This is a genomic window from Paenibacillus sp. ClWae2A (assembly GCF_032452295.1).
In the GTDB taxonomy this organism is placed as follows: Bacteria; Bacillota; Bacilli; order Paenibacillales; family Paenibacillaceae; genus Paenibacillus.
Genome location: NZ_JAULSQ010000001.1, coordinates 115,344 through 576,716, shown reverse-complemented (window position 1 = coordinate 576,716; position 461,373 = coordinate 115,344). Strand labels below are relative to the sequence as shown.

Annotated in this window: 381 protein-coding genes, 5 pseudogenes, 1 riboswitch and 1 other annotated feature (2 of these 388 running past the window's edge); of the genes and pseudogenes, 83 read left to right on the top strand and 303 right to left on the bottom strand. The window is 44.2% G+C overall.

The window, feature by feature from the left end; genetic code table 11:
• A protein-coding gene (gene pdxS / locus QVE09_RS02350; RefSeq protein ID WP_200869424.1) for a pyridoxal 5'-phosphate synthase lyase subunit PdxS crosses the window boundary here: on the bottom strand, window positions 1-584 show its 5' portion. Its footprint begins 301 nt before the window's first position; the window shows 584 of its 885 coding nt (coding positions 1-584); its start codon is at window positions 582-584; its stop codon lies beyond the left edge, outside the window.
• A gap of 147 nt (window positions 585-731) precedes the next feature.
• Between pdxS and pdxR (QVE09_RS02345) the strand changes: the two genes are divergently transcribed.
• The 3 genes from pdxR (QVE09_RS02345) (at window position 732) to QVE09_RS02335 (ending at window position 4,899) form a co-directional block, all read left to right on the top strand.
• A complete protein-coding gene (gene pdxR / locus QVE09_RS02345) occupies window positions 732-2,222 on the top strand; it encodes a MocR-like pyridoxine biosynthesis transcription factor PdxR (protein ID WP_315935503.1) in 1,491 nt (496 codons plus the stop codon).
• Between the two features lie 60 nt (window positions 2,223-2,282).
• A complete protein-coding gene (locus QVE09_RS02340; protein ID WP_315935502.1) occupies window positions 2,283-4,304 on the top strand; it encodes an ATP-dependent DNA helicase in 2,022 nt (673 codons plus the stop codon).
• 67 nt (window positions 4,305-4,371) lie between these two features.
• On the top strand, window positions 4,372-4,899 hold the full coding sequence (locus QVE09_RS02335; RefSeq protein WP_315935501.1) for a DinB family protein: 528 nt from the start codon (window positions 4,372-4,374) through the stop codon (window positions 4,897-4,899).
• A gap of 102 nt (window positions 4,900-5,001) precedes the next feature.
• On the opposite strand, the gene QVE09_RS02330 is transcribed toward QVE09_RS02335, so the two are convergent.
• The 5 genes from QVE09_RS02330 to QVE09_RS02310 all read right to left on the bottom strand — a co-directional run bounded on the left by QVE09_RS02330 (window position 5,002) and on the right by QVE09_RS02310 (window position 11,474).
• Window positions 5,002-5,943, bottom strand: coding sequence for a family 43 glycosylhydrolase (locus QVE09_RS02330; RefSeq protein ID WP_315935500.1), 942 nt, complete (start codon window positions 5,941-5,943; stop codon window positions 5,002-5,004).
• A 30-nt stretch (window positions 5,944-5,973) separates the two neighbouring features.
• Window positions 5,974-7,689, bottom strand: coding sequence for a discoidin domain-containing protein (locus tag QVE09_RS02325; RefSeq protein WP_315935499.1), 1,716 nt, complete (start codon window positions 7,687-7,689; stop codon window positions 5,974-5,976).
• Between the two features lie 71 nt (window positions 7,690-7,760).
• Window positions 7,761-9,446, bottom strand: coding sequence for a type 2 periplasmic-binding domain-containing protein (locus QVE09_RS02320; RefSeq protein ID WP_315935498.1), 1,686 nt, complete (start codon window positions 9,444-9,446; stop codon window positions 7,761-7,763).
• Window positions 9,447-9,701: 255 nt separating this feature from the next.
• The gene (locus tag QVE09_RS02315) at window positions 9,702-10,571 is read right to left on the bottom strand and encodes a carbohydrate ABC transporter permease (protein WP_315935497.1); all 870 of its coding nucleotides are present in this window, start codon (window positions 10,569-10,571) and stop codon (window positions 9,702-9,704) included.
• An 18-nt stretch (window positions 10,572-10,589) separates the two neighbouring features.
• Complete coding sequence (locus QVE09_RS02310; RefSeq protein WP_026081071.1) at window positions 10,590-11,474, bottom strand: ABC transporter permease; 885 nt, start codon at window positions 11,472-11,474, stop codon at window positions 10,590-10,592.
• Window positions 11,475-11,784: 310 nt separating this feature from the next.
• On the opposite strand from QVE09_RS02310, the gene QVE09_RS02305 reads away from it, so the two are divergent.
• Together QVE09_RS02305 and QVE09_RS02300 are read left to right on the top strand one after the other, a co-directional pair.
• Window positions 11,785-13,494 carry a sensor histidine kinase gene (locus QVE09_RS02305; RefSeq protein ID WP_315935496.1) on the top strand — a complete coding sequence of 570 codons (1,710 nt, stop codon included), beginning with the start codon at window positions 11,785-11,787 and terminating at the stop codon, window positions 13,492-13,494.
• Window positions 13,494-14,843 (top strand): response regulator transcription factor, encoded by a 1,350-nt coding sequence (locus QVE09_RS02300; protein WP_315935495.1) that lies wholly within the window; start codon window positions 13,494-13,496, stop codon window positions 14,841-14,843. The genes QVE09_RS02305 and QVE09_RS02300 overlap by 1 nt, the downstream gene beginning before the upstream one ends.
• A 103-nt stretch (window positions 14,844-14,946) precedes the next feature.
• Here the strand turns inward: QVE09_RS02300 and QVE09_RS02295 are convergent, their stop codons facing one another.
• From QVE09_RS02295 to QVE09_RS02270, 6 genes are all read right to left on the bottom strand, one after another.
• A complete protein-coding gene (locus QVE09_RS02295; protein ID WP_315935494.1) occupies window positions 14,947-15,393 on the bottom strand; it encodes a GNAT family N-acetyltransferase in 447 nt (148 codons plus the stop codon).
• A gap of 50 nt (window positions 15,394-15,443) precedes the next feature.
• Entirely contained in the window at window positions 15,444-15,872 is a 429-nt protein-coding gene (gene fabZ, locus QVE09_RS02290; RefSeq protein ID WP_315935493.1) for a 3-hydroxyacyl-ACP dehydratase FabZ, read from the bottom strand.
• A 334-nt stretch (window positions 15,873-16,206) separates the two neighbouring features.
• The gene (locus QVE09_RS02285; RefSeq protein ID WP_315935492.1) at window positions 16,207-17,061 is read right to left on the bottom strand and encodes an AraC family transcriptional regulator; all 855 of its coding nucleotides are present in this window, start codon (window positions 17,059-17,061) and stop codon (window positions 16,207-16,209) included.
• Between the two features lie 105 nt (window positions 17,062-17,166).
• Window positions 17,167-18,291 (bottom strand): DNA polymerase III subunit beta, encoded by a 1,125-nt coding sequence (dnaN, locus tag QVE09_RS02280; RefSeq protein WP_315935491.1) that lies wholly within the window; start codon window positions 18,289-18,291, stop codon window positions 17,167-17,169.
• A 26-nt stretch (window positions 18,292-18,317) separates the two neighbouring features.
• Window positions 18,318-18,554 (bottom strand): ribbon-helix-helix domain-containing protein, encoded by a 237-nt coding sequence (locus QVE09_RS02275; RefSeq protein ID WP_315935490.1) that lies wholly within the window; start codon window positions 18,552-18,554, stop codon window positions 18,318-18,320.
• 174 nt (window positions 18,555-18,728) lie between these two features.
• Window positions 18,729-19,952, bottom strand: a complete 1,224-nt coding sequence (locus QVE09_RS02270; protein ID WP_315935489.1) for an RNA polymerase sigma factor — start codon at window positions 19,950-19,952, stop codon at window positions 18,729-18,731.
• A gap of 247 nt (window positions 19,953-20,199) precedes the next feature.
• On the opposite strand from QVE09_RS02270, the gene QVE09_RS02265 reads away from it, so the two are divergent.
• Window positions 20,200-21,165 (top strand): LacI family DNA-binding transcriptional regulator, encoded by a 966-nt coding sequence (locus QVE09_RS02265; RefSeq protein WP_315935488.1) that lies wholly within the window; start codon window positions 20,200-20,202, stop codon window positions 21,163-21,165.
• 97 nt (window positions 21,166-21,262) lie between these two features.
• Here QVE09_RS02265 and QVE09_RS02260 read toward each other — a convergent pair whose 3' ends face one another.
• A complete protein-coding gene (locus QVE09_RS02260) occupies window positions 21,263-22,585 on the bottom strand; it encodes a 6-phospho-beta-glucosidase (protein WP_315935487.1) in 1,323 nt (440 codons plus the stop codon).
• Window positions 22,586-22,857: 272 nt separating this feature from the next.
• On the opposite strand from QVE09_RS02260, the gene licT (QVE09_RS02255) reads away from it, so the two are divergent.
• Entirely contained in the window at window positions 22,858-23,700 is an 843-nt protein-coding gene (licT, locus tag QVE09_RS02255; protein ID WP_315935486.1) for a BglG family transcription antiterminator LicT, read from the top strand.
• A gap of 227 nt (window positions 23,701-23,927) precedes the next feature.
• Window positions 23,928-25,811 (top strand): beta-glucoside-specific PTS transporter subunit IIABC, encoded by a 1,884-nt coding sequence (locus tag QVE09_RS02250; RefSeq protein ID WP_315935485.1) that lies wholly within the window; start codon window positions 23,928-23,930, stop codon window positions 25,809-25,811.
• A 136-nt stretch (window positions 25,812-25,947) separates the two neighbouring features.
• Here QVE09_RS02250 and QVE09_RS02245 read toward each other — a convergent pair whose 3' ends face one another.
• From QVE09_RS02245 to QVE09_RS02195, 11 genes are all read right to left on the bottom strand, one after another.
• On the bottom strand, window positions 25,948-26,709 hold the full coding sequence (locus QVE09_RS02245; protein WP_315935484.1) for a class I SAM-dependent methyltransferase: 762 nt from the start codon (window positions 26,707-26,709) through the stop codon (window positions 25,948-25,950).
• Window positions 26,710-26,806: 97 nt separating this feature from the next.
• Window positions 26,807-27,688 (bottom strand): phosphotransferase family protein, encoded by an 882-nt coding sequence (locus tag QVE09_RS02240; RefSeq protein WP_315935483.1) that lies wholly within the window; start codon window positions 27,686-27,688, stop codon window positions 26,807-26,809.
• An 81-nt stretch (window positions 27,689-27,769) separates the two neighbouring features.
• Window positions 27,770-28,141, bottom strand: coding sequence for a DUF7674 family protein (locus QVE09_RS02235; RefSeq protein ID WP_315935482.1), 372 nt, complete (start codon window positions 28,139-28,141; stop codon window positions 27,770-27,772).
• Window positions 28,142-28,770: 629 nt separating this feature from the next.
• Complete coding sequence (locus tag QVE09_RS02230; RefSeq protein ID WP_315935481.1) at window positions 28,771-30,009, bottom strand: DUF418 domain-containing protein; 1,239 nt, start codon at window positions 30,007-30,009, stop codon at window positions 28,771-28,773.
• 168 nt (window positions 30,010-30,177) lie between these two features.
• Entirely contained in the window at window positions 30,178-30,918 is a 741-nt protein-coding gene (gene map, locus QVE09_RS02225) for a type I methionyl aminopeptidase (RefSeq protein WP_315935480.1), read from the bottom strand.
• 227 nt (window positions 30,919-31,145) lie between these two features.
• The gene (locus QVE09_RS02220) at window positions 31,146-31,799 is read right to left on the bottom strand and encodes a hypothetical protein (protein WP_315935479.1); all 654 of its coding nucleotides are present in this window, start codon (window positions 31,797-31,799) and stop codon (window positions 31,146-31,148) included.
• Between the two features lie 13 nt (window positions 31,800-31,812).
• Window positions 31,813-32,778 (bottom strand): zinc-binding alcohol dehydrogenase family protein, encoded by a 966-nt coding sequence (locus QVE09_RS02215; RefSeq protein WP_315935478.1) that lies wholly within the window; start codon window positions 32,776-32,778, stop codon window positions 31,813-31,815.
• A gap of 6 nt (window positions 32,779-32,784) precedes the next feature.
• Complete coding sequence (locus tag QVE09_RS02210) at window positions 32,785-33,411, bottom strand: ABC transporter permease (RefSeq protein ID WP_315935477.1); 627 nt, start codon at window positions 33,409-33,411, stop codon at window positions 32,785-32,787.
• The gene (locus QVE09_RS02205; protein WP_315935476.1) at window positions 33,408-34,208 is read right to left on the bottom strand and encodes an ABC transporter ATP-binding protein; all 801 of its coding nucleotides are present in this window, start codon (window positions 34,206-34,208) and stop codon (window positions 33,408-33,410) included. The genes QVE09_RS02210 and QVE09_RS02205 overlap by 4 nt, the downstream gene beginning before the upstream one ends.
• Window positions 34,192-35,106, bottom strand: coding sequence for a glycine betaine ABC transporter substrate-binding protein (locus tag QVE09_RS02200; RefSeq protein ID WP_315935475.1), 915 nt, complete (start codon window positions 35,104-35,106; stop codon window positions 34,192-34,194). Before QVE09_RS02200 ends, QVE09_RS02205 begins: the two co-directional genes overlap by 17 nt.
• 9 nt (window positions 35,107-35,115) lie before the next feature.
• The gene (locus tag QVE09_RS02195) at window positions 35,116-35,772 is read right to left on the bottom strand and encodes an ABC transporter permease (RefSeq protein WP_315935474.1); all 657 of its coding nucleotides are present in this window, start codon (window positions 35,770-35,772) and stop codon (window positions 35,116-35,118) included.
• Window positions 35,773-35,903: 131 nt separating this feature from the next.
• Here QVE09_RS02195 and QVE09_RS02190 point away from each other — a divergent pair, with 131 nt between their 5' ends.
• A complete protein-coding gene (locus tag QVE09_RS02190) occupies window positions 35,904-36,254 on the top strand; it encodes a winged helix-turn-helix transcriptional regulator (RefSeq protein WP_063567488.1) in 351 nt (116 codons plus the stop codon).
• 51 nt (window positions 36,255-36,305) lie between these two features.
• On the opposite strand, the gene QVE09_RS02185 is transcribed toward QVE09_RS02190, so the two are convergent.
• Both QVE09_RS02185 and QVE09_RS02180 read right to left on the bottom strand, forming a co-directional pair.
• Window positions 36,306-36,836, bottom strand: coding sequence for a VOC family protein (locus tag QVE09_RS02185; protein WP_315935473.1), 531 nt, complete (start codon window positions 36,834-36,836; stop codon window positions 36,306-36,308).
• 85 nt (window positions 36,837-36,921) lie between these two features.
• Window positions 36,922-37,884, bottom strand: coding sequence for a helix-turn-helix transcriptional regulator (locus QVE09_RS02180; RefSeq protein ID WP_315935472.1), 963 nt, complete (start codon window positions 37,882-37,884; stop codon window positions 36,922-36,924).
• Between the two features lie 124 nt (window positions 37,885-38,008).
• Here QVE09_RS02180 and QVE09_RS02175 point away from each other — a divergent pair, with 124 nt between their 5' ends.
• The gene (locus QVE09_RS02175; protein WP_315935471.1) at window positions 38,009-39,133 is read left to right on the top strand and encodes a GerAB/ArcD/ProY family transporter; all 1,125 of its coding nucleotides are present in this window, start codon (window positions 38,009-38,011) and stop codon (window positions 39,131-39,133) included.
• A gap of 141 nt (window positions 39,134-39,274) precedes the next feature.
• On the opposite strand, the gene QVE09_RS02170 is transcribed toward QVE09_RS02175, so the two are convergent.
• The 5 genes from QVE09_RS02170 to QVE09_RS02150 form a co-directional block, all read right to left on the bottom strand.
• Window positions 39,275-40,543, bottom strand: coding sequence for a cytosine deaminase (locus tag QVE09_RS02170; protein WP_315935470.1), 1,269 nt, complete (start codon window positions 40,541-40,543; stop codon window positions 39,275-39,277).
• Window positions 40,512-41,789: a cytosine permease gene (gene codB / locus QVE09_RS02165; RefSeq protein ID WP_315935469.1), complete on the bottom strand. Its 1,278-nt coding sequence runs from the start codon at window positions 41,787-41,789 to the stop codon at window positions 40,512-40,514. Before codB ends, QVE09_RS02170 begins: the two co-directional genes overlap by 32 nt.
• A 361-nt stretch (window positions 41,790-42,150) precedes the next feature.
• On the bottom strand, window positions 42,151-42,801 hold the full coding sequence (locus tag QVE09_RS02160; protein ID WP_315935468.1) for a hypothetical protein: 651 nt from the start codon (window positions 42,799-42,801) through the stop codon (window positions 42,151-42,153).
• 191 nt (window positions 42,802-42,992) lie between these two features.
• Complete coding sequence (locus QVE09_RS02155) at window positions 42,993-44,027, bottom strand: ketopantoate reductase family protein (RefSeq protein ID WP_315935467.1); 1,035 nt, start codon at window positions 44,025-44,027, stop codon at window positions 42,993-42,995.
• Window positions 44,028-44,041: 14 nt separating this feature from the next.
• On the bottom strand, window positions 44,042-44,788 hold the full coding sequence (locus QVE09_RS02150) for an acetoacetate decarboxylase (RefSeq protein ID WP_315935466.1): 747 nt from the start codon (window positions 44,786-44,788) through the stop codon (window positions 44,042-44,044).
• Window positions 44,789-45,131: 343 nt separating this feature from the next.
• Here QVE09_RS02150 and QVE09_RS02145 point away from each other — a divergent pair, with 343 nt between their 5' ends.
• A complete protein-coding gene (locus QVE09_RS02145) occupies window positions 45,132-46,019 on the top strand; it encodes a LysR family transcriptional regulator (RefSeq protein WP_315935465.1) in 888 nt (295 codons plus the stop codon).
• A gap of 95 nt (window positions 46,020-46,114) precedes the next feature.
• Here QVE09_RS02145 and QVE09_RS02140 read toward each other — a convergent pair whose 3' ends face one another.
• Window positions 46,115-47,521: a family 4 glycosyl hydrolase gene (locus QVE09_RS02140; protein WP_315935464.1), complete on the bottom strand. Its 1,407-nt coding sequence runs from the start codon at window positions 47,519-47,521 to the stop codon at window positions 46,115-46,117.
• A 175-nt stretch (window positions 47,522-47,696) separates the two neighbouring features.
• Between QVE09_RS02140 and QVE09_RS02135 the strand changes: the two genes are divergently transcribed.
• Complete coding sequence (locus tag QVE09_RS02135; protein WP_315935463.1) at window positions 47,697-48,548, top strand: AraC family transcriptional regulator; 852 nt, start codon at window positions 47,697-47,699, stop codon at window positions 48,546-48,548.
• Window positions 48,549-48,644: 96 nt separating this feature from the next.
• Here QVE09_RS02135 and QVE09_RS02130 read toward each other — a convergent pair whose 3' ends face one another.
• The 5 genes from QVE09_RS02130 to QVE09_RS02110 all read right to left on the bottom strand — a co-directional run bounded on the left by QVE09_RS02130 (window position 48,645) and on the right by QVE09_RS02110 (window position 55,504).
• Complete coding sequence (locus QVE09_RS02130) at window positions 48,645-49,769, bottom strand: phosphotransferase enzyme family protein (RefSeq protein WP_315935462.1); 1,125 nt, start codon at window positions 49,767-49,769, stop codon at window positions 48,645-48,647.
• A 173-nt stretch (window positions 49,770-49,942) separates the two neighbouring features.
• A complete protein-coding gene (locus tag QVE09_RS02125) occupies window positions 49,943-51,409 on the bottom strand; it encodes a glycoside hydrolase family 1 protein (RefSeq protein WP_315935461.1) in 1,467 nt (488 codons plus the stop codon).
• 43 nt (window positions 51,410-51,452) lie between these two features.
• A complete protein-coding gene (locus QVE09_RS02120) occupies window positions 51,453-53,339 on the bottom strand; it encodes a beta-glucoside-specific PTS transporter subunit IIABC (protein WP_315935460.1) in 1,887 nt (628 codons plus the stop codon).
• Window positions 53,340-53,492: 153 nt separating this feature from the next.
• Complete coding sequence (licT, locus tag QVE09_RS02115) at window positions 53,493-54,341, bottom strand: BglG family transcription antiterminator LicT (RefSeq protein WP_315935459.1); 849 nt, start codon at window positions 54,339-54,341, stop codon at window positions 53,493-53,495.
• Between the two features lie 230 nt (window positions 54,342-54,571).
• Window positions 54,572-55,504, bottom strand: a complete 933-nt coding sequence (locus QVE09_RS02110; RefSeq protein WP_315935458.1) for an ArsR/SmtB family transcription factor — start codon at window positions 55,502-55,504, stop codon at window positions 54,572-54,574.
• A 225-nt stretch (window positions 55,505-55,729) separates the two neighbouring features.
• On the opposite strand from QVE09_RS02110, the gene arfA reads away from it, so the two are divergent.
• Entirely contained in the window at window positions 55,730-57,223 is a 1,494-nt protein-coding gene (arfA, locus tag QVE09_RS02105; RefSeq protein WP_315936074.1) for an arabinosylfuranosidase ArfA, read from the top strand.
• 600 nt (window positions 57,224-57,823) lie between these two features.
• On the opposite strand, the gene QVE09_RS02100 is transcribed toward arfA, so the two are convergent.
• Both QVE09_RS02100 and QVE09_RS02095 read right to left on the bottom strand, forming a co-directional pair.
• Window positions 57,824-58,387 (bottom strand): hypothetical protein, encoded by a 564-nt coding sequence (locus QVE09_RS02100; protein ID WP_315935457.1) that lies wholly within the window; start codon window positions 58,385-58,387, stop codon window positions 57,824-57,826.
• Between the two features lie 176 nt (window positions 58,388-58,563).
• Window positions 58,564-59,478 (bottom strand): DsbA family oxidoreductase, encoded by a 915-nt coding sequence (locus tag QVE09_RS02095; protein WP_315935456.1) that lies wholly within the window; start codon window positions 59,476-59,478, stop codon window positions 58,564-58,566.
• 134 nt (window positions 59,479-59,612) lie between these two features.
• On the opposite strand from QVE09_RS02095, the gene QVE09_RS02090 reads away from it, so the two are divergent.
• The gene (locus QVE09_RS02090; RefSeq protein WP_076253083.1) at window positions 59,613-59,960 is read left to right on the top strand and encodes a winged helix-turn-helix transcriptional regulator; all 348 of its coding nucleotides are present in this window, start codon (window positions 59,613-59,615) and stop codon (window positions 59,958-59,960) included.
• 162 nt (window positions 59,961-60,122) lie between these two features.
• Here the strand turns inward: QVE09_RS02090 and QVE09_RS02085 are convergent, their stop codons facing one another.
• Both QVE09_RS02085 and QVE09_RS02080 read right to left on the bottom strand, forming a co-directional pair.
• Entirely contained in the window at window positions 60,123-60,587 is a 465-nt protein-coding gene (locus tag QVE09_RS02085; RefSeq protein WP_315935455.1) for an NUDIX domain-containing protein, read from the bottom strand.
• A gap of 69 nt (window positions 60,588-60,656) precedes the next feature.
• The gene (locus tag QVE09_RS02080; RefSeq protein WP_315935454.1) at window positions 60,657-61,541 is read right to left on the bottom strand and encodes a LysR family transcriptional regulator; all 885 of its coding nucleotides are present in this window, start codon (window positions 61,539-61,541) and stop codon (window positions 60,657-60,659) included.
• 124 nt (window positions 61,542-61,665) lie between these two features.
• Between QVE09_RS02080 and QVE09_RS02075 the strand changes: the two genes are divergently transcribed.
• The 4 genes from QVE09_RS02075 to QVE09_RS02060 all read left to right on the top strand — a co-directional run bounded on the left by QVE09_RS02075 (window position 61,666) and on the right by QVE09_RS02060 (window position 66,357).
• The gene (locus QVE09_RS02075; RefSeq protein ID WP_315935453.1) at window positions 61,666-62,676 is read left to right on the top strand and encodes an alpha/beta fold hydrolase; all 1,011 of its coding nucleotides are present in this window, start codon (window positions 61,666-61,668) and stop codon (window positions 62,674-62,676) included.
• Between the two features lie 186 nt (window positions 62,677-62,862).
• Window positions 62,863-64,467 carry a type 2 periplasmic-binding domain-containing protein gene (locus tag QVE09_RS02070; RefSeq protein ID WP_315935452.1) on the top strand — a complete coding sequence of 535 codons (1,605 nt, stop codon included), beginning with the start codon at window positions 62,863-62,865 and terminating at the stop codon, window positions 64,465-64,467.
• Between the two features lie 90 nt (window positions 64,468-64,557).
• Complete coding sequence (locus tag QVE09_RS02065) at window positions 64,558-65,448, top strand: ABC transporter permease (protein WP_315935451.1); 891 nt, start codon at window positions 64,558-64,560, stop codon at window positions 65,446-65,448.
• 18 nt (window positions 65,449-65,466) lie between these two features.
• Window positions 65,467-66,357: a carbohydrate ABC transporter permease gene (locus tag QVE09_RS02060; RefSeq protein WP_091019051.1), complete on the top strand. Its 891-nt coding sequence runs from the start codon at window positions 65,467-65,469 to the stop codon at window positions 66,355-66,357.
• Window positions 66,358-66,462: 105 nt separating this feature from the next.
• Here the strand turns inward: QVE09_RS02060 and QVE09_RS02055 are convergent, their stop codons facing one another.
• Both QVE09_RS02055 and QVE09_RS02050 read right to left on the bottom strand, forming a co-directional pair.
• Window positions 66,463-68,208, bottom strand: coding sequence for a cache domain-containing sensor histidine kinase (locus QVE09_RS02055; RefSeq protein ID WP_315935450.1), 1,746 nt, complete (start codon window positions 68,206-68,208; stop codon window positions 66,463-66,465).
• 28 nt (window positions 68,209-68,236) lie between these two features.
• Complete coding sequence (locus QVE09_RS02050; RefSeq protein ID WP_315935449.1) at window positions 68,237-69,853, bottom strand: helix-turn-helix domain-containing protein; 1,617 nt, start codon at window positions 69,851-69,853, stop codon at window positions 68,237-68,239.
• Window positions 69,854-70,040: 187 nt separating this feature from the next.
• On the opposite strand from QVE09_RS02050, the gene QVE09_RS02045 reads away from it, so the two are divergent.
• A complete protein-coding gene (locus QVE09_RS02045; protein WP_315935448.1) occupies window positions 70,041-70,322 on the top strand; it encodes a hypothetical protein in 282 nt (93 codons plus the stop codon).
• A gap of 144 nt (window positions 70,323-70,466) precedes the next feature.
• Here QVE09_RS02045 and cydC read toward each other — a convergent pair whose 3' ends face one another.
• The 5 genes from cydC to QVE09_RS02020 form a co-directional block, all read right to left on the bottom strand.
• A complete protein-coding gene (gene cydC / locus QVE09_RS02040; RefSeq protein ID WP_315935447.1) occupies window positions 70,467-72,194 on the bottom strand; it encodes a thiol reductant ABC exporter subunit CydC in 1,728 nt (575 codons plus the stop codon).
• Window positions 72,191-74,014: a thiol reductant ABC exporter subunit CydD gene (gene cydD / locus QVE09_RS02035; RefSeq protein ID WP_315935446.1), complete on the bottom strand. Its 1,824-nt coding sequence runs from the start codon at window positions 74,012-74,014 to the stop codon at window positions 72,191-72,193. Before cydD ends, cydC begins: the two co-directional genes overlap by 4 nt.
• 14 nt (window positions 74,015-74,028) lie before the next feature.
• On the bottom strand, window positions 74,029-75,042 hold the full coding sequence (locus QVE09_RS02030; protein WP_315935445.1) for a cytochrome d ubiquinol oxidase subunit II: 1,014 nt from the start codon (window positions 75,040-75,042) through the stop codon (window positions 74,029-74,031).
• Window positions 75,042-76,406 (bottom strand): cytochrome ubiquinol oxidase subunit I, encoded by a 1,365-nt coding sequence (locus QVE09_RS02025; RefSeq protein ID WP_315935444.1) that lies wholly within the window; start codon window positions 76,404-76,406, stop codon window positions 75,042-75,044. Before QVE09_RS02025 ends, QVE09_RS02030 begins: the two co-directional genes overlap by 1 nt.
• A gap of 608 nt (window positions 76,407-77,014) precedes the next feature.
• Window positions 77,015-78,409, bottom strand: coding sequence for an MFS transporter (locus QVE09_RS02020; protein WP_315935443.1), 1,395 nt, complete (start codon window positions 78,407-78,409; stop codon window positions 77,015-77,017).
• A 110-nt stretch (window positions 78,410-78,519) separates the two neighbouring features.
• On the opposite strand from QVE09_RS02020, the gene QVE09_RS02015 reads away from it, so the two are divergent.
• Both QVE09_RS02015 and QVE09_RS02010 read left to right on the top strand, forming a co-directional pair.
• Entirely contained in the window at window positions 78,520-79,395 is an 876-nt protein-coding gene (locus tag QVE09_RS02015) for a LysR family transcriptional regulator (protein ID WP_315935442.1), read from the top strand.
• Window positions 79,392-79,592 (top strand): GNAT family N-acetyltransferase, encoded by a 201-nt coding sequence (locus QVE09_RS02010; protein WP_315935441.1) that lies wholly within the window; start codon window positions 79,392-79,394, stop codon window positions 79,590-79,592. Before QVE09_RS02015 ends, QVE09_RS02010 begins: the two co-directional genes overlap by 4 nt.
• Window positions 79,593-79,679: 87 nt before the next feature.
• Here QVE09_RS02010 and QVE09_RS02005 read toward each other — a convergent pair whose 3' ends face one another.
• The 3 genes from QVE09_RS02005 to QVE09_RS01995 all read right to left on the bottom strand — a co-directional run bounded on the left by QVE09_RS02005 (window position 79,680) and on the right by QVE09_RS01995 (window position 82,017).
• Entirely contained in the window at window positions 79,680-80,651 is a 972-nt protein-coding gene (locus tag QVE09_RS02005) for a hypothetical protein (RefSeq protein WP_315935440.1), read from the bottom strand.
• Window positions 80,651-81,142, bottom strand: a complete 492-nt coding sequence (locus QVE09_RS02000) for an RNA polymerase sigma factor (RefSeq protein ID WP_315935439.1) — start codon at window positions 81,140-81,142, stop codon at window positions 80,651-80,653. Before QVE09_RS02000 ends, QVE09_RS02005 begins: the two co-directional genes overlap by 1 nt.
• Before the next feature lie 455 nt (window positions 81,143-81,597).
• Entirely contained in the window at window positions 81,598-82,017 is a 420-nt protein-coding gene (locus QVE09_RS01995; protein ID WP_315935438.1) for a DUF3237 domain-containing protein, read from the bottom strand.
• A 137-nt stretch (window positions 82,018-82,154) separates the two neighbouring features.
• Between QVE09_RS01995 and QVE09_RS01990 the strand changes: the two genes are divergently transcribed.
• Window positions 82,155-83,357 carry an MFS transporter gene (locus QVE09_RS01990; RefSeq protein WP_315935437.1) on the top strand — a complete coding sequence of 401 codons (1,203 nt, stop codon included), beginning with the start codon at window positions 82,155-82,157 and terminating at the stop codon, window positions 83,355-83,357.
• Window positions 83,350-83,994, top strand: a complete 645-nt coding sequence (locus QVE09_RS01985; protein ID WP_315935436.1) for a TetR/AcrR family transcriptional regulator — start codon at window positions 83,350-83,352, stop codon at window positions 83,992-83,994. Before QVE09_RS01990 ends, QVE09_RS01985 begins: the two co-directional genes overlap by 8 nt.
• A gap of 91 nt (window positions 83,995-84,085) precedes the next feature.
• Here the strand turns inward: QVE09_RS01985 and QVE09_RS01980 are convergent, their stop codons facing one another.
• The 8 genes from QVE09_RS01980 to QVE09_RS01945 all read right to left on the bottom strand — a co-directional run bounded on the left by QVE09_RS01980 (window position 84,086) and on the right by QVE09_RS01945 (window position 97,384).
• Window positions 84,086-86,347: a glycoside hydrolase family 3 N-terminal domain-containing protein gene (locus QVE09_RS01980; protein WP_315935435.1), complete on the bottom strand. Its 2,262-nt coding sequence runs from the start codon at window positions 86,345-86,347 to the stop codon at window positions 84,086-84,088.
• A gap of 100 nt (window positions 86,348-86,447) precedes the next feature.
• Complete coding sequence (locus QVE09_RS01975) at window positions 86,448-87,368, bottom strand: carbohydrate ABC transporter permease (protein WP_315935434.1); 921 nt, start codon at window positions 87,366-87,368, stop codon at window positions 86,448-86,450.
• A gap of 15 nt (window positions 87,369-87,383) precedes the next feature.
• Window positions 87,384-88,325 (bottom strand): ABC transporter permease, encoded by a 942-nt coding sequence (locus QVE09_RS01970; RefSeq protein ID WP_047844314.1) that lies wholly within the window; start codon window positions 88,323-88,325, stop codon window positions 87,384-87,386.
• A gap of 177 nt (window positions 88,326-88,502) precedes the next feature.
• Window positions 88,503-90,179 carry an ABC transporter substrate-binding protein gene (locus QVE09_RS01965; RefSeq protein WP_315935433.1) on the bottom strand — a complete coding sequence of 559 codons (1,677 nt, stop codon included), beginning with the start codon at window positions 90,177-90,179 and terminating at the stop codon, window positions 88,503-88,505.
• Window positions 90,180-90,220: 41 nt separating this feature from the next.
• On the bottom strand, window positions 90,221-91,882 hold the full coding sequence (locus QVE09_RS01960; protein WP_315935432.1) for an ABC transporter substrate-binding protein: 1,662 nt from the start codon (window positions 91,880-91,882) through the stop codon (window positions 90,221-90,223).
• A gap of 121 nt (window positions 91,883-92,003) precedes the next feature.
• Complete coding sequence (locus QVE09_RS01955; RefSeq protein WP_315935431.1) at window positions 92,004-93,743, bottom strand: sensor histidine kinase; 1,740 nt, start codon at window positions 93,741-93,743, stop codon at window positions 92,004-92,006.
• Complete coding sequence (locus tag QVE09_RS01950; protein ID WP_315935430.1) at window positions 93,725-95,311, bottom strand: response regulator transcription factor; 1,587 nt, start codon at window positions 95,309-95,311, stop codon at window positions 93,725-93,727. The genes QVE09_RS01955 and QVE09_RS01950 overlap by 19 nt, the downstream gene beginning before the upstream one ends.
• A gap of 102 nt (window positions 95,312-95,413) precedes the next feature.
• Window positions 95,414-97,384 (bottom strand): hypothetical protein, encoded by a 1,971-nt coding sequence (locus tag QVE09_RS01945; protein ID WP_315935429.1) that lies wholly within the window; start codon window positions 97,382-97,384, stop codon window positions 95,414-95,416.
• 159 nt (window positions 97,385-97,543) lie between these two features.
• Between QVE09_RS01945 and QVE09_RS01940 the strand changes: the two genes are divergently transcribed.
• Entirely contained in the window at window positions 97,544-98,395 is an 852-nt protein-coding gene (locus QVE09_RS01940; protein ID WP_315935428.1) for a helix-turn-helix domain-containing protein, read from the top strand.
• Between the two features lie 118 nt (window positions 98,396-98,513).
• Here the strand turns inward: QVE09_RS01940 and QVE09_RS01935 are convergent, their stop codons facing one another.
• The 14 genes from QVE09_RS01935 to QVE09_RS01870 all read right to left on the bottom strand — a co-directional run bounded on the left by QVE09_RS01935 (window position 98,514) and on the right by QVE09_RS01870 (window position 116,101).
• Window positions 98,514-100,832 (bottom strand): glycoside hydrolase family 95 protein, encoded by a 2,319-nt coding sequence (locus tag QVE09_RS01935; RefSeq protein ID WP_315935427.1) that lies wholly within the window; start codon window positions 100,830-100,832, stop codon window positions 98,514-98,516.
• Window positions 100,833-101,493: 661 nt separating this feature from the next.
• Window positions 101,494-102,456 (bottom strand): GGDEF domain-containing protein, encoded by a 963-nt coding sequence (locus QVE09_RS01930; RefSeq protein ID WP_315935426.1) that lies wholly within the window; start codon window positions 102,454-102,456, stop codon window positions 101,494-101,496.
• Window positions 102,449-103,084: a chemotaxis protein CheC gene (locus tag QVE09_RS01925; protein WP_074095083.1), complete on the bottom strand. Its 636-nt coding sequence runs from the start codon at window positions 103,082-103,084 to the stop codon at window positions 102,449-102,451. Before QVE09_RS01925 ends, QVE09_RS01930 begins: the two co-directional genes overlap by 8 nt.
• Entirely contained in the window at window positions 103,074-103,448 is a 375-nt protein-coding gene (locus QVE09_RS01920; protein WP_315935425.1) for a response regulator transcription factor, read from the bottom strand. Before QVE09_RS01920 ends, QVE09_RS01925 begins: the two co-directional genes overlap by 11 nt.
• Before the next feature lie 283 nt (window positions 103,449-103,731).
• Entirely contained in the window at window positions 103,732-104,634 is a 903-nt protein-coding gene (locus tag QVE09_RS01915) for a carbohydrate ABC transporter permease (RefSeq protein WP_315935424.1), read from the bottom strand.
• A 12-nt stretch (window positions 104,635-104,646) separates the two neighbouring features.
• Window positions 104,647-105,612: an ABC transporter permease gene (locus tag QVE09_RS01910; protein ID WP_084174602.1), complete on the bottom strand. Its 966-nt coding sequence runs from the start codon at window positions 105,610-105,612 to the stop codon at window positions 104,647-104,649.
• A gap of 112 nt (window positions 105,613-105,724) precedes the next feature.
• Window positions 105,725-107,380, bottom strand: a complete 1,656-nt coding sequence (locus QVE09_RS01905; protein WP_315935423.1) for an ABC transporter substrate-binding protein — start codon at window positions 107,378-107,380, stop codon at window positions 105,725-105,727.
• A gap of 139 nt (window positions 107,381-107,519) precedes the next feature.
• Window positions 107,520-109,061, bottom strand: a complete 1,542-nt coding sequence (locus QVE09_RS01900) for a response regulator (protein WP_315935422.1) — start codon at window positions 109,059-109,061, stop codon at window positions 107,520-107,522.
• 13 nt (window positions 109,062-109,074) lie between these two features.
• Window positions 109,075-110,856, bottom strand: coding sequence for a sensor histidine kinase (locus QVE09_RS01895; protein WP_315935421.1), 1,782 nt, complete (start codon window positions 110,854-110,856; stop codon window positions 109,075-109,077).
• A 4-nt stretch (window positions 110,857-110,860) separates the two neighbouring features.
• Complete coding sequence (locus QVE09_RS01890; protein WP_315935420.1) at window positions 110,861-111,976, bottom strand: response regulator transcription factor; 1,116 nt, start codon at window positions 111,974-111,976, stop codon at window positions 110,861-110,863.
• 347 nt (window positions 111,977-112,323) lie between these two features.
• Window positions 112,324-113,163, bottom strand: a complete 840-nt coding sequence (locus QVE09_RS01885; protein WP_315935419.1) for a formylglycine-generating enzyme family protein — start codon at window positions 113,161-113,163, stop codon at window positions 112,324-112,326.
• Window positions 113,164-113,295: 132 nt separating this feature from the next.
• Window positions 113,296-113,931 (bottom strand): glycoside hydrolase family 11 protein, encoded by a 636-nt coding sequence (locus tag QVE09_RS01880; RefSeq protein WP_315935418.1) that lies wholly within the window; start codon window positions 113,929-113,931, stop codon window positions 113,296-113,298.
• A gap of 71 nt (window positions 113,932-114,002) precedes the next feature.
• Window positions 114,003-114,776 carry an alpha/beta hydrolase gene (locus tag QVE09_RS01875; protein ID WP_315935417.1) on the bottom strand — a complete coding sequence of 258 codons (774 nt, stop codon included), beginning with the start codon at window positions 114,774-114,776 and terminating at the stop codon, window positions 114,003-114,005.
• A 41-nt stretch (window positions 114,777-114,817) separates the two neighbouring features.
• A complete protein-coding gene (locus QVE09_RS01870) occupies window positions 114,818-116,101 on the bottom strand; it encodes an SGNH/GDSL hydrolase family protein (RefSeq protein ID WP_315935416.1) in 1,284 nt (427 codons plus the stop codon).
• Between the two features lie 289 nt (window positions 116,102-116,390).
• Here QVE09_RS01870 and QVE09_RS01865 point away from each other — a divergent pair, with 289 nt between their 5' ends.
• Window positions 116,391-117,533, top strand: coding sequence for a family 8 glycosyl hydrolase (locus tag QVE09_RS01865; protein WP_315935415.1), 1,143 nt, complete (start codon window positions 116,391-116,393; stop codon window positions 117,531-117,533).
• Between the two features lie 229 nt (window positions 117,534-117,762).
• Window positions 117,763-118,596 (top strand): AraC family transcriptional regulator, encoded by an 834-nt coding sequence (locus tag QVE09_RS01860; RefSeq protein WP_315935414.1) that lies wholly within the window; start codon window positions 117,763-117,765, stop codon window positions 118,594-118,596.
• A gap of 146 nt (window positions 118,597-118,742) precedes the next feature.
• On the opposite strand, the gene QVE09_RS01855 is transcribed toward QVE09_RS01860, so the two are convergent.
• The 19 genes from QVE09_RS01855 to QVE09_RS01765 form a co-directional block, all read right to left on the bottom strand.
• Window positions 118,743-120,335 (bottom strand): ABC transporter substrate-binding protein, encoded by a 1,593-nt coding sequence (locus QVE09_RS01855; RefSeq protein WP_397387006.1) that lies wholly within the window; start codon window positions 120,333-120,335, stop codon window positions 118,743-118,745.
• An 88-nt stretch (window positions 120,336-120,423) separates the two neighbouring features.
• Entirely contained in the window at window positions 120,424-121,320 is an 897-nt protein-coding gene (locus QVE09_RS01850) for a carbohydrate ABC transporter permease (RefSeq protein ID WP_397386990.1), read from the bottom strand.
• 11 nt (window positions 121,321-121,331) lie between these two features.
• Complete coding sequence (locus QVE09_RS01845) at window positions 121,332-122,300, bottom strand: ABC transporter permease (protein ID WP_397386989.1); 969 nt, start codon at window positions 122,298-122,300, stop codon at window positions 121,332-121,334.
• 218 nt (window positions 122,301-122,518) lie between these two features.
• On the bottom strand, window positions 122,519-124,756 hold the full coding sequence (locus QVE09_RS01840) for a helix-turn-helix domain-containing protein (RefSeq protein ID WP_315935411.1): 2,238 nt from the start codon (window positions 124,754-124,756) through the stop codon (window positions 122,519-122,521).
• 199 nt (window positions 124,757-124,955) lie between these two features.
• A complete protein-coding gene (locus QVE09_RS01835) occupies window positions 124,956-126,614 on the bottom strand; it encodes an ABC transporter substrate-binding protein (RefSeq protein WP_397386988.1) in 1,659 nt (552 codons plus the stop codon).
• A gap of 21 nt (window positions 126,615-126,635) precedes the next feature.
• Window positions 126,636-127,565, bottom strand: coding sequence for a carbohydrate ABC transporter permease (locus QVE09_RS01830; RefSeq protein ID WP_315935409.1), 930 nt, complete (start codon window positions 127,563-127,565; stop codon window positions 126,636-126,638).
• A 27-nt stretch (window positions 127,566-127,592) separates the two neighbouring features.
• Entirely contained in the window at window positions 127,593-128,447 is an 855-nt protein-coding gene (locus QVE09_RS01825) for an ABC transporter permease (RefSeq protein ID WP_036671100.1), read from the bottom strand.
• Window positions 128,448-128,722: 275 nt separating this feature from the next.
• Window positions 128,723-131,074: a helix-turn-helix domain-containing protein gene (locus QVE09_RS01820; RefSeq protein ID WP_315935408.1), complete on the bottom strand. Its 2,352-nt coding sequence runs from the start codon at window positions 131,072-131,074 to the stop codon at window positions 128,723-128,725.
• A 294-nt stretch (window positions 131,075-131,368) separates the two neighbouring features.
• A complete protein-coding gene (locus QVE09_RS01815) occupies window positions 131,369-133,072 on the bottom strand; it encodes an RICIN domain-containing protein (RefSeq protein WP_315935407.1) in 1,704 nt (567 codons plus the stop codon).
• Between the two features lie 29 nt (window positions 133,073-133,101).
• A complete protein-coding gene (locus tag QVE09_RS01810; RefSeq protein WP_315935406.1) occupies window positions 133,102-133,260 on the bottom strand; it encodes a hypothetical protein in 159 nt (52 codons plus the stop codon).
• A gap of 86 nt (window positions 133,261-133,346) precedes the next feature.
• A complete protein-coding gene (locus QVE09_RS01805) occupies window positions 133,347-134,294 on the bottom strand; it encodes a carbohydrate ABC transporter permease (protein WP_017688479.1) in 948 nt (315 codons plus the stop codon).
• Window positions 134,295-134,311: 17 nt separating this feature from the next.
• Window positions 134,312-135,157, bottom strand: coding sequence for a carbohydrate ABC transporter permease (locus QVE09_RS01800; protein WP_315935405.1), 846 nt, complete (start codon window positions 135,155-135,157; stop codon window positions 134,312-134,314).
• Between the two features lie 53 nt (window positions 135,158-135,210).
• Complete coding sequence (locus QVE09_RS01795) at window positions 135,211-137,787, bottom strand: DUF5696 domain-containing protein (RefSeq protein WP_315935404.1); 2,577 nt, start codon at window positions 137,785-137,787, stop codon at window positions 135,211-135,213.
• A gap of 17 nt (window positions 137,788-137,804) precedes the next feature.
• Entirely contained in the window at window positions 137,805-138,440 is a 636-nt protein-coding gene (locus QVE09_RS01790; RefSeq protein ID WP_315935403.1) for a YIP1 family protein, read from the bottom strand.
• Window positions 138,424-139,887 (bottom strand): hypothetical protein, encoded by a 1,464-nt coding sequence (locus QVE09_RS01785; protein ID WP_315935402.1) that lies wholly within the window; start codon window positions 139,885-139,887, stop codon window positions 138,424-138,426. Before QVE09_RS01785 ends, QVE09_RS01790 begins: the two co-directional genes overlap by 17 nt.
• A gap of 15 nt (window positions 139,888-139,902) precedes the next feature.
• Complete coding sequence (locus QVE09_RS01780) at window positions 139,903-140,778, bottom strand: carbohydrate ABC transporter permease (protein WP_026081082.1); 876 nt, start codon at window positions 140,776-140,778, stop codon at window positions 139,903-139,905.
• Window positions 140,779-140,780: 2 nt separating this feature from the next.
• The gene (locus QVE09_RS01775) at window positions 140,781-141,737 is read right to left on the bottom strand and encodes a carbohydrate ABC transporter permease (RefSeq protein ID WP_315935401.1); all 957 of its coding nucleotides are present in this window, start codon (window positions 141,735-141,737) and stop codon (window positions 140,781-140,783) included.
• Between the two features lie 19 nt (window positions 141,738-141,756).
• Entirely contained in the window at window positions 141,757-144,654 is a 2,898-nt protein-coding gene (locus QVE09_RS01770) for an extracellular solute-binding protein (protein WP_315935400.1), read from the bottom strand.
• A 105-nt stretch (window positions 144,655-144,759) separates the two neighbouring features.
• Window positions 144,760-146,115, bottom strand: a complete 1,356-nt coding sequence (locus QVE09_RS01765; RefSeq protein ID WP_315935399.1) for an extracellular solute-binding protein — start codon at window positions 146,113-146,115, stop codon at window positions 144,760-144,762.
• A gap of 274 nt (window positions 146,116-146,389) precedes the next feature.
• On the opposite strand from QVE09_RS01765, the gene QVE09_RS01760 reads away from it, so the two are divergent.
• Entirely contained in the window at window positions 146,390-147,157 is a 768-nt protein-coding gene (locus QVE09_RS01760; protein ID WP_315935398.1) for a helix-turn-helix domain-containing protein, read from the top strand.
• Window positions 147,158-147,280: 123 nt separating this feature from the next.
• Here the strand turns inward: QVE09_RS01760 and QVE09_RS01755 are convergent, their stop codons facing one another.
• The 5 genes from QVE09_RS01755 to QVE09_RS01735 form a co-directional block, all read right to left on the bottom strand.
• On the bottom strand, window positions 147,281-148,906 hold the full coding sequence (locus QVE09_RS01755; RefSeq protein WP_315935397.1) for a response regulator: 1,626 nt from the start codon (window positions 148,904-148,906) through the stop codon (window positions 147,281-147,283).
• On the bottom strand, window positions 148,891-150,657 hold the full coding sequence (locus tag QVE09_RS01750; RefSeq protein ID WP_397387005.1) for a sensor histidine kinase: 1,767 nt from the start codon (window positions 150,655-150,657) through the stop codon (window positions 148,891-148,893). The genes QVE09_RS01755 and QVE09_RS01750 overlap by 16 nt, the downstream gene beginning before the upstream one ends.
• A 48-nt stretch (window positions 150,658-150,705) precedes the next feature.
• The gene (locus tag QVE09_RS01745) at window positions 150,706-152,385 is read right to left on the bottom strand and encodes an extracellular solute-binding protein (protein ID WP_315935395.1); all 1,680 of its coding nucleotides are present in this window, start codon (window positions 152,383-152,385) and stop codon (window positions 150,706-150,708) included.
• 126 nt (window positions 152,386-152,511) lie between these two features.
• Window positions 152,512-154,062 carry a glycoside hydrolase family 43 protein gene (locus QVE09_RS01740; RefSeq protein ID WP_315935394.1) on the bottom strand — a complete coding sequence of 517 codons (1,551 nt, stop codon included), beginning with the start codon at window positions 154,060-154,062 and terminating at the stop codon, window positions 152,512-152,514.
• Between the two features lie 7 nt (window positions 154,063-154,069).
• Entirely contained in the window at window positions 154,070-155,587 is a 1,518-nt protein-coding gene (locus QVE09_RS01735) for a glycoside hydrolase family 43 protein (RefSeq protein ID WP_315935393.1), read from the bottom strand.
• 161 nt (window positions 155,588-155,748) lie between these two features.
• Here QVE09_RS01735 and QVE09_RS01730 point away from each other — a divergent pair, with 161 nt between their 5' ends.
• Entirely contained in the window at window positions 155,749-156,618 is an 870-nt protein-coding gene (locus QVE09_RS01730; protein ID WP_315935392.1) for an AraC family transcriptional regulator, read from the top strand.
• Window positions 156,619-156,737: 119 nt separating this feature from the next.
• Here the strand turns inward: QVE09_RS01730 and QVE09_RS01725 are convergent, their stop codons facing one another.
• The 4 genes from QVE09_RS01725 to QVE09_RS01710 all read right to left on the bottom strand — a co-directional run bounded on the left by QVE09_RS01725 (window position 156,738) and on the right by QVE09_RS01710 (window position 160,450).
• Complete coding sequence (locus tag QVE09_RS01725) at window positions 156,738-158,432, bottom strand: ABC transporter substrate-binding protein (protein ID WP_315935391.1); 1,695 nt, start codon at window positions 158,430-158,432, stop codon at window positions 156,738-156,740.
• A gap of 275 nt (window positions 158,433-158,707) precedes the next feature.
• Window positions 158,708-158,983 carry a barstar family protein gene (locus QVE09_RS01720; RefSeq protein ID WP_315935390.1) on the bottom strand — a complete coding sequence of 92 codons (276 nt, stop codon included), beginning with the start codon at window positions 158,981-158,983 and terminating at the stop codon, window positions 158,708-158,710.
• A gap of 14 nt (window positions 158,984-158,997) precedes the next feature.
• Window positions 158,998-159,432, bottom strand: a complete 435-nt coding sequence (locus tag QVE09_RS01715; RefSeq protein WP_315935389.1) for a ribonuclease domain-containing protein — start codon at window positions 159,430-159,432, stop codon at window positions 158,998-159,000.
• Window positions 159,433-159,688: 256 nt separating this feature from the next.
• On the bottom strand, window positions 159,689-160,450 hold the full coding sequence (locus tag QVE09_RS01710) for an alpha/beta fold hydrolase (RefSeq protein ID WP_315935388.1): 762 nt from the start codon (window positions 160,448-160,450) through the stop codon (window positions 159,689-159,691).
• A gap of 138 nt (window positions 160,451-160,588) precedes the next feature.
• On the opposite strand from QVE09_RS01710, the gene QVE09_RS01705 reads away from it, so the two are divergent.
• The 4 genes from QVE09_RS01705 to QVE09_RS01690 all read left to right on the top strand — a co-directional run bounded on the left by QVE09_RS01705 (window position 160,589) and on the right by QVE09_RS01690 (window position 164,430).
• Window positions 160,589-161,200, top strand: a complete 612-nt coding sequence (locus tag QVE09_RS01705) for a TetR/AcrR family transcriptional regulator (RefSeq protein WP_315935387.1) — start codon at window positions 160,589-160,591, stop codon at window positions 161,198-161,200.
• 125 nt (window positions 161,201-161,325) lie between these two features.
• Window positions 161,326-162,126 (top strand): GNAT family N-acetyltransferase, encoded by an 801-nt coding sequence (locus tag QVE09_RS01700; RefSeq protein ID WP_315935386.1) that lies wholly within the window; start codon window positions 161,326-161,328, stop codon window positions 162,124-162,126.
• Between the two features lie 34 nt (window positions 162,127-162,160).
• Window positions 162,161-163,042, top strand: a complete 882-nt coding sequence (locus tag QVE09_RS01695; protein ID WP_315935385.1) for an AraC family transcriptional regulator — start codon at window positions 162,161-162,163, stop codon at window positions 163,040-163,042.
• Window positions 163,043-163,149: 107 nt separating this feature from the next.
• Window positions 163,150-164,430, top strand: coding sequence for a glycoside hydrolase family 27 protein (locus tag QVE09_RS01690; protein WP_315935384.1), 1,281 nt, complete (start codon window positions 163,150-163,152; stop codon window positions 164,428-164,430).
• A 90-nt stretch (window positions 164,431-164,520) separates the two neighbouring features.
• On the opposite strand, the gene QVE09_RS01685 is transcribed toward QVE09_RS01690, so the two are convergent.
• The 4 genes from QVE09_RS01685 to QVE09_RS01670 all read right to left on the bottom strand — a co-directional run bounded on the left by QVE09_RS01685 (window position 164,521) and on the right by QVE09_RS01670 (window position 169,629).
• Window positions 164,521-164,877, bottom strand: a complete 357-nt coding sequence (locus tag QVE09_RS01685; protein WP_315935383.1) for a hypothetical protein — start codon at window positions 164,875-164,877, stop codon at window positions 164,521-164,523.
• Between the two features lie 135 nt (window positions 164,878-165,012).
• The gene (locus tag QVE09_RS01680) at window positions 165,013-165,741 is read right to left on the bottom strand and encodes an amino acid ABC transporter ATP-binding protein (protein ID WP_315935382.1); all 729 of its coding nucleotides are present in this window, start codon (window positions 165,739-165,741) and stop codon (window positions 165,013-165,015) included.
• Window positions 165,734-167,182: an amino acid ABC transporter substrate-binding protein/permease gene (locus tag QVE09_RS01675; protein ID WP_315935381.1), complete on the bottom strand. Its 1,449-nt coding sequence runs from the start codon at window positions 167,180-167,182 to the stop codon at window positions 165,734-165,736. Before QVE09_RS01675 ends, QVE09_RS01680 begins: the two co-directional genes overlap by 8 nt.
• Before the next feature lie 338 nt (window positions 167,183-167,520).
• Window positions 167,521-169,629, bottom strand: coding sequence for a serine hydrolase domain-containing protein (locus QVE09_RS01670; protein ID WP_315935380.1), 2,109 nt, complete (start codon window positions 169,627-169,629; stop codon window positions 167,521-167,523).
• 285 nt (window positions 169,630-169,914) lie between these two features.
• Here QVE09_RS01670 and pdxR (QVE09_RS01665) point away from each other — a divergent pair, with 285 nt between their 5' ends.
• Window positions 169,915-171,345, top strand: coding sequence for a MocR-like pyridoxine biosynthesis transcription factor PdxR (pdxR, locus tag QVE09_RS01665; RefSeq protein ID WP_315935379.1), 1,431 nt, complete (start codon window positions 169,915-169,917; stop codon window positions 171,343-171,345).
• A 44-nt stretch (window positions 171,346-171,389) separates the two neighbouring features.
• Entirely contained in the window at window positions 171,390-172,010 is a 621-nt protein-coding gene (locus QVE09_RS01660) for an NAD(P)-dependent oxidoreductase (RefSeq protein ID WP_315935378.1), read from the top strand.
• Between the two features lie 138 nt (window positions 172,011-172,148).
• Here QVE09_RS01660 and QVE09_RS01655 read toward each other — a convergent pair whose 3' ends face one another.
• From QVE09_RS01655 to QVE09_RS01610, 10 genes are all read right to left on the bottom strand, one after another.
• Window positions 172,149-173,393 (bottom strand): serine hydroxymethyltransferase, encoded by a 1,245-nt coding sequence (locus tag QVE09_RS01655; protein WP_315935377.1) that lies wholly within the window; start codon window positions 173,391-173,393, stop codon window positions 172,149-172,151.
• A 25-nt stretch (window positions 173,394-173,418) separates the two neighbouring features.
• The gene (locus tag QVE09_RS01650) at window positions 173,419-174,624 is read right to left on the bottom strand and encodes a benzoate/H(+) symporter BenE family transporter (RefSeq protein WP_315935376.1); all 1,206 of its coding nucleotides are present in this window, start codon (window positions 174,622-174,624) and stop codon (window positions 173,419-173,421) included.
• Window positions 174,625-174,643: 19 nt separating this feature from the next.
• Entirely contained in the window at window positions 174,644-175,387 is a 744-nt protein-coding gene (locus tag QVE09_RS01645) for a YggS family pyridoxal phosphate-dependent enzyme (protein WP_315935375.1), read from the bottom strand.
• Between the two features lie 326 nt (window positions 175,388-175,713).
• Window positions 175,714-176,646 carry a ribose ABC transporter substrate-binding protein RbsB gene (rbsB, locus tag QVE09_RS01640; RefSeq protein WP_036615972.1) on the bottom strand — a complete coding sequence of 311 codons (933 nt, stop codon included), beginning with the start codon at window positions 176,644-176,646 and terminating at the stop codon, window positions 175,714-175,716.
• A gap of 14 nt (window positions 176,647-176,660) precedes the next feature.
• Entirely contained in the window at window positions 176,661-177,623 is a 963-nt protein-coding gene (locus tag QVE09_RS01635) for an ABC transporter permease subunit (protein ID WP_397387004.1), read from the bottom strand.
• Window positions 177,624-177,633: 10 nt separating this feature from the next.
• A complete protein-coding gene (locus QVE09_RS01630) occupies window positions 177,634-179,115 on the bottom strand; it encodes a sugar ABC transporter ATP-binding protein (RefSeq protein WP_315935373.1) in 1,482 nt (493 codons plus the stop codon).
• Window positions 179,116-179,129: 14 nt separating this feature from the next.
• Window positions 179,130-179,531, bottom strand: a complete 402-nt coding sequence (gene rbsD, locus QVE09_RS01625) for a D-ribose pyranase (protein ID WP_315935372.1) — start codon at window positions 179,529-179,531, stop codon at window positions 179,130-179,132.
• Complete coding sequence (rbsK, locus tag QVE09_RS01620) at window positions 179,531-180,409, bottom strand: ribokinase (protein WP_315935371.1); 879 nt, start codon at window positions 180,407-180,409, stop codon at window positions 179,531-179,533. Before rbsK ends, rbsD begins: the two co-directional genes overlap by 1 nt.
• Entirely contained in the window at window positions 180,402-181,391 is a 990-nt protein-coding gene (locus tag QVE09_RS01615) for a LacI family DNA-binding transcriptional regulator (RefSeq protein WP_315935370.1), read from the bottom strand. The genes rbsK and QVE09_RS01615 overlap by 8 nt, the downstream gene beginning before the upstream one ends.
• A 311-nt stretch (window positions 181,392-181,702) precedes the next feature.
• Window positions 181,703-182,110, bottom strand: coding sequence for a cupin domain-containing protein (locus QVE09_RS01610; protein WP_315935369.1), 408 nt, complete (start codon window positions 182,108-182,110; stop codon window positions 181,703-181,705).
• Window positions 182,111-182,405: 295 nt separating this feature from the next.
• Here QVE09_RS01610 and QVE09_RS01605 point away from each other — a divergent pair, with 295 nt between their 5' ends.
• Together QVE09_RS01605 and QVE09_RS01600 are read left to right on the top strand one after the other, a co-directional pair.
• Window positions 182,406-182,783 (top strand): TetR-like C-terminal domain-containing protein, encoded by a 378-nt coding sequence (locus QVE09_RS01605; RefSeq protein ID WP_315935368.1) that lies wholly within the window; start codon window positions 182,406-182,408, stop codon window positions 182,781-182,783.
• Window positions 182,784-182,943: 160 nt separating this feature from the next.
• Window positions 182,944-183,912 (top strand): DMT family transporter, encoded by a 969-nt coding sequence (locus QVE09_RS01600; RefSeq protein WP_315935367.1) that lies wholly within the window; start codon window positions 182,944-182,946, stop codon window positions 183,910-183,912.
• A 102-nt stretch (window positions 183,913-184,014) separates the two neighbouring features.
• Here QVE09_RS01600 and QVE09_RS01595 read toward each other — a convergent pair whose 3' ends face one another.
• The 3 genes from QVE09_RS01595 to QVE09_RS01585 all read right to left on the bottom strand — a co-directional run bounded on the left by QVE09_RS01595 (window position 184,015) and on the right by QVE09_RS01585 (window position 186,999).
• Window positions 184,015-185,157, bottom strand: coding sequence for a DUF4309 domain-containing protein (locus QVE09_RS01595; protein ID WP_315935366.1), 1,143 nt, complete (start codon window positions 185,155-185,157; stop codon window positions 184,015-184,017).
• Between the two features lie 296 nt (window positions 185,158-185,453).
• Window positions 185,454-186,587 (bottom strand): serine hydrolase domain-containing protein, encoded by a 1,134-nt coding sequence (locus tag QVE09_RS01590; protein ID WP_315935365.1) that lies wholly within the window; start codon window positions 186,585-186,587, stop codon window positions 185,454-185,456.
• A 217-nt stretch (window positions 186,588-186,804) separates the two neighbouring features.
• Window positions 186,805-186,999 (bottom strand): hypothetical protein, encoded by a 195-nt coding sequence (locus tag QVE09_RS01585; protein WP_315935364.1) that lies wholly within the window; start codon window positions 186,997-186,999, stop codon window positions 186,805-186,807.
• 163 nt (window positions 187,000-187,162) lie between these two features.
• Here QVE09_RS01585 and QVE09_RS01580 point away from each other — a divergent pair, with 163 nt between their 5' ends.
• Window positions 187,163-187,834, top strand: coding sequence for a cyclase family protein (locus tag QVE09_RS01580; protein ID WP_315935363.1), 672 nt, complete (start codon window positions 187,163-187,165; stop codon window positions 187,832-187,834).
• 72 nt (window positions 187,835-187,906) lie between these two features.
• Here the strand turns inward: QVE09_RS01580 and QVE09_RS01575 are convergent, their stop codons facing one another.
• Window positions 187,907-188,779: a YitT family protein gene (locus QVE09_RS01575; protein WP_253435530.1), complete on the bottom strand. Its 873-nt coding sequence runs from the start codon at window positions 188,777-188,779 to the stop codon at window positions 187,907-187,909.
• Between the two features lie 90 nt (window positions 188,780-188,869).
• The gene (locus QVE09_RS01570) at window positions 188,870-189,226 is read right to left on the bottom strand and encodes a MerR family transcriptional regulator (protein ID WP_315935362.1); all 357 of its coding nucleotides are present in this window, start codon (window positions 189,224-189,226) and stop codon (window positions 188,870-188,872) included.
• Between the two features lie 111 nt (window positions 189,227-189,337).
• On the opposite strand from QVE09_RS01570, the gene QVE09_RS01565 reads away from it, so the two are divergent.
• Window positions 189,338-190,093: an SDR family NAD(P)-dependent oxidoreductase gene (locus tag QVE09_RS01565; RefSeq protein WP_315935361.1), complete on the top strand. Its 756-nt coding sequence runs from the start codon at window positions 189,338-189,340 to the stop codon at window positions 190,091-190,093.
• Between the two features lie 83 nt (window positions 190,094-190,176).
• On the opposite strand, the gene nspC is transcribed toward QVE09_RS01565, so the two are convergent.
• The 5 genes from nspC to QVE09_RS01540 form a co-directional block, all read right to left on the bottom strand.
• Entirely contained in the window at window positions 190,177-191,304 is a 1,128-nt protein-coding gene (gene nspC, locus QVE09_RS01560; RefSeq protein WP_315935360.1) for a carboxynorspermidine decarboxylase, read from the bottom strand.
• A 1-nt stretch (window position 191,305) separates the two neighbouring features.
• On the bottom strand, window positions 191,306-192,544 hold the full coding sequence (locus QVE09_RS01555) for a saccharopine dehydrogenase family protein (protein ID WP_017688530.1): 1,239 nt from the start codon (window positions 192,542-192,544) through the stop codon (window positions 191,306-191,308).
• Between the two features lie 538 nt (window positions 192,545-193,082).
• Window positions 193,083-193,547 carry a nucleoside deaminase gene (locus QVE09_RS01550; RefSeq protein ID WP_315935359.1) on the bottom strand — a complete coding sequence of 155 codons (465 nt, stop codon included), beginning with the start codon at window positions 193,545-193,547 and terminating at the stop codon, window positions 193,083-193,085.
• A 164-nt stretch (window positions 193,548-193,711) separates the two neighbouring features.
• A complete protein-coding gene (locus QVE09_RS01545; protein WP_315935358.1) occupies window positions 193,712-194,971 on the bottom strand; it encodes a cytochrome P450 family protein in 1,260 nt (419 codons plus the stop codon).
• 218 nt (window positions 194,972-195,189) lie between these two features.
• Window positions 195,190-196,083, bottom strand: a complete 894-nt coding sequence (locus QVE09_RS01540; protein ID WP_315935357.1) for a TetR/AcrR family transcriptional regulator — start codon at window positions 196,081-196,083, stop codon at window positions 195,190-195,192.
• Window positions 196,084-196,319: 236 nt separating this feature from the next.
• On the opposite strand from QVE09_RS01540, the gene QVE09_RS01535 reads away from it, so the two are divergent.
• Both QVE09_RS01535 and QVE09_RS01530 read left to right on the top strand, forming a co-directional pair.
• Window positions 196,320-196,967 carry a TetR/AcrR family transcriptional regulator gene (locus QVE09_RS01535; protein ID WP_315935356.1) on the top strand — a complete coding sequence of 216 codons (648 nt, stop codon included), beginning with the start codon at window positions 196,320-196,322 and terminating at the stop codon, window positions 196,965-196,967.
• Window positions 196,968-196,986: 19 nt separating this feature from the next.
• Window positions 196,987-199,311 carry an MMPL family transporter gene (locus QVE09_RS01530; RefSeq protein ID WP_315935355.1) on the top strand — a complete coding sequence of 775 codons (2,325 nt, stop codon included), beginning with the start codon at window positions 196,987-196,989 and terminating at the stop codon, window positions 199,309-199,311.
• Window positions 199,312-199,449: 138 nt separating this feature from the next.
• On the opposite strand, the pseudogene QVE09_RS01525 reads toward QVE09_RS01530, so the two are convergent.
• The 4 genes and pseudogenes from QVE09_RS01525 to QVE09_RS01510 all read right to left on the bottom strand — a co-directional run bounded on the left by QVE09_RS01525 (window position 199,450) and on the right by QVE09_RS01510 (window position 206,061).
• Window positions 199,450-200,163 (bottom strand): annotated as a pseudogene (locus QVE09_RS01525) (gamma-glutamyl-gamma-aminobutyrate hydrolase family protein).
• 199 nt (window positions 200,164-200,362) lie between these two features.
• The gene (locus QVE09_RS01520) at window positions 200,363-202,348 is read right to left on the bottom strand and encodes a methyl-accepting chemotaxis protein (protein ID WP_315935354.1); all 1,986 of its coding nucleotides are present in this window, start codon (window positions 202,346-202,348) and stop codon (window positions 200,363-200,365) included.
• A 243-nt stretch (window positions 202,349-202,591) separates the two neighbouring features.
• Entirely contained in the window at window positions 202,592-204,121 is a 1,530-nt protein-coding gene (locus QVE09_RS01515) for a response regulator (RefSeq protein ID WP_315935353.1), read from the bottom strand.
• 176 nt (window positions 204,122-204,297) lie between these two features.
• A complete protein-coding gene (locus tag QVE09_RS01510) occupies window positions 204,298-206,061 on the bottom strand; it encodes a sensor histidine kinase (RefSeq protein ID WP_315935352.1) in 1,764 nt (587 codons plus the stop codon).
• Window positions 206,062-206,265: 204 nt separating this feature from the next.
• Here QVE09_RS01510 and QVE09_RS01505 point away from each other — a divergent pair, with 204 nt between their 5' ends.
• The 3 genes from QVE09_RS01505 (at window position 206,266) to QVE09_RS01495 (ending at window position 209,352) form a co-directional block, all read left to right on the top strand.
• Entirely contained in the window at window positions 206,266-207,579 is a 1,314-nt protein-coding gene (locus QVE09_RS01505; protein ID WP_315935351.1) for an ABC transporter substrate-binding protein, read from the top strand.
• A gap of 68 nt (window positions 207,580-207,647) precedes the next feature.
• Window positions 207,648-208,520, top strand: a complete 873-nt coding sequence (locus QVE09_RS01500) for a carbohydrate ABC transporter permease (protein ID WP_036616033.1) — start codon at window positions 207,648-207,650, stop codon at window positions 208,518-208,520.
• A gap of 1 nt (window position 208,521) precedes the next feature.
• Window positions 208,522-209,352, top strand: coding sequence for a carbohydrate ABC transporter permease (locus tag QVE09_RS01495; RefSeq protein WP_315935350.1), 831 nt, complete (start codon window positions 208,522-208,524; stop codon window positions 209,350-209,352).
• 122 nt (window positions 209,353-209,474) lie between these two features.
• Here the strand turns inward: QVE09_RS01495 and QVE09_RS01490 are convergent, their stop codons facing one another.
• Window positions 209,475-210,179 (bottom strand): SDR family oxidoreductase, encoded by a 705-nt coding sequence (locus tag QVE09_RS01490; RefSeq protein WP_315935349.1) that lies wholly within the window; start codon window positions 210,177-210,179, stop codon window positions 209,475-209,477.
• A gap of 220 nt (window positions 210,180-210,399) precedes the next feature.
• Window positions 210,400-212,814 (bottom strand): RNA polymerase recycling motor HelD, encoded by a 2,415-nt coding sequence (gene helD / locus QVE09_RS01485; RefSeq protein ID WP_315935348.1) that lies wholly within the window; start codon window positions 212,812-212,814, stop codon window positions 210,400-210,402.
• 369 nt (window positions 212,815-213,183) lie between these two features.
• Between helD and QVE09_RS01480 the strand changes: the two genes are divergently transcribed.
• From QVE09_RS01480 to QVE09_RS01470, 3 genes are all read left to right on the top strand, one after another.
• The gene (locus QVE09_RS01480) at window positions 213,184-213,501 is read left to right on the top strand and encodes a winged helix-turn-helix transcriptional regulator (protein ID WP_017688544.1); all 318 of its coding nucleotides are present in this window, start codon (window positions 213,184-213,186) and stop codon (window positions 213,499-213,501) included.
• A 146-nt stretch (window positions 213,502-213,647) separates the two neighbouring features.
• Entirely contained in the window at window positions 213,648-214,526 is an 879-nt protein-coding gene (locus QVE09_RS01475; RefSeq protein ID WP_315935347.1) for an SDR family oxidoreductase, read from the top strand.
• A 261-nt stretch (window positions 214,527-214,787) separates the two neighbouring features.
• A complete protein-coding gene (locus QVE09_RS01470) occupies window positions 214,788-215,768 on the top strand; it encodes an aldo/keto reductase (RefSeq protein WP_315935346.1) in 981 nt (326 codons plus the stop codon).
• 75 nt (window positions 215,769-215,843) lie between these two features.
• Here QVE09_RS01470 and QVE09_RS01465 read toward each other — a convergent pair whose 3' ends face one another.
• From QVE09_RS01465 to QVE09_RS01450, 4 genes are all read right to left on the bottom strand, one after another.
• Window positions 215,844-216,215: an iron chaperone gene (locus QVE09_RS01465; RefSeq protein WP_062834357.1), complete on the bottom strand. Its 372-nt coding sequence runs from the start codon at window positions 216,213-216,215 to the stop codon at window positions 215,844-215,846.
• Between the two features lie 264 nt (window positions 216,216-216,479).
• Window positions 216,480-217,733 carry a hypothetical protein gene (locus QVE09_RS01460; protein ID WP_315935345.1) on the bottom strand — a complete coding sequence of 418 codons (1,254 nt, stop codon included), beginning with the start codon at window positions 217,731-217,733 and terminating at the stop codon, window positions 216,480-216,482.
• 313 nt (window positions 217,734-218,046) lie between these two features.
• The gene (locus QVE09_RS01455; RefSeq protein ID WP_315935344.1) at window positions 218,047-218,520 is read right to left on the bottom strand and encodes an HIT family protein; all 474 of its coding nucleotides are present in this window, start codon (window positions 218,518-218,520) and stop codon (window positions 218,047-218,049) included.
• 967 nt (window positions 218,521-219,487) lie between these two features.
• On the bottom strand, window positions 219,488-220,528 hold the full coding sequence (locus QVE09_RS01450; RefSeq protein WP_315935343.1) for an NAD(P)-dependent alcohol dehydrogenase: 1,041 nt from the start codon (window positions 220,526-220,528) through the stop codon (window positions 219,488-219,490).
• A 192-nt stretch (window positions 220,529-220,720) separates the two neighbouring features.
• On the opposite strand from QVE09_RS01450, the gene QVE09_RS01445 reads away from it, so the two are divergent.
• On the top strand, window positions 220,721-221,134 hold the full coding sequence (locus tag QVE09_RS01445) for a MerR family transcriptional regulator (RefSeq protein WP_315935342.1): 414 nt from the start codon (window positions 220,721-220,723) through the stop codon (window positions 221,132-221,134).
• Between the two features lie 96 nt (window positions 221,135-221,230).
• Here the strand turns inward: QVE09_RS01445 and QVE09_RS01440 are convergent, their stop codons facing one another.
• Entirely contained in the window at window positions 221,231-221,812 is a 582-nt protein-coding gene (locus QVE09_RS01440; RefSeq protein ID WP_315935341.1) for a TetR/AcrR family transcriptional regulator, read from the bottom strand.
• A 291-nt stretch (window positions 221,813-222,103) separates the two neighbouring features.
• On the opposite strand from QVE09_RS01440, the gene QVE09_RS01435 reads away from it, so the two are divergent.
• Entirely contained in the window at window positions 222,104-223,027 is a 924-nt protein-coding gene (locus QVE09_RS01435) for an AraC family transcriptional regulator (RefSeq protein WP_315935340.1), read from the top strand.
• 133 nt (window positions 223,028-223,160) lie between these two features.
• Here QVE09_RS01435 and QVE09_RS01430 read toward each other — a convergent pair whose 3' ends face one another.
• From QVE09_RS01430 to QVE09_RS01410, 5 genes are all read right to left on the bottom strand, one after another.
• The gene (locus tag QVE09_RS01430; RefSeq protein ID WP_315935339.1) at window positions 223,161-224,183 is read right to left on the bottom strand and encodes an NADH:flavin oxidoreductase/NADH oxidase; all 1,023 of its coding nucleotides are present in this window, start codon (window positions 224,181-224,183) and stop codon (window positions 223,161-223,163) included.
• 85 nt (window positions 224,184-224,268) lie between these two features.
• The gene (locus tag QVE09_RS01425) at window positions 224,269-224,634 is read right to left on the bottom strand and encodes a rhodanese-like domain-containing protein (protein ID WP_315935338.1); all 366 of its coding nucleotides are present in this window, start codon (window positions 224,632-224,634) and stop codon (window positions 224,269-224,271) included.
• 50 nt (window positions 224,635-224,684) lie between these two features.
• Window positions 224,685-225,329, bottom strand: coding sequence for an SDR family oxidoreductase (locus tag QVE09_RS01420; protein ID WP_315935337.1), 645 nt, complete (start codon window positions 225,327-225,329; stop codon window positions 224,685-224,687).
• A gap of 131 nt (window positions 225,330-225,460) precedes the next feature.
• Entirely contained in the window at window positions 225,461-225,898 is a 438-nt protein-coding gene (locus QVE09_RS01415; protein WP_315935336.1) for a MarR family winged helix-turn-helix transcriptional regulator, read from the bottom strand.
• A 192-nt stretch (window positions 225,899-226,090) separates the two neighbouring features.
• A complete protein-coding gene (locus QVE09_RS01410) occupies window positions 226,091-227,119 on the bottom strand; it encodes an ABC transporter substrate-binding protein (protein WP_315935335.1) in 1,029 nt (342 codons plus the stop codon).
• 211 nt (window positions 227,120-227,330) lie between these two features.
• Here QVE09_RS01410 and QVE09_RS01405 point away from each other — a divergent pair, with 211 nt between their 5' ends.
• Window positions 227,331-228,143, top strand: a complete 813-nt coding sequence (locus QVE09_RS01405; protein ID WP_036608062.1) for an undecaprenyl-diphosphate phosphatase — start codon at window positions 227,331-227,333, stop codon at window positions 228,141-228,143.
• 97 nt (window positions 228,144-228,240) lie between these two features.
• On the opposite strand, the pseudogene QVE09_RS01400 reads toward QVE09_RS01405, so the two are convergent.
• Window positions 228,241-228,351 (bottom strand): annotated as a pseudogene (locus QVE09_RS01400) (arginase family protein); the annotation flags it as partial.
• Between the two features lie 105 nt (window positions 228,352-228,456).
• On the opposite strand from QVE09_RS01400, the gene QVE09_RS01395 reads away from it, so the two are divergent.
• The gene (locus QVE09_RS01395) at window positions 228,457-228,822 is read left to right on the top strand and encodes a winged helix-turn-helix transcriptional regulator (RefSeq protein WP_315935334.1); all 366 of its coding nucleotides are present in this window, start codon (window positions 228,457-228,459) and stop codon (window positions 228,820-228,822) included.
• A 132-nt stretch (window positions 228,823-228,954) separates the two neighbouring features.
• Here QVE09_RS01395 and QVE09_RS01390 read toward each other — a convergent pair whose 3' ends face one another.
• Window positions 228,955-229,425 (bottom strand): GNAT family N-acetyltransferase, encoded by a 471-nt coding sequence (locus tag QVE09_RS01390; RefSeq protein ID WP_315935333.1) that lies wholly within the window; start codon window positions 229,423-229,425, stop codon window positions 228,955-228,957.
• A gap of 205 nt (window positions 229,426-229,630) precedes the next feature.
• Between QVE09_RS01390 and QVE09_RS01385 the strand changes: the two genes are divergently transcribed.
• Complete coding sequence (locus tag QVE09_RS01385; RefSeq protein ID WP_315935332.1) at window positions 229,631-230,296, top strand: MBL fold metallo-hydrolase; 666 nt, start codon at window positions 229,631-229,633, stop codon at window positions 230,294-230,296.
• Between the two features lie 70 nt (window positions 230,297-230,366).
• Here QVE09_RS01385 and QVE09_RS01380 read toward each other — a convergent pair whose 3' ends face one another.
• Window positions 230,367-230,990: a hypothetical protein gene (locus QVE09_RS01380; RefSeq protein ID WP_315935331.1), complete on the bottom strand. Its 624-nt coding sequence runs from the start codon at window positions 230,988-230,990 to the stop codon at window positions 230,367-230,369.
• Between the two features lie 16 nt (window positions 230,991-231,006).
• On the bottom strand, window positions 231,007-231,405 hold the full coding sequence (locus QVE09_RS01375; protein WP_315935330.1) for a DUF3888 domain-containing protein: 399 nt from the start codon (window positions 231,403-231,405) through the stop codon (window positions 231,007-231,009).
• Between the two features lie 267 nt (window positions 231,406-231,672).
• Between QVE09_RS01375 and metE the strand changes: the two genes are divergently transcribed.
• A complete protein-coding gene (metE, locus tag QVE09_RS01370) occupies window positions 231,673-233,967 on the top strand; it encodes a 5-methyltetrahydropteroyltriglutamate--homocysteine S-methyltransferase (RefSeq protein WP_315935329.1) in 2,295 nt (764 codons plus the stop codon).
• Window positions 233,968-234,132: 165 nt separating this feature from the next.
• Here metE and QVE09_RS01365 read toward each other — a convergent pair whose 3' ends face one another.
• The 7 genes from QVE09_RS01365 to QVE09_RS01335 form a co-directional block, all read right to left on the bottom strand.
• On the bottom strand, window positions 234,133-234,684 hold the full coding sequence (locus tag QVE09_RS01365; protein ID WP_315935328.1) for a TlpA family protein disulfide reductase: 552 nt from the start codon (window positions 234,682-234,684) through the stop codon (window positions 234,133-234,135).
• 2 nt (window positions 234,685-234,686) lie between these two features.
• Window positions 234,687-235,400 (bottom strand): ABC transporter ATP-binding protein, encoded by a 714-nt coding sequence (locus QVE09_RS01360; protein ID WP_315935327.1) that lies wholly within the window; start codon window positions 235,398-235,400, stop codon window positions 234,687-234,689.
• A complete protein-coding gene (locus tag QVE09_RS01355) occupies window positions 235,393-236,214 on the bottom strand; it encodes an ABC transporter permease (protein WP_315935326.1) in 822 nt (273 codons plus the stop codon). Before QVE09_RS01355 ends, QVE09_RS01360 begins: the two co-directional genes overlap by 8 nt.
• Before the next feature lie 28 nt (window positions 236,215-236,242).
• Window positions 236,243-236,821, bottom strand: a complete 579-nt coding sequence (locus QVE09_RS01350) for a nitrous oxide reductase accessory protein NosL (protein ID WP_315935325.1) — start codon at window positions 236,819-236,821, stop codon at window positions 236,243-236,245.
• Window positions 236,818-238,206 (bottom strand): right-handed parallel beta-helix repeat-containing protein, encoded by a 1,389-nt coding sequence (locus tag QVE09_RS01345; RefSeq protein WP_315935324.1) that lies wholly within the window; start codon window positions 238,204-238,206, stop codon window positions 236,818-236,820. The genes QVE09_RS01350 and QVE09_RS01345 overlap by 4 nt, the downstream gene beginning before the upstream one ends.
• 318 nt (window positions 238,207-238,524) lie before the next feature.
• A complete protein-coding gene (bshB2, locus tag QVE09_RS01340; protein WP_315935323.1) occupies window positions 238,525-239,199 on the bottom strand; it encodes a bacillithiol biosynthesis deacetylase BshB2 in 675 nt (224 codons plus the stop codon).
• 23 nt (window positions 239,200-239,222) lie between these two features.
• Window positions 239,223-239,567, bottom strand: coding sequence for a YojF family protein (locus QVE09_RS01335; RefSeq protein ID WP_017688572.1), 345 nt, complete (start codon window positions 239,565-239,567; stop codon window positions 239,223-239,225).
• A gap of 266 nt (window positions 239,568-239,833) precedes the next feature.
• On the opposite strand from QVE09_RS01335, the gene QVE09_RS01330 reads away from it, so the two are divergent.
• On the top strand, window positions 239,834-240,619 hold the full coding sequence (locus QVE09_RS01330) for a DUF817 domain-containing protein (RefSeq protein ID WP_315935322.1): 786 nt from the start codon (window positions 239,834-239,836) through the stop codon (window positions 240,617-240,619).
• A 93-nt stretch (window positions 240,620-240,712) separates the two neighbouring features.
• Here the strand turns inward: QVE09_RS01330 and QVE09_RS01325 are convergent, their stop codons facing one another.
• The 4 genes from QVE09_RS01325 to QVE09_RS01310 form a co-directional block, all read right to left on the bottom strand.
• Entirely contained in the window at window positions 240,713-241,321 is a 609-nt protein-coding gene (locus QVE09_RS01325; RefSeq protein ID WP_315935321.1) for a hypothetical protein, read from the bottom strand.
• Between the two features lie 228 nt (window positions 241,322-241,549).
• Window positions 241,550-242,458 (bottom strand): UDP-N-acetylmuramate dehydrogenase, encoded by a 909-nt coding sequence (gene murB / locus QVE09_RS01320; RefSeq protein ID WP_397387003.1) that lies wholly within the window; start codon window positions 242,456-242,458, stop codon window positions 241,550-241,552.
• A 115-nt stretch (window positions 242,459-242,573) separates the two neighbouring features.
• The gene (locus QVE09_RS01315) at window positions 242,574-244,604 is read right to left on the bottom strand and encodes a methyl-accepting chemotaxis protein (protein ID WP_315935319.1); all 2,031 of its coding nucleotides are present in this window, start codon (window positions 244,602-244,604) and stop codon (window positions 242,574-242,576) included.
• A 233-nt stretch (window positions 244,605-244,837) separates the two neighbouring features.
• The gene (locus tag QVE09_RS01310) at window positions 244,838-245,818 is read right to left on the bottom strand and encodes an SDR family NAD(P)-dependent oxidoreductase (RefSeq protein ID WP_315935318.1); all 981 of its coding nucleotides are present in this window, start codon (window positions 245,816-245,818) and stop codon (window positions 244,838-244,840) included.
• A gap of 196 nt (window positions 245,819-246,014) precedes the next feature.
• On the opposite strand from QVE09_RS01310, the gene QVE09_RS01305 reads away from it, so the two are divergent.
• Window positions 246,015-246,689, top strand: coding sequence for a class I SAM-dependent methyltransferase (locus QVE09_RS01305; RefSeq protein WP_315935317.1), 675 nt, complete (start codon window positions 246,015-246,017; stop codon window positions 246,687-246,689).
• 83 nt (window positions 246,690-246,772) lie between these two features.
• On the opposite strand, the gene QVE09_RS01300 is transcribed toward QVE09_RS01305, so the two are convergent.
• The 5 genes from QVE09_RS01300 to QVE09_RS01280 all read right to left on the bottom strand — a co-directional run bounded on the left by QVE09_RS01300 (window position 246,773) and on the right by QVE09_RS01280 (window position 253,554).
• Window positions 246,773-248,176, bottom strand: coding sequence for an outer membrane protein assembly factor BamB family protein (locus QVE09_RS01300; protein WP_315935316.1), 1,404 nt, complete (start codon window positions 248,174-248,176; stop codon window positions 246,773-246,775).
• Window positions 248,177-248,388: 212 nt separating this feature from the next.
• Window positions 248,389-250,440, bottom strand: coding sequence for a serine hydrolase domain-containing protein (locus tag QVE09_RS01295; protein ID WP_315935315.1), 2,052 nt, complete (start codon window positions 250,438-250,440; stop codon window positions 248,389-248,391).
• Window positions 250,441-250,550: 110 nt separating this feature from the next.
• Window positions 250,551-251,849, bottom strand: coding sequence for a GHKL domain-containing protein (locus tag QVE09_RS01290; protein WP_315935314.1), 1,299 nt, complete (start codon window positions 251,847-251,849; stop codon window positions 250,551-250,553).
• Between the two features lies 1 nt (window position 251,850).
• A complete protein-coding gene (locus tag QVE09_RS01285; RefSeq protein WP_315935313.1) occupies window positions 251,851-252,591 on the bottom strand; it encodes a LytR/AlgR family response regulator transcription factor in 741 nt (246 codons plus the stop codon).
• Window positions 252,592-252,789: 198 nt separating this feature from the next.
• Entirely contained in the window at window positions 252,790-253,554 is a 765-nt protein-coding gene (locus QVE09_RS01280) for a YheC/YheD family protein (RefSeq protein WP_315935312.1), read from the bottom strand.
• A gap of 202 nt (window positions 253,555-253,756) precedes the next feature.
• On the opposite strand from QVE09_RS01280, the gene QVE09_RS01275 reads away from it, so the two are divergent.
• Both QVE09_RS01275 and QVE09_RS01270 read left to right on the top strand, forming a co-directional pair.
• Window positions 253,757-254,566 (top strand): DUF6492 family protein, encoded by an 810-nt coding sequence (locus tag QVE09_RS01275; protein WP_315935311.1) that lies wholly within the window; start codon window positions 253,757-253,759, stop codon window positions 254,564-254,566.
• Window positions 254,567-254,583: 17 nt separating this feature from the next.
• Window positions 254,584-255,957, top strand: a complete 1,374-nt coding sequence (locus tag QVE09_RS01270; RefSeq protein WP_315935310.1) for a sugar phosphate nucleotidyltransferase — start codon at window positions 254,584-254,586, stop codon at window positions 255,955-255,957.
• A gap of 107 nt (window positions 255,958-256,064) precedes the next feature.
• Here the strand turns inward: QVE09_RS01270 and QVE09_RS01265 are convergent, their stop codons facing one another.
• From QVE09_RS01265 to QVE09_RS01235, 7 genes are all read right to left on the bottom strand, one after another.
• Window positions 256,065-258,875, bottom strand: a complete 2,811-nt coding sequence (locus QVE09_RS01265) for a glycoside hydrolase family 2 TIM barrel-domain containing protein (protein ID WP_315935309.1) — start codon at window positions 258,873-258,875, stop codon at window positions 256,065-256,067.
• Between the two features lie 184 nt (window positions 258,876-259,059).
• The gene (locus tag QVE09_RS01260) at window positions 259,060-259,854 is read right to left on the bottom strand and encodes an SDR family NAD(P)-dependent oxidoreductase (protein WP_315935308.1); all 795 of its coding nucleotides are present in this window, start codon (window positions 259,852-259,854) and stop codon (window positions 259,060-259,062) included.
• A 130-nt stretch (window positions 259,855-259,984) separates the two neighbouring features.
• Window positions 259,985-260,983, bottom strand: coding sequence for an AraC family transcriptional regulator (locus QVE09_RS01255; RefSeq protein ID WP_315935307.1), 999 nt, complete (start codon window positions 260,981-260,983; stop codon window positions 259,985-259,987).
• 167 nt (window positions 260,984-261,150) lie between these two features.
• Complete coding sequence (locus tag QVE09_RS01250) at window positions 261,151-262,686, bottom strand: S1C family serine protease (RefSeq protein WP_315935306.1); 1,536 nt, start codon at window positions 262,684-262,686, stop codon at window positions 261,151-261,153.
• On the bottom strand, window positions 262,619-263,323 hold the full coding sequence (locus QVE09_RS01245; RefSeq protein ID WP_315935305.1) for a copper amine oxidase N-terminal domain-containing protein: 705 nt from the start codon (window positions 263,321-263,323) through the stop codon (window positions 262,619-262,621). The genes QVE09_RS01250 and QVE09_RS01245 overlap by 68 nt, the downstream gene beginning before the upstream one ends.
• Before the next feature lie 258 nt (window positions 263,324-263,581).
• Window positions 263,582-264,154, bottom strand: a complete 573-nt coding sequence (locus QVE09_RS01240; RefSeq protein ID WP_315936072.1) for an esterase/lipase family protein — start codon at window positions 264,152-264,154, stop codon at window positions 263,582-263,584.
• Window positions 264,155-264,346: 192 nt separating this feature from the next.
• Window positions 264,347-264,655 carry a hypothetical protein gene (locus tag QVE09_RS01235; RefSeq protein ID WP_315935304.1) on the bottom strand — a complete coding sequence of 103 codons (309 nt, stop codon included), beginning with the start codon at window positions 264,653-264,655 and terminating at the stop codon, window positions 264,347-264,349.
• A 162-nt stretch (window positions 264,656-264,817) separates the two neighbouring features.
• On the opposite strand from QVE09_RS01235, the gene QVE09_RS01230 reads away from it, so the two are divergent.
• Together QVE09_RS01230 and QVE09_RS01225 are read left to right on the top strand one after the other, a co-directional pair.
• Window positions 264,818-266,050: a GAF domain-containing sensor histidine kinase gene (locus QVE09_RS01230; RefSeq protein WP_315935303.1), complete on the top strand. Its 1,233-nt coding sequence runs from the start codon at window positions 264,818-264,820 to the stop codon at window positions 266,048-266,050.
• A 46-nt stretch (window positions 266,051-266,096) separates the two neighbouring features.
• Window positions 266,097-266,522 (top strand): hypothetical protein, encoded by a 426-nt coding sequence (locus tag QVE09_RS01225; RefSeq protein ID WP_315935302.1) that lies wholly within the window; start codon window positions 266,097-266,099, stop codon window positions 266,520-266,522.
• 97 nt (window positions 266,523-266,619) lie between these two features.
• Here the strand turns inward: QVE09_RS01225 and QVE09_RS01220 are convergent, their stop codons facing one another.
• Window positions 266,620-267,042, bottom strand: a complete 423-nt coding sequence (locus QVE09_RS01220; RefSeq protein ID WP_315935301.1) for a hypothetical protein — start codon at window positions 267,040-267,042, stop codon at window positions 266,620-266,622.
• A 209-nt stretch (window positions 267,043-267,251) separates the two neighbouring features.
• Between QVE09_RS01220 and QVE09_RS01215 the strand changes: the two are divergent.
• Window positions 267,252-268,067: pseudogene (locus QVE09_RS01215) on the top strand (glycosyl hydrolase family 18 protein); the annotation flags it as partial.
• Between the two features lie 357 nt (window positions 268,068-268,424).
• Here the strand turns inward: QVE09_RS01215 and QVE09_RS01210 are convergent.
• The 8 genes from QVE09_RS01210 to QVE09_RS01175 all read right to left on the bottom strand — a co-directional run bounded on the left by QVE09_RS01210 (window position 268,425) and on the right by QVE09_RS01175 (window position 277,619).
• Window positions 268,425-269,576 carry a Ger(x)C family spore germination protein gene (locus QVE09_RS01210; RefSeq protein WP_315935300.1) on the bottom strand — a complete coding sequence of 384 codons (1,152 nt, stop codon included), beginning with the start codon at window positions 269,574-269,576 and terminating at the stop codon, window positions 268,425-268,427.
• A 54-nt stretch (window positions 269,577-269,630) separates the two neighbouring features.
• Window positions 269,631-270,734, bottom strand: coding sequence for a GerAB/ArcD/ProY family transporter (locus QVE09_RS01205; protein ID WP_315935299.1), 1,104 nt, complete (start codon window positions 270,732-270,734; stop codon window positions 269,631-269,633).
• A 40-nt stretch (window positions 270,735-270,774) separates the two neighbouring features.
• On the bottom strand, window positions 270,775-272,184 hold the full coding sequence (locus QVE09_RS01200) for a spore germination protein (protein WP_315935298.1): 1,410 nt from the start codon (window positions 272,182-272,184) through the stop codon (window positions 270,775-270,777).
• A 199-nt stretch (window positions 272,185-272,383) separates the two neighbouring features.
• Entirely contained in the window at window positions 272,384-273,265 is an 882-nt protein-coding gene (locus QVE09_RS01195; protein ID WP_315935297.1) for a carbohydrate ABC transporter permease, read from the bottom strand.
• A 15-nt stretch (window positions 273,266-273,280) separates the two neighbouring features.
• Window positions 273,281-274,171 carry a carbohydrate ABC transporter permease gene (locus tag QVE09_RS01190; RefSeq protein WP_074094979.1) on the bottom strand — a complete coding sequence of 297 codons (891 nt, stop codon included), beginning with the start codon at window positions 274,169-274,171 and terminating at the stop codon, window positions 273,281-273,283.
• A gap of 98 nt (window positions 274,172-274,269) precedes the next feature.
• Complete coding sequence (locus tag QVE09_RS01185; RefSeq protein ID WP_315935296.1) at window positions 274,270-275,535, bottom strand: ABC transporter substrate-binding protein; 1,266 nt, start codon at window positions 275,533-275,535, stop codon at window positions 274,270-274,272.
• Between the two features lie 85 nt (window positions 275,536-275,620).
• Window positions 275,621-276,505 carry an AraC family transcriptional regulator gene (locus tag QVE09_RS01180; protein WP_315935295.1) on the bottom strand — a complete coding sequence of 295 codons (885 nt, stop codon included), beginning with the start codon at window positions 276,503-276,505 and terminating at the stop codon, window positions 275,621-275,623.
• Window positions 276,506-276,623: 118 nt separating this feature from the next.
• Window positions 276,624-277,619, bottom strand: coding sequence for a LacI family DNA-binding transcriptional regulator (locus QVE09_RS01175; RefSeq protein ID WP_237175773.1), 996 nt, complete (start codon window positions 277,617-277,619; stop codon window positions 276,624-276,626).
• A gap of 164 nt (window positions 277,620-277,783) precedes the next feature.
• On the opposite strand from QVE09_RS01175, the gene QVE09_RS01170 reads away from it, so the two are divergent.
• Window positions 277,784-278,209 (top strand): MaoC family dehydratase, encoded by a 426-nt coding sequence (locus QVE09_RS01170; protein ID WP_315935294.1) that lies wholly within the window; start codon window positions 277,784-277,786, stop codon window positions 278,207-278,209.
• Between the two features lie 69 nt (window positions 278,210-278,278).
• Here the strand turns inward: QVE09_RS01170 and QVE09_RS01165 are convergent, their stop codons facing one another.
• The 28 genes from QVE09_RS01165 to QVE09_RS01030 form a co-directional block, all read right to left on the bottom strand.
• Window positions 278,279-279,469: an aminotransferase-like domain-containing protein gene (locus QVE09_RS01165; protein WP_315935293.1), complete on the bottom strand. Its 1,191-nt coding sequence runs from the start codon at window positions 279,467-279,469 to the stop codon at window positions 278,279-278,281.
• 179 nt (window positions 279,470-279,648) lie between these two features.
• The gene (locus QVE09_RS01160; RefSeq protein WP_315935292.1) at window positions 279,649-280,797 is read right to left on the bottom strand and encodes an NAD(P)/FAD-dependent oxidoreductase; all 1,149 of its coding nucleotides are present in this window, start codon (window positions 280,795-280,797) and stop codon (window positions 279,649-279,651) included.
• 6 nt (window positions 280,798-280,803) lie between these two features.
• Window positions 280,804-281,523 (bottom strand): methyltransferase domain-containing protein, encoded by a 720-nt coding sequence (locus QVE09_RS01155; protein WP_315935291.1) that lies wholly within the window; start codon window positions 281,521-281,523, stop codon window positions 280,804-280,806.
• The gene (locus QVE09_RS01150) at window positions 281,510-282,667 is read right to left on the bottom strand and encodes a type III polyketide synthase (protein WP_315935290.1); all 1,158 of its coding nucleotides are present in this window, start codon (window positions 282,665-282,667) and stop codon (window positions 281,510-281,512) included. The genes QVE09_RS01155 and QVE09_RS01150 overlap by 14 nt, the downstream gene beginning before the upstream one ends.
• Before the next feature lie 230 nt (window positions 282,668-282,897).
• The gene (locus QVE09_RS01145; RefSeq protein ID WP_397386986.1) at window positions 282,898-283,782 is read right to left on the bottom strand and encodes an alpha/beta hydrolase; all 885 of its coding nucleotides are present in this window, start codon (window positions 283,780-283,782) and stop codon (window positions 282,898-282,900) included.
• Window positions 283,783-283,936: 154 nt separating this feature from the next.
• Window positions 283,937-284,635, bottom strand: coding sequence for a hypothetical protein (locus QVE09_RS01140; RefSeq protein ID WP_315935288.1), 699 nt, complete (start codon window positions 284,633-284,635; stop codon window positions 283,937-283,939).
• A 105-nt stretch (window positions 284,636-284,740) separates the two neighbouring features.
• Window positions 284,741-285,094, bottom strand: coding sequence for an MmcQ/YjbR family DNA-binding protein (locus QVE09_RS01135; RefSeq protein WP_315935287.1), 354 nt, complete (start codon window positions 285,092-285,094; stop codon window positions 284,741-284,743).
• Window positions 285,095-285,236: 142 nt separating this feature from the next.
• Complete coding sequence (locus tag QVE09_RS01130) at window positions 285,237-286,643, bottom strand: DEAD/DEAH box helicase (protein WP_315935286.1); 1,407 nt, start codon at window positions 286,641-286,643, stop codon at window positions 285,237-285,239.
• Window positions 286,644-286,759: 116 nt separating this feature from the next.
• On the bottom strand, window positions 286,760-287,074 hold the full coding sequence (locus QVE09_RS01125) for a DMT family transporter (protein ID WP_315935285.1): 315 nt from the start codon (window positions 287,072-287,074) through the stop codon (window positions 286,760-286,762).
• On the bottom strand, window positions 287,074-287,412 hold the full coding sequence (locus tag QVE09_RS01120; protein ID WP_315935284.1) for a DMT family transporter: 339 nt from the start codon (window positions 287,410-287,412) through the stop codon (window positions 287,074-287,076). Before QVE09_RS01120 ends, QVE09_RS01125 begins: the two co-directional genes overlap by 1 nt.
• 97 nt (window positions 287,413-287,509) lie before the next feature.
• A riboswitch (guanidine-I (ykkC/yxkD leader) is annotated at window positions 287,510-287,610 on the bottom strand.
• Window positions 287,611-287,680: 70 nt separating this feature from the next.
• Complete coding sequence (locus QVE09_RS01115) at window positions 287,681-288,310, bottom strand: pentapeptide repeat-containing protein (RefSeq protein ID WP_315935283.1); 630 nt, start codon at window positions 288,308-288,310, stop codon at window positions 287,681-287,683.
• Between the two features lie 11 nt (window positions 288,311-288,321).
• Window positions 288,322-289,086, bottom strand: a complete 765-nt coding sequence (locus QVE09_RS01110; protein WP_315935282.1) for a methyltransferase domain-containing protein — start codon at window positions 289,084-289,086, stop codon at window positions 288,322-288,324.
• A 662-nt stretch (window positions 289,087-289,748) separates the two neighbouring features.
• Window positions 289,749-290,828 (bottom strand): threonine aldolase family protein, encoded by a 1,080-nt coding sequence (locus QVE09_RS01105; protein ID WP_315935281.1) that lies wholly within the window; start codon window positions 290,826-290,828, stop codon window positions 289,749-289,751.
• The gene (locus QVE09_RS01100; RefSeq protein WP_076327683.1) at window positions 290,825-291,247 is read right to left on the bottom strand and encodes a MarR family winged helix-turn-helix transcriptional regulator; all 423 of its coding nucleotides are present in this window, start codon (window positions 291,245-291,247) and stop codon (window positions 290,825-290,827) included. The genes QVE09_RS01105 and QVE09_RS01100 overlap by 4 nt, the downstream gene beginning before the upstream one ends.
• Window positions 291,248-291,706: 459 nt before the next feature.
• Window positions 291,707-293,425 (bottom strand): ABC transporter ATP-binding protein, encoded by a 1,719-nt coding sequence (locus tag QVE09_RS01095; RefSeq protein WP_315935280.1) that lies wholly within the window; start codon window positions 293,423-293,425, stop codon window positions 291,707-291,709.
• Window positions 293,426-293,427: 2 nt separating this feature from the next.
• Window positions 293,428-293,802, bottom strand: a complete 375-nt coding sequence (locus tag QVE09_RS01090) for a hypothetical protein (RefSeq protein ID WP_315935279.1) — start codon at window positions 293,800-293,802, stop codon at window positions 293,428-293,430.
• Window positions 293,803-293,977: 175 nt separating this feature from the next.
• Complete coding sequence (locus QVE09_RS01085; RefSeq protein WP_315935278.1) at window positions 293,978-294,919, bottom strand: alpha/beta hydrolase; 942 nt, start codon at window positions 294,917-294,919, stop codon at window positions 293,978-293,980.
• A gap of 57 nt (window positions 294,920-294,976) precedes the next feature.
• On the bottom strand, window positions 294,977-297,103 hold the full coding sequence (locus QVE09_RS01080) for a serine hydrolase domain-containing protein (RefSeq protein WP_315936071.1): 2,127 nt from the start codon (window positions 297,101-297,103) through the stop codon (window positions 294,977-294,979).
• A gap of 194 nt (window positions 297,104-297,297) precedes the next feature.
• Window positions 297,298-298,659, bottom strand: a complete 1,362-nt coding sequence (locus QVE09_RS01075; protein WP_315935277.1) for a sensor histidine kinase — start codon at window positions 298,657-298,659, stop codon at window positions 297,298-297,300.
• Window positions 298,656-299,330, bottom strand: coding sequence for a response regulator transcription factor (locus tag QVE09_RS01070; RefSeq protein ID WP_315935276.1), 675 nt, complete (start codon window positions 299,328-299,330; stop codon window positions 298,656-298,658). The genes QVE09_RS01075 and QVE09_RS01070 overlap by 4 nt, the downstream gene beginning before the upstream one ends.
• Window positions 299,331-299,557: 227 nt before the next feature.
• Complete coding sequence (locus QVE09_RS01065) at window positions 299,558-301,648, bottom strand: serine hydrolase domain-containing protein (RefSeq protein WP_315935275.1); 2,091 nt, start codon at window positions 301,646-301,648, stop codon at window positions 299,558-299,560.
• Between the two features lie 23 nt (window positions 301,649-301,671).
• Window positions 301,672-303,126, bottom strand: coding sequence for an alpha/beta hydrolase family protein (locus QVE09_RS01060; RefSeq protein WP_315935274.1), 1,455 nt, complete (start codon window positions 303,124-303,126; stop codon window positions 301,672-301,674).
• Window positions 303,127-303,259: 133 nt separating this feature from the next.
• Window positions 303,260-304,243 carry an alpha/beta hydrolase gene (locus tag QVE09_RS01055; protein WP_315935273.1) on the bottom strand — a complete coding sequence of 328 codons (984 nt, stop codon included), beginning with the start codon at window positions 304,241-304,243 and terminating at the stop codon, window positions 303,260-303,262.
• Between the two features lie 125 nt (window positions 304,244-304,368).
• On the bottom strand, window positions 304,369-305,355 hold the full coding sequence (locus tag QVE09_RS01050; protein WP_315935272.1) for an alpha/beta hydrolase: 987 nt from the start codon (window positions 305,353-305,355) through the stop codon (window positions 304,369-304,371).
• 215 nt (window positions 305,356-305,570) lie between these two features.
• Window positions 305,571-306,941: a sensor histidine kinase gene (locus QVE09_RS01045; RefSeq protein ID WP_315935271.1), complete on the bottom strand. Its 1,371-nt coding sequence runs from the start codon at window positions 306,939-306,941 to the stop codon at window positions 305,571-305,573.
• Window positions 306,938-307,612 (bottom strand): response regulator transcription factor, encoded by a 675-nt coding sequence (locus tag QVE09_RS01040; RefSeq protein WP_315935270.1) that lies wholly within the window; start codon window positions 307,610-307,612, stop codon window positions 306,938-306,940. The genes QVE09_RS01045 and QVE09_RS01040 overlap by 4 nt, the downstream gene beginning before the upstream one ends.
• A 43-nt stretch (window positions 307,613-307,655) precedes the next feature.
• Window positions 307,656-308,189, bottom strand: a complete 534-nt coding sequence (locus tag QVE09_RS01035; RefSeq protein ID WP_315935269.1) for a GNAT family N-acetyltransferase — start codon at window positions 308,187-308,189, stop codon at window positions 307,656-307,658.
• A gap of 96 nt (window positions 308,190-308,285) precedes the next feature.
• Window positions 308,286-308,891 (bottom strand): TetR/AcrR family transcriptional regulator, encoded by a 606-nt coding sequence (locus tag QVE09_RS01030; protein WP_315935268.1) that lies wholly within the window; start codon window positions 308,889-308,891, stop codon window positions 308,286-308,288.
• Window positions 308,892-309,172: 281 nt separating this feature from the next.
• On the opposite strand from QVE09_RS01030, the gene QVE09_RS01025 reads away from it, so the two are divergent.
• Window positions 309,173-310,612: a DHA2 family efflux MFS transporter permease subunit gene (locus tag QVE09_RS01025; protein WP_315936070.1), complete on the top strand. Its 1,440-nt coding sequence runs from the start codon at window positions 309,173-309,175 to the stop codon at window positions 310,610-310,612.
• 101 nt (window positions 310,613-310,713) lie between these two features.
• On the opposite strand, the gene QVE09_RS01020 is transcribed toward QVE09_RS01025, so the two are convergent.
• The 3 genes from QVE09_RS01020 to QVE09_RS01010 form a co-directional block, all read right to left on the bottom strand.
• Window positions 310,714-311,946, bottom strand: a complete 1,233-nt coding sequence (locus QVE09_RS01020; protein ID WP_315935267.1) for a cytochrome P450 — start codon at window positions 311,944-311,946, stop codon at window positions 310,714-310,716.
• Between the two features lie 215 nt (window positions 311,947-312,161).
• The gene (locus QVE09_RS01015) at window positions 312,162-312,449 is read right to left on the bottom strand and encodes a hypothetical protein (RefSeq protein WP_315935266.1); all 288 of its coding nucleotides are present in this window, start codon (window positions 312,447-312,449) and stop codon (window positions 312,162-312,164) included.
• Complete coding sequence (locus tag QVE09_RS01010; RefSeq protein ID WP_315935265.1) at window positions 312,446-313,588, bottom strand: NAD(P)/FAD-dependent oxidoreductase; 1,143 nt, start codon at window positions 313,586-313,588, stop codon at window positions 312,446-312,448. Before QVE09_RS01010 ends, QVE09_RS01015 begins: the two co-directional genes overlap by 4 nt.
• A 306-nt stretch (window positions 313,589-313,894) precedes the next feature.
• Here QVE09_RS01010 and QVE09_RS01005 point away from each other — a divergent pair, with 306 nt between their 5' ends.
• Window positions 313,895-314,710 carry an AraC family transcriptional regulator gene (locus QVE09_RS01005; protein ID WP_315935264.1) on the top strand — a complete coding sequence of 272 codons (816 nt, stop codon included), beginning with the start codon at window positions 313,895-313,897 and terminating at the stop codon, window positions 314,708-314,710.
• Here QVE09_RS01005 and QVE09_RS01000 read toward each other — a convergent pair.
• The 8 genes from QVE09_RS01000 to QVE09_RS00965 all read right to left on the bottom strand — a co-directional run bounded on the left by QVE09_RS01000 (window position 314,707) and on the right by QVE09_RS00965 (window position 323,471).
• Window positions 314,707-315,348 carry an HAD family hydrolase gene (locus QVE09_RS01000; RefSeq protein ID WP_315935263.1) on the bottom strand — a complete coding sequence of 214 codons (642 nt, stop codon included), beginning with the start codon at window positions 315,346-315,348 and terminating at the stop codon, window positions 314,707-314,709. The genes QVE09_RS01005 and QVE09_RS01000 overlap by 4 nt on opposite strands.
• Before the next feature lie 39 nt (window positions 315,349-315,387).
• Complete coding sequence (locus tag QVE09_RS00995) at window positions 315,388-315,981, bottom strand: DUF1349 domain-containing protein (protein WP_315935262.1); 594 nt, start codon at window positions 315,979-315,981, stop codon at window positions 315,388-315,390.
• A 93-nt stretch (window positions 315,982-316,074) separates the two neighbouring features.
• The gene (locus tag QVE09_RS00990) at window positions 316,075-317,319 is read right to left on the bottom strand and encodes an MFS transporter (protein WP_315935261.1); all 1,245 of its coding nucleotides are present in this window, start codon (window positions 317,317-317,319) and stop codon (window positions 316,075-316,077) included.
• Window positions 317,320-317,411: 92 nt separating this feature from the next.
• Window positions 317,412-318,443 carry a zinc-dependent alcohol dehydrogenase gene (locus QVE09_RS00985; protein ID WP_315935260.1) on the bottom strand — a complete coding sequence of 344 codons (1,032 nt, stop codon included), beginning with the start codon at window positions 318,441-318,443 and terminating at the stop codon, window positions 317,412-317,414.
• Between the two features lie 42 nt (window positions 318,444-318,485).
• Window positions 318,486-319,793 carry an aminotransferase class III-fold pyridoxal phosphate-dependent enzyme gene (locus QVE09_RS00980; protein ID WP_315935259.1) on the bottom strand — a complete coding sequence of 436 codons (1,308 nt, stop codon included), beginning with the start codon at window positions 319,791-319,793 and terminating at the stop codon, window positions 318,486-318,488.
• Between the two features lie 37 nt (window positions 319,794-319,830).
• The gene (locus QVE09_RS00975) at window positions 319,831-320,985 is read right to left on the bottom strand and encodes a glycosyltransferase family 2 protein (RefSeq protein WP_150367354.1); all 1,155 of its coding nucleotides are present in this window, start codon (window positions 320,983-320,985) and stop codon (window positions 319,831-319,833) included.
• Between the two features lie 370 nt (window positions 320,986-321,355).
• On the bottom strand, window positions 321,356-322,969 hold the full coding sequence (locus QVE09_RS00970) for a DUF4179 domain-containing protein (RefSeq protein ID WP_315935258.1): 1,614 nt from the start codon (window positions 322,967-322,969) through the stop codon (window positions 321,356-321,358).
• Window positions 322,953-323,471 carry an RNA polymerase sigma factor gene (locus QVE09_RS00965; RefSeq protein WP_315935257.1) on the bottom strand — a complete coding sequence of 173 codons (519 nt, stop codon included), beginning with the start codon at window positions 323,469-323,471 and terminating at the stop codon, window positions 322,953-322,955. Before QVE09_RS00965 ends, QVE09_RS00970 begins: the two co-directional genes overlap by 17 nt.
• Window positions 323,472-323,729: 258 nt before the next feature.
• Between QVE09_RS00965 and QVE09_RS31475 the strand changes: the two genes are divergently transcribed.
• From QVE09_RS31475 to QVE09_RS31465, 3 genes are read left to right on the top strand one after another with little or no spacing between them, the layout of a single operon-like run.
• Complete coding sequence (locus QVE09_RS31475) at window positions 323,730-324,023, top strand: transposase (RefSeq protein ID WP_397386985.1); 294 nt, start codon at window positions 323,730-323,732, stop codon at window positions 324,021-324,023.
• Window positions 324,024-324,081: 58 nt separating this feature from the next.
• A complete protein-coding gene (locus QVE09_RS31470) occupies window positions 324,082-324,573 on the top strand; it encodes a DDE-type integrase/transposase/recombinase (protein ID WP_397386984.1) in 492 nt (163 codons plus the stop codon).
• Window positions 324,561-324,725 carry an IS3 family transposase gene (locus QVE09_RS31465; protein ID WP_397386983.1) on the top strand — a complete coding sequence of 55 codons (165 nt, stop codon included), beginning with the start codon at window positions 324,561-324,563 and terminating at the stop codon, window positions 324,723-324,725. Before QVE09_RS31470 ends, QVE09_RS31465 begins: the two co-directional genes overlap by 13 nt.
• 1,425 nt (window positions 324,726-326,150) lie before the next feature.
• Here the strand turns inward: QVE09_RS31465 and QVE09_RS00955 are convergent.
• From QVE09_RS00955 to QVE09_RS00930, 6 genes are all read right to left on the bottom strand, one after another.
• Window positions 326,151-326,693, bottom strand: a complete 543-nt coding sequence (locus tag QVE09_RS00955) for a hypothetical protein (RefSeq protein WP_315935256.1) — start codon at window positions 326,691-326,693, stop codon at window positions 326,151-326,153.
• A 23-nt stretch (window positions 326,694-326,716) separates the two neighbouring features.
• Window positions 326,717-327,682: a caspase family protein gene (locus tag QVE09_RS00950; RefSeq protein WP_315935255.1), complete on the bottom strand. Its 966-nt coding sequence runs from the start codon at window positions 327,680-327,682 to the stop codon at window positions 326,717-326,719.
• A gap of 9 nt (window positions 327,683-327,691) precedes the next feature.
• Window positions 327,692-328,069: a TIR domain-containing protein gene (locus QVE09_RS00945; RefSeq protein WP_315935254.1), complete on the bottom strand. Its 378-nt coding sequence runs from the start codon at window positions 328,067-328,069 to the stop codon at window positions 327,692-327,694.
• 22 nt (window positions 328,070-328,091) lie between these two features.
• Window positions 328,092-328,868: a hypothetical protein gene (locus QVE09_RS00940; RefSeq protein WP_315935253.1), complete on the bottom strand. Its 777-nt coding sequence runs from the start codon at window positions 328,866-328,868 to the stop codon at window positions 328,092-328,094.
• A gap of 560 nt (window positions 328,869-329,428) precedes the next feature.
• Window positions 329,429-330,601, bottom strand: a complete 1,173-nt coding sequence (locus QVE09_RS00935; protein WP_315935252.1) for a toll/interleukin-1 receptor domain-containing protein — start codon at window positions 330,599-330,601, stop codon at window positions 329,429-329,431.
• A gap of 1,617 nt (window positions 330,602-332,218) precedes the next feature.
• Window positions 332,219-332,857 (bottom strand): DUF6338 family protein, encoded by a 639-nt coding sequence (locus QVE09_RS00930; protein ID WP_315935251.1) that lies wholly within the window; start codon window positions 332,855-332,857, stop codon window positions 332,219-332,221.
• Between the two features lie 459 nt (window positions 332,858-333,316).
• Here QVE09_RS00930 and QVE09_RS00925 point away from each other — a divergent pair.
• A pseudogene (locus tag QVE09_RS00925) lies at window positions 333,317-334,463 on the top strand (IS3 family transposase).
• A 115-nt stretch (window positions 334,464-334,578) separates the two neighbouring features.
• On the opposite strand, the gene QVE09_RS00915 reads toward QVE09_RS00925, so the two are convergent.
• From QVE09_RS00915 to QVE09_RS00780, 28 genes and pseudogenes are all read right to left on the bottom strand, one after another.
• Window positions 334,579-335,145, bottom strand: a complete 567-nt coding sequence (locus QVE09_RS00915) for a TetR/AcrR family transcriptional regulator (protein ID WP_315935250.1) — start codon at window positions 335,143-335,145, stop codon at window positions 334,579-334,581.
• Window positions 335,146-335,298: 153 nt separating this feature from the next.
• Window positions 335,299-336,777, bottom strand: coding sequence for an Lsa family ABC-F type ribosomal protection protein (locus tag QVE09_RS00910; RefSeq protein WP_315935249.1), 1,479 nt, complete (start codon window positions 336,775-336,777; stop codon window positions 335,299-335,301).
• Window positions 336,778-337,153: 376 nt separating this feature from the next.
• Window positions 337,154-337,666 (bottom strand): GNAT family N-acetyltransferase, encoded by a 513-nt coding sequence (locus QVE09_RS00905; RefSeq protein WP_315935248.1) that lies wholly within the window; start codon window positions 337,664-337,666, stop codon window positions 337,154-337,156.
• A 122-nt stretch (window positions 337,667-337,788) separates the two neighbouring features.
• Window positions 337,789-338,172 carry a hypothetical protein gene (locus tag QVE09_RS00900; protein ID WP_315935247.1) on the bottom strand — a complete coding sequence of 128 codons (384 nt, stop codon included), beginning with the start codon at window positions 338,170-338,172 and terminating at the stop codon, window positions 337,789-337,791.
• A gap of 138 nt (window positions 338,173-338,310) precedes the next feature.
• Complete coding sequence (locus QVE09_RS00895; protein WP_036670794.1) at window positions 338,311-338,916, bottom strand: pentapeptide repeat-containing protein; 606 nt, start codon at window positions 338,914-338,916, stop codon at window positions 338,311-338,313.
• 245 nt (window positions 338,917-339,161) lie between these two features.
• On the bottom strand, window positions 339,162-339,770 hold the full coding sequence (locus QVE09_RS00890) for a GNAT family N-acetyltransferase (RefSeq protein ID WP_315935246.1): 609 nt from the start codon (window positions 339,768-339,770) through the stop codon (window positions 339,162-339,164).
• 32 nt (window positions 339,771-339,802) lie between these two features.
• Window positions 339,803-340,165 carry an Asp23/Gls24 family envelope stress response protein gene (locus tag QVE09_RS00885; protein ID WP_315935245.1) on the bottom strand — a complete coding sequence of 121 codons (363 nt, stop codon included), beginning with the start codon at window positions 340,163-340,165 and terminating at the stop codon, window positions 339,803-339,805.
• 162 nt (window positions 340,166-340,327) lie between these two features.
• Window positions 340,328-340,804: a hypothetical protein gene (locus tag QVE09_RS00880; RefSeq protein WP_315935244.1), complete on the bottom strand. Its 477-nt coding sequence runs from the start codon at window positions 340,802-340,804 to the stop codon at window positions 340,328-340,330.
• Entirely contained in the window at window positions 340,801-342,825 is a 2,025-nt protein-coding gene (locus QVE09_RS00875) for a prolyl oligopeptidase family serine peptidase (protein WP_315935243.1), read from the bottom strand. Before QVE09_RS00875 ends, QVE09_RS00880 begins: the two co-directional genes overlap by 4 nt.
• Before the next feature lie 21 nt (window positions 342,826-342,846).
• The gene (locus QVE09_RS00870) at window positions 342,847-343,776 is read right to left on the bottom strand and encodes an ABC transporter permease (protein ID WP_315935242.1); all 930 of its coding nucleotides are present in this window, start codon (window positions 343,774-343,776) and stop codon (window positions 342,847-342,849) included.
• Between the two features lie 16 nt (window positions 343,777-343,792).
• Complete coding sequence (locus tag QVE09_RS00865) at window positions 343,793-344,710, bottom strand: ABC transporter permease (RefSeq protein WP_315935241.1); 918 nt, start codon at window positions 344,708-344,710, stop codon at window positions 343,793-343,795.
• A 219-nt stretch (window positions 344,711-344,929) separates the two neighbouring features.
• A complete protein-coding gene (locus tag QVE09_RS00860; protein ID WP_315935240.1) occupies window positions 344,930-346,495 on the bottom strand; it encodes an ABC transporter substrate-binding protein in 1,566 nt (521 codons plus the stop codon).
• Window positions 346,492-347,703 carry a M20 metallopeptidase family protein gene (locus tag QVE09_RS00855; RefSeq protein ID WP_315935239.1) on the bottom strand — a complete coding sequence of 404 codons (1,212 nt, stop codon included), beginning with the start codon at window positions 347,701-347,703 and terminating at the stop codon, window positions 346,492-346,494. Before QVE09_RS00855 ends, QVE09_RS00860 begins: the two co-directional genes overlap by 4 nt.
• Window positions 347,700-348,452, bottom strand: coding sequence for a FadR/GntR family transcriptional regulator (locus QVE09_RS00850; protein WP_036670784.1), 753 nt, complete (start codon window positions 348,450-348,452; stop codon window positions 347,700-347,702). The genes QVE09_RS00855 and QVE09_RS00850 overlap by 4 nt, the downstream gene beginning before the upstream one ends.
• Before the next feature lie 201 nt (window positions 348,453-348,653).
• Complete coding sequence (locus QVE09_RS00845) at window positions 348,654-349,043, bottom strand: rhodanese-like domain-containing protein (protein ID WP_315935238.1); 390 nt, start codon at window positions 349,041-349,043, stop codon at window positions 348,654-348,656.
• A gap of 4 nt (window positions 349,044-349,047) precedes the next feature.
• On the bottom strand, window positions 349,048-349,356 hold the full coding sequence (locus QVE09_RS00840) for a rhodanese-like domain-containing protein (RefSeq protein WP_315935237.1): 309 nt from the start codon (window positions 349,354-349,356) through the stop codon (window positions 349,048-349,050).
• Between the two features lie 347 nt (window positions 349,357-349,703).
• On the bottom strand, window positions 349,704-350,795 hold the full coding sequence (locus QVE09_RS00835) for a Gfo/Idh/MocA family protein (RefSeq protein WP_315935236.1): 1,092 nt from the start codon (window positions 350,793-350,795) through the stop codon (window positions 349,704-349,706).
• 12 nt (window positions 350,796-350,807) lie between these two features.
• Window positions 350,808-351,731 carry an AraC family transcriptional regulator gene (locus QVE09_RS00830; RefSeq protein ID WP_315935235.1) on the bottom strand — a complete coding sequence of 308 codons (924 nt, stop codon included), beginning with the start codon at window positions 351,729-351,731 and terminating at the stop codon, window positions 350,808-350,810.
• A 24-nt stretch (window positions 351,732-351,755) separates the two neighbouring features.
• Window positions 351,756-352,760, bottom strand: a complete 1,005-nt coding sequence (locus tag QVE09_RS00825) for a Gfo/Idh/MocA family protein (RefSeq protein ID WP_315935234.1) — start codon at window positions 352,758-352,760, stop codon at window positions 351,756-351,758.
• Window positions 352,761-353,005: 245 nt separating this feature from the next.
• On the bottom strand, window positions 353,006-355,798 hold the full coding sequence (locus QVE09_RS00820) for an alpha-mannosidase (protein ID WP_315935233.1): 2,793 nt from the start codon (window positions 355,796-355,798) through the stop codon (window positions 353,006-353,008).
• Between the two features lie 18 nt (window positions 355,799-355,816).
• Window positions 355,817-356,641, bottom strand: a complete 825-nt coding sequence (locus QVE09_RS00815) for a carbohydrate ABC transporter permease (protein WP_076211825.1) — start codon at window positions 356,639-356,641, stop codon at window positions 355,817-355,819.
• A 22-nt stretch (window positions 356,642-356,663) separates the two neighbouring features.
• Entirely contained in the window at window positions 356,664-357,530 is an 867-nt protein-coding gene (locus tag QVE09_RS00810) for a carbohydrate ABC transporter permease (protein ID WP_036608294.1), read from the bottom strand.
• A 67-nt stretch (window positions 357,531-357,597) separates the two neighbouring features.
• Entirely contained in the window at window positions 357,598-358,977 is a 1,380-nt protein-coding gene (locus QVE09_RS00805; RefSeq protein ID WP_315935232.1) for an extracellular solute-binding protein, read from the bottom strand.
• Between the two features lie 79 nt (window positions 358,978-359,056).
• Window positions 359,057-360,358: a glycoside hydrolase family 125 protein gene (locus QVE09_RS00800; RefSeq protein WP_315935231.1), complete on the bottom strand. Its 1,302-nt coding sequence runs from the start codon at window positions 360,356-360,358 to the stop codon at window positions 359,057-359,059.
• 223 nt (window positions 360,359-360,581) lie between these two features.
• Complete coding sequence (locus QVE09_RS00795; protein ID WP_315936068.1) at window positions 360,582-361,754, bottom strand: GntR family transcriptional regulator; 1,173 nt, start codon at window positions 361,752-361,754, stop codon at window positions 360,582-360,584.
• 110 nt (window positions 361,755-361,864) lie between these two features.
• Window positions 361,865-362,011: pseudogene (locus tag QVE09_RS00790) on the bottom strand (YheC/YheD family protein); the annotation flags it as partial.
• Window positions 362,012-362,090: 79 nt separating this feature from the next.
• Complete coding sequence (locus tag QVE09_RS00785; RefSeq protein WP_315935230.1) at window positions 362,091-367,337, bottom strand: S8 family serine peptidase; 5,247 nt, start codon at window positions 367,335-367,337, stop codon at window positions 362,091-362,093.
• Window positions 367,338-367,990: 653 nt separating this feature from the next.
• Window positions 367,991-369,355 (bottom strand): exosporium glycoprotein BclB-related protein, encoded by a 1,365-nt coding sequence (locus QVE09_RS00780; protein ID WP_315935229.1) that lies wholly within the window; start codon window positions 369,353-369,355, stop codon window positions 367,991-367,993.
• A 315-nt stretch (window positions 369,356-369,670) separates the two neighbouring features.
• Between QVE09_RS00780 and QVE09_RS00775 the strand changes: the two genes are divergently transcribed.
• Entirely contained in the window at window positions 369,671-370,600 is a 930-nt protein-coding gene (locus QVE09_RS00775) for a carbohydrate deacetylase (RefSeq protein WP_315935228.1), read from the top strand.
• Window positions 370,601-370,725: 125 nt separating this feature from the next.
• On the opposite strand, the gene QVE09_RS00770 is transcribed toward QVE09_RS00775, so the two are convergent.
• On the bottom strand, window positions 370,726-372,183 hold the full coding sequence (locus tag QVE09_RS00770; RefSeq protein WP_315935227.1) for an alpha-L-fucosidase: 1,458 nt from the start codon (window positions 372,181-372,183) through the stop codon (window positions 370,726-370,728).
• A 122-nt stretch (window positions 372,184-372,305) separates the two neighbouring features.
• Here QVE09_RS00770 and QVE09_RS00765 point away from each other — a divergent pair, with 122 nt between their 5' ends.
• On the top strand, window positions 372,306-373,139 hold the full coding sequence (locus QVE09_RS00765; protein ID WP_315935226.1) for an AraC family transcriptional regulator: 834 nt from the start codon (window positions 372,306-372,308) through the stop codon (window positions 373,137-373,139).
• 27 nt (window positions 373,140-373,166) lie between these two features.
• On the opposite strand, the gene QVE09_RS00760 is transcribed toward QVE09_RS00765, so the two are convergent.
• From QVE09_RS00760 to QVE09_RS00735, 6 genes are all read right to left on the bottom strand, one after another.
• Window positions 373,167-374,519 (bottom strand): glycoside hydrolase family 30 protein, encoded by a 1,353-nt coding sequence (locus tag QVE09_RS00760; protein WP_315935225.1) that lies wholly within the window; start codon window positions 374,517-374,519, stop codon window positions 373,167-373,169.
• A gap of 22 nt (window positions 374,520-374,541) precedes the next feature.
• Window positions 374,542-376,185, bottom strand: a complete 1,644-nt coding sequence (locus tag QVE09_RS00755) for a type 2 periplasmic-binding domain-containing protein (protein WP_315935224.1) — start codon at window positions 376,183-376,185, stop codon at window positions 374,542-374,544.
• Window positions 376,186-376,222: 37 nt separating this feature from the next.
• Window positions 376,223-377,110, bottom strand: coding sequence for a carbohydrate ABC transporter permease (locus QVE09_RS00750; RefSeq protein WP_017688674.1), 888 nt, complete (start codon window positions 377,108-377,110; stop codon window positions 376,223-376,225).
• Between the two features lie 15 nt (window positions 377,111-377,125).
• On the bottom strand, window positions 377,126-378,076 hold the full coding sequence (locus QVE09_RS00745; RefSeq protein WP_315936067.1) for an ABC transporter permease: 951 nt from the start codon (window positions 378,074-378,076) through the stop codon (window positions 377,126-377,128).
• A gap of 294 nt (window positions 378,077-378,370) precedes the next feature.
• Complete coding sequence (locus tag QVE09_RS00740) at window positions 378,371-379,405, bottom strand: LacI family DNA-binding transcriptional regulator (protein WP_315935223.1); 1,035 nt, start codon at window positions 379,403-379,405, stop codon at window positions 378,371-378,373.
• Window positions 379,406-379,585: 180 nt separating this feature from the next.
• Window positions 379,586-379,930, bottom strand: a complete 345-nt coding sequence (locus tag QVE09_RS00735; protein WP_315935222.1) for a thioredoxin family protein — start codon at window positions 379,928-379,930, stop codon at window positions 379,586-379,588.
• Between the two features lie 118 nt (window positions 379,931-380,048).
• On the opposite strand from QVE09_RS00735, the gene QVE09_RS00730 reads away from it, so the two are divergent.
• Window positions 380,049-380,186, top strand: a complete 138-nt coding sequence (locus tag QVE09_RS00730) for a hypothetical protein (RefSeq protein ID WP_315935221.1) — start codon at window positions 380,049-380,051, stop codon at window positions 380,184-380,186.
• Window positions 380,187-380,265: 79 nt separating this feature from the next.
• Here the strand turns inward: QVE09_RS00730 and QVE09_RS00725 are convergent, their stop codons facing one another.
• On the bottom strand, window positions 380,266-380,568 hold the full coding sequence (locus QVE09_RS00725) for a DUF3817 domain-containing protein (protein WP_306068467.1): 303 nt from the start codon (window positions 380,566-380,568) through the stop codon (window positions 380,266-380,268).
• A gap of 201 nt (window positions 380,569-380,769) precedes the next feature.
• Entirely contained in the window at window positions 380,770-381,738 is a 969-nt protein-coding gene (locus QVE09_RS00720) for a LacI family DNA-binding transcriptional regulator (protein ID WP_315935220.1), read from the bottom strand.
• A gap of 157 nt (window positions 381,739-381,895) precedes the next feature.
• On the opposite strand from QVE09_RS00720, the gene QVE09_RS00715 reads away from it, so the two are divergent.
• Window positions 381,896-383,320 carry a glycoside hydrolase family 1 protein gene (locus QVE09_RS00715; RefSeq protein ID WP_315935219.1) on the top strand — a complete coding sequence of 475 codons (1,425 nt, stop codon included), beginning with the start codon at window positions 381,896-381,898 and terminating at the stop codon, window positions 383,318-383,320.
• Between the two features lie 193 nt (window positions 383,321-383,513).
• On the opposite strand, the gene QVE09_RS00710 is transcribed toward QVE09_RS00715, so the two are convergent.
• The 4 genes from QVE09_RS00710 to QVE09_RS00695 all read right to left on the bottom strand — a co-directional run bounded on the left by QVE09_RS00710 (window position 383,514) and on the right by QVE09_RS00695 (window position 388,519).
• Window positions 383,514-384,116: a sugar O-acetyltransferase gene (locus QVE09_RS00710; protein ID WP_315936066.1), complete on the bottom strand. Its 603-nt coding sequence runs from the start codon at window positions 384,114-384,116 to the stop codon at window positions 383,514-383,516.
• A gap of 236 nt (window positions 384,117-384,352) precedes the next feature.
• Window positions 384,353-385,516 carry an MFS transporter gene (locus QVE09_RS00705; protein WP_315935218.1) on the bottom strand — a complete coding sequence of 388 codons (1,164 nt, stop codon included), beginning with the start codon at window positions 385,514-385,516 and terminating at the stop codon, window positions 384,353-384,355.
• Between the two features lie 126 nt (window positions 385,517-385,642).
• Window positions 385,643-386,395 carry a TrmB family transcriptional regulator gene (locus QVE09_RS00700; RefSeq protein WP_315935217.1) on the bottom strand — a complete coding sequence of 251 codons (753 nt, stop codon included), beginning with the start codon at window positions 386,393-386,395 and terminating at the stop codon, window positions 385,643-385,645.
• Window positions 386,396-386,482: 87 nt separating this feature from the next.
• On the bottom strand, window positions 386,483-388,519 hold the full coding sequence (locus QVE09_RS00695) for a catalase (protein WP_483874291.1): 2,037 nt from the start codon (window positions 388,517-388,519) through the stop codon (window positions 386,483-386,485).
• Window positions 388,520-388,725: 206 nt separating this feature from the next.
• Between QVE09_RS00695 and QVE09_RS00690 the strand changes: the two genes are divergently transcribed.
• Window positions 388,726-388,986 carry a hypothetical protein gene (locus tag QVE09_RS00690; RefSeq protein WP_315935216.1) on the top strand — a complete coding sequence of 87 codons (261 nt, stop codon included), beginning with the start codon at window positions 388,726-388,728 and terminating at the stop codon, window positions 388,984-388,986.
• A gap of 127 nt (window positions 388,987-389,113) precedes the next feature.
• Here QVE09_RS00690 and QVE09_RS00685 read toward each other — a convergent pair whose 3' ends face one another.
• Window positions 389,114-392,854 carry an alpha-L-arabinofuranosidase C-terminal domain-containing protein gene (locus tag QVE09_RS00685; RefSeq protein ID WP_315935215.1) on the bottom strand — a complete coding sequence of 1,247 codons (3,741 nt, stop codon included), beginning with the start codon at window positions 392,852-392,854 and terminating at the stop codon, window positions 389,114-389,116.
• A gap of 392 nt (window positions 392,855-393,246) precedes the next feature.
• Here QVE09_RS00685 and abnB point away from each other — a divergent pair, with 392 nt between their 5' ends.
• Entirely contained in the window at window positions 393,247-395,664 is a 2,418-nt protein-coding gene (gene abnB / locus QVE09_RS00680) for an arabinan endo-1,5-alpha-L-arabinosidase AbnB (RefSeq protein WP_315935214.1), read from the top strand.
• 133 nt (window positions 395,665-395,797) lie between these two features.
• On the opposite strand, the gene QVE09_RS00675 is transcribed toward abnB, so the two are convergent.
• Entirely contained in the window at window positions 395,798-396,352 is a 555-nt protein-coding gene (locus QVE09_RS00675; RefSeq protein ID WP_315935213.1) for a helix-turn-helix domain-containing protein, read from the bottom strand.
• Window positions 396,353-396,482: 130 nt separating this feature from the next.
• Between QVE09_RS00675 and QVE09_RS00670 the strand changes: the two genes are divergently transcribed.
• Window positions 396,483-397,064 carry a LysE family transporter gene (locus QVE09_RS00670; protein ID WP_315935212.1) on the top strand — a complete coding sequence of 194 codons (582 nt, stop codon included), beginning with the start codon at window positions 396,483-396,485 and terminating at the stop codon, window positions 397,062-397,064.
• Between the two features lie 53 nt (window positions 397,065-397,117).
• Here the strand turns inward: QVE09_RS00670 and QVE09_RS00665 are convergent, their stop codons facing one another.
• Window positions 397,118-398,095 carry an MBL fold metallo-hydrolase gene (locus tag QVE09_RS00665; RefSeq protein WP_315935211.1) on the bottom strand — a complete coding sequence of 326 codons (978 nt, stop codon included), beginning with the start codon at window positions 398,093-398,095 and terminating at the stop codon, window positions 397,118-397,120.
• Between the two features lie 201 nt (window positions 398,096-398,296).
• Between QVE09_RS00665 and QVE09_RS00660 the strand changes: the two genes are divergently transcribed.
• Window positions 398,297-399,274, top strand: a complete 978-nt coding sequence (locus QVE09_RS00660; protein WP_315935210.1) for an alpha/beta fold hydrolase — start codon at window positions 398,297-398,299, stop codon at window positions 399,272-399,274.
• 80 nt (window positions 399,275-399,354) lie between these two features.
• Here the strand turns inward: QVE09_RS00660 and QVE09_RS00655 are convergent, their stop codons facing one another.
• The 4 genes from QVE09_RS00655 to QVE09_RS00640 all read right to left on the bottom strand — a co-directional run bounded on the left by QVE09_RS00655 (window position 399,355) and on the right by QVE09_RS00640 (window position 403,413).
• Window positions 399,355-400,200, bottom strand: a complete 846-nt coding sequence (locus QVE09_RS00655; RefSeq protein ID WP_315935209.1) for a lipase family protein — start codon at window positions 400,198-400,200, stop codon at window positions 399,355-399,357.
• A gap of 37 nt (window positions 400,201-400,237) precedes the next feature.
• A complete protein-coding gene (locus QVE09_RS00650) occupies window positions 400,238-401,065 on the bottom strand; it encodes a lipase family protein (RefSeq protein WP_315935208.1) in 828 nt (275 codons plus the stop codon).
• Between the two features lie 210 nt (window positions 401,066-401,275).
• The gene (locus QVE09_RS00645; protein WP_315936064.1) at window positions 401,276-402,757 is read right to left on the bottom strand and encodes a DHA2 family efflux MFS transporter permease subunit; all 1,482 of its coding nucleotides are present in this window, start codon (window positions 402,755-402,757) and stop codon (window positions 401,276-401,278) included.
• A gap of 68 nt (window positions 402,758-402,825) precedes the next feature.
• A complete protein-coding gene (locus QVE09_RS00640) occupies window positions 402,826-403,413 on the bottom strand; it encodes a TetR/AcrR family transcriptional regulator (protein ID WP_315935207.1) in 588 nt (195 codons plus the stop codon).
• A gap of 261 nt (window positions 403,414-403,674) precedes the next feature.
• On the opposite strand from QVE09_RS00640, the gene QVE09_RS00635 reads away from it, so the two are divergent.
• On the top strand, window positions 403,675-405,504 hold the full coding sequence (locus QVE09_RS00635) for a collagen-like triple helix repeat-containing protein (RefSeq protein WP_315935206.1): 1,830 nt from the start codon (window positions 403,675-403,677) through the stop codon (window positions 405,502-405,504).
• Window positions 405,505-405,694: 190 nt separating this feature from the next.
• On the opposite strand, the gene QVE09_RS00630 is transcribed toward QVE09_RS00635, so the two are convergent.
• Both QVE09_RS00630 and QVE09_RS00625 read right to left on the bottom strand, forming a co-directional pair.
• Window positions 405,695-408,934, bottom strand: coding sequence for a bifunctional cytochrome P450/NADPH--P450 reductase (locus tag QVE09_RS00630; RefSeq protein WP_315935205.1), 3,240 nt, complete (start codon window positions 408,932-408,934; stop codon window positions 405,695-405,697).
• A gap of 300 nt (window positions 408,935-409,234) precedes the next feature.
• Window positions 409,235-410,155 (bottom strand): NAD(P)/FAD-dependent oxidoreductase, encoded by a 921-nt coding sequence (locus QVE09_RS00625; protein WP_315936063.1) that lies wholly within the window; start codon window positions 410,153-410,155, stop codon window positions 409,235-409,237.
• Between the two features lie 462 nt (window positions 410,156-410,617).
• On the opposite strand from QVE09_RS00625, the gene cyoE reads away from it, so the two are divergent.
• Entirely contained in the window at window positions 410,618-411,547 is a 930-nt protein-coding gene (gene cyoE, locus QVE09_RS00620) for a heme o synthase (RefSeq protein ID WP_315935204.1), read from the top strand.
• 116 nt (window positions 411,548-411,663) lie between these two features.
• On the opposite strand, the gene QVE09_RS00615 is transcribed toward cyoE, so the two are convergent.
• The 4 genes from QVE09_RS00615 to QVE09_RS00600 all read right to left on the bottom strand — a co-directional run bounded on the left by QVE09_RS00615 (window position 411,664) and on the right by QVE09_RS00600 (window position 417,724).
• A complete protein-coding gene (locus tag QVE09_RS00615) occupies window positions 411,664-413,433 on the bottom strand; it encodes an ABC transporter ATP-binding protein (protein ID WP_315935203.1) in 1,770 nt (589 codons plus the stop codon).
• Window positions 413,430-415,175 carry an ABC transporter ATP-binding protein gene (locus tag QVE09_RS00610; RefSeq protein ID WP_315935202.1) on the bottom strand — a complete coding sequence of 582 codons (1,746 nt, stop codon included), beginning with the start codon at window positions 415,173-415,175 and terminating at the stop codon, window positions 413,430-413,432. Before QVE09_RS00610 ends, QVE09_RS00615 begins: the two co-directional genes overlap by 4 nt.
• A 137-nt stretch (window positions 415,176-415,312) precedes the next feature.
• Complete coding sequence (locus tag QVE09_RS00605) at window positions 415,313-416,044, bottom strand: Stf0 family sulfotransferase (RefSeq protein WP_315935201.1); 732 nt, start codon at window positions 416,042-416,044, stop codon at window positions 415,313-415,315.
• 444 nt (window positions 416,045-416,488) lie between these two features.
• Entirely contained in the window at window positions 416,489-417,724 is a 1,236-nt protein-coding gene (locus tag QVE09_RS00600) for an MDR family MFS transporter (RefSeq protein ID WP_315935200.1), read from the bottom strand.
• 328 nt (window positions 417,725-418,052) lie between these two features.
• On the opposite strand from QVE09_RS00600, the gene QVE09_RS00595 reads away from it, so the two are divergent.
• Window positions 418,053-419,819: an ABC transporter substrate-binding protein gene (locus tag QVE09_RS00595; RefSeq protein ID WP_315935199.1), complete on the top strand. Its 1,767-nt coding sequence runs from the start codon at window positions 418,053-418,055 to the stop codon at window positions 419,817-419,819.
• Window positions 419,820-419,943: 124 nt separating this feature from the next.
• Here QVE09_RS00595 and QVE09_RS00590 read toward each other — a convergent pair whose 3' ends face one another.
• The 5 genes from QVE09_RS00590 to QVE09_RS00570 form a co-directional block, all read right to left on the bottom strand.
• Complete coding sequence (locus QVE09_RS00590; RefSeq protein ID WP_315935198.1) at window positions 419,944-422,571, bottom strand: PAS domain S-box protein; 2,628 nt, start codon at window positions 422,569-422,571, stop codon at window positions 419,944-419,946.
• 270 nt (window positions 422,572-422,841) lie between these two features.
• Complete coding sequence (locus QVE09_RS00585) at window positions 422,842-425,223, bottom strand: polyprenyl synthetase family protein (protein WP_315935197.1); 2,382 nt, start codon at window positions 425,221-425,223, stop codon at window positions 422,842-422,844.
• Between the two features lie 187 nt (window positions 425,224-425,410).
• Window positions 425,411-426,208: a sulfite exporter TauE/SafE family protein gene (locus QVE09_RS00580; RefSeq protein ID WP_315935196.1), complete on the bottom strand. Its 798-nt coding sequence runs from the start codon at window positions 426,206-426,208 to the stop codon at window positions 425,411-425,413.
• Window positions 426,209-426,695: 487 nt separating this feature from the next.
• Window positions 426,696-427,451, bottom strand: a complete 756-nt coding sequence (locus QVE09_RS00575; RefSeq protein WP_076249467.1) for an SDR family NAD(P)-dependent oxidoreductase — start codon at window positions 427,449-427,451, stop codon at window positions 426,696-426,698.
• 324 nt (window positions 427,452-427,775) lie between these two features.
• The gene (locus QVE09_RS00570; protein ID WP_315935195.1) at window positions 427,776-428,252 is read right to left on the bottom strand and encodes a DUF6376 family protein; all 477 of its coding nucleotides are present in this window, start codon (window positions 428,250-428,252) and stop codon (window positions 427,776-427,778) included.
• Window positions 428,253-428,387: 135 nt separating this feature from the next.
• On the opposite strand from QVE09_RS00570, the gene QVE09_RS00565 reads away from it, so the two are divergent.
• Entirely contained in the window at window positions 428,388-429,356 is a 969-nt protein-coding gene (locus QVE09_RS00565) for a bile acid:sodium symporter family protein (RefSeq protein ID WP_315935194.1), read from the top strand.
• Between the two features lie 103 nt (window positions 429,357-429,459).
• Here the strand turns inward: QVE09_RS00565 and QVE09_RS00560 are convergent, their stop codons facing one another.
• The 7 genes from QVE09_RS00560 to QVE09_RS00530 all read right to left on the bottom strand — a co-directional run bounded on the left by QVE09_RS00560 (window position 429,460) and on the right by QVE09_RS00530 (window position 437,250).
• The gene (locus tag QVE09_RS00560) at window positions 429,460-429,720 is read right to left on the bottom strand and encodes a hypothetical protein (protein ID WP_315935193.1); all 261 of its coding nucleotides are present in this window, start codon (window positions 429,718-429,720) and stop codon (window positions 429,460-429,462) included.
• A 287-nt stretch (window positions 429,721-430,007) separates the two neighbouring features.
• Window positions 430,008-431,093 (bottom strand): aspartate-semialdehyde dehydrogenase, encoded by a 1,086-nt coding sequence (gene asd, locus QVE09_RS00555; RefSeq protein ID WP_315935192.1) that lies wholly within the window; start codon window positions 431,091-431,093, stop codon window positions 430,008-430,010.
• Between the two features lie 169 nt (window positions 431,094-431,262).
• Window positions 431,263-431,539 (bottom strand) — a binding site (T-box leader).
• Window positions 431,540-431,730: 191 nt separating this feature from the next.
• Window positions 431,731-432,576, bottom strand: a complete 846-nt coding sequence (locus QVE09_RS00550; RefSeq protein ID WP_315935191.1) for a class I SAM-dependent methyltransferase — start codon at window positions 432,574-432,576, stop codon at window positions 431,731-431,733.
• Between the two features lie 149 nt (window positions 432,577-432,725).
• Entirely contained in the window at window positions 432,726-433,598 is an 873-nt protein-coding gene (galU, locus tag QVE09_RS00545; protein WP_315935190.1) for a UTP--glucose-1-phosphate uridylyltransferase GalU, read from the bottom strand.
• Between the two features lie 57 nt (window positions 433,599-433,655).
• Window positions 433,656-434,048: a GtrA family protein gene (locus QVE09_RS00540; RefSeq protein WP_315935189.1), complete on the bottom strand. Its 393-nt coding sequence runs from the start codon at window positions 434,046-434,048 to the stop codon at window positions 433,656-433,658.
• Window positions 434,041-435,027, bottom strand: a complete 987-nt coding sequence (locus QVE09_RS00535; RefSeq protein ID WP_315935188.1) for a glycosyltransferase family 2 protein — start codon at window positions 435,025-435,027, stop codon at window positions 434,041-434,043. Before QVE09_RS00535 ends, QVE09_RS00540 begins: the two co-directional genes overlap by 8 nt.
• A gap of 51 nt (window positions 435,028-435,078) precedes the next feature.
• Window positions 435,079-437,250: a glycosyltransferase family 39 protein gene (locus tag QVE09_RS00530; RefSeq protein WP_315936062.1), complete on the bottom strand. Its 2,172-nt coding sequence runs from the start codon at window positions 437,248-437,250 to the stop codon at window positions 435,079-435,081.
• Between the two features lie 227 nt (window positions 437,251-437,477).
• On the opposite strand from QVE09_RS00530, the gene QVE09_RS00525 reads away from it, so the two are divergent.
• Window positions 437,478-438,161: a response regulator transcription factor gene (locus QVE09_RS00525; RefSeq protein ID WP_036608910.1), complete on the top strand. Its 684-nt coding sequence runs from the start codon at window positions 437,478-437,480 to the stop codon at window positions 438,159-438,161.
• Window positions 438,161-439,678, top strand: coding sequence for a sensor histidine kinase (locus QVE09_RS00520; RefSeq protein ID WP_315935187.1), 1,518 nt, complete (start codon window positions 438,161-438,163; stop codon window positions 439,676-439,678). Before QVE09_RS00525 ends, QVE09_RS00520 begins: the two co-directional genes overlap by 1 nt.
• Window positions 439,679-439,979: 301 nt before the next feature.
• Here the strand turns inward: QVE09_RS00520 and QVE09_RS00515 are convergent, their stop codons facing one another.
• Window positions 439,980-440,450, bottom strand: a complete 471-nt coding sequence (locus QVE09_RS00515; RefSeq protein ID WP_315935186.1) for a GNAT family N-acetyltransferase — start codon at window positions 440,448-440,450, stop codon at window positions 439,980-439,982.
• A 261-nt stretch (window positions 440,451-440,711) separates the two neighbouring features.
• Window positions 440,712-441,422, bottom strand: a complete 711-nt coding sequence (locus QVE09_RS00510; RefSeq protein WP_315935185.1) for an SDR family NAD(P)-dependent oxidoreductase — start codon at window positions 441,420-441,422, stop codon at window positions 440,712-440,714.
• 102 nt (window positions 441,423-441,524) lie between these two features.
• Between QVE09_RS00510 and QVE09_RS00505 the strand changes: the two genes are divergently transcribed.
• Window positions 441,525-441,884, top strand: coding sequence for a MerR family transcriptional regulator (locus QVE09_RS00505; protein WP_076249478.1), 360 nt, complete (start codon window positions 441,525-441,527; stop codon window positions 441,882-441,884).
• Window positions 441,885-442,121: 237 nt separating this feature from the next.
• On the opposite strand, the gene QVE09_RS00500 is transcribed toward QVE09_RS00505, so the two are convergent.
• The 5 genes from QVE09_RS00500 to QVE09_RS00480 all read right to left on the bottom strand — a co-directional run bounded on the left by QVE09_RS00500 (window position 442,122) and on the right by QVE09_RS00480 (window position 446,482).
• Window positions 442,122-442,646 (bottom strand): GNAT family N-acetyltransferase, encoded by a 525-nt coding sequence (locus tag QVE09_RS00500; protein ID WP_315935184.1) that lies wholly within the window; start codon window positions 442,644-442,646, stop codon window positions 442,122-442,124.
• A gap of 45 nt (window positions 442,647-442,691) precedes the next feature.
• Window positions 442,692-443,267 (bottom strand): GNAT family N-acetyltransferase, encoded by a 576-nt coding sequence (locus tag QVE09_RS00495; protein ID WP_315935183.1) that lies wholly within the window; start codon window positions 443,265-443,267, stop codon window positions 442,692-442,694.
• Between the two features lie 166 nt (window positions 443,268-443,433).
• Window positions 443,434-443,733: a hypothetical protein gene (locus QVE09_RS00490; RefSeq protein ID WP_315935182.1), complete on the bottom strand. Its 300-nt coding sequence runs from the start codon at window positions 443,731-443,733 to the stop codon at window positions 443,434-443,436.
• Between the two features lie 146 nt (window positions 443,734-443,879).
• Window positions 443,880-445,643, bottom strand: coding sequence for an ATP-binding cassette domain-containing protein (locus QVE09_RS00485; RefSeq protein ID WP_315935181.1), 1,764 nt, complete (start codon window positions 445,641-445,643; stop codon window positions 443,880-443,882).
• On the bottom strand, window positions 445,628-446,482 hold the full coding sequence (locus QVE09_RS00480) for an energy-coupling factor ABC transporter ATP-binding protein (RefSeq protein WP_315935180.1): 855 nt from the start codon (window positions 446,480-446,482) through the stop codon (window positions 445,628-445,630). Before QVE09_RS00480 ends, QVE09_RS00485 begins: the two co-directional genes overlap by 16 nt.
• 112 nt (window positions 446,483-446,594) lie before the next feature.
• On the opposite strand from QVE09_RS00480, the gene QVE09_RS00475 reads away from it, so the two are divergent.
• Window positions 446,595-447,185, top strand: a complete 591-nt coding sequence (locus QVE09_RS00475) for a biotin transporter BioY (protein ID WP_315935179.1) — start codon at window positions 446,595-446,597, stop codon at window positions 447,183-447,185.
• Window positions 447,186-447,328: 143 nt separating this feature from the next.
• Here the strand turns inward: QVE09_RS00475 and QVE09_RS00470 are convergent, their stop codons facing one another.
• From QVE09_RS00470 to QVE09_RS00450, 5 genes are all read right to left on the bottom strand, one after another.
• A complete protein-coding gene (locus QVE09_RS00470) occupies window positions 447,329-448,798 on the bottom strand; it encodes an Msr family ABC-F type ribosomal protection protein (protein ID WP_315935178.1) in 1,470 nt (489 codons plus the stop codon).
• 479 nt (window positions 448,799-449,277) lie between these two features.
• Window positions 449,278-451,161, bottom strand: a complete 1,884-nt coding sequence (locus QVE09_RS00465) for a beta-glucoside-specific PTS transporter subunit IIABC (protein ID WP_315935177.1) — start codon at window positions 451,159-451,161, stop codon at window positions 449,278-449,280.
• Between the two features lie 211 nt (window positions 451,162-451,372).
• Window positions 451,373-452,203, bottom strand: a complete 831-nt coding sequence (licT, locus tag QVE09_RS00460; protein ID WP_315935176.1) for a BglG family transcription antiterminator LicT — start codon at window positions 452,201-452,203, stop codon at window positions 451,373-451,375.
• Window positions 452,204-452,495: 292 nt separating this feature from the next.
• The gene (locus tag QVE09_RS00455) at window positions 452,496-453,938 is read right to left on the bottom strand and encodes a 6-phospho-beta-glucosidase (RefSeq protein ID WP_315935175.1); all 1,443 of its coding nucleotides are present in this window, start codon (window positions 453,936-453,938) and stop codon (window positions 452,496-452,498) included.
• A gap of 465 nt (window positions 453,939-454,403) precedes the next feature.
• A complete protein-coding gene (locus QVE09_RS00450) occupies window positions 454,404-455,234 on the bottom strand; it encodes an amidohydrolase family protein (protein WP_315935174.1) in 831 nt (276 codons plus the stop codon).
• 320 nt (window positions 455,235-455,554) lie between these two features.
• On the opposite strand from QVE09_RS00450, the gene QVE09_RS00445 reads away from it, so the two are divergent.
• Window positions 455,555-457,282 carry a cellulase family glycosylhydrolase gene (locus QVE09_RS00445; RefSeq protein ID WP_315935173.1) on the top strand — a complete coding sequence of 576 codons (1,728 nt, stop codon included), beginning with the start codon at window positions 455,555-455,557 and terminating at the stop codon, window positions 457,280-457,282.
• 131 nt (window positions 457,283-457,413) lie between these two features.
• Here QVE09_RS00445 and QVE09_RS00440 read toward each other — a convergent pair whose 3' ends face one another.
• The 3 genes from QVE09_RS00440 to QVE09_RS00430 form a co-directional block, all read right to left on the bottom strand.
• Window positions 457,414-457,809 (bottom strand): hypothetical protein, encoded by a 396-nt coding sequence (locus tag QVE09_RS00440; RefSeq protein ID WP_074094872.1) that lies wholly within the window; start codon window positions 457,807-457,809, stop codon window positions 457,414-457,416.
• A 423-nt stretch (window positions 457,810-458,232) separates the two neighbouring features.
• A complete protein-coding gene (locus tag QVE09_RS00435; RefSeq protein ID WP_315935172.1) occupies window positions 458,233-460,215 on the bottom strand; it encodes a sucrose-specific PTS transporter subunit IIBC in 1,983 nt (660 codons plus the stop codon).
• Between the two features lie 26 nt (window positions 460,216-460,241).
• Window positions 460,242-461,373, bottom strand: the 3' portion of a protein-coding gene (locus QVE09_RS00430; protein WP_315935171.1) for a glycoside hydrolase family 32 protein. 344 nt of this gene lie beyond the right edge of the window; 1,132 of the gene's 1,476 nt are visible here — the last part of the coding sequence; the start codon falls outside the window, past its right edge; the stop codon is at window positions 460,242-460,244.

Sequence of the window (461,373 nt, the reverse complement as noted above, 5' to 3'; positions counted from 1 at the left end):
AACTCATAAGCTACACCCAGATTTTTTGCTTCAGCGTACAGCTCGTCCTTGGACATGTTTTGCACTTTGCGGAGCTGGCTGTTAATTAGACGCATATGACGTACTGCCTCAACAATGTTGCCCGTTCCAGGCTCGCCTTTTGTACGAATCATCGATGCACCCTCACCAATACGGCGAAGAGCCTCTCCCAAATCTTTGGCTCCACATACAAATGGTACAGTGAACTCATGTTTATCGATATGGAACACTTCGTCCGCAGGTGTAAGAACTTCACTTTCATCGAGATAGTCCACACCCAGCGATTCAAGCACTTTGGCTTCTATGTAATGACCGATACGTGCTTTTGCCATAACTGGGATAGATACAACCTTCATAACCTCTTCAACGATGGTTGGATCTGCCATACGAGCTACACCGCCGGCTGCGCGAATATCGGAAGGTACCCGTTCAAGAGCCATAACAGCTGTTGCCCCTGCCGCCTCAGCGATTTTAGCTTGCTCTGCATTCATAACGTCCATGATGACGCCACCTTTTTGCATCTCAGCCATTCCTCTTTTTACACGATCTGTACCTGTTTGCATGATTGTAGTCCTCCTAATTAACTTTTGGGTGATTTTCAATAAAGGCATCGCTCTAATCTATGATTTAGTATAGAATGAGAATGGTCATATAAAAAGATCCAATATTTTTGGTTTTTATTGTACCACTTCAATGATAACTCTGGAGGTCCTATGCAATTTCATGTAGCTTACAGTTCATATTTGAACCGAAAATATACCAAGATGAAGGCTCTCTATCATGCCATTCGTGATGCAATTCATGAAGGTAATCTTATACATGGCGAGAAGTTACCCTCTACTCGAGAGTTAGCTGCGACGTATCACATTTCCAGAGGAACCGTGAATCAGGTCTATGATACGTTGACTGCACAAGGTTACATTCATTCAGAGCATGGAAGAGGAACCTTTGTTGCTTACCAGTTGGATTTGAACAATAATGCGTCCACCGAGAAAGCTTGTACTCATCACTTATCCGCCTGGGGGAATCGTATTCAGCAGTTTGAACAGCAGTCGATTCAAAGAAATACACCAGCCAATGCTCATACACATGATTCCAGAATGGATAGCGACGAAGTGATCGACTTTAGCAAATATCAGCCTGATTTCTCCAAGTTTCCTTACGATGAATGGAATAATCGATTGTATGCAGAGATAAGGCAGCGTGAGCATCACCTGAAAACAACCTCTGCCATGGTTAGTTCAACCGGGGATCCAAAATTGAGAGAAGCCATTGCTGCCTATCTTCGGAGGATGCGGGGCATTCAAGTCGATCCGGATCATATTGCAGTAACTGCAGGCTCCATGCAAGCTATAGCTCTACTCACTCAATTACTTGCAGATCCTGGGGATTATGTCGTGACAGAAAGTCCATGTTATGTCGGGATTTCTAAAGCCATATTGGCTGCGGGTGCTAAGTTAATTGAAGCTAATCTCGATGGTCAGGGAGTTGTGCCCCAGGACTGGGAAGCACGTATGTTGTTTGTCACGCCGTCACGACAATTTCCTACCGGTGAAATGCTCAGTCTGGAACGCAGACAAACCTTGCTGGACTGGGCACAGCGAAATGATGCCATGATTGTTGAGGATGATTATGATAGTGAATTCCGATATCGAGGAATGCATGTTGAACCACTGAAAACACTCGATAAAGCAGGACGTGTAATCTACCTGGGCAGCTTTACCAAAACCTTGCCTTTAGAAGTACGACTTGGTTATGTGGTTCTTCCCCCTACCTTGGCAGATACCTTTAGAAAGGCACAGGCATTATACGAGCCAAGACCCGTCAACCTGATCGAACAACGGGCATTAGCTGCATTCATGACAAGCGGTCAATATGAGCGTCATCTGCGCAGAATGAATCGATTATACAGTCGGAAATTCCATCTGTTACTCAAACTTTTGAACCAGCAACTCTCTACATGGTTTGATTGGGTCGAGAATGAAGCTGGCCTACACGTGTTTGGTTGGTGGCGAGGTAATGTGTCCACTTATGAGTTCTTTCGGGCATCGGCTAGATCACAAGGTGTGGTATACTCAGAAGTCAGCAGTTCAACGTCTGTTGGTACGAAGTATGGTATCTATTTATCTTTTGCACATTTGTCAGATGAACAATTACAGGAAGGCGTATCCAGATTAAAAAATGCCGTGATAGCTCCATTGTGAGGTAAATCGTCTCCAAAATGTAGTACAAAAAGATCATCATTCGGAAGAGGGGCGATCGTTATGAATTGGTTAAATGAACTCTATAAAATAAATAAGCAGGAACCGGACAAGGAAATCGAACGTTCTTTGGTTAACGCCATCTTCCGAATATATGACCGGTTCCCCCGAATCGGCCTTAGAGAGCGGATCGGACAGCAAGAAATGTCTCTCGATATAGCCGATGCTTATATCCATGGGCATAACGCTATGATTGAAGCTGGTGTCGGAATCGGTAAGTCTTTTGGGTACCTGATCCCAAGTCTGCTCACGAATCAAATGTCTCAGAAACCAGTCATTATAGCTACCTCCTCCATTCAGCTATCGGAACAGATACATAAAGATTTAAGGATCATTGGTAGTCGGTTGGGATTCTCAACGGTTCGCTCCGTCGTGGGGAAAGGCATGGGGCAGTATGCCTGCCGAAGTAGAGCAGCGGAATTAATCAATCCTGATGATCGGAACTTCTCCGTGTCTACCCTTGCCCAGCGCATATTAGATTATGAAATTGATGAAAGAGCCGATATTAAAGCTGGGGTTAGTGATGCCCAATGGTCCCACGTTTCCGTGAATGATTGCAAATTTGAACGTTGTCATCACAAAAATGCATGTTTGTTTTACGATATGAGAGCGAAATTAAATGCAAAAGCTCACGAGATTGATTTTATTATCGTGAACCAGGACTTGCTCATACGGGATTTGATGAAGAAAAAAGAAGGAACCAAGAGCATCATCTCGGAGCAGCCTGCTCTGATCGTCATTGATGAAGCGCATAATCTGGAAACAAAAGTTCGGGATGCCAGAACACTCGAGTTCACTTATCGGGGAATCTGCCGCATTCTGGATACCACGGTGCAGCTTCTCACGAAGCAGTCCGGCGATAAAAGCCTCTTCTCACAATCCAAGTTCATCAAAAACTGCGCTGAGCGCATCTTTAAACAGGTAAACGTGGACCTGCTTCACCATGCCAAGCAGGATAACGACCGAATCAAAGTGTCGGAGATCAAAGGAATACCGTTGAACCAGGTATCGAATAATTTAAAAGATTTTAGTCTGCGCCTTTCCATTTTGACTTCCCGTCACGAGCGGGAGATCGATGACGCTTTTGAAGCCATAAATGGGCTCATTACCCTCTTCCATGTCTTATCTGAAACAGAGGACAACTATCTCTTATGGGCTAGCAACCCCATGGGAGTATCTACGATCAGCATCTGTCCCAAAGATATAAGCCAATTTCTGAAATACGCTTTATTTAATGGTAAGGTACCTATAATCCTAACATCAGCTACACTGTGCCAAGGTGGGGATACGCTGGAGGAACAATATTCTTATATGACGCACTCCCTCGGCTATAAGGGAGATTTTTTAGAGCGCCAACCCTCCCCTTTTGACTACACCAACCATGCCATGATGTACATCTCGAACAAAGTTCCGTATTACCACCATGAGCAGCGCGAAAACTATCTTGAAGCAGCTTACAAAGAAATGGTTCAACTCTGTAATCTAACTCAAGGAAGAACAATCGTCCTTTTTTCAGCAAAGGAAGACATGAAGTACATTCACAAGAAGTTGAGTTCAAGGGCTAATGAATACACATGGGCAGTCCATGTTCAAAAAGAGGGATCTTCACAGGACAGTGTCATCGCCGAATTCAGGAAAAGCAAAGGTGTACTCCTGGGTACCGGTGTATTCTGGGAAGGTGTGAATATCGAGGGTCCTGACCTGTCGCAGGTCATTATTTTCCGGCTGCCCTTCCCTGTTCCATCGGACCCTGTTTATGAATATAAGGCATCTATAACAGAGAATCCGTTCATGGAGGTGTTTGTACCGGACATGCTTCTTCGGTTACGGCAAGGAACGGGACGCTTGATCCGTAGTGAAACGGACCTTGGCGTACTCAGCATACTTGACTCCCGTCTCAGCGCAGCGGCTAAAAAGAGTTACCGGGAACAGGTGCTGGACACGTTGCCGTTCAAAAAAGTGACGGAGGATTTTGCGGTTTTGGAGAAATTTGTTCAAACTAAAGGGATACGACGAACGGATTAGAAATGCTGGAAGCAAGATATATGCTACAATATATTCCAGAGTTATGAATCCCAAAGGAGGCATTACCATGGTTGAAAGACCAACTACAGATGAATATGCAGTTTATTATGAAGGTTACATCCAGCTTGTTCCCGAAGGGAACATCATCGAACGGTTAGAGCTGCAAGCCAACATCGTACAAAATTTGCTGTCTTCATTAACAGAGGAGCAAGCAAATTATCGTTACGCCGAAGGTAAATGGAGCGTGAAGGAAGTCATCGGTCACCTTTTGGATAACGAACGCATCATGAGCAGTCGATTGCTTCGCATCGCGAGAGGTGACAAAACGAATCATCCTGGCTACGATCAGGACGTGCTTATGCAGACCCACCCTTTCAATGCGTATACTCTCGCCGATTTGAGCGAAGAATATGCCGTCACACGCCGCTCAACCATTCTTATGCTCCGTCGCCTCAAGCCTGAAGCTTGGCTCTGTAGAGGAATCGTCAATGAGAATCCTGCTTCAGCTCGATCGATCGCATTTGTTATGGCTGGACATGAGCTTCACCATTTATCAGTACTTCGCGATCACTATTCGCTGGATGTGAAATTATAAAATTCATCCAATTGCCTTTTTGAATTGTATTCTCGTTTTGCTAGCAAAAAGACTTTGAACCTGCATTCTCTGTAGGATCAAAGTCTTTTCTCATCAGTCGTTTTATCGTTCAAAATGAATCAGATGTGCGTCCTCTCGCAAAGATAACGTGGAATACTCATTCAGAATCGGAACGTCCCCATTGAATTCAATTGGCAGTACCACATAGCTGGACTCAAAGTAATCCGATCCGTTCCAGCGATCTGCAAAATACAGGTACTCCTTCGCTGATCGCTTCAGTACAAACGCTGGCTGCGTTCGAAACGTTGTTTCATCGCCAAAATCGCTGAGCATCCCCCATGGACCATCCATCGTATTAGCCATCGCGTACTTCCCTTGATTGGGTTCCCAACCCGTGCAAAATGAGGTCACCATATAATACTTCCCGTTCCGCTTGAAGACGGCTGGTGCCTCCCGATATTCCCCCTGCCACAACTTTCCGACAAGACGTTCCACATTAAGATAATCCTCCTGCAGTCGATAGATGTGCAGGTCCGCATTGTCTCTGGCAGCCGAAATAAAATATGCCGTCCCGTCATCGTCCTGAAAGAGCGTGCAGTCACGCGACATATACCCGTACGGATTGAAGCTGCCATGATACACGAAATGGCTATCCGGATAATCAGATGTGGCGATGGCGCATGCGGCATCGTTATAATTCTCACCATTCTCATAGTGAACCCAGAGCACAAACTTTTTTGTCACCGCGTTGAATAACACTTTAGGCCGTTCGAGATTCACCTTTCCACCTTTATCGTTCACTAATGCCAGATTTGTCCGAACTCGAATGGGTGCAACTGGCGTAGAGGTGTTCAAGATATGATTTCGAAACTCCCAGTTGAATAGATCCTTGGAACGGTAACAACTAACATAAATATCGTCTCTCCGATCTTCGCCATACCAGTAATAATAGTCGTTATGGAATAACATATGTCCACCATGGGCATGGATCGGCTGACCACTTGAATCATTCCAGATGTCACCATTGGTTAATTGATTATCCACATCGTTACCTCTCTTCTTTTAAGAACATCGTTAATTGGTGTCCGTTCCAAATACCTTCACTTCCCATAGCCTTGGCGTGTACCAGTTGTTAGGGTTGTTATGAAGTGCCGCATTTTGAATATTAATTCGTACATACCTGGCAGCAGTGCTCGATAGCGTATCTGAGGTGAAACCGTAAGATGTATTATTGGTTCGATCCAATGCCACGGTCCAGTTTACATTATCCGTACTGGTCTCGATTTTATATTTGTAATAACCTTCGGAGCCTTTTTGCATCCACCAGGAGATTTGCACATTATTCAACTGTTGAACAGAGCCGAGATCGACCTTCCACCAATGTGGCCAGGAACTGCCTGTGCCGATCCATTCGGTTTGATAGTTACCATCATTAGCATAACTTGCCGGGTTTGTTCCAGTTGCCGTTTGGGCTGTTGCAGGTTTGCCTTGTGACAGCAGTTTTCCATTCTGAACGGGAACGACAACATCATCGCTTGTGTTATACAGGACTTGATCAAAATAATCATAAAATGCGTAACCATCGGAGAACCAAACGGGAAGCAGTCGTTCCTCCGTTGTTCCATTTTGCGTGCCTGCCCAGCCGAACATCCAACGATATGCAACCATAACCACGTTGTTTCCCGTATCTGGCTTCACCCGCATGACGGAACCCGACTGCGCCGAGAAGGTTGACGTGTTGCCAATCGTCCGTAATTCAGACCAATCTCCGTCTATGCTTGTTGCTGATGAATACAAGGGAATACTCGGATACCAACCTGCGGCTTGGGAAGAGAACAAATAATAAATGCCCTCCTTTTTGATCATCTTGGGCAGTTCCCTATGTTGATTTTGATAAATAACAGAAACTTGATGATCCACATCCAGCCAATCGGAGGTCAACTTATACAAAATAGTGTCCGAATTATTATTCGCCGTAGAGATCAGATATGCTGAGTCATCATCATCTTTGAAAATGGAGATATCCCGGGATTGGTTCCCTTCCGGCCGAAAGCTTTTGTGAAATGTAAACTCTTCTCCAGGCGTGGCCGAAGCCACCGATACTCTGGCAAGTGTGTAGTCTGTACTGTTCTCATAGTGAGCCCAAAAAACAAATTTGTTCGTGGGTGCATGGTAGAGGATATTGATCCCCTCAAATTTAGAATTCGCCAGATCGGGATGATCCGTGTAGGAAAGGACCACTTTGTCGTTGCCGTAAGAGATATCATCCGTTGATGTCTGTTGAATCATTTCGCCAAAACCGCCTGATGACTTTTGTACGAAATTAAATCTGTAATAGGTATCCCCAACTTTGAGTTCATTCGGGAGCATAAGCGTTGATTGCGTTGTGTTATCAAAAGTTGTGAGGTCCTCTGGAAGGCTGTAAGGGGTATATTCTGGTGAGACAGCGGAGGTTAACAAGGAAGTTCCGTCATATGCCTTCACTTGATACTTGTAGGTGTTACCTATATTGAGTTCATAATCATCCGTCGTTGTACCTGTTAAGGTCTGTAATAACTGATAGGATTCATCGTTCTCGGATCTATACAACTCGTATGCAGTCGCTCCCTGGACAGGTGCCCAATGGATTTTGGCATTGGATACTTCGGATTCATTCTTCAGCACAAACAGTGTTGCAGCAATATGGGTCTCTTCACCAGCAGCGTGAACGGTTTGAGCTGAGGAGGTTAAATGAACTGTTAACAACATCAATGCAATGACGATAGCCATCCACGATTTACCTTTGATCATGTCTCATCATCTCCTTTTTTAGAAGACCAACCTTCCTGTTGCCGGAAGGCTGGTCCAGGTGAAACTAGACTTTATTTCAAGTTCATCAGTGTCATTACATCCGTCTCGCTGGCTTGGCTGTACCATTCGTTAACTTCTTCGATCACGGTGTCTCCGCCTTTTTCGTGCCACTGTTTCACAAAGGTATCAAAAGCCTCAAGCGGCTCATTGCCATATATGATTTTGGTGAATGTCTCTTGTTCCATGGTGGTCAACTGTTCCCACACATTTTGCATCGTTGGCGTTGGTGGACCGTTAAACTCATTTGGCAGTAAAACATCCCTGTTTTCATACGAAATCCGGTACCCGTCCTGGGTCGTTTGATCTTTTGAAGCGCTTTGAATGAGGACGCCCGTGTCGGCTTTGACTCCATTCGCCAGATCGTAGTACGATTGGCCGGGACCATCAACACTCGGTGTATTTTTGGTAAATGCCATTTTCCCAACGCCTTGTATAGCCTCTAATGGCTTATTAAATTTCGTTGGATCGAAAGTGACTTCATTATTGACGATATCGTAATCGTATCCCTGAGCGTAGCCGTATTTGAAATCCCCCGTGCTGAACGCCGCATCGTACATTTTATCGTAGTACAAGAAGAAGGCTTCCATGTTCTGAAAATCCTTGTTAAACATGAACACGCCATCGTTCAACTGGGCGGATTGATAGGTCTTATCACCGTTCACACCTTGAATGGTCGGATATGCACTAATTTTTGCACCCTCTACATTTTTCTCCACGTCCTTCACACTGTCGTACAGCCAAGGACGACCAATGATGATGCCAGCTTTCCCCTCCGTAAAATCGGACAGTGCATCCCAAGCCCCTTGGGTGGCCAATTCTTTGTTCAAGTACCCTTTTGCATACCAATCGCGTAACTTGGCAAGTGCCTCTTTGTTGCCATCAGCCACAGATCCATAGGTGAGTTTGCCGTTGTCGTTATGCCATTGCCTTGGAAGATGTTTGCCCGTGAATGCGCTGAAAATCATGACCGGATCGCTGACCCAGCCCGTATTGTAGGAATCTTTACCTGAAAAAGTAAAGCCGTATGTGTCTTTCTTGCCGTTCCCATCCGGGTCCTCATTGGTGAACGCCGTGATGACTTGCTCAAACTCATCAATCGTTGTTGGCGCTTTCATATTTAATTTGTCCAACCAGTCCTGGCGGATCAACATGACTTCGCCTTCCGTTAAATTCGGCGCGATCGCCATCCCGTAGACCTTACCCTCCCTAACCACTGGATTGAAGGTGGTCGGGTATTGTTTGTATATTTCTTTTATCCGGTCAGGCATGTAGGTTGAGATGTCTTCTGTAATCTCCTTGACCTGTCCCGACTCGATCAGATCATTGACCAGCATGGTGTCATAGACAGGCAGAACATCTGGCAGTTTTTCGGAACCGGTCAGTGCCAGCCGCAGTTTGGTATTATATTGTGAAGCATCACCTCCCAGCAGGGTGGTTTGGATTTTGATACCCAGGTTTTGTTCGCCCCAGCGGGTCAAGACATTGTCATTCAACGTCTCACCATTGATGTACTTTCCAGCATTTTCATCCTGTTGTTTGGCGATGGTGATTGTAAACGGTGGATCATATTTACCGTCCTTCAGCACCGATGCTGGTGCGGTCTCGGAAGCACTCTCCCCCTTGCTACAGCCAGCCACAAGAATAGCCGACAGCATAACCATACTTGCCATTTTCAATAAATCAGTTCTTTTCTTCATGGAAACATGCCCCCTTCACTCATACTCAATTTGTTTTCTATATAAGTTCAACTAATTGCATATTTACACTGACACTCCGATGACAGAACAACCTTCCGATCGCTGTTATCCCCAGAATTTTTGATTCACTTTTACAAAGGTGAAATTCCGGGGATAAATGCGCATGCTCTGCTTCTTCAGATCTCTTCTGTCCTCTCCGTTATCGTGTAAATTTTAGTTGAACTTATATTGCGATCCAATTTTTCGTCATCCTAATTATTCTTTGACAGCTCCTAGTACAATTCCCTTTACGAAATAACGTTGCAAAAATGGATAGACCAAAATGATCGGTAGCGTGCTGACAAAAATTTGAGCTGCCTTGATGCTTTGCTCTGACATGGCTGCGACTTCAGATTGGCTCATCGCCATATTCTGCATGTTGCTCTGCACAACAACGGTCTGTAGGAACGAAGCCAGCGGATACTTACTCGCATCCGACATGTACAAAATTCCGTCAAACCAGGAATTCCAGTGCCCCACCATAATGAATAAAGATACGGTCGCGATGCCAGGCAGAGATAATGGTAAATATATTTTGCTGAGGATTACGAAAAAGGACGCTCCGTCAATGAATGCCGCTTCTTCCAGGGCTTTGGGAATCGTTTTGAAGAAATTGACGAGAAGAATCAAATTATAAGCTCCGAAAGCTCCCGGCAGCACAAGGGCCCAAATCGTATCCTTTAATCCAAGGGCGGTGATCAATATGTAAGAAGGTATCAATCCCCCCGAGAAGAGCATGGTGAAGATAAAAAACCACATGAGCACGTTGCGTCCTCGAAATTCTTTGGACAGGGCATATCCTGCGCAGGTAAGGATAAACATGCTGATCGTCGTACCCAATACGGTCCGAGTGATAGATGTCAGCATGGCACCGTTAAAATTGGAGTTGTTGAACGTTTTTACATAGGCGTCTACGTTGAACCCAACCGGCCAAAATGACACCATATTACCGCTAATGGCCGCTTTGCTGCTGAGCGATTGCGCGAGCAGATGAAGCAGTGGAAGAAAACACGCCAGACCTGCCAGTATCATGAATACGTAATTAAAATAGGAGAATACTCTATAGCCCGTCGTCTTATGGTACATGATCCCTCTCCCTCCTTGTTAGAATATTTTGTAATTGGCATATTTATAGGCCAGCCTGTAGGAGACAACGATCAAGATCAAACTGATCCCCGATTTAAACAGTCCTACTGCTGTCCCGAAGCCGTATTGCCCGTTTAACAAGGATGAACGGTAGACATAGGTGTCAATGATATCTCCCGTACTGTAGACAAGCGGATTGTACAGATTGAAGACCTGATCAAAGCCCGCGTCCAGAATATTGCCCAGACTCAGCGTAGAAATGACGATAATCATGGGCAACATGCTAGGCAAGGTGACGTATCGAATTTGCTGCCGGCGTGTGGCCCCATCGATCTCAGCCGCTTCGTAATAGGAAGGATTAATTCCCGCGATGGTCGCCAGATAAACAATCATGCCAAAGCCAAAGCTCTTCCACACGTCGCTGATCACAACCGTGAATCGAAACAGATCAGGATCACCCAAGAAGTAAATGGGATCGTTCCCGAAAATCTGGGTCAAAATGTGATTGATTCCCCCGTCTAATCCGAGAATGTCAATCATCAACCCTGCCACCGTAACCCAGGACAAGAAATGCGGCAGATACACCAGTGTCTGGACACTTTTCTTAATGCCCATATTTCGGATTTCACTCAGCAGGATAGCCATGACAATCGGAACGATGATACCAACGATAATTTTGGAAACGGCGATAATCAGCGTATTGACGATCGCTTGTGTAGCCTCTTTGTACTGGAAAATTCGTTCGAAATTATCTAACCCGATCCACCGTGAACCTGTGATGCCCAGCCATGGTTTGTAGTCCTGAAATGCCATGAGTAAACCAACCATCGGGCCATAAGAAAAGATGCAGACAAACACAAATGCGGGAATACACAGTACGTACAAAGGCCAGCTTTTCTTGATTTCCTTTTTGAATGAAGTCCGCTGGGAAAGCTTTGTTTTTTTCGCGGATCTGGCGGGCACAATCTCGTTAATGTTGCATACCTCCTCTATGATGGTTCTTCGAAAGCGATCCTTGAAGATAAGCTTAACAAAAGCGCTTTCACTCCAAAATGCCAAAATTTCAAGATCATCACCCCACCCTGAAGCATTTTAAAACCGCTTTCATTTATCGCTGTTGCTGCCCTTCCGCTTTTTGAAGGTTTGGCTTATATTAAAGTTAATCCGATTTGGAGTTTAACTTCTACGTTTAGCGATATGAAAGGAAACACATATGATCAGAAAAATGTATATGAAACGATTCATCTATTTCTTTGTTTTTTTTCTGCTGCTGACGTTAAGTTTGTTTTTCGTGATGAACCGATTGAGCTCCAAAACACTTGAAGAAAATCTGATTGGGGCTTCCAAAAACCAGCTTGATTATGTGAAAGGCATTCTTGAAGGGATTATATACGAAGCTAATATGTACGGGGTTCAGTATGCGGCAGACAGTGATGTCCGATTTTATCAGAGGCATGTTATTGAGCTGAGCAATTACGATTCCCAAATGAAGAAAAACGAAATCGTTGATCGCTTGCGGCAAACGCTCCTATCCAGTCGATCCATTGAATCGATCGGCATTTACTGGAAGACTGAAGAAACGTTTCTGTCCACCAACAGTACGCCGGAGGCGAGACTTCCGTTCAAGGATGTTCAACAACGGGGATGGCAAATTGTCGGCAATAGCTTGTATTATTTTGCCCTCTACCCTTACATTCAAAAATCCGGACAAAATGAACCGACTCAGTACGTGGTTGGTGTTAAACTGAATACCGAATATTTGAAAAACCTGCTGAAAAAGGCTGTGAATAACGACAGCTCAAATGCTTTTTTTTGGTTTAACCCCCAGCAGTTATGGAGTGAGAAAGAAGTCGACAACGATTTATTGAAAGCGGTTACTGATATGATTTATCCACAGCCTGAGGTCACTTTGAAATATGATTATCATACCAATTCGGACGATTACTATGTTCTTTCCCGATATATTGAATCAATTGATGCCTACCTGATTACATATACACAGACGAATGATTTTCTGCAACCGATTGACCGCAACCGTAAAGTTTTTTTTGCCAGCATTTTAGCTGTTTTGACGCTTGGTTTGGTTGTGATCTTTACGTTTTACCGGAACTATTACCGTAATATTCGTTTGTTGGAGCGGAAGTTTTCACAGGTCGAACAAGGCAATCACAATACACGTATTACCGAAAATACGGATAGAGAGTTTTACAGCTTGTTCAGGAGTTTTAATCATATGGTTACCGAGATCCAGGATCTGTTTATATCCTTGAAAACCGAAACGGACCTAAGACGAAGTGCGGAACTTCAACAACTCCAAGCTCAGATTAATCCTCATTTTTTGTACAACAGTTTGTTTTTCATCATGTCGGTGGCTCAGTTTTCACCTGATTCTGTCATGCGCATGAGCAAACATCTGGCTGAATATTATCGTTATTTAACGAAGTTGGACCGGCATGAAGTCACGCTGGAAAGCGAGCTTCAGTTTGCGGAACATTTCCTGATCATTATGGCTCTTAGCAAAAAAATCGAGTACAGCATTGATCTGCCTCCGGAACTGGCGTCCCTTCCCCTCATGCCGTTGATCATCCAGCCAGTGGTTGAAAATGCGATTCAACATGGAATTGAAGGACAGCAAGGTGCCCATCGGGTGACGATTGATGTCAAACAGACGGAAGCTGCGATAACGATCAAGGTATCCGATGACGGTAAAGGTCTTTCGCTGGATGATATCCGCAGCCTGGAAGCTCGCCTTGATAGTGATACCCCGCCTGAAGGAATTAAAGGCGTAGGGCTCTGGAATGTAAATCAACGTCTGAAAAATACGTACGGCGAACTTAGCGGGTTACATTTTACTACCAATGATTGGGGCGGCTTGTCCGTCCTGCTGCTCATCAGCATTCCCAAGGTGAAAGGAGATAACTAATGCGATTATTAATTGTGGATGACGGACATTATGTCGTTGAATATATGAAGCACTTGCTCGATTGGAACACCTTTGGCATTGATCAGATCGAGACGATGACCAATTCGATTGAAGCCCGAGATATGTTGACCCAAAACCATATCGATATTCTGATCACTGACATCCGAATGCCTGAGGTTTCCGGTATTGATCTGCTTCAACATATCCACCAACATAACTTGCCAACCAAAGTGATCATCCTTTCCGGCTACTCCGAGTTCGAATATGCGCAACAAGGAATCCGTTTAGGTGCGCTCGACTACTTGCTCAAACCTGTCGACAAAGATGATGTGGAGAAAGCCATGTCCAAAGCCATCAACAATATTACAAAGACACGGCCCGCTCAATCTGTTGCATGGGAGAACTTCGATGGATTGGAGTATCTGCTTTCACTTCTTGGTCATAACGAGACATTAAGGAAGCAATATGATGTTTATATTGAATTTTTAGGGCGTCGTCGTATGTGCTGCTTCAAGCTGGAGGGTTTTACACAGGAACATGAGGATGTTATAAAACATGCTGTCGGAGACAAATTGGATCGTCTCGTGTGGGCTTCCGGAACACGACTGTTTGGTCTTGTTCCGGAAGAAGTTGCTGCAGAACTGACCATCAAACTGGAGCAATCGGTCGCGTCTCCTCCATTTTTGTTGGCTGATCGAAACGTGACCCGACAGATGTTCTACAGGTTCTTCCTTAATGAAGACGTGTACTCAGAAGACTTCAGCGGGATATTCAACCATTCTCCGTCATGCGGTGATTGGGAGTCGGCGGGAAATATCATTAAAAAATATGATCAAATCCGTCTCCAAAAGCAAAAAGTAATCTTTCTCATGGAAACCATTCTATATGTATATCTGACGGATAAGGATCGCAATTCCTCTGAAACCGTAGATTGGATATTCAACCAGTTACGGCATCCTGATGAACTATGGTTAGCCCTCATGGAACGGGTCAATCGAATCAGAAACAACAAACAGATGTCGATTCAAACCATCGTTGACAAGGTGCAATCGTATATCGAAGACCATCTGTCACATGGCCTTAGTCTGGATGAACTGGGGAAAGTTGCACATCTCCATCCTGTTTACTTTTCCAAACTATTTAAACAAGAAACGGGCGAAAATGTGTCAAACTACATTTCCAGGAAAAGGTTAGAGAAGGCTTCTCAACTGCTTCAAGATTCGGCACTCCGTGTAGCCGATATAGCGCAGATGGTCGGTTACCGAAAAAATCAATATTTTATACAGTTGTTCAAAGTAGAATACGGAGTTACACCCTACCAGTACCGCAGAAATATGATCCATCAATGACTTCGTTTGAATATTTTACATAAATGATATGTCGAATACATTACCGAAAAAGCCCAACCTCCACTCTTCAATTTACAGAGCGAGTTGGGTCTTTGTAGTGCAATTAATGGGTTAGGTCGATCATCTTATCAAAACAATATGAATCTCTGTCATAGCCGTTATGCTCATAAAAAGCATGGGCGTTGGTTCGCTTCATTCCGCTACATAAAATAATACTTGATATTCCCCGTTCTTTAGCATAATTTTCAGTCTGTCTTAGTAGTTTTGTACCTATCCCTCTATTTTGCAGCTCCCTTTTAACAGCAAGAGCTTGAATATGTAGATAACCAATTGGAACTCCTACAGATAATGCCTGTACAATAGTTACAAAACCGACCAGATCATTATCTATCAATGCGACAAATGTTTTGTAATTCCCGGCCTTGTTCATCTCTTCCATAGTCACTCGAAAGTTTGCATCATTAACATTACGAATTTCAAGTACATCATTCCATAAAGAAACAACTTCAGCATAATCATATGATATAATTTCTCGTATTCTAATATCCATACCTAACCCCCTCAAGATAAAAAATGCAGGTGTGACCGTGAACTTAAATCCTAAATTGAACTGAATGCAAACATGATTTCAGATTCACAAACCAGTTCATTGTTTACTGTAGCGAAACCTTTCCCTTTGACGATCTGTCCCTTGATGCGAGTCACCTCGAATGTAAGTAAAAGTTGGTCTCCAGGTTTTACTTGCCGTTTGAATCGACAATTATCAATACCAGTCAATAAACCTATTTCATGATTATTACTCCCTCTTTTAGACATAACGATACCACCGACCTGTGCCAGCGCTTCAACAATCGCGACTCCAGGCATTACCGGATGGTCGGGAAAATGACCCATGAAATAAGGCTCATTGATTGTCACATTTTTAATTCCGACAACTTTCTTGCCCTCATCAATTTCCAAGATTTTATCCACCAAAAGAAATGGATATCTATGAGGAATTACCTCTTTTATTCTTTCAATATCAAACATGGATTGCCTCCTCTTTAGCTCAAAGTGTCTCAAGCAAATTTTGGGTCATATTTAATATTCGTGACCTAGTAACTAGATCCCTTTCCCAGAGGGCCCTACATCTAGGTAAAGGCTCTCCACTATAGAGGCTCTGTTAATTCTTTGAATCACACGCTCACCGGCACTCTCCCACTTTACCAACAACGAATTTTCCGCCGTCACTTGTGATACGGTTCTCCGCGCTGTCTGCAACGGCAAGTTATAGGGCCATCCTTTGTGGGGATGACCCTATATTAATCTAGATTTGTTCAGTTTTCATCTTCGTTAACGCCTGCATTTCGCTCGCATAAGAGCGTTATTTTTTCTTCACTGGTATCCAGATTTCTCCTGAAACATTCCCATGCCGTGCCATTCCATAATACATTTCGAAAGTAGGGCCCTCAACCTGTTCGTATTCAGATGTCGGAAACCACTCAGAATAGATTCGTTCCCATAGTTTTTGCATATCACATTGCGGCTCTGGGAAAACCGCCCACGTTAATGTTGGGACAGCAAGTTTTGTGAATCTCTCGGGAATTTCAAGCCCCTTAGGTAAATGATAACAGATCAAGTATTTGAAAGATTCTTTAGTGTGATCGTAAAGGGCGGCGTGTAACATGGTGTCACCAAAACGTCCCAGTAAGTCGTTCATAATATCAACGCTGCCATCATCATCACATTTTATACGGAATTGAGGAACTTCAGAAAACGCTGTTTTCTGGTCTGCATTTATAATTCCATATACTCCAAACATCTCAAAAGAATCTCTTTGCTCAATACGGTAATTCATTTCGACATCCCCTTTTATTGAAATATGAAAGGACATTCGAGGATAGGCTTTTAGAGAAACGCCTGTATCACGTGCAGATATAGGCATAATACCATGAAGATTCTTAAAGGCTCGTGCAAACGCCTCCGGCGAATCATATCCATATTTCATAGCTACATCAATAACCTTTGAATCTGTTGTCTGCAGTTCGAATGCCGCCAATGTCAACCGTCGACGTCGAATGTACTCCGATAACGTTACGCCAGTAATAAATGGAAACATTCTTTGAAAATGATAGGTAGAGCAACAGGCTCTCTGTGCTATTTCATCATATGAAATAGTGTCCGCTAGATTTGTTTCGATATATTCCATGGCACTATTCATCCTGACCAACCAATCCATCGTATTCCCTCCCTTCAAGGTAATTTTATGGGAAACCAATAATGAATACCTTGCAATTTCTGCACCAAAAAGTCAGTAAAAACTTGATCGTATTTATGATACGGTTCACCGGGTCATCACTGGAGTAATCAAGAACAGAGTAGACATGAGCGAATCATCTGGAAGTACAACGATGGGACTGGTTTTTCCGGCGTATCTTATTCGGACGCTCGCGCAATCCATGTTGCGAAGTATATCGATAAAAAACTTTCCATTTAGTGATATCACGAATTCTTCCCCACACTTCTCTAATAATGGAATTTCATTCTGAATATCTCCAACATCGGCTGTTTTGGACAATAGTTTTAATGTGTCTGCATTAGCAACTAATCTAATCACTTGTTCACTAGCCATTACAGTTACACATTCAACTGCTCTCAACAGACATACTTTATCAACTGCAATTTCACACATATAAGATTGAGGGATTACATTCTTTATGGCTGGAAACGTTCCTTCAATAAGAACAGATTCCACTTTTAGTTCAGTTGTCATGAATTTAACTCGATTATTACTCACTTCAATTTCAATCGTGTCATCTGCTTTGTTTAACATTTTCGATAATTCATAGAGATCTTTCGCTGGAATAATAGCGTTCAAACTGTTGTGGGGAGCATCTTCTAAATACAAAGCGCGGTATGCAAGCCGCACTCCATCTGTAGCAATTAGGTTTAGAAGATCATTACTGCATTCCAAGGAAACTCCTGTTAATATGGGGCTGGTCTCGGACGTTGATGCTACGATCGCTAGCTGTTTAATAGTCGAACGAAATAAGGCAGTATTCATGCGTAGTTTAGTAGAAGGGAATGCCTCTCCATGATCAATGGAAGGGAATTCTGTAGGGTCCATTCCGCATAAACGTAATTGAAAATGACCTGATACAATCGAAAGAATCATTGGCTCTTTAATTTCAAGTATAACCTTGTCATCATTAAATTTACGAATAATATCGTGAAAATAACGCGATGGTATAACGATAGCCCCTGTTCTATTTACAGTCAGAGAAACACCATCTTGAGCAATCATAGACTGTATTGTCATACTTGTATTACTTGCCGTAAAAGTAACGCCATCTGCATTTGCTTGAATATGTATTCCTTGAAGAATAGGTATTGGACTATTCGCTGCTACTGCCTTGATCACACATTGTATGGCATTCATAAGAGAATCTTTTGTTATCTCTATCAGCAAAGACTTCACCTACCTCGAATAAAAAATTATTTTGAATAGAAGGACTCAATCATGTTACGTAAAGCCTCCGAACGAGAAAGTTTATGCTCTGTGCAATGGTTTTCGATTTTTCCCCACATGTCCTCTGTTAGAGTTAAAGATATTTTCTTGGTCACACCTATACTCTTTCTCCCGGAACCTTCTCGCAGACCACCTCTCGAAAAGACAAAACCTAACTGGCCTTCTTTATTAGAGACACCAACTTTAATCGTATTGTTGTTCAATATAATAACGCTCCTGTATTTTGATTTAGGTAACCTCATTCAAAACGTTCTTATACCTATCTTATCATGTCTATATATAGATTTACAATATTTTCAAAGCGATCGCTGAGAACAACGTATTGAATGTAAAAAAAGCCCGGTTCATGACCCGGGCAAAATACACTTAAGTATGGATTACTTTTCTATATAATCAACCATTTTCTTATGCAATTCCATCTCGGAGCAATGAAAGATTCGATTAAAATCCTGCGGATTACGGATCACGTTGTTTAGAATCTCTATTCCGTATTGTTCAATTACAAATTCCACGAACATGTACGAGAACTGGAACCCCTTCATTGTATCGAAATTCCAGGTGTCATCATCCAATTGTTCAAAAGTAGGAATGACCTTATTGCGAATAGCCTCTTCTGTGGATTCTTTAATATAGTCCTGAGTCATCAGCTTGGCTTCATATCCACCGATGCCTTGCCTGATCCATTTTGAAGCCTTCGGATTAATTTCACTAATCAGCCACATGGTGAACAAGTGAAGCGTGCCTTTAAGAATGGATTCATAGGTATGCTCAGGTCCTGGATTCAACGGAGATACAATTTTGAAAATATTACCTTCATAAGTGCCCATGAACCAATTGGGAGCATCTGCTTCTCCTAGGGCTTGATGAAACGTCGGCAGATCAGGATATAGTTCAATAACGACTTTTTGTGTTGGATGGTAATTGTACTTGGATGAGATTCGCTCAACATTATTGTTGAGTTCAACGAACAAATCATGATGTACCTTCTTCAGATGGTTGTTTGTCCCCGCATTGTCACCCTTATTTACAATGGAAATCAAATCTTGAATAGACATGATGGTAACGTCCCCCCATTCTTTAAGTTCCTTTTTAAGTTTTTCCAGAGATCTATATAATCTGTTCTTTACTGCACTCTCTCGCATCCCCACAATTTTGGAGATTTCAAACAACGTGCAGTCCACAAAAAAACGTAATGCAATAATTTCCTGGTCAATGTCATCAAGCTTTTTTAGTGCCACTCCAATATCGATTCGAAAATCAACATACTTCGTAAATTCAAGGGAGATCGACTGTGATTCATATTGAGTATAATCATATGGGGTTTCTTTTTTTCGCGATAACCTCCGATATTCGTTTTTCACTGTATTCTGCGCAATCTTAAATATCCACGTGAATAAATTCGATTTCCCTTTGAAGCTGTGAATATTTTCGACTGCTTTCAAAAACACCTGTTGAGTTAGATCATCTGCAACCATTGGGTTTAATTTGAGCGAGAAGTATTTGCAGATTCTTTGACGATGCAACTCATACGTGCTTTCAAAGCTTGTGATACGGTTCTGTTCATCCGGATAAACAGGGTTACTGTCATGAGCTCCTGACATGGTGAGTACCTCCTCTTGAATTACAATGAATTAGACACCAGACATAGTAAAAAAGCCACGCGATTTTAAAAAAATATTGTATGTACTCTTTTGGCCTGACTTTCTTCATAGAATAGTATCACGCCGTAAGGAATTAAGTTTCTTGTTCACAATATCCAAACTGCCATCACCTAGTGGCAAATCGAGATCATTCCCCAGCCTTGTAAACAATTAAAATCGTGCTATCCTTAATGATGAGGTGGATCAGATGGCAAATATTCAAGAGATTGCACGTCTTGCAGGCGTTTCTACAGCAACCGTTTCAAGGGTAATTAATCAACATCCCTATGTAAGCGATTTAACAAGAGAAAAAGTCTTGAACATCATGGAGCAATTAGATTATGTCCCTAATTCGAATGCAAAGTCTTTAAAAAATGGAGCGACAAAAGTCATCGGTGTTATGGGTGTTACTTACAATCCTCTTTTGATGTCACTTGTCCGTTCATTCCACATGATATCTCAAAAATACGGATTCAACATTATGCTTTTTATGACAGACGGAGATCGTGATAAGGAGCTTGTAGCGCTTGAAATGTTACGCAGTAAACAGGTGGATGCCCTTCTTTGTCTGGTTCGGACGATTGAGTGGGATATCATCGAATCCTACACGAAATATGGGCCAATTGTAACATGGCAGCGTCTTACCAGCGACACCATACCGTCCGTATTTATGGACCAATATCAAGGTTATACGCTTGGTCTCGAATATCTGTATGCCAGAGGTTATCGTAAAATTTTGAACGTGTATTCGTCCAAAGGACAGAATACCTTGGAGCGAATAAGAGCTTATGAGGATTTTGTGGAAAAGCATAGGTTGAAGGACACCGGCTTTCCTCAATTTCATAATAAAGTCACCATTCATGATGGCGAAGAAATAGCCCGATGGTGGATCGAACAAACGGACAAGCCGGATGCTATTTCCTGTTCGACCGATGAGGTAGCAGCAGGTATTTTAACGGAGATTCAACGCTCGGGATTTTCGGTTCCGGATGATGTGGGAATCATGGGATTTGATAATACAGACAGCGCTCACCTGCTTGATCTGACAACCATCCATTACCCTGTGGATAAACAAGCAGAGAATGCCTTTAATATCATTATGAGTATGCTGGAAAATTCAGCATCCAATCTTCATCCTCTTCAGTTTAGACTGATTGAACGAAAATCTACATAAAACATTCATCCATCCTCTTAAACTTCATGAACGAACAACATTCAGGCCTGTCCCTATATGAGGGACAGGCCTGAATGTTGTTCAATCTCTAAATAAATTATTTGTGAAATTGCGGAAGATGTTCTTTATGTGCCTCTAACATTTCGTCTAAAACTACCTTAGCAATGTCACCACTGGTAACGAGCGGATTAAGTGTGAATGCTTGTAGAGCGGTTGCGTAATCTCCTGTGACCGCTGCTTCGATCGTCAGTTCCTCCATTGCCTTCATCACCTGCAATAACCCTTTTTGTGCGGACGGGAATGCGCCAAAGTGAACAGGCTCTGCACCATGGGCTGTAATGATACTTGTAACTTCGATGGCACTGTTATATGGCAGATCGCTAATTGCTCCGCGGTTCTGTGTGTTGACTACCATATGCGTTCCCTTGTTGTTATATACGGAATTAATAACTTCACAAGCTGCGTCGCTGTAATAAGCCCCTCCGCGTTTTTCCAATTCCTTAGGCTTGTAATTCAGGTTAGGATCTTTATAAAGTTCAAACAAACTTTCCTCCAGGCGTTTCACAACCTGCCCACGAGTTCCTTCGCCATTGACCGCTTCTACTTCCTCTTCAAGCATGCTGTCGGTCATGTAATAGTACCGGTGATAAGGACAAGGCAGCATACCCAGTTGGAGAATTTGCTCATATAAGAAACGCATGCTTTTTATATTTTCCACCATTTTTTCTGGCTCGGCATCAGGACCGTAGAGCTTTTCGATGGCTTTTTTAGTAAGCTCTTTACCATCTCGGTCATAAATTTTGTGCCAGTGAAGGTGATTGATACCGGCAAATTTGAAGAACAGTTCCTCTTCATTTTTTTCCAGAACAGCAGCTTCATTCTTGGAGGAGATAATAGGAACATTACACAAACCAATAACCTTCTCCCATTTACCATATTGGAGCACAGCTTCCGTTACCATTCCCGCAGGGTTCGTGAAATTGATTAACCAAGCATCTGGGCAAAGCTCCTTCATGTCCTCAACAATTCCAAGAACGACCGGAATGGTACGGAATGCTTTGAACATCCCACCTGCACCGTTGGTTTCCTGACCAATCATCCCATGGCTAATCGGAATCGTTTCGTCCTTAATGCGAGCTTCCAAAAGACCTACCCGGAATTGGGTGGTGACAAAATCGGCATCGGCCAACGCTTCTCTTCGATTAAGCGTCAAGTGGATATCACAGTCGATTCCCGCCGCTTTTACCATCCGTTTAGCCATGGCTCCTACAATTTCAAGTTTCTCTCTTCCTGCTTCAATATCCACAAGCCACAATTCACGTATTGGAAGTTCATGATGCCGTTTGATAAAACCTTCAATCAATTCTGGGGTGTAACTCGATCCGCCGCCAATCGTCACAATTTTTAATCCTTTTTTCATTTTGAAGTCCTCCTTGTTCTATTGTGTTCTCAATTTGGACTCTATCTTGTGTAATGCATTACATGTCAAGAACTTTTTTAGTGGAATTAAATGGGGTTAATTTGTAACTTGAAACCGCTTTATCACTTGTGCTATAGTTACCTCAAATAAGGATTGTGACCGTTGATTCGGGCAATACCTAAGAAAGTTTGAATGCCGTTAACCAATTGGCGGCGTTTGAACTATCTTAGGTTTTTTTTATGCATATTGCAGAAAACAAGGAGCCGATGCACATGATTATTGAAAAAGTATTAAACAATAACCTTCTGCTGACCCGCAATACAAAGGGGAAGGAAGTCATCGTTATGGGTAAAGGCATCTCCTTCCAAAAAAGTGCAGGTGATGAGGTCGATGAACACAAGATCGATAAAATCTTCCATTTAGCCGAGCATGCATTTGCTGTAAAAATGGCTGAACTGATTCATGAATTACCCGCCGTTCATTTCGAAGTTGTGAACGAAATCGTAAAACACGCCAATCGCGTCCTTGGTACTGAACTCAGCGACAATATTTATCTGTCGTTAACCGACCATATTAGTTTTGCCATCCAACGTAAGAACAAAGGTATGGAGATTAAAAATGCCATGTTGTTCGAAATTAAACGTTTCTATAAAACGGAATTCAGTATCGGATTGGATGCTCTGCAGTTAATCAGCGACATGATTGGAGTTTCACTCGGGGAAGATGAGGCTGGGTTTATCGCCTTACATGTAGTCAATGCCCGACTTGACGGCACTGAAATGAAATTGACGATAAAGATGACTGAAATTGTCAACGAAATTTTGAAAATCGTCACGTACCATTACGGCACTGTTCTTGATGAATCGAGCTTAAACTATTCGCGTTTTTTAACACACCTTCAATATTTCGCCATGCGCTTATTACGCCACGAGATTCACCAAAGCGGCGAAGATTTTTTATATCAGCAGGTGAAAAGGACTTATGTCAAAGCCTTTTCCTGCACTTGCAAGATCAACGAGTACTTAGAAAAAACGTATGGACAGTCCTTAAACAAAGATGAATTCGTTTACCTAACCATTCATATCCAGCGGCTTACTGAACGAAGCACTTTATAGTCCTATTTCTTTCAAGCTAAAACTTCATATACAACACATTAGGATAAAGGATTGTGACTGGTAAAGCAGGCAAAACCTGGACTGATGGCAAAAAGATTTTTCTTTTTATTTTGCCACGAGTTCAGGTTTTGCTGCTTTTTGGAAGTGAAACGATGTAAGCCGGCACATCAGGAACGAACAGCTCACAACCTGAGATCAATTACCCATCATGAAGGAGGCAATATGCTATGAGTAATAAAGACAAAGAACTGTCCATACGTGTTATTGAACTTGTTGGCGGTGAATCTAATGTGAATGATGTATATCACTGTGCAACCAGGCTTAGATTCACCCTGAAAGATCATACAAAAGCGAATGAACAGGCCTTGAAAAATACACACGGAGTCATCACCGTTGTGAAAAGCGGCGGTCAATTTCAAGTCGTCATCGGCAATAACGTCTCCAAAGTTTATGAAGGAATCATGGAGCACACCAACCTTCAAGATGGCGGCAGTAAAACGGATACTAAAGAGAATGCAGAAAAAATAGGAATATTCGGAAAAACCGTAGATCTTATTTCCAGTGTGTTTTCCCCGCTGCTCAGTGCGCTAGCTGGAGCTGGATTGCTCAAAGGTCTGGTTGTGTTGTCTGTGGCGCTCGGCTGGCTAGATGACAACTCCGGAACTTACTTAATTTTAAACGCGGCATCAAGTAGTGTATTCACCTTTCTGCCCATATTTTTGGCAGTTACTGCCGCAAGGAAATTCAAAGCTAATATGAACGTATCCTTGGCTATTGCCGGAGCCCTGGTCTTTCCGACCATTTCTGCTGCGTTTAATAGCGGCCAAACCTATGATTTCCTAGGCATCCCCATTGTGCTTGTAATGTACACTTCCACCGTGTTTCCAATCCTTCTGGCAGTGTGGGTTCAATCTCATATAGAGAAATGGTTCAACTCGATTATTCACCAGTCTATCCGCAATATTCTTGTGCCGATGCTGTCGCTTCTGATTGTCGTCCCGCTTACCATTCTTGCTTTTGGGCCGATCGGCAACAGTGTTAGTCAGGGGTTGGCTAGCAGTTTTACCTCACTCATGCAATTCAGTCCAATGTTGGCAGGAGCAGTCACCGGTGGTTTCTGGCAGGTCATTGTTATCTTTGGACTCCACTGGGCTTTTCTCCCAATTACACTTAATAATCTGGCGGCGCTAGGATATGACCTAATGCGGCCGATGTTGACCGCAGCCGTGCTGGCTCAAGCCGGTGCTTTGCTCGCCGTTATGATGAAAACCCGCAATTCACAGCTTAAAACCCTTTCTGGCTCGGCTACGATTACTGCGATTTTCGGAATTACGGAACCAGGCATTTACGGGGTTACTTTGCGATTGAAAAAACCGTTCATTTACGCATGTATTTCCGCAGCCATCGGGGGTGCAATTATCGGAGTCGGTGGCGGTCGGGCAGTCGCTTACTCACTTCCCAGCCTGCTCGCTTTTCCTACTTACGTAACAACGGGGTTTGCCTCGGTTGTCATCGGTGTTTCGGTATCTTTTGTCTCGGCTTTTCTACTCACGTTGCTGCTTGGATTCAAAGATCTTGAGGCTACTGTTGAGGAGCCACAGACTGAAACTTCTGGACAGGAAAAACAAGCGATTGAGCCAAACGAATCGCGGTTGAACAAGGAAATCATTGTGAGTCCGCTGGAAGGCAGTGTCCAGCTACTTGAAAATTTGCCTGATCCCGCTTTCTCTTCAGGTGCCATGGGACAGGGGCTTGTTATTGAACCCACTGATGGAATTTTGGTATCGCCAATCAATGGTGTCGTAACAACCGTATTCCCTACCGGTCATGCACTCGGCCTGACCACGGACAGTGGCATAGAGCTCCTGATCCATATCGGAGTGAACACGGTAAAGCTAAAAGGACAATTTTTCGAGAAAAAAGTTAAAGAGGGTGATCGTGTTTCTTGTGGGCAACTGCTTGTAGAGTTTGACGCGGAGCAAATCCGGACAGCGGGTTACATCACTGCTACCTCAGTCATCGTTACCAACTCTGCCAACTACTTGGACGTGTTAAAAACTACCGAACAGGAAGTGAAGCAAGGCGATTATCTAATGTCGGCGGTAGTCTAACGATTTAAGATGAATTACCTGTCGGTAATCGAACCATTCTCGGGTTATATAATTGTCTACTAATTCACTTATTCCGTATGATCCAAAGAAGCCACTCCGGCAAAGGAGTGGTTCTTCTCTGGATAGCACTTTCAGTTTATTTATTAGCCACAATTGTAAATTCCCATGGAATGTTCTCATTTTCCCAACCACGATGCTCATCAAATTTCTTGATATTAAAGCCAGATGTAATAACGGAATTTATTATTTCGCTAAGGGTATACAGCCTAATCGAAACATCTGGAAAGTCTTGTTGTTCATCTTGAGAGAAATAATGTTTATATGCTACATCACCACTATGTAATTCTTCGTCAAAGTAGTTTTGTTGGATTGGGTATTCGACTTTAGAATTAGAGGAAATGATACATCTTCTTAAAGGATGAAAGTCACTCAAAACCATCACACCATCATCTTTAAGTAATGAGAACAGTAGAGACATGAATTTTTCAATGTCATTGAAATAATGTAAAATTCCGCCTTCCAAGTATAACATGTCAAAATGAGCACTATACTTTTCTAAGTCTATATCATAAATATCAGTAACAACATATTGTATAGACACATTGGCGGAATCTGCCAGTTCTAGAGCATATTTTTTATTTTCTTCAGATATATCAAATACGGTTACATCTGCGCCTAACAGCGCTATTGGGACTGCTTTTCTTCCATTTGAACCACAAAGGTTAGCAATCCTTTTTCCTGCAATTTGTTCAAAATACTGCTTATGTTTTTTTAGCTGTTCAAGGGGATTAGCTAATATTTGTTGTGCTTTTTCCTTAGGTGAACCATCTCGCCGATTCCAAAATTCATATGCCCGATGTTCCCAAGCCACCTTATTTTTAGCACTTTGTTCATTCATACTAAGTCAAATCTCCCTTCTATTACTTGTTCTGAAAGCGTATACAATTCTATAGTAGAATATGGACTGACGCCCTATCCTATATAAACAACTATACTCAACACTCCACCGAATTCCTTAAAATAAGAATATTCTCTTGAAGAAACGTATGATTTTTTTCAATGCCTCTATTTTTACACCAAACAACTGCGCTGAAAGCATCGTAAAAATCGTAAAATGGCAGCACTCTTTCCAGAGCCAGCATAGGTCGAATCGATTGATAACCTTTAATGAACGGTATCTTTGTTCTCGGATTAACTTTCCAAATATATCGATTAACTTTTGTGAAATCTATTTCCGAGGAACCACTACGAGCACTCTCGAAATCAATAATGCCAGCAACCTCGTTACCATTCACCAATATATTACCTGGCCTAAAATCCATATGAACAATGCATGGCCCGTCAGGATGCGGTAAAGCAGAGAAAACTCCATCAAAGTGATGAATACATCTCTCATACAATTCAGAGTCGAGAATTTCTTTACATGGCTCTTTCCACTTTTCAAAATTACTTTTGATATGTAATCTCCAATTATTTTGGTCAAGTAACTTAAAACCATCGGTTACATGGTAACCATACCCAGGAGTATTAACCTCATGGAGCATAGCATGATATACGCCAATCTGAAAAGAAAGTTTCTCATCAATCTCTCCTGTACAAGGCATACCTTGAATTGCTGAAAGGAGCAAAGCTCCAGCAGCACTTTCATCCCCGTACCATATGTCCAATACCTTAGGAACCGGTATTACACCCTTTAAATGTTCAAGCATCTGAAATTCACGGAATAGTTTATTCTTATTAAAAGGGATTTTCACAAACACGTTTTCTCCACTGACGAGAGTAAGTTTGTATACATCAGAGCTAAATGACTCTGGAACATCTTCGATATTTAAGACATTCAACTTTAGCTTTTCTATAACTTTTAAAATGGTATTCATATGTCGCCTCCTGTTTTGGAAGATTTCTTCCGATTTTATTACGAGGTCGCGAAAAGAATACATGGATCAAGGCAGATTATTCTATGAAAAATATTTTCCTGAGTGCAAATCTTCTATTTCTTGAGAGAGTCTTTTAGTATGTAACTTCATATAACATTGAGCTTTTTGCAAAATATCTGTATGCCCACCTAGATCATACAAGATTGTAGTAGATAACACTTGAACAATATAAAGGCTCGTTTGAGTTGCCATCCATTCAAAAAAATTGAAAAACTTCTCAATTTGTTCTGTATCATCATTTTCACGAAGCAATCCTTCAACATAAGTAGCCACTTTATCACCAAAAAACACATGTCCTAGAAACTCTTGATATAAATCCAAATGTTCTATATAACAATCGTGGAATTCAGGAAAAAGTTCTAAAAATTGATTGATTAAAATACCTTTGTCCATTCTCCAAGCTCCCTACCTTCCTGCCTGCAAATACTTACTGTTCTTTTCGTTTAAAAAACATCTTGCCAACCATAAGTCCCATAGCGGTTGAACAGATCAGATATCCAAAGAACAAGAAAAGTAAATAAACACCATGAAGATCTGCAGGAATCTGTTTCACACCTTCAAACCAAGCAAAACGAAAAGGATAAAAGATGACTACCCAAATGATCAGCAAGAAAAGAAGAAAATTAATAATTTTTAGCACAATAACGATCCTTTCAAGTCTGAGTGGAAAAAGTTGAATGTATATGCTTCATCTATCATTTCGCATTACCTTACCACTGCCCGCACTATAATAGTTAGCTTATGTATTAGGATTGATATGTTGAATCTATAAATAATTCTAAATTATAACAGGAAACATTAGGGGGATTTCTTATTCTTCAGTGAGTATAACAAATAAAGGTAATATAAGCACACAAAATTAATTATGAAAAACTCCATCCTAAAGGAAACAACCCGCTACTAACCAACGTTAAAGTTAAGTGGATAATTCGTGTCTTGCTTTAAGCATCGCTACGGCCGAAAGAAGCCCTTTCTTTTGGTAGAACGAGCTTCTTTTTGCGTTTCACGATAGCACTTTATGCTTATTGGACACCAGGCGCGTTTTCATTCGTAGTTAAATTCGATCTTTTCTTCTTTCTTGGCTGCCCTTTCCAGGACAGATATGTCCAAATCCGTAGGAGGTACTCGACAGGCCCATTGCTAAATTTCTTAAGATATAGCGGACTGAGCCACAATTGAATGCAGTAGACTGCAAGTGCAATAATCGCTCCGACAAACACGCCAGTACTTCCAAACAGCCCCAAGCCATATCCATAGAAAATTGTCGTACAGATTACGCTCTGCATCAGGTAATTCGTCAACGAGAGACGGCCAACCGCCTCGAACCTGCTCATCAGGCTGGTACGACGGTTTCCAGCATACAACAGCGCAAATGCGTATATGTACCCCAGTGCAAGCAACGTTCCACCAAGCGTCCCCCCGATTCCGATTCCGAGCCAACCTTCCGCACCCAATTGTGGCGCCAATACGCCGTATGCTTTGAGTATCAAACCAACTGGAATCAATAACGATGCCCGGCGAAGATACATTGTCCGCATCGTTTGGGGATCACTAAATGTGCCGATTCTGGCAGCATGCATGCCCAGCAGGAACATCGGTACTGTCATGAGTGGGGCTAACAGCAGGATCAATAAGGCGAATGACACCTCCAAATCCCCGCCGAATGGATCGCCGTTATTACTGAAATCCCTTATCTCCGCATAGCTGCCGTTGCCGTATACATCCTGACTTTGAATGATGTAGTTCTCCATATGAATGGACTCAATCGCCAGCGGGTTCATCGGATTAGATCCCGGGAGACCAAGTATCCCCGCTCCCATGAGTAGCAGTACCGCCCAAATGAACAGCGTTTTGGGCTTTCGATTAAGGAACATGAGCAGGAAGAAACCGAGTACGCCATAAAAAGCTAGGATATCCCCTTCCCACAGATAGATGATGTGCAGTAATCCGATTCCAAACAGCAGTAGAAAACGGCGTGCCAGATGACACTTTGGTCGTAAATCTCGTGATTTTAGGCTCTCCGAGAGCTTAACCATTCCGAAGCCAAACATAAATGCAAAAATCGGCATAAAACTTCCCACCACAGTGATCAGCAGGAACGAGAGGAAAGCCTGATCTGCTCCTCCGATCCCGAACAGTTGGGGTTTACTCTGGCCATACATTCCGTATTGGAAAGCCAACATATTCGCCAGAACAATGCCGGCCAGACTGAATCCGCGCAGTCCATCAATGAATTGAACGCGCTTTTTTGATGTGCTCAATCAATCACCTCTGTCTATAACATAAAGATCAGATCTAAATATACGTTAAATCCTTCCATAATTTCAACATAAATTAATAAGTGAACGTTTATATTATGATTTGCTTTGACGTACCAATAAAACAAAAATAAAAAAGTCGCTAATTTAGCGACTTTCAGTTTGATCACTTTAAAGAGTGACAATAATTGGACCATTCTTGGTAAGGATAATTGTATGCTCGATTTGAGCTACATAGCTGTTCTTAGTAACAAAGGTCCAGCCGTCTCCAGTTTGGACTACTTCTTCTTCTGAAGTTGAGATAAATGGCTCAAATGCGATAACCATGCCTTCTTTTAACAATTCATCATCCGATGGATCATTATAATTGTAGATGTGGTCAGGTGCTTCGTGTATTCCACGTCCAACACCATGTCCTGTAAGGTTTTTAATAACCGTTAATTCATGCTGTCTGGCAGTTTGGAATACGGCTTTTCCGATTCCGCTTTTTTTGGAGCCTGGTTTTGCTTTTTTAAGACCTGCTTCAAATGCTAGTTTAACAACGTCGCATATTTTCGTTAATACTTCTTCACCTTCGCCTACGACAAACGAGATTCCCGTATCTGCAAAATAACTGTTCTTGGAGCCAGACACATCAATATTGACGATGTCCCCTTCTTGAATAACCCGCTCTCCCGGAATACCATGTGCCACTTCTTCATTAACACTAATACAAGTAAATCCCGGGAAATTATATTCACTTTTTGGAGCAGAAACTGCGCCAGCTTTCTCAAAAAGCTCTCCTGCCAAATCATCAAGTTCTTTAGTTGTTATGCCTGGGATGGTTCTTTGAACCAATTCATCTCGAATAGAAGCTACAATTTTGCCAATTTCCTTCAAGCCATTAAAATCTTCTTCTGTTCTTGCGATCATTTTTTCTACCTCACTGTCTTTTATCATTAAATGATTACATAAGTATTTTTTGATTGAACATTAGATAATCATATCCAAAGCAGCAAAGCTTCGCAACTTTTTTATCAAGCTCACAGATCAAAATCCGATGGGTTCTAACTAGGCAATGTCAATTGAAACAGAAAAAACGAAGGCAATCGCCTTCGTTTTTTCTTTTATACTTGTTCGCGAAGAGAACATGACGTTGATCAATTGGAGATCGTAATCTTAAGGTCAGAAAAGAAAGCCTCTGTACCGATGTCTACGAATAGTCCGATATCTCCTGTAATTACAGTTCCTTTAGTCTTATCTAAAGAAATACATTCGGTCCCATCGACATATGCTGTCAGTTTAGTATCGTCAATGTCTAGCGTAAGATTAACCCACTCCGCAGGACCAATGTCTGCTCCTGCTTCGAAATGACCATCCGGGTAGTCCTGTCTCAGTCGGTCGAACTTCCAATCCGGATATGCGAAATATTGGAGGGCACGTTTGTCACGAGGCGCCTCAGGTCGTGTCTTCAAGCCATTAAGCGGACGAATATAAACGGCTTCAAAGGCATCCGTATGGTCACTTATACGATATGCCAATCCTGCAAATCCGCGTGCATAAGCCGGAGCATCATCTCTTAACTTGCTAAAGATATCCACCGATAAAGTTCCATTTTTGAATTCTACAGGAATTTTCAAGAATGTCGGCATGTCGATGAAATCAACGTTTGGTTCACCATGTGATACCTCATCCGTTAACGTAACTCGTAATGTCTGACGACCGCCCATCTGAACTGGGGTGGCAGTAACCGAGTGAGGTTGTGCTCCTTCTGGAATCGTCTCAAGATTGTAATCGATGATCCGATTGCTCATAACTTTCTCCTCCTCATTCATTCGTGATTACGATTTTACCATTCGCGGTATTGCTCTCCATGAACAGATGAGCCGCTGCTATTTCTTCGAGCTTGTACACTTTAGCAATAGGCGGGACAAGCGCATGATCCTTGATGTGGTTAAACAGATTGACTAACACCGTTTCTTTAATAACTTCACTTGTAAAAGCCGTAAACAAAACACCTGTCGGTATATCAATTAATGGTTCAAACGAATTAAGGATCCATTCATTGCCCAAGATGCCTGACATGCATAAGATGCCTCGCTCCGAAACCAATTGCAAAGACTCCTTCAAGGTAAGCGTTCCGATCAATTCCAGCACCTTATCTACGCCATTTGGAGCAATTTCAACTACTTTATTTGTAAAATGTTCATCATCCAGTATTGCGAAGTCCGCACCCGCCTGTTGAAGATACGCCAGCTTTCCGCTGTCACGAGTGGTCGATATGACGGTGGCTCCTACGCTTTTGGCAAACTGGAGGGCAGCCAGGCCAACGGAACTGGTCCCGCCTCGAATGAGAAGTACTTCTCCCGTAGTTAATTGAAGACTTTCAAATAACGATGCATATGCTGTGTAATACATTTCCGGAATGGCAGCGAGCGTAGTCCACTCCATTCCTTCAGGAATGAGATACACCTGCTCTGAAGGAATCAAAGCATACTCCGCATAGCTTCCATCAAATTCTCGCCCCAACCCTCCCATCAGAGAAGCAACATGCTGTCCTTTTTGGAATGTGCTATCCGATGCATCCTCGATCTCCCCCACGCACTCAATACCAATGATCCGCGGAAATTGTACGGAGGGTGAGTGCCCCTGCCTTGTATACATTTCTGAGCGGTTAATACCAAATGCTCTGATCTTGATTAACACCCAGCCTGGTTTAACTTCGGGAATGGGAACCTCCTGTACGTTTAGTTCTTCAGGTGCACAGGCACCTTCCAGTACAACTGCCTTCATCACAATTTATCTCCCCGCACCGATATAGATTCGTTTTTCCAACTGAATGAATACTGCATTTGTCGCTAGGGCAAGTCCTGCGGACAGGATGCTACCCCATAGAATTTTATCGATATTCATGGTGCGTAAACCATCATATAAGATCGTTCCTAACCCGCCTGCGTTGATAAATGCAGCAATGGTCGCCATGCCTATCGTAGATACGGAGGCAAGTCGCAGTCCTGTAAAAAGGGTTTGAATCGCCAAGGGTGCCCTGATCTGAATCAATATTTGCAAACGACTCATGCCCAACCCGGTAGCTGCCTCAATGATAGGTTGGTCCACATGATTCAAACCGGCGATAAAGTGGCGCAGAAGAATGTATTGATTATATAGAATCAGCACGATGATTGCCGTCGTTGTACCCAACCCCGTCACAGGAATCATGATAGTGAACAAAGCCAGGCTGGGGATGGAATACAGAATGGAAAAAACATAAATGAAAACGCGTGATACCCAGTCTGAAGTTAAGACTACGATGGTTAGAAGCACGGCAACAATAATGGAGATTAACATGGTTATGACCAGGATTTCCACATGCTCTAACAGTGCGTTTCCCCACTTATCTGGATGTTTGATTGCATAGTCGATCATTCTAAGTCCTCCCAGAAACGTTCTTGCTCCCTTGAAGATTGAATAAGTGACGCTACGAATTCATCTGCAGGATGATTAACGATTTCTTTTGGCGTATCAAACTGGCACACTTTCCCTTGATTCATAATAATGACCCGGGTCCCCAACTTGAACGCTTCATTAATGTCATGTGTGACGAACAGGAATGTTTTATTCGACCCTCCATGAATTTTCAATAATTCATCCTGTAAATGGAGACGGGTAATCGCGTCCAAAGCTCCAAAAGGCTCGTCCAGAAGCATGATCGCAGGATTGGTTGCTAAAGCTCGAGCGAGTCCAATTCGCTGTTGTTGTCCTCCCGATAATTGGGAAGGATAACGATGTTCATACGTCCGAGGGTCCAGTCCCACCAGATGCAGTAGTTCGGAGACCCTCTGCTCCGTTTTCTCTTTATTCCATTTCAACAGACGAGGTACGGTAGCAATATTTTTCGCGATGGTCATATGCGGGAACAATCCAACCTGCTGGATGACGTAACCAATCTTCCTTCTCAGCATCACGGGATCTATAGCCGCAATATCTTCTCCAAACATCTGAATGTTCCCCTGAGAAGGTTCGTATAAACGGTTTACCATTTTCAAAAGTGTTGTTTTTCCAGATCCAGAGGAGCCTAGTATCGTAATAAACTCCCCTTCTTCAATAGACAAATTCACATGATTCACTGCATATTCATTGGATTGTGCATAGGTTTTGCACACATGATGAAATTCGATGGCTGGTGGCCCCATATTACCATTACGTTTATTGGATGGATTCATAAAAGGCTTTTGCCACGTCTTCGTATTCTTCTTGTTCGACGTCCACTTTAGCGTTAAGTGCTGTGATCGTGTCTGTGTCCAGTGCCGAACTGATTTTGTTGATGACTTCAGCAATATCTGGATGTGCAGACAATACTTCATCACGGATGACAGGAGCCAAGTTGTAAGGGGGCCATACTTGTTTGTCATCTTCCAATAGAATGTACTGATCTTTATTTACGAGTTGTCCTTCTGTCGTATATGCAGGTGCAACATCTGCCTCATTATTTTTAAGTACTTCATATTTGAGACTATTGTCGTAGACTTTGGAGGACTTCCAGTTTAACTTGCCATATACTTTTTCCAATGCCGGAATACCGTCTGCACGCTGATCCACTTCTCCTTGGGAGGCAAATCGAAGCTCGGTTGCATGCTTTTGCAAATCAGTAATCGTCTTGATCCCCAATTTTTCCGAGGCTTCTGCACGAATGACGAGCCCTGCTCCATCATTGGCTGTAGAATAGTCGAGCCAGGTCAAGTTGAATTGTTTTTTGTATTCTTGCTTTACTGTGGCATATACTTCATCCGGATCAGTCAATAAGTCCAGCTTCAGGATGGCTAACAAACCGGTGCCTGTGTATTCTGGGTACATATCGATATCTTGATTTACAATGGAAGAATGGATCACAGAACCCGCAATATTAGGCACACGCTCTACTTGGTAGCCAGCATCCTCCAAGGCTAAAGCGTAAAGTTCTCCCACAATCAGATTTTCAGTGAAATCTTTGGTGCCGATTCGAATCGCTGTCTCTTTATTTTCCGAAGCCTGATTTTTTTGCTCACCACAGGCACATAAAAAGAGCGATAATACGATGATAAGTGAAGTTGTGATATAGATTTTTTTCTTTTTATTTTTCATGTCTTTTTCCTACCTTTGCAAAAATTGATATCGAAATAAAATTCGTTCGGATATATCAAGCAAAACTCCGATGAAGATGGCTAAGATTGCCACAGCTCCCCCGCCGATTAGAAGCAAATCCATTCGATTGAGTCCCAGACCGGTAAAAATGATTTCACCGAATCCCCCAGCTCCGATCTTGGCCGCCAAGGTGGCACTGGCGATAATTTCAATGGCAGCTGTTTTGATGCCTGTCAGAATGAGTGGTGCAGAAAGAGGGAACTTGATTTTCCACATCACTTGCCGATCTGACATGCCCGCCCCTTGAGCAGATTCAAGAACGGATAGAGGAATATGATTCAAACCGGAAATGGTATTCATTAATATGGGAGGTACTCCCAATAAGATTAACGCAATCAACGCTGGCTTCGTGCCAGTGCCCATCAACGGAATTAATAGAAGTAAAACAGCCAGGCTAGGTACAATCCGCAAAATCTGAATCAGCGATACAATCCACTTTTCCGATCGTTTGTGCGTGATAGTCAGATATCCCAGTGCAATTCCGATCCATGCAGATCCAAGCAATGCCAGTAAACTAACCTCTATATGCTCTCGCCCCAGAGCGAAGAAAGCGCGCCAATTTTCTGAGAAATAGGTTGCCAATTGCATCCACAAGTTTTCTTGCAACACGTTCCCTCCTTTCATTCAAGTTGCTTTTCCCTCGACAGCTTTATAATATAAGCATTATAATCGTTTTGAAAGTAGGCACCTTTTTATTAGATAGGAACCAAAAAGTAACTATTGGAGGATTAGCTTAAATGTTTACCAAAAAAGAGTTGCCTGAATGCCCTGTAGCAACAACGGTTGGTTTAATAGGTAACAAGTGGAAATTGCTTATCATGAGAGATCTTCTGAAAGGAACACAACGGTTCGGTGAGCTTCGCAAAAGTATTCCGGAAATCAGCCAAAAGGTATTAACCGAAAATTTGCGTTCCATGGAAGGAGACGGTATCGTTATTCGCACCGTATATGCGGAGGTACCGCCCAGAGTTGAATACAGCTTGAGCGATTTAGGCAATACGCTGAGACCCATCATTAGTGTGATGGAAACATGGGGAATGGATTATAAGAAGCTCAATGAGGATACTTCGACCGATACAGACGAATAGGATTACGGACAGTAGAAAACGAGCGCATCCATGTTTAGGATGCGCTCTGAACTAGCTGTTCATGGAAAAATCGCTTTTGGCCCACTCCGCAACCCTTCGACTACTTTCTTCTTCCGATAGATCTTCAATCCGAGTCAGAATAGACCACCGTACGCCAAAAGGGTCTAGTATACTTCCGAATCGATCACCAGACGCAAAGTTAATAGTTTCTTCTCTTACTTTCGCCCCTCTGGATACGGCGGTTGCAATGGTTTCATCCACATTAATGACATAAATCCCTAAAGAATAACATACATGATCTTGATCTGGCGGCAGAGCCAACTGATATGCCGGGTTCGCTGCCCCCAGCTGTAAAAACCCATTTCCAAAATCCAATTCGGCATGAACAATAATCGTATTACCATTTCCATCTGGATGCTCAGTGATATCCTTCACCCTTGCATTGAAAACAACTTTATAGAAATGGATTGCTTCAGAAGGGTCTTTCACTGTTATAAATGGAGTAATCGATGTAACGCCTTTTGGCGTACCGTTCTTTGTATATTTTCCTGATGCCGCCTTGTGTTTTGTCTGTTCACTCATGTGTCTATTCCGCCTTCCTTCTCTGTAATCCGAGATTGTCATCATTATAAAACAACTTCACTGACATCCACTGTCAGTGAAGTTGTTAAAGTTGATAGTATTCCATTAGCTCGGATACAACAGCAACAAGTCTGTCCTTCAAACACTGTGGTTCGATGACTTGAATGGATTTCCCGTAGGATAAGAGAAAATAGGGGACGTATGTATGAATCGATTTTTCATCAAATAAAAAGACGGCTTGATTGGGAGTCCGCTCTTTCAGATAATGTCCCATAAACCAATGCAGCCCCAGGTCATCCAATGCCTCTGATCGGCCTTCGATAACTAAGGAAATTAACCCCTCTTTTCCCCCTACATCAGGTAACAAATTTTGCATAAAAAATTCACGAGCAGAAAAAGCTTCCGAACGCTGAAAGCGGAGCGAAGTAGGCTTGATTCGCAGAATACGATCTGCCCGAAAGCTGCGGAATTCATTTCTCAAGTGACAAAACGCAATGGTATACCATTTATTATTCCAGTAAACCATTCCATACGGGTCTATTACTCTTTTTTTGGGTTGTTCATCACGGCTTCTGCGATAATCAATTTCGACAGAACAATCATTAGCCACTGCTTGCTCCAATTCCGCCAAGATCGGCTGAACGGATGGGTCTCCCATGCGATTGATAACGTTAAACCCGGCTAAATGACGACGAAGTGTGTTTTCCTGCTCCTGATTTGAATACATTTTCAACTTGGATGTCGCATTGTCCAAAGCCTCGCTCAAAGGGTATCCAGCCTCCTTTGCAAACACAGCAGCTTGGAGAAGTGCCTTTTTTTCTTCAATATCAAATAACAGAGGTGCTTTAATATGCTGATTCAGCAAGCTATACCCGCCATTGTGACCTGTATCGGAAATGATCGGTACTCCACTGGCACATAATGCATCAATATATCGATATACGGTTCTTATATTGATTTCTAACTTTTCGGACATTTGTTTTGCAGTTACCTTGGTGCCTGAATTCAGCATCCATAGAATGGCTAACATATTATCGTTCTTTGGCATAACCTACATCCTCATCTTAAATAATTATTCGATATCTCTACATTATATCAGTACAGCATATTTTACATAAAATAACTGCGTTCGGCGATACTACAAACAAATTCTCCGGTTTGGAGTGAAGCCAATGAAGCAAGCCACAACCAAGATCAATACCTCTGAGGTTATTATTGTGGTTATCAATTCAATACTCGGAGCTGGAATTCTAACACTCCCTCGCACAATTAGTAAAGCAGTAGGAACACCGGATGTATGGATTTCTGTCATTTTATCAGGATTAATTGTAACCACAATCAGCATTCTTCTTGTGACCTTGTGTCGTAGATTCCCCGGTAAAACGGTATTCGAATTTATACCTGAAATCACTGGTCATTGGATTTCTTATCTATTGGGACTTTTAATTATCGTATATTTTGTTGTTCTTTGTTCATTCGAAGTCAGAGTCATGGCCGAAATTACAAGTATGTACATCCTTGAGCGCACGCCTACTTGGGTCACCATTATGGTCAGTTTGTGGATTGGTATTTATATGTTAACGGGTGGTCTTAAGGTCATCATCCGGGTCTTTTCAATCGTGTTGCCCGTTACACTTGTGTTGTTAGCGCTGGTTTTCCTTTTAAGCAGCAAGATGTTTGAACTTAATAACCTCAGACCACTCCTTGGCGAAGGATTCATACCAGTGTTGAAGGGGCTTAAACCTTCGTGTCTCTCCTATTCCGGATATGAAGTATTGCTAATCATTACAGCGTACATGGCAGACGTAAAAGCCAGCAATAAAGCTGCTATATACAGCATACTTAGTTGTACGATCATATATTTGGTCACGATTGTCACAGTTGTAGGGAATTTATCTTTGCCAGGAATTCAAACGCGGATGTGGCCAACGTTCGACATGGTTCGGAGTTTTGAAATTGAGGGATTTCTTTTTGAGCGTTATGAATCGCTGTTCATCGTATTTTGGCTGATGCAGATCTTTGCAACCTATGCTTTTAAACACTATTTTGCGGCAATCGGAATCCGAGATTTGTTTCGTCTCAAAAATATTACGAGCATACAATTCGCGATGTTGCCTGTATTGTATTTGATTGCTTACTTGCCTAAAAACCTGGAGGAAACGTTAGCTTTGGGAGACTTTCTCGGAAATATGTCCATTTTTTTATTTGGCTTGTTACCACTGCTATTGCTGATCATTAGTTTCGTTCGTAAAAAAGGCGGGAAGCAGGCTACTAGTGAAGCCATAAAGGTAGGCTAAATAGTGAGTTTTTCTTATAGGTGCTCAGGAGAACCTTTCGTTCTCCTGGCTCTCCAGTAGCATAATGCATTCTGTAGACAGTACAAAAAAGCAAAAAAAGCCGCTAAAATAGCGACTTTTAATGGGAGTATATTTTCTCTATTATTTATTGAAAGTAACCTTCTCTGAACCGCCTTCAAAAATGATGGATGTGTCCCTTGGCTTCGATTCCGCAATTTTACGGCCACCTCTGTAGGAATAAAGTACACCGGCTTGTTTGCGAACAGCCTCATATTCATTCTCTGCTTCAAGCACGATGAAGTTAGCAGGTTTGCCTTCTTCAATACCGTATACATCCTCGATGTGTAACGTTCTTGCGCTGTTTTTCGTAATAAGGTCAACTGAATTCACGATCTGATCATAACCAAGTAACTGCGAAGCATGAATCCCCATATGCAGCACTTGCAGCATGTTGCCTGTACCGAGCGGATACCAAGGATCGAAGATGTCATCGTGTCCAAAGCATACATTCAGACCCGCTTCCTGCAACTCTTTAACCCGCGTCAGCCCTCTTCTTTTTGGATACGTATCGAAGCGTCCTTGCAGATGAATGTTAACCAGTGGATTGGAGACAAAGTTCAGATCAGCCATCTTCAGCAGACGGAACAACTTGTACGTATAAGCGTCATTGTATGACCCCATTGCTGTCGTGTGGCTTGCCGTTGTGCGTGAACCCAGTCCGCGTTCATAAGCTTCCTTGGCAACGACTTCAACAAAACGGGATTGCTCATCATCGATTTCATCGCAATGGATATCAATGAGCCGATCGTATTTTTCGGCCAGATCAAACGCAACTTTCATTGAATCAACACCGTATTCCCGTGTGAATTCGAAGTGCGGAATGCCGCCGACCACATCAACGCCCATTTTCAGTGACTCTTCCAGCAATTCTACACCGTTTGGATAAGAGTGAATGCCTTCCTGCGGGAAAGCAACAAGCTGGATGTCCATGTATGGAGCCATTTCTTCTTTTACTTCAAGCATCGCTTTAACTGCGATCAAGCTTGGATCGGTAACGTCCACATGAGTCCGTACATGTTGGATGCCCTGTGCCAATTGCCACTTGAGTGCCGTTTTGGAACGTGTTTTGACATCCTCATGTGTCAAGAAAGCCTTGCGCTCTGACCAGCGTTGAATGCCTTCGAACAGCGTTCCGCTTAGATTCCACTCCGGCTCGCCTGCTGTGAGCGTTGTATCGAGATGAATATGAGGCTCAATGAAAGGTGGCAGCACAAGCGATCCGTTAACATCCAGTATCTCCTCATTTTCAGTCACTTCCAGTGTTTGTGCGATTCGTTCAAACTTCCCGTCTCTCACAACGATATTCCATAGTCCTTCTTTACCCCGCAATTTTGCGTTCTGTATAATCATTTATTTTCCCCATTTCTTTGGATTCTTTCGCAGGAACAATCAGCATCAAGACGATATAGGCCACTGCTGTACCAAGCAGTGCGTTCAATGGTGTTACGCCAGGAGCCAGTTGGGCGAATGCCACGCCGATGGCCCAAGCCACCATCGCTACCCAGTTTACATTTTTGAATGACATGTCGGCAAATGGCTTATAGTTTCTACGTTTCACAATGAAGTAATCTGCGATAATAATAGCCCCGATGGATGGTACCGCCGCGCCCAGTACGTTCAGGAAACTGACGAAGTTGTTGTACATCCACATGGCGAATACGGTACCGACGATGCCGTTTACGATGACGAAGAATTTTTTCGAAATTTTGGTGATGTTGGCAAAACCAAGACCCGAAGCGTACAGTGCATTATCGTTGGTCGTCCAGATGTTCAGACCCAGAACGATGATTGCCGGGATGATCAATCCTTGCAGGAACATGACCTCCGAGATATCGGCCAGGTTATAGGCCATCGCACCAACTGCACCGAAGAGAAACATGAGTGAGTTACCCAAGAAAAATGCAATAACTGTTGCGGTAACCGCCTGTTTGGATGTCCGGGAAAACCGGGCAAAATCGGGTGTCAGTGTTCCTCCACTTATGAATGATCCGATACAGATCGTCAATGCCGCCGCCGCGGTAAGCGACTGAGTCGGCGTGTAATCAAACAACCCTTGCAGACCTCCCAGCGAACCTGCACCTTCGAACATGGAGTAACCACCGAGAATGGCAATCGCAGGAACTGCGATATAACCAAGAATGACGAGTGACTTCATACCAAAGATGGCTGATGCCGTCATGGCAAGTCCAAATACGATGATCAGCAGGTACACGTTCCAGTCCATGGCTTTGGCAACCGGGATTGCGAACATGGCTACCCCGACTCCGAACCATCCGACTTGTGTGAAGCCTAACAGGAACGAAGGCAGATACGACCCTTTTGCACCGAATGCATATTTAGCGAGCAAATGTGTGGACAAGCCTGTTTTGGCAGCGATATGCGCCAGTGCCCCTGTATAGATACCGAGCACCAGATTGCCTGCAAGTACGATGCCAATGAACTCCATGAACGTCAAGCTGACGCCCAACGTGCCTCCTGCCAACATGCTTGCAGAGAAGAAAGTGAAACCCAGCATGACGGATAATGTCTTCCAAAAGTGGTTTCTTTGCGTTTTCGGCACGGCTTGCCATGAAAACTCTTGATCTTGTTTGCTCATCAGAATACCCCCAACGTAAAGTGTATCTGATACCAAAAAAAAGCAGAAAAAAGAGGCTACTCGTCAAGTTATACACTGACAAGTAGCCTCTTTTTGCATCATAATGCGCGCGAGGACACAGAGCACCCCATGACGGAATATGCCCTTGATTCTCGCGTGATTATGAAATCCGCTGCCCTTGCCAGCCTCTCTGGACTGAATTAAAGGTACCAGTATTCAATTACATACTATTATTTTGGAAAAACCTACAGTTGTCAATGTAATTATTATCCAACAATTATTAATTCCTTATACAGCAAGATATTTTTTTGATCATTCCTCCTTAACCAGTGGCTGGAGCAAGCAAATAATAATGTCGAGTTTACGATATGTGTCCAACAACTTCTGGTAATACTCTTTCATATTCCTTATACAAGACATAACGATTAACACCTCTGGAAGAGTTAAGTGCTTCATGAGCGTGCTGGATGGCGGTATCACGGTTTTCTGCTTTGAGTTCAAGACCCGCGAGCAGTGTTGATCTCATCCACTGTTTTTTAATGGATTGAAGTCTTTCCCGCGCCTGATTACTCTTTCCGTCCTCCAAAAGTAGTATGGTTTCGTAATATGTACGGTAATCCGATAAGCCAATATGAGGTACAGCCTGCCGAACGGCAAACATATCCTTACGATAAAATCCGTAAGCCGCCTTGAACGAGGCCTGCGTCGCTTTTCGCTTATATTTTTGCATGATCTGCTCCATCACTAGTTCTGCCTCATCATCAAGTCTGTTCGCAAGAACATAATTAATGTAAATCCCAGGTGTGTTTTGCTGTTCGCGTAAGAAAATCTCCACACGGCCTATGCATTTTTCTAACGACAAAGGATAATAAAAGCGCAACATAAACATGATAAGAGCGGCTATAAGCACAGCACCTAATGTCAAAAATAGTGAGTAATCATTCCAGGACATAAACAAAACAAATACAAACACCGCCAAATAAAAGACGAATTCCCCCCAAGATTTCCTCATATGTATCTCCTTCGAATAGAAAAATAACGAGCAAGTCAATATTATATCAAATTTAATTCCCCTTTTTGTATAATGTTAGGAAATAAAAATCACAAAGAACAGTCTAATCGTCCTAAAATCAGGTCCGACTAGATTTGCCAATACAACAAAAAAAGCCGCTAAATTAGCGACTTTCAGTTGAATAGTTGAATTTATTGTTGTACACTTAATAGTTCTTCAAAAGCTTTTATATTCGTGTCAAAATGAGGAACGGCATGAGTTTCTTCAGCAGATTTGACCAGTTTTACAACTAAATCATTATAAGGCGTCGCAATTCCGGTACCTTCTGCCCTGTTTGAAACAACCCCGTTAATATAATCAATTTCCGTTTTGCGGTTTTTCTCCAGATCTTGAAGCATGCTTGCTTTGAGCAATCTGGAGGGCTCCATCACGTAACGTAGTGTTTTCACCCGTTCAGGGATATCTTCTTCGCTGTTCAGTTCGAGTGAAGCGATGTCGAATCCATTCATTTTAACCAAGGTGACCCCATTGGCGCGAGCAACTTTAATCGTTTCGTCCGCAATATGGGCTGCACTCACAATGCCGGCTTCGTGATCAATAATGTCCCCGTATTCCCCATTCAATGCAGCGGACAAACCGCTAAATGCATTGTTGATCAGCAATTTGGACCATTTGGTTCCAATCAGGTTATCGGAAATATGTGTTCCACCCACAAGCTCCAGCACCGATTTTACACGTTGAATTCTTTCGGTGATTTCACCATTTAATTCACCAATCTGAAAAGCATACTGCTTAAATTGAGTGTACTCGGTAGTCAGACTTGATACACCTGGTTCAATGAATGTAGCGCCAAACTCAACGGAGCCTGCAATGACACGTTTTTCACCCACGATGGACGCCACTTTTTCTTCCGGAATCCCGTTCTGCAAGGAACATACCATACTGTCTTCTTTCAAGAATGGAAGTAATTCCTGAAGAATGGAATCATTATAAAGTTGTTTGGTTAAAAGTAAAACGAGGTCATATTGTCCTGATTTTTGATCAGGAGTAATTGCTTTTACTTTGGCCTGAAACTCTGTGGTACCCGTCACTTTAGCACCCGTCTGATTTAAAGCATCTACATGTTCCTGATATGCATCAATTAACTCAACGTCCATTCCGCCATCTGCAAGGTATGCGCCTACGATGGTTCCCAAAGATCCTGCTCCTACAATTGCAATTCTCATTTTATTTTCCCTCCTTATTTCTCTTCCAGGTAGTTATATACAGGTTGTGCAGCGTTTAAGGTTAGGTTGGTAAGGATATGAGAAGCGGACACCACTTCCAGCACAGGCAGATCTGCGAGAGGTGCCAACGCATGTTCGAACAGTTGAAGCCGAGCAGGTCCTGTCCAGGCCTCCTTCACTTCGATATCCGTAATTTGAGTGCGGATCAGATCACATATTCTTAAATTCCCGGTATAGTCGGTAGCCATCTTAATCATAAAATTAGGTCGGCATATTTCACGTTTGGCGATATCCTTGTCAATCTCCACATGTTTATAGCCCATCGTTGCCGTGGCTACACGCAGCGTTCCATAATCAAGTGTGCCAACCAGTGTATCTGAATCGGTATACAACTTGGGCGCACCCAGCTTTTTCGGATAAGCGGTGAGCTCTCGACCACTCGTAATCGCGGGGAAATTGTCTACGTACATTGAATGTACATAATCGCCTTCCTCCCCATTGAATTGCACAGGGATAATTTGTCCAGCTTCGGTATAAGCACCCAGTCCAGAAACATCCGGCATCCACATCACTTCGAATTTAACCAAAGGTTCCGTAATTTCGAGAGGCTCTGGTACGGCTGCCCGCAAAGCTTTTTCATCAGTTCGGTAAATAATATTCAAGTATTCACGATTCACGAATTTGTACGGTGGCATTGGGTATGCCGGAGCCGTTAGGGGTGTATTCAGATTTTTAGCTATGTTATTCACATCGATTTTCATCAAAGACACCTACCTTATGTTTTGGTTCTATATAAGTTGAACTAAAGATTATTTACACTGACACTACGATGACAGAACAACCTTCCAATCGCTGTTATCCCCAGATTTTTCGATTCCCCTTCTAAAGGGGAAAATCCGGTGATAAAGGCGAACGCTTCGCTTTTTCAGGTTTTTTCTGTCCTCTCCGTTATTGTGTAATATTAGTTCAACTTATATAGCCAGGTTTTTGGTATTTAAAATTTGATCTGTATCTCATAAAAAATTCTACATCAATATTTAAATTTAATATAATACATAATAAGTACTATATATATTTATCAGAATAAATAAGGAGTGCATGTGAATGGAATTGCTTCAGCTCAAATATTTTCAGACCGTCGCCTATACTGAACATATCTCTAAGGCAGCTGCCCATTTGAATATTGCTCAACCTTCCCTAAGCTTGACGATTAAAAGACTTGAGGATGAACTGGGTACTCCCCTATTTCATAGGAGAGGAAGAAACATTCAATTGAATTCCTCAGGTGAGATTTTATTGAAGCATGTAAACCGGATTTTTATTGAAATTGAAAATGCAGAGATGGAAATTAAAGCCGAGGAACAGCAAATATCCAATACGATCAGGATCTCTATTACAAATACTCGATTCCTCACTGGCCTCATTAGTGACTACATCAACGCTTCCCCCGAAACCAAGCTTCATCAGGGTATTGGGACCCGCAGTGAAATTATTACAGGTTTGAAGAAAGGTGACATGCATCTGGGGATTACAGGGCATCCGATTCAAGATGAGGAGATTGAGAGTGTTGTCCTTGTTGAAGAGGATATTGTTCTGGTTGTGCCAACAAATCATCAATACGGCGGAGAGACAAGCATTTCATTAAATGTTGTTGCAAATGAGCCCTTTATTTCCCTTGCAGATAATAAGGAGTACAGCCGATTTACGACCATGCTCTGTGAAAAAGCAGGCTTCCTGCCCAACCTTGCATTTGAGGTCGATTCTCATACCCTGCTCGAAATTATCAGACTGGATCAAGGCGTTGCATTACTTCCTATCTCCGTATGTAGAACACTCGGTTTAAGTTATGTAAACATTGCTGATGATTCAGCGATATATCCAATTAGCCTTTCCTGGGTCAAACAAAAATGGTTATCTCCTGCTGTAAGAGAATTTCGTGATTTTATTACTTCGTACTATGAAGACCATGCTGGCTTGTTTAAAGTTGAGTAGGATTTCTTGATAAATGACAAATGACAATCGATAAAAACAAAGACCACGGTAGTCCCTTTGAAGGAAACGACGTGGTCTTTTATCGTTATCGGTTCTTAGCTAAACTGCAGTCTATCCTTGTACCAAACATCCGGAATCATCTGACGCTCCAGTTCCAACAATTCATGGATGATCTTGTCCGCGTCACTGATGGAATTCACGAGTGGGTCAGTGAGCATCGCCCTTCTCAGCTTCTCGTAGCTCTGTTCCAGAACAGCTTCAACCGTAAGCTCATGCGTATCCAGTACAAGTTCCTGCATACCTCTAATTCCGCGCGGCATCTCGCCTACATGGAGTGGCTTCACTCCATCCATATCTACATCACACAGTAGTTCCAGGAACGAATCCGCATTCATATTGGTTACCGCGCCTTGATTGAGCGTATTGATAAAGAACTTCTTGCCCAAGTTCCCCACCATATTTTCAATGATATCGGTCGCATGATCCGGGCCAAATGTGTTCATATAGTCTGCAATTGGTTTAGTACCTGCAAGAAAGTCATCCACCTGACGCCACATTTCGTCATGACGCTCATATCTGTCCTCTGTCTCCCAGATCGATAATGGCGGAATGGCGTCCGCAGTTTTGCCAAGACCCTGCCAATACCGAACGTATTCCTTCGTATGCGCTGTGCAAGTGGGAATGATTCCGAAAATATCATACAGTTCATAGGTGATCGCATCGTTGAAAAGAGCTTTTGCGCCGCGATCACCCCCGTTATTCTCATCACCTGCCAGCTTACGCATGGCTTCTGCGATTGTAGGCATTACATTTTCCCCTTCATATTCAGCTTTGAGCAACCAAGTGAAATGATTGACACCAGCGATACGGAAATCAAATTTCTGGTCAATTTCTGTGGTGAAATGGCTTGTATCATTGATGATCCCGGCTCGTACGGCGTAATAGGCTTTTTTATGTGGCATATGATGACTATCACACAGCGCAAACGATTTAAGCTTCGGAGCATAGCGATGTAATGCGATGCCATGAACGGTAGAAGGGTTAATATAATTGATCACCCAAGCATCCGGACACAACTCCTCAATGTCTTTGGCGCATTCCATAATAACCGGCAGTTCCCGCATCGCGCGAAAGATCCCGCCCGGGCCAATCGTATCCCCGGAACACATGCGAATCCCATACTTTAGAGAAACTTGGCAGTCAATGCCTCGATATTTCACGGATTGCTCTGCAAAGCTGAGCACAACGAAGTCGGCTCCCGGAAGGACCTGTCTTCGGTCCACTGAACCCTCAATCTTTAGGGATACGTTGTTCTCCTTGGCGACCAATTCCGCTAATTTCACCATTTTCGAGAGCCGTTCCTCGTCCGTATCCACCAAAGCCAGCGTTCCCTGATTCAAATATGGGGAGTGTACCATCTGCCAGATGGACTGACGACCAAAAAACAGACTGCCCGCCCCAATAACAACTACCTTTGGATGCTGTGTACTTGTAGCATTCATCAATAACCCCTCCTTGTAACGATATAAGTTCATTATAGGTGAGTGAGCTGGAATCGGAATGTGTGATAGTTTTCAATACATGTCATATGGTACGATAGTTAACAAGAGATAAATCCTTTGTTATGATAGTAAAATATAAAGGATGTCATAAAGTTGAGAGGATTAGTTGGATTAGATGCACACAGGAACTGTAAAGATGAGTATAATCGACGAACTTTCGGAGTATATCACACTTCGCATGAGCTCTTATTTGGAACAAACGCACGACAGCAATTGGACGGAGCACAAGTCTCATTCCGATTATGATCTGTGGTTCATTACAGCAGGCTCCGTGCAGATTACCATCGATGGAATCGAGCATATGGCGAACCCGGGTGACGTCGTGTTTTTTTATCCGGATATGCCCTACACGGCTTCCACGACCGGAGAGTTGTGCCAATTCGTATACATGCACTTTGATTTCAGCATCGCTGAGCAGAAGCGGATTCTCAGCGAGTTTCAACTCCCTGGCATTGTACCTGGCAATCTGATTCAAGAGGAATCAACGCTGTTCACTTCATCCTATCGAAGGTTAAAACAGAGTAGCCACGCTTCAGGAAGTCCACTCTACTTAAAAGCTTCTCTGCTTCTTGTCATCGCGAAAATTTTGGAATTACACGGGCAAGGCCTGTATCACGGTGAGTTTCTGAAAGACCGAAAACCGAGGAAAATCGAAGGAAGTCTGGAGGTTCTGCAGAACGTCTTCCCATACGTGGATGCAAATCTGTATCGCGCCATCCGAGTTAACGAGCTTGCAGACATTGCGGGCGTCTCTGAGAAGTACTTTATTTCGTTGTTCAAGAAAATTCTCGGTATTACACCTGGGCAGTACATCAATCAGATCAAAATGAATCGAGCCAGAGACTATCTGTACGAGAAAAAATATACGATTCAGCAAATTGCCGGATTTCTTGGTTATCCCGACCCCTTTACGTTCTCCAAAGCATTCAAAAAATTCTACAACGTGCCCCCTTCCAAATTTGAATAACATGCCGCAGACAAAGAAAGAGGCAACCGATTGATCCGGCTGCCTCCCCACTTGATGAATCCTTGTTATTCAGGGTTTAGTTTACGTACAGGCCCTTCAGCGTCCCTCATACTCAAAAGGAGCTTCAGTGGAATACATCTCATGGAAAAATCCTTTATACGGTATATCCTCTTCCAGACATTTAATGAGATACAACAGTTCTTCGTCAACTTCCGGTTCTTCGCCAGCACGCTGTATTTCCTCAAATTGACCTAGAATATTCTCCAAGAGAGTAACTTGAATAAATAAAGGCAGCTTCTCCAGCAGGGTATCAGAAATCGGGGTTTCTGATGTGTATCCAGCGAGAACGGTTTGGAAATAGTCATCCATGAACTGTTTGCGTTTATCCGCATCCGGCTCAAATTGAATCCAGCCGACGCCGTGTGTCCATAGATCTGCCAGATCATACATATACCAACCGAAGCGTGAATTATCAAAATCATACACGGTGATCTGACCGGTATCAAAATCAATCGAGTAATTCCCATCGTTATAATCAAAATGGATCATGCCGAATGTCTCTTGGTTTGTATCCAAACCTTGTAAGGTATTCAGAAGCTCAACCATCTTCTCTTTAAGCAGAGGAAATGATTCAGGTACCAGGTTATCGATATATTCACCGCTGTAATTGTCAATCAAATGATGCCGGCGATGGACGGGAGTGTACCCTTTCGATAGTTGATGCATTCTGCCCAGAACTTTTCCGCTATTATAATAGTATTCGCTAAGTGGAACGCCTTCCCGGTACTGATAATGGTTTTCTACCAGCAACTTCCCCTTGGCTTTCACAAACATACAGATAAAGAACGTATGCTCATCATAAGTGATCTCTTCCAGCAGATGACCCTTTTTCGAGTTGACTACATTGGAGACACTTGCACCGTGCTCAAATAAAAACCGGACATACTCCAGTTCGGCAATGTAATCTTCACGCTTTCTGTCAGGCAAAAAAGATACTCGGAGAATTAGCGATTCACGCCCCTCTTGCTCACAGGTGTAAACGACATTGCGTCCGCCCTCATGAGGCGGAATAAGCTGAATATCGTAACCCTCCAGCTGAAACAGCTCGGGTACCAGCGTCAGTACATGTGTATTGCTGATGTTAACAGCTTCGTTAAAATTAATAATAATCTCCTCCAGTAAACATTGTTTGGACGGTTTCCCGCACTGCAATGTCCACAAAAGGAATCACTGTAACGCAAATATCCTTCTGTGAACCTAAAGCACAATCACCTTGTTAGACATTGAATTCACTCCTCTTGTTTGAATATCACAAGTTTACATAATTATTCCTGATTTGACTAGTGCAAAATAAAGAACCGCCCATATGGGCGGCGTATAAGAATTTTTTATAATTACAGGGTTTCTCCGTTCGTTTCAATAACTTGTTTGTACCAGTAGAAGGAATCCTTGCGGGTTCTTTCCAATGAACCATTGCCGGCATTGTCTTGATCTACATAAATGAAACCATAACGTTTGCCCATTTCAGAAGTCGAGCAGCTAATGATATCGATAGGTCCCCAGCTAGTGAAACCCATCAATTCAACGCCGTCAGCGACAGCTTCTTTCATCTGTTCAATGTGGCTTCGCAAGTAATTGATGCGATATGGGTCATGCACTGCCCCGTCCTCTTCCGGTGTGTCGATAGCACCCAGCCCGTTCTCAACGATGAAGAGCGGCATCCGGTAACGATCATACAATCGGTTCAGCGCGACGCGAAGACCAATTGGATCGATAGGCCATCCCCATTCGGTAGCTTTCAGATGCGGGTTTTTGATCTGACTGACCAGCATACCAGAGTTGCTGTTGTCATTGGGATCATATTTTCCGATATACGTCATGTAATAACTGAAAGCAATAAAGTCCACGGTATTGTCCCGGATAATGGCATCGTCCTCAGGAGCTTTAACCAGTTCAATGCCGTTTTCCTCAAAATATCTTTGCATATAGGATGGGTATTCACCTCGTGCCTGCACCTCTGGATAGAACAGGTTCATCTGATCTTCCTTCAGCGTCTGCAGAACGTCCTCCGGCTTACTAGAAGCAGCATACGTTTCCAGACGACAGATCATACAGCCGATTTGTGCATTCGGCATTTTCTCTTTTCCGCTTTTGACAGCCAGCGCACTAGCTACAAACTGATGATGCGTTGCCTGATAAGCCACTTGCTCCGGGTTTCCCTTGATTTTATCTTCCAGAATGCCGCCGCCAGTATACAGACTTGTCAGCATCATGTTCATTTCATTGAAGGTGATCCAGTATTTCACTTTGTCTTTGTAACGGTCAAACAGCGTATTGGCAAATTTCAGATACAGATCGATCATCTCGCGGCTTTCCCAGCCGTTGTATTTGCGGGTTAACTCTACGGGCATCTCGTAGTGAGAGATCGTTACGAGCGGCTCAATGCCATATTTCAAGAGTTCGTCGAGCACATTATCATAGAAGGCAAGACCAGCTTCATTGGGAACTGCTTCTTCGCCTGTTGGGAAGATCCGTGTCCACGCGATCGAAAGACGAAACACTTTGAAACCCATCTCTGCAAACAAGGCAATGTCTTCTTTGTAGCGATGATAGAAATCCACGCCGTTCCGTTTCGGAAAATATACATTGGTGTTACCGCTCAGATATTCTTCCAATTGAACTGAATCCACGTCGAAAGTGAAATCCTTGCCATTGCGCTCCTCATGTGGAACGAATGGAGCCATGTCTGATGTAGAGAGTCCTTTGCCGTCTGCGTCATATGCACCTTCCAGCTGATTGGCAGCGGTAGCTCCGCCCCATAAAAATCCTTTAGGAAATGAGTGTTTAATTGTTTTTGTCATGTTGTTTCTCTCCTTTTTTTTGTATATGGTATTGATGAAGCTGTTAACGAACGGTGAGGAGAAGCAATTCATTCATTGGAATCACCCCCTTCACCTGAACCGGTACCACGTCAAGATAATCTGGCGTATTCGTTACGATCACCGGTGTGACCGGATTAACCCCAGCATCCCGAATTCCATCCATGTCGAACACCAATAGCAGATCACCCTTCTTCACTTCTTGTCCGGCAGTAACCTTCACGTCAAAAAATTTCCCTTTGAGCGATACACTGTTCAATCCAACGTGAATAAGAATTTCAATCCCGCTCGTCGACGTTAACATTACGGCATGTTTGCTTTTGGCAACCATAGTGACGATCCCGTCGAATGGGGCTGTTACGCGTCCTTCCTGCGGAAGAATGGCAATACCTTTCCCGGTCATCTCCTCAGCAAAGGTTTTGTCCGGTAGCGATGCGAGCGACACAACTTCGCCAGTGAGCGGGCTGAATACTTCGCCTTTCTTTTCCTCAATTGAATGCACGGTTACGGCTCTTACCTCTTCATCAGTCAAAACAGCTGTTGTGGCTTGTTTCGGCTCATCCCACTTGAGCAGTAAAGTCAGTATGAAGGAAACGGTAAAGCTGATGCCGATGCCGATCAGGGCATACCAGAAATTAGCCATGCCTCCCCCCGGGCCAATGTATAACGGGAGGGCCAGCAGTCCCGGCACGGCAAAGCCAAAACACTTCAGACCGACTGCAGTAATAAATCCGCCACCAGCCGCCCCGCCAATCAGTGAAGCATAAAATGGTTTTTTCAACTTCAAGGTGACACCGTATAATGCTGGCTCCGTGATGCCGAGCAAGGCAGAGATGCCGCTGGATAAGGCTATGGATTTCATAGACTTGTCTTTCGTTTTGAGAAACACGGCCGTAACTGCACCCGCCTGACTCATATTGGTCACAAGGTTAATCGGTAGTAAAAGCACGTCATATCCGAGTTTGCTCAAGTTCTGCAACGTACCCGGGAAGAACGCATAGTGCATGCCTGTCATGACAATCAATGGCATTAATCCACCAAGAACAATTCCGGTTAACGGACCTGAATGAGCAAAAAGCCAGGATGTACCCATTTCCAGATAGATGCCGATGTAATTCCCGAGTGGCCCGATGGCAATTAGCAAAATTGGAACCGTGATGACCAATACAATCATCGATGTGAATATCACCTTGACCGGGCCAGGAATGAATCGGTCCACCCAGCGATGAACGTAACTCAGAAGCCACACACCCAGAATGATTGGAATGACGGACTGGGTATAATTCACAATGGATACAGGCAGTGATAGAAAACGTATCGGCTCCAGCTGATTTGCCAGAAATGCATTCAAAATGGTTGGATACAATAACGTACCTGCGAGGGTCAAGGCAATGTATTCATTGACTTTGAACTTGCGAGCAGACGAGACAGCAAGCAGAAAAGGTAAAAAATAAAAGGCTGCATTCGCTACAGATGACAGAATCTGATACTCTCCACTTGTCTCCTGGATCACTCCGAGTGTAACCAGCAAAGCCAGAATACCCTTCAGCATACCCGTGCCTACAATGGCAGGAAGGATGGGAGTGAAGATACCCGAGATTGTATCCAGTACAGCATTAATACCTCTGGAACGCGGAGCACCTGCTTCGGGTTGCGGCTTGCCATCCTGTTTCAGCTGATCCTCAATCTCTTCATACACTGCCGCGACCTTATTTCCGATGACGACTTGAAACTGATCACCCTGAAACTGGGCGCCGAGCACACCGTCCAGCGCTCTGATCTGTTCGAGCTGGACCTTATTTTCATCACGAACATTAAAGCGCAGCCGTGTGATGCAATGCCAGGCTTGCGATATGTTCCCTTGCCCTCCTGTTAACTGGATAATTTCTTTGGACAACTCCCGATGATTCATGCTGCTTCCTCCTTTTTTGGGCGAAAAAAAACCAAATGCCAAACCGGCCCGCCGCAGGTAGCGGAGTCGGAAACATTTGGTGGTGCCTGATCGAATCAGTAACACTCCATATTCATAATCATGTGGTATAACTTCAATCTGGTTGTATTGAGATCAACCTGTGTCGGAACGGGATGTCACTCTCTCGATGTGAATCATGAGGTATACCATCTCATCGGGAGTAATCACGAATCCGCGCTGCTGCTCCATCGCTTCCTTTATCTTAAGTGCGCATTGGAAGCTGGTCGGGTAGCGCTCTGACAACACATCATACAGAAACTGCTGATCCTTGAAGGAGAGCACTTCCCTGTTCAATTGTCGAACGATGAAGTATCTGAGATGGGTAACGAATCGGGAAAAATCAGTTGTTTCCTGATCCATTGCCATTCCAAAATGATCCGTCATGATACCTAGAATGTCATTAATCATTTGGGTTATCTTGATCGTTTGATTCATGCTGCCGGAATCAAACTGCGAATTCACAAAATGAAGGGCGATGGAGCTTGCCTCTGCCGATGGTAAACATACCTCAAAAGCTTCATTAATTCGTTCGACGGCGTATTCTCCGATACGGTATTCCGCAGGATACAGGTGACGGATATCCCAGTGAAGCGGATTCTGCATGGCCACACCGCTCTTGTAACGATCCAGCGCAAAGTGGATGTGATCAGCCAGGGTGAGCAGGATGGAATCGTTCAACTTTTTACCGATTTGGGTCTGACCTTCCTCTATGATTTGATCAGTGACGTTTATGACTTGCAGCGGTATATCATTAAAAAATTGCTCCACTCGCTGGTATTTGTCATTTGAGCCGATTCGAAATGTTCTTTGAATTTGTTCCCGTGCAATCGGTTGTCCTTTTACTTTTTTAAAGCCAACTCCGGTCCCGATCACAATTACTTCGCAGCCTTCGGCATCCTCTGCCAGGGCGATGTTGTTGTTCAACGATTTTTTAAACCTCATGATGTTCTCACCCCCCCAATATGCAAAAAGCACCACCATGGTCCCGAACACAAGTCAAACAAACTTGTGAAATCCAGACTGTGGTGGTGCCTGATCGAATCAGTGACACTCCTTATTTAGCTGTATCTTATACCACCCATGTAATCGTTGTCAATACCAATAATATAGATTTCTCTTACATTTCGTCTAAGTGATTATTGTCTTATTAAAATGACATAAAAGACAGCATCTTATACATCAGGAGACGTAGATTCCCCTGCGTCATAATAGTACCGAATCAAAATGTCCTGATCGTAGTTGCCGAACCCTTTCCCAAACAACGTAAGTCCGCCTCGACCAGGCACCCCTTCTTCCGGCCTTAATCCAAACGTCCAGTAAGTGGAAGAATCCAACTGCAGGTCATGGATACGCACATCCGAGATGCGCTGGCTATCCATAAACGTCCCTTCTCTGTTAATGCGCAGCACCTTCAGTACACCATACTGGTTGACGTCCAATTTCCACCATAGCGGTGTATGTTTTCCTTTCCGATCCCCAAAGTCCCCGGGGCTTGTCCATGTTCCCAGGTGTTTGCCATTAAGGGAGAAACGGATGTCGGAAGGCCAGTTTTCATTGACTTGAGGTGCTTCCGAACTGAGTTCGAGTGAAATTTCAATTTCCTGGAGATGCTGTTCTGTATTCAGATAATTGGGAATCTTATATTCCAGAAAACCTCGTGCCAACCAGAGAATACCCGCATTAACCCGATCCGGGTCCATGAAGCAGGCCGGAGTATCATATTGCCCAATCATTTGCGTCGTTGTTGCAATGCCACAGGTGGGCCAGGCTTCGTAATCCGTATACTGACCAACCGGAATCGAGACTTCATGGTAAGGAGCATCAACTGGTTCAGGGGAGAGATTGATAGTCATAAATTCTTGCAGAATAAAGCAGTATTTATACGTTCCACCGTTCTCACGTTTCATGCGGCTGCCTACGATGCCTGCTTTCTGCAATTTACTCACATGTGTACTAACGATAGCTTTGCTCAGATACAGATCTTTGGCAAGCGCATTGATATGCATCTCCCTGTTTTTTATTAATAAGCGAACGATATTTAAACGGGCCTCGCTGGCGAGCGCCTCATAGATGATCAAGGACGAGGCATCCGTGCCAAGCATCATGAACTTCACTTCCCTATCTCTATTGAATTCAATATATTTTTGATTTAGAATTCGTTATTTAGCGAACCCTGCGAAATAAACTTGCTCAACATAATAGCATTATGATACACATTAGATAACAAATCAATGAGTTGATTTTGCTTTTATGCGAACTCATCGTGAAATAAAGTTTGTTACACACCTAAAATTAATTCTATGGAGGTTTTCCCATTGCTTACATCCAAAATGCTTATTGATAAAGACTTTCAGATTGCTGAAGTTGATCCACGTGTCTATGGTTCATTTATAGAACATCTGGGACGGGCCGTATACGGCGGTATTTATGATCCGGGTCATCCCACGGCAGATGCTCAAGGTTTCCGTCAGGATGCCATTGAAGCGATTAAAGCTTTAAATGTGCCCATCGTTCGTTATCCTGGCGGTAATTTCGTATCCGGTTACAATTGGGAAGACGGCGTTGGTCCGGTAGCCGAGCGCAAACGCAGACTTGAACTCGCTTGGTGGACGATTGAAACGAATGCAGTGGGAACGAACGAATTTGCAGATTGGGCCAAACTGGTTGGAACCGAAGTCATGATGGCGGTAAACCTGGGGACTCGGGGCATTGATGCGGCGAGAAACCTGGTCGAATACTGCAACCACCCATCTGGCACATACTGGAGTGATCTGCGTATCTCTCACGGTTACAAAGACCCACATAAATTCAAAACCTGGTGCCTAGGCAACGAAATGGACGGCCCTTGGCAGATTGGTGCGATGACCGCACATGAATATGGACGTATTGCCAATGAGACCGCTAAAGCGATGAAATGGGTAGACCCGGAAATTGAGCTTGTGGCTTGCGGCAGTTCCAGCCGTGACATGAGTACATTTGCAGATTGGGAAGCAACCGTGCTGGATCTCACCTATGAAAATGTGGACTACTTGTCCCTGCATCAGTATTACAACAATAACAAGGACAACACGTATGACTTCCTGGCGACATCGCTGGATCTAGATCAATTTATTGATAGTGTGGCTTCGATATGTGATTTTGTACAAGCCAAGAAACGCAGCAAAAAGAAATTAATGCTGTCTCTGGATGAATGGAATGTCTGGAAATCCATTGGTACAAGTCGTATGGAAGAACGTTGGCAGATTGCGCCTCCAGAGTTTGAAGATGTATACACGCATGAAGATGCACTAGCCGTGGGCTGTTACCTGATTACCATACTCAAGCACGCCGATCGTGTAAAAATGGCTTGCCTTGCTCAGTTGATTAACACCATTGCCCCAATCATGACGGAAAATAACGGAGCAATCTGGTTCCAGACGACGTATTTCCCGTTCCTGCACGCATCCAATTTCGGACGCGGTACGGTGTTGCGGTCCATCACCTCTTCACCTAAATATGATTCCAAAGATTTTACAGATGTGCCTTATCTCGAAGCGATCAGTGTACATGATGAAGAGAACGGCACAATCACAATCTTTGCGGTGAACAGACATCTGGATGAGCAAATGGAACTGAATGTGGATCTGCGCTCCTTCGGAGATACGACATTTGTGGAACATATCGTACTGGAGAACAACGATCTGAAAGCAACCAATACGAAAGAAAACCCGCGCAATGTTCTTCCGCACAACGGCGGGCACACAACCGTAGATCAAGGTAAAGTGCAAGCTGTCCTGAACAAAGCGTCGTGGAACGTCATTCGTCTTAAAACAAAACAGGCATAATCAGAGCGGAAAGCGTTTGCTCCTACTCTGCTGGATCAGCATTGTTTTTCGCACCGCGTGCAGCTCCCTGCGCGCGGTGTTTTTGCTGTATAACAGTGATCGGTCGAACTACATGGTAACAAAGTAAGATGTTAGAGGCGTATTTGAAACCTCATTTATTACTCGCAACGAAGGAATTTAAGAAAACACAGGGAGTCTTATTTAACCCGATTCGGGTGGATTTTAATTCTAACGAACACAGGAGAAGCTATGCTGCAGAATCATCCCCTTTTTCACACTATATCTTACATTTTGCAACAAATAGGGTTTGTCATGTTTGTTAGAATTTTAATGGCTCGATATTGACCCGAATAAGGTTTCTGAGGTTCGTTAGCGCTGAGCAAGCATGCGAAATCGAGCTGGTTCGAACCTCATATACAGTATAAGCAAATAAGCCACCCTCCGTTTGGGTACGGAGAGCAGCTTGCAGTTAAGCATCTAGCGGAGAAGATAAGGAACAGAACAGATCAGAAAGAGATCAAATCACCCAACACACTAGCAATACTTCATTTCCAAATGCAACAAAGGTTGTGTTCTAATTCACGATGCTCATTTCAAGTATTATCCTTGTTGTGCTTCCTCTTCACCTTCGGTTTCAGCCTGGCTTGCTGGAGTCATCAGCCCTTGAACTGCCCCCATAAATGGCTGAATCTGCTTAATCATGCCATACCCCATTTTGACCACAGGTGTAAACCGCTGGATCATGCCAAACAACCGCATCCCCCCGCCTAACATACCTCCAATCGAACCTGCTCCGCCAAAGCCACCTAACAATGAGCCTAGCATAGGCATGGAAGATGATACCTGGGCTTGCCTAGACGTTGAACGAGACATCGACCGGGATCGCACCTGCGACTTACGAGTGCTGTTCGCTCGTTTACGATTTCGAGAGGATGCTGTTTTTCTCGTAGCCCCTGCTTTAGGTTTTGTTTTGCGAGCACTGCCTTCAGATGAGGGTGCTGTGATTGCGGCCTGAGTAAGCTTTCCGCCCCCGGTAAGCACTACGCCTTCGCTGTTAACGCCAGAGATGTACCCGACGTACGTCTCGCCATTATGAAGAGTCACGCAGACTGGGCGATCCTTGAGCCGTTTTATCTGGACGTGTATTTCATTGGTCTTAGCCATGGAATTCACCTCACTTGACTTGATCTACTTCAGTCTACGCAATGGGTGGACGACTTGCCTGTGCGAATAACACATCTTAACCATTAGCAAAAAGCCAAAAATACCTCCAATCCAGGCTGAAGTACTATGTGCATTACCACATGGATAAATGTGCTAATTCAATTTCTTGTTTTTCTTCAGATATGCTCAATATACATCTCATTCAAGATATAACCCATACGATATGTGTGCTCTGCCAATTCAGATTTCACATATGATTCAATATCACTCTTTTCGATATTGTACATGACCTCTATTTCTCTAGAAAAAAGAAGGTGTCCCTCATTGATTTTCTGTTCCAACGAGGTTATCTGTTTTGGTTTCAGATCAACACCCAGCACCTGCTGAAGTGCTTGCTCATATGTTTCAAGAGAACGCGCTCCGACAATTTTCATACCCTGGTTCTCTTCATTCACAATGATAATTGATGGGAAACCTCTAACTCCCAAACTAGCGACACTCTCAAAGTCTTCCTCTAATAACTCTTGTGCAGATTGCTGTGCAGCCGCCTCAACCACTTCTTTTCCATTCAAGCCCAGTTGATTGACGATATCCGTCAGCACATCATCTTCTCCAATATTTCGATTAAATGCGAACACGGCTTCACGCGCACGTCTTAAAAAGTCATGTTCTTTCCCAGGGTGTGTACTCTGAATGACCTTAAATACGCGAGATGGCGGATAAGAAGAAAGTATTGGATTATCGTGCCATAAGGAACCGTCGATGGGCATGCGTGAATGCTCACCCACTTCCTTCCAATGCTCTGCAACGTCCGAAGGTTTCTGAATCCCATTAGCGCCATCCGAGAAACCATTCCAGTTAGCCAGTAGCCCACCCATTTTAATTTGCATCGTAAAATAATGGCCGTATTCCTCAACAAACCGATGAAGCACAGGCTCAAGCGCCCAGCAATGAGAACAGATCGGATCTGTTGCGTAATAAAGAGTTATCCTTTTCTCAACGTGATTCAGATTGATTTCTTGCATCGCCGCTTCCTCATTCACACCACATACGCCTGTTTCCAGATCACACATCATAGATTCGTTACTCACGTTTATCCCGCCTTTATATTATCTTATGAATTGATTTTCTTGTGTTAGTTTGATTATAATGTCTACAATCTTCTGAACAAGTACGATTCTTTTTCTGACTTAGTATCAAAAAGTATACTATTGGAGGGTATCAAGTGAAATACGAGTTTAATTTCGATCAGTTATGTCCAGCGACTTATGCATTTCAGGTCATTGGAGGCAAGTGGAATCTTCCGATCCTGGCAATCCTCAGTGAAAATGACTGTATACGTTACAATGAATTAAAAAGAAGACTGCCTGGCATTACCGGAACGATGCTAACGAACTGTTTGAAGGATTTGATTCATTCCGGCATCGTGCATCGGGAGCAATATAACGAGGTTCCACCGAGAGTGGAGTATTCGCTCACAGAATCAGGCAAGGAATTGGTTCCTTTAATTGAATCCATGGTAATATGGGGTCAGAAAAATATGACAGCAGGCGTGAAGCAACAAGATATATAACTCCTGGCCTAGTGTAACCCCTTAGCCTAGATGTTCATTTTCGAATCGCTCTGTACACTTTGTTCAACGGCAAAAAGGCTATTTCACTGGACCATCACGTCCTTTGAAATAGCCTTTCCTTTGTAATCACAAGACGGCCGCTTGTTTACGACGTGTGCACATCTAACCATTCAGGTCCTCATCTTCCTCATTTCCTAAATACATAACCGTTTTTTCTCCCTCAACCAATCTAATGATCTGCTTTCGTAACTTTGAAGGAAATAACGGTAGTTGGTTTAACTTATTAATTTCGAGCCACTCATATTCTATCTCGTTTTTGTCCATTGGCAGAATAGAATTGTCATGCTCTATTAAACCTATGTACTCGCACAAAAAAACAAAATCTACACGATGAAGAGCTTCACCGTATACACCTTCAATGACAAATTCCAGTGATAACGGTTCTACATCTATTCCGATTTCTTCCCCAACTTCACGCTTCACAGCATCGGTCAGCGTTTCACCTGCATTCTGGCTCCCACCAGGCAGGATGTAGATCACTTCATCATTATCATCCTGCTTCATTGCCAGCATTCTCCCGTCTTTAATGATCAATGCTTTTGCAGAATTTCTAATTTTTCTTTCCATTACTAATCCCCCATATATATATCTGTGAAAAACTATTTTAACACATACATCTAAACAAATTCTGAACAATCAAATCAACTCACTCTTGGCGACCTCCATGAAAGCAGCCATGGACGGAGAGATCCATTTTTCCCGATGCCAGAGCATTTGCGCAGAAAAGGATACATCTGATAAATCCCACGGCAGAGCAACCACTTCCCCATCGCTCAACTCTTTCTTCAAAGCCATTTCAGGTAATAAAGCGACCCCTAGACCAGCCACAACACATTGTTTAATGGCTTCTACACTATGAAACTCCAGTTCTGTCAGAGCATCTGCACCTTTCTTCGTTATGGATTGGTCAAAATAAGTGCGATACGAACAATTCTTTTCGGTCAGTAAAAAATGCTGTTTGTGGAAGTCATCAACAACTAACGCGGAACGCGATGCTAACATATGATCGGGGGAAACCACCATTTGAAAGGTCTCATCCTTTAAAAACTCTGAATGAAGGTCTTTGGAATTCATAGGCTCATCCAATACAAAAACGACATCGGCATGCCCTTCTCTCAGACTTGATTTAAGCTCTTGCCCAGACAAGGGGCGGAACAATAACCGCACACCAGGATAGTCCGCTCGGAAGCGTTTGAACAACGCTGGAAGAAGATATGCACACAGCACTTCGTCTGCTCCGATCACAACCGTTCCCGCCAATTCTCCGTGCTGACTGGATATGCACTTTGCTTCCTCTACATCGTTTAATATCTTAGTGGCGTACGGCAGAAACTGTTGGCCAGCATCCGTTAACACGACCTTTTTGCCTAATCGATCCAGCAATTTCACCCCAAGCTCTTCTTCCAGCGATTTGATTTGCATGGTTATGGTAGAGGGTACATAGCTCAATAATTCAGCAGTTTGACTAAAGCTGCAGGTCGATGCAAGTGTCCAAAAGGTTTTTAGCTGGCGTATTTCCATGAGTCAGGCACCTCCTAAGTTCAAAATAAATGAATGATATGTTCGATAACGTTTCGTTGAATTGATAATAGACGTAATGTAGAGTGAAATCAAGTTATTACTATTTTATAAGGAGAATCAATCTATGAACGATTATGAAACATATAACCTTGGAGATACATTACTTCAATCGGGACAACAGCTCCCTCAAGCCTTTATCGCTTACAAGACGTATGGAAACTTAAACGCGGCAAAGGACAACGTTATTGTTGTCCCAACATGGTTTGCTGGAATTCACACAGATAATGAATGGTTAATTGGAACAGACAAAGCACTGGACCACAGTCGTTATTTTATCGTTGTGCCCAATATGTTGGGTAACGGATTATCATCCTCTCCAAGCAATACCCCTGCCCCATATGATAAGGACAACTTCCCTCTCATCTCCATGTATGACAATGTGCGTGCCCAACATCAACTCATCACTCAAAAATTCGGTATTTCCAAAATCAAACTTGTTGTGGGCTGGTCTCTGGGAGCCATGCAGGTTTATCAATGGGGAACCAGTTATCCTGAGATGGTCGAGCGTATTGCCCCCTTTGGCGGAACGGCAAAGAGCAGACCCCATACTCAGTTGGTATTCGAAGCAATGATCGCGGCGTTACAGGCAGATTCAAATTATAAAAATGGTAGATATGAACGCCCTCCGGTCGCCGGTCTCGCAGCGATGGGAAGAGCTTATGCTCCATGGGGGTTCTCGCAGGCGTACTATTTGGAGAAATTGTATCAATCTGAGGGTTACGACTCCTTGAAATCTTATGTAGAAGATTACTGGGATCAGGTATTTCTTCCCTTCGATGCTAACAACTTGATTACCATGCTGCGTACAGGAATATATGGAGACATTAGCGATAATCCGGTAGATGACGGCAACTTCGAACAGGCGTTAAGCAAGATCACTGCTCCTGCACTCGTTATGCCAGGATCAAGCGACTTGTTTTTCACGCCAGAAGACAGTTCGTATGATGCTCAGCATATGCCAAACGTGGTGTATCAACCTGTAGAGTCCAAGTGGGGACACTGCTTTGGAATCGGAGCAAACGAAGAGGATTCACTCGTTATCGATCATCGTCTAAAACAATTTTTGGAGTCATGAGTAAAAAAAGAAGGAGCACAAAGTAAAAAAAGTACACAAAGCTCATTTATCTTTTCTCCGCTACAACTCAAAAGTAAAAAAAGATACGGGTTCTCGTCAATAACCTTTATATCCCGTTCCCCCTTTCTCGTTTAGAATATTTTCAAGTAAGCGTTATTGAAATATGACTGATAAGGGGGAAAAGAAATGAACAAGAAAACGAAAGCCTTAGTCTTGTCGGTGTGCATGTCAACCTTATTACTCGCAGCCTGTAGCAATGGAAGCGGTGCTGATAAAGGTTCAACGACGGACACGGATTCCAACGAGGCTGGAACAACAACCATTCACACCGTAACATCAGAATACACTTCTGCAAAATATCCAAAAGGCGACGATATCACCAACAATGTATGGATTAAGCGCTACAAAGAGAAGTTTAATATTGATGTCAAAACAGACTGGGTTAGCGATGAGTACGATACCAAACTCAATTTGGCTATCGCATCGAACGATCTTCCTGACGTATTCAGAGTTAATCCATCACAACTAAGACAGTTGGTCGAAGCAGATATGGTCATGGACCTTACCGAGGTCTTTGAACAACACGCTTCAGATCGTCTCAAAGGTTACATGGAAGCAGATGCGGACAGTTACGAATCTGGAAAGAAGGACGGTAAGCTGTACGGGATACCGCAGATGCACTGGGGATTAATTGATCAACCCGACTTCATCTGGATCCGGAACGACTGGAAAGAAGAATTGGGACTCCAGGATCCAAAATCGGTGGAAGACATCAAGAATATCGCACTGAAATTTATGGAAAAGCACGGCGGTTATGGTTTAGCGGTAGACCAATCATTGGATTACCTCAACCTGCTCGCTATTGCATGGAATGCACATCCGGATATGTGGATGGAAGATAACAGTGGACAGCTAGTATACGGCTCCGTGCAGCCTGAGATGAAGAATGCGTTGGCGGAGTGGTCAGAATGGTACAAGCGGGGCATTATTGATCCGGAATTTGCAATCAAAGACTTTAATGCGATGAACGCGGATATCGTAGCCGGCAAAGTGGGAATGCAGCCGTATTACCAATGGTGGGGTTATAATCCGGGTGTCGATACAGTATCCAATCTGGGTAAGGACGCTATCTTCTATCCTTATATCATTCCTACCGTTGATGGGAAAGAAGCCAAACAATCCATCTTTTTCGCCAACAACAATTATATCGTTATGAAAAAGGGATTTAAGAGCCCTGAAGAAGTGATCAAAATTTTGAACGACTATGCTTATATTGTGGATGAAGGCAATGGCAAGGAATCCACAGAAACGTTATCCGCCTTGCTGGACAACGATATTGGCCATGTTGTTGGAGCGTTCCGTGTACTTAATCCGAATTCCGATTACGAGCAATTTGAGGCGGTCTCCGCTGCCCTTCAATCCAAGGATACCAGTGGACTCACGACTTCGGGTATGTGGCAAAAATATAACAACAGTGTGGAATTCATGGAGAATGCAACCCCAGGAGCAGTTGGTGATTATTTGCAACAAGGGGCTCCAAAGAATGCGTATGGTCTTGCCAAGAAAGTACTGGACAGCGAGAACTATACAAAGACGGCCTTATGGGGTGTTACGCCAGAAATACTTTCAAGCTACGGCACAACCTTGGATGATATCCTGACCGAAGGCTTCACCAAGATCATTATGGGTAGCGAAAGTATCGATTATTTCGATGTTATTGTCCAGAATTGGCGTGCAGCCGGGGGCGATAATGCAACCCAGGCAGTTAATGAAGCCTACGGGAAGAAATAATCTCGTTTGTCACAAAGAGGGGACGAGGGTCATCTCTCCCCTTTATTTGATAGCGATTACATTTGGTGTACAAGGAACGGAGGAATATGTATGTTGAGAAAATGGAAGCAGCAGAGTCCTTACCATCTCATGTTGATTCCAAGCCTGGTCTTGGTCTTCATCTTTAGTTACATCCCTTTCTACGGACTTATTATTGCATTTCAGAAGTACAATCCGGGCCTTGGCTTCAACTCGCCATGGGTAGGATGGGATAATTTTACCCACATATTTAATCAGCCGAACTTCGTAAGAACGATCTGGAATACATTGTACATGTCTGTCTTTAAGATTATCGGTGGTATAATCGTGCCCGTAATTTTCGCATTACTGCTTAACGAGGTACTACACAGTGGAATTAAACGTACATTTCAAACCCTTGTCTACATTCCGAACTTCCTCTCTTGGGTCATTATGGCCGGTATCATGCTGGATATCCTTAGCTCCGATGGCATTGTCAATACGTTTTTAGGCGTATTTGCTATTGCACCGATCTCCTTTCTTGGCACACCCTCTATTTTTCCTTGGACGATGATTGTGAGTGACATATGGAAAGGCTTCGGCTTTGGCACGGTTGTTTATTTGGCAGCCCTGACCAGTATTGATCCGGGACTTTACGAAGCCGCGGTGATCGATGGAGCGAAACGGTGGAAGCAGACCATCTATATTACTTTGCCTCTTCTCATGCCAACCATTGTTTTAATGACTGTATTATCGCTTGGAAACGTACTTAATGCTGGCTTTGACCAGATCTATAATCTCTACTCCCCTGTTGTCTATCAGACCGGTGATATTATTGACACCTATGTATATCGGTTGGGAATCCAACAGGCACAGTATTCGATTGGTACCGCTGTCGGGTTATTCAAATCGATCATTTCCAGTGTTCTCGTTGCTGTCTCGTACATTCTGGCTTACAGAGTGGCTGGTTATCGTATCTTCTAAGAAGGGGGAACTTACATTATGATCTATGATAAAAGTATGAGCAGGCGTGTATTTCTTATCATAAACTACACCATATTGCTTCTAATCTCTCTCCTATGTATCCTGCCGTTTATCAACCTGCTGGCTGTTTCATTCAGCAGCAGCGCGGCTGTATCTGCGGGGAGTGTTACGTTCTGGCCTGTGGAATTTACGACAAAAGCCTATGAATTTGCATTAACTGGAGGATCATTTTTCTCCTCTCTCTGGGTAGCCATTCAACGAACCGTTATCGGAACGTTGGTGAATCTGGTTCTGATCGTACTCACCGCTTATCCCCTCTCCAAATCAAAACAAAAATTGATGGGGCGTAATATCTATATGGGATTTTTCATAGTAACCATGTTATTCAGTGGAGGATTAATTCCAACCTATCTCGTGGTCGTCAAAATGGGACTAATCGACTCCATATGGTCTCTGATCCTGCCTGGGGCCCTCCCCGTATTCAGTATGATTATCCTCATGAATTTCATTAGGGGGTTGCCTGAGGAAATTGAAGAATCAGCAATTATCGATGGTGCTGGGCCTGTACAGGTATTGCTTCGTATTCTACTCCCACTTCTCAAGCCCGCTCTCGCAACGGTTGGTTTGTTCAGTATCGTTGCCCACTGGAATTCGTGGTTCGATGGCATTATCTATATGAACAATCCAGCCAATTATCCATTACAAAGCTACTTGCAGACCCTCCTGCAAAGTTTTGAGCAAATCATGCTGAAATCCGGGTCAGATTATACGCAGCTGTTGTCCATGATGAACGCCAGAACGGGGCGCGCCGCTCAGATGTTCTTGGGAGCCATTCCGATTTTGCTCGTGTATCCGTTTTTACAGAAATATTTCACCAAAGGTTTGGTGCTAGGTAGCGTCAAAGGGTGAACAAAAGGGCTTGCAGTTCATACTGCGAGCCCTTTGTTTATATCTAAACTTATTTTTATGATCGCTGTACCGCATTATGAGATGCATAAATGAAAGCATGAATGACTATTTGGCTTCTATGATGGCAGGCAGCAGAATGGAGAACTTGGTACCTTCTCCTACCTTACTTTCCACCTGTATTCCATAAGGTTTCCCAAAATGAAGTTGAATCCGCCGCTGCACATTATGCAATCCAATCCCATTCGTTCCCGTACTTGCACCCGACTTTTCTTCCAATAGATTCTGCAACGTATGATGATCCATACCCACGCCATTATCGCAGATTTCGATTACAACTTTATCCACCCACAGTTGAATCCGAATGGTAATGATTCCGTCTTCCTCAAGTTCGGCCAGACCATGAAAAATCGCGTTCTCCACAATGGGCTGCAGGATCATTTTGGGCATTCGATAATCCAGTACTCTATCCTCTACCTCATATCTCATCTGAATACAATCATAGTACCTGACATTCTGGATCGTTACATAATTCGTTATATTATTGAGTTCCTCACGAATCGTTACGAGGGTTCCATCGGATTTTGTCGCATAGCGGAGCATCGAGATTAGGGCATCGGTCATTTCCACGATTTTGTCAGCCTGTTGCATTGAGGCGATCCATTTCACCGACCCAAGGGTGTTATACAGAAAGTGAGGCTTGATCTGGTCATGGAGCGCACGCATCTCGGCTTTGGCTTTTTCTATCTCTTCCTGCTGCATCCGTTCGACCAACCGCTTCAACTCGTGTGACATTCTGTTAAACCGAATGGATAAATGACCAATCTCGTCTCTGGAGCCAATTGGTTCGACTTGATCAAACCGACCTTTCTCGACTAGAGCGATATTCCGTAGCAGTTTTTTAATGGGAGTTGTGATCACGTGAGATAGAAAGATGGATATGACGGCAGCAAAAAGAACAATGACAATGGCAAGCGTCACCAGATTACGGCCCAATATTTTGCCATCAGCAGTCAGCTCATCCAAAGGCATATATAAGTAAGTTGTCCATTTTTGCTGACTAAGGGGACTGGTCACCACGACATTGAGTGATTCAGGCGGGCGAACGTTGTCCCGGAACAGTGTCCCGATTAATCGTTCGTTCACGTTATATACGATCTTGTCATCCTCATCAACGATCATGAATCTGGAGCGCAGCCCTTCCTGCAAGTTTCGATTAACAATTTCGATAAATTTGATATCAATGCTGACAACGATCACGCCAAGCAGTTCTCCACTAGACACATCATGAATTTTGCGAGCGTGTGACACTGCCAGTATTTTATTTTCCAATTGCTCGTCGATTCGTGTTGTGAGGGTAATGGTTCGATCGTTATCATGCATGAACTTTTTAAACCACAATTCGTTCTCTACTTTGAAGTTTGGATCAATGGGTTGATGTGGACTGACAAAAAGGTCTTGTCCCCCGTTCATATTGTAGAGGTAGATGGAGAAAACGCGATCTTTCATCATGATATAATTCATCAGAATATTGTATGCGGCAATCTCATGTTGTTCATCGCCCTCTCGCAGGAAATCCTGGATTGGAAAACTCCCTTCATGAGTCGCGGACAGATTGTCACTAAGGCCATTGCTGGCTAGCAGCGAAATTTTCTCAATCTCCTTGAGGAACTCGTCAATGCGAATATTCGTTTGTTTAGCCAGATCGTTTAGCAACGTTGTATAATTCTGTGCCAATAACCGCTCTGAGGAGTAATAAGAATTGATTGTCATCACCAATACGGGAAGGATAATGACCGTCATACAGATCACCATAATTTTGTACTTGATTCGGAAGGGCCTAACATGCTTCATATGTTGCACCTCTATTCACCGATTACATTCATCCCTGCTGTAATTCTCGATATTCCTCAGGAGTGACACCTACCGATTTTTTGAAAATCTTACTGAAGTACGTGTAATTATGGTAGCCCACCTTTTCTGCGATTTCATACACTCTCATTCCTCTGCTCAATAGATACGCCTTCGCATGTTCAATTCGTACTCGAGTCAAGTACGTAATAAAGTTCTCTCCTCGTTCCTGTTTGAACACGCGGCTGAGATACGACGGATTCACACTGATTTGGCTAGCGATACTTTGCAGTGAGATATCTTCCGCATAATACTTGTCGATCAATTCAGTGGCGAGGTCGGTGTAGGTGCTTTCCTGTTTGATTTGGGAATCGGTTTGGAAGTAATACGCAATATGAGCAAGCATATCTTGGTGGATATCCTCCCAATACTCCCCCTTTAGAACGATTTCATAGGGCGATTTCTCTGTTAAAGAAGGTGCACCTCTTTCCGTAGCTCGGGATAGATGGGAGTGAATGGTTTCCATCACCATGATATATTGCTTGCGAATGCTATTCTCATCGGCTCGTAGCTGTTCCAGATTGGATCGGATTCCTTCAAGGAACTCTTCCGCCTTTTGGTTGTCTTTGCTTACCCACAACTTCAACAAATCTCGTTCTTGTTGCGGGCTTAAAGCCCCCTTAACTTCATGTCGATCTGGGGATAGAACCATATCTTCGTAATACAACACCTGGTTGCTTCCTGTGAAGAAACCCTGTTGTAGAGCCGTTTCTGCCTCTTGGCAGGCCTTCCTGATGTGAAGGAAACCGGAAGTCATTCTACTTACCCCAGCCGTGAGAGATAGATTCATGAAATCCTTGATCGAAGACAGCAATTTATTACATAGTTTATTCAAGTCGGCGTGTACAGATTGGCTCTCAGGAAGTACATTGACAATCACCCAATATTCAGAGGAACTTTCAACAAAAATCTCTTTCTCCCACTTCGATGGAATGATCTCTTCCATAATATTAAGAATTGAAAATCGGAGCAGCTTTTCCCCCTTCTCAATATATTTCCGCTTTGCATCCTCGTAATAGTTCACGATGAACTTCATGACAACCAACTGGTCCGAACGTATACGAAAATGCAGTTCTTCCGCTTTGGTGACGATATCCTCCTCACTAATGAATCCGCTTACAATATCTTGGAAAAAACTATCCTTTAGATATCTTAGGCTCTTGGAATAGTCATGTGTTATAGAGGGTGTGTTGGTTGGGTGAACATGTTCACTTTGCAGTTTCTGTCCAACATTGCTCAGGAGGTCAATAAGGGAGGATTCGGTGATCTCACTTTTAATCAAGTAATCTGAAGCTCCAAGTTTTAGCGCCTCTTTCACATAATGAAATTCGTCAAAATTACTCAGGATGACATACTTACAGGTTTTCAGTACGCAGGAGGCCTCTTGTATAAGCTGCAGCCCATCCATAATCGGCATTTTAATATCTGTAATAATTAGATCAGGCATCACTTCAAGCGCAAGGCTTAATGCCTCTTTTCCATTTCCCGCCTCGCCCACAACATAGAAATTATACTCTTCCCAATTCAGCATGGAACGAATTCCAACCCGCATGAGCAATTCATCATCTACGATCATCAGTTTATACATGCGTATCCCCCAACATGAACCATTTTTATATATTTTACCATTAAACGGACTCTTGCAAAGATGTCTAGCGAACCTTATTGAATTGCGGGTATCATAAATAACACTTTTACAGAACATACGTTCCTGTTATAATCAGATTATCGTATTTGGTGTAGCATAAAATGACCGTATGGAAAGGATACATATCATGAATTTATACAAGTTTGAATTAACGGTGAATGGATATTTATTACGTGTTCATTTCAGTGCATCTGAAGAAAGTGGCCTGAAATGGTGTAAACGAATTGCTACTGAATTCCAGAATAACGTTGCCAATCTGGAGATCAAGGTTGATATACATAAAAAGCAGAAACAAAAGCATGCACGGGAATATCACGGAAAGCCATATCTGTATGATAGGACACTTAGGAAAAAGCCGCTTGCGAAGAAAAATAAAACGGCTGAATCATCTGCTGTTATGTTTATGTAAAGGGGAATTAACATTGCTGCTTAACGAGTCTTCTCAATAGAAAGACAAAAAGACTAAAGAACGGATTGCTGATGATAGCATCAGTGGCCGTTCTTTAGTCTTTTATGAAGTACTATCGACACCTTGAGTAGACTGAAATTCCTTTCACGCCCCGGCGTCTCCAATCATTTGTCGTTCAATTTGTTTCATTTCATAAAAATAGCCTTTTTGCTCCATTAGCTCTGAATAAGAACCCGATTCCACAATCTTGCCTTGGTCCATGACCAAAATCCGATCCATCTCTTCCAATCCCGTAAGCCGATGGCAGATCAGGAGAAGTGTATCTTCCGATGCCTGTGCCAGAAGATGCTGCAACACCCGTTGCTCTGTGACGTAATCCAGTGAGGACGTCGGTTCGTCCAGCAGCCATAACCGTCCCTTGCGCAGCATGGCCCTTGCCAGAGCCAGCCGCTGTTTCTCACCATCCGACAGGTTCTCCCCTTTTTCATATACCATATCAGTCAATGATTTATTTGGCAGTTGTACTTTATCCAGCACAGCGGACAGTTGTTCATCCGAATGTTCTTCTCCATTCAGTAGCAGATTATCACGAATGGTTCCCCGGAAGAAATGACTTTGCTGCAACACAACATTGGCGTTTTGCCAAATGCTCTCTTCATTTAATTCCTGCACCAGAACATCGTTTAACCGGATATCGCCAGACGTTGCTTCACGCAGCTTGAGTAGCAGATCGATAATCGTTGACTTGCCTGACCCACTTGGCCCGACTATTGCTGTTTTGGAGCCTGCTGCAAATTGTAGGGAGAGTTCCCTCAGCGCCGGTCTCCATTCCCCTTCATATTGAAAGCTAACACCGGAAAGTTCAATCGAAACCGCCTGATCGGCTGACACTTCACCGCTTGGCTGTACAGGTTGCACATCGGAGGTCGGCACCGTTTCCGACAGTCGCTGAGCAGCGTGTTCACTATCCTGCTTATATAGAGGTAATATAGCCATTGCGGCAGCTTCTTCGAACACGGTCTGCGTGGCCAGGATCAGCATGGCGAGGAATACACCTGCAAACGCTCCATTCACAATTAAGAAGGCACTGAGTGCTAGCACACCCCATGTAACAAGATACGTTACAAAAATGTGCATAGATTGCCCGCGCAGCAGGTGCAAAGCGGCTTGTTTCTGTTCTGTTGCCAATGCAGAGGAAGCCTGCTGAAGCTGTTGCTCACGCTGTTCCAATTGGCCGTATACTTTCAGATCACGGAAACCATATAACACTTCGGTCACTTCCGTGGACAGCAAGGCCCGTTGCTGGCGGACACGTCCGTGTATTTTTCGCTGACCAAGCAAGACAATGCCCGGTACAACAAATGCCGTGATCAGCATGCCTAGTACTAACAAGCACGCAATCCAGATTGAAAAGGCCGAAGTGAACAGCATGGTAGCCAAAAACACCATAACGACCATGATGGGTGGATACGCGACCCGCAAAAAGTAATTTTGCAAGCTTTCCACATCACCCACGATCCGCGCAAGCAGATCCCCGCTTCGGTTTTTGTTCAATATACCTGGCGTTACCGGAATCAGTTTGGCAAAAAAGGACGTCCGCAAACGACTCAGCATGGAGAATGTTGCCCTGTGCGAATACAAGCGTTCCCCGTAGCGACTTGCCGCTCGAAGGAAACCGAGCAGTTTGACCATGGAAGTGAGTACAATTAAGGTATACAGTGGTGGCGCAAATACCGTCTGAGATATCATATATCCACTCGCGGAAAAGAGAGCTACACCTGCTATGCCGGCGATAAATCCGCCCAATATCGAAAGCAGAATATCCTTGCGCTCCTGAATCATCGCTTTTGACAGAATCGTCAGCTCATTCATGCTAACCCTCCTTTCCGTTGTACATCTACCATCTCTGCATACTGCGGCAAACGCCCTAGAAGCTCGTTGTGATGTCCTGAATCCACCAATACCCCATTATCCATAAACAAAATGTTGTCCGCATGTTGAATTGTATATAAACGGTGTGCCACCGTAATCATCGTTGCCGTTTTGGCTAAAGACGCAATGGATTGTTGCAGTACCCGCTCGGTGTGTAGATCCAGACCAACGGTGGGTTCATCGAACAAAATAACAGCTGGTCGCTTCAGAAAAGCACGTGCCAAAGCAAGTCTTTGTTTTTCCCCACCAGACAGCCCCCGGCCACCTTCACCAACAAACGTATCCAATCCCTGCTCCAATTGTGCAACAACGCCAGCAAGTCCAGCTTCCTCTGCCGCCTGCTCAATTTCAGCTCTGGAGACGTTCCGACCCGCGCCAATCGCGATATTTTCGGCAAATGTACCTGCAAAAATATACGGATGCTGTGTAATGTAGCTAACACGTTCAAACCAAGCAGCCTCATCATGTTGTGAAATCTCGCTTCCGTTAACCAGAACCGCTCCCGAACCTGGTTTCAGCAAACCGGCAATGAGATGAAGCAGCGTGGTTTTACCTGAGCCACTTTTGCCTACAATAGCAATCTGTTCTCCCGGTCCAATCGAGATCTGTCCGGTCTCAAGTCCAAAGGAATCAGGTGTGTACTGGAACCGGACATCGTTCAGTTCAATGGTTGGTGGCAATGTAATCAACTCGGCACGAGCTGTACGGATCTCTTCCGTCTTTGCAATTGCATCGACATCGGTTAATTCGCTTTGATCGGACCCTTCTACACCCTTCGTTGGTGTGCTCTTGATATTTGTTTCCTCAAGCATCTGTTCCACCTTACGAATGGCACCCATACTGGTTCGCCCGCTGTGAAAAGCCGTTCCCGTATTCTTCAATAGACTGTAAAACTCAGGGACGAGCAACAACACAAGAAAGGCCGTATGGAAGCTCATCGATTTGAACACAAGTAACTGAATAGCCAGTTCAAGCGCAACAATACCGATGCTTAACATCACGATCGATTCCAGCATAAACGTATTTGTAAATGCAATCTTCAAAATGCCCATCGTGGCATCACGATACCCCAGACTGCTGCGTTCAATTTCCTGTTGCTGACGTTTAGCCCGTCCGAATATTTTCAATGTAACCAGCCCTTGAAGCGAATCCAGAAATGTACCGGAAAACTCAGCCAGTTGCGCGTATTTTTCTTCTGATTTGTTCTTTGTCTGAAGCCCCACCAAAATCATGAACAGCGGGATAAATGGTGCTGTAAACAGCATAATCCAGCCTGTGTTGGCGTGCTGCGTAAACGTAACGATCAGAATCAGAATCGGGATCATCGCAGCTTCCATCATACGTGGCATGTACTGACTGAAATAACTGTCAGCCTCATCCACAGCATCCAAAGCGACACTTACCTTTCCTCCCGTCTGTCCACTCAGGGTTGTAGGCATGGAAGCGCGGGTCAGGTTCTGCAACACCGATGCTCGCATATTCGTCTTGGCGTGTGCTGCCATATGCAAGCCCACTTTCCCATTACCATACGACAACAGTGAGCGTACAGCCATAACAACCAGTAATAGGCCGAGCAACAGCAACACTGATGAAAAGGAAGCTTTCTCTACAAAGATTCGCTGGACTGCTTCAGCCACCAAGGTGGCCTGGCTTATAATAGCTATACCAAGGGCCAGCGAAATGATCGCAAGGAGGAGTCTGTTTTTTCGTTGTAAAGACATTTGCTGCGAGATCAGATTGGATTTAGCTCTCCTCTTCATTCAACGCTCCTCCTTTATTTTTTCCCTTTCACATAATCCGCATCAAACAGGAACAGTTTGAAGACCAGAATTAGTGAAGGAATTAACAGGCACAGACCCCCGATAAACACAACGACTAGTGCAAAACCCATCGCTGGTGGTGTGGCGCTGCTCTGAATGGTGATGAATGGATCAAGAATATAAGGATATTGCCCAATACCGTAAGCGAAAAAGGCTGTAAGAAATTGCAGCATGATGCATATAAAAGCTAATCCGTAACGCCGTCCGTTATATAACAGCCACATGGCAATCATGAAAAATGCAACGGAAAGCGCCAGTAGCCACCATAAATCCATCATATTTTGAAAATGACGCTCATTGTGTTGACCCAAATATATAAATGCAGTCAGCGCGAGAATAATGGTCGGTGTGCTCCAGAACAAAGCATAGTTCCGCATCAGCTTCAATGCCGAATGATCTTCTGCCCGAGAAGCGTAAAATGTGAGAAATGAACCGCTAATGAACAATACGGACACGATGGCTAGACCAACAATGCTCCATGATAACGGATTGGTAAATAGAGCCCAGTAATCCAGGGAAACCGTCTCCCCCTTCTTCAAAATAAAGCCACCTTCAGACAATGTCAGTGCCACTGACAACGACGCTGGAATAAGCAACCCTGTAGCTCCGTATAAAAACAGATATACGATGTTATTCTTGGAACCATAATTTTCGAAAGCATAGAACGACCCACGAACGGCAAGCAAAATGACGGCAATACTTCCCGGAACAAGCAGCGCAGAGCCATAATAGTAAGCGGTATCCGGGAAAAATCCAACGATGCCAATATAGAAAAAGACAAAAAATACATTGGTGATCTCCCAGACCGGTGATAGATAACGGGAGATCAGACGATTAATCAGGTGATCCTGCTTTGTCAGACGTGCATAAAAGGCGAAGAAACCTGCTCCAAAATCAATGGAAGCTACAATAAGATAACCGTACAAGAACAGCCAGAGTACGGATATACCAATCAATTCATAACTCATCAGGCCTGATCCCCTTTCTTGGCTAATTGATCATGCTTCTGTTCCAACCATTTCTCCATCTCAAGCTCAGCAGGATTATTATTGAACAAACGTCTCAACACGAGAACACAGATGACGCCGAGCACGATGTACAGAAGCAAGAAGACAAAAAATAAAATTCTCACACTCGGGGAAGAAGTAGCGGCCTCTTCTACTCGCATATAACCTCGGATGATCCATGGCTGCCGCCCCACTTCTGCATAGAACCAGCCCATCTCAACGGCGAGAAATGCAAGCGGTGCACTTAGTGCAACCATACGAAGAATCCACTTGTTAAATTGATTACGTTTCTTCCAGAACACAAACAGGAAGTACAGACTTGATATAGCGAGTAGAGCGAAACCTATTCCAGCCATTAGATCAAACAAGTAATGCACAAGCAGTGGTGGCTGCTCATCTGGTGGAAATTCGTTTAGCCCGGTAACCTCGGCGTTAAAATCTCCAAAGGCAAGGAAACTGAGCAGTTTTGGCAAATGAAGAGCGCCTATAATTTCATGTTCAGCATTCAGCCATCCCAAAAAAATCAAATCCGCGCCGCTTTCCGTCTCGAAATGCCACTCAGCAGCTGCGAGCTTCTCCGGCTGATGCTCAGCCAAAAACTTGGCAGATACATCTCCAGCTAAGGAATTTAATAAACTGAATACCAGAACAACTGCCATCATGAGATTCAAGCCTTTTTTGTGGTAGGCCGACACTCCTTTTCTCAGCATCGCAAAGGCTGCTATTCCTGCCAACAGAGCAGCTCCTGTCAGATAAGCCGAGCTTAATACATGGAACACTTTGGAGAACGTCGCCGTATTCAGCATCGCTTGTACGGGGTTCACTGCCATGAATTGACCTGCTTCCATGACAAAACCTTCAGGCTGGTTCATGAATCCGTTCACTGTTGTAATAAAAACAGCAGACATGCCTGCCCCGGCAACAATCGGAATAGTCAGCAACCAGTGGATATACGGATTTTTGAACCGATCCCATGTGTATAGATAAATGCCCAGGAATATCGCTTCAAAAAAGAATGCGAATACTTCCATAAATAGTGGCAATGCAATGACATTCCCGGCCAGCTTCATAAAATTCGGCCATACGAGGGCCAACTGTAGCGATATTGCTGTACCTGTCACGACACCCACCGCCACAGAAATGACAAACCCTCGTGACCACCTCTTTGCCATAAGTATGTAATGGTGATCCTTCTTCCGAATGCCGATGAACTCTGCAATAGCAATCATCAAAGGTACACCGACACCAAGCGTTGCAAAAATCACGTGGAATCCCAGCGTCAAACCAGTCACCAGTCTGCTCCATAACACCGTATCAATAGCCATTCTTTGTGTTGCCTCCTTTCAAACTCTGTTCATTTTTAGTGATCATTTTTTGCTTATGACTAGGTCTGTTACTCACTATATAAGTTGAACTAGAGATTATTTACACTGACACTACGATGACAGAATAACCTTCCAATCGCTGTTATCCCCAGATTTTTTCGACTCCCTTTCCAAAAGGGAAAATCCGGTGATAAAGGCGAACGCTTCGCTTTTTCAGGTTTTTTCTGTCCTCTCCGTTATCGTGTAAATGATTAGCTCAACTTATATAGTTGCATTTAATATCAGATTTGGACCTCCTATAGTTTGTATCTGTAGAACAAGAGAAAACTTTCACAAAGTAAAAGACAACGATATGTTGCCACATGTTCTTTGCGATTACTCCTGTTGATTCCTGATATTAAATACATTGAAATTGTTAGACCAGACCTAATAATCAAAATTATTATATCTTTATTTTTACCTAATTCAATCAACGTCACGTCTTCTACCCTAAACGTTCAAGAAAGGATCAACTCTTATTGACAACTTGGTGAAAAACAAAAAAAACACCCAATGGAGCTATTGATTCATTGGGTGTAAACGTGCTATTGCACGGCAGATTCGCTATTTTACTTGCTTACTGGCTCCGGACTCACCGCACCTGCCTCACGACGTACGCTCATGATGATCAGTGATGCAGCTAATATCGTAAGGATTATTCCAAGCATCTGAAATCCTGTCACATTGAATGTATCTCCCATGACTATCCCAATTAATAACGACGATAAGATGGTTCCCAGGTAGCGTGATGTATTAAAAATCCCCGATGCGACACCGATCATTTCTTTGGGTGTGCTTTTGAACAGAGCTGCCTGCATGCCGACCGCGTTTAGGCCGTTACTTATTCCAAATAAAGCTAAGGCAACAATGACAATGAAGATTGGAGAAGTTTCATTCATAACAACGATCAATATAGAGCCAAATGTCATTAAAGAAGCTGATACGATTAGAGCTGGCCGTGATCCTGATTTGTCAATCCAGCGCCCTGCGATCGGAGCAATAATGACTGAACATAACCCCAAAGCTAGCATACTCATTCCTGTATGAACTTCGTTGAGATGACGTACCTGCTTTAAATACGTTGGAACTCCAAAGAAAAGTGCGTAAAACAGAATGTTCACCAGCATGTATTGCACATTCACCCAAGTCATCTCGGGATATGTGCCAAACGTTCGCAGAGGGATGAAAGGCGTGGCTGCTTTTAATTCATGTCGGATGAACATGACGAGTGCGATTAACCCGATCCCTCCTGTCAGCAGATGCCATGTTAAAATATCTCCTGTGGAATTTACTGAAAGTAAACCGATGAGTAGAGCTACCAAGGCTACCGTAAACATCAGGATACCTGGTGCGTCAATTAACGCAAACCATTGCCGAATGGACATTTGACCAGAGATAGACGGAGATTGCTCGTCCTTCGGGATTGTTTTCCAGGCGAACCAAAAGCTTGCCAAGACAAACGGAATATTAACGAAGAATATGCTGTGCCAGTCCCACCAATGAATCAATACTCCACCAATAAAAGGTCCAATTGCAGCCGCTCCAGAAAGGAATATAGCCAAGGTGGACAAGGCGGAGGCTTGTTTTTCAGTCACGTTAATTCTGACAATCGCCATTCCGACGGCCACCATCATGCTTGTGCCAATCGATTGAATGATACGGAATACGATGAGCCACGAAAAACTGGGAGACCACGGAGCTAGCATGGACGACACAAAAACAATAACAAGACCCATGAGGAAGATCTTCTTACGGCCAAACAAATCACTACACTTGCCCATGACGGGTTGAGCGACAGCACTGGCAATGTAAAATGATAAAATAATCCACGAAACGGCTGTAAAATCAAGTTGATACACTTGTTGAAGCCTGGAGATTGCCACCGAAATCATGGAGGAATTCAACGGATTCAACATAATTCCGAGTCCAACAGCCAACATCAATCCTTTATTTCGAACGTTCATCGGTGCATCACTCCTTCTTCTGCTGTTATCTTACTTGAACATATTCATTTATTCCAACGCATTATATGTTATGATTTGATGAACTAGAAGGAATGAAGGAATGGTGCAAAATGGAGCTTCTTCAACTAAAATATTTCCTGACGGTGGCCCGATGCGAACATGTTACGGAAGCTGCCGGAAAGCTGCATGTCACGCAATCCTCCCTGAGTAAAACGATACAACGATTAGAGGACGACTTGGGAGTCCCTTTATTTGATCGAATCGGGAGAAAGCTGCGACTAAACGACTTTGGAAGAACATTTCTTCAGCGAACTGAAAAAGCCTTATTTGAATTGGAACAAGGAAAGCGGGAAATCGCTGACCTCTCCAACCCGGATCAGGGTACACTGCAATTGGCAGTGACAACGGCGAGCACATTGCCCGGCATACTGCGGGAATTCCGGAAAAACAAGCCGGATATTCAGTTCCATGTGCAAATGGTTTCGTTAGAAAACATGTCCAGACTTCTGCATCGAGGCGAGGTGGACTTTTGTCTCTCCTCCCCTCCGATTGAAGGTGAAGATATCGAATGTCAGATACTATATGACGACCCGATTGTAGTCGCTGTTCCTATGGGTCATCGATATGCAGACCGAAGCAGCATTCAATTAACTGAGCTTAAGGACGAGCGGTTTGTTGGGGTGAAGCAAGGTTATGGTGTTCGTGATATGGTGGATTCCATATGTCAATCCGTTGGTTTCCTACCGAAATATGTATATGAGGGTGACGAACCTGCAAGATTAACAGCCCTTGTTGAAGCGGAGATCGGTCTCGCGTTTATACCTAGCACAGCCAGAAACCCGCATGAGCGCATTAGATATCTTCACGTAGAGGAACATCAACTCGTTCGGGAAATCGCTCTACTTTCGCACAAAAACAGGTATATTTCAAAAGCCGCTTTAGAGTTTCGTAGCGTAGTTATGGAGTATTTCAGTGCCATGCCATGAGCATAAATTCAATACAGAGGAGTGCATTCGAACATCTGAAGTTCCACCGCATAGAAGCTCATATTAATGTGGATAACACCCCTTCCATGAAACTAGCAGAGAGTGTTGGTATGGAATTTGAATGTCTACGTAAAGGGTTTATACACGAAAATGATGAGTGGACCGATCATTTGGTTTATTACAAAAATTTCAATTAATCTACTTCCACCGATAATCAAAAAAACGAACAAAGCACTTGCGTGCTCTGTTCGCTCTTCTTGTGAAGCCGTATCGCTGTCTTCGCCTTACTCCCCCAGGCTGTTCCAGAATGATTGGAACGCGCCTTTCTCCACTTCCAGGAATGCCGGAACATTACCATAACGAACCAGACCTTCACCAAACAGAACCAGTGGGACCTGCGTTTTGTCTTCCAGCGTGAGATAGATGATCTTGCGATCTTCCTTGCCGTAGAGGTTCTCTTCCAATTCCGGACTCGTTGCGATTGGTTTGGCAGCATTTAGCGATGAGATGAAGCTTTCCAACGATTCGTCCGCTGCTAACGGCTGAAGCTGCTGCAATCCGTTGTTCCAGCTGTCGAACGTCTCCCATTGCGCCGAGGCGATGTTGCCTTGGAGATGAAGTTTGCCGATCAGGTCAGCACCGCTACTGATGGTGATCCCGTTGTTCTTGTCGAATAGCTGAGCATATACCTGACCATCGATCTCGGTGTAAGACATGATGCGGAAGTCCTTATCGTAGCCATTGACCGCATAGATGTCTGCTTCGCCAATGTTGGAAGCAAGCTCCGTGTATTTATCCTGACCACTCAACTCATTGATACCGCCAGTTGTAGTACCAAGCTTCTCACCCCGCAGATTGAGTGCATTTGCGCCTTCAAGCAATGTTGGGGACTGTGTATAGACGTTACCTCCATACACAACCAGTTGCATCATATCAGCCATCGCGCCTTTACCCTGTGAATCCGGCAACTCCATCTTCGGAATCACAATCGGGTCAAACGACGCGCCTGGAGTCACCTCTGCCACCTGAGGAGTTGGTGCAGCTGGTCCATTGAATTGTTGCCATACACTTGGCGCAGCCAATCCAATGCTGGCAGCGATAACAACACTTGCTGCAATGTATAATGGTTTGCGTTGACGGTTTGGCCCCTGATGTTGCGTCTTCAAGGATTGCTCTACCCGTTTTTTCATTTGCTCGTTTGTTTTCATATGATCCACCGCTTTCTTGTAGTTTTGTTTGAATTGTTCTTCGTTCATTACAGTTCCTCTCCTTCCAGCTCCAGTTTTAACAGCTGTCTGCCACGTTTTAATCTCATTTTCACTGCTGATTCGCTAATCTCCAGGATCTCGCTGATTTCTCTAATCGAATAATCTTCGTAATAAAACAGATGAACCACCGATCTATACTTGACGGGCAGCGACAGCACAAGTTCGATCAGCGCGTGATCTTCAGGGTTGTCCGTTGTAAGAGGATCGACTCCCTCCAGCTTGACCTCCCGTTTGCGCCAGCCTCTGCCTAATAAGGATTTGCAATGATTGGTGATGACCCGAATCAACCATGCTTTTTGATGCTCCGCATCGTTGAATGTAGGGGCTTTTTCTATTAGTTTGATGAAGGTATCCTGAGTGGCTTCCTCCGCGTCTTCTCGTCTGCCGAGGTGCACCATGGCAATCCGGAACAGCGTATCCGCGTATGTCTCGTAGACTTTCATCACATGATCGCCCAGCTGGGGCACTGATCGCTGCATGGTTGTTATGCCCTCCTTTATACCTCTAACACTCTTAAGGACGGCATTTGGTCACATTTTGTTTTAGGATTTTTTTATTGGTCCATTTCATTCAAAATGCAAAAAAAGAAAGCAGCTCCATGGAGAGGAGTTGCTTTCTTCATCCAACCAACTAGAATTTCTTCTGTAAAAGCTCGATATTATCTTCCAGGCTGCTGTCCAAGCTTACGCCTACCTTCTGCAGTTTGTTTTGGTAATATGTTCTCACACCTTCCCATTTATAGTACGGATAGGTCTTTGTTTCAATCGAGAACGCGATTTCTTCTTCAATTCTAAGCATCAATACATATAAATATTGACGTAAAATCGCATAACGACAAAAAGAGCCGCTTATTTAGCAACTCTGACTCTGCATTATAGAAGGGTATCTTGCTCCGAGACACATGAACAAAATAGTTATCACATGTCTCGCGTTATCATAGCGCCCTGTATATTTTTATGTCTACTCCTGACTCCGTTGGATGACCTTCTCCAACAAACGTTTCACTGTTCAAAAAAGATAAAGCCTTGCTATCCGTAATCATTTTGGGAGAAGTGCGAAATAAAGCAGTTTTCAGCGTTTTATCGATGTTTCCGTTGTTTTCGATATAAATTTTGCAGGAATGACCTGAGTTGTCGGTTCCTTGGAGCATGTATCTTGCCGATAACGTATGCGGGTCACCATTCTTCCCGATGATCTGCGTATCCACTCCTCCACCCAGCACAATTCCCTCAAAGTACCTTCCGGTTACGCTGCCTGTAAAAGTAATCATGACAACCGAATCATCTTCGCCATTCTGCAAATCAAATGATTCTTCGATGTTCACATGTACCGTAAACAATTCCTCTAAATTCACGTGTTCCCACCTCCATATGAATTCAATTATAACTCTACTCCCTAAAAAAAAGATTTACATATTTCCTTTAAATCAATTAAAATGGTTTACACAATGTAAAGGTTAACAAGTTGTAAATGAAGGAGTTAATGACGTACATGAGTACATTACCAAAATCAGTTCGCTTTCCGCTGTTCATTCTGATGTTAAATCTGTTTATCGCTTTATTGGGGCAAGGGATGCTCATCCCCATATTGCCGGAGTATTTAAAGCTTTTTCATGCAGGAGGTACAGTAGCAGGATTTTTAGTTGCAGCCTTCGGTGCCGCTCAATTCTTCTTTTCACCTCTCGGGGGACAACTGTCTGATCGATTTGGACGTAAAAAGTTGATCATCGCAGGTATGTTTCTGTCTGTCATTTCAGATATCATATTTGCGTTGTCGACCTCGCTGCCCCTCCTGTATGTCGCACGATTTATCGGTGGAATCAGTCTTGGTTTAATGGTTCCTGCCAACCTCGCATATGTCGCCGATATTACAACGCCAGAGACACGTGCGAAAGGTATGGGCTATTTCGGCGCAGCTATGAATTTGGGGATGGTTCTCGGACCTGGTCTGGGCGGTCTCATCGCCGAGATGGGCATTCGCATGCCCTATTTCTTTGCAGCTGGTCTGGGACTGATTGCTGCCCTAATGACGCTGCTATTGCCTGAAACACTTCCCCCCGAGAAAAGAACCGTCTCCATCCGTCTTCAAAAAGGAGATCACTTGGGCAAGAAAATCTGGAGTTCTTTTAAAGTCCCCTATTTCAAATACTTGATTGTATTGCTTGTCATGACCTTTGGTCTCATGAGTTATGAGACGGTATTCGCTCTTTTTGCAGAGCAAAAATACGGATTCAACGCTGCAACGATCTCCATCATTATTACCTTGGGCGCGATTATCGGTATTGTTGTGCAAATCTGGCTTTTGGATTGGTTCGTGCAAAGAATCGGTGAAGTTAAGCTAATCCGTCTCTCCTTAATAATCACACCCATAGCTTTATTGTTAATGTTAATTAAGGTCAACCTTGTGTTTCTGTTGTTCGCTTCTGCGTTATTCTTTGCATTCAATTCGTTTTTGCGGCCTTCGGTCAGCACGTTAATATCCAAAAATGCAGGAGATCGGCAAGGTTATGCATCAGGTCTGAATACTACATTTTCCAGTCTCGGAACGGTGATTGGCCCTCTGATCGCAGGACTATTGTTTGACAAAAACATAAACTTCCCGTATATTTTTGGTGCAATTATGCTGCTCGCTTCTCTCGGACTTACCTTGAACGCATTTCGTTCGAAGAAAGGACAACGGTATACAAGTGAATGAAAACTGGCATCAACAATTGGGAAATAAACATCGGGATGATTTGATTGCAGCAGGTAAGGAGCTTTTTTTGAAATATGGATTGCTCCAGGTGAAGATTAAGGATGTATGCACGAAAGCTGAACTTAGTAGAGTGACCTTTTATAAACATTTTCAGTCTATGGATGAGCTTCTTTTAGCCATTCAGATGCAACTGATCGAACATTTAACGGATGAGGTTAGCCGTGCATCAAGGAAGGACATGAACGGGCGGGAACAACTTAGGGTCATGTTGAATGCATGGGTTGTTTATGCCGAGAATCATCCAGACTACATCCGGTTTATTCAATTGTTTGATATTAACTATGAGATGTATGATTTTAGCCCTGAATTAAGAGAAGAGTATGATAAGTTTAACCAGAACGGGAAAGAAAAACATTTCCTGATGGGCGCTTTATCCCAAGGCGTTGTTGACGGAAGTATTAAGAATCCGTCCCCTCCGCTCGATCTGGCTCAGTTTATCTTCACAACGATGATGGGCATGCTCCAGCGCATGGTAACTATTCGTGCTGCTCATGATCATTCAATGGATATGCGAATGACGGAGCAATTTGTGAAGATGCTGCTTCATTTTGTTTGTAGCGAGGAAATACCCGAGTGATGGCATGGTAGATGGATAGATAAAACAAAAGTTTGAAATAAAAAACGGATTCCGTATATTGGAATCCGTTTTTTTCTTCATTAAACAAGCGTTAATCCGTTAGCACTGGCAACTGTCCTCCAGCTTTTAGTTGACCAAGCAATACTTTGATCCCCGCAGACGTATTTGGCTCCTGCTTCCCATATACAGCAATCCCTGAGCGCACGTTCTGCAAATAGATCATCTCGTATGGGTTACCCAATGACAATAGCGTGTATCGCTGATTACTCTTGTTCATCGCATTAATCAAGGTTTGATAATCGCTCCATCCGAACTGGCTGGCCACGTTGCGGAATTGGTAAGAAGCAAGAATGACATAATTGGCTTTGCCAATCGCCTGGAGCGTTTCATTCATTTTGCCTTGACCAACAAGTGATATTTCAGTCTTTAACGACAGGTTATTAGCGGCTTGCAACAGTTGTTTCTCAAGCTGTTTCGCCTGTTCCAACTCGGCTGCGATAATAACAACCCGGTCGCCTTGCTTGATTGGATCAGGAAGCACACCTTCGCGACTGCTGAGTACAGTGACCGCTCGCTCTGCGATTGTCTGCTCCACTGCTCGGTGTGCCTTCGATCCGATGATACCGTTAAGCTGAGTTAGCTTTTGCGCAAGAGTTTGACTGCGTTCAAACAAACCATATTTCGCTTTCATCTCCAAGATTCGTTTCACGGATGCATGTATGGTTTCATCCTTGATCGTTCCATTATTCACCGCGTTCACCAGCGTTTGATGGGCCGCTGCTGAATCTTTTGGCATAAGGATGATATCAACACCTGCGGAAACGGCGCGTTCTACCGATCGATTCTCCCCAAAATGCTCCGCAATTGCATTCATGGTAAAGGCATCCGACACAATGAGACCTTCATATCCCAGCTCTCCGCGAAGAAGTCCTGTCAGTACCTTTTTCGATAAGGTGGCAGGAATCGGCACACGTTCACCGTCTTTGAGCGAAGTGACATGTTCGTTGTCTATGGCTGGGAAAGCAACATGCGCGGTCATAATCATCTCTACACCATTTTTGATTGCAGCCCTAAACGGTTTTAATTCTACCGCATCAAGCCGTTCGCGATTATGAGTTAGCACAGGCATACCAAGATGGGAATCTACCGTTGTATCTCCATGTCCCGGAAAATGCTTCACTGCCGCCATCACCCCTGATTGCTGTAGCCCTTTTATCGTTGCCAGACCAAGCCGTGTCACCAAATCCGCATCCGAGCCAAACGACCGTATACCAATGATGGGGTTATCTGGATTGCTGTTGATGTCCAGCACTGGCGCAAAATTGATCTGCAGTCCCAGTGCCTTTAGCTCCTCCCCTGTCAGCTGACCGGCTGCTTCGGCTAGTTTTGCATCTCCAGTTGCGCCAAGGGCCATTTGACCTGGCAGGTTCGTACCACCTGGTATCCGCTTAATAACGCCTCCTTCTTGGTCGATGCTAAGAAATAGAGGAATGTCACCTGCTTCTCTTTGTATATCATGTGTGAACGTTGTAAGCTGCGTCACGTCTACAATATTTTTGTCAAAAAGAATAAGTCCGCCCAAGTCCTGATCATGGATCGTGCGTTTCAGCCCCTCATTAACGGTCGTTGTCGCTTTACCATTCCATTGCCTAATGTCGGGCATAAGCATCTGACCAACTTGCTCGCTTACCGTCATATAGGATATCAGCTTATCCCAATCTTGTGTCCGAATGGCCGCTTCACGTTCGAAGCGAATGACTCTCGCCATAAATACGGCATATTCAGCTCTCGTGACAGCTTGATTCGGACGGAAGGTGGCATCTGAATAACCGCCGACCAAGCCGTTTGAACTCATAATAAGAATGGGTGCTGCTGCCCAATGCCTGTCCGTATCTGTCCATTCTGCGGGGTTCTTACCTTCCGCGAGTGCATATGCCCGTGTAAGGAAGGCCGCAGTCTCTGCGCGGCTAAGCGGTGCGTCCGGACGGAAGGTTCCGTTAGGGAAACCACTCGCAAGTCCATTTTTAGCAGCTATCATGATTTCTCGATGGAAGGGGTGTGTAGTTGGAACATCCGAATAGGTTGTACCTTCCACTGCTCTTTTAAGCTGATCTGGATAAAGCTCCCGCACCATAAAAGTGACGGCTTGTGCCCTTGTCACAAGTGCCTCTGGCTTGAAGATCCCATTGCCATATCCGGCTACTGTTCCCCGTTTCGCCATATACGTGATGCCATCCTCTGCCCACTTTGAATACTTTAGATCAACAAACGTTTCTTCCGCAGTTGCCGTTCCCACCCCTATAAGCATAGAGCCGACAACGGCACCAATAATCGTCATCCATTTTACATGCATTTGTTTCACTCCTGTTGCTATTCTATGGATGAATAGACGCTACTGCGGTATAGTTTGTTGCGTTTTCATAATTTCAATAAATTTTATATGCAAGTCATGACTATCCCTTCACGCCGCCAATCGTCATGCCCTGAACAAAGTATTTCTGTAAGAACGGATACACCATCAGAATAGGAACACTTGCAATAATGGTCATCGTCGCTCGAATCGAGGTTGGTGTGACCGCCGTTGCATTGCTCTCGGCAGACTGATAAGCATCACTTGCTGATGAGGTTGCTGAGGTCGTCGATGTTTGCAGAATCTTCATCAATTCGTATTGCAACGTGCTTAGTTCTTTATTGGAAGAGTTGTACAGGAATACATCGAACCAGGAATTCCATTGTCCCACAGCTACAAAGAGCGATACGGTTGCCATTGCGGGAATCGTTAGCGGCAGGACAACGCGGATAAATGTCGTGAACTCCCCTGCCCCGTCAATACGGGCTGACTCCAGAATGCCTTCAGGAAGACCTTCAATAAATGAACGGATGACAATCATATTGAAGACACCGATTACACCCGGAATAATATATACCCAGAAGGAACCGATCAAGCCAAGGTCTCGAATCAGCAGATAACCGGGGATCAACCCCCCGCTGAAATACATGGTGAATACAAAAAACATCGTAACAAACTTGCGAAGCACAAATTCCTGACGACTAACCGTATACGCAAGCATGGCTGTACAGAAGACGGACACCACGGTTCCAATGACCGTACGCAGGGCCGAGATCAGAGTTGCGTGATAGATATCGGATTCGCCAAAAATGTATTTGTAATTGTCCAGTGTCCATACACGAGGCCATAGATATATTCCACCCCGAATGGCATCATTTGCATTATTAAAGGATACGGCAATCATATTAACAAAGGGATAGATCGTCACAATCATCAGACATATCATGAAGATGATGTTAAAGGTATCAAACGCTCGATCCCCGGTGCTGCTATTCCGCAAGCGGGATGTGTTTCCTTTTCGCATGGCATAGGCCTCCTTTTAGAATAGTCTGCTCTCTCCCATTTTTTTCGCTATATAGTTCGCTGAGAAAAGGAAGATGAAGCTGACCACAGTTTTGAATATGCCGGCTGCTGTACCTAAGGAAAAGTTCCCCATCCCTAATCCATATTTCAGTACAAAGATGTCCAGATTCTCCGAATAGTCCATATTCATCCCGTTACCCAGTAGATATTGTGGTTCGAATCCGGATTCAAGAATACTTCCCATGTTCATGATCAACAAGATCACAATAACCGGTTTCAAGCCAGGCAGGGTGATATATAACATCCGTTTGAAGCGACTGGCTCCATCAATCTCGGCAGCCTCATATTGCGCCGGATCAATTGCCGTAATCGCTGCCAGATAGATAATGGTGTTCCAACCGACATCTTTCCAGACCTCAGTTGCCCCCAGAATACCCCAGAAGTATTCACCTTTCCCCATCCAAAGTACCGGACTATCAATCAGGTGAAGCTTCATCAGCAGCAGATTGATAATTCCGTCTGGTGACAGGACTGTTAAGACAATGCTAGAAGCAACAACCCACGAGATAAAGTGAGGCAGATAACTGACAGTTTGCACAAAACGTTTAAATATGACATTTTTCAGCTCATTCAACAAGAGGGCCAGTGTAATTGCTGTAACAAATCCCAATACCAGTTTAATGGAACTCATGACAAGCGTATTTCGCAGCACCCGGTAGAAGGTATTATCTTCAAATAACGTACTAAAATGTTGCCAGCCTACCCACTGCTGATCGGAGAAGGACCTCGCCGGTTTGAAATTCTGAAAAGCCATGGTCCATCCCCATAACGGCAGGTACTTGAAGATAAAAGCCCAGATGACAAAAGGAATACACATCCAGGCAAGTGTTCGTTGCTGCACAAGTCGCTTAAAGAACGAGTGTGCTCTGGTTCCCTTTGGACTCGAGGCTGGAGGCATCGAGTTAAGGGAGACATTAGGTTTCTCCAAGGTGAACCTGCTCCTTTCCTGTGCTGTTATTCATGCGAGGAGAAACCGGAGTTTATGCTCTGTCGTCTTCTCCTGTGCATGTAACAGTTTGTTTTAAAGAGGTTGTTGAAAACCGGTCTTATTGAACACGCACTTAAAATGTTCGTATTACCATTTTCCTGCTACACGATCCTTCACAACTTTGGTAATGGTCGCTTCATAACCAGCTTTGTCCAATTTGTTTAATTCAGCCATGTACGCATCCCACAGCTTATCAAAATTCGATGGTGCTCCCAAGATCATTTCCGGTAAGTATTTACGTTGCAGATCATCCGATTTGGTGGTGAAGATCTGTTCAGGTGATCCTTGCTCAAGGGCGATGGACCATGCGGGGAACCATGGCCGCTCTTCCGGTTTATTAAATAATTCACTAAAGGTTTGGATACCGTAGGCTTCAAGGAACTTCTTGTCTCCCTCGGTGTAAGATGCAGCGGCTACTTCTGGCTGGTTGCCAGGGCTATAAGCGTTACCATCGGTTAGTGTAGATTCACCGCCATATTTCGGCCAGTCTGTCCCAAAGTAGGTGAACCCGAATTTACGGCTGAGCTCCAGATCATCATGAGCCTTGCGTTGATCTTCATTTGCATAATAGAATCTGCCCTTTTCATCCACACTGTACGTCTCGTCCTTGATTCCCCATTGCACCAGAACCTGATTCTCTTCCTTCAGCAAATTATCGAAATATTTGATGATACGAACAGGGTCTTTGGCATTCACCGAGATGCCTGTTGCGTAGTTGTTGACGAAGCCCGGAGGATCAACATACTGATCCTTAATTCCTTCATCAAACACAATAGGAAGTGGAGCGTAGCGCTTCTCATCAATGCCTGCCGAGAGCAGGTTTTTCGACGCATCTCCAATTTGCCAGCCGTAATTGAAGTATCCTAACACACGACCCGAAGTCAGCTTGGCCAAATACTGGTCTTTGTTCATCGTAAAGGATTCCGGATCAAGCATGCCTTGAGCATTGATTTCATTTAACTTCTGAATCCATTTTTTCTGAGCATCTGTTCCGGCGACGACTTTTGCCTCATGGGTAGTCATGTCCACCATGACACTTCCATCGTTCGGATAACCGGCAAGATGCATCGCTGGATTTTGCAGCGTGAAGAAGTTATTGGCCACACCCGCAAGTGACACAAATCCGATCGTCTCTGCACCATCAACCGTTGGATATTTTTCCTTGTAATCCTGAATCAGATCAAAATATTCATCCAGTGTAGTGATCTTGGGATAATCAAACTCTTTGAGCACAGAGCGTTGAATCCAGAAAGCTCCCCCGCCAACATTTGGACTACCTGAATATTCACCCTGATTAGCCGTATAAGGCAGAGCATAGATTTTTCCGTCTTCGGCATTTTTCATTTTATCGAAGTATGGTCCGTATACCCTTTTGATATTAGGGCCGTATTCCTCAATCAGATCATCCAGCGGAATGTAGGCTCCGGCATCCAGTAACTTGGACATCTCACCACTGGAGCTAATGACATCAGGATAGTCTCCACTGGCAATCATGACACCGGCTTTGGTAGCACTATCACCTACGAGATATTCCAACTTCCAGTCCACGCCTGTTTGCTCTTGCAATGCTTTACCGATTGTTGTTTCGCTTGCAAGAGCATCCTTCTTGCCTGGAGAGAACATGTAATACGAGAACGTGACTGGACTGTTCTCATCATCACCTGTGGCTGAAGGTGATGAGGATGAATTGTTCTGACTGCACCCAGCCAGCAAAACTGTCAGCAATACAGCTAAACCCGCTGTTCTAAATTTCGGTTTTAACATGTGAATATTCCCCCGTTTCGTGTGTTCTCTTTGGATTACACTCACCATTTGCCAGCTACACGATCCTTAACTGCCTGTGTTATCGTAGCTTCGTATGTTTTCTTGTCGAGTTGATTCAATTGACTCATATATTCATTCCATGTGTTCTCGAAAGTGGAAGGCGAATCCATAATCATCTTGGGTAAATATTTCTTCTGGAGGTCTTCTGCCTTGGTGATGAAAATCTGTTCAGGAGAGCCCTGCTCCAGTGCAATGGACCAAGCAGGAGACCAAGGACGCTCATCCGGAGTGCTGAATAGTTCTGTGAATGTCTCCACACCATATTTCTCTAACAAAAGCTTGTCACCGTCCGTGTAGCTAAAGGTAGCCACTTCTGGTTGGTTGCCCGGTCCATAGGCGTTGCCATCCTCAAGCACGGAGTTATTCCCGTAACGAGGCCAGCTGTAATTAAAATAGTCAAAGCCGAATTTACGACTTAATTCTGGATCTTCATGTGCCTTGCGTTGGTCATCATTTTCAAAGTAAAAACGACCCTCATCATTCACACTATACGTCTCGTTCTCAACACCCCATTGAACCAGAATCTGGTTTTCTTCCTTGAGCAAATTATCAAAATATTTAATAATTCGCACGGGATCTTTGGCATTTACGGTAATTCCGACACCGTAGTTGTTCACAAAACCTGGCGGGTCCACATACTGGTCTTTGACACTGTCATCAAATACGATCGGTAGAGATACGTATCGTTTATCGTCAATACCAGCCTTCTTGAGGTTGTTCGTTGCGTCTCCAACCTGCCAGGAGTAACTGAAATATCCCAGCACCCGACCGGACGTCAACTTGGCGAGATACTGATCCTGGTTCATTGTGAAGGATTCTGGATCAAACATTCCCTGTGCGTTAACCTCGCTCAGCTTCTGAATCCATTGTTTCTGATAATCAGATCCGGCTACCAATTTGGCTTCATTGCTCTGCATATCCACCATCACACTGCCATCGTTTGGATAACCTGCCAGATGCATGGCCGGATTTAGCAGGGTGAAGAAGCTGCCTGATTCACCTGCAAGTGTGGCGAAACCGATGGTTTCTTTTCCATCGATCTGCGGATGCTTTTGCTTGTATTGCTCAATCAAGTCAAAATATTCGTCCAGCGTTTTGATCTTGGGGTAGTTAAACTCTTTTAACACAGCACGCTGAATATAAAAGCCGGTCTGGAAGTTAGGCTCTGACACGTAACCGATGTTGGCAGTGTATGGCAAGAAATAGATCTTTCCATCCTCCTGTCTGAATTTGTCCATATAAGGCCCGTATACTCGCTTGATGTTAGGCCCGTATTGATCGATCAGTTCATCCAGCGGGATAAAAGATCCTGCATCCATCAACTTGGCCATTTCACCACTGGAGTCGATGATGTCGGGGTAATCCCCACTCGCAATCATTACACCTGCCTTGGTTGCACCGTCGCCCACCAGATATTCCATCTTCCAGTCAACGCCTGTTTGTTCCTGTAGCTTCTTGCCAATGGTCGTGCTGCTTGCCAGAATGTCCTTCTTGCCACCGCCAAACGTGAAATATTTAAAGGTGACCGGGGTGTTGTCATTACTGTCAGGATAAGAGGCTTCCGGGCTGGCTTTATTACAACCTGCTAGTGTTACAGCTAGTAAAATTGCCAAACCTGTTATAATGTTTTTTTTTCTAAACATGTAGCAAATGCCCCCTTAAAGTATTGTTTGTGTCTTTAAGCCTTCTCAATATATCAAGATAGCGCTTTCAAAGTTACCCATGAAAGTGTACCTCCTACTTTGAAAAGTATATCCCTCGTATTTAGTTGTCTGGCATGGCTGATGAATCAAGTGGAAGCTCAATTTGGATACGCGTTCCTTCTCCTTCCCATGTCTGGATATCGAATGTAAAGTGATTCTTATAACAAAGTTTTAAGCGACTATACGCATTTTTCATGCCAACATGCTCTCCCATATCGGTGTTTTGATCCAGGTAACTTAACAACTCTTCCAATTTTGCTTGTGACATCCCTATACCGTTATCCGTTAGTCTGATATGGAGCTGGTCATTTTCCATTGAAACGAAGAGTTGAATGATGCCTACACCCGGAGATGACTCAATACCATGAATACTTGCATTCTCAACAAAGGGGAGGATAACCATCTTGGGGATTCGGTACATCAGTACCGCAGGATCTGCCTCAATGGTATATTGGAGTTTTTCTCCAAAGCGGTATTTCTGAATTTGCAAAAAACTCTCGATGAGTTCCAATTCTTCCTTTACTGTCACATCATTCTGATTCCAACTAATCGACTTGCGAAACATCTTGGCCATGTTATGCACGATTTTGGCAGTCTCTTTCTCGCCTTTGATGAGGCTCCGCATACGTACCGACTCCAGCGTATTAAACAAAAAATGTGGGTTGATCTGACTATGGAGCGCATGAAGCTGTGCTTGCTGCTGCTTTAACTCCAGGTCTTTCTTTTGGATGTCGGCGAGATATACCTCATGAATCAGGTTATGGATCGTTTCGGTCATTCGATTAAATTCCATCGTAAGTTGACCTATTTCATCTCTCGCATCTTCAGGCGGAATCGTCTGGAAATTCTGTGTTTTTACTTTTTTCATATGTTTCAGAATGCGCACCAGCCTGACATGGATGGTTCTGGACATAGCCGCGATGATAATAGAAGGCAGAACAAAATTAATGCAAGCCAGCCAAACGACGAAGGAACGGGACTTCCGCACCTCCTTCAACACAATTTCTTCATCCATCACCCCTTGCAGGGACCACCCTTCCAGATAGTTAATGCCTGTATACGTAAGTTCAAAGGGAATCATTTTGTTCGGAAACTGGATCTCGCTGTAACGTTTCCCTATCTGAGTTTCTTCTGCTGTGGGATCATTTGAAAATTGGATGTGTCCCCCCGGATCAAGAAGATACACTTTTCCATCAAATCCGCTGTTGTGAAAATACTGCTTGATCATATCCATGTTCAGGTCAATTTTAAGTAACTGCTCTCTCCCCCCAGTGTCCAGATTGTCGAGCCGTTGAACCAGACTTAACATCTGATCCGATGAGATCAGTGCCGGATAAGGGGCGGAGTATGCCTGAAATTGAACGTACCAGTTAGAGCTTCGGACCACGTCAGTTAAACGATCAATATAACCGGAAGATAAAATGGTAGAATTATCGGTATACACTTGATACCAGCGAATCCCCTGATTCAATTGCCCGGAGAATTGCCCTTTTAGATAGGAATTATAAGCGTCAATGTACTCAAAATGGCTTTGAAACGAACGGGAGAGGGTGTCATTGAATACAGGGTCAGTATATAACGAATAAGAGAGGCCGACGCCCTGATCAATGGTTACCCGCAGGTCGTTCTTCAGATTGTTCAAGGCCATGCCGGCATCACGAGTTTTCTGACTACGAATATTGGCGGATGTGACATTGTAGAACACCACATTGGTTACTACGATGGGAATAAACACAGATAAGACATACATGAGCAGTAACTTATCTCGAAGCTTCATGTAGTTCAGGTTCCATCTTGGCATTGTGCACCTCGCTGCTCATTTCCCATAAGGAGATTGCGATACTCTGTAGGCGATAGCTTAACAAGTTTCTCAAACTGTGTTACAAAATAGTCCGCATTCTGAAATCCTACGCGTGCAGCAACCTCGTACATTCTCATATCCGTCTGGCGCAATAACTTTTTCGCCTCATGAATCCGCAGGTTCAGCAGATAGTCATTGAAATATTGATTGTAGCTTTTGCGGAATAATCGCCCAAGATAAACGGGATTCATATAGAAGAGCGCAGCAATGCTTTTGAGATTGATGTTCTCGGTATAATTTGCATCAATATATCGTTTGATCTTGCTGATATCCCCTTTGGATCGCTCCATCCGCAGATGAGAGACATAATCCTCGGCTTCCTCCAGTGCGATGAGAAATGCATTCTTCAATAGTCGTAAATTCCAACCTTCATGACTTTGTTGTGCCAGCTCCTTCAGCAGCTGCAACCCTTCATCATTACCACCCATTTCGTGGACCACAGCGAGAATACCCGTTATATAACGCAAAAGAGAACCCGATACAGCCTGAGGAGAAAATCGATTCATATGAAACAATTTGAATTTCTCTTCTACAATCTTGTAGTAAGCAGGCCTATTACCCTCTTCCAGGCTCAAAATTAATTGATCCACCTCGTCCTGGTACACATTGAAAACAAACAGCGGTTTGTCCTTGATCTCCGTATAACGCACGACACCACTAGTTTCTGCATATTTATGCTTGGCTGCTTCTTCAGCCGCCATAAGGGATTGTCGGACATCGCCAATTTCTTTGACTAGCGTTCCTGCGTAAAGGCCGATGTCCAGGTTAAACCTTTTGCTCAATGTTATATGAATACTATGCAGTTTATCCTGTAACGCCGAGCTCCCTTGATGATGATCAGGCCACAACAGTAATAAAGCAAACGTACCGCGTTGTTGCTCACTGATGAACATTTTGCACAAATTACTCTCCAGAGAATGTACTGTTTCACGTAGCTGTTCAATGGTAATTTTAATTTCATCTAAACCTGTCTGAATTTCAATCAAGGTCATGAGCAGACTTGAGCTACGATTGATCCCGAGCATCTCAGCATATCGATCTTCATCCTCCTTCTGTACATGGCCTTTGATCACATCCTCCAGCATGATGTTACTGGCCTGTCCCTCAGCCAAGAGGATATGTTTTCTTTTATTGCAAATCAGATTAGCCGACTTCTGCAACGTCGCCGTCAGTTCTTCATCATCAATAGGCTTCAGGATATAGTCATGAACACCGTACCTGATTGCCTGCTGTGCATACTTGAAGTCATGATAACCACTGATGATAATGAACACAGGTTCCAGATGTGGCATTTTCTCTACGGCACGTATCAGTTCCAGTCCATCCAGGATTGGCATACGGATATCTGTTATAATCACGTCTGGTTGCAGGCTTTCGATCAGATTTAATGCCTCTACACCGTTCTCTGCCTCTCCGATAATCTCCATATTAAGATCAATCCAATTTATGAGTTCATACAGCCCCTTTCGTACATACATCTCGTCATCTACCAGTAATACTTTTAACATGCATGTGTCCCCTTTCCTCCAACAAAAATAAACCGCCGGTAGCATGTTCTCTCTATCGGCGGAATCTAACATGGTGACTGTTGTAGTTATTGCAACATAAATTCATTCATCCCAATAGTCGCCAACAAGGCCTTCGATGATCGAGCCACTGGCCCATGGCATCAGGCAAAACCAGGTGCTGGCTGGCGTACCATCCGCATATTTTTCAGTGACCAGTCCTTCCGAATGACAGAAGCGTTCTGACATCCATCCTTTTTTGCCATAGCCGAATTCTTGATCATAACGATTATAGGTCTGACAACCCCACCCGATGGTATCCATCATACGTTGGCGAATATAATTGTCTTCCCGTTGTCCAACATAATACAACAGCTCATCCACTAGATTGCTGGACATGGGGTGAATATGCGGATTAGCTACTGAAGTAACACTTCCCCCGGAACTGGACCAGCCTAATGTACTGAGCGGTGGAATCTTAATAGGTGAGTTGTAACAAAATTTGAAGCTGAATTCATAACTGATCGCATCTCTCATGTGATCAAGAAACAACTCGTCACCGGTCAACGCGTGCAGAAACCGAACAGCTTTGATGTAAGCTAAAATGCCTTCCGAATCAACAGCCTTGTCCGCATCTAACGGAGCGCCGTAACATTCCATGTGTTGCACATAGGTGTTGTAATAGTGAGCTTCACTGTGTCTGAGCTCATCCAAAGAAGATTCATCATGGGTTAACCAACTGTAATATGCCTTGGCAGCAAGACACCAGACTCCACTAAAGGCATCATATTCAAGCCCTGCCCCTGTCCGCTCTGACAAAATGGTGGGATATTCTCCATCCGTATTTTTCGTGCACTCCAAACGCTCAAGTACTTGCTTGACGTAAGCAAGCCAATCATCGTGTCTCACATTTCGAATGCGCTTCTCATAATCGTAGCTTTTCAGAATGTAGAACATCGCTTGAGCGACAAGGTACGAGGAATGTCCTGGGGTACGCATGCCGTCAAACCACCAGCCTTTAACACTCCAGATCCCATCCTGATAAGCGTCATACGGAAGTCCGGATTGAGGATTCATGGCATTCTCCATAATATTTGTAATACAGGATAACGCCTGCTGTCGCATGGGCTCATTATTCAGGCGCAGTGCAGCCATAAGCATTGGTGCGGCGATGGTCATACCGTTTGTCCAACTGATTGAGATAATTTTGTTGTAGCGGTAGCCATCGGTTTCAGCAGCATCTTCATATACAAATGTTGAATAATGACGATCCTCCGGAAGCCAGGCATATTCATAGATGGCATTGGACAAATCCGTTACCGTAGTCTGAATGTCACTTCCTTCTCTTGGTTTTTCGTGATACCGCCTATAGATTGTTTCCAGTGCAGGATTGATGCCCAGTTCTGATTCAGACTTGTAGTTATATAGTTCAAGAGTGAGCCCAACCGATTCACCTGCCGCAAGTTCAAAACAGTTTTCTCCAAGGGCAGCTCGCTCATGGACAAGTCTGGATTTGATAAACAGCAATGGAGCATTCTCATAACCCAACGTATATCCGACCGTACCCTTTTCAATAGAACATGTAAATCCCCCATATTGCACAAAGTTTCCTTCCATTCCTGGATACCATTGCTGCTTCTGGCTTCCTGTATTGATCCAGTAGGGACTTGCGCTTAGACCAGCAATCCGACCTTCATCATAGATAAGTGCAGCCGGATGAGACAGACGATCACTTCGGACCATCCACCAGGGTGATGAAGGGCGTGAGGGCCTGCCCTCCCTTAGTCTGGGGAACTCATTTGGGACATTCTGGGGTGCTTCGCCCCGGTTGCGGCCATACATAAATGCAGGCAAAAAAAACCTCGGATTCTGTTTGTCCAACGGCATTTCCACATGAATAACCCCTGCCCAGGAATTCTGACCCTCGTTGTAAATCTGAATGTCGGCTTGCCATGGGTCTTCTGCACTGCCGTTCCCGCTTATTACTTTTACGTCAGCTTTAAGTTCATGCTTGTTCAATGCCGTGTACTCTACGTTGTCCTGCACTCTGCTTCGTGCCGTGAAAATCAGATCCATCTTTTCCTCCAATCGCGTTGTACACACCTGAGTGGAAACGCTTGCAATTATGTATCCATCATGCTAGGATGGTTACATTTTATAGGTTCACGTCTGCAATTTCATTGCACTAACGGCTATATTTATTGCGCGAAACGACAAGGAGGTCATATATCTGATATGAATGAGACTTCAGAATACCTGTTTGATCCAATCCAGAATGAGCTGTTGTACCTTCATCGCACCACCACGTATAATATGGGAACGTTTTATCATCGACATAATGCATATGAACTCTACTTATTTCTTCGTGGCAATGTAAATTTCTATATTGAGAACCGTTGTTACCATTTGCAGCGTGGCGATCTGCTCGTTCTTAACCCGGAGGAGATGCACCGTTCCTTTGCCTTGGACAAAAACGAATATGAGAGAATTACCATAAATCTGAAAAAGTCATATCTGAACCGCTTGTCTACGTCAACCACCAACTTATCCGCATGTTTCGACTACCGTCCCAAGGGTAAGGGGAATATCGTACATCTTGAAGAGGAAGAGCTTCAACGAGTGCTGCAATTAGCTGGCGAGCTTGAACAGTGTCTCTCATCAAGTGTCTATGGAGCGGATATTCTGGGGAATATTTTGATTACACAGCTACTCCTTCTAACGAATCTAACTTTTCAAAATACGGATTTTGTTGCAACGGATATTATGCCTGAACTAGTTCGAAACACGATGGATTACATTGAATGTAATCTGACGAGGCAACTGACGCTCGAACAATTGTCAGAGGCTATGTTCACGAATAGCAGCTATATTAGTCGACAATTCAAAAAGCATACCGGACTCACGATTCGAGCATATATTCTTAGTCGCCGTATAGAGCTGTCGAAATCTTATTTAATCGAAGGTTTAAGTATTACAGAGGCCTGTTATCAATCCGGTTTTGGAGATTATGCCAATTTTATTCGCAGCTTCACCAAGCAGGTAGGCACTTCACCTGGTAAATTTGTTAAATATGGAAGTCTTCTTTAAACATTGTGTTGAGTAAAAACACACCAACTCTTGCCTATATCTTATCTCAGCAAAAAAAAAGAGCGAATTTTCCCGGCAATTTTGTCAGCCGGTATTCGCTCAGGTAATCGGTAACTTCTTATTGATTATTCCAGTCGTATCTTTTTAGTTCAATTATTGAATTGGGGCCAGGAAAGATTAATTCTATCTTTTGGTCCAGATAGGATACGGTTACTCTTGATTCTGCAATAGAGCGAATTCTGGTATTGAATAGACGACCATTTTCCCATTCCAGATCTATTTCAAATCCGCCACGAGCCCGAATACCACGAATATATCCTTTTGGCCACGCTGCTGGCAAAGCAGGTAACATTCTGATTACTTCGTTATGGCTCTGGAGAAGCATCTCTGCTATACCTGCAGTACCTCCAAAGTTCCCATCAATTTGAAATGGAGGATGGTCACAAAACAGATTGGGTAACGTGGAGGAACGTAGAAGTTCTACGATGTTATCGTGTGCAAGTTCCGACTCCTCTAATCGTGCCCACATGTTGAGAATCCACGCCCGGCTCCATCCTGTGTGTCCACCACCGTGTTCCAGTCTTCTGTCGAGTGTTACACGGGCTGCCTTGGCCAGGTCAGGTGTTGATTGCAACGTAATTTGCGTTCCAGGATGCAAAGCGAATAAATGGGAAATATGTCTGTGACCAGGTTCCAATTCATCATAATCGTTACTCCACTCTTGGATCTGGCCATGTTTGCCAATGGAGGTCTCCGGTATTTTGGTTAAAGCACTACGGAGTAATTCTCCAAATTCCTGATCCTCTTGCAATATTCGGGTACTTTCAATGCAACGCGTGAAGAGTTCTCTAATAATCTGATTGTCCATTGATGCACCAAAACATAAAGCCCCCGACTCTCCATTATCTAATATATAGCGATTTTCCGGTGAGGACGAAGGACATATCACCCAATTGCCGGAAGGATCCTCTATTAGATAATCCAGAATAAACATAGCCGCATCTTTCATCGTGGCGTAAACTTTTTTGAGAAACTGAACATCCTTATTGTATTCGTAGTGGTCCCATAGATGTAATGAAAGCCATGCTCCTCCCATAGTCCAAAACGTCGATGTCATGCATACATCCTGCGGAGCAGCGTCTGCCCAGATATCCGAATTGTGATGAGCAACGAACCCCTTGCATCCATACATGGTTCTAGCGGTTTCCTTTCCCCGGACTTGCAGTCGATCGATAAAATCAAACAATGGAATGTGACATTCAGACAGATTGCAGCTTTCTGCAGGCCAGTAGTTCATCTGTGTATTAATATTAATCGTATATTTGCTATCCCATACAGGAAGCATGTCTTTATTCCATATCCCTTGAAGGTTTGCCGGTAAAGAACCTGGACGACTGCTTGAGATAAGCAGATAGCGACCAAATTGAAAGTATAGACTCATCAGTTCCAGATCATGCTTACCAGCTCTAAGCCGCTCAAGGCGCTGATCGATTGGAAGTTCGGAACATATCACATCTTTATTATCATCTTCGAGATGTATATCCATCTTTTCAAATAAGGATTGATAGTCCGAGACATGATCGGCCAGCAGTTCGCTATATGACTTTGCTGAAGCAGCATCAATTCTTCGGAGGCACTCCGCTTCGAGTTGTTCTTTGGCTACTCGGAAATCCGTGCAAGCCGTGATTAGAATAGTCGCTGAATCACCATTCTTCAGAGAAAGCTGACCGCTAGAATAATGAACATGCCCCCCTTCAGATATAAGGCGAATCGCACAACAAAATCGGATTCCTTCTTCTCCCCCACTTCTTCCCCGGATGATCAAGTTATTCGTTCCACGCTTCTCGATCCGGTCCAGATAGGATTGGAAACCAACAGGATGCTTAAGAATATCTGAATAGGATGTTGATTCCAGAACAGCTCCCCTGCCAAAAATAGTGGAGAAAGATAACATTCCAGGTACGCTAGATTTGAGATGAACAACGAGCACTTGATCCGGGTAGCTAGCAAAATAATCTCGGCTGTAAATGGATTGATCTGCGGTATAATTCACGTTTACCTTGCCTTGTTCCAGATCGAGATGTCTTTGATATCCATTTGGTTCATGTTCACTGTGATCCATAGCGATATAGAAGTCCCCTAATGGCTCATAATGCCTTTGCCCGTCAGGAATACCTACCAGAGTATCTGCTGCAAGTTCTTCTGCTTCGCTAATCTTACCGTCAAAAATCAGGCTTCTGATCTGAGATAAAGATTCAAGTGCGTGAGGATTATTCCGCTGCATCGGTCCACCATACCACAGACTATCTTCATTAAGCTGAATTCTCTCGATCTGTGTTTTTCCAAAAATCATGCCTCCAAGAGTTCCATTTCCGATAGGCAATGCCTCTTCCCATGTTCCAGCAGGTTGATTAAACCAGATATTTTTTGTCTTCACGTTAAAACCTCCAACGAATTGATAATTCCTCACATTTTTCATGTTTAGTGTGTTCCGTTTGTATGTTCTTTCAGTGTACTGTAATCTCTTAAGCATCTAAATGAACAAAATTAACTTGAATTATCACAATCTTATCCCAGTATTAGAGGTGTTTAATCTGTGCGTCTTCTCTATGGCCGAATATCGCATGATATACGGGGTATGATATGTTTTTCTTCTTTTTCCTTCTGTTGCTTGGAATAATCGGTTTATTCTTTGGGGTTAGAGCACGGAGACGACCAATTCATGGCCTTTTCATCGTACGAAGGGTGAACTCCATGAATACGATTTAATGGGCATCAAAATTAGAGGCGTTTTTCTCCTTGCTTTTGGTACTGTTCTGACTATTGCCTCTTTCAGACTTCTCCTTATTTAATAAAATCCAAAAAAGCCGCTAATATAGCGGCTCTCCATTAACGACTCATCTATTACACTCAATCTGTGCACTCCTTTATAATTATCACTGGCTAATTTCTTACTACATTACTCAATAACTACTCTCTCATCTTCATATGTAAAAAAATATTATTCATAGGAGAAAACGTATTTTTTCTTATGTTAATTATATAGACAAATAAAGTTGCTATTGTAGCAACTTTATTAAAAGACATTTTTAGATTTCTTAAGCATTTTCAGGCTCATAAATTCCATAACCATTCTTGCCATTCTTTTTAATCTTGTACATGGCTCCATCCGCATGTCTCAGAAGTTCGGAAGGCTCCTGTCCATGCTTGGGAAATAGACTGATACCAATACTCATCGAAAGGTTGATATAGTTACCGGCAATTTTGAAATGGGTACTGAATGCAGCTTCCAATCTTTTGGCGATGACTTCAGCATCGTCATCATCTTTCAGGTGGCTTAAAATGATGAATTCGTCCCCGCCAAGCCGTGCTACAGTGTCCGCACTTGGAATCGTTTCGCTTAATCGCTTTGCCATTTCTAGCAACACTTGATCACCAACATGGTGTCCATACGTATCATTCACTTGTTTAAACCCATCAGCATCCACAAACATGACGGCAAGTTTGCTATGGGTTCTTTGGGCATTACTGATGGCCCAGGCAAGACGGTCATTATAAGCAAGACGATTAGGCAGACCTGTAAGTGGATCATGCAAAGACAAATGCTTGCTTATTTTCTCGGAGATTTTGATTTTGGCGTACTCCGTCTCCAGTTCTTTAATCAGATTTTTAAGTTTATATACCCGGGTGTTTGTGTTAGTCATGTCCGTAATCTGAATAAGGGCATAACTGCGATCCTCATGATAGAGCGGTTCAACATGCATATTTTGTCTGAATAATTGCCCATCCTCTCCTTCATTAGGAAGAATGAATGCCTTATGTAAAGCGCTTGAGCAGAATCTGCTCTGTCCATGATACAGCGCATTTTGCAAAATATTTAGATACATATTCGATTTAAACCGTGGGCAGACCTCAAGCAGATTCAAGCCTACTACCTCTTCTACACTCTTGCCAGTAAAACGTTCCAACCAAGCATTCCACACAACAACTTTCAAATGCCTGTCTACAATCATAATTCCCATATGGGCTTTGTTCAAAGCTTGTGAAATAAGATTATCCATTGTCCGCCTCCAACAAAGCGTCCATTTTGGCCAGCAGGCTTGATATGGAGTTCATACTCAATGCTATGACAATGATACCAGTCACATCCGTATCGGCAAGTAAAAACGAGGTATGTAAAACCAGGACATAGACTTCATTCTGAAGCAATATTTGTTGATCGGAATTGGTGACATAGATCAGTTCAATATCAGGCAGGACGTATTCCAGTTTCATCTCCAGGAAATTTCCGAATTCTCCAATAATGGCGTTAAGCAGAACATTGCTAACTTCCTTCAAAACGTCCAAATCTGTGTCCATCAGGTTCGGATCGTTCGGTATAACGCTCTCACCTAGTTCTCCAAGACAGATGTTTGCCAATACTTTAGCCTGCTCAACAGGAAACATCAGAAATGCTTTTCCCTGAAATTCGTAACCAAACTGTAAGGATGACCTAAACAGGTGACCTTCACTAAAGAAAATGTTGTATCTTCGATCTCCAGGATCAACATCGGATATGGAGATTAGTTCCACTTCTGGAATATTCAAAACGATACGCTTGTCTACAATCTCTGACAACATGTTAGCCGCTTGTCCCACGTAAACATTCACTAGTTCAGTAAGCAAATCCTTCTGTAAATCATTCAGCATGATAGGCCGCCTGAATCAGTTGAATCATGGTAGTTGCCTTCTCTGCGGTTAACGGTTTGTTCAGGAAGCCAGAAATGCCCAGCATTTCAACTTCATCTCTAGTTGTCTTCTGAATATCTGCAGATAAGATAATAATTTTGACATTGCTATCCGTTTCTCGAATCATTCGAAGCATTTCTTGTCCGTTCAAACCAGGCATCAGCAGGTCGGTGGTTATAAAATCAGGTTGGAATTCCTTGAATAGGTTGTATCCTTGCTCTCCATTGTTAGCAATCTGAATCTCGCATTCTGGAATATGATCAACAATCAGCTTTTTAAGCAATTTCTGTACGAAAATGGAGTCTTCCACGATTAATACTTTCATTTTCTCTTCAGTCTCCTTGATAAAATGGTAAGAGCTCGGGATGGTCAGGCGCAGTGGACAGTTCTTGATAAAGGGCTTTTGCGCGCAGTGGCACCCTGAAAAGAGACTGACAGGTGAATCAAGTAAATATAAATTATAGTAACTTTAATTTACTTGTCAACAACATTATTGAATAAGTTAGATTCGTGCGCAATAGACATACTGCGCCTCTCCGTTTAAAAAACATAAAAAAACGGTCACCCTAGTGACCGTTTTTGATCGGTTATCTGGAACTGCATTAATTTTACTCTTTTACCCCTCCAAGCTGCAAGCCATGAACGAAATACTTCTGCAAAAATGGATATACGACCAAGATGGGTAATGCAGCTACAATCGTGATGGCTGCTCGAATAGACATGGGAGTAACCATGTTACGCGCAGCGCCAAGATCTGCTCCATTGGCAACAGCTGCGCTGCTGTTAGAATTCATGGAAGAAGATAATAGTTTCATTAACTCATATTGTAGCGTACTTAAATTTTGTTTGGAAGATGCATACAGAAACGTATCAAACCAAGAATTCCATTGACCGACTGCAATGAACAGTGCAACAGTAGCCAGAACCGGTTGGCACAGCGGTAGAATAATGGATATGAATGTTCTGAAATCTCCAGCACCATCAATTTTGGCGGATTCGATCAATCCCTCGGGTAGTGTCTGGATATAAGTTCGAATAACAATCATATTAAAGGCACTGATCAGCCCAGGAATAATGTACACCAGGAAGTTGTTTAACAAATGCAAATCTTTCATTAGGAAGTAAGTTGGAATAAGACCTGCACTAAAATACATCGTAAGAACAACTGTAATGGTAATGGGCTTTCGTAATATATAATCTTTTCGGCTTAGTGTGTAAGCCAGCATGGAGGTTAAAAATAGACTTAACACTGTCCCCAAAACCGTTCTCGCCACAGATATACCAAAGGCACTGAAGATGGTCCCTCCTGCAAATACTGCTCTGTAGTTTTGATCTGTCCATACCCGAGGCCACAGATAAATCCCACCTCGGATGGTGTCATTACCGGCATTGAATGATACGGCGAGTGTATTCACAAACGGATACAGGGTAACAATCGCGATTGCGATCATCAGTATACCATTTAACGTATGGAAGACAATCGGTTCAAGCCGAGATTTATTGATTCCCATCTCTAGTCCCCCTTATATTAATCGGTCTTCCCCGAGCCGTTTGGAAATAGAATTCGCCGCAAAGATCAGCGTGATACTAACTACTGTCTTGAAGATACCTGCCGCAGTAGCCAAAGAATAATTCCCGATCTGTAGTCCGTATTTCAGGACAAATATATCTATCGTCTGTGACCAGTCGACAACCACACCATTACCTAACAGATACTGAACCTCGAATCCAGCTTCCAAAATCCAGCCCATATTCATGATCAGCAAAATGATAACAATGGATTTGATTCCGGGTAAGGTCACATACAGCATTTTCTTATATCGGTTCGCACCATCAATCTCTGCCGCTTCATAGAGGGAAGGATCGATAGACGTGATGGCCGCCAAATAAATAATGGCATTCCAGCCAACTTCTTTCCATACATGGGATGCGCCTACAATGCCCCAGAAGTATTCCGGAACGCTAAGCCACATGATAGGTTCTTGAATGATATTCAGCTTCATGAGTACCACATTCACAATCCCACCATCTACAGAAAGTGAACTTGCTACGATACCTGTCACAATAATCCATGAGAGAAAGTGAGGTAAATACGATATTGTCTGAATGGTTCGTTTATATAACTTATGTTTGATCTCATTAAGTAAAATGGCAAATATAATTGCTGTCGCAAATCCAAGTACCATATTGATGACGCTCATCGCAATGGTATTACGAAGCACGTTAAGAAATGCATCGTCTGTTAGCAAAAACTTAAAGTGTTTGAGCCCGACCCATTCCTGTTGAGTAAAACTCTTGGCAGGACTATAATTCTGAAAGGCCATAACCCAGCCCCAAATGGGATAATACGAGAATACGAGAATGTACGCCACGATGGGCAATGACATGAACATGAGTTGTCTTTGTCCGCGCAATCGTTTTAACAGTGGCGCTTTGGTAACGACTGTACGGGTAGTTTGCTCTGGTATGGCTCCAGGCGTGTTCGCCATCTTTCACTCCTCCTATTGGCTTGCAGCGACTTTAAGCATGATCTCCTCGGAAGGCACTCGCCTGAGTAATCCTTTGGTTGATACCTTCCGAGAGAATCATTGCCGCATTTTTTTATTTAACAGACCAGTTCTCGATTCTCCATTTCAATTGTTCATTAATCCGGTCTTCATAGGATTTGACATCGATTTTCTTGTAAGCGTCTACATATTCAGTCCAAATGTTATCGAACTCATCCGGTTTTGACATGATCGCCTTAGGCAAGAATTTCAACGAAGTGTCTGTCATTTGCTTGTTCGCTACCGCAGCATCAGAGCCTTCTTTCAGATCGACCTGCCATGCTGGATAGTACACAGGATTCTCTGGTGCAGGAGAGAAGAAATCACTCCACGTTTTGAAGCCATACGCATCCAGAAGTTCTTTGTCTTCCGGTTTAAGGTTGTCATAGAATTCCTCAGGTTGGTTGATCGCTCCAATCGCATTGCCATCTTCAAATGTTCCTTCGAGCTTCGGTGCAGCAGCGTAGAAACCTTCAGCTTTGTTGATCAGTCTCCATGCCGGATCATCCTGCTCTTTCCGTTGCTCTGGCGTACGATAGAATCTTCCCTCTTCATTCACCTGATAGTCTACACCCTCTTCACCCCATGACAAGAGCTTCTGGTACTTCTCATCCATAAGTTTATCGAGGAATTTGATAAGTGCGACAGGATCTTCAGCATCTTTACTGATACCAAAGCCATTGTTCAAGTTGATAACCGGACGATCCAGATAATGATCTGTGATACTTGTATCATAGACTAGCGGGAAGCCTACGTATGTCTGGCCAATCTTGCCCTGTGCTACGAGTGGGTCTTCGCCGGCTTGGAAATTCCAGTGCTGGTCGAACATACTAAGCACACGTCCCGAAGAAATTTTGGCCAGATATTGATCATAGTTCTGAACAAAGGCTTCTTTATCCAGCAATCCCTCATTATACAGATTGTTTAGTTCTTTATAATACCGTTTGGAGATATCTTTGTCGGCAAAAACGGTTGCGACTCCACTATCATCTACGACTACGCCCCCGTCATTGGGGTGACCCGTAAGATGTTCAGGTGGGTTAAGCAAAGGGAACGTCCGCCAGTCTGAAGCCAATGTAGTGAAACCAATCGTCGGTTGACCATCAATCGTTGGATTCTTGGCTGCATAATCACGGATCAACTTTGTGAAATCATCCAACGTTTTAGGAGTCGGGTACCCGGCATCCTTCAGTATGGACTTTTGAATCCAGAATGCTGGACCAGAATAATAGTTACTAATGAACTCCCCTGTATACACTCCATAGTTAGGCAACCAGTAAATATGTCCGTCACTGGAATCTTTCATCCGGTTCCAGTCTTTACCGAAATGTTTCTTCAGATTAGGTGCATGCTCTTCAATGAGATCTTCGAGCGGAATAACCGCACCGGCTGAGACCAATTTGGTGTCTGCTGTGATCAAATCCGGGAAATCGCCCCCGGCAATCATAACGCCCAATTTCTGTTGAAGATCACCTACTAGAAACTCCATCTCAAGATTGACGCCGAGTTCTTCCTGGATCTTCTTGTAGATTCGGTTATCTTTAGCTGGCGCCTGATTCGGCGTTCCGATAAAGGCCGAGATGTTCAGTACCTCTTTCCCATCCTTTGTAGTCGCTTTCTCATTGTCACCGCTGCATCCTGCCAGTGCCAAACTCAAAGCCAGAACGAGTGATACGGAACCCCAAAGCTTCTTTTTTTTCAGTCCCCCCATGTACTTGCCCTCCTTGGAAGTGGTATGTCTTACTGTTTTTAGTATGAAGAAATGTATGCGGTTACAAAATATATATATTTAAGGTCCATCCCCCTGTAATTGCAGGTCTTATTCAGGAGGGGTTCTTCTTTTTCAAAGATCAATTCGCATACTTTTGCCTGTATTCCAAAGGTTTCATGGCTGTACGTTTTTCGAAGTGTCTGAGAAAATGCTGATAGCTGCGGTACCCTACCTGCTCTGCGATCGCACTTGATGTTTGATTCGTCTGCTGGAGCAGACGCTTCGCTTCTTCCATTCGCAGATCATGTACTACCTCGATTACACCCTTGCCATACTTTCGCAAAAAAGATTGCCCTAAATGGACTGGATTCACGTAGAATCGTTCTGCAAGCTCCTGGATCGTAAATGTCTCCTTGTAATGCATCTGCACATATTCAGCAACCGTCGCCTGAATGCCTCCCATTTGCCTCTCCCGGAAAATAGTCAGTTCTGACTTGCATTGCAAACAAAAATGTTCCAGATTGTTAGCAACCTCTTCTATATTTCGATGGCCCTTCTCCAGAATTCCGCTCGCCAATTCGTTCATTAGAGCATTAGGTTCTCCTCCTAATTCTCTACACAGGGACAGTCCGCGGAATATAATGTGGGTAGAGAAAATATGTACAATCTCTGGCGCAGCCTTCATCTGTATAAACAGTTCAAAGGCACTACGAATGGAACTCAAAAGTTCCTCTTCAGAACCGTTTTCAAGCAAATCGTTAATATGGTCCACCTCTGACAGTGTTTCCGGATCAAACTGCCAATTCTCCAACTGAATATCTTCGGCAAACAAAAGACGCTCTTGATTAAAAAACAAATAACGCCCAACTTCCTGAGCGGAGCGGAAGGATTCAGATAAATGCTCCAGTTTGTTGACCGTTAATCCAACTGCGATATGAATATCTTCGCAGCCGTTATGTTGCATGTTGTTCATCAAACGCTGGGTAAAAGCTTTAATGGCTTCAAATGTCTCATTTCTATCATTCGCTTCCTCCCCCCATACAAGTCCCAATGAGTCTCTTGTTCTGTCTATCACATAACAGCAAGTTGTTACTTCAGCCGTTTGTTCGGCTACTAAACAGGCTTCCTGTATATCTCCCTGAAAAGCAATCCGCAGGTATGCCCAATGTGACTTATTTAAACGAGGAAGGACCTCTGACATCTCCTGCTCCGAAATATTCTGCTTATCCTTAATCAGTGCAGACAAAAACGCTTTGACCCTTTGCTCGTTTGCATGTTCCCGGATACGCTCCTGGTTTTCACGCTCCTGCAATTGCTTACGGAGACGGACCAACATATCCTCTGCTTCTGTACTGTCAACGGGTTTGGTTAAATAGTTGGACACACCTAATCGAATAGCTTGTCTGGCATAATTAAAGTCACTGTATCCACTCGTGATGACAAACAGTACAGATTCATGTTCCAATCGCCTCGCTTCTTCGACAAGTTCCAGCCCATTCATCACAGGCATACGAATGTCTGTCACCACGAGATCAGGTCGATCTTCTTGTATCATCCGAATGGCTTCCTCACCATTCGCGCACACGCCTTTGATTTCAAAACCATGCTTCTCCCAATTGATCAGAATCTGTAACCCTTCAATGGCATACGGTTCATCATCGACTAACAGTACTTTATACATGAGAGTTTACCTCCTATTTCCTCTGTTCCAGCCTGGAGATCGGTATACGGTATCCTGCAATGGTTTCTTTTCCAGGTACGCTGCTTAGATCAAATATCGCATTTCCTTCATAAAAGAGCTCCAACCTGCGGTAGACATTGCGGAGTCCTACATGCTCGCCATTCCTCGGTCTTTCAGAACGAATATCTCTCAGCAGCTCCGTTAGTCTCCCTGCATCCATACCGATTCCATTATCGATCACCTGAATAACCAGTTCAGAAGCGTTTCGTCTCGCCGTTATCTTGATCTGTCTTCCATCTTTTCGCGCCTGCAATCCATGTTTGCATGCATTTTCGACGAGCGGTTGAATGCTCATGCGGGGAATGCGCAACGAAGCTGCATCAGGATCAACCTCGAAGGTGTAATCAAACAGCTTTCCAAAGCGAAACTTCTCAATCTGGAGATAAAGATTCGTAAATTGCAGCTCTTCTTGCAAAGGAATCAGATTGTCAGAATGACTGAGTAACTGTCTCATCAGCTTGGACAGACTTTTAATAATCTCAATTACTTCCGTGTATCCATTCTTCGTACTAACGACCAGTAAGGCATTCAATGTGTTAAATAAGAAATGTGGATTCATCTGACTCTGGAGCATGGACAATTCAGTCCTCACTTGATCCAACTCCAAATCTTTTTGACGGATTTCCAGTTTATATACGTCATTAATCAGGGTATGAATTTTACCAATCATGATGTTAAATGTACGTATAAGACCGCCAATTTCGTCCCGGCCTTCGTGAATTTCAATCAGATCAAATCGTTCGTTACGAACCTTCTCCATATGTCTGGATAGCTTGCGAATCCGATAATGGTAGGAACGCAAAATAATGTAGATCAATACAGAGGGGACCACGATACTTAGTGCAAGTAACCCCAGAATTGATTTAAAGGCTTCTTGCAGCAGGTGGTCAAGGTGGCGCGTATCGGCAACTCCAATCAATTTCCAACCCTTTAGGTAGGCTAGATTACCCAACGACTTTTCGAGCGTGTAAGCAGAATTGCCAGATTCCTTGAGTATTGATTCCTTATCAGGGTGGGATAAGTCGGTTTCGCTGAATTCCCCACTTGAAACGACAGTTCGATTGTTGCTGTCCACCAGACGCAGCTGAAGACTGTCTGATTCACGGTTTAAGATGCTATACACCCGGCTAACTTCCAGATCAATCTTGGAATACTTCGCATAATTCGCATACGAGGTATACGTATCCATTTTGCCAATCACACTGATCCTTCTTCCGGCGTTAAATCCGGATGGTTCAATATAATCAACGACAAGAATGCCTCCACTGGTGGATTTCAGCTGTTTCAATCCAGGGAGTACATTCTTGTCTTTCATCACGATATAATGACTGCCCGTCTGAATGGTATCGTTATCCGTATAGATACGCACCTCCAGAATATTTGCTGACATATACCGTGTTAATTTATCTCGCAGGAATGCATGGTACACGTTGTAATAATCAACGGGGGAGCGATAGGTCCGATCCAATGCCTCATAGAGCGAATCGTCTGCTGCAATAATTCGACTCAGAGCAACGCTCTCATCAATCATGCCCAGCAGTTCCCCCGCGGCCCTGTCGATGGATTTACGCAGATTTTCCTGTTCTCTAATCTTGATATCCGCAGAGGTTCGTTGATAGAAGAAGATATTAATCGTTATTACAGGAAGGAGAATACTAAGTACATAAATAAGCAGAAATTTGGATCGGAGAGGAATATCATTAACCTTACGGAACATCCAGAATTTATGACGCATATGATCACCCTTGGTTTTTGTTTTTATAGACGGATGGAAGCTCCCCTGTATGCGCTCTGAATTTTTGGGTGAAATATTCAGCATCATGATACCCTAGCCTGAATGCAATGTCAGTGATCTTCATATTGGTACGTCGCAGGAGTTTACGAGCCTCCTCAACACGAAGCTGGTGCACATAGTCAATGAAACTGACCCCCATCTCCCGCTTGAATTGTTGACCCAGGTAGGCAGAATTCACGTGAATACGATTAGCTACATCTTGTAATTTAATTTTACTTCGATAGTGTTGCTTCAATTCATTCACTGCTTCTGCAACAAGCCCTCCTGTACCCGTCTTTTGCTTCAATTCAGACTGGGAAAGTTGCTCGGACAGTCGAACACACAGGTCTTGCAATGTGCCAGAAGACCAACTCGCAGCCTCGTGCCATTCTTTTGCACATAGTATTTCTCTGCAAACCTCTCTTTTTCCATATTTTCGTAGCAACTCCCCATGGATATATCGGATGACATGATGTATCCATTCCAACGAAACCTCTGCTTTCTCACTCTTCTCTAACAGTCCACTCACTGCAATATCAATGGAATACGTATTTCCTGTTTCAATCAACGCCAAGATCTCTTTGGAGATGTTCATCATATGCTCTAAATCATATTCTTCGCTTATTCGATATTCGTTAAGATGATTTTCATAGGCTCCATCTGTAACCATGACTCCATTTTGCTGTTTTTGCTCATTTCTGCGTTTGTCCAGAGGTTCAATCATTTCCATAAGGATTTGATGAATTTCCTCGGGAACAAGAGGTTTAAGCACATACTGATCGACCTGATACCGTATAGCTTGCTTCGCGTAATTAAAATCGGAGTATCCTGTAACGATAACAATTTTAGAGGTATAAGCAAGATCTTCTCGCAAGGTGTGAATCAAACCAAGACCATCCATAACAGGCATTTGAATATCCGTGACGACAAGATCCGGTTCAACCGAGTTGAATAAAGCAAGTGCTTCCTCCCCGTCCGTTGCCGTTCCGCAGAGTTCATATCCACAAGCTCGCCAGTCAATCATCGTTCTCCATCCTTCTAGCATAAACGGCTCATCATCTGCGACAATGACCTTGTACATTAGCTCACCTCTCTTTTGTCCGTGATCAGCTGCATGTATTTTATCTATATCTATGGGTAGATTCCAGTTGCTGTGAAAACGCTAAACAGCAGAACAACAGCAGGATTGTTGTCTGCTCGCACAACTTGGAGAACAAATTTTCCACCAGTCTCATCGTCATTGATCAATAACATAGGAAATGGTTTCATCAGACCGTACGATAAGAACGCTCCGATTGTAGCGAAGCGCCGGATAACAATTCAAGTGTAACGCTTACATTTTGGTACAACAACCCGATAAACTATAGGTTTTCACCCGACAAAGTATAGGTTTAGCTCAGAAGTAATCTACTGTCAGGAAAAAAAATTTCATTCTCCACGTACAATACGGAATCCTTGATCGGGGCCAAAACCATTTGCATCAAATTTGCCACGGAATGATATTTCATTGTTATTGACACCGCCGATCCAGCCTCCGCCTTTCACAACTCGCCAAGTTTGATTTGGACTCTCCGAATCACTGTACCAGTCCCAGCACCATTCTCTCACATTCCCAGACATATCATAGATTCCTAACTCATTCGCCTTCTGAGTTCCGACTTTTTTGGTTTGATTACGGTTGCTCTCAATAGCGGGCCAGCTCCAGTCACCCGTCAGAATGTTCTCGCCGGCATTTACCCAGTACCAAGCAACTTCATCAGGATTGTTACTTCCACTGTATGTGTAATTTAAGCTCTTTTGCCCTCCGCTTGCAGCGTATTCCCATTCTGCCTCTGTGGGTAAACGGTAACCGTTGGCTTCCTCGTTGATCGTTACACTCCATTTTATATTGTCGTTTTCATTCTGATTATTCGTGTCCTGGTTGTCCTTGTCTATATTGTAATAAGGTTTCAGGTTTTCTTTTATACTTTTTTGATTACAGTATTCCACTGCGTCATACCAGCTGACCATTTCAACAGGCAGGTCATCTCCCTTGAAGCCAGAAGGGTTTTCCCCCATAACCTCCATCCATTCTTTTTGAGTTACTTCGTATTTGCCAATATAGAAGGAATCCAGCGTTTCATTCCTATCAATCTGACTCGGCTTACTGCTCTTGAAGGCTCCTCCTTCGACGAATACCAAGTCATCGTTTAATTTGGTATTACTTGCTGAACAAGCACTTAGACTAACAACTATAGCGATTAAAGTTAACCATACCAGCTTCCTCATTCAATTATTCTCCTTTACTAAGCTTAAATCCGGCAACGTCGAGGTCGTTAGTCTGGAGAATAACGTTACTCAACGCTACCGGAAAATTGAATTCAAATGCAGGTGCAGACGTTGAACTGCATCACATCATTTTTACCAAACTGTCACGTTTGCGCTTCCGCTGCTTTGATAACCCTCTGTTGCCATCACCTGATAAGACCAACTACTACCAAGGTTCATCCCTTTGCTCGCCCATGCGTTCACATGATTGCTAAACGTAATGGTAGAATTGACTCCGATTGGTTTCTTGGACTGTCTAACACTCCAATACTGAGGGAAAGTCTGAGTACCATCAATGGAAGGTGCATTGTATCTCATCGTTGTATAGATGTCATATGTGCCGCCATCACTAGTCATCGAGCCCTTATACGTTCCGGTCGGACGATACGTTCCCCAGCTATCCACCACGTAATATTCAATTAGAGCGTTTCTGGTCCAACCATAGAAGGTGAGGTAGCCGTTACCTGAAGGAGAGAATACGCCGGCATTGTAATTGACCACTCGATTAGGCGTGCCATATGTCCACCCTTTCCCGACAACAAAGTTACCTACATTCTGCCAGTTTACACTATAGTTCCCTCCTGATCCGTTAACAGCGTTGACCGTTCCTCCACCATCTGTCCAATTTTGCCAATAATCTGTTGCAGCGCTGGATGTTGCTGCAAAGACACCAAAACTCATGGAAGCTGCGAGAACAACGGTCATTAATTTTTTGCCAAATTTGAACATGGATGATACCTCCTGATATTTTAATAGATTTGGTTGATGCTACAATCCGATATGGATGTTTTTCAGCAAATTCACTTGAAAAGACGTTGCGAAAACAGATAAAGATCGTTCTTCCACACGGGCCAATCATGTCCTCCACTTTCCTCATGCCAGATATGGGGTACTCCGTGTTGAGCCAAATATCGGTGAACCCCAAGACTAATCTCTATAAGATTGTCCTGTATACCGCAAGAGATCCATAACAGCGAGAGCAATGAAGGCGCTTTCGAAAGATCGGGGACAAGTAACTCCGGACTTCTGGTGTTTGGGGCTGCGGAGAAAGCGCCGATCCATGCGAAATGGTCTAGATTACTTAATCCGATATTTAAGGATTGACCTCCACCCATGGATAAACCAGCAATAGCCCTTTTATCCCGGCTTTTATGCAAAGGGTAGTTCGACTCCATGTATGGTATCAAATCGTTGAGCAGATCGGATTCAAACCGTTTAAATGCTTTGATTTTTTCAGGTTCAAACAGGTCTCCTTCGGCTCGGTCATTCGACATTGCGCGACCGTTGGGGAAAACAATAACCATCGGCTCAAGCAAGTTATCGTTGTACAGGTTATCGAGAATAATTTGCGGAGAACCATGAGTATGCCATTCGGTTTCGTCTCCACCAATACCATGCAATAGATAAAGTACAGGATACATCGTTGTCGAAGAAAATTCTGGTGGGGTGTACACCATCGCTTTACGGGAATTGCCAACCGCCCTGGAAGGGTACTCTACCGTCTCCATGACTCCGCGTGGTATATTCTCCCGATATTGGTCATATCCCGTTACTGCTGATGAGATCAATTCCATTCTCTTTTCCTCCGAACATATGAATGACTATCAGTCTTCAGTTAATCCACATAGCCAAAACCCAAAATGGTGAAGCATTTATGTTCATGACCTTCCGCCATTTCGATCTCGATAGAGTGCTCCCCAACATGCTCTTCGTTAAGCAGAAGTGTGGCATGGCAATGGGTCCAGTTGACCTTACGCGGATCGACTTTTTGGACGTATACCCCATTTACCTTGATATGTGCGATTCCGAATTCATCGTTACCAGAATCCTTGAAGATCAGAATGAGGCGTTTGCACTGCAAACTTATCCGAAAGCTGCTTTGCGCCTCTTTTCCCTCTCCTGTACACATCCAGTTGTTGGGGAACTGAGGTGTACCATAGTCATGAGCATCCATCTCAGCCATCTGCAGATCCGTGTCCGTTTTACAAAAGGAGCCTGCATCGATTCGGGCAATCTGATTGCCGTTTTTCCGATCCAACAGCTTCACATTAACAAATTCATTTCCAATTAGCGGAGCTTTTTCAATATCATGATCTTTCTCATCCCACTCAGAACGATTCGTCACGTCGAACAAATATTCCAAACAATCGGCCATAATTCGATGCCCTGTGTTAGTCGGATGATATATATCATGGAAAAATTGCTTTTTGGAAATAACGTTGCCTTCACCTTTTGTCTTGTTGAACTGATCTACGACAGCATCTTTCACACTTACCATTGGCAGATCATAATGCCAGCCTACCGGAGCGAGACGATCCTGTAGATTCCAGTCATTTTCGAATACACTGAATAGCAAGATCACTGCTGGCTTGTTATCGGCAGCAAGTGCTTTGAGCACCAGACTCTCGTAACATTTACCTTGGGTTTCATCATCTGCGTCATTGACTGCGAATTCGATTATGACAATATCCGGCTGAACAGCACCTCCCCTCAGCACATCACGATCATAACGTACTATCCCCAGTTCTGAAGGAGTTCCACCCACACCTGCTTTAATCAGATGAATCGGACTATCTTTTGAAAGCGCAAACATAAACTTGAACGACTCATACGACCGATAAGCGTAACTTTGGAGATGAATAGGTACTGCACCGGCACCTTGGGTAATGGAGCCTCCAATATAAGCAATAACGACAGGTTCGCCGTTTTTTGCCTTTTCAATGGCTCGTTTTAATCTGACATTATTCCCTTTGTTCAGAAGAGATCGGCCGATCATGTCGCGATATCCATGTGATTCAAAGTCAATTGCGGGCTTGACTGCCGACGCTGTCACTCCAACTGGATCGCGCGGTGCAGTGAATTCCGTGTTTTCACCTGCATCTCCTGAATCCCGGAGCATAAATCACCATCACATCCTTTCGGTAGATTATGATCATCCTCAAACAGCATTTAAAGGATCACAGCTTGTATTATTATTAGATCAGGTGTGATCCTTCTCCCAAAGTGTATCGCTTACATAATTTTACAACAACCTGACAAAGTATAGGATTTCAACCACTATATCATTTTAAGTTGAGTACAATGACATGCAGATCAGAACACCTATAATTATTCGTGTAAACGCTTTAATTTGTATACTATTTCCATGTTATAATTTTGAGAAACCGCATTGACGAAGGAGGATACGCATGAATATCACGGGTCAAGGCGCGTGGGATACGGGTACATATACAAATCTGTTTCTGAAGCTAGGCTACGATGAGAATGAGATTACAAACAGATTGGAAGAAACATGGAACGAGCTGTTTGATGGAGATGAAAATACTCGAATATATTACCCCATGGGTGAGGACAAGGGCTATTTGCTGGACACCGGTAATCTCGATGTTCGCTCCGAGGGCATGTCCTATGGCATGATGATGGCTGTTCAGATGGACAAAAAGGAAGAATTCGATCGACTCTGGAACTTCTCCCACACGTTTATGCAACATAAAGCGGGACGTTATAAAGATTATTTTGCCTGGCATTGCAAGCCTGACGGAACCCGACTCTCGCAAGGACCTGCTCCTGATGGTGAGGAGTTTTTTGCCATGGCGCTTTTTTTTGCCTCCAACCGCTGGGGCGATGGCGCTGAACCTTATGATTACAAGGCGCAAGCCCGCAAGATCCTTCGTGCATGTGTACATCAGGGCGAAGATGGCGAAGGTGACCCGATGTGGGACCCGGAAACGAAACTGATCAAATTCATACCAGAAACACCGTTTAGCGACCCGTCCTACCATCTGCCTCATTTTTATGAACTATTCGCGAAATATGCGGATGAAGAAGATCAGAGCTTCTGGAACGATGCGGCGGCCGCTAGTCGGGCTTACCTTCATACAGCCTGCCATCCCGTAACCGGACTATCACCTGAATATGCGAACTATGACGGCTCTCCGGCTCCAATACAGCCGCATGGTGATTTCAGACATTTTTACAGTGATGCTTACCGTGTTGCTGCGAATATAGCGCTGGACTGGGAATGGTTCCGCAAGGATCACTGGCAGATCGAACAATCCAATCGGATTCAGTCCTTCTTCAGTGACATCGAAGTTTCCGATTATCGTCGTTATGCCATAGATGGAGAACCTTTCGACGAACCTTCACTACATCCTGTAGGTTTGCTGGCTACCAATGCCATGGCTTCACTGGCTGCGGACGGTCCAGATGCTGACACATTCGTTCGCAAGTTCTGGAACACACCTCTGCGTCAGGGAGAAAGACGTTATTACGACAATTGCCTGTATTTTTTCAGCATGCTGGCCCTAAGCGGAAGATATCGCATGTACTAAGGGAATGTGCACGAGCCGTTGTACCTGTACTGTGAACGTTGGCTTAAAGGACAGGTACAATCCATGCATGGAGTAACGATCCCCCTTAAACATGGTATGATTAACCCCAAACTACTCAACGTATGTAATTTCATTGCAAGCACCTGTGACGAACAGATGTTGAACGATGGTTGAAGCCATATTCAGCGATTGAAGATGGGGTTACAGGTTAGGCAGGAAGGGGCTGTCCATGCGTTCATTTTATTTACCCGATTTATCGGAATTCCACTTTTTTTGTTTTCCTCATTCGGTTGGAAATTACACCAAACCTGATCAGCATCACATCAACAGAATGGAAGGTGTCCAGGATTTCAGCTTGCATTACATTGCCGAAGGCAGCGGATATGTCGAGTTACATCATAAGAAATACGAGTTAAGTAAAGGTAATGTGTTTCTTCATATTCCAAACGACCCTATGCGTTATTATCAGTCCGATGAAGATCCGTGGAATATTTACTGGATTCAGTTCTACGGAAATGCACTCTCTGCTTTTTTACTGGAGAACGGACATTATCAATCCTCTGTCTGGACACAAAACCATGCTTCTCTAATCGAGTCCTCGTTTGAACATTTGCTTGATGAGATTGAGCAATTTAATTTTTTGCGTCCATCTCGAATCTCTGCACTGAATTACAGCGTACTTATTGAATTCATAAGTCATGCCATTCCCCTATCTGCTTACCGGAATCTTAACAATTTCGAGAAGATTACGGCGTTGCTGCCCGAAATGCAAAAAAAAGCCCATCTTCCGTTTGAGCTTGCCATCTGGTCGGATAAGCTGGGATTGACTCCTCATTATTTCTGCAGTCTGTTCAAAAAAGCTACCAAAATGACTCCCGTATCATATATCACCAAATGTCGGATACAGAGCAGCAAACAGTTGTTATTAAGCCATCCTTCCATGCCGATTAAAGAAGTTGCCATGCAATGCGGGTACCCGGGGAACAGCTACTTTAACAAAAAATTCATGGAGTCTGAGGGCAAAACACCTGCGGAATTCCGTCGCCTTCATCTGAAAGCGTAGCACCCATCAAGCGCACAATGTAACCTATATTTCTGATTCTTAACGCCCTTCTGTTCCTTCTTTCTGCTCCATTAAACTCAACAGGAGTATAAAAGGAAGATCCTGAGGTCTCCTTTTCATACTCCCAATTAAGAGTTACTTCAAAGTCACTTTGACAACTTCCATTCATCGTATGCATCTTGATATACTTGTAAATACTTTTCAAGTTGCAATCCCTTGTACCCCGCAATATAACTGTCCCATTCCTTTGTTATATCCTTGTTACCTGTAATAAACTGTGCCATATTGGAATCCACGTAATCCATCAGCGTGCGTTCGATTTGAGAAATGGTCAACGCATCTTCCGGTTTGAAATTGACATTGCTTGGATATACCACATCCAGATTCGCAAATGGTTCGTATTCTTTGGCTGCCAGCCAGAATCTATACTCCCTTGGCCCATCGCCTTCTGCGAGTGGATCTTCAGGAGCTACAAAAGATTCACGGATGGAATTGAGCATTTGCATTGTGCCAAGCTGCCACCATGTATCGGCTAGGGGCACACTTCCGTCCGTCTTGGAAGCAGGTAACAAGACATCATATTTGGCCGGCTGACCATTGTAATCCATCTGGCCACTCTCTGCTTTTTTCCAGCCATCTCCTTCAAAACCATAGGTCGTCAGGATGGTCCCCTCTTCGCTGTACAGGTAATCGGCCAGTCGGATGGCGGCAATTTTTTCTTCCTCTGTCGCTTTGTTCGTAATGACGAAGTCGCTCTGCCCGATTCCCGCAGAATAACCGGAGAGCTGCACGCCATGGGGTCCTTTCAGAGGTGGCAGTACCGCATAATTCTTGTTGCGAGGATATTTGACCCCGCCGGTAACAATGGCATAACCTACAACGCCCACTGCGGCATCTTGTTTATTGGCAAGCTGCTTCACAGCATCTGCATTTTGTGTAAAGGCTCCCTTGTCAATAAGTCCTTCCTGATACAAACGACGAAGATATTCCAGACCTTCCCTCCACTCCGGCTGTGCTGCTGAATAGATGACCACGTCATCCTTCACGCTTAGATATTTACTGGCATCGTTATAGATAAATGCATTCATCAGAAAAGCGTCAACACCACCGCCCCACTCGTCCGGAGTCGTTGTAAATGGGACTTCATCAGCTTTTCCATTACCGTTTGGGTCTTTTTCCTTAAACGCTTTTAGCACTTCATAGAACTCGTCCGTTGTTGTGGGCATACTCATGCCTAGTTGGTCGAGCCAGACGGTATTGATCCACACTCTCTGATTGTAGGTGCAATGCAGGCATTCATTAATTTTGGGAATAGCGTAAATGTTGCCATCCGGCGCAGTAGCAGCTTCCTTAACACCTTCAACCTCTTCGATTGCTTTTTGAATGTTTGGTGCATATTGTTTGATAAGATCGTTGAGCGGAATAAAGGCGCCCATCTTTCCGTACTTGATCTGATCAGCCTTGCTCATTCCTGCATCCAGAATGACTGCCGGGTAGTCTCCGCTCGCGAGAACAAGCTGTTTTTTATCATTATATGCACCGCCGGGTGTCGTTTGCCAAGCAAACTGGATCTTGAGCTTTTCCTCGATATATTTAGAGAATCGATTGATTTGCAGCTTTTCAATGGCTTCGCCCTGTGGTGCCAATACACTCAGACGAACCGATCCATCCTTGGTTACCGCTTCTGCAGAAGAATCCTTGTCTTTATTACCACTGCATGCGGAGAGCACAATGGTCATAACCAGAGTCAAATACAATAATAGACGTCCTGAACTTTTCAACTACGATTCCCCCTTGTAATAAATCAAGCTCATATTTGGTTAGTCGCTACCCCTTCAGAGAGCCAATCATGACCCCTTTAACAAAATGTTTCTGTACAAAAGGATATATAACAAGCACGGGTACACTCGCGATCACAATAAGTGAATATTGCAGCAAATCCTTTAATCCCTGTTGAACAGCCTGAGCGCTGATATTAACGTACATATCCGAGTTATCTGCATTCAAGATAAGCAGGTTACGAAGGAAGATTTGTAATGGAAATTTTGTATAATCACTTAAATAAATCAGTGCGTTGAAATACGTATTCCAATGCCCAACCGCATACATAAGCGCCAGTACGGCAAGAACCGGCTTCGATAACGGCAATACCACCCGCCATATAAAAGCTAAATCGCTGCATCCGTCAATCTGTGCGGCCTCGGCCAGATCATCCGGGATGGTGGATTGAAAAAATGTCCGGGCGATAATGACCTGAAACACAGCGAATGCCCCCGGAAGAATCATGGCCCAGCGTGTGTCGAGCAGCCCAAGGGATTTCACAAGCAAATAATTGGGGATCAGTCCTCCGTCAAAAAACATCGTCACAACAAGCAAAAGCATGATGATGTCGCGCCCATAGAACGACCTTCTAGCCAATGGATATGCGATCATCACCGTAAACGACACATTTAGCACTGTCCCCGCCACGGTATAGAACAGGGAATTACCAAATCCGATCCAGATGTCTTTATTTTGGAATGCGGCCTGATATCCAATCCAGCTGAATTCGACTGGCCAAAGCCACACTTTTCCGGAAGAAACTGCTGACGGAGAGCTAAAGGAAGCGCTTAAAATATGAAGCAAGGGAAACAAAATGATAATCAAAATGAACGCTAAGAACAGATAAATGATGCTCATGAACAATCGGTCTGTAGCAGATTCTCGTATGGCGACGCTCTTCATCATTTTCCTCCCTACCATAAACTGTTGGATGAGACCTTTTTGGATATCAGGTTCACCAGCACTAACAGTACAAAGTTTACAACGGAATTAAACAGCCCGATGGCAGCGGAAAAGCTGAAATCGGAATTCAGTAATCCGACTTTGTATACATAAGTTGAGATGACTTCGGATGCATTTTGGTTCAGCGGGTTCTGCATCAGATATATTTTTTCGAAGCCTACACTCATAGTTGAGCCCACACTCAAGATCAAGAGAATGGACATCACCGGGACCAAGCTGGGAATATCAATGTTTATCATCCGTTGCAGTCGTGTTGCCCCGTCCACTCTGGCGGCCTCGTACAACTCGGGGTTTACACCGGACAAGGCTGCGATGTAGATGATGGCGTTGTACCCCATGAATTGCCACGCATCCGAAAATACATAGATTGTCTTGAACATACTGGCACTGCCCATGAAGTCAATCGGCTCCATGCCGAAGATTCTGAACAGATTGCTGACAAGTCCGACATTGGGCGACAGATTGACGATCAGGATGGACACGATGATTACTGTTGAAATGAAATAGGGTGCGTAAGTGACCATCTGTACTGTTTTTTTGAAAAGACCGTTCCGGATCTCGTTTAATGCCAGTGCCAGCAAAATGGGTAACGGGAAGTTGACGAGCAGACCATATAACGAAATTACTAACGTATTTCGAAAATACTGCCAGAAGAATGGTGCCTGAAACAGCTGTTCAAAATACTTGAGACCTGCCCATGGACTCCCCCATATTCCCTGCACGACATTATAATCCTTAAAAGCAATCAGCACGCCAAACATCGGAACGTACTTGAAAATGAGGATGTACAACATAGGCAGTAAAACTAGCAGATAAAACTGCCAGTGTCTGGCCATTTTGCGGGCAATGCCGCGCGATGACTTTCCGGATAACACAGGCTCTTGCCGTGGTGAAACGGTGAAGGATGATTTGCTGTCCATTGTCACGCTCCTTTGCATGTAATGGTGCCATCTTAAACAGACAATGCATCCTCGAACAATATACATCTTTCACGCATGCAACCTATTTCCTCAAGAGACCTGCTTAGCGGCAAGGAGGGGCAGCGCAGGCGAACCAATCTTTTTCTCCATACAAACATAATTCGTCTATGTCCTACTGCACGCTCTGCCAAGGTTTCCCCGGTCAGCAAAAACTCATCTCAATTCGGTTTAACCGCCCATTTGCGGTATTCACCGGGTGAAGTGCTTACATGTTTTTTGAATGCCCGGCCAAATGAGATCACATTGGCATATCCGACTTCCTCTGCAATCTCATTCAAAGACAACGTCGTTTGCTCCAGTAATTGTTGTGCCCGCTTGATTCGCACATCCATTAAATAATCAACAAATTTGTTGCCCGTCATCTCCTTAAACAATTTGCTGATGGATTTGGGCCTGAGTTGGAACTGCTCCGCCAGATAATCGAGGGACAGATGAGGATTGCCATATTCCCGTTCAATACATTTGCGAATTTCAAAAATCCGTTCCGAATGCGTTCGTTTCTCCTGAAGATGGCGAATCTGCTCTGCCAGGTTCGTCAGCGGGTAACGTACATTTGCCTCAAGCTGCTGGAACGTCTCGGAAGAGGACATCGCATCCTGCAAGGAGGGTTCGGCCTCGTCTGCCCACAGTTCTTGAAATTCTTTGGGAAGTCTGCTTATTTCCCGCTCTATGGAATAGATCATATATCCGACCAGACTTACAATATTATCCCGGTCCAGAATATCCTGCTCAATTTGCTGCATAATTGTATCGTATTCCTGTCTCCAGTCAGACTTCGCTGTACGCAGGGATTGCGCCATGGCATGAACCAGTTGGAAATAGTCAAACGCTCCTGCCTTTTTATCCTGATTTACGTGGGAAAACAGAATGACCTGGTTGCCGCCCAAAACCATCTTGTATTTCAACGCTTGCAGCGCTTGGCGATAAGAATCAGGAATATGCGTATACGCATTGGCGATGCTTCCCACACCAACACTGATTCTGAGATTCATGTTTTGCTCAATCCACGTCCGTGTATCCTCGAACATCTGAAGCAGATGTGGGTCAACTCCCTGTTCATCCTCCAATTGCAGCATGGCTCCCAGAATATCACCCGAAATCCATCCCGCCCATATCGTATAACCGTGTTGTTCAGCCGTTTCCTGAATGACGCTCAGAATGGCGAACTTCAGTAAATATTGATCCCGAGGCAAGTAATACTGTACAAAACGAGCATAATCATCCATTTCTACGACACAGATGACCTGTTTTTGGCTCAGATCATTCAATTGAAATCCGTTTTGCTGTGAGTCCCATTGGCTTGGATTCTCAGGATATTGACCATCCAGCAATTGCTGGAGCAGATATGTTTTCTTCAATTGTTCATCTTCACGATTTTGCTGCTGGTAACTGCGATTCTGTGCCAGAAAAAGATTCAGTGCTGATTCAATGAATGCTAATTCGTCTTTGGGCCTCTGATGATCCGTCGAGACAGGACTGTCCTTAAACTGAGGAACGCTGTTGATCCTGGAGATGATCTGTTCAATAGGCTTGTAGCTTTTTCGCGTAATGTAAAAAAACCAGGCAACCCCGGAGATAATCATGACGATGCCTATCACAAACCAGACGTTATACAGCGCATTGGTAGCGTTTACAAAAATACCGTTTAATGGTCCGCTCACATACGTCCACCCGGTTAATGATGAGGTTTTCTGCGTAACAACAGACAGATCGTCATGCTCCGCCCCGGCCAAGTCGAGAATATCCTGCCCTTCCCCATCCAGAATTCGGGTGTAGCTGATCTGCTGTTCATAAATTCCGTTGACAAGTTCGGTCATTTTGCCGGGGGACAGGTTAACAACTAGCAGCCCTTCCCCGTTAAGGAGAGCGGGACTTCTGAGCACAAGACTGACAACCTGGCGATAACCTACAATGGAAAAGGGTTCAAACTTCCTGAGTTCTGTCCAGTGATTCCCCGCCTTTGTTAACTGCGAGTGGATAAATGGAGCATCTGAAAAATCCTCCAACGTTGTGATGGTTGCATCACTAATGACAACCGGATGATGCGTCCGAACAACATAGATCGAATCTACCAGCGGATGATCCTGCTTGAACTGTCTCATGAACTCGGCTATCTGAATGTGCAGGTAGTCGTTGTCCGTTTGGCTGGCATTCCAAAATAAGAAAAGCTCATTATTGTGCAGCAATTCGGAAAGCAGCTCTTGCTCCATCGTTTTCAGTGAAGAATCAACCAGATTCATGGCCTGAACGAGCAAGCTTTCATTCGCCATGGTCGCTTCCTTACGACTCTGACTGCTCAGTAATTGGTAGTATAAGAAAAACATAAAGGTAACTACAATAAAAAAGACAGGAATGTAGGATAACAGCTGTCGATAATAAAAGATTTTCCTCTTCATGTACGTCTCCCCTCCAGACAATGAAATGATGTTCATATGATATCTGACCGGGAAAACAGGTTCAATCACAGAATTTTAAGAAGGATGCAATGATATTACGATTTAATCTATATCAATAAAAAACGTTCCCGGTTCGCATATGTTGACTGCGAACCGGAAACGTTTGATTGTGTAACCGGACATGATTCAGATACTTTAATTATTTGGAAACAGAAGAAGTATTATAGGAAGACTGCATAATCTCCAGATATCGATTCATGTTCAGTCCCTCCAGGCCTTTAACATATTCATCCCAATCCTTATCCAGACTTTTGGCGCCTGTAATAAACTGCAGGGCGTTCTGATCGATGTAATCCTTGAGATTGGTCTGCATCATGCTGGCTTCATCTGCAAGGGACGGATCAACCCACAATGCCCAATGAGGGAAAACCTCTTTCGGTTCCTTGCCCTCCATTAACAATGTCGCCTCATAGAGCCGTCGCTCATAACCATCATTGGCATAGATGTCCGTTCCCTGTACTTCTGCGTCCCGATATGCCCGGTGGTGATTGTACTGACTCAATGCAGCCCAGCTGTCGTTACGAGGTTCTTCTCCGGAAGGAAGCGGAATGGCTTTATAGAGCGGCTCAATCTGATCATTAAGCGCCACTTCGCCTTCCTGTGGTTTGCGCCAGCTTGTGCCCTCTTCTCCCAGATAAGAAGCCATGGTCCCTTCCTGGGTGTAGAAATAATCCAGCAGCTTTATAGCTGCGATCTGCGTTTCCTCGCTGGCCTTGTTCGTCAGCACAAAGGACGCTCCGGGATCAATCGGATAGTTATACGTAGCATAAGTGGCATTTGGTCCCTTCAGTGGAGGGATGGGATTGTAATCATTCCCGTAAGGTGAACCTTCGGCAGTGGTTACAAATAACGATGGATGCATCGCTGCTCCTGCACCGAGAAGCTGTGCATCGGCGTTATCACCAATTTTTTTGAAGGCCCCGACGTTTTGGGTAAATGCCCCTGGATCAATTAATCCTTCATCGTACAGGGATTTAATATAGGCAAGCCCTTCTTTCCACTCCGGTTTGTTCACTACGGTCTCCACTTTCCCCTGATTGACAATGAGATAATTCCGATCGTCGTCATAGATAAAACCGTTCATCAAGTATGGGATAATGTGCACGCCGAAATTTTCAGTCGAACCGCTTAGCGGTACTTCGTCGGCTTTACCGTTCCCGCTAGGGTCTTTCGTTTTAAATGCCCGAAGCATTTCCTTAAACTCATCTGTCGTCGTGGGTTCGGGCAAACCGAGTTGTTCCAACCATTTGGTGTTGACCCACATCTTGTTCGGGTATGAACAGTGAAAACATTCATTCAGACCCGTCAGACCGTAGATATTTCCGTCTGGAGCGGTGTTCATGGCCCGATAATAGTCATTGCTTTCAAGCACTTTTTTAATATTGGGGGCATACTCCTCAATCAGATCATTCAGCGGCAAAATAACCCCTTGCTGACCAAACTTCAACAAGTCTGTCTGGGAGAAACGATCTACCCAAGGGATAAGCAGATACAAGTCCGGATAATCACCGGAAGCCAGTGAAATCTGTCTTTTCTCCGCTGCACCGTCGAATGGAACCGTGGTCCAGTTGAACTGAATATCAAACTTCTCTTCCATTTTCTTCGTGAATTTGTTCGTGGACAGGTTGGTATCCGAACCCTGGTGAGCAAACACATTAATGGCTGTCTTGCCTGACGGATCGCTGCCTTCCCCATTCCCCTTATCAGAACTTGAACATCCGGCAAGTACCAACGAGGTAAACAGCATACAGGCAAGAATGATGAATCCCGCTTTTTTCAATACAATCCTCTCCCTCATGAATAATAGAAAAAAATGAACTTATCCTTTGACTGAGCCAATCAACATGCCTTGCACGAAATACCGTTGAACAAAAGGATAGATGATTAGCACCGGCAAGCTGGCCATCACAATTAACGAGTACTTCATGAGTTCAGCCATTTGCTGCTGTTTGATCATTTCCGATGCATCCATGTTCCCCGTACTGCTGTTCAGAATAAGAATACTCCGCAATATCAGCTGTAGCGGATAGAGCGACTGTGATTTCAGGTAAATGAGGGCGTCAAAGTATGCATTCCACTGACCGACAGCGTACATAAGTGACAACACGGCGATAATCGGTTTGGCGAGTGGCAGGATAATACTGAAGATAAACCGGATGTCACTGCAGCCATCGATGTCTGCTGCTTCGGACAATTCTTCCGGTATCGAATTCTGAAAAAAGGTACGGGCAATGATGACTTGCCATACCCAGACGGCATTGGGAATCAGCAACGCCCAGCGGGTATCAATCAGTCCCATGGTTTTGACCACCAGATAGGTAGGGATCAAACCGCCCGAGAACAGCATGGTGAAGGTAATAAACATCATTAACGAGCTGCGACCAACAAACGTTTTTTTGGATAATGGATAAGCAATCATAATGGTCAATGCCACGCTGATGAAGGTGCCGCAGGCTGTATAGAAAAGGGAATTGGCATAACCGGTAAGGACTTGATCATTCCGCAATACAGACTTGTAACCGTCAAACGTCAGGTCAATAGGCAACAACCAAACTTTTCCCGAGGAGACGGCAACAGGGCTGCTGAGCGAAGAACTCACAATATATATCAATGGATACAGCACGGCAATCAGCACCACCGTCAGCATGAAGTAAACAACCGTTATAAATACGCGGTCTCCCCATGATTCACGAATCGTACTGCTGCTCTTGATCCGCGAACGTCCTGCATTTGTCTGTGTGTTAGGCATGGGTTGGTTCTCCTCCTTTCGCTCCCGTTACCATAAGCTTGTATTGGACAGTCGCTTGGCGACCGCGTTTACGATTAATAGCAGAATCAGGTTAATCACCGAGTTGAACAGGCCAACCGCAGTAGCGAAGCTGTAATTGGCATTCAGCAATCCTATTTTATAGACATACGTGGAGATGATCTCCGAAGCAGACAGGTTGAGCGGATTTTGCAGCAAATATATTTTTTCGAACCCAACAGCCATGATATTCCCTACACTCAGGATCAGAATAATAACGGCTGCGGGAAGTAGTCCAGGCAGATCAACATTGATGATTTTCTGTATTCGGTTGGCTCCGTCCACTTTGGCGGCTTCATACAGGGATGGATCAACACCTGCGAGAGCAGCCAGATAGATCACAGCGGAGTACCCCATTCCCTGCCACACATCGGAGAATACGTAGATGGATCGAAACAGTCCGGGTTCACCGAGAAAATTCACCGCTTCGAAACCAAGGGCGCCTGCAATCGTGTTGACAATCCCCAGCCGAGGAGACAGAAAGAGCATAATAATGGAGACCATAACAACGGTAGAGATGAAATATGGAGCATACGTCACCATTTGTACTGTTTTTTTGAATCGTATGTTTTTGATTTCGTTCAGCGCCAGCGCCAGTAATATAGGAATTGGGAAACCAACGATCAGGCTGTAAAACGAAATGTAGAGCGTGTTCTTGATCAGCATAACAAACGCCGGATTTTTAAAAAGTAATTCGAAATACTTGGTTCCGGCCCACGGACTGCCCCAGATCCCCTTGATGACGTTGTAATCTTTAAATGCCAGGACCGCATTCACCATGGGTACATACTTAAAAATAATAAAGTAAGCAATCGGTGGCAGGATCAGCAGATATAGCTGCCAATGTCGCCTCCAGCTTCTGGATAATGCTTGCTTCAAGGCAAACGCTTTACTTGGTTTCTCCACGGACTTTGATTCACTGGTCATTGTGGTTCTCAGAATCATCCCCCCATTCTTGGCTCCCAATCGTGCTGAACTTCAACTCAACTTGGTAGCGCTTACTTTTTGAGTAATCATAAGATTGCGCTGGGGATGCGTAAAGGTACAGTTACGCTGAGAAAGTACAAATAGCGAATATAGTTCCCGAGAAACAGCCTACATTAACCGCTATGAACGTCCATTTTCCGAAATACACTCGGAGAAATGCCGCGTACCCGCTTGAAAGCTCGGCGGAATGAATGTGCACTATTATACCCGGTGGCCTCCGCTATCTCGTCAATGGTCTGAACGGTGGAGTGCAACAAGTTCGAGGCAGCATCGATGCGTACCCGTTCTACATAATCGGAAAGATTCTCTCCCGTATGTTCTTTGAATAGTTGGGATATAAACTTCTCGGACTTGCTCATGTGCTCCGCAATCCGATAGATCGTCAAGTTTGCATCCCCATAATTATGTTGGATAAAACAAATCATTTCGCTTACAGTATCCGCATGTGCTCCTGCTCTTCTTCTCTGGAAATCACCGCAGATGTCTTCCGTTAACCGTTTGAATTTTGCCCGCAGCGAAGTGATCGTTTCTGTCATCTGAATGGATGTCACCCGAGTTTTATATTCCTCCAGCAGGGAGGCATCCAGCTTGAATTTGGGTTCGTCCAGCTTCAGAAAAGTCCCCTTCAGCTCCATGATGAACTGCTGTGTCATCTCGTAGGACAGTTCCCGCTCTTCTAAATTACGAAGAAACAATTGCTCCAGAATGCGTATCGCCTCTTCAGGCTCCCCGACTTTGATCGTGTTCAGCAGGCGCTGTTCAGACTCAATCGGATAATAGAACATTTCATTTTCCTTCATCGTATCTTCAAATCTCACCAGATGATCTGTTCCCATATGAATGGCATAATCCAGAGCTTGTTTGGCTTCGTCAAAGGAACGCCCTGCATCATTCCAAACCTCGTAAGCTGCACCTGTGCCAATTGTTGTAGATATCCGATGCTCCCGGTAGATCACTTCCATCAAGGTGTTCAGCTCTTTTTCACATCTCCCTATAGCTTCATACAGTTGGTTCTCATCCAATGGACAGGCAAAAGCGATCTGGTCTGTTCCCCAATCCGTGATTAGCAGCTGCGCATTCCACTCTGTAAGTACCTGTTTGATGAGCAGCCTTGCGACACCCAGTTCATGGATAGTTTCTTCACTGTCCGGATTGGCATATCCGTTTACCTTCACTAAGCCTGCCAAGCCCTTGCTGCTATGAAGAGAAATGTGCGCCTGGGATGAGATAACCTCCAACTCAAGTGAGGTATAGACTTCTCCCGTTAACAAACGTTTGATAAAACCGTCTCTCAATAACGGAATCTGCTCATTCATGGCGTTTTTAAGTGAGTCATTATTAGCAATGAGATTGTTAATATGGCTTGCCAAAAAATCATATTCATTGCCCCGTCTGCCTGGGGAATCGGTGATTTGTTCCCGAAAAGAGGCCAACAATCTGTAAACGGGTGCACTATTCCGATAGGCCAGAACCAGCCCGAATAACAGTCCCAAGGCAATGGTTGCCAAAGTAAAGACCAGTGTGACTTGTTTGATTTGGTCCGCTTTTGTCATGAGTGCTTTCTCCGGAATCCCTGCCATGTAATTCCATCCATTTTGACTGGACTGCATCGATATCAGCAGCCGACCATCACTTCCAGGCTGTACATTCTGCACGTTCAGCTCCGTTTCCACAGCGTTATCTTCTCTCTGGCGACTCTGTGCCAGTTGCTCGGCTTCGGCTTGTTCAATGCCATGGGAGAAAATGATCTGTCCTTCCGCATCAGTGACGAGAGTCCAGCCGCCATATTGATCCACAATATTTTGAGTAAGGCTGGCCATCTGATCCTGATCAATCATGACACCAATCGTCGCTTGCGGTTTGTTGAAGCTGTTCAAAGGCAGAGATTGCAGAAACGTAATGGCGGGAACATCTGCAAGCACAGTGCCGAGTATTTCACGTTTATAGTTTCGAAGCGGTATGATTTCATTAAAGTGTGGTTGTTTGAGAATTTGGTCATGCCATTGATCAAACGACATACCGTCCAGCTGATTGGCAGCATAATAATGCTCTGGACGATAATACACAGTTCTTGGTGTGATGATGGCATTGTAGTTCGGAATGTGAATGAAGAAATGGGACAAGTAATCATTGGTACTGCTGTACATGGAGAGGCTCCGTTGCATACGGTTCATACCGTAGACATTGTAGAGATCATGCGGCTTTGGCCCAGCAATTAAATTTTGCAAATCGGGATTGACGGCAAGCTGCCTGGTAAAGGCTTCAACTTGAAGAAGGTTACGCTCAATGATCTCTTTCCCGAGACTCAGCGACTTCAAGCTGTTCTCAATGGAACTGGAACGGGCCGCTTCAATAGAAGCTCGGTAAGAGGCATATCCCGCAATTTGAGGAATCATCAGAATGACAAGATACGAAATGAGGAATCGGCGGAACACGGGTGAAAATTTGGACCATAGGAGCTGCATATGTACCCTCCCTTTTTTTATCGAGCGCTTACATTTCTCTGTGTTAAGGTAGCTGTTCAATGATACACTGGGCATTTCTTCCTGGTGAAGGTACAACTTCTTCCTTATGGTACATTTACATACTGTAGCGTACAATGCTTGCATGAAAATAATTGTTGGTCTGCGGGTTAGCGCACAAATATAGTTGTATTTTACCTTCGCATGACATCCATCACAAAGTATCAAAAATAAACGCAAAAAACCTCCCCAAGACATGGAATGACTTGGGGAGGTTTTTGTTTAATGTTGTGCTTATTAATTGCTAACGGCAACAAATTTCCATTGTTGGTTTGTAGCACCTGTGTAGGTGTTCTGTTGCAGCAAGGCTCCATCCGAAGTGGAAGCGTTTGCCACTTCAATCGCTTTATTGCTGTTCACGTTGATGATACTCCAGTACCCGTTACCAAGATCGTTGACCTTAAAATGCTGAGCGGTTGTGTTCAGATTGCTCATGAGTTGAACCGCTTCCCCATTGGTGAGGGTACCGTTGCGAATATCGATGACTTTGTCCGGTGAGTTCACACTTGTCAGTGTATAGTTGCCGTTTCCGATCGAAGTCAGAACCCACTTCTGAGGGTTACCGCCCAGATCGCTCCACTGCTGGAGCTGAAGATTGTTTTCGTTTTGACCACCAGGGACATCAACAACTTTGTTGGAATGCCGGGCTACAATTTTATAAGTTGCACCGGATACTAGACCTGTTGTTGGTCCACCTGTTCCACTGCCCGGGTAAGTCTGAGCACGTTCATGGTACCAGTTAAACAGGAATCGTCCCATGGCACTCCGTGAAGCATCTCCATCCCATTTCAGTCCAGCCGTTGGGTCGGCAAAGGAGCTTCGTGGTCCTTCACTTAGAATGAATCCGTTCATATGAGCTGCAATGCTGACATTGCCTGCTGCGTTAAAGATCGTTTTGGTATTCGTGCCGAAACCTTCATTGCTGCCATTAAACAAGTTCCAATAGGCCGAATCGCCAGGTTTGTTTTTGAACCAGGTTACCTCGGTAATGTTAATCGGATATTTGTCAGCGGCTGCCTTCACGTTGGTATTCCACTGGTCTTGCAGGATGGAGAAGTTGTCATATGCGCCATAACCAGGGTACCAGTGAACCGCATATCCATAGTTATTGAGTGGGTCAGTCAATGGATGGCTTGCCGTCAAACTGTAAAATTGGTTGTAGCCCAGACCTGCAGCCCAGATCACGTTGTCCGCACCTTTGCTACGAATTGTTGAAATCATGGAATTTTGGAAATTACGCAGGTCATTCCAGTGATCCACAAAGTCATTTTCCCCGTTGTATCCGCCCCAATGTCCATTAGCATAGGATTTCACCGGTTCGTTGACCAGTTCGAAGTGAACGTTATCAGCACTTTTGATCTCCGGGCGTGAAGCGAGATAACCCCAGATTTCGTTGAATTTTTGCAGGTTGGCAGGTGTTGTTGCCTGATCATCCTTCAATGTGAAGTCCAGTCCCAGGACAACATAGACACCTTTTGTTTTGGCATATTGAATGTAAGGAATAATTACATTTTGCGTAACGGTCTGCACACCGGCAAAGTTATATGTACCAGCCGCTACATCTCCCATGTCCTGACGATCGATGAACAGACGTACCTGATTCATATTCCAACCATGATTGCTTCCGTACTTCGCGCTGGTGTCCGCAAATGTATCGGTAATGTCTTTCAGATAAGCCAGTGTAGCTGCATGACGGTTATTGCCGTGCAGATTGAGATAATAATTGCTGTCCTGATAAGTCCAGTAGGCGCCTGAAGGTTGATGCCAACCGTTCAGAAGCACAGGCTGGTTGTTGCTGTTCACCAGGTTTTTGCCGTTTACGTGAAGCTTGCCCATCGGCATGCCCACCCATGCTTCGGCGCGGCTGCCTCCCCATGGAGCAATTGTGATCAATAAAGCTAGAATAAGTACAAGTTTACAAGATGTCATGAACTTCTTCACTATAATTCCTCCTGATCTGATATATTGTCTTACACTATTGCGAGGTAAGCTCCGTCAGAGTATCTCTGATCAAGCATATCGCTCAGGTCGGCGCCCGCTCCCGCAGCCCGTTCCACACCAGCAGGGGGATTCTGCGCAGGGAAGGATCCCGGTTCTGCTGTGAGCAGACGTTCATGAGAACGTTGCATGCCCCCTTTTCACAGATGGAATGTTGCATGAAGTTCCTCCTTCCTTTTCCACTTTGAACCACTTCGAATGTACAGGAGAACTTAACTTAACCGACGATTCCCGTACGCTCTACACTTTCTACGAAATATCGTTGCACAAACAGATAGATGACGATCAAAGGCAGAATGGCAAGAAGAATTCCTGTATCCTGGATCATACTCAGATAGAACGGATCGGCCTGGGAAGCGGCACCGTCAGTAACCTGTTGGGCCAGATTATACGGAAGGGACGATAACTGGGTCGACATGACTTTACTTGAAGTCAGATAAGTCGTCGTATAGAAACTGTCGTTCCACTGCCATACGAAGGAAAACAGCATGACTGTTACCATGGACGGAATGGCATTGGGCAGCATGATTCTTGAAAATGTTCGCCCGATGCCCGCGCCGTCCACATAGGCCGCCTCCTCCACCTCCTTCGGAATACCTCTGAAGAATTGCCGGAAAATAAAGATGTACAAGCCGGCCTTAAGCGAATTGGCCGTAATAGCCGTCAGAATAAACGGCCAATAGGTGTTTAGCAAATTAACAGGTTTGCCGGCTATAAGCGTCATAAGCCCCATCAGGTCAAAGCTTTTCAGATTCAAGTATACCGGAATGAGAATGGTCGTTGGCGGTACTAGAATCGTCAGAATTACACCGGCAAACAACCAGTTGCTTCCCCTGAATTTCAGTCTGGCGAATCCGTACCCTGCAAGTGCACAGGATGCTGTAGTCAGCAGTGTAGTCGTTGCAGACAGGGCAAACGTATTAAACAGCGTTGCCCAGTAATCCATTACGCGTATCGCCTGCTTGAAATTGTCGATGGAGAAGTTCTGTGGAATCCACACCACCACTGCCGAATACAGATCACCTTTAGCTTTGACGGATGTTGAAACCTTCTGAAATATGGGAAACAGGATAACGAAGGAAAGCCCGGTAATCAGAACGAATCGGATCATGGCCCACAGCCAGCCTTTCCAATGCTCCAGCGATAATAATCGTGATGTTGTCACGTCGGACACCCTCCTTTCTAATCTTGATAGAAGACTCGCTTCGAGAAAATGATGTTTACGATAACCAGAATGATGGCAATGGCCAGAAAGTAGACCCATGCCATGGCAGAACTTAATCCAAAGTCAAACTTGACGAAGCCGGTATCCCGGATCAGTTCCGTCATGGCGTTATTGGCAAACGAATCAATGATTGTATAGATCGCATTGACAAAAATAAGCGGGCTGACCATCGGGAACGTAATTTTCCAGAAGGCTTCATATCCCGTCGCCCCTTCCATCTTCGAAGCCTCATACAGTTGAGGGGAAATCGTCTGGATCCCTGCCAAAAAGATCAAAATCTGTACACCGGACTGACTGACGATCTGATAGATCCGATCTACGGCGCTGCTCAGATACGTAACGATCCAATCGCTCACTCCGGCATTAACCATTATGTTTTCGAGTTCAAATGTCCCGAGTGAGCTTCCACCTGTGCTGCTCTGATTAACCGCTTCAATCAGGCTGGTGCTTTCCAGTGTCATAATCACTCCCGATGCCAGAATAACGGGCAGGAAAAAGATCGACCGCGCTACAGCCCGGCCCCTGAACTTCTGATTCAGGATGACGGCAAGGAACAGACTGAATATAACGATAAGTGGTACGTTGATGAGTACATCTGTGATCGCCTCAATTAACGCACGGTTAAAGCTTGTATTGACGGTGAGCGCCTGAATGTAATTGGCGACACCGGTGAACTGAATCGCTATGCCTTCCGCGCTAGCTTGAATTGTACTCATGCTGTATCGCAGAGAGGCTAACAGCGGAATGAAGAAAAACAACACAAAACCAATGAGCCAGGGAAGCACATAGATTACGCCCCACATGGCTTTCTGCTGAGCATACGTACGACTTCCCCATTTCCATTTCAGGAGCGTCTTCAGAGCTGCTCACCACCAGTCACATAGCTTTGGGCTTCCACTGTATCGTTGTCAACTTCTACAGGGAAGTCGTTATAATTGACGATTACGAACCCGCCACCTTCATATGTTGTCCGGAAGACGCCCTCCTCCAGGGATTCATGGGACATCATGGAACGTCCGGCAAACGGCTGGTTCGCCTGGTTCACCTCATTGTAAATTTCGGCAGCCAGATCGATCCATTGTTCATAATTCGCCGCGTAGAGATCATCATAATCCGTTTCTTTCACCACATGGTTTGGCGCATTGAACCATGCAAAGTAAGGACTGGCTCCATATTCAATCAGCTTCAGCACATATTGCCTTGCATTGGTATATGTGGAGAGATTGTATGGCGTCCCCGTATAGCCGATGCTGCCGTGTACAACGAGCTGATAGAACGGAATCTCTTCATCCTCCAGCTTGAAGCGGCTGCTGGTCATCGGCGCATCTGTCAGACCTGTTACATACGGCAGGGCATAAGCGTTCCCGCCTTCAGCAACAAGCGAGCCAGACTGCTGGCGGATCTGTTCAAGTGCCTTTTTAACGGAGCCGAGCGCTTGTGTTCGGTCCACCAGCTTTTTCGGATTCATATCGCTGTTTAGCTGTGCTGCCAGGTCATTCAAGCTCAGCGACAGTCCATCCTTTTGAAGGGATCTGAGCTCATCTAACATGTCTGCCGTTACGTCCTCCAGCAAGTTGGGCGAAAGCACATAGGAAGGTGAACGATCCCGGTCCCGCCGCTGGATGGCCTGATTCATCGGATACATGACCGCCGGTTCCTGAGTTAATGTGCGTGAAGCTTCTTTGGACGGTTTAAACCCTTTTTTTGATTGCACATTCAGCAGAGCGATATCGGGATAGAAGCCGATGCCCGCTTCTTGTGTGTATGCGCTGAATTCCCGCAATCCCTTTTTTCCGCCTACCGCGCCGTCTACCTGGATGGAATCCGGCAGTCGATGATGAAGTCCGCCGTTAAGCCAACCCGCATAGCGTACCTGAATATTGGATACCTTCTTCTCCGTCAAGGCGGAGAGAATGCTTTTGGCTTCATCAAACGTGGTCAAAGCCTCCGTTGAGTCATACGGTATGCCCAGCATATGCTGCCTTGTTGTCATGCCGCCGAACAGTTGCAGGTAAAAGGGAACGTTACTCTGCTCCTTGCTTGCATTCAGCTCGGGAAGTCCGCCGTTTTGCATCAGATAATCCCGATAGAGAGATGCAAGCCCCGAGTACGAGGCCTTATCCGCCCCCACAAAAGCATATCGAACGACGAAGTCAGACATAGTCGGTTTCTTCTGGAATTTCGGAAGTGTACGAACCATATCACTTGCCTGAAGTGTCACATCGCTCTTGTTCACCACATAGAAGCTTGGATATACGTTGTTGTAGCTGTTCAGCTTGCCGCTGATATCGGCATTCACAACTGCAACGGCATCCCCTTCCTCAATAATGCCGAGGAAAGCTCCCTCTTTCCGAATCAGTCCAAATACCGGTAACCTGGCTCTGGCTTCATTCGAACTTGCTTCCCGCAGTTTCATGGTCATATCCGGTCCGTATATGTCTTGTTGATAGGCAGGATACTGCAGCTTACCATTGTTAAAATGAATCAGAGCTCCCGAACCGTCTGGCACCAGGATGGAGCCCTCTTCATCTGAACCACCGGCTCCGAAATAATCCAGCACGGATATGCTGTTGATCGGATATTCCTCCGGAAAATGAATACCTGAGGACGGAACACGCACGAGCAGATCCTCTCCATCCAGCTCATATTCCATCGTAAGCATAAACAGCCGTGGTCCACTTCGTTCCTCTTCAATGCCAAACTCGGCATGATCCTGAGCCAGATCCTCCGGTGTATAACCTGCTGTGTCAAAAGCCTTCAAGGCCCGGGACAGCTGCAATCCTTGCATCGCCTTATCAATCCGGACGTAAGCGCCTTCATCCTTGTCTTCCGCATAGCCGACCTTCAAGGCCCGCTGCCCGGCCTTGTCTAGCTGTGCAAGCAGCTTTTGTTCAAATCGCTCCTTGCTGATCTTCATCGGCAAGTCTTCGATGGATCGCTCAGTGCTTCCAAACTGGTAGTGGACCCGCACGCCACCTGGCAGCACCTCGTAGCTTATCTGCTTGTGTGCAACACTATCCGTGAAAGAATTCACGGTGCTGCTCTGTCCCAGGCTGTTGAAGAAGCTGAGCTTTGTTTGTGATGACAACAGGTCTTTGTTTATCCCGGCTGCAACCCCATCCTGCTCACGATCTGCAGGATTGCTGCGCCAGATCTGGCCACTCTGCGTGTGAATCACTGCAATCTCGGCAGTCTCTTCGTGAATGAACAACTGCAGCGCAGCATTCTGCGCAATGCCTACCATGCCGGGAAGGCGGACATCGCTGAACGATGATTTCAGTTTCTCTCCGGGAGGCAGGGAGGGAAAGTCCGTCGGATCTGCGGCAGTCACTGTCTCGTGAGCAAGCGGTGTTGGCGAGAATTGACAACCGCCAAGAAGCAGACTGCTCGCGAGCAGCATTCCTGTTATTTTTTTGGCTACGGCATATTTCATAACAAATTCCTCCTCCCTTAGCCCCGAAGCACTAATTCCTGATAGATGGTTACGACAAACGATACAATCTGCTGTACAAGACTGAAGAATAACAGGCACAGAAATGCCATAAACGCCATCGCTACAAGTGTCAGCAGCATCGTGAGCACCGTTTTGGCAGGTGTATACTGATGAACCGTCATATTTCCCACAAATAACAGATATACCGTCCACACAACGGCGAGTGCATTGGAGAAATAATAAAAGGCAGTTTCCTGCTGTGAGATCACAAGACTCAGCCAGATCCATGGGAAATGAATGAGGAACAACGGTACCAGTGCAAAACACGTTGACATGAAAATTTCGGAAAACTTTCCTTCACCGTCCATCAATGTGGTTAACGACCAGTTGGCCACACACCAAAACAGCACCGGAATAATGACATACACCATTTCAAGCAGACTGTTCAGGTACTTTGGATTACTGAGGTTAATGAGAAAACCGCTGTACTGGGCATGCAAAATTTTGGTGATGACCAGAAGCACCAGGATCATGAAAGCAATCAGCAGTGAGTTTCTCTGGTTCCGTTCATATTTCAATTCCCAGTATCCGTCAAACGGATGAAAAATCAGATGCAGCGGGTACTGGTATAATTGCTTACTTGATGCCTGCATTCGTAGTCCTCCTTTTCTGCCTGCGAACGATGATGACGGTGACAAACGCAGCGACAGCCAGGAATAAACCGGACATCATCCATGAAAAATGCTCACGCATCAGCTCTTTGCGGTACAAAAGAAAAGCTTTGGAATACCCTTTGGGCTCCATGCTGCGCTTGAAATATTTCGCAGACTCGGCGTAGTCCTTCTGACGAAGCAGTGCTTTGCCAATTCCCGCATACGCATATTCCAGATTAGCGTTCATCTCGGCAGCTTGGGCAAACAGCACTGAAGATTGATCTTCATCACCGTTATAGTAGCTGCGCACCGCTTCGTGGAGCGTACGTCCGTATTCAGTTGTTTGAAAGACGGTGATTTCGCCCAGCGCTTTATCCAGAATTAACATCCGGTCTCCCGCACGTTCCAGGGCAACAGGTGTATTAAACTGGCCCAGGCGGTTCCCGATGCCGCCAAAAATATGGAGCAGATATCCGTCTCCATTGTAAGTGAAGATTCGGCCCTTGCTGGAATCCAGTACGGAATACATGTCACTGTCCCCCACATCCACATCAATCAGGCGGGATGGACCCGATTCTTGGGTATATACCATATCACCTTGTGGAGTTTGATAGCCTTCTCTGCGCAAAATGTCTGTCCCCTGGGCATTCAGCTTCTTGACCGGTTCTTTGCCGCGATCCCCGCTAGTGGCATAGATGAAGCCCTCTTCATCCATATCCAGATTGGTAAATTCCGTCGGAGTGAACATCACCATCTGGCTGCGCTGCTCCCGTGTTGCAAACCGTTTCCACAGATATTCCACCGGGTCCACCTGAACTCTGTTCGCTCCAATGAAGGAAGAGAACGTGCCATCGGCGCTAAACTCCATGAATCCATCAAATACGCCTTCGGCCATGACGTAGATGCGTTCCCCTTTGTCCATAACAATCCGCATCGGTTTAAACTGGAAGTCTGCTTTTAGCAGATCCGATTTCGGTTCAGACACAATCTTGACCAGCTTCCCCTGTTCATCCAGATGCACCACCCGGTGATTATCCGAATCAGCAACCAGCAGATGGCCTTTTTCCGTGACGTACAATCCCTGTGGATTTTTAAAATGTTCTTCCTTGCCTTCCTGCTCAAATGAATCAATCGTCCGTACCAGCTTGAAATTGCGATCCATCTCAATGATCCGGCCATTGCCCGAATCGAGCACAAAGACGTGCTGATTGGCGGTAACATGCATGTCGCTTGGCTCTTTCATAGGAGTTGTGTTCAGCTTCTTGCCGGTGATAATGGTTGTTGCCTCATATGCCGCCGGTGCCGGAACTGCGTCACCCCAGAAGGAATAAAGATACGCATCCGTTTTACCGTCTGCACTCACGTAGGGCGCCTCTTGAACGAACAACAGGAGGCAGATCATGCCCATGATGATCGATTTACGTTTTTTCCATGTGCTTCTCCGCACCTCGCTGCCTCCTTTCTACTCTTTCATGCCCGAAGTGGCCATCGTCTGCATAACACTGCTCTGAGAGATGATAAACAGGGTGATTGGTACGATCATCAGCAGCAAGGCAACAGCCGCACCTACACCCGCTCTTGCAATCCCTCCCTGTACAATCTGACTGAGCGCATAATGCAACGTTTTGAGATTTTCACTGTAAATGAAACTCCCGCCATCCGTTCCCCATAGCGCTGGAAACTGCAGGATCATGAGCGTGAGCCATGCCGGCTTCACATTGGGCATCACGATGCTCCAAAATATCCGGTATTCATTGGCTCCGTCGATTTTGGCTGCCTCCAGCAAAGCATCGGGAATCTGCTCCATGAACTGTTTCATCAGGAAAAGTCCCAGCGAGAACGCAAGTGATGGCACAATAATCGATGCATGAGTGTTAATCCAGCCAAGCCAGGACATGACCATGTAGTTCGGAATCGCCGTGACATGTGGCGAGAACATCAGGGACAGAATGACAATCGTGAACAACACTTTGGAACCCGGAAAACGATATTTCGCCAGCGGATAAGCCGCTGCAGATGCAAGAAGGATATGCCCCGCTGTGCCAAGTATCGTAATGAGCAATGTGTTGGCAATATAGCGGGATAACGGCACCCACGAATTGCCCATGAGGTTGATCAGATCGGCAAAATTCTCCGTTGTCGGATTGTTCACCCAGAAGCGCGGCGGGAAAATAAACAGTTCATCCAGCGGCTTGAATGCATTGTTGACAGCATAGATGAGCGGAAGCACCATAAAGGAGCCGAACACGCCCAGCAATGCAAATAACATCAGGCTGACGGTAAATGACCGATTAAGCCTTTTTGGCATGCCAAACACGGCACGTACTTTGCTGGTCATCGTCATTCACCTATCTTTCTAAGCATTTTTTGCGTGAGAACGTTTGTACCCAGCATCAGGGCAAACAGGACCGTTGCAATGGCCGAGGCGTACCCCATCTCGAAACGAATTGTTCCGAAGTCCATCAGATGTGTGACAACCGTGTGTGCCGCATAGTTTACGCTCGGGAAACCTGCCAGTGCGATGGATATCTCGGCTACGGCGAAGGAGGCGGTAATCTGCATTACCGCACCAAACATCAGCTGCGGTCTCATCGAGGGCAAGGTGATGTACCAGAGCTCCTGCCAGCGGTTTTTGATCCCGTCTACGGTTCCTGCTTCAACCAGAGAACGATCAATGGTTTGCAGTCCTGCAATAAAGGCCAGGAAGCTGGTTCCCAGGCTCAGCCACAGCTGTACAATAATGACGATTGCCAGTACATACTTCTCGTCTGCGAGCCATTGGATCGGTTCCAATATGACGCCAAGGCGCATCAAGAAGCCGTTCATATATCCGTAGCTGTCACCCGAGAAGATGATCAGCCAGATGAAAAAGACGTTGCCCGATATGGATGGGGCATAGAAAACCAGCGTCATGACCGCCCGAATTTTAGGAGACAGCTCATTGATGATCCACGCAAACAAAAAGCAGGCAATATAGCTGACAGGGCCTGTAATTACGGCAAAAAGCAGCGTGTTTTTGAGCGCGATCAGAAATACGTCATCGTTCAGGAAAAGCCGGGAATAGTTCTGCCAGCCGACAAATCGCGGCAGCTCCAACATATTGAAGTGAAAAAAGCTGAGCCCGAGTGAAATGCCGACCGGAATGACAGTAAACATGAAAAAAATCAGCATAAACGGTGCCATCAATACATAATAATGCCTGCTGAGATACAGATCCCGCTTCAATAGGGACCACCAGCCGACCTGGCGGGTATGGACGGCAGGAGCGGCGGCTGTCTTGGTAGTTTTAGCTTGCAACCGTTACCCTCCCTTTCCTCTATTTCAGATTAAATTCCTTGCGTTTCAACTCAATTTCATCATCGATGTACAACACATAGTCCGATAAAGCTTCACGCGGATTTTCATTAGCATTGACCACCTTGCGGAAGGCGTTGTCCAGATGTCGTCCCGTGAAATAACCTCCAGGAAGCTGCGGGATTCCCTGTACCCATTCCCATTGTTTCTCGAGATTTTGATAATCCTTCACAGGCCAAGGCAATTGCTTCAAGGCTTCGATATTGGCCGTCGGGTAACGGGCAGCCGCTCCCATAAGACCTTCCATTTCTCTCCCGTATTCAATCTGGGTCTGCTCATCAGTCCACCACTTCATGAACTTCCACGCCGCTTCCTTGTTGTCGGCATTTTCGAGCATCATCACCGCGCTCGTAGCGCTGGCCACTTCGTGCCGAATGGACCCATCCGGAAGCTGTGTACCCGGTACAATCGTAAAGTCCCAGAGATTGCGGATTTCGGGAGCCATAACCGTCAGCATGTTATACGTGGTGTAATCAGCAATCCCGATCGGCATTTCCCCGGTACGGAAGCGGTTCGGAAAGTCAGCTTTGAGCGGAAACTTGTAATTGGTATAAAATTGCGTCCAGCGTTTGAACGCGTCCATAGAAATCTCCGAATCCAGTGCACTTTTCTTCTGATCTTCGGTGTAGAACGTCCCGTCATTCTGATATAACAACATGGCAAAGGTTGAATTCGGAACCAGGTTGGCATTGTTCAGCGTATCCTCAATCGGCAGATAAAACTGCATATTATGCTTCTGCAGCACGGCGATGGCGTTATATACGTCCTGCCACGTTTTTGGTGGTTCGAGGCCCAGTTCATTCAGAATATCTTTGCGGTAAAAGAGCATTGGAAAATGCTGCTGCTCCGGAAGGGCATATACCCCGTCGTTGTAGCGATAAGGCGTCAATCCGCTTTCACGAAACCTGCCCGAAATTTCCTCGAAATCAGGGAACTGGCTCAGATCCGCTGTTGCATTCCTCATCGCATAATTCACCGGAATGTCTTCGCCCATCTGCATGGCTACATCCGGTCCTTCCCCCGAGAGTGTAGCGGGCAGCAAAATATTAGGCGGAACGAGACGTAACTGCACGGACACATCCGTATCCGGGGTAAACGAATCGTCGATCATACCTTTCAGCACTTGGGCCTGATCCCGTCCGGTTGTGATCCATACGGTGATGGCATCCTTCTTTTGTTCCACGTTACCAATGCTGTCGTAATCTTCGGTATAAGAGGCAACATACGCGCCCAGTTCGTGTTTTACCTGCTGGATGGTGCTCGCTTCCGCTTTTGGCAGGGACTCACCCGGCGGAGATACGATAAGGTAGTCCAGCGTAATCGGCTGTTCACGCACCGATAGAATCCACGTACCGAGACCACCTACGTTAATTTTGAACGTATCCAGCCGTTTGGGAATCGTCTCTGGTCTGGCCGCCATATCTTCAAGCTGCAATACCATGGCGTGCAGTACGGCCACTTTGTCACTTTGCTCACCCGTGGCCTTTTCCAGGTAATCTGCAACCGAGCGCAAGGTATCAGCCTGTCGCTCAAAAACCTCCGTCATCTCCGGAATACGACGTTCCAGCTGGTAATCCCGCAGTGGGTCCGGACTGTTGGAGGTGATCATTAATATTTTGCGATACATCTCATTCAGTTCCAGTACGCTGGATTCCACGGTCCGCAGCAGCGGAGCGATGTCGCCAAGTGTAACCGTCATTCGGATTCGATGTTTCCCTTTTTCCAGATGAAACTGATATGGCTGATCTTCTCCCGATCCCAACACCTGAGTTTGCCAGGCAGGGCTGTAGTTAAATCGAATGCGTTTCATTTCCTTAAACGGAACTTCGCCGTTAATCGTCAGACTGCGGGTGGCATAAATGCCACGCAATTGATCCTGTTTCACCTTAAGCGCAATTTGATATAATCCGTCTTCAGGCACGTCAATTTCCCACTCAATCCATTCCCCAGGCAGCTTCCAGTTAATGCCCCCGATGGCGTTCATGCGAATTTTCGAGACATTATAAGGCTCCAGTGAAGGGCTTGATCGGTCCGAGATCGGTGCCAGTGTAGGGGATGATTTGCTGACAGCTTCCTCCCCCTGCACTTTCAGCATGACAGGAGCAGCTTGTTTCAAGCCGAGTGAGGCATAGGTCTTCTCCAGCTCTGTATAGGACGGGACTTCACCTTCCTGGTACAGCTCGATATAATCGATCGCCATGCTTTCTCTTAATGAAGTGAGCGAAAACTGCTGATTGCCTTTTTCAAAATAAAACTGAAACGGTTCCTCGAAGTACCCTGCGCTGTCCTTGAAGGAAGTCAGTTGCCATTCGGGCTGCTCCACTTGTCTTGGTCTAAGCTCGTTGCCACGATCGTCCTGCCGGACGTTATCCTCGCGATTCCCCCATACCCTGTCAAACAGAAGAATATCGGCCCCTCTGAACGGGACCTTACCATTAAGCTCAAGCCTGCGTTCGATCCCGGAGCTTTTGCCTTCTACGGGATAATAGTGAATGCGAATGTTGTACAAACCGCTCACTTGAACGGGAACATCCCAGCGAATGGTTCCGGTTTCCGGCGTAATTACGGCATTTCCGTCTAATCCGGCGTACCCTTGCACAACCTCAAATTCCCCATCCTCTGCCTGAACATAAGATTCGCCTTCGATGCGTACAATATCATCCGGTTTGGCCGTATTGTCATGAGCAGTCAGATAATGCTCATAACTGAATGAATCCTCGGTTCCCGATACCGCCTCAAAGTCCTCAAGCGCATGTACCGTTCCCGGATTACGATCCCGCGATGGATATAGTGTCCATATGGAGAGCACCAAGGCCAGGACAAGCACCAGGATTAGTCCCTTTTTCTTACGTGACCGCATGTTTGAATGTATCCCCTTTCCTGTAAGCGTTGAGAGAACTGAACGATTGACTAACCCGGACAGACCGCACCTTCACTGGTGCGTTCTGCCCGTGTAACGTGATACTTATTTGTATACCTCATCAATCGCAGCCTGGAAAGGAGCCTTGTATTTCTCAATCAGCGTGGATACGGATCCCCCTTCTTTGAGCTCCCCATCAAAGTCCCAGAACGGCAAGGACGGGAATGTGTTATGGTCGAGAACCAACATACCTTCCGCAACCTCTCTGGCGTTGTTGATATCTGCTTCATCGGTCAGATGTGTCTCCAGTGTGGATTGTCCCGGGTATTCATAGATCGACTCGATCTCATTAATTTTCTCCCAGATGTACATCAGTTGTTCCGGATTCTCTACCGCTTTTGGAATCGTTATAGCTTGGTAACGTGACTCACCAGAGTGATACGCTGTTGCACTTGGACCTTTTGGAAACGGTACAAAACCAATATCGTAGTCCTGCATATCCGTCATAATACCTTCGACTTCGTACATGGCACCTGAATACATCAAGGTGTTGCCTTGACGGAAGAACGTGGATGGCTCTGTCCAATCGCCGCCCTCAGAAGCTCTCCCGACCTTCTCGGTAGCCAGTTTGGACAGGAAGTTCAACGCTTCTTTCGTTTTTGGATCTTCCAGGTTCTGCTTATCCTCTTTGGTCAGAGAAGCCTCGTTGGAATACAGAATCGGTTCCAGCAAGCCCGTTTGAGCGAGTCCCCAAGTGTCCAGCTTGCCATCATTGTTTCGATCCTTGTTCGCTTGCTTGGCAACACTGATGAACGTATCCCAGTTCCATTCATCGGCATCCACATACTCCTGAAGTGGCTTCAAGCCGAGCTCTTGCATGAGTGTGCGATTATAGAAAATTCCGTTGATAAACGAGGACTGGTCCTCGGTAAAGCCGTAACCTTTGCCTTCATACTGCATGTATTCCTTGGTTGTTTTCTGGTTGAATACCTTGTCGTTTTTAATATAATCATCCACCGGCCATAACAGATCCTGTTTGGTCAATGCCGGAATGGCATAGTTTTTGCCCAGTCTCACCAGATCGCCAAGCGGTTCACCGGCCATCAGGGAAGCAACCACCTTTTCCTGATATTCACCGAAATCGATGGAAACGTATTCAATATTAAAGTTGTGTTTTTTCTTCAGCGCTTCGAGATTCTCAAGGCGTTGAATGTTGTCCGGGTTGTTCCCCTGTATTTCCATGTCCCACCAAGCAACAACCTTGATGGTTCTGCCACCCATGTCAAAGTCCATTTCTGGCGTGGAGTTTTCATTCTTTGGCTCGGTTTCCGCGGGTTTTTGTTCCTCCTGTGGTGTTGTCTTTTCCGGCTCGGGTTGAGCGGTAGGTGCAGAACTGCATGCAGCAATTACCAACAAGACCGCAAATACCAGGCTCAGTAGCATGAACTTGTTTTTTCTCATCGTCTTCCCCCCTGATTGTCGTTTGCTATCACAGTGTATCGTTCAAATGAAAGCGCAAACAACCTGCCGAAATACAGATGTTTACCCGGGCTGAATATAGATTCGCGTAATTTTGCACGAGCAAAGTGCATTATAGGTTTTAATTGGTAAAGAAATGCACTGTCTACAAAAATATGCACATTGTATGCGCTTTCTTTTATTACCATAATGAAATTAAGTCAAATTTCAGTTAATCTAGCGCATTACAATTCAGCAGAAGGTGAGGTATTGCTTCATGTATGATATTTTACTTGTGGATTTCAGCCGTCGTTTGTGCGGAGAGTTGCAACAGATGTTGCTACGGAGCAAAGCTCAATATACTATCGCAAATTGTGTGTTCTCATCGGCCGAGGCTTTGACCGCATTGTCAGAACGAGACTTTTCCCTTGTTATGGTACATACAGAGAGGTTTGATACCGCGGGGCTCTGGTTATGCAATGACATTCGAAAAAAAAGTCAGATACCTATTCTCCTTATGGGTGGAAGAGATCACTTCAGGTTCGTACGCAAAGCCTTGACGTATCAGGTAAATGATTATCTCCCGTATCCTGTTAGTCCTTCTTCCTTACTTAACAGTCTGCATGGACTTAGATCCCACCTTGAAACCGACCCGGCACACAAAACGTCGTCGTTCTTCAAAACACCCGTTCAAATGAATGGTAAACCCATGCACTCCAGTCATGTTATTCGTATCGTCAAGGCCTATGTACGGGATCATCTGAGTGATGAAATCACGCTGAAGAAGATCTCTGACATGCTTCACTTTAACTGTGCGTACCTTGGACAGAAGTTCAAGCTGGAAGAGAAGATATCTTTCAATGATTATATGCTCCAGCAACGTATGGAAAAGGCACAGCAGTTGTTGTCTTCCACGAATTTGCGAATATATGAGATTGCTATTGAGGTAGGCTATAAGGATATTGATTGGTTCTATAAAAAGTTCAAAGCGTATGCCGGATCGAGCCCCAATGCTTATAGACGACAAAAAATCCACACGGCCTAAGGTGGATCGCCGAATCGGTTTGTTTATCAATGAGATAATAACCACAAAAAAACGCAGGATGTATTCTTCTTCCTGCGTTTTTTTGTGGTTGTTTGGGTTTGGTCAATTCCAGAGTATTCACCATTAACGTACCAAAAGGGATTCTCGGTACTCTTGGGGAGTCATTCCCGTTATTTTTTTAAAAAGTCGGGTAAACGAATGTGCAGCCTCGTACCCCACTTGAAGTGCGACCTCACGTACCATAAGATTTGTGTTCTGAAGCAATTCTTTGGCTTTCCGTATTCGGCAGTCGTCAATGAACTCTGATACGTTGATTCCCATTTCCTGCTTAAAGAATCGCGACAGATAGGATGGATTAAAATGATGAAGTTCTGCCAGTCTCACCAGAGAAAGATCTTTCTCCAGGTTCTCCTTGACGTAACTGCATAAGGAATGAATTACAACGTTAGCGCGTTCCTGTTCATTTGATCTTTTGTAGCGGACTAATTCATCGGCAGCACGATATAAAAATTGTACTGCATCCTTCATGCATGTATACTCCCCTAAGTGCAGCAAGCTTCGTTGATCCGGGATCTTCTGTTGAAGACCCCAACGATTGATCGTTGAATGCAATAATAAGGCCAGATTGTAGTATGTCTCCATGGCACGTTCCATCGTAATATCCTGTTGCAGCAGTTCGCCTGCAAGCTCCTCAAATATATCGTAAAAAGGCTGAATTCGTCCCGTTTCCAAATATCCTGACATAATCTCGATCCGGTTTGAGATCCGCATGGATTCTTTGGGTACATCAGATGAGAGATCATTGCGATGATCCGTGAGTACCATGGATACGCCATCCCCAATTTTCATCCATTGGAGTAAGCGGAGACGTTCATATTGTTTGGTTAACTCGGACCAATTACAGCTTCGACTACTTAATGAAAAAGCAATGGATACGTCGAGTGATGCCATGCATGCTTCCTGTACCAGTTCCAGTGTACCTTCTAGAAATCGCACAAGTTTATCATTAGTCATCTCTTCCTCCTGCTTCGGCTGAAGCAGCCAGATCGTATCCCCATAATGGTCCGTTACACTTGCGCAAACTGTACGCTCATTCATCAAAGAGGAGCCGATAATGCGAACAGATTCCTGAACTTGTGTGAGGTCCGAACCTTTTTCTGGCGGATTATTGAACCGACCCAGTATGAGATAAACAGGCGCGTTGATCTGTAATCTTATATCTCGTTTGGATAATTCGTCCTGCATATCCATAGTAGAAGCTATAACCGCTGTACAATCTTGAAGCAGCTTCCGCAAATACTCTTTTTGCTGAATCAGTGCAAGCTGCGAGTTGACTTTATGAGAATGTTCCAACAACTCAAGCATGCTGTGACTTCGCCGAATCTCTTCCATCACATCTTCGACAACCGACATCACCTTGTCATAACCTTCCGTTTTGAGCAAGTAACGCACATTGGCCATCTGAAAAGCTTGATAAGCATAATCAAAATCGCTATGTCCTGTCAGAAAAATGACGCGACAATTCGGCCAACTGGCTTGAATCCGCTCCGTCAGTTCCAAGCCACTCATGCCCGGCATGCGGATGTCCGTTAGAACAATGTCAATTCTCGAACGTTGCATCCATGACAATGCTTCTGTTGCAGAGTAGGCCTTACATACGTCAAGCTCGTCGGGTATATGTCTGGCGAACGTTTCATAGAGACTATCCGTAATAATCTCCTCGTCATCTACAATCAAAAGTCGATACATTCGTTTTCTCCCTCTTTCCACTGGATTCGAATTGTGACTTTTAATCCTTGCAGTTCACTTCTGGATAGGAAAAGGCCACTTCCTTCTCCATACGTCAGGACCAGACGACGATGAATATTGATTAACGCGGTCATTTCGTCTGTACCTCCGTCCTTATGCAAGCGTTGTTGAAGAGCTTGAATGTGTTGCTCTTCCAACTCATTTCCATTATCCTCTACGGTGATCTCGGCATATGAACCTTCCATATTAAACCCAATAATTAGAAGACCGGAGTCCGTATTCTTTTCAAGGCTGTGTTCATATGCATTCTCAATAATAGGTTGAATAATGAGTCTGGGAACTTTAATATGTTCCATCTCAACAGGTAGTGACCCAAAATCAACTTTGATTCGTCTGGAGAATCGTAATTGTTGAATCTCTGTATAGATTCGTGAATGCTCAACTTCCACTTTCAACTTCACATGATCTGTTTCATTCCGGGTAATGAACCTGAAATACTCTCCGAGCATGTTCGTGAATTGCTCAATACGTTCGGTTTCCCCTGTCCTTGCTAGTGAATTCAGAATAAAGAAGCTATTGTACAGAAAATGAGGATTAATCTGGGATTGGAGTTGTTTCAACTCGGCCCGCTGCATCATCAGTGTTTTCTTGAAATCTCGGTCGATCAGGGATTGAAGATTTTCAATCATTAGATTGAAACGGGTGTAGAGGAAGCCAAATTCATCCTTACGATTATGTGCGATGGGGACATCAAGCATGCCTCCCTCCATTTTTTTGAATCTTTTCACCAACAACAGTAACGGGATGTGAATCAACTTGTAACTTGAATAGAGATACGCCGTGATGGCAACAAATGATGTAATTGCAAACAGCCAGGCCCAATGATAGAACTTGCTAAGTGGCTTGGTAACAATTGCCTCGGGTAGATATGTAGCTACGGATAAGCCCAGGGAGTCCACATGCAGCTGACTAACGTGATACATGGTGTCCCCCACTTTCATTCGAAAACCATCAAGTGTACCTTTTACACTGTGCTCACGATAATTCGCGAGAACAACACTAGCTTGTTGCTTATCTGTGATGGCATGCCCCGTTTTGTCCTCAATCAGAAAAGTTGAACTCTCCGGGTACAAATTAAGCCGTGTGAGTTCATTCTGAAAATGGTCTGTATCCAGCTCCACTTGAATGACAAAAAGCGGGGGTTCTCCTCTCGTACCCGTCAGCCTGACGGCACTCAAGTTCAAGGCGTCTTCTTTCACAGTGAAGCGGGTACCTTTTCCTTGCATGCCTGAACTGAAGTATAGATATGAACTTTTATCGAAATCATCGATGCCTTGAATCGCGGATATACTCTTGCCGACAGAAGGGATATGTACATGAACGTTTTTGATATAAGCAGTGCTATTCTTGAATGAAGCGAGTCGTTCAGTCAGGTAATTTAATGTATCACGCCGCTCAACCTGATCCATCATGTCCCACAGAATGGCGAGACGATTGAGTTTTCGATCCTCAACGATATCAAACTGCTGTAATTCCATCCATTCCATCTCTCTGTTCAATTCCAACACATATTGGTTCAACCGTCTCTCCGTTGACAACGATATTTCCTGGCTTGCATTGTCATAACTCCAATGATACAGATACACGCCAAGAAGAATAAGGGGGAGCACAAATACCAGATAGGTGATTATTAATCGCGCAAATATACTGTTAAGCCATGATTTAGCAGGGATCTTGATCAATGCATTCACCTCCAATGCCAAAGGCTGAGTGGGTTCCTTGTATGAGTAAAGTGAACATTAGCGCTTCTTTGGCTTGCTGGTGCGAAACCACGCGTTAACTTCCGATGTGATCTGATCTCCCCCCAGCTTGCGCCAGTTCTCGACGAATTGATCAAACTCATCTATCGACCTGCCTAGAATAAAGTTCATATAGGCTTCAAGCTGAAGATCCCGAAGAATAATTTGTCGATCAACCATCGTGTCCGTAATTCCGCCTGTGAACTGATCGTAGAGAAGTTGGCCGTTCTTCTCGTAAGAATCTGCAATGCTAAAAGCACCCGAAGGCCCATAGGTTTGTTTCCAGCCCCAGCCGCTCTCAACAGCTTCCAATTCATAGGCCACAATTCGTTTGTGAATGGCGAGAGCTTCATTCTGCAGAGCCGAGAAGTCTCCTGTACTTCTGGCATCACGAATTTGTTTGTATGCATCTATATTTTTATTACCGGGAAAAGGAGTCACCGGTGAAAGCATCCACACAGCTCGGGAGTCGTCATTGTAGTATGTTTCATACTCTGCCTGATCCCCCCAGTTGATGTCCAGATGCAGATTCATGAGCTTCACAACGACCTCCGGATTAGAGAAGCCCTTTTTTACAGCAAAGTATTGCCCAGTGTTGGAACGTAGCGGTACGAACAAACTCCGGTCCGACTTTGCAACAATAGGATATGCCTGCCATTCTACATCTATATCTGTATCACGGGTAGTCTGAAGCATAAAGGAGGTCCACTGTTCGCCGTAGAGCATCCCTATTTTTCCATCCTGAACCAGACGAAACGCCTTGCTTCCACTCTTATAACCGAAATCCGGATCAAGTTGGCCTTCACGATACAACGTTTGCAGTGCTTTCAGAGCCTCCCGAACTTCAGGCTGTATGCCTCCAAAAGTGAGGTTTCCTTCTGCATCTTTAACCCATATATTCGGGTAGGCTCCGTAGCCTGACATCAATCCTGCAGCTCCCATAACTGGATCCCATAGATGGTTCGTTAGCGCAAGTCCGTAAGTATCCTGCTCTCCGTTCCCGTCGGGATCTCCCTCTGTAAACGCTTTCGAAACCTGGAGAAGTTCTTCCATCGTTTCTGGCGGCCGTAGCCCCAGATGCTCCAACCAATCGGTTCTAATCCACAGGTACTGCGCAGTCTCAATGGAGGAAGATGATTCGGGAATAGCCATGAGTTTGCCATCAATGGTTGCCGCATCAAATGCGCCTCTTCCCTCCGCCTCCAATATACTCTTTGTAAGTGGGGACGCATACTCTTGGTACACATGGGTTAAATCCTCGATCATTCCAGCGTTGCTCAGTTGTCTAAGTTGATATGGATTTACTTTTACCACATCTGGGAAACGTCCTGCAGCAAGGGATACACCCAACTTCTGATTGTATACATCTCCATTAGCAATCCAGTCATAGTGAATTTGAATACCTAGCTCTTTCTCGTACAAACGAGTCCAGCGATTATCCAGCATCGTCTCACCAGGTAACTGACTAATCATGCGCTCAAGGTCATCTCCGGTTTCCCTGACAAAAGAGACCGATACGGGAGGAGAATACCTCTCAAACGTAGCGGGAAGTTGAATCTGCTGCCCATCTGGCTGTGGATGATATTGTTTGGAATTTCCTTCGGTATGACCTGCTGGTATCGACACAGCAAGGAACAGAATGAAGGTCCATCTTGTTATGTCCAGACATCTCTTATACATGACGACATGCCCCCAGTTTGGTTTGAACAATTCTCTTCTCTCTGTCAACTTTGAATCCATATCATTGTACAACAACTTGTACTCATTGAATACGAAAAGCCGCCGTTGGGCGGCTTTTACATATTTTCATTGTTTCTCATCAGGTTTAATCACGCGATATTGGAAATTCGAAAAGTCAGCTGTTCCTCCAGCTATTTCCGTTGAATATACAAATAACCCTATTCGGCAACCCATAAAATGATCCAATTTATATATCATTTTATGGACAATCCCTATATCTATCCATTCAACCCCATCAAAATAGGCAAAAGAGCACTCATCCAGATTGTTCTTAAAATCCCCGAATGCTTTTAGTTTAACTACTGGATCTGATACCGGGATACGTTCATGTTCAGTGGCTGGCTTCTGGTCGATCAGATTGCCAAATATGGTTGAATCCTCACTATCTCTGGCATGCATGACAAAGTAAAACTTGCTATCCTGCTTCGTGAGAGCGATCATACCGTACGAACCGATCAGAAAGCACAACCCGGCATAATCCCCATCATTCAGACGACTGCTGTCAAGCGTAACTATTGCTTCGCAAGCGGGCCCCATTGAACGCTGGGTTAGTGTGTTTACCGCAAACGTCAGATTTGGGCTGATCTGTCCCGTTCGAACACGATACACCCCCGATTTCTCTGTAACGGACCAGAGTTCATGATTAGGTGTATGATTCCATTGCCAAAAATCACGGAGGCGGATGCTTCCATCTTTCTCGAGTTCATAATTGAAACTGTCGCTACCCACTAACGGGTTATAACGGTGCTCTGGTCTCGTGCTCGGAATATCAATCTGCTTCGGCGCTTTGCTTGCAAACACCGGTTTACCTTGATCAAAGTGTAGCGGAACCAAAACAGGAACCCGGCCAACAGCCCCATGATCCTGAAACAGCATTGCATACCAGTCTCCATCCGGCGTATCCACGATACCGCCCTGAGCAACACCTGAATTGAAATAATCCATATCGTCATTGAATACTTCTCCACCAGTGAAGGCATCTTCCAGAGAGTCTGCCATATAAAACGCCTGTGTTCTACGTCCGGAAGCTTTCGTTATATGAATCAGGAACACAATATATTTACCATTGATCTTGTAAAAATGTGCTCCTTCATAACCAAGGTGATGAGGCTGCTCGTCTTTTACGATCAAGCGATGCATTCCACCAGGTTTGGGCCCGGACAGGTCAGAGCTTAATTCGGTCAGATAGATCTCGGTATTACCATACACGAGATATGCTCGCTCATCATCGTCAAAGAATAAGGAGCAATCATGGTAAAACCCTTCCACGATCTGCTTCTTCCACACTCCCGAGATGGTGGGGGACGTATAAAAGTATGTTTTCCGGGTATCATTCGCAACAAAGATCACATAGAACATCCCTTGATGATAGCGGAGCGATGCAGCCCACATGCCTTTACTATAAACGTGATGACCATCCACCAGCCGTTGGGCAGGTGTATTGTCCAATGTGTCGTATACATATGTGGCTACTTCCCAATGGATCAGGTCATATGAACGCAGGATGACACATCCCGGCATCATATGCATGGTTGTACTGACCATATAATATGTGTCCTCTACGCGAATAACGTCAAGATCAGGGTAATCGGCCCAAATAATCGGATTCGGATACATGCTTTAATTACACCTCATTTTTTCTGTTAAACTTCCATTCTCTTAAAAGGATGGTTGAGCTGTCTGTTGAACTTTTAAGCTTAATATATAAGTTTTGCACACCTGTTGCACCCGTAACTTTGGTTGTTAGTTCCATCCATTGAAGAGATCCGGTCGCAGGCGGAACAATGATTTCTCCAATTAACGGTCCGTCCGCACGATCAAGTCGAAGTTCCAACGTACCTTCGGTTCCTTGATTCGCAATCGTGGCTGTGAAGGTTGTGGGTCCTGCACTTTCAAAGTCGACCTTAGATATTGCTATCCAGCTGTCATTTTGCAGTTTAGCGGAAATTATATTCGAATCTGATGCAGACATCTCACCAGAATCAAGGTATTGCTCTGTTGATACTCTGCTACTCCATCCAATCGTTGAACCGCTTACCCGCCCATAGGGATCGAAGCACTTGATCTGATCTACGCCCTGATAATCTGCATGTACCTTCTTGATCTTACCCGTGGCCGAATCATGTTCGACTCGATTCAGATGCGTTGAACGGTAACCTTCGGGAATATCCATGGCTTGGCATAATGTCTGGGCATGATAGGCAATGTACCATTGATCAGATAGTTGAAATATAGCATGGTGGTTGTTGCCGCCAATATCAAAAAAGTGTCCTGGATTCTGGAGTAGCGTACCCTGATATGTCCATGGCCCCATTGGCTGAACACTGGTCATATATGCAATTTCACCAGGTGGTGGGCTGCCCTCTGGCCGTTCACCTACAACAAAATTGGAACAATACGTAAAGTAGTAACTATTATTATATTTATGTATCCCTGAATCTTCAAACATATAAGGCGCCTGAATAACCTTCGCTTTGCCAACAACGCTGATCATGTCATCTCCCAATCGCATAACTCTTGCCGTATCCGGTCTTTCTGCTTTCCCCTGTGGAATACCACCACCGAAGTATATGTAGGCCTGATGATCATCATCTACAATGACAGCCGGATCGAATAGCCAGGTTACTTCCTCCACTCCCGGAGTCTCCCTTGTAATAAGTGCTTTTCCTATAGGGTCTATCCATGGACCAACAGGTGTTGGTGCAGACAATACACCAATTCCACTGGCATTGTTGGCGAAATAAAGAAAGAAACAGTCCTTGCCATCCAAGATTCGATGAGCAGCTGCCGGGGCCCAGGATTGCGAAGCCCATGTTGCTGCGCCTTGAGGTCCAGCAACTTTGATCTCCCCATGATCGGTCCAGTTGATTAAGTCATCCGAAGAAATGACCGTAATCCGGTTGATTGAACTGTAGCTGTTTTTCTGAGGAAGACCGTCCTTATCATATTCCAACTTATCACTAGTCATATATAAGTAGACTCGATTGTTAAATACCAAAGCATAGGGATCGGCTCCGAATTTGTGGGCCACCAGAGGGTTACCGTTGGGACGAAGCTTTCCAATTCCCCCTGGAATACTCTCCAGATTGGCGGCTTGGTCTTGCTTTTGCTCACCAGCATGTGGTGTAGAGTGATGATTCATCAAAAGAATCCCCCTATAATCGTTTTAGTTGTACTTTTTCAGAGAAAGCGTTTGCAATACAAAAGGTATCATGATAGGATGATTACATTTTAAGGTAAGCAGAGTACAATTTCATTGCGTTAACCGCTCTATTTATTGCGTGAAATGACGGGAGGTACTTCATGAGTGGATCCTCTGAGTGTTTTTATGATCCTATCCAGCCTGAGCTCTTATATCTGCACAGCGTAACGACGTATAAGCTGGAAACGATCTATCATCGCCATAATGCATACGAGATCTACCTGTTTCTTCGTGGCAACGTTCACTTTTATATAGAAAATCGATGCTACCATGTACAGCCTGGTGATTTGCTTGTGATGTCACCCGAGGAGATGCACCGAGCCTTTATTCTGGATGAATCTGAGTATGAGCGAATTACAATCAATCTCAAAAAAACATATCTATTTCAGCTTTCCACACCATCAACCAATCTATCGGCATGTTTTGATCATCGCCCCAAAGGAACAGGCAACATTGTACATTTAGACGACTATAACTTGAAGCAGATGCTGCAATGTACGAACGAACTGGAAGGATTGCTTGCTTCCGATGCTTATGGCACCGATATCAAAATAAATGCAGTCGTCGCCCAATTGTTGGTCATGATTAACGTCTGGTTTCATAACAATTCCTTTGTTCCCAATGACATTATGCCTGAACTGGTTCGTGAAACCATGGATTATATTGAAACACATCTAAATCAAGATATTACGCTTCGTAAACTTGCTGAAGTGTTCTACATGAACAGTACTTATATCAGCCGCCAGTTCAAAAAGCACACTGGATTGACGATCCGTTCCTACATTTTGGGTCGTCGTATTGAACGGGCCAAATTCCACCTGTCTGAAGGATTGAGTATTACGGATGCATGCTTTCAATCGGGCTTTAGTGACTATGCCAATTTTATTCGCAGTTTTACCAAAATGGTCGGCATCTCCCCCGGTAAATATATCAAACAAAGACGTGATGCAATTGAAGCATTACCACAATAATGACAAGTTCATTCAATGTAAACTGAAAACATCGAACCATCCTGCATGGCTCGATGTTTTTTAGTTCTTGATATACTTTGGATCTGCAAACAATTCATTATTGTGATCGTATCCGCTAGTTAATTGATCTCTTTACCCGTCCACAATCTAACGCGATCTTTAATCCACTCCGTATACTGCTCTTCCATGGCTACTGCATCTGCATTATCAAGTTCGGTAATCATATTGTCATATATGCCTTCAAAGGCACTTGGAGAGGATGTAATCGCTTCGGCGATCCGTTTCTGAATAATATCCTGCGTTTTCTGATACACAACGTTATAATCCCCGCTATCCGAAGGAATCGGCATATTGTAAGCAGCACCCCACTCTTTCACCGGAAACTCCTTTTCGGAAGGGAACAAGTCCTTCCATGTAGTGATGCCATAACCTTTCAAAGCTTCTTTTTCCTCATCAGAATAACTTTGCTGAATCTGTTCAGGATAATTGGTTGTATAGTAGTTATCCGTTGAATCTTTGACGCCATCCCCGTAGTGAGCACCAAAAATGTAATACAAGCCTACTCCGGTTTCTTTGGTGAATGTGTTATTGTCTTTGTTTTTACGTTCCTGTACATCGGCCGGGATGGTGCGAACGCCGTCTTCCACATTATATTGCTCGCCTTCAACGCCCCAGTTTCTCAATACTTGCCCTTCTTCAGAAGACATCCAATCCAAAAATTTGATGGCACGGACAGGATCTTCACAATCGACTGTTATGCCAATGCCATAACCATCAAAGCCGATATTCTGGAAATCTTTACGCTGAAAACTGTCATCTAGCGTTACCGGATAGAATCCGTAGGTCATATCATCTTTTCCTGCACTTTTCAAAGCATTTTCCGCATCACTGAATCCCCAGCTTGGATCAAGCAAGGATAACACGCGACCACTGGCGATTTTGGACTTATACTGGTCATCCTTCTGAACAAAACTGTCCTTGTCCAGCAAGCCTTCATTGTACATCTTGTTCAACCACCGGAAATATTCCTTCTCCTCGGGACGTTTGTAATGCAGAACGGCTTCGTAGGTATCCGGATTGATGAAATACTCACCATCTCCAGGTCCTCCAGTAGACATGACAGCGGGATCAGTAACAGTGATCATTCGCCGCCATCCATCTGCACTAAGCGTCAGCGGAATTGTGGGTTGGCCATCATCTGTGGTCGGATGTTTCTCGTAATATTCACGCAGCACTTTTTCGAAATCGTTTAAGGTTTTGATCTCAGGATACCCGAGTTCCTTAACTACACGATGTTGAATGGCAGTACCATTCGTCGCATCAAAGCTGACCTGATCGATTGCACCATTCGTTGGAATCCAATAGATTGAAGGATCGTCATTGCTGTATTTCAACCGATTGAAGTGCTCACCGTAGATCTTTTTCAAATTGGGGGCGTGTTCTTCGATCAGATCCGTCAAATCAATCATTGCCCCCGCATCAACGAGTCTGGTCAAGTTACCTTTGGGGAAAATCAAATCCGGATAATCGCCGCTGGCAGCCATCAGGGAAATGCGGTCGTTTCCGCCTCCGCTCGAAATATCGAATTCAGCATCAATGCTTACACCGGTTTCTTCCGTAATTTTCTTGCCTACCACATCCTGCATTTTGTTCCAGTTCGGACTTGCATCTGCGCCGAAGAAGGTAAAGGTGATCGGGCTGTTGGGATCACTCGTATTTGATTCTGAATTCTCTCCAGCGTTTCCGCAACCGGCGGAAATTAACACAACACTTGTTACGAGACATGCTCCTAGCAATTTTGAAATGGCTCTCATTATTTTTCTGCCCCCTAAATGGTGTTAGTCATAATAACCAATCCAGACATTACGATGGTTCGCTTTGAAATAGTATACGCTTACATATTCAACCGTTAGTAAACGATTGCAATCCTGCCTACCCTATTCCATGCTTAAAGTATAAGGAAGTCTAATAACCCCAACCTTGATTATTAAGCCATGAAAATAGCATGATCTAGACATGAGTCTCAGTAAAAATGTGAAGACCAAAAAAGCGATGGTTGCCCATCGCCTCATAAAGCCAAACCTACTTTTCAATAATATAATTCCAACGTAAATCCTTGGATCTCCCCTTCAACTTCCCGCAACAATTCCATGAGTTGGTCAGCGTAATCTCCAAGAATCTCTTTGCTTTTCTCGAAACCAATCCATTGAACAGTAAGCGGCATGCTTACAGCCCCAGTCAAGACATCCCATAGAGCGTCCAAATTGCCTCCATAGCTCTCGTCTAAATCAAGCTGGTTCTGCAAAATTTGATGAAGCTCTTCCTTGCTATGAAAGTCGTTTCCGTTAATCTGAATGATGCTCATATCATTTCCTCCGTTTATTTTATCTGTTCAAATGACTTGTAATGATCTGTCGTCTGGAAGATTAGACCATCATTTGAGTATAGAATTCGGTCGCTTCCGCGCCGTCCTCCTGAGTAATTTATATCGGCTTCATACCATATGCGGCCTTTTTTCTTGGGAAGTAGTCCTTCCCGGTTTCCGAACACGTCGCCGCCGATGCTTTTGCCTGGAGCAACTTCTCGCAGGTTACCTTCGCTTGGTTCCCATCCCAGATCTCTTGCTTCTTTCTTGGTAATGTAATTTGGTGGGAGTTCATTGTGCTCCGAGATATAATTGGCAACCTCATCAAATCCCATATCCTCCGAAACTTGAGGTGAACCGAGATCACGTAAAGACTCTGACGTACAACCTGAGAACAATAATGCAGCGAGGATGATCAATAATGTGTAAGCAAATTTTCTGAAAAACATAATCTTTTCTCCTTTTGATGTTCTTGCTCTTGCTGCCCTTCGTTTTGCTGTTACTTCGATGACAATGCTTCTAATGTTAACGATTTGTGGTAATTAAAGCAATTATATAAGCCGATCATTGAGTTAAATTCAATCGATAACAGCCGTTACCCTGTTCCATTGAAGCATTATTCTTATACTACAACAAAAAAAGCCGCTAAAATAGCGACTTTAATCGTACCACGATCATTACCATTCAACACATTCATTTAGTACATTATTTTAATTTGCCCATCCAGTTCTCTAGGGCTATAACTACCTCTTCCAACTGCTTTTCTTCCGTAATTGCAGGTTGATTATCTCCTTTTTGCATGCCATATGAGCCAAATTGACCGTGATTTCCACCCTCAATACTCACATATGTCGTGTCTTCCGGAAGATTTGCTTTGGAGTTCTCCCAGTCTTCCCAGTTAAGCACTCCGTCATCCGAACCTGTAATCTGTAAAATAGACCAATCCGTATTCTTCACGCTCCCTCCTTCATCTGCATAAGAAGCCAAGAAAAAGACGCCTTTCAACTTCTCCGTATGCTCGGCAGCATACCGTGATGCGAATGACCCTCCCAATGAATGGCCGCCAATAACAAAGGCTTCGTTAGGATGTTCCTCGATAAAGGAATCAGCCTTGTTCTGACCGAAAATCGCCAAGTTTATTGGCATGTTTGCGATGTAAACTCGATGACCCTGTTCTGCCATTTCTCTGGCAAGTGGAGAATAACTTTCAGGTTCAACCAGACCGCCTGGATAAAAAATAATATTCGGTTCGGTTATCTCTGTACCCACGGGTTCAAATCTGTAACCGTCCTTCATCTTGGTGACATTAACCTGAGCATCACTTGTCATCGCGACTTCAGCTCGCTCAGAGGGACTATACGTAACCGAATTGAGATATACGAAAACTCCAGCTACGATGATAACGATGGACAACATCGTCCACAAGATTATCTTTTTCCATTTGTTAGTATGTTGTGCTGTTTTCAACCTTAAAACCACCTTATTATGAGGATAATGATATGTCTTTTTAACTCTCCATAAATTATACTTACCGGTAAGTATAATTACAAGCTGATTTTGCTAACTATCGTTATTTGTCATAAAATATTCATGGAGGGAAGTCCAATGACAGAAAAATCACCCAAACGTTTGCCTGGAAGACCCAAACACGGCGACGACGATATCTCAATTCAGCAAACGATTATTCACACAGCTTCAAAGCTATTCATGGAGTATGGCTACGAAACAGTCACACTTCATCAAATTGGCAAAACATGTAACGTGTCAAAACCAACCATTTATTATCATTTCACAAGCAAACCAGAGCTGTTTAAGGTTGCCTTTACAACGATGCTACAGAATGTGAGCCGGTTAACCTCGCATATGCTAGATCAGGCCGAAAATCTGGAGTCGGGGCTTGTGCATTTGGCAGAGGCTAGACTGGGCAATCCACATGCTGAGATTGAAACCATGCTCAGAGAAGCTGAGCCTTTTCTTGACCCAGCTCAAATTCAGGATATACGCAACGCCGAGCATCAGATTCACGAAGTATTAGCCTCCCATTTCCAACGGGCAATGGATGAAAACAGACTGCGGACGGACGATCCGTTTTTCCTGGCAGAGACCTTCTCGACATTGATGTTAATGGGTAATCGGGAAGATAACCTGCATAAATATGGTTCCAATTTTTCACTAGGCCAAAGACTAGTAGATATTTTCATTCGCGGAGCGCAGTAAAACTGAACTGATTATGTATTAGTGGTTAGTTTACATCTTTAATTGATCAATCGCTTTATCCATTCTGCTCGAGACGAGAAATTCTACCCTATATAAGCATGATAAGCGCAAAGGAAGGTGTAGTTTTGGAAATTCTAACATGGCAAGAGGTTCACTTGATACTTCCTCTTCTCATAGAGATCAAGAATAAAGCTGTATTTGTGTATTCCGTACTTGAGCAAAAACAACAAGGAACTGTATACGTAAACAACAAGCACAACATAACTTCAGCCCTGATCACAAGCTGTGGTGGTTTTTACTGTCTACTGGGGACGGCGAGCAATCCAAAATTTAATGATGACGTCATTCGATTTTTAATAAACAAACAGAATCATAAAATAGATTTTTATGCACTGGCACTATTTTCGGAAGATTGGATCGATTTACTTGATAACTATGAATTACCGAACGCAAAGAAAATCAAACGCACATATTTTTCGTTCAATAAGATGAAGTTTACCAAGAGATACCAAGGAGATACTCTCACTTTAGGTAAACACTTTAAACTCGTAGGATTAAATCCATCCATCGCAACGAAGTACATTAAGGATTTTTACTCCTACTATTCAATTGTATGGGACTCTGTACCGCACTTTATTGCTAATGGTATTGCGCATTTTATTACTCGAGATAGTGAAATTGTTAGCGTCTGCTCCTCCCCATATGTAGGTGGTGGTTATGCGGAGATCGATATCATCACACTTGAGGAACATAAGATGCAGGGATTGGCTACAGCTGTCGGCGTTCGGTTTATTCAAGAATGTATACACAAAGGATTAGTACCGAACTGGTGCTGTCACGCCGATAACATTGAATCATTACATATGGCAAACAAGCTTTGTTTTGATAAAATCGAGGAGCAACCAATGTATTGGTATAATGCATAAATGCGCAAAATTTAGGGCAACAAGGAGAGCTGACATGAATATCCCTAGAGGAACCTATGGGTTTCGATTCGTCGAAGACAAGGAGCTCCAACTGTGTGTACTGTATGCGGCTGGATGTGATTCAATAACCGATCCTTCTTATCATTGGGATGGACTCGAACGTTCGGACGGGCCTCTCCTGTTATTCCAATATACAATTTCGGGTGAAGGTATATTTGAGTCGAATAATCGCGTTCATCATGTTACCGCAGGACAAGCTTTTTTGGCAGAAATTCCAGGGACACATCGCTATTACTACCATTCAGCATCAAAAGAACCTTGGGAGTTTCTGTTCCTGCTGTTCAGGCCCACACTTATTCTGCCCCATTGGCGAAAATTCCTTCGTGAAGCGGGAGAAGTTCCCTATCTTCCCGCTGATTGTACACCCATCCGACTATTGCGGATGATCGTGACTGATGCGGCGGCAGGCAGAATCACTGATCCTCTGATCGCATCATCCAGCGTATATCAATTCATGACAGAATTAACCCGATTACAGAAAACAACATTGCGCAAGAGGGAGAATTGGTCTGAGAACATTCAAATAGCCGTTGAATACATAGAAAACAACTACTCCAAGATGATCAGTATCGATCACCTTGCGGAGCATGTTTCCCTTTCCAAATATCATTTTATACGTCGCTTTTCCTCCAGTACAGGCTTGACGCCTGGTGCTTATCTGACCCGTGTACGTACCGAGAAAGCAATGGAACTGCTGCGCGGAACTACGCTTAGCATTGAAGTCATCGCCGAGCAAGTCGGTTATTCCAGTGGAAGTTATTTTATCAAAGCTTTTCGCAGCATAACCGGGGTTACACCAGGCGAATTTCGTAGCGGCGGAGAAAGTCTTGTGTACCGAAAACTGTTCTTCGACTAACCGCAATATTTTGCTATTCTACACTCAACATTACTGTAGATATTAATAAAATCCTTTATTATGATGAATTGAGCGAGAGCAATAATTAATCCATAAAGGAGCATCCCATGAATCATACGCTTGCAGCATCAACTCCACCGCTTGGCTGGAACAGCTGGGATTGTTACGGCGCGGCCGTTACGGAAGACGAAATTCGTGGCAACGCCGAGTACATGGCAGAACATCTGAAAGACTTTGGCTGGAGCTATATTACGGTCGACATTCAATGGTACGAGCCTTTGGCCAATTCTTCGCAATATCGTCCGTTCGTTCCACTAATCATGGATGAATATTCGCGGCTTATGCCTGCCGAGAATCGGTTTCCCTCCGCTGCAGGCGGACAGGGATTTAAGCCGTTAGCCGACCACATCCATAGTCTTGGGCTGCAATTTGGCATTCACATCATGCGCGGTATTCCACGTCAAGCTGCACATGCGGCTACTCCGATCCTGGGTACAACTGCCACTGCGCGTGATATTGCTCATCCGAACTCCATCTGTCCGTGGAATACAGATATGTATGGTGTCGATAGCTCCAAAGAAGGAGCACAAGCCTACTACGATTCCCTTTTTGAACTGTATGCACAATGGGGCATTGACTTGGTGAAGGTAGACGATATTGCTGCTTCAAGGCTCTATGACACCCATCAGCCGGAGATCGAAATGATATCCAAAGCGATTGAGCGCTCCGGTCGGCCCATGGTACTAAGTCTCTCTCCTGGCCCTGCTCCGGTGGAATACTCAGAATTCTTGGCTGAACATGCCAACATGTGGCGTGTCACGGACGATTTCTGGGACCTTTGGCCGCTGTTATTGGATATGTTCGACCGCTGCCGGACCTGGCAGGGCGTTCCCCAACCAGGCTGCTGGCCAGACTGTGATATGTTGCCTTTGGGTCATATCGGTATCCGTTCTGTAGACGGTGGTGGAGCAGATCGCTGGACTCGGTTCACGCCTGACGAGCAGTTGACGATGATGTCGCTGTGGAGCATCTTCCGTTCCCCGCTCATCTTTGGTGGTGAACTACGAGATAACGATGACTGGACACTATCCCTGTTGACCAATCGTGAGGTTCTGCGAATGCATCGCGAGAGTTACGGAGCCAGAGAAGCCTTACGCAAAGAAGATCTTATTGTGTGGACTGCCCAGCATGCGGATGGCTCCTCTTACGTCGCTGTATTCAACTTAGGTGAGCATGCTCTACCTGTGCATCTGTCCATGGATGAGGTTGGACTGTCCGGCATTACCGAAGGTACCGAATTGTGGAGCCGAGAAGCAGTTGAACTTACAGAGAACTCCTTAGTTACGACTGTACCTGCGCACGGTGTGCGTCTCTATCGGTTTTCCTAAGCGTACAAAAGAAAAAGAGAGGTCTGTCGTTCACTAGACAGACCTCTCTCTCATTTCATGTTCATCGTTAAGATGCATTGTACAAGCATTTCAGTATGTATCCATGGCTTGAACGGCCAGATGAAATGCTTTAATCCTTCTTTCCAGAAGAGTCTTTTGCGGGCTACCTTCTTTGGACTTGGCATACATGTTCTCAAGGGATGGAAACAATCCAATCAAGACAAGGCGGGCTTCTGCTATATCTTCCTTGTTGTATGAATGAGCTTTTTGATTCCAGTGTTTATCCAACAGTGCTAGACCGATGTAAAAAGCTCGGAGACGTTTTTGTAACAATGCCGTGTTATTCCTTTTCTGAGTCATATTCACTAAGGCATTTTCCGATTTGAGGATGGTTGATTGAAAAGCATGAATGGATTCCAGTTGTTCTTCATCTGACACGTTCTCCATAGAGTACTGACCTCTCTCTTCGCTTATTTGCTTGGTATTTCTAGATGGAGCGCGCTGCCTATTAAATCACCTCATAAATATAACAAAAAAAGCCGCTTAAAATAGCGACTTTTAATGTGTTAATGCTATTCAGTGCTAGAGTACCTTTTCCAAAAAGCTGATCGTCCGTTCATTCTTCGGATTTCCAAATATCTCTGCAGGAGTACCCTGCTCGACAATATAACCACCGTCCATAAAGATAACCCGATCAGCTACTTCTCGGGCAAAACCCATCTCATGAGTAACAATGATCATCGTCATACCCTCACTCGCGAGATCTTTCATTACACCGAGAACTTCGCCTACCATCTCTGGGTCAAGCGCCGAGGTCGGTTCATCAAATAACATCACATCCGGGTTCATGGCAAGCGCACGAGCGATAGCAACCCGCTGTTTTTGTCCACCTGAGAGTTGACTAGGGAAACTCTCTGCTTTATCAGACAATCCAACACGATCCAGAAGGCTAAGGCCTGTTTTTCGAGCCTGTTCTGCGTTTAAAACCCCTAATTCTCTTGGCGCAAACATTATATTTTTCAAGACGCTAAAATGAGGGAATAGGTTAAAATGTTGAAATACCATGCCTATATTTTCCCGCGCTTTATTAATGTTGGTTTTAGGGTCTTTCAGATCCTGATCATCCACGATAACTCGACCAGCTGTGATATCTTCCAATTGGTTGATGCAGCGCAAGAACGTACTTTTTCCTGAACCGGAAGGTCCGATGACACAGACAACTTCTCCTTCGTTGACCGCCACATCAATTCCCTTGAGGACCTGATTCGAGCCGAAACTTTTCTTCAAACCTTCAACTTTTATTTTAGCCACGACGAACCTTCACCTCCAGATAATCAGCAATTTTGGTCAATGTGATGATGACAATCAGATACATAACAGCAACCGTTAACCAAATGTCAAAAGAGGAGAACGTTCTTGCAATAACAATTTTACCCGATTGAGTCAACTCTACGAGACCAATAACGGACAAGATTGACGTATCCTTCAACGTGATAACCATCTGGTTAATGAAGGACGGAATCATAACCCGCACTGCCTGCGGAATAACGATCTTTATCATCGCTTTGCGATAAGGAAGGCCCAATGAACGAGCAGCTTCCATCTGACCACGATCAATCGATTGAATCCCGCCTCGGATAATCTCGGTTACGTACGCCCCTGCATTCAGACTAAGTGTCAGAATAGCCGCCAAGAACAATGGCATCGTGAAGCCCATCGCCTGTGGAATCCCGAAATAGATAAAGAATGCCAGGACAATCAGCGGAATACCGCGGAAGATATCCACATATACGGTGGCAACACCACGAAGGAATTTGTTCTGTCCCACCTTCATAAATCCGAAAATCAGACCGATGATAAACGCGAAGAACAGGGACACAATCGTGTATAAGAGTGTTTTTCCCAGACCTTTCAAAAGTGCGGGAAGGGATTTCTGGATTAGCTCCCAGCGACCTTGATTAGCAACAGTCGGAGCGTTCTCGCCCAGATATGTCTCGGTAATGCGTTTATACTCACCGTTTGCTTTGATGTTCGCAAGACCTGTATTAAACATCTCCAGAAGTTCCTGATTTTTACCCTTACTTACCGCAAATCCGTAAGGAGCGCCATCTTCTTTTTTGGTAACAATTTTCAAACCGTTGTTCTGATTAACCCCATAGGCCAGTACAGGATAATCTTCAAAACAGGCTATGGAATTACCGGTTTTTACATCTTCATACATTTGGTATGACTCATCAAACGGAACGATCGTAAATCCATACTCTGAAGCGATGGACTCTGCAAAACTAAACCCTTCTGTTCCGGTTTTCACGGCTACCTTCTGTCCACGAAGATCTTCATAACTCTTAATTGTGTCATTGTTGGCACTAACACCCATAACGACACCTGATTCAAAATAAGTATCAGAAAAATCAAATTTTGCTTTTCGCTCATCCGTAATACTCATCCCTGCGATCACACCATCGACTTGATTCGCCTCAAGTGCCTGTACAGCTGCGTTAAATCCCAGAGCTTTAATTTGATACTTAAAATTTTGATCTTTGGCGATGGCATCCAGCAAATCCATGTCGATACCAACAAAATCACCATTCTCATCTTCATATTCGAATGGAGCAAATGTGACATCAGTCCCGATAACATAGGTTTTACCGGAATCGGACGCTGCTGCAGCGTTCCCTACCCATCCTGATAGACCGCTCACCAGGAGCAGCATCAGTGAAAGTATAAAAAATGAGATCTTCGTTGTTTTCATGTGTCCTCCCCGTCTCGGTGTTGTCCGAATAATCATTATTTTCTTTGGAATCGGTATTACTGTTATGCTTTTTGTCGATCTTCTGCCCATTTGATTGTTATTATTTACTGTATATTAACAATCAATGCTTTGCCTTTCCACTTGCAACATTTTCCTCCGTCATTTTTTCCAACCAGTAAAAGCCTTTTTAATACTTACCCTCTAGGTAAGCTTTGCGAAACCCAATATTACATTGTGAATCCGAAAAATGGTACATTTACTTCAAAACGTATTATTTAAAATTTAAAACTCAAAAAAGCCGCGATTTCCGCGACTTTTGTTGTACAGTTTTTTATCATCTAGTAATTTTCTCTGGTTGTCAATACAATCTCAAATTTCGAACCAGCTTCACCCGCGAACACAATGGTTCCGTTCTCAGGCAATACAATTTCGTTTTGTCCACTGACCACTGTATGATTAATGCCTACGCCCGTTTGGTCGTATACAGCAAATGCGCTGTTTGACGACATATTGACCTTCATTTGTTTACCTGCAACGGATGCCGGAATTGAAAACCATGTGGCATGGCCATTCGCTTGAATCGTTGTCTTCGATTGTTTTCCTGTATAGATCGGTTTTATAATTTCTTGAGCAGCATAGACGTTGCCTCCAGCTGTAACGTATTCCACGCCATTTTCCTCATAGAAATTGAACTCCATCGTGTCACGACCCGCTAATCCAGGAATTTGCAATTGGTTCACGGCTTGGTCAGCTCCAATAATTTTATTGGTGTAGATATAACCAGGCAGCTCATTAAAAGTATGAATGGGAATCATCGGCATCGCTGTGTTGTACAATGTTGATGTGTATTTTTCATTGACCAACACGTAGGCTTTCCCTTCCCGTTTCTGCCATGCGGCCTTTACTTCTGCAGACAATTCGTTGGTTTCAAGCTTTTCTGCCTTATATTCCGAGGAAGCAACTTGCCCAAGCCCAGGCACAGACTGATACGAGCGAGACCACAAGTATGTGTTCCCATTGACTTCCTGAACGAACTTCAGCTTTTCCGTAGCCGCATCATTAACAAAAGAGCCATCAGCGGTGTACGTATAGGTCTGATCAGGACTGTTAGGCGACGACAGATTAGATAACGTTAATTGCCCATCATCTTTTACGTCCATCTTCATTAACATGTTTGCCCCACCCGCGTACATGCCTGTGTGCTGTGTAAGTTCCTTCGGCATGGTTGTTTTCACCGGTGCATCATGTGATTTCTCCGGCTTACGCTCTGGAATGATATTTTTCTCCTCAAGCGCGCCAAGCAACAGCTCAGTTGCCAGCAATTGATCCGTTGAGCTATGACCACCGGAAGAGGTTACGGCAGCAGCCATATTATACTCCGGTAACACAATCAAGGAGGAATGATAGGTGATTGTATTGCCGCCTTTGCTTACTGCTTGGATGCCGTAATCATTAAAAGGAAACAGGTTCACGCTGTCCCAGCCCAGGCCATAACCAATAGAAGAATCGCCTTCTTCTGGCCACATGCCTCTCTTGTATTCTTCTTGTTCCATGGCCTCTACGGATTCCTCCGAAAGAACACCTTCAACCTCACCTGTAAAGATTTTCGAGAACTGAACCAGATCTTCAGCGGTGGAATAGATGCCTCCCGAGGCAATCATATTTGTAGTCTCTAATGGAAGTTGCTCCTCATGCGAAGGGGCATATGTTGCTGCCATCTGGCTAAAGTCCACGATATCCTGCGGTGTTTTGGTATGCTCCATACCAAGGGGTTCAGTGATGTACCGGTGCATGAAAGTGGTAAAGCTCATGCCGCTGACCCGCTCAACCAGAATTTCAGCTAATGTAAAACCGTCATTACTATACACCGAGTATGCGCCAGGATCGGCCTTCAGATGTTGCGTCGCCAATTGTTCCAGTAACGTATCATGTGCATAGGTATCATTATCTCCAAACAGTATTGCACTGTTACTTGACGTTCCGAGAAGTCCAGATGAATGATTCAGTAACATGCGTGGTGTAATCTGTTGGTAACGCTTGTCTTTCATTTTAAAGTCTGGAATATACTTCACGACAGGCTCATCAAGATCGATCTTGCCCTGGTCCACTAGCTTCATTACGGCAGTGGTGAGCACCATTTTGCTGGTTGAACCAATGCCATACATGGTATCTGAAGAAAGCGGGATGTTGTTTTTCAGATCATTGTTGCCTGCCTGACCGGAGATCACAATCTCACCCTCATCCATCAGTGCGTACTGCACACTTGTCGTAGCGTATGATTCAGTGAGTACCTTGGCCTTTGCACTTACTGCCTTTTTAGTTAGATCATACGTAGGGTTATTACCGTTACTGATAGCGGGTGTGGCCATGGCCGACATTGGGGACATCATTGCAAACACCAAAGTTATGGCGGCGATAGAAGTTCGTTTCTTTCGTGTCAATCTCATCTTCTCCTGTCTAGTCTATGGATTAGGAATCTCTGTGGTAGTACTCCCGTAGTGTAACCGAAGAAGATGAACTGTCTGTGGCTTGAATATGAATCGAGTATGAACCAAGCAGGACCAACCCAAATTGGTTGGACACACGGTAAAAATCGCTTTAGTCCAGCTTTGTTTTGTTTGCAAATTAAACTTTTGCTATAATGGTATATCAATCAATGGAGTGCCAATAACATGGCTAAGTACATAAATAAATGCAGTCCATAATTCAGCATGAGTAATGGAGTTGAAGCAATGCTAAAAGTTAATCGGAATGACCAACGCCCGATCTGGCAGCAACTTTTGGATCAAGCGATTCATAATATCACAACCGGGAAATGGCAACCAGGAGAATTGCTACTCCCCTCACGTGAACTTGCTCAATTAATTGGTGTTTCACGCTCAACCATACAGATTGTGTACGAGGAATTATTCAGTCGAGGGTATACGGTAACCTCCCGACGAGCCGGGACAAGAGTTAGTGATTGGACATATGCACCTCGTTCATCAGAAGACGTCACGATGCAAGGGCCTATACCGCCCGAATTGCCTACACTAAACGAATCGATTGGTCATCTGCATAGTTGGTTTGGCAATAGAGACAATCGCAAAATAGAAATTGATTTTAATCCCCACGAGCCTTATCTGGATGAAAGTTTCACAAAAGCCTGGAGGCAATCCTTTTTACAAGCTTCCACTGAACCCAATCTGGATATATGGGCTTATGGTGATGCCAGAGGGTTACTGGCGTTAAGAGAGCAGATTCAACGTTATTTGTCACTTGAACGAGGCATTCATATCGATGTTGATCAAATCTTGTTAACATCAGGTGCACAACATAGCATTGATTTAATTGCCCAGGCTCTCTTAAGTGAGGGAGACAGAGTTTCGGTTGAAGATCCCGGCTTCCCTGCCGCTTGGATGGCAATGAAATACCGCCGGATGCAAGTCGATCCCGTTCCGGTTGATGAGTATGGATTATGTGTAGATCATATTCACCCACAGACGAAACTCGTATTTGTCACACCTTCTCATCAATGCGCCGTTGGTGTTATTATGTCGGAGCCACGCAGGCAACAATTGATGCACTTGGCAGCTCATCATCGATATTGGATTGTTGAGGATGACTACGATAGCGAATTTAGGTACCGTGGAGATCCACTTCCAACTATATTTAGTCAGCAACCTCAGAATACGCTTTATATGATGAGTTTTTCCAAAATGGTTGCACCTGGTATTCGACTATCCGCTATCATCGGCCCCAAAATAGCCATCGATCGCCTTACTCAAGTTCATGAATTAACCTATCGTCATCTGCCGATTATGGAACAATTAACGCTAACTCATTTTATTGAGCGTGGTCATTTTATGCGCCATATGAGAAGAGTTCGGAACATATATCGACGCAGACACGAAGTCATGACCAAAGCCATTGTTGCTTCTGGGCTAGGCTCACGATTTACATTAAGTGGTGTGGAGACGGGATTACATATGCTGCTAGAATCTGAAACGTCATTTGACGAAGAAGCGCTGACGAATGCTGCCCTTGATCAAGGTGTGCGCGTGTATCCGCTTAGTAGATATTGCTTGGAGAGTCATCGAAAAGGATGGATATTAGGTTTTGCGAAAGTGGATGATGAGCAGATTGAGGAAGGCATACATCGGCTTGCAAAGATTGTATTATGATGGAGAACATGCTCTCCACTCGGATTCGAAAGGATGTTTTTGTGATGAAAATTTTAGTATTGGGAGCCACCGGACGGGTTGGAAGTCATTTCGTCTCTAATGCCCTACGTTCCAATCATCATGTAACTGTACTGGTTAGAAGCCCGGAAAAGTTGCAAATCAAGGATGACAATTTCGTTCTGCATCAAGGAAACGCTTTAGTCAAAGAGGATATTCATTACGCCATACAGGGTGTGGATCTCGTTGTTAGCGCCTTAAGTACCGATGGAACGACTACATTATCACAATCCACGGGATTGATTATTGAGGCTATGGCTCAGGAACGTATCAAAAGAATCATTACTATTGGTACCGCAGGCATATTGGAAAGTCGAACGGATCCTGGCTTACTTCGTTTTCAATCCCCTGAGTCCAAACGTAAGTCCACGCGAGCAGCTGAAGAGCATCTGGAGATGTACAACATTCTCAAAGCTTCAAATTTAGAATGGACCATCGTGTGTCCTACCTACTTATTTGATGGAGACTCTCTTGGTAAGTACCGGGTTGAGCGCGACTACTTGCCTGCCGGTGGAACTTCTATATCTGTAATCGATACTGCGGAGTTTACATATCAGCAATTAATGTCTGATGAGTATATAAAGTCTCGTGTAGGTATAGCCTACTAGGGCGTGTCTTAAATCTCATTTACGGTATATCTCTTCTGTTCAAAAAAGAGTGAGTTTCAATATAAGCAAACAAATTAAGAGCCTGCAATTGTTATCCATTAGGAACAATTGCAGGCTCTATTTGTGTCTGCTGTTGAGCTATTTGAGCCCTTCATATAGAGGAAATTGCGAAGTGATTTCACGGACAGTACCTAATATTTGATTTTTTACATCCGAGTTCTTTGGATTTTTAAAAACAAGCCCTATCAGCTGAGCAATTTCTTTCATTTCCCTGGCTCCAAGCCCTCTTGAAGTCATAGCCGGAGTTCCAAAACGAATACCGCTTGTAACCAAAGGACTTGCCGTATCGTGAGGGATTGCATTTTTATTCGCCGTAATCCCTACTTCATCCAGTAAAGCTTCGGCTTCTTTGCCTGTAAGGCCCATCGTTCGTAAGTCAACCAACACGATATGATTATCTGTTCCTCCTGATACAAGGGTGAGTCCTTCATTCATTAAAGTTTCTGCCAATACGTTGGCGTTATTCAGAACACCTTCAATATATGTTGTGAAATCGGATTGCAATGCCTCACCTAATGCCACCGCCTTTCCTGCAATGACATGCATGAATGGCCCGCCCTGAGTCCCCGGGAATACAGCTTTGTCGATCGCCTTTGCCCACGACTCCCGGCACAAAATGGCTCCCCCTCGTGGTCCTCGTAAGGTCTTGTGTGTGGTAGTTGAAACAAAATGGGCATGTGGTACCGGGTTAGGATGCAAACCTGCCGCAACTATTCCGGCTATATGCGCCATATCTACAAAGAAAAGAGCTCCCACTTCGGCGGCAATCTGGGCAAATAATTCAAACTCAATGGTCCGCGGGTATGCACTTCCACCTGCAACAATCATGCGTGGACGATACTTATAAGCAAGTTTACGTACTTCGTCAAAGTCAATGCGGCCCGTCTGTGCATCGACACCATATGGAACAAAATTGTAAAACCTACCTGAAAAATTAACAGTACTTCCGTGTGTTAGATGACCACCCTGGGATAGATTCATGCCAAGTATTGTGTCACCAATCTCAACCGAGGCAAAATATACCGCCATGTTGGCCTGAGAACCGGAGTGAGGCTGCACATTCGCATGTTCAGCGCCAAAAAGTGCTTTAAGGCGGCTGTTTGCTATCTCTTCGACTGTATCGACATGCTCACACCCGCCATAATATCTTCTGCCCGGATACCCCTCCGCATATTTATTGGTCAATACCGAACCTGTTGCCTCCATCACAGCTTGACTTACAAAATTTTCTGATGCTATCAGTTCTATCTTATCCCGCTGCCTTCCAAGCTCTTGCTGGACAGCCATTCCTATTACTTTATCTTGCTTCTCCAAATGTTTCATGAACATCTTCCTCTCAATATTACGGTTATTTATTCGTTCCAAGTTGTTTTTTGGGAAATTTACTATTCATCAGTAGATGTGCCATCATTCCTGCAAACAGTCCCCAAAATGCACCACCCACACCAAGCAAAGTCACATTCGCTGCTGTCGCCAAAAACGTAATCAATGCAGTTTCACGTCCCTTAGGGTCCGTTAATGCATTGGCAAGACTGCCACCGATCGTTCCAAGTAAGGCCAATCCCGCTAATGTTGCAATAAAGGTAGCAGGAAGAATCAAAAACAGAGCAGCCAATGTTACGCCAAAAATGCCGACAAAAATATAAAAAACACCACAAGCAATACCTGCAATATAACGTTTGGTTGAATCCTCATGTGCATCCTTTCCTGTACAAATCGCTGCTGTAATAGCTGCCACATTAAAAGCGTGTGATCCGAATGGGGCTGCAAGAAGCGAACCCACACCTGTTACGGCCAAAATGGGATTGGCACTTGTCTTGAATCCATCATTACGCAGAACAAGCATTCCGGGCATATACTGCCCTGTCAAGGTAATAATGAACAGCGGTAGCGCAACGCCAAGTAAAGCATTTAACGAAAACGCTGGAACAACAAATACAGGCGAAGCTACAGCCAATTGGATCGTACTGAAGTCTGTTTTCCCCATGCATATCAAATAAATCAAACCGATTGCCAATATGCCAACAATGGCGTAACGGGAAGTAAATCTTCTTAGCACGATGTAAGCTGCAAACAACACAGTAACAAGCAAAGGATCAAGCTTTGCCCCTCCAAAGGCCGATATTCCAAACTGTAGCAAAATACCTGCTAACAATCCGGAGGCGATGCCTGGGGGAATAAGTCGAACGAAACGTTCAAACATGCCTGACCAACCCAAAATAATAAATCCAACTGCTGAAATCATGTAAGCGCCAATAGCTTCTGGATAAGGGGTTACCGCTAATGCTGAAACGAGAAACGCCACACCCGGTGTAGACCAGGCTGTAATAATCGGTTCCTTGTATCGATAACTGAGCCAAATTCCTGTTACTCCTACCCCAATCGAGATGGACCAAATCCAGGAAGTGGTCATTTCCGGGCTTAAACCAGCCACTTTTGCAGCTTGAAACACAAGAATAAATGTACCCCCGTAATTAACAATTACGGATATTAAAGCGGCGATCACCGGCGATATCAAATCACGGCCACGTAACGAAGGGGATGCTGTCTTCATATTTAACACTACCTCTCACTTAATCATCGATGCGTGTGTTTTCATTCCAGTAATATTCGTCTGGTAAATACCGTGGGCCAAATACACTTGTTCCTACACGAATCATTGTAGCTCCTTCTTCAATAGCGACCTGGAAGTCACCGGACATGCCCATCGATAGAATATCCATCTCTACACGCGGAATGTTTTTCTCTTTAATTTGAGTGCGAATACGGTTTAACAAACGAAAGCAATGACGTGTTTCTTCGTTCGTTGCATTCAGTTTTCCAATGGTCATTAAGCCTTTCACGTTCAACGTTTCGAATCGAGTTAACTGTTCTACAAGCTCGACAGCTGTTTCTGGAGAGGCACCAAATTTACTTTCTTCATAGGACGTGTTAATTTGCACAAGAATGTCTAGAGTCTTATTCTCTTTGAGAAGCTGATTATGTAACGCCTGACCCAGTTTCAGACGATCTACGGAATGGATGAGCGTAACATATTTAACAACGTCCTTTACTTTATTGGTTTGCAGATGTCCGATAAAATGCCATTCCACCTGCTTGCTTTGTTCCATGAGTGGGAATTTGTCCCGAAGTTCTTGAGCTTTGTTTTCTCCAAACAGGACCTCACCTGCTTGAATAGCTATTTGTAATTTCTCTAGCGGTACCGTTTTGGTCGCGAGCAACAATTGGATGTCCTCTATGTTGCGACCTGAAGCCTGGCAGGCCAATGCCATTTGCTGTCTTACAGCTTGAAGATTTTCTTCTACTAGATGTTTCATGTCAGCCACCTTCTTTCTATTCCGAACAGGAATGAATCAATGAGATTAGCTCCTCCTTATGTTGTGAAGACTGTGTAGAACGTCATGCTAGTATAGCAACGGATGGATTGGATATACATATCCAAAAATGCTCTTTTGGAGCAGTCCAAAAAGACAATGTGGACATTAATTCAATTGGGGCACCTTTAATATGCTTTTAAAAAGTCAATAATCTGATTAATGTGATGTCCGCACGCTTCTTCTGAAATGAAAAAAAGCCGCTAATTTAGCGGCTTGGTTTAGTCCTATGTTCATGTCCAAAACGAAGATACATGTTTTATGATGATTTACTCATTCACATTTTCCTTGGTTACCAGCTTCAATTCAGCGGGAATGGATGACTCCACCTGCTTGCCACTGAGCACATCCAGAGCTGCTTGCAGCGCCAGTTGGCCAATCAGTATAGGCTGCTGAGCGACTGTTGCCGTTAATTTCCCATCCTGAATGGATTTGATTGCATCATCATTGCCGTCGAATCCGATGACCGGAATGTCTTTACCCGAACTTTGAATCGCTTCAATCGCACCAAGTGCCATCTCGTCATTATGGGCAAATACTGCCTGCACGTCAGGATTACCCTGAAGCAAATTCTCCATGACATTTAACCCTTTGGACCGATCAAAATCAGCAGATTGTTTGGAAACCACATCAAGTTGCTTGTCAGCCACTTCATGGAAACCTTTACCCCGTTCTCTTGTTGCGGAAGCGCCAGGGACACCCTCAAGTTCAATAACTTTTGCTCCCTCACCCAGTTGTTCCACAAAATATTCAGCTGCCATACGTCCACCTTTAACGTTATCCGATGCCACTAGTGCCGCCACTTCGCCTTTATCTGCGGAGCGATCCAGCGTGATTACAGGAATGCCCACACTATTAGCGGATTGAACCGCTGTGGAGATCGCTGCAGAGTCCGCAGGGTTAATCAGAAGTGCACTAACGCCTTGCTGAATGAGATCATCCACATCATTGGTTTGTTTGGCCGAATCGTTCTGCGCATCCACCACGATGACCTGTATTCCCTGTTTTTTTGCTTCAGCCATTACCCCGTCCTTCAGTGATACAAAGAATGGATTGTTTAGTGTAGATATCGACAAACCTATTTTCTTCTGTCCGTTACTTTTGTTTGGGTTAGGTTTCGCCCATTCCGGTGGCTCCAGAGAGCACCCGGCCAGAACGATGATCATCAGCATACTTATGAGTGTTACAGTCCACTTTTTCATATTCGCTTCTCTCCTTATGCTGTTTTCTTGCGGTCCAGCAGGACGGCAATGGCAATGACGATACCTTTTACAACCATTTGATAAAATGAGTTTACTTCAAGCAAGTTCAATCCATTATTCAACACGCCGATAATCAGAACACCGATCAGTGTACCCACGATGCGTCCGCGTCCTCCAGCAAGACTTGTACCACCCAATACAACTGCTGCGATCGCATCCAGCTCGTAGGATGTACCTGCCGTTGGTTGCGCTGAATTCAAACGCGATGTCAGAATTGCACCAGCCAGAGCAGCGAGCATACCTGTCAGGGAGTAGATCATAATTTTCACGCGATTCACTTTGATACCCGAGATAATGGAAGCTTTCTCATTACCGCCGATGGCGTACGTTTTGCGGCCAAAAGCCGTTTTATGCAAAACAATCCACAGAATCATGAAGGTAATCAGCATCGTAATTGCAGGTACCGGAATGCCCAGCAGGTAACCGCGGCCAAACAGTTGGAACAACAAGTTATCTCCGAGTCCTGTAATTGGATTACCATTCGTGTACACCAACGTCAGTCCTCTGAATATCGTCATGGTTGCCAATGTAGCGATAAACGGAGCCATTTTACCTTTGGTAATCATCAGTCCGTTCACCATACCCATGACACCACCGAGTGCTACACCGATAATGATGGACAAGATCGGGTCCAGACCGGACAACATCATATTTGCTACAAAAGCACTGGATAAAGCCAGGATCGAGCCGACCGACAGATCAATTCCACCCGTCAGAATAACAAACGTCATACCAAAGGCAATCAGCGCATTAATCGAGACTTGACGCAATAAATTCAAGATATTAAGCGGTTCCAAGAAACTTGGATTCAACACCGATACGATGAGAATAAGAATGATTAAGCCGAGCAGCGGTCCCAATTTTTGTATCACACTTGAGAAACGGAAGCCGCTTTTAGCCGTTTTGTTTTCCTGCATTGTTGTCATATCACTGTCCCCCTGTGGCCAATGTCATAATGTGTTCTTGTGTTGCTACTTCCCTTGCAACCTCGCCACTGATGTGTCCTTCATGCACAACCGCGATCCGGTCGCTCATGCCGAGCACTTCAGGTAGCTCCGACGATACCATGATGATTGCAACACCGCGGTCTGTCAGTTCATTCATCAATTCATAGATTTCCCGCTTCGCTCCGACATCCACTCCGCGTGTAGGTTCATCCAGGATAAGTACGCTTGGTCCGATACCAACCCATTTCGCGATAACCACCTTCTGCTGGTTCCCCCCGGATAGATTCCTTGCCGCCGTCTCAGAGGATTGCGTTTTGATCTGTAGACGTTTGATCAGTGTATCTACGAAGTCTTGTTCTTTTGAAGCTGAGATGAAACCTTTGTTTGAGAAACTGAACAGATTTGGCAACGCCATATTCTCGCGAATAGAGAAGTCTAATACCAGCCCTTCATCCTTGCGGTCTTCTGTAATAAACCCGATTCCATGTTTCACTGCATCTGCCGGTTTACGAATGTTCGCTTTTTTGCCGCGGATGAAGATTTCACCGCTATCCAACGTATCCAAACCAAAGATGGTTCTCATGATCTCTGTTCGTCCAGAACCCATGAGTCCTGAGAAACCGAGTATTTCCCCCGCTCTCACGGTGAAGTTAATATTCTCGAATAGACCTTTGCTGCTTGCATTCCTTACTTCGAGGACAACTTCACCATAAGAAGGATTCCGGACAGGATAACGCTCGGTAAGTTCACGACCTACCATTTTCCGTACCACTTCATCAAAGCTTGTCTGCGGAATAGCTTGTGTGTCTACCGTTCTTCCGTCACGCATGATGGTAATCCGGTCACAGATCGTGAATATCTCTTCCATTCGGTGAGAAATATAGACGATGGACACGCCTTCCTTCTTCAGCGAGCTGATTACACCAAACAGCTTCTGGATCTCACGCTCCGTAAGTGCTGCTGTTGGCTCATCCATAATGATGACCTTGGCATCTGTCATTAGCGCTTTGGCAATCTCGATCATCTGTTGCTGCCCGACAGAGCACTCTCCCGCAGGACGTTCCAGTGGTATGTCTACGGAAAGCTTGGCGAACTGTTCTTTGGCAAGCGCTTTCATTTGTCTTGTGTTGAGCAATCCGAATGATGATGTCATTTCCTTACCAATAAAGAGGTTATCCAGCACCGTCATTTCAGGCCATACATTCAGTTCCTGATGTATGAATGTGATACCCAGTTTCTCGGCTTCCTTCGGACTTGCAAAATAGTTTTCTTCTCCGTCTATGCTGATGGTCCCTTGGTCTCTCTGATGGAGACCAATCAGAATATTCATCAGTGTGGATTTGCCGGCTCCATTCTCCCCCATCAGGGCATGAACTTCACCATCTTTTAGTTCAAAATCCACTCCGCTCAGCACCTGATTCGTTCCAAACGCTTTATGAATGTCTTGCATCTGAATGTGCATTACACAACCTCCTTTTAACCGAAATGGACTCCCGATTGTAAAATGCAATTGGCATAGGGTGTGGCTTCACCTGTGCGGATAACAGCTTTCACCTGCCGTGTTAATTCTTTGAATTGTTCGTGGCTGACGGAAGCATCGATTGCTTCTACCCCAAATTTCTCTGTGATGAATTGCATGGCTACGGGATTGCCTTCGCAAATCTCTTCAGCCACAATGACTTTCTCAATGACCATATCTTCAGCGATCGCTTCCACCACTTCGCGAAAACTTGGTGTTCCCAGTTTGAGGGCCAGATCGATTTTGAGTACCCCGTCCGGTACCGGCAGACCTGCATCCGCAATCGCAATCATGTCCGTATGGCCCAGATCAGACAGAATCTTGGAAATGTGACTATTCAACATGCCATTTCTTTTCATTACAAGCTCTCCTCTACTTCATCACGCGTTGGCATGCCGCCCTGCGCACCGAACTTGGTAACGGACAACGATGCAGCCCGATTGGCGAAACGTATACTCTCTTGCAACGCTTTTCCTTCAGCCAAAGCAACTGCAAATGCGGCATTGAACGTATCCCCTGCCCCAGTAGTATCGACAGCCTCAACTTTATAAGTTGGGACTAGAATTTCTTCAGTGCCATCAAAGTAACGTACACCTTTACTGCCCTCCGTGATGAACAACTTGTTTGGATACTGACGTAATGCCTGTGCCGGACTCATGCCCTGAAACAAAATCTCAGCTTCATGCTCGTTCGGCGTGATATATGCGGCATTGTCGATCACTTCTTGCGGCAATGTTCTCGCCGGAGCGGGATTAAGCAGTAGCGGTGTTCCGAATTCTGCACACAATGCACTCACATGCACAACCGTTTCCTCCGGAATTTCCTGCTGAATTAATACGATATCTGCATCGCGGATCACTTCAGCTGCTTCATCGACATATGCAGGAGTGACTTCCCGATTCGCCGCTTCAACCACTACGATACTATTATCACCTTCTGCCAGAATGATATGAGCCGTTCCACTTTCTAAATGTGTAACCGGTTTCACATTTTGCGTATTTACAGCATTTGCTCTAAAGTTCTCTAAAATATCTTTGCCAAAAGCATCGTCGCCTACCCGGCCGATCATAGCAACCTCGGCACCCAATCGTGCAGCAGCAACAGCCTGATTGGCTCCCTTACCGCCAGGGACCGTTTTGAAACTGTCGCCAAGAACGGTTTCACCCGCTCCCGGCCGTCTTGACGAAGTAACAACCAGATCCATTGAACTGCTTCCTATTACACATATTTTAGCCATTTGATCTCACCTTTCTCGTAGTGCCCCGTTCGATGAAACTCACGGGCAACTGTATGTTTTTATTCTCTATTGCAGCTTGTTCCACAAGCTGGATAAGTAATCTCGCCGCTTCTCTTCCCATCTCGTATGCTGGCTGACGGATGGTGGACAATGCCGGCGATAACAGGCTGCTCATCGGAATATCATCGAAACCAATCACTTGTACGTCATCAGGAACCTTTCTTCCGATTCGTGATGCCTCATGCAGTACTGCCATGGCTGCGATGTCATTGCTGGCAATGACCCCGTCTGTGTCCGCATATTTCCTGAATAATTCTTCAGCCCATACACTTGCCTCATTAATTGAAAATGAGGTCGTCTGGATTACCCGGTAGTCTAACCCAGCATCACGGATGATTTCAATCGCCCCTTCAAAACGATCCTGAGCGGGTCTGATCTGTGACGGTCCCTGCATAACTGTGATCCGGCGACTGCCGCGTTTGATAATCTCCCTTGCAGCTAGTCTTCCACCTTCCCTGCCATCCGCATACACGGATGGACGATCCAGTGAAGTTCTGTCCAGAAACACCACGGGAATCTTCAGTTTTTCATATATTGAAGAATGAGGGTAGTTCGTTGAAGAGATCACACCAACCACGTTGTTCTGGATAAACGTCTGGATGTAATCCTGCTCCTTCCGTTCATCCTCATCACTATTTCCAAATATCAGTCTGTAATCCTGCTCCTGCATCCGGTCCTCTACGCCGCGGGCCAACTGCGGGAAGTAAGGGTTCGTAATATCCGGCAACAACAGGCCAATCAGTTTGGATTTACGCTTATATAATGAGCGAGCCACTTCATTTGGCGAAAAGTTAAGCGCCTTCACAGCATCTTCCACTTTCTTGCGTGTGTCCGCATGAACATAACCTCTATCATTAATGACTCTGGATACGGTGGCAACAGATACGCCAGCCAGTTGAGCTACGTCTTTAATTGTTGTCATAAGTTGCTCTCCTCTATGTGTAACCGGTTACAGACATTAAATTATCATATTATTTTCAATTTGACAAGCGTTTTCATTCTGGAAATTTCTCCAAGTATAAATGAAAGTGCACTTGAAATCATCTGTATCATGGTTTTCTCCTGTCAGGGAGATTGATACTTCATAGACGCAAAGAGGCCATCACTCGATTAAAACTCAGAGTGATGGCACCCAGATCAACATAAGAATCAGCAATCTCGCTGACCTTAAATAGCCTTTAATTTAACAAATTAGGAGTACATTTTCGAATAAATCAATTCATAGCGTTTATTTTACAACTTCCCGTAAACTTCATCTGTCACTGGTTCCAACCATTCCGGTGTACCCGCAGTGATCGCAATGTGTTCAAACCAACTATCTTTAGCGGCCCCATGCCAGTGTTTTACACCATCATGAGTCACAATCACATCGCCGGCTTTGAGGAATTGAGCAGGTTTCCCTTCTTCCTGATACCAACCTTCCCCACCAGTCACTAACAACAACTGAAATCCACCGCGATGGATATGCCAGTTATTTCTGCATCCCGGTTCAAACGTTACATTCCCAACACCCACATTCACTTTGGGATCAGCAACCAAGGATTGGAGATAACTTTGCCCTATGAAATATTGCGAAAATGCTTCGTTTTTTTCTCCTACCGGGAATATCACTCCATCTTTAACTTCTTCATGTTTAGCCATTTTATTAACCTCCAATATGAGCTTATTGATTAATGCTTCCTGTTCCTATGTTGACCTAAATATGATTACACACATAAGTGCGATATCGCACATTCGTGTATAATATAAAATAATTGAACTACCTCTGCAAGGATCAAATGAACCCGATCTGTGCCTTATGGCGCAAAGGAACAACATTTGTGCAATTACTCTCTGGAAAGAATGGTGATTACTATCGTTTCTATTACAGATCGAAGAATACTTAAGACTCAGGAAGCGATCAAATCCGCTTTTATCAAACTCATGAACGATTGACTTGCTGGATAAATTAATCGAAGAACATATCGATGAACTAAGAAGATTGTGCAAGGAAGCATCCGATCTGGATTTTATAGAAAGCAATGTACTTTGGTTCGATTATTTTGAAATTCACTATTCATTCTTCTCGGCTATGTTACTGAGTAAAGGAGCCCCTTTTTTCCGCAATCGCTTCCTGGCTCTCGTCATTGAAGAATTGGAAGATGAGGTGAATGTAACGGAGGGAAAAAATGAAGGACTAACGAAAGAAGTTGTTCTTACGTTCTTTGGTACAGCAATCGTTGGTATCGTGGAATCCTATTTCACGAATGGATTACCCCGGCAACCTCACATTGTCGCAGAACAAGTTGGGATTTTATTAGAAAGAAATCTATAACCAATGCTCCTCATAAACCGTTCCTTCTTGATATTCCTACCAGCTAAGGAGCGGTTTATTAATTATCATTACAAAGATTAGCGATATGTGATATGGTCAGTGAGGATATTAATAGATTCATACATACATATGTGCATGAAATGTGAGGAGAAGATCGAAAGTGATAGAGAGAAATACCCTTGAGAAACCGAGTAAGTTTAGTGATCCCATTTTTGTTATGCTCGTGGCAAGCCTATGTTGCTTGTTATGGGGAAGTGCGTACCCATCCATCAAACTTGGATATATCGCATTTAACATTCTGCCGGAAGATATTGCTTCCAAGTATGTATTTGCAGGATACCGATTTACACTGGCGGGCTTGCTGCTCTTGCTCCTGTCTCGTATTGTTAGAAAAGAGAAGCTCCAATTGTCCAGGCCGCAGTGGACAAGCCTTATCATGCTAGGTATATTGCAAACCGGTTTGCAATATATGTTTTTCTACGTTGGCGTAGCCAATACGACGGGTGTCAAAGGCTCTATTATGAACGCAACTACGACCTTTTTCAGTGTTGTTCTGGCCCATTTCATCTATAAAAACGACAAATTAAGCAGAAATAAAATTGTTGGCTGCTTGCTCGGATTTGTTGGTGTAATCATTGTAAACTTCCATACGGATCTGCTTGCTTTTTCCTTTTCATTCACAGGCGAAGGGTTTGTTATCATAGCAGCACTTGTTTTTTCCGTTACGGCCCTTTACGCAAAACGTCTCACCGCTACGATCGATGTTCTGATCATAACAGGGGTCAGCTTATTCGTCGGGGGACTGGTGCTTACGCTGTTAGGTCTATCACTTGGCGGTCGGGTCACCCATTTCACCTTGGAATCCACCAGTAACTTAATCTACCTGGCTTTGCTGTCATCCGTCGCATTTTGTCTATGGAATATGCTTCTCAAGTACAACAAGGTCGGAAGAGTGTCTGTGTACAACTTCCTAATCCCTGTGTTTGGAGCTTTATTATCTGCGTTATTCTTGGGGGAAACGATTTTGGAACTGAAAAACCTGGCCGCATTACTGTTTGTGTCGGTTGGCATATATTTAGTCAATCGTGTAGGTTCTGTGCAAAGCTCTAATGACACCCCAATAAAATAGACTCCCCGTCCACTTCCATGGATAACCAAAAAAGCCGCTGATCAGCGGCTTTTCATGTAAATACGATTAAGATATACTTTCATTTCTTTACGATGCTATACCTTAATATATACTCGTAAAGTCAATCAAGTCCTCTTCCTCCTCATAGTTGAATACCATGGCGTGATTACCTAAATGGTATACCATCTCATAACCACCCACGACTTCATTATAATATTCTGAGGAAGGTTTCCCCATCCATATTTTCACATTCCATGGTGAAAGATTCTGCTTTTCATTGTACAAATCAAAAACGGCAATACGTGATTTGTTGGTAAGCTCGTGCATGTATGAATCAAACCCGACGCCGAATTTAGAATAATAATAGAACGCTCCCCATTCCTCGTTTGAACGAGAATTGGGTTTCCCCAGCTTTTTCTGCGCATTTTGAAGCGTCATGCCAATCTTAACGTCCGTCCGGCCTGGCAATACACCTTTCAAAGCGGCTTCCTTCAGGCTTTTCAGGTAAGCGCGATCGCCAACACCCGAGTTCGGCCAAGCTTTTGAACGGAGGTTGCGCGTATCTTCCAACCGCAATTCCAATTTGTTCACATTCAGCTTAAACGTATCAACCCCATAGACAAATTGAAGGTTGTTGTAATTTTTGAACTGTACTCGGGCACCTGAAAGAGTACGGATTCCATCATCTCTGCTTGCAGAGTAGGAATCGTCGATTTTTTTCCCCTTATTATCGACATATGTTACACGGCGCAATTCCCCGGAACGAACAATATACGTTTTCACCTCATTAAAATTAGAAGTTCCCCAATCGGTGATCATCAGCATGTCTGGTGTACTGGCCTCTTTGCTCTTCACAACGAAGTTCCAGGTTTGAGGCAAAATAATCGTATTCAGATCCAGTTTTGCTGCTTGGACTGTTCCATATGCTGCACCTTTCTTCAGCAAGGCTGCGCGATACGTGCCTGAATAACTCTTGTCGCCTTTTTTATTGTTGGTCCAACCATTTTCTTCGGTCAGCGTGCTCTTCTGTTCATCATAAGCGAAAATATAAACGGTGTAAGCCGTTTGTTTGGCATCACGAAGCGTAAATGAAAGCCGGCTCATACTTTCGAGCTGTTTGGAGGAGATTTGCTCTCCTTTGGCAGCGGCATTGGGTGGAAGCAGAAGCAATGCGCTCAGAACATAGCCGATTAAAGTTAGTAGGGCCAGAGAAGCCCATTTTGATTGGTGCTTAGGGTGTATCATTGTTGACTCTCCTTTGAGTAAAAAAATAAAAATCTAGTAGCTCTTTTCTAATTTTGAATCGTGCACAATCTCAACATTCAAACAGGTACTTGCTAGCGTGTAATCTTGATCAAACTATGTAATTAAGATAGGTTAGTATTCAATAAGCACATCCTCCTACTAGTACTATTTTCCTAAGAATGATAACATACCCTTTCTAATAAAGAAATAACAATCTAATTAATAGTTTTCCTTCCATATAACATAAAAAAGCCGCTATATAGCGGCTCTTCAAGTAATATCGAATACGATATGATTTATAGACAGGAGTAAACCACATTACGTAAGCGTCGTTGAACGTATGGTTCCTGACTATTCAGCAGGTGCTGTGCATACATAACTGTAAGCTCTGAATCCGGATCAATAATAGCCATACAACCAGCAGCGCCGCTCCATCCAAATTCGCCTATTGGACTCAGCGAGCCGCTTCCTGCTTTGGAGATATGTGTGCGAACACCCAGTCCATAGCCGTACCCATACATATGATCCCACGAATAATCACCCCGAGTCATCTCGTTCAGGTGATCGGTTCGCATCAGTTCCACTGAAGCTTGTGACAAAATTCGTACGCCTTCAGGACTTGTACCCCGACCAGTAAGCGCGTTCAGAAAACATGCATAATCGCTAACCGTTGATAGCAACCCTGCCCCGCCGCTCTCCAGCTCTTTACCTACACGGAATCCATTACCATCCATACGTACAGCCTTTTCAAGCTCATCATTGTAAGCATACTGCGGAATCAGTCGCTTCTGCTGCTCATCGTTCAGATTAAACGCTGTATCGTTCATGCCAAGTGGTCCGGTGATTTCGTCCCGCAGATACGTACCAAAGCTTTTGCCACTTACCACTTCCACCAAGGCTCCCAGCACATCATGACACATACTGTAATTCCAGTGTGTTCCTGGTTCAAACAACAACGGTTCCTTGGCAAGCGCTTTCGCGAAATCACGAGTCGGCAATGCTCCGTCGGTGCTTTTTACAGCTTCTTGAATGCTTGGACAACCAACGTCATACGAGAACCCGGCGGTCATGGTGAACAAATCGCGCACTGTAATGGCTTTTGTCGCCTTTTCCAGCCGAATCTCTCCGCTCGCCATCGTTTTTTTCACCGTCATATCAGCATATTCTGGCAGATAATCGGACAGTGGGTCGCTTAGCAGCATTTCACCTCTCTCTACCAGTTGTAATCCTGCCACGCAGGTCATGATTTTGGTCATGGAGTATAGATTGAAGATCGCTCCATCGCCGATGGGCGTTTTCTCTTCCAGATTGGCGTAACCATTACGGTAATGGAAAACGGTATCATTTCGATGCATAACCAGCACCTCTGCCCACGGAATACGCCAGGATGTCATGCGGTCAATAAATGAAGCAAGCGGTTTAAAGTCCATTTTTTCCCGTCCTTCTATGTAAAATCGTTTATCATTTTGCGATGTGGTACCTATTCAATCCCACAATCGACATAGTAATAATATACGACCTTTTGCAACGATTGACCACCACCTAAATACTCTGCTGCCTGCAACTACAACATATATCTTCCTATTCGATAAAATGCTACGTACGAATAAGCCGATCCATGAAAGGATCGGCTTATGTTGTAACGTTTTAGACTTCGCCGCGTCTGTTCTCAACCGATTTCATACGGTTTTGATCATCTGGTACCCGGTCAACACTGAACTCTTGACCAGCCTCAACCTCACCATGACCTGATATTTTTCGGGAAAAATTAGTGAACTGTCTTTTTTGCTCATCCAGCTCGTGTTTTTGCTTCAAAAGCTCTTGCGGGTCCTGTTTTGTCACTACGCTAACCTCCCATAGGAATCATGCTATTTAATCACACTACAGAAGTTTTCCATAAGAGAGCTGTGCTTATGCATGAAGTACCGATTCCTTACATAATATGAATCCGTACATTCTCCAAATATTATAAAGAATCTGTGTGACATAAAGGAGAGAACAACAGATGAAGCGGATCCTCTTGTCCTATCCTCTTAGTGTAAATACTCCCGTTTATAAAGATAACCCTCCTGTTGAGATTAAGCAGCAGTCCAGCATAGATCAAGGAGATCTGTATAACCAATTTATCATCACATCCCTCAACCATAATGGAACTCATATTGACGGGCCTTGGCATTTCAATCCGCAAGGTCTAAAAATAAGCGAGATTCCAATAGACTATTTTATCTTTACTCATCCAACAATCCTCGATATTCCCAAAGGTGATGATGAACTTATTACCAAAGCTGACCTGGAGCCATATGAACACCAGATCGCTGGCTCTGATCTACTGCTCATACGTACAGGTTTTGGAAAGTTTCGGTCATCTGACCCTGTTCGTTATAGTGATCATAACCCAGGGTTTGCAGCGGATGCTGCAAGTTATCTGATGGTTTTTGATTCATTGCGAGCAGTTGGGATGGATATGATCTCTTCAGGCTCTGTGATTCATGTGGATGAAGCTATCGCTTTTCATCAGATTATGCTCGGGAAAGGTTGGGTTGATGGCAAGTTCATTCTACTTATAGAGGATATGAATTTAAACCATGATTTATCTGGAATTGAAAAGGTCTATGCTGTGCCATTGTATATTGAAGGTGTTGACAGTAGCTTCAGTACAGTTTTTACGGAAGCTTGATTTATTTATATACACATGGTATACAAAAACGCGCTAGCAAGAGTATTCCTCCTGTCAGCGCGTTTTTGTATGTTAGTGAATATCTTTCTTTTTGAAATTGCCACCTCTTACTTCAGCTACATCATATACGACTACAAAAGCAGATGGGTCAATTTCATGAATGATATCTTTAATTTTGCTCTCTTCCATCCGGTTAATGACACAAGTGATTTCCTTGAATTGTTCATTAGAATAGCCACCGTACGCCTCGGTGTACGTTGCACCACGACCTAGTCGGTCACGAATGGTTTCAACCATGATTTCAGGTTGATTCGTAATAATTTTAAACGTTTTGGAGCCGCTCAAACCCTCTTCAACAATATGTATTACTTTAGAAGCAATAAAATACGCAAGTCCTGACAAAATCGCTCCTTGAAGACCAAATACGGTAGAAACGACAATAAAGACAAACATGTTGAGGAACAGAATGAGATCACTGGTTCCAAAAGGTACTTTGCGCGAAAGGAGTACAGCCAACATATCTATACCATCCAATGCGCCGCCATTACGTAATGCAAGTCCCATACCAAAACCGATGATAATCCCGCCGACAACCGTAACGAGCAAGGTATCACCTTCAATGATGGTTGGTACATGATGCATCAGACTAGTGCTAATCGCCAGTGAAGCAATACCGATGATCGAATATAACGCAAAGCTTTTACCGATTTGTTTGTACCCTAGCCACACAAATGGAATGTTAATAATCCCGATAAGCATCCCGAGTGGTAATCCAAACAGCTGTGATCCTACGATACTCAGACCTGTGACACCACCATCTGAGACATTATTCGGAATTAATATGGCTTCCAGGCCATATGCCGTTATAAATCCCCCAATGATAATCAATAATACTTTGGAGAGGATCTTTAACTTGTTTGACTTTTGTTTTCTGATTTGATGCATTGCATTTCCCCCTTGATGAACAACCGATAAAAAACAGTCTATAATAAAAATCACTGTTTTGGCAATAGAACGTCATTAGTGTGTTTTACATCATTGTCCGATGAACGTCCGATACGACGAAATTTTATGCTTGAGCATCTCATCAGCTGTGTTAAGTATGTGCATCTGTTTCTGAATCGACTCTTTGTGCTCCTCCAGCAACTTCAACCGATCTGCCGCCGTATGCTCCCCTTCCTGAAATAAGGATGCATACTTCTTAATGGTAGCAATAGGCATCTGGGTCTCTTTTAGTTTGATCACAAATTGTAGCCATTTCACATGGGACTCGTTGTATCGCCTGTCTCCACTGGCATCTCGGAGAGGAGTTACAATCTGTTCTTTCTCATAATAACGCAACGTATGTGGACTGATATGGAGTAAATCTGCCACTTCACCAATGGTATGCATGGTCAACCTCCCCTCTATATTCACGCTTGACTTAGAGTAAGCTCTAATCAGTATAATCAACTCGTGGTCACATCACAATAAAAAATGAAATCAGATCCAGGAGGAATTCCCATGAAATACACAGTGATTACTGGTGCCAGTTCAGGCATTGGATATGAAGCGGCTTTAGCTTTTGCAGTTCGTGGCAAAAATATGATCCTGGCAGCACGCCGAACCGATGAATTGGACAAGTTAAAAGCAAAAGTAGCTGAAATCAATCCTGCTCTGGATGTTGTCATTCGTACAGTGGATCTGTCCATTGCCGCTAATGTGCATGAATTCTATGAAGGTCTTCAGGCTTATTCCATTGAGACGTGGATTAACAACGCCGGATTCGGGAATTTTGCTTCCGTGGGCGAACAACACCTGCCCAAGATTGAGCAGATGCTTCATCTAAATATAGAAGCTCTTACGATTCTTTCTTCCCTTTATGTACGTGATTATGCAGATGTCGATGGTACACAAATCATTAATATCTCCTCTGGTGGAGGATATACGATTGTAGCCGATGCAGTAACCTACTGTGCAACCAAGTTCTATGTAAGTGCCTTTACGGAAGGACTTGCGCAAGAGTTAAAAGGTAAGAACGCAGCGATGCAAGCCAAAGTTCTCGCACCGGCTGCAACCGAGACCGAGTTTGCGAAACATTCCTTTAATGTAGACGAGTTTGAATATGAAGGCAGAGTTCCCAAATTCCATACGGCGGAACAAATGGCTGGATTTTTGCTGGAGTTGTATGACAGTGAAAGTGTAGTCGGCATTGTGGATGGGTTGACGTATGACTTTGAACTAAGAGAACCGATCTTTCCATACGCTGCAAGACGTTAAACATCAGTTAACGTTAAAAAGGGAACCTGTCTCCAGGTTCCCTTCTTTGTATTTATATTCAATGCTTACTATATAATGAAGTATTATGCCAGCCTCATTTTGAAATCCTGATATCCGAATTCGCGGACAACTTCACAATCGCCGTCTTTTCTTTTAACAGCAATCGCTGGAAGCGGCATACCGTTGAACGTATTGGTTTTCACCATGGAGTAAATCGCCATGTCCTCGAATACCAGACGGTCGCCTTCTTGCAAAGGCTGATCGAATGAATAATCCCCAATTACGTCACCAGACAGACATGTTTGTCCACCAAGACGATACAGATGGGCTTTCTCGCCTACTTCTCCCGAACCGATCAGCGGTGGGCGATATGGCATTTCCAGCACATCCGGCATATGACACGTAGCGGAAGTGTCCAGAATGGCGATGTCCATACCGTTTTTATGAAAGTCCAGCACAGAGGTCACCAGATAACCCGCGTTCAGCGCAACAGCTTCTCCCGGCTCCAGATATACTTCCAAGCCATAATCGTTCTGCATACGTTTGATGCAAGCTTCCAACCTTGGAATATCATAATCTTCACGTGTGATATGGTGTCCACCACCGAAGTTGATCCATTCCATTTGTGGCAGCCATTGTCCGAACTTCTCAACAACTGCGTTCAGCGTAGTCTCCAGATCATCGGAATTTTGCTGACACAGCGTGTGGAAGTGTAATCCGGAGACACCTTCCAACATATCTGCATTGAAATCCTCAAGTTTCGCGCCAAAACGCGAACCCGGAGAACACGGATCATAGATCTCGTGCCCTTCTTGGGTAGAGCATTCAGGGTTGACGCGCAAGCCAACCTTACGGCCAGCCTGAAGCGCCTTATCCTTGAATTTTGCAAGCTGTGAAAAAGAATTAAAAATAATGTGGTCGCAGATGGAGAGAATCTCGTCGATCTCTTCTGCGCGGTATGCCGGAGCAAAGACATGATTCTCTTTACCCATTTCCTCGTGGCCCAGGCGTGCTTCATACAAACCGCTCGCCGTAGCACCGCTCAGGTATTCTCCAATCAGCGGATACATCGCAGTCATGGAGAATGCTTTTTGAGCGAGCACGATTTTGGCACCTGTACGCTGCATAACACCGTTCAGGATTTTCAGGTTTCTCTCGATAAGCGCCTCGTCAACAACAAAACATGGTGTCGGTAATTGCTCGAACCGCATTTTAACGAACAAGCTCCGATTCTTTAACTTCTTCTGGCAGTTCATCAACGAGTACCGGGTTGAAGTCTTCTACCCATGGGAGCCCCCATTTGTTCAACTCTTCCATGAATGGATCTGGGTTGAACTCTTCTACATTGTATACGCCTGGTTTGTTCCATTTGCCTGTCATGACCATTGCCGCACCGATCATAGCTGGAACACCTGTTGTGTAAGAGATCGCTTGGGAACCCACTTCTTTGTAACACTCTTGGTGATCACAGATATTGTAAACATAATATGTTTTGTCTTGACCATCTTTTTTACCTTTGAAAATACAACCAATGTTTGTTTTACCTACAGTACGTGGTCCAAGGGATGCTGGATCAGGCAGTACTGCTTTCAAGAATTGCAGTGGAATAATTTGTTTACCTTCATATTCAATAGGCTCGATTGAAGTCATGCCTACATTTTCAAGAGCTTTCAAGTGAGTCAGGTAGCTTTGACCAAATGTCATGAAGAAACGAATACGTTTCAGACCTGGCATGTTTTTTGCCAAAGATTCCAGTTCCTCATGGTACAACAGGTACATGTCTTTTTCGCCAACTTCTTTGAAGTCGTAGACACGTTTGATTTCCATCGGTTTTGTTTCGATCCATTCACCATTCTCCCAGTATCTTCCGTTCGCAGATACTTCGCGAATGTTGATCTCAGGGTTGAAGTTGGTTGCGAACGGATAACCGTGGTCGCCGCCATTGCAGTCCAGAATGTCGATGTACTCAATTTCGTCAAAGTAGTGCTTCAGGGCATAAGCAGAGAATACGCCAGTCACGCCTGGGTCAAATCCACTACCGAGCAATGCAGTAATGCCTGCTTGTTCAAAACGCTCTTTGTAATCCCATTGCCAGCTGTATTCAAACTTCGCTGTATCATGTGGCTCATAGTTCGCTGTGTCCATGTAATTTGTTTTAGTTGCAAGGCAAGCATCCATGATTGTCAGATCTTGATACGGCAAAGCGAGGTTCATAACGATATCCGGTTTAACTTCGTTGATCAGAGCGATCAGTTCGTCAACATTGTCAGCATCAACTTGTGCTGTTGTAATTTTTGTTTTTCCGCCGTCCAGCTTGGCTTTGAGTTCATCACATTTGGATTTTGTACGACTCGCGATGCAGATTTCCTCAAAAACTTCGCTGTTTTGAACGCATTTGTGTACTGCCACGGAAGCAACGCCGCCGGCGCCGATGATTAGTGCTTTTCCCATTTTACATTCTCCTATCCCAATATGTATTTTTTTTAATTGGTTTAATACGGTGACAACAACAAGACAACAAAAAAAGCAAGGTGAAAAATGCTCGCAATCGCGCATCATCACACTTGCTTATCGATATACATCATAAAAAAGACGTGAAGTCTCCATTACCAAAAAAGTTCACAAGAACTCCTTTGGCGGAAAGCTCCTTCATGTATATCAATATTGGATCAGAGTCTATATAGCAAATAATTCGCCTTTACCACTCTTATTGACCGTTTCACAAGTTGATGTGCAATTGCACTGGTTGTAAAGTAACCAACTTATAAAATTTGAGCTTTGAACTCAATCAATAAAGCAACGTAAGTTGCCAATCGGCGTTTGACCCGGCTGTCCGTATGGCCTTAACTTCCTGGTGAAGTGGTCAAAATTATCTGCTGGAAAGCTCTAATTCATATTGATAAATCAACTTCCCAAAATCACAGGTCTTACACTATCAGACGTTGAAAAAAAAATCAAGCAATAATTAAAAATTAATTTTCTGACCTGATTACGACTTGGAATGAAATTGATATCCTTCGAAGACTTTTAAGCCTTCTGTGTTAAGTAATCTCCCTGTTACTTCAGGCTTTTGAGGACTTTTTTCGAATACTTCATCACACGCGATCATGATGTTGCCACCAGCAATTTCAGCTAATTGATCATGGGGTACACTGTATACCAGCCTCCCCAGATTCGACCAAACCATAGCACCGGAACACATCACACACGGTTCACAACTTGTATACAGGGTGTATTCGCTTAGGTCAAATACATGATATTCAGAACAATATTTTCGGATTAGCCCAATTTCTGCATGATGCGTAGGGTCACAAAAAGTGTTGATTTTATTTTCCCCAATCATGACCACTTCTCCATTTTTCACCAGAATGGCTCCGAATGGTTCGTTTCCTTCTTTGCGAGCTTGCAGAGCAATCTCAATGGCTTTATGCATAAAAAATTCATCTTTATTCATAAGGTTTACCTCCACAACAAAAATTATGTACTCAACTTTATCTTTTGCATTAAGCATGTTCACTCCATTGAAATGCTTCTTATTCCTACCATTCTATCATCATTACAAATAAAGAGTATGACGAAAATTCGTCATACTCCAGTGAGTCATACTAAATATATCTGTTAAAATTTCACTGGCAATGCTGCCAAGCCCTGTGATGACAAAGCGGAGTGCCAATGAATCTCTTCCTGAGGAACGCTGAGTTGAAGATTAGGTAGCCGACGTAATAACGTAGTAAACGCCACGTCCCCTTCCACACGAGCAAGTGGAGCACCGAGACACATATGGATGCCGTGTCCAAAGGCCAAATGCCGTTTTATTTTGCGTTCAATATCCAATTCTTCCGGATCACTGAATTGCTGTTCGTCCCGATTCGCTGATTTCAAAAGAGGAATCACAACATCTCCTTTTTGAATCAATTGTCCATCCAGTTCCGTGTCCTGCGTTGCATAACGAGGACCTGAAGAAGTGGCGGGTCCGTTATATCGTAGCAGCTCCTCCACCGCAGAAGGAACCAGATTTAGATCTTGTTTCAGTTGTTCCAGTTGTTCGGGATGTGTCAGAAGAAGATAAGAGCCGGTTGCAATCAGATTGGAAGTTGTCTCATGTCCAGCAAATATTAATAAGGTGATCATGGATATTAATTCATCTTCATTCAATCGATCACCCTCCTCCTCAATCGCAATTAATTGACTGATGAGGTCATCTGAAGGTTCTACTCGTTTGTTCGCCACAAGCTGAGCGGTGTACTCTGCGAATGATCGCAAATGTTGCGCTACGGCAGGGTCCTGTTTACCAAAACCAAGACCTTTTGCAATGGCTTCAGACCATACATGGATCTGAGGTCGATCTTCCTGTGGTATACCCAGCATCTCGGAAATAACGTTGATTGGAAATGGATAGGCATAGTCTTTTACAAGATCCATCTCTCCTTTCCCTTCAAATTGATCAATTAATTCATCGGCAATTTCCTGGACACGCGGACGCAGGCTTTCCATATATCTTGGAGTGAATGCTTTGGACACTAAGCTTCTCAGTCTTCGATGATCCGGTTCATCAACAAAGAGCATCGACTTTCCGGTAAAAAAGGTCTGGGGTTCAGATGACCCAAGCTCGCCTGAGAGATTCTTTCGAATATCATTGCCACTTTCAATAGAGTTCATATCTACGGTAAATCGAGAGTGGTCTTTCAACACTTCCATGGCAACGTCCATCCGAGTTACAATCCAGGTTCGCCCTGCTCCACCCATCGGATTAGGAATAGGGACAACGGAGCCTTTGGCACGCATCTGTGCAAACATCGCAAATGAATTTTTACTATTTTCTTCGCTAAATAAACTAAACTCTACTTTTTCTGATGTCTGGTTATTCGAGTTATTCATATAAATCTTCCTTTCGAAGTGAAGTTATTCAAATCTATGGAAATATATGTTCATTCCGATTATATACTACTCGTATATTTAATTTCAAACTACATAGTCTAACCAGCACAAAACAACTGTTTTAACAACAATAAATAAATATACTAATAGTATATTTATAATAACTACCATCATAAAAAAGCATAAAAAAAGAGGTTGGCTTTGAGCCAACCCCCATATTAATTACGTTGCTTCACCAGTTCCAAGTACCACCAACAGGCTTCGGTCATTCTATTGGCTTCAGATTGAAACGCACTGGACTTGTACTCCTTGTGAAACGCTTGAAGCACCACTTCGATTACAGTAATATTTATATCCTCTTTATCTTGTAATAGCGCCAAAAGCCCCTTCGAAAGTTGCTTCAATGATGCCGATTCCTTGGATTTTTGGACACGGTTATTAAACTCGTCAAATTCAATCAATAGATTTTCAATGTCCAGACCCATATCATGGTTACGCTCATCGGCATTCAGGAAATAGAGAGACTGAAAGTCGAAAATATGTTCATTTCTCTGGTGCATTGTTCTTAGGATCACTTCAATGTACGTCAGTACTTTTGGAACCACTTCGCTCCATACCGGTTTTGGTGTGTTTAGACTTCTTGATGTGTTGGCAATCTGATGTAATATGCCGTAGCACAATATTGCCCCTTCGTTGGCATATAAGCTAATGTCGTTCCCATACACCTGAATCAAACGTGTAGACAGCCATTTTAGGTGAACTGTAGCCAGTTTGGCTGAGTTAATCTCACCGGAATAAAATCCTGTCCAATATAATTCCCATACTCGCTCTTTATTAGGTACGGACATAGGAATCGCGATCTGATCTACGAGCAGGTCATAATCCGATGTATAGTGATTTTGTTCAAGTTCTTTGCGAATGAAAACATCCTCTTGCATGCGCTGATCAATAATCGAATATAAACAGTCTTCTTTTGAACTGAAGAATTTGTAGAATGTGCCTTTGGATACACCTGATTGATCCAGGATCATCTGGATTGTTGTATTTGCATAGCTATGCTCTAAAAATAGTGCAAGTGCTGTCTCCAATAAACTTTGTTTACGACTACTCATATCTCGTTATCGCCCCAAGTTTTTCTATTGATTTTAACATTCATTCCTCAGGAGTTGAAGCATTGATTCGCAGTATAGCCGTCACATAAAATAATTGCACAATGAGTAAATTTGCACAATGAGCAACTTGTTGTTATGATAATCCTCACAAAGTGCATATTCAGTAAGTGTGCTCTTCTTAAAAAGTATTAAACCATAGTCATTGGTGTTGGAGGTGAACGCATAAGCGGAGAATAATGATCAAACGAAACTTGCGACATTTGAAAAAAGAAGCGACTGAAAAAGCACTTGCTGGTGCTGCATTTGAACTTACCCTTGAACATGGGCTTGATGGCTTTACGGTCGAAGATATCGTGCAACAGGTGGGTTGCTCACGTAGAACATTTGCAAACTACTTCACATGTAAAGAAGAAGCCGTAGCAAGAGGCGCAATATCCGTTCAGAATACAACGGAACTCGAAGAGTTACTTACCGAAATGCCCGATAACGTCTCCTTGCTTGACGTACTGTATAACCTGATCAAGATGCAACTTACAACAGAACTAATTGGAAGGCTTCATCAGCTACTCTCGCTATCCCAGACCTATCCCGTGCTTGAACCACATTACCTTGGAGCCATGCACCGGATGCAGACGCAGGCACAAGATACCTTATTAGACTTATCCAACGGGAAATATGACGAGATCTATACTTATCTTTTGATCAACGCACTATATGGAACAATACTGCCATTAATTGATGGAAGACTCAATGTGTTACTGCCGGGACAAGTCATTACTGAAGATACCAAGCCCGGTGCTTTAACATTCGATCAATTTTTGGAAACCACGTTTAATCATTTGCGGGCAGGATTTGAACATGCCAACCATCCACATTCATCATAGAGGAGTGTAAAATAGAGAAATGTCTACATTATTATACAGAGTGGGGAAAACCGCTTTTAGCAAACCTGCAACCTTCATCATTGGCTGGGTTTTAATTCTGGGAATTGTCATCTCCATGATCAGCATCAATGGTATTCACATCAGTTCCGAAATGAAGATTGAAGGCACAGAGTCACAGAAGGTTCTGGATCAATTGGCAAAAGAACTGCCAGCCGCCTCCGGCGGTCAAGGAAGTGTTGTCTTCAAAGCACCAGACAACGAGCGTTTGGATACGCCTGAACGTTTGGCTGCCATGATGAAAGGTGTTAATGAAGTTTACGGACTAGACAAAGTCATTAACCCTGCGGACTATGCAGCTGAAGCGGGTAATTCGGGTGCTCAGGCGGAAATGGCTCAGAATGCTCAGGCTACTGATATGGCGCAATCCGCAACAACCACGCCTCCTCCCTATGGACCTTTGATGGTGGATGGTGTTCCTGTACCTGGAATGCTGATCTCTTCGGACGGGAGCATTGCACTGTTCCAGTTCCAATTTACAATTGAACAGTCTGCCATAACACAGGATGTATTTGATTCCGTTATTCAATCTGTTATGACGGTAGAGCAAGGAACCAACATTACGGTCTTGCCAGGCGAAACGCTCAAAACGGTATCGATTGGAGTCGGCTCGGCAGAGATTGTCGGATTGGTCATTGCTGTCATTGTATTGCTGATCACCCTTGGCTCCGTCGTTGCAGCAGGTCTGCCTCTGATCACTGCACTCCTCGGAGTTGCCATTGGAGTTGGTGGTGCATTCTCCATCTCCAAATTCATCGAAATGCCTAGTGTCACATCCGTTCTGGCTCTCATGGTTGGATTGGCTGTTGGAATCGATTATGCACTCTTCATTGTTAATCGCCAGCGTCGAATGATTATTGATCAAGGCTTGAGCGCAAAAGAAGCAACGGCCAGAGCCATTGGTACATCGGGCAGCGCAGTATTTTTTGCCGGATTAACGGTCATTATTGCACTGTGCGGTATGCTCGTCATTGGTCTCACATTCTTGTCTACGATGGCTTTGGTCGCAGCTGCCACCGTGCTCATCAACGTATTCGTTGCTTTAACCCTGTTGCCAGCTTTACTGGGATTGGTAGGAGAACGCATCTGTTCCGCCAAGTCTCGTGAGAAAAGCGCGAAGCATCCTAAAGCCACTAGCCACGGAGTAGCGGATAGATGGGTGAAATTCGTTATCAAAAATCGTTGGGCTACTATTATCACCATCATCGTCATTCTCGTTTTTGCCGCGACACCTATCACCAAAATGGAAATGGGTATCCCTGGCGCTTCCTCAGCGAATCTGGATACAACTGCAAGACAAAGCTATGATGCCATCTCCGAAGGCTTCGGAGAAGGATTCAACGGACCCCTTATTCTGGTCGCAGAGCCTAATCAGTCTTCCACAAAAGTTACACCTGAGCTCTTGGGCGGTCTGATGATGGAACTTCAAGGTCAGAATAACGTTGCACAAGTCACACCCCTTGGGATGACAGAAGATTTGGCTATTTTCAGTCTCATTCCAAAAACGGGTCCTAACGATAATCTCACTAAAACACTGGTCACTGATCTACGCGCGGCTGATTCCAGCATCGCACAGACCTATGATGTGAAACTCGGAGTTACTGGACTCACAGCTGTTAACATCGATATGTCAGCCAAACTGGCGCAGGTGTTCCCTATTTATGTAGGCATCATAATCCTGCTCTCGCTGATCATCCTGTTACTTGTATTCCGTTCGATCATCGTTCCCATCAAAGCAACAATTGGCTTCCTGCTTAGTATCCTGGCTACATTCGGGATCACCACTGCTGTATTCCAATGGGGCTGGCTGCATTCGCTCTTTGGTTTCGATACAGGCGGTCCGCTGCTGAGCTTTATGCCAATCATCGTGACAGGTATCCTGTACGGCCTCGCGATGGACTATCAAGTCTTCCTTGTGAGCTCCATGCGGGAATCCTATGTTCATGGTCATCGCGGGACCGAATCCGTTGTTCATGGGTACAATCAGGTAAGTCGCGTGGTTGTTGCCGCAGCAGTGATTATGGTTTCTGTATTTGCAGGTTTTATCTTCACCGATGATGTCATGATCAAGCAGATTGGTTTCACTTTGGCCGTAGGCATTCTGATTGATGCTTTCATCATCCGTATGGGCTTGGTCCCTGCCATCATGGCTATTTTCGGAGACAAAGCATGGGCACTTCCAAAATGGCTGGATCGCATTCTGCCAAACCTGGATGTTGAAGGCGAGAAGCTGATTGCTTCCCTGAATGCTGAAGAACACGCCAACACGAAGTCTGGATCAAAATAATCCTGCCAAATAGAATGGTAATAGCATGATTACTATCATGACTAGATTCACCAATACAAAGACCTCCTCTATTTTTATAAATAAGAGGTCTTTTTTCTTTTTCACATTTTATGCGGTGATGTCTTCAATAGGGGTACTCTAGCGCAGGGATTTAGAAGCATTAACAAACGCTGCAAATAACGTTTGACTATAGTCATCTACTTTATAACTGTACTCTGGATGCCACTGCACAGCCAAAACAAATGAACGGTTCGGCATGACCACGGATTCGACAAGTCCATCTTCAGCGACTGCCACGGCAGTTAACTTATCCTATAACATCTTGATCCCCTGATGGTGGTAGCTGTTCACTTTTATCGTATCGGTTTGCAAGATATCACGAAGCAAATTATTTTCCTCAATATGTACATCATGTACAAGATTCGTATACGGCGGACTTTGCTTATGATTAACGATCTTGTTCCCATGAAGTTGAAGGCTGGTCGGAATGTCTTGATATAACGTTCCACCCAACATAACGTTAAATAGCTGCAGTCCACGGCATATGCCAAACGCAGGCTTATCAAGCTCAATTACCTTTTGTAATAATATCGACTCCATCATATCGCGTTCAATACATAACTCTCCACAGGTAACCTCTGCACGCTCATGATACAGCTCAGGATTGAGATCATGTCCCCCGGTGAACAGGAACCCATCGAACTCATTAGCCAACGTTCCAATGATCTCGATATCCGTTGTCAAAGGCAGCATAATTGGAATCCCACCTGCTCCCTCTATGGCGTTCATATAGTCTGGAAGCATCCAGTAACTTTTTTTGTCTGTATCGTACAAAGGCAGAACACCGATCATGGGCTTTTTCATGGGTCCCCTCCTATCTTTTTATTCATTTTATCAGATCTCTTCATATACAAATCCACTGAATTATTGCATTTTCCTACCTTTATAATCTGATCTGCGAACCCGTTTCGTTCGGAATACAGGAAAACTAAAATACAAACAAGCCGCTAATATAGCGACTTGTTTTTGTGCTTTAATTTCTTTAATTGGACTAGAGCTTAAACCGGCGAACCAACTCTTGCATATTCTCAGCTGTTTTGGAGAGCTGTGCAGATGATGCAGATATCTCCTCCATTGCCGCCATTTGCTCTTGGGCTGCTGCTGAAGTTGTCTGAGCGCTATCTGCCGATACTTTAGAGATATGACTCATCGCGGCAACGGTAGCCGAGACTTCTTCCGTACTGGCTGACAACTGTTCTGAGACAGCGGAAATATCCTGAATTTGATCCACGATATGCGTTGTATATTGTTCGATGTTCGATATGGTTGCTGAAGCTTCTTGGCTGATCCGCATCCCCTCACCAACTTGATTACGAACTTTATCATTCATAAGAGATGTGGATTTGGCAATCAGATCAAGCATTTTGCCAATGGTAGCGCCAATGTCGTCCGCACTTTGTTTCGATTGCATGGATAACGTGCGCACCTCACCAGCAACGACAGCAAAACCTTTTCCGTGTTCTCCTGCTCTTGATGCTTCAATAGAAGCATTCAGTGATAGAAGATTGGTTTGCCGAGAGATATCCGCAATGGCTTCATTCATTCGATTGGCTTCAGCGGATAGACTGGACAGCTCATTAATCAATGCAGAGGTTTCTTCAACAGCTCCGAGAATATGTTCCATTTGTTCTCCGACCTGGTTTATGGTTTTCCCGCCATTAGCAACAGCTCGCTCCGTCTCTTCAGCCGAATCCACAATCGCACTCGCAGATTCTGCAATTGTACTGATGCCTCTCGCCATCTCTTCCACAGCATTCGCGGTTTGTTCCGAATTCTCCGCCCCAACAATAGCTGATTCAGCAGTCTGGTGCATGGTTTCCGCCACATGTTGAACCGATTGGGTGGTTTGTTCTGTACTTTCCTGAATCATTTGGGAAGAGTGGCTTAACAACGATGATGTCTGATGAAGTTCAGCAACCACCGATTGAAGGGAGATGGTCATTTGGTCAAAATCATTTGCCAACATACCAAATTCGTTTTCGGTTTTCAGATTAACCCGTTCGGACAGATTTCCTTCGCTTACACTGCGGGTGGCCTTTCGCAGTTTTTGCATAGGTACAATAAAAGATCTCAGAATGAAGAAAATAATTACACCGGCAATCAATACAGATATAGCAATGACGGTTAGACTCGATACCATAATAGGCTTCGCAGCGGCGATAAAGTCTTCATGGCCCATCAAAGCAATGACATTCCAACCCGTCAAAGCATTAACACCGTTATAAACCTCTAGATCATACGCCAGATCCGTTCTAACAAATTGAGAAAATGCCATCGGCTCATCGGAACTTGAAGCCGTATTCGGATGAACTGGAATTCCCTCGATGAGGGCTCCGCCGAGCTCTCCTCCCCCACCTTTTACAATGGCACCAGACCAAGCTGCAATGGTTCGATTGGAGTCAACCACAATCAGGCTCCCATTACCTCCGACATCCACATAAGATATTTCATTAGCTAATCGCTCAAGATCAAGTTTAATACTTGCTACACCTTGTTGATTTGAAAGAGCCTTTGAAATTTCTACATAAATCTTCCCGGATACCGGATCTGTCATAATACTCGAAAAAAAGAGTGCTCCATTGTTACTCATACCATTGGTGTACCATGTTGTGCTGCGTGGATCATATGTTACATCTTCTATTGCTGGAGATGATATAACACCACCTTGGTCGCTGCCCACAGTGATGGCAAGAAGATCAGGATATGTATCAGCTAATTGGTCGATTCCTACTTGTACTGTTTCGTTGTTCGCCTGACTGGGGGTGGTGCCATACATACTGTCTATGTAACTCAATAATGCTGCTTTTTCCCCTATCAGATTGTTAATATGCTGTCCTGTCATCGTTAATATTGTATTGAGGGGATCTGTCATTTTTTGTTGTACCTGATCTTTGGCACTATCATATGAGAAATAACCGATAAGTGCAGTGGGGATAATAAGTACCGCAAGGAAAGCTGCAATGAGTCTGGTACTCATTAATCGTAAACCGGCTCCTCCTTTCTTATAAAATGACCTTTTTTTCTTTTCCTTTTTCAAGTTCATTCTTCCTCTCTTTATTCATTTTTGATAGAATCAATCGGCAAGTAAACGCAAAAAAACCCATATATATGCACACCCAAAGAAACGTTGAGCGTGTATATACATAGGTATTGCCTGAATGAATTCAGTAACAAGCCGTATTTGTTTAGTATTATAACATAAATAAAAAGGGTTTGTTAACTATGATTGGGTCTTTATACCAGACATCTGTTGTTTATAGTCCGTAGGACTTAGCCCCGTATACTCTTTGAACACCTTCGAGAAATAGTGCTGATCGCTAAACGACAGCAAATCGGATACTTCCTTAAACTTCATGTCCGGTTGACTTTCCATCAGTCTACAGGCCTCCTGAATGCGAAGCCGGGTGTAATACTGAACAAACGTAATTTGTGTTGCATTTTTGATCACTCTGCTGACGTACGATGGGCTAACGTGAAACTTCATGGCAATGTCGTTGATAGACAATTGAGAATATTTATTCAGTTTTACGTAATCGTCAATCTGTTCGAACAGGATCGCCTTGCTTTTTCGAACGTGGGATTGCAGCATATCGAAGCACTGTCCCGTCCATTCCGTCAGTTCCCGGCAAAAATCGGCATAGGACTGTGCCTGGGCGAATTGTTTTGCCCTAAGCTCCAGCCCCAATCTCATGCCCGACCCCTGTTCCTCGTACAGATGAGCAAACGTGTCTACAATCACTCCAATAAACCGCTCCACCTCGGTCATATGTACATTTTCCTCTGCCCATCGATTCAGCAATTCAGATAACTTAAGAGCAAACCGCTCTTTCTGACGAGCCTGTATCATCTGTACAAAAACAGATTCCTGCACCGAATCCAGACAGCCTGTCTCGGATCTGGCCATCGACACCGGATTCCCGGTATCCAGCGCTATTCCTTGTTTCAACCGTTGCTGCTCAGACACAATGGACGACATGCGGTGGTAGAGCTCTGGCAGATTACCAGACTCAGCGAATAGAAGTTGTCCCCCAATGATCGCATCGATGTCATTCGCAACCAAATGACGTCGCAACGATTCAAGGCATTCATGTACGGAAGAGTACACCCCAAGTGCACTCTTGTTGACAAAAGCAATAAATTGATATGGAGTTTGACTGGTGTACACACGACAAGCATGGAATGTAAAAAAATCCTTCACTATAGCCTCAAGCTCCACCTGCCCCCATCGTTCATGCCCTGTGGTGAAGGGTTGTTTGCTCATAACGATCATCATCTGGCTGAATAAAGGCGGAAACTCATCCCCTTGTTTCGGCGTAGTCTCACATTGGGGATGAATGATTTCCTGCAAATCCAGCAGTTCCTTGGACATCTGTTGATCAAGTTGGTCAATTACCCGACCCATGACTTCTTCAAGCGCCTCTCGCTCGACAGGTTTTAACAAATAATCAAACACTTGCAGGTTCAATGCTTTTCTTGTGTATTCAAAATCGCTGTAACCGCTAATTAGAATGACCTTCAAATCCGGGTTGGCAAGCTTGGCTTGCTCAATCAGGGACAGTCCATCCATTTTAGGCATTCGAATATCTGTCAACAGCAGATCAATCGGTGACTGCTTTATCGCTGCCAAAGCTTCCTCTCCATTTGTTGCCGTAGCCGCTACACGAATCGGGAAGCTCAGCGTCTCCAAGAGCATTTTAATATTACGTAATATCGGTTTGCTATCCTCAACGATCATAACGTTATACATCATCTATGCCTCCTTGTTAGGTCGTGTCTCAAAACTCGCTGAAGTGCATCTTTTACCGCCTTTTCGCCCCCTCCTGCGTCACTTTCCCTTGACGTGCCCCGGCACGCCTGCGGAAAACTTCCTTGTTTGGAATGAAAAATTCGGCAAAATCTGCGTCCTTCGGAGTTTTCAGACACGCCCTAGTAAAAATCCTTCGTCAGTGAACCGATGATTTGAATCGTTGCTCCATGTTGCTCCTCCGCATGATTGTTAAATATATTAATAAAGAGCCGGTTGTTATACATTAGTTTGAGTCGATTGACACTATTGATAATCCCCATGTTACCAAGGGCTGTTCCACGATCGGCAGTCTGGTTCATTCCGGAACCCGAGGCCTGAATATTGGCTAAAATCTCCTGGATCTTATCCGTTGGAAAACCCTCTCCGTTATCTTTGATCTCCAAAGCCCATAATCCGTTATATTGCTTAACGGTAATCTGGATACGCCAAGGCGGCGCGGTGTTGGCAAAGGCATGTTCAATGCAGTTTTCCACAAACGGCTGAATGACCAACCGTGGCAACCGGATTTCGTTCGCCAGCTCGTCTGCACGGATGTCCCACTCCAGATCCTCCTCGTACTTTTGTTGTACAAGGGACAAATAATGTCTCGTATGTTGAAGCTCCTCAGCCAAAGTCACATGCGCGTATGGTGAAGAGACAATATAACGCAGACTGTCCGAGAGATGCTTGCACATATCCGATACAACTTTGGTCTTCCCCTCTTGGGCGGCAATACTGATCAGGTATAGAACATTATGAATAAAATGAGGTGCAATCTGCGCTTGCAGCGCCGAATTACGCGCCTTTACTTCTTCATGAAGCGCCGATTTTTCCCTGTCAATGGATTGTTGTAGTCGCTCCATCAGATCCTGAAAGGCTTCATTCAGCAATAAGAGATCGTTATTCTTCGGCGTTTCATCCACTTTCAGATTCATATTGCTGTAGTTCATGCGCCAGATCTGACCGCGGAGCTTGCGGATGGGTAACAGTAGGTTACGTGTCGACAGGAAGATATACACAAACGAAACCAGCATCAGTGCTGTAATCAGCAGAATGGACATCGTCTGAACCGAATGGATCGAACCCAGAACAGATTTTTTGGGCGTTATGATATACGTGATCCAACCTGTACTGGGTGAAGTAGAATGCGTGATATAATTGTCGTCTTTGTCCACATCCAGTCCCTCATCTGTTGAAGGCTTTGTCCAATTGGCAAATGTCACACCCGCTTCCGAACCCGTCATCTGCTCCCCTTCTTCATTCAGAATATAGACATCGCCAGCGGTAATGCCCTCCGTTAGGTTCTGTATATAGGCCTGTTCCATCTGGATGCTAAGATAACCGTACACCTTGCCGTTCTGATCATTAATCGTGCGCACAAAGGAGATCGTATCGTCTTGACGAAGCAGAACAAAACCACTTTCTGTCCAATCTCGTCCGATCTGACTACTCTCCATCATGGTGTTCAGGATTGCGGGCGGATTGCCCGAACCCAGATATGACGTCAGGAGAACACCGTGATTGTCGTAGATGGACATGTCCTTGATATTCATACTTGGCCCGATGGCCTGAAACATAATGTCTTTGATGATCCGTATCTGCTTCAGCCTTTCATAATTACTATGCGCAGAGGAGCTCTTGTCCATGGCTGCAAAAATATTTTTGCTCGATAATATTCGCTGCGACATCTGGTTCTGTTGTTCGACGTAGAGATCAACTTGCTCTCTTACTTTCGTAGCGGTCACGAGCGTATCCTGCTCCGTTTTCAGTTTGAGCGGGCGGACAACGATTACATTTACATACACGATAAAACAGCCCAGCACAAACAAAAGCAGAACCAGAAACGTCAAAAACACCTTTGTCTGCAAACTGAATTGAGTTGCTTTATGTATGAGCTTTGCCATTCTCAGAGATGCCCTCCTGTTCTGACATGATGTGAAATCCCTTATCCATGTCTACTCTATCACGGTATTTTATGAAATGATAGCGATTTCAAGTTCAGAATTTTACACATCAACGTTCAAGCACAGACATGTACCGGGGAGAGAAAAGAATCTATAATCGGACTTGTAAACGGATTCACTACACGTTTTAGAGGGGGATTTGCATTGAAAACAATAAAAAGAAAAAAGGCGATTTCCATTATTCTGGCCAGTTTATTATCGGTCTCGTTAACCGCATGTGGATCAGGAGGTACGGATTCCGGCACAGCTGCTGGCGGGGACAGCAAGAGTGGCAAAGTCACATTGGAGCTGGCAATCTCCAAAAGTTCTCAGGACTCTGCCTTCATCCAGCAGGACATTCTCGATGCATTCGAAAAACAAACGAACATTCGCGTCAATTTACAGCTGATTCCAGCGGAACAAACAACGACCGTATTGCAAACCAAACTGGCTGTAGATGAAACGCCTGACATTATTCAGTACAATCTGGCGAGTGCAGTCACGGACCTGAACCTTGAACGTAACTTCGAGATTCTGGATAACGAGCCTTGGGCGAGCAGAATTGTGAACAAAGACGTCCTCTCTTCTGGTGGCCATCTCTACAGCTTCCATGTCAGCCAAGATACCGGGATGCAAGGGGTCGTTTATAACAAACAAATCTTTGAAGAACTCGGGTTGTCGATTCCAACCAACTACGAAGAATTCCTGGCAATCTGTGAAAAAATCAAAGCAAGTGGCATTACGCCTGTATTCATGCCTTACAAAGATGCCTGGGCTGCCAACATCTGGCCTGCTGCAGCTTTTGCCGAATTTATAGCCAAAAATGAACCGACTTTTTTTGATGAGTTGAACAGCAACAAGAAAAAATGGTCTGATATCCCGGAATTCAAAACATTCCTGGAACAACAATATGAGATTTACACCAAAGGGTACACCAACACGGATGTACTCAGCGACAGCTATGACATGGCAGTAGGTAAATTCCTGAACAAGGAAGTAGCCATGATGTTTATGGGCGATTGGTTAATCGAAGGCGTGGCCGAGCAAGATCCAAATATGGAACTGGGGGTATTCCCGATTCCATCGTCGGATCATGCCAGTCTGGGTGCAAGTCCACTGGGCGGACAACTGTTCATTCCGAAGAAATCCAAACATTTGGATGAAGCCAAACAGTTCCTGGACTATATCGCTTCCAAGGATGTCGCACAACAGATCGTCGATTCCAAAGGATACGTATCCAATTTCAGTGACGTTACTACACCGGAACTGCCAGCCTACAAACAGGATATTGTAGACAACTATATTACGCCGAAGAAAACCGTGCTGACAACGGATGCATACATGCTGGTCGACCGCAGCGAACTGTATCGGTTGTTACAGGATCAATTTGCAGGTGGATTGTCACCGGAAGAAGTACTGAAATCCTGGGATGAGAAGTTCAGTCAGCTGATGCAGGATAAAGGTGTAGAAGGTTTCTAAAGAGTGAAATATAAGGCAGCATAACAGGATCGATCGTTATGCTGCCTAGTTATAACGGAGTGTGAGACATGAAAAGGACTAAAAATCTGTACTCGTATTACATGATATTTCCCGCACTGATTATCTACTCCATCTTTTTCGTTGTGCCTGCTCTCGCCGCTTTCTATTACTCATTCACGGATTGGCGGCTGGATCGGTTGGAACTGAAGTTCATCGGGTGGGATAATTTCAAGAAAATTTTCTCGGACAAAACGCTTATTCTGGCGCTGAAAAACACGGCGATATTTGCAATCGTCACCGTCGTTGGCAAGAATGTCATCGGCCTATTGCTGGCCGTAGGACTTAACATGCGATTAAGAACAAAGAACCTGCTGCGTGCGATCTTTTACTCCCCTTCCATTCTCAGCATCCTTGTGATCAGCATTTTGTTCACTCCCATGTTGCGTACCGAAGGTACAATCAACAATTTGTTGGAATCTGTAGGATTACATTCGTTAAGCCAAGCTTGGCTGACCAACCCATCGATTGTGATCTGGACGATTGCCATCGTCTCGATCTGGCAGAGTGCCGGGTTCCAGATGGCTATCTATCTGGCGGGCCTGCAGTCCATTTCTCAAGAGTATTACGAGGCAGCCAAGATTGATGGCGCAAGTTCGTGGAGAAGTTTTTTCAAAATCACACTACCACTCTTGCTGCCCGCGATTAACATTAACTTGATGTTGACATTGATCGGTGGACTCAAAGTATTCTCCGAAGTATATGTCATGACCGGTGGTGGCCCGGGTAACGCTTCCCAGGTCGTAGGTACGATCATTCTGCGATCTTTCGGCGAAGGCAACTGGGGACTTGGTACGGCGGTCAACACCCTTCTGTTCGTGGTCGTTACCATTATCGCTATACCGCTATTGATCTTCATGCGGCGTAAGGAGGTTACGGAATAACATGGGCTATACACGCAAACTCGCCATCCGCAACTATATCGTGGAAGGTTTCCTGATTCTGGCCTCTCTTATCGTGCTGTTGCCGCTTGTCATTCTGATCTTTGGTTCATTCAAAACCAGCGCCGAAGTGCTTAGCTTCTCCCTGAGTTTTCCGGAAACATGGCAGTTCTCAAACTATGTTCGTGTCTTCCAGGAAGGCGGTCTGTCGCGAGCGTTCTTCAACAGCATTTTGATTACTGGCGTATCTTCCATCATTAATATCGTTGCCTCTTCGGCAGCGGCTTTCATTCTGGCACGTCGGGAAACCAAACTATCCGGCACCATCTACATGTATTTCTTCATGGGACTGATTGCGCCAATTTCGATTATTACGACCATACGGGTTGTACAGGGATTGGGATTCTACGGCAGCATCACCAGCGTTATTTTGATCTACGCCGCGTTAAATACGGCCTTCAGTGTATTCTTGTATAGCGGATTCATCAAAACCATTCCACGAGCGCTGGACGAAGTCGCATTTTTGGAAGGAGCAAGTGTGTTCGGGGTGTTCTTCCGCATCGTCACACCACTCATCCTGCCCGTTAACGCAACGGTAGCCATCATGGTGTTCATGTCTGTATGGAATGACATTACAATTCCGGTGTACTTCCTGACAGACAGTTCCACATGGACGATGCCACTGTCGATCTACAATTTCTACGGCAAATATAGCCGGGACTGGAACCTGATCTTTGCCAATCTCGTGCTTACTTCGTTGCCTGTATTCATCCTGTATCTATTTGGGCAAAAATACATTGTCAGCGGCCTTACTGCAGGTGCAGTTAAAGGCTAAGGCTTATATTCTCACGGTTCTCAAGGAATAGAATTGGAGTATTCATGACGTACTCAACCCCCACCATATCTGGTGAGGGTTGTTTTATTTATAGCGAGAAAATGCATCTACACTTCTCTTCTCTATTTCTGAAACAATTGAGGGTAAAGGGCAGCAACACCACCAGCAAGACCCTGTTGTACATTCCGACTGGTATCATCAGCAATAATCTCGTAGAGATCTGCTTCGATGGAATCTATTGCAATTTTGGCAATATCCGTTGGGTTCGTTTTTGGCGCGTCGATACCTGCCGTCATATCCGTATCCATAAACGCTACGTGCAATCCGGCAACACTAACGTTCTTAGGTGCTAATTCCAGACGTAATGCATTCGTAATCCCCCACTGAGCTGATTTTGCAGCTGAATATGCACCTGAATTACCAAGGCTGAGCCAAGATAGAGCGGACAGGATATTCAGTATCGAACCGCCCCCATTCTTCTCTATCACCGGTGCAAACGCACGAATCATTGAAAGCGTACCGAATACATGTGTATTGAACTCCAAGTGAATATCGTTCAGCTCACCTGTGAGCAGAGAAGCACCCGTAGCGGAACCAGCATTATTGATTAGAAGGGTTACATCACTAGCTACCTCAGCTGCAGCCATGACAGATTGTGGATCAGTAATATCGAGTTGCAGTGGAATAGCCCCCGGCAGATCAATGGATTCAGGGTTTCGCGCGCCAGCATACACTTTGGTTCCTCTCGCCAGCAGTTCAAGAGCAAGTTCCTTGCCCAACCCTCGATTAGCCCCACTTACTATAGCAACTTGTTTGGAAATATTCATTTATTATTACTCCCTCTCATTGAGAATTTATTCATTTTCGAGCTATATGGGAATGATCATTCTCATAACTCCCAATAACAATCTATCACATCGGGAACGATCAGTAAAGAATAACTTTTATGATTCATGTCTTTATAAAAAGAAGATGCCCGATAACCTTTGAAAAAAGGCTCCGAGCATCTTTCTTTGGTCCTTCATTTAAAATGGATTTACTTATGGATTACGATCTTATGTCATACAGATTCGCAGGTAACACCTGCACAAATGGTGACCAGTCGCTAGTGCTATATAGATGAAGTCGGTGCATGGCCCGTGTGCAGGCCGTATACAGAAGCTTGCGGTCATATTCCTGGCTGTAAGCTTCTGGTGAAGCATCATAGACGAGGACAGCATCGAACTCGACGCCTTTCGCGAGGTACACAGGAATAACCATGATTCCTTTTTCGAAAATCTGTGTGTCCTTTGTTATGAGCTGTAACCCTTCGCCTCCTTGACTTTGTAACCTTTCATAGGCGTCACGGCTTTCAGCCGCAGTCTTCGTAATCACGGCGATGGAACCAAACCCCTCCGCCTTAAGCGCGGCGATGTCTGCGAGAATCTGCGCACCACGCAGCTTTTCGTCCTTCAATTTTGTTAAAAGAGGCTTCTGATCTCCCCTTTCAAAAGGTCTGATTTCTTCTCCCCCTGGTAACATGTGCCTCGTGAATTCAACAATCTCTTTGGTAGAACGATAACTGCGTACCAGGCGTATCAATGTAGTTTCGGCTTCTCCATATAGGTGAACCAATGGCGAGTTAGACGCTGCTAACTCCGTAGCTTGCATAAAGATCGCCTGCCCGAAATCACCCAGTACGGTCATGCGAGCACGAGGAAACAGTTTCTTAAGATATTCGTATTGAAACGCCGAATAATCCTGACCTTCATCGACAAAGACATAACGAATCTCTGTGTTCGTCCGGACGCCCTCGATCATTTCTTTTACATATAAATACGGAGTAGCATCCTCATGGAACAGCTTGTTTTGAAGGATCATGGCCTTGGTCTGTTTACAAATCTCAGGCCAGTGCTTCGGGGGGATTGCTCCATTCGTTTGTTCCCGATATGCGGTTTCATTTACAAAAACTTGTTCATATATACCTTTGACATCCACGAACTGAAATTTCCGCACACTCTTTCTTAACGGTTTAAACATGTCTTTCACCAGTTTCTGACGCAGTAGCTCCTCTTCCCGCACTGCAAAGTTAAAGGCACCCTCATCTTGCACTACCTTGTTATTTCCATCCTCCCGTGCTGCGTATTTTTCCGCCACATCGAACACAGGCTTTTCTTTGTGCAACATGCGGAAAGCTTCCACGTACTCATCCGTGTCCAGATAATTCAACTCCTCCAGAACCCAGTCTGCTTCCCGTTCCAGACGTTCCAGCGAAACAAGTTCTCTCAGTAGCCATTCCTGCACAAGAAGAATACGGTTGGACAATGTAAGATTTTGATCTAAACTGTAAAATTGGGTCTTGATTCGATCTGAAGTGATGAATTCACGTCCCCGAAATTGAATGTCGTTGAACCGCATGCCCTCCCGCCCCAGCCACTTACCGTAGTTTTGGAGCACTTGCAGGAATGTCTCGGAAGCTTTGTACTTGATCGCCTCCAGACGAGCCTCATAACCTGGATCTTCTTGGGCTGTCAGCACATATTCAATCTGATCAAAGGCATCCTCTGGTCGTAAGGAGGAATCCAGCCAATAATTCAGATATTCCTGGAAAGTGGTCTGCTGCATGTTCTCTTCGCCAAGTTCCGGGAGTACGGTTGAAGTATAACTGGTAAACATCGGATTCGGTGAGAAAAGTACAATCTGATCTGCTTTGACAGTCTGGCGGTGTTTGTATAATAAGTAGGCCACTCGCTGTAACGCAGCGGACGTCTTGCCACTGCCAGCTGCCCCTTGAACGATAAGCATTCGGCTTCGGTCATCACGAATAATGGCGTTTTGTTCCTTCTGGATCGTTGCTACAATGCTCTTCATTTGTGAGTCTGCACCCTTGGCGAGCACTTGCTGCAACAATTCGTCACCAATCGTCTCAGTTGAATCAAACATGCTATGAAGCTGCCCATGTTGAATCTGAAATTGACGCTTGAGCTCCATCTTTCCTTCGATTCGTCCTGAAGGTGTGTCATAACTTGCTGGCCCGGGAGAGTGATCATAGTACAGACTCGCAATTGGCGTACGCCAGTCATAGATTAGAAAGTTCAATCCATCTTCATCCATGAAGGATGATACGCCGATGTAGATCTGTTCAGTCAATGTCATGTCTTTTTCCTTATAGTCGAAACGGCCAAAATACGGCGTTGGAAGCAGTCTCTTTGTATTTTTCCATTGTTGTGTTAACAGCTTGTGCCCGCGCTCCCTCTCGGCCAACACTCTGGACTGCTGATTAATGGTATAAAATGCATCTTCAAAATCCGTGTACGAACCCGTATTAATCGTCACTTCTTCCCAGAATCGTTTACGAATTTCGGCAGCCTGTTCATGCAGTCCTGCAACCTTCGGCTCCAGCTCGTCGAGTCGTGCCTGAAGCTTGTTCCTCACCTTCACTAGTCTTTCCTCTTCCAACTTCCATTCATTTGTTTTATCCATGAATAAGTCCACTCCCTTTTCCATTTATTAGGACCAAAAAAAGAGCATTGACAAATCGGAATGTCGGATGTAAAATTAAATTAGGAGAAATAATGATTCATCCTTTACATTAAAAACGAAATATCAATTGCGCTATAGATTATATCATGGCTTTTTTTCGCGTTCAATCCTTTTTTTATTCTGTTTGAGTTAAACAATAATTTATATGATATAAGGTGTCCCTCGAGCTACACTGAGGGCATCTTTTTTTTGTGTCCTGGGCCTGGTTCATACCCTGAATGCGCTGTAAGCTATACACCCCTTTATAAGTTCGATAAAATGAACGAAACATGAAACATGAGTTGATGCTTTTGGGAGGGATACATAAACATGAATATAGAACCTGTGGAGGACCGTTGTCCTGTTGAGTTTGCAGTCAATATGATTGGTGGGAAATGGAAGCTATTAATTATAAATCGGCTCATCCGCCATTCAACAATTCGATTCAATGAATTACAGAAAATGCTGGACCCCATTACGCATCGCACATTAACCAGGCAATTACGAGAACTTGAAGAAGCTGGTTTGATAAACCGTGTTACCCACCCTGTAGTTCCGCCTAAAGTCGAATATTCCCTTACAGAAAAAGGACAAAGCCTGACTTCGATCTTGTTTCAGCTAGGTGATTGGGGATCGAAACATATGTAAAACGCTTTCCCACAGTATCCCAAGGGATACTTTATATCATTAATGTGCGTACTTACGCTCCTATTCTAAATCCGTTATGCTGAGGTCAATGCTGAGTGTTAACTCATTCATTCCAATCACATATTGAAAGGAAGTTATTGACCACTATGACACAGAATGATCGATTTTTAGTATATGGGGCATCGGGCTCCCAAGGCGGCGCTGTCGCTCAATTACTCGTTCAACACGGTTGTGAGGTTCGCACGATTACTCGAAATGAGGCAACAGCCAAAACACTAAAAGAACAAAACATTGAAGCTTTCATCGGGGATCTATCAGATGTGGAACAGCTCCATGCGGCGCATCAAGGTATAAGTAAAGTATTCCTGAACCTGCCGGTGGAGTTCAATCCGGATAAAATCAGACAATATACCAAAAATGCAATTGATGCTGCTATACAGGCAAACGTTAAATTGTTTGTAGTTAACACGGGCACCTATGTTCCTGACCCTATCACCCATTCCAAAGGAATTGAATTGAAACGTGAAGTTATCGATGAATTGCAGCAAAGTGGTCTTCCATATATCATTGTGGAACCCATTGTATACTTGGAAAACTTCCTGATTCCCGGAATACTGAACAATGGCGTTTTGGCCTACCCGGTACCAGCAGACAAGCCAATCTCCTGGATTAGCTTAAACGATGCAGCTCAATTCCACTATTATGCCCTGACTCATTCGGAATTGGCAGGAAGCATTATCCCAGCACCCGGATTAGAAGCCCTGACAGGTGCACAATTAGCGGAACCATTCAGTGCTGTATTAGGTGAAAAGATCAGCTTCATGTCTCTACCTTTTGATCATTTTGAAGCAGCGATTCAGCCTTTGTTGGGAAGTGAGACAGCAACAGGTCTTAAAGGATTGTACCAATGGATTGATGGGCATACAGATCTTCTTCCACGGTATCAAGAGTTGGATGATAACATCAAAGCCAATCTTAAATTAACCAAAATAAGCGATTGGATTCATCAAACAATGATTAAATAATATTTTTTATTTGAAATCCCCTCTCGCCTGCTATTTATGAACAAGCCCTTTGAATCTCCAACGGAGAAACGAATGGCTTGTTCTTTTTATATGAAAACTTCAATAGACTCAACTGATTCAGATCCAGAGATTGTGATAGGATTAGGCAAAAGTTTGATAGTAATGTGGTACAGGTTGTTCCATTCGTTATGACATAATAATGTGTATATAGATCACCATACAGGTGGCAATAATAAACATTAGAAAGGATTTGAACATGATATGGAGTATACAAAACTTGGTAACACAGGCTTGGACGTATCTCGATTTTGCCTGGGATGTATGGGATTTGGGGACGCCAGTAAATGGGTTCATGAATGGGTACTGAATGAAGAAAATTCTCGCCCCGTGATCAAAAAAGCACTGGATCTAGGCATTAATTTCTTCGATACAGCTAATGTATACTCTCTGGGTACAAGCGAGGAATACCTTGGTCGGGCATTAAAGGATTATGCCAATCGGGATGAGGTTGTTATTGCTACCAAAGTACACGGACAAATGCATAAAGGACCCAACGGTTCCGGGCTTTCCAGAAAAGCCATCCTGAGTGAGATTGATAAAAGCCTGAAACGATTGGAAACGGATTATGTAGATCTGTATATCATTCATCGTTGGGACTACAATACGCCTATTGAAGAAACCATGGAAGCCTTACATGATGTGGTGAAGTCCGGTAAAGTGAGATATATTGGCGCTTCGGCCATGTTTGCATGGCAGTTCCAAAAAGCATTACATGTAGCAGAGAAAAATGGTTGGACCAAGTTTGTCTCCATGCAGAACCACTTGAATCTCATCTACCGTGAAGAAGAAAGAGAAATGCTGCCTTTATGCAAGGAAGAAAAGATTGGTGTGACTCCCTACAGTCCTCTTGCTTCAGGCAGGTTAACCCGTGACTGGTCCGTATCGACACTCCGATCCGAGACAGACAAAATTCAGAAATCCAAGTACAATGCGACCAGCGATGCGGATCAGCTTGTTGTTGAACGAGTTGCATCCATTGCAGAAAAATACGGTGTCCCTCGCACACACATTGCACTTGCGTGGTTGCTACAAAAAGACACTGTAGCGGCTCCAATTATTGGTGCCACCAAAATATCGCATCTGGAAGATGCGGTAGGTGCTCTTTCCGTTAAGTTGACCTCAGAAGACGTAACTTTCCTTGAAGAGCCTTATGTACCTCACCCCGTAGTAGGTGCTCAATAATCGCTTTAGCTTAAAGTACAGAAGACCTCCTCTTTCCGCATCCGGAAGTTGGGGGTCTTCTTTTTATATCGCGATTTATTTGCGCCAAAATGTTGAACATTCTGCCTTATCCGCTATATTGAACTCAATCATTCTCTCAAGTAACGAAAAATCAATCTCCTGTTTCCACTTCATCCGCACCAACTCTTTGGTGTGATCATAACCCGCCTGTGTGATCTCTTCCGAAAAACGATTAATTCCTGCCTTCTCGGGAGCAACAGCCAAGTGTTGTTTGGATACACTAAAACCAATAATAAATGTCTCATGGTCGGTAAACATCGGTTGATTCCAGGCTATTTTTTGCTTTAAATTCGGGAATTTTTCAGTAATCCAGTTCAAAACTTCTTCCGTTCGTGCCTGGTGTTCCGGGTTATCGATGCGTGCTATAAATTCTGCAAAGGTCTCCATTGGTTTCCCCCTATATCATGAAATATACTATTAATTTGCCCCATTCAAACTCATTCTATCATGAATATCCAATTCAAAAACCCTTATCGGTTGTTTCAATGCAAAAAAATTTGTAACAACAAAGTTCTCTTTAATAGGCGCTTTTTTACGATTTCTAAAACAGTAAAAAACTTAAGATTGGATTTCAAACCTGCTTCCAAATATATTGAACCTTCATAGAATATAAAAAGCCGTTGATTGTTGTTATCAACGGCACTCCAACTCTTATTTAGTTACCTTGTATTTAATCAGATTATATCGGTGGTCGCTAATCACGGTGCGATAGACCACATTTTCGGACGAGTCATATGCAAAGTTACTCTTATGCACATCATCTAAAACAAAGTATTTACTAAGTATAATGTCTCCATTATCTTTCATTAAAGTATACCTCTCACCCCATTTGCCATCAATGGTTCCAAAGCTAGTATACTCAATATAGCTATCGTTTCGATAGGAGTTCATTAAACCATTAAAATTAAGCTCTCCTTCATACGCATGAGAAAACAGCTTTTTGAAGTTATGATCATATAAAGTGATACTGTGTTCAGATTGGTTATCAATTAATAGTTTACTTCCGGTTGAATGCAAAGAAATATTCATGTTTCTATTAAGCACAGTTTCCCATTTGAGTTTTCCATTCACTCCATAAGCCATTAATTTCTGTCCGCCATATGAATTGGATCTTGCATATTCTACAATTAATGTACCTCCACTTAATTGATGATAACCCGCAACGTAGAATCCACCAATCTTCTTGGAGTTAATCGTAAATAACGGCTTTTTCAAAGAGGTTACATCTTTAAAAACCTCGATTTTATTCTCACCTACAAAATGGAGTACATAACCAGAAGTCATTACTTCAGTTTTATAACCTAACACAGTTTCGCTTGTCGTTATTCCTTTGGAATTTAATGTGATAAAACGGGACTGATTTTTAAGACTATCCGTTTGTTGTAGAACAATTCCGTTTTTATACGGATAGATATTTGAGAAACTTAAATCCTTCTTCTCGAATAAACGCTTTCCTTTCGCATCCAAACTAAGAACGTTAAACGTTTTCCCGTGATTGGTAGAATACTGATAAAATATATTACCGCTCTCGTTATAAAACCATGTATGATTCAACGGATAAAAGTTTTTCACTTTATTTTTAATGTCATACGTCCAGGCAAGTTTCCCTGTCTTAATATTTATCGTATACAGGCTGAAGTTATTACCAGACACAGTGGCGGGGTTTAACATAACAAGCTGAGCAGCACGATTAATATGGTCTTGTGGAGTGTAACCTAGTTCAAAGCTCAGATAATCAATTTCTTTAGGAAAAGTATGTACCCACTCCTGCTGTAGCCCTCCGTGCTCCTCTAAGCTTAATTCGTTAAATTCTGCATACATCTGATTTGTACTAGCTAAATATAATGTAAAAACTACGAAAATTGCTATCAACCTTTTAAATATCTTACCTTTCAATGCTGACACAACCCTTCTCTTATCTTATGATTTTTTCGTTACAAAGAATATCATTAATGCAGCTTACTTCTGATGAACTACCGTCCTTGTGAGTGCATGAGAGGTTAATAATAATATGCATTTACTTAGAAGGACGTATAATTGATCCGAAATTAAATAATGAAGTAATTCCGCCTAGTTTTAGGTCGTAATCACCCGCGGTAGTCACAAGTGGTATATCAGCCTAACCCTCGTATCGTGTTCCTTTTTAAAGTGGATTGGATGATCACCCATAAAGGGATCAAATATAACATAGGGTCTCAAATCCATCTCCTTCTAGACCTTAAATGTTTTCCTTTATCCAAAAACGCAACTTATCTGCATAGAGCGCGCGTTCATCTGGATCGGACTGAGAACCATTTGTATAATAAAGTTGATCATTCACGTATCTAGGGTATATATGGAGATGATAATGCCACACATCTTGATTACCAGCCGGTTCATTATGTTGCCGCGTCGAAATCCCATCACATCCATATGTACTTTTCATTGCAAATGCTGTAAGCTGAGCCGCGCGGTGAATTTCAACAGCGTAATCCGCAGGGAGTTCAAAGATGTTCTCGAAATGTTGATTCGGAACAATAAGTACATGTCCTTTATTGTTTGGCCACCATTTGCCCGCTATAAATGCCGTTACCTTTTCATTCTGATAGATAATATCCCTTTGTTTTGTTCCCTGATCAGGTCGCTCGATACCCCAAATACGACAAAATGGACATTCGTATCCTTCCGGCTGATGTGAAAATGATGCTGTCATCTTTCTCATTCCACTCCTTTCATATGTTTCCAACTAGTTATTAGACGCAGGTATCTTCTGTTCGTTGCGTTATTCTGCCCGTTAGTTTAACGTCCTGTTTTAAAACTTGTATAATTCACACGTTAAATTGAACGCTCTGTTTTCGGACGTCTTTATAAGTATATATCGAGCTTCGCACTATGTTGATAACAGAATCATGACAGAATATTGTTATGAAAAACACAGATAATTGATAAATTGTACAGATGGATCTATTCGCTTTTTTTATGATAATATTTCTAATGTTGTTTACATAACAAATCATTATGGGGGTTTATTTAATTGCAGAAAAAGAACGTTTTAATTTCATTGAGAGGACTATTAGTTCTCGTAACTGCAGAATTTCATTTCACTGTTGCAAAAGAAAATCAAACCAACGTTGCATGATGAAGAAAAAATATTCTAGCATCAATTGATTATTGCTTCAACTTTTATTCTAATGGAAAACTCAATCAGCAAGAAAGAAATTGAGGTTAATTCAAATTATTATACTGGTTTTGTTTCGAGAGTACAGAAATTGTATGATACACTTTCTCAAACAAGTATGGTTATCTTCTAAAAGATCAAATAAAAGGTAATCGTGCAGATTCTGAAGTACGTATAAAAGTAGTCAAACAGATCAAATTATTCCTGAAAAACTTACCAAAAGAGTACGAGAACTCTAAGGAATTTTCTGATCGGTTTAGTGCCGCTGCTGATCATATAAAGCCTTTATTACATCTTAATTTCTAGTCTATTTGAGCCGCCGTTGCGGCTCTTTTTCTGTTTGTACATATAATGTAGAAAGAATTGTTAATGATTAATTATGAATTTCACCAAGAAAAGCTATAGAATGCCCGTTCAATTAAAAAACAGAAGAGCAGCTGACCTTGGCGGCAGCTGCTTTCTTCTATCTTTAACTATCACTATCAACAATCACACTTCACAATTACATAGTGCTGATATCAATAACAAAGCGGTATTTCACGTCGGAAGCCAGTACGCGTTTGTATGCTTCGTCAATCTGGTCTGCGGAGATGACCTCAATGTTAGGCGCAATATCATGTTCTGCACAAAAATCAAGCATTTCCTGCGTCTCACGGATACCACCGATCATGGAACCTGCGAATGAACGGCGATGACCGATAAGAGAAAATACGTTAACAGCTAAAGGCTCTGCAGGAGCACCCACATTCACGAGTGTACCATCCAGCGTGAGTAGTGAGAAATAAGCGTTAATATCAATATTCGCACTTACTGTGTTAATCATCAGATCAAAGGTGCCTGCAAGTTTCTCGAATGTTTCCGGTTCGCTTGTGGCAAAGTAGTGATCTGCACCAAATTGCAGTCCATCTTCTTTTTTGCTCAAGGATTGGGAGAGAACCGTTACTTCGGCACCCATCGCATGTGCAATTTTGACAGCCATATGACCAAGGCCACCCATACCTACAACAGCAACCTTCTTACCTGGGCCAGCGCCCCAGTGATGCAGTGGTGAATACGTCGTAATACCGGCACACAGCAAAGGTGCAGCAGCATCAAGTGCAATGTTATCAGGGATGCGAACGATGAAATCCTCTACGACAACAATGTGAGTTGAATATCCACCTTGCGTAGGCTCACCGTATTTGTCTACCCCAGCATAAGTAGGAATATTTCCTTTGAGACAGTATTGCTCTTCACCTTTGCGGCAGTTCTCACATTCGCCACAAGAGTCTACCATACATCCGACCCCTACTCGGTCACCGACCTTGTATTTGGAGACTCCTGTTCCTACATCGGTTACAATTCCGGCAATCTCGTGTCCAGGAACGAGTGGATAATTCACTGGGCCCCATTCACCGTGGGCAGTGTGGATATCAGAATGGCAGATACCTGCATATTTAATTTCGATTAATACATCATTGGTATCCAGATCACGTCGTTTAATTTCAGCACTTCTGAATTGTTGGTCTGGTCCGTCAACGGCTCTGGCTTTAGCTATAATCAATGGTATAACCTCCTCGTAATTTAAAGTTCAAAATAATCTTACCCCCTCTAGTTAACTCTAGGTCAAATGTTTATCTTATTTTTTTATCTCCAACGTACTTTGACATCCAGTAATCCAACATGGTAAAATTCACTCGGATCAATCCTAGAGTTAACTCGAAGTCTAGCCTTAGTAGAAAGGAATTCATTCTAAATGACCTATTCGATCGGTGAAGTTGCCAAAAAATTAGACCTTACGGTATATACATTGCGTTACTACGATAAGGAAGGACTCATGCCTTTTGTAGAACGTACCACGAGTGGAACACGGATGTTCAAAGACTCCGACATTGACTTTTTAAAGATCATTCAATGTCTGAAACTGACCGGGATGCCTATTAAAGACATTAAGGACTTCATTGAATGGTGCTCTGAAGGGGACTCCACGCTGAAGCAAAGATATGACATGTTTACGGAGCGAAAAGCTATTGTGGAAGCACAAATGGAGGAACTAAGAAAGACTATGGAAGTCATTGAGCACAAGTGCGCATACTACGAAACTGCTTTGGAAGCGGGAACCGAAGAGATTCATAAAATTAAACCGATGGAAAATGCCATCACCAATTGATGGTTTAAGCTTTCTATTTTCTAAAAATTAGCGCATAAAAAAGTAGTTTGAAATCCGTTAGAGGACTTCAAACTACTTTTTTTGCTACGTCTCTGCTCATCTTTTCTCCAAAAGTTGCATTGATACATTGATAATCCGGTTTAATTTTTCCTTACCCGTCGAGGTTCTTGCCATGGCTCTGATCCCGACAGAAATATTGTGCAGGTACTCTGCCATTTCCTTCGCATCATGATCAGAGGAGAATTCTCCCTCCCGCTGCCCCCATTGAATAATCTGCTCGAACATTCGCTCAGCTTCGTTAAACGATTCAAGAGATCGGGTGTCCACGTCCGGATCACGTGCGCCTAGCTCCACCGCCGAGTTCACGATCAAACAACCCGATGGTGTGTCCTCTGCTTCACTGATCATGACATCGAAAATTTTGTGCAGTGCTTCTACTGCCGTCGTGGATGCCTTGATTTCTGCAAGTAATGTGGCGCTGATCTTACCGCTGTAACGATCCATTGCCTGCAAGAACAGCGAATGTTTGTCGTCAAATGTATCATATATACTTCTGCGATGAATTCCCATATGCTCAACCAGGTCACTCATCGACGTCTTCTCGTAACCTTGTTCCCAGAAGATCTTCATTGCTTTATCCAATACTTCGTTTACTTCAAACTCTTTACTTCTAGCCATTCGACTTCCCTCCCAAAATCAATCTACCACATCGGGAACGATCAGTAAATAAAAGATGCAGATACCTCTTTTCATTCTCATCTGATCATGTATTAGCTGATCCGTAAGTGTATATCTTCAGAACTTCTTGTATATCATGACCTGTGTACTTGTGAATATGCGGCCAGCAATCAGAATGGTCTTATCTATTTACATCAAATGTTTGCCTATTCCTATCCGTTTTCTACCCCCTTCGGTCAATATACGATAGAATGTGATTATTATATTGTGAGGAATAAAGGAGAACTTTGCATGTCTGATCAAATACACGAACAACAAAACGAATTAGCCACACTCATTGAACGTTTTTCTGACAAGGACGGGGTGCATCCTACCGCCATTCCCTCATTATTTTTAATCCGCGAATCCGTTGTCACTGAACCTATATTTAGAGTGAGTGAACCATCCTTCTGCATTATCGTTCAGGGTGAGAAAGAGGTCCTGCTGGGACAGGATCGTTTCCGGTATGGTCCAGGAAGTTATATCGTGGCAACCGTTGACTTGCCGGTTAGTGGACAAGTGATTCAAGCATCGTCTGAGGCTCCCTATCTGGCCCTGAAACTTGAATTCACATCCAGTGAGATTCTGGAGGTATTGAACCATTCCGATTTCCCAGCAAGACCGCAGAAAACAACGAGACGTGCGATGTTTGTCAGCCAAGCTGAGCCGTCTCTGCTGGATGCAGTCGTCAGGTTAGCCCGTTTGTTGGAAGATCATTCGGAAGATATCCCACTACTCGCTCCTTTGTTCAAAAAGGAAATCCTCTATAAAGTTCTGAAAGGCCCACATGGGATTGCCCTGGAACAAGCTACCATGGAGGGCAGCCATACCTATCGAATCAGAGATGTTATTCAATATATTATGAATCACTCTGATCAAAATTTTCGGGTTGAGGATCTGGCGGATTTGGCGAATATGAGTACTGCTTCGCTGCACAGACACTTTAAAGAAGTGACTGCCATGAGTCCGATTCAGTTTCAAAAACAACTGAGGCTGCAAGAAGCTCGGCGCTTGTTATTATCCAAGTCCACCGATGCAGCAGATGTAGCATTTCAGGTCGGTTACGAGAGCCCTTCCCAATTCAGTCGTGAATATTCTCGTATGTTCGGATTTCCGCCCAGAGAAGATATTAAACGCTTGAGAGGCAGAAGCGATGAAACGACTACCATCTCTTGATGAAGACTGGCTATTATGTTTCTTTACCTTGTCTAGTTTAACCCAAAAAAGGACTCCTTCTGTTTTGTCAGTCGGAGTCCTTTCTTATCCATGAATTAATGAAGATCATTTAAATCGTTAAATCATTAATACATTAAAAACCAGTTGTATATTGTTTTGGAACGTCCGTTGTCTTACGCAAAGCAGACGCTGCTTCCAATGCCCAGTAAGGATTTCTTAACAGACCTCTGCCGACTGCAACGAGATCAGCTTCTTCATTTCCGATGACTGCATTCGCCAACGTAGGATCATCGAGTCTTCCAACAGCAATCACGGGCACATCAAGAGCTTCTTTGATTGCTTTAGCGAGAGGCACTTGATACGCCGCGTGAGTTCCTGGTCTGCCCCATGCAGCGATAGGTCCCTCGCCACCAGATGAGATGTCAAATACGTCAACGCCTGCCTCTTTATAAGCCTTGGCAAACTCGGAACTTTCGTTAATGCCATAGCCACCTTCTACATATTCTTTGGCTGAAATACGCATCATCAAGGGCATATCCTCGGGCATCTCTGCCCTAGCAACCTGAATAATCTCCCGGCCAAATAACGTTAAATCTTGACCGTATTCATCTTCACGCTTGTTCGTTAGTGGAGAATGGAATTGGTGAATTAAGTAACCATGTGCACCATGAATCTCAATTGTATCAAAGCCCGCTTTTACAGCACGAGCTACAGCACTCCGGAATTTCTCAACCATTCCTTTAACTTCATCCGTTGTGAGCGCTCTAGGTTGCTTTGAATTCTCATCAAAGGCGATCGCGGATGGAGCAACTGGTACTTCGGCATCTTCTGCTTTGCGGCCCGCATGAGCAATCTGAATACCGACCTTGGCACCATAACTGTGACACGCATCGACGATCCGCTTCAGAGCTGGGATCTGTTCATCTGACCACAGTCCAAGATCAAAGTCTGAAATGCGACCATCCGGCTCCACATCTGTCATTTCAATGATAATGAGACCTGTTCCTCCCACAGCACGACTAACGTAGTGCATGTAATGCCAATCGGTTGCTATACCATCTTTTTGATCCACTGAATATTGGCACATTGGAGCCATTACAACACGGTTTTTAAGCTCTAAACCTTTAAAAGAATATGGACTAAACAAATCTGTCATCAAAATAAACTCCCCTTTTCATAAACCAAACTATTATAATGCATGCGCAAGCATTGAAATTCCGATAATTAATATCTCTTATATTCTATGAAATCACATCAACCTTGTACTTCATCACAGAAAGACATTTAAACCCACGCTTTCGCAGTATACGTGCAGCCTTTTTGGATTGGAGTATACCAGGAGACATAATAATAACGTTATCTTCGCGAGTAAGGTATTTTTCCCATGTAAAAGCAAGGCGTCCCAGTGAGATGTTAATGGTATCCGGAGTAGGATTAGCCATATAATCCGTCGCATCCCGAATATCGATCACTTTATACTGCCGATAAGCACTCTCTTGTCTGAGAAATTCTTCATAATCTATTTGTTGAAGATTAGGCAGCGGCCAAAATGGACGAACAGCGATGAAAAAAACTAATATGAAGGACAAAAGCATGAATCCCATCATTTAAAGTCCTCACTTATCTCTACTGATATCGTAGAATCTTTCATTCTGGATCAAAGACTACTCAGTGCCTCAGGTATTGCAATCTCACCAGTGATTAGATCGAATGAACGATTATAGGTATTCTTCTCACTCAAACTAGCCAAAATCACTTGAGCCACGTCTTCACGAGCAATGTCACCGGATGTAATATTCTCAGCAGCAGATATTTTCCCAGTTCCTGGTTCATTCTTTAAAATACCTGGACGTATGATCGTATAGGTTAATCCGCTAAGTTCCAACACTCTATCAGCATAGTGCTTCGCTGCATAGTATGGCCGGATGTTATCATGCCAGTTTGCGCGATTATTGGCCTGGATTGCACTGACCATGATAAATCGATCAATACCCGCTTTTTGAGCCGCTTCAATGGCTTTGCCGGCACCATCCAGATCAATCAGGAGTGTTTTGTCATGCCCCGTGGTACCGCCAGAGCCAGCTGCAAATACGATTGCATCACAACCTGTTGCAGCATTTGCAATCGAATCAACCGTACCTTCCAAGTCGGCAAGAACCGCATCCACACCTTGTACTGCATATTTGTCTGCCTGTTCTTGTTTTCGTACCATGGCAAGCACAGTGTGTTCATCACTTTTTTGCAAAAGCTGGATAAGCTGTTGACCAATTTGTCCATTAGATCCCACGACTAACACCTTCATATTCAATGCCTCCTTATAAATGAATCACCGCATCTACAATAAAAGCATGCGCATGCATCTAATTTAACGGATATATTAAAGAGTGTCAAGTCCTCTTATAGGGTAAAATGGTGCATTACCCTATAGTCAGTTCACTTTAAGCTTTGGAACAATTTTCTTGTGAGGTTCTCTAATTGAGTCTCGAATCCGTCTTTTTCTAGTTCAGTTTGCAGTACTTGATTAAACGTTTCAAGTGCTCTCTTATATTTATTCTCGCCAAGCTCCGTAATCCGAGTGTAGATGCCACGCCGATCATCTTCGCATGTATGTCTTTCCAATGCTCCACAGTCTCTGGCTTCCATCCTTACTACAAGTCTGGAAGTAGCACTTTGGCTCAATCCAACCAGTTCTTGAAGTTGCAGTAGGCGTAATTTCTTATCCTCCGCATTGAAAATAAAGTTTAAAACATAAAATTCCTTCAAAGACAAGCCATATTCTTGAAGTAGGGCTTGTTCCAACTTCTCATTCAGATGGGTATGAATGTTAGACAAAGACAACCATACATTCAAACGTTCACTTTTTTGTTGCAATTCTAGATCACCCCACTTGATATTAAATGTTCGTCAACAGTTCTCTTATTGTATCAAGCTTAATTAAATTGGTCAAAATCCATACATGATCGACCTATATAAAATAATGTGCTCATAAAAAGAGCATCTCCCCGTCTTGTAACGACGAATGGAAATGCTCCTGAACTACTCTACTATTTAGGCAGTCCAATCTTACTTTGCTGAAAGCAGGCTATCGGAAATAAACTGTAGCTGACCTTCCAACGTTAACGGATCGTTGTACGAATCCGAAGTTGGATCAAGTTGGTACACATGATTAGCCTTCACCGCAGGCAAGTTCTTCCATATTGTATTGTCATATACGATCTTGGGATCGGTTTTGTCTCCCGACCACGGGCTGGTAAAGATGATATCCCCCGCATACTCCGGTAATAGTTCCATGGAGATTGAAGCCCATCCAGTTCCGCTGTCAATTGCTTCAGCTTGAGCCTTGGCTGGTGCCTTGAGACCAAACTCCCCGTAAATAATTTCACCGCCTCGACCATAGTTATGACCAAAAACAAATAATCCTTTGGCATACGGATTCAGTATGGAAACGGTGCGATCGCCTACAGCTTCCAGAACCTTAGGCTTCAGTTCGTTGATCTTCGCTTCCCATTTAGCATTCCAAGCTTTCGCTGCGTCTTCTCTATTGGTGAGCTTACCCATTTCAAGCATCAGATCCTTAAAATTGCGCTTACCATATGCAATCTGTACGACAGGCGCAATCTGCTCCAGCTTGTCGATGCCCTCTGTGCCCGTGTACACGATAAATAGGTCAGGTTTTAAACTGATTAGCTTCTCGGGGGTAGGTGTTTCACCCAGATCAATGGTACCCGCTGCTGCAAGTTGATCCTTAATGTATTTGTTGTTCATCGCTCCTGACAAAGCGCCGACTACCGGTGCATCCAGGGCAACAAAGTACCCTGTCGAAAATGATGTCAAATCAATAATGCGCTTAGGATTCTTGGGTACCTGTACTTCGCCTGCATCCGATTGATATGTAACGAGTTCTTCTTCGGCAGTTGCCGCTTTATCAGCGGAAGAAGCTGAATCCAAGTTCGTCTTGGTTTCTGTCTCCGCAGCTGAATTTGTGCTGTCCCCGGTTGTACTATTGGTCGTGGCAGACTGACCACATGCACTAAGTACAATCAGCAAGATAAGCGCCATCATGATCCATATAGATTTTATCTGTTTACGCAAAATAAACCCACCTTTTCGTTGATATTGATAATCGTTATCAACGATATCATGCTATGCAGGATTTGACAAGCTATGTTTATTCCCCGCCCCTCTATGAACTCTAACTTGCAAGTCACCAAGTTAAACAGCTATCATCAATAGAGTAAACCATTCACTTTTTTTAAAAAAGAGAGTGTTGAAAAGCCAATGAAACGTATTCAAGGAGGACAACATGGAAGAGATTATATTGTGGTTAAAGTATTTGTTTTTAGGTATTGTTCAAGGTGCAACGGAGCCGATTCCCGTCTCCTCAAGCGGTCATCTGATCATCGCCCAGAAACTCATGGGCATCAAGCAGAATGGATTGTCATTTGAGATTTTAACAAACACAGCATCACTTATCGCTATTATTTTTATTTTTCGCGAAGATATCAAAAAGTTGATTATTGGTGCATTAGGTTACCTGCGTACTCGTAAAGAAGAATATCGAGCAGACTTCATGTTTTGCTTATACATAATTATTGGTACGATCCCTGCTGCTGTTGTTGCGGTCCTGTTCAAGGACCGGATTGAAGAAATTTTCTCGTCCGTATATACCGTTTCCATCGCCCTATTAATCACCGGGGTTGCCTTATGGCTGATTCGTAATCTTCGTGGTCGTAAGCAAGACGGTGATCTGTCTACGAAAGATGCACTGTTGGTGGGTCTGGCTCAGGCGGTCGCTCTTATTCCGGGCATTAGCCGCTCTGGAGCGACGGTAATTGCCTCTATCGCTGTCGGCATGAAACAGGAAACGGCTTTGAAGTTCTCCTTTATGCTGTACATTCCCATAAGCATTGGTGGACTCATCATGGGGGTATCCGACATCGCCAATGATCCGAATCGATCACAGCTGGCTATCCCTTATCTGATCGCATTCATCACGACGCTCTTCGTCACGTATTTCTCCATGAGATGGTTTATGGGCATTATGGCCAAAGGCAACCTGAAATACTTTTCCTATTACTGTTTTGCCGCAGGAACATTGTTACTGATCTTTTTATAAAAATAGTCCACACACCAAAAGGAACAACCAGCGATGGTTGTTCCTTTGTTGTATAGTGGCAGTGCCATATGAGTTACCTCCTCAGTTCCGGCGGAGTTTGATCATTGTCAGGTGCAAGCCAAGCAAGCATCTCCGCTCCAAAAGAGTAGTTTGGATTATCTCCACCTTGCCATTGTGGCATAAGTAGGCGTATTGTTTTTTGAGTCATCGTAAATCCCCTTTACTTCAAAGTAAGGTTAGTATAAACTGAGCCCAAACAAATAAATAGTACGGTCATTTATGATAGGTACTACCCGGAAGGATAGTGTAAATGATGAGTATGGCTGAATACCACGGTAAAGTTAAAAACATTCAAGATACCCCTTTTGGATATACGTTGTCTGTCATTGGTGGCAAATGGAAAATGGTCATCATGTACCTTCTTGCAGAAAACCCACCTGTCCGCTTCAATGAACTAAAAAGACAGATCGGCGCGATCACGTATAAAACATTGAGTTCACAGCTCAAAGAATTGGAAGCGGATGGTATGGTCGAACGGAAAGAGTATCCCCAAGTTCCTCCTAAAGTCGAGTACCGCCTGACAGCGAAAGCCGAATCGTTATTGCCCGTTTTGGAAGGACTATGCGAATGGGGGGTCCAACATCAAGACCCTTCGATACTTCATTCCGCAAAGGATTAAAATCCCTGGTCTATCCTTTTAGAGAAATTGGATAAGTTAAAACGTAAAAAAAGTCGCCCATGGGCGACTTTTTCTTGTATCTTATGCTCCTCTACTCATTCAGTGAAGAGAAGTTATGATTCGTTCGTAGAATTATACTTTTTCGTGTATCAGATCTTTCTGGTAGGCCAACACTCTGTCCCAATTGCCACTGAAAACAGGAATGCGATAATACCCTACACGCTCATACAACGCTGCAGCTTCTGGCTGTAAGGGACCTGTTTGCAGTTTCAGATTGGTATAACCTAGTTCGTTCGCAAGACGCTCTGCCTCGGCCAGTATAGCCTGGGCAATCCCCTTACGGCGGTAACCACTGCGTGTATACATGCGTTTAACCTCTACAGATGTTTCATCTAGGGGTCTAAGTGCTCCGCAACCAACCGGATACCCGTCGATCCTGGCAACGATAAAAGCCGCACGCGGCACTTCAACGTCTGACAATTGAAATCCCGCCGTTCCATCACCACCATATAACAAACCGAGTTCTTCACTCAGTTCCTTGATCAATTGTAGTGAATCCTCGCTTCGAATATCTTCAGCTGCTGCATGCACGATATGTGTCATCCCACATACCCCCTTTATCTTATTGGACTTATTGGTTTTAATGATATATCTAAATTATCATTCCCAACAGCAAGCGTCAATTCCCCCATTCATTGAATATTTCTATAAGTACCCGAACGTATCTTTTTGCTGTCTTTATTCGTTTACATAAGAAATGTAATGAGCAACGTTGTATATGAATTTTAACTCTCGGAGGTCTGATATTATGGAAATTTCAAAAGGAATAGAAATGCTTCAGCTCGATTTTAAGGGGAATTTGATTCACCCTGTTCTGATATGGGATGAAGAAATGGTTGTGTTAATAGATACCGGTTTCCCTGGACAATATGATGATTTGCGTATCGCACTCGAAAAGATTGGTGTGCCGATCAGCCAACTTAAAGCAGTGATTTTGACGCATCAGGATGTGGACCATATCGGCTGTCTTCCCGAGATTTTGAAAGAGTGTGGTGATCATGTCAGGGTATTCGCACATGAACTGGATAAACCGTATATTGAGGGACAGCTTCCTCTTCTGAAAGACGGCCACCTTGAGCATCCTCCAAGGGGCAAAGTAGATGAAACGGTGACTGATGGTCAGGAACTGCCGTTTTGCGGTGGAATTCGCATTATTCATACGCCTGGTCATACTCCAGGTCATATCAGTCTATATTTGATGGAGAGCAAGACGCTGATCGCCGGAGATTCAATGTACAGTGTGGACGGCATGCTTGGAGGCATTCATGAACCAACTACACTGAATACAGAGACAGCTCAGTTCTCTTTGAAAAAGTATACCGAACTCGACATCACATCTGTGGTTTGTTATCACGGAGGACTAAATCATAAGAATGTAAATGAACAGATCTCAGAACTTACTCAAGGGTTATAAATATTAAAATTGCTGTTCCACGAATGGTTACTGTCTAAACCCAGTAACCATTCTTAGTTTTAGCATAGTCCTATTGTTTGGCATACTGCAAAATGGCAGTAGCCGCGCGAATTCGAAGCTCTTCTTCTTCACTGTGTAACGCTTCTCTCAGCACCTGGAGAGCTGTTTGAATTGTGGCTTCATCTACCCCTGTTGAGAGAGAGTTGGTTGCTTTGGCTGCTATGTTGACTGCAAGACCACGATCCAGCTGTGCTTGTGATATGGGATAATCAAACTTCGCAAGGATGGTTGAATCATTTTGCAGTGCCTGCACTTTGTCATTCAGCTCAACGAGAGGAATACGACCCAACCATGTAACTCCGCGACGGTGACAGATCAAGTCGTTTTCTGTGCCAGCGGAATCGTCGTAATAATAATCCCCGATATCCCCAACATACGTCCATTCATCATCGCTAATTAATACATAATCTCCATCCTGCATGAGATTAACAAACATATGTAGTGTCGCAAGTGTGCTCGCCACTTCAGCTTCATCCAAGCTATAGTGTAGAACCAACTGTTCCTTCCATAGCTCCGGGGGCGTATTCTCCAGATCCCCTGTACCTGACCAAGCAATACCAATATAATTGCCTTCCAGAAATGATGCTACTCTGTTGACTCCGTGCACGGTGGACTGGATGTGATACAAATTCATGCGTACCGCCTTCCTTTCAATCATTCGTATGAACATAGTTAATCATTGTAACATTAGTGGGGTCTATTTCAAACGTAATGATCTCTTTCCCATATGGCGGGTTATGTGGACCGTAGAAAGTTCTGACTTCCAGAACGGTTCGAAAGTTATAACCACCTTGTGTACGCCTTTTAAGTTCCAATACATGAATATCATATAGACCGTAGTTAGGGACCGGTTTATGATTTTCCTGATAATAGCTGGTAATCTCACGAGCAATGTATGGGTTGAGCATCGTAAGTGCTAACGCCTTATAGTCATCTTCCTGTACGCTCTCAGGATCTGCATATGTAACATCTGTGTATAGGGAAACACTATTTATCATTAATCTTATAGCTGAAAGTATTAAGAGAACAACTCGTTTTTGAATTACCATACTCATCCACCTTTTTTTTACTTTCTATTATCCCGAGTGAATGTAAAAGCATACAAAATATTATTATCTATTATTTATCCTTAGCTGAGTTGGAAGGTTATTCTGTCATCGGAGTGGCAAGTGTAAATACTCGTTAGTTCAACTTATATAGTGTGCACCTTTTGATATAGCCTCAGGCTATAACTAGGTATAATTTAATGGAATTACATTATAACTCCGGATCTGTGATAAATTTTGTGTAACATAAAAGCAGAGGGGTTTTAAACGATGACAAAAAGTAGTGTATTGGGATATCCGCGTATTGGTGCTGATCGGGAATGGAAGAAAGCGTTGGAAGCGTTCTGGGCAGGTAAGCTGGAGGAATCAGAATTTCACGCACGTTTGCAGGAGATCCGTATCGATCATTTGCGCAAGCAACAAGCAAAAGGCATAGACATCATTCCGGTTAATGACTTTAGCTATTATGATCATATCCTGGATACGGCCGTGATGTTTGGCATCATTCCCAAACGATTTGCTTATGATGGTGGCTCGGTTCCGTTGTCCGTATATTATGGCATTGCCCGTGGAACGAAAGATGCCGCAGCGAGCGAAATGACAAAATGGTTTAACACCAACTATCACTACATAGTACCTGAACTGGACGGGGCTTCCCCAACTCTGACGGAGAACAAACCACTTCTCGCTTATCGTGAAGCAAAAGAAAAACTCGGCATTGAAGGAAAACCGGTTATCGTTGGACCGTTAACCTTCCTGAAGCTCTCCAAAGGATATGATAAATCCGAGACAGACGCTTGGTTGGATCGTTTGCTTCCACTCTATACTCAATTGCTTCAGGAACTTGCGAGCGAAGGCGTTCAGTGGGTGCAGATCGACGAGCCTATTCTGGTAACCAAATTAAGCGGTGAAGACGTACAGCGTCTGAATAAAATATATGAAACATTTGCCACAGCCGTTCCAGGCCTGAATATCATGCTGCAAACGTACTTTGAATCTGTCGAAAACTACAACGATATTGTTGCACTGCCAGTTCAAGGTGTAGGACTTGATTTTGTACACGGACTCTCTGGTAACACACAATCTATTCGGACATCCGGTTTTCCGGCAGACAAGGTGCTCGGTGCAGGTATTATTGATGGACGTGGGATCTGGAAAGCTTCCCTTCAAGCAAAACTGAAGTTGCTGAATGAATTGACTGAGTTCGTGACGCCTGAACGTATCATCGTGCAATCATCTTGCAGCCTGCTGCATGTGCCAGTTACGACAGACCGTGAGGAAAAACTTACATCTGAACTGAAAAATGCTCTTGCATTTGCAGATGAAAAGCTGGATGAGATTGTTCTTTTGACTAAAGGTTTATCTTCACCAAGTGCAGAGATTACCGCTAAAATTAACGAAGCAGAGCTTCCTCTTCAGGCGCTTCAGCAATCCGAAGATCGGAACCGTACCGCTGTACAGAAAGCCGTTGCTTCCATCAGTGTTCAACAGCCAGAGCGCTCCCGTCCTTTTGCAGAGCGTCATGAAGCCCAACAGACCAAATGGCAATTGCCACTCTTCCCAACAACAACGATTGGTAGTTTCCCACAATCTGCTGAAGTCAGAAAAGCACGTCAGTTGTGGCGCAAAGGTGAGTTGAACAACGAACAGTATGCTGCCTTCATCCGGGAGCAGATTGATATCTGGATTAAGCTTCAGGAAGAGATCGGAATTGACGTGCTGGTGCATGGTGAGTTTGAGCGTACCGACATGGTTGAATTCTTTGGCGAGAAACTTGCCGGTTTTGCCTTTACACAGTTTGGCTGGGTACAATCGTATGGTTCACGTTGCGTGAAGCCACCTATTATCTTCGGTGATGTTGCATTTACGGGTGAAATGACAGTGGAAGAAACAAAATACGCCCAATCCCAGACAGATCGCCCTGTCAAAGGCATGCTGACTGGCCCGATTACCATCATGAACTGGTCATTCGTACGTGAAGACATTGCTCGTGAGCAGATTGCCTATCAATTGGCGTATGCTCTGAGACAGGAAGTCGAAGCACTTGAACAGGCAGGCATTGGTATGATCCAGGTCGACGAGCCGGCTGTTCGTGAAGGGCTTCCGCTGAAAGAAAATGAACAAGCCGATTACCTGGCTTGGGCAGTCAAAGCGTTCCGTATCTCTACATGCACGGTGCATGAAACGACTCAAATTCATACACATATGTGTTATTGCGAATTCCATGACATGATTGATTCCATTGAAGCTATGGATGCAGATGTCATTTCCATTGAGACATCCCGTAGTCACGGTGAACTGATTCACAGCTTTGAAGAAAATACGTATGAGCTCGGTATCGGTCTTGGCGTATATGATATCCATAGTCCACGGGTTCCGAGTGTGGATGAAATGAGCAGCATGATTGAACGCGCCCTGCGTGTTCTTGATCCGAAGTTATTCTGGATTAACCCGGACTGCGGATTGAAAACCCGTGGACAGGAAGAAACGGTTGCTTCTCTGCGCAATATGGTTGACGCAACTAGAATCGCTCGTACCAATCACGCTTCAGCTGCTGTATTGTAATTGGCTGCGAAGCAGCATATTTTCAAAAACAAAGCCGGACACCACTAAGTTAAATGGGTGTCCGGCTTTTTATCTGGTTACTCTTTTAATATACATTCATCTACTCTAATTTGGGCGATCTCTGGCGTTCCTGCCCCTTTTCTCACCACCATCCAACGCTTACGACTAGATACTCTCTTCCAGCCATTGCTGCAACGGTGTATCTTCGGTCAGTTCACCGAGCAGTATGTGACGGAACTCCCCATCCCTATCAATGACCATTGTTGCGGGCAAACCCGTTATACGATACATACCTGATATGTTGCCCGTCACATCAATGATCACCGGAAAATCAAACGCCTGCTTATCCATAAACTCACGGATCGTGCCCTTCGATTCTCCCACGTTAACAAACAGGGTTTCTACGTCATTCTGATAGTCCTGAGCAATCTGGTGAACGAGCGGCATCTCCCTTACACATGGTGTGCACCATGAAGCCCAAAAGTTAATCATGACGGCTTTGCCACGATAATCCGACAGCTTGACTTGTTCGCCTGCTGAATTAACTGCTGTAAACTCAGGAGCCACGGCACCAGCTTCAATGGCGTTACCTCGCTGAGATTCGGGTGTCGACACATTATCGAAAATGGCCCATGCACCTGCTAACAATGCGATCACACCAATCAAAATTGTAAGTGTACGTCTGCTTTTAAAACTCTTCTTCTGCAATAAACTCACCTTCACTTTAAACCAAGACTTTGATGAAATGCTGCATGGAGCGAACCGAATTGATCTCGAAAGTCATGGGTGGAACCCTCTCCAACATTCCGTCCATGGTTCATGAATATCACCTGATCCGCAATGTCGTCTGCGATCTCCAGCTGATGGGTCGAGAACACGACCATGTGACCATCCTGTTTGATTCCCTTGAGCAGCTGAGTTAATTCCTGCATCCAGAATGGGTCCAATCCATTCGTTGGCTCATCCATGATGAGCAGTGGAGGTTTGGACAGCACAGCCTGAGCGAATAAAACACGCTGGCGCATGCCTTTGGAGAAGGTCGTAACACGGTTTTTCTTTTGATCCTCCAAACCTACCATGGTCAGTACTTCCTGTACTCTCTCCTTGGGAACTTTCCTCAGAGAAGCCCAGAACAGAAGCATTTCCTCCGCACTCAGTCCTTGATTAAATTGATAATCGTCCGGCATATATCCAATCTGCTCTGAATAACGCTTGCGCTCCTTCAACCATCGCACATTGTTCACCGCAACCTCACCGGAGGTAGGCCGAAGAATTCCTGCGATCATACGGAGCACCGTGCTCTTCCCTGCCCCATTCCCTCCACAGAGGGCAAGCACTTGGCCAGAACTCATGTGAAAGGAGATATCCTCAACAATTGGTTGCTTTTTAATGGATTTGCACAGTCCCATCACTTCGAGTCCCACTTTATCCATGAGAACGCCCCCTCTCCCAGATCGCGTATACAGCCACGACAGAGCAGGTGATCCAGAACAGGCATATTCCGATGAAGATCCAGCTGCCACTTGGTTGCTGCACCCACTCCACCCATCGATAATATTCCGGTCCCAGAATGGAGCCGCCTCCCAGTTTGATCACGACAAACAATCGCACCAGCTCGGCCGGATTGATGAGTGTTAGTATAATCAACAGCGGTTTGACCCACAGATAAGGCATTAATCCCAGCACAGAGAGCAATAACGTCGGCCATCCAATGACAGCGAAGAACCATACTGTCACGGATATGGTTAACGCCTGCCACCGATTGCGCGACAACGAACCGATAAATAGAGCCAGCGTCAGGAATAACAACACCAGTCCACAGGAAAATGCCAGAAAGAGAAGATATGTCACGGCATCCAGTGGATTCCCGATTACTCCGCTAATGACCCCCATCAGGCCGTATCCAAACGCAACAATGGTGATTAAAACAATCGACAGCCCAAGATATTTCCCAACAATAAAGGACATCGTGCCAATGGGATACGTGGACAGCAGTTGCCAGCTGCCGTCTTCTTTTTCGGATGTTAATGAAAAGGAACCTAGGAACAGCGTCATTAATGGCAAAAGATAGAGAATGAGATTCAACATGGAACCTGTTGTGCCCGAGTACCCTTCAACCAGATTCTGTGAATTCAGGAGTAACAAGCTTAAGCTAAAGGTGCAAAAAAGGATCAGAAACGAATACGCCCAAGGATTGCGAAATCCCATCTTCACTTCTCTTCTTGCAATCTGTATTAAATCTAACATCATTGATCACCATTTTCTATTGTCATTCCTAGTGGCCTGACTCTTCTTTCATCTCACCTTCCTGATGCATCTTATTACCGTCTCCTTCTTCACCATGCCCGGCTTCATCATGCCCATGTTCACCCATCATGTCCATATTCTCTGTATTCTGTTTCCAGTCATGAGAGGCAAGATCCTCAGCGGTCATAATGATTCCGACACCTTGCTCTGTAACGAATGCTTCAGCCGAAGCCTTGTCCTTAAAGTTAAGAATTCCATACGCCATAGGCGTGCGCAATGAAGCGTCGTACACATACGTGGCTTTGCTGTATTCAATCCATTCCTTGTCATTATAATCACGAACATAGTCCATGCCGATGTTATCCGTGCCATTTTCTGTTTTCCACTGATTCATGCAACCGATATCATCGAACTTGTAATTTTGGCCGTCTTTCGTAGTGAGTTGTGTTGCATATGCATCGTCCTTCACCTGCATTTTACAGATCGCACAGATATCCACGTCTTCATTGATCGGCAATGCCGCGTATTTTGTTCCGCAAGCGGTTAACAATACCATGCCAAACATAAGTACCATGACCGTTGTCCATCTTCTCAAGTTTTTGTTCATTTTCGTAATACCCCCATATAGATGATTATAAAAGTCGCCATACCCAACAGAACTAACCCGAGCATCCACACCAGATTGGAACCTGCTTCCCTTTCCACCGACATGTTCAGATTAGATCCCGTATCCATGCTCATTCGTGGCGACTTGTCGGTAGTCCATTGTTCTCTGCCTTCTGTAAACAAGTCACTCAGAAAGACCATGCCCGGTGATTGAAAAAAGAGCTGATACGCAGAATTTCGACTGACCAGTTGCTCATAAAAAGGATTGATGGCATAGGAAATTTCACTGATCCTGTCCTGATTCAGATCGAGCCCCTGAAAGGAGTCCCAGTAATTCTCCATCAGGACATTATTCGGGCTATCCAGCGCTGAAGCTTCAATGACATTGGATACAAATTGGTTACGTGTAAACTCGTTAGCTTCTGCCAGAACCAGCTGGATGCCAATAAAATTCCGAAGCACCGCATTGCCACGGATCTCATTGTTCGAGGATTCAGCAATATTCATGCCGACACGATTACCTTCCACTACATTATTGAGAACGGAGGATTGCTGAACGTCATACAACAGAATGCCTTGGGAATGAACATTGGTACTCTGTTTGCGAAATGAATTCCCCGATATAACCGTATTCCTGACACCCATGATCATGGCGCCTGTCATGTTCTCTTCTCCGGTATTATCCATGACAGAAGAGTCGTCAATGTACATGCAATGGATGCCATACCTTGTATATAACAGCCTGTTATTTTGTACGGTAGACTTGCGACTGTTCTCCAGGTAAATTCCATCCCTCATGCCAGTGATCTCATTGGCTTCAATATAGCTATCATGAGCGTTGTACAGATCAATGCCATTGCCCTTCTGGCTGCTGGTTGCAGAATCAGATCCGGCCCAAGTAATGTTGTTCCGCTGAATCCTTGCCTGACTTGAATTCCGGATGATCATCCCATAACCCTGGGTCTGAATATGCAGATCCGTGATCTCACTATTTTTCCCTTCAACCTGAATCGCTGCAGTCTGTTCATTTGTATCATGTTCAATTGTAAAACCGCTCAACTTCACCCCATCCGAGCGAATCATTATCGTAGATGTGGCTTCCGCATTAACAACTATGACCGTAGGATCACCCTGAATGGTGATGTTTTTGTCAATCGTCACCGGTCCAGAATAACGACCTGATGCAAGTTCAATGACTTCTCCAGGTGTAGAAAGGTCTATTATAGGTTGAAGGGGAATGAGATCACGATGTCCGGAGGAGGCCATGATTGCACCGTGCGGAAGAAATAGTAGGAGCATCATCATTCCGATTAGAATAATTAATCCCCGAACCCTGCTCTTCTTACAACTGTCGAATGCACCCAATCCTGCCCTAGGATTACTCATCATTCAAACCACGTATTTCTGGCTTTTTGTTACAGTTACTTATTGTTGTGGCATTGTGTTCAACAGGTCTTACGTTAGCCCTGAATTTACGTTGGTTGTACACACCATCCCTCCATTCGACTTAAAATCAACTATTCTTGACCCTAATCCATTAAAACGAAGCAAAAAATGAAGCGTTATCACAATCCTGATCACAGTGTACTTAAAATGATATTTTTTCCATATAGCTCAATTAGGCTATAAATACTACATTTTTGTGTCGATATTGTGATGTAAATCAAAAAAAGCCGCCATATTGGCGACTTCTAAGTGTTCCTGTTATTCAAATGGATAGGTCCAAAATGTTTCTCTACCAAAACGTTTCTTGATTTCTTCATTATTCAGCTCACGATTTCCTACAAGCTCTGGTGCCTGGAATTGTGAACGATGGGCGCGGATGGACGCCATTTTCCGATCCAAAAACTCGGTTACATCAACGAATACATCCGCTTTGCCGATATACTGTTCCTGATTATTTGCGAACGCAACGCAGTGAACAATCGGACGTTCATCCACAGGAAGTTTAGCGATTGTACGTATAACAGCGGCTCCCGTTGCATCATGATCGGGATGAACACTGTACCCCGGATAGAACGTAATGACCAGCGTGGGGTTTAATTCTTTAAGTAGCGACATGATGGTATCTTCCAGTAACTGTGGGTCTTCGAACTCCAGCATTTTATCGTGGAAACCCAGCATTCTCAGGTCCTGAATACCAATCGCTTCAGAAGCTTCGATGAGTTCCTGTTTACGGATGGCAGGCAACGTCACTCGGTTGGCAAATGGAGGAATCCCCATGTTGCGCCCCATCTCGCCAAGTGTCAGACAAGCATAGGTTACATGGGCACCGCCATCTATGTATTTGGCTAACGTTCCCGATACAGAGAAAGCTTCATCATCTGGATGTGGATACACCACCAAGATTCGCTCATGCTCATTGTGTGTAGTATTCATGGTTTTTCCATCCTCCACTTTCATCAGAACATCTCCCGACTCAGTTGTAACGCCACAACTAGTTTACCTTGGCTGTCGTGACCGGCGAGAATCAGTCTTTCTTGTTCCTGCTCATCAATATGTGTAAGACCTTCGGCGTAAAGCCATCCCTGCGTCGTTTTCAGACCAACACGGTATGGACCTGTACCTGAAATGGACCCCTGCGTATATCGTATGGCCGCATTGGTAATGAATGCCGATGCTGGATGTTTTGTACTGTCCATGTGTTGTGCGTAAGCACCTGACGTAAGTTCTAGATGTACGTATAAGTCCTGATCAGCAAGATTATTGATCCGGAGCTGAATATCTTGAGGTTTAATCGGTTGCATAGCGGCCTCCTTGTCTAATGTAATTGTACGAATTTCATTTTAACATAACCAGAAGAGAATATACATGGAGTGACCCTGTCGCCTATTATAGAGCGTTCTCATGATGATTCAAGTTTGAAAACAAGAACAGATTTGCGCGTTTTTTTCTCTTTTTATTCATGGATCATATCTATATTATGGAGTGTAGGCAAAAAACGCCCGTATGAACACTCTTAAATCTTAAATGAATCTTGCTCAAACGTTTTTGGAAAGGAGTTAAACTTGAATTGAAACCTCTAATACAACTACTTCATTTTGGCTATCATCAGGCAATGAGCTGCATATTTCCCGTAGCGATCTTTGGAACACTGGCCCTGTCCAGCGTAATTCCTATTCCTTTCCTTCATCGATATGATGCCATTCTGCTTGTATTGCTTGCTGTGCAGTACCTGATGTATCGAAGCGGCTTGGAAACCAGAGATGAAATCAAGGTCATCTGTGTATTTCACATTATTGGCCTGGTGCTGGAGATTTATAAAGTATGGATGGGATCTTGGTCTTACCCTGAGCCAGCTTACACCAAAATCCTGGGTGTCCCTCTTTATAGTGGATTCATGTATGCAAGTGTAGCCAGTTTTATGTGTCAGGTGTGGAGAAGACTGCGAATGGACATGACCGGATGGCCTGGTTTTGCACCTTCCATGCTGCTCGGAGCAGCCATCTATATTAACTTTTTCACTCATCATTTTATTCCCGATTTTCGCTGGTGGCTGACGGCGCTTGTATTTATTGTCTTCTGGAAAACGTGGATTATCTACCGGGTACGAGCAACGACCTATCGAATGCCGTTATCGCTTGCTTTTATCATTGTTGGTTTCTTCATTTGGACTGCAGAGAACATCGCTACATTCTTCAATGCCTGGAAATATCCTGATCAGCATGATGCCTGGCAACTGGTTAGCTTTAGCAAAATTAGTTCGTGGTTCCTGCTGGTCATCATCAGTGTCATCATCGTTGCGCAGCTCAAGTATGTGAAGGCCAATCGAACCGCAGGTGATTCAAAGCCCATCTAACCATTACTTCCCTAATCATAAAAACAGCAGCACGCTTAGACTGGAAAATAAGTCTTCGAATGCCGCTGTTTATTTGCGTGGTTCTATTTGAGATTATTCAACAAATAACGAGCCAAAGCCATCTGCCTCTTCAATGTCTTTGTTGATTAAGAGGTTCTCCTTTTCATCGTATGCTTTGATCGTATAAGGAAGAGTAGTTGATGAAGGCAGGAATACGTACCAGATTTGTTGGTTCTCACCTGCCTCAACCAGCTTTGCATCGAATGTGTCGGACTTACCAGTTTCTTTGATTTCAACAGTTACACGTTTGATAGTGGAGTCTATGATGTCACCAAACAGCATAGGAAACGGGGCCGAGACTTTTTCCAGTTTCGGTATGGTCATATAATGCAACGCAAACTTGGATTCAACTGATTCATTAATGGAATATCCTCCACCCCATACCCATTTCCATCCGAAAATATTCTTGCGGGTATACTCCATCTGAAGATTACTGTTGTTTTCCCGACCCTTTTTTTGTGTGAACAAAATCATGCCTCCGTCTACAGCCTCCTGATGAATGAGTTGGGAGGTATAAAACTCACCTCTAAATTCCTGAACTGCCCTCTCAGGACTGTTCGCTATAGGAATATGTATAGGTTCACTTAATCCCCAAACCTCGGATATCCGTTGATCGGCTAGCCCGCCAGCTCGTTCATTCATATACATATATGCCAAGATTGACAGGGGCGATAGTAAAATTACCATTGTGGTGATTAGCAGAATTCTCCTGTTACGTTTGAACATCTCCATGTGCACTCCTTATGATAAGGTTGAAATATTAAATAAAATCATTCTAATATTACCATAATTAGCATACATACACTTAATTTCGTGCAACCCACATAAAAAAAGGCCGCCAACGGCGACCTTTCAATTCATTCATCGAAGCTATTCTCCCAGAAAGATTACTTCGGTTTCCAATTCAACTTGGAACGTATCATAGACTTTCTTCTGAATAAATTGGATCAGATCCATATAATCCTGGGCAGTAGCGTGATCCACATTTACGATAAAACCAGCATGCTTCATGGAGATTTCTGCACCTCCGATGCGAGTGCCCTGCAAGTTACAATCCTGAATCAGTTTTCCTGCAAAATGTCCTTCGGGTCGTTTAAATACACTTCCACAAGAGGGGAATTCGAGCGGCTGCTTGGATTCTCTCAGGAACGTTAATTCCTTCATTTTGCTTGCAATATCTTCCTTGTTTCCTTTTTGAAGCCCGAATTCGGCCTCCAGTATGATATAGTGATCCATCTTGAAAAGACTATTTCGATAACCAAATTTCATCTCTTCTCTCGGGATCTCCAACACTGCGCCGTCTTTGGTGATCACAGTCGCACGTTCAACAACATCTGCGATCTGACCGCCATAAGCACCAGCATTCATGTAAAGTGCGCCCCCCGTGCTTCCGGGAATGCCGCAAGCAAACTCCAAACCGGTTAAGCTATGCTCCAAAGCAAGTCTGGATACATCAATGATATCAACGCCACTTTGCGCAATCATGCTGTCCTCACTCACTTTAATTTGATCGAAGTGGCTAAGAGAAATCGTTACTCCCCGGATGCCCCCGTCTTTAATGATGACGTTTGAGCCTTTTCCAATGACCGTCAGAGGTAACTGATGTAAGTTGGCAATTTCCACGATTTTAGTGATTTCGTCTATCGTTGTTGGATGGATGAGAATATCTGCGTTACCACCTATTTTAATAAACGTGTGATTTTTTAGCGGTTCATTGAATTTCACTTTTTCCAAAGGTATCTGATGCTCAAAAATATTCATGATTTTCTCTCCCTGAATTCATAAAGAAATGATTGCACCATCGCAAAAATGAGATGCTCCTTCTTTATTATATGCTAAATAGGAGATTTTGTTTGAAATTATGTTGTTTTCATTATAATTAATCGCATTCTCTTTAGATTTTGAACTTTTCCGTGAGTTCCTGAAGACGTGATGCCATGCGAGCCAGGTAAGAAGAAGATGAGCTGATCTCCTGCATGGAAGCAAGCTGTTGCTCTGTTGCCGCAGATACCGTTTGTGCTCCTTCCGCCGTTTCCCGCGAGACATGAGAAATGTCCTCGATTTTCGCCACCACATGGGAGGTTTCTTGAACGATATTATCGGCCATGGTGGACACTTCACTGGCTTTGCTGTTCACCGTATCCACGGACAAGGTGATTTCGTCAAAGAGCTGGCCCGCCGTATTCATTACGTTCATCCCTTTGGAGACTTCACCAATTGCCTCAACCATGGATTGATCTGCATGCTGGATTCCTTCGTTAATGCTGCCAATTAGTGTGGTGACTTGCTTCGCTGAATCAGCAGCTTGCTCCGCGAGTGTACCTACTTCTCTGGCTACAACAGCAAAGCCTTTACCATGCTCACCTGCCCGTGCAGCTTCAATCGACGCATTCAAAGCCAGTAAATTGGTCTGACGGGAGATGTCCGAGATCACCTTGATAATTTGCCCGATCTCCAACGAAGTCTGAACCAGATGGTTAATGCCATCCGACACACGGTTGACAGAATGGTGGATGGTTCCCATTTGCGCCACAGCGCCATTGATAGCCTGCCCACCCTCCTTTGATTTCTCTGCAACATGTTCTGTAGCTAAAGCTGTTGCTGAGGCGTTATTTGCGATACGACCAATTTGTTCCGCCACATGATGAATAGTACGCAGACTTGCTTCAACCAGCGCGACCTGTCTGGCAGCGCCTTCCGCCATCTGTTCAATCGTTTCAGCGATATGCCCGGTTGCCGTAGCACTTTGTTCCGCATTAGCAGATAACTGTTCCGAAGCAGTGACCAGTTGATTAGACGAATTCTTCACCTCGGATACAATCGAATTCAGGGAACCGACCATAAGGTTGAAGGCATCCCCCAACTGGCCGAGTTCATCATTTGAATGAATGGCTGCGCTTTGGCTCAAATCTCCCCGACTGACTTCCCCGGATACATCATTCAATGTTTTGAGCGGTTTGGTAATGGAACGCACGATCAAGATTGTCATCCCTATCCCTAGCAGGGCAAATACAGAGATGACTATTAATGTATTGTTCCAAATGGGTTTGGCTGCTTGCACGATCTCGATCGGCGAGCGATCCCCTGCGATTTTCCAGCCCGTAAGTTGATTGGTAATATAGACAAGCTGACGTGTCTCTCCTTCAGGAGAGCTTTGCTCAATTTGCCCGGAGTCACCCTCAAACATCGTTGTCCCGGGTCCTCCGTCACCTTGAGCGGTGTCTTGTTCTGCATCGGAAGAAGAGTTGAGCGGTGTTGCACTACCATTTACCGCATCCTCACCCTGAGAACCTTCAGTACCCCACGGCGGATTTACAATCATGGAGCCATTCGCGCCAAAAATGACGACAAAGCCATTATCTCCAATTTTGATCTGGCTTACAGTCTCTTGCAGAGAACTTAAATCAAGGGTTATGGCGACGACTGACTTGCTGTCACTGGACGCTTTCGCTAAGGTCAATACTGTGTTACCCGAATGTTCCGAAGTGAACGGCTCCGTTAGAACGACCTGTCCTCGCGCGGCCATTGCCTTTGTATAGAATTCGCTCTCCATAGGTTTATCGTTGTCCGGCTGGATCTGACTGGAAGAAGCATACACATGCTGTCCGTCGCTGTTAACGAAAATAGCTGATTCGACCTCCGAATGGTTATTGGTATAGGCTTTTAATGCGGCTTCAGGAGTTGTAGATGTAATGGATTCGGCTAAGAGACCTACATCTGATTGTTTAGCTTGTATGTACTGGTTGACCATGCTGCTAACGAGCGATATGTCCGTGTTGGCCATGTTGGCTAGTTGTGTATCTACTTGCTGTTTGGCGGTAAGATAGGCGAATCCTCCGATAACCAGACTGGGAAGCAACAATACGACTAAAAATGATGCTACCAGACGGTTCCTGACCGTACCGATTTTTTTCTTAAATTTCATAGGCGTTTCTCCTTATGTATGATGTATCGTAGCTTATCCTCTATTAAGCATGAAATAGATGAGGGTACGATTAATTCCAACTTAAAGATATATGAAAGTTTTTCATGAAACTAAATGTTCTCTTTCGAAAATAAATAAAAAAACGCCTTGCGGAACCAGCATCTAGGCCGGATGAACACCGCAAGGCGTTTCTCATGCAATATCGTTATCTAGTAGTCGAGAAAATTACATGTTCAGGAGACTTCTATATCCGTATCTGTCAGCTTGGCCGATAGCTCCCATAAACGAATAGCTTGCTCGGGGTCGATAGCATATTTCTTGACCCCATAGAAACCTCCATCCTCGGGAGCCAATTCACTGATGTCACAATCCTCACAATAGACACCGCCTTTTCCCTCAAGCTGAGGTGAAGTTGCTGCCCAGACCTGCGTCGCTGCCCCCTGCTCAGGTGTTTTGAATGCAGGATTGGCCACTTGTCCAGATTCATCAATCCAGCCCAGAGCAATCATTTCCTCTTTTGGCATATGACGCTGTAGTGGTGTCATAATTCCGCCTGGATGAACGGAGAAAGCCCGTACTCCGTGCTCTGCACCTCGACGATCCAGCTCAACGCTGAATAAAATCGTTGCTGTTTTGGACTGTCCATAGGCAGGGAATTTCTCATAGCCATGTTCAAATTGGATGTCATCCCAACGAATCGGTGAGAAATGATGTCCCGCTGATGCCAAGGAAACAACACGTGCTCCCCCCTGACTTGCGAGTGCTGGCCATAACAGATTAGTCAGGGCAAAGTGGCCCAGATGATTGGTTGCAAATTGAGCTTCCCAGCCAGGACCAACCCGCGTCTCCGGACAAGCCATGATGCCCGCATTAAGAATCAGCATGTCAATGTTCCGATCACTCGCCAGAAACTGCTCGGCAAAAGCACGAACGCTGGATAAATCAGCGAGGTCCAATGCATCTATTTCAACACCTTCCAGACCAGAAAGTGCTTCCTGAGCAACCGCTGGACGACGCGCAGTCACCACTACACGGGCCCCCGCATTAACAAGCGCCCGTGTCGTCTCCAACCCGAGGCCGGAATATCCACCCGTTACAATAGCAAGCTTTCCTGACAAGTCCAGATCTCTCAATACATCCTGCGCTGTACTGTTATGGTTGAAGCCAGAGTCCATTTTATGTTGTAAAGTTCTAACATTATTTTCCTGTGTCATTCTGTTCATCTCCTTGGCGATATTTCTTCTTCTGCAAAGTCTACACCTTAGAGTGTACTCTAAGTCAAATGGGTTATTTCCCTTGGAGAGAATCGGAACCCATAGTTCCAGCCTATGAACTTATCCATAATCGATATTTCCCTTGATGCCTTTCAGTTTGTAAACTATGGAGAAAACCTCAAGGAGTGATGAGCACATGGAATTCTCAGTAAAGCAGCTGTTTGATAAGGTAGCCCAAGATTATGATGTGCAGCGAAAGCAACTTATTCCTTGTCTTGATGATTTTTATGGAATGGCTCTCGATCTAATGGAAAGTCCGCTTGATTCTCCACGTATTCTTGATCTGGGTGCAGGAACAGGACTGCTCTCCGGATTAGTCCTGCAAAAGTATCCCAACGCGCGATTAACCCTGATCGACATTAGTGATCAAATGCTCGAAGGGGCACGTCGAAGGTTTGCTGATGCTACACAAGTGCAGTATGTGGTTGGGGATTACTCAAAGTATGACTTCACCAGTTCTTACGATATGATTATTTCCTCCCTGTCTATTCACCATCTGACCCACGCTGATAAGAAAAAGGTGTTTGACTCTGTATATCAGCTGTTAGAACCAGGTGGATGCTTCATCAATGCAGATCAGGTTCAGGGAAGAACCCCCGATACGGACATCTATTACCGCCAGCGCTGGTTAGACGCGATTCATCAAAGTAGTTTGTCTGAGGAAGCCATCTCGGCTTCGATCGAAAGACGCAAGGTGGATATCAATGCCACGCTGGAGGATCAATTGGTGTGGTTGGAGGAAGCAGGGTTTCGCGTCGCAGATTGCATGTATAAATACTTGGACTTTGTGGTGTTTTATGCGCAAAAATAAAAAAAGACCGGATTATGGGCAGCTATGCCATGATCCGGTCTTCTCACATGATTTTCGTTCAGCGGCAGATGCAGGTAAATCACTTATTTCAGCGATGCTGGCAGCTTAACGCCGAGAAGTTTGCCTTCGGCTTGGATGATGATCATTCCGTTTGTCTTTAACGTCGTGTTATGCAGGTCTCCCCCGGTGGAGACTCGGAAAGCAGGCTGACCCGTCATCATGTTGAGGGCAAGCAGGGTGCCGTTACGTTGGGCTCGATACATTCCTTTGCCATAAACATCAATCTGAGAAACCGGGGCATCACCATGCCACTGCACCTCCTGACCATTAGCCAGCTTAACGCCTGTGAGTTCTCCCGTATTGGCATTTTTGAAGATCAACCTTTCCTGTGTAATGCCAAGCCACACCATATTTTCTCCGTAAGGGCGCTGAAAAGTTCGAAGTGGCACGGGGCCCGACTTGGTTGAGGTCAACGAATACTCCGCTATCTTATCCCCTTGTAGAATGTATAGTTTATCTTTACTCGCAAAGATTCCTCCATACCCTTTCACATAGGGTGGATCACCCGGAATTTTCCAGGTGTACTCCTGACTTCCTTTCAACACACCGGTCTTCAGGTTGTACGCATTAACTTTCCATTTGCGTTCAGGTGAAGACTCGTCATTTTCCAACATCGGAGAATAGTAGTCCGCTGAGTATGCAAGACCGTCTTTGATCTGAAGAGCCTCCCCCTGACCAAAATGACCCCATAACTTCTTGCCCGTTTTCTTGTCATACGCATTAAGCTGAGTGGACGTAAGTGCCCCTTGAACAAAAAAAGTTCTCAGCACCACACCATCAGACTCTTCGAGATATTCGGTGCCGTGACCTTCACCCAACGGTTCATCTGCCGTCCAACGCAGTTTGCCTGACTTGATATCCAGTGCAAACGTTGTACTTCCTTTAATCACGTAGAGCGTATCCACCGTTGGAATCAAAACTTCTGTACGCTGATACGTATCAATCCAGGTGGATGTGACAGATTGCCATTTTGCTTTGCCTGTTTTTGCATTCAAGGCATAAGGCTTATGATCACTGGTCAGTCCGTAGAGGACGCCGCCTTGATAGGTAATATAAGGAGTCAGGTCTTTGCCGTAAGTCCATAGACGTTTACCTGTTGTCGCATCAAGTGCAATCAACTTCGATCCAGCAAACGTGAATACTTTGCCTTCTTCTGCAATGGCATTAGCTCCGATGTACGTCTCGTTTATATTCAAATAGTTATCTACTTTCACTGTCCAAGAAGGTTTCAGTTCAGGTACAGTGATGCGCTGATACGAATACCAGTTACGGATGGATACATCCGATGCTTCCGCATGTGCCTGAGATGGCAACACGCCGATGACTCCGTGAACCATCAACATTCCGGCAGTAAGGCCTGCAACGATGGGTCTGCCTGCTCTTCTTTTCCAATGCTTAGTCGTTTGACGTTTATGTCGATTGATCATAGATAGTGATTCCTCCTGTTAAAAATGAGCCTGATATATAACTACATAAATATAACGAGTAGTGAAGCCGAATTGTTACCCGATTGTTAAATTATTCTAAAAATAAAATCAAAAAAGCCGCCATAAGGCGACCTCCTGAATACGACATTATTTATGTGACAAGTTGCGAATGCGACTTTGTAAAAGCAGTCCCTGCCCTGCTTTACTTTACTTTACTTTAATTCAATCTGGAATACATCACCGGCGTCCCCACCAAAAACGATAAAACCACTTTTTGGGAGCTTCGTCGATTCCTGATTGGTTGCTACAGAGAAATCAACCATTTCCCCTTTATCATTATACACTGCGTAACCTCCGGTCTTCGGAGAATCCACCGAGATGGATTTGTTCGCTGATCGGGCATCAATCGCATACCACCGGGCTTGACCGTTTGCCGGAATAGTTGTAATTCCTTTTTTCCCACCAAAGATTGGAGTAATCGCATCCTCTGCAATGTATTCCTGCGCATCCTGGATCAAGATCTCGGCGCCATTCTTCGTGTAAAATTGCAGATCAAACGCGTCTCTTCCATTCATCACAGGAATCTGGGCGATATTCTCTGCGTTGTTCGCATCCATGATTTGCGTGCCATTGGCATAACCATTTTCTGCATCAACAGATAGGTTCTTGATCAGCATCGATGGAAGCAGATAGAAGATCGATGTTATTTTTTCATCCAACGCGTAATATTTTGAGCCGTCACGAGCTGTCCATTTCTCTTTTGTTGCTGCGTCAAGCGCATTATGATCCAGTTTTTGATAATCATACGTGTTCATTATCGTTTGGCCTATGCCGGGTAACGTAATCATGCCCTGAACTTTAACATACACCTTGTCATTACGTTCCTTCACAAAGCTAGCTTTCACACTGCCATCCGTACTTGTAAAATGTTCGTCGCCTGTGTACACATATTTCTGCTCTGGAATAATGCCACCCAGCAAGGCAGGCAGTTGCATCTCACCATCGTTGATCTTTATGTCCAATGTCTCTCCTACCGTACCATAGAGACCGGAGTATGCACTTAATTCTGTTGGCATCTTCACTTTGTCGGGTGACGAGAAGGTCTGATCGGGTTTAACGTTGTCGATGATGCCTTGATCCGCCAGAACTTCCAGCAGCACTTTGCTGGCAAACATCTGATTGTAGATGGAAGATCCGCCAGATGATAGAACCGCCATTGAAATATCATGTTCAGGTATAGTGATTAACACGGCATGGTACAACATGGTATCCCCACCTTTGGCAAGCGCGGTAACCCCATAATCGCTGAAAGGTGCAAGGTCAACCGAATCCCATCCCAAGCCATAATTGATTGTATTTTGCTCATCAGATACCCATATGCCCTTACGATATTCATGAGATTGCATGGCCTTCACAGCAGATTCGGACAGAATATCCGGTCTGTTCCCCATTAATACCTCTCCAAATTGACTCAATTCTTCTGCGGTAGAGTACACTCCGCCTGTGCCGATAATGTTTGCATTTTCGGTAGGCATCTTCATCTCAAGTGTAGGCCAATAGGTTTCGGATAACTGCGCTCTGTCAAAGGAATCTAGTGGTGTCTTCGTTGATTCCAACTTCAACGGCTCGCTGATATACTTGGCGATATATTCGCTGTAACTTAATCCGCTCACCCGTTCAACCAGGATTTCAAGCAATTGAAAACCGTCATTGGCGTAGACGGAGTATGCGCCAGGTTTGGATTTCAGTTTTTCGGACTGAAGTTTGAGCAATAATTCATCATGATTGCGGGTGTCATTATCTTCAAACAACATGCTGTTTCCATAATGTGTACCGTAAAGACCAGATGAATGATTCATCAACATGCGCGGTGTGATTTGAGTATAGCGCGCATCTGCCATCTTAAAGTCTTGGATATACGAAGTAAGCGGCGCATCCAGATCTATTTTACCGGAATCAACCAGCTTCATGGCGGCTGCCGTAACAACCATTTTGCTAACCGAACCTATGCCATACATGCTATCCTTGTCTATTGGCTTCTGTGATGCCTTATCGTGCAGTCCGACACTATCTGATAAAATATATTCCCCTTCATCCATGATCGCATATTGCACACTGGTGACACCGTAGTTTTGCACCATCTCCTTGGCGATCTGCTCCGCCCGTGCCTCAATCGTACCGCTGTTATTCGCCTCTGCTCTGACATCTGTAAGCGGCGTAATTACAAGCACCGCTGTACATAAAAGACTAATTAATTTCTTCATCCCATGTCCTCCCTCAAATGTTCTTATGAATGAATTCATCATATCCGGGAAGAGACTGTTCGAACGCAAACGGACCCTGAATGGAAAAAAACAACCCCTGAACGGCAGGTTCAGGGATTGTCGGTGTGGAACGGAAGCACGACCATGTTGTTAAACTTCCGATGCTGATGCTCAATACTCATATGTCCACCATATTTCTCACACATTCTCGATATATTGGTTAGCCCGATCCCATGGTACTCCGGATTGGGCTTCTCACTTTTCAAATCAACTATCGGTTGCTCTACATGATTCATAATCTGGATGACAAGTGTAGATGTTGTGGAGTGAATGGCAATGAGGATGTATCGATCCTCCGCCTGTCTGACCTTCTTGGAAGCTTCAATTGCGTTATCGAGCATGTTACCCAGCACCACACACAGATCGTACCGATCGATCTGGATATGTTGCGAGTGGAGCTGGATTTTGGTGTCGATTTTGATCCCGTTTGCCTGCCCCATAGCCAAGGTATTTGTAACGAGTGCATCAATGACCAGATTGCCGGAGTTCACCCGCTGGTATGCACCTTCAATCGTATTTAACGTAGACTTGATATGGTCACCTGCTGCCGTCAGTTCGTTACGTTGGATACATTCATCAATATACAGAAATTGCTGATTGATATCATGGATGATGGATTTAATGTTTTTGAAACTGTGAACGGTCTTCTCATAGTTGGCATCCTGGTAGTCCATCTGACGTTGTAACTGGGTATTTTCATGCGCAAGCTGTACCTTTTCCACCATATTATCAAATACATATACAATGAACACGTTGAGAAATAGCGAGCCCAGTACAGAAAAGACGTAGAATATGTTTTTTTCACTATAAATGGAGGCCACATTGATCTGATAGATCGTAATAATGGGTACGATGAGAAACAGCAAATAATAACGATAATGAACGGCAAAACTTCTACCTTTGGCGACTAGACGGACAACTTGAATAACAATGAACATGATGCTGCAACCAAGCAGCATCACCTTGGAGAGAATCCAGTGGTCATCTCCGTTGAACTGTTCCCATGAGATGAAATCTGTGGATTCCAACACTCCGAGAATATATACAGCTATCGTATTTGCCATAGTAATCAGAACCGCATACAGGATGGTAAAAACAAGCTTGATTTTGAACTCCACTTCATAGGACTGTGCCAGACTGAAGATTAATAGCAGAGCAACAGCAGTCGAAACAAGATCGGAGAAGGACGATGCCAAATAAAAGTAACCCAGCATAACAAATACTACGAAATAGAGCGCTCTCTGTGGCTTCCGCTTGGACTTGCCCAGCACAGAATCAAAATAAAAATTCGCCTGAAATGCCATAAGTAAGGTCACAAAGATAATGGAAAAGATCATATAGGCATCCATATCATTGAATCCTCATGATCATATATTTGGTGTAGGCATCCTTGACTTCTTTGACCTTGGATCGACCTATGGGCAGTTCCGTTCCATTCAACATAACGACCTGGGTACCGGAAAACTTCTGAACATGCATCAGGTTGATGATAATCGAGCGATGAATCTGCAAGAAACCATGGTCTTTCAAACCGGTAGCATAACTGGATAAAATGCCTTTGGTCTCATGTACATTTTCCTGTGTCACAAAATTCAACTTGTTCTTGATCGTTAAACTTTTGACGACCTCAATCCAGAGAATATCATCATATTTCAGCAGCAATTCATCATAGTCTGATTTGATTAGTACATACTTTTTGTCCAATGCCTGAAAATATTGACACAGCTTAATCATCTTTTCCTCGAAAACTTGCGGCTGGATTGGCTTGATCAGATATTGAAAGGTGATGACATCAAAGCTCTCCACCATATATTCCGGGTAACTGGTCAAGAACATAATCTGTACATCCAGAAACTTCATGTCCCTGATCTCTTTAGCGGTCTGAATCCCGTTCATTCCGCCCATCTCCACATCCAAGATGAGAATATGAAATGTATCCCCGATATCTCTGTAATGTGAGAGCAGTTGTTCACCAGATGTGAAAAGGCTAATTTGAAAATCAAAATTGGTTTTTAGAGATAAGGAAACCAGCATCGATTTCACACGTTCTCGCTGCTGCTCCTCATCATCACAGATTGCAATATTGAACATGGGGGAACATCCGCCTTTCATCGACATCGACTCTGAATTTCACTCTCGAATATACTATTTTAGCATAGGTTTCGGAGTCGAATTGGGATGAAATGCATTATTCAGACCCTAAAACGCAGTTCAAGCTCAAAAGTCACCACATTGGCGACTCTTGAGCTTGAAACCTTCTCCATCCATTCCTATGAAAAAACCGGTCTGTTATTTTGTTTTTTTGGGGAAAGCATGGCGGTAATATCGTATAACCTTGCGATACATCGTCTTGTCCTTTAATTGATTGAATATAAATGGGTCAGGTTTGACATTAACCTCAATAATCCAGGGTTTCAGACTGTGGTCAAGGCCGATATCCACACCGATTTGCATTAGATACGGGTACTTTTTTTTCATATGACGAGCTATGCGCAGGCTAAGCTCATTCATCTCCTGAACCAGTTCATTCCTGCGTTTTGTGGATGCATGCGATTGTAACAGCTTGTGAATATCCATCGGTGTACCACCACTATGATAATTGGTTACGATTTTCTTAGGATGACCCAGTCGGCCGATGATTCCGGTAGCTTCCCAATGTTTGGTCGGGCTTAGCTGTATCATGACTCGGATGTCAAAGCGTCTGTTATTGTGCTTAAGCAGATGGATTCCTCTCTGAATCAGATAACTTCTTTTATTCACCAAACGAGTCAGACTGCTATAAAACGATTCAAAGCTGTCAAACGTCAGGCGTTTTTGCTCGATCTGATAGACAAAATGTTGATGACTGTCCATCTCGGCCTTAATAACACCCATCCCGAAAGTACCTCTCTCAGGTTTGACATAGACCATTCCATATTTGCTGATCATGGATTTCAGATTCGTTTTGTTATATTTCTGTGTGTCGGGGATAAACGGTTTAATTGATTCATTATTAATGATCAATTTTGTTTTTAACCACTTGCTTCTTAACGGCTGCAATTTATCAACTCCCATGTCGTAAACTCTCCCTTCAGCAACCGCATTAAAGCCCGCTGTTTAATCTACATCCTGCAAGCATTATATGTAATACCGATAAAGGAACCCTCAACAAAAGCCCCTATTCGTAAAAATGTATATTTGCACATGCCCTGACCAAAACACTTTTGCACACATACCATATAATGAGTCATCACGATTTGTGCAAGGAGATGAGTAAATGTCCGTCCAGCGTGGAATCCGGTTGAATAATGCGCCTAAGATTGATGTTCTGATACCAGCGATCGAGAAAGATTTGGCTACCCTTCCCCTCGTCATCGATAACATTCGTCGTTATGTAAAACATCCCATTGGAAGCATATATATTGTTTCTCCGGTCAGCACCAAAATCAGAAAACTTTGTTCCCGTAAAAACTGCATTTTTGTTAATGAGCGCTCCGTCCTGCCTATAACCAAAAACGAGATACACTACCAGTCCTCCCGATGGAATCGGTCAGGCTGGTTATATCAGCAGCTGCTCAAAATGAACGGAGATTCCATTGTGAAGGCAAAATACTTTCTAGTCATGGATGCGGATACCGTACTGATTAAACCTCATTCATTTCTTGTAGAAGGTAAAACAGTATTTTACTGCCGTGACTGGAGCCAGCCGGAATATTTCAATACCTACCGCAAGTTATTAGGCATGAAAGCTCCGCGTCCCCGCTCTTTTGTCACCCATTATATGCTGTTCGACAAATCGAAACTCTCTGCCTTAAAACAGAAAATCGAAGCGCTTCATAAGCTGCCATGGTACAAAGCGATCATCTCCAATATCAATAAGAAGAAGCAGTTTGGTTTCTCCGAGTATGAAACGTATGCCAATTTTATGTATACGAAGAACCCAGGCAGCATGGTCCTTAGAAGTTCCATGAATAAAGGTCTGAATGTGAACGCTTCTTCGTTAAAAGAGCAACAAATCCGTAATCTGGCTCTTAAATACCGTTCTCTTTCCTTTCATAAACGGAAAATCTATAGTAAAGCTCCCTGAGCTTAAGGAGGAAGCCCATGCATATCGTACTGCTGTGCGGCGGCTCTGGCAAAAGGCTCTGGCCGTTATCCAATGAGCTTCGCTCCAAGCTGTTCGTAGATATACTTCCATCACCCGCTGGAGGTAGGGAATCCATGATCAGCAGAGTATGCCGCCAGCTTGACAGTTCATCCCTGACGGATTCAACGCTCATTATTTCACATCAGGATCAGGCTAATATTACGGCTCGACATACTCAAGGCAAAATACCAGTCATCGGGGAACCTTATAAACGAGGCACTTTCACTGCGGCAGCCTTAGCGACGTTATATCTGCAATCCTTCCGAATGGCCAAAGATGACGATGTGATCTGTATCGCGCCAGCTGATGTGTTCGCAGGTGAAGATTTTTTCGGAAACTTCCAATTACTGCCGGACATCTTGAAACATTCTCAAGCCGATATCGCTTTAATTGGGACAAGGCCTACACATGCTTCAGAACAGTATGGATACATCCTGCCGGGTGGGGAAGAACGTCATGCTTATGCGCCCATAACACAATTTATAGAAAAACCCGAAGCCACCATTGCTGAAACGCTGCTACAACGTGGGGCACTATGGAACTGCGGTGTGTACGCATTCACCGTTGCGTTTATGATATCTCATATTAAAAAAATGGGGCTTCCGGTTCATTATGATCAATTGTCGTCCCTGTATGAAGCGTTGCCTGAACGCAGTTTTGACAAGCATGTTGCAGAAAAGGCGGAGCGGGCCGTAGTCCTGCCTTATAAGGGAGTATGGCAGGATATCGGAAGCTGGGATACGCTGTGTGCACAATTAGATTCCCATGTAATCGGACACGGCGGAATCTCGGGTTCTTCCTCCGATTCCTATATTATTAACGAGCTTCCCTACCCCATCCAAGTCATTGGCGTGCCAGGTATTATCGCTGCCGCAAGTCCGGACGGCATTCTCATTGCCAACAAAAATAATTCAAATGAAATTAAATCGCAATTGGGCAGCTTGCCATTAAAACCGATGTATGGTGAAGCAACCTGGGGCAATTATCGTGTCATTGAGAGTTCGGTAGAAGATGAAAATACAACTGTAACCACATTAAACATAACAGTTCTACCGGGCAAACATATCGGGTTGAACTGGCATAGAACTGGGTGTAGAGCATGGACCGTGCTTGCAGGCAGTGGGCAAGTGCTTGTCAACGGAAAGGTCATGCAAGTGAGTATGGGCAATCAGTTCGCGATTACCAAGGAGAGTCTCTTTTCTATTCTGGCTGAAACCAGGATGGTGATCCTTGAGGTCCGGATCGGAGTAACAGAGGATAAAGACAACATACTTTTTGAAGAAGAAGATTGGAATGTAATCCTAAAAAGTGCAGGTTCATCTAACGCTTAATGGGAAAATGAACCGATTCAATCTGCGTGTCTTATAGCCCCTTCCATTCGCGGAAGGGGCTCATTGGCATAATTAAGGGGAAACCTGACACTTCTTCTCCCTATATCTTAGTTAAGCAACTTGCGAAGTTCCTCTACTTCCAGACGTGCAACTGGCTGGTAAGCGGAACTTTGTACATAACGCTGGAAGCTGTATAACAACTGTCTGCCCTCCAATGTAGTCATCAGACGCTCCAGATTCAGCGCTCCCATCAGCACTCTCCCCTTCCCGACCCGACACTCCATCAACAGGCCGAGCTTGTGGTTTCGCTCAAAATTGTCAATGGTCTGCACGATCGGCGTAATTCCTGGGCCAAGTTCATCCAAAATCATCGAGGACGAGTTGGATACGATATTCCACCACGGATAGGTCGAGTAATCTTCCGTGACAAAATGTTCGAATGCTGGATGATCCCTCTGAATCAACAAGCCCATCGTGCCCACGGGAACCTCTCTTTTCATATTCTCTGATATGGAACGAAACATAGGATAAGACCAGAAATCGGTGCTATAGAAACCTTGAATCGCATGTTGAATCTGGTCGGGATTTGGGAAAAGCATGATATCCTCTCCCTGCTCTAGCAACACCAGCGCTGCTTCGGAGAGTTCGGTAAAGAGATTTAATCCGGTCAATTCCACGTCCAGTTGGCTTGGGTAGACCCAAAGGTCATAGGACTTACGGATATCCGTACCTGGAATGGACAGTAACAGTTCCATCTTGGTCATCTTGGAGACTATTGGGATATGAATACAGAGATTTGTGATACTCACATAATGTTCTCCATGGAATGATGGAAGGTCTGCTTTTCCTTCTATAAGGGTGGAATCCTCACCATGTAGCTCCCACTTCAGATGAAGTCGGTCCAATGCCTGTCTGCGGAAGTAACTTAATTCAATCCGCGCTTCAAATAATTCTCCTGCTTCATAACTATACTTGGGAAACCGCGCCAACAACACAGCGTCGGAACAGAATGTTCTCCACTCCTCCGGTGTAATCATGCCCTTGGAATCCATGAATGCATCCAGTACACCCACCAGCGCTGTCCCCTGACCACTGAAATCCTGGAGATCCAGCAGTTGGAACCCGGCTAGTTGTTTCGAACGAAAAGCAGCCTCCAGTTCTTCCTTGTAACATGCGACCGCGAGCTTGCCAGAGGCTCTGAAGTAGGCTTCCGCAAGATGTCCCAGCCCTTTAGCTTCCAGACGCGCTTGGAACACTTCAAAGTTCTTCGCTTTGAGAGAGCCCGTATACTTGCTGATCTCCTCGAAATTAGGAAACGTGGCGTACTGTCCAATTTCATGCGAGATGATGGGTACGTGTGAGACAAGTTGGTCACTTCCAGCTTCGGCCTGCACTGTTTTGGAACCTGTCCCATACTGAATCTGAATCTCTTTGTCCCCAGTCTGACCAGAAGGCTCAGCATCGCTGCCTTGCTCAGGTACAATGTTTGAATCGTAATCTTTCAATGTATTTGGAAGGTCGGTCTGCACATGACCGAGCGGAGCATCACACATCGCATATGAACCTCTGAACAGGCGCTCTTTGGAGAAACGAACCCCGCAGAAGAATTCACTTTCCTCCAGAATGTCCGGCACAAACTGAAAGTTATTCGAACCTTCGGTGTATAGATGACGATGATCATATGCTTTGTATGCCTTCAGGATCGAATTCAATCTGTCCTTGCTTCCCCATAGTTCATTCCCCATGGACATCATGACAAACGAAGGATGATTACCAAAAGCACGCAGCATCGCAAATCCTTCGCTAATCAAGTAATCCTGCTCGGCTTGATTATGCCCATCCGAAGATTCATCCGTAATGGTTCCCCAGAACGGAAGTTCAGGCTCCATGTAGATGCCGAGCAGATCCGCTGCAATAAAAGCAGCCTCGGGAGGACAACAGGTATGGAAACGATAGTGATTGATACCGTAGGACTTGGAGATAGCGAGAGTACGAACCCATTCATCCACATCTGTTGGCGCGTATCCCGTGAGCGGAAAGATCAGCCCGTCATGTTTGCCTCGAAGAAACGTTTTGCGACCATTAATGGTGAATTTGTCTCCAGCAGCCCGGAATTCCCGTAATCCCGTCCACACTTCGGTGGAATCCAGCACTTCGCCGTCCTGATCTTGCAGATGAATATGAAGTTGGTACAGGTTAGGTTCATCATCACTCCATAACATCGCAACTTCGCCAATCTTGTACGTCAGCTGGATCTCCTGCGAAACCGGGGCGAAAATCTGTTCCTCAGTCGTATACACCGGATCTGCACTGACTGCAACAGCCGAAACCACGATTCGTACGTCTTGCATGTCGCCAACACGTACTGCCTTGATCTCGAAAGACCGAGTCGCAAGATCGGGATAGACCTGAACATTATCCAGGAAAACACGCTCGAAAAATTGAAGTTCCAATTTCCCGGTGATGCCGTTCCAATTCGTCTGCGTATCTTCGGATGTAAGGTGCCCACCTTTGGTTGGATAATTGGTATTGTCCACTCGAATGGTAATTGTATGAATCCCAGCGGTTAGCCCTGCCTCAATCTCGTAACGGTGAGGTGTGTTCAGACTGTTTTGTGTTCCGCATTCCACCCCATCGATCCAAACTGTGGTTACTCGTGTTCGTTCCAGATGCAAGAAGCAACATTTTCCAGCCAAGTGTTCGGGAATTTCAATCTCTCGTGAAAACCAGGCATAACCCTCAAATAAGTACTCATCCGTCAGCGCACCGATTAACACATTCTCGTTTTTCTTGCCCTTGGCCGCATGAGATGTAGTATTTGGCAATGTAATAACGTCTGAGAAATTCAGACCACGTTCCACCTTATGTCCATCGAGTTGGAGTTTCCATATGCCTTCCAGATTTATTGCAGCTATCATGATAGTGTCCCCTTTTAGATTCATATAATCGATACAAGTAATCGCTTCCAATTCACAGAAATCGTTTTCGAAAATCATACCTGTATTATAAACTCGCTTGATGCCCTCGCATAGATCATATAAATAAAAAAGTCGCCAATGCTGGCGACATCTTATGGATACATATCCTGTATCCTGAACAATTTTAAAATATGGTAGGAACCATGCCCCCGTCCATTCGGATGGGAGAGCCTCTAAAGGCTGAAGCATATGGGCTGCATACAAATGCAGCGAGTCTGCCTATTTCACTTGGCTTGATGAATCGCTGTAATTCGGACTGTGGCAGATTACTCTTCATAAAGTCTTTCTCTTTTTCCTCGAAAGTCAACGTCTCATCAGGGTATATGCCCTCAATGATTTTTTGTACGTTTTCGGACAGTGTCGGACCTGGCAGGATCGTATTGATCGTAACCTCGGTCCCTGCTGTCAGTTTGGACAAACTTTTGGATAATGACAGCAGCATTGACTTGGTCATGCAATACTGGGGCATCTGGCCTGAAGGCATAAGAGCTTCTTCACTTGCGATGAAAATAATACGCCCGTCATTGTTCTTCATCATTTTAGGCAAATAGTATTGAGACAAGCCATTGGCAGCCAACACATTAGTACGGAAATATTTTTCCCACACTTCATCATTTACATCTTCATAACTCATGATTTCATATATACCCATGCTATTAATTAAAATATCAACCTCAGGAAATTTCTCGAATAAAGCTTGGCGTTGCGCCATATCCACAAGATCAGCCGTAGCCTTTTGCGGAGAGGTCTCCGGAAAAGTGGACTTGATTTCACGAACTGTTTGTTCCACCTCTTCATCATTGCGTCCATTAATCAGCACATGAACTCCTTCTCGTACAAGTTCCATGGCAATGGCTTTACCGATCCCTTTTGTTGATCCTGTAACTAAGGCTGTTTTCTCTTTTAGTCCCATATCCATCCTGCATTTCTCCTTCTTAATTACAACTATCCGGCAGCCGTTTCTTGAACATTGCCAACAGCTTCATACACCGGATAGATATAATATTACGCGGTCTGAAGGGCCTAGTAACTAGCACATTGCGCCAGAATTATTGCCTGACACGCCAATTCGAAGGAGTATCCCCTTCCCAGGTCTTGAAAGCACGATAGAATGAATTCTGATCTTCATATCCAACCAGGAATGCCACTTCTTTGATATCGAGCGAAGAATCTGCCAGGTACTCCCGGGCCTGCTCACGTCTGGCTTCGGTTAATAATTGCTTGAAGTTTGTGTTCTCATCCATCAGTCGCCGCTGCAAGGTACGATCGCTCATGCGAAGCTCTTTGGCCACCGTCTGGATGTCAGGGCGCTTTCCTGTGAGACTGCGTTTCATGATCCATTTGACCACTTCAGTAACGGAACGATTGCTCTCTTGTTCGTCCAGCGACTGATCCAGAGCCGGGGTCAGAATCTCCAATAACTCCTCGTTATACGATAGAAATGGAAGACTCAGATCTTTCCGTTCTAACGTCAGGCGATTATAGTTCGAATTCGTATCGACTCGGCACCCGAAGTAAGACTCAAGGGTGGCTAGGTCACCCATCGCTTGGGAGAACTCAACCCTTTTGGCAGTCAAAGGCTGTCCTGTGCCCCTCCGTCCAAGTTCGATTAGAAATGCCAGCGTAATACCGACCAGTAATGGCGGACCTTGTTGTTCCTTATGTAACCATTCGAGTTCAATGATACATTGCTCCCCTGCTTCGGTAATCTGCAAACTCTCGGGAGGACACATTTGCTTGTAACGCACCATGCGATTCAACGCATCACGATAATCACGAGCATGGTACATCGCCAGAACAGGCGGAGGGTACTTCGATATTTCATATCCGGTTGCAAGTTTGATGAGGCCCTCGGCGGTGTCCCCAATGAGATCAGAGTAGGCCTGCCAGATTGCGAAGTACTGAGATTGGGTCACTACAGGTTTTTCTATTGTCTCAAGAGACAGTTGTGCTGTGCGAGCGATGTCGTCAACACCAACCCCTAATTGATGTAATCCAGCCCAAAAACCTGGATGAACCTTAATTCGATCATTCAGTTGAGATTGCATGTATACAGGCTCCTTTAACTTTGTTCCATTTTTCATTCTGATTTCTAATTATAGAATGGATGTACCTATTTTTGAATCTTACCTCAGCGAGCCATTTCCCGTCACAATAAAATAAAATTGAAGAGGCCCTTGCTGTTTCAGCATGGACCTCTTCTACTCTTGCTCTCCTAGAAATCTTTAACCGTCTCAACCGCATATTGCGGCAGAGGATTGCCAGGTAACGTTATTTTGGTTATTGCAATCAGTTGTTTATCTGACATGAACAGCTTTAGGATGGTTCCTTTGGTCGTTAGTGTACCCGTCACTTTAAGTGTTTCCGTATCATACTGTTTAATCATGCGATCTTTTCCTGTGAAAAAGATTTCCTTATGCGCTGAATGTACAGCTACATAGTCAAACGGATCGATTGCAGTCGCATATTGCATATTACTTGCAGAGTTATTGGTAGCGGACAAAACCGTTCCTGCTCCGTTTAATACATACTTGCCATCAGGTGTAATGCCAATAACCGTTGAGAACTTGTATTCACCGTGATAAGGAGAATCTTGCTTGCTACTAAACTTGCCATCCATTAACCGAAACATCTCAATATCTCTTGGCGAAGCGTCGGAGTCAACAGCATAGATCCGATCTTCCGAAGGATGCAGGACCATGTGACTTCCTTGTCGTATGGTTGCACTGGAGATCTCCTTCTTTGTCGCCCGGTCATAACTAATGATAGAGGTCCATTGCCCGGAGCCCGAATTAACGTAGACATGACCGGAATGATCTACCTCAATTTCATATGGATCGATACGAGTATCCCACTGATCTTTGATTTTAAGCGTGTCTGCTTCAAGTACAACGATCTGTCCTCCCTGCTGCTCTTCAAAGCGGTATGAACTGTAATCAGCATTGCTGAAGATGACATAGATCTCACCATTTGCATACATAAGCTTTCTTGGAGGAGTACTGAACGCAGTGGACTCTACCAGATTCTTGTTGTCAGCGTACCGATAAGCAAAAATAGTGGATTGATTTTCATCAATTGCAAAGATAACGGATTGAGCCGGATCTAAAGTGGCTTCACGAACCGTTCGCCCCATAAGATGAACATTCTGGCTAACAGTCGATGGCTGTTCTACAGGTGGATCTTGTTCCGTCACTGCTGTTTCCCTGAATTGATCTTGGTTAAGCACAGGGATGGATGAAAAGGATAATGCCGTGTATTTCTTGATCCAACGGGATGCATAATCAATTGGAATAGCAAAGTTCAAATCGCCTTTCTCTATACCCATTGTATTTACTCCAATGACTTCACCTTTCATATTAAGCAATGGTCCCCCGGAACTGCCGTTTGTGATCGGAGCCGTAGTCTGTATTAGCCTATCACCGCCGTAGTTTCGAATACCGCTAACGATCCCTGTCGAAATCGTGTTTTGAAGTCCTTCAGGATTACCTATGGCTACTACAGGCTGCCCCGTAGTAATTTTAGTCGTTAGTCCTACATGAAGTGGAGGAATATTCGTTCGCATTGATGTTTTGACTATGGCCAAATCGAGATTCTCATCCGCTACAACGACCCCTTGTACTTCATAATATTGGTCCTGACTCGTCTGGATCATATAACTGCTGGAATCAGCAATGACGTGATAATTAGTTAAAAATAAGCCATCCGATCGAAATGGCACTACCGAATCCGAGATAATTATCATCTTTGTCATACGACTCCAGCATGACTACACTTTGTTCCAGACGGGCAACTTGTTCTGTGGACAATGTTTTACCTGTGAATGGATCTTTCGAATAAGGAGCAAGTACAAACTTTAAGTAATCAACGATCTCCTTATCCTGTTTTGCATTAAGAATAGTGTTATTACTTACGACAATAATGCCTCGGTCAAAAAACACCTTTTTACCGAATGCTTCGCTTACCGCCCTTAACGGGAGGAACACTCTGCCTTCTTTGTATTGTGCCGGAGCGTCCAATGCAAAAGATTTGCCGTTAATGAACACCTTGCTGCTGCCTAATGTCAATTTAATGGATTTACCTGTGGCTTTAATGGTAGCTGTGGACGTTTTCGAGTCCCATGCCACTTGTGCTCCCAGACTCTCGCTTATGAAACGAAGAGGCAGCAGTGTCCGGTTATTTTTAACCAGAGGAACGATATTAAAATTGGTTTGGTCAATCAACGTGTCCGTATTATCAACGACTGCGTTTGGGCTGCCAAGCGAGAGAATGATAGCCCCTTGGAATGCGGCGTTAAAATCAAACGAATCTTCTTCAGCGTACCCTGTAACAGGTGTACAGGATAAACCTAATATAATGGTTACCAGTAAAATAATTGTACGTTTCATCATTTTCTTGCTGTCTCCTCATGATGTCAGATGATGGGTTGTTGCCTTTGACAGTTTACAGCAATTCTACCTATACTTCCTCTGGTATTATTTTGTTTTTATTTACATATATCGGATGATCATGGAGTTCGAGTGGAACGCTGGGAACAAGACTTCATTAAAGTTCCGGGTAATACGAAAACACGACTGCCATGAGTGGTCAGTCGTGTTCAAGTCAATCATTTAATATAGTATGAAAGAATGCACATTTTGTATGTTAAGCTACTCATTCAACGCAGTTTTGATCAGGGCGTTCACCCGTGAGTTAAACAGCAGACCGATATGGGATACGAGGGAAACGGAAATGTTGTTCGCCCCGTTCAACCGAGAAAGTGTCGGGGACACAATTGTATCACTGGTGGAATAGATTGAAGTCACCTTTATTCCACTCGGAGCTGTTGTTGTGGTCAATCGATTAGCCCCGCCAAGGGTAATCAATTTATCCACTTTGGAAGCGCCTCCACGGTTAAGTATGTAATAGAGACTATTCGCTCCACCCATGCTATGAGCTATAATATTGACTTTTGTATGACCCGTTTGGTTTAGAACATCATCTACGAATCGACTAATTGCTGCGGAGTTCAACAGTTGATTTCCTTGTTTGCTAGGAAGGTCAATCGCGAATAATTCGTCTCTTGTCCACCCTTGGCTACGCAAATAACTCTCAATTGCTGTAAAATTGCTATCTGAACCGGTCAATCCATGTACCAATACAATGGGTGTACGTGCCGTAGCTGCAGAAGCCTTTGAACTCGATCCTATCCCAGGTACCGATAAGGCAAGGATCATACTCATAAATACAACAAGTATTAATTTAGTCTTTTTCACTTCATTCACTCTCCTGTAAAATAATTTATATTCCATATATTACAAGCTAACATATGGAATATAAATTATAAATGAACCTTTAGTCCTATTTTACAGAGTTATCCAAATTATACTTCGAATAACATGATTACCTTTTATCAAACTCTAGTTCTCTACTTCTTATCCTTCAACGATATCTGCACGTAGATCCGTTGCAATCTCAATCATTTTGGGTACAATTGCTTCGTTAGAAATAGCTACATACAGATCCCCCATGTACAAACGAAAAGCAATCTGTGCACCCTCAAGGTCCCACATAAAAAAGTCCCCCTCGATGGTCATGGTGCTCTCAGCTCCTACAATGTTAAGAACCGGTGAATAGGTAAAATCGGGTTGGGATTCGAAGTAGAGTTTGCACTCTTCCAGCGAGATGGATTGTTCCACATTGCTTTCTTGCATGGATCGGGTAATTCGAAAACGCTGATTCATTGATTTGCCTCCAAAACTTGATTAATATATACATGTTCCACAGCATTATATTTTCTCATTTCCGTCTTCCACTGTCAAAACCATACATGCCCTATTCTTCGAATTCATATATACTGAATACAGTGCACAACGAATTTTACAATCAGGAGGAGTCAAATCAATATGTTGAAAACAGAATTCATTGATGTACTATCCATAGTCTCACATAAATTATATGATTCGGCTGCTAATGTCATGGACACAGCAAGCAGGTTAATTCCTGCAAATACGTTTTGTATCGCTCAGTTGGATCATCTGTCCACCAAAGTTCTGAACGTATATAATCGCGACAAACTAATCCTTGGTGAGGGGCTGGTCGTTGAGAACGCCGAGTCATACTGTGCACTCGTGACTGAACATTCCCAAGGCCCATTAGTAATCAATAATAATCTAACACATCCATTAACCAGACATATGGACGCAACCGAATTCGTAGGTGGATGCTCATTTGTCGGTGTACCCATACATAATGAGAACGGAGAAATTTACGGCTCCCTTTGCTCGTTTGATCAGGATTTCTATTCCTATCAACAAAAGGACGTGGATCTGCTTCTCTCCTTATCTTCATTTTTCACGAGTCTGCTTGAGATGGAAACGACGCTGCAACAGTTAAAACATGCGGAAGAGACCGCTGCAAAAGTGCTTGAAGAAAAGAAAAATTTGCTGGCCGTTCTCAGTCACGAAATCCGGACGCCAATGAATGGTGTTCTTGCCATGGCCAATCTGTTGCAATCGACCAGGCTGAATGAGGATCAATCGTTATATGTTAATGTCATTGAGTCAAGCGGCACCAGCCTTCTGTCGATGATGGATCAAATTCTGGACTATTCCAAAGCAGAAGCCGGTGCGATCTCTCTGGAGATCAAGCCCTATAGTGTCACTGAGACAGTTGAACATGTATTACAACTATTCTCTTCTGAAGCACAGAAAAAAGGAATTAGGTTGTACGCAGAATATAATATTAATGATCATCTGATGCTTATGGGCGATCAGCACAAAGTTCGTCAGATTCTAATCAATCTCGTTGGGAATGCGCTTAAATTTACGGAGAAAGGGGAAGTTTGTATCTCCACTCAGGTATCTGCTGATACAGTTGGTACTCTCCATGCATCCTACGAAATAAAGGATACGGGCATCGGCATCCCGCAGGATCGTCAGGATCTCTTGTTCAAATCCTATTCCCAGATTCATGGTAATTCAGGAAAGTATGGCGGAGCAGGGCTTGGCCTGTCCATCTGTAAACAACTCGCTGAATTAATGGGTGGCATTGTATGGCTTAAAGATTCCAGTGATTTGGGTAGTCAGTTTGTCTTTAATATTTCCAGCACTGCACCCACCGTCCATGCGAATATCTGAATAATGAATATATTATTCTATCTTAGAAAGATAGGAGGTATATACATTGACGCAATTTCTAGATGCACGGACATCCCAGAATGCCGCCTTGTTTAATTCCATCTCCATACCGATTCCAGTGATTTTAACGCCCCAATTATTCGGCCAGATTGGTCTCATAACCGCTGGAGCCGGAACCAATCTAAGAGTTTCATTAAAAGGAACCATCACGGTGCAATTGCCGCGTGCACTTTTTATAGTGAGAATTACTGTTGTAAGAGGAACAATCGCAACCGATCCAATAGTTTACTCCGTAAACCACACATATGGTCTGAATGGTCTGCTTAACCCTGAAGTGATTGTCTTCTCTGCCACTGACTATAACCCACCGCTCATGCCCCAATTAACCTACACCGCATTTATCAGCACAAACCTGCTCGGTACTACTCGGGTGGGACCCGAAAACTTCGACGGATATGTCGTTTCAGATTAAAAAAACACGTATAACCCCAAACCTCTAATCGGTTTCCCGTAGATTAGAGGTTTGGGGTTATTTATACAATTAACTTAACTACTTCTAAAAAGACCTATTAATCGATTACAACAAATCCATCAAAATTCTCGGGACCAACACGGATTGTACCCAACAAGTTGGAGCTTACAAAAGCAGTGTAGGTTAATTGTGGTAAAATCGGTGGATTGAAATCATCGCCTGAGAATGTGATTACTTGTGGTGCCAGTACACTTAAATCAAATGTGGATGTAGCAGAATAAATAACCGGGTCTGTTGACAAGGTACCTCTTACAACGGTAATCGTTATTCCCACAAGAGCTAAAGGTAATTGTACAGAAACCGTCCCTTTAAATTGAACTCTGGGATTCGCTCCCGCTCCTGCAGTTTGCAGACCAATCTGACCAAAGAGTTGCGGGGTATTTATGACTGTTATTGGAATAGCTATTGAGTTGGCCAAACTGGCATTCTGTGATGTTCTCGCATCCAGAAATGTGCTCATAAATCTACCTCCTAATGTTGGGATAGGATAGTATATTCGTAACGTAATATTGTGTTTGGACTTCTAACTCGGAAGAATCTATTAAACAGCGATATGGTATATATGACTATATTTCGGATCTTATTTGGAACTATATGAAAATTTTGTTATGCTACATATGCTAGATTACTAGATTTTGTTAGAAAAAATGATTCTATTATTATGTAACAAGTTGGAGGAGACAGAGAGCCTTTTATGCGTTGCACTCCTTTCAGGAAAAGGATCTTATCACTTCCATGAATTCCGTAGCCTTTGGCTGGAGCCGAATTGATCGTGAAGGTCAGTTCACGCTCCAAGGGGATGAATACCGTCTCCCTGCTGCTGCGGGTGACATTACACCCCAGTCCATCGTTGCTGACGCAGCAGATCAACAGATCCAACCGCAGCTCATGGTGTATGCATTGGACGGAAACGGCGAACTGACCAAAGTTCTGAGCGACAGCAGCCTGCGGCAGAAATCGATTGAAGGTATAACTACTGCTATCGAAGAGCATGGTTTTGGCGGAGTTGTTCTGGATTTTGAAGGACTTGGTTTTAAACTGGATGCGGTAGAACAACAGAAGTTACTCAATTCGTATGTAAAGCAACTAAAGAGTTCCTTGCCCCAGGACACAGCATTATCTCTAGCGGTACCACCGCTAAATAGTGCTTATCAAGGTTATGATTACAAGACACTTGCCTCTATCGCAGATGATCTTATTATTATGGCCTATCAGTATAATCCGGTTGGCACCAAATCTCAGGTACCTGAGCCCAATAGTCTTGTAGATCAGGCGATTCAATTAGCCATACAGGCCGGTGCCCCGAAGAACAAGCTTTTTCTTGGTATCAGTCTAAGCAGTGAAACGCCCTCCTCTGTAGATGACAAGCTTGGTCTTGCCAAACGTTATGACCTCAAAGGAGCCGCGTTCTGGCGTCTGGGTCTGTTCCGTTCCTACAATACCAAGATGGAAGATGCCGTGAACGCTTCTGTGATCAAAGAATAGACATCTTTGAGTGGATGCAGCTCACTACTCACTTAAATAAAAGAAGGACCACACCTCTGGTAGGCAGAGACTTGGTCCTTCTTTTCCTATCATCTCACTTCATAAATTTATCCACACTTCCAAATATAAGCTTCACAAACTGGGTAGGACCAGGCAAACGGGGCTGAAAGAGAAGAATGATCCCAATTACTGCCACCACTGCAGTAATTCCCGCGCTCACTATTCTGGCTCGCTTCTCTTTGCTACTCTTCCACTCTACATACACTATCGCAGTCGCCAGCATCAAAATCCCAAGGATTGAGCCTAGTTTCAAGCAATCACCTCTATTCTCAGGCTTGTAACAGGAGCCGATTGTGTTCAACTTTCGTCCTCATCAGGTATCCCCTGTGGTCCTGTTGATTTTCCAGTACGTTCTACGTGAGCATCTACTTTGACTTCCACGTCCAATTCAGGATAGATGGTTTCCCAGTTCTTCTCCTGCGCCTTCCATTGATGCGGATAATATCTGCGGAATTCAACTGCGAATTTGAAAAAATCGGAGCGCAGTTCCTTCTGCGACATGTTTAGAGCATCATGAGCCAAAGATGTGAGCTTAGCCGACCATTCCTGTTCCAGTTTAGTTAACACGGCGGGATCCGTCAGATTGGCATCTGTCGTATTTAACACCACTTCTCCCCTGGTTTGGATGTCGACCTTCATGCTCCACTGTTGGTTCACAATTCGCGGCTTCAACGAGGTTTTATTTTCAATGAGTCTTATCGAGAAAGAACCTTTTAACGGCTTAGACTCAACAGGCATGATAATGTTGTTCAGTTCTTTTCCGAGTAGTAATACACCTACGCTTAGTGGTTCTTTGACCGTCTTGACATAGCGATCCTTCTTATACAAGCTCAGACCTTTCACATATGGTGTCGTTGTCAGTTTATCCTGATCGGGCTCCGGGGGTAAGATTAACATGCGAGACAAAATGGCGGAACTGCTCGGACCTTCAATAGATTTAGCCAGTTCAAGCGCAGTAACACGTGTACCTAGCTTCAGATTGGCCATCTCACGCAACGATTCAGCAGAACTTCGCTCCAGTGGATCAAGTAACGCAAGGATATCTTTCGCAGCCTTTTCGCTTGAAAAGACATATGCATGCTCCCTGAACTGAGGGTAACGCAGGAAAAAATCGATGTACTCGCGAATACCGCGTTTGCCGGCTTGCTCACTAATGATGATGACTTCGCAGTGGCCCCAGAACATATTCCGAGGAACTTTACGTTGCAATCGATTCAATGCCTCGGCAATTGTACTTCCTTCCGCTGTTCGAATCATGGTAACCCCGCTTGGACTGCCTCCACTCCCACTGCTATCCCCTGCACTCGCCTTTCGCGGAATGAAAATCTGTGAAGTCAGTTGTACTTTTCCATCTTCGTAATCTATACCAGTAGCCAGCACAATAGCCAGGTCGTTAATCTCGATGCGATCCCAGCATCCACTTAAAAGAACACAACACAATATTGGCATTAGTAGTACCCTATATATTCTCAAGTGTTTCTCCCCCATCAATCAGGTGTTCGCTCAATTCTTTCTGAAATGTGCCCACCCTTTCTTCAGCCATGCGATGCCGTAGATCATAGCCGGAAGGATTAATAAAATGCTGATGGTATACAAGTTAGCTGAAGCGCTAACCAGACTGGCAATACCGGAGCCGCCGGACACAACCCAATAAGCAAATACCATACACAGGAACGAAAGTGGACCAACTACAGGTTTGTAGTCCCGCAAACCAAACCATTCCGCTGTTGAAGTAGCAAAGATATAAAGAAAAACGGAAATTTTAACGAAAATACCAAATATCCAGACTGCAATAATAAGAGACTCGATATGTTGCAGGAAGTCCGCAATGGTTATATATCTTGCTGCGATCATGACCGGAAATACAAATGTATCCGTCAAATCACCAATTAAAAACAGGCAAAACAGATTGGTAACCGTCATTGCGGTTGTTGTGAATACAAGGGAACCCAGCATGACCCGGGTTGTTCGTTTTTTTTCATTCACATACGGTAGCAGAAAAGCCAGCACGATATATTCACTAAACCATGCAGCAGGTGCAGCGGCTCCCGTAAAAATGGGAATTGGACCTTTCTCCATGAAAGGAAACAGCTCGGCAGGATTCAGTTCTCCAATCAACAATATGAAGATCAAAGCCAGCAGCACGATCAACAGGGTAACAAACACCTGAGAGGTTCGTCCGACAACTTCGATCCCGAGTCTGACATTAATCGCACATACAACAACCATCGTACCCATCACAATAAACAAAGGTGTGCGCGGAAGTGCATTATTGACAATGAATTCACCGTATTCCCGGATAATCAAGCCCGTCAGGTGGGGCAAGAAAGCGATATATATCAGGCCGAATAACTTGCCCGGAATCCGACCGAGGATCATTACACTGGATTGTATGAGCGTTTTTCCAGGGTATAGACGATCAAGTCCAACGGAAATACCAATGGCAGCCAATCCAACGATAGAACCTATAATTGGAGTCATCCACATGTCATGGCCCGCATAATGCATGGTAATACCCGGCACAGACAATATGGCAGTCGCTAGAATGGCAGGAAAGATCAAGAATGCCAATTGCGTCTCCGATATTTTCCCTTTGTCAGTTAACATGTGTAATCCCGCTCCCTTGATTGCTTGAGTATGGGTTGTTCTAGTCTGGTTTGTTTCTTGGTGCCGGTCGCCACCATACATCCTTGAGTTCCTTGCTCATCGTAGGGGCTATAGGTGACAGATAAGGTGTTCCGAATGAACGAAGACTGCTCAGATGAATAACAACCAGGATGACTCCCAGCATGACACCTGTAAGTCCCAGCGTTCCCGCCAGAAACATCATAGGAAAACGCAGTAATCGGGTCGCGATGCTGGCAGCATAGCGGGGTATCATGAAAGAAGCGATACCGGTAATCGCAACAATGATAATCATGGGGGCTGACACAATTCCGGCACTCGTCGCCGCTTGCCCAATAATTAGGGCTCCCACGATACTGACCGCCGATCCGACCTGCTTCGGCAATCGGACGCCAGCCTCACGTAGTGCTTCAAAGGCGATTTCCATAATGAGCGCTTCCACCAGTGCAGGAAAAGGGATCTCTTCTCTCGCCCGAGCAATACTGAGAAGTAATACAGTAGGAATCATCTCCTGATGAAACGTAGTAATCGCTACATAAGCCGATGGAAGCAGCATGGATAAAACAAAAAAAACGTATCGCAGCCAGCGTACAAAAACACTCATAAACACATTTTGATAATAATCTTCGGGGGATTGTAACATGGAAAAAATGGTCACTGGCGCGATAAGGGTAAACGGCGTTCCGTCAACGAGAATAGCAAACCGACCTTCCAGCAAGTTGGAAGCAACGACATCCGGGCGCTCTGTCGCAATCATCTGTGGAAATGGGGAGTATCGCTGGTCGACAATGCCTTCTTCAATGTACTGACTCTCCAGTACGTCTCGAAGCTTTAAATCAGCAAGTCGTGTCTGCACTTCCTTGACCAGTTTGGGGTCAATAATCCCCTCCATGTATACAAGTGAAATACTGGTGTTAGTTCGATCTCCCATGTTACGTGTATGGAGCTTCAACGCAGGTGTCTTGAGACGTTTGCGCAGAAGAGACATATTCATGGTCAACGATTCTGTGAATCCATCCCTGGCACCGCGCACGGTTGATTCAGCTAAAGGTTCTTCGGTTGAACGATTTGCGGCTTGGTATAGAGGGTATGTAGTTCCGCCTATTGAACCCTCCAGCAGTAACAGAGCTTCCCCCTCAAATATGGCCTGTACTGCCTGAGTGGTCGTTTCAACATTCTTAACAGAGGCTAGGGGAACTTGTGCAGCTTCGATCCCCATTTCCTGAATGGGCGTTAGTACCTGTCGTTCCAGGCGCTCCGTATCGCATACACCAACACAATATACGCATAACGCTGAAGTAAGACACGCCGTTTGGAATGTATGAAATACAACGTCCGAGCAACCCGCAAAAACGGAGCGTAACATTTCTTGATCAACAGCAAGATGTCCGGTTAATGGCAGGTCCTGTTGTGTTATCGCTGATGTGTCCATGACGCCTCCCCTTTCCGTGAATGCTCCGTCCAGATATTCTCAGTTAAAGGTATCCTTTACTTATCAGATGGGATATATACGCAAAATATAGAATGCCAAAAAAGCCGCCCTCATGAGCGACTCTGATGATATAGAACGCTATTCATTCCTATGAATCCGTTGATCTTGCTCTTTGCAATTCCCTATTTTCTATTGATCACTATCCTTTCACAGCACCCAAAGCAACACTTCCAATAATCTGTTTGGAAAATACAGAGAATACAACAATAATAGGCAGGATTGAGATCGCTACACCCAAATACAAGAGCCCATAATCCATCCCATAGTAACCCTGCACTAGCGCAACCAATACCGGAAGCGGATATTTATCCAGGGAGAAAAACAGCACAAGCGGTGTTAGGAAATTATTCCATGATCCGATAAATGTGAATATGCCAAGGGCAGCAATCGCTGGCCCCAGAATAGGCAGTACAATCTGATTAAACGTCCGGAACTCACCGGCACTGTCCACCCGTGCAGATTCAATAATCTCATCCGGGATGCTGCTCTCCATGAACTGTTTGATAAAGAATACATTAAACGCGTTAGCCGCAGCAGGCAAAATAATGGCGGCATAGCTATCCAGAAGGCCCATCATGCTGAATAGTCGATATACACCAATCAGAGCCAGTTGACCCGGCACCATCATGGTTGCTAACAGAAACAAGAACAACCAGTTCCGCCCTTTGAATTTAAATTTGGCAAAGCCATACGCAGTTAAAGCCCCAATATACAGAGATAACACGGTTGATGTTCCGGCAATGAATATACTGTTGGCAAACCCGCGCCATATGTTGATTTTGGATACCATGTTCATATAGTTATCAACCAAGAATGAGCCCGGGAGAAATGTAAACGTCGAAGCAATCGTTGCATTATTATGTGTGGAATAGATAAGCATCAGATAAAATGGAATAATACAGAGCACGGCTAGACCCACCAACAGCAGATAGATGATGATCTTGCCAACCGTCAGTCGCCTTGTGCTGGCATAATGCTGAATCGCTGCATTTGGTTGTTCCATTGATTTCGCAGTTTGCATAAAGAACTCCCCTCCCTATGAACGGCTCTTGCGCTTGGTCATGATGAAGGATGCAACAGACAACAATATGATAATGATGAACAGGCAAAATGCTATGGCAGCGCCGTAACCAAAACGCGTGCTCTGAAATGCTACATTATAGAGATACATAATACTGGTCATGGCTGCCCGGTCAGGACCGCCAGTTCCATTGGTCAGTGTAAATGGCTGATCGAAAATCTGGATGCCCCCAATAATAGATGTAATCATCTGAAACAGAATAATTGGACGGAGCATCGGCACGATAATATGAATGAAAATATGTTTCTTTTTCGCGCCATCCATCTGGGCAGCCTCCAGCAGAGAAGGGTCAATGCCCTGAAGACCAGCTAGGTAGATGACCATGGAATAGCCAAAGTATTGAAAAAACAAAATGGATGATACAATCAGACGCATAAACCAGGGATCATTTTTCCAGTTAATTGGATCTTGTATTATGCCGGTTTGCACCAAAAAATGATTCAGTCCGCCAGACTGCCAGTCAAAAATCAAGCTGACAAGCAATCCAAGTGATGCAGCCGTAACGATGTTGGGAAAAAAGTATACGGCTCTGAAAAAGTCCCGTCCTTTGAGCAGCTTATCATTCAGGATAAAAGCCAACACAAGTGAGATTGTGAGTTGTGGAACTACAGAAACGCCCCAGATAAATAACGTATTAAACAAGGTTTTGTAAAACAACGGGTCTTGTAATACGGCGACGTAGTTACCGATCCCTACAAAGTCAGGTGTCGTGATGCCATCAAAGTTGGTGAAACTGATGTAGAGCGAATATAAAATGGGATACAGCCCAAAAGTGGTGAAAATAATAAAAAACGGAGCAATGAAGTAGTAGCCGTAATGGTCCTTCCGAATCGTTTTGGCAAACATGTTCTATCCCCCCAGTTATCATCGGATGTGTATAATCATTCGCTTACTTCTAGGGCGTGTCTGAAAACTGCGAAGAAAGTTTTCAGACGCGTCCTAAGCTATTCCACTTCCAGCTCTGGAAATCTCAAGGTAACATCACGTTTGATTCGCTTTACGACTTCTTCCTTGGTCTGAATGTCCTTATTGAGATATAACTGGAGTACAATCTTGTAGATATCATTGTTAATCGTGGCATCATATTTGGTGCGTTCGTATACAGGAACCCGTTTTGCAGCCTCCGAGAAAAACTCGAAATGCTTCTGTCCTCCCAAATAGGACGATGAGAGCGACGAGGCAAGTTCATCATTCACAACCATGTTGCTGGTAAAATAATCCTGCTCTTTTGCGAGCTCCGACAGAAAGTCGTGGTCAAAGTTATAGAACTCGATAAACTTCCAGGCGAGATCTTTTTTGTCACTTTTACTATACATCGCTATATAAGTTCCTCCTGCACTAAACGCTGACGGTCCCTGAGCCAAGCCCCACATGCCTTCGGTATCCGGGGCGTTTGCCTTGAACGTATATTGCAGTGCCCAAGTTGCCCCGGGATAGAACATGACCTCTCCTTTTTGCATGGATGCGGCGTAACCGGCACTTCCATCTTCATACTCGGCAAGTACATTCCGCTCACGTGCTTCACGTACAAGATCGAGCACTTCCAAGTAGGTTGGATCGATGACAAGCTTGCCATCCTTCACCCAAGGTATACCATCATATGAATTCGATATAGCGTTCCAATTCGCTAATGCATGTACTTTATTTCCGCTAAGTTGCTGTACCTTCTCTCCAATCTCGAAGATCTTCTCCCATGTATCAATCTGTGAACCCACCTGCTCAGGATCATCGGTACCCAGATATTTCTTCGCCAAATCCCGACGATAGTAGATGCCCCCTGGTGTTCCCTGATAACCTATTGCCCTGACATTTCCTTCACTATCCTTTTCATTGGCCTGTACAAAAGCATATTGTTCCTGAATAAGTTCATTGGCGTTATACGGCGAAGCGGATAGATTCTCCAGATATGGAACGTCAATCAGTTCTCGAATATTCGCATTTTCAATCATAAATACATCTGGAGCCTTCGAGGTTGTCTGTAGGGCAGATTTCAGCTTGGTGATATAGAAATTACCGGGGATGTTGACAAAGTTCACTTTGATGTCAGGATATTTCTGTTCGAATTTCTCGATGGCGTACCCTGCTTCATCCGTAAAACTCCACACGGTAATCTCCTGTTTCTTGGTTTGATTTGATGGACTGAACTGACAACCAGCTAACAACATCGCTGCACATACAAATACAATAGTTGGCTTAAACCACTTCTTCATAGGCCCCCTCCTTCAAAAAGGAAACGCTTACAATTTATTAGAGTATATTGATTTTGGAGAGGGCTTTCTCCACAAATATTGTGCATTACCCTTCATATTTTGTGATATTCGTACGATGTTTCTTACGAAATTCGGAGGGCGTGCAGTCATTATATTTTTTAAAAAGACGATTATAGGAGTTAACATTGTTGAATCCATGTCCGATCGCAATCTCCAGAATCGTATCCTGACGGAACAATAAGGCCCACTCTGATTTGATAATTCGAAAATGATTCAAGTATTCCATCAGTGTTACTCCCTTGATCTCTTTGAACAGCTTGCAGACATGGAACTTGCTGAATTTAATATGTTCCGCAACCTGTTCTAGCTTGATCGGTTCAGCATAGTGCTCCTCCAGGTATTCACAAACCGATTCAAGGAATTCAAATTTTTTGGAGGAAGTACAGGGCCATCCTGAAGATGATGATTCATCGGTGGTATCCGGTACTCTTGTACGCAATAAAAGTATGATGAGATCATACAATCTGGATACCATTAACCATCGGTATCCCGGCTTTTGATTTTTCTTCTCGGTAATGATGACATCTATATATTGAGCCAGATTGCTCTGACTTCCCGTATTCGAGGGAATAACTGTTGTTTTGTTGAAAAGTTGCCCGAGATCGTGAATTTCAGCTTCGGTCGTGAAACTCCCCGTTAACAATTCGAGTCGGAACAAGATAATGGTCAAATGTTCGGTCCCCGGCAAAAAGCAGTGCACATCCCCTGGTTTGATCAGCAGCACATCCCCTTTTTCCAACTCACACACGTGGTCGTTCACGCCAATTCTGGCGATCTTACCATTGACGAGAACCAGTTCAACCTCATCATGCCAGTGTGCAGCATAATTGAACTGATTTCCTGTATGAATTACCCGAATTGGGAAACCTTCTTGCATATGGCCTGTCTCCAAAAAAGTGGGTACGCCCATCGTATCAACCTCCATTTATTTCCAACACAGAAAAACTCCTCGTCTTTATATTATGCATAAATGGCTACTCTCCTTTCTTTTTAAATATTTAAAATTTTATAGAATGAAAAAAAACTCCTCAACTCAGGTTGAGGAGCCGAACAGAATCACGTTCCACGCATTGGATGTCCAGTGTATATAACGTCTCTACGATCTCTCCGTTCAGCAGTTGGAAGAGAACATGACCTGCAAGCTGGCCTGCATCCCTCTTTGGCTGACGAAATGTGGTTAAAGGTGGATTCATGTACTGAGATGCAGGTATATTGTCAAAGCCAATTACGGATAACTGCTCAGGTATTGAGATATCATGCTCCCTGAAGGCTTCCAAGCCGCCGATCGCCATTTCATCATTTGCAAAAAATACAGCGGATGGCAGCTCTCCTTCAAGCAGTTTCTTGGCTGCATTGTAACCATCTTGCTTCATGTATTGTCCACCAATTTTCCATTCGGGGTTCTCTTCGATGCCTGCCTCCTTCAAGGCTTTCAAATAACCTTGATAACGATGGAGATTACATTCCGATTGTGACGGGCCACTAATATAAGCTATTGTCCGATGCCCTTTATCGATCAGATAACGGGTAGCCAAGTACCCGCCTTGCGTATCACTCATCAAAACCTTTACAATATGTTGAGCATCCAGATCCCGATCCATGACAACAATAGGAAACCCTGCTTCAGATGCTTCAATCAGCAACTGATCTTGAATATTCTGAGCGATAACAATAGCTCCGTCAATTCTTCTTTCTCGAATATAACGATGAGCTGTTGATTTCTCTCCACCCAACGAACTACATACAATCATATCGTATCCATGACTCATAACGACGGTTTCTATTCCATTCACCAAATCCGAGAAATACGGGCTGGACATGTCATGGACAATAATACCAATGGTTTGTGTACTATTTCGTTTTAATTCCGATGCAGGACCATGCCTAACGTAATTGAGCTGACTTGCTGCCTCAAGTACTCGAAGTCTTGTCGGCTCACTTACATTCCCTTTATCGTTGAGTACGCAAGATACGGTCGAACTGGCTACACCAGCCATCTTGGCTACATCTTTAATCGTTGTCATCATATATACTCCTCAAAGACAGTTTCATCTGTTTAGTTCATTATGGCAGTAACACAGCAATACACACGGGATAGTTCACTAGCATTTTAACACGTCAGTCCAGTCATGTCTCTTAGCAAAACATCAACTACGAAAAAACATATTTAAGAAACCGAGGTGCCTTCATGAGATTTAGTGAATATGTAATAGGTCAGCGTTACGAAACCACATCCTTGGCATTATCCAAGAGCGATATTATGGAGTTTGCCACAATCTATGATCCACAGTACATGCATTTGGATGAGGAAAAGGCCAAGCAAGGCCGCTTTGGCAGTTTAATTGCTTCTGGCATGCAAACGATGAATATCTCCTTTAAATTATGGATTGAGGTCGGCATCTATGGAGAGCATGTCGTTGCGGGCACCGGTATGAATAACATTCAATTCCTGAAACCTGTCTTTCCGGATGATGAACTTCATGTCATTGCAGAAGTCATTGGATTGACTCCCAGACGAAAAGGGAATGGGATAGTTACCGTGCTGCTGAGTACTTTTAATCAGAAGAATCAAAAGGTATTTCAGGCAGAATTAAGTGCATTGATTGATAATTAAGGCTGAGAAAGGCGAAAAAGAAGCCGCCAATTGGCGACTTCTCATGGATATATTGCGTTTTTTATAATATTAAGCGTTATAACCTTTCAATACCTGCCCCAAAATCTCTACACCCTTGACAATCTGTTCGTCTGACGGGGTTGAGAAATTAAGTCTGATGGCATTACAAGGGTCTTTCTCGTTCACCAGGAATGCATTTCCCGGTACAACCGCAACCCCTTGAGCTGCCGCTGTCTTGGCATAATCAAGCATGGGCACATGTGCTGGCAGGTCACACCAGAGGAACAGTCCACCATCCGGTTGGGTATAGGTAATGGACTCACCCATATGTTCTTGCAGCTTGTCCATCATCAATGTTGCTTTTCTCCGATATACCTCACGAATACTGTTAATGTGCCCTGCGTAGTCATACTCTGTCATGAACTTGTATGCCAGGATCTGTGGAAGCATGGCCGTATGTACATCTTCTCCCTGTTTGGCAACAACCATCTTCTCCACCACTTCATGTGGCGCTTGTACAAAACCAACGCGCAGTCCTGCTGACAAAATTTTAGAGAATGATCCAACATAGATGACCAGACCCTCATCATCCATAGATTTGATGGTTGGTACATCATCTCCATTGAATCGAAGCTCTCCGTACGGGTTATCTTCCAAAATCATAACGCCATACTTCTTAGCCAGCTCGTATATGGCCTTACGTTTTGCAAGACTCGTCGTTACACCAGTCGGATTCTGAAAACTCGGGATCACGTAGATCAGTTTCACATTGGGCTCCGTTTGCAGCGCCTGTTCCAGCTTCTCGATATCCATACCGTCCATCTCCATCGGAACACCGGCAAGCTTTGCACCGGATGCCCGGAAGGAGTTCAGGGAACCGATAAAGCTCGGACTCTCACAGATGATTGTATCCCCTTCATTACAGAACACTTTACAGGCAAGTTCAATCCCCTGCTGTGCTCCAGATACGATGAACAATTGATCGGATGGTTTACCGGTATCAAAACCGGTCTTCAAATGTTGAGTCAATGCTTCCCTGAGGGGAACATATCCTTCCGTAATCCCATATTGCAGAGCCGTGACCGGGTCATGCTCCAGAATAGATTGAGTGAATGTGCGAATCGCCTCAATAGGAAAAGTTTCCGGAGCGGGGTTTCCCGCAGAGAATGGAATTACATTTTGCCCCGAAGAAGCCTTCAGAATCTCACGAATAATGGATGGTTGCAGTGCTGCGATACGATTGGAAAATGAATAGTTCATCTTAAATAGTGCCTCCCGACATTTCATCTGAATTAACTCTCTATCATTACATTAGATTCTATTATACGAGCATTTCCCGAATTTCCAAACTGTCTTCACAAAATTAATGATTGTACGCCAAAAAAGAGGCCGCCGTCAGCAACCTCTTTCGCAAAAGTATTGAGCACAATTTCAGCCTATCAGCGCGCTGCGTTCATCTCGGATAACCGTGTGGCCTTAACGACATAAGCGGCTAGACCGGGGATCATCCGGGCCAGACCAGGATAGAATTTATTGGATTTGGCAAAAGCCAGCTTTTGAATTCTTCTTGCGCGTCTGAGCAATTGGGTGAATTCCCGGCTTGCTTCCAGCGTGTAATTACTCTGCCAATCGGCATGTTCAATGTCGCCTTGAAGGTACTTGTCAGTCCACCTTGCACACAGGAGTGAGGAGCGAAGGGCAATGGACATTCCGTCTCCACATAAGGGAGGTATCATTAGCATAGCATCCCCAATATGCGGATATTGGGACCACGGTTCAGGAACATTGGACAGATGTAGCGGCGCAATCGACACTTGCGTTCCATCTACAGGCTTTCCTTCGGCTAAACGGGCTGCCAAACTCACGTTCGTCAGGGATGCCGCCTGTAAAATATCGTTTACAGACTTGCCACTTCCCTGGACGGTATCTAGTGTCAACAATGCGGCGACATTCACAATGCCATCCTCAATCGGGGAAATGCCCACGTAGCCACCCTCGCAAAAATATAACTCTACCCGTGCGGGAATCTCAATTCCGCTGAAGTGGGACTTAACGCCAACATATACGGTTTGGTCCCGCAGATCAGGTGCGGAAGCCATCCCGCGCGGCTTTTTGGTCCCATGTGCTCCGATAACGGCTTTGGCTCTGTAACTGATTCGCTCATCTCCCTGTTTCACCTGGACCTCATAACTGGCATCCTTATGCTGCTCGATGCTCGTTATGGTCGCTTTGGTCACAATCTGGGCTCCGGCGTCCAGAGCCTTCTGATGCAAAATCTGGTCCAGCTCATATCGACTTATGCCATATGCGAATCCCGGAAGCGGTGCTTCGATCACTCCGCCTTGTGGCATAACGATTTTGGCATGATCCATGGTGCTGGGTTTCTTCGACTGGTCCAGAAGGTGAATGTCCAGAACTTCTAACATCTCCTTGGTTTCGGGTGACATGAACTCACCGCAGGTTTTGTGCCGCGGGAACTCCTGACGATCCAGCAAAAGGGTCCGATGACCTTTCCCTGCCAGTTGCATTGCACACGTACTACCGGCAATCCCGGCTCCGATGACAATCACATCTATCGATTTCGACACGTAAGTTCACCTGCCTTTCGTGGGAATAACAACAGAGTAACGGAATAATGGCTTCCATTCATAGGTCATCGTATCATGATTGAGACGTTGTTTAAGTTCCTTCCAATCTCTCCCTGTGAAGCCTTTGGCTACAGATAGTGGCCCATCATGACGAATATACCGATTGCGCGAGATCATTCGTGTTGTAATCCAGACCGCTTTATAGGATACCGGATGGCGGTGAATATCATTAATGACGACACCATATCTCGATGCTCGCAGCATATGAGAAACCATATCAACCAACTGATCTCCGTCAAAATGATGCACAAACTGGGAACCTGTCACGATATCTGCGGAAGCATCCGGCAGTTGTGTAAGATCGGCACGTTGTACCCTGACTCGGGGTTCGTCACGGAATAGTTGTCTTGCTTCCTCACACGCCTCTTCCGTCAGATCGACCAGCGTAATCTCCAAATGAATGCCCTGACGATCCGCCCATTGCAGTAGTTTCTGGTTCACATCCCCTGAACCTGCCCCCACATCCAGAAGAGTCAGCTTATCCGGCCTTCCGACAGAGTTCCATAACTTCTCTACACCAGCCAGAGTTGGGCCAGGTGCTGCAAATATTTTGTTAAGACGTCTCAGATGTCTAAGCGCTTCACGCAACTCCTCCCCTCCCAGAGAGAAGTCATCCATCAGTTCATCTTCCTTGGCTCGGATGGACAATGTTCTAAAAAAGGACATGATCGTGCTCCTCCATCACTGAAGATAATGAGGGTACATAAGTGAATTTCATCAGCTCTGCGGTGAGTCCCGGTCCAAATGCCATGGCTACACCATCTGTGGAGGATTGAACCTGTGCCTTCATGTCCTCACGCATCGCGTTCAGTACAAACAGAATGGTATTAGAGGATAAGTTACCATACGTTCTGAGGACATCCCTGCTATACTTCGTTTGCTCGTCTCTCAGCTTCATTACATTCTGTACAGAGTCAACAATCCCGCGTCCTCCCGGATGAATGGCCCACAGTTCTGGAAGCTGTTCACTTTGCAATAACAGACGCAACTCCTTTTCCAGATGAACACCTAACAGCTTCGGAATACGAGGGGATAGATACAGGTCATACCCCAGATTCCCCACCTCCCACGTCATATCTTCAGTCGAATCCGGAAGAAGTACAGAATAACCCGTTCCCAGACTCAGAACATTCTTGTGCTGAGGTTCTGGTGTGCCCACCACACAAGAAGAAGCAGCGTCTCCAAAGAATGAAGCTGCAAACAGCGATTCCCTATCTTGTACGGGCTGAAAATGAATGGTGCACAACTCTACACAGACAACAAGCACCTGTGATGCCGGAGCACCCTGCACGACATCTCGTGCCATCTGAATGGCTTTCAACCCTGCAGCACACCCCTGAAAGATCAGCGGCAGTCGATTAACACGGGCAGACAAACCCAAATGACGGATGAGCATAACATCCAGACCCGGCAGATATTGACCGGTACAGCTGACCGTGATGATATGTGTGATGCTCTTTGGAGATACGCCTGAATCCTCCAGGGCTTTCTCTGCCGCCTCAATCCCGAGCGGAAGCGCCTCTCGCTTGTATGTATTCATACGTTCTTCAGTTGTCGGGACGTCTGATCGCTCACCAGAGGGCAGATAACGGCATTCTTCCAGTGAACCTAGATAGCTCGGTTCCACGGTATATCGAGTTTCAACACCACAGGACTTGAATATTCGCCTGGCAAACCGGGCCAAATCTGGCCGATCCTGAAGAGAAGAAGTGATCAGCTCTGCAATATCTGACTGCGCAACGGGGTGAACAGGTAGAGCCGTTCCCATGCCAAGAATCGCGATATCGGATGGACTGTTATATTGGTTCATAATAAACCTCCTGGTATTGGTCATTATTTCCTCTAATTTAACAACTCTTACCCTTAACGATATCGTTATAATCTCAAGAAGGCTCCTGATCTAGTTTATTAACACATCTGCAAGCTCAGAAGCCTGGTTTCAACAAGCCATCGAAGCAAACACACTAATGAACCAAAAAAAGCCGCCATTAGGCGACTTTAAGGTAAACATATTCCTTCTAAGCGTCATTGTGATGCACGTTATTTGGAAAATACTTCTCTGATCTTGTCACTCATCAGGTACCAGGCATCCTCAGCCATCTCGAGATCGCCAAAATGCGTAAATCCATGAGCGGCTCCCTCGTACTCCTTAAGTGTCACCTTCACACCGCTTGCTTCCAGGCTTGCTGCATATGTTCTTGCTTCTTGGGCAAGTGAATCTTTCTCCGCGGTAATAATCAATGCTTCTGGAAGACCCTCTAATGATGTTGCGAGCACAGGTGAAGCCAACGGGTCTTGCGCATCTTCTAGCGTTTCAAGGTACATGGCATTGAACGTTCTTGCGATATCGGCTGGAATGGCTTCTTCAAAACTCGGTTTCTCGGCAGGATCTGTAGCCACATCCAACACGGCATAATCCATAACTTGTAGAACAATCGGCAGCTCGCTACCACGTTGCTGGTTCAGCAAACACACTGCTGCAGCAAGATTACCACCAGCACTATGCCCCCCAATAGCGAATAGAGACGGGTTAACCGATAAGGATTGCGGATTGGTGTGGACCCACTGTACAACGTCGTAACATTCATGGACCGCCGTTGGGAACTTGTGCTCTGGTGCAAGACTGTAATCGATATTAACGACCACACAATCAGATCGATCAGCGATCAGGCGACACCATGGATCATCCATCTCTGCTTGTCCTAAGATGAAGCCACCCCCATGCATATTGAAGAAGGCCGGCAGAGGAGCGGAATGATCCCTATCGGGTGTATACACGAGTACACGCGTATCACCTTTCGTCGTAGGAATCATGACTTCTTTTAATGTGACAGCATATGTGGAACTGGGTTGAAGAGCTGCACCTGTACCGACGACATTTTGACGCATACGTTGTACCATTGCCAGTTGTTGTTGTTGATCCAAAGATATCACTCCTTTAATTGATCGCCAATACTCCTTACGTTGTCACTTAAGTATAGATGACACTCGTCTATTCCGTCATGTGCAATTCATTCGATATGTATTGATCAACATGCTCAAACGTGGACCAAACTTACCTTCCCCTGCCATTGATGCTTCAAAGTTCGCATTCAGTACCAAGAGATCGGTTTGGATCCGCGCTTGTTTCCTTCTTTTTGTGGAACATCATCCAGACCCCCAATAAACAAAATAAAACGCTGCACCCCATGCCAAACAAGCTACTGGTTTTTAAGGCAAGAGGTGAGCCTTGCATGGTAAGTAATGTCGCTTGGGTCACCACGATGGATACCATCGCATCGGTGAAGTTAATCATTTTCAATGTAGATGTAATCGGGTTATGGAGATGACGGTTAGCCCAGGTGCCATACACGGCAAAAGCCAGCTTGGTAAAAGCAACTGTAGATACGATATACACGATGATACCCTCATATATGAAGGCATCGCCGATTAGATACATTCGAAGGCAGACCATCGAATAGGATGCGCCCAGTAGACACAGAAACAGACCTCCGCGCTTATATACCGTAAGCTCCAATCTATATCTTTCTTCGGGAGACTCCATCCTCTTGGTAACTGTATATTTATGGAGCACTTGGCCTTTCGCCACACAGAGGATCAGATAATATACGGCATTCGTAATGAACCATCCCGAAAGCAGATATATGCCCAGGATTAACTTGCCTATCCCTGTTACAGCATTGATAACAAGGGATGCCACATTAAACAAGGCCGTTCGATCTTGTTTATTTCCAAGGTAATGGAACCAAATAGATTTCAAATATGTCTTCATTTTCATAGGATATTCATTCTGTTAGAGAAGCAGACCATTAGCCTTTTCACCTACCTCTTAAGTCTCAATAACATGATGAATGAGGTGTAGAGAAAGTGGTATACGTTCTCCTCATTCGACAAGAGATTCCCGAACGCTTTTTGGAAGGGATTTGATAACCATATCATAAGAATGATCGATCATGACGTAAACATCCTCATCGGACAAGGAACCATCCAGCGTAATGGTATTCCAGTGTTTTTTGTTCATATGATATCCTGGTTGAACTGCTTCATGTTGCTCTCTCAGGTTCTCTGCAATAATGGGATCACATTTTAAGTTTAAGCGACAGTTTTTTTCTTTGTTTTCAAAAATAAGCGCGAACATCTTACCCGCAACCTTAATCGCGACTGGATCAGGCCCAAATGGATAATCCTTGGTCGCACCTTTTTTCTCCAAACTGTATTTAATCATCATATCCTTCAAGTCATTACCTCCCTTTCACCAATGGACGATATAATGATACCGAATGTAAGTTCGTATGTAAATAAGCTTGTTGCACATAAAAGCACATAATAAAACCTCCTCCAAATGAATGGAGAAGGTTTTAGCTGAATTTATTTAGGTCTTAATTGGCTCTATCATTCCTAGTTTTGTTGCTGCGGCTGAATGAGCCATGGTTCGATTTACTGCTACTGCTGTTTGATCTACTGCTATTGGGTCTACCGTCGTTTGAACGACTACTGTTTGATTTACCACTCTTGGCAAACCATTCGGATTTGGGCTTGCGTGCCGGGTTAGCTTTGGACTTCGCCGGTTTGCCTGCAGCCGATTTGTTGAACGAAGGTTTACTACCTGATGCTTTGCTGGTTTTATCAAACACAGGTACACCTGTCATTGGATACGGATGACCTTTTACTTCAGGGATCGTCTTTTTGATAACTTTCTCGATATCCTTCAGGAATGGAAGTTCATCTTTCTCACAGAACGAGATCGCCATCCCGCTTTTCCCAGCTCGACCTGTACGTCCAATACGGTGAACATACGTTTCCGGAATGTTAGGCAGGTTAAAGTTAATGACATGTGACAGTTCCTCCACATCAATTCCTCTTGCTGCGATATCCGTCGCAACTAATACACGTGTTGCCCCACTCTTGAAGTTGTTCAGTGCCCGTTGTCGCTCGTTCTGAGACTTGTTGCCGTGAATAGCCTGCGCTGTAACATTCACTTTGGCCAAATCACGTGTAACCCGGTCAGCGCCGCGCTTCGTGCGTGTGAACACCAATGCCGTGACGATGGATTTATCCTCTAAAATCTGGTTCAACATATGCTGCTTCTTGCCGTTCTCCAGCAAATATATAGACTGCTCGATGCGGTCTACTGTTGAAGATACCGGTGTGATTTCTACTTTGACTGGATCAACCAGCAACGTTTTAACCATTTTGGTGATTTCAGGAGGCATCGTAGCTGAGAAGAACAGCGTTTGTTTTTTGTTCGGCATCTTGGCTATGATTCTTTTCACATCATGAATGAAGCCCATGTCCAACATCCGGTCTGCTTCATCCAGAACGAGAATCTCAACCATCTTCAGATCAATACGTTTCTGGTTAATCAGATCATTCAATCTGCCAGGTGTTGCGATAATAATATCTGCACCTTGATTCAGCGCACGCTCTTGCACTTTTTGCGAAACACCGCCAACGATTGCCGTACAACGAATGTCCGTATACCGGCTATATACCTTGATGTTATCCGCGATCTGAATAGCCAGTTCTCGTGTTGGTGTCAAAATTAATGAGCGAATATGTCGTGCGGACTTTGATCCTTGACCTTTGGATCTTTCGCTTAATAATTGAATGATCGGCACCGAAAATGCTGCCGTCTTGCCTGTTCCTGTCTGTGCACATCCCAGCAGATCTCTACCAGCTAATACAGCTGGAATGGCCTGTTCCTGTATAGGGGTAGGATTAGTATAGTTTGCTTTGCTTAACCCTTCCATAATAGAGGGGATAATATTCAAGTCCTTAAATGTCATGTTGTCTCCTTCATTTACGCACATCTATCAATAAGACGCATCTTTTATTTCACACGTAACGTATAAGGATACCATTAAAAACGTAATTTGTACATTATCTTTTTAATTCCACTTATTTAACTAACCAATTTGAGTCCGACTGCCGATCCGAGCACCATAGCGATAAACAGAATTCTTAGTGCATTCCGAGGTTCTCCATAAAACACCATGCCCAGAATTGCACCACCGGAGGCTCCGATTCCCGTCCATACGGCATATGCTGTCCCCATCGGAAGAGTTTCCATTGCAATGGACAGAAACATGAAACTTAAACCAAACCCGGCTACCAATAGAACCAGTGAAATGAGATTACGGTCTTTGTGCAACTTGTTTATCATCAGCACACCAATCATCTCAAATACACCTGCCAAGATAAGAAATACCCAGTTCATTATAGCTGCACCTCCTTATTGTTCTCTTTACTTAGCATTTTAAGACCAATTACGCCGAGTAAAAGGACACCAATGAGTATCATTTTTCCGGTCTGGACAGGTGCATTAAACAATACAATCTCTGCAAGCACTGTACCTGCGGTACCAAGGCCAACGAATACTGCGTACACAGTTCCCACGGGCAGTGTCCGCGAAGCTGCAATCATTAAGCTGAAACTGATCATAATCGCAACCAGTGTAAGCCCCCATTCCAGCAGACCACTGGCATGTTTTAATCCAATGACCCAACCCACTTCAAACACCGCAGCAATCACAACCGACATCCACGTTTTATTCATACCTGAAACACTCCTTCTCTTCTACATTTTTTGTACAACCCATAGGGTTAGCGAAAAAACAAAAAAAGCCCGGGAAACAAACTGCATGTAGCAGTTCATCTCCCAGGCTTTTATCCCTCCGTGGCACAACCAACAGGTTGCGGGTTTTCTCTCGGACCAGACCGACACATACATCGCGGAACCCTAGAAAACCTGTTTTTATTCTAATGTGTCTCCAATTATACACACTTCCACTATCTTGGCAACCCTGATATTATGATCATTCTGTTTATTTAATAATTAAACCCATTAATCCTACAAATGTGGCGGCTTGATGTGGTGAAATCACACAACCGTTGAGATCTTCCATGGTCAGCACCAAGGAGTCAAATTGGCAATCGCTAAGATCCAAATCCTTCATTTTAGTCCCCGTTAAGGAAGCTTGGTCGATGTTACATTGACTGAACTCCATTTTTTGCAGTGCCAGATAGGCAAAGTCTGCACCAATCAGGGTACATTCCGAGAAGGAGAGCTGTTTCAGGTGGGCAAAACGGAAATTGCTATAGTCGCCTAGACCATGAAGGAAACTGACATTTTGCAATCGACTATTAGAAAAATCAGTTCCGACAAACTTGCAGTTATGCCACTCGATTCGGTGCATGAAGGCACCAGAGAGATTGACATTGGAGAAGTCGCAGTGTTCGAACCGGACATCGGTGAATTCAAATTGTTCCAAGGCAGACTCCGAGATCGTCACATGTCTAAATACAACATTTTCAAAGGAAACCTTGCTCGCTTCCTGATGATCCAATGTAATGTTCTCGATCAGTTTGTGTTTGTACTCAACTTTGGATTCGAGGAATGCAATCGTTTCCTGTTCGAGCAACTGCTCCTGAATCTTGGGTTTGTCCATTTTCATACCGTATTCCCCTATTCCTTAATAGCTACGACTCGCAGTCGGCTTCTGTCCAGATACCACTGTCCATCCCGCATCAGTTGTGGCTGTACTTTTTTCTCAACTGCTTCCATAATAACATCCTGTTCCGCAGGTGTGATACCACTGAATAAATACTCCGCGAAGCTGGTCAACCACGTTCTGGCACCCGGCTTGAACAGGGGAAATTGGTCAACGTGCTGGGCCAGACTAACTCGAAATCCGTGTTGCTCCAGTAGATTAGCATATTCGCCAATGGTAGGGTGATACCATGGATTCCGACCTTCCCATTTGTATCCACGGGCATCCAGTTCTTGCCGTACCGCTGTTATTAATATAGCCGTGTTGCCACTTCCAGCAAACTCAGCTACGAATCGTCCGCCCGTCTTGAGCGCTAACTGTATGGATTGTACTACAGCTGGAGCATCCTTTATCCAATGCAGAACGGCATGAGAGAAGACCGCATCAAACGGTTCTTCTGTCCGATAATGACAGGCATTTCCGACTTGAATATTCATATCAGGGTATTTCTGTTTAGCTTGCCTAATCGTCTCCTCTGAAAAATCAATGCCTGTTGTCAGCGCTCCTGCGGCGGCAATTTTGGCTGTCAGATCCCCATTGCCACAACCCACATCAAGAATACGTTCACCTTGGGATGGCTGGAGCAAGGATAAGATAGGTGTTTCCTGTAACGCTGCAAAAGGGGCAGAATGACCACTCCACGATTCGTTCGTTTGACCGAATGACTGTCCGTTATTCATAGAATATAATCTCCTTCTCAATTAAGGATCTAATATATCTATAATAACTTTAATATAAGAGAAGTGTCAATTCACTCCAATCATTCAAAGCAGTTCACATTCTCTTTGAATTTGTTCTGTAAAAGGATGTTGTCTCCACCTCTTCGGAAACGAGCTCTAACCAGCATGTGAAGTATATATCTCGATGTACGGAATTTTCTTCGAACTTGATCTGTGATTCCAGCCTGTCAATCAAAATTTGCCTCACATGGTCTGATAACCACTTCATCACCTTACTCACCAACTTTTCGAATAAACTTTAATAACTTGGCTCTGTTAACATACTCTTAGTATGCCGAGTTATGGGCTACGAACGGTATATCAAAAGTCTTAATTGATTGCCTGATCCTCTCAGGCCCCCTTTTGGTTCTGTACGATAATATGACCGAAGAATTATTTCAACCAAAACAGGAATTGAGTGACCTGATTAAACGCCATTCCCACCATAACGGTGCAATGGAAACAGCGATCCCTTCCCTGGTTGTCTATCACCATTCCAAGATTAGCGAATACAAAAAAGGACAACCACGACGGATTGTCCCTTTTTCAGTATCAGCATTTACATAATTCGATTCAAACAAGCAGTAAGTCGAAACTGTTCACTTTTGTTTTTAAAATTAAAGTTAGACCAATGCTTCGATGCGTTGTAACATCTGGATCTCTTCGTGCAATAATTGAGTGATATCACGAGTGAGTGCATCCACATTTTCCTGCTGAGTTGCCCAACTGGTACAAAACCGCACCGCACTGTGTGTATCGTCAACCTTTTCCCAGAAGGAGAAGGTATAACCGCTGCGTAATTTCTCAAGCAAACGATCAGGCAGAATCGGAAACTGCTGGTTGGTTGGTGAATCGTACAGGAAACGTACTCCCTGCTGTTCGAGTGAATCATGAATTCTCAAGGCCATATCCACGGCATGACGGGAAATATCGAGATACAGACCATCTTCGAACAACGTTTCAAATTGGATACCCAGTAATCTGCCCTTTGCGAGCAGGCCACCTTTTTGTTTGATCATATAACGAAAATCCCGTTTGAGCGAATCATTCAGGATAACGACCGCTTCTCCCATCAATGCGCCAATCTTAGTTCCGCCGATGTAAAATACATCACACAAGCGTGCAAGATCAGCAAGTGTCATATCGCAATCACGGGAGGCGAGTGCATATCCAAGACGTGCTCCATCCACGAAAAATGGAAGACCACATGCTCTGCTCACTGTATGCAATGCTTGCAGTTCTGCCTTGCTGTACATCGTTCCGTTCTCCGTTGGTTGGGATATGTAGACCATACCTGGTTGCACACAATGTTCCGGTGACGACTCATTCATGTGTGCATCATATACTGCCCTAACCTGCTCAGGCGTGATCTTTCCATCCTCGCTGGGAACTGTGAGCACCTTATGGCCCGTTGCTTCAATAGCCCCTGTCTCATGAACTGCAATATGTCCGGAGCTGGCAGCAATCACACCTTGATGCGGTCGCAAAATAGACGCAATCACTGTTGTATTCGTCTGTGTACCGCCAACCAAGAAATGAACATCAGCTTGCTCATTGTCACAGGCCTGACGAATAAGCATACTCGCACGTTCGCAGTGTCCATCCGTGCCATAACCGCTCGTTTGTTCCATATTGGTTTCCATCAGTCTTTGTAAAATGCGTTCATGAGCACCTTCGTTATAATCACATTCAAATCGTATCATCGTGTTGTCTCTCCTGCCTTCTTGTTCAACTTCTCTTGTATGTTCATCATGGAGGTGTATACCTCTTGAATCTCTTCTTCATTGAGGTCTTGCATTAATTTCAGGATCTGTTGATCGGATCGATCATTCAATTGGGCATATAGTTCCTCACCCTTGGCTGTCAGACGAATCAAACTGACCCGGCTATCGGCAGCAGAATCCACTTTCACCAGCAGACCTTCCTTAGACAGCTTGTTCACGATTCGACTCATGTAACTGCGATCAATGGTCAGTGTATCCACCAGATTGTTCGCAATGCTCTCTCCCCGAATTCCAATCTCAATAATGACCCGTACTTCTGCAAACGAATACCCTGTTCCAAGAATATGCTTGTCGAGTACACCAAGTATGTTGGTATAAAAACGGTTAAAACGTCGCATGTCAGCCAGGATATCTGGATTTATGTACTGAGAGTCGATGTCAAACCCTCCTTTTTAGTGGACATTGTCAACATTATAATAATCACGTTAGTGGACGTTGTCAACATTATCTTTTCATTGGCATTTGGTAACTTCATTTTTAAGTCAAACCAAAAAGCCGCGCATATGCGCGGCAAGGTTTATTTCATTTAGATACTTTATCCAGATACTTAGTCACCTACTTGAGTTTCTATATAAATTGAACTAAACATTTACACAAAACGGAGAGGACAGAAAGAACCTGAAGAAGCGGAGCGTTCGCCTAAAAGCTTTCTGCAAGAAAGCTACATCGGAAGCATACGCTATCCCCGGATTCCCCCTTTCTAGAAGGAATCAAAAAATCTGGGGATAACAGCGATCGGAAGGTTGTTCTGTCATCGGAGTGACGAGTGTAAATATTTTTTGATCAACTTATATGGATTAAGAGTGACTATATTGCACCTGATGAAGACGGCTGTATATCCCTCCAGCGGCGACCAATTCCTCATGGTTACCCTGTTCAGCGATGCCATCTGTGTTCACTACAATGATTCGATCTGCATTCTTGATGGTCGTCAGTCTATGCGCAATCACAAGTGTTGTTCTACCCACCGACAATTCAGCGAGTGATTGCTGGATCAGTGCTTCTGTTTCCGTATCCAGAGCAGAGGTTGCCTCATCCAGAATAAGAATAGGCGGATTTTTCAAAAACATACGTGCGATAGACAAACGCTGTTTTTGTCCTCCCGACAGTTTAACACCACGTTCACCAATAATGGTATCCATGCCATCAGGTAACGTGAGAATCAGTTCCTCCAATGAGGCACGGCGGGCTGCATCCCAGATTTGTTCATCCGTTGCACTCAGATCACCATAAGCAATATTCTCCTTAATGGTTCCCGAGAACAAGAATACATCCTGCTGAACGATTCCGATATGCTTGCGCAAGGATTGTAGCTTAACGTTACGAATATCGACGCCATCTACAGTGATGCGTCCCTCTTCTACCTCATAGAATCGGGGCAGCAGGCTGCAGATCGTCGTCTTGCCTGCACCAGAAGGTCCCACAAAAGCAACCGTTTCGCCTGGTCGAACAGACAGACTGATATCACTCAGAATACGCCGACTGGATTCATATCCGAACGAGACGTTCTCAAAGCGAATATCACCCTTCACACTTTCGAATTCAACGGCGTTTTTGCTATCCGCAATTTCAGGTTCCGTATCAATGATCTCCAGATAACGCTTGAAACCAGCAATGCCCTTTGGATAACTTTCTATGACGGCATTGATTTTCTCAATCGGGCGGAAGAAGATATTTGATAGAAGCAAGAAGGCCATAAAGTCACCCATATTGATTCTGCCATCGATATAAAACCAGGCCCCACTGATCATGACAAACACCGTAACCAGTCGCATCATCATATAACTGACCGAGATACTTTTTGCCATCGTTTTGTAGGCAAGCAGTTTGGTTTTACGGAAATTCTGATTGTCCACCGCGAAAAGTTCTTTCTCATGTTCTTCGTTGGCGAACGATTGCACAACACGCATGCCACCGACGTTATCTTCAATGCGTGCATTGAAATTGCCGACGTCTCCAAAAAGTCGCCGATAGGTCTTTGTCATCCGCCCACCAAATACGATAATGACCCAAGCCATGATTGGGATAATGATAAAGGTAAGCAACGCAAGCTCAAGATTAATATTAGCCATCAGCCAGAAAGATCCGATTAATGTCATTACTGCGATGAATACATCTTCAGGTCCATGGTGAGCAACCTCGCCGATGTCGTTCAGATCATTCGTAAGATGACCAATTAAGTGGCCTGTTTTACGATTATCAAAGAACCGAAAGGACAGCTTCTGCAAGTGAGCGAACATCTTCTCACGCATGTTGGTCTCAATGTTAATGCCCAGCATATGTCCCCAGTATGTAACTACATAGTTCAATACAGTATTAAGTGCATAGATGGATAACAACACAACACAGGCAAGCAAAATAAGAGGCCAATCCTGACCTGGCAACAATTCATTAATGAATTTGCTGACGGCAAGGGGGAAAGCCAGCTCCAGAAGACCTGCAAGTACAGCACATCCAAAATCAATCAAAAACAGTTTTTTATAGGGACGATAATACGAAAAAAAACGACGAATCATACTTATTCACTCTCACTCTCCAGATCCTTATTGGGGCTTACATCTTCATTTTGCAGCTCGAAAAGATGGATATACTCGTCGATGACCTGATCAATAGCTTTTAACTCCCCACTGATTATTGGGCGAATATGTTCGTACTCCTCCTGTCCAAGTTGTCGGACAAGCGTTGTTCTCCGATTCTGCATTTGTTCCAAAAACACAAGAATTCGGCCGCGACGGAATGTCTGCGCACCACGGCCCCGTTTTCCCTCATGTTCACCATGACCTCTGCCACGTCTGGAACGTTCACCACGTTGCTCATTGTCACTCATATCACGTCTCGGATGCTCACCTTGACGTACACTTCCATCTATCTCTTCGATAGGAAGATCTCTCATTTGTGCCACCTCCATAACGTGTATACATATGTATACAACACATTCATGTATACGATTGTATACGCGACAAAAAGAAGTGTCAACCTAAATTTTCCAATAGATAACAAAGTATGTATGTTCACCATCTCCTCAACAGAAAAAAGCCGCGATTTCGCGGCTTCTTTTGTTGGCGACACTATTTTATCTCACTCATAAACTTTCTATATTCTTGAACCATTTCTTTGGATCGGGTGTGATGCAAATAATGTTCTCCCTCGAATGTCATCACTTTTCCATGCACAGAATCTTTGACCTGCTCTTCATGCAATGGAATCCAGCCTTCCGTTTCGGTATCATTCGCCTGTAAGAAGAAAATCACAGGAAGATCTTTGGGGAAGGACAAGTTCTCGGCAGCTTTGAAATTAGGACCAAAGTTTTCGCCTTCATTCAGGTTGTTCGGATTAAACATATTTTTGAGTGAAAGTATTCTAATTTGTTCTCTGGTTTCATCATCAACGTCGGGTGCAACCAGTTGATCAGGGGCCAGTTTCATTAACAATCGGTAGAATCCTGATTTTTTAAGCAGTTTGTACGTTTCGGTTGGAAATGGATCATTGTTACCTCCCTGCGTTGGAACGCTGCTATCAATCCCGACAAAGGCAGTTACTTCGTTTGGATATTTGTTCACATAGTCCAGTCCGTAAATTCCTGAAATGGAGTGACCCATGAGCGTGTAACGATGAATATTAAGCTGCTGTAACGCTTCATGAATTTCACTAACCATATTTTCAGTGGTACGCTCTTTTTCAGTTACATCACTTAAGCCATAACCGAAAGGCTCAATGACAACGACTTTGTAAAATGGTGATAGCTCATCAATTAGCGGTTTAAAATCAAGGGCTGGGGCTGGTGTTCCATATCCGGGAAGTAATACGACCGTTTCTTCGCCTTTTCCTTGAATCAACACATTCATGTTTTTCCCGTCAACCGCTACAAACTGGCCATAGGGTTTTATTTTCCCTTCCTCTGATTTGTTGCTAAATACATTAACAATATAAACAGTGGCAATAAATAATGCAAAAGCGATAACTATAGCTCCGAATATTTTGAGCAAAATGATTAATATTTTTTTCATCATGATGGTTCTCTCCTGTTGAGTTCGTTTGGTGTTCAGCCGTTTGGAAATCCATTCAATTTATTTTTTTAATGAAATTTCGAATTTGGAGCCAACATCACCTGCAAATACAATACGGCCGTTTTCTGGTAAAACAACATCATTCCTACCGCTGACTACGCTGTGACTAATACAAATTCCGGTCTGATCATAGACAGCAAAGGCTCCCTTTGCAGGCATCTTCACTGTCATGACTTTCCCTTTCGCAGTCGCTGGTACCGAAAACCATTTGGCATATCCATCTGCTTGAATGGTTGTTGCGGATTTTTTACCCGAATAGATAGGTTTTACCTGTTCCTCACTGGCGTATACATAACCTAAGGCTGTAAGATACTCTCCACCGTTCTTTTTAGAAAATTGAATGTCCATCGTATCACGTCCGGCAGTACCCGGAATCTGCAAAAGATTGGCTGCTTCGTTTGCTCCAATAATCTTATGATTGGACATATACCCTGGATTCTCTTTATTCATATGGATAGGCAGGATCGATGAAGCATTGAGATAGACCATGGATGTGTATTTCTCATTCACCAGATAATATTTTTTACCATCGCGCTTTGCCCATGCGGCGTTAATCTCCTTGGATAATTTATTAGTTGCAAGCTTCTCCCCATTATATTCTGAGAAAGCCAGCTGTCCGAGTCCTGGAACGGATATATAAGATCGTGACCACAAGTAGGTTTTCCCATTTTTCTCCACAACGAATTTCAACTTGTCTGTACCTTCGTTATTAACAAAAGTACCATCTGCTGTATATGTGTATTCTTGAGCCGGATTACTCGGAGCAGTAAGTGAAGATACAGTCATTTGTCCAGCCTTATTTATTTTGATCTTCATAACCGAATTATTGCCGCCATATATACCTGCATACTTGGATATTCCTTTAGGCATATTTGCCTTCACAGGTACGCCAAATGATTTTTCTGGCTTCCGTTCTGTAATGATATCCTTTTCCTCAAGTGCGCTGAGTAATAATTCATTCGCAATGAAATTATTGGTTAAGCTTGACCCGCCTGAAGAGATAACGGCTGCAGCCATGTTATATTCCGGGAGTACCACTAATGAGGACTGATAAGATAAAGTATCTCCACCTTTCATAACGGCCTTAATGCCGTATTCGTTGAATGGAAACAAGTTCACACTATCCCACCCCAACCCGTAAGACATCAGCGTATCGCTATCCTCTGGCCACATGCCTCTTTTATACTCTTCTTGTGCCATAGCTTCTACAGACTTACTGGAAAGAATACCATTAACCTCTCCCGTGAAGATTCTTGAAAATTTGACCAGATCTTCAGCGGTGGAATACAGACCTCCAGTACCGATGATATTGTAATTCTCTTTTGGAAGTGGTCCCTCATAAAAAGGGGAAAAGATTCCCGCCATGTCTGCCGGATCAACCACATCCTGTGGTGTTTTGGTATGGTTCATATCCAAAGGCTCCGTAAAATACTTGTGTATAAATGCGGTATAATCGAGGCCGCTCACTCTTTCAACCATAATCTCGGCTAACGAAAAGCCATCGTTGCTGTAGACGGAGTATGCGCCGGGATCTGCTTTCAGGTTTTGATTCGCCAATTGATCGAGCAACGTATCATGTGAATACGTGTCATTATCTCCGTACAATGTGGCATTGCTGGTTGAGGTGCCTAGAAGACCAGAGGAATGATTCAGCAACATACGGGGTGTAATCTGTTTGTATCGATTATCTTTCATTGTAAAATCAGGCATATAGTTCACAACAGGCACATCCAGATCGATCTTGCCTTCGTCAACCAGCTTCATCACTGAAGCTGTAAGCATCATTTTACTGGTTGAACCAATGCCATAGATCGTGTTCGAAGTAAGAGGTACCTTGTCGTTTATATCGTTCTTGCCCGTCTGACCGGACACCACAATCTCTCCACCATCGATGAGCGCATATTGCAGACTCGTCGTACCATATGTCTCGGTCAGTAATTTGGCTTTTTCGATCACGGCTTTCTTTGTTGTCTCATACGTAAGGTTGCTGTTGTTCATGGGAGCCGGTGCGGCCATTGCAGACATTGGGGCAAGTATCGTCAGCATGAGAGTCACAGCAGCTATAGTATTTCTCTTTCTTGCTCTCCTCACACTCATCTTCAGTTTTGTTACCTCTCTTGGTTTCATTCTTGCATCTACTCCTGTCTTCATCATTGTGTTAAGCCCCCTTAACGTGGGCGCTAAAGACAATATAACAAACCAAGATGTCCCCCTAATGACTACAGCATGAACGGAGGATGAACAGGCAAAAAAAGTTTGCATCATCATACGCAAGGAGGTTTATACAGGGTGTCATAACCTAGTGAAGGCATGAAATCCAATCACTCTGTGGGTGTTGTGATTGGCAAGATGACTATGAATGTCGTTCCTCGTCCATATTCGCTCTCCACCCGGATGTCCCCTTGATGAAGCGAGACGATCTGCTTTACAATAGCTAGTCCCATACCGCTTCCTTCATATTTCTGACTGTGGGAACGATCAGCTTTAAAGAAGCGGTCAAATATACGCTTTTGGTCTTCCGGGAGAATCCCAATACCCGAATCCGATATGCGGATCGTCACGTTCTTGATATTCTGTTTGATCCTGATGCTAATTCGGGCACCATCTTCGGAAAATTTGATGGCATTGCCGAAGATATTGATCCACACCTGATTTAACTGGTCATGATCGGCCGTGATTTTGGTGGGCTGCAAATCAAGATCGAACTGAATTTTACGGGCCGACCATTGGGGTTGAATAGCGACGATTACTTGTCTGATCTGTTCATCCAGACTGAGCGTGGCGATCCGCATTTGCAATGATTGAGATTCAAGCAAACTCAGCTTTAGCAGACTATCACTTATTTTGGACATTCGTGCAGTTTCAGTGATGATAATATCGAGATAATCGCTTCTTTCGTCATCCGGGAGGTCTACCTGCTTGAGCGCTATAGCAAAACCGGAAATGGAAGTGAGCGGAGACTGAACTTCATGGGACACGTTTGCTACGAATTCCCTGCGCATCTGCTCAAGCTGCTTTAGATCGTGCATCATTTCTTCGAAACTACGAGCCAGAGTACCTATCTCACCCTTTTGTTTAATATTAAGCTTGACATTGAAATCTCCGGCAGCTATGAGCCGGGTCGCTTCTGTCAATTTTTTGATCGGTCTTACCAGAAAAATAGCCGCAATTAGTATCAATAGGCTTCCTGCTAACAACGAACAAATCAAAAAGGTTACAACAAACTTGATAAGAAATGAGGTGGAAGAGGAAGTGAGGGGCTCTACAAACATTGCCATGCTTCCCATTTCAGTTTTTATCGGCAATCCCAAGAAGAACGTATCGATCCCATTAACTTGGACCCTTTCCCCATCCAGCACTTTCTTCACTTGTTCTGTAGTCACTAGGAAAGGATGTTGTCCTTTAAGTTCTCCATAGGATTGAAACTGACCCGTTGCTTTATAGATTCGAATGTGGTAAGAGTTGAGTTGTTTCATTTCACTTATAAACATTTCTGCTTCGCGTAGAGGCAATGTCTCGTAGATGCGTACGATATCCTGGCCAAAGTCAAGCAAGGAGCCTTGTAAGTTTTCGTTTAATTTATCTTGAAATATCCAGGTTGTAGCAAGAAAAGAAAGGATTGTGCCCCCGATCACGGAGACCAGAAAGGTCAGGACTACACGTGTATAGAGGGAGCCGGTCACTCCTGCACCTCTAGCCGGTAGCCAAGTCCCCGCACCGTTTCGATACGAAAATCGGAGATATCAGCAAAACGTTCGCGTAGACGTTTAATATGCACGTCTATCGTTCGATCATCGCCAGTATAATTAATCCCCCAAACTTGCTGGATTAATTGTTCCCGCGTATAGACTTGTCCCGGTAATCCAGCAAGCTTATACAATAATTCGAACTCCTTAAGCGGCAAGGTGAACGACTCTGTACCCCTCATGACCTTATAAGTCTGCCGGTTCAGGATGACGTTGCCTAACTGGATGGTCTGCATTAAACCTATACGGTATCGTTTCAACAGTGCCTTGACGCGAGCCATCAACTCAAGCGGATCGAATGGCTTCGTCATATAGTCATCTGTCCCCAGCTGAAATGCTTGTACTTTCTCCCAGGTCTCGTTTCTTGCCGTCAACATTAGTAACGGAAGACCCGGATTGGCTCTTCGAAGTTCCTCGCATAATGCCCAACCGTCCATGACTGGCATCATAATATCAAGAATAACCAAATCGACTGGCGTGGAGGTATAGATACCCAGGGCTTCCTTTCCGTCTACGGCGTTGATGGTTGTAAATCCGTCGTTGCGCAAAAATAAACAGACAAGTTTGCGAATGTTCGCATCGTCGTCAGCAACTAATATCGTAGGCATCGTTTCCACTCTCCTAAAAAAGAATAATTCTTCAGTTGAGCAAGAGCGAAGAATTCTAAATCATGCTACCTCATTGGTTGAAATCACTCTGTTCTACTATAAATATATCTTCTTCTTTGCATAATTCCATAAACAAGTCCCGCTGCTCCCATATAACAAAGGCAGCCGATTACTTTGATCGGCTGCCTTCTTAGTTTCGTTAAACATGCTACCTTACTAGAATTCGTCTATTTCAACGAAATTTCGAACTTGGAACCAACCTCACCTGCAAAGACAATGCTGCCGTTCTCTGGTAAAACAACCTCATTCTTACCGCTGACCACAGTGTGATTAATACAAACACCATTCTGATCATATACAGCAAAGGCGCCATTTGCAGGCATTTCCACCGTCATGACTTTTCCCTTCACCGTTGCGGGTACCGAAAACCATTTGGCATAACCGTCTGCCTGGATCGTTGTTACAGATTGTTTGCCCGAATAGAGTGGATGTACAAATTCCTCACTGGCGTATACGCTACCTGCCGCTGTAATGTACTCTACTCCGTTCTTTTTGGAGAAATAAATTCCCATTGTATCTCGTCCAGCCATACCAGGGATCTGTAGCTCAGTGACTGCTTCGTTTGCTCCAATAATCTTAATATTGGACACATACCCTGGAATCAATTTATCCGTATGAATCGGGAGAATTGGTGACGAATGGAGATAAACTGTTGATGTATATTTCTCATTCACCAGGTAATATTTTTTACCTTCACGCTGCTCCCATGAGGCCGTAATATCCTGGGATAATTCATTGGCTTCCAGCTTCTCCATTTTATATTCGGAGAAAGCCAATTGTCCAAGTCCTGGCAAGGATATATAAGATCGATACCACAGATAAGTCCTTCCATTCTTCTCCTTAACGAATTTCAACTTTTCCGTGCCTTCATCGTTAACAAAAGTATCATCTGCTGTATAGGTGTATTTTTGAGCCGGATCACTTGGAGCTGAGGGTGTGGATACAGTCATTTGCCCAGCAGTATTCATTTCGATCTTCTTAACCGAATTATTGCCGCCATATATACCTGCATTCGTGGCTATTTCTTTAGGGATATCTGCCTTCACAGGCACACCAAACGATTTTTCCGGCTTCCGTTCTGTAATGATGCCCTTTTCCTCAAGTGCGCTGAGTAATAATTCACTCGCAATGAACTGATCTTTGGCACTTGTCCCACCTGATGAGGTAACGGCTGCAGCCAGATTATATTCCGGCAGTACGACTAATGATGAGTGATACGATATGGTATCTCCACCTTTTGTTACTGCCTTGATACCGTATTCACTGAATGGGTACAGATTTACACTATCCCACCCTAAACCGTAAGATATAGACGTATCGCCATCCTCTGGCCACATGCCTTTTTTGTACTCTTCTTGCGCCATGGCTTCTACAGACTTATCGGTAAGAATGCCTTGGACCTCTCCCGTGAAGATTTGTGAAAACTTCGCAAGATCTTCAGCGGTGGAATAAATGCCTCCAGTAGCGATAACATTATAATTCTCTTGTGGAAGCTGACCCTCAACCAAAGGAGAATAGATTCCCGCCATGTCTGCCGGATCAACCACATCCTGTGGTGTTTTGGTATGTTTCATGTCTAAAGGTTCCGTAAAATATTGGTGTATAAAAGCTGTAAAACTCATGCCGCTAACTCGTTCAACCATAATTTCGGCTAACGTAAAACCGTCATTACTATACACCGAGTATGCGCCGGGATCTGCCTTCAGGTTTTGGTTCGCCATTTGCTCCAGAAACGTATCATGTGAATACGTATCATTATCTCCGTACAATGTAGCATTGCTGCCAGTACTGCCCAGCAGGCCGGAAGAATGATTCAACAGCATGCGCGGTGTGATTTGTGTGTAGCGATGATCTTTCATCTTAAAATCAGGTAAATAGTTAACAACAGGCAGATCCAAATCCATCTTTCCCTCGTCAACAAGCTTCATCACAGCCGCTGTAAGCACCATTTTGCTAGTTGATCCTATGCCATAGATGGTATTTGAAGTAAGCGGGACCTTGTCCTTTAGATCATTCTTGCCTGTCTGACCGGACACCACAATCTCTCCACCATCAATTAGGGCATATTGCAGGCTAGTTAATCCATGCTTCTCGGTCAGTAATTTGGCTTTCTCCGCTACTATTTTCTTGGTTGGTTCATACGTCAGATCGCTGTTGTTACTCGTAGCTGGTGCGGCCAGTACTGACATTGGAGATAACATCATTAACGCCAGAGTTAAGGCGGTGATTGAAGTTCGTTTTCCCTTTTGTCGTCCCATTCACATCATCTCCTGAGTTTAAATTAGAGTTCTTTCGGATCTACAAATTTCACCTCTGGGTAGATGTCGCTCGGACCCTGTATCAGGTTTCCACCCGTTCCTTTCAATTGTTTGTTAAAGAAATCGAGTACATATTGATTTACGATGCTTGATCCTCTTTTACCATTGATCTCTCCTGTGATCCCGGACAGTTTAACCAGCTCCGAATAGAATTGAAGATCCGTGAAATTAAAGTGCTGGGTTCCTTCTATATAAATCACATTTCCCCCATGTTCGATAACATTTTTCATAATGTGCAGCTCATCTGAAAGAAATTTATTTATTTCGTCATCCGAATTTCTATCATTTTCAAAATTGACTAACCATTCTTTAAAACTTCCTGATCTGATGAACATAAACGGCTTGTTTATATCATCTCTATTATCTACTTCATTCAGTGACCCGTCCATATTAACCCCGGCCTTGATTCGAGGATCCAAATACGTTGCATTAAACGCCGTTGCACCCCCAAAAGAATGCCCCATCGAGCCTATGTTATTTAGATCAATTTTCCCTTTGAATTGACTTTCAATTGCACCTGAATTCAGCTTTTCGATTTCATCGATTACAAACTCCACGTCTTTTGTCCATATATCCCCAACTTCTCTGCGGTCATCTATGGTTGTCATCTTTGTTGTATAACCCGTTACACGGCCATCAGGAAAAAGGGTAGCAAACGTGCTGTACGTATGATCGATTGTCACTACGATAAACCCATGACTGGCCAGACTCTCCGCCTGTGATGCTTGTAGAACTCTACTGGTTCCCATACCATGAGATAGCAGCACCACAGGATAAGGACTTGCAGAAGGTAATATTTCTACATTTTCATAAGAGTTGGTTTGACTATACTTCAAGTAGTCGAGCAAAAATTCGGGCAGTTTTAAAGAAGCAGAGAAGCTCTTAATATACGTTTTGAACATTTCTTTATCATTTGGAAACAGCGTGTCACGCTTGTTGTTATTAATATTTTCAGTTGGGTACCATACTTGAACCATTAATTCCCTCTTATCACTTTGATCTTCAGTCAAGACTTCATCTCTGTTCTGATCTGTAAAATGAAAGGTTTGAGTACCCACTTTCTCTGGACCATCCGGCTTCGGCAAATTAAAGACAGGTAAGTATACGGACAAGAGGGTAGAAGCAACAAGCAGAATGACGATTAAGGAAGATAAACTATATTTCAACACCTTTCCTATTTTTAGATTCACCATTTTTTCGGAATGTCTGAGTAAAACAATAAGTATGAATAGGGCCGTCATAATATATACCACAAGCAACTGCCATCTGTATCCCTCAACCAATAAATGAGCTACGAGTATGACACTGCTTCCTATACCTATACCTAGGCCTGTTTTCTTTGCACTTCTTTTAATAAATAGTAGGTCTACGAGTAAAGCGAAGCAGGATAGAACTAAAAGTATCTCAAATAATCTCATTTTGAATGCCTCTCTCTTTCATCACGGACATCGTCCGAATTAGATATATTATGGAAAAGCCACCCCGCAGGACGGTTTCTCATATTCGTTCATCCACACCTGTTAAGTTAAAGAGTGTACGTCTACACCATATTTACTTCGCTTCGTTTATAAAAGCTCTAAAGTCTTCAGCAATTTTTTTGAATTGAGTATGATGTAAATAATGTGAACCATCCATTGTGATTACTTTCCCATGTACGGAATCTTTAATCTGACCTTCATGCAGCGGTATCCATCCTTCTACCCCTTCATTATTCGCTTGTACAAAGAGAAGAAGTGGAAGTTCTTTAGGGAAGCTTAAACCTTGAGCACCTTTAAAATTGGAATAAATATGATCCATCTCGTTTAATGACGTGGGATTGTACATGTTTTTGTTCGAGATCATTTTCATCTGCTCAACCGTCTGTTCATCGAACGCAAGTCCCTCATAGGGGTCTGCACCCACTTTCATCATTAATCTTAAGAGACCTGTATTTCTGAGGAAAGCGAATGTTTTTAATGGGAACTTTGCATCTGTAATACTTGGTTGGGTGGATACACTGCTATCAATACCGACAAAGGCAGTTACCTCATCCGGATATTTATTCACATAATCAATGCCGTAAATGCCCGCAATGGAGTGACCCATGAGCATGTACTGATGAATATCAAGTTGTTGCAGAGCTTCATGAACTTCACTTACGATATTTTCTGTGGTTCTTTCTTTTTCAGTTTCATCACTTAATCCGTAACCGAATGGCTCAACAGCAACCACTTTGTAGTATGGAGATAATTCATCAATAAGCAACTTGAAATCAAGCACTGGTGTTGCTGTTCCGTAACCAGGCAGAAGCACGATCGTTTCCTTGCCTTCACCTTGAATGAGCACATTCATATTTTTTCCGTCTACAGATACATGCTGACCGTAAGACTCAATCTTTTTCGCCTCAGAATTACTGCTGATTACATTTGTGATATAAACAATACCTAGAAATAGAACAATAGCGATTACGATTGCTCCTAATACTTTAAGTATAATATTTCGTGCTTTTTTGACCCTGGTCCTGTTCTTGCCTTTCTTGCCTTCTGGTTGTGTCACGCTGATCTTCTCCTGTCCTGAACTGGTAGTTGGGTATTCTTATCGGCTGCTAATGAAATCTTATCCAATGAAAATGTACTCTCCGTGACGTCAATATGAACTGAATATGAACAAACTAAATAATATTACTTTTGCGCCATAAAGCTCATGAATTTTTCAGCGATTTCTTTGGCATGGGAACGGTATAGATAATGATTTGCTTCCAGCAGCACCATTTCACCACGCGCAGAGTTCTCTATTAACTTCTCGTGTTCGGGAACCCAATTGTCCACTGCCGGATGATTCTTTTGAACAAAGAAAAGAACCGGGAGATCGACTGGGAACGTTAACTGTTCAGCTGCTTTAAAATTGGAATACATGCTTACAATCTCGTTTAACTGAGTTGAATTAAACATGTTCTTTTGTATCAAAATGTTCAATTGTTCCTTGGTTTGTTCATCATACGGTAGACCAGCATATGGATCATCACTCATTTTCAATTGCAAACGCGGGAAACCCAAGTTACGATACCATGTAATCGGTACGATTTCTGATGCTTCAACCTTCTTTTCACTAATCGCTGGAACACTGGTGTCCAGCCCAACGTATGCACTTACTTCATCAGCATATTTGTTCACATAATCCAGACTATAGATCCCCGATATGGAATGACCCATGAGAATATACCGGTCAATATGTAGACTCTGTAAAGCTTCATGGATTTCACTGACGATATTTGCCGTACTGCGTTCCCTTTCGGTCTGATCACTTAATCCATAACCAAAAGGTTCCAACGTGACGACTCTATAATATGGAGTTAACTCCGAGATAAGTGGCTTAAAATCTAGTGCAGGTGAAGCTGTTCCAAAACCCGGCAGAAGTACAATCGTTTCTTCGCCATCGCCTTGAATGAACACATTCATATTTTTCCCATCTACGGATACCTGTTGACCATACGGCTCCATTCTTTTTTGCTCCGAATAACTACTGATTTTATTAACGGTATATATGGTAGCTACAAAAAGTAAAATTGCTAAAATGATTGCGGCAAGCACTTTTAACAAAATGCTTAACACTTTTTTTGTTTTGCTTTTACTCTGTACTTCTTTCTCTGCTTGTTGATTCACATTCATCTGCTCCTATCCTCATCTGTATATTGGCCTAGCAGGCTGCTAATGCAATCCTAATCAACAAAGATGTACTCCCCATGACCATAATATGAACAGAATATGAACAAGCAAAAAAATGCCATGTGTAACATACAAGGAAGCTTGCATGTTACACATAGCATGATAATTCGGTTTAGATACTCCGATGGATATTCTATTCATTGGCCTATCCTGTGAGCCTAACTATCTGTTGGTGGGTGGATAGGCAACGTGATAATAAAGGTTGTGCCTTGACCAGGTTCACTTTCCACTCGGATGTCACCCTGATGAAGGGACACGATCTGTTTAACGATAGCAAGTCCCATACCACTCCCGTCATATTTACGACTGTGGGAACGATCTGCCTTGAAAAAACGCTCGAATATACGCTTCTGATCTTCCAAGGGAATTCCAATGCCCGTGTCGAATATGCGGACACTCACATTGTTGATATCCTCTTCGATACTGACTTTAATCATACCGCCATCCTTGGAAAACTTGATGCTATTTCCGATGATGTTCGTCCATACCTGATTTAACTGATCGTGATCAGCCGTTACCTTCACGTTCTCCAAATCAAGCTCGAAATGAATATTGCGCGCAGACCATTGTGGTTGGAGCGCCACAATAACCCGCCGGATCTGTTCATCAAGACCTAAGGTATTGAGTCGAAGTTGCTGTGACTGCGATTCAAGCAAACTTAGCTTCAGCAGGCTATCGCTCATTTTGGACATTCGCTTTGCTTCAGCAATAATAATATCCAGATAACGGTTCCGCTCTTGTTCTGAGAGGTTTACCTGCTTCAGTGCCGAAGCGTAACCGGATATCGAGGTGAGCGGAGATTGAACCTCGTGCGAAACATTAGTAACGAATTCCCTGCGCATCTGCTCCAACTGCTGCAAATCGTGCATCATTTCTTCAAAGCTGCGAGCCAACGCACCTATTTCAGTCGTTTGCTTGATGTTCAGCTTGACATTGAAATCTCCAGCTGCAATCCGTTTGGTCGCTTTGGTCAATTTCTTGATCGGTCTCACCAGGTATACAGAAGCAACCAGAATCATCAAACTTCCTGCCATCAACGAACAGGTTGCAAAGATCAAGCCAAACTGGACTACAAAAGAGGCGGAGGGCGGTGCGAGTGTTTCCAAAAACATCGCTTTTGTGCCCATTTCCGTCTTAATTGGTAGCCCCAAAAGAACGGTAGCGATCCCGTTGGGAGTGTCTTGAACAACCCCTCCATTTAAAACTTTTTTGAGTTGCTCCATCGATACAGCTGCTGATTTATGTTCATTAAGCTTCCCATAAGTCTGGAGTTTGCCCGTTGCATCATAAATTCGAATATGATATGAATCAAGCTGTTTCATACTGCTAACGAATAATTCTGCTTGATCCAAAGGCATCGCCTTATATATCTGCACTACGTCCTGGCCAAAGTTACGTATGTTAATTTGGGCATTTTCGTTCAATTTATCTTCGAATATCCAGGTTGACATAAAAAAAGAAATAACTGTACCCGCGATGACTGAGATCAGAAAGGTGAGCACCACACGAATGTATAATGATCTGATCATTCATGGACCTCAAGTCGGTACCCTAGCCCACGCACCGTTTCAATTCGAAAATCAGGTGTAGTCGCGAATCGTTCGCGCAGGCGCTTAATATGTACGTCTATCGTTCGATCATCTCCGGCGTAATCAATACCCCATATCTGATCGATCAACTGCTCACGTGTATAGACTTGTCCCGGTGTTCCAGCAAGCTTATACAGCAATTCGAACTCCTTAAGTGGTAACGTAAGCGACTCTGTACCTCTCATCACCTTATACGTCTGTCGGTCCAGGATGACGTTGCCAAACTGGATTGTGTGTGTGGAGCCAATTTTGTATCGTTTCAGCAATGCTCGGACACGAGCGGTAAGTTCTAATGGATCAAACGGTTTGGTCAAATAATCATCCGTGCCCAGTTCGAATCCTTTCACCTTCTCCCAAGTCTCTCCTCTCGCGGTCAACATGAGTAACGGGAGGTCGGGATCGGCTCTTCGGAGTTCTTTGCACAGTGCCCAGCCATCCATAACAGGCATCATGATATCAAGCACAACCAGATCCACTGGAGTTTCGCCATACACATTGAGAGCTTCCTTACCATCCGCAGCTTCCACAGTGGTGAATCCATCGTTTTTGAGAAATAGACAAACAAGTTCGCGAATGTTCGCATCGTCGTCTGCAACGAGTATAGTAGCCATAGGTTTCTCCTTTTCCTGTTTACGATCTAGTAAAAAATCCTGTTTATAGTATATCCACAGCAAACATCGTATGTTCTTTCAATGTTCCCTGGATTGGGACAGGCTGTGACCCATTCTCCTTGAATCCTGCTTTTTGAAGGACACGGATTGAGCCTGTATTATCGGGCACAGCGCCAGCTTCGATTCGAGTAATTTCAGTTTCGTGTTTGGCAAATTCCAGTACACATTGCAGGGCTTCGCTCATATACCCTTTTCCTTGATGCAGGGTATCCGTCACATAACCAACGATCCATTTTGGGGTAGAATCCAGTATGATCTCGAACAAAGAAATTTCACCGACGAGTTCATCCGTAGTATGTAGAAAAATACCAAAAGAATAGCGATTTCCTTCTGCTCTCTTCTTGTTCCAGCTCTCAATGAGTGACCTTTGCCCTTCCAAACTATAGAAAGACTCCTCCCGATCACTTGCTGATATGTTCTCAATTTCCGCACGATTTCGAACCTGTTGATCCAGAAGCAATGGGGCATCATCCACATTCCAATATCTCACATAGATACGTTCTGCACTATATTTCATTACATTATTCCTCCTCTACTTACGTTAGGTGAAATGGACTGCAATTTCCCTGTCATATCCCCCCGTTTGCCGTCAGATCAGTGGATTGTAGTTTGATTATATCAGGTCATTATAAGAGTACGAGCGAATCAACGAGAATTGTTTCGCCAGAAAATGCGGGGAATAAGGCATATCGTTGCGCAACCAGGAGACAATGGTACCAATCAGGGCGGAAGAACCGTACCAGATTGCAATCTCCTTGTGAATACCGGATTCTTCGAGTTCATCTTCCATCTCTACCCGATCAATTTTGGCTTTGACCAGCGTACTCAACAATTTGAGCAGTCGTTCGGTAAAAATCGGTGTGCGCTTGGTAGCAAGTACCACTTGATAGAACGAGGCGTTCTCTGCAAAATGCTCCAGTAACTTGACCAAAACAGGCCAAGCCTCTTCCGTCCTATGCTTCTCAAAATGAGGAGCATATTCATCCACAATCCGTTCAATATGCTCGATCATCTCGTCGGCCATCTTCTCCATCATATCCGTAATATCTCGATAGTGCAGGTAGAAGGTTACCCGATTAATCGTTGCTCGTTCGGCAATTTTGTTGACTGACAACTTCTCAATATCCATTTCCTGCAGCAATTCAACAAATGCATCTCGAATTAACTGACGTGTTCGCAATATTCTTGGGTCCACGGCTGATTTCTTCTCGTCTTTCACGTGTATCCCTCCTTCAAATTTTGAACATTACAATTTTAAACGATCAGTCGTTTATTTTTGATTTACACAACAAATTCATTTATTTTGTAAAATAAACGACGAAAACACGCCATAACGTAAATTGTAATCTATCCGAATATGTATATAATTCAATAAATACAATGTAAACTATACAACACGTTGTAAATTTAGTCACGCGTGGATTGAAAGGATGAAAAGGATTGAGTCAGGTTAGAGTACAAGAAGAATTATCCGTAAAGAAAGGCCCCATCCTGTTTATCATGATTTTGGGAGCCTTCCTTGCAACGTTGAATCAAACGATCATGAGTGTCGCTACACCGGAACTGATGGGTGATTTTAACATCTCCGCCGCAACAGCACAATGGTTAACGACAGGTTATATGCTGGTGAACGGGGTACTTATCCCCATTACGGCTTACTTCATGCAACGCTTTTCAACCAAGCAATTATTCCAAGCTTCAATGTTTATTTTCCTGATTGGTACCATCGTATCCGCGCTTGCAACCAACTTCGGCACATTGCTGACAGGACGCATGATTCAGGCGGCGGGCGCCGGCATTATCATGCCGCTCTTGATGAACGTTATTTTGACCTTGTTTGCTCCTGAAAAACGTGGATCTGCGATGGGTATGGTTGGCTTTGCCATCATTTTCGCCCCTGCAATCGGGCCTACCCTTGCCGGTTATATTCTGGAGAATTACTCTTGGCAAACGATGTTCTACGGCATGATTCCATTAACCCTTATTGTCATTGCCTTTGCGTTTGTATACCTGAAAAATGTATCCGAACGGGTTAGTACAAAGTTCGACACGATCAGTGTGGTAATGTCAACTATCGGATTTGGTGCATTGCTCTATGGTTTCAGCAGAGCAGGAAGTCTGGGATGGTCAAGTGCAGAAGTTCTTATCTGCATTGCGGCTGGAATTGTTGCTCTTGCGCTGTTCACATGGCGCCAGCTCGTATCTGAAACTCCCCTGCTTGATCTGCGGGCTTTCAAGTACAACATGTTCTCCCTGACCACGGTTATTAGTATCGCAATTACAATGATCATGTATGCTGACATGATGTTGCTTCCCTTGTATCTCCAGAACGCACGTGGTTACACTGCACTGGAGTCCGGATTATTACTCCTTCCGGGTGCGCTTGTCATGGGCTTCCTGATGCCTGTAGCCGGAAAATTGTTTGACCGATTTGGAGCAAAATGGCTAGCTGTTATCGGGATGGTGATCACCATAGTGACGACAATTGGTTTCATCGACTTAACGGATTCAACCAGTTATGGATACCTGGTATTAATGTCAACCGGCCGCCGAATTGGTATGGCTTTGCTCATGATGCCGATACAGACTGCGGGGCTTAACCAACTGCCACCAAGACTTGGTGCACACGGTACAGCTATCTCCAACACCGTCAGACAAGTGGCTGGCGCTGTAGGTACTTCATTGCTCGTGAGTGTCATGACCTCCCGTACAACGGCACACGTACAGGATATGATGGCGACTGGTGCAGCCAATGGCCTCAGTCAACAACAGCTTGCCACAGAATCCATGATCCAGGGTATCAATGATGCTTATGTTGTTATCATCGGTATCGCTGTCGTGGGATTGGTTCTTTCCTTCTTTATTAAACGTACCAAACAAGCGAAAGAGGAAGAAATCAAACAGGTTGTAAGACAAAAAGTTTCTATGAATTCAAATTAAGTTGTCCAGCCTCATAATTGTTTGCATCACAAAGCGGCAGATCAAGACGTTTACGTCTGATCTGCCGCTTTTTAGGTTGTATCCTGTATGAACCTTTCCCTCTACCCAACGATATTCACTGGCAGATGGGTCAACGACTGTCCCGGAGCTGAAGTGGCCAGATTATTCTCCAGATCAAAAGAATCCACTGGTTCGATCCGAGCAATCTTCTCCACAAATGCAGTCAAGGCAATGCTTAGTTCCATTCTTGCCAGCGGGGCACCCAGACAAAAGTGTGGGCCATTACCAAAGGTAAGATGTTTTTTGTTATTCCGACGATGAATGTTTAGCTCAAACGGGTCTTCAAACATCTGCTCATCCATATTGGCTGCACTCATCCAAGAGATGACGACATCTCCTTTTTTCAAATCCACTCCGAGCAGTTGGTTATCCTGCTTCACTGTCCGATGCCGTTTGGCATTATGGAACCGATAACGAAGCATTTCTTCCACTGCGAGCGGAACCCATTCAGGATTCTGTCTTAGTTGATCATACAGACTCGGGTCATCGTAGAGGAAGGAATAGAACGTATTGGAAACCATATGACTCGTTGTCTCTATCCCGGCTCCAAGCAGAAGCATGGTCGTGCGAACAACCTCATCCTCCGTGAACTTCTCCCCCTCAACATCAACGTTCAACAGATCCGTAATGATATCCTGACCAGGATGGGACCGTTTATGAAGCACAATAGGGTACAGGAATTGATAGTACTCTTGCGCTGCAGTTTGCTTTTTCAGTTCACTCTCCTCAGCCGTCTTTGGATTGATGGGTTGAAACAGAATATCTACCCAGTTCTTGAAGCGATGGCTGTCTGTAAGAGGGATGCCGAGCAGATCGGCCATAACCATCGAAGGCAGAGGAGCGGCCAACGCTTGAACAATATCAATGGTCGTATTTGGCTCAATATCTGCTACCAGTTGCTGTGCAATGTTGCGAATTCGTGGCTCCCAGTTGTTCAGACTACGCGGTGTAAAAGCAGCAGATAACAACGAACGACTTTTTTGATGACGGGGAGGATCGATACTTGATATGTTTAATTTGTCTGGAGGTGTGCCTTCATTATTCTTCGCTCCAACAGCAATGGTCGTCCGGGTTCCTTCGGCGGAAAAATATTCATGATTACTCAGAACCTGTTTCACATCATCGTATCTGAACACATTCCAGGTGTCTGTATCTTCGTGATAGTACACAGGATGCTCGGACAGCATTTTTCGAAACCAGTGAAGTGGGAAAAACTCTTCAGATCTGGACTGAAACCCCGTAATGTCCTCAACGCGTATCACTTCTTTATACATTTGGAATCCACCTCTCAGCATAGTTTCGTGATTGGTTACATGGGTACCTGAATTGACAGTTCAGCACCCGATTCCATTTTATACCACTCGTTCATTTATTGATATGAACCATTTGAACTAAATCAGAAAAACCCCTTATTATAAGGGGTTTTCGTTTTATACGTATCGTATATTATTTCTGTCGGTGTTTCACAGAGATAAGCAATACGAACCGATCAATCACCTAGTTTCCCCATTGCTTCCTGTAGCTGTTCGAGTTGTTCAGACAGGGTTCTAATCTGAGTCTTAGTATCGTTTACCTTCTCCATTAAGGCTTTCTCTTCAGAACCGTCTTCCGATGCATTCCTGATTGGTGATGACTTGAGATGAGCCAGTTCGCGTTCCCATGTTTCTTGTTTTTCCAAAGCTATGCGTAGTTCTTCTTTCGTCGTACCGATTTGATACTCCAGATATATGATATCGGACGAGTTCGCTCCATCGGATAAACGTTGTGAATAGGTCATGACTCACCTCTTTCAATTTCATCCATTGCTTTGCCAACAGTATAGGGCTCAATATCGATATCAAGCTCCATGCCAAGAGCTAGTTTCGCCAGTTGACTCCCGATAAAAGGACCCATGGTCAACCCAGAGGCTCCAAGTCCATTCGCGGTAATCAGACCTTGCCAGCCTGGGACAGCCCCCATTACTGGTAGAAAGCCCGGTGTAAACGGACGGAACCCAACTCGTACTTCCTGGAATGTGCTATTTGTTAGCCCCGGCGCCAGTTCCAGACCTTTATTCAAAACTTCCTGCATGCCCCCTGCGGTTACTCTTGTATCATAACCTTCCACATCATTTTCATGAGTGGCACCAATCACAATCTTCTGTTGATCAAAGGCCAAGAGATATTGGTCAGACGGCGGCATGATCACAGGCCAGTTGCCCGTATCCTCCCCATCCGTGACATGTAGATGCATAATTTGTGCCTTCTGATAATGCACTTTAAAGTGTATGCCGAGTGGCTTCAGCAGTTCGTTGGCCCATGCACCTGCACAGACAATGACTTCATCTGCCAGGAGACTCTGATCATTAACACTCACACCAATGACCCGATCCGCTTGGGATTGAAGCGTGGCGTCTCCATGGATCACTTCCGCTCCATTTCGCTGTGCAGACCTGATCAATGCATCGCGCAGCGCTCTTCCATCTATACGTGCAGCACCGCTGATATGTACCGATTGATAACGTTCCTCCAGCAGTGGAAAACGTTCATGGGTTTCTTTTGCATCCAGAGGTGTAATGTCGCCAATCTCCGGTGCATCTGCTTTGCGAAGATGGGCCCGCTGTTCCATCTTGCTGATTTTATCCTCATCCGTATGAATGCTAAGCGCACCCACTTGAGCATATCCGGTTTCCGTTTCTCCTTCGCCTTCAAGCTCCGCTATGATGCCAGGATAGAACCGCGCACCAGCCTTGGCGAGCTGATACCAGTCCTGATTACGTCGCTGTGACAGCCATGGACAGATGATACCCGCAGCTGCATCCGTTGCCTGTCCTATATCTTTTCGGTCTATGATGATTACCTCTGCGCCCCGTTTGGCTAATTGATAGGCTGTTGACGCCCCCAGGATACCCGATCCAACTACGATGACTTTCTTCATGTTTGCATCCCTTTCCTTAATCACTCATCCGTTATAGCGTATACTGTTTCGCATTCTGTTGGCAAGGCAGGCGTACTTATAGGTCCATAAATAGAGACTAATTAGACCACAGTTCATACCGCAGTTCATACTCATTCATCCAATAAAGAATTGTTGAAGCATTTATATGAAAACGTTTCATTATCGCTTGCCATTCAATTAAAATAATTCCATTTATGTAATATAATTCTTTTTAGGTTTCTTTTAACTCTGTAACTACGCCACTTACGCACATGATCCTTTAACGAAAAGAGGAATAACACGACGATGCCGAAACCTAGCATGGGGAATCCGCCGGATACCGATATGCCGCTCATGATTACAGGGCAAAACCAGTTGACCGTTGATGAATTGATGAATTGGAGCGACCATTCACGGGATTACAGCATTGTACAGTGCATCGGAGGAACAGGGCGAATCGCAGCAAAGAATCATGAATTTTCGATCAAAAAAGGGACCGCTCTCATTTTGTTCCCGGAGGTAACCTACCGTTACCACAATCTGAGTGATTCATTACGATTTGATTGTCTGTCTTTCAATGGCTATTTATTGCCACGGTTCTTGCATACCTTGCAGATCGGGGAGCTGCGCGCCTTCAAGCCGGATGGAATGCTTCATATCCTGTTGCGTGAAATTACGTTGGCGCTGCAGTCCCGGCACAAGGATCAGATCTGGCACGTATCCGCATTACTGTACATGCTTTTGGTCAGATTAACCATTGAAGGTGAACGCTATAGTGCTTATGAACGTTCTGATGCCCGATTAAGATTGGATGAACTCATTACGTTTATCAAACAAAATTATCATCAGGATATCTCTCTCCCCATGTTGGCTGAGCAGATGGACGTTACCGAGCAGCACCTCAATCGGATATTCAAAAAAGAATTTCAAATGACTCCATTGGAGTATCTGATGCGATATCGGTTGTTGAAAGCCAAGGAAATGCTCATCGAAAATGACGCAACTACCGCTCATGAAATAGCCAAAGCCGTTGGTTTCAACAGTGCCAGTTACTTTGGATCGGTATTCAAAAAATACGAAGGGATCTCCCCTATCGAGCTACGCAAGCAATATCTGGATTAAAGCGCCTCCATATCAATCTCGGCCAGCGAGGATAACCGAAGTTCATGCATGGCGAATTCCAGACCACGTGTTACCTCGTTAGGCACGATGATACAACGAATACCTGCGGCATTGGCTGCCTTCAAGCCATTAGGTGAGTCTTCGAACACAATCGCTTCGGAAGCCTCGATCCCAAGACTCTGGAGAGCAAGAAGGTACAATTCAGGGTCCGGTTTCACTCGCTTCACATCCTCAGATGTATGAACGACTGTGAAATAATCAAAAATGCCTAATTTCTGCAAGTAACCATGCACCCAGTCCCGTGTGGAGCTGGAAGCAACTGCAAGCTGAATCCCCTTCTCCCTCGCAGACTGAAGCAATTCATACACCCCTGGAAGAATAGCAGCCTGTCCCAAATAAACTTCGTATTTCTGTTCAGAGAGAAGTTTGATATGATCATGATCTATCTTTTGTTGGAGCGCCTGCTCCAGATACAGAAATGGATGAAATTCCTCAAAGGATGTCCCCACATTTTTCGACCATAGCTCCAGACCAAGTTCAACTCCGTGCTCTTCATAAATATCGCGAAACGCATAGTACCAAGGTGTCTCTGTATCGACAATGAGTCCATCAAAATCAAATATGAATGCTTTTACCATGAACCTGTTCTCCCTCCAATGAACGGCCGGGGGAGCGGATTAGAAGCGTGCGGTCAAGTCCGGATGAGTAACGTTCACGGATAAAAAGTGACACGTACAGCCCGTTCCAGTCGGCGATTGTGCAACTAATCCAGCTCGAAGTTCCCCTTGTATCGGCATGCCGAAATAACGAATTAGTTTCCACTCATCCCCATCGGGTGAATAAAAGAATGATATGCAGCCCTCTACTTTGCGTATACGCAGATAGGGATTAGATACGGAGACTTCAACCGAATTACAATCATCGGATGAACCATCACGTGTCACCACCGACACGATGGTAGGTACTTTTCCATCATACTCAAAACAAATTTTGCACCAGTTAAGATCATCCGCCATCACCATCAGACATCCGGAATCATATTGATTTTTCATATCAACGGTTAATTGGGTTGTGATTTCAAAATCGCCAGGCACAGGCATGGACAAGAAAGGAGCAGTTGCACGAATGTGCTTCCCCGCTGGATCCTGGAAAAAGTCGGTGTCCGCCTTCGCTTCCACCAGCACACCTCCCTGATCCGTATAGGACCAGCTTTCGGGCTCGTTCATCCAGCTCCATTGCTTCCGTGCTTCTGTTGTCATTACGTTAGTCATTTGTTAGCAGCCTCCCAAGTTAAGTTGTTTTCTAGTTATATTCAGTTTTTTTCTGTACTACATATTCGCTCCATATACAGAAAACCCCTTCTTCTACATATTTTTGTAAGGTTTCAGCACTTGGGAGTGCTTTTGCGGATCTGGCAGGAAGAACATGATGACCATGAGTACGATATATAGACCAAGAATGACACTGAACAACAGTGTTGGATTGTGATGGTAGAGCAGGCCTGTCAGGTAACCGGATGGAATGGCTGTAAGCGTCATGACGGTCTGCACGGCAGAGAACATATCGGCTTTCTCATGCGTACCCAATCGGTTCATCAGCAGAGAATCCCGGTACGTCTGCAAAATGAAGTTACCCGCAGCGAGCACGATTAGCGTGAGAAACAACATTCCTATATTCCCCACAGGGATCAATAGAAACAGAATGGCTCCGGCCGTGCTAAGCACGATGGAAAAACCAACATACTTTTCTTCCGAACGCCGCTTCAGTCGCGGAATGATGACCAGATAGAGCAGCATGACGGTCACCGCAGTCACTACTGGGATAAACGAAATGACACGGTCATCAAACTTCAACTGTTCCTTGAAGAAAATGACCTGAAAGAAATTCAGCTGCAGGATCAGATTGGACAACACCGTAATCAGAATAATCGGAAAAAGTCTCCGTTTGTAGAACGATTTTCCGAACAGGCGCAGACTGGAACCCAAGCTCTGAAGCACGCGGGTTTTACTATGCAATCCCATAAGCTCCTTGCCAACCTCGGTCTCATCCGTGTATCGGTTACGAATGAAGAACATGGCGGTCATGAGGATACCCCCGACAAAGTAAATGCTGGCGAGTGTAGGCACAATACCATAATCAGCAATGACTACCCCGGCAATTGGCGTGAGTACCCCAGCCCCTGTAATAATCATGTTGAGAATGGCAAATACCTTCGAGCGTTTGTGTTCCTCCACATCCTCTATGATTAGACAGTTAAAGGCGACCGTTACAAACTTGGATGTTGCATTCAGTAAATAAGCGATCAGGAACAGCCAGAAGTTCTGGGAGAAGGCCCAGATGAACATGGGAACACTCCAGGCAAGCAGATCAAAGATCAGTGTTGTTCGTTTCCGCCCCAGCTTATTGGTAATGGAACCCGCAAACAATTGAAAGATAAAGGCAAAATAAAGATTTACCGAATTGATTAAACCGATTTCAATGTCCGAAAGTCCGGCTTCCTTCATATATAAAGGAGCGTAGAAGAGAACGATCGTGCCCGGAATGGCCCATACCGGTTCGAGTAAAATGGAGTAGCGTGGATTCTTCGGCAAATCTTGAAGCAATTTCAATCGATATCCCTTCCTTCTGCGGTTTTCACCGCTGCGAATTCCAACTTCTCGCAGCGGCAAACCCGCTAATGTCTACATGCTTATAGTACCTCTTATAGGATAAGAGCTGTTTTGACCGAATTCATCGGCAGCTTCTCTCCAGTACGCAGATCATAACCAATCGTTCCATTAAAGGCCTGTTCATAATCACTCAGCAGTTCCTTGGCTGTCACCATCTGTTCCAGCTCCGGGATGCTTTGGGCAAATTTCAGTGCCGTACTGATCATCGAGTGATTAGCAACTGCACCGATGATACTAATGCCATCATTAATCACGGCGGTTGATTTGAACGTCACCTCATAGCTGTCGTCATATCCCATAGGAATAATTTTTCCGCCTTTGGCAATCAACTCAAACCCTACATGAAGCTGGTTACCAACCGCGTCCACTACAATATCAAACTTTTTGTTATTATTGATCTCGTATACTTTATCCAGTGTCAGATCCTGAGGATAGAACACATGATCCGCGATCCCTGAAGCGAACTCTTTGCGGTATGGATCAACTTCCGTGCCTACAGTAAGCCTTGCCAATCGTTTGCTAACAAGCTGACACAGGGAACCGATTGCACCAGAACCGAGGACCAGTACAGAGTCACTTGGCTTAGTCCCTGCTTTCATGAACGTCTGAAGTACACATCCCAGTGGTTCGATCATCATGGCTGTTTCCCAACTCATGGAATCCGGGATGGCATAGATATACTTTTCGTCCCCAACAAAATATTCAGCAAAGGTTCCGTGTGTCGTCATCCCTACTTGATAGTCATCAAAATTCTCACAGTAGATGAACAGACCTTCGCGGCAATAGGAGCAGGTACCGCAAGATTGCGTTGGATCAACCAATACCCGATCACCGATCTTGAAACCACGAACGTCGTCGCCCACCTCAACCACTGTGCCTACGCCTTCATGACCAATGATCGTCCCTTTATTTGCAGGCACTTTGCCTTTGACAATATTCAGATCTGTACCGCAGATACCTGAACCATAGATTTTAATTTTTACCTGGTTTGGCTTTTGAATGGTTGGCTCCTCAATCTCCTGGTAAGTCACCTGTTTGAGATCCTGATATACGAGTGCTTTCATTGAATAATTCCTCCTAGTCGAATGTCGATTATGATCTATGGATTAAGCTTCAAACGTTTTCGAGAGTTGCATCGAATGAAGATGTTCCTGCTTCTGAATCTCTTTCCAGTCTGACAGGGTCTGCAACAGCGCTTCCTCGACCCACAGCAATTCTTCCCGTGTATGGGCATCGGAGAAAATAAAGTATCCTTTGGTGAAAATGCCGAAGTGTGCCATTCTCTTCACCATGAACTCGCGGAAAGGATCTGTTTGGAAGTTATCTTCAGCCAAGGATTGAATGCAGAAGCTTGCATACGTGCCTCTCACTTCCAATTGATCCGTCAATCCGAGTAACACAAGTTCAGATTCCAGACGATCCATGATCCGGGTTGCCGGATCACGCCAAGTCGGCCATACTTTCGCATTTTTCATTAATCGTTCACAGGCAATGGCTGCCGCGAGCGCTGTCGTTTCGCTGGAATGGGCATTACTGAATCTGACCTGTCCTGACAAAGACATCAAGTGCTCCGGCCCTATTACCGCTGCGAGCGGTAAACCGTTTGCCATTCCTTTCGAGATACAGAGCAGATCAGGCCAGATGTCATATTCTCCTGCTGTAGCCTGCTTGCCCATTCGAATACCGGACGTTACCTCATCGAATATGATAATGATGTCCAGAGACCGGCATAGATTCACGGCTTCCTCCAGCGCGTCCCTTTTCCACTCGTTGGGGCATAGAACAATACATGCGATATCCTCGGGAGATGAGGTAATCTGAGCCTCAATTCGCTCCATAGTAGGTTTGTTGATCCAGATTGTTGAACGCTCGATATCCACTGGAATGCCACGTTCTTTCGTCTGGCCACCATAATAGCCGTAGGCAGACCAATCGTGCCACCCATGATACGCTGTTGCAATAACCTTGCTTTTTCCACTAGCGGCACGAGCCAGACGTACGGCCCCACTCACTGCATCGGCACCACTCTTGGTGAAGCGCAGCGATGGATAACGACCCTCGAACCGCTCCAGAATCAACTCCGCACATTCAAGCTCAATGTCGGCAGGTAAAGAAAAGCTTGTCCCTTTTTTCAACTGGTGAATGACGGTTAATTGGACTTCATGTCTGGCATGGCCCCATGGCGCCGTACCCATGGCCATTTCACAATCCAGCCATTCATTACCGTCGATATCTGTAAATCTGGAATTATAAGCCTCTGCACAACATACGGGGGTATGCCCCGGAAATAAACGTTCAGGTGCTTTGGCTAAAGTGCTGCATCCGCTCGGAATTACCTTTTCGACCTGCTCCAACCACTCCAAATTCCGGGTAAATCTTACGGCACGATCGAGCGTGCTCTCTTTTTCTTTCACTTTAAGTACCTCCCTGTTTATTTTCGTTGTGAGTGAATTACCGAACTTTGGTTCCAGGCCAGCATCCATCGTAGATGCGATCCATCGTAATTACATTGCCATACAGATCAATGATCAGATCCTTGGCTCGATGAGCATGTCTCATCTCAATCCAGTAGCGGTTCTCCAGCAAACGGGCGAAATTGTCCACCAAGAACAGTAAGCGGTTCTCACTATGAATCAGTTCCTTGCCCAGTACCTGTGGCAGCCAGATGGCCCCATTGGAATTGAAGCGATTGGAATAGTCACGTACTTCGGCTACATTTGCAAATTCGGCTTCCTCCAGCTTGGTCCAGAATGTATCGGCATCACTTCGAACCTCGGCAAGGTCAATCCCGACAATCGGCAGATGTTGGTATTCCCCTTGGCTTTCCAGCTGTGCTTTCAGATGACTGAAAACGAATGGCCACACATCAGCCTCGATTTGACCGCCCCACTTTTTCCAGAAGCGTGCCAGATTGTTCTTGCGGTTGAAGTTGCGGTGAATGCCGCTGCTGCGTTCCCAGTGATACGCCTGAATATTCGGGTTAATGACCGTATCGTATCCGGCAGCTCGTGCCCGCATCTGATAATCAAAGTCCTCGTACCCATTAAAGAACTTCTCATCGAGGTTGCCGATGGTCTCATACACCTCCCGCTTCATGCCAAACATGGCGAACACCACCAGTTGAACAGAGAAGGTTTCTTTCGGGATATCATCAGGAGATGCGTTCAGGAACAGGTGTCGGCCGATGGTGTCCGCAAAAGCAATACCGCAATGCTGCACGCCTCCGGTTTGCGGATACAACAGAACGCCTCCAATCATGCCGATTGTAATATCGCTATCCAGTGTCTCTTTCATCATCGGTTGCCAGTTTGGTTGAAGAATGGTGTCAGAATCCAGGAAGAAAATGTACTCTCCCTTGGCTAGACTCAGTGCGCTATTAATCGACACGGCGCAACCGAGTGGAAAATCATGCTGAAGAATCTCGATGGTCACACCTTCTCTTACTTCTTGCTTCAGTTTATCCAGATGTTGAAAGACTGCTGAGCCGGAACCATCGTTGATGAAAATAATCTGAGTGGATGGGCTTACCGTCCGGAGCAACGAATCTGTGAACAGGTTCAAAATGTTATAGTCCTGGTTGACTGGCACAATAATGGTGTAAAGCATGGAATCCCTCCTGATTTGGGTTGATGGAATGAGTACATAAGCTGATTTTGAACTGCACAATTGCTGGTCGTTCTGTCCGGCCCCCCTTGCCTGAATATTTTGTCTTTATTTGGCAATGATTTGAATCTACTAGAAATTTATATCATTTTTTGTAAACTGAAAATCTTAAATTCTGAACTCTGTTAATATTTGAATATGTAAGAAAATCAAGTCTTTGCAGCTTGCGCACGGAGAAACGCTGTTGTGAACGCAAAAAAACACCCTCAAAGAGTCTGTGTATCTAACGATACAGTCGACTTTTTTGGGGGTGTTCGCAATTATATCCGTATTCAATTGAACGTTCTAGCCTGACTTGTTACATAAATTTACCTTATAGTTTAACTTCTACGTTCCGGTGTGGATCGCTATATTTATATATACCAGGATTTAGTTCAATCCTTCCGTCAAGTGAAATACCTTTGTAGGTATCAATATAAATTCCTGAAGATACCATGCCCTTAGGTGTAACTTCAGGTACCACTTCTTTGCCGTTAATACGTAACGTAGTTTGGTTAACCCCTCTGAAACTAGGCGTTTTGGAATATGACTCTACAATTAATTTCTCCCCATCCCGATAGTAAGAGAATTGTATTTCAAGTCCATCGACAGTGAGTTTGGTGTACTGCTTTTGTTTCTTGGGTTCATTTAAATGAATCCAGTTTTTAGTGGTATCTCGTTTCTCAACAACGGCATCTTTTAAGATGAGTTTCATTGGAACATCAGACCAGTTTTGATACCACTCAGGGGATTCAAATTGGAATAAATGCTGATAACTGCCGCGATCGTCTCCTATCAAAGTTTTTCCTCCAGTTACTGTAATATCGCCTATAACTAACTGGGCTGTATTGTAATGAATAATACCTTTTTTAAGCGAACCCTCTTCATCGATTAGAATCTGGAGATCCAAGGGAGTTATTTTGAGTTGATCTAAAGTGACACCTGTTTTCTCTTGGAATTCAGGATTGGTATACAATTTTTTAGTGTAAATAGACTCACTTGCTTTTTTTCCATCTGCTACAAAATCAAACTTCCAAGTCGCCAATATCCGCTTTGCTTCTTCAATATAACCGAGATGAAGATTCGCATTTGTCCATTCTTTTTCGGTTATATCGAATACCTGTTCAATCAACAAATCTGTACCTTCGCTGGACAACAAGGTTGGAATTGCCTCTAACCCTTGAGAGCCTTCATGTACTACCAAGTGAGGATTACCTCGTCCCATATCAGATGGGGATGCAGCAACTTTATAACGAATAACGGTTTGATTTGCCGAATGGTTAACTGCTTCAATATGGATCGTTGGGTATTGCGTAACTCCAGTGACTATCGTATCTCCAACTGTAAGAGATGACTTTAAGGAAACATCCCTATCCCGGTAAAAAATAAGATTTTGGGCTTCGAATGTAAATTCTTTCGTACCATCCTTTAAAGTATCAGGTGTTTCATAAACCCCAATGAGTTTTTGACTCACAGGATCGTATCCTAAGTAACCAAACACTTTCGCATTCGAATCGGACTCATCTTTTAAGATATTTTTTTCCGTAGCAAACCCCGTATACTTTGAAAGATCGATTGATGTGTCAAGAGATATCAGCATCTTCATTTTTTCTCCATCTGTTACAACACCGCTTAGATCCATTGTCACACCCGAACTAGCGGACTGAAGATCATATTGCTGACCGATACCATTATTTATTGCGCTTGCGACGCCCCGGCCTCCGATTCGATCCCAATCAATCGTCATACTGGCGAATACAGGAATAGCAACAAGTAAGAAAAAAGTAAAAATGATGCTTATAGGAATTGCTTTAGCTCGATATCCAGTAGGCTTTTGTGAAGATTTCAGATTGACTCGGCGTTTATGGGCTTCTTTTTCAATGGTTGTCCACATCAAGTCATAATCCGGATGAGATATTTTTTTTTCCTTATTAGAATACTGATTCATTATTACTCAGCTCCTTTAGTTGAGGTTCAACCATTGTATTAAGAAGTTTCAACCCTTTGTTTAATCTGGATTTTGCAGTCCCTTCAGGTATGTTCATAACTTTAGAGATCTCAGGTACAGTCAAATCATTGATAAATCGAAGGACAACAACCGTCCTAATCTTGTCAGGAAGCCCACTATATAATCCTCGTAGCTCTTCTTTTGTTTCCCGATGGTATACACCCTCTTCCACAGGGTTATAACTCTGGGATTTGGACAACAAATAATGCCGCATTTCTTTCAACCATCCAGATTTCCGTCTTCTCATAACGCTATGACACTCATTTGAAGCAATTCGCAATATCCATGATTTCATGTTCCTTACCTTAGTTCTGTCAGCCAAAATAACTTTGACAAATACTTCTTGGCAAATGTCCTCGGCATCTGCTTGATTCTTCATCAGATAATAACAAAAGTAATAAACTTGCTCTTTGTACAATTCAAAAATTTCTCTGTCAGTCATTCTATCCCCCCCTTGCCGTGTTTTCATTAATAAGACAAATAATGCTATGTAATCGTTCATTTTGTTTATAGTTGGTTTTGCTAAATTCTCGGATACCTAGAATAGATTAGTTCAATGTCTCTGCTTGAACAGGTATTTATACATGTAAACAAGCAAAAAAAAGCCGCTAAGTTGGTATTATCCCCTTTTAGTAGACAAGAGAAAAAAGACATCTGTTAAGATGGACTTAATCCTGTCAAACAAAGGGGATTTTTTTTCATGGATAAAAAAGGACAAACTTTCCGGCGATACTCCTTGGAATTGAAATTGGAGGCGGCCCGGCTGGTCAACGAGGAACATATAAGCATACGTGAAGTAGCGACACGTTTAAATATTCAAAATAAATCTCAGGTACAAGTGTGGGCAGCAAAAGCGAAACGGGGAATGAGTCTTGAACCTGCTGCATCCAAACGGGGACGCCTTAGAACCAAGTTTTCTAGTATGGAAAAAGAGATGGCATACTTGCGGGCGGAGATAAGCAGTATCCAAATCTACACAAGGAGTGACGAGTAAAGATGCCAGATTTCAAATCATAGAGGACCTACGAGCACGCCATCGCCTGGTTTGGCTCTTGAAGTTAGCTGCGGTTTCCCGTTCGGGCTATTATAAGTGGAGAAAAAGCAGACAGGCGACAAGCGAACGTAGGCAAAAGGAGCATGAATTAGAATCGCATCTGCTTGCCATCCATCGCGTTCATCCCTATTTTGGTTACCTTCGAATTACGATAGCTTTACGGACAGAAGGCCTTCGGGTCACACAAAAAGGTGTACCAATTAGTGAAACAATTAGGCATCTGCTCTGTCATTCGAAAGAAACGTCGATTCTTTGGAAAACAAGTTTCTGTGGTGAACCCGAATCGGCTAGAGCGCCAGTTTCAGGCGGATACGCACGAACGAAGCTGGTTACCGACATTACCTATATTCGTGCTGGAGAACATTTTGTGTACCTCTCTGTCGTTCAGGATTTATACAATAACGAAATTGTAGCGTGGCATCTTTCTGAACGAAATGACCTCGCTTTGGTTCATGACACGTTGGATATACGTCGTTCTTGTCTCATTTGAAGAATGAGAAAATTTATTTGAATAAAGCGTCAAACAAAGCAGAGGTTAAACAGCAAGTAAGCGAATACATATTGTTTTACAACCAAAACCGATTTCAGAAAAAACTAAATGACCGTTTCCCGGTTGAATACCGGGAAACGGCCGCAGCTTAAATCTTGTCTTTTTTTGTATTTGTCTACTTGACAGGGTTATGACCATTTTAGCGGCTTTTTTTATTGGTACAAATTCTTGTCCCTAATTAAGGTTAAGAACTTATTTGTTCTGATTGCTGGAATGGACAGCCACATATGTTTTTATCCGAACTTACATTCATCATTTCGAGGTTAATCCCCCTAAATTTACACCGTAATTTCAATGTCTATCAAGAATCACACCTAACTCTTCAAAAAAGGTAGTTCTTTATAACTATATATTTAACAACTAAATATATAGATCTAGTACATTCAGATTGATATAATTGTGGAAAATACTAGATTAGAAGGGATTCGTACTATGAGACAAAAACTAGTAGTTGAATCTGCATTCGTATGTGGTGCTGTATTCTTCTCAGGTGTTTCTTATGCAGCCATTAGCTATTTAAAAGCTTTCCCTGTGAAAAACGATTAACGGTTCCGAAGCAACACTTGAAAGCCCTGTAGTTACTATTAATGATAGTTTATACATACCTTTAAAGGAGTTAGGCCAAAAAGCTTGGTATGCTGTTTCTTCTGGAAGTATTATTCAGATGGACACTTTCGAAAAACTTCCAATCTCTTATACACGGAACAATGTAAAAATCACTTTAATTCCTTGAACAAAGTTGATGGGAAAGTATTATTAAATGTTACAGTCAAAAATGACACTGATAAGAATGTTGATATAAATCTTTCATTTATTAGAGCTGATGATAATGTTAAGGGTAGAATGATATATACTACTAGTGCATTAAGTTTCTATACACCAGTTAATGATAATTGGAGTCTTACTACAAAAAGGTTCTTAGATGATTCAGTAGCTAGTAAAAGTGAAGTAACAGGAAATATCCAGATCGCCTCAGTTACGACTGGAACAAAAAATATACGTTTTTTCTTTGAATCGCACAGTCTATCTACCTCATTTCCATTCTGTAGACACTGATGAGTTATTTAACTTAGTTTCTCCAAAATGTCTACTAATGAACAGAGCTTACATTGAATATTACCGTTTAAGTAAAATGAAATAATACTTCAATGCGAATGTTTTATCAACATGAAAGTGCTAAAGGAGAAGTTCAATCAATAATATCTTACACATCACAAAAACAACACAAAAAGTTGCGACTGTAATCATTAACTATCCCATTTAATTGGCATAAGATGCTACAAAAAACAGTCAAGAGATATGTAAAAAATTCAATTTCTGAATCCGTAAATCTGAAAAGATCAACGTTTTTTGTTTCATAAAGGAAAGTAAGATAAATTGAAAATGGAAAAAAACAGGAGTTTGATATATGTTCTTGTCACTGGAAACTTCTCCTATTATTATTTCTCCTGCTGAACACTACAGAAAGCTCAAGCCTGGTGAGCACTTGAGCTTCTTAAACTACAAAAATAAAACGTTTAATATAATTGTCGTGGGAATCCTTTAGCTCTATTTACTGTCACCACATTCGCTTCCCATTGAGCCATAGTCTGTTTCCAATCACTTAATGAAAGGTAATGTTGAACAGGATTTGATGAGTCAAATTCTGGCAAGTATAACCCGACAACTCCTTTTTGAAGAACACCTTCAGCTGTGACACCTTTTTCTAGTAAGGATATGATTGGCAAGCCTAACTGATAGGCCATAGCCGTTTCAATTTGACAATATGGACTTGTGAACCATTTTTCCGATACTTCTTTTTCTTCAGTTGACTCAATATCTGCCTTAAACTTAGAAACACCTTTATTTACATATAGTCTCCTGAAAGCAACAGTAATAAAACCATCTGACTCCAGCATTAATCTTCTAATTGCCGCCAGGGGATTATTACTGTCATAGTCAGTGACACCTAGAGTGCGTGGGGTTATATCCTTGTTTTTAAGGTATTCAATAAAACCTCCAATAAATTCTTGTTGTTCCTGTTTATGCGGTTGGGGGTAGCTAAGAAATATTGAAATCAATATACTTTTCACCTCATAGAAAATTAAATTCTTTTATCCTTCACTAATCGCCAGTAATGATATCCTAAAGCAGTCAATTTGCATGATTTAGAATTCATCGCAGCAAAATACATATGATCCGCACCGTTAGGCACTACCAAACCAACACTTTGTAATTTCTGTAGATTCCTAAATTTTATAACATTTTCCTCTTTAGCGTAGGGTTCAATTACCTCATGCTCCACCTCTGTAGTATTTGTTACTTCAAACGACGGATCTAACAGGAATTCCTGTTGTGCCGATGGAAAGTATGTAACCAAACTTCTTAAGATTTCAATCGGAACTTGAGGAACAACAGTTCTTAGCGAAGTGAACCGAGTAATATTAGTTTTAAACACAGGGCGCTGGTCCCAAGGTCCTAATGCTTGATCAATATAAGCATAGACACTCCCTGGAGTAATATGACCTCTTAAGTCTGATGCTCCTCCTTGTAAGGCATTCAAAAGTAAGCTGGTAAAAACCCCATGACCGTTGATTTCAAGAGAAGATTCATCATCCTTACTTGCCGTAAGGATAGAGACACCTTCTACTATTTGGGTAGCACTCCCTGCACTTTTGGGTGAACCAAAAGCTCCTGAATGGCAACAATCTAAAATAATAATTCTATTTTTTGCTTTGGACTTATTGGCTATACTAAGTATTTCGTCCATTGAAACTCCAACATCGTATTCACTATAATCTGGTGTCACTAAATAACCACCAACTTCATCAACGTGACCATGCCCAGAAAAATAGAATAATGCAGTCTCACTTTCTCCTTTGAATAACTCAATTATTAATCTCTTAAGATCAGACTTTGTGCGCACATCCGTAACAAGTCTTGTATCAAAGTTAGGAGAACCGTTTCCATTTACCTCGATTACACTTTTAAAAGCAGATGCATCATTAATACATCCATAAAGTGGTGAAGTAGGGTAGTTATTGATTCCAACTATCAGTGCCTTTCTCATTTTTCCCTCCTACAATAATGAAATCCAATTTGAAATATTGCTCCAAGTCCAATTTACAACCCTCACACCACTAAGTTCAGATGGTAACGTTGCAGAATAATTTTGATACCCCCAAATTCCCATGATCGGAATTCCTTCCTCTTTTGCACACTTGACTTCCCAAAGTTGCCCATTGGCATTCTTAGTATTTTCCGTAACAATCACAAGCACACCGTCGCATCCCTTGATTTTTGTTCTACAATGAGTTTTCCAAGCAGAATCCCAGGGCTGTTTGACAGACATATCTACAAACTCAAATGGTGAATTCTCATTTTTGGCTTGACCAATCAATAAGTCTCGTAGAGTTTTATCCTCCATTGCAAAACTAGTAAATACTCTTTTGGACATAACATTTCCCTCTTTTCCATAGTTATCTTGTGATTTCAAATGGTTTAACCGCTTCAGTCAATATGTACAAGGTATCCATTGGATGTTGTGTAGAATTTACCAATAGATGTCTTTTATCCCAATTTTCAAGATCATATTTTGTAAGTTCAAGTAGATGTTTCATATCTAAATCATACTTAATGCTTAAATCATAAGAGCTCTCAAATAAACCTTTTTTTATAATGCTTGGTTGCCTAAAAGGTTTCTTTTTTTCTAACAATTTTGTAAGACCAATCTCATAGTAAATCCAAGGAGATTTCGTCCTGTTTATAACTTCAAATGATTGAATTGCGTTTGGTGTGTTTAGGATAAACACACACTCTGTCATATCCATTAATTTTGATATAGCGCTTGAAAGCATCATATGAACATGGCTTGTTGATTGATTTCTTTTTTCATAATTGTAAGTTGAAGATTCTGGTTGCCAGCAGAACTCTTTATCAATTTTCTTTAATAACTCATCTGCATATCCCCAAACACAAGAATCAATAAATGTGTCTAAATTAAATGTTTCCTTTATCCAGCCAGCAAGAGAAATTGCATTTTTTTCATCCGCATGCGAATGCGAGAGAAAGATGTCAGCATTTATTTGCGGGAACCATGTCTCTTGCATCTTTGAGCCATCTAGACTACCATCCTCTAGTACAAACTTATCTAACTCATCTTGGATTATTTTTTTGTTTCTACTTAAAATTTGACTCCCCTTATCATAATAATCTAAGAATTTGGAGTCCATTTTAAGATTATAACCAATATACAATTTTACTCGCCTCCGCCCTTATCTGATGTCTCATGCAAATAGTTCTGTAGTAGCACTTATAGTAAGAATAGACTAACATCCATCATTTGTAAATGAACTGAAAGCAACTCCAATTCTATATCTCTTATCCTTTATATTGATTGATCTTCTACGATAGGAGCCAATACGCATTTACTAGCCAATCTTGTCCCCCCATCCACCTTATGCCATAGAAAAACAATGGTAATTAGATTAAATGTTAGTTGCCTCCAACCCGAGTCGCAAAATCCAAGTTAAGGAAGACAAACCGTCCATATTAACGGAGAGATAGGAGGCAGCTGCGTGGAATTACCGAGCATCCTACGTCATGTTTGCCAGAGCGGATGAATAGTTTAGCTTTCTTGTTCAGGCTTTAAAAGACAAGGGTTACGAAGTTATAGTCATTTTATTTTTCTCAGATCAAGGCAATATCATGGGAGATTATTAACTGGCGAAAAAATGTAAAACTTGTTCGAGGATTGCCTGACAAGCATCTAGGGATTATTGATACAGAAAGAGAAAAGTTACAGAAGATATTTATGCTAAAACAAATCCATCTGCTCCAAAGTTGTAAATTTCTCACTTCCTCTTCTATCTTTTTTTATTTTATTGAAGTCTTCTTTTATTTTATTGAAGTCTTCGAAAATAATATTATTATGTACAAAAATTGTGTCCATTTTTTCTCGAAGTAAATATAAACTGTATTTCAATTCAATAAAATTCTTCTCTCCGTCAACTATATGATAATCATCATATTTAATGTCTTTTAATGTTACACAGAATACTTCCTCACTTTTATATCTTTGTTTCTTAATATAAGACTCATATTCACTTTTCGAGCTAAAACCAAAGTCCACTTTGCCCTGAGCTTCTTCCATGTAAATCTCAGAAATCAATTTGCGTGAAGCGCATTTCTCTACAACTCCATGTAGCTTAGCGACAAGACTGTTTGTATCATCGTAAACCCCCACAAAAAATACATCGCCTTGTGTTGGCATCGTATCAAAAGTAATTGGATAGTTTGTCATGAAATTAAGTTTGTTTGGCTTCTTTCTTAGTGCCCCGTTTAACCAGTCAAACCCTTTACCCCTATTTAACACCTGTAAGAAAGTGTTGGGACTCTTGCTAACTTCCGAGTAGTCTTCTAAGCTTAAATTACTCTCAGACATTTCTTCTAATTCAATACTATTTTGTTTTAACATTGCAGTAGAAATTATATTCATAGTAATATCTTGAATAAATTTTGCTTTTTTTCGATTCCATACTTCTAGATTTATTGGTAAGTTTAGTTCTTGAAAAAGTTGAGAGATAAAGCCATCCAAGTTACTTGAGTTATTTATAGTTAATGATTGAGTTTGAGGAGTGATAACTCCTTTCATATCTTGACTTGTGAATGGAGGAATTAATATTGGAAAGTTTTTAGAAGATTTTATCCAAGCAGCTCCCATTTCACACATACAAAAGCTACTTTGATAAAAATTCTCTGAAAGTATAAATAGCACTATTGTTTCTTCAGTAAATGTCCTTTTAATATCATTTAAAAAGTCCACTCCATAAGGGACACTATATCCAACTATAGAAGAGCAGAATATCATTGAGCTATTTAAGCCCATTCCTTCCAATAAGTCAATAAGTACACTGACAAATATCTGGTCTTCACTCGAGTGACTTATAAATACCTTTCTGTTGTTGTAAATTGAATTTTGATAATTCATTTCTGCACCTTCCTTTGTCTGTACTGAATCTATTTAGTTTATTATATCGAGGTCAAGCATGAAAACTAATAATATACACCTCTTGATGGGGTCTAACCAACTGACAGGTTAGTTGTATTGCCTTTCTCTCTTTACTAAGAGCTTACGACATTTTGAAGTTCTATAATCCGAATTATAACAAATAGTGCTATAGTCATAAAGACAGTTGTACAATTTGTTTAAAGAATAAAGAGCATTCTTTTGATGTGAAAGATCTACTGCAAGAAGTAAAACTCTAAGTTTGGTTCGTATCCTCGGCCATACCTCACTTAACTTAAATCAGAAATACGCGAAATTTACCGAAACGGATCTACAAAAGCTTCATGATAAGGCCATTTCTATTTAGGATCTGATAGAGAAAGGTAAGGAGAAGAAGCGGGGTAAGTATACATTTATGCAGATAAAAAAAACGAGCGTATTTAGCTACGTTTGTTTTTCGTTCTTATACACCCAGCATGGACGTCATCTTTATTAGGGTCAAATCCCGAACGGGGGCTGGCGAGCACCTACCGTAGCCAAGAAGGGCAAGGGTGTCGGCTGCGAGTCCCAACATAGGTAAACGCCGGGCCAAGGTGCACAAACCTAATTTGAGGCAGTACCCGTCATACAAGTCGAGATCCGAATCCGCAAGGACTGTCAGCTGTTAACTTAGGTGATCGCGGGAAGACAAATAAGGCAATATCCCGCAAGGTAGCTAAAAGCAAAGATAAACGTTGAATCCACCAACGGCACAAACAGCCCCTTCCTCTCGTGAAGTCCAGAACTGATTGTTGGAGCGAATGCTCAAGGGAGGCAACCTTAGGTCGCCTACAAGCCGGTGGTGCAGAAAGGAGGAGCACACGGTGTGGAAAGTTTAACGGCAGCAGAGCTCCAAGCTTACCTAAAAATCTTAAATGGCAGCTACAGATCGGCGCCTGTCAAACGGGTGAGAATCCCTACTTTCATATATATTTTTTATTCAACAATCACTTTTACAAGTAATAATCAATCTGATCTTAGATGCCAGCCTTTGACAAGTGGATTCGGAGAAAACTGTGCATGCGCCTATGAAAACAGTGGAGTCGGCTGAGGACACGCATTCGTGAACTACGCACGTTTAGCGTTCCGAATTCGGTTGTTTTGAAGATGCCCAATTCCTCATAAGGCCCGTAGGAAATGTCTCCCAATATGAAAAATGCCCTTCCAACTTCCTACGGGGAAGCGAAAGAGCAAAAGAAATTACTTTCTCATTATCTGGAATTTTGTTAACCTTTCGAAACCGTCATATGCGGACCCGTATGTACAGTGATGTCAGAGGACGGAGGCTAGTAGCCTACTTCTACTCAATTCTTTTCCACACTTGAACCACCACTAGGTGGTTTAGGCATTTGTTCTTGTGATTTATTTGGTTGATGCCCATTTCCTATATTTTTCAAAGGAGATGGCTGCTTGTTTGGTTTCATTCAAACTCCTCCTCTCTAAGGTTTTTTCACACTACTCCCACCTTTTGGAGGGCTTAATGACTTTCCAGATGCCTTTGGCTTCAAGCCTCTTTCCTCTAATCCCGCCCTTGGCTGATACCCACTTGTTTCTACAACTCTATTCTCTTCGTTCTGGTTCTTCATCTTTCTCCTCCTTATTTTCTGAAATTAGAAATTCAATATGTAAAATCTCAGGACCACTAATCCATATTCCCTTTGCTTTAGGTAGCCATTCTTCGTTCTCGTCCAACTCAAATATTTCTTCTAAATAAAGATCCTTCTCTGTCGGTACAGTAGAAGCAAGAGATTTTGAGGCAAAAAGTCCGTATATCACAAACCCGTTTTTCAAAGTAACAATAACATAACTTGAATCATTAGACATTATGTAGTCCCATGCAGTTGGGGATGGATGAACTGGGTTGATCCCTGTCTTTAATAAGAGTTTCCGTATCCAGTCCCTTTCAGCAGCTATTCCTGTAAATATTCCAATGACATACGGAAGTAATAACACGATTAGTCCAAGTATGATAGACCATCTAAAAGGATGTTGCTCCCAGTACCGGGATTGAATTAGTTTATTTATCATCGGCCACGCGAAAGCAAAGTTAACACAGCTGAAAACTATAAATCTAACAAGGTAGATTGGAGCTTGTCCTTCTCTTGTAGGAAGAATATAATTATACCCCATGTTCATAATAAAACCGGGTACCATCATGAGCACGGTATAATAAACAGCTTCAAAATTATTAAAGATCAAAATGACTATCCTCCTTATCTTGCAAACTTTAATATAATACTAGTTTTTGGATAAATCAAGCATGAAAGCGTAGGCTGGTCTCGAAAACGAAGATAAGGCCCAGCCTTCAACGGAACTCAATCTGCGCTTTTTGAAAATAACTTATGCTCATCAGTTGGATTGTTTATCATCATCGGTGTAAACGATATCATCGATTGAACTCGGAAACGACAGTCTTCCATATATTCATTTAAACAAAGAAAGTATATAATGAACACTTACTTATGGTTTGAACTACATGTATTTTCTTTTTAGATATACATCTACTTGTAAATCGGTATCTTATCCTTATCTCGGGACACGAACTCTCCTTAAAACATAAAAATCCGCTAAGTTGGTATTATCCCCTTCTAGTAGACAAGAGAAAAAAGACATCTGTTAAGATGGACTTAATCTTGTCATACGAAGGGGATTTTTTTCATGGATAAAAAAGGACAAACTTTCCGGCGATACTCCTTGGAATTGAAATTGGAGGCGGCCCGGCTGGTCAACGAGGAACATATAAGCATACGTGAAGTAGCGACACGTTTAAATATTCAAAATAAATCTCAGGTACAAGTGTGGGCAGCAAAAGCGAAACAGGGAATGAGTCTTGAACCTGCTGCATCCAAACGGGGACGCCTTAGAACCAAGTTTTCTAGTATGGAAAAAGAGATGGCATACTTGCGGGCGGAGATAAGCAGTATCCAAATCTACACAAGGAGTGACGAGTAAAGATGCCAGATTTCAAATCATAGAGGACCTACGAGCACACCATCGCCTGGTTTGGCTCTTGAAGTTAGCTGCTGTTTCCCGTTCGGGCTATTATAAGTGGAGAAAAAGCAGACAGGCGACAAGCGAACGTAGGCAAAAGGAGCATGAATTAGAATCGCATCTGCTTGCCATCCATCGCGTTCATCCCTATTTTGGTTACCTTCGAATTACGATAGCTTTACGGACAGAAGGCCTTCGGGTCACACAAAAAGGTGTACCAATTAATGAAACAATTAGGCATCTGCTCTGTCATTCGAAAGAAACGTCGATTCTTTGGAAAACAAGTTTCTGTGGTGAACCCGAATCGGCTAGAGCGCCAGTTTCAGGCGGATACGCACGAACGAAGCTGGTTACCAACATTACCTATATTCGTGCTGGAGAACATTTTGTGTACCTCTCTGTCGTTCAGGATTTATACAATAACGAAATTGTAGCGTGACATCTTTCTGAACGAAATGACCTCGCTTTGGTTCATGACACGTTGGATAGACTCTGTCAGTATGTGGATCTGAGTGGCGTAATTCTGCACTCGGACCAAGGATTTCAATATAGCTCGAAGCCATTTAACCGTAAACTGAAACAACTCGGCATGCTAGGCAGTCACTCCAGGCGTGGGAATTGTTTAGATAATGCCTGTATCGAGTCGTTCTTTTCTCATTTGAAGACTGAGAAAATTTATTTTAATAAAGCGTCAAACAAAGCAGAGGTTGAACAGCAAGTAAGCAAATACATATTATTTTACAACCAAAACCGATTTCAGAAAAAACTAAATGACCGTTTCCCGGTAGAATACCGGGAAACGGCCGCAGCTTAAATCTTGTCTTTTTTTGTATTGTCTACTTGAAAGGTTATGACCAAATTAGACTTTATGAAGTCATTTGGTCATCGAGTAACGATCTGATGCTGTTCAGTTAGTCTCACTCCTATTTTCACCTCTGCTTAAATCCATGATAAAACGTATCCACCACAAGCGCAGGGGCTGCTTTTCTCGCGATATGACCACTTACAACCTGCTGCCACGTCAGGAACATGATGGAATACAGCACATCGACAATCCAGGTTTTATCGAGATCGGAGCGGAAATAACCTTTCTTTTGTAACAGACCGACCGCGTGTAATACAGGTTCTCTCAGTTTCAGATCTGCTCCCTCAATCTCTGGATTATAGTTAATGGTGGTGTCATGAGCCAGAAAATAAATTTTGTCGCCTAATGGAATCAGCGCCTCGATCAGCTCAGGTATGTACTTTTCACAGTGCTCCTCATCCAGTTGGATTTCTTTCATGGTCTCACTGACCACCTCGATTGCGCGTAATCCGAGATATACCATAAGCTGTTCACGGCTTTCCACATATCGATGTAACGTAGCGATCCCGATTTTTGCTGATTCTGCAATCTCATTCATGGAAGCATTCGGTTTTTCAATCAGCAACTTGGTGGCCTCGTCCAAAATGGAATGAAGCCTGGTTTGTTTGATTGTAGTCATTTCTTTTTTCATTGTATTACACCTCTTGGCGAGTATAGTTCAACAATTGATCTGATCATCCATCATATGATTGAATTAGACTATAAAATTATAGCATACTTCCTCTCGAGTAAAACTAAAAGCCGCCATTCGGCGGCTCTTAGCATGGTTATCTTTCTCCGTTGATTACAGTTCGATGATTCTCGTTGCAATATTTGTACAAAATTCACGATCATGCTCTACAAAAAGCAGGGTTGGCGAGTATTCCAGCAGTAAGTCTTCGATCTGCATACGTGAAATGACATCTACAAAGTTAAGTGGTTCATCCCAAATGTGCAAATGAGCTTTTTCACTAAGACTTTTAGCAATGAGCACTTTCTTTTTTTGACCTGCGCTAAACGTCGAGATATCTTTCTCCATTTGCAGTCTGGAAAAATCCAACTTTCGAAGTATCGATTTAAACAGGCTCTCATCAATCCCCTGTGTGGCCGCATACTCAGATAAATGCCCTCCGAGATCGGACGTGTCCTGCGACACATACGAGATTTTAAGCTGATGATCCTTACGGAAAAGACCTGTATAAGGGATATCTTCACCACAGATCAGTTTAAGAATGCTTGATTTGCCAGATCCATTTTTACCGTACAGGGCAATACGATCCCCTTTTTCAACCGTGATACTGACATCCTTACACACCGTATTGGAGCCGTATGAGATCGACACATGCTCCAATTCGACAAGTTCATGCTTGTGAAAATCCAGCTGATGAATCTGCAGACGTTCTGCACTCTCGATATTTTTGAGAAGTTTGGATTTCTCTTGAATCGCAGTTTGCTGCCTTTGTTCGATATTTTTGGAACGTTTCATCATTTTGGCGGCCTTGTGCCCAATATATCCTTTATCCACCTTGGAACCGGAATTTCTCGTACCATTTTTGGTCTTTTCCACTTCATGCGACCATCCACCGGTCCGTTTGGCTGAATCGGATAAACGCTTGATATCCTTCATTAATTTCTCATTACTCGCAAGTTCAAACTGATCTTGCCTTCTTTTATTTTCCCACCAAGCGGAAAAATTGCCTTTCTGAATCTCGATGTTACTCTTATTGATGGAAAGAATATGGTCCACGCTGTGATCCAGAAAGGATCGATCATGAGACACCAAAATAAATCCACTCTTGCTGCGGAGATAATCACCTACAATTTGTCTCGCATGAAGATCAAGATGATTGGTAGGTTCATCAATGAGCAGAAACCGATTATCCTTCAGGAACAAAGCAGCCAGCATCACCTTTGTTTGTTCTCCGTTGGATAACGTATCAAAAGGCCGATACAACACATCTTCTGACACTTTTAACAGGTTAAGCTCGCGCACAACTTGCCAGTGCAGATATTCAGGATGAATCTCACCGATGACATCGACGGTCATGGCTCCCTTATTCTCTACCTGGAAAGGAAAGTATTCAAAGCTAACATTCGCAGAGATATGTCCGCTGTATTCATATTTGCCGAGCAACAAATTGAGGAATGTCGTTTTGCCTCTGCCGTTCCTTCCGGTAAAACCCAATTTCCAATCGGAGTCCAACTGAAAACTAACATTTTCAAATATATTATCGTAACTGCCTTCATAGGCAAAGGTCAGGTTGGTAACGTTGATTAAAGACATGCAAATCATCCTTTTTATGTGAAATATAAAAGTAAACTGACGGGATTTCACCATCGAACATGGCATGGATTCCCTCACTTTAATATTTGAACATAATCAGAATTTAGATTCGCTTATACAATAAAGAAACCTGGCGATAAATCATTTAGCGCCGAGTAGATCTATGCATAGGAGGACAAAGTGCCGGATTCTGATTAGTAATATTGTGAACCATGCCAATGTTCATGTTCGTTGACAGGTTCACATAAACATCTACAACCTCTAATTCAGTCATCACTTTACCACCCCTTTACAAGCTCACAATTTGAATACAGAAAACTTAACATGGAATACGACATGGGTCAAGGCACCCTTCTCCCATATTGGCGCGTAGGGATTAATATAAATATCCTAAAAAGTCGAGTTCCCCTTCACCCCATGGCATGCTTCCCACTTCTTTAATCATTAACCCCTCCACCTTCTGAGTCCCAACTTTAACTGTGGTTAAGGTTTCATGATCAATTTTCAACCACTTACATGTGTTACTTACCGTTTTGAATCCATTTTTGTTATACAATTCCTCATGATCCGCAAATAAAAGGACAAAATCAACACGCCCTTTGGCCATCCTTTCCACTTCGGATATTAACAAAGAAGCGATCCCTTGAGAGCGATTAGCAGGAGAAACACACAAATCGATTATCCCCAACACTCTTATGGGTGTTCCATTTAAATTCATCATCCTGTAATCTAGTCCTACATGCCCAACTAATTGGTTATCAGGGTTAAATGCCAGCACTCTGCCATGTGGTATTTGCTTAAAGAACAATCTGTCTTTTGGATAAACCTCTGGAAAACTGGCAACAAGTAATTCTTGAAGAAGAGTTGACCATTCTTCACTTAGATCCACATCATATGTTTTAATTAATTTCAGAAAAAATCCTCCTAAACCAAGTTATTCTGTCCTTTGCTTGCGTTATCAGCCTTACACTCCTCTACATAAATTTTGATGATGTACCCGTCATGATTGCCTTACGGAACATAGGCATCCTCAACCTCAACTTTTCGTTCATTCCCCATCGCAATGTATCTTACGTTAATGACATTTCCTTTCTGAAAGTGGGGAATATGTGTGATTGGAATATAAGTCTCTACAATTGTTGGGAAGGTGCGGCCGTCAACTTGGGTTACAGTCAGATCCAGTCGCACGCCAGGCCTTCCATCCCTACTGGATGATGTCTGTACAATATCATGAATTATTGCTTCTGTTGGAATTCCGTCCATCAGAATGCTCTTGCGAAGGTGATGTTTCTCTTTATTGTTACGTAACAGTTTAAATGCCATAATCGTAGTGATCGTGCCTGTTATAAGCCCAAAGACAATAACAGCAACAAAAATAATTAATGTGACGGTCATGATAACCTCCTTTTAGTTGAAACTTATGTTAACTACTTCTTGTTTAGATCTCTTTTTCCTGCCTATTCTCTCTGAATCGGAAAACCTCAAAGTCAAAAAAGCCGCCTCAAGGGCGGCTTCATGCTGTGTATGTTCAGCTCAATCTACTTTCGCACCATACGAGCGAACAAACAGAACAGCTTGTTCGCGATCCAAACGTACACCTTTGATATCCAGTGATTTCAGATCGATGCCTTCCAGGTTGGCCCCTCTAAGATCGGCCCCTTGAAGCTTGGCTCTACTTAATACAACTCGGGTAAGATCACAGTCTCTCAAATCCGCTTTGGTGAAATCCGTGTCCGTAAAGTCAGCCTCAAAGAAACGAATTCCTCGCAGATCCTGTTTCCCCAAACGTGTATGTCTCAGATTTGTGTAGGACCAATCGCCCTGACTTAGTGTAATCCCATCCATTTGCGCACCTGAGAAGTCTGAGCCTGTCATCTTGCAGGAGCTGAATTTGGAAGCAAAGAGATTCGCGCCACCGAAGGTGCAGTTTTCAAAAGCCGATTCCGTATGAATCGAACCATTCATGGAAGCTCCTTTGAAGTCACACTCAATAAAACGGCAGTTACTCGTTTCGATTTCTTCCATAGAAGCGTTCATAAATGTACACTGCTTGAAAACACAACTTATGAGTTCTCCATAGCGCAGATCACGTCCCTCAAAATGTACTGCTTCATATTCCTGATCCTTATATTGATACACTGGTTACACCCCACATTGTATATTTCTCCGTCTTTCTTCATTAAAAGAACTTTTTATACTATACCACACCCCTGTCAACTACCTGCTTAAACACCCGCAAAAGTCAAGTTACTTTTTTTATGAGAAAAATCTGAAAACTAAAAAAGAGACGCATAAAGCGCCCCCAGCCCACACCTTTAACTGTTCCAATGTGGACTTATGTATGTGAACCTTCCAGATGCTTATTCTAATCTTCTTAGAAAGCACTACACCAGTATTTTGGACATTCGGTACAAGGATAGCGAAGGTTTATTGATTTCCCCTACTCTCTGGTATCCCAAACACTCGTAGAGTTTAATAGCTAGTAGATTTTCCTTTTTAACCGTAAGTGAAGATTTGGACAGACCTTGTGTTAGAGCTTGCTCCTCAGCAAAATGAATGAGCTGTGTCCCTAAACCAAGTCCTCTGCTTTCAGGCAAGGTAGCCAATGTTCCGATGTGGTACTCGTCATTCTCCGCTTCTTTTAAAGTCACCATGGAGTAGAACTCTTTCCAATGTTGGAGATTATACTTAATCAGGCTCCATTTACGAAGTTCAAACAGTTTGGAGAACGTTGGTAAAGCAAGTTTGTTCATTATAGTGGTCGGATAACACATGATCATGCCCAGCGTTTGGTTACCCATTTTAGCTTCATAAGCGTACTGGTGACTGAATCGGTTCTGTTTCGAGCGCCATAACTTGTTGAATGTTTTCTCTATAATGCCTTTATCCTTGGTACCTGCAAGCGAATAGGCCATATATTCAAGTGCCATCTGATTTAGCTGCCCGCCGACTAATGATTGTGGACTGGCTTTTATTATGGAAATCTTATTCATCGCTGTCACTCCTCTAGGTAGCTGAAATCGGACTAAAACCTCACATCAGGTTGGTTAAAAGATACCCCTTCAACGATTACATTCACCGTTTCAATGGTTAACCCGGTCAATTGTTCCACATGCGCTCTCACATTGTTTTGCAATTCCCTGCAGACTTCATGCACTTTCGTTCCATAACAAACGACAACCTTTAAGTTGATCTCCAGTCTGGATTCTACCTTGCGGATATCTATGCCATTTTGCAGACTTTTCCCGCTCCACTTTTTGGTGATCCCTTCTACAAGTCCTGTCGACATGGAGGAAATCTCACTGGTGGTATTCGCAATCTTGCCGACAATTTTGGAGATCACATCATCCGATATTTGAACTTTTCCCAAAACAAGCTGAATGGACATCCTAGGTCCCCCTTTTCATTCCCTTTTTTAATAGATAATTATATCATTTGATATAATTATAAATCATAAAATAATTAAATTTCAACTTTTGAATTCAGTCATCCTCATTTCTACCTGTACATAGCAAAAAAACCGCGATCATCGCGGCTTCTTCTGGTCATCCTATGGGAACTTCAATTGAATATGGACAGGAATGCAGGAAGATAACTCACTATCTGTTCTGCCTTCTTCTGCTGCCTCTGTTTCTTCTGCCTGCACGAGCCATTGCCTGCCAATTAACGATTGCAGCAGTTCAATCTCTTGTGTGGTCAGACGAATATGCTTCATTGACAGTTCATCTTGAACGTAATCCCGATCCACCTTACGGTCAAAGCGGAAATCGAGCAATCGCTTCAACCCGTTGATATGCAAAAACTTGAACTCATAACCGTGACGTATCGCCTTTTCCCAATCGTCTCCGATATCATCTGCTGTCTGTAGTCTGTCATCAAAATCCATCGCGGATTCCTTAACCAGAGGCAGCAACCGGGAATAGTCTCGACGTTGTAAACATTCAATAATCACTTCTTTTGGTTCCCCACTTGTCAGAACATTCTCTACAAGAAGACCCACTGGAATGGATAGTTGAGTTCGACTCATTGCTCGCCCTCCTCATTCCCGAGGTACTGATTGAACCAGGCATTCACCTGATCGAAGCTATCGATACGTAATGAAGGTTTACCGCTTTTCAGCAAACTGTGGTTGGAAACCGGATAACGAATCAGTTTGGTCTTTTTGCCGTATCGTTTTAGCGTAGTATATAATTCCTCCGCTTGTGCAATCGGTGTCCGATAGTCCTGCTCTCCGTGCATGATCAGAAGTGGCGTCTCAATGTGATGTGCATGAGCAAGAGGTGAGCGGGACCACAGGTATTCAGCGTTTTCCGCCGGATTACCACCAATGACTCCCTCAACATAGGAAATTCCGATATCACTCGTTCCATACATCGACAACCAGTTGGAGATGCAACGCTGGGTTACAGCCGCCTTAAAACGGTGCGTATGCGCCACGATCCAGTTGGTCATCACCCCACCATAACTGCCACCTGCTACACCCAAACGTGATGCATCAAGGAAATCATATGTAGCCAAGGCATAATCAACAGCTTCCATCAGATCCCGGTAATCACCTCCGGCAAAGTCACCACGGCATGCTCTGGCAAACTCCTGACCGTATCCCATACTTCCGCGGGGATTGATCCATAACACAGCGTACCCTTGCGCAACGAGTGTCTGCATCTCATGACTATATGTTCCCGTATACATTGCGTGGGGGCCACCATGAATCTGCAAAATCAGTGGCAACTTCCCATTGGAGTCACGTATTGCCGGTGTGGCTAACCAACCTTGAAGCGGCCATCCATCGGAGGACTTAAACTCTACACGGACTGGCACATTTACAGCCAATTCAGCCATGAATTCATCATTTCGCCGGGTGAGTCTGAACATTTCACCACTTTCAACATGCACGCGATATAACTCTCCAGGATGTCCATCTGTCAATGCAGCGATAACCAGCGAGGTACCATCTGGCGTTAAGGTATACTGATACACATCCTTTTCACCAGCGCCCGTCACCAATTGACACGCCCCATTATCTTGAATACGGTACACATCCACATTCCCGTTCTGCGTCCCAAGTACATACACACCACGTTCCGGATGCTTATTATCCGTGAGTGGAGAAGGAGAAGCACCTGCTGACTTCATATCTCCAAGCGCCGCGTTACCAATCTGCATATCTAATTGAGGTGCAATTATCCTGGGTACACCCCGCTGAACGGGGACAGCGTACAAGCTGTTGTGGCTCCCGCTTCCATACTCACGATCACTGGCGATCAGGATTAGCTGCTGCCCATCAGATGAATAGGAGAACTGGCTTATCGCCAGACTGGAATCTGTCACTTTGAAGAGATCACTTTCTCCCAATTGAATGCTGTATATATCCGTAAAGTACAGCAGATCTGCATCAAGCTCCTCGTCCTCTACTTGCTTCGAAATGAAAGAGAGCTGCTTGCTATCTGGCGACCATACCGGAGCACTGATATTCCATAGCCCGGAAGTCACCTGCGTGATTTCCCTACTTTTGATCTCATATACAAACAAATGGCTGTATTGACCATCCCACCAGCCAGCCCCTTCCGCCTTCGGCGTTGTACGCTCAAAGACCTTGCCTCGCAGCACAGGTGCAGGTGGCTCCTGTTGGTCGTCAGCTTTCTTCATCTGTTGGTCCTCCGGTTGCACCTTGCTGGTAAACGCAATGTACTGCCCGTTCGGCGACCAGATATAACTCAATATTTTACGTGCGGGAGATATCAGCATGACAGGCTCTTTTTGATCTGAATGGAGCGTCCATAGTCCTTTCCCCCCATCCACTGAGCGAATGAATGTAAGCTGTGTGCCATCCGGCGACCAAGCAGGTGAGGAATCTTTTGTTCCATCCGAAAGTGCAATATCTTCATCACCATCGAGGGAAATCCCTCGAATTTGCGTGTTATATTCGTTTTTATCCTGATCTATGGTCTGTTCCACATAAGCCACTTGTCCGTTCAGACTGATTACTGGCTGACTGATCCAACGATAGTGACGCAGATCCTCCGGCATAATTGGTCTTTGGTTCATATTGATGGCTCCCTTCTCCGTTTATTTATGGGTTGTCTCCGTACGTGGATCAAGCACATCACGCAGCCAATCTCCAAGGAAAATAACACCGAGTACGGTAAATGTAATGGCTAGTCCCGGGAATGTAGCGACCCACCAGCTTGTAGCAACGTATTGTCTGCCATCACTGAGCATCCCTCCCCAGGATACATCGGGTGGTTTGATACCCAGACCCAGGAAACTGAGTGAAGCTTCCATAATAATCGTCGTGCCGACATTCATACCGCAAATCACGATAAAGGATGAAAGGATATTCGGCAGAATGTGTTTCAGAATCAGTCTTCCATTCTTGGCACCAATTGATCTGGCCGCATGAACAAAATCCCGCTCTTTGATACTAAGAACCTCACTCCTTACCACACGGGTGAATGGAACCCAGTTGGTTATACCGATGACAAAGATCAACGTTGTAATACCCGGGCCAACAATCGCCATCACAACAAGCATGAACAGAATGGTTGGAATCGCCATGAATGCATCACCTACACGCATGATGACAGCATCCAGCCATTTCCCGTAGAATCCGGATACCAACCCCAGAATCGCGCCAATGATTCCTGACACAATCACGGCACCCATCCCCACGATTAAGGAAACTCGGGCACCATATACAATTCGACTCCACATGTCTCTGCCCAGATTATCGGTACCCAGCCAGTATTCGGCCGTTCCGCCCTCAAGCCATGCTGGTGGTTTAAGTCGGCCCAGCGGATTAACCGCCGCCGGATCATGACTCGTCAATAGAGGTGCACCTATGGCAATTAACACAACCAACAATACAAGCACAGCACCAAACATTCCGGTCTTGCTGATGATCAGTTGTTGCCAGATATAACGAAATCCCGTTGGTGCACGCCCATTGTCATGTTCCTGTTCTGTACCCGGAATTGGCATTTCATTGCTGCCTGTCATATGATTGCACCTCCTTCTAGTCGTATTTGATGCGCGGATCAAGTAACCTGTAGGCTACATCCGTCAAGATATTGGTTACTACAACGATAAAGGCAATGACAAACACCGCTGCCTGTACAATAGCCATATCATGTGTGTTGACTGCAACGACCAGCAATTGACCCAGGCCAGGCCAGGAGAATACCGTTTCCGTAATCAGAGTTCCCCCGATCAGACTTGTAAACTGCAAACTCATGATCGTCACAACCGGAATTAGTCCATTCCGAAACGCATGTTTCACAATAACAACCATTCGGCCAAGCCCCTTGCTGCGGGCTGTTCGAATATAGTCCTGATTCAGAATCTCCAGCATGCTGGAGCGAATCAGTCGAGTCATCTGCGCAGCCAGTCCAACGCCGAGTGTAAATGCCGGCAAGATCAGATGTGATAATCCTCCGCGACCAGATACCGGCAATACGCCCAGCATGACGGAGAACAAGAGGATAAGCATAATTCCCATCCAGAAGTTTGGCATCGCCTTACCAATGACGGATATTCCTGAAATAATGAGATCGGTAAACGTATTACGTTTAACAGCTGAAATGACACCAAGTGGCACAGCCATAAGTACAGCAAAAAACATCGCAGCTACCGCCAGTTCAAAGCTGGCAGGCAATCTCTCCAGCACAAGCTCTAGCGCAGGCTGATTGTAGCGAAAAGATTGACCAAAGTCTCCCTGTATCGCACTGCCCAGAAACTTCACGTATTGTGTATATAAAGGCTGGTCCAAACCAAGTGCCTGCGTCAAGACAGCACGATCTTCAGCGGTAGCCGTTTCAGGCAACATTAGCGCAACCGGATCACCGGTGACTCGAACCAAAATGAACACAATTAATGAAACAATGAACAGCACCGGAATGATCTGCAGTAGTGACTTAAGTACGTATTTGCCCATTCCTTGTTCACCTCCCTTGTAAAGAAAAACACTTATCGACGTACTTTCACAGAAGACAGACCGCAGTTAGTTGAAGTTTTTCTTGCGATGATCGAATCCTTCAGCTCCGCTGAAAACGTATAAATTCTATCATCTTAAAAAAGAACGGCAGGAACATGGTTATCCAGTCCCTGCCGTTCACGGCCTTATCTTTTCAATGACCGGTTGTTATACCCGATGTTACTGTGCAACAGGTGTAATCTCGTCAGCATAGAACATCTCGTCACTGCGCGGCGCGAAGTTCACTTTAGCATTTGTTCCGTAGACACCTTCCATTTGGTACAGATATACGGCTGGGCGTTCTTCAGAGAAGATCTGTTGTACTTGCTGATACTCTTTCTCACGAGCTGCAGGGTCCATGTTCACCAATGCAGATTGAAGCAGTTTTTCTACTTCAGGATTGTTGTAATCCGACTCGCCTTTGGCTTCTTCCAGCATATAACGATTATAGTTATTCGAAGCATCGAACAAGGAATTACCAATACCGATCATGAAAATTTCTTTGAATGATTTGGAGCTGTAACGTTCACTGAATGCACTTGCTTCCAGAACATCCAGGTTGATTTTGAATCCGGCTTGTTCCAGCATCGCTGCAACAACTTCGGCCTGTTCTTTGTACTGTGCGGAAACGGAGATGGTCATCTCGGCTTCACCTTCCGCATAGCCAGCTTCTTGCAGCAACTGTTTTGCTTTTTCTTGATCATAGAGTGACGTTTTGTACAATGAAGGATCAGCACCGAAGTTGCCTGGTGTTACGGATGTGCGGGTTACGATACCTGCTCCGCCGGCAATGCTGTCCACGATTCCTTGTTTGTCGATAGCCAGGTCAATCGCTTCACGTACTTTCGGATCAGCCGTGATGCTGCCTTCTGTCTGACGGAAGATCAACTGAAGCACACGTTGGATTGGCGCTTTGACAATCTTTTTATCTGCTTCGCCTTCGATCCGGGCAATGTCAGTGGACGGAATGGAAGACGCAACATCCACACCACCAGCAAGCAATTCGGATACACGCGTGGAGGCTTCAGGAATAACGCGGAATACCACTTCATTCCATTTTGGTTCACCGTCGAAGTAGTTCTCGTTTTTCACCAGTTCCACACGATCATCTTTGGTCCATTTACTGAACTTATAAGGGCCTGTGCCTACCGGTTGTTTCAGGAAAACATCGAATCCTTTATCCGCAATATATTTTGCTGGCAGAATGCCAGCTCCCATTTTGGACAAACGATTCAGGAGCAACGGATCTGGACCATCCGTGATAATATCTACGGTATAGTCATCCACCGCTTTAACTTCTACGATATTTTTGAAATAACTGTTTTGTTTCAGTGTCTCGTCCTTGGCTACGCGCTCCAGCGTGTATTTTACATCTGCTGAAGTGAATGGATCGCCATTGTGGAAGGTAACACCTTCACGCAGCTTAAATCTCCACGTTGTATCATCGACTTGATCCCATGATGTCGCAAGTCCCGCAACTTTCTTCTGTTCACTGTCATTTTTGATCAGATAATCAAAAACGTTGACCAGAACCGCCTCACTGGAGGTGTTGTTGTTGTTGTGCGGATCGAAACTCTCAATATCAGTTGCTGCAGCAACGGTCAGTGTTGTACTTGCGCTTCCACTGTCCGTTCCTTCGGTTGCGGAACTATCATTCGTGCTTGTCGATTTTCCTCCGCAAGCGCTGAGTACCATTACAACTGCCAGTAACGTGATCCACAAGCCTGTCCATTGTCTTTTTTTCATTGTGATTGCTCCCCCTCAGAAGTTGTATTTCTTGCCAAAAATTCAAGTGCTACTGCAGACAACATGCCCACACCATATGGCATCGCTGTCTCATCGAGATCAAACATGGGATGGTGGAGCGGATAACGAGTACGTTCCTCATCATTACCAGATCCTAGTCTGAAAAACACCCCCGGAACCTGTTCACAATAAAAAGCGAAATCCTCGCCCCCTGTGGAAGGTTTGATATAGTTCCATCCCTTCTCCGCATTAACCTGATTGCAGGTCTCTGTTAGCAGGTCAACCATGCCGAGATCATTCACGACAACAGGGTATCCATCACCGTAAACGACTTCGCATCCTGCTCCGAAAGAATCACAGACCCCTTTGACAACCTGCTCGATCAAAGCTGGCATCCGTTCACGAATGGCAGGTGAGAGTGTACGAACCGTACCGATCATCTCCACTTCGGGGGCGATGGCTGTTCCCATATAACCTCCGTTGATTTTGCCAATCGTGACTACAGCCGGTTCAAGCGGATCGACCATGCGACTGACGATATTTTGCAAGGCGGTGATGACCTGAGCGGATACCGCAATCGCGTCAATGCCCTCATGCGGACGAGCTGCGTGGCCACCCTTGCCAAACACCTTGATAATCAAGGGATCAGCTGATGCAAATGCAACGCCCTGACTTACACCCAAGGTTCCCGTGTCCTGTCCAGGTGTCATGTGTAATCCTGCGATGGCATCAACCTTCGGCTTCTCCAGAACACCGTCCTGGATCATGGCTCTTGCCCCTGCAAGTCCCTCTTCTGCTGGCTGGAAAATGAATTTGATGTTGCCTGATTTCGGTCTTCCAAGGCCTGTAAGCAATTGAGCGGCTCCCATAAGGATGGAGGTGTGAGCGTCATGTCCACACAGATGCGCTTTGCCTTCTACTTGTGAGCGATATTCCACCGCTTTCTGATCCTGGATTGGCAGAGCATCCATGTCTGCGCGCAAGGCAAAGGTTGGTCCATCGGTCTCTCCGCGAAGCAGACCTGTAACCCCGGTCTGTCCCACATTGCGTGTAACTTCCAGCCCCAGGCTTTCGAGATGCTCAGCTACGATAGCGGATGTACGATGCTCCTCGTAGCCGATTTCCGGATGGCGATGCAAATCTCTGCGCCAGGCGCTTAACTGGGCTTGTAGTGGCTGAGCCAGCTGTATTAGTTCTGAACGATTCATTCGCTGTCATTCCCTTCATTTTTGTCCGATTCAGAAACCAAACGGGCATAGATTGCATCCGCCGAGAATTCGATATGCCTTTTCATCGTCTCCTTAGACTTGATGCTATCATGGGCTTTCAATGCTTCAAGAATCTCCATATGTACACCATGGTTGACGGTACGTATCCGGTCATCATAAGGCATCAAGTCCAGCGCCGGATTAATTTTGGTCCGGATCTGTCTGACGGCTCTCTCGCAATATGGATTCCCCGACGCTTTGGCGATGGTCAGATGAAATTTCACATCCAGCGCCCTGAACCATTCCCTTGTACAGTCTGGCTCTATACTTTGTTCCATGTAACCCTCAAGCAGCTCCAGTTCGCCTGCGGTGATCCGCTCAGCAGCGAGAAAAGCTCCCTCCGGCTCGATGATGGTTCGATATTCAAACACCTTCAGCATCTGTGACCAATCCCGTTTAATTTCTTCTCTGGTCCGTTTATGCGAATTGGCTGTCAGAGGCAGTACAAATGTTCCGCCTTTGGCACCCACCCTTTTCTCAATCAAACCTTTCTCTTCCAGTGAAGAGAGTGCCTCACGGACGGTAATGCGGCTTACATTAAAAATCTCTGCCAGATCTCGCTCAGCTGGAAGCTGTTCTTCACTCATCAATTCTTTCAGAATAATGGCTTCTTCCAGTTGTTCTCTAATGAATTCACTAACCTTTTTGGTGGATACTTTCTCAAAACGAAATGAAAACGTACTGGACATCTAAACACTCCGATCTGTATATGGTCTAGACCTTATACCATTAATATAATTCCGACTAAACTTATATGCAATACTTTTTTATGAATTCATAAAATATTTCCGCACTTACTCACCCAAATAGACGAAAAAAGAGCCGTCATAAGGACGCCTCTTTACTTTGCTGAGTATTTCACAAAATTATCTCAAAGCTATATCAAATCTTCACTTTTTAGCGAGCTTTCCCTTCCATGCACTGATCCCTCCCTGTAATTCGGCAAGCCGGGAATAACCTTTTTGGTGTAATATCTTTGCTGCACTTTTGCTACGCATACCACTTCGACAGTACAATAGCACTTCCTTGTCTTTCGGAATTTCATCTAAACGCTGCTGCAACCGAGATAAAGGAACATTCACTGCGCCCGGAATACATCCCGTCTGATACTCCCCCGGCTCTCTTACATCAAGAAGAACCCGGTCTTTTCCTTTACCAATCTCACTTTGAAAGTCAGTCGTGTTTAAGGAACGCAGATACTTCGTTGGACGAAATCGTGAATATAACATCCATACCACCAGAACAACTATCCCAATGAAAACAACTGTATTCATATCCATCCGCTTATTCCCAAGTCCCTTCGTCCGTCCATGTACTCACGCCGCCGTTCATATTCACAACCTTGTATCCCTTCTCACTCAGCAGTTCACAAGCGAGGCCGCTTCTTCCACCACTGCGGCACATCACAATCATCTCAACCTCCGGGTCTAATTCATCAAGTCGTTGCAGGACTTGTCCTAACGGAATATGCTTTACTCCCTTAACGTGTCCCTCTGACCACTCCGCAGGTTCGCGAACATCCAGCATCATCAATGTTTCTCCTTGATTCAAGCGTTTAGCAACTTCTGCATGATTCGTTTCTTTAAATAACATCTCCATTACTCCTTTATTAAACTGATATTCGTATTTACATTTATATATCATAATATTACGATATAACGATTTTGTAAAGTGAAGTGTTTTTCTTTTCATGGACAACCATTTTGAATCAAATCATTGACCTTCGGGGCTACACCGCTTCACGTATTTTGAAACAAAAAGGCTTCTGTGTAAAAACCTCACAGGGGGATATAAGACCTATCTCATGAGCAAGGATGTCATAGCCCCTGCCCTTAGTTCATTGATCTGAAAATATTGAAAAAATGCAGCACCAAAAAGACGATGTCCGCTTTTCCAGACAACGTCTCTTGGTTTTGAACAACGCACTGCCTCTGTGGAGGTTAGTTGGATTCGTTCAAGTACACAGCCTTGCCTGTGCGAGCAGATTCATAGAGTGCTTCCAGGATTTGAGATACAACCAGCGCTTGTTTTGGTGTGACCACCGGCTCCTGATCGTTCTCAATTGCTTCAATCCACTTTCTCATCTCTACATCCGGCGCGCTCTCGCTCTTACCATCGTAGAAAGCTACTCCGCCTGCACTCAGTTCAATCTCATTGGTGTACAGACGGCTGAATTTCTCACCATTGATGCGCAGTCCGTTCTTCATATCCGCACCTGCTTCGCTGCCGCTCAAGCTACATTTCGCTTCATCCACGTCCAGTGAGTTAAGTGCCCAACTGGATTCGAGCATGATCGTTGCTCCATTCTCCATCACAATCATGCCAAAGGCGGAGTCTTCTACGGAGAATTGTTTTGGGTCCCACGGGCCCCAGGCATTGGCCGCATTTTCACGTTGCGAAAGCTCATGATAGGTCGTACCCAGCACAACTTTTGGTTGATAGTTATCCATCATCCAAAGCGTCAAATCGAGTGCGTGCGTACCAATGTCAATCAACGGGCCGCCACCTTGTTTCTCCTCATCCAGGAAAACACCCCAGGTTGGTACTGCTCTACGTCTAATCGCATGTGCTTTGGCAAAATAAATATTCCCCAGGTCACCCGCTTCGCACACCTTCTTCAAGTACTGACTGTCTTCTCTGAAACGGTTGTTGTATCCGATGGTCAGTTTCTTGCCGGTACGTTCTGCCGCTTCCAGCATGAGCTGTGCTTCAGCAGATGTCTTCGCCATTGGCTTCTCACACATCACATGTTTGCCTGCTTCCAGAGCAGCAATAGAAATCTCGGCATGAGAAATATTCGGTGTAAGCACATGCACAATGTCCAGAGACTCATCCTTGAGCAATTCCTGATAATCGGTGTAGACTTCAGCATCCGTAGAGCCATATTTCTGTTTGGCCTCATCCGCACGTTCCTGAACGATATCACAGAAAGCCACCAGTTCAACATTATCCAGTTTACTCAGACTCGGCAGATGTTTGCCATTCGCGATTCCACCACAGCCAATAATTCCGATACGATATACTTTACTCATATATATTCACCCTCACTTAAGTATTGGTTGTTTCATTTTGCGAAAAGCCGACGGGGTCATCCCCAGACGTTTGCGAAATACAGCATGCAAATAGTTGGCATTATTGAATCCTGAAGCAAGAGCGATCTGTTCAATGGATGCGTTACTTTCTTCCAGATTGTGGCATACGGCGCGCAGACGAATATCCTCCAGCACACGGCTGAACGGCATCTCTGGCTGTACTTGGTAGAAGATTCGTTGCAATTGTCTGCTGCTGATATGAAGTTTCTCTGCCACATGCTCCAGCGTGACCACGGTAGGGTGATTCGCTTCCATATACTGCACTGCATACTCATAGCGATATACCGACATATCCCTGACAGGGGCTTCGGGACGATCTCCCCCGGTGTCGTATGCTCGCACAGTTTTGAGTAATATGCTGATAACCAGTTGCTTGATCGATGTATAATAACCTAACAATTTCTGATCACATGCCTCATAGGCTTCCAAAAAACAATGCATTGCCCGATGATAATCATTCACCGGAGTAAGCGGAAGCGTTCTCAGCTTTTCAATCGTTTCCTCGGATTCAGCTGCTTCCCAGGGATCGACATGTTCTCTTGGCTTGTGAACGATATCCACATGAAGACATAATTCATCCATGTCCTCTTTGGCATCAGCCTCCTGATAATGAACGACCCCCGGTCCAGTCAAATAAAGCATACCTTCCGAGAGTGCATGTGTCTGATCATCGAGAATAACTTTGCCTTTACCTCTCGGGATAAAATGAAACTCAAACTCCGCATGATTATGGAAATCCACAACTCGGCCCGCTGGAAAAGAAGTCAGATGAAATCGCATCACGCGAATCTCATAATGTCCCCAAACCATTGAAATATCCAGTCTCTCCAAGAGATCCTGCCTTTCAAGCATTTTCTCATAAGGATACAGGCTCAAAATTGCACACCTCCTTAATAAAACTTAACCCTTCAACTCATTGAGAGCAATTCTGCGCCCTTCCTTGGCAGAGAGATTTGCAGCTTCCATCAATCGGGTTAACTCCATAGCGATCTGCACGTTTTCGGTTGCATCCGTATCATTTTGTATATGTGCAACCCATTGATTGAATGCGCTTTCTCTTTGGTCTGCCAAAGGAACTTCAGTCCAGTCATCATATTGTCCCTGTGCTGCTTTCGTGCGAATCAATAACTTTTCTTCGGGTGTACCGTACAGAAGTGTACCCTCCGTACCATGAACCTCAATCGTAAACGGAGAATGGCTGTTCACAAAACCAGCTTCAACAACGCCAACTGCTCCAGAATCCGTAAACAAGGTTGCGACTGCATTATCTTCCACTTCTTTGCCTGTAATATATCCAAAGTTCGCATTAACCGCTGTTACTTCCTGACCCAGAAACAATTTGGCGAGATACATTGGATGGCAGCCCAGATCAATCAGTGCACCGCCCTGACAATCCTTCAGATCATAGAAGTGTTCAGGTAACCAGTTGGAAATTGCTCCATCATGTGATAAACGCGCTCTAACATAAGTCACTTTACCAAGTAATCCTTGGTTAAGTACATCCTGAATCGTTAACGTATACCCTGCATTCAGACGTGGCAAGGAGACAGTCATTTTGACCTTGTTGGCCTTTACCTCATTAAGGATTCCGTTGGATTCCGTCTGTGTCGACGCAATAACTTTCTCACTGAAGATGTGTTTACCTGCTTTTGCAGCAGCGGTGATCACTTCTTCATGAATGCGAGTTGGCGCATCTACAATAACGGCATCGATGTCATCCTTAGCCAGCATATCTTCGAGTGAAGCATAGAATGGTACGTTTAAACGTTCAGCCGCTTCCTGACCACGCTTGGCATCTTCATCCCACACAGCGGCGATGACTGTATCCTCATGTTCCTGTGCCTGCTTGATGTAATCCCATGCGTGAACATGCCACAAGCTAATTTTCCCAATTCGAATGGTCACTGTTGTCTTACCTCCATACTATATAATATTCTGACATTTATCTATAAGTTATCACAGACTTAATCTATTTTTAATAGAAACTCACGACAATTAATGTATAAAATTGCGACATGAGATCATTAGGTATTTATGCAGTCTGCCATAACACTTTGGTGTGGGTGCACATAAAGGAGCACATGACAAAACCTCCTGTCCACGGCACTGTGAACAGGAGGCTTCTATAGTTATGATGTTCAAAAATCAACTCATCGTAACGCATACCCTTGTGTAACAATCTTGTATCCAGGTACCGTCTGGCTTTGACCCTGCAACGTGTCCTTAACCCGTTCCAGCACATCGCTCTCATAGACGGAAGCACATTCGAATCCAGGCTGTACGTTCAACTCAATCGGTTCGGAGTTCAGATTATACCAGCGAGCAATCAAATCTCCAGTTTCCTCTGCAATCTTTAATGTGGAGAAGGCTAGTGACGAACCTTGTGCATTCCACGCTAACCATTGCTTCGATACAGGAAGTTCAACATTCTGCCCATCAGCTTCGGCATGACCTTCCCGCTCAAATGTATATGCTAGTGCCCCTAGCTGCACAGTCGTCCACGGAATCGGATACACATATGCGGATGCACATGCACCTGACTGCGCAGCATCACCTGCAAATGGAATAATCGCATATTCCACACGCTGATGTCCCAGACATTGGGCTTCCGGTGTTTCAAAAACACCCCAATCTCCCAACTCCGAAGAGGCACGCAACAGTGTAACCGCAATCGTACTGCCCTCTTCATGCTGTAAAATCTCGTATTCATTCAGCCCTTTGTTCGCAATCATCAAGCCATGATCACCATCGGTCACATGTACAAATGCCTGCTGATGCTGCGCATTACTCGGATTCACCCATTCTTTTGCCGGTGTATTGGAACGTTTGGCGATTTCAAAGATGGAATCCGCATAATGATCCTCTGTCAGCAGTCCTGATGGAAAGAGTGCGCGCAGTCGATGATCCTTGGCCTGATTGTTAAAGTCAGACTTTACCTTGATCATATTACTGCCTGCTTCCAACGTATACGTTGTCGTAATCACCAAGGGAACAGTGTTCTCGACTCGCTGTGCCTTCCGTTCTGTAAAAGGAACCATTTGACGTTTTTCCAGCTCAAACAGTTCATCTGCTCCAGCAGGAATATCCCAGCGTAATACACTTTCCATAACTGCCCGATACGGAGACTGCTCCACAATCCGCAGGTCTGCCTTCAGATGCTCCGTGGTTAGCGTTGTTTCTCCGTCAGGCTGGCGGTAGACATATTCATTGCCGATATCACCAGTATTCTCATATGAATTCAATCCCCTGTATACATCACCGGAGACCTTATCTTCAATCGTTGCCGTACCATTCTCTTCAACCGTCACCCGCAATTGACCGTTCTCCATCATCATTCCCTGAACCTGGATGAGTTCACTCATTTCGGGCAGTTCAGCAATCTCTGCTTGCTTCTCGACTGGAATGAGAGCATACGTCTTATAACCCAGAGAAGGTACATCCACCGCCTGGAAAGTAATTCTTACTTTACGAGCCATATAAGGCTGGCGGAAGCGATCCTTTGGAAGTTCATAGCCGAAATGAGCACCCAGATCCTTGATTTCTGCCGAATACGTGCGTCCGTCCGAATCGACCAGCTGATACACTGGCAGTGCATCTTTTTCCACCTTCTGCGCAAGCGCTTGAGGATGAGGACCATCTGGGAAAAATGCTTTGTCCACAATTAGCTCCATCTCAATGATTCCATTTCGATTCCATCCACTCGTGTTGAACACAGTGAACGCCACCGCTTCCTCTCCCCAAGCCTCAGCAGGTTGCACATGAATGGACTCGGCAATCGCCTGCGCGCTCTGGGAAACCAGTTTTTCTGCAAGCTGTCTGCTCTTGGCAAAGCGGGTCACCATCTCACGGTGAACCTCATCGACACTGCATCCGCAGATGCTATCATGTGGGTGGTTCTGCATCAGCATCTTCCATGCATGCGTCAACAGATGGTGCGGATAATCTTTTACCCCGGCTATATGGGCCATCGCAGCAAGCGGTTCGGCTACTTTTTCAAGCAACGTCTGCCCCTGCTGATTCAACTGTTTCAGATACACCCTCGCGGATGCCGTATTCACCAGTGTTCCCCAACCATCCGTGTGCTGACTGCGAAGCTCACCTTCGATAGTCGCCAGATGCTCAGGGACTTCCTTCGTAACCGCCTCAATGTAATCGTCAAAATTGGAGTGAATAAATTCCACATCAGGATACAAGGCCGCTGCCGTGCGTAAAGCCTCGGGCAGATCCGTCTGGATCGGCTGGTGATCACAACCATTCATGAACAACAGATGTGGGGTCGAGGCGAATTTCTCGGCATCTTCCAGATTTTTGTCCCAGTAGGCTCGGGCTTTCTCCGAATCAACCGGAACCTCCATCCCATTGCAGTACCAATTCGCGAACAAAATGCCGAGCACTTCCGAACCATCCGGCGAACGCCAGATCATCTCGGAATAGGGAGATTCGTAACTGTCTGCATCAACCACGGCATTATTGAATCCGGTAGGCTTTACCCCGCGCCCAAAGATCGCGTTATGAATGTCCGCCTGTTGCAGAATCTGCGGTGCCTGTCCCATATTTCCGAACGAGTCCGGGAAGTATCCCGTCTTGGATATCACGCCCAAAGGTCGAGCATCACGATGACCGATGAGCAGATTACGCAAGTTGGCCTCGCTACTGGTCAGAAACTCATCCTGTAACACATACCATGGACCAAAATGGATGCGTCCTTCACGAATATAACGGTCGAGCCTATCCTGCTGTTCAGGTCGAACCTGCAAATAATCTTCACGAATAATCGTCTGCCCATCCAGATGGAAATAACGATATTCCGGGTCCTGATCGAGTGTGTCCAGCAGTTTATCCATCAGCTCAATGAGCAATACGTGATGGTGTTCATAAGGCATATACCATTCGCGGTCCCAATGGGTATGCGAGATGAGATGTGCCGTCTTTTTGGTTGTCATATTGCGTACCTCCTGTCATTAACCTTTGGTTGCCCCTCCCATGCTGAAGCCCTTGGACATGTAACGCTGGGAGAAGATGTACAGCACAACCGAAGGCATCGTATAAAGTAGTGAAAATGCAGCCAATCTGCCGTATTCAACCATGCCGTGGCTGCCGAAGAATTGATAAATCGTGACTGATGCCGGAAGTTTCTCTGGTGTCTGGAGCAGGATGTATGGCACGAAGAAGTTGCCCCAACTTCCCGAAAAGGTAAATATCGCTATCGTTGCAATACCAGGCAACATCAATGGAGCTACGATTCGTCGCAAACCATTCCAGACGGACGCTCCGTCAATCCATGCCGATTCTTCCAGATCAATGGGCACCGAATCCATGAAGTTTTTCATCATCCAGATGCCGTAAGGAAGTGAGGATGCGGTCAGGAACAGCATCGTGGCGATGATGGAGTTTTGCATTTTGAAGAACAGAAACATTTGAAATACCGGAACCATCACGGCTGTAATCGGGAGAGCTGTCATGAACAGAATGGATAACAAGAAGCTTTTTTTGAATCTCATTTCATAACGGGATAAAGGATAAGCAGCAAGAACAGATACCAGAACAACCAATATCGCTTGTCCTCCCGACAGAATCAAGCCTACACCGAATGAACGAAGATTGCTCGAATCCCCGAGTACATCCTTAAAATTTTGAATGGTCCAGGTACTGGGCATTTTGATGCCCTGTTGCGCATTCGGGTCAAATGAAGCCAAAATGATCCAGAGCAGCGGCAATAAAAAACAGAGTCCTAGAAAGACTAGAATTCCGTACTGGATTTTGCGTTGAAGCCCATGTTTGACCATAGGGATCGAACCTCCTTCATGGTTACACTTTCACTTTCATGGATCGCATATAGAACAGGCTGGCGATAATGCCAATGAACAACAGAACCAACGAGATGGCTGTGCCGTATCCGAACTGATAGTTCACAAAGGCCTGGTTATACATGAAGATCGGCAAGGTTTGTGTTGAAGTACCCGGGCCACCACCGGTCATCGTATAGATCAGCGTGAACACACCCAGTGTCTGTAGGGTGACCAACATCATGTTGGTTACGATGGACCCTTTTACCATTGGAATCGTAATGTGTCTGACAATCTGGAACCCGGTGGCACTATCAATAATCGCAGCTTCTTCAACTTCCTTCGGGATATCATCCAGTGCCGACTGATAGACCATCATCGAAAAGGCTGTGCCGTGCCAGATATTCGCGATAATGACACTCACCATAGGGAAACTGAACAACCAGGAGACTGGATTCGCTCCAAACCAGCCGAGGATCTGATTCAATGAACCATTGTCACTGAAAAAGGCCACCATACAGAATGCCACGACAATCTCGGGTGTCACCCAACCGGCAATAACGATGATGCCAATGACCCGGCGGAACGTCACATTTTTCTCTTTCATTAGAAGGGCCAGAATGAACCCAAGCAATACTTGACCTATCACTGCGGAGAAAATGAGAAAGACCAGCGTGCGCCAGACACTAATGCGGAAGTCCGGATCATGGAACATATTAATGAAATTCTGGAATCCGACAAACTCCAGACTCTTGGCTGCCGCACCGGTCAGAGCCATATTCGTAAAAGCAAAGCAGATCGTCAGAATGATGGGAACAATGAAAAACACAAGTAATAACAGTACGGAAGGCATTAGAAACAGAAATGAGCCGGGTGCTTTCCTTTTCATAAGTCACTCTCCATTCGAACCGGAAAAAGGGGAGATTGTGCCTCCCCCTCCGAATATATCGATATCCTTATTTCTCTTCGATGCTGTCCGCGCCAAGGGAACGGGATACGTTGTCCTTCAATTGCGTAACTCCCTCTTCCGGCGTCAGCTTGCCAGAGGCAATACTCTCAACAATGCTTTGCAATTGTGCAGATACCGCTGCATATTGATCGTTCGCTGGACGGAAGTGGGCCACATTCAAGAGTTCTTGTGCTTCTTTTGTATATGGACGATCTGTATAACCTTCAACTTCTGTGGAATCATTACGCGGGCTGAGGCTGCCTTCCGCTACTACACGAGCAGTCGCATTTTCCTTATTCATCAGAAACTCGATAAATTTCCATGCCGCTTCCTTGTCTTTCGCTTGTGCAGGAACAGACCAAGCCCATCCTCCAGACATCGTAGTTGCCCCAGGTTCTTCCCCATTTTGTGTCGGGAATGGTGCAAAACCTATTTTCTCTTCGACGTTGGCGATTGGAGCAGCGCCATTCTCAGCCCATGTCGAACCTGCCCAGCTGCCATCTACAGCCATCGCCAGTTTGTCTTGTGGGAACTGTTGCTGGAATGCAATACTGCCAGCTTGTCCATTCAAGGCAACCTGCATGGTCGGACCTGTTTTATCCGTGTTAAACACTTGATCTATGAATTTGAAGGAATCCAGCAACCCTTGGCTGTTAACGACCCATTTCTTGGTGGTGTCGTCGTACAGCGTATCCGCCGTACCATAGAGCAGCATTTCCAGCGTTTGCATGGTGACACCTTCACCGTTTGCTTTGCCCACGATCATATTAAGTGGAGTAACACCCGGCAACTTTTGCTTGATCGTACGTGCTGCTTCGAGTACTTCTGCCCAGCTTGCAGGTTTGAATGGAACTTCAAGGCCTGCCTTTTCAAACAGTTCCTTGTTGTACCAGATTCCGCGTGTATCCGAGGTAGCTGGAACGCCGTACACCTTGCCGTCTTCGCCAGTAACCCCTGCCTTGAGGTTGTCGATAATGTGTTCTTCCCAATCGGGCCATCCCTGAACCTGTGTATCCAGCGGCTCCAGATATCCCGCAGCAGCATCGGATTTAATGATGGATGTATCTTCGGCAATGACATCAGGCGCCGTATCCGGCGACTTCATCTGCAAAACCATTTTGGACGTGTAATCACCCTCACTTGCCAGTACAGGCGCAATGTTGATTTTGATATCCGGATTTTCTTTCTCGAATTGATCCACCAAACCTGATTGGAAAAACTTCGTAAGTGTATCTTCAGATCCTGAAGAACGGAATGATACGGTGACTTCCTTCTTCCCGTCGCTGGTTGTGCCTGTGCTTGAGCTTCCACCCGAACAGGCTGTAGTTAGAATGAGCAAGGATGTCATAACTGCTGCTACCGGCATTTTCAATGATATTTTTCTCATGATTCGCTCTCCTCTTGTCGGAATTCAACGAACTCCGAACGTTATGATGTACTCGCAGGTTATCTCTTGCTTTCCTATCCTATTTCTGTACGCGAAATCCGCAATAATCCATCATCAGTTCACTAAAGAGCATGTTGGACCACGAAAACCATGGACGTGTATATTCATGTGGATTGTTGGCCGAAAAACCTTCATGGGTCAGTCCGGTATCCGCATCCGTTTGTTGGATGAGCTGGAGCAATCGTAGTTTTTCGTTGCAATCCTCTGTAGTTAGCCCCTGCATTGATAAAGCGATATGCCAGATGTATCCTTCAGGCGTATGCGGGCTACCGATTCCAGCAGCTGCAGTTCCCTCATAAAAATACGGGTTGTGTGACGATAGAATGAAACGGCGTGTATTCTGATACACCTCGTCGTTCTCATCAACATATCCGAGATAAGGCAAAGACAACAGGCTTGGCACGTTAGCATCATCCATTAGATTGTGATTGCCTTTCCCATCCGTTTCGTATGCATATATGGTTCCATATTCCGGATGTACAACAGTGCCATATTCCTGAATACCTTTGTTGATCTGTTCCTCCAACTGCTTAGCAGTCGCTGCCAGCATTTCATCCTCGAACACAGCTACAGCAATTTCCTGTAGATATCGAAGCACCACAACGGCGAACATATTGGATGGAATGAGATAACCATACTCACAGCGATCGTCGCTGGGACGGAATCCCGACCAGGTCATGCCTGTATAGGCTGTTTCAGTACCTCGTCCTTCACGACTGAGCGTATCGGTTTCGGGAGCATCCAGACGTTGGAACGTGTAGGGTGATTTCGTCTCATGATGCTGTTCCACTTGCCATAACTGCATGATGATCTGGGCTGCTTTACGGAACGTATCATTGAATTGAGTTGTTCTTCCCGTGTTCTTCCACAAGAGATAACTGAGCTGAATCGGATAAGCAAGTGAGTCGATCTCATACTTCCGTTCCCAGATCCAATCATTCATCTGCGTCAGATCTTCCTGATGTCCTTTCCCACTCTCTGTCTCATTAAAAGCGTTTGCATAAGGGTCCAGGAGAACATAATTCAGTTGCCGTTCAACCAGTCCAGCGATCATATCGGCAATATCTTCATCCTCTGAAGCGAGAACCAGATAAGGTCTGACCTGAGCGGCAGAATCACGTAACCACATGGCAGGGATATCTCCCGTAATCACAAAAGTTGTTCCATCTTCTTTGCGCTGAATTGTAGTCGCCATCGTATTGGTAAAACAGTTTTTGAACATTTGATTAAGTTCCGGATAATCCGGCATACGTTTGTTAACCTGATCAATCATGTTGTATATCGAGGGGGAAATGTCTTGATCATCTCTGGGTGTCAGCATGTTGTCCTCCTTATGTAATTCAGTTTGTTAACCGCTTTCATCATCCTAAAACGAATATAATGTTATGTCAATATATTTATTTGTATATTAGCATGTTATTTTAATTTAATAACACTAAATAATATACCATTTAAAGCAATTCTCCCCATTTTATCCGCACAAAAAAGAGACCCCGTTTCCACGAAGTCTCTGATTGAACACAATGAATATAAGGCCGCTAAAATTAACCCTTTTGTTTCACCATACTCGTTGATTTACCCTTCACCAAGCGGGCAGGCAGAACAACTCTGTTTACTGCCATTTCGTTGTTCTGCATACTTTGAAGCACCATTTCGAATGCTTGTTTCCCCATATCAAACTGGCTTTGTCGCATATGTGTTACACGGCTTCCTTCGGCAGCGTTTGGACTGTCAAAACAAATGATGGACATATCTTCAGGGATCTTCAGGCCAAGCCGATCCGCTGCCTGTTCTGCAAGTAAAGCAATATGATACTCCGCAGCAAAGAGTGCAGTAATCTGGGGGTATTTCTGCAAATGTTCAACCAGTGTCTCCACATCACGGACCTCGGCTTGAGGATCGAACACACTGGGCAATGTCGAAAGAAAAGATTCCAACCACAGTTCCCTGTTCACCAGCACACCTTGATCGTGATGAGCCTCAATGATGCCTTCAATTCGTTCTTCAATCGGTGTGGTGTTCGCCGGAGGCTGTGTCAGAAAAGCAATATGTCGGTGCCCGAGATCGAACAGATAATTCATCCCTTCTCGCGCCGCGCCTACATTATCCGTACTGACAGATGAAGCTGGAATGCCTTTCAGGTACCGGTCAATTAGAACAAATGGGAATTTGTTAACAACCAGTTTAAGAATTTCATCGCTGAAATATTCACCCTGTGCCGGGAAGATAATCAATCCATCCACTCCCAGTTCCAGCAATTCCTGAATGCTCTGTTCCTCCTGCTCGGGAATCCCGAAGGATCGTCTAAGTACGAGAAAACAATCATGCTCTCGCGAAGCTTCTTCCATACCATATAACAGTTCTGTACCATACATATCACTGAAGTTAGTAATGACCAGACCAATGAGCAGCTTCTTCTCCGGATCTTTAACCGCAGCACGTGGAGCAGGTCTGTTAGGTCTTTCTTGCAACACATCTGCCGTGTCGGCTACAAAAGAACCCCGTCCCGGCTGACGAACAATTAATTGTTCACTCGCCAGCATCTCAAGCGCCTTTTTCGTCGTAATCCGGCTAACTCCGAATTCATCACATAATTCCTTTTCCGAAGGAACACGCTCACCCACTTGATATTCATGAAGCTGTATCCGTTCACGCAAGGATTCAAAGATCTGTTCATACATCGGCTTGGATGCCGAGTCTTTCCCCAATACAAGCACCTCCATAAATACCCATACTTCTCATGTTCTACATCCTAATATATCATGTTATATCATTAATGTGAAGAAAGGAGACAACTCACCTGCTGTCATATTTGACTCGGTATCCATTATGGTCTGTTCTGGTGGTAAAATCGAATCACCTTGCGATACATCCTCTTGTCCTTTAACTGATTGAATATATATGGATCTGGCTTGGCATTCACTTCAATAATCCATGGCGTAAGATGTGAATCGAGATACAACAAAAAGCCGACAAGCCCTGATACCTCGGCTTATCGGCTTCTTGCTTAGATGGTCAAAACGCAGTTATCATCCGTGTCACACTTTGCATAATTAAGGTTGCAGACCCTCAGCGGACGGTGGACTCACTTCCGTTCCATTCTCTTCAGGGCTCGAATCTGGTTCTGGAACTGATTGTTCTTGTGCTGCGCTGACGAATAATCGTCCAGCTGCTTCAGCCTCTACTTTGTTGCCTGCTGCATCCTGAGCACGAATCACAATGACTCCACCCTCAAGAACAAGGGATGAAGGTGTTGTGTACGTACCTGTGTAATGACCAGGTTCAGTCTCCACCAATGGAACCTCTCCTGCCCCTTGGGCGTTCAGATTCAAAGGTAACTGAATACGGAAAGAAGCTTGCAGACCAGGTTTACTGTCAAACGAAACGGTGACACTCTCCCCTGATATGATTCGAACATCTTCAGCTGGCGTAATATTCGTAAGTTCTGGCAACGCCGTTTCCACATAGACGGTGCGGGTTACGGTTGTTTTGTTACCAGCGATATCCGTAGCTGTAATGGTAATTGTGTTCTCGCCTTCATTGACCAATACACGGTGACTGAAGCTTCTGTCTTTGCCCACTTGTACGGTTTGTCCGTTAACAGTTACCTTATCGAGGAATTGTTCCACGACATTACCCGTTACGTGAACAACTTCTGCATTGATGCGATCTCCTTGGGCTGGCGTAAGAATCGTCAATTGCGGTTTGGTCTGATCCAGAATAATGATGACGGGGAGTGAGCGGTCGGTCGTTTTCCCGTCCACCACTGCCTCGGCGGTAATCGCATTAATGCCAGAACGGAGTTTCACACCGTATGAGAACTTCCCATTTGCGACAGTTGTCGTGCCCGCCAGATCTTTGCCGTTGTAAATCTTGATCTGTGCGCCGGATGCCGGAGACGTTCCCGACACGGTGAAGGTCGATTGATTCGTATATGTGTTTGCAGGTACTGTGAGCACAGGTGCATTTACCGGATATCTCACGACTGCACGAATCATGTAGTTGCCTTCTTCTGCAGGTGCAGTGCTCCAGGCACCACCTACACGCTGCCAGCTTCGACCTGCATTCGTACCATTCTCATCGGTAGCCAGTCCCGGAGCGCTAGTTCCGGCTGCACTCTGTACATACACGATATAGAAATCACCCGTTACGATCACTGGTTCAGGGAATTCAACGGATGTCCATTGATCGTTACGAAGTGCAGTACCATCGAATGGTCCAGCCAGCTGTCGTCCCGGGGCTCCACCGGCACCCGATGCATCATAGACGGCATACTGGAACGCTGTACCTCCAGGTACAGGCCATTCGGTGTTCCAGAAACGGAACGATGCGCCCGTAAGTTGTGCAGTTTCCAGCTCAGGTGTCATTCGAACCGCCCAAGCATTATCCGCAGCGACAAAAGCTCTGGCATTCTCTGCTGTTCCATCATCATAAGCAATTTCCCCAGGGAATCCAATGAACGGTTTCAAGGCAACATTCGCCTCTACCGTACCATTACCAGGGACAGTCACAGTAACCGTTTTACTGTAATAATCAGCAGCCCGGATGGACAGGGTATAACTTCCTTCCAATACCTGAATAACGAAGCTGCCATCTGAACCCGTGCGAACTTCACCTACATTGGCATCTTCCACCACGAGAACGGAAGCATCAGCCAGTGGTTGTCCTGTCCGCTCATTCGTTACTACTCCTTCAATCTGTCCATGCGGGATTGCCTCCAGATTAAAGTTGGCTTTGGCTCCACCGCCATCGGTGATCGTTACCTGCTGAGTTCGAGGATAATATCCATATGCTTCAGCTTTTAACGTGTAATCACCTGCTACGTGTGTGAAGCTATACTTGCCTGTAGCTGAATCCGTCTTCACCGAACGCCCGGTTTCCAGTACGGTAACCGTTGCACTTGCAGGCAGGCTTTGCGGATTAACCGAACCTGTTCCTGGTTTTTCAACTTCCGGTTGTTGCTGTTTCGTTTTGTTAAATTCCGCTTTGTCAGTCCGCGAAATTTTGTACCATGGGTTATCATAGGACGGTTTAGGTTTGTCACTGTTAAGCACAACCGCACTGTCCTCGGTTACTGTCTCCGCAGCAACACCCAGTACACGGAAATCATCAATGAACCAGCCTGTCTTCACAACACTGTTGTCTGAGGTCAGACGGAACCGGAATTGAACTTCATTGCCGGTAAGTGCATCCAGATCATAAAATACGGGTGTCCATTGTTTACCGTTTGTACTATGTGAGAATTTGCCCAGTTCTGACCATGTGGTTCCATCATCCTTGGTGACTTCCACATAACCATAGTCGTATCCACTCTCAATCTCGTACCAATGATTAAACGTAAGTGTTCCTTCGGATACATCTGTCAAATCAATGACCGGAGATACGAGCGAATAGTTGGAGCCATTCTCGTACGTATTGTCGAGATCAGTCGCCCAGACATTCGGTGGAGAAACTGCGCTGGCAGGTCCCGTTACCGGAATGCCGCGTTCCCACTCATCTTTAGTCCCCGAATGAGTCCAGCCATTATCATCACTACCGTCAAAATGATCGATGTAGATGTCCTCAGGCACCTCCACTGTAATGGAGACCTCATTCGACTTGTCGCTTTCATTGCCACTATAATCCAGTGCGGCAACGGTATAGTAATAGGTCGAATCCGTAACTGTAGCCGTATCCGTAAACGTTGTTCCTGTTGCAGTTCCAATGGATTCATAACCTGCACCTGCGGTTGTGGAGCGATATACCACATAGGATTCGAGATCCTCATCGCTCGGACCCGTCCAGCTCAAGGCTACGTTGCCCAGAATATCAGCGGTCGCAGTCAATCCCGCAGGAGCTCCTGGAGCAAGATCATCCAGTTCTTCTACAGCGAAATCATCAATGTACCAACCAGCCTTTTGCACTGAATTATCACTCGTCAGATTGAACTTGATGAACACCTGCTGTCCCGCGTATTGGCGAAGATCCACATATTGTGTCTTCCAATTGCCACCTGTACCTGTGAAGCTTAACAGCTCTTCGAACACGTAATCGCTATCCTCGGAAGCAATGTATACCTTGCCGAAGTCGATGTTGTTCTCCAGATCATACCAGTGCTTGAAGGATAATAACGCCCCTTCCGGACTCTCGGTGAGATCAATTGGCGGCGCAAGCAGATATGCATTGCTATTCGCCACATAAGTCCCTTGCAGATTGGTTGCAATCACCTTGTCACCGGAGTATGCACTTCCAGGACCACTGCTTGGTGCTCCCCATACCCAGGTACTTCCGGTTCCGCCAGTGGTGAAGCCTAGTTGATCTTCTTCAAAATCCTGAAGATATCCTGGCTGAACACCATTGGACACAGCCACTTTGTATACCTGACTTTCGAACCCGTTGTTGCCGTAGTCGTTCACACGGATATAATACTCTACACCTTGTGGCTCAATGAGAAATGCCGGAATGGTCGCTGTGTACGTACCATCTTTGTTATCTCCATCGATCCGGTTCATCGGCAGATAGACATACTGGTTCGTACCTGTCGTTTTGGCAAAAGCCTCGACGGATACTACTGCGACGTTATCTGTCACATGAGCCGTTAGTGGTATGTCGATGCCTGTAAAGGCAGAATTAACAGGGGTATGTGCCAGTACCGGCTCTTCCAGATCATCTCCGGCTGTAACCACTCTGCCGGATACTGTGCCGATTCCTTCGAGTACAGAACCCACGGCATCAAGGGCATTAATAATGCCGTGACCGTAGCCGTTATTAGGAGATGTCGGATATTGACTATCTGTTCTCGGCGTGGCTGTATCTGTAATGATCTGCTCCAGCTGGTCCACCGTAAGGGAATGATTGGCCTGAAGCAGGAGTGCAGCAAGCGCAGTTGTATGTGGGCCTGCCATGGATGTTCCGTTCCAGCCTCCCTCATATACACCGCCCGGCACTGCTGAGCGGATATTCACACCAGGGGCAGATACTTCCGGTTTGATCTCACCATACGGGGATGGGCCCAGCAGGGAGAACGAAGCCAGATTTCCGTTGATATCGGTTGCTCCTGTAGCAAAACTTTCAGGATAGTTGGCCGGGTTAGCAACAGAACCAGGTCCGCCCGGGTTACCCAGTCTCACATTTCCTGCGGAGAATTCCGGGAAAATCTGAGCATCACGCCAGGCTTGCACCATTGGCCGGAACCATTCATCCAGTCCTGCACCTCCGCCCCATGAGTTGTTGACGACATCCGGTGCAAGTTCAGGATGCAGATTGCCTTCCGCATCCACCGGAGCGATCAACCATTGTCCGCCATCCAGAATAATGGCATCTGTTGTTTCCGGATTGAATATCCGTACACCAATCCACTTCGCACCGGGAGCAACCCCGATCTGGTTGGTGCCATCTGCTTCGGAGCCAACCATCGTACCCATCGTGTGTGTACCATGCCCGTCTCCGTCCGCAGGAAGTGAAGCATTACTGTGCGGATCATACCAGCTCAGTTCGGGATCAACGATATTGCCCGAAGCATCCAGTCCCCGCCATTTGCTGCGAAGCGCAGGGTGGGTATAGTCCACACCGCTGTCCAGATTGGCAACGACAATCCCTGTTCCATCGATGCCCCGATCCCACACGGCTGGCGCATTGATGTAATCCAGGTTCCATTCCACGTTCTCTGTCGCAAGCTTGTCCTTTGCAGCAGGCTCTTTGTCTTTGACTCCGACTGAAGAGTCTTTAGCTGGCGTTTGGACAGCATCTTTGGCTGGTGCCGCATTCGCCAGTTCTTTACTCACTTCAGCTTTCTGTAAGTATCTCGTCTCATTCGGTAGAATCTTTTCCACCTCAGGCAGCAGCGCAATCTGTTCCATGACTTCTTTGGTACTCGTTACTGCCAGTGAATTGACGATAAAATAGCTTTTATATTCTTTGACCTTGCCCAGGTCAACTTCCTTTTCCAGATAAGTTTCCAATGGATATTGTGTACGCGAGGCCGTTTCTCGCAGAGAGCTGACGACCGAATTTCGAACGGACAGCTTTGTGGCTGAAGCCGTTTGTTTGGCGATGGTCGCCTTTTCAAGGGCCTGTTTGGAGACTGCTGATGTATCCACCTGTTCCTTCATTTTCACCAGATAGGTAACATATTCACTACCCTCAAATTCTTTGGTCAACTTGGCGTTTACTTTGGATTCCGAAACTTTGGCGAGTCCAGATTTCATATCCAATTTGGATGATGTGGAGTTTTCAGCTGAAACCGGATGAATGATTGAAAATGCAAGGAGAAGCGAGAGCCCCATGGAGATGGGCTTGCGTAACCGATTAATCTTTATCAAACTTTTCCACTCCTTTTACCCGGTTTTTTAATTTAGTCTGGTACATATGCCCTTCTCTGCAGAATAAAACGGTAAAATAACCTTTATTGCGGATGAAATAGATGCACTGGATTTCACATAAAGCCTCACCTCCTTTACAGGTCTGGTTAGGGAACAATATGAGTCAGAAGAGATAACAGATCAGTCTATGATTTTTCACTTGGAAGTTTAGGAGATTTGGGTGTTTGAGTCATGCAATGAGAGTGAATGTCTATAAGCATTCATGTGGAAGGGTAATCTGGAGCGTTAGCAGAACGCTTGCTAAGGAGTGGTGGATATGAATTTCGATCGTAATTCGAGTGAGTAGATAAACATTTTAATTACATATAATAGTCGATTAGGGATTTAATTGGATATTATTGGTATAGTATAAAATCATTATTCGATATATACAAGCATTTTATTGAAAAATATAGAAAATAAGTCTTTTTAATGCTTTTATGTGTCTCATGTCGCTTACGTATTTCATCTTATTTTTCGTGTTTATGCATATTTTTGTTAAACAATAGATTGTAGTAGTTCTATATAACCAAGACCTGATACTCAAAATATCAAATCAAGAAAAAGAACGACATGAGAACTCTCATGTCGTTCATATCAAAATTTATATCTCATCATGTAATATTCACGCCGCCACTTGCATACCCGACAACCGTATTCACAAGTGTGAGTCCGGCTGCCGTTGCCGAGAACACCAGCAGCAGACGTGTCTGTGCAGTCACAGGTATAGTCAATCCGGTTGTTATGCCATTGGAGATGGTACCCAAAGCAATGATACCAGTGAGTGGAGGCGCCAGTGTAACGACGGCCCCTGGAACCGCAGTAAATGCATTATCCGGAGTAGGTGAACTGAATAATTGCGCAGTGATGGTCACCGTTGAACCGACCAAGGCCAAGTCTGCTGTGGTACTAAAATAGGCAGCAACGGAAGTGATAACGCCATCCCTTGGGACAGAGAACGCAAAGTTAATGAGTGGTCCGACAATTGTCCCCGTTAAATCAATCGTGCCACCCAGAATACTGACTCCGGTTGCCGAGCTTCCGAAACCAATGAGACTTGTGGTTCCTACCAGTCCACCAGCAATGGTTGTCAATATGGCAGGTCCGCCAGAAGCAAACGGTATGATGGCTCCTGAACCCGTAGCCCCAGTAACACCAGTGCTGCCAGTTACTCCCGCAATGCCAGTTGCCCCGGTTGCCCCTGCAATTCCGGCTGCACCCGTATTCCCAGTGACTCCGGTCGCTCCTGTAACGCCCGCTGCCCCAACAGCCCCTGTACTCCCCGTTGTACCTGTCGCTCCTGTTGCACCACCCGACGGGCCTGCAGCACCGGTTGCGCCGGTAGTACCGGTCGAACCTGCTGGGCCTATAGATCCTGCAGGACCTACACCACCCTGAGAACCAGCAGCGCCAGCCGGGCCTTGTGGACCAGGTACGCCCTTAGGACCCGCAGGGCCTGCAGGTCCAGCCGGACCTTGACTCCCTATGTTTCTAAGTCCTGTAGTGATAGCCAATTCGGTCGCCCGGATCAAAATGACCAGTTGATCTTTCTCAGCCGAATCGATATTTCCCTGTAAAACGACAGAGAGTAGCACATCCAGCAATTGCTGCAAATTGGTCCCCACACTGATCGGAGAGAATGGAACGGCCTCTACAGATACAATGGTAAGCTCCAAGACCGCTTCGAGGTCTGCCTTGGTTGCCTTTTTCAAATCCGAATGATGAATCAGGGCCAGTAATTTACGCAGTACCTCAATCAGAAGTGAAACATTGTGCGGAGTGGGATTGGCAAAAACCTGTACAATCGCTCCCTTCAACTCACCAATCAGCTTGAGAAGTAATTCGGCTTCTTTGTCAAAGCACTTAGGATGGTGGTTTTGCTGGTGGTTATGGTGGTGCTCTTGATGGTGGTCACGGTCCTCAGCTTTACTTTTTTTAAATCCGCTCCAACCCAATCTTATGCGTTTCTTTGGTTTCATCTGTCGAAATCTCCTCCTTAGTGAGTCAACTTACTACTTAGTACGAAGTCGGGCGAACCATACTGACAGCACTTACGTGAATTATATTCGCTATATAACCTGAATATCTCTATCCGAAAGTGGACATACCTTTCTTACTTTTGCAGTGTTCAGACTAAATTAGACACATTTGACAAACGATGATGAGTGTTGATTTGATAAGAGCAAGATTTTTAGCAAACCTGTGCGAATGAACGATCCCCCCGTTGGTTCCTTTAATATATTAGCTAGATAATATTCGATTTTTTTCAATCCGAGGGAAGGGGATTACTGGACATGAGCAGGCAAGTAATTATTAATGCGGACGACTTTGGACTGTCGCCTGCCATTAACGAAGGGATTATCAAAGCCTATCAAGCCGGAGGAATTACGAGTACTTCGATGATGGTCAATATGCCGGGTTTTGATCATGCAGTGCAAGCTGCTCGGTCGCTACCTGAATTCGGAATCGGTTTGCATTTCAACCTCACATACGGATGCCCTGTTTCCAATCCGGGCAGCGTATCTTCTTTAGTGAAAAAAGATGGTTCTTTTCATAACGGGAATAGTGTATTTGTGCGAGATCCCGTTGATATCATCAAAGAACTCGATGCACAATGGAATAGGTTTATTGAAACATTCCAATATCCTACACATTTGGATTCCCATCACTTGTTACATCAGAACGATCCCATGATATATCAAATTATGGCGGAGAAAGCCATTCGGGAAAATGTACCTCTCCGCAAATCTCAGATCGTTCATTCCACCCCCAAAGGGCTGATCCCCCGAATGACCGAGACGATATTGTTGGATACTTATGGAGACAATGAAGGTTTACAGCGACTGCTTCATCATTTGTATACTCTGCAAGAAGGGACCACTGAAATTGTATGTCACCCCGGCTATGTGGATGACATTCTGATTGGAATTTCGGAATGGACGGACATTCGTGAGCGTGAACTTGCCGTGTTCATTAATGAGGAAATTCCTCGAACAATGCGGGCCTTGAATATTTTGCCTATAAACTACACAGCTTTGAAGAAATTACCGGAGCAACCATGTGAATTGCCTACACTTCCATCAGCATCACAACCAAATAATAAGAAAATTTCCCGTTACATCCCGCATCGTGCAGTTAAGCGTAAACGGCAGACACCTCGTTTATTCAAAAAACGAGGCACCAAGTCTCGCCTGTCAACAGCTCGAACCCGGAAACGAGTGTAAATCATTGCAGGATATAGATTATTGCTAAAAAGGTGGAGCAACCCAAAGAGCGCTATCCGATGAGTACAATACTCCTGGATGCGCCCTTTTTTTATATTAACAGTATTTAAATTTATCTTTGTTGCTTAGTCCAATTCAATTTTGAAAACAATCGGGGCATTACTCTTCACAGTTGTCGTTGTGATCGTCAGTGCGTCCGCTGTTCTCTCCCATTTCGGTTGTTCCTCGTAACCAAGTACCTGAATGCCTTGAATAACGCCTTGAAAATGATGAGAATCTTCCTTCAGCGATTTAATGTGAATTACCCCGTTATCCGGATAGGCAAGAACCGTGGCGTACAGACTACTTTCTTTTAACGTAAACCGTATATCTTCACTTGTAAATATCTTCGTGTCCCCATCCGTGAATTGCCCTTCTTTCACCTCTGTCGGACCCTCGCCAAACGTACGCCAGAATGACGTGTCATAGATCGCTTCCCCATTCACTTCCAGCCACTTGCCAATGCTCAGCAAAATGTCGCGATCTTCATCCGGTATACTGCCGTCTGCTTTGGGTCCAATATTCAGCAGTAAGTTTCCGTTTTTGCTTACAATATCGACGAGATCCCGAATGATCTCCTCAGCCGTTTTATAGTTATTATTTTCCGTGTAACACCATGAGTTTTTAGCGACAGCCGTATCTGTTTGCCAAAAATAGGGCTTGAGCTCAGCGAACTGTCCCCGCTCCACATCCGGAACGGCACTTCCAAACATATAGGCCTCATGTTTATAATTGATAGCTACAGGCACGCCCCATTCTTCACCTTTGTTATAATAATAGGCAGCAAATTTCTTGAGATAGGGTTTGAACGCAACCGTTTGAATCCACCAATCGAAATAGAAGACCTTTGGCTGATATTGATCCACCAGCTCACAGCATCGAATCAACCAGTCTTCCAGATACTCCTCGGTTGGAGGCGAACCATACAGATCATGATGATTCGGCTCAGGCATGGCAGGCCAATAGAAATCCCCACGCTCTAGAGGTTCCTTAATATCTGAATCAAACTCCTTCCCGTGAGACATGAAGAACCAGTGCTCTGCGCGGTGAGACGACACACATAAGGTCAGCCCCTGCTTCTCGTACGCAGTCTTCATCTCACCCAGAAGATCCCGTTTGGGGCCCATTTCATATGTGTTATAGTGAGAGATAGAGCTTTTATACATCTGAAACCCATCATGATGCTCAGCCACAGGCATAACATATTTGGCTCCGGCCTTTTTGAATAACGTTGCCCATTCGTCTGCATCGAACTTCTCTGCACGAAACATCGGAATGAAGTCTTTATATCCAAAGTCCTTATGGGGTCCATACACCGCAAGGTGATGTTCATAAGCTTTGTTGCCTTGTATGTACATATTTCGCGAATACCATTCGCTATCAAAGGCCGGTACAGAATATAGCCCCCAGTGGATGAATATGCCGAATTTCGCTTTTGGGTACCATTCGGGAACTTGAAATGCGCTAAGCGAAGTCCAGTTGTCCTTGAATTTACCGTTCGCAATCGTTGCTTCAATCTGTTGCAAATATTCGTTTTTGTCCATGAGATGTTCTCATCCCTTCTGTTATCGTCTGTAGTTGTATTTTAGTGCTACGGCCGAGGGATAGACATGGAGAACACTAACTTTTAGATGGACAATAATAACCTTGTATGGAGATGAAAAGTATGAATCACCAAACTTTGCTTACGAACTACCTGTCTAATCTCCAAGTCGAATTATTCATGGTCAATTACAATCGGTGCGATACGGATTGGCGGGATCTGGATTACACACCCGATTACAGCAAGTTTTATTTCATATGCGAAGGTGAAGGTTGGCTCAAGATTGGGGATAAGGAGTATTACCCTGCGCCTAATCAGCTTATTTTAATGCCAGAGGGGATCAAACAGTCCTACTCTGCCATTAATGACCGACCTTTTCTCAAATATTGGTGTCACTTTAGCGCGAAGGTTGGGGGAATTAATTTGTTCCAAATTCTGAAATTCCCACACATCTGTACGATAGATCAACCTGAGTTGATTCAAGCAATCTTCAGCAGTATCCTTACATATGCAAAATCCGATGAAGTCTATGGCCATATGATGGCTAAGAGCAAACTGACCGAGTTACTATCCCACTATCTAATGAATCTGGATCTGGATCAGATCTCTTTTATTAACGTGCCTGTCATGGAGAAACTGTCCACCATTCTGGCTTATATTGATTCCAACATCGAAGAGAATATTTCGGTTCAGGATCTGGCCCAGATCGCCTACATGCATCCGAATTATTTCATTCGATTCTTCAAGCAGCAGATCGGTGTTCCTCCGATCCTCTATATTACTGGCAAAAAAATCGATAAAGCCAAGGAGTTGCTGGCCTGCACCCCGAACACAATAACTGCCATTGCAGAGCATCTGGGATTTAGTGATTTGTACTATTTCTCCAGACAGTTCAAAAAGCATACAGGGCTTACTCCCACGGAGTACCGCAAACAAAAAACGGTACTAACAACGTAAGACGTAAGCCCTGATGCTCCGGTATGTTTACTTATTGGGATGAATTAAAATGGATGTGGCACTTTTGCTTTCCATTTGAAAACATAACAACTCTTCATTTCGCAGCTTAGTCTGCACATTCGCCGTCTGCTCCCCATCATTGAAGAGGACTAATGCTACTGAACCATCGACATTCTTAAAAGCCACAGAACAAATTCCATCATTACTGGATGTTGATTCAATCCGAACAGCCTTGGGACGGATCATAGCACTAAAATGTGCCAGGGCATAATAATCAAGTGTATACGTAAGTTCTTTTGTTTGCTGATTCACCTGGACGATACCACGACACGTACTGCGGCCAAATCCAGGAACGGTTGGCCCGTTGTTCTCATCAAGTGCCATATTCCAGAGTACAAATGACCTGCTGTAATTACGAAGAATCTGAATTCCCGTTCGTATCACATTCGAGAAGGCCTGTTCAAATGGCGGGATCCACTCTCCACCTGAACCTTCGGTGAAGTGCACTTCTTTGCCTGCAAAAGCTTCATATACCTTCGTTTGAGCAGATGCATCGCCCCCGTACCAGTGCCAGGCCACTCCGTCAACTTCCTCTCCCGCTTGTTCCAGCACAGTCAGTGGATAGTCCGGTTGATCCCAGTTGTGATCGTAACAGAGAATCTTGGTTTGAATATCATTTTTAACAAAGGCTGGTTTGAGATGGTTTTTGATAAAGTCTGCTTGTGCTTCGGCTGGCATCAACATACCAGGATAATGTCCCGGTTCATAGAGCGCCTCATTCTGTGGTGTGATGGCATGGATCGATAATCCATGCTCTGTATACGCTTGAATATATTTCACGAAATATTCGGCATAAACGGGATACCATTCAGCCTTCAATTGACCGGTAATCATTGAGCCGCTCGTTTTCATCCATCCCGGCGCACTCCATGGTGAAGCAAATAGCTTCAGTTCAGGATTCAATGCCAACGCCTTTTGCGTTAACGGAATAACGTCCTCCTCATCATGTGTAATGCTGAATTGGGTTAATTCCGGGTCCGTCTGCTTTTCTGGCATATCGTTATAACTGTATATCGTTCTCGCATAGTCCGAAGCTCCCATCGGATTTCGGATGACCGAGAGCCCAATACCTTTCTCTGGATGGAACAGCCGGGTCATAACCTCTTCCCGCTGCTCCTCACTCAAGATTTGATTAATCAGATAGGCGGAAGAATCGGTAAAAGAAGCACCAAATCCGTCCATCTTCTGATACGTTAACTGATCATCCAGAAGAATGGTCGTTGTCTCCAGATCAGGGGCAAGAGGTTGCAATTGATCCGAGGACACAGATACAAATAATTCATCTTCTCCTGTTGATTTGAACATTTTGAATGTAGTCATAGGATTCTCCTTTATATTTCTGTTATTGAATGCCTAGTTTCTCTTTGTTCAGTTTCATCTTTTCACTGCGTACCTTCACAATCTCTTCCCAACGGTTCTCACCTAAAAATGACTTGTAAGCCGCCAGTGCATTGTCATACGAGGCATCATCCTTGGACCGTACCATACTGACCAGTGTTGTATTCCATTTGGTGTTAATCGCCGACAAGGCACGAGCTTCAGGTGTACCTTGATCCGGGCTAATATTCTCCAGAATAAAGTGTGGTTTCAGCTTGCCTTTGCCCCACTCCTGCATCTGTTTAATCGCTTCCGGAAAAGCATCTGCACTGAGTGCTTTGTGGCGGTCATGACCGAAGAACATAAACTCACCCATCCGATAATCCTTTTTGAATTGATCTGCGTTATTCAGTTGCATGTCTTTCACTGCTGGCAGTAATTCTACACTACCGTCGGCTTTGGTTTGGAAGGTCTCCCCTTCGATCCCGTAATTCATGAGTGTCTGGCCTTCTTCACTCAGCAAGTATGTGAAAATCTGAATGGCCTTGGCTGGATCCTTACAATCCTTGGAAATGAAATTGATCATCCACCCGGTTATCCCGGATTGATTCAATGTTGGTGCATTGCCTTTGGTGCTCTGCGGTCCATCGATAGCAACATATTCTTTACCTGGATTGGCACTCATGTAGATTTGCAGGTTTCCTCCTTGTTGAGGTGTACCGTCAAGCAGCATGGTCGCATATTTACCGGACTTTACTTTTTCCTCAAAAGCCGTACCATCATCGGCAAAACTGTCATCACTGATATTGCCATCTCTGTACACGGTGTTCAATGTCTTCAACCACGTGAGGTAATCTTCATCCAGATTACGATCATAGAATTCTCCCGATTCAGTCTCCAGCGGAACGCCGATGAAATCCTGCAATGTATCCCCGAGTGAACCTGTTCCTTCACCAATGGAGTTGAATCCAAACGGAATCAGCGCAGGGAACTCTTGCTTAATTCGTTTCATCACACTCTGGAATTCTTCTGGCGTTCCAATGACCGGACTACCCAAAGCTTCGTACACATCCTTACGAATGATAAATGCCGTTTTGGCAGGAATGTTACCGCTATCATAATCCTCCTGTGTATTAGAATAGTTCGGGTAACCATAGGTTTTGCCATCCGCCAATTGGAACCAGTTCAATGTATCGGCCGCCGCAACTTTATTAAAGTAAGGATCATATTTTTCCGCCAGATCGTTCAGCGGCATAGCCCAGGTTGCAGCTTTTTGTACCACAGGAGAATTGGAGTCAAATACAGTCAGCAAGTCAGGCATATCTCCACCAGCGAAAAAAGTGTTTAACTTGGTATCATCACCCGTGATGAATTTAATATTGATGTTCAGATCCTCTTTGATTTTCTTGGTAACAATATCCTTGCCAAAATCAGTGTTCCACCAGTCAGCATTGACGTACCACGTCAGGTCTGTAGCCTCTTCCTTTTTATCCAACTGCCAAGCCGGCTTTTCCGGGTCAGCCGTATAACGATCTTCAATGGATACCCAGTTTCCTTCACTGGAGCCCCCAGACCCACCGCTGCAACCTGTAATCATAACTACGGCTGTGAGCAGTGTTGCGAGCAATTTAATCCCTTTTTTGCCTGATGCCTTGTTCAACTTCAACATGTTTTTGTTCCTCCTCAAAATGGGGTATTTAGTTCTCCTATTCTTTGACCGCACCCAGCATCATTCCCGAGATAAAATATCTCTGAACGATGGGATAGATCAGCACGATTGGTAGCGTAGTAATGACAATGGTGGCCAACTGCACGCCTTTGGTCGTTGTTTCAATGACAGCCGAACCCCCGACATTTTGCATGGATTGGGTCTGGGACTGAACGATAATCTCATACAGCATCATCTGAAGTGGATACAGCGACTGATCGGTAATGTATAACTTGGTTGTCATGAAGTCGTTCCATTGCCCTACCCCATTAAATAGCGCAATTGTGGCCATGGCAGGCATGGAGAGTGGAATGAAGATTTTCAGGAAAATATGCCAATCCCCTGCGCCGTCAATCTTGGCCGATTCTTCCAGCGAATCCGGGACATTTCGGAAGAAATTCATCAGAATTACGACATCATAGAAGCTGAATAACGCTGGGATAATGTACACCCAGAAGCTGTTAAGCAAGCCAAGTGATTTGATTAACAGATACGTCGGGATCATGCCGCCCGAGAAGAACATTGTAATAACACCCATGGCAACGTATAATTTACGGCCTCTTATGTACTTTTTGCTCAGACCGTAACCAACCATGGCACAGAAGAACACATGTGTTACAACACCGATCGTTGTTTTGGACACCGATATGAAGAAGGCCTGCCAGATGCCCTGATCATTGAATACCGCTCTGTAATTCTCCAGCGAGAATTCCGGTGACCAGAAGATGAATCCACCTTCCGCCAACGCTTTGCCGGAGCTAAAGGAAGAGATGATGACATTCCAGAGCGGAACCAGAATAACGATCGTACAGATGATTAACAAAATCATGTTTAAGGTATCAAAGATCCGACTATCGAGATCTTCTTTTGCCACCTTTCCATTCACGCGGGATGCCTCCTTCTACAACACAGATTGATTATCGTTTAATTTGCTTGTGATTTTGTTTGCCGTGACGAGTAGAATAACAGAGATGATTGAGACACCCAAGCCAACGGCCGTTGCATATGAAAAGTCACCCTGAGACATCCCCATACGATAGACGTATGAATTGATGACTTCCGCTTTGTCGCGGTTTTGGGAGTTCATGAGAACCAGTGTCTGATCCAGATTCGACCCTAATAAACCGCTTACAGTTAAAATCAGATTTAAGCTGATGATTGATCTCATATTAGGTAATGTGATATTCCAGATCTGTCTGAGACGGCTTGCACCATCGATCTTGGCAGCTTCATAATACGTTGGATCAATCTTTGCCATGATCGCCAGATACAGAATCGTTCCCCAGCCTGCTTCTTTCCAAATGTCCGATAAGGTAGCAATCCACCAATACTTGCCTGCATCCAGCAAAATGTTCTGCGGTTGCGATATCACTCCCAGGCTAAGTAACAACTGATTAAATAAGCCCGTTGTCGAAAACCAGGTAATCAGCATTCCCCCAAGTACGATCCAGGACAAAAAATGGGGTAAATATGAAACCGTTTGCACAAACTTCTTGAAGCGTCCGCTGTTTAACTCATAGATCATGATGGCGAGAATGATCGGAATGACAAACCCGATACCCAGTTTCAAAAAACTGATCCCCAGCGTATTCACGACCGCATCCCAGAAGTATTTGTCTGATAAAATGATTCTGAAATTATCCAGCCCTACCCAAGGAGCGGTAGCCAGCGTATCAATGACCGTGTAATTTTTGAAGGCAATGGTCAAACCGTAAATCGGGATATAACAGAAAATAATCATAAAAATAATGCCAGGGATAATCATCGATTGAATCTCCCACTGTCTCCGATAATCAACTATGAACTCTTTGATCCGTTGTCCGATAGGCTTCTTGCCATTGGGATTGATCATATTTTTAGCGGTTGATGTCTCTACGGCTAATTTATCCACGTTTTTTTACTCCCCTCCATTTTGTATTGATTATAAAAACGTTTTTATTTTTCGCCATAAAAACCCCCTTGCTCACATCTATATAGGTTTAACTATAATTTTTACACAAGAACGAAGAGGACAGAAACAACCAGAAGAAGCGAAGTGTTCGCCCTTATCCCTGGATTTTCTCCTTGGTATAAGGAATTCAAAAAAATCTGGGGATAACAGCGATCGGAAGGTTGTTCTGTCATCGGAGTGGCAGTGTAAATCTTTTCAGTCGAACATATTTGTACGATATTCTTTCCGGTCGATCTTCACATGACTTGAACCTCTAACCACAAGTTCACCCGCCAATTTTTGCGCAGCCCCTTGTTCTTTCTCCTTGATCATACCCACCAGTTGATTGATTGCCAGGATACCCTGTCTTGCAATTTGATTTCTTACCGTTGTGAGCGGTGGAGAAAAATACTGTGCGATATCAATATCATCGAAACCCACGACACTAACATCTTGAGGTACTTCAAAGCCCTCAGACTTCAACGCATGCATACAGCCAATTGCACTCAAGTCATTCCCTGCAAGAAATGCATCAGGCCGCTTGCCGGGGTGCAAATGAAGAAAAGATTTTATCGCACTATACGTGCTCTCCTCCTCAAAATATCCTTGTATAATGTAATCTTCATCGATTGGAAGCTGGTACTCCCGCAAAGCAGCCAGATAGCCATCCCTACGCTGTACACTGTCAAACATCGTGTCCACACCCGAAATATAAGCAATTTTCTTGTGCCCCAGCCCAATTAAATACTTGGTTGCTTCGTAAGCCGCCACGTACGAGTCAAAAATGACACTTCCCATCGTATCGCTCTGATAGACCCGATCCAGAAAAACCGCCTTGATCTTGTCTTTCTCCATGGCGATAATATCTTGCTCATCGATCCGAAGCTCTTCGTAGATAATGACACCATCCACTCGCCGCCCCAGAATATTACTCATAATAACGTGTTTATCCTTGGTCACAAATACATTCAAACCATACCCAAGACGATCACATTCACGAGACATTGACTCAACCAGCTTATAGAAATACGGACCCGATACACTTGTAGTGAAAAAACCGAGCATTTTGGTTTGACCGGACTTCAACAGCTTGCCATTCAGATTGGGCACATAATTTAAACGTTCTGCCACCTTGAGAACATGTGATTTTGTTTCCGGGTTCAAGACATCTACACCATTCAAGGCGTTGGAGACTGTAGATATGGATACACCCGCTTCCCTTGCAACATCTTTAATCGTTATCTTTGCCATAAGTTTTGTTCCTTTACTATAAAAACGTTTTTATAATGTTTAAATTATCATAAAACCGTTTTCATGGCAACACTTTAATTTGAGAGTTCAGGCATCATGCACTTTATTCATAGCTATATGCCACTGCTGGCGCAAAAAAACGGCTCATGTATGAGCCGCCGTTCAAGAAGCTTTAGCTTTCTATTCCTCATCCTGGATATACATGGAGTAAATCTGTTGCAGCTGCTCTTCCAGACGTTCCAAGCGAACAAAACGATCCGCTCGAATGTACTCCTTCTGCTCCACAAGCATGATCATGGTCGGAACAGTAAAAATAAGAAACTTGGAAGCAACCTCTTCCACTTCGTTAGCATTTATGTGAGCCAGATATATTGATGGGTAAGGTTCAAGCAACGCCCTGATCTTGGGGAGTAAAGCGTGACACACGCTGCACTCTGGACGAGATACATACAAAAAAACCAATTCATGTTGTTGAATAGCCTCTTCAACCATTTCTATGGATGTTAACTCATGAATGTCCTTCACAGAAGCTCAACCCTTTCAGTCATTTATGTCTCGTTCATCCAAATATTCTCTTTTCAAACATAGCCTGTTTGCGTTAGAATGATATGGAATATAATCCCATGTGAAAAGAGGTTATTGTATGAAAAAATCATTTATTTTTCTGTTCACTGCCCTGGTTGTTGTAACTTCCTTCTCGGCGTACGCACCTGTGTCGAATGCCTCTGGTGATATTGGAGTCAGCTTATTGTCCGATCGTCAACAAGGTACAGTTAAGTAGTAATTGTCCAGAAAGTAGCAGGCGACCATTCGGATAACATCTGAATTAGTCGCCTGCTTTCATTTATTCTTATTGATTTTTATTTCCAATCTCTCTTCCGAAGATAAGATTCAAATACAAAAGTTCCAAACGGCAATAGACCTGCCAGTCCACCCATCAGCCAACGCGTTATCTTCCACTTTTTGACCAGAGCCAAATGCACTAGCGCAATAAGGTACAAAGGAAACAAAATACCATGAATCATGCCCATTACGGCTACAGCGGAAGAGATATCTGCAAAATATTTCAGAGGCATAGCAATAAAAATCAATAGAAGTAAGGATACGCCCTCCCATATGCCCGCAATTCTGAATCGGCCTGTCACTGTTTTCATAAAGTCCATTCTCACCTTTCCCGCTAATCGTTTGTGAAATATGTAACTTGTAACATGATACAAACACCTCACGCCACATCTCCGTACAGATATGTCGTTCTGAAGCTCATACTCAGTATAACGTATGACTCCGATTCGAAGATGCTTCAAATTTGAATAATTATTGAATCCATAAAACCAAACCAGATTCCCACATCAGATCTTACGGATTCAAGTCGTCTCACGCTCAATCAGCTGGTATGTCAGCCGCTCTGTCTTCAACTCTGTTTTACCCAATACGGCCCACAATTGATGGAAAGCCTGGGTGGCTTGCTCCGCAATCGGATTGTGTATGGTCGTGATCCCGAGGACACGGGAAAGCTCGATATCATCAAACCCCACAATGGCGAGTTGTTCCGGTACCTGAATATTTCGTCTGCGTGCTTCACTCAAAATGCCGATAGCTGCATAATCATTCGAACATAGTACAGCTTGTGGAAGTTCTGGTCCCTCTGCCATTCTTCGCATCGCTTCTTCGCCATCGGAGGAGCTGAATACGGAATATTGATACGCTTCAGTCCATACAGGCATACCTCTACTTTTCATGAAAGATTCATAGGCTTTACGGCGGCTCTGGGTATTCAAACTTTCAGCCCTGCCAAATGCATTCGCAATCCGGGTGTATCCTCTCGAAACCAGATGCTCCAGAGCTAACTTATACCCTTCTGCCTGATCCATCGCAACAGACGGAATCTCGTCATTCCCCATTCGCTGCCAGGAGACAATCGGACCGTACTCCATATAAGCCTTTAATTTCCGAGGATCATTGACACAAGCAATAATAACTAGCCCATCGACTCGTTTACTGCGCAGATCTTCGAACGCCTGCAATTCAATCTCCGGATCTCCACGGGATGTATAGATAATCGTCTGAAATCCAAAATCCATCGCTGTATCAATGAATTGATTCATGAAGGTAAGAATGATCTCACCTGTGGTAGAGGTCACAATTCCAATCTGCTTTGTTTGCCCCGTAGATAACGATACCGCATTCCGGTTGGGAATATAATTCAACTGTTTCATAATATCCGTTATGATCTGTCTTGTTTCATCACTAACATGCGGAGAATGATTAATCACGCGTGACACTGTCGCTTTTGAGTAACCGGACCGCTTCATAATTTCATCAAACTTGGACATCGGAGACTCCCTTCTTGCTAACGAACTATAGAATAATAGTATGCATCAAATCTGGGTCAAAAGTAAAACTTGACGTGTAACCCGTTACAACGTTTAAGCTTTTTTTATGTCATATATGAATCATCTTAAAATCAATTTGATGAATGGAGCGATACACATGAGTAATCAAACCTATCAATTCCCTGAAAATTTCCTGTGGGGTGGCGCAATTGCAGCCAACCAGGCTGAAGGTGCATACAATCAAGGTGGCAAAGGATTATCTACACAGGATGTAGCTCCCAAAGGCATCATGGGGCCAATCACGGAAGAACCAACTGAAGATAACATGAAACTGATCGGTATCGATCTGTATCATCGCTACAAGGAAGATGTGAAACTGTTTGCAGAAATGGGCTTCAAAGTATTCCGTACTTCCATCGCCTGGTCTCGTATTTTCCCAAAAGGGGACGAACTGGAACCAAATGAAGAAGGTCTGCAATTCTACGATGATCTGTTTGACGAGTGTCACAAATACGGGATCGAACCACTGGTTACGCTATCCCACTATGAGACACCTCTTCACCTGTCCAAGGAATATGACGGCTGGGTCAACCGAAAAATGGTTGGATTCTATGAGCGTTATGTAACCTCTGTTTTCAATCGTTACAAAAACAAAGTAAAATACTGGCTTACTTTTAACGAAATCAATTCGATTCTCGAAGCACCATTCATGAGCGGTGGCATCTATACGCCGAAGGAAAAGCTTAGCAAGCAAGATCTGTATCAGGCGATCCATCATGAGTTTGTAGCTAGTGCTTCCGCTGTGAAACTCTGTCATGAGATTATTCCTACAGCACAAATTGGTTGTATGATGCTCAGTATGCCTACCTACCCGCTGACCCCAAATCCAGACGATATGATTAAAGTCATGGAATTCGAACATAGCAACTATTTCTTCGGTGATGTACACGTAAGAGGTCGCTACCCTGGTTATATGAAACGTTACTTCCGGGAAAATGGAATTGAGATTCAGATGGAAGTTGGCGACGAGGAAATGTTGCTTAATACGGTAGACTTTATCTCTTTCAGTTATTACATGAGTATCTGTCAGACAGCAGACCCGGAGAAACAAATCGCAGGTGAAGGTAACCTGCTCGGGGGTGTACCTAACCCTTATCTACCAGCAAGTGAATGGGGATGGCAGATTGACCCGCAAGGATTGCGTTATGTGCTTAACATGTTCTATGACCGTTATCAAAAACCACTGTTTATTGTAGAGAATGGCCTTGGCGCTGTTGATGAATTGATCACGGGTGCTGACGGCGAGAAAACAGTTGAAGACGACTACCGAATCCAGTATCTGAATGATCATCTGGTTCAGGTTGGTGAAGCCGTTAAAGATGGCGTTGAAATTATGGGTTATACATCATGGGGTTGTATTGATGTGGTCAGTGCGTCCTCTGCCCAATTGAAAAAACGTTACGGCTATATCTATGTAGACCGTCATGACGATGGATCAGGAACACTCGAACGTTACCGTAAGAAATCCTTCCACTGGTACAAAGAAGTGATCAGCAGTAACGGGAAAAGTTTGCAGCGTTAAGGTTTTTTAAGCAAATGTAACAGATAGATCCTTCTATCCCCCAGACAAATCACATGAAAAAGTGTCGGTTATACGATACCTTGACATGTTTTCTGTCTGGGGATTTTATTTTTATTTTCAAAAAATAACATCCGATGATACACATCGGGTATTCTCATTAGCTACGATCAACTTGTTCACTATTTATTCTTCACTATGCGTTCTTCACTACATCTCTGCTGTACTTTGTTTTGTCTTCTTCCGTTATCTTGCGAATGACCCTGCAAGGATTACCCGCAGCAATTACACCAGATGGTATACTCTTGGTCACTACGCTCCCTGCTCCGATGATCGTATTATCTCCAATCGTCACTCCGGCAAGAACCGTCACTCCGCCACCGATCCACACATTATTGCCCACCGTGATGGGTCCAACGATCTCCAGCCCCTCATTGCGCTGCTCAACATCATAAGGGTGGCCTGCAGTATAAAATCCGCAATTGGGAGCAACAAAAACGTTATCACCAAAACTAATTTTGCCTCCATCCAACATGACAATATTATGATTGCTATAGAAGTTCTCACCAATTTCAATATTATAGCCGTAATCACATACAAATGGCTGTTCAATCAGGAAACGATCGGTCGTTTTCCCGAGCAGTTTCTTAATTAACGCTTCTCTTTCACTGATTTTGCCTGGATGGAGCTGGTTATAATCGTAACAAAGTCCTTTGGCATACAAACGCTCTTCAATTAACTCTTGATCATAATTGGCATTATATAAGAGCCCTAATTGAGATTTCTCTTTTTCAGTCATCATTTCCTGGCACTCCCCATCTTCTATCTATAAATAAGTTAAAGCTCACTCTCTCTAAAAACACTTTTTAAAACTCTTTTAATTATATAGATTACGATGAATAAAGCAAGTTCTGCTCTATATAAAAAAGGTTTATTTTACTGACGCGTACTCTAGCTTAACAACAATAAAAAAACCTCCACACCCATTAGACTATGGGAATGCAGAGGTTCAAGCTTTTGTCTAATTTCTTTATTCTAAGCAACCGCCTGAACGGTTTTTTCCTTAACGCTAATGGCGTAGATGGCAGACACCAAACCAAGCAGAATCAGCACAGAACCAACCCATCCGGTGTTCAGAATCGATGAGTGATCGATCACCATGCCGCCGATATAGGTACCGAGTGCAATACCTGCATGGGCAATACCTGAATTGGTGCTGATTAACGTCTCTGCTGTTTCCGGCGAAGTTTTGATAATCAGACTATTCTGTACAGGCGTAACCGTCCAGCTCAGTGCACTCCAGATGCTTAATAGCAGCAAGAAGGCTATCAAAGGCAATTGAACACTGAACGGAATGACAGCCATACTTACGATAAAGGGAATAAGCACAATGACAATGGCTTTAGCAGGGTGCAGACGATCGGATAACATGCCACCTATGCCTCCACCTGCGACAGCGGCGATCCCAAACATCATATAGATAAAGGTAACCATCGTCGCGCTGGCACCCAGCGTTTCTTGCAGAAACGGTGTGAAATACGCATATAACGTCAAATGACCCGCGAGAACAAGTAAAGTCGTAGCATGGATTGCCAACATTTTTGGATTCCACAGAGCCGTAAGCTGTTTTTTCAGGGATACAGCAGGAATAGGCTGCACTCGGTCCATCGCAATCCAAATGGCTACCATTACCACTGCTGTGAGAATAGCGATCAACATAAACACCTCACGCCAGCCTGCCAAGTTGCCTACAAAGATACCAAGGGGTACACCCAGGATAAGTGATGCACTTCCTCCCATGGTAATGGTCCCCACTGCGCGTCCTTTATACTGTGGTTCCACAATGCGCGCTGCAAGGGTCAGGGAGAGCACAAAAATAAGTGAACCTGTTGCGGCTCCGAGGGCTCTACCCGCCATCAGCATATAAAAGCTGGTACTGAATGCAGAGATCAGATTACTGATCAGAAATACAAACAGCGTACACATATATACTTTTTTACGCTCGAATCTGGCCGTCATATTTAATAAAATCGGTGCAGACAACGCATAGACAAGTGAGAAAATAGAGATTAAATACCCGGCTTTCGCCAGGGAAAGTTGAAGATCCGTAGCAATCAGGTCCAGAATTCCGCCCAAGATCAGTTCAACGGTTCCGACCACAAATGCTGCGATAGCAAGCACATATACTTTCTTATTCATTTTTGAATCCTCCTCAAAAGTTACAACTACGATAGTAACCCATAAGAGTGGAAGTTTCAATAGTTATTTTCATAATTATTTTCAAACAAAGATATAACAAAAAAACTATTCTCCAAGAGAATAGTTTTAATAGATCAATCTGGTGAGCAGTTTCTCAATTTCAGCATCCTGTAACAGTTGGTCACCGTATTTTTTCGTAATTTGAGTAAGCGCAACATCATGGTAGAAATAATCAGTCATCGCTTTAACAATCGGTTTGGACATCGTCTTGATAGCTCGCCATGAATCATGCTCCACACCGGCAAATAGCAGATACGCATGATCTACAATAAGCAGTTGTGAAGGTTCTGGCGCATCAAGCAAAGGAATCAACGAGTATATCCGGTTTAAGGATGTCTCCATTCCCCCAACGGCAAGCACTTCAATGTACACGCCCTGCTTTTCCTTCTGTTCCAGCAGTTCACGATATTTCTCCATTCGCTCATTCCAGGCCAGAAAAAGAATCGATGAATCTGCTTCCTCGATAAGCTGTTCGATATTCGATGCGATGGAAGACTCATCTTTTAACGTCCAGATATGCTCATCCGTAAATGTACGTTTGATTTTGTAACTCTTCAATTCCTCAATATCTTTCTCAAAATCAGCCTTGATCTTATGAATAATAGACTGAAGATCCACAGCCATATATAGTTTTTTCTTCCCATCCATCGTTGTCAGCACCGTTCCCTTGTCGATCAGGCGATTAAGTACTTCATAGATTTTGGCTTTGGGAACGTTGGAGTAATTAACAATCGACGTGGCATCAAGCGGTTCATCCTGGGCAAATATAGCCTCGTATACCTGACTTTCATATTGTGTAAACCCGAATTTCTGCAACATGGTTTGGATCGGCGCATCCCTTCTTAGTGTGTCTGGTCTATCTAGTTTAGACGCATGAACTTCCCATGTCCAGTTTATCCCACGTGGCTACGTCCGATCCCAAAAGCGCTGCTGGGTCATCGCTTGAATGAATTGCTCTGCAAACGCCGCAGGCTGCTGTTCCACAATGACGCCAGGTTTGCCTATAATGCCGACCGGCTGGATCACTGCCGCTCCCGTCGGTGTAGTACCGATCGGTTTGAAATGATTGTACGTTTCGATGGCATAGGATCGGGTGTATTTCTGAACATAATCGTTTTTCTGCTGTCCTCCAACAATGAACAGACCATCATATACCAAGGGCGAGCCAGTCAAAAAGCTGTCGTCCACCTTGAGCTCCACATTCCCTGTTCCACGCACCACACCCTGTCTTTCATGTACAATGACCGGTTGAAGTCCTGCTCCCTTAAGCTCTTCCAAAATGTATTGTGTGCTCGGGCCATCGAATCCTTCCCCAACAATCACTCCTACACGCAATGTCTTGGGAGAAAACACCGTATTTGCCATGCTGAGCGCAGGAGATGACTTCGTCACTGGAGATTCTGGGACGTTAGGTACATTGACTCCGAGTTCCACGGCCAGAATGGTCGCCAACTCTGTGCTGATATGACCCAACATATTGACAACCTGCTGACGGATGGAAACATCCTTTACCTTCCCAAGTTCAAACGTGAGTGCTTGAATGATATGGCTTCTCTCCAAGCCTGTCACGCTATTCCAGAATAGACGTGCCTGTGAGAAGTGATCCAGGAAGCTGGGTGCCGTTTTCCGTTCTTTAAGACCTTGCACCGGGGAAGGGTATGTCACAAATCCCCCTTTTGTTCCCGGCACAGTATAAGGTGAGTTATTGGCAAGCGAATTGTCATGATAAGCGACTCTCCCCTGATCAATCGTAAATCGGGAAGCCCCATCCCGCTGGTTGTTATGTACAGGGCATACCGGACGATTGATCGGCAGTTCCTGATAATTCGTGCCCACCCTCGCCAATTGAGTATCCGTGTAAGAAAATAGTCTCCCTTGAAGCAACGGATCATTGCTAAAGTCAATGCCACGTACGATGTTCCCTGGATGGAAAGCAACTTGTTCCGTTTCAGCAAATACATTTTCGACATTGCGGTTAATCGTCATTTTGCCAATGATTCGCACCGGAATGTCTTCTTCAGGCCATAATTTCGTTGCATCCAAAATATCAAAATCAAACTTGAATTCATCCGCTTCCTCCAAAACTTGTATTCCGAGTTCAAACTCCGCAAAATTGCCAGCATTGATGTTCTCCCACAGATCCCTGCGATGAAAGTCCGGATCAGCACCTCCCAGCTTTTGAGCTTCATCCCACACAAAAGAATGCATACCAAGTACGGGCCTCCAATGGAATTTCACGAACCTGGATTTACCTTCTTTGTTCACCAGCCGGAAGGTATGTACTCCAAATCCCTGCATCATTCGAAAACTCCGGGGTATCGTGCGATCCGACATAATCCACATGACCATAGCGGCTGACTCCTGGTTATTCGCAATGAAATCCCAGAAGGTGTCGTGAGCAGTAGAGCCCTGTGGAATTTCATTGTTAGGTTCCGGCTTTACCGCATGAATCAAATCCGGGAACTTAACTCCGTCCTGAATGAAAAAAACAGGTATATTGTTGCCAACCAAGTCAAAATTGCCTTCCTCGGTATAAAACTTCACGGCGAACCCACGTACATCCCGATTCGTCTCGTTAACCCCTTTGGAACCGGCAACTTCGGAAAAACGAACAAACAGCGGTGTTTTCACACCTGGATTCTGAAGAAAATGAGCCATCGTTAATTCTTCAAGTGATTCATATAACTCAAATTCACCGTAAGCTCCATATCCGCGGGCATGCACAACTCTCTCCGGGATGCGTTCCCGATCAAAGTGAGACAGTTTCTCACGCATCAGAAAATCTTCAAGCAGCGTGGGTCCGCGATCCCCCGCTTTTAGCGAGTTGCTGTCATCTGATATTTTAACCCCTTCGTTGGAAGACATCTCTTTGCCATTATTATCCCGTAGAAAGGTATTTCTTTGCTCAATCTTTTTATTCTCATCCATAGGTTCCTTGCTCATCCCAATCACCTCCAGAATATATGTATGGGATTGAAAATGCATTTATGAGTATCTGTTATACCTATGAATTGATGTGAATTCCACAGGTACTAGATATAAATGGAAGGTGTTATCCCCATTTATTGCTCATGACGTCTTTTGTCTAGCACCTTCTACTTCACATTGTCATTTACTATAAAGAATCTAATAGAAAAGAGATGATTAGTATGGCTCGTGTCAATGCTGTTCCGCAACCAGATCTGGTATTAATCTATTGGTCAAGAAATCCGCTCGTTCCTGGTTCAGCGCGCAGAATCCAGAGTGTGCGTGTGATTGGCAACACGGCTCCGTGTACATTCACACTGGTTCCCGGCGCATTATTGATTAATGCATTAAACTGTTTGCTGGACAATGATATTGGATTCAAAGTGGTCTACCGCCATAAAACCTCAGCAATCAGTGGCGTTTTGTTATTAAAACGCAAATAATCAGACCCCAAAAAAATGGTACCTCCCTTTAGGAGAGCACCATTTTTTTCGTTCTTTGATCGTCAATCGACAGATTGCGAACGCCAAAAAACCGCGATATCCGCGGTCTCTTGTTCACGATGTTTATTTAATTCAGAATATCCATAACTAATACATTCACTGAATGAGCAGTTAGGTTAACCACCACAGATGTATCAGATAGTGTGATCTCCTGTTCTTGGGGAACCACTTTCTCATTATTCTTCTGATTCACATTCGGGATATGCACTAAATGATCTTCTCCAGTAAGCGTGATCAGTCTGGCTGAAACATTAACCTTCAGATCCTGAAGGCAAATCCGGGTTGATTTATCCACACCATCTGCATTCACCAGTTTCACATACACATGCCGTGCGTCCTTCGTAACGGAGTGGAATACTTCCCGGTTGTAAGCTTCCAGCTTGTAATCCAGAACCTTGCTGGTATTGCAACCATCTGTATAGGAGCAGATCAGATTCTTTCCTGTATCCCCACCATAGTTAACTGTGATCGTATAATTGGTCCCATTCTCGAGTGGTTCATAGTTGGCCGCTCTCAGGTTACCTGCTGCCGAACTGGATGAATAGTCTCCCAATGTGTAACCCTCGATCCCTTGTTTGTATACCTTCACGCCTGTGGCATTTCCCCCGTAACTGATTGTGTACTCGATGACATCCTTGTTCTCGGGCGAGATATCCATCAGTCCCACGCCGATGTAAAAACCATCCTCACCTGAAATTCTTTCAGCCACAACATACACTTTGTAGTTGGTCCATTCGTCATTCAGCAGATACAATCCATTTAATCCACTTGATTGTGCCTTCAAAATGAGTCCTTTCCCTTCGATTAACGTATATCCTTCCGATCCGGGAATCTGGCTCCATGCCGCACTAGGCTCTATACGTTCCCTGAAATCTTCATCAAATATCAAACTGCCATCCACATTGGACGTGACCGTGACTCGTTTCACCACGATGTCTGCATGACCTGTTGCAATTTCGATGCCGCCACGCGGAATGAGATTCAGCGGTTTGCCTTTGCTATAGGTGGAGAACGAAGTCTCAAGCACCTGATCTCCTACATATTTTGCAAAAAGCTGCTGTACATAATAATTCGGTGTATACCACACGGTTTCATCATCAAACCAGATGCAGTCTGGCGTCCAGCGGTAAGTACCGTCCGTTAGTACTTTGTTGAACAATGGCGCATAGGCAGCCAAACGAACAACTTCTGCGTTATTTTCAAATCCGGTCATGATCGCAGCTTCTGCGACCGCACCTACCAGCGTGTTTTTGTCCGTGGAAGCATATTCTCCGACAAATACTTTGGATGTTTCTTTCCAATCGATACTTCCATCTTCATGATAAGCCCGGTCATAGTAGTTGTAGCGATCTACGTTGTTCAGTAAATATTCATTGGATCGGTAGTAGTGCTCATCTGCGATGGTGTCCATGTAATTGTCCTGATTTTCATACCAGGTTACCGTCTCCTCAATCACCTCTGTGCCATCTGCAAAAGCAACTTGAGCTGACCCGGTCAGATTACCACTGAGGAATTTCCATCCTTCCTGGTATGCATCATCATCTGCCTGAGCACCAACCGTCGAGATAATGTGCAGCTCATGATCAGGATAGTTCTGTTTCATGTACTCATCTATCGAACGTTTGAATACTTCGAAGTTGGCAAAAAACTCAGTGCCCCAGTTCTCATTGCCGACGCCCAGATAACGAAGATCAAACGGTTCAGGATGTCCCATCTGGCTTCGTACCGCCGCCCATTCGTTGTGTTCAAAGTCTGTACTGAGCGCGAAGTCAATCAGATCTGTAAAGTTGCGGATATAATAATCCCTTAAAGCGCCACCCGCAGGGTGAGCATAATCCGAGCGTGCCTGACACAACACACCGCAAGCCATGACTGGAACTGGAGCGGCATTCAGATCTTCCGCCAGTTGGAAGTACTCCATATAACCGAGGCCCATCGTCATCATGTAACCCCAGACATTATAATTCTCTTTACGCAGCTCAACGGGTCCCACAGAATCCTTCCAATCATATACGTTGTCCCATATAAAAGACCCTTCCGAGATACATCCTCCCGGAAAACGCAAGAACTTCGGATGCAGATCTGCGAGTGCCTGGATTAGATCTTTTCTCAATCGATAGTTCGGATTACCTGTGTAGTTGGCATGTGCTGTAGCCGATATTCCTTCTTCTGTCGGATCAGCTCCCCACACATTCTGAGGGACTAAGGACACCATATCGATGGAGATGTCACCTGCAAACGTAAGTGCCAGTTGACCAAGTACAGTCTCCGTTCCGGTCAGAGACAAACCGTATTTCTTCCATGTGTTCCCGCCTTCAACATGCAGCGTTACCGAATCACTGATGGAAGTGTCACTTCCATCCTGCAATTGAACAGTGATCGTTCCTGCCAATTCTGCTTTTGCCCATACGGTAAAATCATAGGCTTCACCCTGCTTGATAGACATGGCACAATGCTGGTTAGAGTCTGAGAATCCACGATTTCGAATCGTTGCACCATCCTGAACCGTCACATAATAAGCATTTACTTCAGGGTCTTCCACGTTAAAATGTGTATTCAATCCCTGGGTATGCTGCACGATCATTTTCCCCGTATCGCCTGACCAGGCAAACAAAGGTTCACGATTTCGACCTGTTGAACACCCACATTCTCCAGAGTCATGCGAGTACGTATCAAATGCAAAAGACTCAAATGATCGATTCTGAACAAGCTCTGCATAGATTCCGCCATCTGCCGCATTGTTAATATCCTCGTAAAAAAGTCCATACATGACTTCACTGATATCAGCCACCTTCTGATCTCCATGGATGGTGACCGTATAAGGAGCGACATGGGCTGGCACAACAGACACGTCAAAGCTTTGGCTCAGCTTACGATCTCCTCTGTTCAGAAGCGCCCGGAGCGTAACCTCCTGTGCCGATGTGATTGCCTGAACTTCTCCGTTCTCGGACAGGACTTTCGGATTACTGGAACTCCATTCAACAGACACTTTACCACCCAGCAACTCTGCGGGTAATGATACATCATTGGTGATGATTCGGTTTGGGAAGGACAAGTATTTGTCCGCCGCAAGCTTCACAATCGCTTCATCTGTTAGAGATTCACACATGACTTCAATAACTTCATCCATCGTGAGCGCTGCCCCATAGATCCGAAAGTCCGATAACGAACCTGCAAAATCCACATCAGCTGCATATTGGGAACGTGCAATATAATTCTGGCTATAATTCTCGGGACCAGTGAACGAATCAAACCATTCGCGCAATTTGGCATAATTGCCACTGGACGTTTGACTGATCGAACCATCTGCGGCCTTTTCCCCGTTCACATATACAATTGGACCCGCACTGCTCAACGTCCCCCCGTGACTGCCTGTTACGGAGAGTGCAATATGCATCCATTCTCCACTTGCAACGCCTCCACTCGGGTGTACAACCAGATTATCACCGGCATATAGCGTACCCAGGAGTTGACGCGTCAGAAACATATACGGTCCCTTCTCCCCTGTGCCAAAGTCAAAAATGCGTTCCCACACATTAGATCCCTTGCCCAGAAACACCCAAGTGGCAATAGTAACTCCCGTGTTATCGCTTACATCTCGAAGCAGATCCGAAGGTAATTGCAGATAAGAAGTTCCATTCGCTCCCCCGTTGAAAGTTACCGCTGATCTACCTTTCAACTCGGATATTACAGGGGAGAACTCGCCTTTTGCCAAACTATCATGTCCGTTCCCGGAGCTGTCTTTCCCGATCTGAACGGTATCTTCAAACTTATATTGTGCGATTAATTGATTTTGATATGTGCTCATGTTCTTACCTCCTATGTAGTTGGGAATTATCGTTACAGAATACTCACCTTTAATTCACATAAGTATAAAATGATTAATAAACAGTTAAACAACTAATCTAAACGTAATAATATCGCATCATAGATCCCAATTTCAATCCTAAATTTGAGAAAGATGACTGGTTTATTTGAATGTAAGAAGCTGTAGCGGTCCATCTACCCTCTTTCATTTTTATTCATTTAGTTATTAATACATCACATTTATGGTTTACAAACATATAAATCAATTGATAATATAACAAATGAAAGCGCTTGATATAATGTAATACCCAAAGGAGGTCTGCCAAACCTTATATCGTGTGTTGCCAAGTATCGGGTTATTTTTCATTCCGGGGATTAGGAAAGGGGAAACGTATGAAACGTTATTGGGTACGTGTACTTAACATTTCTGTACTAAGCACCACTTTACTTACTGCAACAACTTTGGCGCCGGTCTCGGTGTTCGCAAATGGTTCAGGGGCAACCGTGGGTAACTCGCAGACCTCCACCACACCTCTCGCAAATCCTGCTCCAACATTTAAAAACGTTTCTGTTCATGACCCTTCCGTCATTAAAGTAGATGATACGTTTTATATTTTTGGTTCACACCTGCAAGTGGCCAAGTCCAAAGACTTTCTGAACTGGGATCTCGTCGCCTCTGGCGTTACGGATAACAATCCTGTTGTCCCCAATGTAACCAAGGAATTTGCTGAAGCGCTGGAATGGGCGCAGACAGACACGTTATGGGCGGCAGATGTCATTCAATTGGCGGACGGCAAATTTTATATGTACTACAATGCTTGTAAAGGGGATTCTCCGCGATCAGCGCTCGGCATTGCTGTCGCAGACAATATCGAAGGCCCTTATAAGGATCAAGGCATTCTGTTGAAATCTGGCATGTGGGATCAGATCAGTGAAGATGGTACCATTTACGATGCAACGATTCATCCCAATGTGGTTGATCCGGATGTCTTTTATGATAAGAACGGAAAGTTATGGATGGTGTATGGCTCCTACTCCGGGGGGATTTTCATTCTGGAGATGGATGCTACGACAGGCAAACCACTGCCGAATCAAGGTTATGGCAAGAAGCTGACCGGAGGCAATCATAGTCGTATTGAAGCACCTTATATGCTCTACAGTCCCGAAACCGATTATTATTATCTGTACCTGTCTTACGGTGGACTAGGTGCTGATGGAGGATACAACATTCGTGTTGCTCGCTCCCAAACACCGGATGGTCCTTTCCTCGATGCGGAAGGAAACGATATGATCAACGTTAAAGCGGATAAGGATAAACCGTTGTTTGACGATCGTTCTATTGAGCCTTTTGGAGTCAAATTGATGGGGAACTTCCTGTTCCAGAGACAGATCGGTGATCCGGGTACAGGTCTGGGAACAGGCTATGTATCCCCAGGACATAACTCTGCTTATGTTGATCCGGAGACTGGCAAACAATTTCTCATCTTCCATACTCGCTTTCCAGGGCGTGGCGAAGAACATGAAGTTCGCGTACATGAGATGCATATGAACGCAGACGGTTGGCCCGTTGTTTCTCCGTTTCGCTATGCGTCTTTGGGAGAAGATACCACGCAACTGACAACTCAGGATATCGCTGGTCAGTACCAGTGGGTGAATCATGGAAAGGACATCACGGCAGACATCAAGCCATCCCAGACCGTTCAGTTCACGGCAGATGGCCAGATTCATGGTGCCGTGACAGGAACATGGAGTCTTGGCGTAGACAACAAGGTTCAGATCAATTCGAATAACGTTGTGTACAAAGGCGTTTTCACACATGAATGGAATTCGGAATCTCAAAGTACGGTTCTGACCTTTAGCGCCCTCTCCTCCTCCGGGATTGCCATCTGGGGAAGTCAAGGTGTTGAACGGAGTGATCAGGACATTATAGATGCGGTGAAAAAGGATCTTAGCATTAGCAATACGGATCATGTGTTCTTCAATCTGTCTCTGCCTACAAAGGGAACAAGTGGTGCAGACATTACGTGGAAAAGCTCCAATGCTTCGGCTCTTTCCTCTAAAGGGGTAGTGCAGCGCCCACGGGCTGGTAAGGGGGATGCCAAAGTAAAATTAACTGCAACCATTCGTATAGGAACTGCGATAAGCTCCAAAACGTTTAACGTTATCATTCCACAGCAAGCGGTAAGCCCATTGCTTGGGGAGTATTCTTTTGATCACAAGAAACTTGGCAAAGTTGCACAGGATTACAGTAAAAACGGATATCATGGACAAGCCTTTAACGTGGTCAGCTCTACTGCTGGTGGCAAAAATCAGGCTGCCATATTTAATGGGACCGACAGTTTCATCCAGTTACCTGGACTCATTACAGACACAACAGATTTCACGTTTAGCGCTTGGGTCAATTGGGATGGCGGTGGTTCTTGGCAACGTATTTTCGACTTTGGAAATGGCTTGACGAGGCATATGTTCCTTACTCCATCCCAGCATAATGGGGCATTACAATTCACCATTCATCATGAGGGACGGGATCAGAGTCTAATTGCTGCAAATCCACTGCCTTCCAAAGAGTGGGTTCATGTGGCTGTAACCTTGCAGGGTGATGTGGGAACTCTATATGTGAATGGTACTTCTGTTGCAAGCAGCTCCGAGATCACTTTTAACCCGAAAGATCTGCATGTGACAGAGGCTTATGTGGGCAAGAGTCGTTATACGGCTGATCCGTTCTACAAAGGCAGCTTGGATAATGTAAAAGTGTATGATAAAGCATTAACAGCCAAGGAAATCCAGCGTCAGGCCAAAGAAAAGCCTTAACTCAGAGTCCCTTATCGCAAGCGATTGGGCTCCATAGTCACACATCAATAAAGCAGCCAATGTTTTGAACTGAGCCCTTTGTTAGATACGGCTAACAAGGGAGTTGCAGTTCATTTATCAGGCTGCTTTGTTGTCACTTTGAATAATGAATAACCATGCTTAACTTGATAGCCGAAGACCCGGGATTAATATAGGCATGGGGCCTGTCTGCTCGGAAACGGATCGACTCCCCTTGGTTCACCATATATTCTTCCGTCCCAACCCGAATCGTAACCCGCCCTTCAAAAACAGTAATAAATTCTTCAGTTCCTTCGATGTGCGGTTCAGCACTTAAAGAAGATTCCACATCCATCTCCATCATGTACATTTCAAAGCGACGTCCTTCTTCAAAAGGAAAATGCGGATATATGCGAACCCTGCCCTCATCTTCCATCAATACTTGAATATCATCCCCCGTTACAACGGTTGTATCTGACTTCGGCTCGTGAATCAAAGCAGTAAAGGAAATTTTCAGGCCGTTAGCAATCTTCCATACGGTTGCAATTGAGGGATTGGATTCACCACGTTCAATCTGACCAAGCATGGTCTTGCTAATGCCAGACATTTCGGCGACCTTGTCCAGACTAAGTTTTCTTTGTTCCCTAAACTGTTTGAGGTTCTGAGCAAGAATACTATTAATGTTTTTCAAAAATCCATCCTCCTCATTTTATAATTATGTTGTGCTACATAAAGCACATGTTGTACAATGATAAAGACCATACGCTATAGCGCACATTTCAGGTCATTATATCATACAACTAAGAAGACGTGGAGGAACCATGAACATTATACCTTTAGTGACATATGCAATCATCGCTTCATTTACACCCGGACCCAACAACATCATTTCCATGACGCATGCCAAAAATCAAGGGTTCCGCAAGACCCTTCCGTTTATTAGTGGAGTTGCAGCCGGCTGCCTGCTAATTATGTTTCTGTCCAGTTATTTCAACCTTATTCTTCATCAATATATTCCCAGGATCACACCCTTCTTAAACGTGTTAGGATGTGTGTACATGCTCTATCTGGCGCTCAAAATCATGCGAAGTAAACCTGCAGATTCGCAAGAAAACAAGGTCAATCAATATTCATTTCTATTCGGGTTCACCCTGCAATTCATCAATCCCAAAGTCATTCTGTACGGGCTTACTGCCATATCCGTTTTTGTTCTGCCTCTTGGGCAGTCCCATGTTCAATTAATTGTATTTTCCTTGCTGCTCACCTTCATCGGTATTAGTGCCAATATGACCTGGGCGTTCGGTGGCATGTTATTCCAGAGCTTTCTATTAAGATACGAGCGGCCTGTTAATATCGTCATGGGTATGTTGTTAATTTACAGTGCACTATCGATCCTGATATAAAATCTAATAGAAAAAGCGTCCACTCATTTGATGAGTTGAACGCTTTTATTTTTTTATCCTAATTCCGGTCTCCACCATGGACGTGTAGGGTAATCCTCCGTATGAAGCACAACCTTCTCGCCGATTTTGGGTGTTGCAATCTTAACTTTCAAAGCATGTGCAGCCTTCGTAATCCGTTCGACTGGTTCATTCCAGGCATGATAGGCCAGCGTAAATGCTGCCCAATGAATCGGGATAAGCAACTTACCCCCTACATCCAAGTGTGCTTTCACCGTCTCTTCCGGCATCATGTGAATGTTGGACCACCGCTCATCATATTGCCCACATTCCATCAACGTCAGGTCAAATGGCCCGTATTTACTGCCAATTTCCTTAAAATGAGGACCGTATCCACTGTCACCACTAAAGAACACCTTTGTATGTTGTCCAGCGATAACCCACGAACACCATAAGGTAGAATTACGGTCGAATAATCCTCTGCCCGAGAAATGTCTTGCTGGCGTACAAGCAAATGTTAAACCTTTGAACGATAACTCGTCCCACCAGTTGTGCTCGGTAATCTGTTCCGAAGGCACACCCAGTTGAATCAGCCGTCGACGTACCCCAAGCGGCACGATAAATCGCTTTGTTTTATCCTTCAATCTGCGAATGGAGTCATAATCCAGATGATCATAATGGTCATGCGATATAATGATTGCATCCAGCGTTGGGAAATCCTCCGGTTGAATCGGTAGATTGGTGCTGTACCGTTTGGTGCCCACCCAGGATACAGGTGATGGACGATTACCCAACATCGGATCAAAGAGCAATCTGTGCCCTTCAATTTCAAGCAAAAAAGCTGAATGTCCGAACCATGTAACCTGTGGATTATCGGATGCACTGAAGGATTCAGCAGGTTCACATATCTCCATGGGCATCGGGCCAGATGGCCTCCGCTCTACATTGCCACGCAGGGAATCTCTCAATATACTGATCAGGGACTTAAAGTTCATGCCTGCTGATGTCGGGATCTGATTTTCGTATTTTGTCATTATACATACCTTCTGTTCTATATAATCAATCTGTGATTCAACTTTTGATTAAGATTCAACTTATATCGTAGCTTTATATTAATTCATTGGCCGTCGATATTCAATTTTCGGTTAATTAAGATAGAATTAAGACTCTGTTTTCTCTCCTATAAGATTGGGCATATATGATAGAGAAAATACATGGAGAGTATGTGATAGAACATGAAGAAATGGCGTAAAAGATTAATTAAGTTTTTGATATTTGACCTCGCGGTAGTTATTTTACTTCTGGGTACAGGCGTGATCTACCAACAAGTAGGTGTAAGGCAGGATGAAAAAATGCTCGTACCTCCTGGAAAACTCTACAAAGTACATGGAGACAATATGCATCTATATACTGGTGGAGAAGGCGATGTAACGGTAGTACTCGCGTCTGGCTGGGGTACCGCTAATCCCTATGTAGATTATTATCCGCTATATGAAAAGCTTGCTCCTAACACAAAATTCGCTGTATATGATCGATTTGGCTATGGATATAGCGATCGGACCGATAAGAAACGTGATGTCGATACCGTGGCAGAGGAATTACACGAGTTGTTACAGGTATCTGGACAGAAGCCGCCTTATGTATTAGTTGGACATTCACTCGGCTCGCTGGAAACCATACGTTTCGCACAAAAATACCCGGATCTCGTCAAGGGTATCGTCATGATTGATGGCGGAAGCCCCGAATATTATTCGAATGACGATGACTCTTTGGCAGATACAATTGGTGGTTTTGCGAATAAATTCCGTATTCAAACCGGACTATTCCGCCTCTCCATGCAATCTGACTTGGTTGTCGAAACTTCCAATGCCAATCGTAATGAACTGAAACTTGTACCCGACGATCTGAAAAAATTGGATACAACTGCGCTGTTGCACAACTATGGTAATGTGAACACGTTGGATGAATTACGAGAAATAGCTGCCAATGCCAAAGTTGTCGTAGATCACAAGCAAACCTTACCGTTTCCACTCACCATACTGACGGCTGATTACCTTGGTGCAAGTGAACCCGAATGGGATAAATCACAATTAGAATTCAAATCTTGGTCAGATGATTCTAAACAGATAACCATTAAAGATACCGATCATTACATCCATCAATATCGCCCAGACCTCGTTGCTGATGAAATATTAGCCCTGGTGAAGAAGTAACTTACACCCAATTAAAGTACAACTACTCTATATTAAGAAAGAAACCCCAAAGAGTCTCCAATATCTTTGGGGTTTTGGACCTATTCTTCGTCTTCTTCCTGCGCACTGCATATCCCTATAAATGGAACACATAATCCCGTATCAGGACAAAACCCCGGGTTATCCGTGCATAACGCTTCTGTATAACCAGGATTCTGCCGGCTGAGGAATTTGAAATAGCAGACAATCTCATGATTGCGAACGGGCAAACTGTTCAGCTGGAACGAGAGCGAAACCTTTGTATTCACATGCCGATAAAATAGTCCGTTCTTTGTAAGTGGAGGCGGATAGGTCTTAGCTGGCAAAGTCGGAATGATGTCGTGCACATTCACTATACGAAAACTGTTTTTTACCGTTTGGTTGAAAGAGGATGCAAATTCCGGGTCTGCGACACGTGGGCTGCCATATGTATACACGACCGGATGTTTAAACCTGGTGTTCACCGCAATATCCAAAGCAGTCAATACGGCTAAAGCTCCTCCCAAGCTGTGGCCTGCAACAAACAGTCGTTTGTTCGTAGAAAGCTTGTTCAATTCCTCGATTATTTTTTCTCTTGCTGATTGGTAAATACATGTAAATCCGCGATGAGTCTTTCCAACATTTCTGACAAAAGGATACGGAATCTGAAAAAGGTCTTGATCTGACTCATTGTCCTTAAAGGTTCGGGTTCCTCTATAAATGATTACAACCTTGTCTTTCGACTCCGCGATGAAACCGAATACTTCTAGTTCCGGCTCCTCGACACCGGCCAGTGCGAGAATGTTGAATCGAAGAGTATAGCCTTGCGGCAGAATAACCTTTTCCTTCTCAAAAAGTCGGTACGCCTGATTGAGCATTGCCGCAAGCAAAATCGCGTCCTCGCTACTGTACTTGCCTGGAAGTTCCATAAATGTAGCTCCTCCTTATATTTCAAGGCTTCGAACTCTAGCATCCCTGAAACGGAAAGCACATGCCGGTATCGGGACAGAAGCCCGGGTTTTTGTGGCATAGCGCTTTGGCAAATTCGAGATTCTTTTGGCTGAGCTTGTTAAAATAGCAAGCAATCGAGTCGTTGCGCGACACATTGTTCAGTTGAAAAGAGATGGGTACCTTCGTTTTAACATGCTGATAAGTAATCCCTCTCTTTGTAAAGGGAGGCGGATACCTGCGGGCCGGGAACGTCGGGAAAGTGTCATGAATGTTGACGATTCGCGCACTGTGTTTAACTGTACTGTTAAAGCGGGAAACGAAGTTGGGGTCTCCGATGCGCGGACTGCCGTACGTATAAACGAACGGATGTTTAAACCCGGTGTTTACCGCAATATCCAAAGCGGCAAGCGTGGCCAAAGCTCCGCCGTAGTTGTGGCCGGTAATATACAGCCTTTTAGCTGTCGAGAACTTTTTTAATTCACGGATCAAGTCGTTTCGGGTTGAGCGATACAAACATGTAAAGCCACGCGAGGTTTTCCCTCCGTTTCGGATGAAAGGATACGCGATCTGAAAGATATCATACGAGGCAAGAAGGTCCGCCGGATACGAAGCGTACCCTCTAAACGCAACAACGATTTGATCCTGTGACTCGGCAATAAATCCGAATACAAGCTCCGTAGGATTCTCGACGTCGGCAGAAGCGCGAATCGTAGATCGAAGCTTAAATCCTTTCGGTAAGACCAGCTTTCCCTCAAAAAATAACGGGTACGTCTGATAGCTCATTGCGGCCAGGAATATGGCCGTTTTGCTGTTAAAAACAGTTGTTTTATAAGCTATACCCATCTATACAACTCCTTTCCCCATGAGAGCTGTTCCTTGATTATTAATATGAAACTCATGCCTAGATGATGTCGCAGACTGGCGAGATGCGAGTATATCAGCATAGCATGTGTTACAGAACAGTAGAACCGCAGGATGAATAAATACAAAAAAAGCGATGCGTCCTTAGGATTAAGGAACGCATCGCTCTTGATATTACATAATATATAATAATTAATGCATAGGACCTTGTTGTCCAGCTTGAGCTCCAACTTTGACCCGTTTCACAAAGAGTGAAGTGATCAGTCCGATTACGGCAAGAACCAATGCAAAGACAAACGCATTTTGTACACCTGACGTGAAACCAGCCAACTGATTCTCCGGGGTCTCAGGGTTCGCCACACTGCTCAAGAAACGAGTCTGTCCTGCGCTCAGGATACTTACTGCAACAGCCGTACCAATAGCTCCGGAGACTTGTTGCAGTGTATTCATAATCGCAGTACCGTGAGGGTAGAACTCAGGAGGTAATTGGTTCAAACCGTTCGTTTGTGCAGGCATCATGATCATCGAAATACCAACCATCATGAACACGTGCAATGTAATGATCATGCCAAGGGAAGTTGTTGCTTCGATGCCTGTATATAGGAACAAAACAACGGATACGATAGCCATCCCGATAATAACAAGCCATTTTGGACCAAACTTGTCGAACAGACGTCCCATGATTGGAGACAAGAATCCATTCAGCAAGCTACCTGGCAACAGGACCAGTCCAGCAGTCAACGCTGTAACCGCCATACCTTGTTGCAAGTACATCGGCAGAATCAGCATCGAAGACAGCATCATCATCATCGAGATGAAGATCAGGATCAGACCAATTGTGAACATCGGATATCGGAATGCACGCAGATCCATCATCGGCTGCTTCATTCTCAACTGACGGATACTGAATAACAGCAAGGACAACACACCAATAACGAGCGTGGCAACAACGACCGGACTCGTCCAGCCTCCGCCAGTTTCCCCGTGTCCCCCTGCGCTACTGAAGCCGTATACGATACCGCCAAATCCTAGTGTAGAGAGAATGATCGATAATACATCAATTTTGGGCTTGGTCAATTTCGAAATATTCGGCAAGAACAGCAAGCCACATACGAGTGAAATAATGAAGAACGGCAAGGAGATCCAGAAGATCCAGTGCCAGCTCAGATTAGCCAGGATCAGACCGGAGATACTTGGACCGCTTGCTGGTGCAAACATGATAACCAAACCGATCAATCCCATGGCAGCACCACGTTTTTCAATCGGGAAAATAACCAATATGGTGTTAAACATCAGTGGCAGCAACAGCGCTGTACCTACAGCCTGAAGTACCCGTGCCACCAACAGAATTTCGAAGCTAGGTGCAAGCGCAGCAACGAATGTGCCTGCAATCGAGAAAATCAAGGACGTTGTGAACAGCTGTCTGGTTGTAAACCACTGCAACAGCATACCGGACACCGGTACCAGGATTCCCAACACAAGCAAGTAACCTGTGGTTAACCATTGAATCGTTGTAGGTCCAACTTCAAGCAGACCCATTAGTGGCGTCAAAGCCACGTTTAATGCCGTTTCTCCAAACAGACCAATAAAGCCGCTCAGCAGCATCGCGAACAAAATCGGAAATACCTTGTATTGCTTTGTTTCTTGTTGATTCTGTGCAGAATCAGCCTTCATGGAAACCTCCACGATCCCATCCTCCTCAAACGTATCGAACTTTCTTTTTCTCTGTCTCTTGGTATAACTTATTGAATCTGTTTGGCGTTCTTCGTCACAACCGACAGATAATCAGCAGCCGTCAGCAGAGGCTGTTTATCCTGATTCGTCAGGCTGATAATCAATGCTCCCTCCATCAAAGAAATGATCAGAAGTGCCGTCTCCCGCGCTTTCACTTCACCAACGCCATCCAGAATCAGATGTTTCTTAATGACATCCTGCCAATCTGCAAATACACCCTGACATGCAATACGCAACTGCTGACTAATACACGATGTCTCCACAGCTGCCCAGAAACTGAATGGCAGAAATCCCGTAAAACCGGCTGCTTCTGTTTCATGAGCCAAATCATGAATAAATCCCTGAATGGCGTCACCCGTATTATCGTGGGCTGCAAATGTTTCTTCAAACTTCTGCAAGATTTGTTCATTGGCTTTTTGAATACACTCGTGCGCGAGCTCTTCCTTACCTTTCGGGAAATAATGATACAACGACCCTTTCGGCGTACCACTCTCTTTGATGATCTGATTCAGACCGGTCGCATGATATCCTTGTGAAAAAAACAGTCTCGCTGCTGTGCTGACAATGGACTCTCTAGCATTAGACTTTTCACTCAACGAAAGCCACTTCCTTCAAATAATTATAACAATCGGTCTATATAATTAAACCCGCTCAGATCGGCACTGTCAATCATAATATTTCACTTTTTATTTGAAAGCATTTTCATATGAGAGTCATCGTAACATGTTCTTTTTTTAAAATTATTACCTGTTATACATTTCTTTCTGAGAAAGTAGGGAACTTTTCCCTGTCTTCGAATAAACATACATCAGTGTGAATCACACTTAATTTCGATTACTGAGAAAGGAGTGAAAAACTTGGCAATCCTGCTAACTGGCCCTATTGATAATAGTCCCGTCAATGGGGTAAGACCAACTCAGACTGTTTCAATCAAAATTGAAAATCAGAGTGCCGTGAACGCCGCAACTATACTCATCCAAGGATATTCATTAATTGCAACCAGAGCTTTATATGTAAGTGAGCAATTCACAATCTTACCAGGTGCAGTAGCTACACGAAATTATTTTGCTGATATCAGCAGCTTCGAATACGTTATTACAGTGACAGGAGCAACCTCTGAGGACATTTTGGCTTCTTTTTGGGGGAAAAACAGTGCCGGCTCTTTGGTTGCTGCTCACCGACTCGTTTATTCCGAATTATTTGGCAGCGAGAATTTGAATGGAGCTACCGGGGCTACAGGAGCTACAGGCGTTACAGGAGTCTCTGGCTCCACAGGTTCCACCGGTGCTACCGGGACAACAGGCGCTACCGGATCTACAGGGGCGACGGGTGCTACGGGTCTTACAGGCGCGATAGGTGCCAGTGGAAGTACGGGCACGACGGGTGCCACAGGTCCTACTGGGAGTACAGGTCCTACCGGATCTACAGGTATTACTGGCTCTACAGGCGTTACAGGAGTAACGGGCATTACAGGATTTACAGGTGCTACGGGCACCAGTGGAGTAACTGGGACGACAGGTCCCACGGGTGCCACTGGCGTGACAGGTCCTACCGGGGCTACAGGTATTACAGGCTCCACAGGACTTACCGGAGTCACGGGCGCAACAGGAACCACAGGTCCCACGGGTGACACTGGCGCGACAGGTCCTACCGGGGCTACAGGCTTTACAGGCTCCACAGGACTTACTGGAGTCACGGGCGCGACAGGAACCACAGGTCCCACGGGTGCCACTGGCGCGACAGGTCCTACCGGGGCTACAGGTATTACCGGCTCTACAGGACTTACTGGAGTCACGGGCGCGACAGGAACCACAGGTCCTACGGGTGACACGGGACCATCTGGCGGTCCGGAGGGCCCTACCGGAGCGACAGGTGCGACGGGAGCTACAGGCAATACAGGTGCCACTGGAGCAACTGGCCTCGCTGGAGCGACAGGTGTTACTGGCACAACGGGTGTAAGCGGGGCCACGGGCACAGTCCAGCCCAATCCCTTTGATGTATATGTTTTGCAAGGTGCAGTTGGTGGGGACGGAACACAGGCCAGTCCTTTTGGAACGATTCAACAAGGTGTAACCGCGGTATCTCCAACAGGAACCGTTCATATTCTTGGTGGCACATACCCAATCACTGCGAACATTACCATTAATAAAGCAGGAATAACTCTAAAAGGCTATCCTAGTACAATCATCCTGTTACAAGCTGCTGTTATCCCTTTCACCATCATTGGAAGCGGAGTAACTGTAGACGGATTAACGATCACGAGTGATAACCCTTATGCTGTTGAATTTATTCAATTAGGCGGAACCAATCATACCGTAATAAATAATACGATATTCGGTCCTCCTCAAGCTGGCCCTTCTTCAGGTTGGGTTGTCAATCGTGGTCTCGTGAGCCAGATCGGTAATATGACCGGCTTGATTGTGCGAAATAATATTTTTTATTCCTTGCGTCAACCGGCCTACTTTAACCCTAATACGACTGGAGAAGTTATTAGCAATGTTGTTTATAACACGAGAGGATTTGTTAATGACCAGGCCGTTATGGTCTTCTCTGGAAATTCATGGGGCAGTCCGGTCAATGCGGTGGATATTGCACTGCTCGTAGGTACAATAACAGGGCCTCCTTTCGACCCGCTTTCCGATCTGAGTGCCAACAACAGCTCTGCAACGATTCAGGATTCCAGATAAGAATCATTTCTCGTTCTTACAAAGCGCCTAATGAAAACAGCCGCCGATTTGGATGTGAAACTCCAGATCGGCGGCTGTTTTTGGATGAGTAGAGCATTATTCCACTATTACTTTTGTGCGTAAGGTACTACTTGTGTACTTTCTGGTAAACTACTGATTGAAGTTGAAGGTACTCTTTCATTTTTAAGTTTTAATAGATAAGTTGAGAGGGTTCGACCACACGTTTACCTGCCCACACGTCTTGCACATATCGCCCTTCAGTCTGAAGCTGAATGAGCCAGTCTTTCGCTTGCTGCATCGTTGCACCCTGCACATCCTGATAAGCTTGCCGCAGAGTCTCTTCCACCGCAGGAGCCATCTGGCTACCATCTCCGCATACGTAGATTCTTCCTTTGTTTGTAAGCATCCGTAGCAACTGTTCGGAATTCTCTTTCATTAGATGCTGTACATACGTTTTGGGTTTGCCATCCGCACGAGAAAAAGCTGTGTGTAGCTTAACGATCCCTTCCCGTTCGAATTGCTCAAGCTCCTGACGATATATGAAATCTGATTCATTCCTGCACCCAAAGAACAAATGCGCCTCACTCAGTGGCAAACCTCTCTGTTTCATGACAGCTCTTGCTTGGAGGAAACCTCTGAACGGTGCAACCCCCGTCCCCGGTCCCACCATGATCATGGGTACGTCAACCTCTTCCGGCAAATAAAATTCGGATTCCGGCGTGCGTACAAACATCAGAATTCGTTCGTCCGCTGGACAACCGGCCAGGTACGTTGAAGCAACACCCAGATATTCGCCTTTGCCACTCCATGCAGGATCTCTTACTACCGATACCGTTATACTCGCTTGCTCGGAATTCAGGCTTGGCGAGCTGGATATTGAATAATATCTCGGCTTGAGCGGGGGCAAAAGTTCAAGGAACCTTTCGAATGGCAGTTCACACGCCTCATACTTTTCTAGCAGGTCCAACATGGTGATTCGATTGGCAAGAATATCATCCCTGTAGCTGTTTTCGTCCAACATGCCTTCCAGTTCACGCTTATGAGGTGGGCATACCGTATGATTAGCTAACTCCTGCAACTGCGCTCTGGTAACAGGTGTCTGCAATTCCACACAGTGAGTAAGCAACTCATGAATCTTGACGGGTCTGTTCAGTGGAAGGTGTGTAAGATGGCTGACGTCCGAAGTTAATTGGATCTGAATATCCCCACTTAGTCCGAACCGACTGAGTATCCGATCCACATTCTGCTTCTGATTGCTAGGCAACACACCGAGATGGTCGCCTTCTCTATAACTCATGCCTTCAGGCAGTAACACTTCAATGTGACGTGTGCTTCTTCCACTTCCCAGCGCCTGAAGCTCTTTATTCACTAATACCGTGGCATAGCTGGCATCATAAGTTCGTGCAAGTGGCATATCCGTTTTCTCGCGAACAAACTCCATTTGAAGTCTGTTTGTGCTTGGTTTGGAGGGTTTGATTGCTTCCTCGCTAATTCCGAAGACATTCAACACCTGAGGCCACAACATATGCTGCCACGTCTCAACTTGTTTCTCCATATCACCTCCGGCATCGGCTTCACCGCGGGATAACAGTCTTTTACCTCCCAATCCTTCAAGCTTCTCATCTATCAATCGCGGAATACTCTGATATGTCCCAGACCAACTCCGATCTCCACAGCCCAGAACAGCATAGTTCACATCCCGTGCTTCCTCTGACTCTGCTCCCTTCAACCAGTCTACAAATGCCGTAGCATTTTGCGGAGGTTTACCATTATACGAAGCAGTGACGATGAGAACGACACCCTGACGGGGTAAGCGGCCCATCCACTCATTGAGAGCGGCTGCTTGACTTGGGATTCCATACGAACGCCCTTTTTCCACCAACTCTCGGGCAATGCCTTCTGCAGTTCCCAGATTGGAACCGTACAACACCAGGAGCGAAGGGTTACCATCTGCTTCAACGACCAAATTTTCTCCAGTCTGGCTGTCACTTGCTATATTTTTATGAACAACAGGAGCAGATTTCTCTTTCGCAGATACGGTCGACTTATTCCTTGTTTGTGAAGCCACGCGCGCTTTCACCTGGATCCGGAAGTCTCCCGGCTTCAAGGTTAGTGTCTGTTTAACATCCAACTCATAGTTGCTATGATCAATCAGCTCAAAATGTTTAAGGACCATGCCAAGCACAAGTGTTGCTTCATATAAAGCAAACTGCATGCCGATACACGCTCTCTCCCCATTACCAAAAGGTTTATACGCATGATGAGGCACTTTCGTCGTATCTTCAAATCGCTCCGGACGGAAAAGCTCCGCATCCTCTCCCCAGGCCTCTCTGTCACGGTGAAGCTGGGGCAGAAGAATACTGCAACTTTCCCCTTTCTTCAAGGAATATTTGCCACCTATGACGGTGTCTTCTTTCGCATATACATCAAATCCCGGGGCTGTTGGCCATAGACGTAGCGATTCACTGAGAATCATGCGAATGTATGGAAGCTGAAGTATCTCCTCGTACTGTGGTGAGTCACTGACCAATATCTGATCCACCTCGTCATACGCCTTTTGAAGAGAATCCGGATTTTTCAGTAGAAAGTAAAGAGCAAAAGATAATAGACCACTCGTGGTTTCATGGCCGGCAATGAGAAATGTAATAATCTGATAGCGAATGTTCTCATCATCCAGCATTTCTCCAGTCTCTGGATCTTTGCCATTCAACATACGTGCGAGCAAGTCGACCTCTTCGGGTGCTGAACTCGCTTTACGTTCCTCTATAATTTGATCTACCAGAGAGAACATCGTCTGAATATCCTCCTGGAACTGTCGTTTGGTTTTCACCATAAGCAGATTTTGAATTTTCAAACGTGAACTCTTCTGCATAGCTTCATTTAATGCCCGAACCATGCTTTCAATAAAAGGACTGTGGTCCTGTCTGTAAAAACTGTTAAACCGATAATTGAATCCACATAGCCCAATGGTATCCAACGTAAGGCGTGTCATATCATCCGCAACATCAATTGTATCGTTGGAATTGAGGCGTGCCCATTTGTTGATCAATTGTTCCGCAATATCGACCATCATGGGATGATAACCTTTCATGGCCTGTTTGCTGAAGGTGGGAAGCAGGATGTTATGGGCTTTTTTCCAGTTGGGCTCCGATGTTCTGCTTGTAAATAACCCATCCCCTCCAAAGGCACGTACATTTTCGAGTTCATTGTATACATATTTGTCAAAACGGGACACATCACATAACTCAGCGACAAGATCTGGTCCAGATACGATTAAACCGGAATAACCTGGAACGGTAAGTCGATATATTGGTCCATGCTGTTCAGCCAGAACGCCTAGTGACAACGTTGGTTTATCTTTATCAATCAAAGGCAGATTGCCAAGTGGTCCATACATTTTGGGCTGTGGAATGTAAGTTGCATCACTCATGATGATCACCTCTTAACTGTACGCCGTGGAGCAAGGTATTCGTTAGCCATATGGTGGCTGTTCTGCTTTCATTCATAAGTGATCTCTCCTTTGATGATTTTATAAATGATAGAAATATGTATCATTTGATAATACAATAATCCATAATTGACTTAATATCAAATTTTCTTCCGGCTGAATTACTTTCAATTGAACCGTTCAACGTTTAGTTTTAAAAAAGAACAAATAGAGGATTGCATATGCAATCCCCTACTGTATGAACCAATGACGCTATGATTCTATGACGCTTTTTAATGTATTCTAATGATGACTTGGCTCATCCCACTTCTCGAAATTCAATTCATTATTAATGCTTACCGCAGACAATGCCCCCAGAGACGCAGCCGTGATTGCCTGATACAACTCGGATGCTGCATCACCAGCACTGTATACACCCGCAACAGATGTTTTGCCGGAAGCATCAACGATAACCGTTCCTGACTCTGTAATTTCACAACCGATGGCCTTCGGCAGTTCTGATCCGGTAAACAGTTTCGGTTGGAAGAAAACTCCTCTGCATGGAATCGCTGTACCGTCATTCAGTACAACTTGCTTTACCATTCCTTCTTCAGAGTTAATGGATTGAATCGGTGCATCGAATACAGTAACATGATGCTGCTCCAGCTCTTCACGTTGCTCATCGGTTAAGGAATCTGATCCATTCGTACAGATCGTATAACGATCTGTCCAGCCGGATATGACTTTTGCCATATGTAATGCCTTATCTCCACTAACGATGATGACCAGCGACTGGTCTCTTAACTCCCATCCATCACAATATGGACACACAAACGCACTTTTGCCGTAAACCTCTGTTAATCCGTTAATATCCAAGGGAAGGTCTTTCTTACCTACCGCAAACAAAATCTTTTTCGTGCGATAGCCTACCCCCTGAGTAGTCTTAACTACAAAATCACCATCGCTTCCTGTTAACGTTGTTGCCGTATCGGATGCAAATTGAACTGAGGGATACGCTGCAATCTGTTCTTTGGCGGCTTTGCGGAATTCACGTGGACTAGCCCCATCTCTTGTCACAAACCCATGAGTCTCCCTTGTTACCCAGTTTCGCGGTGTCTCATCATCGATGACCACAACGTTCTTACGGGCCCTGCCGAGTACTAGGGCTGCATTAAGCCCCGCTGGTCCTCCACCAATAATAAGTACATCCAAGAGTTGATTCATATTACTCATATTATTCACCCTTTACAGACATTTAATATCTCTAATAAAACTTTAAAAATAACCTCCGCTTTCTCTTAAGAAAGTAATTTCGGAGATTTACAAGAATACTTTTAAACAAGACTATTAAAGATATCTTATATCTACAATAAACAAAACCTAAGCAATTTGCAACAATATCTTTAACTACCTTCTTCAATCCAGCCTATATGAGTTGAACAAAAGATTATTTACACTTACACTAAAATGAACAGCACAAATTTTAAATCACTGTTAAACCCACATTTTTCGATTCTCTCCTGTAACACAGAAATAATTATTTAACAATTAAAAAAAACCTTGTTTTTAAATTGTTCACAATCAGATGACATTATTTTAAATACTAAAACGTTAATTAAATCACATAGTGTATTGAATGGTATAATAGCGACATAATATATAAGTATAGATATAGGAAGTGAGTTCTTGAAAACATTGAACAATGGTTCACAGACCAATATCAGCCTGGAGTATAGCTCGATTCCGAAAGTTTTCTTCGATACGATCAAAATCGGAATCATCAAGTCCAACCTGATCGCCATGTTTGCGGGTTTAAGTTTGGCTTTATATGTATTTGATGCTTCAATCTCAGCTAATATTGTACCAATCATCCTTTCCTTTATTGGGTCTTCTCTCATTATTGGAGCTGCTGGGGTGTTTAACAATCTGTATGATCGTGATATCGATGCGATCATGGAACGTACGAAGAAACGTCCTACAGTTACGGGACGCGTTGATACCAAGTCGGGTCTAATTCTCGGTATTGCAATCACCATCATCGGGGGCATCATGTTGTACATCGCTTCCCCATCCGCTGCTGTATTTGGTATTTTAGGTCTGTTGCTTTACGTGTTCCCTTACACGATGTGGACCAAACGTACAACGATCTACAACACGGAAGTGGGAAGTCTTTCGGGTGCTGTGCCTCCACTCATCGGTTGGGCAGCCATTTCACCGGAACTGGGTCACTTCGAGATTTGGGCATTGGTCGTTACGATGCTCTTATGGCAAATGCCTCACTTCTACGGGATTGCGATTCGTCGTTTTGACGAATACAAAGCTGCTGGTGTTCCCATGCTGCCCGTCGTTAAAGGCATCAGACGGACTTACATTCAGACGAATGTGTATCTGGTACTGTTACTGATCTCCAGCTTTTTATTCTGGCCGATGAGTCCATTTGTCGCTATTGTGGCATTTCTGGTTAGCTTGGCCTGGCTCATTCTGAGTGTGGCTACCTTTGATAAGAAAGAAACAGAGAAATGGTCCAAACGGATGTTTATCTTCTCCATTAACCATATCACTATTATCTTCCTGGTGATCATTGCGTATTCCTTGATTGCTCAAATGATGAGATAAAAATATTCTATCGTTCCACTTGTTATAACGATAAAAGCCTTACAGACTGTACTCTTTCAAGGAGTCGTCTGTAAGGCTTTTTTTTGTTTTTCATTGTTTTTTCTAACTTTTTGTAGCTATCCAACTTTGGCGGGAGTTTGTTCTCCTTGCCACAGCAACTGCATCTCTTCATTGGTGGCAAGCAATTCGGCCAAGCTTCCCTCGGCTTCAATGCGTCCATCTTTCATCACAATAATGTGATTTGCTTTGGAAAGTGCTGCCCTGCGGTGAGAAACTGCGATGCAGGTGACATCCGGCTCTTGGAACAGTCCTTCCCATACTTGTTGTTCTGTCTCCACATCCAGTGCACTGGACAGATCGTCAAAGATAAACAAGTCCGCCTCCGTCATTAACATGCGTCCTGTAGCCGCGCGCTGAATCTGCCCGCCTGACAGCATGACTCCTCTCGGACCAACAGAAGTCTCAAGCCCCTGATCCAGATGTTTGATATCCTTCTCCATCACAGCCAGACGAATGGCTTTTTCAAGGGCTTGCTCGGTGTTACCCTGTTTGCCCTGCACGATATTTTCTTTCAACGTATCACTGAACAATCTTGGCACTTGCGGCGTATACGCTGCTCTAGGCGGCATCAGGAACGTGGCTGGATCAACAGCCTCTCCATTCCAATGAATGTCCCCTTTTTGCTTGGGTAACAGTCCAAGAAGTGTGCGTACAAGCGTTGATTTACCTGATCCGATCCGTCCTGTAATCACAAGAAATTGTCCACGTTTCAGACGGAAACTGATCTCTTCTATGCCATTTGCAGAATTCGGATATTGATAAGTCAGCTTATTCACTTCAAGAGATTGCAGCTTCTCCTTAGGGTCCCTCTGTTCACTTACAAGCTCCGGCGGATCTTCATACAGGTAGATTTCTCTCGAATCCATGATCTGGTCTTCTTCCCCTGGGCGGAATAGCTTACGCATACGATCATAGGATACCTTGAGCCTTTTGTGCTGAAACACCATATAACCAAACAATGAAATGCTAAATCCGATATTGGCCAGATAACTGGTGAATAAGGCAAAATCACCTACGGTAAAGTTACCTGCTTTCATCTCAGCTGCACACATCAGTAGAATCAGTCCTGTACAAATACTTAGCACATGCTGATTCATTGATCTCATCCACTGTTTGAACAGATTGTCTCGAAGTGCAGCCTGGCGACGATCTTCATTCAACTGGTTAAAACGTGTAGAGACATTCTCTTCGGCCTGACCCAGTTTCAGGGCTTGCACTGCTCCAAACGTTTCCGCAATAAAACTGGTAATTCGCCCAGTCGCTTCGCGATTAACCTGTGCATACTTCCGAGCCCGATTCCCGGACAGGTTGTTGAGTAAGGTCACGACCACCAATGGTAACACGGCAACCAATGTGATCTGCCAATTAATGTTTGCCATAATGACGATGGACACAACAGCAAATACAAGCCGTCCCCAGAAGTCTACCCATGATTCTACATACTCAACGACTTCATCCACATCATCCCGAAAGCGACTCATTGCCTCCCCTGGTGAAGCCGGAAGATTACGCCCAGGCCAGCGCATGATCGCTGCGAGCATGTTGGTTCGCAAAATCGCCTGAACATGATACAGATACGTAACCCATGCATAGAAGGCTACAAAAAATGTGCCCACCCGTGCCATTCGGACCAAAGCAATAAAGATAAGCGGCACAGCAAGCCACATGTAGTCATTAGAACCCGCTGTCGTCCGATCAAAAAACCACTGCATCCCGATCCCGATAGCTAACGGCAAGGAATGAAATATACACCATAACAATCCGTTGATTATAAACAGCAAAGGCCTGAATCGAAACAAACGGCCTATAAATCCTGCTACAGTCATGCCAATTCCTCCTCTCGGCCTGTAATGAGCAGTCTGGCATAGTGAGATGCCGGGTTACTGGCAAGTTCTTCTCTCGCTCCAAATTCCAGTACCTTTCCATCCCCGAGCACCATAATCCGGTCCACTTTCTCCAGCGTAGCCAGTCGGTGAGCAATAATGACTCCGGTGGATTTTTTCATTAACTGGTCAATTGCAGATTGCAGCATACCTTCGGTCGCAGCATCGAGACGTGACGAAGGCTCATCCAGAATAACCAGACTCGGTTCGGTCAGGAATACGCGGGTTAAGGCAAATAACTGTGCTTCCCCTGCCGACAATGAAGCTCCACCTGCTGCCAGATACGTATCGAGTCCTTCTGGTTGTGAATTAATCCATTGGCTAAGTCCAAGGCGATCCGTCGTCTCCTTGATCATATGATCGGATACATCCCCATTGAACAGGGTCAGATTGTCACGCAGCGTGCCATCAAACAATTGCACATCCTGTGTCACCATGCCAACGCGGCGATAAAGCGCTTGTAACGAAAGCTTTGTGATATCCGTTCCGCCTACACGGATCGTCCCCCGATCCAGATTGTACAAGCGGAGAAGAACACGACTAAGACTGGATTTACCGCTACCTGTACGACCGATGATTCCCAGACGTTCACCAGGTTTAATGGCAAAAGTAATGTCCTGCAATACCGGTTTATCTTGGTTATAACTGAAATGTACCTGACTGAATTCCAGACCAAGCGGTCCTTCGGGCAATCGTTCCTCTTTGCCCTCTAAAATCTCACTCTGCATGGACAACAGCTCTCTGGAGCGCAGTATGCCTGATTTTGCTTTTTGAAACTCCTGCACCTGATCACCAAGCATCTCAATCGGATCATTCAGCATCTGCGTATATTGGTAGATCAGAAATAATGTTCCGATACTAATTAGACCTTCCATATAATAATGCACACCCATTAAAAGCACCGCAGTGACCGCCAGAGCGAACAGAACTACAGTGGTATTCCACGGAATAACCCGTAGCAGCCAAGCTTTTCTCCCCTTACGGAATACCGTGCGCATCGTGCGGTAAAAGCGGTTCATCACATAGGGCACATGACCATTCGCTTGCACATCTTCAATCCCGGCAATGCGTTCTTCAATTAATCCGAACAGAGAGGCACTTGCCGCCCGTTCATTTTTGGAAGAGTCCACACCCAGATTTCGGATGAAGACCATGAACAGGATCGATAATAATGTGAACACGGTCATAACCAAAGCAATGGGCACATTAACGCTGAACATGAACCCGAGAATTCCGGCCAGCAGTACAAAACTCCCGATCACTTGCACAATGAACATCGCGAAAAAATTGGAGATACTTGTTACGTCGCCATCCACACGTTCAATCATCTCCCCAGGTGTCTTCTCATTATGAAAACGCATATCAAGACGCAGACAGTGCTTCAGCAAATCTCCGCGCAGTTGATTCGTAGCCCTCCATGCCACATCGTTCCCCAAATAACTGACCGCTACCGTGATGAGTTGATTAAACACGGCAACAACCAGGAATATTCCTGCAAGCTGAACAAGATTGGTGAGGACTCCCCCACTCGCTGCTGTATCAATAAATCGTTTGATAATCTGTGGATTCAAAAGCTGAAGCCCCGTTGATGTGAGCAACATGATTAAAAGTAAGGCCAGCCGTCCTTTGACTGGTTTTAGATAACGCAGCAGCCATGACATGGAGCGTTTCTCTGTTTTGGGCATAACCCCTCACCCCTTCGCATAACAACTCTATTCCGTTTTAGTGATTCAAACCATCTTTGTTCCTCACTATGATGAATCATACATAATAACAATAAATGCAACATTTCCGACCCGTGGATGAATCTTTCCAAGTGTGTTTACCATCTTACATTCTCCCATTCTCTCTGGCATTCTTCCCGAAATCGTTGTACCCATTGTTCAGAGATCTCATCTGCAATCGGGTCAAAGGAAGGGGCTGCTACCGTAATACCGTCCGATTGAACACCCAAAAACGCTAACACATCCATGACGGTCCCCTCGTAATCTTGTATAAAATCCTCATATACAATTGTCAGCGGTTCAATGCCTGATTCGGACAAGAAATCTTCGATCGCAGCTTCGCACATGTTACTCTCAACAAGCAGATGTTTAATCGCATCAAAGTTATATTGATCTGCAATATCTTGTAAGTGAGGGCGATCTCCATGCTTGCGATGCCACTCCCCGGAAACAATGGCTCTCCACCACGACACCGCCAATCTGACTTTGTTGCGACGTGTCATGTATATATGCTTGTTACAATTCGGAAACCCCGTACTCCATACCTCTGCTCGCGATAACTCTGGTGGCAGATGATAGAGACTACGGAAAGCGTCAATCCATCGTTGTTCAAAATTAATCTTTATGCCAAACACCCCGTTCGACGTTGTCCCATGGCTCCAAATCTGCTCCAGATCTTCATGCTTCAAATTATCTGGACTTTTAAACTGATAATGCAGCCATTCGCTCGGATAACCGGCTACACCTGTAGAACTTAAAGCGTCACCCAACAGAGTACTGCCCGTGCGTTGGGAGAACCAAATGGTATAACTTTGCGCAGGTTGCTTCATAGGGTTACCTCTCTTTCTTCCATTAAGGGTATTTTCATTGCAAAAAGTAAGACAAATGCTCCTTTCCATGTGAACGGATTGGTGGAATGCATGCAAAAAAGCCATAGATGAACTAATGTTCATCTACAGCTTGTAACCAAAAGAGACCGGATGAAATGCAAAGCATTTCCCATATCTCCTCTGCATCGCAATAATGATGAGCGTCCACGACAGGGGTGCACAAACATGACTGTCCCAACGCGATCATTGCATAAAAATTGGATTAATGTCACTATGCTCATGCGTATTCAGTTATCGATTCGAAATCTGTCTAGGCATAAACATAATCATCATCCCACCCGTCTCACATATTTGTTGTTTATTGTATTCGCTGAATCAACATCCGTCAAGATAATTTTAACTGAATTGTTATTTAATTCATGTCATTAATCTTCTCAATTCCTGCTACATACTCAATGATGTGGACTCCGTTTGCTTCTCTCTAACAATAAGACGTCTATGTGCGATCAGAAGAAAAGGCACTCCCAGTGCAGTCGTCAGTGCAATCGGTACAAAAACAGCGAGCCCATTCTCTGCTCCAAATTGACTTAACAACACCCCTCCCATGACAGGAGCAATGACACTACCAATATTATTGAAGCCGATAGTTCCGAAATACGTTCCCTTCCATTCCGGCTTCGCAATCCGGTCGATGAGCATATCCATCATGGTGAACAACAGCACTTCCCCAATGGTAAATAGTATGACACTCATCATCATCATGAGAACACCTTCAGCGATTCCGACCATCATCAGACTGGTTGCGACTAGCAGATTGCCCACAATCAGAGGAACAAGCGGTGGAAAGTTTCGGAAGGTTCTCACAAGAGGATACTGAATAATCAGCACCGTCACGGCATTCAGGGAAAGCATGTACGAGAACATCTGGCTTCCATTTTCAAAGATCGGGCTCCTCGCCAAGTACTGTGCCAACGTAGAACTAAAGTGCCCGTAACCCAGAACACAAAATGTGGTACCGATTAATACTGGCAAAAACACCCGGTCGCGACCGGTGGTCATGAGTGCTTCACGCAAACGTGGTGCAGTTGCCTGATGACCCTCTGGCAGATTGGCATGCTGTAACTTGAATTGCAGAAATAATACAAGTCCATAGGCTATGTATACCAAGCCGGAAATCACAAACGGAAACGTCGATTCAGATGATCCCAGCTGAAATCCGATAATTGGCCCAAAGACCACACCGAGATTAATTGCAGCATATCTGAGGTTGAACACCAGCAATTTGTTCTGCGGAGAAGTAATATCCGATAACAGCGCTCTGGAGGTGGGCTCGAATACTGCGCGGCATAATCCGTTTAACGTATTGGCAACAAAAAACACCCATAGATGCTCTGCTGCTGAAAAGATGAAAAACACACCTGCCCAGCTAAATACCGAGATTAACATCACGATTTTGCGACCGATCCGGTCCGAAATATAACCTCCATAAAAGCTGACCATTACACCTGCCAGCGAGCTAACGGCCACAGTAATACCGGTCTGGGTCGGTGTAGCCTCTAGTACACGTGTCAGATAGATGGATAGAAACGGGATACTCATCGACGTCACAAGACGTCCAAACATGGTTCCAATAATGATCGTCCATGCCAAGGGGTGAATTTGCCTTAAATATTGCTTCATGCGAACTTCTCCTATTCTTTCTAAATGCTTCAAAAGCGGACTTTTGAACAACCTCTTCTAATGAGTGTTCAAAAAGTCCGGTTTTCAGTACCGAGAAGATGGGATGAAGCTAGAAATGGAGTAGCGGAGCGTAGGAAAAACTACGTGAGCAACGGACATTTCGGCTGAATTCCATATTCCACGCTGATGATGCCTTTAGGCATCTTTCGTAATCAAAAGCGGACTTTTTGAACAACCTCTTCTAATGTATAATTGTAAGGATAAAAGGGGGAAGTAAAAGTGTAAACATATGATCACACTTTTCACCTTTAATTGAGGAGTCATGACCATGGATACCCTACATACACACTTTATAAGGCTCGCCGGGGCCGAACAACTGTCTTTCAAGCTCCATGAACCTGTAGCAGTAACGATCGATAGCCTGTCCGCTGCCTTGTGCTGTACCCCTCGTAATGTGAAATTCATTCTTAGAAAATTGGAGGAACAAGGCTTTATCCATTGGCAGCCTGGACGTGGTCGTGGACATCATTCGGAGCTAACAATGCTGCGTAGCATGAATGAAGCGCTGGAAGCGAGTTTTACAGAACTTTTGGCTAAAGGCAAAATGAAAGATGCCATTGAACTCATCGGAACCGTTCAGATGCATGATTCACTGCGAGATCAGCTCATGCTCTCCCTCCATCAACAAATGGGATTTCACAGCCACGATGAAACTGCTTCAGGTCAAGATATCCTGCGCATCATGAGGTCACGCCAGTTGGGCGATCTGGACCCAGCCTTTGTTTATACTGCATTCGAAACCTATCTGCTGAGCCAGGTCTGTAATACATTGATCACTTATGATGCCAAGACGGAATCATTCCTGCCAGCTCTGGCTCACATGTGGGAGTGCAGCGAGGACCATCGCTTATGGACCTTCTATCTCCGAAAAGGTGTACGTTTCCACAACGGCCGTGTCATGACATCCCGGGATGTCCAAGCGACGTTGCAACGATTGATTGATGTGCATAGTCCGTCCATCTGGTTATATCGGGATATTGAACGCGCGGCAGTAGCTGGCGATTACTGCATCAAGTTTGTTCTACATCGTCCTAATCGGTTCTTCTTGCATCTGTTCAGTTGTATTCGGATGACAATTCTGCCCTACGATTACAATGAAGCCAATACATTAATAGGTACCGGTCCTTTTCAGATCTCTGAGCTGAATGAAGATGTGCTGGAACTTGCCGCTTTTGATTCGTACTACGGTATCCGGCCACATCTGGATCAAGTCCATTTTTGGTTTGTGCCTGACCTGAGTCCAAATGATCGCTATTATGAGCTACCGGGTACAGATCGATTGAGTCTCGCTACAGGCTGTGATCAGACCAACAGTATCAATTATCCGGCGCTGGGTTGTCAGTATATGCTGTTCAATTTTCACAAGGAAGGCATCCATCATCACCCCCTTTTTCGACAAGCCTTGCGTATCGTCTATGATTCGGTCGCGCTTGTCCGAGATCTCGGTGGGAATCGGATCACACCGGCCAGCAGCTTTCTGCCCTGGAAAAGTGCAGCCCAAGACTGGACCGCTGCCTCTCTTGATCATGCTCGTGAATTGTTGCATAACTGTGGGTACCAGGGTGAGACGATAACATTATCGTATAAGCATAATAAGGATACAGACGTTGCGGAGTGGTTTCAGTGTCGGGCAGAGTCCATCGGTCTGAACATCAGCATGCAGGCCGTTGTGGATTATTTCAACTCAGAGGAAACCACGAACGCACAATTGATCCTCGCTGAAGAGATACTGGAGGAAGATTGGCAGTACGGCATGATTCATTTTTTCAAAAACCTGTCCAACCATTTTCATATGTGTATGTCTCCTGCATTCCAGTCTCTACTGGATGACAAACTGGATCACTTCGGAAAACTTCATCGTGCAGACCGTACTGCCCTCCTGGATGAAGCTGAAGCGATGCTACGTGATCACTGCTGGATCTTGCATGGCTGTCACATGAACAAGCAGGCTGAATTGGATCAGAGTATCTTCGGCATGCAAATAGCTGAATTCGGTTATCTGGACATCTCCAAATTATGGATCAAAAATCCTTAGGAATTTGTGCACAGTCGCATCTGTGGGATACAGGGGTGGACAAAATCATGGAACAGTAAAAAAAGCTGCTAGCCTATTTACGATAAGCTAGCAGCTTTTGAACATGAATCCATTTTTAACGCGCTCAGAGATTATTTTTGATGTAATAGGTCTCCAATGCTTGCATAATGGATTCGATTTTAATCGGTTTGCTGACATACGCATCCATGCCTGCCTTCAAGCATTTATCCATGTCTCCTCTTAACGCATTTGCAGTTACCGCAATAATGTATGGACAACTCTCGGGGTGCATAGAATTTTTAATCACTTTTGTCGCTTCGAATCCATTAAGCCTTGGCATATGCACATCCATGAAGACAATATCATATGAATTGTGTTTGACCGCTTCGACTGCCTCAACACCGTCCGCCACACGATCCACAAAGTGCCCTTTTTTCTCAACGATTCTGCTAAGGACGAGCTGATTTACCTCATTGTCTTCTGCAACTAAAATCCGCAAGGCTGATGTTCTGCTCTTCTTCTGTTGTTGATCTAACCTGTTGCTTTCTTCACCGTTATTTAATTTAAATTGGGCGGTAAATATAAATATTGTACCCGGTTCATCCGCTTCCTCGATCCAGATCTCACCCTGCATAAGCTCCACCAGTTTCTTGCTAATGGCAAGGCCAAGACCGGTACCTTGAGGTTTGCGAGTCATAAAATTCTCCAGTTGGTAGAAAGGTTCAAATAATTGTTGTTTCCTCTCAACCGGAATCCCAATGCCCGAATCCTTTACCTTAAAATAAAGCTGCACGTTATTGTCGCACTGCTCCTTGACCCCAACTTTAATTTCCACGCCGCCTTCTAAAGTGAACTTGACCGCGTTGCCGATGATATTGGTAAGTACCTGCTTAAGACGATAAGCATCACCATACACCGGAGTTGGAATGACATCTTCTACGCACATACGAACATCCAGCTTCTTTTCAAGAGCCAGCGGTTTTACGATTTGCACCGTCTCGGTTACGATTTCTACGAGATCAAAAGGATCTTCTACCAGATCCGTTTTGCCTGACTCGATTTTGGAAAAATCAAGAATATCATTAATGATAGCCAGTAAGGAATCTCCACTCTTCTGGATGATTTCGATGTATTCCTTTTGTTCCGCGCTAAGTCCAGGAGTATCCAAGAGCAAATCTGTCATCCCAATGACACCGTTCATAGGTGTGCGAATTTCATGGCTCATCATCGCCAAAAATTCACTTTTAGCCTTATTCATTCTCTCCGCTGTCTCTTTGGCTACAAGCAGTTTTTTCTGCTCCGTAATATCCTTCGCAATCAGGTAAAACCCGACATTGGATTTATTAACAATGATTGGAGCAAGCGTAGCCAAGACTTCTGTCTCAGATCCATCCGTGTGCCAAACAGCGTTGATCTCCTTTTCAGCCATCTCATAATTACTGCCCAGAATCAGACCCAGATTACTGGCTCCGATAAATCTGCTTATGCTTGTATCGATCATTTCAGCCACAGGACAGCCCGTCATTTTCACCGCTACTGGATTCGCATTCATAATATTACCATCCATGTTAAACGAGATAATGGCGTCATGATTGTATTTCTTAAGCGAAGTGTATCGCTCCACAGATTCCTGCAATTTAAATTCGATGCGTTTGCGTTCAGTGATATCCTGTAGTGTTCCGTTTAGCTGGACTGGCTGACGATTCTCATCGAGCGTAATCAATCCGCGTAAGTGAAGATACTTCTCATTTCCATCAGAGCTGATGTGTTTGTATTCAAAATCGAGCGGTTCACCCTGTTTTACCCCTGTAATATGTTTTTGTAAAGAGACTATATCTTCGGAATCCATAACATCAAAAACATCACTTATACGATATGGTTTGCAGGTGCGTTCAAGTTCAAAAATCTCAAAGATCTGATCTGAAAGTGTAATATGGTCTTTGACCATATCCCATTCCCAACTACCAATTAAGGCAATACGTTCAGCCTCTGCACTGATATCCTTTTGTTTTTTTCGCTCTGATATATCTCGTCCAATTGTAAAAATCTGCTGTTCATGCTCCGCATCACCAAAGACCTTGTATGTGGTTTCAAACCAAAGATAATGCCCGTCTTTATGACGGACTCTAATATTCAACAGATTACCTTTAGTCAGGTCCATCTGTGAGATCCGTTTCAGATCTTGAGGGTGAAAGGAAGCATTATTGTTTCGGCCAATGACTTCTTCCGGGGAATAACCCAATATTTGTTGGACTGACGGTGAGCAGAACCGACAAACTCCCTCTAAATCGGCAATATAGATGATCTCCTGGGCATGATCCGTAATAAGTTTGAACACTTCTTCACGATGTAGAAGTTTTTGTTCAGACAGTTTACGATTGGAAATATCAACAATATGGCAAATGAAATAAAGAGGTTCATCGTTAAATTCGCTTCGAACCAAGGAAAGATGTATTGAACACCATAAGATGTCACCATTTTTATTGATGTAACGCTTTTCGTATTGATTTTCTTTTGATTTACCTTCACATAGCTCGTAACTACAGATCATATCTTGTGACGAATCATCCGGATGTGTAATATCCTGATACGTGAGATCCATTAATTCATCACTTGTATAACCTAGCATACAGCAAAAAGCAGGGTTCACTTTCATCCATTGCCCTGTTGGAGCAACGAGTGCAATCCCAATAGGCGCTTGGTTATAGATCTGCTCGAACAATTCATGATGATCGACCTTTTGAACCTGCATTGTAAGTTCTCCTTTTGGCAAATAAACTTCATGTAAAGATTGTCGAAATCTAAAGTTTTTACTGATATAAGATGTTCTATAATAATTAGTCGGTTTTAAAACAACAGTACCTGCTTAATACCCAGAATTTCAGCCGTTGAAACAAAACTTTCCAAGAAAATTGTGTCTTTAAAACCAAACAAGGCCCGGAATCCATCCACATGGAATCCCGACCTTTGTCATTATATATCATTATAAGTCATATGCAGTAAGGAATCACAAGAAAATGGATTAGCGCTCGCGACCAACAAGATAATCCAATAGATGTCTCAAAAAGGGAATAGGTTTCGGCATCTCGTTCAATGCATCTGTGGCAAGACAATAATGCTCCCACATCGCTTTCTTCGCGCCTTCATCACCAAGAATGGATACAAAGGTTGAATTGTTGTTCCGCTCGTCCTGACCTGCAGGTTTCCCAAGAATGAGGTGATTGCCCTCGAAATCCAGCAAGTCGTCCTTGATCTGAAAGGCGATCCCCGCATGATAAGCGAACTTTTTCAGCATAGCCATCTCCGGTTCCTTCACTTGGGCAAGTATGGCTGGCATGACCAGTGCGGCTTCGAAGGCAATACCTGTTTTGTAAAAACAAATCATGTTCAACTGCTCAAGTGTTAATACCTTGCCTTTGGAGTTCAGATCCATGGCCTGCCCCATACACATATCCTCTGCTTTTTCAGCCGAATACTGAATGAGCGTGAGCACGGTTGCCGCATCAAAGCGATTCAATGAAGATTGTTCTCCGATCGCCTTCTGAATGAGAAACAGACCGGTAAGCTCTGCTGTGGCGCTATTGTGTACCTGGTGCAGCGTGGAACGTCCACGTCTTGTCGAAGCATTATCCTGCGTAGGAAGATCATCAAAGATCAAGGAAGCGGTATGCATGTACTCCAATGATCTTAGCAGCGGAACAATAGATGATTCAGGTAGACCATACTCGCGCACACCCATAACCCAAGTTAATATGGGGCGTAGCCTCTTTCCGTCTCCCTGCAAACTATAATTGGCTGCATCGATTAGCGTTTCTTTCATCTCATGCAGTCCACCGGGCTTTGCAATCTGCAACTCCACATTAATCTGTTCGCGGACCGTTCGAATGGTTTGTTTGAACTCTTCTTTCTCCTGCTTGTCATTTTTCAATTGAAGCACAACCTGATCCCGTAACAATTTATCAAGGAAATCAACATCATCTGCTTTTCGCACCATCTGTTGAACCAGTTGATTGAATTCAGGCTGCCCAGAGGCAAAGATCGTCATCAGTTCATCATATTTCTGCTGCCCCAATCGTTCTTTACAACGCTTCAGCCCGTTGATCGCACGATCCAGTATGACCTCACGGGTCTTGGCATCCGAGTTATATACATCATGGATTAGATGAGAGATGACGGCCCAATACAATTCATATGGATTAATCAGATCAGGGCGCAAATCTCGATACTTCAAATAATACGTATACGGAGTTACTGCCCCTTCTTCCATATCGTCAAACATATCGGCAAAATCATCTGCCAACTGATTATATATCCCGTAATAGAACGTCCGCAGATCAAATCCTTCATCCACTGGTGCACTGAGAACAGACCTGACGATTAATCGGGATGAGGAAGATTTAATAATAATGGGAATGTACAGTTCTTCATTGGTATAATTCGCATTGGCTAATTTCTTGCTGCGATCGATCTCCTGAGACTGAAAGAACACATAGGATTGCTCTAAGAACGTGCGCTGTTTCTCTGGATGCTGGTAGTTCTTGATGTACTCAAATGCTTCCCGAAGCTCGGAATGTACATATTCAATCACCTCAAGGTTGCTACCTTTCCACTCCCCCAGATCAGGTACGACCCCGGTAAGGAGTGCATCGCGTATCATCAGGGAATATTGTTCTTTTTCCTGAACAGTCAAGGCTTGAGAATCCAGCAGATCATCCACAAATGGATACGTCAAACCGTAAGAATAACCGAGTCGTATCGCCGCATCAAATCTCCGGGTCCGTTCCTCAGGTGGTGTCTGCTCGTTCATCTCATCGTCCACATGAAGGACCACGCCGAGAATAATTTTGATCAACTTCCGTTGAGCCTGCTCTGCATCCAGCTCCTTCGGGATGTTGGATGCTACGTTTTTTAATTTGTTCATCACCCAGATGACAGCGGATTCTATGTGCTCCTTCTGTCCCCACCGATACAACGCAGCCAGACTGATATAATCAGGCTGTCCTTTGCGTTCGGAAGCAGAGCGCATAAAGTATTTTTTGGTATTCTCGACAACATGCTGAATTCGGGCCTGCGTATCCGGAGAATCAAGGGCTTGCCCCAGATCTCGCATATAAATATAGGAGATACTCCGATCCAGGTAATCATCCAGCTTTCCTGTAGTATTCAGCCAGTGGATATATCTATGAACATCCCGGGGATCCGGTTTTCTTTTGCTAGGTGATAAAAGAGAAAGCCAGGCAAAACGATGAATATGTTTCTTTTGCCATACATGAATATCTTGGGTAAGTGCTGTCGTATACGTATTATCCATAAGTTGCTGCCTAAGAGAAGTAAAATACTGAGATGCTTTCTGCTCAGCTAGCCGATATCCTGCATCAGCCTGTTCTGTAAGTACGTTATTCATAGGGTGGATACCTCAACTTCGATTAATGTTAAACATGTATCCATGAAAGGAGATGAGGTGCTCCATGGACGAAAACTGAACTCATTTGATGGTGTATCCAACGCGTCAGTTCATGTTCATAACCTTTATACGGCGATCCAACCGTTTGGTTACGAAATCGTCATTGTTCAATCCCATATACGTGATTTTACAGAATGGATGACCAGACTTTGACCGCTGTGATGGCGATAAGTACGATTAATGCATATCGAAGTACCCTCACATTGATCATCGAACTAACCCGTGAACCAAGGGATGCCCCCAGCAAGCTTCCGATCACCGTATAGATGATGGGTTCCATCGGAATGTCTCCACCTGTAATTTTCCCTATAACGCCGCCAATGGCGGAGATAAATACAATCGCCAGTGAAGAAGCAATCGTCGTTCGTACAGGGATGTTGAGAATCGTCAGCATGACAGGAATAAGGATAAAGGCACCACCCGCACCAACAATTCCGGATACAATCCCTACTGCAAAAGCAGTCCCTGCTGCAATCCATTGGTTGAACACCAGTGGAACTGAGGTATCAAGCTTTCCCTTTCCGGGAATCAGCATAAGCACAATCGCCATGATCGCCAGAATGCCATAGATCAGATTAATAACCCTTCCGTCCAGATGACCGGATATGAACCCGCCGATCAGACTGCCAGCAAGAATGCTGGAGCCCATGTACAGCACCAAACCGCGGTGAACGATCGCCCCACCACTTCTACCCGTTTTTACTTTTCTGCGGAATGCAATCACACCGGCAAGTGAAGCGAAGAACACTTGGAACATACTAATCGACGATACCTGATGTGCTGAGAATGGTTCCAGTCCCATCCAGGATGGAACATATAACAATAGCGGATAATTGATAATGGCCCCACCAATACCCAACAAACCGGAGAAGAATGAACCGACCAGACCCAGTATAAACATGATGACAAAAAGCAGAAGATCCATCGGTTATGCGCTTCCTTTCGTGCAATATAAATCTCATTTCGATACCACTCAAAAGTGCTATACACAGCGAATATTATCGGTTATAATGAAAACCAAGTAAATTAATCTGAAATGAGTGATTAAGCATGTTTAACGTGTTGAAGACTCTTTTTGAAAATAAATGTCCACAGTGCAACGAAAAATTACAAGTTCATAACGATGCGTTATGTTCGACTAAAACTTGTTCTCAATGTCATTACATAGAAGAGAGCTATGGCTCTCTCGGCATTCGAATTGTATATGACACCACAAAATGATAAAAAGCTATAGCCTTGTTAATTGTATCACGATCTCTGAAATTTCGGGATGATTCGACAAACTTATTTCCATCTCATATGCCACGATTACTTTATAATGAAAATACAAAAACGGTGCAAAACGAATAAATCGTTCTGCACCGTTTTTTTCTGTTTTTTTGAGATGAGTTCTCTTAATTTTAGAAGGTTACTTATTTGGTTTTGAAGCTGAGGAATCCGTCATCTACGGCTACGGTTGTACCGTTCACTGCGCTTGCTGCATCACTGAACAGGAATGTAACCACACTGGCTACTTTCTCTGGTTGAATAAGCTCTCCACGCATATGTTGAGTTGCAAGCGCATCCTTCATGGCTTTGTCATCACCCAGAATCGGTGTTTCGATAAAACCAGGTGCTACACCAACTACACGAATTCCATGCTCAGCAAGTTCCAATGCACCGGATTTGGACATCATAACAACAGCAGCCTTGGCTGCGTTGTAGTTGAAACTGCCTACTGCAGCAACACTTCCATAGATCGAAGCGGTATTAACAATGGTACCTTGTACATTCAATTCAACCATTTTTTTCGCGCCATAATACATGCCATAGTATACACTGTGCTGATCTACATCAATGACTCTGTGATAGGATTCCGGGTCCATCTCCAGAAATGGCTTCACAAGTCCAATGCCTGCATTATTGAAAATTCCGCTTAAAGTACCATATTGCTCTACGGTCCAGTCAATCAGGGCTTTGATCTCGTCCCCTTTGGATACATCCACTTTGTACGCTCCCGCTGTTCCGCCTGCTGCTTCAATCTCTGCCGCAAGCTTCTTCGCTCCGTCTTCATTATAGTCAGCGACAACAATAGTCGCACCTTGATCCGAAAGTTGAAGTGCTGTTTCTTTACCAATACCACTGGCTCCACCTGTAATAATGATTACTTTTCCATTATGTTGGGTCATGATTCAGTTCTCCTTTGGCAAAATATATTTAGTTACAGTTATAAACTTATAGTAAGTAACTATATTTTATTAATTTATATACTTATCATACGCCTCTGTCCTAACCTTGTCAACCGTAGATCATCTTCACATAAATATGAGATAAATGTCATATACATCTCCTATTTACATGATATAGTCTAGCTCCTGTGATATTAAATATGCATCGGGTTTCGGAAAATAAAAAAAGCGAGCATAACGGCAATTCGATCATTCCGATATCTCGCCTTATAAAATATGAGAATTTCAAACTGTGTTGTCTTCCATATTGAAAATTAATTCAATTTATTCACCCTGAAGTCCGTTTAGCGGATCTTTCAAATCATTGATGTTCGCGATCAGTTCAGGAATGCCTGTCTTCTCCCAATTTTCTGCCGTAAAACCTTGCTCTGCGATCGTATTCTCGAAGTTGTCCACAACTTCCCTTAATTGAGTATTGTAGCTGACCAGATTCTCATGAATGCTCTCTCCTATTGCAGGAGCGGTCAGCTGAGAAAATTCGCTTGCTTCTGCTTGGATGAGATCAATTTTCTCCTGAATCTGCGTTGTAATCTCCGGATTATTTACCGCACCCGATGCGAGCTCTTGCAGATCAGCCCCGGCGTTTGATACCTGTTCTATATAATCAGTAGCCCCACTCACATAATTTAAACTTTGATTGGCTTGTTCCACGACAGAACAGGCTGAAATCAGCAGAATACTTGATGCAATAAGGCCTGTCATCATTAACGTGTGCTTTCTTTTCTTTAAGAACATGATCATCTCCCCTTCTCCTAATCGGAATCCTTGTTCCAAGTCCATGATACCTGTTCCAACTGCTTCTTTGCAAATGGGTCTGCAGCCAACGTTATTAACATGTATAATAGTAAAATCACACGGTAAAGGGATGTCATGATTATGCTTCAAGCCTTGAACCAACGCTTGAACCGCATCATGCCACTGATTACCCCGATCAGCATTATTATTGGCGTGTTATGCGGGAGTTTTCTTTCTTCTTATACCTTTTTATCCCCTTGGCTTTTTGCGTTCATGACGTTCGCTGGAAGTATCAGTCTTGGGATACGGGATTTTGTAAACGTATTGAAGAAGCCGTTTCCCTTGTTTGTATGTTTGTTTATTTTGCATTTGGCGATGCCTCTAATTGCTCTTGGTATGGGTCATCTGGTTTTCCCTACAGATGCGTACACCATAACAGGCCTTGTTCTGGCAGCCGTGATTCCGACAGGAATAAGCAGCTTCATCTGGGTCAGTATCTATCGGGGCAATATCGCACTTACGCTATCCATCATCCTGATTGATACCATGCTTGCTCCTTTCGTAGTGCCCGGGGTGTTGTCCCTGTTAATCGGCACCAGTGTTACACTGGACATGGCAGCCATGATGAGCAGTCTGTTCTGGATGATTGTGGTGCCATCCCTGCTCGGTATGCTTTTGAATGAGTGGACCAAAGGCGCCATTGTCCAGGTCTGGGGACCAAGGTTGAACCCGTTATCCAAATTGTTTATGGCATCTGTCGTTGCGATTAACGGATCTGTCGTTGCACCTTATTTGGCCGATTTCAACTGGAAGCTCGCTGGTCTTGCGGTCATCATTATTTTCCTGGCATCTTTCGGGTATGCACTAAGTTACTTCATTGCTCGTTTGTTGGGCTGGAATGAGGCAGATCAGGTCGCTCTGGTGTTTAATGGAGGCATGCGTAATATCAGCGCAGGTGCAGTACTCGCTGTTTCGTATTTTCCGCCACCTGTTGCCGTCCCCGTCGTGCTTGGCATGGTATTTCAACAGATGCTTGCTTCCCTGACAGGTTATCTGCTCGGTCGTCGCTCTCAGCTTCTGCAAGAGTCAGATAAGACATCTGCAGCATAACAAAATACTGGAATGTTAAAAAAACGCCGACATGATTGTCGGCGTTTTGATTTGTGTTGCTATTATTACTATTATTGCTACGATACTGCTACGTTTCGTAAACCTAGTAATTTGTTTGTGAAAACATTGCTGTTAAGCCTAAAGCTACAATAAGAATGTAAAACACAATTCCGATGGCGATCCACAACAATGATGCTTTTGCGTAATTAGCTTTGGATGGGTTGGAATTACCGAACGCCCACACAAACAACATGATGATATTAACAAGTGGAATAGCCAAAAGCAATAACGTGAGCATCCAACTACCAAAACTAACTGGCTGTGGACCTGGTTTATGTACGGCTTGATTAGGAGCTGCTTGCATAATAATAAAGCCCTCCTTTCTTCGTCTATATAATAGCTACCTGCTAAGACAATGTCCTTCTAAATTAGAGAAGAAACGTTTGCCGTTAATAAAAATAACTGAAATCTCATGAATTTACAATGTAATATTTTCCATATAAAAATTAATATAATAAACCCTTGAATCGCCGCATGAGTGAATCTGCTTTGCTTACCCTTTCTTGTCCAAAATTGAAAAAACCATCAACGAGTGATGGTTTTACTCTAATCATTTTCAGAAGTCTGTTGCTGCTCATGATGCCTTTATGCTTATTTCGGTTGAATATATCCTTCAGCTTTAAGCAGTTCTGCGATCAGAACCGCACCACCTGCCGCTCCGCGGAGCGTGTTGTGGGACAATCCAACGAATTTGTAATCATAGAGTGAGTCTTCGCGCAGTCGGCCTGTGGATACACCCATTCCGCGTTCGATATCACGATCCAGTTTTGTCTGTGGTCTGTTCTCTTCTTCAAAATACGTAATGAATTGTTTTGGTGCACTTGGCAGAACCAGTTCCTGCGGACGACCTTTGAACTGCAACCAACGATCCAGAATTTCGTCTTTGCTTGGTTTTTTCTCGAAGTTTACAAACACGGTCGCCAGATGTCCATCCGTTACTGGAACACGAATACATTGTGTTGTAATTAATGGAGCTGATGCTTTGATGATCTGATTGTTCTCGATGCTACCCCAGATCCGGAGTGGTTCCTGCTCACTCTTCTCTTCTTCGCCACCGATGTATGGAATGACATTATCAAGCATATCAGGCCAGTCCGTAAAGTTTTTACCTGCTCCGGAGATTGCTTGATACGTGGAAGCAACGACCTGAGTCGGGTTGAACTCACGCAAGGCGTGAAGTGCAGGCACATAGCTCTGAATCGAGCAGTTTGGTTTTACAGCAATGAATCCGGTTTTTGTACCCAGACGTTTGCGTTGAGCTTCAATCACGTCCAGATGCCCCGGGTTAATCTCAGGGATTACCATTGGTACATCTGCTGTCCAGCGGTGAGCCGAGTTATTGGACACGACAGGTGTGCCTGTTCTAGCGTAAGCTTCTTCGAGCGCTTGAATCTCATTTTTTTTCATATCAACCGCGCAGAAAATAAAATCAACCTGGCTGGCAAAAGCCTCGACCTGGGAAGCATCCTGAACAACGATTTTCTTCACAGCTTCCGGAATAGGAACTGCGAGTTTCCATCTGCCTTGTACAGATTCTTCATATGTTTTGCCTGCCGAATTGGCGCTTGCAGAAATAGCTGTTACTTCAAACCATGGATGTTGATCGAGCAGGTCCACAAAACGCTGACCTACCATTCCTGTTCCTCCGACGATACCGACTTTCAATTTTGCTGACATTCAATCATCATTTCCTTTCGGTTTAAGTGATTCTTCTCTTTGAATCAATGTCATAATTCACTAAAAACGTATTATGAAATTGACTTCCTAATTAACACTATTCAGGCAATTCCAAAGCGTGTAGTCACAGCCCGGAAAAACCAAAAAATCCCATCCCCAAGACAATAGTCTCAGGGACGAGATTGAACTCTCGTGGTACCACCCAGATTCGCCAATATGTCACCATATCCGCCTCTTCAAGTAAAGGTTTACAACCATGTTGCTAACTGTAGACCGTTCATACTCTAGCTCTGTAACAGGAGCTCCTGTCACACCATCCCTTAATGCTAAGTTCCGATGTGCTGCTCTGAGTCTTTATTCAATAAAAGATTCTTTACTCCTTTTCAGCTGCCGGAGCTCTCTTTGAAAGAATGAATTTTATCTACTCGTCTCTTCGTCGCATTTGATATTGCGATTATAATATCAAAATTACCGTGATGAAGTAAACACATTTTTTTAGATCATGGAATTTATATGTTTTCAGCGGAGCTGAACCATTCAATTATCGTAAGAAAAACTTCAGCTAAATGCGGTCTGTCTCCTGTGAAAAGAACGTTGATAGACGTTTTTATTATAATAGCTGCTAATGGCTATTTCCTTACTTCTTTTTGGCAACCATCGCATACGTTCCCAGTGGACTTTCAAGTCCCGAGGTATAATGTGTCCTAAGTAATTTCAGTTCGGAAAGAAGAAGTGTTTTTACTTTGTCCGGGATCGGAAGCAGTTTCAGTTCCGCAGGCGCTTCTGCCAGTGTCATTTCGGTTTCCCAGCGACCGTCCTGCAGCTCGGGAGAATGGATCGAAGTCTCTTCCTTCATCGTCCAGCCTGCCGTAGAGACAAGCTCTTGGATATCCTCCGGTGTAAAAAGCGTGCGCACATTGGAGAAGCTGTTCTCCTTGTAACATTCGACCTGGGACTGAATCAGAACGGATAACCAGTGCGAGAGCTGGCTCACATCTGTAACTCGTGCATCCCATTCCGCGAAACATAACTGATGTCCCCACGCCCTAACCTTGCTAAGAATCTGGGCGAGTTCGTCAAACGATTTCAGGTACCAAGAACAATGGGATAGCACAATCACATCAAACTCATTCTCGGCGAATTGAGCCTGATCACTTAGAATGTCAAAATTATAATCCATTCGAATTCGATCACCCAGTGGAGATCTCCGCAGCTTGGCTGCCGCTTCGCCTACGGTCAGCGGTGCACCATAATCCTCTGATGCAATATCTACACCATGAACGTACCCATGCTCTCCCACCAAATGCGCAAGCACGGCCGTTGTATCTCCCTGACCACACCCGATTTCCAGAACCCGGCTGCCTTCCTGTATCCCCCAAAAGAGTCCCAGTTTCATCCGATGCTCGGTCTGAATGTATTGAATAGCGGCGTTGTCCTCCACGTCCATATACTTAATAAGGTCCCTGATGATAGATTCATTCATGATTCCTCACCCCTCAAAGAGCAACTTGAACTTCTTGCTCATTTTAGCGTTACAGGAAGTCTTTTACAATGCTAGAGTCTATGACAGAACCACTGGACGGAGGAGAACCCGTCCTACAGCAGATCTAAACCTCTGCTACATATCAATTCCTATGCCCACTGGGTTGCAAGCTTCTGAAGATAGGGTGTCAGCATGGGCTGCAATTCCTTGCGCATCAGTCCGATCTCCAAGATTGCCTGAATATATCCGAATTGATCACCAATATCGTAGCGGCGTCCCTCCAGTTCAAGGGCTAACAATTCTTCCACCTGACTCACTTCTTTCAAGGCATCCGTTAACTGATATTCCCCTCCAGCCCCTCTCTCGATCTGATCCAGAATGGGAAAGATGGAGGGTTTCAGAATGTATCGTCCCATTACAGCTGTTCGGGATGGTGCTTCTGCAAGGGAGGGTTTTTCGACCAGATTGGTGACTCGGTGAACCCGGTCCTCTGCACCATTCGAATCAATGATGCCATATTTGCTCACATTTGCCGCGTCTACCTGACGGACACCGATGATCTGGTTGCCTGTCTTTTCATAGAGATGAACCATCTGTGCAAGTGCAGGCGGATCAGACACCATAATGTCATCTCCCAGCAGTACAGCGAAGGCATCATCTCCTACAAATTGCCGTGCACAACCAATGGCATGCCCCAGACCCAGCGGTTCCTTTTGACGAATAAAATGAATATTTGCCATCTCGCTGATCGCCTGCACTTCTTCCAGTAAAGACTGTTTGCCCTTGGCATATAAAGAGTGTTCAAGTTCAACTGATTTATCAAAATGGTCCTCTATGGATTTTTTGTTGCGTCCGGTCACAATGAGGATATTCTCAATGCTTGACTGTACTGCTTCTTCAACAATGTACTGGATGGCCGGTTTGTCTACAATCGGTAACATCTCTTTGGGCTGTGCTTTGGTCGCTGGCAGGAAACGGGTTCCGAGACCCGCTGCCGGAATAACTGCTTTTTTAATTCGCATTTCATCATACACTCCTTTCATTTGCTTCTTATAACCAATATTGCACGCTGTGGGCAGCTAAGAAGCGATACGAAACACCCAATATCTGCTGGCCATATAGTTCAGAACCATCCCCATCAAGGTCGCCAGGATCTTGCTCATCACGAGACTCCAACCCAGCACATCGTGCAAAGTCATCAGAATGAGGGCCGATAACGCAAGAACGATGAGATTGGTGATTAGAAAACGAATAAGTTTGGTTCTATCGTTCCCTCCTCGTGCTGTATCTCGAAAAGTCCACCTGCCGTTCAACCAATAACTGTTTGCAACGCCGCAACTGTACGAGATTACTTGAGCAATCAGAACCGGTACACCGACCACTGCAAGCAAAGCAAACACCACCGCATCCACTGCCGTATTCACAACACCCACAATACCGAACTTGAAAAGTGTCACCAGACGCTTAGTCATGATGAGCAACTCGGGCTGTCAATCGGGATTGCGCTTGCTGGTCCTCGGCCTGAACCACATCTCTCACAATGTATAGCGGACGTGCCTTGGTCTCATCATAGATTCGGCCAACGTACTCGCCCAGAATGCCCAGCATGATCAGGATGAATCCGTTAAACATCAGCATGATACTCACAATGGATGGCCATCCTTTAATCGTTGAATCCGTAAATATCGCCGAGACAATAACCGTTAACATATAGATGAATCCACCTACCGAAAGGATCGCACCTACATAACCTGCAAGCTTGAGTGGTTTATGCGAAAATGACGTAATGCCATCCAGGCTTAGCTTCAGCATGCGTTTTAGCGGATATTTTGTTTCGCCTGCGAGACGTTCATCACGTTCATATTCAATCGCAGTCTGACGAAATCCGACCCAACTGACCAACCCGCGCACAAACCGATTTTTCTCCGGAAGACGTTTCATCTCATCACATACTTTGCGGTCAATCAGGCGAAAATCTCCGGTGTCTACCGGGATATCCGTATCCGTTGAGGCACGAAGGACACGATAGAACAGACTTGCCGACCATTTTTTGAAGCGAGTTTCCCCGCTTCTTCTGGTGCGACGGGCATATACGACTTCGTAACCCTCTTTCCATTTGGCGATCATATCCAGTATCAGTTCGGGAGGGTCCTGCAGATCCGCATCAATAATAACCACCGCATCCCCCACTGCATAATCCATACCCGCTGTTATCGCAATCTGATGTCCGAAGTTACGGGCAAAATCGATCAGCTTCACACTCTCGTCCCAACGGGCGTAATCACGGATCATCTGTGCACTTCGATCCACGCTGCCATCATTTACAAACAACAGTTCATAGCTCTCTCCCGTGCTGCCCATGACCTTCTTCAGACGCCGATAAGTCTCCTCGATCACCGATTCCTCGTTATACATGGGAATAATAATGCTGTATCGGTACGCGTGAGCCATGTTTGTCCCCTCCCTTTTCCAATGGACTTCGTTCGAGATTTTCATTTCAGTTTACAATTTCACTTCGTACAAGGTGGTCTGTCCGCCAAATCCGAATCCGAATCCAAATCCAAATCCAGCTTCATTCTCCGTGTCACCGTTATCCATGGATCCGCTGTCTGTGCCTGTCTTCCATTCTGACGTTGGAATCTCGGTTCCGTGCTCTTTGATCCAATCGCTAATTTCCGAGTTCCCTCCGCGGCCACCCATGCCACCAACCATGAAGTATTTCACTTGCCCGCTCTTGACAAGTTGCTCGAGTTTTTCTGTTGTGTAGACCGGGTCTGAACCGGAAAAACCTCCAAGTGTAATGACCGCTGCTCTTTCATCGATGATATAAGGTGCTGCCTGATTATAGTCCGTAGTGGCGAAGAGATACGTTTCGCCTGTATTGTGCTCTTTCAGATAATTCAGTGTGGCTGTATCCACTTCTTCGTTACGGTTGCCCATTCCGCCACGGCCACCCATTGTAGGCATTTCCGTGTCTCCTGCACCGTTACCCATCGGCATGCCCATTCCTGCTCCATCAAACATGCCATTGGAACCAGTAGGTCCTGCTGCCGGAATCATGCTGTTTCCACCATAAGTAATTGGGGTGAATGCCCAGTAGATTGGACCGATCAGCATCACCATGAACCCCGCGATAATGAAGCTTTGTTTCCATCGATGTGTGCGATGAAGCATAACGATTAGGATGACCGTGATCAGAATGCCAGCTATCAATTCACTAATGGACCAGCCTGCACCAATCGTATCGTTATACACCTGCATGATATACCAGCCGAACAGAGTCGTCATCAGAACGGACACCGGAAGCAACCATGCCTGCCAGCCATTGCGATCACGATATGACTTCCACATCGCTACAAATCCTGCGCCAGTCAGCGCAGCAATTGGAGGTGCAAGCATAATCAGATAATACTGATGGAAGAAACCTGCCACACTGAAAAAGGCAGCAACGGGAAGCAGCCAGGCTAGCCAGAACAATGCCTCCTTGTGCTTGTTAGTTATATTTCTCCGTCTTAATCCTGCAAATATGGCAATGCAGCCAAGCAGCACAACTGGCAGAAGCCAGCTCGCTTGACCTGACAGTTCAGTCTGGAACAGACGCAGAGGACCTTTTTCCCCCGTACCAAACATTCCTCCCATGCCTCCGCCGAAATCTCTTCCGTTTGGCATTTCCATATCATTCGGCATCTGCCCGTTCGGAAAATTGCCATTCGGCCCATTCATGCCGCCCATGGTGTTCGAGCCATTCGAACCATTCATATTATCGTTATCCAGTGCATTGACATCTTGTCCAGCGCCAGGAACACCACTGCCTGTCTGATTAGGGCCTGAGGTCGAGTCTCCTCGATTACCCCTATTATTTCCCTGTCCGATACCATTTGGCATACCTGCGTTACCTGCGGTATTCTGCTGACCCGTTAGGCGAGCCAGGCCATTGTATCCAAAGGCGAGTTCCATGACCGAGTTCGTTTCACTGCTTCCGATATAAGGCCGCTCGTCTTCGGGTATAGAATCCACAGTGACCGCCCAGGATAAGGAAACGACCGCCAGAACCGCTGTGCTGCCGATCAGCAGGATGATCTTCCTTCTCCATTTCGCCTGAAATGCGAGCAGATAGAACAAGTAAAAAGCCGGGAGAATCATGTAGGCTTGAAGCATTTTCATATTAAAGGCTACGCCTATTAACCCAAAGGCAACCAGAATGCGCCAAGCACTGCCTTGTTTGCTGCCTTTGAACAAAAACCATGAACCCAGCAGTAGTGTAAACACCAGCATGCTGTCAATATTGTTGGTCCGGCTGACTGCCGCCACAACAGGCACAGTCGCCATCGCAAGTGCCGAGATTCGTGCTGCTGTAAGACCATATGTAGGTTTCACCATGAAATAGATCAGGAGCACCGAACCGACTCCCGCTAATACCTGCGGCAAAATAACGCTCCATCCGTGCAATCCAAAGACATAGGCAAAGGCCGTCTGAATCCAGAAGACAACAGGTGGTTTATCTACAGTGACCGAGCCTGCCGAGTCGAGTGAAGCATAGAAAAAGTTATGGAAGTTGCTGAGCATACTCCCAACGGCAGTCGTATAATAGGAATTGGCATATTGATCGTTCCAGATACCGTACCCATTTAGAAATGCCGCCAGTAATACAATCGGCAGAAGGACAAAATCCATCCTTCTTTTGGTGTTATTCAAAGTTAATCACTCCTTCAAAGTTCTTCATGTCTAGTATTGTGACATTCCAAAATAAAACTGGGATGAGTGCCCGCTGAATGTTGTCTGAGGATAATTCATAATCCTTTCAGCTAAATTTCAGTTTGGCAAGCGATAATACAACATACAGTCCCCTCTCAATTGAGAGAGAACTATAGATGGAATTAAGCAAGGAGGAGCTGCACGTTATGAAGCTTAGCAGCGGAATTAAAATACTATTGGCTGATGATGAACCGCATATTTTACAATTTCTAGAGCTTGGACTAAGCAATGAGGGCTTCGATGTGCGCACCGCACCAGATGGAGCGGCTGCGCTTGAGTTGGCGCTTGAATTCAAGCCACATATGGCTATTCTGGATGTCATGATGCCAGAGATGGATGGATTCGAAGTGGTCGAGCGTCTGCGTAAGACCGGTACCGAGGTTGGCGTAATTATGCTGACAGCGAAAGACGAAGTTGAGAATCGGGTTAAGGGCCTTTGGTTAGGTGCTGACGATTATATGGTCAAACCGTTTGCCTTCGACGAGCTGCTCGCCCGTATTCAGGCCAGACTGCGGAATCAATTTCCTTTATTAATAGGAGCCGTCACCCACGGTCCCTTCCGAATTGATGATCAGCGCAAAGAAATCACCTATCAGAATCAGGTCCTGGAGCTATCTCCTACTGAATACGAATTGCTAAAATTCATTGTGCTTAATCATGGAATTGTACTTAGCAAAGCGACCATTCTAAGCCGGGTTTGGGGGTATGATTTTGGCGGGGAAGAAAATATTGTGGAGGTATACGTTCGCTCCTTGCGCGACAAACTCGGGGATAAAGAGCATAAACTCATTCGCACGCTTCGGGGTGTCGGGTACAGGGTGGATCTCTGATGAACTCGCAGCCTAAGAAAAATAAACTTCGTTTAAGAGGTCTCCACCAATGGATCTGGCCTCGTTCATTACGTTCTCAATTGCTCTCACGTTCTCTGTTCGTGCTTGCTGGGTTACTATTGTTAATCGGTATCCTGCAATTCTGGATCATGGAAAGCTTTCTCTACCGGAATCAGGCAAAAACCATGGAAGAACAGCTCATGTCCATGCCCCCGGTTTGGCTCGGAATCCAGTCACGTAGTGGCTATTCTAACAATCCTTTCGGTGGACAGGCAGGAAACGGGTCTGGTAATCGGGTGCTGTTTATTCCGGACCGTTCACTGGCCCTGTTTGATAACCAAGGTACGTTCGAGGATGTTTTTGGGGAAGACGGTCTGAAAGCCCCTCAACTATCAACCGTTGAATATCAGGACATTACAGATGAGTTAAAAGAACAAAAACACATTCCCTACCGGATTGTCACGGATAGCCAAGGGAATGAGCAATTGATTGTATTCGCTTCACCCGGTCCACGCAATCGCGGTTTACCGATGGTGCAGATGGGCACGGCTACGAAGCCACTGAGAGACTTAATTATTAAACAGCTTCTAATCTTCCTCATGTTATCGCTGTTGGCCATGGTAGCCGGTCTGATTCTATACACTAAGGTATTACGCCGGACGCTGGTTCCTCTGTCCAATATGGTGAATAAAGTACAGCAGATCGATGCAGGCAGCCTTGCAGAACGTCTTCCCGTCGTTCAGGGACAAGAGGAAGTGGATCAGCTCGCAGTTTCCTTCAATGGCATGCTTGAAAGGCTGGAGAACTCGTTTGAAGCGGAGCGGGAATCGAAAGAACAGATGCAGCGTTTCTTGTCCGATGCTTCCCATGAGCTTCGTACCCCGCTTACCTCCATTCATGGCTTCATTGAAGTTCTACAGCGGGGTGCAGCGACCAATCAAGATCAATTGTATAAAGCGCTGGACAGCATGCACGGCGAATCCGTACGAATTAACAAACTGGTTGAAGATTTGCTGTTACTAACCAAGCTGGATCAGGCTCCAAAGCAGGAGCGAGAGGTCATTCAGCTGGACAGTCTGCTGCTCGAAATGCAACCACAACTCGCCATAATGGCTCAGCAAAGATCCATTCATCTTGACCTGACGGCTGAGGTATATGTACTTGCTGACCCTTACAAGCTGAAGCAGGTTGTGCTGAATCTGTTCCATAACGCGGTGCAGCACACCGATCCTGAGTATGGAGCCATCTCCATAACATTATATGCCACGCATCATAAGGCTGAATTATCAGTGAAGGATAACGGCACAGGCATTGAACCTGCACATCTTCCCCATATCTTTGAGCGATTTTACCGCACAAGCAGCTCTCGTTCGCGCAAACAAGGTGGCGCAGGTCTCGGTCTAGCCATTACCCGCTCGATTGTGGAGTCGCATGGTGGGAAAATTACAGTACAAAGTCAGGTAGGCTTGGGAACTGAATTTATGATTTTGATGCCGCTGTATAAGGCTGATGTCTAAGCTGAGCATAGCTTCTACGTAAGCTATAAGTTGGCTATAAGCAGCTCTACGTAATAACTTCTTATCTTATGTAAGTTATAGGCAAACTCTCCAAACTCCGCATTTTCTTTATCTCTCTCCTAGCTTTTCATTACATGAAGAACCCCCCATTTATTTCAATTAAGAAACGAATGGGGGATTCTTTTTTGTATCTGTTTGATAGAGTGAAGAGTAGTAGTTCAATTGGTTTGAGGTTTGAGGTTTGAGGCTTCCGGGCTTACAAGCTTAGGAATCTGAAGCCTCTCATTCAAGGATTTACGGCCTATAAATGCTTCTCATAAAATACCATTGTCATTTTGTCGTTAATAGCTTTTGTTCCACCCGTTTTTTTGTAGCCTATCTTTTCATACAAATAACAGTTTCCTTGCTCTTGTAAGATAGTGCCTAATTTCCATGACTTTGCATCATCATATATCTGCTCAACCATTGTAAAGACTTTTTGAGCAATTCCTTTTCCTTGATGTTCTGGCAGTATAAAAATTGGGCTAATACTGTAGATCCGATTATCTTTTTTCACGACTCTAATTCCACCAACAGCAACTTCTAGATGATGAATTATGAAATAATCTGTGAAAGATTGATTGATTTGAGTAATAATTCTTTCTACGGTTTCATTGGCGGGGCTTGTTCCAAAATCCTGATATTTTTCCAACAAAGGCATAAATGCTTTGACTTTCATTTCATGAACAGTCACTGCATCTTTTAAATCTGCTTTATATAGTGAAACCTCCATTAAATATATACCTCCGGTTGATACGCTTTTTAGAAATACGATTTATGGTACACGCTCAGTTAACTTAGTACAAGAAAAATGTTCGTCTACGTTTGGTGTTTGTTACATTTACAGCATATAAACAAGATAAAACCAACATATTTTTTTATTCGACGTTGTATTCTCATATTCCTTGATATCTAAGTAACGGAACCACGCCAATACTTCATCTAACTTTCCGTTATCATCCGGGGGACAAGATCATCCAGTATGAACGGTGGATTACCAAGGGTAGACGCCATTTTCATCTAGGAACTCCCCATTATGGCGTTTGCCATCCGTCGCATAGCGCACGATAATCGCAGCGCCGGCTTCTTTTGATTTGCCGCCTTCGGCATTGCCATTAAGATCTGTTGATGTAAATCCGGGTGTTACCGCAAAGACTTGCGCCCTGCTGTTTTTCACTTCATAAGCCATCGAAAGTGTCATGGCACTGTTGGCCGTTTTGGATGAGTTATAGTCGAAGGCATTTAAAGTGAATTCCGCATTTTGCATATGGTCCAGAGAAGCCATGTCAGTTGAAACATTAATGATTGTGCCTTCATTATCTTTAATTAACGGGAACAATCGCTGATTCAAACGGAAGGTGCCGAAAAAGTTCACTTCGAAGGCGTTCCGCAGATCTTCCTCTTTAGTATCCGTAAATGAATGAGAGAAAGCACCCGGCATACCCGCGTTATTGATCAGAAGGTTTATTGCGGGATAAGTCTTCTGAATCGTATCGGCTGCCTGTTCAATGCTCTTCAAGTCGCACATGTCGATCTGTAGAAATTCTACGTCTAACCCCCTGGAAGTTAACTCGGAAACAGCTCTTTCACCCCGTTCAACACTACGTGCGCCAAGGATAACTTTCCAACCTGCTTCACCCAATTGCTTTACGATTTCATATCCAATTCCTTTATTTGCTCCGGTTACAAAGACAGTCTTTTTCATGCAAATCCTTCTTTCCGTAATTTGATTTATATTTAACAATGTATAAGTTACTATGCTACACTTAGTCTAGGTCAAATTACTTTTATAAAAGAGGGGATTAACATGTTAACGATTGGAGAAGTAGCAAAAAAAGTTGAAATCTCCATTGGAGCGATCCGCTTTTATGAAAGAAAGGGACTGCTGAAACCTGCTGCACGAAATGAGCAGAATAACCGTCTTTATTTGGAGGATGATCTGAACTGGCTGGTTTTTATCAAATGCCTTCGCGAAACCGGGATGAGTGTGGAAGACATCAAAAAGTATTATGATCAGGTCAATGAAGGAACCTCCACGCTGAAGGAAAGAACCAAGCTGATTGAGGATCAAAAGCAAAAGTTGCTGAATGATATTGAGGAGAAAAAAGCGCAGCTTGTTCATTTGGACAACAAATTGGAGCGCTATTATCGCGGAGAAAATTATTAATATAAGCCTTGTGCGATAGATTAATCTTTTGCATTTATGTAAGGGAGCACGTATCCTAACAAGGTTTCCTCAGTAGCTTCTTAAAATAAATACAAAAAAGATCAGGTAGCCAGAGCAATAACTGTCCAACCTGATCCGAAACTTTCATTTTATAGCCCTTCACTATGGGACTACGTTCTATTAAAATTGGCCTTGTTGCTTACGCAGGTGGTAATGGTTATACTTTTCATCCTCGATCTAGATCAAATTTAACCGTTCAAAATTACTTTTCTGTATCACCTTATTAGATGCTGGATTGGTAGTCAAAGCGATGGCATTTAACACTTCCACGTTTGTATGTTCAAACAAATACTCCGTCATTCCTTTGAGCGCCTGCGTGGTGTAACCACGATTTCTGAAGTGTTTCGAAATACCATACATAATCTCCCGATTGGGTGCTGGCAGTTCGTCCTTGATCCCTGAGCAACACCATCCTATGAACTCGTCATTTTCTTTGAGTACGATAGCCATACGTAAATATAACTCTCCGATATCCCCTCCCGCCATCACAGCTTGTTTAAAACGCTGATTCTCAGGGATTTCATATTCGGTGAGCCACAGGGTCCTGTCTTCAATCGTAGCGTTCCATCCCGGCAGGAATTCATAGACCTCCGGTTGCCACGTAATTTCTTGCAGTTTCTCTAAATCTTCAATTCGATACTCACGCAAATAAATATCCTTGCAATCGATGATTAATTCATCAGTTTGTATGGGTTGGTTCATAGTTCCTCCTACTACACACTTAATTTCAGCTTATTAGCCTTTACTTCAAACAAGGCCCTCTTTATCCATAAACTCGTCTTTGGTTAATCCAAAGAGGATCAGATCCTGGTATTTTCCATCCGTATAGATTACCTGGCGACGCACACCTTCCTGAACACATCCAAGTTTTCTCATCATGGCTGCGGAAGGTTCATTTCCTTGGAGTACATAATCATTAAATTTGTTGAGCCTGCGCTCGAAGAAGGCATAGTTCAGCAAGATTCGAACGGCTCTGGTTCCGTATCCTTTTCCTCGATGATCCCTGTCAATTTGAATGCCAATGCTAAAGGTACCATTCCTTTCATCAATGCTGTTCAGATTCACACCTCCGACATTTTCACCATCCATATTTACAATTGTAAACATGATCCTTCCTTTGGTTAAAGAAAAATCAGAGAAGTTTTCCGTGAAACTCTTCGCTTCAACATGGGTTGGCGGCAACTCTACTGCACACTCCAATAACCGACGGGCAGGTGTATCAAAGCGGTTATAATAATGATCCTCCCAATCTTCTTCACGCAAAGCACGTAATCTGATCTTATCATCCTGCCAGAAATATTGACTATAATCGATCTCTCTCATTCCAAGTCCCCCCGCATATTCAACCAAATTTTTACTCCGAACTACACATATAATAACCCATAATGTGGAATTAGAGGAGATTTGTTTTAAACTACCTCAACGAAAATAACCCCCGAACAGGACAAAACCTGTCGGAGGCTACGCTTTATTTTATATCAAAATCTCATTACGATTCTTCCGTATATTGAGGCTTGGATACGTTATCCGGAACCGTTTCGTCAAAAACATCCTGACCTGGATAATCCCGTACTTCTCCCTCGTGAAGCTCATGATTTTCATAATCAAAACGATGTGCAGACCGCTGATCCACCCGCCATGGAGAACTTTTCCCAAGAGACTCGGTTAACAGAGATGAACCGTAAGGACCCTCCGGGAATTCTTCGAGTGTGATATCGTTTCGCTGCGACTCCACCGTAGACACATCGGTATATTCTTGCCGTTCTTCACGCAAAAACTTATCTTTCATCGTTTATCCCTCCTGATCCACTTCAGATGACCAACGTCCACTTATTGTGAGCGAGGACAAACGCATTTATGCATGATCTTTGGAAAACACTGCGTTTAGGTTTTGATCCATTACCGGATCCATCACGATCATTATCGCCATCACAATTAGCGAATCCATATTAATAGTACAAAAACAATGAGGCCAGCCATGCTAATCCAGGTATCTCGTTTGGACCATACCAATAACGATGAACGTCCTCCGAGCATAGAGTGCTCTCTAACTTTACGCATTTCCATCGCAATGGTCATATCCTCTGCACGTTGGAACAGTGCCATCAACAAGGGAATCACCATCGGACCAAGGTCACGAATTCGCACGGTATTTGGTCTTAATGCTGCCTTTCCACGTGCCCGTACAATCAGTGAGAATCGCTGCCACTCACTCCAGATCATCGGGATAAACCGAAAGATTAACGATACAGCAAGTGCAAACGAAGCTACGGGCAGCCTGATTTTTTTACCGATACCGAGTACCCAGTTCAGCCCTTCTACCATTCGCCCATAAGGTGTCGTCAACGAAAACCAAAGGCTTGCCAATGTGACGATAAACAAACGATACACATTCAGCAAAGTGCCCTCCGCCTGCATCAGGGAAAAGCCAAAGTGCAGACCTCCTCCCTCTGTTGAAAGAGTAGTCCCAGATAACGCCGATGATATGATGAAAAAGAATAATAATGGCTTCATTAACTTCATACATCCAGCCAAAGTCTGACGCGGGAGCACGGCAAGTGCTGCTAATACCGGTACCAGTGTTAACGTCAATCCCAGCCATCGCTGTTGAAGCATAGCTGCGGTGACCAACAAAATATACAAAATCCATTTCAGACGTGGGTCCATGACGCCATATAATCCGCCTGAATGAGTCAATGTGTTCGGAAGAAGCTTTGGATCATCTTCCGCTTCAAAGGACGACCGCATCAGTGCTTCTTTTTCATACTTCATTACATCGCTCTTGACTTCCATCGTTACCGTCCCTGATGCTTCTTTCGATTCGTTTTGAATCTGTACTTCAACTGACTTGGACTGAACAATACATTCAGCCATCTCTTCTGGCGTCATCGCGGTCAAAGGCAGCTCAAGACCCGCTGCTCTTAACTGCTGTGCCAGTCTCATCGATGGTGGCAGTCCAATCCCTGTCTGCTCCAGCAATTCAGGCCTTTTGTGAAGTTCTCTCGGCGTAAGATCAGCGATTAGACGGCCTTCCTGCAACAACAATACTCGATCCGCACAAGGCAAGAATGTATCTAGATCATGGGTTGCTACCACGCCCCCACCACCTGCCAGACGATGTTGCTCCAGTATATCCAGCAAAAGCCCGACACTTTGCCCTTCCAACCCGGCGCTTGGCTCATCCAGCAGAAGCCAGTGTGGATTGGTCACACTTCCGAGAGCAAGACCTAGCCTGCGCTTCTCTCCCCCACTTAGAGCAAATGGCGACCTGTCCAGATGAAAATGCCAGTCCAACTCCGAGGATACTGGCGGGTCCCATTGGTTCAGTGCTTTTGTGATCTGCTCTTCTTGCTGTTTCTCTGAAAGTCCATAGGGACGCAGAGAATATGAGAATTCACGCTGAATACTTCGGGCAAACAATTGTTGTTCCGGAAATTGAAACAATAGTCCCATTTGCAATAAAATCGACTGCGGCACTTTTCCTTCTTTCCAAAAAGCTGTGCCATCTAATGTGATACTTCCTTCATCGGGCGGTCTCAGACCAGCCAACGTCTGTAGTAAAGTCGTTTTTCCTGAACCCGTACAGCCCAGCAGCAAGGTGATTTGCCCACTGTTCAACTGTACACTCACGTCTTCAAGCAGTGCACGTTTGCTCGAATCCGATGCTTCTATACGTATATTGGTTAATTCGATCTCCAACGTGCGACCTCCTTAGCCAGTTGCTCGGGTCGCAGTGGCATGGCTTCTGGCATCATACCTTTTTGCTTGAGCAATAACGCAGTTTTTACAGTGAAAGGAGGGTCCAACCCTAACCGTTCACAGGGAGATAGCTGTACATTTTCCCGTGTAGCCTTCTCATTCAGCTCTGTTTCATAGAAAAAGGACTCCGGCTCCCCGTCGTACACACAACGTCCCCTCTCCATAGCAATGATTCGATCACACAGGGTTGCTTCCTCCAGATGGTGTGTAATCCAGATCACCGTTGTCCCCCGCTGGGTAATCTTCTGAACGATGGCCTCCATACGGTCTCTTGCTCCCGGATCAAGCATGGCTGTTGGCTCATCTAGAATCAATACGTCCGGTTTGGCCGCGAGCGCTACCGCAATGTTAAGCAGTTGTTTCTGTCCACCCGATAACTGTGAGATGGCCATATCCGGGGGATATTGAAGTCCTACGGTATGTAATGCATCCTGCCTCTGTTCCAATTGTTCTTCTACAGTATTCATTAATGGTGACAATGCATAATGAAATTCCTCTTCAATGGTATCACCCAGTACCTGTGCATCAGGTTGCTGTAATACCCCCCGAACGGTAAGTTCATCCGAGATATCCCGTACCCCTCCCGATAGTGGAATGAATCCGATCAGTAGTCCAGCGAGTGTGCTTTTTCCACTACCATTCGCCCCTACAATACTAATCCATTCGCCTTGGTGCAGCGTAAGCGAAACCCCATCCAGTGCTTTTCTCACCTGACTACCTTCGGAAGCATAATGAACTCGAACATCTTCTAATGTAATTATAGGCAGGTTGCCTTGCATCGTAAATTAGTCCTTTCCCTTTCTACTGTTATGTGGTACGATCCTAATCGTTAACCACATTTATATAATTGGTTAACAATCATATTACCAAAATGGAGAGGATTGTTCAAACATGAAATTATCTTTGCGAGGCATTGTATTCAGCGCACTTATGGCCGCAATTTTAGTGCTTTTTGGTTACATAAGCATTCCCATTGGCTTCTCCCCAGTACCGATAACATTACAAACTTTGGCTGTCATGCTGGCCGGAGGATTACTTGGTCCACTCTATGGTTTTCTAAGTGTCACGATGGTTGTTGTGCTCACCGCTCTTGGATTCCCCTTGCTGCACGGGACCGGAGGACTTGCAGTACTTCTTGGACCTACCGGAGGATATGTGATGATGTGGCCATTCTCCGCATTATTGATTGGATTGTTGCTTGCACGAATCAACATCAAAGGTGTAACAGGATTCATTCTCGCTTTTGTTGTATTTGAACTATTTGGTTCACTGCTCGTGTATGTCTCGGGTGTCCCTTGGCTTGCCTATGCATACAAAATGGACCTACCTGAAGCCATGATTCAAGGGTTTTATCCTTACATAATTGGGGATCTGATCAAGGCTGTATTTGCTGCCATCATCATTGCGCCCGTGCGCATGGTTTTCCCACCTCAACGCCTCACAGGTAACATGCATTCAACGGTTATAAAAGCGGATTCTTAATAGAAGCTACATATAGGTAACTGATCTGCCTATCTTTGAAAACGACGAAACCGCCAAAATCACTTTGGCGGTTTTCGTTACTTCTCTTCCTCTAAGGTTGTTCTGTCATCGGAGTGTCCAGTGTAAATATTCTTTAGTTCAACTTATATATTCACCTGAATTAATTGACGCTCCGTAATCTGAAATTGTTGATCCGCTGTATTTTCAATAAACCTCTGATCATGAGATACATACAGAATCGTTCCTTCATACGCCTTGATAAAACGCTCCAACGCTTCCAATGCATGCATATCAAGAAAATTCGTCGGCTCATCCAACAATAGAATGTTATATTGTCCAAGAAACAAGTGACATAATTGAAGACGAATCGCTTCTCCTCCACTTAATGTCCCAACATTCTTCAGCAGGTCATTCCCTGTAAACTGCATCGCATGCAACGCACTTCTGAGCTCTGATTCCTCATATTCCGAACGATTTTTCAGGAATTGTAATACGGTTTCTTTTGTCGTGAAACGATAGCACATTTGCTGAAAATAACCGAGCTTCGCTTTTGGAGACATCGAGATGTGATCTCCAGCATGGAAAACATGATTAAGCAATGTACTTTTCCCGCTGCCATTGGCTCCGGTTATCGCTATTTTTTGTTTTAATGGAACCTGAAAACTTACATCCTCCAACAATATGTGGCCTTCTACCTCAAGCGTAAGACGATCTGCCATAATAGGAAATCGATTGTGCAACTCCAGTGTCTTTGGCTGACGGAAGATCATAGGCCGTTCCTCTTGCACTGCTTTTACCTCATGAAGTTGTTGCATCCGCTGTTCAATCGCTTTGGCTGCGCGGTGAACCGCTTTTTGACTGGTGCCTTTGGATTTTGTTTCAACCATACGGTTTGTTTTTGCCCTGGATTCTTTTTTGGACATACTTCCGGCCTGCGTTATTTTCTCGGCTTTTTTCATCTTTTCCCGGGCGGCCAGCTCCAATCGTCTTTTTTCCTTCGAGAACTGTTCATGGGCCTGGTTTTGTTGTTCACGCTCCAGCCTCTTCTGTGCCTGATAATCACTATAGTTGCCGGAATATACGCGAACCTCACCTTGATGGATTTCCCAGATCGTGGTCACCAGTTCATCCAGAACCGCACGATCATGACTGATCAGTACGATTGCCCCATAGTAATAACGCAATTCATCCAGCAAAAATGTAATGCCCTCTTGATCCAGATGGGTTGTTGGTTCATCCAGTAACAGTACTTCATGATAATGAGTGAACATTTGAGCCAGTTTTAGACGGGTCTGTTCGCCGCCACTCCATGCTTGGTCATGTTGAGGTATGGCTAATTTACTGAGTAAAGCCCCGTCAACTTCGAGATTTTCGTTAGGCTGGGGTGGTTCCACTTGTTCCAAATAACCAAACTCTGCAAAACGTTTTACCTTTCCGGCTGTTGGCTGGATCTGTCCCGCAATGAGTTTCAACAACGTACTTTTACCCTGACCATTAGCACCCACTACACCAATACGATCAAGTTGATGCACAGCCAGTCGCTCAATGTTCAGTACTGCTTTATCCATATAGGTCATCTCAACCTGTTCTAATTCAAAACATATCTTTTCCATATTCGCTACCTCCGAAATAAGATTTATTTCGTATCGATAGCGAAGCAAGCTTCTATCGATACGAGCTTATGGTGCCAGCTCGTATCAATAGAACAGTAATGTCATCATAGCGGTACCTCCAGTAGTCATTATTGAACGCCATGTTAAGTTACAATAGTGATAAAAAAAACAAAAAATCACAGGCTAAGGCCTGTGATTCAATGTAAACGGGAAAACGAGTTAAACCATGTATATAAGGTCAGGATGATTGAAAATGACAGACTGATCCCGTTTACTCTGAACCAATGGTCAGAGCCTTTGAACGTATTCAATTACCGATTCAAAGGAAGGAAACGCAGTCTCATCGCATGTGTCATGTTCAATAATCCACCTTTCATTATCATGTAATAGATGTACAATTCCAATTATAATTTTCCAATTCCACCATGTCAACGGAACCATAAAAACTCTAAAGTATCGAATTTGTATCTATTCTTATTTTATTCTTGTCCCTTACCGCTGTTCAACTTCAATAGAAGCTCCTGGCTATGAACCTGACCTGTAGCCTGCGGAATTACTTCCTCGTAGTTGGCGGAATTTGTTACGATAATTGGCGTTACCGTGTGATATCCAGCAGCCTTAATCTGTGCAATATCGAACTCAAGCAACAGATCTCCCGCTTGGACCCTGTCCCCTTCCTTGATATGGGAGACAAAATGCTGCCCATCCAATTTAACGGTATCCACTCCCACGTGAACCAATATTTCAGCACCGGTGTCAGATACTACAGCCAAGGCATGTTTTTTCTTGAATGCAACGGTAACTGTACCGTCAAAAGGTGCTACAACTCTGCCCACAGCTGGCTCAATCGCAATCCCTTTACCCATTGCTCCCGATGCAAATGCCGGATCTGGAACTTCCGACAATTCAACAATTGTTCCTTCGATCGGGCTAAATACATCTTCGTCTGAATCATTCATTGTACGGGCAGGTTGCTGGGCGGATGACGTAGATTCGGTTTTTGTTTCTTCTTCGACCGGATCTTTGAAGCCCATGATGTACGTCAGTACAGCCGAAACAACAAAGGATACTACGATACCCAGAATCAATCCTGGGAAGCCTTGTCCACCTGGTCCGTAGAAGATTGGCAGGGTCAGCAATCCCGGTGCGCCGGATGCAAATGCTAATGTGCCCGCTTGACCAATGATAGCTCCACCAACTGCACCACCGATAACTCCTGCAATGAATGGACGTTTCAGTGGTAATGTTACCCCATAGATGGCCGGTTCCGTAATACCGAATAATGCGGTCAACGTAGATGATCCAGCCAGCGTTTTCAGTTTTTTGTTCTTGGTTTTCAGCATAACCCCAAAAGCTGCACCCGTTTGAGCAAAGATCGAAGCTGTCGCAGCTGGTTTAACCCCATCCTGTCCATACACTGCAACGTTGTTGATAAATACAGGAATCAGACCCCAGTGTATTCCGAAGATAACAAGCAGCTGCCAGCTTGCACCCATAACGGCTCCAGCGAGCAATGGGCTGAATCCAAATGCGGCAACGAGTCCTGCTGCAATTCCATTACCAACGTAGACACCAAATGGTCCGAATACCAACAGTGTCAGTGGTACCATAATCACTAGTAAAAACAATGGCGTAACAAAGTTTTTCACACTATCATGAAGTGTCTTATTAAAGAACTTCTCCAACTTGCTCATGACAATGACAGCTAAAATAATAGGAATAACTGTAGATGAATAGTTCATCAAAATGACAGGGATACCGAAGAAATCCGTTGGTATTCCCTCTGATTTCAACGTGACGATGGACGGATAGATCAATGCTCCTGCAATCGTCATCGCGACAAACATATTTCCCTGGAATTTACGTGCTGTTGTAACCGCTAACAACAGAGGCAGGAAATAGAAGAGACTATCTGCTGCTGCATACAGGATTGTATATGTTGTTTCTGTCGTTTCCAGCCATCCGATATTGCTTGCAATCAACAATAACCCTTTTAGAATACCGGCTCCCGCCATAACACCCAGAAGTGGTGCAAATATGCTGGATATGATATCGATAATACCCCCAAGCCCCTTGGCTGCTTTGCGAGGTTTTTCTTTATCTGACGAATCGTCCAGAATATTACTGATCTGTCCAATGGCACTATAGACTTCAGGCACCTTGTTACCAACAACAACCTGGAACTGTCCTCCATTTTCTTTGACTGCAATGATGCCTTCTGTTTTCTCCAGTTTGGCTTTGTCTGCCTTGGCATCGTCCTTCAATACAAACCGTAACCGTGTTGCACAATGAACCAGCGATTCCACATTTTTCTCACCGCCGACCAGTTCTACAATCTCTTTGGCCAGTTTCTCTTGACTCATGATCTGCACCCCCACTTTTTCTCAAACAGGCCCTTTACCGATTTTTTTGCACGCAAAAAACCTAAGCCTTGAGTGAGGGGACACAATGGTCCTGACCTTCTCATGACTTAGGTTTTGCCTGCATAACCAGTAACAATCCCAGTTAAATCGTATTCAATTCCTGTTAATCACATAATATTATGATTAAACCATTTTTGTCAACATTTAAATATTATCGATTAACCACTCGTTCGATATGAACCGTCAGATACAATTTTTCTTCATTGGTCAGCTCGTGGTTATATTCCTTTTTGACAAACAACTCAATTTTCTCCGTACACGCTGCAGCATCCGGATGCTTCTCCTTAATCATGTCATAGAAATGATCATAGTTGTTGTCGTAATGCGTACCACTGAGCACTCGCTGAGAGAAAAACTTCAAATGTGTAATGAAGCGAAAATAACTGAGAGATTCCTCATCAAATTCCATTTTGAAATGATATTTCGCTATATTAATAATTTGCTGGATAAACTTCGTAATGTTCATCGTTGTAATGACTTCTTCGTTCATCTCCGCGTTGACAATATGAAGGGCAATAAAAGCGGCTTCATCGGGTGGAAGCTCAATATTCATGCGGGTGTTGATCTGTTCCAGCGTCCTCAGGCCCAGTTCGAATTCGGGCTTGTACAACTGTTTGATCTCCCACATTAATGCGTTCTTGATCTCCACGCCTTCCCGATAACGTTCGATGGCGAAGTTAATATGGTCTGTAAGAGATACATAGATGTTCTCATTCAGCTTTCGGCCCAGATTCTCACGCGCATACGTGATGATCTCTTCCACAATTTCAATCAGTTCCATCGGAACTTCGCGCAGCAGCATTTTGAAATTATCGGATGTTTGTTTGTTTTTCAATGCAAATACTTTCTGGATGCGGGTCTCGTCTACTTTATCCCCCGGCTTTTTCTTAAAGGCAATCCCACGCCCCATCACCACAAGCTCTGCTCCATCTGCTTGATAGATGCTAATGACGTTATTGTTGATAACCTTTGCTATTTTCACTTCAATCCCCCCGTCACGTTCCACTCTCTTGGCAGTTATACATCGTCTTTTGGGCATACAAAAAAAACCTGAAGCATCAAAAAATAAACTAGACTTGGTGGTCTGCTTTTTTTGGTGCTTAGGTTTTGCCTACTTCGTGTAGTAACAATCCCAGAAACGATATAATTGCGTCAAGTATAGCGCGAACCTAACTATATGTCAACGCTTTCAGTGCGGGGACAAACGGAAGCTCCATGAATTTATGGTTCTTCCGTTTGCTTATAATTAGAACTAATCCGATTTACCTTTATGACTAAGCGTCACCCAAGTTTGTTCCATTGGATTCGATTACATTTTTGTACCACTCAAAACTCTTCTTCTTCAGCCGTGTCAGCTCTCCTTGACCTTCATTATTACGATCCACGTAAATGTAGCCATAACGTTTTCTCATCTCACCTGAGGATGCACTTACAATATCAATAGGTCCCCAGCTGGTGTAACCAATAATGTTCACACCATCCTGAATAGCCTCACCCATTTCAGCTACATGTCGTTTCAAGTAGTCAATCCGGTACGCATCATCCACTTCACCTTCCGGTGTAACCACGTCATTGGCACCAAATCCATTCTCAACAACAAACAGCGGTTTCTGATAACGGTCATGTAGTTGATTGGCGGTAATACGGAATCCTTTGGGATCAATCGTCCAGCCCCATTCGGACTTCGCCAGATATGGATTGGCTACCGAGCCAAATACATTACCGCTGGTCATATTTTTGATAACTTCCGGATCGGTACTGGTTGTACGACTTGAATAGTAGCTGAACCCGATATAATCTACGGTATGATTCTTCAAGATTTCCGCATCACCCGGCTGCATAACAATGTTTAACCCGTGATCTTTGAAGAAACGTTTGGCGTAACCCGGATATTCCCCACGTGACTGCACATCGATGAAGAAATAGGACTCTCTATCTTTTTCCATGCCCTGGAACACATCTTCAGGATTACAAGTATACGGATAGAAGCTTCCTGCTGCGAGCATGCACCCAATCATGGCACCAGGAATAATCTCATGACATGCCTTGACTGCCAGTGCACTTGCAACCAGTTGATGGTGAGCAGCCTGATATTGAATTTCCTTGATGTTATCCCCTTCATTGAACGCCAGCCCCGCCCCAAGGAATGGAAGATGTAACAGCATGTTGATCTCATTAAATGTCATCCAGTATTTTACCTTGTCTTTGTACCGAGTGAATACCGTTGTAGCGTACGTTTCGAATAGCGTTACCAGTTCACGACTTCTCCAGCTGCCATACTTCTCAATCAGATGCACAGGCACATCGAAGTGAGCCAATGTAACCACAGGTTCAATACCGTTCTTCAACAATTCATCAAACAGGTTATCGTAAAATTGCAATCCGGCTTCATTTGGCTGCGCATCTTCTCCTGTCGGGAAAATTCGTGCCCAGGCAATGGAAACACGCAGTGCTTTGAATCCCATTTCGGCAAACAGAGCAATATCTTCAGGGTAACGGTGATAAAAATCGATCGCTTCATGTGAAGGATAGAACTCGTTAGCGAGCGGCGTAAAAGCCGGAACATGACCTTTCATAATGCTTCTGCGGTTCTCTCCTGTTGGCAGCAAGTCAACGATACTCAGTCCTTTGCCATCTTCCAGATACGCGCCCTCCGCCTGATTCGCAGCAATGGCTCCACCCCATAGAAAATCTGTAGGAAATTTAAAATTCGTCATCATCATTCTCCTTCCAAATATGTAATCCAGCTATCCGCTCAAATCGTTAGAAATATTAAAAAGACAAAATATTAAGTTGAACTACACAATTACACATAAACGGAGAGGACAGAAAAAATCTGGAGAAGCGGAGCTAAAAGCTTTCAATGGAAAGCTACTTCGTAAGCATAAACTCACCTTTATCACCGGATTTCCCCTTCTAGAAAGGGATTCAAAAAATCTGGGGATAACAGCGATTGAAAGATTGTTCTGGCTGCGCAGTCGTCCCGTGTAAAATCGTTTGTTCAACTTAAATACAAAAAACCCGAACCAGCCTGGGTACACGATTACGTGTAAACAAGCCAGTTCAGGTTATGCCCATATCGGTAACATTCCCAGATCATGATTATGCGGATTGGATAAAACTTTAGCAAGAATCAGAACAGTTGTCAACTTCTTGAAACCGGTTTAGCTTCGGATTGCCCACTACGATATTTGATAGAACGCAGCACATGTGTCGCCAAGAATCATCTGTTGATCTGATATAGGTAGGGTATTAATGTGATTCATAATGAGACCGTACACTTCAGAATACGTAGCTGAAACGTTGCTCACGGGCCAGTCGGACCCGAACATTAACCTTTGCGCACCAAAGGCTTCTATGGCGATATTCAGATAGGATGTAAAGTCGCTCGGAGTCCAATTTGCCCAATCTGCTTCAGTCACTATTCCTGAAAGTTTACAGTAAGCATTTGGTTGTGCGGCCAATGACTCTAACGATTCTTGCCATGGTGAGAGTATACCTGATTTTATGTCGGGTTTGGCTAGATGATCAAGTACAAATCGCTGTTCAGGAAACGCCTTAACCAGTTCCACGGCATAAGGCAGTTGCTCCTTGGATACCAACAGATCATAGACCAAATCATACTCTTTGAGCAATGAAATTCCGCGCTGAAAGTCTTCTCTTAACACATACTGAAGATCAGGTTCATCCTGTATGACATGACGTACACCCTTCAGATACGGATTGGACACGAGCAGTTCAAGCTGATTTCGAACATCATCCGAACAAAGATCCACCCATCCGACAACACCTTTGATAAATTCGTATCGGTCTGCCAGTTGCAGAAGCCATTCGGTTTCTGTCAGTGATTGTCTCGCTTGTACTGCAATACATCCGTCCATCCCCGATTGAGCTAATAAAGGTTCAAGATCTTGTGGGAGAAAAGATTGACGAATGGCTTTCATCTCTTCTCCAATCCATCCATACTCAGCCATATTGTATTCCCAGAAATGTTGATGTGCATCCAGCTTCATTTTATATCCCTCCAAGGGTAGTTGAATCTAATTATTGTTAAAATGCAATTATATCATCTCATTTCCAAATAAAATCATTAACTTCACACAATCTATTAGCTAAACCAGATCACTAATTATCACATGAATTTTATTTCAATTGTGCGGGTATCCCCCTATATGTAATCATGATATATTAAGTTTCGAAAACGCTTTCAATACATAATTCCGTGGCGATCCCAGTATTGAACAAGTCATGATTTGGTTTGAGTTGAGCTTTCATTATCACAGTTGCTTAACTTCTATTCAATTTCAACCATTCTATCTATAAGGAGATTATGTTGATGAAAAAAAACCGTAAATCGGTCCTCTCTCTTACACTTGTAACTGCCATGATTCTGTCTCTGTTCTCTTCGGCTATGGCTTCCGCTGCTACAGACAACAGTGAACAGGTCAGTACCTCAGCCGCGCCAAGCAAAATGCAGACATACGTGAATGCCATGGAGCCTGGCTGGAATCTGGGTAACTCTCTGGACGCCGTTGGTGAAGATGAAACCGCCTGGGGTAACCCGCGCATTACGAAGGAACTAATTCAGTCGATCGCAGCTGAGGGCTACAACAGTATCCGTATTCCTGTGACCTGGGAAGCCCACATCGGTGACGCACCCGACTACATAATTGATTCCGCTTACATGAATCGGGTTCAAGAAGTGGTAAACTGGGCTCTTGATGCCGATCTCTACGTCATGATCAATCTTCACCATGATTCCTGGCGCTGGATCAGTTACATGGAGAAAGACCATGACAACGTGCTTGCACGTTACAACGCTGCTTGGACTCAGATTGCGGACAAATTCAAAGATGCATCCGATAAACTCATGTTCGAAAGTGTTAACGAACCACGTTTCTCCGAAGGCGGCACAACAGATGCAGCAATTGGATATCGCATGCTGGACGAGTTGAATACTTCTTTTCACAAGATTGTAAGAACTTCGGGTGGAAACAACGCTACACGTCCACTTGTGCTTCCAACGATGCATACCTCTTCCGCTCAGCCTGATCTGGATGAACTGAATAAGACCATTCAAAAATTGAATGACAGCAATATTATTGCAACCGTTCACTACTACGGGTTCTGGCCATTCAGTGTGAACATCGCAGGTTACACCAAGTATAACGAGGAAGTACAGAAGGACGTTATCGACACATTTGATCGGGTATACAATGCTTTTACAGCGAAAGGCATTCCAGTTATCGTCGGTGAGTATGGCTTGCTTGGTTTTGACCAACACACAGGTGTCATTGAGCAAGGCGAAAAACTGAAATTCTTCGAATTTGTTGGACAATATCTGCGTCAAAAACAGATGACAACGATGTTGTGGGATAACGGTCAACACTTCGGTCGCACAAGCTTTACTTGGTCTGATCAGAAATTATTTGATACGATGAAAGCAAGCTGGACAGGTCGCTCATCCACAGCCGAAACGGATCTCGTATATCTTAAACAAAATGAAGCCATTCAAGATAAGAAGGTAAAACTCAATCTGAATGGGAACAAATTCAATTCGTTGAAAAATGGCACTACCCCTCTTGTCAGAGGTAAAGACTATACGATCAAAAAAGATGTACTTACGTTAAAATCCAATCTGTTAACCAAATTAACAGCCTCTGGTGATTTGGGCGTAAATGCCACACTCACGACTGGATTCAATGAAGGTGCTGACTGGAACTTTAATATCATTAAATATGACACACCTAAGTTGAACGATGCAACAGGTACAACCAGTTCATTTGCCATTCCGACTACGTTTAACGGGAACCAACTGGCCACGATGGAAGCAACATATGCAAACGGAGAGAACGCTGGTCCACAGAACTGGACTTCATTTAAAGAATTCTCCTACACATTTAGCCCAGATTACGAACGTAATGTGATTGAGCTGAAACCTAACTTCTTCAATGAAACCAATGATGGCGAAGTCACGCTTAAGTTCCATTTCTGGAACGGAAATGTGCTGACGTACAAAATTACGAAAAATGGAACCAGCGTTGTTGGTGTAACTTCATAATAGTTATAAGGATTCCCCACTTGATCTATACCTGTGGGAATCACGAAACGTTCTGTCCAGAGCCATCGGTTCGAACAGAACGTTTTTCCTTTTAATCAGATATTCCTTCCACATCCATTATGAATGACCGTTCACAATAAAAACGAAACATTCCCACTCTGGCTATGAATGACATACGTCGCACCAAGCCCTTTATATACAAGACCAACTGGAGCCTTGTTACTGGAAACGACATAGAGATGTTGCGGATACCAGCTGTGACACAACTGGATATCCTGGCAACATTGAGGCAGATTATTCTCGAACACAAATGCATTTGTGACCATATATTCGGGACGAGTCTGTTGCATCCCTTCCGTTTCTTGAATATATCGCACAGGAAATGCTCCAAGGGTCTGAAGTTGTTCCCGTTCCTCTTCACTGTGTACAAGCACAACGAAGGCTAATCCCTTTTTCAGTAATAAATCTACAAAATTCATCCCCGCTGCACTGTGTCCTGCTGATACAACAATCATTGCTTCATCCATTGCTGTCTACCTCGCCTTCACATCAGATCCTGCATATATCATCTCAAGTATCTTATGTGCGAATCATAGTCCTCTGTCTGCCTTTCCGCAATTGAGCCGTATCCGATTCTGCACCTTCCTGGTTGATTCTAGACCGTAATCCTGTTCATATCTTGTATAATGCACTCTTTACTCTGTTATTCTCCATATTTCTCGGTCAATCATAAGTGATTCAAGAAACCTGATTAACCGAGCCATAATCGAAGATATATCTCTTTTTAATCGCTTACATGCACAGATTCAAAGCAAGATGTCTTAATACCTTGGCTGAAAGTAATGCAAAAAGGCAAAGGAACCTGATGATACATACCAGTTCCCTTTGCCTTTTATGATTTGTATTTTTCAACATCCATGTTCCAGTACATTTCTATTTCAAACGATCACTTATTGAGGTTCTTTGAATTTTACTACAAGTACTGCTTCTCCATTGGCTTGAACATGGCCCGATGACGTTGCTGTAACAGTTGCTATCACTTCGTTTCCACTTGGGATCAACACAGGTGTAATCAAAGGCAGACCCGCAGCCTGAATGACATCCATGTCAAATTCAATCAACAATTGACCTGCAGTTACACGATCTCCGCTATTCACATGCGCGGTAAAACCGGTTCCTTTTAGTCCAACAGTATTAATTCCGATATGAACCAACATCTGTACACCTGTTTCATGCTCCAGAATCACCGCATGTTTACTCTTGTTCATGACATGTGCGATGACACCATCAAACGGTGCATGCACCTTACCTTCTGATGGCTCAATGGCAATGCCCTCACCCATGTGTTTTTCCGAGAATGCCGGGTCAGGAACCTGCTCCAGAGCAACGACTGTACCATTCATCGGCGAAGCTATTTCGAGCAGATCTACTTTAGGACGATTGCTTGTAACGGCATCGGTAACTGAATTAATACGCGGATTAGATTCCACTGCTTTAACTTCAGTTGATGTTACTCCACTGTTGTCATTGCTTGCGGATTCCTCTGCAACTGGTTGATCCTTATAGCCAAAGAACCAGGTGAGTGTAAAAGCAATGGCCATGGCAACCACGTTGGACAAGATATACAACGGCAGTTGACTGTTCAGATAAAGCAGTGTACCGGGAATAACCGTTACAGCCATGCCCGTACCTTGCAGATGGAACAGGGAAGCGATGAAACCACCCACACCACCACCAACCAGTCCCATAATAAATGGTTTCATATAACGCAAGTTAACACCGAAGATCGCTGGTTCGGTAATCCCTAGAAATGCGGACAAAGACGAAGGCAACGCGAGTGCTTTGAGTTTCATATTTTTGGTCTTCAGACCGACTGCAAGACAAGCTGCTCCTTGTGCAGCCATGGCACAGGTGATAATCGCGTTGAACGGGTTAAATCCCGTTTTCTCTAAGAGTTGAATCTCCAGGAAATTAAAGATGTGATGTACACCGGTAACGACAATAATCTGATGGAAGAATCCAATGATAATACCTGCGATGCCAAACGGAAGATCCAATACGGCAGTTGTTCCATGCAGCACCCACTCTTCTAGGGAATGGAATACGGGACCAATCGCGAAAAGTCCAAGCGTAATCATAACCGTTAACGTAATAAAAGGGGTCAGAATTAAGTCCAGTGCCTCGGGCACTCTTCTTCTTAGTACCTTCTCAAACTTGGCTCCAATCAAACCTACAAAGAACGCAGGCAGAACTGATCCTTGATAACCCACGACAGGTATAAAACCGAACATATGCAGCGGCTGTGCTGATCCATCTGCCACCGCGTAAGCATTCGGTAATGCCGGATTGACCAGCATTAGCCCCAGTACGATACCAAGTACCGGACTTCCGCCAAATACGCGGAATGCGGACCACGCTACAAGTGCAGGCAGGAATGCAAATGCAGTATCCGTCAGGATTTGAGTGAACAACAGGAAATTGGCCGAGATATCATCCGGTGTTGCACCGAATAACGCCAGAATTTCATTCTGGGTAAGTAATCCGCGCAATCCCATGAACAGTCCTGTAGCTACCAGTACGGGAATGATGGGTACAAATACGTCACCAAATGTGCGGATAGCCCGCTGAAAAGCATTTCCTTCTTTTTTTCCCTGACTCTTCACATCATTCTTGGACGTTCCTTCGATGCCCAGCTTCTCAACCTCTTCAAAGATTCGATTCACTGTTCCCGTACCAAAGATAATCTGATATTGACCTGAGTTGAAAAAGGCGCCTTTCACCTTCTCGATATTCTCGACCGTTTTCTGATCAATCTTTTCTTTATCTTTCACCATGATGCGAAGACGTGTTGCACAATGTGCAAATGATGCGATATTCTCTTTGCCCCCGATGGCATGAATGACTTCCTGGGCAATGCGATGATTCTCCGACATGTTATCTCATTCCTCTCACGTAATACTTAATAATGCCATTGAGTTGCTTCAAAATCAGCTTTGCCTCGGCGTGCAAAGAAACGAATGTCCACGCTGTTCCGGCTTGGGAAAATGCGGCTGGTAAAGACCTCTTCCCCATCATTCACAAAGATCTCGACGGAAGACGAATCTACGAACAGTTGGAACTTAATCACTTCCGCAGTAAGTGTGCACTTTCGCACAACGCCATTCTGCTCTGCCAGATCGGTACCAGACATCGTCCGATCCAAGACAACTTTCTGCTGAATCCGATCATACAGAAGAACCGTTTTTTCAGTTTCACTTGCTCGGAATTCGATGCCTACTATCTCTGCTTCTACAAGGCTTATCTCACATATCAGCTCATAGGTAATCCCATTAAAACCAGTGAAAGATCGACTCTCATTGTCAATCGTTGCGCGAATATGAGCGCCTTTCTCCTGTTGACGCAATTGGACCATCTCTGCAACTGGTTGTTGGATCAACTTCCCGTCTCGGAGTGACAATTGCCGAGGAATGGTCAGGCAATGAGCCCAGCCACTATCATCTGTCGGATATTCCAGATCGGGAAGTCCCATCCATCCAACCAGAATACGTCTTCCGTCCGGGCCCTGCATGGTCTGCGGAGCATAGAAATCGAATCCACGATCCAACTCCTGAAATTCACCATGTTTGAACTCTCTCGTCTGAAGATTGAGCGGCTCACCATTCAGATAACCGGACTGAAAAATATTCTGATAATGATCTCCCGCAGCTTCTAAGCCTTGTGGGGAAAAGACAAGTACACCTCTCCCGTCCATCTCCATATAATCCGGGCACTCCCACATGTAGCCAAAGGAGGTTAATTGCGTACGAATTTCACCAAGAAACTCCCAATTTTTCAGATCAATGGAGCGATATAGCACTGTACATCCTGTCTCGTCTGTTCTCTGCGCACCAATTACACCATAATACGTGTCTCCTTGTTGCCACACCTTGGGATCTCTGAAGTTTTCCGTGTATCCGGCTGGCACAGACGAGATCACGGGATCATTCAGTTTGGTTACTGAACCGCTTTCATCCATGACTGCCAAGCATTGATACGGATGTCTGACCCAAGCCTTATCCCTCGTATTGCCTGTGTACAGCAAATGCAGCTTG

Bases quoted from the DNA above. Each gene is read 5' to 3' on its own strand.
- pdxR (WP_315935503.1), top strand. From the start codon at position 732: ATGCAATTTCATGTAGCTTACAGTTCATATTTGAACCGAAAATATACC.
- QVE09_RS02340 (WP_315935502.1), top strand. From the start codon at position 2,283: ATGAATTGGTTAAATGAACTCTATAAAATAAATAAGCAGGAACCGGAC.
- QVE09_RS02335 (WP_315935501.1), top strand. From the start codon at position 4,372: ATGGTTGAAAGACCAACTACAGATGAATATGCAGTTTATTATGAAGGT.
- QVE09_RS02325 (WP_315935499.1), bottom strand. From the start codon at position 7,689: ATGATCAAAGGTAAATCGTGGATGGCTATCGTCATTGCATTGATGTTG.
- QVE09_RS02320 (WP_315935498.1), bottom strand. From the start codon at position 9,446: ATGAAGAAAAGAACTGATTTATTGAAAATGGCAAGTATGGTTATGCTG.
- QVE09_RS02315 (WP_315935497.1), bottom strand. From the start codon at position 10,571: ATGTACCATAAGACGACGGGCTATAGAGTATTCTCCTATTTTAATTAC.
- QVE09_RS02305 (WP_315935496.1), top strand. From the start codon at position 11,785: ATGATCAGAAAAATGTATATGAAACGATTCATCTATTTCTTTGTTTTT.
- QVE09_RS02300 (WP_315935495.1), top strand. From the start codon at position 13,494: ATGCGATTATTAATTGTGGATGACGGACATTATGTCGTTGAATATATG.
- QVE09_RS02295 (WP_315935494.1), bottom strand. From the start codon at position 15,393: ATGGATATTAGAATACGAGAAATTATATCATATGATTATGCTGAAGTT.
- fabZ (WP_315935493.1), bottom strand. From the start codon at position 15,872: ATGTTTGATATTGAAAGAATAAAAGAGGTAATTCCTCATAGATATCCA.
- QVE09_RS02285 (WP_315935492.1), bottom strand. From the start codon at position 17,061: ATGGATTGGTTGGTCAGGATGAATAGTGCCATGGAATATATCGAAACA.
- QVE09_RS02270 (WP_315935489.1), bottom strand. From the start codon at position 19,952: ATGTCAGGAGCTCATGACAGTAACCCTGTTTATCCGGATGAACAGAAC.
- QVE09_RS02265 (WP_315935488.1), top strand. From the start codon at position 20,200: ATGGCAAATATTCAAGAGATTGCACGTCTTGCAGGCGTTTCTACAGCA.
- QVE09_RS02260 (WP_315935487.1), bottom strand. From the start codon at position 22,585: ATGAAAAAAGGATTAAAAATTGTGACGATTGGCGGCGGATCGAGTTAC.
- licT (WP_315935486.1), top strand. From the start codon at position 22,858: ATGATTATTGAAAAAGTATTAAACAATAACCTTCTGCTGACCCGCAAT.
- QVE09_RS02250 (WP_315935485.1), top strand. From the start codon at position 23,928: ATGAGTAATAAAGACAAAGAACTGTCCATACGTGTTATTGAACTTGTT.
- QVE09_RS02245 (WP_315935484.1), bottom strand. From the start codon at position 26,709: ATGAATGAACAAAGTGCTAAAAATAAGGTGGCTTGGGAACATCGGGCA.
- QVE09_RS02240 (WP_315935483.1), bottom strand. From the start codon at position 27,688: ATGAATACCATTTTAAAAGTTATAGAAAAGCTAAAGTTGAATGTCTTA.
- QVE09_RS02235 (WP_315935482.1), bottom strand. From the start codon at position 28,141: ATGGACAAAGGTATTTTAATCAATCAATTTTTAGAACTTTTTCCTGAA.
- map (WP_315935480.1), bottom strand. From the start codon at position 30,918: ATGATCGCAAGAACAGAAGAAGATTTTAATGGCTTGAAGGAAATTGGC.
- QVE09_RS02220 (WP_315935479.1), bottom strand. From the start codon at position 31,799: ATGAGCAATCGGATCATCGATTACAATCTTGAGACGATTCCAGAAGGA.
- QVE09_RS02215 (WP_315935478.1), bottom strand. From the start codon at position 32,778: ATGAAGGCAGTTGTACTGGAAGGTGCCTGTGCACCTGAAGAACTAAAC.
- QVE09_RS02210 (WP_315935477.1), bottom strand. From the start codon at position 33,411: ATGATCGACTATGCAATCAAACATCCAGATAAGTGGGGAAACGCACTG.
- QVE09_RS02205 (WP_315935476.1), bottom strand. From the start codon at position 34,208: ATGAATCCATCCAATAAACGTAATGGTAATATGGGGCCACCAGCCATC.
- QVE09_RS02200 (WP_315935475.1), bottom strand. From the start codon at position 35,106: ATGAAAAATAAAAAGAAAAAAATCTATATCACAACTTCACTTATCATC.
- QVE09_RS02190 (WP_063567488.1), top strand. From the start codon at position 35,904: ATGTTTACCAAAAAAGAGTTGCCTGAATGCCCTGTAGCAACAACGGTT.
- QVE09_RS02185 (WP_315935473.1), bottom strand. From the start codon at position 36,836: ATGAGTGAACAGACAAAACACAAGGCGGCATCAGGAAAATATACAAAG.
- QVE09_RS02180 (WP_315935472.1), bottom strand. From the start codon at position 37,884: ATGCCAAAGAACGATAATATGTTAGCCATTCTATGGATGCTGAATTCA.
- QVE09_RS02175 (WP_315935471.1), top strand. From the start codon at position 38,009: ATGAAGCAAGCCACAACCAAGATCAATACCTCTGAGGTTATTATTGTG.
- QVE09_RS02170 (WP_315935470.1), bottom strand. From the start codon at position 40,543: ATGATTATACAGAACGCAAAATTGCGGGGTAAAGAAGGACTATGGAAT.
- codB (WP_315935469.1), bottom strand. From the start codon at position 41,789: ATGAGCAAACAAGATCAAGAGTTTTCATGGCAAGCCGTGCCGAAAACG.
- QVE09_RS02160 (WP_315935468.1), bottom strand. From the start codon at position 42,801: ATGAGGAAATCTTGGGGGGAATTCGTCTTTTATTTGGCGGTGTTTGTA.
- QVE09_RS02155 (WP_315935467.1), bottom strand. From the start codon at position 44,027: ATGAGAATTGCAATTGTAGGAGCAGGATCTTTGGGAACCATCGTAGGC.
- QVE09_RS02150 (WP_315935466.1), bottom strand. From the start codon at position 44,788: ATGAAAATCGATGTGAATAACATAGCTAAAAATCTGAATACACCCCTA.
- QVE09_RS02145 (WP_315935465.1), top strand. From the start codon at position 45,132: ATGGAATTGCTTCAGCTCAAATATTTTCAGACCGTCGCCTATACTGAA.
- QVE09_RS02140 (WP_315935464.1), bottom strand. From the start codon at position 47,521: ATGAATGCTACAAGTACACAGCATCCAAAGGTAGTTGTTATTGGGGCG.
- QVE09_RS02135 (WP_315935463.1), top strand. From the start codon at position 47,697: ATGCACACAGGAACTGTAAAGATGAGTATAATCGACGAACTTTCGGAG.
- QVE09_RS02125 (WP_315935461.1), bottom strand. From the start codon at position 51,409: ATGACAAAAACAATTAAACACTCATTTCCTAAAGGATTTTTATGGGGC.
- QVE09_RS02120 (WP_315935460.1), bottom strand. From the start codon at position 53,339: ATGAATCATCGGGAGTTGTCCAAAGAAATTATCCAGTTAACAGGAGGG.
- licT (WP_315935459.1), bottom strand. From the start codon at position 54,341: ATGAGGTTTAAAAAATCGTTGAACAACAACATCGCCCTGGCAGAGGAT.
- QVE09_RS02110 (WP_315935458.1), bottom strand. From the start codon at position 55,504: ATGATGCTTGGCACGGATGCCTCGTCCTTGATCATCTATGAGGCGCTC.
- arfA (WP_315936074.1), top strand. From the start codon at position 55,730: ATGCTTATTGATAAAGACTTTCAGATTGCTGAAGTTGATCCACGTGTC.
- QVE09_RS02100 (WP_315935457.1), bottom strand. From the start codon at position 58,387: ATGGCTAAGACCAATGAAATACACGTCCAGATAAAACGGCTCAAGGAT.
- QVE09_RS02085 (WP_315935455.1), bottom strand. From the start codon at position 60,587: ATGGAAAGAAAAATTAGAAATTCTGCAAAAGCATTGATCATTAAAGAC.
- QVE09_RS02080 (WP_315935454.1), bottom strand. From the start codon at position 61,541: ATGGAAATACGCCAGCTAAAAACCTTTTGGACACTTGCATCGACCTGC.
- QVE09_RS02075 (WP_315935453.1), top strand. From the start codon at position 61,666: ATGAACGATTATGAAACATATAACCTTGGAGATACATTACTTCAATCG.
- QVE09_RS02070 (WP_315935452.1), top strand. From the start codon at position 62,863: ATGAACAAGAAAACGAAAGCCTTAGTCTTGTCGGTGTGCATGTCAACC.
- QVE09_RS02065 (WP_315935451.1), top strand. From the start codon at position 64,558: ATGTTGAGAAAATGGAAGCAGCAGAGTCCTTACCATCTCATGTTGATT.
- QVE09_RS02060 (WP_091019051.1), top strand. From the start codon at position 65,467: ATGATCTATGATAAAAGTATGAGCAGGCGTGTATTTCTTATCATAAAC.
- QVE09_RS02055 (WP_315935450.1), bottom strand. From the start codon at position 68,208: ATGAAGCATGTTAGGCCCTTCCGAATCAAGTACAAAATTATGGTGATC.
- QVE09_RS02050 (WP_315935449.1), bottom strand. From the start codon at position 69,853: ATGTATAAACTGATGATCGTAGATGATGAATTGCTCATGCGGGTTGGA.
- QVE09_RS02045 (WP_315935448.1), top strand. From the start codon at position 70,041: ATGAATTTATACAAGTTTGAATTAACGGTGAATGGATATTTATTACGT.
- cydC (WP_315935447.1), bottom strand. From the start codon at position 72,194: ATGAATGAGCTGACGATTCTGTCAAAAGCGATGATTCAGGAGCGCAAG.
- cydD (WP_315935446.1), bottom strand. From the start codon at position 74,014: ATGAAGAGGAGAGCTAAATCCAATCTGATCTCGCAGCAAATGTCTTTA.
- QVE09_RS02030 (WP_315935445.1), bottom strand. From the start codon at position 75,042: ATGAGTTATGAATTGATTGGTATATCCGTACTCTGGCTGTTCTTGTAC.
- QVE09_RS02025 (WP_315935444.1), bottom strand. From the start codon at position 76,406: ATGGCTATTGATACGGTGTTATGGAGCAGACTGGTGACTGGTTTGACG.
- QVE09_RS02020 (WP_315935443.1), bottom strand. From the start codon at position 78,409: ATGAACGTTCGAAATAAAGGATTGATGTTGGCTGTTGGACTCGGAATT.
- QVE09_RS02015 (WP_315935442.1), top strand. From the start codon at position 78,520: ATGGAGCTTCTTCAACTAAAATATTTCCTGACGGTGGCCCGATGCGAA.
- QVE09_RS02010 (WP_315935441.1), top strand. From the start codon at position 79,392: ATGAGCATAAATTCAATACAGAGGAGTGCATTCGAACATCTGAAGTTC.
- QVE09_RS02005 (WP_315935440.1), bottom strand. From the start codon at position 80,651: ATGAACGAAGAACAATTCAAACAAAACTACAAGAAAGCGGTGGATCAT.
- QVE09_RS02000 (WP_315935439.1), bottom strand. From the start codon at position 81,142: ATGCAGCGATCAGTGCCCCAGCTGGGCGATCATGTGATGAAAGTCTAC.
- QVE09_RS01990 (WP_315935437.1), top strand. From the start codon at position 82,155: ATGAGTACATTACCAAAATCAGTTCGCTTTCCGCTGTTCATTCTGATG.
- QVE09_RS01980 (WP_315935435.1), bottom strand. From the start codon at position 86,347: ATGCATGTAAAATGGATGACGATTATTGGTGCCGTTGTCGGCTCTATG.
- QVE09_RS01975 (WP_315935434.1), bottom strand. From the start codon at position 87,368: ATGCGAAAAGGAAACACATCCCGCTTGCGGAATAGCAGCACCGGGGAT.
- QVE09_RS01970 (WP_047844314.1), bottom strand. From the start codon at position 88,325: ATGCCTCCAGCCTCGAGTCCAAAGGGAACCAGAGCACACTCGTTCTTT.
- QVE09_RS01965 (WP_315935433.1), bottom strand. From the start codon at position 90,179: ATGTTAAAACCGAAATTTAGAACAGCGGGTTTAGCTGTATTGCTGACA.
- QVE09_RS01960 (WP_315935432.1), bottom strand. From the start codon at position 91,882: ATGTTTAGAAAAAAAAACATTATAACAGGTTTGGCAATTTTACTAGCT.
- QVE09_RS01955 (WP_315935431.1), bottom strand. From the start codon at position 93,743: ATGCCAAGATGGAACCTGAACTACATGAAGCTTCGAGATAAGTTACTG.
- QVE09_RS01950 (WP_315935430.1), bottom strand. From the start codon at position 95,311: ATGTTAAAAGTATTACTGGTAGATGACGAGATGTATGTACGAAAGGGG.
- QVE09_RS01945 (WP_315935429.1), bottom strand. From the start codon at position 97,384: ATGGATCTGATTTTCACGGCACGAAGCAGAGTGCAGGACAACGTAGAG.
- QVE09_RS01940 (WP_315935428.1), top strand. From the start codon at position 97,544: ATGAATGAGACTTCAGAATACCTGTTTGATCCAATCCAGAATGAGCTG.
- QVE09_RS01930 (WP_315935426.1), bottom strand. From the start codon at position 102,456: ATGGATAATCTTATTTCACAAGCTTTGAACAAAGCCCATATGGGAATT.
- QVE09_RS01925 (WP_074095083.1), bottom strand. From the start codon at position 103,084: ATGCTGAATGATTTACAGAAGGATTTGCTTACTGAACTAGTGAATGTT.
- QVE09_RS01920 (WP_315935425.1), bottom strand. From the start codon at position 103,448: ATGAAAGTATTAATCGTGGAAGACTCCATTTTCGTACAGAAATTGCTT.
- QVE09_RS01915 (WP_315935424.1), bottom strand. From the start codon at position 104,634: ATGGGAATCAATAAATCTCGGCTTGAACCGATTGTCTTCCATACGTTA.
- QVE09_RS01910 (WP_084174602.1), bottom strand. From the start codon at position 105,612: ATGGCGAACACGCCTGGAGCCATACCAGAGCAAACTACCCGTACAGTC.
- QVE09_RS01905 (WP_315935423.1), bottom strand. From the start codon at position 107,380: ATGGGGGGACTGAAAAAAAAGAAGCTTTGGGGTTCCGTATCACTCGTT.
- QVE09_RS01900 (WP_315935422.1), bottom strand. From the start codon at position 109,061: ATGTATAAAGTACTGTTAGTCGATGATGAACCGTATGCCATTGAAGGG.
- QVE09_RS01895 (WP_315935421.1), bottom strand. From the start codon at position 110,856: ATGCGTCATAAATTCTGGATGTTCCGTAAGGTTAATGATATTCCTCTC.
- QVE09_RS01890 (WP_315935420.1), bottom strand. From the start codon at position 111,976: ATGTACAAGGTCATTGTCGCAGATGATGAGCCGTTTATGCTAGAAGGA.
- QVE09_RS01885 (WP_315935419.1), bottom strand. From the start codon at position 113,163: ATGAGGAAGCTGGTATGGTTAACTTTAATCGCTATAGTTGTTAGTCTA.
- QVE09_RS01880 (WP_315935418.1), bottom strand. From the start codon at position 113,931: ATGTTCAAATTTGGCAAAAAATTAATGACCGTTGTTCTCGCAGCTTCC.
- QVE09_RS01875 (WP_315935417.1), bottom strand. From the start codon at position 114,776: ATGGAATTGATCTCATCAGCAGTAACGGGATATGACCAATATCGGGAG.
- QVE09_RS01870 (WP_315935416.1), bottom strand. From the start codon at position 116,101: ATGCTCCGGGATTCAGGAGATGCAGGTGAAAACACGGAATTCACTGCA.
- QVE09_RS01865 (WP_315935415.1), top strand. From the start codon at position 116,391: ATGAATATCACGGGTCAAGGCGCGTGGGATACGGGTACATATACAAAT.
- QVE09_RS01860 (WP_315935414.1), top strand. From the start codon at position 117,763: ATGCGTTCATTTTATTTACCCGATTTATCGGAATTCCACTTTTTTTGT.
- QVE09_RS01855 (WP_397387006.1), bottom strand. From the start codon at position 120,335: ATGACCATTGTGCTCTCCGCATGCAGTGGTAATAAAGACAAGGATTCT.
- QVE09_RS01850 (WP_397386990.1), bottom strand. From the start codon at position 121,320: ATGAAGAGCGTCGCCATACGAGAATCTGCTACAGACCGATTGTTCATG.
- QVE09_RS01845 (WP_397386989.1), bottom strand. From the start codon at position 122,300: ATGGACAGCAAATCATCCTTCACCGTTTCACCACGGCAAGAGCCTGTG.
- QVE09_RS01840 (WP_315935411.1), bottom strand. From the start codon at position 124,756: ATGAAGAGGAAAATCTTTTATTATCGACAGCTGTTATCCTACATTCCT.
- QVE09_RS01835 (WP_397386988.1), bottom strand. From the start codon at position 126,614: ATGAGGGAGAGGATTGTATTGAAAAAAGCGGGATTCATCATTCTTGCC.
- QVE09_RS01830 (WP_315935409.1), bottom strand. From the start codon at position 127,565: ATGCCTAACACACAGACAAATGCAGGACGTTCGCGGATCAAGAGCAGC.
- QVE09_RS01820 (WP_315935408.1), bottom strand. From the start codon at position 131,074: ATGCAGCTCCTATGGTCCAAATTTTCACCCGTGTTCCGCCGATTCCTC.
- QVE09_RS01810 (WP_315935406.1), bottom strand. From the start codon at position 133,260: ATGCAACGTTCTCATGAACGTCTGCTCACAGCAGAACCGGGATCCTTC.
- QVE09_RS01800 (WP_315935405.1), bottom strand. From the start codon at position 135,157: ATGTGGGGCGTAATCTATGTGCTTCCCTGGCTCATTGGTTTTGTGTTG.
- QVE09_RS01795 (WP_315935404.1), bottom strand. From the start codon at position 137,787: ATGAAATATGCCGTAGCCAAAAAAATAACAGGAATGCTGCTCGCGAGC.
- QVE09_RS01790 (WP_315935403.1), bottom strand. From the start codon at position 138,440: ATGCAGGCATCAAGTAAGCAATTATACCAGTACCCGCTGCATCTGATT.
- QVE09_RS01780 (WP_026081082.1), bottom strand. From the start codon at position 140,778: ATGACCAGCAAAGTACGTGCCGTGTTTGGCATGCCAAAAAGGCTTAAT.
- QVE09_RS01770 (WP_315935400.1), bottom strand. From the start codon at position 144,654: ATGCGGTCACGTAAGAAAAAGGGACTAATCCTGGTGCTTGTCCTGGCC.
- QVE09_RS01765 (WP_315935399.1), bottom strand. From the start codon at position 146,115: ATGAGAAAAAACAAGTTCATGCTACTGAGCCTGGTATTTGCGGTCTTG.
- QVE09_RS01760 (WP_315935398.1), top strand. From the start codon at position 146,390: ATGTATGATATTTTACTTGTGGATTTCAGCCGTCGTTTGTGCGGAGAG.
- QVE09_RS01755 (WP_315935397.1), bottom strand. From the start codon at position 148,906: ATGTATCGACTTTTGATTGTAGATGACGAGGAGATTATTACGGATAGT.
- QVE09_RS01745 (WP_315935395.1), bottom strand. From the start codon at position 152,385: ATGTATAAGAGATGTCTGGACATAACAAGATGGACCTTCATTCTGTTC.
- QVE09_RS01740 (WP_315935394.1), bottom strand. From the start codon at position 154,062: ATGTATCCGAATCCGATTATTTGGGCCGATTACCCTGATCTTGACGTT.
- QVE09_RS01735 (WP_315935393.1), bottom strand. From the start codon at position 155,587: ATGAATCATCACTCTACACCACATGCTGGTGAGCAAAAGCAAGACCAA.
- QVE09_RS01730 (WP_315935392.1), top strand. From the start codon at position 155,749: ATGAGTGGATCCTCTGAGTGTTTTTATGATCCTATCCAGCCTGAGCTC.
- QVE09_RS01725 (WP_315935391.1), bottom strand. From the start codon at position 158,432: ATGAGAGCCATTTCAAAATTGCTAGGAGCATGTCTCGTAACAAGTGTT.
- QVE09_RS01720 (WP_315935390.1), bottom strand. From the start codon at position 158,983: ATGAGCATCATTCAGATTAACGGAAACGACTTTCATAGCAAGGAAGAG.
- QVE09_RS01715 (WP_315935389.1), bottom strand. From the start codon at position 159,432: ATGTTTTTCAGAAAATTTGCTTACACATTATTGATCATCCTCGCTGCA.
- QVE09_RS01705 (WP_315935387.1), top strand. From the start codon at position 160,589: ATGACAGAAAAATCACCCAAACGTTTGCCTGGAAGACCCAAACACGGC.
- QVE09_RS01695 (WP_315935385.1), top strand. From the start codon at position 162,161: ATGAATATCCCTAGAGGAACCTATGGGTTTCGATTCGTCGAAGACAAG.
- QVE09_RS01690 (WP_315935384.1), top strand. From the start codon at position 163,150: ATGAATCATACGCTTGCAGCATCAACTCCACCGCTTGGCTGGAACAGC.
- QVE09_RS01685 (WP_315935383.1), bottom strand. From the start codon at position 164,877: ATGGAGAACGTGTCAGATGAAGAACAACTGGAATCCATTCATGCTTTT.
- QVE09_RS01675 (WP_315935381.1), bottom strand. From the start codon at position 167,182: ATGAAAACAACGAAGATCTCATTTTTTATACTTTCACTGATGCTGCTC.
- QVE09_RS01670 (WP_315935380.1), bottom strand. From the start codon at position 169,629: ATGAGATTGACACGAAAGAAACGAACTTCTATCGCCGCCATAACTTTG.
- pdxR (WP_315935379.1), top strand. From the start codon at position 169,915: ATGCTAAAAGTTAATCGGAATGACCAACGCCCGATCTGGCAGCAACTT.
- QVE09_RS01660 (WP_315935378.1), top strand. From the start codon at position 171,390: ATGAAAATTTTAGTATTGGGAGCCACCGGACGGGTTGGAAGTCATTTC.
- QVE09_RS01655 (WP_315935377.1), bottom strand. From the start codon at position 173,393: ATGAAACATTTGGAGAAGCAAGATAAAGTAATAGGAATGGCTGTCCAG.
- QVE09_RS01650 (WP_315935376.1), bottom strand. From the start codon at position 174,624: ATGAAGACAGCATCCCCTTCGTTACGTGGCCGTGATTTGATATCGCCG.
- QVE09_RS01645 (WP_315935375.1), bottom strand. From the start codon at position 175,387: ATGAAACATCTAGTAGAAGAAAATCTTCAAGCTGTAAGACAGCAAATG.
- rbsB (WP_036615972.1), bottom strand. From the start codon at position 176,646: ATGAAAAAGTGGACTGTAACACTCATAAGTATGCTGATGATCATCGTT.
- QVE09_RS01635 (WP_397387004.1), bottom strand. From the start codon at position 177,623: ATGCAGGAAAACAAAACGGCTAAAAGCGGCTTCCGTTTCTCAAGTGTG.
- QVE09_RS01630 (WP_315935373.1), bottom strand. From the start codon at position 179,115: ATGCACATTCAGATGCAAGACATTCATAAAGCGTTTGGAACGAATCAG.
- rbsD (WP_315935372.1), bottom strand. From the start codon at position 179,531: ATGAAAAGAAATGGCATGTTGAATAGTCACATTTCCAAGATTCTGTCT.
- rbsK (WP_315935371.1), bottom strand. From the start codon at position 180,409: ATGGCTAAAATATGTGTAATAGGAAGCAGTTCAATGGATCTGGTTGTT.
- QVE09_RS01615 (WP_315935370.1), bottom strand. From the start codon at position 181,391: ATGACAACAATTAAAGACGTAGCTCAACTGGCTGGCGTATCTGTTGCC.
- QVE09_RS01610 (WP_315935369.1), bottom strand. From the start codon at position 182,110: ATGGCTAAACATGAAGAAGTTAAAGATGGAGTGATATTCCCGGTAGGA.
- QVE09_RS01595 (WP_315935366.1), bottom strand. From the start codon at position 185,157: ATGATACACCCTAAGCACCAATCAAAATGGGCTTCTCTGGCCCTACTA.
- QVE09_RS01590 (WP_315935365.1), bottom strand. From the start codon at position 186,587: ATGGACTTTAAACCGCTTGCTTCATTTATTGACCGCATGACATCCTGG.
- QVE09_RS01580 (WP_315935363.1), top strand. From the start codon at position 187,163: ATGAAGCGGATCCTCTTGTCCTATCCTCTTAGTGTAAATACTCCCGTT.
- QVE09_RS01575 (WP_253435530.1), bottom strand. From the start codon at position 188,779: ATGCATCAAATCAGAAAACAAAAGTCAAACAAGTTAAAGATCCTCTCC.
- QVE09_RS01570 (WP_315935362.1), bottom strand. From the start codon at position 189,226: ATGCATACCATTGGTGAAGTGGCAGATTTACTCCATATCAGTCCACAT.
- QVE09_RS01565 (WP_315935361.1), top strand. From the start codon at position 189,338: ATGAAATACACAGTGATTACTGGTGCCAGTTCAGGCATTGGATATGAA.
- nspC (WP_315935360.1), bottom strand. From the start codon at position 191,304: ATGCGGTTCGAGCAATTACCGACACCATGTTTTGTTGTTGACGAGGCG.
- QVE09_RS01555 (WP_017688530.1), bottom strand. From the start codon at position 192,544: ATGGGAAAAGCACTAATCATCGGCGCCGGCGGCGTTGCTTCCGTGGCA.
- QVE09_RS01550 (WP_315935359.1), bottom strand. From the start codon at position 193,547: ATGAATAAAGATGAATTTTTTATGCATAAAGCCATTGAGATTGCTCTG.
- QVE09_RS01545 (WP_315935358.1), bottom strand. From the start codon at position 194,971: ATGAATAACTCGAATAACCAGACATCAGAAAAAGTAGAGTTTAGTTTA.
- QVE09_RS01540 (WP_315935357.1), bottom strand. From the start codon at position 196,083: ATGAGTAGTCGTAAACAAAGTTTATTGGAGACAGCACTTGCACTATTT.
- QVE09_RS01535 (WP_315935356.1), top strand. From the start codon at position 196,320: ATGATCAAACGAAACTTGCGACATTTGAAAAAAGAAGCGACTGAAAAA.
- QVE09_RS01530 (WP_315935355.1), top strand. From the start codon at position 196,987: ATGTCTACATTATTATACAGAGTGGGGAAAACCGCTTTTAGCAAACCT.
- QVE09_RS01520 (WP_315935354.1), bottom strand. From the start codon at position 202,348: ATGAGTACCAGACTCATTGCAGCTTTCCTTGCGGTACTTATTATCCCC.
- QVE09_RS01515 (WP_315935353.1), bottom strand. From the start codon at position 204,121: ATGATGTATAACGTTATGATCGTTGAGGATAGCAAACCGATATTACGT.
- QVE09_RS01510 (WP_315935352.1), bottom strand. From the start codon at position 206,061: ATGGCAAAGCTCATACATAAAGCAACTCAATTCAGTTTGCAGACAAAG.
- QVE09_RS01500 (WP_036616033.1), top strand. From the start codon at position 207,648: ATGAAAAGGACTAAAAATCTGTACTCGTATTACATGATATTTCCCGCA.
- QVE09_RS01495 (WP_315935350.1), top strand. From the start codon at position 208,522: ATGGGCTATACACGCAAACTCGCCATCCGCAACTATATCGTGGAAGGT.
- QVE09_RS01490 (WP_315935349.1), bottom strand. From the start codon at position 210,179: ATGAATATTTCCAAACAAGTTGCTATAGTAAGTGGGGCTAATCGAGGG.
- helD (WP_315935348.1), bottom strand. From the start codon at position 212,814: ATGGATAAAACAAATGAATGGAAGTTGGAAGAGGAAAGACTAGTGAAG.
- QVE09_RS01480 (WP_017688544.1), top strand. From the start codon at position 213,184: ATGAATATAGAACCTGTGGAGGACCGTTGTCCTGTTGAGTTTGCAGTC.
- QVE09_RS01475 (WP_315935347.1), top strand. From the start codon at position 213,648: ATGACACAGAATGATCGATTTTTAGTATATGGGGCATCGGGCTCCCAA.
- QVE09_RS01470 (WP_315935346.1), top strand. From the start codon at position 214,788: ATGGAGTATACAAAACTTGGTAACACAGGCTTGGACGTATCTCGATTT.
- QVE09_RS01465 (WP_062834357.1), bottom strand. From the start codon at position 216,215: ATGGAGACCTTTGCAGAATTTATAGCACGCATCGATAACCCGGAACAC.
- QVE09_RS01455 (WP_315935344.1), bottom strand. From the start codon at position 218,520: ATGACAGCATCATTTTCACATCAGCCGGAAGGATACGAATGTCCATTT.
- QVE09_RS01445 (WP_315935342.1), top strand. From the start codon at position 220,721: ATGACCTATTCGATCGGTGAAGTTGCCAAAAAATTAGACCTTACGGTA.
- QVE09_RS01440 (WP_315935341.1), bottom strand. From the start codon at position 221,812: ATGGCTAGAAGTAAAGAGTTTGAAGTAAACGAAGTATTGGATAAAGCA.
- QVE09_RS01435 (WP_315935340.1), top strand. From the start codon at position 222,104: ATGTCTGATCAAATACACGAACAACAAAACGAATTAGCCACACTCATT.
- QVE09_RS01430 (WP_315935339.1), bottom strand. From the start codon at position 224,183: ATGACAGATTTGTTTAGTCCATATTCTTTTAAAGGTTTAGAGCTTAAA.
- QVE09_RS01425 (WP_315935338.1), bottom strand. From the start codon at position 224,634: ATGATGGGATTCATGCTTTTGTCCTTCATATTAGTTTTTTTCATCGCT.
- QVE09_RS01420 (WP_315935337.1), bottom strand. From the start codon at position 225,329: ATGAAGGTGTTAGTCGTGGGATCTAATGGACAAATTGGTCAACAGCTT.
- QVE09_RS01405 (WP_036608062.1), top strand. From the start codon at position 227,331: ATGGAAGAGATTATATTGTGGTTAAAGTATTTGTTTTTAGGTATTGTT.
- QVE09_RS01395 (WP_315935334.1), top strand. From the start codon at position 228,457: ATGAGTATGGCTGAATACCACGGTAAAGTTAAAAACATTCAAGATACC.
- QVE09_RS01390 (WP_315935333.1), bottom strand. From the start codon at position 229,425: ATGACACATATCGTGCATGCAGCAGCTGAAGATATTCGAAGCGAGGAT.
- QVE09_RS01385 (WP_315935332.1), top strand. From the start codon at position 229,631: ATGGAAATTTCAAAAGGAATAGAAATGCTTCAGCTCGATTTTAAGGGG.
- QVE09_RS01380 (WP_315935331.1), bottom strand. From the start codon at position 230,990: ATGAATTTGTATCACATCCAGTCCACCGTGCACGGAGTCAACAGAGTA.
- QVE09_RS01375 (WP_315935330.1), bottom strand. From the start codon at position 231,405: ATGGTAATTCAAAAACGAGTTGTTCTCTTAATACTTTCAGCTATAAGA.
- metE (WP_315935329.1), top strand. From the start codon at position 231,673: ATGACAAAAAGTAGTGTATTGGGATATCCGCGTATTGGTGCTGATCGG.
- QVE09_RS01360 (WP_315935327.1), bottom strand. From the start codon at position 235,400: ATGGATAAAGTGGGACTCGAAGTGATGGGACTGTGCAAATCCATTAAA.
- QVE09_RS01355 (WP_315935326.1), bottom strand. From the start codon at position 236,214: ATGTTAGATTTAATACAGATTGCAAGAAGAGAAGTGAAGATGGGATTT.
- QVE09_RS01350 (WP_315935325.1), bottom strand. From the start codon at position 236,821: ATGAACAAAAACTTGAGAAGATGGACAACGGTCATGGTACTTATGTTT.
- QVE09_RS01345 (WP_315935324.1), bottom strand. From the start codon at position 238,206: ATGAGTAATCCTAGGGCAGGATTGGGTGCATTCGACAGTTGTAAGAAG.
- bshB2 (WP_315935323.1), bottom strand. From the start codon at position 239,199: ATGAATACTACACACAATGAGCATGAGCGAATCTTGGTGGTGTATCCA.
- QVE09_RS01335 (WP_017688572.1), bottom strand. From the start codon at position 239,567: ATGCAACCGATTAAACCTCAAGATATTCAGCTCCGGATCAATAATCTT.
- QVE09_RS01325 (WP_315935321.1), bottom strand. From the start codon at position 241,321: ATGAATGAACGAGCTGGCGGGCTAGCCGATCAACGGATATCCGAGGTT.
- QVE09_RS01315 (WP_315935319.1), bottom strand. From the start codon at position 244,604: ATGAAATTTAAGAAAAAAATCGGTACGGTCAGGAACCGTCTGGTAGCA.
- QVE09_RS01310 (WP_315935318.1), bottom strand. From the start codon at position 245,818: ATGACACAGGAAAATAATGTTAGAACTTTACAACATAAAATGGACTCT.
- QVE09_RS01305 (WP_315935317.1), top strand. From the start codon at position 246,015: ATGGAATTCTCAGTAAAGCAGCTGTTTGATAAGGTAGCCCAAGATTAT.
- QVE09_RS01300 (WP_315935316.1), bottom strand. From the start codon at position 248,176: ATGATCAATCGACATAAACGTCAAACGACTAAGCATTGGAAAAGAAGA.
- QVE09_RS01295 (WP_315935315.1), bottom strand. From the start codon at position 250,440: ATGAAGAAATTAATTAGTCTTTTATGTACAGCGGTGCTTGTAATTACG.
- QVE09_RS01290 (WP_315935314.1), bottom strand. From the start codon at position 251,849: ATGGATGCCTATATGATCTTTTCCATTATCTTTGTGACCTTACTTATG.
- QVE09_RS01285 (WP_315935313.1), bottom strand. From the start codon at position 252,591: ATGTTCAATATTGCAATCTGTGATGATGAGGAGCAGCAGCGAGAACGT.
- QVE09_RS01280 (WP_315935312.1), bottom strand. From the start codon at position 253,554: ATGGGAGTTGATAAATTGCAGCCGTTAAGAAGCAAGTGGTTAAAAACA.
- QVE09_RS01275 (WP_315935311.1), top strand. From the start codon at position 253,757: ATGTCCGTCCAGCGTGGAATCCGGTTGAATAATGCGCCTAAGATTGAT.
- QVE09_RS01270 (WP_315935310.1), top strand. From the start codon at position 254,584: ATGCATATCGTACTGCTGTGCGGCGGCTCTGGCAAAAGGCTCTGGCCG.
- QVE09_RS01265 (WP_315935309.1), bottom strand. From the start codon at position 258,875: ATGATAGCTGCAATAAATCTGGAAGGCATATGGAAACTCCAACTCGAT.
- QVE09_RS01260 (WP_315935308.1), bottom strand. From the start codon at position 259,854: ATGGATATGGGACTAAAAGAGAAAACAGCCTTAGTTACAGGATCAACA.
- QVE09_RS01255 (WP_315935307.1), bottom strand. From the start codon at position 260,983: ATGCAATCTCAACTGAATGATCGAATTAAGGTTCATCCAGGTTTTTGG.
- QVE09_RS01250 (WP_315935306.1), bottom strand. From the start codon at position 262,686: ATGACAAAGATGATAATTATCTCGGATTCGGTAGTGCCATTTCGATCG.
- QVE09_RS01245 (WP_315935305.1), bottom strand. From the start codon at position 263,323: ATGATGAAACGTACAATTATTTTACTGGTAACCATTATATTAGGTTTA.
- QVE09_RS01240 (WP_315936072.1), bottom strand. From the start codon at position 264,154: ATGAGTATGATCCTTGCCTTATCGGTACCTGGGATAGGATCGAGTTCA.
- QVE09_RS01235 (WP_315935304.1), bottom strand. From the start codon at position 264,655: ATGAATCAGCGTTTTCGAATTACCCGATCCATGCAAGAAAGCAATGTG.
- QVE09_RS01230 (WP_315935303.1), top strand. From the start codon at position 264,818: ATGTTGAAAACAGAATTCATTGATGTACTATCCATAGTCTCACATAAA.
- QVE09_RS01220 (WP_315935301.1), bottom strand. From the start codon at position 267,042: ATGAGCACATTTCTGGATGCGAGAACATCACAGAATGCCAGTTTGGCC.
- QVE09_RS01210 (WP_315935300.1), bottom strand. From the start codon at position 269,576: ATGCCAATATTGTGTTGTGTTCTTTTAAGTGGATGCTGGGATCGCATC.
- QVE09_RS01205 (WP_315935299.1), bottom strand. From the start codon at position 270,734: ATGTTAACTGACAAAGGGAAAATATCGGAGACGCAATTGGCATTCTTG.
- QVE09_RS01200 (WP_315935298.1), bottom strand. From the start codon at position 272,184: ATGGACACATCAGCGATAACACAACAGGACCTGCCATTAACCGGACAT.
- QVE09_RS01195 (WP_315935297.1), bottom strand. From the start codon at position 273,265: ATGCAAACTGCGAAATCAATGGAACAACCAAATGCAGCGATTCAGCAT.
- QVE09_RS01190 (WP_074094979.1), bottom strand. From the start codon at position 274,171: ATGTTTGCCAAAACGATTCGGAAGGACCATTACGGCTACTACTTCATT.
- QVE09_RS01185 (WP_315935296.1), bottom strand. From the start codon at position 275,535: ATGAAGAAGTGGTTTAAGCCAACTATTGTATTTGTATGTGCAGCGATG.
- QVE09_RS01180 (WP_315935295.1), bottom strand. From the start codon at position 276,505: ATGGGCGTACCCACTTTTTTGGAGACAGGCCATATGCAAGAAGGTTTC.
- QVE09_RS01175 (WP_237175773.1), bottom strand. From the start codon at position 277,619: ATGACAACGATTAAAGATGTAGCCAAGATGGCTGGTGTAGCCAGTTCG.
- QVE09_RS01170 (WP_315935294.1), top strand. From the start codon at position 277,784: ATGAGATTTAGTGAATATGTAATAGGTCAGCGTTACGAAACCACATCC.
- QVE09_RS01165 (WP_315935293.1), bottom strand. From the start codon at position 279,469: ATGAACTATTCATTTTCCAATCGTATCGCAGCACTGCAACCATCCATT.
- QVE09_RS01155 (WP_315935291.1), bottom strand. From the start codon at position 281,523: ATGTCCTTTTTTAGAACATTGTCCATCCGAGCCAAGGAAGATGAACTG.
- QVE09_RS01150 (WP_315935290.1), bottom strand. From the start codon at position 282,667: ATGAACCAATATAACAGTCCATCCGATATCGCGATTCTTGGCATGGGA.
- QVE09_RS01140 (WP_315935288.1), bottom strand. From the start codon at position 284,635: ATGAAAATGAAGACATATTTGAAATCTATTTGGTTCCATTACCTTGGA.
- QVE09_RS01130 (WP_315935286.1), bottom strand. From the start codon at position 286,643: ATGACATTTAAGGACTTGAATATTATCCCCTCTATTATGGAAGGGTTA.
- QVE09_RS01125 (WP_315935285.1), bottom strand. From the start codon at position 287,074: ATGAACTGGGTATTTCTTATCTTGGCAGGTGTATTTGAGATGATTGGT.
- QVE09_RS01120 (WP_315935284.1), bottom strand. From the start codon at position 287,412: ATGAATAAAACGTGGATGTCGGTTGTGATTGCTGCGGTGTTTGAAGTG.
- QVE09_RS01115 (WP_315935283.1), bottom strand. From the start codon at position 288,310: ATGAAAATGGACAAACCCAAGATTCAGGAGCAGTTGCTCGAACAGGAA.
- QVE09_RS01110 (WP_315935282.1), bottom strand. From the start codon at position 289,086: ATGAATAACGGACAGTCATTCGGTCAAACGAACGAATCGTGGAGTGGT.
- QVE09_RS01105 (WP_315935281.1), bottom strand. From the start codon at position 290,828: ATGATACGATTTGAATGTGATTATAACGAAGGTGCTCATGAACGCATT.
- QVE09_RS01100 (WP_076327683.1), bottom strand. From the start codon at position 291,247: ATGCGACGTTTTAACCGTTTTTATACCAACATACTTGGTGTACTCGAC.
- QVE09_RS01095 (WP_315935280.1), bottom strand. From the start codon at position 293,425: ATGATTCGTCGTTTTTTTTCGTATTATCGTCCCTATAAAAAACTGTTT.
- QVE09_RS01090 (WP_315935279.1), bottom strand. From the start codon at position 293,802: ATGAGAGATCTTCCTATCGAAGAGATAGATGGAAGTGTACGTCAAGGT.
- QVE09_RS01085 (WP_315935278.1), bottom strand. From the start codon at position 294,919: ATGATGAAAAAAATATTAATCATTTTGCTCAAAATATTCGGAGCTATA.
- QVE09_RS01080 (WP_315936071.1), bottom strand. From the start codon at position 297,103: ATGAAACCAAGAGAGGTAACAAAACTGAAGATGAGTGTGAGGAGAGCA.
- QVE09_RS01070 (WP_315935276.1), bottom strand. From the start codon at position 299,330: ATGCCTACGATATTAGTTGCTGACGACGATGCGAACATTCGCAAACTT.
- QVE09_RS01065 (WP_315935275.1), bottom strand. From the start codon at position 301,648: ATGGGACGACAAAAGGGAAAACGAACTTCAATCACCGCCTTAACTCTG.
- QVE09_RS01060 (WP_315935274.1), bottom strand. From the start codon at position 303,126: ATGAGATTATTTGAGATACTTTTAGTTCTATCCTGCTTCGCTTTACTC.
- QVE09_RS01050 (WP_315935272.1), bottom strand. From the start codon at position 305,355: ATGAATGTGAATCAACAAGCAGAGAAAGAAGTACAGAGTAAAAGCAAA.
- QVE09_RS01045 (WP_315935271.1), bottom strand. From the start codon at position 306,941: ATGATCAGATCATTATACATTCGTGTGGTGCTCACCTTTCTGATCTCA.
- QVE09_RS01040 (WP_315935270.1), bottom strand. From the start codon at position 307,612: ATGGCTACTATACTCGTTGCAGACGACGATGCGAACATTCGCGAACTT.
- QVE09_RS01035 (WP_315935269.1), bottom strand. From the start codon at position 308,189: ATGAAATATAGTGCAGAACGTATCTATGTGAGATATTGGAATGTGGAT.
- QVE09_RS01025 (WP_315936070.1), top strand. From the start codon at position 309,173: ATGATTTTGGGAGCCTTCCTTGCAACGTTGAATCAAACGATCATGAGT.
- QVE09_RS01020 (WP_315935267.1), bottom strand. From the start codon at position 311,946: ATGTATAAAGAAGTGATACGCGTTGAGGACATTACGGGGTTTCAGTCC.
- QVE09_RS01015 (WP_315935266.1), bottom strand. From the start codon at position 312,449: ATGACCTATTCACAACGTTTATCCGATGGAGCGAACTCGTCCGATATC.
- QVE09_RS01010 (WP_315935265.1), bottom strand. From the start codon at position 313,588: ATGAAGAAAGTCATCGTAGTTGGATCGGGTATCCTGGGGGCGTCAACA.
- QVE09_RS01005 (WP_315935264.1), top strand. From the start codon at position 313,895: ATGCCGAAACCTAGCATGGGGAATCCGCCGGATACCGATATGCCGCTC.
- QVE09_RS01000 (WP_315935263.1), bottom strand. From the start codon at position 315,348: ATGGTAAAAGCATTCATATTTGATTTTGATGGACTCATTGTCGATACA.
- QVE09_RS00995 (WP_315935262.1), bottom strand. From the start codon at position 315,981: ATGACTAACGTAATGACAACAGAAGCACGGAAGCAATGGAGCTGGATG.
- QVE09_RS00985 (WP_315935260.1), bottom strand. From the start codon at position 318,443: ATGAAAGCACTCGTATATCAGGATCTCAAACAGGTGACTTACCAGGAG.
- QVE09_RS00975 (WP_150367354.1), bottom strand. From the start codon at position 320,985: ATGCTTTACACCATTATTGTGCCAGTCAACCAGGACTATAACATTTTG.
- QVE09_RS00970 (WP_315935258.1), bottom strand. From the start codon at position 322,969: ATGAATCAGTATTCTAATAAGGAAAAAAAAATATCTCATCCGGATTAT.
- QVE09_RS00965 (WP_315935257.1), bottom strand. From the start codon at position 323,471: ATGACTGACAGAGAAATTTTTGAATTGTACAAAGAGCAAGTTTATTAC.
- QVE09_RS31475 (WP_397386985.1), top strand. From the start codon at position 323,730: ATGGATAAAAAAGGACAAACTTTCCGGCGATACTCCTTGGAATTGAAA.
- QVE09_RS00950 (WP_315935255.1), bottom strand. From the start codon at position 327,682: ATGAGAAAGGCACTGATAGTTGGAATCAATAACTACCCTACTTCACCA.
- QVE09_RS00945 (WP_315935254.1), bottom strand. From the start codon at position 328,069: ATGTCCAAAAGAGTATTTACTAGTTTTGCAATGGAGGATAAAACTCTA.
- QVE09_RS00935 (WP_315935252.1), bottom strand. From the start codon at position 330,601: ATGAATTATCAAAATTCAATTTACAACAACAGAAAGGTATTTATAAGT.
- QVE09_RS00915 (WP_315935250.1), bottom strand. From the start codon at position 335,145: ATGAAAAAAGAAATGACTACAATCAAACAAACCAGGCTTCATTCCATT.
- QVE09_RS00910 (WP_315935249.1), bottom strand. From the start codon at position 336,777: ATGTCTTTAATCAACGTTACCAACCTGACCTTTGCCTATGAAGGCAGT.
- QVE09_RS00900 (WP_315935247.1), bottom strand. From the start codon at position 338,172: ATGACCGTCACATTAATTATTTTTGTTGCTGTTATTGTCTTTGGGCTT.
- QVE09_RS00890 (WP_315935246.1), bottom strand. From the start codon at position 339,770: ATGAATAAGATTTCCATAATAAAAGCCAGTCCACAATCATTAGTCGGC.
- QVE09_RS00885 (WP_315935245.1), bottom strand. From the start codon at position 340,165: ATGTCCATTCAGCTTGTTTTGGGAAAAGTTCAAATATCGGATGATGTG.
- QVE09_RS00880 (WP_315935244.1), bottom strand. From the start codon at position 340,804: ATGAGTCGAACTCAACTATCCATTCCAGTGGGTCTTCTTGTAGAGAAT.
- QVE09_RS00875 (WP_315935243.1), bottom strand. From the start codon at position 342,825: ATGAACCAAAGACCAATTATGCCGGAGGATCTGCGTCACTATCGTTGG.
- QVE09_RS00870 (WP_315935242.1), bottom strand. From the start codon at position 343,776: ATGACAGGCAGCAATGAAATGCCAATTCCGGGTACAGAACAGGAACAT.
- QVE09_RS00865 (WP_315935241.1), bottom strand. From the start codon at position 344,710: ATGGGCAAATACGTACTTAAGTCACTACTGCAGATCATTCCGGTGCTG.
- QVE09_RS00860 (WP_315935240.1), bottom strand. From the start codon at position 346,495: ATGAAAAAAAGACAATGGACAGGCTTGTGGATCACGTTACTGGCAGTT.
- QVE09_RS00855 (WP_315935239.1), bottom strand. From the start codon at position 347,703: ATGAATCGTTCAGAACTAATACAGCTGGCTCAGCCACTACAAGCCCAG.
- QVE09_RS00850 (WP_036670784.1), bottom strand. From the start codon at position 348,452: ATGTCCAGTACGTTTTCATTTCGTTTTGAGAAAGTATCCACCAAAAAG.
- QVE09_RS00845 (WP_315935238.1), bottom strand. From the start codon at position 349,043: ATGGATATGAATACAGTTGTTTTCATTGGGATAGTTGTTCTGGTGGTA.
- QVE09_RS00840 (WP_315935237.1), bottom strand. From the start codon at position 349,356: ATGTTATTTAAAGAAACGAATCATGCAGAAGTTGCTAAACGCTTGAAT.
- QVE09_RS00835 (WP_315935236.1), bottom strand. From the start codon at position 350,795: ATGAGTAAAGTATATCGTATCGGAATTATTGGCTGTGGTGGAATCGCG.
- QVE09_RS00820 (WP_315935233.1), bottom strand. From the start codon at position 355,798: ATGACAACCAAAAAGACGGCACATCTCATCTCGCATACCCATTGGGAC.
- QVE09_RS00815 (WP_076211825.1), bottom strand. From the start codon at position 356,641: ATGGTCAAACATGGGCTTCAACGCAAAATCCAGTACGGAATTCTAGTC.
- QVE09_RS00810 (WP_036608294.1), bottom strand. From the start codon at position 357,530: ATGAAAAGGAAAGCACCCGGCTCATTTCTGTTTCTAATGCCTTCCGTA.
- QVE09_RS00805 (WP_315935232.1), bottom strand. From the start codon at position 358,977: ATGAGAAAAATATCATTGAAAATGCCGGTAGCAGCAGTTATGACATCC.
- QVE09_RS00800 (WP_315935231.1), bottom strand. From the start codon at position 360,358: ATGCTGACACCCAGAGATGATCAAGACATTTCCCCCTCGATATACAAC.
- QVE09_RS00780 (WP_315935229.1), bottom strand. From the start codon at position 369,355: ATGAAACCAAAGAAACGCATAAGATTGGGTTGGAGCGGATTTAAAAAA.
- QVE09_RS00775 (WP_315935228.1), top strand. From the start codon at position 369,671: ATGAGCAGGCAAGTAATTATTAATGCGGACGACTTTGGACTGTCGCCT.
- QVE09_RS00770 (WP_315935227.1), bottom strand. From the start codon at position 372,183: ATGGACAAAAACGAATATTTGCAACAGATTGAAGCAACGATTGCGAAC.
- QVE09_RS00765 (WP_315935226.1), top strand. From the start codon at position 372,306: ATGAATCACCAAACTTTGCTTACGAACTACCTGTCTAATCTCCAAGTC.
- QVE09_RS00760 (WP_315935225.1), bottom strand. From the start codon at position 374,519: ATGACTACATTCAAAATGTTCAAATCAACAGGAGAAGATGAATTATTT.
- QVE09_RS00755 (WP_315935224.1), bottom strand. From the start codon at position 376,185: ATGTTGAAGTTGAACAAGGCATCAGGCAAAAAAGGGATTAAATTGCTC.
- QVE09_RS00745 (WP_315936067.1), bottom strand. From the start codon at position 378,076: ATGATCAATCCCAATGGCAAGAAGCCTATCGGACAACGGATCAAAGAG.
- QVE09_RS00740 (WP_315935223.1), bottom strand. From the start codon at position 379,405: ATGGCAAAGATAACGATTAAAGATGTTGCAAGGGAAGCGGGTGTATCC.
- QVE09_RS00730 (WP_315935221.1), top strand. From the start codon at position 380,049: ATGAAAAAATCATTTATTTTTCTGTTCACTGCCCTGGTTGTTGTAACT.
- QVE09_RS00725 (WP_306068467.1), bottom strand. From the start codon at position 380,568: ATGGACTTTATGAAAACAGTGACAGGCCGATTCAGAATTGCGGGCATA.
- QVE09_RS00720 (WP_315935220.1), bottom strand. From the start codon at position 381,738: ATGTCCAAGTTTGATGAAATTATGAAGCGGTCCGGTTACTCAAAAGCG.
- QVE09_RS00715 (WP_315935219.1), top strand. From the start codon at position 381,896: ATGAGTAATCAAACCTATCAATTCCCTGAAAATTTCCTGTGGGGTGGC.
- QVE09_RS00710 (WP_315936066.1), bottom strand. From the start codon at position 384,116: ATGACTGAAAAAGAGAAATCTCAATTAGGGCTCTTATATAATGCCAAT.
- QVE09_RS00705 (WP_315935218.1), bottom strand. From the start codon at position 385,516: ATGAATAAGAAAGTATATGTGCTTGCTATCGCAGCATTTGTGGTCGGA.
- QVE09_RS00700 (WP_315935217.1), bottom strand. From the start codon at position 386,395: ATGTTGCAGAAATTCGGGTTTACACAATATGAAAGTCAGGTATACGAG.
- QVE09_RS00695 (WP_483874291.1), bottom strand. From the start codon at position 388,519: ATGAGCAAGGAACCTATGGATGAGAATAAAAAGATTGAGCAAAGAAAT.
- QVE09_RS00690 (WP_315935216.1), top strand. From the start codon at position 388,726: ATGGCTCGTGTCAATGCTGTTCCGCAACCAGATCTGGTATTAATCTAT.
- QVE09_RS00685 (WP_315935215.1), bottom strand. From the start codon at position 392,854: ATGAGCACATATCAAAATCAATTAATCGCACAATATAAGTTTGAAGAT.
- abnB (WP_315935214.1), top strand. From the start codon at position 393,247: ATGAAACGTTATTGGGTACGTGTACTTAACATTTCTGTACTAAGCACC.
- QVE09_RS00670 (WP_315935212.1), top strand. From the start codon at position 396,483: ATGAACATTATACCTTTAGTGACATATGCAATCATCGCTTCATTTACA.
- QVE09_RS00665 (WP_315935211.1), bottom strand. From the start codon at position 398,095: ATGACAAAATACGAAAATCAGATCCCGACATCAGCAGGCATGAACTTT.
- QVE09_RS00660 (WP_315935210.1), top strand. From the start codon at position 398,297: ATGAAGAAATGGCGTAAAAGATTAATTAAGTTTTTGATATTTGACCTC.
- QVE09_RS00655 (WP_315935209.1), bottom strand. From the start codon at position 400,200: ATGGAACTTCCAGGCAAGTACAGTAGCGAGGACGCGATTTTGCTTGCG.
- QVE09_RS00650 (WP_315935208.1), bottom strand. From the start codon at position 401,065: ATGGGTATAGCTTATAAAACAACTGTTTTTAACAGCAAAACGGCCATA.
- QVE09_RS00645 (WP_315936064.1), bottom strand. From the start codon at position 402,757: ATGAAGGCTGATTCTGCACAGAATCAACAAGAAACAAAGCAATACAAG.
- QVE09_RS00630 (WP_315935205.1), bottom strand. From the start codon at position 408,934: ATGAGTGATGCAACTTACATTCCACAGCCCAAAATGTATGGACCACTT.
- QVE09_RS00625 (WP_315936063.1), bottom strand. From the start codon at position 410,155: ATGAATCAACTCTTGGATGTACTTATTATTGGTGGAGGACCAGCGGGG.
- QVE09_RS00615 (WP_315935203.1), bottom strand. From the start codon at position 413,433: ATGACTGTAGCAGGATTTATAGGCCGTTTGTTTCGATTCAGGCCTTTG.
- QVE09_RS00610 (WP_315935202.1), bottom strand. From the start codon at position 415,175: ATGCCCAAAACAGAGAAACGCTCCATGTCATGGCTGCTGCGTTATCTA.
- QVE09_RS00605 (WP_315935201.1), bottom strand. From the start codon at position 416,044: ATGAAGCAACCTGCGCAAAGTTATACCATTTGGTTCTCCCAACGCACG.
- QVE09_RS00600 (WP_315935200.1), bottom strand. From the start codon at position 417,724: ATGAAGCAATATTTAAGGCAAATTCACCCCTTGGCATGGACGATCATT.
- QVE09_RS00595 (WP_315935199.1), top strand. From the start codon at position 418,053: ATGGATACCCTACATACACACTTTATAAGGCTCGCCGGGGCCGAACAA.
- QVE09_RS00590 (WP_315935198.1), bottom strand. From the start codon at position 422,571: ATGCAGGTTCAAAAGGTCGATCATCATGAATTGTTCGAGCAGATCTAT.
- QVE09_RS00585 (WP_315935197.1), bottom strand. From the start codon at position 425,223: ATGAATAACGTACTTACAGAACAGGCTGATGCAGGATATCGGCTAGCT.
- QVE09_RS00580 (WP_315935196.1), bottom strand. From the start codon at position 426,208: ATGGATCTTCTGCTTTTTGTCATCATGTTTATACTGGGTCTGGTCGGT.
- QVE09_RS00575 (WP_076249467.1), bottom strand. From the start codon at position 427,451: ATGACCCAACATAATGGAAAAGTAATCATTATTACAGGTGGAGCCAGT.
- QVE09_RS00570 (WP_315935195.1), bottom strand. From the start codon at position 428,252: ATGATCATGTTCTTAAAGAAAAGAAAGCACACGTTAATGATGACAGGC.
- QVE09_RS00565 (WP_315935194.1), top strand. From the start codon at position 428,388: ATGCTTCAAGCCTTGAACCAACGCTTGAACCGCATCATGCCACTGATT.
- QVE09_RS00560 (WP_315935193.1), bottom strand. From the start codon at position 429,720: ATGCAAGCAGCTCCTAATCAAGCCGTACATAAACCAGGTCCACAGCCA.
- asd (WP_315935192.1), bottom strand. From the start codon at position 431,093: ATGTCAGCAAAATTGAAAGTCGGTATCGTCGGAGGAACAGGAATGGTA.
- QVE09_RS00550 (WP_315935191.1), bottom strand. From the start codon at position 432,576: ATGAATGAATCTATCATCAGGGACCTTATTAAGTATATGGACGTGGAG.
- galU (WP_315935190.1), bottom strand. From the start codon at position 433,598: ATGCGAATTAAAAAAGCAGTTATTCCGGCAGCGGGTCTCGGAACCCGT.
- QVE09_RS00540 (WP_315935189.1), bottom strand. From the start codon at position 434,048: ATGACTAAGCGTCTGGTGACACTTTTCAAGTTCGGTATTGTGGGTGTT.
- QVE09_RS00535 (WP_315935188.1), bottom strand. From the start codon at position 435,027: ATGGCTCACGCGTACCGATACAGCATTATTATTCCCATGTATAACGAG.
- QVE09_RS00530 (WP_315936062.1), bottom strand. From the start codon at position 437,250: ATGGATTTTGTCCTTCTGCCGATTGTATTACTGGCGGCATTTCTAAAT.
- QVE09_RS00525 (WP_036608910.1), top strand. From the start codon at position 437,478: ATGAAGCTTAGCAGCGGAATTAAAATACTATTGGCTGATGATGAACCG.
- QVE09_RS00520 (WP_315935187.1), top strand. From the start codon at position 438,161: ATGAACTCGCAGCCTAAGAAAAATAAACTTCGTTTAAGAGGTCTCCAC.
- QVE09_RS00515 (WP_315935186.1), bottom strand. From the start codon at position 440,450: ATGGAGGTTTCACTATATAAAGCAGATTTAAAAGATGCAGTGACTGTT.
- QVE09_RS00510 (WP_315935185.1), bottom strand. From the start codon at position 441,422: ATGAAAAAGACTGTCTTTGTAACCGGAGCAAATAAAGGAATTGGATAT.
- QVE09_RS00505 (WP_076249478.1), top strand. From the start codon at position 441,525: ATGTTAACGATTGGAGAAGTAGCAAAAAAAGTTGAAATCTCCATTGGA.
- QVE09_RS00500 (WP_315935184.1), bottom strand. From the start codon at position 442,646: ATGAACCAACCCATACAAACTGATGAATTAATCATCGATTGCAAGGAT.
- QVE09_RS00495 (WP_315935183.1), bottom strand. From the start codon at position 443,267: ATGAGAGAGATCGATTATAGTCAATATTTCTGGCAGGATGATAAGATC.
- QVE09_RS00490 (WP_315935182.1), bottom strand. From the start codon at position 443,733: ATGAAAGATAAGTTTTTGCGTGAAGAACGGCAAGAATATACCGATGTG.
- QVE09_RS00480 (WP_315935180.1), bottom strand. From the start codon at position 446,482: ATGCAAGGCAACCTGCCTATAATTACATTAGAAGATGTTCGAGTTCAT.
- QVE09_RS00475 (WP_315935179.1), top strand. From the start codon at position 446,595: ATGAAATTATCTTTGCGAGGCATTGTATTCAGCGCACTTATGGCCGCA.
- QVE09_RS00470 (WP_315935178.1), bottom strand. From the start codon at position 448,798: ATGGAAAAGATATGTTTTGAATTAGAACAGGTTGAGATGACCTATATG.
- QVE09_RS00465 (WP_315935177.1), bottom strand. From the start codon at position 451,161: ATGAGTCAAGAGAAACTGGCCAAAGAGATTGTAGAACTGGTCGGCGGT.
- QVE09_RS00455 (WP_315935175.1), bottom strand. From the start codon at position 453,938: ATGACGAATTTTAAATTTCCTACAGATTTTCTATGGGGTGGAGCCATT.
- QVE09_RS00450 (WP_315935174.1), bottom strand. From the start codon at position 455,234: ATGAAGCTGGATGCACATCAACATTTCTGGGAATACAATATGGCTGAG.
- QVE09_RS00440 (WP_074094872.1), bottom strand. From the start codon at position 457,809: ATGGATGAAGCAATGATTGTTGTATCAGCAGGACACAGTGCAGCGGGG.
- QVE09_RS00435 (WP_315935172.1), bottom strand. From the start codon at position 460,215: ATGTCGGAGAATCATCGCATTGCCCAGGAAGTCATTCATGCCATCGGG.